Raw genomic sequence first — 461,373 nt, forward strand, 5'->3', positions numbered from 1 at the left:
CTGATCTAGTAGTTTGTAATTATGATCTTCATTTGATCGATGAACAGACTTGCCAAATTCATCGCATCTCCAATGTTCCGACGATTGCGGACTGGCGTCTTTTAATGGAGACGATCACTTATTTGTCTTTGCCTGCTTATTTAGAAAATAAATAGAACAAAAACGCTACTTGTCCTTTATTCGCGAAATAAAAAAAGAGTAACCTGCTTTTGATCACAGGTTACTCTTTTTGTTCGGTCATCTATCTGATACACTATCAAAATTTAAAAATATTTTCTTTTTTTTCTTTTCTGCCTCCTCTAAAGCCTGACGATAGTCAGAGATTGGATATACAGGAGCTGTGGTTAGTAGATTCAATTGTCCCTCCTCAACCAAACGGAATAATTGTTGAAATACTTTCTGCCATTCTTCATTTGAAACCGAGTCAGCCCAGTGCCTTAGATGATAGACTTTGGCTTGGATCGGCAACGTATGGAGAAATGACCAATCAACTTGTTGACCAGATAGCAACCCGATCGCAATGAACTTCCCATAAGGTTGGACCGCTCGTGCAAGGATCTCACCACTTTCCCCTCCAACTTGATCAACGGCTGCGCGGACCCCTTTGGCATTTGTATGTGCCAAAATTTGAGTCAATGTTGTTTCTTCATCCCAAACAACGACCAAATCTGCTCCTAGTTCGGTTAACTCTTCTTTATATTTTTCGTGTCGAACAATTACAATGACTTTAAATGATAAAATTTTACTCAATTGGATAAAAATTCTGCTAATGGAGGAATTTCCTGCATTAAGCAAAACATGATCTCCTTTATTCAGGTCCAATTCTTTTGTACAGATCAACCAAGCAGTTACAGGATTGATGTACATTTGAGCAGCTGTCAGTCGATCGATCGAAGACGGGACAATAATGAGGTCTTTCTTTGATACTATGTGATAGGTTTGCCAAGTTCCTGCTACTCGTAGTGGTAAGACGTATTGTCCTATCATTTGCTCATCCTGAGGATAAGTGACTTGGATTACTTCCCCGACACCTTCATATCCAGCGATTTGTGGCAAGCTAATACGGTGCGCATAAGCTCCATGGATTGGTATCAAATCAGAAGGATTGATTGGCGCCATCAGCATTTTGACCAAGACTTCTCCTTGTCTTAAAGTGAGTGGCTGCTCTTCTAGTTGCACAACCTCTTGCGGCAAACCAAACTCTCGGTAAATCAGACAGTGATTTTTCATTTTTTTCTCCTTTGATGATCGTTGGGTTCTTTTAACAAGTGTATCATTTCCCTGAAATAAAAAGAAGACTGTATGCCACCTTAGAAACGAATAAACGGTGGGAACAGAAGTACTATCTTCGACAAAAAGACGACGGCCACAAAAATTTAAAGAAGCAATTTTCATGGCTGTCGCTTTATTTTTTGAGACTAAAAACTTCTATTCCCACCTCTTGTGCTATGATCAATGAACTAAGTAGCCTTGGGATCATAGCACGTTACAGATCACTTCCTAGCAACTACGTATCAGTTGACGGCTACGACTGTTACTTTGACTGTTTTTTCCCCAAACCCATACTGATTCGCCATCAGTACCACTTCGTATTCGCCAGGAATAGGCAACACGTTGTTCTCTTTGATGACTGCACCTTTCACGACTTTGCCATCACTATAGACGGTTCGTGCATTTGTTGCTTTGATGATAGAGGCATCATCTATTTCATCCACCGTAATAACGGCATCTTCTGCCATAAACACATAGCCTTCTGTCAAATTTTCAGAACGAACGATCACTTTGACTGTTTTCTCAATATCCCCTTTATCAATACCAATCGTTACTTCATAGTAGCCAACTTCATCTTTGACTGTCGATGCTTTGATCACTGGTAACGCTTCTACTGGTTGACCAGATAAATCCGTTACAGTGGCCCCGACCGCCACTAAAATTGATTGGTCATCGGTCTGACCGACAGTTACAGCAGCATCCGCTGCGCTTAAAATATACTCTTGTTGTGGTAGTTGTTCCCCAACTACTTTGATTTTCACTGTTTTTTCTACACGGTCATCTTGTTCGATACCGATTGTCGCTTCATACTCTCCTGGAGTATCTTTCACTGTACTAGCCTTGATAATTGGTGTACCTTGTTTTCCTAGCGTTTGGTTGAACACATACGCGTTCGTTGCTATAAGAAGGGAATAATCATCGGTCTGACCGACCATCACTTCTGCATCGTCTGCTAACAATATATAATCAAAAGTAGGATTTTCAGAATCATTTTCTTCAATCGTTACAGTGACTGTTTTTTCAACCGAAGGGTTTTGCTTAATCCCTAGAGTGACTTGGTAAACACCAACTTCCGCTTTGATTGTTGAATCTTTAACGATAACAGTGATCGCTCTTCCCTGACTATCATAGGCATAGGCGTTCGTTGCTTCGATGATTGAACGATCATCTGTACGTTCAATCGTAGTAAACCCATCATTGGCGTAAAGTTCATAGGACAATTCAGGTTCAGTTGTATCCTCACCAATGACTGTCACTTGGATTTTCTGCTCGATTGAAAGGTCTTTATCAACTGTAATCGTTGCTTCATAGATACCTGCTTTGTTTTCAACGGTTGACGATTTGATCATTGGATAGGCTTCATAGGATAAACCACCATCTTTGTCAACGACTTCTGCACCACTTGCCCAGAGGATCGCTTCCTCATCCGTTTGGTCAACTTCCAAAGTGACATTTGTTTCCCACACATTCAAGCGATACTTTGGTTGGTTCTCTAGCTGTTGAACAGTCACCTTCACCTTTTTTTCAACAGCAGCATCTTGTTCAATCCCAAATATGACCTCGTAGGTTCCAGGAGTATCTTGCACCGTTGATTCTTTGATGATTACTCTTGCCACTTTTCCTGTTGTTACATCAAAAGCATAAGCTCCGCTTGCATCTATCAACGATTGTTCATCTGTATGACCAACATAAACTGTTGCATCCTCAGCGAGAAATTGATATTCGTGAACACCTGTCACTCCATCATTTTCTTGCATCACAGTGACAGTGATCATTTTTTCAAGACTTAGATCTTTATCTACAGCAATCAGTGCCTTGTAAGTTCCTGGGATGTCTTGCACAGTCGATGACTTGATCACGGCTTTTGCATCCACTGCTTCACCACGCTGATTCGTGATCTCGACATTAGCAGCTGCGATGATTGAAGCATCATCCGTTTGTCCTACCATGACTGTAGCATCTTGCGCACTGAATGTGTAACTTTCTTTATCTGTGATAGTAACTTTGATCGTACGCTCCACCCGAGGATCTTCTTTGATCCCTAATGTCATTTCATACTCACCTAATTGATTTTCAACGGTTGAGCTTTTTACGATCACATCAAATAACTCGCCCTTTTCATTACGTGCATAGGCACCAGCAACTTTTAGAATGTAATCAGTATCAGTTTGTCCTACTAGTACGGTCACGTCTTCTGCTAAAATCGTATATTTTGTTTCTTGCTTATCATTTAAAACTGTAACGTTTACTGTCTTTTCCACACTGGCATCTTCTTTTAAGCCAATGGTCATCTGATATTCCCCTGGCTTTTCTTCAACAGTTGTTCCTTTGATATAAGGTGTGAAGCCACTTAGCGGCTCCCCTTCTTCATCAACGACTTTCACATCTGCAGCCACTAAGAGTGAGGCAGAGTCAATTCTTTCGGGCAAGACAGTGGCATCATAAGCGACTAACTCATACTTTTGTTCTAAACTATTGATTTGTTCTTGGACGGAGGTGATTGATCCTAGTAAAGACTGATTTAGTTGACTCGTCTGTATAGAATCATTCTCCTTGCTCTTTTCTACTGATTGATTTGCAGCTGACACATGGGAAACTGGCACCATCATTGTTGACACAGTGAGACCGAGCAACATCAATTGACACATTGTTTTCCTTTTTTTCATAATGTAGATCATCCTCCTAAGAAAATTTAGCTCACCAATTATCTATGAATAGATTCTTCACCCATTCATAGCCCCCTTTTATTGGCGGTTTTTTGTAAAGAAATAACAATCCACATCCTTTACACCAAGAATAATAACACCATTTATCATCATTATTGTGCTTATTATTTCCTATTATAGAAATAAATTAACACCAATAAATTAGAATTATTCGCCATTGATTATTGCTATAAAAGAACACTGAATTATTAGAATTCTCCCAGTATCATATTTTTTTAAAGAAATAAAAAAAGAATATTAAAATGTTCCAACTATGATTCTTTGGATTCTCCATTACTGATCAACCATTTGATGATATACTTGATTGATGAAACCCTTATCAAATAGTCACAATAAGCAATGGAAGGAGTGATGCTTTTATGGATACAGCTTTTCGATTAAAAATGAAAATACAACAAAATGAGCCGATTGAAGATCCGATGCTCTATCTTGAGCAATCACTGATCGTCAAAAAATATGAGCAACAAGAGAATCTATCCACTCTAGGGAAAATTTTTGCTTTAATCGGTTTAGCAGAAATCCCTTATGCAAATCAATTACCAGTTACCCAGTCATTGATCCAATATGTAGAAGAAATGGTGGCGACACCAGACGGTTTTTCTTATACCGGAAAAGCAGAAGATATCGTTCCTTGTTACAACGCGATGTTACTGGAGACCTATGTTCGTCTCGGTTTAGGACAGACACTCCCTGCCCAGCGAGCACTCACGTGGATCAAAAACTATCAGCTCTTTGAACGTAATCAAACAATCTCGTGGACAGGACGTGGTATTTGCCAACATGGTGGTTGCTTAAGAAAAACTCCTTGTTACATTGGCATCGGAAAAAGTGTTCGTGCATTGATCACTTATCAAAAAATGGTGGATCAATCTGATCCACAAGTAAAACAAATGATTACTGATGGTGTGATATATATGGAAAAACATCAATGGTTCAAACGTTTGTCGAATGGACAGCCCATTTCTGCACATATTACAGAAAATATGTTTCCACAAGGCTATGTTTTATCCCTGACCGATCTTATCTACATTGCTTCTCATACTAATGACCTTGATCAAGAGGCTTTACAACCTTTGATTGACTTATTACAAATGAAGCAGACTAAAACAAAAGGTTGGAAAAATGAATATATCTATCGCTATAATGGGTACCAACCATTCAGTATGCGCCGTCATGACTGTCCTTGGATCACTGAAATGGTTTTACAGTTTATTCATACAAATTCGTTAAAATCATTTTAAAAAAATGGTCGATATATAACAAAGGAACCTAATTTTATTTTTATAGATGTTATTAAAAAACAAAGACTTCGCATGATCAGTTTATCACAAACTAATATAAATCAAGGTTTCCTATATAATAACTCCTTATTCTTATTTTGAAATCAAAAAAAATATTTTGTTATGATACTATTAATAGTTTTAAAAATAACACAGAAATGGTATTATTTATTTACGAAGATAATAGAGGAGTGAATGATGTTGGTTCAGTTAAGCAAGTTTTTATTTTGGTTTCCTTTATGTATTGCCGTGCTAGCATTTTTTTATTTCTTTAAATTAACTAAGCGCACTTTCTTGGTGTTCCTAGCTGCATGTCCAGTGATTTATTTTATCACTAAAATCATGGCATACTACTTTTACGATTCTCTGAGGGTGTTTGTATATTACGAAATCGGCCTTCTAATATCTGTGATTTTTTTATCAGTGTGCTTTATTATTTCTATAAAAAACGCTAACTGACAGAAAGAGATTGTGATCCCTATGCTAAGACTCGTGTTAACATAAGGATCACAACCCCTTTTGGTTACTCTTCTTTTTTCTTCTTACGTATGAATAGAAAATAAATGATCAATAGAATGATAACCCCAAGTAAGACACCTACAACTACATAGACCCACGTCGGGATCGACTGTTGATTTACTTCAGAGATTGCTACCTTATTCACTTCTTTCGCATCACTCTCACTGATGGTAAATTTGCGATCGAATACCCACTCGTTGTCTTTTGCATCTGAGATTGTCAAATGCAAGGAATAATCTCCCGCTTCCAGTCGCTCATTGTCCCAATCGATCGCAAATCGATACGTCGACAAGGGCGCCATTTGCATCTTTTTATCATAGGATACTTCTTTTATGACTTCCTCTGTGGCATCTTTCACCTCAGCTACATATTTCAAATGACCGATCGCATCCATCGTTGGATTCTTCAAGGTTGCTACCACACTTGTTTTCCCAAATGAAATGGCTGGTTCGACGCCTGCCAATTCCACCTTTCTTTGCACTTCATTCGTGTTATTCGTTAATTTCAATCCTAAGACATAGCCATAATTATTAACGATTTGTCCCTCTTGTTCCGCTTGACCTACTTTCATGACATGGATGGCTGCCAAGATTTGTCCATCAAATTCTTTTTCTGGCATTGTAAGGTCAACGCTAACTTCTTGCGACTTTCCACCAGCTAAAGTGATGCTTTCTGGGACTTTCGCAATGTTGTCGATTTGAAATTCGTCCGGTATATCTGGTTCATCCATTGGTTGCGTATAATCAATAAATCCTTGATCATTCGTATAGGCTTGGTTGACTGCAACCTGATAAGTTGACTCTTCATTCGATGTATTTTCTATCAGGAACTTGATCGTTTGTTTTTGACCAGGTTCTAGTTGTAAATCAAAATAAGTTAATTTTTTATCGGCTTGATTTTCTGGAATAATTGCTTTGATATGAAAGCCCACTTCACTCTCAGTCTCTGCCTCGGTGACTAAGGGGAAGCAAAAAGCAAACATGAAACAAATGGCTAAAATTATTTTCCGCATCACTACACCTCATTTATCGATTCATTTGGTTTTTCCTATAGATTTGATCATGAACAAAAACCTATAGAAAGAATTGAAGCAATCGCTGAATGCGATTGCTCCAATCTTCTCAATTCGGGCACAGCCATTAAGAAGCATTTGCCGTATTGTACAATTGATAATTGATCGTACCGTTCAAGACATTATTTACTTGTAAGACATTGCTCGGATCAGTAAAACCAATCGCGATCGATGTTACCGGAGTGGTGATTTGACCGGTATTATTTCCGGCATCTGGTGTAGTAGCTGATTGAGCGACAATTCCAGTTGCACCTGTACCAACTAATTGTGCGCCATTGATTTGGAATGAATTCACAGTAAATGTGGCTGGCGCAGCTGCTCGCGTCAATTGATTATTCGCAACAGTTGCTCTCACTGACCAAGCTTGAGCGATGCTATCATTTGAAACAACGATATTTCCTGGTGTACCGATCGTTCCAGTGCTAAGTGAATACGTACCATTTTCGATTTCCGTTTCAAACGCATAAGTCGCTGGAACGGCATCGAGTCTTAAATCTCCTGAAGTAGCATCGGTAATCGTCACAGTCGTCGGTGTACTTCCAGTTTGTCCTGGTACCTCTGCTGCGAATGCTGCTACTCCACCTATATTTACTAAAATCAACCCTGCGAATACTGCACTCAATGTTTTTGTTTTATGATTCATTTTTATTCCTCCTTGATTTTCAATTAATCTACATCGGCAACCACATTTACGAGGTTGACCGTCTGTATCGCTTTATAGGTACCACTTGGACTATTAGCAGGAACACTCAACTTAATACTTTCTTTCGGGATGATCAATCGAAAGTTTTGTTTTGTTCCTTGACTGACTTTGACGAGTTCTTGCGTTTCGCCATGACTGATATTTTCTATATCATTGACTTGATAGACGGTTGTTCGTTCTGTCGTCAACTGTCCGTCTTTCATAGAAAGTTTTGCTGCATATTCCTGCTGATTTTTAAAAGCAGATAAGGAATAATCGAGTTTCCACCCATTCGTTCCAGAACGATTGTCAACCACTTCGATCACTAGATCTTGCTTTGCTGGTACTTCAATGTCCGTCTCAGGGACTGGGTAGCGATCAAAAGTCGGTGGTATCACTTTCTTTAAATAAATAGCAGGTCCGATGATTTGGACATTCACTGCTGATTTTTTCTCTTCACTCACAGAAGACGCTCGGATCTTTGAAGGGGAAACAAACATCAGCAGCAAGATAAATAGTAGCAACCATTTGATTTTAGGCTTCATCGCTTCTGCCTCCTTAATCGATACATCAGTCCGACAAATCCAATCAACAATGTACCGAGAAATGCAGACGTTCCATACAACAAACTACCCGTTTGCGGAAGCATCCCCTCCGCTTGCGGTTTGCTCGTTCCACTTTCACCCTTATCTGTGGGAGCAACTTCGTCTTTTTCATATAATTCAAACTGGATTTCTTGCTGATCGGAAGCAATCACCTCGTCGGCAAACGCAGGAGCGACTCGCACAAAGCCAGTGAACAAAACAACACTAAGCAGGAACAAAAGATTGGTAGTTATTCGCTTCATCTCATCGCCTCCTTATTCGATCGTAGCTGTGTCATATAGCTTCCAATTGGCTGTCGCTCGTCCGCTATAATCACCCACAGGCAACAGTTTCGAGCTATTCAACAAAACACCGGCATTTTCACTCATATTCAGCGTATAAAGATAACCTGTCGGTGTCACACTCGCAGAATCAAACACTTTGATTGGTGAATTACCCAAATTTTGAACAGCACTCGTAGGACTTGTTTTCCAGACGAAAGAAAAAGGTGCGTTCGTTCCACTCGTGATCGAAAGACCAACCGACCAATTTCTTGTTGTCCGTGGATCTCTCGAATCCCATACCTTTAATTCTAAGCTATTGCCCGCATCACGATCCAAGATCCCTTTACTTTGACGAACCTTTCGATTCGTCCATTTGAATGTACTTGGTGCCTGCTCAAGTCTTAATTCTCCAGTGTAGGTGACCGTCAGATTTAATGACGCTGCCGGTTCTTCGGGTTTCGTCAATTTCCCAGAAGAGTACACTTCGATGACAAATTTATTTTCACCATAATCAAAATATTTTGTAGGGATCGCTAATTGTGTATTTGCATTAAAACTTGTTGCCCCTGTTGTCGTGACATCAGAAAATGGGACATCGGTCAGATAAGTCGTTCCCTTTCTCACTTTGAAACTCAATCGATCGCCAACATCTAAATCTTTCCAATAGAATGTCTTTTTGTATCCAGGATCGCGATTCGCAGAGATATCTAGCGTCTCACTAAAATTGGGCACCGTATTGACACTTTCCCATGACAGAGTAGTAAATTGATCCGTTTTTCGAACCCAATAATACACGGTATCGCCATAGTAGGTGACGTTTGTTGTATCATTTGGCGTCGTTCCCACTGGATTTGCCAAGACTGAACTTCCGTAACTAGTTAGTGCATCGACTGACAATGTTCTTGTTGGTGCTGAATAACTCAGTGTCGCTGAATCTCCTGGATTGAGATTGATTGCGTTATTGGCTATCGTCGTGACCACTGTGATCACGCCAGTCGTCGCGTTATTTGTCACGACTGTTGATAAATTTGCTGGGGCAATCGTTGACGTCACCCCTGCGGCAGTCGTTTTCGTGATCGTCGGTGTGACTGTCGCATTTGTTGCCAAATTGATTGCTTTCGCATCAAGCACCGTCGTCCACCTCGTAGTATTCAAGGCTGCTTCACCTGTATTTACCTTTATCGTTGATTGGATCTTAGCAGGCTGCTCACTCATCAAATATTTACTTTTACTTGTATCTGTACTTGGAACAGTCACCGATGTATTGGCGTTGTCCAATACATTACTCGTCACTGTCGCGCCTATCGGTATCGGTGGCTGAGTAAAAGCAAAACGAACTTGTCCTGATACGCTACCGTTGGCCGCTGTAAATCCCCAGTAGGCTCGATTGTTGTTGGTCGCTAATTGCAATTCCGAGTTCAAATCCCCCCAAGGTATCGTTGTGTCAGTAGTTTTTGCCCCATTGACAGGATTCCTAAATGAATAGGTAAAGTTCCGTGTGGCGCTATTAAAGCTATAATTGAACTCGTACCATGTTCCATCTTGGACATTGGTACTGACAGCTCCATTAAGTGGGATCAAGCTGTTGTGTTTGATCCGTCCGGGATTAGCGAGGGTCAAAGTGAACCAATCATTTGCTCCTAAATCACCATTCACTGCATTGATTGGTTGATACGTTCGGCTTAGGTTACCCGGAAAAGTATACGCCATATGTGGCGTACTTCCAGCAGGAATCTGAGCGTCATAGCGTGCTCTACCAGTTACTGCTTCATTGGCAAATAGATCAAATTCAACCGCAAATGAATTACGAATAGCTGTCGTTTCTGGTGTTCTCTGAGCCAATAACTCATAGTAGCCGCCAGTCGCTCCGTAGACTCCCAAGTTTTGACCGTCGACACCTACCGCCCGTGAGTTCGTAATGGCAGTTGTTTTTCTTGCATCGTTATGCATGACAAACGCCACGCCATCTGCTTGTTGTGTGCCGAAATTGACATAGACACGTTGTGAAAATGATTTCGTGAAATCTAAGCGATATGCGTCATTTGACCAAATCGACGTCCAGTTATTACTACCTGAAAGAGAAATTTGTGAAAATGGTTTTCCTCCATTGTCATTTGTATTCGTGACATTTGACACCACAGCCCCACCATTTGGTGCGGCAAATGCGCCACTGATAGGGATAGCTCCCGGCGGTACATATTGAGATCCTGTCCCTGTTGCAAAAGCTTGGGCTGCTCGTGCCATGGGTGGTTGGTAGTCAGAAGAGGACGTGTCCTGTTCTTCCGCTATTTTTGATTCACCGGATGATTGCTGTGTCTCATCCGTCTCTGGACTCTCTCCAGACTCTCCATTTTCTTCCACAGTACTGCTACTGCTATTCATTTTGTCGGTCAGTTCACTTTCTGAAACGGTTGATTGAGCATTCGCTTGTTGTGGAGTCATCTGAACTAACTGTCCTTCTGGTGGCGTAAGCTCCCTCACCACCCCATCATTCCTCTGATAGTGAATAAACAGTCGAATGGGTTGCATTGGTTTGGTAAAGGACAAGGACGTGACTTGCTCTTCTGTTAGCCACTGGTTCTCAGACACTGAGTCTTCATTTAAGAAAAGAGGGACTTTCGCTTCCTTCGAGTCCAGTATAGTCATCATGAATTGCAAAGACTCTGGTAAGCTTTTATCTACGTGGAATTTGACATCTTTATCTGTTTCTTCAAGATAAAAGGCAAGGTGCTCATTTTGGGCAAATGGCTTTGTTTGTTGGCTTTGATCTTCATCGGCATAAGAAATAGAGCGAGCGCCTCCAACTAAAAAAGCGATAAAAATAAACGATAACATACAAAAAAACCACGAGTTCGTTTTTTTGTTATTTAGCATCTCCATAGGTTTTCCCCCTTTATCTATCTTCCGTTTGAATGAAGAAGACTTGTGAAACAGTCATGTCTATACTTGGACTGTTTGTAAACAGCATTTGAATGACAATTATTTCTACTTAAATACAAAAGAAGCTGAAAATCTTCAAACGCCATTATGTATAGATAAAGGAAAAGCCTAACTTCAAAGTAAAACTATGTAAACTTTTTGACGATCGCTTTCATTAAACAAAGAATAACACACTTTATTTTTTAAATGAATTTTTATGCTTATAACGTTATGTAATTAGGTAGCGCTTACTTAATAAGATAAAAACCTATAAAAAATTTTATTTATGCTAATAATTATAGTTTTTTCATCATCTATGATGAAGCCAACTTGACACAATTTTTCATGGATGTATAGGAAAAATGCATTGTAATAAAGAAACGAGCGCACAATGATCTATTTCTCTCAACTTGTTTATTTATGCAACTTTGAATCTATGCTTATTGGCGTGTCTCGATCCTCTGATTCTTTTGTAACCAAAAAAAAGATAACACTAGAAACCAAAAGATCAGTTTGACTAATGTTATCTTTATATCATTTAACTATTCTCACCGAGTCAACTCTGACCATTTCCAGTTTTTCACTACTGGCAGATCATGACCTTCTTTCCGAATATACTCTCGATGTTCTTTCAACTGTTGGGTCATTTCTTCAGAAAAAGTCGAAGCTTCTTCACCATAGACAGTCACCGCTGCATGTTGCGCTAAGTGGAAGCGATCCAGTTCACTAAAGACGCGCATATCAAACGGCGTGGTGATATCACCATTTTCTCGATAGCCATGGACCATCAATTGGTGATTGTGTCGTAAGAAGAAAATATCCCGGATCATGCCTTCATAGCCATGGAAAGCAAACAGAATTGGTTTGTCTTTCGTAAAGAACGTGTCAAACACTTCATCACTTAGCCCTCTCGGATCAACAGATGGGTGTCTTAACTTCAAGATATCAACCACATTGATAAAGCGGATTTTTAGTTGTGGAAATGCTTGATTCAATAGTGAGACTGCGGCAAGTGCTTCAAGGTTTGGTTCTGTGCCTGCTGCTGCGATCACTAGATCTGGCTCTTCATTCGCTGAAACCGTACTAGCCCAATCGATGATTTTCAACCCCTCATTAGCTAGTTCTTCTGCTTCTGTTGCAGAATAAAATTGCGGACGTGGATGTTTACTTGAAATAATCAAGTTGATGACTTGCTCTTCTTGCAGCGCACGATCCATCACAGCCATCAGACTATTCGCATCTGCAGGCAAGTACTCGCGAATAAACTCTGCTTTTTTCTCTGCTAAATGGGTCAACACCCCAGGGTCTTGGTGGGTATAACCATTATGATCTTGTTGAAAAACAGTGGATGTTGCAATCAAGTTCAATGAAGGATAGTTTTTCCGCCAAGGCTGATCACTGGCTTTACGCATCCACTTGAAGTGTTGCGTCAACATCGAGTCAACGACACGTAAAAAGGATTCGTAACTAGCAAAGAATCCGTGCCGACCTGTCAAAACATAGCCTTCTAAAAATCCTTCTGCTTGATGTTCCGACAATTGACCATCAATAACTCTTCCCACAGAAGACTGCCACTCATCTGAAGCATCTTTAGGTTCCAACCATTGTCGATCAGTCACTTCAAATACTTTATTCAAGCGATTGGATTTTGTTTCATCCGGACCAAAGATCCGAAAATTGGTTGGATTCTTCGTGATTACATCTCTCGCTTGTTCCCCAAAGACCATCATATCTTGTGCAACGACAGCTCCTGGTGTTGTAGTATCCACGGCATAGTTTTTCCAATCAGGCATGATTAACGGTTGAGGATCGATTCCGCCATTTGTGATTGGGTTTGTCGACATCCGGCGATTGCCTTTCGGTGAAAGATCTTTGATTTCTTGGTTAATTCTTCCTTGTTCATCAAATAGCTCTTCCGGGCGATAAGACTGTAACCAATCAATCAAATGATCGACGTGTTCCATATGCTCAGAATCGACTGGAATCGGGACCTGATGCGCACGAAACGTTCCTTCAATTTGTTCATTTTCCCACGTCTTTGGTCCTGTCCAACCTTTTGGCGTCCGAAAAATAATGACGGGCCATATTGGCATCGTGGCTGATTCCGCAGGTGCTTGTCTTGCTTCTTTTTGGATTTCTTTGATTTCCTCGATTACTGTATCTAGTGTTGATGCTAGAATGTGATGAACAACTTCGGGATCTGTCCCTTCAACAAAATAAGGTTTCCAGCCCATTCCTTCGAAATACTTTCGAAGATCCTCATCACTCTTGCGGGCAAGGATGGTCGGATTTGAAATTTTCCCGCCATTCAAATTCAAAATCGGTAACACCGCACCGTCATTGACCGGATTGATAAAGACATTTGAAAACCAACCGCCAGCTAATGGTCCTGTTTCTGCTTCGCCATCGCCTATGACTGTCGCCGCTATCACATCGGGATGATCAAGGATTGCACCTGTCGCATGAGCAAGGGAATAACCAAGTTCTCCACCTTCATGGATCGATCCTGGTGTTTCTGGCGCGGCATGAGACGCAATCCCGCCAGGATAAGAAAATACCCGACATAGATGAGCCAATCCGGCTTCATCTTCTGTAAATTCTGGGTAGATTTCACTGTAACTACCATCAATATAAGAATTAGATACCATCACTTGTCCACCATGACCGGGACCCTCTATGTAAAACATATCCAAATCGTATTTATTGATGACACGATTTAAATGTGCATACACAAAATTTTGCCCAGCAATTGTTCCCCAATGCCCAATAGGATGTGTCTTTACATCTTCCTTAGTTAATGGACGGCGTAATAATGGATTATCTTTTAAATACATTTGAGCAATAGAAATATAATTTGCAGCCCGCCACCAAGCATCTAATTGTTCAAATTCTATTTGTTTGTCTACGTTTGTCATATCGAACACCCCTTCAATCATTGCTAGTCCTACGAAAGAACAAAAAATGAGTCTGGCCTTTACCAGAGTGTCCAGACTCATCTTCGTCGCTTCTTTCGACTGCTCGCCTATGCTATCGACCTCGATCAGTTGATAACATTACGGTATTTATTTAACTTTAACTTGAATCTCTAAGAAATGACATCATAACGCTCTACTTCTTTGAAAAAGTGTCGTTAGATGTAAGTTTTTCTAAAGTCCCTTATTTGATCATTTCATTTATTTGATAACGATATCTTCTAAATCTACTAAGCGTGCCCACGTTTGGATCTGCTCAGTCGTAAGGTGCAATGACACAACGGTATGGTGTCCGCCACCTGTGCGGATCCAAGCACCTACTCCTTCATGGAAACTCGGTTTGACTTTCCAAAGTACGCGTGCCACTGGTAAATGTGGGGCTGCTTCCGTTGGTTCAAAAGCTTCCACTTCATTGATCAACAATTTGTAATGCGTGCCAAAATCTGCCATGGAAACTACAACACCATCGCCTGCTTTACCGTCAAACACCAAACGAGCCGGATCTTCTCGATCACCCATCGATAATGGCGAAACAACGATTTTTGGTCGATTGACTGCCAATGTTGGATCTACTTCCATCATGTGAGACTGTAAAATTGCTTCTTTTCCTGGTGTTAATTCATACGTGTAATCTTCCATGAAACCTGTGTCTTTGTTTTGTGCCATGATTTTTAACATCCGATCCAAAGCAGCTGTTTTCCAATCCCCCTCACCGGCAAATCCGTAGCCTTCTGCCATTAACCGTTGGACTGCTAAGCCAGGTAATTGTTGCATACCGTAAAGATCTTCAAAGTTTGTTGTGAAAGCATTATAATTGCCCGCTTCCAAGAAACGTCTGATCCCGATTTCTTGTTTTGCTTGTACTTTGACATGTGCCTCCCAAGTGTCATGGTCATAATCGGCATAATCAAAATCATAAAGTTGTTTATATTCTTCAAATAATGACGCTACCTCTTCATCAGTGACTTCATCGATCACTTTGACTAAATCACCGATCCCATAATAGTCGACCACCCAGCCAAACTGGATCTGTGCTTCTACTTTGTCTCCTTCGGTCACAGCCACATTACGCATATTGTCGCCAAAACGAGCGACCTTGATCGAGAAGCTTTCATTATAAGCCACAGCCACATGCATCCAGTCTGAGATTTGACGTTGCACATCTTCTGATTGCCAATGGCCTACGACGATTTCATTTTTCTTATTGAGACGTGCATTGATAAAGCCATATTCCCGATCCCCATGAGCTGCCTGGTTCAAGTTCATAAAGTCCATATCGATCGTTTCCCATGGGATACTCTCGTTAAATTGAGTAGCTAAATGCAACAAAGGCTTTTGTAATAATTGTGTGCCACGAATCCACATTTTTGCTGGCGAGAAAGTATGCATCCAAGTGATCACACCTGCTACTTGCTCCTGGTAATTTGCTTCTTTCATGATCGAGGTGATCGTATCAGCAGTTACTGCTAGTTCTTTTAGTACGATCGGATAAGGCAACGTTTGGTGATCATTTAGTGCCGTAACGATCGTCTCTGCATTCTTTTTGACCTTTGCTAACGCTTCCTCCCCATATAGATGTTGTGAACCTACGACAAACCAAAATTCTTTTTTACTGATTGCTAACATGATTGTAACTCCTCTATTTTTTTATTTTTTTTGGCCATAATACGCATCTTTACCATGCTTGCGTAAATAATGTTTATCCAATATTCGTTGGGGCAATGGTTCGGAAAAACTATTCAATTGGCGAGTGAATAAGTTCATTTTCGCCACTTCATCCAGTACAACGGCATTCATCACCGCTTGGGAAGCATCTTTCCCCCAAGTAAATGGTCCATGGCCATGTAACAACACTCCTGGAATTGCCATGATATCAATATTTCTATTTTGGAATGTCTCAATGATCACATTGCCGGTCTCGTGTTCATAACCAGCATCGATTTCTTCTTGCGATAAAAATCTTGCACAAGGAACGCTACCATAAAAAGTATCTGCATGAGTCGTACCCATGGCGGGTAAATCGAGACCCGCTTGTGCCCAAATCGTTGCCCACGTCGAATGCGTATGACAAATCCCACCAATTTCAGGGAAATGTTTGTAGAGAACCGCATGTGTCGGTGTATCGGAAGATGGATTTAGTTCACCTTCGATGACTTGATTATTCAAATCAACAACGACCATATCTTCTGCTTTCATTTCCTCATAGCTCACACCACTAGGCTTGATGACAAAATATCCTGTTTCTCGATCAAACGCACTGACATTCCCCCACGTATATTTGATCAAGCCTTGTTTTGGTAAAGCTAAATTCGCTTGATAAACCGCTTCTTTCAGACCTTCTAACATTCTCTCACTCCTTCTTCCATTGATACGATCGCGGATGCTTCGATAGGCAACCCTTTTTCATACAGCTCAATAAACCGTTCGTAACCACTTAAGTCTTCCTCCGTTGGTTCGATCGTCAGACCTTCACTAGTTGAAAATACATCTTTTGCTAAAAATTCTTCCAAAGTCATTGCTTCTGCCGCTTGGAGATAAGCAGCTAATAAGGCGATCCCCCAAGCGCCTCCTTCTCCGGCTGTTTCCATGACTGTGACAGGTGCTTCCATTGCTGAAGCTAGAATCGTTTGAGCAACTTTCGGCGTTTTAAAGATCCCACCATGTGCGACTAAACGATCGATCGTGACTTGTTCGGATTTAAGAATCTCCATCCCTAGACGCATCGCCCCAAAAGCACTTGACAGGTGCATCCGCATAAAATTCGCTAAATCAAACTTACTATCCGGCTGTCTCACGAATAGTGGTCTGCCTTGTTCCATTTTTGTGATGTTTTCGCCTGAGTGGTACCCGTAGCTGAGTAATCCTCCGCAGTCGCCATCCCCTTGTAGCGCTTTCAAAAATAAGGTTTCATAAATCTGCTGTGTATCGATCGTCACGCCAAGACTCTCACTGAACTCTTTGAAAATCTTGACCCATGCGTTGATTTCCGATGAGCAATTGTTTGTATGAACCATCGCTACAGGGCTTCCGTCAGGCGTTGTTACTTGATCGATCTCTGGATGGATGTTTACTAACTCTTTGTCTAGTACGATCATTGCAAACGCCGATGTCCCTGCTGAAACATTCCCTGTACGTAACCCCACACTATTCGTTGCGACCATGCCTGTGCCAGCATCCCCTTCTGGTGGACAAACAGGAATCCCTGCAGATAAGTTACCTGATAGATCTAAGAGCTTGGCTCCCTTTTCAGTCAGCGTCCCTGCAACCTCACCAGCCAAACGAATTTCTGGAAGGAGCGTTTCTAACGGTTGTGAAAAGCCTTCCGCTTGTGCCAATTGATCAAAAATAGCAATCTTTTGTGCATCATATCCCTTCGTTTGACGATCAATTGGAAACATTCCAGAGGCATCTCCAACTCCTAATACTTTTTGTCCGGTCAATTGCCAATGGATGTAGCCAGCTAAAGTTGTAAAGTAACTAAGATCTTTTAAATGTGTTTCTTTATTTAAAATCGCTTGATATAGATGGGCAATGCTCCAACGCTGTGGAATCGTATAATGAAAGGCTTTGCTCAGTTTTGCTTCTGCCTCTGCGGTAATGGCATTGCGCCACGTGCGAAAAGGAACAAGCAATTCATCGTCTTGATCGAATGCCAGATAGCCGTGCATCATTGCGCTAAAGCCGATAGCCCCTATCGTAGTCAGTGTCGTCTCATACTCCGCAGAAACTACATCGACTAACTGTCCATAACTCGATTGTAACCCCTTCCAAATCTCATCAAGTGAATAGGTCCAAATACCGTTTTCTAACTGGTTTTCCCAATCGTAACTTCCAGCTGCAATCGGTTCATAATTGTGATCGATCAGCACTGCTTTGATTCTCGTTGAACCTAGCTCAATACCTAGTGCTGTTTGCCCTGTGCGAATCGCTTCTATATGTTTCAGCCTAGTTTCTTTCGCTTCGATGTCAAACGCCTCCTTAGTTTCTCTTTATGATAGTTACAGTATAAAACTTTTTGTACGTACATGTCAACGATATTATAGTTATTTGTTCGTACATAAATCCTTTTTCTTTTTCCTGATAAATTCACATTTATCATATAAAAAAGGTAAAGAGAGTAAATTCCTCCTCTTTACCTTTTTAAGAGCAAATAATCTTGCTAGACATTGACTAATGTTCATTAAATAAATTTTTATCGTATTTGGTACACTTATCGTTTTCCCTCAGCTACTCGCCCTTCTTTGCTGCACTTACTGAATCTCTGATCACCAAACTAGGTTCATAGACGATGTTTTCTCCTTGATCACCCGTTTGGATCGTGTGAATGATCCATTCTGCCGCATCTTTTCCCATCCGCTCTTTTGGATGAGTTAAAGTGGTCAGTTTCACTGCGCCCATCTGACTCAACGAGGAATCATCATTTCCGATGATCGACAATTGCTGCGGTACTTGATAACCCTTTGCGATCACCTCATCAAGCAACTGGCTAGCAACTTGATCGTTGTAGCAGATGATACCGGTGCTTGCCGATTCCTTTAGCTGTAAGAGGACTTTTTCACCTAGTTTCCCACGTGAATCAGTCGTGTAGGTAATGATATCTTCCGGCGAAAATTGGATACCGTAGGCTTCGCACGCTTGAATAAATCCTTTCATCCGATATTTTCCTTGTAAATCATCAATTTTCGTGATGAACAGTAATCGCTGATGTCCTTGCTGGATCAAATACTCTGTCCCTTTAAAGCCAACTTTTACATCATCAACACAAATCGAGGCGACCGCTAATTCTTCATAGACAGCATTGATCATGACCATCGGGATTCCTTGTTCTCTCAATCGGACATAGAGCGCAAGGTTCGGATTGTATTCATTACTTTTTGTTGGCTCTACGATCAAGCCATCTACACCAAACTGCAGCATTTTTTCTAAACAGTTTTTTTCTTGTTGATGATCATTATTCGTACTAGCTAATAAGAGTGAATATCCTTGTTCACTCAACGCTTTTTCAATTCCTCGGATGATCGAGGGAAATATATAATCCGATAAATACGTCGTGATCACGCCAATCGTCTTTTGATTTTTTCTACTTTCTGATGTTTTCTTATACGCGTCATCGACATATGTTCCAGAACCTTTTTCTTTACGTAGATACCCTTCATTGACTAACAATCCAATCGCTTGTCTTACCGTATGACGGCTGACTTGATAGTCTTTTTGTAATTGGAGTTCAGGTGGTATCGGTTCATTTAGTTTAAAAATTTGGTCAATGATCTTATCCTTTATCTCGTCTGCGATCATTTGATATTTTGTTTTATCCATGGTTACTTTGCCAATCCTTTCACTCCGACGTAAGTTGTCCGAACAATTATTTGATATCATTGTAGCACAACTTGTTTTGGAAAGGATTATTAACACAAAAAAATATCTGTGAGATTCTTTTTATTAGCGCTTTGTAAGGAACAACTGCTCTTTTTCAGCTTTTACTTCAAGTGATTTCAAAAGAATTGTAAGATATCTGCTAAGACAGATTCACCATCAAATGTTTCGTAATCTTCTTTACGAATCAATTTGTAAGGAACAGCTTTCACCGTCAGAAAATCTTTTAACCGTTCCACTTCATATTCTGATTGTGGACCGATCATCAGTCCGTCAATATGTTGGTTTTGGATCGCCTGCTCTGCCACGATTGCTGGTGCAGAATATACATGTAGAGGCACCCCTTTTTCATTTGCTGCATTTTGGATATTTTTTACTAGCAGACCAGAAGTGATCCCAGCGGTGCAAATCAATAATATCCGTTTTTCCTCTGTCGATTCCATCCGTTCACCACCTCAAGAAATTTTGCGTTTTTTATTGTAAATATCCAATACGACAGCTAGCAATAAAATCAATCCCTTGATTGCCTGTTGCCAGTCTACTCCAACTCCCATGATCGACATCCCATTGTTCAGCACACCCATGACTAAGCCACCGACGATTGCTCCAGTGATCGTTCCAATCCCTCCAGAAGTCGAAGCTCCTCCAAAGTACACAGAAGCCATCGCATCTAATTCAAGCGAAGTCCCTGCCTGAGGGGTAGCAGCATTTAAACGAGCGGCTAAGATCAATCCTGCTAAAGCAGCCATGACGCCCATATTCACAAATACCCAAAAGGTGATTTTCTTCGTCTTGATCCCAGATAATTGAGCGGCCTTCAAATTGCCACCTGTGGCATAAATTTGTCGTCCAGCGACTGTCCGATTGGTCAAAAATCCATATATCCCAACAATCACACCTAAAATGATCAATATTACTGGAAATCCTTGGTATGAAGCAAAGATATAACTTAATCCTAAGACAAGAACGATCGTCAATGCTGCTTTGATCAAGAATGCGTTCATTGATGGTACTTCAAATAAATTTTCTTTTCTTCGCGCTCTCGCACGCCATTGAGCAAATACTAAACTAACAGCTAACACGACACCTAAAATCAACGTCAATAAGTGCATTCCAGGAACACCAAAGATATCTGGTAAATAACCCGTCGAGATTTTTTGGAAACCTCCAGGGAAAGGCGCTAAAGATTGCCCTCCTAATACAACTTGTGTCAAGCCACGAAACATCAGCAGACCAGCAAGTGTTACGATAAACGCCGGGATTCCTACATAAGCGACCCAAAATCCTTGCCAAGCACCGATCACCCCACCAACTAATAAACATAAAGGGACTGCGAGCCAAGGACTGATGTTGTTATTGACCATCAACATACCCGCCATCGCCCCTACAAATGCCATGACTGAACCTACCGATAAATCCACGTAGCCTAAAAGTACGACCAACAACATTCCTGCAGCCAAAATCAAAATATGGCTGTTTTGCAACACGATATTCGTTATATTCAGCGGTCTTAAAAAGATCCCGCCGGTCATTAGTTGAAAAGCGATCAACAAAGCGACCAAAATAATGACCATACTATATTTACTAAAGATATCCAATATCTTTTCTTTTACATTCCAAGCTTTTTTTTCCTGACTTTTTTTTGTGACATTTTCCATCAGCCCACTGCCTCCTCTTCTTTTGTCATCAGGTTCATCAATAACTCCTGATTTGCCTCTTCTCTAAGCACTTCTCCCGTCATTTTCCCTTCATTCATGGTATAGATCCGATCACACATACCGATGATCTCAGGTAGTTCAGAAGAAATGATACAGACACATTTTCCTAAGGCAGCCATTTCTTCAATAATCGTGTAGATTTCATACTTTGCCCCGACATCGATACCACGAGTCGGTTCGTCCAGAAATAAAATTTCCGGTTCTGTCATCAACCACTTAGCTAAAACGACTTTTTGTTGATTCCCTCCACTTAAACTACCAACGTTTTGGAACACATTGGTGGCTTTGGTCCTCATTTTTTTCCGAAAGTTCTCTGCTTCGATCACTTCTTTTTCTTGATCTAAAATGCCACTTCGACTAATTTTTTTGAGACTAGCAATCGTCGTATTTTCTCTGATGTCCATTAAAAGATTCAAGCCAACAGACTTACGATCTTCGGACACATACGCCAACCCATGATCAATTGCTTGAGAAACATCTTTGATCACTAATTCTTTTCCGTCTTTAAAAATCTTACCGCTGATATTGCTTCCATATGATCGACCAAAAATACTCATGGCAAATTCAGTTCGTCCTGCCCCCATCAATCCGGCGATACCAACAATTTCTCCTCGTCGAATCGAAAAATCGATATGATCATTGATGATTCGGTCGGTGGTCAATGGATGATGGACCGTCCAATCCTTGACTTCAAAATAAACCTCGCCAATATCAGGATGACGATCAGGATAACGATTCGTTAAATCACGACCAACCATCCCCTTAATGATCCGTTCTTCACTGATTGCTGTATTTTCTAACGTTTCGATCGTTTGGCCATCTCGTAAGATCGTGATCCTGTCCGCCACCGCAACGATTTCATTCAATTTATGCGAAATGATGATCGAAGTGATCCCTTGATTGCGAAACTCCTTGATCAATGCTAAAAGATTGGCACTTTCTTCTTCATTCAGTGCTGCTGTCGGTTCATCTAATATGAGTAATCGAACATTTTTAGAAAAAGCCTTCGCAATTTCCACCAACTGTTGATGCCCGACACCGATTTGTGAGACTAAGGTGTTCGGATCGATTTTCAAGCCCACTGTTTTTAGTAGATTTTCTGTTTTTCGTTCCGTCAAGTTCCAGTCGATCACGCCATGTTTTGTTTGTTCGTTCCCTAAAAAAATGTTTTCTTTGATCGATAGATAAGGACTCAAGGCTAATTCCTGGTGGATGATCACGATCCCTTTCGCTTCACTATCTCTAAGATTTTTGAATTGGCATACCTCACCGTCATACATGATTTCGCCTGAATAACTGCCATAAGGATACAAACCGCTCAACACATTCATCAACGTGGATTTTCCTGCACCATTCTCGCCACAAAGGGCGTGGATCTCTCCACGTTTAATGCGGAGATTGACATTGTTCAACGCACGAACACCAGAGAATTCTTTGATGATTTCTTTCATTTCTAAAATATAATCTGCCATTTTTTCACTTCCTAATCGAGGGTGTGATAGAAGTACTCAACTCCGAAAAATAAGCGCGAAACCTGAAAATTGTTCTTCAAATTTTGAGATCTCACGCTTATTTTTGAAGGAGCTACTACTGAAACACTATTTATTGAGGTTATGCCAGAAGCGTTTTGACCTAAGCAATAAGAGAGAAAATTGAAAAATAGTTGGTTATATTTCTCCGATTTTTTGCTTAATGTTGAAGGTCAGCTTCTAAACACCGTTTATTCGGTTCTAAGGGTACAAGAGGACAAATGTTCCAAAGCCCTCTTATTGGCCTAAATCACTTTCGCTGTAATACTCAGTATCGATCAGCTCTTGTTTGTAATTTTCTTTATCTACAGAAACTGGGTTAGCTAGATAAGTCGGGATGACTTTCACACCATTATCGTAGGTTTCCTCATCATTGACCGGCACTTCTTTATCATTGTTGATTGCTTCGATCATCTCTACCGTATTATCAGCTAGCACCCGTGTATCTTTAAAGATCGTTTGTGTTTGCTCTCCTGCAATGATGGATTTCACTCCAGCAATCGTTGCATCCTGTCCTGTGATAACTGGAAGTGGTTTGTCGGCTGAGCCATAGCCCACTCCTTTTAAGGAGGAAATGATCCCTAAACTGATTGGATCGTAAGGAGAAAGAACTGCATCTAATTGTTCATCTGTATAGTTAGTACTTAATAAGTTATCCATACGTGCTTGTGCAGTTGAGCCATCCCAACGAAGCGTCGCGATTTGATTGAATTTCGTTTGACCTGATGAGACGTTCAATTGTTTGCTGTCGATATAAGGTTGAAGAATCGACATCACACCATTGTAATTGATCAATGCGTTGTTATCGTCAGGTGAACCGCCAAATAATTCGATCGTAAATGGACCAGCACCATCTTTTAAGCCTAATTTATCTTCGATATAAGAAGCTTGTAAAACACCTACACCAAAATTATCAAATGTTGCATAATAATCGACATATTCAGAGTTCATCAATAAACGGTCATACGCAATGACTTTGATATCCGCCTGATGTGCTTTTTCTAAGACATCTGTCAATGCTGAACCGTCAATCGAAGCAATGACCAACGTATCTACTCCTTTTGTGATCATATTTTCGATTTGTGCCACTTGGTTTTCTACTTTGTCTTCTCCATATTGCAAATCCGTTTTGTATCCTTTTTCTTCTAGTTGCTTGACCATATTGTCGCCATCTGCGATCCAACGCTCTGCAGATTTTGTTGGCATCGAAATACCTACGAACCCTTTTTCATCTCCGGCTGCACTGCCATTGCTACAACCGGCGAATACTGTAACTGATATTAATAAAAAAACAATTGCTACCAACCAATTTTTCCCAACTCGTTTCATGTGTGTCCCTCCAAATACTTATTTGATGTATTCATCATAATCGAAATATAAAACGCTTTCATTGATTATTTTTCTGTGTTTCTATAAATTCCCTCGTGAATTTATGTAAACTTTTGATTTTTCTTCATTTTCTTTTGACGATTCTTGATTTTCTTACGAAATTGACAAACATGCTAATATGAAAATTGAAAACGCTATATGATATAGATAAAAGGGGAGATTCATTATGAAGAACAAAAGTTTTTTTATCCTGGTAGCTTTTTGCCTGTTGTTGGCTGGGTGTACTTTCAACTCTACTGAGCCTACAAAAAAAGAGTTGACCATTGGTTTTTCTCAAGCTGGCACCGAAAGTAATTGGCGCAAAGTTCAAAATCAATCCATCAAAGAAGCGCTGGAAAAACAAAATTTCCAAGTCCTTCACCGAAATAGTTACTCTGATCCAAAACAACAGATACAAGATGTGATGACATTCATTGCCTATCAAGTCGATATGATCGTGTTATCTCCTATCGAAGAAACAGGCTGGGATTCTGTTTTGGAAGAAGCCAAAGAAGCGAATATCCCAGTCATCATCGTTGATCGTAACATCACAACGGAAAAACAAGATCTCTATTTGACCCATATTGGTTCAAGTTTCAAAGCACAAGGTAGTCGAGCAGGCCTTTATGTCACCAATCATTACCAGCAAAAAACACAAGAATCGATCCAAGTATTTGAGATACGTGGTTCAGAAAACACATCTCCCACTCGCTTGCGATCAGACGGCTTTTTAGAAACCATCGGTCGCGACCCAAGAATCCATGTCAGGCAAGTGATCACCGGAGACTATATTCGCTTAAAAGCCAAAGAACAATTTTCAAAAGCCATTGATGAGGGGAAACTTGAGGGAATCGATGTCATTTATTCTCACAATGATGAAATGACACTAGGTGCTTTAGATGCAATCAAGGAAAAGAAACTTGAAAAGAATTTTGTGATTGTCAGCATTGATGCACAAAAAGAGATGATCGATCAATTAAAAAAAGGAAAGGTCAACTGTGTGGTGGAATGCAATCCTTTTATGGGTGAACTAGTTGCCAATACAGTCAAACGCTACTTCGAAAAGAAAGCGATTCCACAAGACATCTACGTTTCTGATACGGTGTTCTCAGACCAAAATGATTTTTCAACGATCCCACCGCGGGGGTATTAGGAGGAAAAATGAAAAAGAACGAAAGCATTAAAGTACTACTTCGACATACAAGCTGGCTCATGTTATCTTTAGCAATCACGCCTTTGATCATTAGCATTGCACTTTATACACATTATCTTTTTTCCTATGAAAAAAGTATCCATAATATCTCGATTGCTAATCAAATCGCCAGTAACGTAGAAGAAACAATCATCGAAGAAGCTCTTGGATTAACTTATGGACAGATCACACCCGAAGAATTTCAACAGAGCAACCAGATCAATCGCATCAAAGAAGAAATCAGTGCCATCAAAGTCAGTACTCAAAACTCACAAGAATTAGCAACACTCAATATCGTTTTGCGCTCCCTTGATAATGTTTCTGACTATTTAGACAAAATCATTGCAAATATCCATCAAAAAGAAACATTCGCAGAAAATCAAGCATTGATGTTACATGTTGAATCTGCGGTCAAACTTGCCCATGACATCTTACAAGATTTTGTCAAAATCGAAATCGATACGGCTTCCATAAAAAGTGAAGAAGTTCGCAGTTCCTTGGTGATTCTCTCCACCATCGAGGCTGTTATCATCGTGCTGATTTTCCTATTGACAAGAAAGTTCAACACGAAAATGATGTACCAAATTCAACAGCCTATGGATGAAATGATCAAGATGGCTGATGCTTTAGCAGAAGGACATTTAAATCATCGGATCAAAACTCCACAAAATAATGAGTTAAAAAAATTAAGTAATAGCATGAATGATATGGCTGATAACTTAGTGATTTTGTTAGAGGAAAATGCGTTGAAGCAATATAATCTTGCGCAAAGTGAAGTCAGGACACTACAAGCTCAGATCATTCCCCATTTTATTTATAATAGTTTAGATGCCATTTTGGTGTTGGCAGAAATGGGCGAAATTGAAAAAGTCAAAGAAATGACATATGCCTTATCTGACTTTTTCCGCATTTCATTAAGCCAAGGAAAAGACTGGATACCAGTCGAACAGGAAATTCGACATTGCGACAATTACCTGAAGATTTTGCAAATCCGCTATGGAGACCAATTATCTTATCAATTAACCATTGATCCAAAAGTCAATAATCATCCAATATTGAAAATGATTCTTCAACCATTGATTGAAAATGCAGTCTATCATGGAACTAAATTGGTTCGTCGGCCAGGGAAAATCAACGTAAAAGCGTATATAGACCAAGAAGAATTTATCCATTTTTGGATCATTGATAACGGAAAAGGGATTACTGAAACCAAGTTAGAGGAGATCAACCAAGAACTCGCAGATGGTTTAGATACTAATTTCCATAAAGGATATGGACTCTTTAATGTCAACAAACGCTTACTTTTGTACTATGGAACCGATGCAAGTATCTCGATTTCTAGCAGAATCGATCACGGAACAGTCGTCCATGTCGTTGTCCCTACAAAAAATATAGATAGGAATGAAGCAAATGTATAAAATTTTTATCGCAGAAGATGAACATTTGATTCGCGAATCATTGAAGAGGATGATCACTGAATTTTCAACCTTTCTACCCCTGGGCTCTATTAAAGATGCCAGCGATGGCGAACTTGCTTTATCAATGATTGCAGAACAAAAACCAGATATCTTGGTGACAGATATTCGTATGCCTTTTATGAATGGGATTGAACTAGCAAATGAAGTAAAAAAACTCTTGCCCGATATCCAAATCATTTTTATTAGCGGATATGATGAATTTACTTATGCAAAAGCTGCGATCCAACTTCAAGTAGCTGAGTATTTGTTAAAACCGATCAAACCTAATGAACTACAAAAGAGTCTAGAACAAATCATCCAAAAATTAGATGCTGTTTCCTTATTGAAACAGTCTAAAGAAACAAATGGCTATTCCTTAGAAGTACAAAAAAACTTCTACTTGAATGCTTTATTTAATAATCAATTACTACTTTCAGAAGCAATTGAAGAAGGTCGAAAACTGGAACGTGAAATTGCCGGAAATAAATATATGGTTCTTTTGATCGCTAATCATACAAATAAATTTTTTTCAGATTATGATGTTTTTCATGAAAAGATGGCTGAGCTATTCGATAACGATAAACAAATACTTTTTTCTTCCCTTTCTTCACGATTTATCAAACTATTGATTTTTGATCCAAATGAAGATCTATTACAAAAAAAAGCAAATCAAGTCGCATTGCTTTCTCATAAAACATTAGGTCATACGACAGATGATTTAGTTATCGCAATCGGTTATCCTGTCAAACGAATCAGCGAAATTCCACATAGTTATCAGACCGCTGTTCATTTGCTCAGTTACTTGAAGATCGATCCTAAAATAAAAATTCTTTCTTATTTAGATTATGAAAAAAAGCTTGGTAATTACGGACAATCTTTTGATCTAAAAGAATCCATTCGTTTACTAAGAAAAAGCGAAATTTCTTCGTTTGTTGAGAAGTTGGTTAAACAGACCAATCAACATGCCGATCCACTTCTCGTTAGGCATCTGATCATCAATGAGTTGAATGAATTAGTAACGATACGTCAAAAACAAACCAATCAAGTCGTTTCTTTTACCACTACAGAGGAAATCCCGAACATTCTGTCAGACACGCCTCTCTTCATCCAATACCTTGAACAAATGATTTACTTTTTAAAAGAAATGGTACTTGAGAATCACATGAATCAATATAAAGAAGTACTCGAACAATCCGTCACGTATATTGAGAACCACTATTTTGAACCAGAGCTTTCTCTTAAAGAAGTGGCTGATCATGTCCATTTGAGTAGCTCACATTTCAGTACGATTTTTTCTCAAGGGATAGGACAAACATTTATTGACTATCTTACTGAACAACGATTGAGCATGGCTAGGCGACTTTTGCGTGAAACTAATTCAAAACTATCTGTCATAGCTTCAGAAGTGGGATACAATGATCCAAATTATTTTAGTTCTATTTTTAAGCGAAAAGAAAAAATCTCACCTAAAGAGTATCGGAAAAAGAAACAAAATAGTGCACATTCTTTACAAGAAAATAATTATCTAGTCAACGAATAAGCAACAAACCCGCGAAATATTTTTTTCAGTTTAGTCTGAAAAAATTGTTACTTTCTTACCTGGACTACTTGCTATAATTATAGAAATAGTGAAAAAAGAAAGGAATACGCGTGTGAAAGCAGAAATAAAAAAATTACCTGTGATTATTGTTGGAATCATTAGTATTACTGTGGGACTAAATATGTTTTTACTTCCACATCAAATTGCTTCAGCAGGCGTAGGATCAATTGGTTTTCTTCTAGAAATGGTCTTGCTGATCGATCGGACATTGATTGTTTGGGCAATCAATCTAGCGATGCTTTGCTTAGCTTTTATCTTTCTGGAAAGAGCTGTTTTTTTTAAAACCCTGATAGGTAGTTTGATATTTCCGATTATTTTAGCACACACACCGACTTTGACAATCACCCAACATTTCCCAATCGCCTTAGTCGCTGGCAGTTTTCTATTTAGTCTTGGAATATTCATTCTTTACCAAATCGGTGCCTCAAACGGCGGAGTTACGGTTCCTCCATTGATTTTCAAAAAATATTTTGGGATCGAACATGCTTTAGGTGTTTTACTGACAAATACCGTGATCATAGTTCTAAACCTTGTGATTCTGGGGGTAAGACAAGCGGTTATCTCTGCCATCTCTATTTATCTCATTTCATTTTTCATGAAAAAACTATTACAATTTCAAACTCAATTTTTAGCTATTAAGCCGATTGATTTAGTGAATGAGAGTTCGCCTATTCTAGATGAACAAACTAATAAAAACCTAGCAGAATAAACATTGTGACTAATAGCTATAAGAAAATAACCCATGAAATCCAAAATAGGAAACTATTTCCGGAAGTTCATGGGTTATTTTATATGATTATTTTTATCTATTATTTAATCGGAATGCGTAAATCAAATTGACTACTTCAAAATAAAGCGAGTAGGACATTAGTCCTCTCGCATATTCTAAAACCGAATAAACGGCGGGAACAGAAGTAACTTCTTTGGAAATAAGGCACCATCTACGAAAATTGTTTTAGTGGATGGTGCCTTATCTTTCGAGGCTAAACACTTCTGTCCTGAACGCTGACTTATCGAGGTAAAAGTATTCTATTTTTACCTTATTTTCTACTTTTTATCCTTATTTTCCTCTTTATTTTCTTGTTCTTCATCTTCCTCTTTGATCACACGTTCGACACGATCTTCATCATTTTGTAATTCACGACGGTTGCGTTTGAACAGTCCGAAGAATCCTGCAAAAGCAACAAGTATCCCACCAACAAATTTTCCAAACATACCTGAACTTGAACCAGTCTTAGGTAATTGCTTACCTGAAACATCTTCAGAGTCACTTATCTCTTGTGTGTTACTCGTTTGGTCATTCGTTTGCTTATTACTAGATAATCCATCATTAGAGCTGTTATCACTTAGTACTTGGTTTCTTGCAACTTGATTATCTGTATCGGTCGTCTCAGTTGGTGTGGTACTACTTAAATCAGTTTCGCCTCCATCACCGGTGCTTGGATTTACCTCTGGTGTTGTCGTACTTGGGTCAGTTTCTCCTCCACCAGCGCCTGGGTCGACTTCTGGCGTCGTCATTCCTGGATCGGTTTCGCCTCCCGTGCCTGGGTCTACTTCTGGCGTGCCAGTGGCCGGATCGGTTTCGCCTCCCGTGCCGGGATCGACTTCTGGCGTGCCTGTTCCCGGATCGGTTTCGCCTCCGGTGCCTGGGTCTACTTCTGGCGTAGTCGTGCCGGGATCTGTTTCGCCTTCACCCGTGCCTGGGTCTACTTCTGGCGTAGTCGTTCCTGGATCGGTAGTTTCTCCGCCTGTTCCTGGGTCGACTTCCGGTGTTGTTGTACCTGGATCTGTTTCGCCTCCTGTGCCGGGATCGGTAGTTTCTCCGCCTGTTCCTGGATCGACTTCTGGCGTACCTGTGCCCGGATCGGTAGTTTCTCCGCCTGTTCCTGGATCGACTTCTGGCGTACCTGTGCCCGGATCGGTTTCGCCTCCGGTGCCTGGGTCTACTTCTGGCGTAGTCGTTCCTGGATCTGTTTCGCCTTCACCCGTGCCTGGGTCTACTTCTGGCGTCGTCGTGCCGGGATCGGTAGTTTCTCCTCCTGTGCCTGGGTCGACTTCCGGTGTTGTTGTACCTGGATCAGTTTCTCCTCCGGTACCTGGATCGACTTCCGGCGTTGTCGTTCCTGGATCTGTTTCTCCGCCTGTGCCGGGGTCTACTTCTGGCGTCGTTGTGCCGGGATCTGTTTCGCCACCTGTACCTGGATCGACTTCTGGTGTGATCGTGCCGGGGTTAATAGGTATTAACGGATCAATCTCTGGCGTGACCGTGTTTAGACTTTTATCTGGTATTACGATATCTAAACCTGGAATACTTGCTCCTGGTTGACTTGGCAAAATTGGGTTGACAGTTGGAATACCTGCTTCTGGCTTATCTGGAGTCGCTGGTTCTACCTCTGGCGTACCTGTGCCTGGATCGGTTTCGCCACCTGTACCTGGGTCTACCTCTGGTGTGCCTGTGCCCGGATCGGTTTCTCCTCCTGTGCCTGGGTCTACTTCTGGTGTGGTCGTACCTGGATCGGTTTCGCCACCTGTGCCTGGATCTACTTCTGGCGTATCTGTGCCCGGATTGGTTTCGCCTCCCGTACCTGGATCTACTTCCGGCGTACCTGTGCCCGGATCGGTTTCTCCGCCTCCCGTTCCTGGGTCTACTTCTGGCGTCGTCGTGCCGGGATCGGTTTCTCCGCCTCCCGTGCCTGGGTCTACTTCTGGCGTAGTCGTGCCGGGATCGGTTTCTCCGACTCCCGTTCCTGGGTCGACTTCTGGCGTCGTCGTGCCGGGATCGGTTTCTCCTCCCGTGCCTGGGTCGACTTCTGGTGTACCTGTGCCCGGATCGGTTTCTCCTCCGGTACCTGGATCGACTTCCGGCGTCGTCGTTCCCGGATCTGTTTCTCCGCCCGTACCTGGATCTACTTCTGGTGTGCCTGTGCCCGGATCGGTTTCTCCTCCTGTGCCTGGGTCGACTTCTGGCGTCGTCGTGCCGGGATCGGTAGTTTCTCCTCCTGTGCCTGGGTCTACTTCTGGCGTCGTCGTGCCGGGATCGGTTTCTCCTCCTGTGCCTGGGTCTACTTCCGGCGTTGTCGTGCCTGGATCGGTTTCGCCGCCTCCCGTTCCTGGGTCTACTTCTGGCGTCGTCGTGCCGGGATCTGTTTCGCCTCCGGTACCTGGATCGACTTCCGGCGTACCTGTTCCTGGATCTGTTTCGCCTCCCGTTCCTGGGTCTACTTCCGGCGTTGTCGTGCCTGGATCGGTTTCGCCTCCGGTACCTGGATCGACTTCCGGCGTACCTGTGCCTGGATCTGTTTCGCCTCCGGTACCTGGGTCTACTTCCGGCGTTGTCGTTCCTGGATCTGTTTCGCCGCCTCCCGTACCTGGATCTACCTCTGGTGTGCCTGTGCCCGGATCGGTTTCTCCTCCGGTACCTGGATCGACTTCCGGCGTACCTGTGCCTGGATCGGTTTCTCCACCTGTACCTGGGTCTACCTCTGGTGTGCCTGTGCCCGGATCGGTTTCTCCTCCGGTCCCTGGATCGACTTCTGGCGTCGTCGTTCCTGGATCGGTTTCGCCTCCTGTGCCGGGATCGGTAGTTTCGCCTCCTATGCCTGGGTCTACTTCTGGCGTAGTCGTGCCTGGATCGGTTTCGCCTCCGGTACCTGGGTCGACTTCTGGCGTCGTCGTTCCTGGATCTGTTTCGCTGCCTGTGCCTGGGTCTACTTCTGGCGTAGTCGTGCCGGGATCGGTTTCGCCACCTCCCGTGCCTGGGTCTACCTCTGGTGTGCCTGTGCCCGGATCGGTTTCTCCTCCTGTGCCTGGGTCTACTTCCGGCGTTGTCGTTCCTGGATCGACTTCCGGCGTACCTGTGCCGGGATCGGTTTCGCCTCCGGTACCTGGGTCTACTTCCGGCGTTGTCGTTCCTGGATCGGTTTCGCCGCCTCCCGTTCCTGGGTCTACTTCTGGCGTGGTCGTGCCGGGATCGGTTTCGCCACCTCCCGTGCCTGGATCTACTTCCGGCGTCGTCGTTCCTGGATCTGTTTCGCCACCTGTGCCGGGATCGGTAGTTTCTCCGCCTGTGCCTGGGTCTACTTCCGGTGTTGTTGTACCTGGATCAGTTTCGCCTCCGGTACCTGGGTCGACTTCTGGTGTACCTGTGCCTGGATCTGTTTCGCCTCCCGTACCTGGATCTACTTCCGGCGTACCTGTGCCTGGATCTGTTTCTCCGCCTCCCGTACCTGGATCGACTTCCGGCGTCGTCGTACCTGGATCGGTTTCGCCGCCTGTTCCTGGGTCTACTTCTGGTGTGCCTGTGCCGGGATCGGTAGTTTCGCCTCCACCGGCGCCTGGGTCTACTTCCGGTGTTGTCGTACCTGGAGAAACTTGTGGATTCGTTGCATCCGGTGTTGTTGCATCTGGTGTGGCCATATCCGTCATTGAGGAAGAAATATAAGCAAATTCTCCACCAATTTGGTAGATATTAAAGTTCGTATCTTTCACAACGATTGTAAAATCACTGCCACTTCCATTTGCTCCGGTTAAATAGCCAGCATACTGAACTCCATTGACCATGATTGGTTGAGCAACAAACTGATTATAAGACACACCGTCTACTGTTATATTGACCGTACTTATAACTGAAGAAAAGTTTGTCTGAGAAACCTGTCCTGTTTTCACAGTTACTGCCGAATTCGCTGTAATCGTGTGACCACCATACCCACCACCAGAAAATGTCGCTGTCTGATTCCATCCTGCTAATCCAGCTGCGTCTTCGGCAAGATTACCATCGACTGCTCCACCAGGACTAATACCTGATTGAGAACCACTATACGTTGGCATCGACATTTCATCTGCGTATGCTGTAGTTGAATCAGTGGCTTTTTGCTCGTCTAAACTAACGGTCACATATTCATATTTCAATGACTCGATCACTTGATCTTTTGCTTGGATTTCATAATAAGTTGTATTTTCATCCGCTAATTGATCAACGAAATTTACTTTTACATTGATATTGGATTCATCTGTATTTAACCAAGAATCTGTGTTCTCAAAACTCCTTACACCGTGCAAGGATAAAGACGTTTTCAAGCTGTCCACTGTACTACCGAACTGAACAGGGGAAACCAAGTAATGCCCGTTGATCTCTAAAGGCAATCCATGGGTCGATGAAGAAAACGTGAAGTAACCATCTGCTTGATTTTTACCATGATCGGTAGAAATAGACTCATCATGATAAACTGCATAATAGGTACTTCCTTCATAGGTAATTGAAAAATTCTTCTCCATAGCATCTTCAAAGTCGCTTTTGATTTCATCTGTTAATTTTGCTTGCCCATTTTCTGCTTTCACGTTCAAAGAAAAACCTGTATCGATTTTCATATTTCCTAATACTGCACCATCATCCGCGGTAAAGTTGGTGCTTTCAGGTTTCGTTTTAGATGAGAAACTTAAGGATTTTTCTCTCGTACTTGCAACTACTTTTGAATCTTTCCAGTTTGCAGAATCTTCATAAGCCTTTTCTTTGGATTCATATAAATGAGGAGAGACCGTTTTATAATTATCTTGTGAAGTTACCTTCACATTAGGATTTGCTTGGATCAATTGCCGATAGCTTGACATTTTCATTACTTGCGCATCACTTGTAGATAAAGTAGAAGTTTGGTAATAAACGTCCGCATCTTTGATTCCCAAAATTTGTTGGATATCATATGCCGTATGGGTATCACTGACTTTGATCCCTTCTCCTTCATACATAGAAGAAAGTTTTTCTTTACTTGGTAGTTGATCCATTAACTTAGCTACAAAGCCAGTATTTGTCTTCACACTGCTACTTTGACCTTTTTGTAAGGATTGATTCAATTCATCCACAGAAGTATGTTCAATATCTTGGATGGTCTCATCTTCAACAAGTCGCTTTTCGGACAAAGAGGAACTGTCTGCAGAGGCAGAAAGATTTGGAATCGTGACGCCACCGATAAATGCCCCAGCACCAACTGTCAACAGTGCGCCAGCTTCAATCATTCGCTTTTGTTTTTTTGACATCTCTTTATCTGGTTTATTTAATTTCATTTGATCTTTCTTCTTTGCCATCACGACCACTCTCTCTTTCTTTTTCCCTAACTAAAGAGGCTAATATTTTTGTAAAACCTAGTGGATTCTTGTAGCCATGTTCAAAAAAGAAATCCGTAAATTCAATTTCTGGCACGGTCACGTTTTTTTGGATTGCTAAACTGATGATATTGACATATTGAGAAATATCAACTGTTCCTAGGACCTGCAATCCTAAGATTTTTTTAGTTTTCTTTTCATAAACAAGATAAATACTTGAATAATGATTTTTTCTACCTTTCTCAATTGGTGAGTATTTGACGATTGATTCATGGACAAACTGACCACCACGTTCTAGATAACGATTCTGATAGTGTACCTCTTCTGCGTCATATCCGAATTTTTTTGCTTGATTGAGTGTGATTCCTGTATTCGCAATGGTAAATCCATCCATATTGAATTTATACGTTCCTGTGGTCATTGCTACTTCTTGCTTTTTCTCGTGGATATTGACAGCAGCGATCAGCCCTTGACGAAACGCATCGGAAGCATGAGGATTATAAATATTTTCTTTGGTCAAGTCCATATAAGTCGTAGAGCAATCCCCTACCGCTAAAATCGAATCATCGGTTGTATACATGTACTTATCAACGACGATTGCTCCACGGTCACCGGTTTCGACTTGTCCAGCTAATAAGAACGAATTTGGTCGGAAGCCAACAGAAACAAAGACGCCATCTGCACGGATAGTCAAATCAGAAGAAGTTTCAACTTCGATTTTAGGTCGGCTCCAGATTTTTTTATCAATTGTATGGTAACTTGTCACTCTAGTACCTAGTAATAGTTGAATACCTTCTTCTTCTAGTTGCTTCTCTACTTCGATTGCGGCATTCTCATCCAAATATTTGTCAAGGATTCTTGCATTTGACTGGATCAAAGTGACTTTCATTTTTCGTTGCGCTAAGATACGAGCAATCTCTACACCGACCAGTCCAGCGCCAATCACTACCGCATGATGGGCTTCTGATATAAATTTTTCAATTGCTTCAGCATCCTTACGCTCTTTCAAAAGAAAAAGTGTCTCATTTAGTTTTCCGCCAGTTGGAGGAAGGTTGGGATACGAGCCCGCAGCCATGATCAATCGGTCATAAGATATTTCGTGCTCATGTTGACTTAACACATTTCTAAAATTCAACGTCTTCTTTTTCGCATCGATGTTAGTTACTTCTTTTTGAATGCGTAAATCCACTCCTTGAGCAATAATTTCATGCGGTGTTGCATAATTTGCTTGGGAGTGGATATCTTGATGTCCCATCAAAAATAATGGGATTGTTTGGGAGACAAATGTTATTTCATCTTTTTTTCAAATACGATTACTTCATCGTCTGGATATTCCTCACGAATACGAAGTGCTGCGGCAATCCCCGCATGGTTTCCTCCAACAATTATGATCCTCATCAACTGCCTCCTTCATTAATAAAAGCATGCTACAAAAAATACATACGGTTATTTTTAATCTACTATTTATATAAATTATATCACTTAGAAAGACTAGTTGTCAGTTATAAAGGTCTATTTACTAAGAGTCAACCAAAACAGTTATTTCCACTCCTATTTACCAAAATCGGTACAGAAAAGAATATAACCATTCTTGATTCAACAGATGAAATAAACCATTTATTTTTTAAGTAAACATCCAGTCATAAAGTAGATATAATTGTACATTGAATTTCATAAAAAAAATTTATTTTATACGATATACACTGTATGTACATGGACATTAGATGTTAGCTACCTATTGTTGCTTAAACTGCATAGCGGCTATTTGATAATGGTTGAAATAATAAATATGACGTTATTTAAAAAGAGTCATAGAACGGATAGATCAACCATTCTATGACTCTTTATTCTTTTTATTTAGAGGAACTTATTGCTCTGATTCTTCTAATGCTTTCACATCTTTGACCCCGAATGTCTCTTCCCAGTCTTTCTTAAAATCTGTCACTGCCTTATGAATGGAAGGCATACCGAATACTTGTGTAAAGATATCTGGTGACGCAGTAATACTATGCGCCCCTTGACGACAAGCATGATTGACTTGTGCAACATTTTTAAAACTAGCAGCTAAGATCTTGCTTTGAGATTGCGTTCGTTCGATTTCCATTGCTAGTGCTTTGATAATAGCAACAGCATCGATATTTAGATTTTCCATACGGTTATAATAAGGTGCCACATAATCGGCACCTGCAGCAATTGCTAAGTATCCTTGCATTTCAGAGTAGATAGCGGTAGCAGTGACATTTACTCCTTTGGCTTTCAGTTGTTTGATGGCAGCCAATCCTGGTTCGTTCACTGGTACTTTAATGAAAATATCCTTACCAAGGTGATCCATGATTACTTGGGCATCAGCTAAAATCTCCTCTGCTGTTTCTCCAACTACTTGAACATGTAAACTGGCTTTTCCAATTAACTGCTTGATTTCTTTAAAGTGAGCAAACAAATCGATCTTTCTTTCTTTTTTGATGATTGAGGGATTCGACGTTACTCCAGATAGCGGGAGGATCGATTGATAATAACGAATTTTCTCAATATTGATCGTATCTAACATAAATTCCATTTTATTCATCCTTTCAACAGATGTGTTGCTTTGTAATTTATTTAATACTGATTTTAGTCTTGATACCAATCTCTACGATTTCTTTCCCTTCAACATATAAAGTACCTGGTAATTCAGGTTTTACTGATCCGTCAAACTTGATTGTGATATGTCCAAGCTCTTTTAGATTATCATTGACCAAACTTCCAACAGACGTGATGCGATAGCTTGTCTCATTGACGAATAGCTGTTGTCCTACTTTGATCTCTCCGTGGATTGGCTGGAGTTCAATATTATAACAATAGGCTGATAGCATATCTGGTGCATCTTTTCCAAATAGAATCACGATCTTCTCTTCTTTGAATAGCGTAGCTTCTGCCCCAATCGAAGTTACTTTTGTTGAATAAACTGACATTTTTTTCCTCCTAGATTCAACTATACATTCCAAAGCTTGCTATCCATGCGACTAACACTCTGGGTACACCGTTTAAAAAGCGTGAATATAAAACGGAAGGTACGCCAACCTCTACTGTTTCAGCCTCTGCTTCTTCTAAGCCTAATCCGACAGGGATGAAATCACAAGCATTTTGAGTATTGATTGCAAATAACGCAGGTAAAGCGAGCTGTGGCGGAATATTGCCTTTACCGATCTCCACCCCGATCAGTGTCCCAATGACTTGGCTGATGACTGCCCCAGGTCCTAATAATGGAGAAAGAAACGGTAAGGAACAGATAAAACCGATGATCATCAATCCCCAAATATTTCCTGCTAAAGGTGCCATGATATTAGCAAAGAAATTACCGATACCAGATCCTTGTATGATCCCGATCAACAAGGAAACAAATGCCATGAACGGAATGACCGTATTGATCATCGTCTGTACACCTTCGCGTGCGGACTGATTAAAAGTTGCCACTACTTTTCCTGCACCCATGCCGATTTTTGCAATAAAATTCTGCTGTTCAGCTTTTTGTTCAGTAATTTTTTTGCTTGTATCGTATTTATATTCACGTGTTGGCCCACTCTTATTTCCTATGTTGTCAGAATGACCGACCGTGCTTTCTTCAGTAGTCAGCGTGATTTGATTGACCCCTACTGCTGATACGTAAATGTCTTCTGTAATGTATTGTGCTAATGGTCCGCTTTTTCCTGTTGGTACGACATTGATCGTAGGTATTCCTTTTTTTGGATAGATCCCACAACGCAATGTCCCTCCGCAATCAACGATTGCTAAAGCGATTTCATTATCTGGGATAGAAGTTTTAAAGCCATTGACTGCTTCCATTCCTGTCAATTCAGCAATTTTATCGACGATTACTGGTTTTTCTCCCCCACCAGTAATATAAATAAATTTATGTTTTTCCTCTGTTGGTGTGATCACTAATGGTCCTCCGAACCCACCAGTTCCTCTTACAACTCGAATACTGTGATAGCTCATTTTTTCACTTCCTCCTTATTCTGTCGCTGTTTCTACTGTTTTACTCAGAGTGACTCCTTGTTGTTTACAAACATATGCGGTTGTAAAGTCTGTTACCCAGCCACCAATAAAATTCATAAGAATTCCGACAAACATATAACGCACAGCTAACTCCATTGAATTCAATCCTAAGGTTGTGATTCCTTGGGCGATTCCTAACCAAACAAATAATTCACCCGGATTGATGTGGGGAAAGACGCCATTGCTCGTATGACAAAATTGTGCTTGAGAAGCATAATAGCTTGGCTTGTAATATTCAGGCAAAAAGCGAGCCATTGTAAAAGACATCGGATTTCCCAACATAAAGGCAGATAAAAAAGGTAAGATCAAATATCTTGTGACGGGATTCTTCGTTGATAGTTTGGCAACTTTAGTTACTCGTTCTTCACCTAAGAAAGCAATCAGTGTATTCATTGCTACCATTAGGATCAACACTACAGGGACGATACCAGTCATCCAAGATACAAAAGTTTCCGCACCCGTTTCAAATAAACCGATGAAGCCTTCCGCAAATTTTGTGATATATTCCATTATTCAACACTCCTTTTTCTTGATAGGTATTGTTTTTTCCATAAACTGAATTGAATACCAAGCATCGTAAGTGGGGAAGGTAGCGATTCTTCTTGATAATTGCCTAATTCTACCCGCAAATAGATTTCTCTGGCATTTGCCATTGCTTGTTGCACCAATTTATTTTCTGTTCGCACCAAAGGATGATAGTTGTCGATGTAGTGGATATCTGTTCCAATATATTGTGGCAATAGACGAAATTTTGCTAGGACAGTTACGCCCTGCATCTTTCGCGCATCAATAATGATCCCTTTTTGATCGACAGCAAACATGACGATCGTTCCTGCTTTGATTTTTCCAGATCGACGACCGATAGCCACCTTCCCTTTTCTGCGCATTTCTAGATAGATTTGATTAAAGTGTTTGATTTGTTTCATTCCAAATATTACTTGCAGTCCGTAAGCAGCAAGTGCAAATGCGCCGAATATATATATGAAGTTCATGTTATGACCCCCTTTCGTATCATCCAATTTTGTAACCCAACTAAATCATCCAAACGACATAGTTCACTTCTAAATTCAGGATCGCCAATAACAGCAAAAAGCTGATCATACAGTTTTAGCAATTCTTTTTCTTTTTCCATCGTTAGATCTTGTGGAATGGCTAACAACAAGACGACTTGCACTTGTCCGTTGATCGTGGAGATCCCTTTCCTAAAGATCCCCACTGATAAAATAATTTCAGCCATTTTTTATTGATGGCATGAGGAAAAGCAATTCCATATTCAAAAATCGTACTCCTTAACTTTTCTCTAATAAACAATTGCTCCTTAAATTCTTGATCGACTAAGCCTTTGCTCTCAAGAGATTCAAGCATATGATCAAGATTTTGTTTGTAGGGTTTCTTTTCATTTAAAATCTCAAAATCTAGTTTTAAGTGATGAACATTTGCAGCTCTCAACTTTTCTGCTTTACGCCACTCTTCTTGCAACCAAGTTTCGTTGAATAGATTGATCAATCGAATGATTGGCGTATGTTTCTTTACATTTTTCAGAGGAATGGTTGTAAAAACAGCAAAATATTGGTCTAAGTCTTCCTGCTGATACTCCTCCTCAGAAAAATGGACCATGCTTATTTGAGGACCCAAAACCCGTTCCAATTGACGGCGAATAATCAAAGCTGTTCCTTTTCCGGTATTACAGACAATTGCAATTTCTTTGTGTTCGTTATTACTGGTTTGTTTCCTCAATGCAAGTTCAAAATAAAAGGCAATATAGCTGATTTCTACAGTCGGAACCACTCGTTGTAACTGCTCCCCAATCTGCTGTAGACCAATTTTTGCCAGTTCATAGGCTAGAGGATATTGGGATTCGATTTCACCATAGAACAGATCTTGCAGCTCTATTCGAAAAATCAAACGATTGAGCATGTAAATGAAATGCTCTTTTATTTCATGAACTAAGAAGGTTTCATCAAATTCTACTAGTAAATTTTTATGGATTCTCTCTATCATTTGTTGAAATAACTGTTCGATTTTTTGCTCATCAATAGTAGACTTATCCATGCCAACGATAGCACTTATATTAAGAGGAAAACTAAGAAAAGCTTGTTCTGTTTGGCTTAGTGTGATGCTATATTCATATTCCAAATGATGGATCAATTCGACAAAAGCAGGATGACTCGTCATAAGGTCCATATACTCATTTGGCAAATCTACCAGTATATTTCCTTTAAGGAGTCGTTTCATTGTAATAGAAATCGTTTTTTTCAAAAGAAGACCCTGATTTTTAGGTAAATTAAATTTTTGAACTAAGTGCTCTACGAAGTCTTGTGTGCGTTCTGATAATGGACGTTCTGCAAAATATTCTTGTACATAATGAAGGTGTAACAGTCGTAGATCCAGTTCTTCTCCACGCATACGCAGTCCACGATTCGGCGTGCCAATCACTTCGACATCAAAAGAGGAAATCAGTTTTTTCATCACTCGTAGATCTTTGACGACAGTACTTCGGCTGACCCCTAATGCTTCTGACAAATCATCGATCAGCAAAAAATCTTTTTGCTCGATCAGCTTCTTGAGAATAAAGAAAATTCTTTTACTGCAAGAATTAAAATCGCTCTTCCGCTTCAAACTGCCGTTCATTATCAAGTCAAATTTTTCAAAATTTTCAATTTCGATATGAAAAGCATTCTTATGTTGAACGATTTCTGCAATTCCAATCAATTCTTCGTTTAAAGATTCAATGCTGGTTTTCACCGTTTGCGTACTTGTATTCAGCTTTTGTTTCAACCCGCCGATTCTCATTTCTTTGTGGGTAACCAGTAATTGTAGAATTTGATACCATCTGTTCACTACCGTCATTTACTTCCCCCACTTTTTATCCTCTAGTTTTTCCTCCGGCCACATTTGTGGTTACTCCAGTGATATAACTCGAACGATCAGATAGATAGTAACTAACTAAGTCAGCGACTTCTTTTAATTTCCCGCTTCGACCTAATGGAATCGTGCTTGTTTTGGCATAACCTACCCTAAGCTCTTCAATCGTGATGCCACGAGTATAGGCCAAGGCTTCTTCATAAGAAAGTGTGCGTAGTCCGGTTTCCTCCATAATTCCTGGAGCAATCCCTATTACCCGAACATTTGATTTTCCTAACTCTTTTGCCCAAGATCGAGTAAAGCTGTTGACAGCGGCTTTCGTTGCCGCATAAGCACTTTGTCCCTCTGAACCTTCAAGTCCTGATTCAGAAGACATATTGATGATAACTCCTTCTCCTTTAGCAACTAAAATTCTACTTACTGCTTGAGTCATCAAATACAAACCTTTTTGATTGATTGCGATGATTTTGTCAAAGACTTCCTCGGATAATTCATATTCCCCGTGCGCGTGCTTTTTATCCACTAATAAGCGCGGAATGTTGATTCCTGCATTGTTGACCAACCCATCGATCGTACCAAAGTGATCCTTTACTTTTGCAACTCCAGCTTCTACCTCTTGTCGTAATGTTATATTGGTTTTTACAAACAATAATCGTTGATGTTTAAGTGTCGAATCTTTAATATCAAAATTTGCTACATTGACATGTTGTTCCAATAAACTTTCGACGATACTTTTCCCGATACCAGAAGATCCTCCGGTTACAATAATCGTTTTCCCCTCAATGTTCAGCCAATTTGTCATAAGCGATCACCCCTTTTTTTGTTTACGCTTTCAGTATAGCTACGTAGAGGAAAATAATTAAGCCAGACTTTTTTTGAGTTTCCAAAAAAAATCTGACTTAATGTCTTTTTATAAGTGATGCTTTTTTTATTTACTAGTTCTTTGCTCTATTCTATTTTTTTACATGAGCATTATCTTTCAGTTTTATCGGCTACCTTCTGATTTTGAACGTTTCAACCAGTATATTGCTACTATAAAGACTATGATCATACCCAAGCCAACCAAGATATTCGAGTACATCGATTGTTCTGCTGTTTTCGGAAGCTGTCTGACTTTTCTTGAATGGTTGATGGGGGTTTTAGTATACGTGACTTGTTCCTTATTCATTACTTTTGTTATCGCTTTAGTTATTTCAGTCGTTTTGACTGTTTCACTCACTTTCTTTACCTCTGCTTGTTTGATTGGTGGTGACACAGGCTCAATGATTTTTGGCAATTTTTCCCATTGTGCGGTATAAGTCATATCACCTTCAACAAACTCGCTGACAGTTGGCGTCCAACCGATGAATTTATAGCCTTCTCTTGATGGCGTTCCACTAAACGCCGGAGTTGCTACGCCTTTAGTCAAATCTGAAAACACTTGATTATCGAAAACAGTTTGATTTTCTACACCGTCTGTATAGATCACTTGGTAATTGATGGTTTGTGGAATCACAGGTTCCCAAATAGCTGTGTAAGTTACATCACCAGTCACTGTATCAGTTACTGCTTTATCCCATCCTTTAAATGTATACCCAGCTCTTGTAGGTTGCCCACTAAATGTGGGTGTCGCAGAACCGGCGACTAAATCTTTAAAGACTTGATCTGCAAAAATTTCCTCATCTGGTACACCGTCTGTATAGTTGACCTGATAAGTCGGAACGGGTTCCCATATGGCTGTATAGATTGCGTTGCTAGTTACTGTCTCACTGACGGTTGGACTCCAACCAGCGAATGTATAACCTTTTCTTGTTGGCTCTTCACCAAAAGTAGGTGTCGTAGCTCCTGGTTCAATACGTTTGAATGTTTGATCCTCGAATACAACTTCATTCTCCACGCCATCGACATAACTCACCGTATAGGATTCAATTGGTGTAAATGAGGCATTTACGCTAATTTCAGCTACTCGCGAAGCATTGGATGCATCTACAGGTAGTGAAACATGAATTTCAAGTGTATTTATATCACCGATTTCACCTTCGATGGAAAATGGAACTCCGATCATACGTACACTTGGATCTAGGTATGGATTCGTATGACTGAATAGCTCGCCGACCTGATATTTTCCTAATGAGGTCCCATTTAGAAAAACTTCCAGCTCCATCTCACTAGGATTTCTTCTTTCCGCATCAGTATTATCTAGCGTACTTAGATCAACCATGACCATTGCCACACCACTTTGTTGATTTTGAGATAATAGCTTCACTTGTGTTGAAAAAATCCCTGGAGAACTTCCAGGATTGATTTGTGCACCATTAAAGCGCCACGGGATCATTTCATCTTCCCCGACGTCATAATAATCAATGCCATTTGCAGAATAAGACACTTCTGAATTGACTCCTGAAGTTGCCGCAGAAACATTTGGGTTGAACCCTACAAATACAAGAAAAACAATAAAACACGATACTATCTTTTTCATAATGATCCTCCATTCTGGCATGAAGTCAATAACCATATTGTGTTAACACTTTAAATTGCTCAATGATGAACAATAAAAATCGCATATACCTCTATTTATTAAACCCCCTTTTTCCGAAAAAAATAATGATAATAAACTCGATCATAAATTTAAACTCCTGCCTCTCTATTTAGTTGTGATGTTCCATTCGCTTTTAATTTATTATTAATATTACAAAAAATATAAAAGCCTTAGATTATCCTTTGAAATTGTTATTTTTTAATTAATCAGCTGTTTTTAGCAGTTTATAAAGATGATAAATATCTTAATCTCAAGTAAATTATAACAAATTAAACATTAAAATTGTATGAATTTTTACATACCTAATCCTCAGAATGCCAATAAAACAGTAATTAAATATGTTCTATTTTTGGTTTAAGTTATCTTGTTTATTAAATTAAATTAATTCCATTGCTTCTTTCAAGCTATGTATATTTCTATTTGAAGTTATAAAAAAACTCAACAATGTTATTAAATTCACAAATATATTTTTTTAATCACTTCATATTTTCTAACTTTATCGATTATGTTGAACAGAAAAGTAAAATAAAATGATTGCTCATCTGTCTATAACAATTAACTTTTTTTAAAAAAGGTACACCAAAATAAGCAATGAAATCCGGAACTAGCCACCATGTCCAGATTTCATTGCTTATTTTTTTAGCATAGGCTTCGATAGAATTGCTTTAACTTTTCTTTTTCCTCTTTTGATAAAGCTTGCACAGGCTTGCCTTTTCTCGCTCCTTCGATTCCATATAGCATATGGAGACAGGCGCCACTGTCCACCTTTTGACGAATTTCAAAAAATATCTGTTCCGCTCCCTTTTCTTTAAATTGTTCTTCCGTTGTCACACCAATCTTTCGTAAATTTTCTTCTAATACTTTCCCTATATTCGGTAGATTACTTAACTCTGTCATGAGATTTCCTCCAAAAGTCTGGCTTTGATATATTGCATAGTACACTTAGAATATTCTATCGTTTTTCTTTAGTATACCATTTTGAGAAACGCACTAGCAATTCAGATAAGAACGCTACTTCGAAAGAAAGTAAACTGTTTCTTTTAGCTACTCAATGTAGGCTTGCTCCTGTAAAACTTGAATCTTCTGCTTTTTTCAGATATCATTGGTTCGTAACTAAATATGATTTTGTTTGCAGGGGGACGTTATCGCGTTGAGAAGGTAAAACCTGACCCTTTGAACCTGTTGGTTGATACCAGCGTAGGGAGCAAATGTCCTTTTTGTTGATGCGAAATCGAAACAATCAAGGCATTCTTCTATACTGGAAGAATGTCTTTTTTCTATTTTAAGGAGGAATCTGATGAAAAAAGTACTAAGTATTGCTGGCTCAGACTGTAGCGGGGGCGCCGGTATCCAAGCCGATTTAAAAACATTTGCCGCTCATGGTGTATATGGAATGTCTGTGATCACCTCAGTAGTCGCTGAAAATACCGTTCGTGTGATCTCATACCAAAACATCGCACCAACAATTATCAATGAACAAATGACAGCTGTTTTCGAGGACATCTATCCTGATGCAGTCAAAATCGGTATGTTGTCTTGTGCAGATACGATGTTAGCTGTCGCAAGCAGTCTACAAGAATGGCAACCTAAAAATATTGTACTAGATCCTGTGATGTATGCAAAAAATGGCGATGCCTTGATGGAGCCACAAGCAATCGACACATTGATTAAAAACGTCTTACCATTAGCTACTTTGATCACCCCAAATATTCCAGAAGCAGAAAAAATCGCAGATCGCTCGATTACTTCACTGAAAGAAATGGAACAAGCAGCAAAAGCCATTTATGAAAGATGTCACTCTGCAGTTTTGATCAAAGGAGGGCATCGCTCAGGTGAAGCCACTGATATATTGTATGATGGGGAAAATATTTACTCCTATACGTCTGAACGAATCGCCACAAAAAACACCCATGGCACTGGTTGTTGTAGTGACCCCAAAAAGTTAGACTTTTATGGAGTGGAGAAATCCACTCCTTTTTTGTACGATAAAATTAACTGTTAGACAGCTGTTTTTACAGCTTCTCGAAACTGAACCGGACTTCGCCAATTTAATTTCTTTTTGATGAGTTTATGGTTGTAATAATAAATATATTGGTCAATTTTTGTTTTCAATTCATCAAAACTCCGATAGACTTCTCCATAAAAAATCTCTTGCTTTAATAGACTAAAGAAGTTTTCCATAGGTGAGTTATCTAAACAATTTCCTTTACGAGACATACTCTGGAAGATTTTATGCTGCTTCAATTTATTCTTATAAGCATTCATTTGATAGGCCCATCCTTGATCTGAATGGAAGGTTCTACGAAATGGGCAATCATTTGTTATCTGGATTGCTTCTTCTAATCCTTCCATTATAGCTAGTGCGTTTGGCTTTTCAGAAATCCGATAAGATATAATTTCACTATTGTAGAGATCCATGAAAGGATCTAAATACAGCTTTTTCTGACGAACGATACCTGTGGTATCTACTTCATAATACTTAAACTCTGTGGTGTCAGTTGTAATTTTTTGGTGACAGATACTTGTATAAAACCGACGATGAATACGATTTTTGGCGACAGTGCCAACTTTCCCACGATAAGAATTGTACCGTCGAGATTTTCGAGTGTAAGACTTTACTTCGATACCTAGTTTTTTTATCAGACGTTGGATCTTCTTTTTATTGACATGAACCCCTTGATTCTCTAATGCTTTTTTTAGTCGCAGACAGCCATAGTCTTTATGTTCTTTGCGAATTTCAAGCATTTTTTCTTCAATTTCTTGGTCTGGGTTTGGTCTGTCAAACCGTTTCTGCCAATACATATAGGTTGCTTTAGGAAATTTCAATGTTTCAAGAAGCTCAACTAGTTTGAATGATCTTCGGAGGCTGGCGATGATTCGTGCGATTGATTCTTGCGTCTTTGCTGGGCTTCCTGTTTTCGCAACTTCCTCAACTCTTTTAAAAAGGCATTCTCAATTTGAAGGGATCGGACTTGTTTTTCTAATGCCTTGATACGTTCGCGTTCTTCAGTTATTGTATTTTCTTTTTTTCTAGTCAAAGTAAGTTGTCGCCCTTTCTCTTTTGAGAGTCCATCAATACCCGCTTCTCTGAAATTGCGCATTCAATTGGCAATAAGCGCATGGTTGCTCATTTCTAAAGCGTTGGCAACTTCTCGATAGGACATCTCACTTGTTTGATATAACTCTATCGCATTTAACTTAAATTGAACAGAATATTTCTGCTTTTGACGCTTTCTGAATAGACCTTTTTCTCCGTATTCACGATAGGTATTCACCCAACTACTTACTTGTGTCTTGTTTGAAATACCATATTTGTTGGCAAGATGCCGATACCCACCCCCGCCACTAAGATATTCTTTAACGATTTTTATCTTTAATTCAAAATGATATTTTGCCATACAAATAGCGACCCCCAAAAGTTAGATTTTTTGGTCTAACTTTTGGGGGTCGCTGCATGTACCTTCTCTTCAGCGATTGCCTCACAACTCGCTTTGGGCGTACCATTAGACCAAGCAATTTCCAAGGCAAAAAAATATATCACTACTGCAATCGCACATTCACTAGAATTGGGCGAAGGTCATGGCCCAACCAATCATTTCTATTCACTCTATCGCAATGGTCTTAAGGAGGAACAAAGTCAATGAATACATTTTTAAAAACAGCTGTAGAAACGGTCCGTATGAAAAATCCTTTGGTCCACCATATCACGAACTATGTAACAGTCAATGATTGTGCGAATGTCACACTTGCAATCGGTGGTTCACCAATCATGGCTGATGAAGCGTTAGAGGTAGCAGAAATCACAGCAATGTCACAGGTATTGGTACTAAACATGGGTACTTTAAATGAACGTACCGTAGCTTCGATGCTTTTAGCTGGGCAAACAGCCAATGAAAAAGGTATCCCGATTATTTTTGATCCAGTCGGTGCAGGGGCTTCACAGTTTCGTAATCAAACAGCAAAAACGATCATGGAAAACTTGAAATGTGCAGTGATTCGTGGCAATATTTCAGAAATCCGCTTTTTAGTGGGAATCGCAAGCACGACGAAAGGTGTTGATGCCTCGGCAGACGATGCAAGCTCCATTGAAGAAGCCCAACAGATTGCTGATCAATTAGCAACCGCTCACAAATGTATCGTAGTGATCACCGGTGCGACAGATGTGATTTCTGATGGGCGACGTAAAATCTTAGTGCACAATGGTTGTTCTGAAATGAGTCGGATCACTGGCACTGGCTGTATGCTCACTTCATTGATTGCTAGCTTTTGTGGGGGTTCTCCTGAAGATCTTTTTCACGCCACAACCACAGCTGTTCTTACCATGGGGATTGCTGGTGAGCTTGCGTTGGAACAAACGGCTGGTACGGGAAGTTTTCGGATCGCATTGATTGATGAAATCAGCCGCATTGATCGGGAAACATTACTACTGCGAGGAAACTATCTTGAAAAATGACATCAACTATTCCTTATACCTAGTGACCGATCAGTCACTGCTGAAAAAGAAAACACTCCAAAAAGCAGTGCAACAAGCACTTGAAGGTGGTATCACTGTCTTACAGTTGAGAGAAAAAAAAGCCAATTCACGAGATTTTTATGAGGAAGCGATCGCGTTGAAACGATTAGCTAAACCATACAATGTTCCATTGATCATCAACGATCGAGTAGACATTGCGTTAGCTTGTGATGCAGAAGGTGTTCATGTCGGTCAAACAGATCTACCTGTGGCTGTGGTGAGAAAAATGATTGGACCTGAAAAAATCATCGGCGCTTCCGTCCAAACCCTCGACCAAGCAATTTCCGCTGAACAAGCTGGGGCAGATTATTTAGGTGTCGGGACGATGTTCCCAACCGCTACTAAAACAGATGCCATCATCGTATCTAAAAATGAACTCAAGAAGATTCTTCAACACGTTTCGATCCCTGTTGTTTTGATCGGTGGTCTCAACGAACAAACGATTGCAGAATTCAAAACTTGCCCCGTCCAAGGATTTGCTGTGGTTTCAGCGATCCTAGCAAAAGAAGAAATCAAAAAAGCGACTAAAAAACTTTCTGTACAAATCAATACGTTCATCAAAGAGTAATAAATTAAAAAAGCGGCCCATGTAAAGTCAAATGATCTTTACATAGGTCGCGTTTAATTTCATTCCTCACTTCAAGCTTTTCAAATGATGTTCAACGATAAAAGCAGTTTCTTCAATCGATTTATCCGACACATCAATGACAAAATTTCCATAGTGATCAAAAATCTCTTGCGAGTAAGCCAATTCTTTGTGGATCGTTTCTAAATTGTTGTAGCTTGACGATTGATGCAAACCTAAAGAATCTAAGCGATTGCTCCGGATTCTCACTAAATTCTCTGGATGACAAGTCAAACCAACGATTTTACTTTTGTCTACTTCTTCTAATACTTTGGGTAATGGTACTTCAGGGATCAATGGCAGATTGGACACTTTGTACCCCTTATTTGCCAGATACATACTTAAAGGTGTTTTTGACGTTCGGGAAACACCTAGAAGTACGACATCTGAATCTAAAAAACCTTTAGGATCTTTTCCATCATCATATTTTACAGCAAACTCGATGGCAGAAATCCGATTGAAGTATTCAGTATCCAACTTGTGGACAGCCCCTGGTTCTTCAATGGGCTGCATCCCAGTTTTTGCATGAATGATCTCGAAAAGAGGATGCATCAAGTCGATATAGAGTAAACCAGTTTTCCGACTAAAAGATTTTGCCACTTCCGATAGTTCATGATTCACGAGTGTACTGATCACAATTGCTTTATCACGTAAAGCATCTGCTAAAATCGGCAACAGCTCTTCCTTCTGATTCACAAAAGGAAATTTATAGTTATTATGGAACACCAAGTTAGGATATTGGACCATCACAGCGGATAATAACTTTTGCGACGTTTCACCTAGTGAATCTGAGATAGAATAAACAATGACTTCATTTTGCATGGATAAACTCCCCCTATCGATTTCGTTCAGCATTTCTCGCTTGCTGAGTGATAAAATTCAATACTTTTGATTTAGTGATCTTACCGATTACGTTTCGCTCATTTGCTTCATCAACCACTGGCAGAGAGTCAACTTCAAAATCTTGAAGGATCGTCGCTACTTCCAATAAATCCATTTTTTTCGTGCAAGTTCTGATATGCGGATTTCGTGTCATACAAAGAGCGACCGGCGTATGATCGATTTCAGTATTTAAGGAAGCTCTCAACAAATCTTTTCGAGATAATACACCCACCAATTGTTTTTCTCCGTCAATCACATAAATCGAGCCAACATCATACACGAATAATGTCGTGATCGCATCACGGATCGAAGTATTCAAATCAATCAGCAATGGTGGCACCATGATCTCATCCACTTTGACTGTGAATGTTTTAAAGAAAAAAAGCGTCTCTAGGTCAGAACCTGTATACGTATAACCAATTTTCGGCGTAGCTTCCAGTATCCCAGACATTGTCAAAAAGGATAAGTCCGACCGCAGTGTCGCTCTTGAAACATCTAAGAGTTCAGAAATTTTTTCTCCGCTGACAGGTTGTGTCTCTTTGACGATCTCGATGATCTTTTTTTGTCGTTCACTCAATTTCATTTGTGCTTTTTCTCTCCCTCCCTCATCTTCATTTCTTATTATACACATATATAAACCGATTTCAAAATAAATTTGTGTTTCATTATTCTTATTGACAGATATATATGAGTCATATTAAGATGTGTTTACAATATAAATGACTCACATTAAATCAATGGAGGCTTATCATATGGTAAAATGGATCTATGACTTTAAAGAAGGCAGAAGCAAAGATAAAGCATTATTGGGTGGAAAAGGTGCAAATCTAGCGGAAATGACTCACTTAGGATTGCCTGTTCCTTCTGGCTTTACCCTGACTACAGAAAGTTGTATGCGCTATCTTAAAAATACCGCTTTCTTTGATCAACAATTGATAACAGAGATTCAAACAGCTATCGAACGGCTAGAAGTAAAAACAAACAAGTCATTTACGAACGATGATGAGCTATTGCTAGTTTCTGTAAGGAGTGGTGCAGTCTTTTCTATGCCTGGTATGATGGATACGATCCTCAATCTAGGTCTAAATGATTCACGTGTCCATGCTCTGGCTGAACAAACCAGTTTGATTTTTGCTTATGATTGCTACCGTCGTTTGTTGCAAATGTTTGGCGATGTCGTCTACGGTATCCCCAAAGAAAAATTCAATCTTCTACTCACAAATGCAGAAAAAGAAATCAATAAAACGGTTAATGATTTCAACGAACAACAACAGTTAGCATTGATCAAAAATTATAAAGAGCTATTTATCAAACATAATAAAGTTTTCCCTCAACATCCTATGGATCAGCTAAAAGAAGCAATCCAAGCGGTCTTCCACTCTTGGAACAATCCACGAGCAAACGTTTATCGAGAGTTACATGGTATCTCTCATCATTTAGGCACGGCTGTCAATGTCCAAGAAATGGTTTTTGGAAATAGCGGAAATGAAAGCGGTACAGGTGTCGTCTTTACCAGAAATCCCGCTACAGGTGACAATCAGCTTTTTGGTGAATTTTTGCTGGATGCACAAGGAGAAGACGTTGTCGCTGGCATTCGCACGCCTCAACCGATCCAAGAGCTTAGTGAGCGATTACCTAATGTCTACCAAGATTTCTTGCACTACGCACAAATGCTAGAACTTCATTACAAAGATATGCAAGATATCGAATTTACCGTTGAACAGGGAAAGCTATTTATTTTACAAAAGAGAAATGGCAAACGAACAGCTAAAGCTGCTTTAAAGATTGCGACTGACTTAGTAGACGAGAACGTTCTTTCAAAAGAAGAGGCTTTGATGCGAGTGGAAGCAGAAATGATCGACCAGTTGATCCATCCGATTTTTAAACCCGAAGCTCTCGATCAAGCAACACCATTTGCTCAAGGCTTACCTGCAAGTCCCGGTGCTGCCACAGGTGAGATCGTCTTCACAGCCGAAAAAGCAAAAGAACTATATGAACAAGGAAATAAGGTCATCTTAGTTCGCCAAGAAACCTCTCCAGAAGATATCGAAGGAATGATCGTTAGTGAAGCCATCGTCACTAGTCGTGGCGGGATGACTTCTCATGCCGCTGTCGTCGCTCGTGGGATGGGTACTTGTTGCGTGACTGGTACGGAAACCTTGACGATCGACGAAGAAGCAAAAACTGTAACAACAAATGACATTCGGCTAAAAGAAGGCGAGATTCTCTCCGTCAATGGCAATACAGGCGAGATTTACTTAGGGGAACTTCCTACAGTTATCGCTGAAAACAATCAGGACCTTACTTTATTTTTATCTTGGGCGGATGAACTCGCCGACTTAGAAGTGCGTGCCAATGCTGAAACGTTAACTGATTTAACCACTGCTCTTGATTTTGGGGCAACAGGTATCGGTTTAGCAAGAACCGAGCATATGTTTTTCGGAGAAGATCGTATTTTAGAAATGCGCCGCTTGATTTTAGCAGAAGATCACCGAGAAATGGAAACAGCTTTGACAAAATTGCTGGCATTTCAAGAAAATGATTTTTATCAGATGTTCCAAACGATCCGAGATAAACCAATGGTTATTCGCCTACTTGACCCACCGATGCACGAGTTTCTTCCCCATGAGGCACCAGACATTGCGAATTTAGCAGACAAACTGAACCGATCAGTCAATGAGCTGACAGCAAAGATCGAGTACTTGAAAGAAACCAATCCGATGTTAGGTCACCGTGGGTGTCGCTTAGGGATCACTACACCTGAAATCTATCAGATGCAAGTCAAAGCAATCATTCAAAGTGCGATTCGGCTAGTACAAGAAGGGATACCAGTTGTTCCAGAAATCATGATCCCATTGATTGCTGAAAAAGAAGAACTAATGCACCTTAAAGTTTTATTGATCGAAACGATCGAAGCAACTTTCAACGCACAAAACATCGTACCATTTTCTTACGAGATCGGTACGATGATCGAGTTACCTCGCGCTTGTTTGATTGCGGATCAATTAGCAGAACAAGCTGATTTCTTCAGTTTTGGTACAAATGATCTCACTCAAATGACCTATGGATTTTCTCGAGATGATATTGGAAAATTCATCAATCGTTACCAAGAAAAAGCGATCATGACCCATGATCCATTTCAACATTTGGATCAACAAGGTGTTGGTCAATTGATCAAACTCGCTGTTTCTAATGCACGACGAACCAAACCAACGATGACGATCGGCATTTGTGGTGAAGTCGGTGGAGACCCTCAATCCATTCCCTTCTTTCAAGCCATTGGAATCGACTATGTCTCCTGCTCTCCTTACCGGATTCCAGCTGCTCGATTAGCTGTGGCTCAAGCAGCTATCCGTAGCCGTCCGTCTTAATTATTTATTTCTTTGTATCTAGTTTTAAAAAAAGTAACCACAGCCAACGTATCGAACGTTTTAGGCTGTGGTTACTTCTTTAGAGCGATATTATTTTACCGTGAGCTATTTTCTTTTTCTTCTGTTCTTCAGCTTCTCCTTTTCACGGATTCTCTTTTCTTGAAAGAGCAGTTCTTTCTGCAATTTCAAATAGTTCCTATAGCGATTTTCTGATAGCTCTCCACTGTCGATTGCTTGCTTGATTGCACAGTCTTTTTCGCGATTATGCCGACAATTCCTGAATCGGCACTTGAAAGAGAGTTGAACAATATCCTCAAATTGGCTATCTAACTGCTCTTCTTGAAATGGTTGGAATTCTCGCATCCCTGGAGTATCGATCAAAAAACCACCGGTTGGTAACGTGAGTAATTCTCTATGTGTCGTTGTATGGCGGCCTCTATCATCCTCTTCTCTGATTACTGAAACGTGCATTGTTTCAGCCTTCATCAACCGATTGACGAGGGTTGATTTCCCCACGCCGGAGGAACCAACAAGTGCGCCCGTTTTTCCGTCTGCTAATAAGTCTGCGATTTGTTGGATACCTTGTTCATTGTCAAAACTAGTCACAATAATATCTGTTTTTAACGTATAAAGTGGCACGAGAAATAAGTCAATCGTCGGACATAAGTCAGCTTTCGTAAGAATGACTATTGGTTTTGCGCCACTTTGTTTACCAGCAACTAAATAGCGTTCGATTCTTCGCAGATTGAAATCATTATTCAAACTACTGACAATAAAGAGCCAATCGATATTCGTTGCGATGATCTGTTCGTCGGAACGATTTCCTGCTGTTTTTCTAGAAAACTTTGAGAAACGTTCATCAACGGAATGGATAATACCTTTATTATCAGGTAACAGTTGAAATTTCACCCAATCGCCAACAACAGGTAACTCACTTTGAGAAGTCGATTGGTGTTTTAAAGAACCAGATAATTTAGCTGAGATCTCTTGATCATTGCTTAGGATCTGATAACTACTTCCATAACTAATTGTAACTCTTCCACGAATCAGTGAAACATGATATTTATTTGTTGTCATATTGATACTCCTTTGATAGTTAGAAATAAAAAAACTTCATGACCCGCTCATTTGCGAAATCACAAAGTTATCAACATTCAATCACTATCGTCAGCATTTACGATCAATACTAGACAACGATCCATGGTGAGTATGATAAATTCAAGTTCACAAAGAGCTTCGGTTGGTTGATATTTTTTTTCATTATACTCACCTTCTTTCGTTTGATTTCATTTTTACTATAGCATAGCTGATAGACTTGCGTAAACAGATTTCGAACGATAAAAAAGAACCCTTGAAAATTCAAGGGTTCTTCTTCTGTCTGATAATAAGAAATTAACGACGGATTTCTTTGATACGAGCTGCTTTTCCGTGTAATGCACGTAGGTAGTACAATTTCGCACGACGTACTTTACCGTAACGGACAACTTCGATTTTTGCAACACGTGGTGTGTGCAATGGGAATGTACGCTCAACGCCTACACCGTTAGAAACTTTACGTACTGTATAAGTTTCGCTGATTCCAGCACCACGGCGTTTGATTACAACACCTTCAAATAACTGGATACGTTCACGAGTACCTTCGACAACTTTCGCATGAACACGTACAGTGTCACCAGGGCGGAAAGCTGGAATGTCAGAACGTAGTTGTTCTTTTGTTAATTCTTCGATTAATGGATTCATTGTTTTCTTCTCCTTATTCCAAACATTCTTATGAGTAATTTCTCACAGCGGAACATCGTAATAGTTAAGTGTTTTTACACTCACCATAGAATACTATCATATTCTATGGTGAGTGTAAAGAAAATTTTCATTTATTTGTTGCAACTCAAGCTTCTTCTTTTTTGATCTCCGCTAGCATTTTTTCCATTTGCGGTGTCATGTCTAATTTTTCTAACATGTCTGGACGTCGAAGATATGTCCGGCGTAAGGATTCTTTTAGTTGCCATTCTTCAATCAATTTATGGTTACCATTGGTCAATACTTCTGGTACTTTCATATCTTTGAATTCTGCTGGTCTCGTATATTGAGGATGTTCCAACAAGCCAGTAGAATGCGAGTCTGTTTGGGCAGATGTTTGATTACCTAAAACATCCGGCAATAGCCGAACGGTCGCATCGATCATGACCATGGCACCTAACTCTCCACCGGTCAGTACATAATCTCCCAATGAGACTTCATCAGTTACGAGCGAACGGATGCGCTCATCATAGCCTTCATAGTGGCCACAAATAAAGATCAGGTGCTCTTCTTCCGAAAATTCTTCTGCCATTTTTTGATTGAACGGTTGACCAGCTGGATCAAGTAAAATCACCCGTTTCTTAGTCTCTGGATGTTTTTCTTCGATGGCTTTGATATTGTCATAGATGGGTTGGACTTTCAATAACATCCCTGCTCCACCACCATAAGGATAGTCATCGACCGTTTGGTGTTTGTTGTCCGAATACTCACGGAAATTAGAAACATTGATTTCTAACAATTCTTTTGCTACTGCTTTACCAATGATCGATTCCCCCATCGGGCCTTCAAACATTCGCGGAAACAGAGTCAACACGTCAATCTTCATCATCGATCAATCCTTCTAATAATGTCACACGAACCAAGCCATTTTCAAGATCGACTTCTTGAACGACGGAATCGATATACGGGATCAGTGCATCTTTTTTCTTTGGTCGTTGGATGACCCAAACATCATTTGCGCCTGGAGATAAAATCTCTTTGATCTTTCCTAGTTCTTTTTCGTTTTCATCAATGACCTTCAAGCCAATGATTTCATGGTAGTAATATTCATTTTCTGTCAATTCAACTAAGTTTTCTTTTGATACACGTAAGATACCATCACGGTATTTTTCAACGTCATTGATGGAAGGATGATTCTCAAAGCTGAGTAAATCAAAGTTTTTATGTTTACGGTGACTTTTTACAGTCAATTCTACAGGAGCTTTTCCTTCTTGGAAGAGTGTCAAAACTTCACCTTTTTTGTAACGTTCTTCAGGGAAATCTGTGGTTGAGATGACACGGACTTCGCCTTTGATTCCTTGGGTATTGACAATCTTGCCAACGTTTAGATATTCAGTCAACTTTTGTCCTCATTTCTTTCATGATTCTTGTCACTCTGCTTGGTCACGATTTGCTTTTGGACTCAGAGTGTTCTATCGTTTCCTGTCTATTTTAGCATGTGGTTCTTGGCAATTCTAGTCTTCTTTTATTGTTGTTCCATGGAAACAGCCATTTTTAATGCATTCATCGAATCTTGATTCGTGATCGTATAAACAGTGGTTGGTTGTTGCCAAATGATCCGAGTATTTTGATTGGTGCCGTCGGTCATATTGATTTCGATCGTTCCGACTTTTTCCGGTGCAGGTAAGCGGGCAGATTCCAAGTAAGTCACGATCTGTTTCGCCAAAGGTACAGGATCTTGTCCGTCAATATTGCTGGCACGTATTCGTAACCGCCAATTTCCTTCTTGCCATTCAAGAATCGAAGAACCTGCAGCACCTTGTTGATAACCGACGATGTTATAACCGAGATCGACTTGTCTTCCTCCAGTATCGACCGTAAATGGCTGAATCGTGTTCAGTGTTTCTTGGGAAGATGCAAAGTCATCTTGATAAAGGTAAGAAGCGATTGGTTCTGCTTGGTTCAATAAGGCGTCGTTTAGTGGTAGTGCTTGTTCTGATTGATAGTATAAGACAGAAAAGCCTTGTTTTGTCATCGTTGCTGCGATGTTCAAGTTAGATGACCCAACTGGGATCTCTTTTGGCATCGGTGTGTCTGGATACTCTTTTTGCAATTGCTCAAAGGCAGTTTGCGTCGAATTTTCTTGTGTGCTCGTGCTTGTTTCAGCTGATGATGCTGTCTCATTGCTACTTACGGAAGATGACCCTATCTCTTCCTTTGAAGTAGTTGTTTCTGTCGTACGAACTGTTTCAGTTGTCGTTTCTTGACTCGTTTCACTTGGTGATTGACAAGCACCGAGTAAAGCGACAGCGAATAAGCTGATCAAACCTATTTTTTTCATTTGAAACACTCCTCTCTTACTATTAAGGATACGCTTTGTACCTGTTTTTGCCAAATATGATCTCTAAAGAACACAAAAAAAACTGTTTCGCGAAAACGAAACAGTTTATTCTTTATTGTCGATGATATTCAAACGCACTTTTTTCGGTGCATTGATTCGTACTCCGTAAACGATCGTGCGGATTGCTTTCGCAACGCGCCCTTGTTTACCGATGATACGACCGATATCTTCGGGAGCCACAGTTAGATTGTATTCGTAAAAATCTTCCGACTCAACGACTTCTAGCTGGACTTGATCAGGATAAGTAACTAACGGACGAACGATTGTTAAGACTAAGTCGCTTAAATCTTTCATATCCGGTCACCTTATTTCTTTGAGAATTTAGCTTCATGATGTTTTTTCATAACGCCTTCTTTTGAAAGGATGTTACGTACTGTATCTGAAGGTTGTGCACCTTTTGATAACCAGTCAAGTACTAAATCTTCTTTTAAAACTACTTCTGCAGGGTCTTTCAAAGGGTTGTAAGTACCTACAGTTTCGATGAAACGTCCATCACGAGGAGAACGAGAATCAGCTACGACGATACGGTAAAAAGGACTCTTTTTAGAACCCATACGTTTTAAACGGATTTTAACTGCCATTATATATTTCCACCTCCATTGTTTTATTCACAAGATGTAGTGTACCAGTTTTTTTTTACCCTGTAAAGCTTTTTTTCTTTACAGTCTGATTTTTTTCTATTTTTATTCTTTCTTTAAGTCGTTAGTGTCCTTTTCCATGGATTTCTTCTTACTTTTTTGAATCATCAAGGTTGAACATAGGAAGCTTGTAAATCCCCTATCCATAAGCATTTCTTTTGTTTTCGACTCTACATTAAAATAACCCAAGTGTTTTTATTTGCTCAGTTTACTTATTTTTTGTAAGATAAATATAGAAAGATTAAAGGAGGAATTGTTTTATGACAAAAAAAATTGGTTTTTTCATCGGAAGTTTAAGAAAAGATTCATACAATAAGAAAGTTGCAGAAACTTTTGCGGACTTATTACCGGAAGGATACGAGAGCGTATTTGTAAAAATCGATGACCTTCCTTTTTATAACGAAGATATCGAAACACCTGAGCAAACACCTACAGAATGGACACGTTTCCGTGAAGAAGTCAAAGATCTAGACGGCGTGATCTTTGTTACTCCTGAGTACAACCGCTCAGTGCCAGCTGTATTGAAAAATGCCTTGGATGTTGGTTCTCGTCCTTATGGTCAAAGTGTCTGGGATAAAAAACCTGGTTTAGTGGTCACTGCTTCTCCTGGTGGAGTCGGTGGTTTTGGCGCAAATCATCACTTACGTCAATCATTAGTCTTTTTAAATGTCCCAACATTACAACAACCAGAAGCGTATATCGGAAATATCACTAACTTACTTGATGAAGATGGCAACATTATCCAAGGAACCGTTGATTTCTTCCAAACGATTTTAGATGCGTATCTAGATTTCGCTGGAAAATTGAACGCTTGATGTCTTGCTAATTTTACAAAAAACCACGAAACAGCATGTTGTTTCGTGTTTTTTTGTGTGACCTACTATTCTTTGTGCCCTTCTTTACGATAGTGTAGCTCAATAAACTCGCCAAAGCGTTTCGTGTCCACCAATTGATACCGCTGTACATAATCTCCTTCTTGAAAAAGACGAATCCCTTTCCCAAGTAATACAGGCGCAATTTGAATGTACCATTCATCGATCAGTTGCTGTTCAATGATTGGTTTGAGCAAACGACCGCCACCAACTACCCAGATCCTTTGTTCACTTGATTCCTTCAACTCCTTGATAAAGCTTACGGGATCTTCGTGAACGACCCTAGCATCCTCTAACTTCAATTCTTTGTCTGTTGAAAAGACATAATTGGTTTTTTCTGGATAGATCTTGGCTGTATCTAAATATTTTTTGGCTTCTTGATACGTTTTTCTGCCCATGATCGTTGTATCGATGGTTTGATAAAACGCATCATAGGTTGTTTTTTCCCCAATAGGCGTATCGAAGAGCCATTGCAAGTCATCATTAATTGTTGCTAGATAGCCATCCATACTGATTGCTCCGTAAAAAATGATCTTAGACATTTCATCTTTCTCCTTTAGCGAGTGACTTCTTGGTGGCGAAAACATGTGATCAGGTGATCGTTGATGATCCCTACCGCTTCTAAAAAGGCATAAATGGTCGTACTTCCAATAAATTTGAAACCGCGTTTTTTTAAGTCCTTTGAGATGCGATCAGAGAGTTCACTAGTAGTTGGCACTTCACTTTGGTCTTGGTAGTTTCCGATCACGACTTCGCCATTGACAAAAGACCAGAGGTAATCAGAAAAACTCAGTCCGGTTGCTCGCATGGCTAAAATAGCTTGTGCGTTAGCGATTGCCGCTTCAATTTTCCGGCGATTGCGGATGATTCCTTTATTGCTCATCAATTCTTCGATTTTTTCTTTAGTATAGCTAGCGACTTTTTCGAGTTCAAACTGGTCGTAAGCCTCATCGAAAGCTTGGCTCTTGTTCAAGATCGTTTGCCAGCTGAGACCTGCTTGATTGATATCAAGCATTAATTTACGGTACAGTCGTTGGTCATCATATTCAGGTACTCCCCAAATCGTATCATGGTACTCACGCATCATTTCAGTTGATTCACTCCATGGACAGCGTTGCATCGACTCACTCCTTTTGGGATTTTCAGACAATGTATGAAAAAACTCCGAAGACAAAATTAAATACGTCTTCGAAGCTTTTTTGCACTTGATTACTGTTTATTTCTTTTTCTTCTTTTTCTTTTTATTTTTCTTCATCATGCGATTCATCGCCATTTTTCCTAGCTTACCTTTGACACCGGTACCGAACATTTGGTCCATGCCAGGAATATTCATATCCCCTTTAGACATTTGTTGCATCATCTTACGGGATTCTTTGAATTGTTTGATCATACGATTGACTTCCACTACGCTGTTCCCTGAACCAGCAGCAATTCTGCGTCGGCGGCTTGGATTCAATAGGTCTGGGTTTTCACGTTCTGCAGGTGTCATCGAATAAACCATTGCTTTTTTACGCTCAACATCTTTCGGATCAACTTTGATATTTTCGATTCCTGGCATCTGATTCATTCCTGGGATCATTTTTAATAAGTCTTCGATTGGGCCCATACCCATGACTTGATCCAATTGTTCAATGAAATCATTGAAGTCAAATGAGTTCTCACGCATTTTTTGCGCAAGCTCTTCTGCTTTTTTCTCATCATAGTCTTGTTGCGCTTTTTCGATCAGCGTCAACATATCCCCCATACCAAGGATACGACTTGCCATACGATCTGGATGGAAGACTTCTAAGTCAGTCAGCTTTTCACCAGAACCGATGAACTTGATTGGTGCACCGGTCACTGAACGAATCGATAGCGCCGCTCCCCCACGTGTGTCTCCATCTAATTTTGTGATGACGACCCCGGTGATCCCTAATTGTTGATTGAAGCTATCCGCAACGTTGACGGCATCTTGACCAGTCATCGCATCGACAACGAGTAGGATTTCGTTAGGTTGTGTCAAGTCTTTGATTTGTTTTAATTCATCCATCAATGTTTCATCAATGTGTAAACGTCCGGCTGTATCGATCAATACGTAATCATTTTTCTTTTCTTTCGCGAGTTCCATCCCTTGACGAACGATTTCTACAGGACTCACATCTGTTCCCATATCAAAAACCGGAACATCCAATTGCTGTCCTAAAACTTTTAACTGGTCGATGGCAGCAGGACGGTACACGTCACCTGCAATCAATAAGGGACGAGCATTTTCATTTTTCTTTAAATAATTCGCTAATTTACCAGTAAACGTTGTTTTACCTGCCCCTTGCAAACCAGCCATCATGATGACAGTCGGGATTTTTGGAGATTTAGTCAATTCGACCGTTTCTGAACCCAAAGTGATCGTTAACTCTTCATCCACGATCTTTACGATTTGTTGTGCTGGAGAAAGACTATCAAGTACTTCTGCTCCAACTGCACGTTCGCGCACACGTTTCGTAAAATCTTTGACTACTTGTAAGTTGACATCGGCTTCTAATAGCGCAAGACGGATCTCGCGCATCATTTCCTTGACGTCAGCTTCAGAGACTTTTCCTTTTTTTCGTAACTTTGACATCGCCTGTTGTAGGCGTTCAGTTAAGCTTTCAAATGCCATATTTTATTCATTCCTTTTTGTTATTCTTCGATTTCTTGAATTTTTTTGATGTATCCTTGCAGCGTTTGATCTTCAGGATACTGTTCATTGATATAGTTCGTCAATTCTGTCAACAACTGTTCACGAACGACATAATCAGAAAAAAGGTGGAGTTTTTTTTCGTAATTCTCCAAGATCTTGCTCGTTCGTTTGATATTATCATAAACTGCTTGGCGACTGACCTCATATTCTTCAGCGATTTCTCCAAGTGAAAAATCATCTGCATAATATAATTCCATATAATTCATTTGTTTCTCAGTCAACAGTGTCGAATAAAATTCAAAAAGAGCATTCATCCGATTGGTTTTCTCAATTTCCATTCAACTCACCTCGTTGATCCATCCACTCTTCTTCTGAGCAGACACTGATTTTTTGTTGGAGAAAATAGGCGGTAGCTACGCCAATGCCTTCTTTCAGACTACCAGTGAAACTACCATCATAGATAGTTGATGAGCCGCAGGAAGGACTATTTGCTTTTAAGATCAACGTTGAGATCTGCTTTTCCTTGAGTACTTGATAAGCATTGATCGCACCATTTTTATAAGCTTCTGTAACATCTTTTCCAGAGATCGTCATGACCTTAGCCTGATGATCCCAGACATCAAACCCATCACCACCAACGATTTCTGCTGGTTCTCTTGGAATGGGCAAACCTCCTGCTACTTCTGGACAGATCACGATTGCTTGACCTTCTGTCACGAGTTTTTTTAAGGCAGGGATTGTTTGTTCCCGGCCATCATAGCGACATGAGACGCCACCTAAACAAGCACTGATACCGATCATCGGACATTTTCTCCTTTAGCTGAGCAAATTGCTTTTATATTATACCATTTATTTAGCTGGTTAAATAGTCCTTGCCCCCGATTCTGTGCTAAAATAAAGGAGATGAAATTTATCAAAAGGAGAATTTATGAAAAAAGTACTAGTTGTTGATGACGAACCCTCAATTGTAACATTACTGACATTCAATCTTGAAAAAGAAGGATATAAAGTAACCAGTGCTGCAGATGGTCAAGAAGGTCTTGATCTTGCATTGGAACATTCATATGATTTCATTATTTTAGATGTGATGCTTCCTTCGATCGATGGCATCGCGATCACACAAAAGCTCCGTCAAGAAAAAAATGATACACCTATATTGATCCTAACAGCTAAAGATGATCAAGTCGATCGAATCATCGGACTGGAGATCGGTGCGGATGATTATTTGACGAAACCTTTCAGCCCTCGGGAAGTCCTTGCACGGATGAAAGCCATCTTTCGTCGGATCGAGCCCCGTAAAACTCAATCTGATGAGGCAGAACCAGAATACTTATCGATTGGACAAATCAAAGCCGACTTGACGAATTATCAAGTGACGATCGAGGACCAACCGATCGAACTTACGCCGAAAGAATTTGAGTTGCTTGTTTATTTCATGAAACGCAAAGATCGAGTGATCGACCGAGATACACTGTTGGATCGTATCTGGAATTTTGATTTTTCTGGACAAAGTCGTATTGTTGATGTCCATGTCAGTCATTTACGTGAAAAAATCGAGCGTGATCCGAAACATCCTAAATATTTACTGACTGTTCGGGGCTTTGGTTATAAATTCCAGGAACCAAAACGATGAAAAAACAATGGAAAAAATTCTCCGAGCGCTTGTTTTTTCTCATCTTGTTGCTTGGCTTATTTTTTGGTGGATGGCAGATCATCTCCCATTATTTCCAACAACAGATCATTGAACAACAAGAAAGTTATTTGACTAAAAAAGCGCAGTTATTGGCTCGTCAACTAGATGTCGAGAATCCTACTTCTGCTAGTAATAAAGCAGTTCTGGATGAATTTGTCCATCAATCCAATGAACGAGTGACGTTGATCGATCAAACTGGCACGATCATTTATGACACAGAAGAATCTTCTTTGCATGAACAAAGAAAAACACGCCCGGAAATCAAAGCGATCTTAGAAGGAAGTACGCTTGGTACTTCTCTTCGTAAGAGTACGACATTGAATGAAGAATTACTTTATGTCGCCTTGCCCATCAAAGTCAATGGAAAATTGGTAGCGATCATTCGCATCGCTGAACCTACAAGTGGCTTTCTTCCTCGTACGGAAAGTTTTCGCCGTTGGGTATTCGGTTTCTTCTTGGTTTTCTTTCTTTTATTGACATTTATGATCTACTACCTGATTTACCAACGAAACCAACCACTCAAAACAGTGATTCCTGTTTTGAAAAAAATGGTCAAGAACCCGGAACAAACGGAGATCATCATGCAGACTTCTGATCAATGGGAAGAATTATACCAAACGATCAATGGCTTGAGTGAACAGATGACCAAAATGTATCGCGCCTACACGACGACGGAGGAACAATTATACAGCTTGTTGAATGAATTGATGATCGGTGTCTTTCTGATTGACTCCAATGCCACACTGCGCCTGCTTAATCCAAAAATGCAAGTCCATCTAGGTGTGAAAGATTATCAAGAAAATCAACATTACACAGAAGTGATCCGCGAACCAAAATTGATTCAATTGATCCATCAAGTTTCTCCGTCTGAACCGATCGTTCATCAAGAAGTCACGATTGCTGACGGTACGCAAACACTGGATATCAGCTTGCGTTATTTCAATAGTTCAGAGGATACTGGACAAATTTTAGGTGTTGCTTATGATCTGACAAAAGTCAGACATTTAGAAAAAATGCAAAAAGATTTTGTCGGCAATGTCTCACATGAATTAAAAACACCTGTCACTTCTTTGATTGGGTTTACTGAGACTTTACTGGACGGTGCAAAAGAGGACCCCGACACACTGACTGAATTTCTATTGATCATGCAAAAAGATGCGATTCGTTTAGATAAGCTGATCCGAGAAATTATTCAGTTATCAAAAGACGAAGAGAGTTTACATGAAACCCAAACGATCTATATGGAGCCTTATTTCCAACAGGTGATCCAAAGCTATCAACCAATGATCCGGAAAAAACAGTTGACGATCAAATTGATTGGAGAAAATACTGCCTTTACGACACATCCTGATTTGCTTTACCCGATCATCAAAAACTTGTTTGAAAACGCGATCCAATATTCAAAAGAAGAAAGTGAGATCATCCTTCGCTACGAAAGCCACGATCAGCTGATTTTCTCTGTACAAGATTTTGGTATTGGTATCGATCGCGAAGATCAAGAACGCATCTTTGAACGTTTTTATCGTGTAGATAAAGCGCGTAGTCGTCATTCAGGTGGTACAGGATTAGGATTGTCGATCGTGAAAGAATACGTGAATTTACTTCATGGCACGGTGGAAATCAAGAGTCACCCTGGTATCGGCTCTACCTTTATTGTGACGATCCCTAAAATCAATTAATTGTTAGTCTGATAGGTATAAATGAAATAAGCGTCAACATCCAAGAACATTTCTGTTTTAGGAGGTTGACGCTATCTTTTTGTATACAATAAGTCTTGGCTCACTTCTTGAAAAAGGGAAATACTTTTCTCCAACGTTTTTTCGTACGTGTCGCATCGATCTTATCTACATGCAAATATTTTTCCACGAAAAAGGTCAACTGACGAAAGATGGATTCTGCTGCGAAAAAGAGCATGACCACCATTAAGATAGACACTGGCGAAATGGCTGATATTGAAAATAGTTTATGCAAGAAGACAACAGAAAAGATGATTCCACTTGCACAAAATAGCATGATCCGTGTTCGAAATTGGTTCAATGGTTGACAGATTTTATAAAGGACTAAAAAGCCAACAACAATCAACAACATAGTAGAAGCTGTCGACGTATCGGTTTTGTTCAGATTTAAAATCGAACCACCCACGACTAAAGCGCCTACCACCATCATATCAGTCAGCCCCCCCGGAATAGCTTTTTCCAAGACATTCTCAATGAATCGGCCTTTGATCCGGTTCTCATTTTCTTCCAAAGCTAATAAAAAGGAAGGCAACCCGATCGTGAATAAACTGATCAATGTGATTTGTGAAGGTTCTAATGGATAAGTGAATGCAAAAAGAACAGAAAACACAGACAGTAAAAATGAAAAGATATTTTTTACTAAGAAAAGACTGGCAGAACGTTCGATATTGTTTACGACACGCCGCCCTTCGCCAACAATCTCTGGCATTTTAGAAAAATCTGATTCCAACAAGACCACTTGTGCCGCTTGCATCGTCGCTTCATTCCCTGATGCCATCGCAATGCTACAATCGGCTTCTTTCATCGCCAAGATATCATTTACCCCATCCCCAGTCATCGCCACTGTATGCTTCTCTTTTAGTAAACGAACAAATTCCTTTTTTTGTTCTGGTTTGACACGGCCAAAGACGGTATATTTTTCCATGGCTTCTGGAAATTCTTCTTCCCTTAACGAGGAGACATCCACATATTGCTCCGCGTTTGAAATACCCGCTTGTGTGGCAACATGAGAAACTGTCGCTGGGTTATCACCAGAAATCACTTTGATAGCAACTTCTTGTTTCTTAAAGTAATTAAACGTTGCTTTCGCTTCTTGACGGATCGGATTAGCAATCAATAAATAACCTAACGGGATAACGACTTCTTCCAAGTCTTCTTGTGACAGTACCCCTTGGTATTCACCGAAAACTAATACCCGATAGCCTTGTTCCGTATACGCACTAAATTCAGAAGCATAACTCGTGAACGCTTCGCGTAAGACCATCTCTGGTGCTCCAAGGACATACGTTTTATCCGTAAATGTCACGCTGCTATATTTTCTCACAGAAGAAAAGGGTAAACTTGCTGTTGCCTCCCTGTCAGAATGCTTCGTGAAGTAATTTTTGATTGCTTGCATCGTTTCATTGTCAGCTTCTACTGCCTGTGCGTAGTCACCAAGTAATTCATCCAACTGATCTGCTGTTTGTTTTGCTAAAGAATTTTCAGGAATCAGCACACGTTGAACGTCCATTGCATTTTCAGTGATTGTTCCTGTTTTATCAACACATAATACATCCACTCGCGCTAACGTCTCGATACTTTTCATGTCATGCAGCAACACTTGTTGTTTTGCTAAGCGCGTCGCACTCATTGCTAGTGCAATCGTTGTGAGTAGGTACAGCCCTTCAGGAATCATGCCGATCAACGCAGCTTCCATCGAAACAATACTCTCTCTTAATGTATTGCCATTGTAAAAGTAACTTTGAGAAAATAAAGTCAATCCAATAGGAATAATAATGATTCCCACCCATTTGATGATCTTATCTAACGAAGCAATCATCTCGGATTGTTCTCCAGTACCCATTTCTTTTGCTTGCATCGTTAATTTGGCAATATAAGATTCATTGCCAACTCGTGTCAACTGAACTTTTGCTTTACCCGTAACGATGAAGCTTCCTGACATTAATTCATCGCCGATTTCCTTACTTATCTCATCCGCTTCACCAGTCAATAGCGCTTCATTCACTTGTAGATTACCTTCTATGATCTTTCCATCTGCGGGGATCTGGTCTCCTGTTTTTAGAATGACGAGATCATCTAGAACTAACTCTTCGATAGTTATCTTCTGTTCTTGACCATTCCGTAATACTTTGACTGTTGCGGCATGTAACATGCTCAACTGATCCAAGATTTTCTTGGAATGGATCTCTTGATAGATCGCAATGCCAGTATTTGCCAATATGACAGGTAAAAAAGTCAAATTTTTATAGGAATTGACGACACATAATAAAATCGCTAGGACTAAAAAAATCAGATTGAAATAAGTAAAGACATTCTCCATCACGATTTGCTTGTTCGTTTTAAATGTAGGACTCGTTGCTTGATTGACAGCGCCAACACGTATTCGCTCTTGGACCTGTTTCTCTGTCAGCCCTTCATTTTTGTTAGGATCGATGCGTTCTAATTGTGCCAACATTTGCTGTATCTGTTTTTCTCGCTGCTTTTCTTTTCTTTTCATAACTAATCCCTCAACTTTTTTTCTACTCTTTAACCATACGTCATTTTGCCAAATAAATCCTCAGATATAACTGATATTCTTCTTTCAAAACTGTCATATGGAAAAAAACGAAAACGTAGAGTGAGCAATAAACTAAAAAAAGCTTAGATCCTCAACGAGGAACTAAGCTTAATAATCAATGGTAGTCGTTATGAATAAACATGTGATTGAAAGATGTATTCAATCTTATGATAAGTTACCTTCTGCGTCACGTTCAACTTTCATCATGCTGATCGGTAGGTAGCCTAAATCTTGTACTGGTCCTTCTTGAACGGCATCAGTCATCATGAAGTCTAAGAACTTCTTCACTTCTGGTTCTGGTTCGCCATTTGTATACATATGCTCATAAGACCAAATTTCCCAGCTATTGTCTGAGACATTTTCAGGAGTTGGTTCTACACCGTTGATTTTCAACGCTTGAGTAGAATCATCTAAATAAGAGAATGCTAAATAGCTGATCGCACCTGGTGTTTGTGAAACGATTTGACGAACTGTTCCTGATGAATCTTGTTCTTGAGATTGTATTGGTACAGCGCCATCTAATGCCCAGTATTCAAAGGTTGCACGAGTGCCACTTCCGTTTGCACGGTTGATGACGTTGATTTCTTGATCTGCTCCGCCTAGTTCACTCCAGTTAGTGATCTTACCAGTGAAGATCTCGATCAATTGTTCTTTTGTAATATCTTCAACGCCTGTATCTTTATTTACGATTGGTGCCATTCCAACAACTGCTACACGATGGTCTACCAATTTACTTGCATCGATCCCATCTCTTTGTTCTGCAAATACATCAGAGTTTCCGATTGTTACAGCACCTGACGCTACTTGACTAAGACCTGTTCCACTTCCGCCACCTTGAACAGAAATCTGATAGTTGGGGTTATCTTGTGTAAACATTTCTTGTGCAGCATCAACTAAAGGTTGCAAAGCGGTTGAACCGACCGCTACGATTTTTACTTGATCATCTGAACTAGCTGAGTTGCTTGCTGATCCATCCGTACTTCCTGAACCAGAACCACATCCAGCTAAGATAAAACCTAATACTCCTAAAGAAAATAAAACTTTTTTCATTTATATGCCCCTTTCTTAGTTACAAATTGATTGTATCAGGGTACTGTAAATCCTAGATATTGAATATGTAAAGTTATTGTTAAGTTGTGTAAATATATCGTAAAACAAAAAAACGTCCGAAAATGGACGTCCTACAAAAAACTATATCTTTTCTATAAGTAAGGATTGTTCACGGATCTCTGTATAATAGAATAGGCCAACTGCTAACGCAAAGGAAGCAATCGCTACATAAAAACAAGGTTTGATGGTCAAAAAATACATCGCAGAATAGCTTGTATCTTTTAGTCCACTTTCACTTAGTCCATTCGGGCCGATGATGATCCTCGGTAATATCGAGAAATAAGATGTAAAGACCAGCATAGAAGAAAACTGGATCAAATGCCAATTATACTTTTTTATAAATGTTTTTGAAACGATCAAATTCACACTGATCAAAAAATAAAAAAGGGTCAATGTCGGAAAATTTTTGGAAATAATAAAGCCACTTCCATTGATGATGCCAAGAATCTCAGCACCTTGTACTACTGCATTCACCCATGTAAAAGGCAAAAGAAAAATTGGGAAAAACCAAAGAAACAAATACAATTGTTCTAGTTTTATTCTCTTTTTCATACAAAACCTCCCAAAAGACACTCCATCTATCATACTATATTCTATTTCTCTAAAAAAACTGAGGGGAAAGACTAGTTTTTTAAGAATAAAGCAATGAGAGTTTATTCATTTTATTCAGAATATTTCAAAAAAGAATTGATTATTAATTGTTTGATTTTACAATAAAAACCAAAGGGAAATGATTTGGAGGAATGTACCTTTGCGATTATTTTACATAAAAAAAACAATCTACTTATTGATGTGTGTGCCTTATTTTTATCTCGCTCTACTTTTTGATTATTATTATCATTCAGTCATCCTATTTATATTATTGATATTTTGGGCTTTTTTTGTTGGTTTTACGTTGAGGCGAACCAATCGTTTAAAAACATTGTTTCTTGGCAATCTTTGTTCTGCGAGCACCTCTTATTTATTTTTTGCTAAATGTACAGAATGGCATTTTTTGTATCATCCTTTTTCACCTGAACAGATCATCTTACTGCTCGCTGGTATTTACTTATTTCCACAGTTATTAGGGATCATCTGGGGTAGCATATTCGCGCGTTATCGTAGACACACTCACTTTTAATGACAAACAAAGTAAAGCATCCACAACAGCTGTGAACTGTCCTCAGATGCTTTACTTTTATTTTTATGCTCTATTTTACCTAGTTGTAATGTTTGATAAATAAATTATCGTCAACACTTCGCAACTTATTATATTTCATGTAAATAGATTTTCTTGATGATCAGCTTATCGAATAGTTGCGATTGACTATCTTGTTCACCGATGATCTCTGCGATCACGATTTTACCATTTGGTTTTTTCCTTAATTGGTAATTGATTTTACCCGTTTCTGTTAATTCATTGAGCATATCAACAACCCCGCCAAAACCAGTTTTCTTCGTAATGAATCCTAATGCTACCATTCGTTCATCAAGATTTTTAGCAGAGATAGACACACCTGTAACTAAATATTGTTTTAAGGCGCTAACCAATTCATCTAACGATTCAGAAGTGGATACGATGGCCGTGCGATTTTTTGTGAATGGTTCGTTTGTCGCTGATCCATTTGTTTTTGTCTCTTCTGTTTCTGTCGCAATGAGTTGGCGAAGCGTGGCTAATTCTTGCAACAACGTTTCATATTGCTCTTGGGTCAACATCACACCAGCAACTTTTTCACGATTAAAAATATATACGCCTGTTTCAGCTTTTCTAGCTTGGTCAAACACATCCATCGGCGATCTTTTCACTTCTGTAATCGAAGATGTAGGTACTTCTAGTTTCTTTAATTCCAATGGATTTTCCTCCTTTGTTTTTCCAGTCCATTATAGCATATTCTAGCGCTCGATGATTCGTTTACTCGTAAAAGTTATCTTTGTGTTGATCCAATAATCGATGTCTGATAATAGTCTTTCGATTCCTAGTGAATCTTGATAAAAATATGTTTTCTGATCATTAGTGAGACTAGCAGAAAAAAAGTGATCTGTGATGACAAGTTGAGCATAACTAGGTGGCTTACTTCTGGTACATACATGGATCGATGTTCGTTTACGATGACGTAACGTTTTATCTAAGATGGCTGCAAGTCGTCTAGCTTCTTCGTGGTCATAGCGAAAAAAGAACACGATTTTCACTTCCGGTGCATACATCTCCAAATAGCCTCGTTCATTCAATAATTTCAGCAACATCTTTGCCCAATCGGTCGTTGGCTGAAACAAAGCTTGCTGTAAAGCGATACGAAACTGGTTTGATTTCTCAATGAAATTAGGGATCGTGTCTGCCAAAGCTTGGTAGGCAACGGCTTCTTCATGGATAAAGCGATCATGAAGACCAATTGAATATTTCAACCACTCTTGGAATAGTACTCTTGTTATTTTCTTTTTGTTGGAACTTTCAAAATCATTCGTCAACCAAAATAATGAATCTAATTTTTCAGTAACAATCGATAATTTTTGATAAACGGAGGTTTTTTCGATCTTTTCCCACCGCTTGTCTGTGATCAAATGGCTATTCAGTCGCAGGATAGCCCGATAATTCTTTTCTTTTGTCGGAAGCTTTTGTTCAGAGCGAAAGAGTAGTTCTGGAAAAATCTCATAGAAGAACAATTGATGATTTGTAAAAATCTCAATATCTGTATGTTTGGGACGATGATCTAGAAGTTGGATGAATAGTTCTGAAAATGTTTGATCATGGTCTTCCTTAAAAAAAGTTGGGAACTCTTTGAGAAAGCAAAAAAGTAAATATCTGATTTTTCGTTCAGAACCATAGATTTGCTGCTTTTTATAGGAAAAAGAAAGATGATAATCCCCTAACCATTTTTTCAATCGTTCTTGTGCGGAACGATCATATTCGAAGGAGTATTCCCTTTGTAAAATCAGATCCCGTAGTAAACAGAACGAATCCGATCGGATCAAAAATTCAAACAAAAGAAATGGTTCATTGTATGCTTGGTGGTAGACGAGTTGGACTTCTTTTTTATCATACGCTAGTTCTAAGGGATAATCCTCTGATTTCAATCGCTTCAAATAACGATCGATCGTTTTGACATCAACATCCATCCTTTTTGCTAAGTCGCTTTTCTTCCATGTTAGATCTTTCATTTGGTTGATCAGTAAAAAGATATTCTGTGCATTTTTTGTTAGTAATGTTTGCCAATTCATTGCTTAACCTCACTCTATCAATAGTTTTTCCAGAGTGGCTCATCAATACTCTGAAAATGTCTCTTATATAAAGTACGCAAAGAAATATTTTTTGTTTTTCTTATTTTACTAATTTACAAAATTAACCAGAAATTAATCCAAAGTCTCTCGTTTGTGTAAATCGTACCAATGACAAAAAAAGGAAGTAGGACCTTAGTTCCCTCCCTCCATTTAAAAACGAATAGACGGCGAGAACAGAAGTAACCTCAAGATATAAGACGCCAGCCACAAAAATTTGAAGAACAATTTTCGTGGCTGGCGCCTTATATCTTGAGGTTGAACACTTCTGTCCCGACCGCCCATTGACATAGTCATATTCACTCTTTATTCAATAATTATTTACTAAAAATGATCATTCTTTGATCTTCAACGTCAACGCATTCAATGCTACAACTACGGTACTCAATGACATCAAGACAGCTCCAATCGCTGGGCTTAACAAAATTCCGATGGGTGCAAGAATCCCTGCTGCTAAAGGAATGGCAAGAATGTTGTAACCCGCTCCCCACCATAGATTTTGGATCATTTTCTTTCTCGTTTGTTTAGCTAGATCCAAGAAATGCAAGATATCTTTTGGGTCACTGTTGATCAAAACAACATCCGCTGAGTCGATCGCAATATCGGTTCCTGCTCCAATCGCCATCCCGATCGTTGCACGTGCTAAACTTGGGGCGTCGTTGATTCCGTCACCGACCATGATGACTTTTTTTCCTTGTTCCTGATAACGTTTGACGATGTCTTCCTTGTCATTTGGTAAAAGCCCACCATAAAACTCTTCGATACCTAAGTATTGCGCGACCACTTCTGCAGCATGTTGATTATCACCAGTCAACATCACCGGAGTGATCTTTCTTTCTTTGAGACTTTGAATAAAGGTTTTTGCTTCTGCTTTGATGATGTCACCTAATGCCACTAATCCGACTAAACGATCATCGATCAATAGAAAACTAACTGTATTCCCTTGCTCTTCGTAAGGCGTTAGTCGTTCCTTTTCAATTTCAATTCCTAAACGTTTGATTTCTTTTTCGTTGACTACTTTTACATTCTTATCTGCTACTGTTCCAGTTAAGCCAACCCCTGAAAGATTTTTTTGATTTTCTGCTTGATAAGGAGAAATATTCTGTTCCTTCAAATAACGCATGATCCCAATGGCTAATGGATGATTGGCGTTCGCTTCTAAGGCACCTAAATATTTCAATAGTTCTTCTTGAGGATAATCATCGTCTAAGCTTTCGATACCAGTGACGGTGAATTTTCCTTCCGTCAACGTACCTGTTTTATCCAGCATGATGACATCTAACTCATTAGCTTGTTCTAAGGCGCGACGACTTTTAAGCAACAACCCATTTTTAGCAGCAATCGACGTTGAACGTGCCACCACTAGAGGAATCGCCAAACCTAACGCATGGGGACAAGCGATGATGAAGACAGTGACCATCCGTTCTAAAGCAGTTGGTAAATCAGTTAAAATCAGCCACACAACAAATGCCAATAGACCGGCGATCAATGCCACATAAAACAACCATTTTGCTACTTTGTCAGACAAAGATTCTAGTTTTGACTTTTCACCTTGTGCTTGACGGACCATATCCATGACTTTGGCTAAATAGCTAGTTTCACCTGTTCCGGTCACTTCGATTTCAATGGTGCCGTCTCCATTGATCGAACCACCGATCACTGGATCAGATGTTTGTTTTTTGACCCCTTTTGATTCGCCAGTCACGGCAGATTCATCCACGATCGTTTCTCCTTTGAGAATCGTTCCATCCGTTGGCATCTTATCTCCTGCTCGAACGACTAAATGATCGCCCTCTTTGACCTCTTTTAAAGAAATTGTCTCTTCTGTCCCATCTGTTCGTAATCGTTTGACCGTTTCCGGTAATAATTCTGCTAATTTCTGTAACGCATTACTTGCATTAGAAACGGCACTCATTTCGATCCAGTGCCCTAATAGCATGATGACGATCAACGTCGCCAATTCCCAGAAGAAGTCCATCACATGAGTATGGGGATTGATGAGATTTGCGATAAAAGAATAGACACTATAAACATAGGCGACACTGATCCCCATAGCAATCAAGGTCATCATTGCTGGACTTTTTTGTTTCAATTCCATTTTAGCGCCACTTAAAAAAGGTTGTCCGCCATAGATGAACAAGATGGTCGCCAGGATCAAGACGAGCCAATCAGAGCCAGGGAAAGTCACTTGAAAGGGAAATTCCATGCCCATCATGGGAGAAAACAAGATGATCGGAATCGCTAGCAACAAGGACAACCAAAATTTTTGTTTAAAATTTCCCATGTGCATCGAATGATCCATCCCGCCGCTCATATGGTCATGATGATCCATTGAACTATGGTCCATTGAACTGTGGTCCATTGAGTGATGCTCATGTGCCATGCTCTCGTGGTTCATTTTTGTATGGTCCATACTCGTATGATCTATTTTATGGTGTGTCATGTTCGTTTGTTGCTTCATTTCATCATGATGATGCTCGTGCATCGTTTGTTTTTTTTGCTCGTTCATTTTCATTCTGTCCTTTCCTTTGTTGAACCGTTTATTTCTTCATTTTTTGGTTTAGACTTAATGAATTGAGTAACACACTGATTGAGCTAAAGGCCATCGCTCCTCCGGCAATGATTGGATTCAATAAGCCAAACGCAGCAAATGGAATGCCAATCGTGTTATAAATAAATGCCCAAAATAAGTTTTGTTTGATTTTTTTCAAGGTCACACTTGAAAGTTCGATCGTTTGTCCAATCGACGAGAGTTGACTATTCATTAACGTTACATCTGCTGTTTCCATGGCGATATCGGTGCCATTCCCCATGGCGATACCGACATTTGCTAAAGCCAAGGCGGGGGCATCATTGATACCATCACCGACCATTCCCACTTGTTTTCCTTCTTTTTGCAATTTTTCGACATATCCTGCTTTTTCATCAGGTAATACTTCAGCAAAGATGTGTTCTTTTGGAATACCAACTTCTTGTCCAATCGTCGTTGCAACTGATTGATTGTCCCCTGTGACCATATAAACTGCCAATCCTTGGGCTTGTAATTGTTGGATTGCTGATCGTGCGTGTTCTTTGATCTGATCAGCCACAGCGATCATCCCCAATACCTGTCTGTCATCTGCAAGAAACATCACGGTTTTTCCTTGTCGTTCTAATTGTAACGCTTGTTCTTGATACGCTTCAAATGAAACGTTCAGCTCCACTAGTCGTTTTCTCGTACCAATAAAATAAGATTTTCCATCGATTACCCCACTGATCCCAGCACCCGGATGTGCTTTTGCTTGAACCACAGGCAAAGTCGCGATCGCCTGTTCTTTTCCATAAGTCACAATGGCTTTGCCTAAAGGATGCTCTGATCCTTGCTCTAATGTGGTGGCGATCGTTAACACTTCTTCGTCACCGATAACGTCTGTGACTACTGGTTTCCCTTGTGTGATCGTTCCAGTTTTGTCTAAAAGGATCGTGTCTAGATGTGTCGCAGCTTCTAATGCTTCTCCGCCTTTGATCAAAATACCCTTTCGTGCGCCTAGTCCTGTACCAACCATGATCGCAGTTGGTGTCGCTAGTCCTAACGCACAAGGACAAGCAATGACCAACACTGAAACACTATGGATCACTGCCAGTTCCCAGTTGCCACTGATTAGTCCAGTGACTATTAAGGTAACGAAGGCAATGACTAAAACGATAGGTACAAAAATACCAGAAATCTTATCAGCAATTTTTTGGATTGGTGCTTTGCTTCCTTGGGCATCTTCCACCATTTGGATGATTTGTGAAAGGACAGTTCCTTTACCCACTTGAGTCACCGTCATTTCAAGAATCCCTGTGGAATTGATGGTTCCGCCGAAGAGTAGATCTCCCGCTTTTTTCTCAACTGGCACACTTTCTCCAGTCAACATTCCTTCATCGATCGCACTATCCCCTTTGATGACTTTCCCATCTGTTGGGATTTGTTCTCCCGGTCGGACGAGTAAAATATCCCCAATCTCTACTTCCTCGATTGGTATGGTCTTTTCTTCACCATTTTTTATGACCTGTGCTGTTTTTTTCTGAAGAGACATCAACTGCTTGATGGCATCGCCGGTTTTACTTTTGGCTGTGTGTTCCAAATATTTTCCTAACAAAATCAGTGTGATGATCATATTGCTACTTTCAAAATATAAGTCCGATGAATGTGTACTGAAAAAACCATTGTATACACTAAGCGCAAATGCAGCGGTCGTACCGATTGCCACTAATACATCCATATTGGGTGCGTTTGTTTTGATGGCATGATACGCTCCTTCATAAAAGCGCCAACCAATATAAAACTGGACAGGGATTGCTAAAATCAGTTGGACCCATGGATCATGGAAAAAATGGACTAGCGTTCCGTGGAAGCCTAACATCATTGCAATCATCGCGATCATCATAGGAAGCGTCAAGATAGCACCTATGATGACATCTCGCTTCATCTTTGTTAAATAAGTTTGCTTTTCTTCTGCAATTTTTTGCTTATGGGCCTCATCATATAAAATCGCACCATAACCAATGGTTTCAACACTTTGGATCAGTTCTTCGATCGATACTTCCTGATAATTGATCGTCGCTTTTTCTGTTGCCAGATTAACAGTCGCAGATAATACACCGGGCTGTTCATTCAACTCTTTTTCGATTCGTGCAGCACAATTGGCACAAGTCATTCCAGTAATCACCAGTGTGTCTTTTTTAGCTGGATGCTCCATTTAAATCACCTCTGCTTGATAGCCTAAATCATTGATTGCTTGACATACGGTTGATGGTTGGATCACTGTTTCATCTAATGACACAGTTCCGATCTCTTTTTTTAAGTTGACATTGATTTTTTTTACACCCGGTAGCGCATTGACCGTTTCTTCCACTCTTGCAACGCAATGTTTACAGCTCATTCCTTTGATCGTTACTTTTGTTTTCATCGCTGGTTTCCTCCTAGTTGTTTTGATGGCAATGACATTGTCCTGGAATGCAATTGCACTGGATATTTGTTACTGGCTCTTTTTTCTTTAGTTCTGCCATGATTTGGTCAATATCTGCTTGTGTTAAAGTTGCTTCTGAGACAAGATCTGCAATCGTCTCGCCGATTTTCTTCGCGCAAATATGTGAGAATAAATTCTCTGCGGCACTTTGCACAGTATCTGTTTCAGACACCGCTGGATGATAAATAAATTTTTTCCCTTCTTGTTCTGTCCAAATCGCTTCTTTTTTGACAAGTCGTCCTAATAACGTTTTGACTGTTGCTGCTTTCCAGCCCATTGATTCAGAAAGGATCTGTGTGATTTCCTGAGCTGTGGTGTCTCCTAATGTCCAGACGACACGCATGATCTCCCATTCTGAATCACTGATTTTGATTGGCTTTTTCACTTCTTCCATATGTATCACTCTCCTCTTCGTTTACAAATGTAAACTTCATTTCTAAATACAGATTACACTTGTAAACGAAACGTGTCAACTACTTTTACTTCGCCATTGCTCTAGAAATTTTTTTTGCTGTCGTGGACCATTCAAAATGACTAATTTCTCTTCTGCTCCTTGTTCATAGATTTTTTTGATCGCTAAGGGTTCCCTCTCGTTCTTGAAACGCCAAACAAAAAGTAAAAAGTCCAAATATTCTTTGTCGAATTTTTCTATAAATTCTTCTGGAACATCTGGACGGGTACTTTTATCTACTTTTCGTTTGAGCGAACGCTTGATCACACGATACATCGCTCGGTATCTCGGCAAGCGAAGCATTAGGATCAAGTCAGCTTGTTCAATTCTATCTTTTGCAATCGATAGATAATTTCCTTCGATGATCCAATCCTTGTTCTCCGCCATAAATTTTTCCTGTTCTTTTAACAACCATTGCTTGGCTGCTTTTCCATAGTCCGTTGCTAGCCACAATTGATCGAGAGCTAAAAGAGGGCTTCCTGTCGTTGCTTGTAAGCTTCTTGCAAGTGTGGACTTACCTGCACCCGACTGTCCAATAATCATTATTTTCATTTTGTCCTCCTTCGAATGGTCATCTTTTTATTTTACCTCTTATTCTTAATAACGTAAAAAAAGACCGAACCAATCGTTGGACTGATTCGGTCAAATCTTATTTTAAAGTTGAGAAACTGGTTCTTTCAATGGATTTTTCTTATTATCACGACGTGCGATCGCTGGTAAGATCATACCTAGTAAAATCAAAATGATCGGTGTGACGATATTTGAGATCAATTGGAACCACCAAGCTTTTGGATCAGCAGCGTATTCCACTTTTGGTACCATTCCCAAAATACATGCAAACGCAGTGAAAGCAAAACACCAAGCACCAAAGATGAATCCAACTTTAGGATTTTTCACGAACTTATATTCCGACGTGAATTTTTTGTATGCTTTGTTCAACATCATGTAGGCTAGGAATACCCATAAGTAACGCATTGGCATAACGACTGAATTTAAGTTCGTCAACCATTTAACTAATTCATTCATATCTTTGATACCAATAATCGGTAATAGGATGATGATACCGACTAAGATACCAGTTAACATGTAACCATTGACCAACGTTCCTTTACGGTTACGTTTACGTAACCAACTTGGCACAAATTCTGGATCTGCATCGGCTAACAAGATCTTCAATGGCGCATCAATAGAAAATGCCAAGGCAGAAATTTGACCAACCATATTCGTCAATGCATAGATGATCATCAATGCATTGCCAATACCATAATAGTTACCTAAGATTTGGAAGGCACTGTACGCACCGTTTGCCATTAAATCTTTAGGAATATTGTCACTTGCAAATAACATACCCATTGCCACAGAACCTAAAACAGCACAGATACCGACCATCGCTGCTAAAAAGATCATCCCTTTTGGAAATTCTTTTGCCGGGTTACGTGTAGAATTAACATAAGGAGAGATTTTCTCAGCGCCTCCTACAGCAAAGACTAACATTGAAACAGTCGTAAAGTAACTAAAGTCAAACTTAGGAATATACGTTTTGACTTGGTTCATATTTGCTGTCGCAAATTCCATCGTTGGATTGATGAATGGCGCAGTAACAGCAAGTAAAATGAATAATAATGACATGACGAACATCGCTGTACCTGCTAAACCACCGATAACTTTCAACGTTGATAAGCCTTTTGTTGATAGATACAAGAAAGCTAAGAAAATGATCAAGGAGATCACTGCGACCATTTGGACAGACATCGTATTGACGATATCGCCATTTCCTTGAACTGCCCAACCAGCTGCAATCAAAATCGCTTGTGGTTTTTGTGCTAAGTATGGAATGTGCACGACCCAGTATGTCCAGGCAGCATAATAAGCTAAGCGTTTATTCGAAGTAGTATTTTCTACCCAAGAACTAACGCCCCCTTTACTATCTTTGAATGCTGATCCTAATTGACCGACGATCAGTGCATAGGGGATAAAATAAATAGCTAGGATCAATAACCATGAAGTGATTACTGAGATTCCTTGTTGCGCGTAGTTATTGACGACATTCCCCATACCCCAGACCATGTTGAATGCAATCAACGCTACTGTAAACCAGCGCAGTTGTTTTTCGTTCATCTGATTTCTCCTTTATAAATATTTAATAATTATTCATTGACTATCATATTCAATTTTCATAATGTTTACAACACTTCGTTATTTTATTTGTGGATTATTTTAGGTAAAACACATTGTTTTTACATTTATTTTTCATTTTATCCTCTAACACCTAATCTAAAGGCTCACAAACATGAATTATTTTCTAACTATTTTGGAATTTTCAGAACAATTAAAATCTTCCAGTTATTTTAATCACAGAAAAACCACAGTCCTCAAATAAATGATTTCTGTGGTTTAACGGTGCTTTTTTGACTGTTTATTTGACTTTTTTGACAGATAGCCCACGCATGGCGTTTAAAACTGCTATCAGGGTCACACCGACATCGGCAAAGACTGCATTCCCCATAGAAGCAAAGCCAATAGCTCCGAGAATCAATACGATCACTTTTACTCCAATAGCAAATGCAATATTTTGCTTGACGATTTTCAACGTTTTTCTTGAAATTTGAATCGCCTCCGCAAGTTTTGATGGCTCATCGTTCATGATGACGACATCGGCTGCTTCAATAGCTGCATCACTGCCTAAACCACCCATGGCGATTCCCACATCTGCTCGAGCTAATACCGGTGCATCATTGATCCCGTCTCCGACAAAGGCAGTTTTCTGAGTCGTTTCGCTCATCAAAGCTTCTAATTTTTCTACCTTATCTTCTGGAAGCAGTTCACTATAGACTGCATCGACCCTTACCTCTTTTGCGACTTGTTCCGCAATCTTTTGGGCATCACCTGTCAACATCACTGTCTTTTTGACGCCGACTTTTTTCAATGTCTCGATAGCAAATGTTGCATCTGCTTTGATCGTATCCGCGATAACTAAATAGCCCATGAGCTGACTGTCGATCGCTAAATAGATCAATGTTCCTATTTCATGATTCTCTGGTTGCTCGACTCCATAGCGAGCCAATAATTTTTGATTTCCGACAAGTACCTCTTGTCCCTTGACCTGTGCGTTGATTCCTTCACCAGCGATTTCTACAGGTTCTTCAATTTCATATAACGGGCCACTGTAGGTATCCATGACCGCCTTGGCGATTGGATGTGTCGATAGATTTTCTAGACTCGCCACATATTTCATAAACGCTTTCTCGTCAATGGTAGAAACAACTTTTTGTACGGCAAAATCACCCTTGGTCAGGGTACCTGTTTTGTCAAATACCACTGTTTCTGTACGAGCTAAAAGTTCTAGATAATTTCCACCTTTGACAAGTATCCCCCGTTTACTAGCCCCACCGATTCCTCCGAAAAAGCTAAGTGGAACAGAAATGACCAATGCACATGGACAAGAGATCACTAGAAATGTCAATGCTCGATAAATCCATTCAGAAAAATCTCCTCCATAAAGTAAGGGTGGGACAGTTGCTAAAAGAACAGCTAAAGCAACAACGATCGGCGTATAGTAACGAGCAAACTTAGTGATGAATTTTTCAGCTGGTGCCTTTTTACTGCTTGCTGTCTCCACTAGTTCTAATAATTTGCTGATGGTCGAATTTTCATAGTTCTTTTTTACTTCGATGGTTAAAGGATGGGTCTTATTGATAAAACCACTTAATACATTTTCACCACTCATCACTTCTTTAGGCAATGATTCTCCTGTTAATGCAGATGTATCTACGAGGGATTGTCCCTTCAAAATCGTTCCGTCCAAAGGAATTCTTTCACCTGGTTTGACCATGACCGACTCACCGATCTGCACTTCTTCTGGTTGCTTATTTACCAAGCCGGTTTCAGTGATCACATGAGCAACTTCCGGTCGGATCGCCATCAACTCACGAATTGACCGACGAGACTGATCGACCGCAAAATGTTGGAAATACTCACCGATTTGATAAAACAACATGACAGCAACTGCTTCTGGATATTCACCGATCATCATCGCACCGATCGTTGCAATCGACATCAAAAAGTTTTCATCAAACACTTGTCCTTTACGAATATTGACGAACGCTTGCTTGATAACATCAAAGCCAATGAGAACAAAAATGGCCAAAAAAGTAATGAAACGAATTGGCTCAGCAGGCTTCCATAAAAACAATAAAAGCAAGCTAAGTGACGCTATGGCGATACGTAACAATGCTGTTTTATTTTCTTTTTCTGGTTCATGATTTTTACTTGTCTGCTTTTTCACTTCGATTATTTTGACATCTGGTTCTAATTGATGGATTTCTTCTGTTGCTTGCTTTTCAATCGTTTCAATGACAGCTTTATCTGCATCGATCATCATTTTTCCAGTCGCAAAATTGACCGATGCTTCTTTTACGCCAGGTATTGCTTGTACTTTTTTTTCGATTTTCATCGCACAATTTGCGCAATCTAAACCTTCTAATTGATAACTTTTCATTTTAAGTCCCTCCTTACTAAACATATGACTATCTCTTCATAAGTTATTATACATGAATGAGTATTCATATGTCAAATCATAGTAACAACGGATCATGATTTAAGTATCGTTCGGGAGAATCATTATTTCTTTAAGGTGTAAAAGAAGTTTCTTATGTAAAAGTGACGAATGATAAACTTTTTACAATAGAAAATAAAGGAGAATATCTTTGAAAGATCAAAAGATAAGGAGAAGAAATATGCTTGATTTTGACGGACAATACCATCAATTGGCACTTGCTCTAAGATTAGGAAATGCAGCAGCGTTTGAAGTTGTAGGTGCAGACGGGAAAAAGAATTACCAATTTTTATTTTCAAGATTTATCAAAATGATCGAAAATGATGTTGATCATGCCTTGATCAATGAAACGCAAAAAACTAAAGTGATCCAGTCTTTAAAAAGTACGATTACATACTACGAAATGAAAAAACCGGCAGAATTGCAACAGGAAATCGAAAATCTGAAAAAAAAATGATCCAGCGAGTTTTATGATTATTCCTTCATACATTGTAAGTCCTTCTTATCATCATAATCATATTTATTCTTTGATCATCTATAAGCAAGAACATGACTATCTTGTCGCTAAAATAGATAAATTTGCGGCAAATACCAACATGGGTAATCAGTTATCAACTATCCCAGCAGATCATTTGGAAACGTTAAGTAAAATACTTTTTGCTACAAAACTCGAACATCATAGCGAATCTAAAGTCAATATCATTGATGCAATCAACCAACTCTCAGAAACGCCACCAAAGAATCTTGATTTTGACATGAGAGGATATGCGCTAATTCCTGTTTGCCCCATCTTAGAACCACTTACTGCCTTTCGAAGTGTCCTTCATCATTGCCAAGAGGCTACATTCACGCCCCCCTTTGCTGAAGGCAAAGTAAAACCAAAATTTTGTACATCAATAGCATTTCGCAAACGTTTCTATCAGACTTTTCTAGGTGAAAACACAAAGCATAATGAAAAATTTTCCCAGCTATGGAAACATTATGAACAGCGAAAAAACATCACTGGTCTAAAAGAAACTATCTCAAGAGATGACTTTGTTGAAATTTCGAATGATTTCGTAAAGAAAGTCTACCAAGATCCTAGAACACCTAAAACATTTGTTAAAAATCAATCCGTCGAGGTCGCACCTTATTATTATCATGTTTTTTATGATGATTCCAGACGATTGAAACCATTGGATGCTCACATCAGCGCAATCATTGATGGAACGGATCAATCATCAAAAGAGGCCTATCGACGAAAAGTAAAAGTTAAGAGCCAGCGATTTGGTGCAACAGCCAAAACATTCAGAGAAAGGATTTTTTCTGATAGACAGACCTCTAAAAGTAACTCCACAGACGTGCTAAGTCCAACTTCTCCAACACATCCGTCCCTTACACAAGCGAATTTTAATCATCGCATAGTAGACGCAACCAACAAATCGAATTTTTTGAGTAAGCAAATACCTAAAAAACATACAGATATCACTCGCTAAGTGTAAAAAAAGTAACTCTTTCGACAGACAAACAACTGTGCAAGAGAGTTACTTTTATATTTAGTGACTATTTAAACGATTTCTGCCCCAAACGGCATCAGCGCTAGGCGGGCTAATTTGAAGGACTGCTTTGCAAAAGGAATACCAATGATCGTGATACAAAGTAAAATCCCACTGATGACATGCCCTAGAGCAATCGGTAGACCTGACACGATCAACCAAATGATATTGACGATCAAAGATACGCCATTGTTTGTATAAATGACTTCTTTTCCAAAGGGTGCAAACGATAAAGAAGCTAGTTTAAAGCATTGTAGCCCGACCGGAATACCAACAATTGTGATACACCATAACACACCTGCTATCGCCCAACTAAGTCCACCGAGTAAACCACCAAAAATAAACCAAATAATATTTCCAATACAACTCATTGTTTCTTTCTCCATTCTAACGAGAGCCTTACGTTAAAAACTATTGAAATCGACTCTCTTGATTTTACGTTTTTTTGCTTCTAATAACCACTGCTCCATAAACTGAGCGGCTACGGTTCTTTCATGATCGACTGCTACAAAAATCGTTTGAATCAGTTCACCAGTTTGCTGATCTGCGTCAGTCGTTTCGATTTGTCTCGCTTGTCCAAAAGCGAAAATCATTGGTTTTTCTGCGTCATCTTGTGCTGCTATAAACGATATATTCAATGGATCGTTTATATCTGGCAACGTTAGTTCCTCCAAGAATCGATTTTCTTGTTGCCTGATCAACGTATTGATCATCGGTAGATCTGCTTCGGTTGCTGGCCGAATGATCATTCAAACCACTCTTTTCTTTTTTTGACCGTTTCTATCCAAATATTGGCAATCGTTTCATGACCCAGTAGTGTCGGATGGACACCATCATCCCCTGTGTATTTCTCATAGCCATATGAGATGCCTAAAGAATTCAACGTTCCATCTAACGGGACAAAAACTGCTTGATATTCTTTTGCTAGTTGACGAATCAAGTGGATCTTTGGATCAAGATCACTACGCCAACTTCTCCGATCTTCAGGCTCTGGCAAAACAAATGGTTCCATCAAGACGATTTTTTTGATGCCACTTTCCACTAAACGATCAAGTAAATACCGATAATCTGCTTCAAAACGAGTAAAGGATTCTTTTGTCGCAAATGCTTCAGGCTCGCCTACATTGTGCCATGTATCATTGATGCCGATCAAAATTGAGACGATATCAGGTTTCAAATCGATGCAGTCTGCTTGCCAGCGCTTCTTGAGGTCTGCCAACTTATTTCCGCCGATTCCGCGATTGACGAATGTCCACGTGTTTTCTGGATCACTCGCAGCCAATTTTGCTGCTGTTAACAGTGCATAGCCATGACCGAGATCGTCAGTTTCTCTACCCGCATCTGTGATACTATCTCCAATGAATAAAAGTCGTTGTTCCATCTCATCCCCTACTTTCCATGCTACTTTTACGTTATTATCCCATACACGTCTAGCCAAAGAAAGAAGGAAATGGAACATTAGTGATTTTATAACTACTTCTTAAAAAAATGCGTTCCACGAAAATCCGATGAACGATTTTCGTGGAACGCGTCTTATTTCTTATGGGTAAATACGATTTAACAAACGTGGGAATGGAATTGCTTCACGTACATGATCGATCCCTGAGATCCAAGTCACTGTACGTTCTAAGCCTAAGCCGAAACCAGAATGTGGAACAGATCCGTATTTACGTAGATCTAGGTACCATGAGTATTCTTTTTCGTCTAAGCCATGATTCTTGATTTGTTCAAGTAAGAAATCATAGTCAGTCGCACGTTCACTTCCGCCGATGATCTCTCCATATCCTTCAGGTGCGATCATATCTGCACAAATCACGACATCTTCTCTTGTTGGATGTGGTTTCATATAGAATGGTTTGATCGCTTTTGGATAGTTCAAGATAAAGACTGGTTGTTCAAATGAGTTCGCAATGAACGTTTCGTGTGGTGAACCGAAATCATCGCCCCACTCGATATCGTCAAAGCCATTTTTCTTCAATAACTCGATAGCATCATCATACGTGATACGTGGGAAAGGTAATTTAGTATAAGTTTTCAATACTTCTTTATCACGTTCTAAGACGTCTAAAGCATACTCGCAGTTATCTAATACACTTTGAACTAAGAAAGCAACATATTGTTCTTGTACTTCTAAGCTTTCTTCTTGATGCGTGAACGCCATTTCAGGTTCGATCATCCAAAATTCGATCAAATGACGACGTGTTTTTGATTTTTCAGCACGGAAAGTTGGTCCAAATGAAAATACTTTACCAAATGCCATTGCAGCAGCTTCCATATACAATTGGCCACTTTGTGACAGATATGCTTTTTGGTCAAAGTAGTTTGTCTCAAATAGATCGGTTGTTCCTTCTGGCGCAGAACCAGTCAAGATCGGTGGATCGATTTTAACGAATTGGTTGTTGTTGAAAAATTCGTAGGTTGCACGGATGATTTCATTTCGAATCTGCATCACTGCGTGTTGGCGAGAAGAACGTAACCATAAATGGCGATGATCCATCAAGAAATCTGTTCCATGTTCCTTTGGTGTGATCGGATAATCATGGCTTTCACTTACTACTTCAATGTTCGTGATCCCGATCTCATAGCCAAATTTAGAACGGCTGTCTTCACGAATCTCACCTGTCACAAGGATCGATGTTTCTTGAGAAAGATTTTTTGCCATTTGGAAAACTTCCTCAGGCACTTCGCTTTTTACGACAACTCCTTGGAAGAATGCTGTCCCATCTCGCAATTGTAAAAAGGCGATTTTCCCACTTGAACGCTTATTAGCGACCCAAGCACCGATCGTTACTGTTTCGCCTACATGTTTTTTTGAATCGATGATTTGAATTTGTTCCACGTAAAATTCTCCTTTGTCCTATAATAATTTCTATTCGTTTTGACTTTTACTCTCAATAAAACGTTGGATTCGTCGGATTCCTTCTTCTAACGTTGCTAGATTCGCCGCATAACTCAAACGAACATTTTCCGGTGCGCCGAAACCTTCACCTGTAACTAGAGCAACCCCTGCTTCTTCTAGTAGATCTTCGACCCACGGAGTCACTTGTTCATAGCCACATATCGCTAACGTTTCTTTCACATTCGGAAACAAGTAAAATGCGCCTTGTGGTCTTTTGACCGACACCCCGGGCAAATCAGCAACAAGCGGAAATACGATGTCTAGACGTTCTTCAAATGCTTTGCGCATCTCTTCAACGGTATCTTGTTCCCCTTGTAGTGCTTCCACAGCCGCATATTGACTGACTGCAGTTGGGTTACTAGTTGATTGTGACGCAATCGCAATCATCCCATCAATGATTTTTTGATCGCCGACCGCGTATCCGATACGCCAGCCTGTCATTGCATAGGTTTTTGATACACCGTTGATGATTATCGTCTGTTCACGTATTGCTTTTGAAATCGTTGCAATTGGAGTAAACTCATTGTCATTATAAACTAATCGGCCATAAATATCATCAGCAACTATTAAAATATCGTTTTTTACTGCCCATTCACCAATCTCTTGTAGTTCTTCTTTTGTATAGATTATCCCTGTCGGATTGGAAGGAGAATTGATAATGACTGCTTTTGTCTTGGAAGAACGTGCTTGTTCCAATTGTTCAAGGGTCACTTTGAAATCATTGACTTCTTGACCCGTGACAAAAACAGGGACACCTTCTGCTAACTTGACTTGTTCCCCATAGCTCACCCAATAAGGCACTGGAATGATGACTTCATCTTTTGGATCTAGGATCGTTTGGAATAAGGCATAAAGGGCAAATTTCGCCCCGTCTGTCACAATCGTCTGAGAAGCATCGTAAGTCAATCCATAATAGGTTTCCAGATACGAAACGATTGCCTGCCTTAATTCTGGAATACCCGCTGTCGGCGTATAATAACTTGCTTTTCCATTCTTGATGGCTGCGATCGCTGCTTCTTGGATATTTTCAGGTGTAGCAAAATCAGGCTCTCCTACGGTCAAACTGATAATGTCTTTCCCTTGTGCTTTCAATGCCTTTGCTTTTGCTGCAGTTGCTAGTGTTACGGAAGGCTCTAAGCGTTCCACTCTTTTTGACTGTTTCATCCAATCTACCCTTTCATCCGTCTTTTCTATATCCCGCTGATGACTTTGACTTCCTCTCCCGTTTCAAAAGAAATTAAATAATAATTCAACTGGTCATCTGGCGTTTTGGCAATGACTTCCCATACTGGTTCATCTTTGTACATCCCTAAGGAAGCTTTTTCCACTTGTTGATCGGGATGCTTCTGGCTGATTTCTTGGCGGGCAGCTTCTTCGGTCAATCCTGCTTTTTGTTCTAAAACTTTTACTCGCTCACCTGATTTAGGAATGATCACTGCAATATCTTGCCCTTTATCGTTTTGGCCTGTTAATGAAAAATAAGTGGCTTCTCGAGTAAACCAATAGAATTGGTCCACTTCCTCGAGATTTGCATATTGTTCAGCTAGCTTTGTCGCCTCTTGTTTCGCTTGCGTCATTGGGCGTGTCGCACGCAGATAAAAAATAGTGCTGATCACGATTACTGCTAATAAAGCGATGATCAAGCCTAATAACACGCGATTGATCGTATGTTCTTTGTTTGTCTGATTCTTCAAGGACTGTCGCTCCTTCTTTTTTCATTGATGTCCATTATAACAGATTTCGAGGTGAAAATAGTCCTCGATCATGGCTTAATTTCTTCGTTTTTGTTTAAGAAATCATGGATATCCTCACAAATTTGTTCAAAAGGCGCCTCTTGGACAGGTATTTTTTTAGGTAAAGCATGAATGATCCTCGCGCCATATTTTGCGGTCACCAATCGTCGATCTAAAATCAGCAAGACGCCTTTGTCCGTTTCCGAACGGATCAAACGACCTAAAGCTTGTCTGACCTTCAATGCTGCCTTTGGTAAGGATTCTTGATAAAAAGGATTGATGCCTTCTGATTCTAAATACGCATTTCTCGCTTTGACCATCGGACGTTGTGGATGATCGAATGGCAGTCGCGTAATGACGACTAATTGTAACGCATCTCCTGGCAGGTCGACGCCTTCCCAAAAACTATCTGCACCGAATAGTACGCTCATTTCAGAAAGAACAAAGCGTTTCAATAGTTTCTCACGACTGCCACCGATTCCTTGAGCTAAAATCTCTCTTCCTTGTTCAAGCATTGTCAAATGCATTCGTTGATATACCTTTTGTAAAACATCATGAGAGGTAAACAAAACCAGGATTGGTCTTTTTTCTTGTCTGATCAACTGGTATAACACATCCGTTAGATAATCGACATATGCTGTACCACTTAATTGATTGATCTCTGGTGCTTCTTTTGGTACGAAGATCCGTGCTTGTTTTTCGTAATCATAAGGAGAGGCAATGACTTTCAGCGGAGTTCCTTCAATTCCTAATCGTTTCGCTAAATATTGACGATCTGGACCTACTTTTAATGTCCCACCTATATATAAAATCCGTTCATAGCGCTGATACCAAACTGTGTTTGGGATCAGTGCGGCAGTGAAATCGTGGAGATGGAACATCGTCTGCTGAGGGGTGGCACCCGGAACGAACCAATGGACTAAACTTTCTTGCCAATTCTCCAACCATTCTTCCATAAAACTTGCTTGTTGATCTAAACGATCAAATAAAGCATACAAACTTGCAAGATCGACACGCATTTGCTTCGTCCAACTTTCTTGAAGCACCTCTAACCCTGAACGGATCCTGTACTGCAATTCCTTTATTTCTTGGTAAAAAAGATGAAGATGGTCAATGGCTGTACTTGCTTCAAAAGATAATTTATCCAAGTCCTCTTTCATGATCATGACTTCTTCCGGGTAAGTTTGTCTTTTTTGTTGAGGTACGATCTCAAGTAGCCCTTCAGCTAAACAAAGCTGTGCCTCACGAAGCGCAGACAACTCTTCTTTGTAGATATCAAGCCAGCGCTGGCCTTCATGATTGGCTGGAAGATAGCCTTTGAAGCGATCGAACAAACGGTCAGGTTCTTCGAATAATTGTACTTCCTTGTTAAAATAGCTCAAACTGAATCGTTGATCATTGACTTTTTCAGCAATCTCAGGCAAATGATGTGCTTCATCAATCAATAAATAAGGACTTTCAGGCAACAACGGTGCCTTTCTTTGTGTTTCTTGGACTAAAAAAGCATGGTTGACGATCAAGAAGTTACTTTGCTTGATTTGTCGATGCAAGAATCGAATAAAATCTTGTTCATAGAACGCTTGTTTTTTCGCTAAAAAGTCAAGCCCGCGATGCGAAACATCTGTAAAAAAGGCATGATTCAAATTCGTTAGATGCAACTCATCTAAATCTCCTATTTTCGTCTGTGTCAGCCAGACAAGAACCGTCATTTGATAGAGTGCATACTGCTTTTGCTCTTTTGGCTCAAGTAGTGTGGCTTTAAACCGTTGCAAATCGAGATAATGGCGGTAGCTTTTGATAATCGTCGCTTGGATCGGTTGGTCGAATAATTGGTTTAACAAAGGAATATCTTTTTCCATGATCTGCTCTTGTAAAACAAGCGATACCGTACTGATAACTGCCGGCTTCTCCGGTGTGGCTAAGTAGCTAAGAGGCAATAGATAACCAATCGTCTTACCCATACCAGTCGCTGCTTCGATCATCAAATTTTTCGATTCATCTTTGGTAAAATGATCATAGACAACATTCATCAAACGATTTTGTTCTTTACGATATATCAACGTTTTTCCAAATATTTTTTCTTTCGCTTGTTTTTTTCTTGGATAATCTTTATGGCCATAGTAAACTTCTGAAAACAGTTCGACTTCTTTTTTTTGTAAGGCGATCCCCTCGATGATTTCCAGTTCATCGGATAAAGGGGGTGGCTGCTTTCTCAGTTCGTTGGTGATTTGTTCGATGAATAATCTGGTATCCATCCCTGTATGCTTGCTCAGTTTCACGATCTGTTCAAGCGTCACTAAAGGTAACTGACGCATCCGTTCTTCAATCAGTAAGAGCAACTGTGCTGTCACTTCTGCATCACTGTCTGCCTGATGGGGGTTATCGTGGATAAAACCCAGACTTTCTGACAAATCAGCTAAACGAAAGCTCGGTTCGGTCGGCAAAAATATCTGTGCCAACTCGACCGTATCGATTCCCGGAATCTTTAATTTAGGTACGCCACAGCGAGTCAATTCATGATTCAAAAACTGATAATCAAAATAAATATTATGCGCCACGAAGATAGTATCCGCTAGAAGGTTGTAAATCGTTTGTGCTACATCTTCAAAATAGGGTGAACGATGGACACGTTGATTGGTGATCCCTGTCAAATGCTGGATCTGTTTTGAGATTTTTCGCCCAGGGTTGATATCCATCGAATAACGAGAGGTGATCCGCCCATCTTCGATCATGACACATCCAAATTGGATAATGCGATCTTCTTTTGGATTTGTCCCAGTCGTTTCAATATCAACGACTGCATAAGTTTTCGGTTTCAACATATCTTCCTCTTCTCTTCCCTCTAGTCTTCTTTTGAAATTATACTACAAATCACTTGAAAATTCTTAGGAAATCAACCTAAAGCATACGTCTGTTGTTATCTTTGCCACTAAGAGAAACAGTAAGTCCACTTCCAGCCTCCTTCTCTCGTTATCACTCATCCAACCATGCAAGGCGATGTCTAAGGTGTAGAGAATCAGAGCATATGAAAAGAAAACACAAAAAAGCCCAGACCGCTAGGAACTAGCAGACTGAGCTTTTATTTAGTAGTGGGTTAATTAAGCTTTAACAACGTTAGTTGCTTGAGGGCCACGTTGACCTTCTTCAACATCGAAGTTTACTGTTTGGCCTTCTTCTAAAGTTTTGAATCCATCACCTTGGATAGCTGAGAAATGAACGAATACATCGTTACCGTTTTCTGCTGTAATGAAACCGAAACCTTTTTCTGAGTTAAACCATTTCACTGTACCTGTTTCCATAATAAAAATCCTCCTTGTGTATCAAACACATATTTTGCAATTACTTGAATGGTGAATATCTGGAAGATGTTTATTTGAAACAAACTACCAAGATTACCGAACAAAAACTACATAGTTATTGTAGCACATTAATTACAGTTTAGCTAGTAAATTTTGGACTTTTTTTATTTTTTTTTCATTCTTTTGCTTATTTCTCCAAAAAAAACGAACGTTTTTAATTTACACTTAAAAAAAAATTCACTTTTCAACTTGCTGATCTTCTCGTCTTTCTCTTCTGAGAAATAAGAAAAAGCCACGAAATCAAGTAAATGATCTGCATGGCTTTTCCTTTCTTATTAAATGGATGACCAATCGTTTCTAGGTACTGTTCCTAGAGACTAATAACGCAATATCGCAGTCAAACTCTTTTCGTCAGGCGCATCTTTTTGATCCAAGATAAAGACTTGTCCGCCATTAGTGATCACGTCGTCAGCCAGTTGATTCAACACTTGTCGACGGTCGTATTCTGTTTCTGGGTCTTCACCAAATCCGTCAGCCAGATTAGAGGTTGCGATAAATAAGTGAGAAATCTTCCCTTCTTTCGCTGCTGGCACGATGTCCACTAGTTGATCCAAGAATTTTTTATCTAACAATTGATTGTAGCTACTTGCTTCCTTCGCTGCCAGTTCATCCGAAAGTTTCTTCGCACCTGCTTCGATATCTTTTAAAGATAATTGGGCAGGTGAAGCTGAGATCGCCACATCTGAACGGTAATAAGGGTTTTTTGCCACTTTTTTGAACATTGTTTGATTTTCAGGCAAAGCGTACAAGTACACAGGCCATTTTTCAGGATTATCCAAGCTGTCTTTAAGAAATTCATCGACCGCTTGATAATAATTGATCCAGTCAATTTCAACTTCTTCGTCTTTCGGGTTCACCCCATGGAATGTTGAGCCTTCACTACCATTTGACGAGTAGTTGATACCTCCACCTGTCAACTCAGAGCCTAAAGCTATCACCACATCTGTTGGTGCTCCTTCGGGTAGATCAACTTCTTTTACTTGTTTGTTGCTTACTTCGTAAAGCTTCATTGAATCACGATTCAATCCCAGTAAATAATACGAGTAGTTAAAATGTCCATTTTTGATGATCGCTAATAAATAAGGTAGATCACTTACATAATATTGATCATCTACTGCAATGCTCAAACGATGAACAATGGTACTTTCAGGAGACAGGATCACCGCGACACTCGCAGTGGCACTGCGCCAAAATGAAGCATCTTCTAGTAGTTGATCGATCTTTTTTTGAAAAATCGACCAATCATGCTCCGCATATTTCTTTTCAAAACGTTTTTTTGCTTCTTTTGCAAAGTTCTTGAATTTGATCTGATCTTTTTCCACATCTTGATGTGCAACGTGAGTGTTTAGCATAATAGTAATAAATGGTCCTTTGGCACCTTCTGAAGTCAGTTGTGACAGTAACTCTCTATCCTTTTTCGCCATAAACGTACCCCTCCTAAAAATCATTTCTTCAATACTACTAACTAAAGTCTACCACAACCATTTTTATCCATAAAACAAAATGACCCCTAGACAAAAAAACGTTTTCAATCTCATCTCTAACTAAGGCTTGTTTTCTTCAACTATTCTTCAAAATTTCATCAATGATTCGTTACATTTCACAGCGAAATTATTCATACCTAACTGATAACATTAAGAAAAGTAGAAATCGAGGTGTTTTTATGCAATTATTGATGATATTTAGTTTACTATGTATGACTGCTCTATTTGTATTCACTGCCTTTCGTCTAAATGAACCCGAGGCTCAACCTGTGCGAGTCAAAAAGAATCAACGCTAACTATCCTCTTGTGTTCGTTTGGTTTATCTAAAGTTTTTTTCAGAAAGATTGAAACTACGCACACTCTCTGATAAAATTTTAATTTGTAGCAAATCAAATTAGAAAACAAGGAGATTGGACATGGGCACTAAGAAAAAACATTTCGCTTTACTGTTGGCAACGCTTCTTTTGACGTTAGGATCATTCTTGCCAACTTTATCCGTACAGGCCGATGAAGCATTTTCTGTGAATTCCCAAGCAGCCTTTGCTGTGGATGCAACAAGCGGAAAAATTTTATACGACCAAGACGGAGAAAAAACAATGGGGATCGCGTCAATCTCAAAAATCATCGGGTTGTACATCGTACTTGACCAAGTCAAAGAAGGAAAATTATCCTGGGATGATGAAGTGGCAATCTCCGATTATGCTGAAACATTAAGCATCGCACCTAATTTATCGAATGTTCCCTTACATAAGGAGAATACCTATACTGTAAAAGAACTTTTTGACTCTGCCTTTATCCAATCAGCCAACGCATCAATGGTCGCTTTAGCTGAAAAGATCTCTGGTAGTGAAACAGCATTTCTGACTGTCATGAATGACCAGTTAAAAGAATGGGGCATTGAAAATGCAACGATCGTCAATGTTTCTGGGTTGAACAATGTTTACCTTGGCGCAAATCGTCCAGAAGGGACTGGCGAGGCAGATGAAAATCAAATGTCCGCAAAAGACGTAGCAATCATCGCACGTCACCTGTTACTCGATTTCCCTGAGGTACTAGAAGTGACGAGCACTGCAACAAAAATGTTTGGTGAAAACACACAATCCCCGGTGGAAATGGTCAATTGGAATTGGATGCTTCCAGGTTTTATCAACTTCAAAGAAGGCGTTGATGGACTAAAAACTGGAACAACTGATTTTGCTGGTGCTTGTTTTGTCGGTACCATCGAACGAGATGGCAAACGCATCATTACAGTCATATTGAATGCTGAAGGTCATGAGCAAAACCCAAGCGTTCGCTTCACCGAGACGGCTCGCTTGATGGATTATTGCTATGATAACTGGTCAGTCAAAGAAATCGGTAAAGCAAACGCAAGCATTCCTTCACTCAAAGCGATCGATGTGAAAAACGGAAAAGAAACTTCTGTCAATGTCGTATTAAAAAGCCCAGTCAGTGTCTGGGTCAGAAATGATATGGATACGGGTCAATTGACGATCACACCTAAGATTGATGAGACAAAGGTAAAGGATAATGAACTTGAAGCACCGATCGTTAGAGGCACAAAGGTTGGCACAGCCACCATCACTTTAGCTGATGATCAATTAGGTTACTTAGAAGATGGTGCCTCTCCAAGCACAGACATCATCACTGCTAGTTCGGTGGAAAAAGCGAACATCTTTGTGATTGGCTGGCGCAATGTCACTAATTTTTTCAGTAATCTATTCTAAATAAAAATTCCAAATAGTTAGATCAACTACTTACCCAAACAGTCAAAGCTGGCTCTTCTTCACGAATCGACGAGACGCCATCAACCTTTACTGTTTGGGTATTTTTCTGCTTCTTACAGAAAATAAATGTATTTTCTATTTTTTCTTTTTTTATAACAGCATTTTTACAAATTTTTCGTTATACTGTAGATGGTAGATTGTTACTTGGAGGGTTGGTCTATGAGGGGCGAGTAACACTATCAGTTCGTGTTGAATAATCATCACTAGTCTGTTAATCAGCTGTTTCCTTTTTCATTCGCAGTGATGACTCCACGATTAGAAAAAGGAGTTGGTATTATGAATTTAACAAGAGATTTGATTTTTTCGATTCTCTATATCGTTGGGATGGTTGGGATCATCACCTGGCGCAGGAAACAAAAAGATCCAGCGTTATTCTTTTATTGTGGTACTTGGACATTCGCATTGATGCTTACGTATTTCATTGTATTGGAGATCTTTTATGCGAGTTTTTATTTCTTGATCCCTCTCGCTTTTTTCAGTATCTTTGCTTTTTTTTATTTTACCGAAAAAAGGCGACTACTGAATGGTTTGATCTTCAATTTATTTTTGATTAGTTTCGGCGCTTATTTATTACTCTTGCTTTTTGAGACGCAGAATATCTTTATTGGTGGGATTTTTGCTTTGATTGCAGTACCTGCTCTATTGATTTTACTATTTGGTATATATATTTTGGTCGTCTTTCTCATTTGGAATGGCATCATCGTCTTAAAAAGAGAATCACGTTCACTGGCTAATCTTTTGACTTTACTACTAGGGATTGCATTAACACTATATATAGTTGCCACAGTATTTTTAATCAATTACTTGCCAGCGTGGATCAATGTTCTTCTTTCTGGTATAGCAGTTATCTTGATTTATCTGTTTATTGTCTTCTATAATTTTATGACTGTCTCTTTCTTATATCAGTTCAACCGACCACGTTATAACCAGAATTATATTATTGTGTTAGGCGCAGGCCTGATCAACGGGGAACGTGTTTCTCCCCTGCTAGCTAAACGGATCGACAAAGCGATTGCCTTTTATTGGGCCCAAAGTCATGCTACGCTCAATCCACCGATTCTTTTGATGTCTGGTGGTCAAGGTGCAGACGAAAAGTTACCAGAAGCAATTGCCATGAAAAACTATGCCTTGGAAAAAGGGATTCCAGAGCGAGACATTTTAGTTGAAACAAATTCAACAACCACTTTAGAAAATATGCGTTTCTCTAAAGAATTGATGGATCGTGAATCTGGCGGTGGCGCTTATCGTGCGATTTTCAGTTCAAATAATTACCACATTTTCCGTGCAGGACTCTTTGCGAAGCAAGCACAGTTAAAAGCCAATGGTATTGGTGCAAAAACAGCCTTTTATTATTTGCCGAATGCTTTTCTTAGAGAATATATCGCGATCTTGATGTTGCACAAAAAACGTCACATGATCGTATGTGGTACTATCTTTGGACTGACTGGATTGCTAGCTTTGATCACACTTATCGCCTAAAAAAAAGAAGTTGCGCTTCATGCAACTTCTTTTTTTCTTTCAATCAGTAAACTATTCTCTCTGATCTTTTTTCATTGGTAAAAATAAAATCCCTTTTTTGATCATTACTTTTTGTGCGGAGTAGATTCCGTTATTTCCTGAACACATGAAACTGATCAAACAAATCATAAAAAAGAAACTAGCTGCTTCTCCTCCAAATAATTCGATCCCCATAACAAAACAAGCAATTGGTGTATTCGTCGCTCCAGAAAACACACCAATAAATCCTAATGCAGCTAGAAAAGGAATCGAAACATGCAAGATAGGAGCTAAAGTTGCCCCTAGAGTTGCGCCAATCTCAAACAAAGGGGTTACTTCCCCACCTTGATAGCCAGCGCCTAATGAAAGGACAGTAAATCCCAATTTACCGATAAAATCATAGGCATGTGCTTTTCCGGCAAATGCATCTTGCAATAAAGGTAAGCTAAGTCCTAAGTAGCGTTGTGTTTGTAAAATCAGTGCAACAACTACGACAATTCCTCCACCAATAAAATTTCTAGTGATTGGATGTTTGAACCATTTCAGATACCACTTTTTCAAAAAGACGATCGAACGACTAAAAACCCAACCAATCACGCCAAATGCGATACCCGCCACCATCAATTTGCCAAATAGAGCAGGACTCCACCCTGGGATTTCCCCCATCTTATAATGGATATGCGTGACACCAATACTTTCCGTTACAAAATTAGCAAATAAAGCAGCAAAAAAACTGGGAAAGATCGCTTCTGTTCGCATCTTTCCGATCGCTAATACTTCAAGTCCAAACAATGTGCCTGCTAAAGGTGTCCCAAACACTGAACTAAATCCCGCACTGATCCCACTAATGATCAGCACCTCTCGTTCGATAGGACTCAATTTTAATCCTCTTGCTAGATTTTCAGCTAAAGCGCCCCCCATTTGGACTGCTGTTCCTTCTCGGCCGACAGAACCGCCAAAGAGATGCGTCGTGATCGTACCGAAAAGCGTTAAAGGAATCAATCGAAGCGGGATTTTTTCTTCTCCACCATTCCCTTGATCAATGACCAGATTATTCCCACGACTGGCATTTCCACCGTATCGTTGATAAAGAAATGCAAATAATGCCCCACTAACGGGTAATAGATACAATAACCAAGTATGTGCTTCTCGTAAATCCGTCACCACGGTTAAGCTATTTAGAAAAAAAGCGGAAAGTCCTCCCATTAGTACGCCTAAACAAGCAGTGATCACTAACCATTTCAACATATATGCTCCTACTCTGAATGGACTAAGTAAACGTTGATCCATTTTTCTATTCCTCCCCACAAAAAAAGCCTACTAAAAAAACGGATTCTCCGATTTTTAGTAGGCGTCATTAGTCATCTATCGATCGACATTTAAAGGCGAACACCATCACCTATTCATTTACAGAAAGTCTATCATACATTCTCAAGAAAAACAATGGCGCTATTTTTCTTTCTTCACGATGTCTGTAAATTCATAGAATGGTGCCAGCTTTACTAGTTGCTGATTGCACTGATCACTATCATGACAAATGTAATTTCCTTTTTTAGTATACGTGCCATCTGATCCTGATTTTGTCGTAGAAAGAAACATCGAAACACTCGAAGTCTTATGGCAAATCGCGCATACTCCTTTGATGATCGTCGGAGAAAGTGTGCCATGGACACCTTGTAGCTGCTCATCTGCATAATAAAGCAGATATTTCTTCTGTGTACCTGGATCATTCCAGCCCACATAAGTATGCTCTTTAAGATCCAATGTTTGCCAATCTGGGTGTTTCAACTTTTTCACTTTTCGGAATATTTTTTCCACTTGGATTTTTGATGGTTGCTTGAATGGCGCAACATATTCTTTTAAACGTTCGAGCAATTCTGTCGCTTTTTCTTTTTTCAAGTTTGTGTCCATGATTTGCTTCACAAATGGTTCAAGTAAGGCGATTACATTTGGATCATTTTCTACTACCTCGTTGATTCGTTCTGTGGCTAATGCTTGAACGGTTGCGACAGTTTTTTTATCATTCACTGAATGATAGACATTTAACAGTTGCTCGATTTCTCGTTTGATAAAGAAATATTGATACGTTTTGATTGTTGTTTCCATGATTTTTTGAGTCCTTTCTTCTTTCAAAAGTAGCTACTTTGAAGAAAAAAGAGTCCTTCAACAAAGTAAGCTTAATAACTGAAGTCCTTGAACTCTGCTAAATAAGATACGTATGGCATCTTATCATCACCCCCTTTATGCTTTTTTTCATCTATGTACATTCACCTAATAAAGAGTTAACCTTATAAAACTTGTTTCGTCAACTACTTTCCCACAAAAAAACAGTCAAAGGTTTCCCATGATCGGGACCTTCGACTGTTTTCGTTCGGCTGGTCAAATAGTTAGATCGACTGTTCTTTTCCAAAATATCGTTGCCATTTTTGTTTCATTGTATCCGTTACTGGTTGCGCCGCTTCTTTCACTGCACAATACTTGTCAACAAATGTCACAATATAGCTTTCTTTGTATTTTGGTGGAGCGATCGTTGCCCCCCACATATGTTTCAAGATGATGTCACGCTCTAAATCAGAAAGTTCAGTAATCTTTTCTGCATTTTTCACAGCGATCCTAGGATGCACATACGCATGTGTGCCTTCATCAAATTTTGTTGTACGCCAGTCATAATAGAATAGGTCATGTAAAAGTCCTGCACGTGCAGTAGCTCTTGCATCTCCCCCCCATTTTTTTGCTAATTTGTAACTATGATAAGAAACACTGATCGAGTGTTCCAATCTTGTCGAATGTACATGTTGGATATAATCAGCTAATTTTTGTACTGCTTCTGTTTCTAATAGATCTTCGATATAAGACATGTATTCTTCGTCTTCACGCCATTTTTCTGTCATAATTTTCGATCTGCCACCTTTTTGAATTTCATTTATCGTTGAAATTGTACATAGTATATCATTCATGTTCGGAATATTCTAGTGAGGTTGTTTAAAAATCCAAAAAGCTTAATAGTTCCTTAATCAAGAAGAAAGATGATACAACAATATGCCCGTAGCTACACCGACATTCAATGATTCAGCATGACCATTCATGGGGATATAGATGTTTTTATCAGTTAGTGCTAATAACTCTGACCGCACACCTTGCCCTTCATTTCCCATAATGATCACATAATTTTTTGTTGGTACGACGGTTGGAAGAGAAACAGCTTCTTCATTGAGTTCTGTTCCGTATATCGCAAATCCTTTTTCTTTCAATTCAGGAATGAGCGCGTCTAACTCTTGTGAGATAACTGGTAAATGGTAATTGCTTCCCTGCATACTTCTTAAAACTTTGGTGCTATAAATATCAGCTGAACCTTTCCCTAAGATCACACCTGCTAAACCAAACGCATCTGCTGTTCGGATCATCGTTCCGACATTTCCAGGATCTTGGACATTGTCTAAAAGCAACCAGCCTCCTGTATCTATTGACACCTGGCTAACTTCTAGCGGCATCACTGCCACGATTCCTTGTGGTGTTGGTAGATCAGAGATCACCGCCATCACCTCATCCGTGACTAAAAAGCAATCCAATGTGTGTTGTTCGACCCATGTCCCCCATTCTGACCAGCCTCTTTCAGTCAGAAAGATCTCTTTAGGTATGACTTTGGCATTCACAGCTTCTTCGATCAAGTGAAACCCTTCAAGCAGGTACTCCTGTCCTTCTTCGCGGTGCTTCTTTTTATGTAATTTTTTTATTTCTTTGATTCTAGGATTTTTTGCTGATTGAATTTTTTTCACGTTTTCCACCTCACTTCATTATAGCATGGAATCAATCGTTGGGCTTGTTAGTTTTATAAAAAATCGTTATCATAAATTTATCAAATAGAGGAAAGAGTGGTGCTTCAAATGAAAAAAGTTAAAATGAATGTTCAAGGGCGTGTCCAAGGTGTAGGTTTTCGTTATATGACAAAAATAGTAGCTGATCAATTAGGCGTGACAGGAACAGTTAAAAACGAAGAAGATGGTTCGGTGACGATCGAAGCCGCTGGTGAGGAGGAAACCATCGATCAGTTCATCAAAGAAGTCAAGCAATCACCTAGTCCCAGTGGTCGTGTCCAATATGTCGACTTACAAGAACATCCGATGATGGAAGAACGAAAGAAATTTGATGTAATTGGCTAAATTTCTCTTCTTGAACGCACATATGAAGAAAGTCGTTGTTGCCGTCTACTGACAGATGATTTTTTCAATTGTCTGTTCTTTTACTGGTCTTCCCTGTCCCTCACAGGATTGGCTAAACTTAGGGGAATTATTTGAATTTTCTATGAAGTTCATTGAATTATTCTTATATTTTTAGTATAGTTAAGCTTGTGTAAAAATTTTAAAAGAGGAAGTATTTTATGAATAAATGGAAAAATTGGTTACTAGGTTCTGGTCTTGTAACACTCTTACTTTTCTTATCTGGTTGTGTCAGAATGGACTCTGAAGGAAACCCTGATACATCTGGGATCGTCTATCGCGTATTAGTACATCCTATGGGACAAGCGATTACATATCTTGTGCAGAATTTCAACTGGTCATACGGTTGGGCTGTTATCTTGATGACTGTGATCGTGCGAATCATCATTTTACCTTTAGGAATCAGTCAATCGAAAAAGACAATGATCCAATCTGAAAAAATGCAAGCATTGAAACCTCAAGTCAGTGCCGCCCAAGAAAAACTAAAAGCGGCAACGACCCGTGAAGAACAAATGGCTGCGCAAGCGGAGATGCAACAAGTGTATCGCGAAAATGGGTTAAGTATGACTGGCGGAATCGGTTGTTTACCTTTATTGATCCAAATGCCGATCTTCTCAGCACTGTACTTCACTGCTCGTTATACAGAGGGTATCCGTGAATCGACTTTTTATGGGATCGATTTAGGAAATCCAAGTTTGGTCTTAGTTGCGATTGCCGGGATTGCTTACCTTATCCAAGGGTATATCTCAACGATCGGTATTCCTGAAGAACAGAAAAAAACGATGCGCACCATGTTGATCGTTTCACCTGCGATGATCGTCTTCATGTCGATCAGTGCTCCTGCGGGAGTGACCCTTTACTGGGTAGTCGGTGGTATCTTTAGTTGTCTACAAACATTCATCACCAATGTGATCATGAAGCCACGCTTAAAAGCACAGGTCGCAGAAGAATTGAAACAAAATCCACCGAAACAAGTCGTGACACCTCGCAAAGATGTGACACCTGAAGAAACGACGAAAACAACGAAAAAAATCAATACACAAGCAACCAAGAAAAATGCTAACGGTCGAAATGCCGGTAAACAGCAACGTAAAAAATAAAAGGTTTGGGATGTTCGCATCCCAAACCTTTTTTTGTTTCAAGCTTTCACTTGATCCGTCTTATTTTGTAATGATTTGATCCAGACTAGCAATACTTAATGCCATGTCAGCAATTTGTTGCAACTGTGCTAAACGGTTGTTACGGACAGCTTCATCTTCGACCATGACCATCGTTTGATCAAAATACTGATCGATAACTGGTCTTAAGCTGACTAATTGCTCATAGTTCTCTTTAAGTGTACGTTCCGCAAACTGAGCTTTCACTTTCTCAACTGCTTCGTACAATGCTTGCTCTGCTTCATTTTCAAATAAGCTTGGATCAATTTCATTCGTTGTTTCTTCGGCTTTTTTCGCTAGGTTCATCACACGCGTCAAAGCTTCCATCGATGGTTTGAAGTTTTCATCTTGCAAACGTTCTTTCAATAGACGTGCAGCTGCAAAAACGGTTGTCAAATTACTTTCCTTCGCATTCAAGACAGCATCGATCACATCGTGGCGAATGGCTTTTGTCATCAATCGTTGGCGTAAACGACCTTTGATAAAGTCGATCACATCACTTCCTTGAACGAAAGCTAACCCGAAACGCTCTTGATTTTCATTGATTGCCGCATTCACTTCTTGTTGTAATTGTACCAATGGGAAAGCCCATTGTTTTGCTTCAATGATCCGAACGATCCCATATGCTTGTCGGCGTAATGCGTAAGGGTCGTTTGAACCACTTGGCACCATTCCTACAGTGAAGAAAGAGAAAATGCTGTCTAATTTATCGGCAATAGCCAAGACTGCACCAATCGTTGTTTCTGGCAATTCACCTTCACTGGCGATCGGTAAATAATGTTCACGGATCGCTGTCGCAACTGCTGGATCTTCTCCATGCAACAACGCATATTTTTCACCCATGATTCCTTGAAGTTCTGGGAATTCTCCAACCATGTTCGTCACTAGGTCAAACTTATAGATTTCGCCGGCACGTTGTAATGCAGCTAGTTCTTCCCCTGATAAACCGACAGATTTACCGATAACAGATGCAATCACTTGCACACGTTGCATTTTTTCATATATGCTACCGATCTTTTCATGGAAAGTCACTGATTTCAACTTATTGACATAATGTTCGATTGGGAATTTTTTGTCTTCATTGTAAAAGAATTCCGCATCTTCTAAACGCGCAGTCAGTACTTTTTGGTTCCCACGAATAACGTTATCTAACTTCACACGATCTCCATTTCGTACAGCGATGAAATGTGGTAAGAGTTGTCCTTCGGCATTTCGCACATCAAAATAACGTTGGTGTTCCTTCATGGAAGTCACGAGTACTTCTTCTGGTACAGACAGATATTTTTCTTCAAAATCACCAGCAAAAACAGTTGGATACTCGACTAGATTATTGACTTCTTCAAGTAGATCTTCATCAAAATCGATGTGCCAATCATTTTTTGTTGATAATTGAGTCGCTTGTTCCATGATCATTGCTCTTCTTTTTTGTGGCGAAGCAACTACAAATTGCTCAGATAGCTTTTCTTCATATTCCGCTGGATGAGCAAATGTCACATCTTCACCTAAGAAACGATGGCCACGAGAAGCACGTCCAGTTTTCACATCTAAAAATTCAAACGGGATCACTTCTTCCCCAAATAGTGCCACGATCCAATGAATCGGGCGAATGTATTCAAAGTCAAAGGAAGACCAGTGCATTGTCACAGGGAATGTCATGCTTTTAATCACATCGATCAATCCTGTCAAGACTTCGATCGCCGGTTTGCCTTGAGTATATTTCGTCACATAGACATATTCCACACCTTTGATTTCTCGGAAGGTGATATCGTCTGTCGTCAATCCTTGCCCACGAACAAATCCCTGAGCTGCTTTAGACCAGTTGCCTTCAGCATCTAATGCGATTTTTTTCGCTGGACCTTTCACTTCTTCTTCACTGTCAGCCTGACGTTCCGGCACATTTGTTACTTTGATCGCCAAACGTCTCGGAGTCGAGAATGTTTCGATTGCATCGTAAGTCAATTGATTGTCCGTTAAAAACGCTGCTGTTTTTTCTTCTAATTGCTTCATGCTTGGTGTCACCACATGCGCTGGCATTTCTTCCAAGCCAATTTCTAATAATAAGTCCTTTGCCATCTTATTCACCTTCCTTAACAGTCGTTGGATTTTCTGATTGATTATTCAGCAATGGGAATCCAAGTTTTTCACGTTCTGCAACAAAGATTTTCGCCACAGATTTCGCCATGTTACGAATGCGAGCCAAGTAGCCAGCACGTTCAGTCACAGATACTGCACCACGAGCATCTAATAAATTGAAGGTGTGACTACATTTTAAAATGTAATCATATGCTGGATGGACCAGATTTTCTTCAATACAACGTTTCGCTTCTTTTTCAAAGCGATCAAAATTACTTAATAATAATTCTTGATCACTCACTTCAAATGAATATTTTGAGTGTTCGTATTCAGGCTGTTTGAAGATCTCGCCATATTTGACACCTGCTGACCATTCAAGATCATACACACTTTCCACTTCTTGGATATAAGAAGCTAGACGTTCTAACCCATAAGTGATTTCTGAAGTGACTGGTTTACATGGCAAACCGCCGACTTGTTGGAAGTACGTAAATTGCGTGATTTCCATGCCATCTAACCAGACTTCCCAACCAACACCGGCACACCCCATCGAAGGGTTTTCCCAGTTGTCCTCAACAAAGCGGATATCATGTTCCAACGGATCGATCCCTAACAAACGCAAGCTTTCCAGGTAAAGTTCTTGGATATTTTCTGGTGATGGCTTCATCACCACTTGGAATTGATGGTGTTGATATAACCGGTTAGGATTCTCACCATAACGACCATCAGCTGGTCGACGTGATGGCTCAACGTAAGCGGCATTCCAAGGTTCTGGACCAATTGCTCGCAAAAATGTGTAAGGACTCATTGTACCTGCCCCTTTTTCCGTATCGTATGCTTGCATCAGCATACAACCGTTCGATGACCAAAATTTTTGTAATGTCAAAATCATTTCTTGAACTGTTTGCTTCTTACTCATATAATTACCCCTTTCATCTTAACCAAGAATCAAAAATAGTAACAAAAAAAGTCCCTATGTTTGCGTAAACAAACATAGGGACGAATATCTTCGCGGTTCCACCCTACTTCCGAGCGACTCGGCAGCTTCGTTGATCGTACTCACAAGTGCCTCTTCAAAAACCGTTAGCATTCGGCTCTCACTCTCCCGAACTCGCTTGTGCCACTTGATTTTCTACTGATCTTGATCATCGTACGTATGTGAATATTGAATATCTTTCATAAATGACATTCGTCTATTGAAAAAACAATAGTTACTATCTAGGCTTTATAATAGACGTTAACCCAGTACTTTGTCAAATATTTTTGAAAAAAATCCATTGTTTCAAACAATTTTTCATTCCTCTGCAGGATTTTCCTTCGTTGCCTCATCGGTCGGTTTCATGATATGTTCCCAACTTTTCATTTGATCAATAAACTTTTTACTTTTCAAATGGATGCCCACGTATTCTTCATATAACAGATCAATCAATTGGCGAATCTTTTGTTTCGTTTCTTCTTTGAGGTCGATCCCACTGATGCGATCATACGAGATTGCTGAGAAGAGCCGTACGAAGTGAACTGCACGTGGGTCCGCGTGATACCGATGATGATCTAACTCCCAGTGATTTTCACATAAGACGCCACCATATTTGGATGAATAATCAAATTTTCCTTGCGTCTTTCCACACACTGCACAGTGGGTCCAAACTGGCGAGATCCCGAAACGTTGCAATAATTGGATCTCAAAAATATTCGTAATGATCTCTGGGTCATCTCCTTGATCCATGCGTTGCAATGCTTGGTGTGTGAATTGAAATAGATTCGGATCATATTGCCGATCCTCGATCGCCGCATCCACTAAGTTCAACAAATAAGTCCCGTAACCGCTAAGAAAAATATCTTCTTGTATCTTACGAAACGAGTGGACATCTTTTACACTGTTAACAAAGGACAAGCCTTCATTATGAAAATGACCAATATAAATTGCTTCCGTAAAAGGCAACAATGCGGGTGCAATCGGTTGATTTTGACGATGGATCCCCTTGACATAAAACATCATTTTTCCTGCCGATTCTGTAAATATCTTGACTAATTTATCTTTTTCCTTGTAGTTGCGACTAGAAAGGATGATTCCTTTTGATTCTGCAAGCTGACTCATCGTCACCCCTCCTCTGACTTTAACGTAGATTGCTTTTTTTAAATTGAAAAGAAGGAAAAAGTCATGCGAGCATCCGTGAAGTCGAGACAAAAGTAACTATTACTTTTATTCCAGACTCTTAATTGCTTCCATGACTTAGTTGTCCTCTAACTTCTATAACTGGATAACCGGTGTTCGAAAAGCTGACCCTCAACACTAAGCTGAAAAATCAAAAAATATGAAAAGCTATTTTCCCACGTTCCGCCTTACTATTCGGAGCTGACCGGCTTTCTCACAACCTATGATAAACGGTGCTCAAGAAGCAACACTTCAATAATAAGCCCATAAAATCAAAAATGAAAAAGCCATTTTCGATTTTCTTGTCTTATTACTCAGTGCTGAACGCTTCTTTCACAACCTATGATAAACGGTGTTCGAAAAGCTGACCCTCAACATTAAGCTGAAAAATCAAAAAATATGAAAAGCTATTTTCTGATTTCCCAGCTTACTGCTCAGATCATAGCACTTTTCTCACAACCTTGTTTAATACTCGTCTTGACGATATCCAAAGTCTTGTAAATAGACTCGTTTGTCTCGCCAATCTTTTTGGACTTTTACCCAAAGTTCTAGAAAGACTTTGTCTCCTAGCAGATTCTCAATATCTCTTCGTGCTTTTGTTCCAATGTCTTTCAGCATCTTACCGCCCTTACCGATAATGATTCCTTTTTGACTATCACGCTCTACGATCATCGTAGCTTGGATATGGATTTTATTATTCTCATTACGTTTCATCGTATCAATGACTACTGCGACTGAATGGGGTACTTCATCTCGTGTCAAAAACAAGACTTTTTCCCGAATCAATTCAGAAACGATAAAATATTCCGGATGGTCAGTGACTTGATCGTCTGGGAAATATTGTGGGCCTTCAGGCATTTCATCCACTAAGACCTCCATCAAACGTTCGACATTGTTTCCTTCTGTCGCAGAGATCGGCACAACTTGGGCAAACTCCATTTGTGAGGAATAATCTTCAATGATCCCTAACAACTCATCTGGATGGACTTTGTCGATCTTATTGATCACTAAATATACCGGTGATTGGACATTTTTCAAGCGTTCGATGATGAAATCGTCGCCTTTTCCTCTTTTTTGATCGGCGCTGATCATGAACAATACCGCATCAACTTCACGTAAAGCACTATAAGCTGTTTCTACCATAAAATCGCCTAAACGATGTTTGGGTTTATGGATTCCTGGTGTATCAATAAAGATCAATTGTGCTTCAGGAGTCGTATATACTCCTTGGATCTTATTTCTTGTCGTTTGCGCTTTATCACTCATGATCGCGATTTTTTGACCAACGATCCGATTGAGCAACGTCGATTTACCAACATTTGGTCGTCCGACGATTGCTACAAATCCAGATTTATGTTCTGACATAATTACTCTCCTTTTAATTAAAAAACAGTTGATAGATTTTTGGACCAAATAAGATGATCCCAACGATTACAGCGAAGCAAGCAGTCAATAACACTGCCCCAGCTGCCATATCTTTGATTTTTTTTCCAATGGGATGAAAATGGAAGTCTGTGAACATATCCACTACATTCTCAAACACAGTGTTCATGATTTCGACGATCCATACGAGAAAGACTGAAAGGAGCAACCATAGCCACTCCATTCGATCCAATTGAAAGATGAAACCCATGATCAGAGCAATGATCCCAAGAGCCACATGTTTCTTCATATTTCGTTCTTCATCAAAAACGGTTTTGACTCCTTGTAAAGCAAACTCCACTGACATCAAAAAATGTTTGTTTTTATCTACTTTTTGTTCTTCTCTTTTATCTTTTAAGTCCATAAGCATCTAAAATCTCTTTCTGTAAGCCAAACATTTCCGCTTCATCTTCAGGTGTCATATGGTCGTAGCCGTTGATGTGTAAAAATCCATGGACGGCTAAGAAGCCTAGTTCGCGATCATAGGAGTGACCATATTCTTCAGCTTGTTCTTTTGCCCGATCGATTGAGATCATGATATCTCCCAATACACGAGGCATTGGCTCATCGTCCTCTTCAAAAATCACTGGGATCTCGTCTTCACCTTCATCTTCTAACGCAAAACTGATCACATCTGTTGGTGCGTCTTTGCCACGGTACGTACGATTGATTTCTTGGATAGACGGATTATCCATGAAGGTCACCGACATTTCCGTCTCATCTGATAAAGAAAGTTTTTTTGCTGCAAATTGAAGCAATTCTTCAATTTCTTTGATTTTCGTTTCAGATACAGTGTTTGTTTCATCGATAAATGTAATATCCATTAGTCATCGCTTCCTTCTTGCTATTCTTTTTCTTGTTTCATTTTTTCTGCTTCAGACTTCATCTTAGGGTATTTGATCCTAGAGTGGAAGGTACTGCTCAATCCACTAACAAGAGATTTTTCAACTTTGCGGATTTCTTTGAGTGTCAATCCACTATCATCAAGCTGACCATCAGAAATCCGTTCTTCAATCAAATTATGCACAAAAGCTTCGATTTTTTCACTGGTTGGATGATCCATCGCTCGCACAGCGGCTTCGCAACTATCCGCAATATTGACGATTCCAGCTTCCCGTGTTTGCGGTCTAGGGCCAGGGTAACGGAATTGTTCTTCTGTTACTTCTGGATTACGTTCTTTTGCTTTGATATAAAAATAACGCATCAAAGTCGTCCCATGATGTTGCTTACAAATATCGATTACCATTTTTGGCATATCGTACTCTTCTAAAATCTTCGCACCGTCAGTCACATGCCCAAAAATAATTTGTTTACTATCTTCAGGAAGTAAAAAGTTATGGGGATTTTCCGCACCAGAAGGTAAGTTCTCCACGAAAAAGCTGGCATGTTTGATTTTGCCGATGTCATGGTAATAGCAAGCCACACGTGTCAACAACGAACGTCCACCGATCTCAGCAACTGCATTCGCACTCAGATTCGCAACCATCATACTATGATGATACGTTCCCGGTGCTTCTTCTAGCAATTGCTTCAATAATGGATGGTTTGGATTACTCAATTCATTTAGAACGATCACACTGTCATCATTCACTAATAGCTCAATATAAGGGTGCAGACCAATCGTCAGTAAATACGACAGAAATGCGCCCATGAAGCCACATACAAGTGTCAACCAAGTGGTGCCATCACTAAAGCTCATGCCTTGATAAACCACTAAAACGACATCCATCAATAACGGAAAGACAACGACCCACATGATTGCTGGGAACCATTGTTCTGAAATACGTTGTCGTTTTAAAATTGCTGCTAAAAAGCCGGCAAATAGGTACGAGACCAAAATCACAGTCAAAAAATTCGTACCAATCGAATTGTAAAAAATGAATAGCGCTGAAACTGCTTGGAACAACGCAGCCATGATACCCGCTCTTCGATTCACGAAAAAGTTCAAGACTAGCGGTACAAACGCTGCTGGGTAAAGTAACGGAATGTAAGTCGCTTGTTCTGTTTGAAAGACTTGGAAAAATTTCATCAATAAAATACTGATGGACATTGCTGTTACGTAGAAAAGTATATACTCTGTTCGTTTGAAAAGATCTTTATACTGTAGTGAATTGTAGAACAACACACCAATTTGTAACAACACCGCTAAAATCATTGCTACCAGAGGAAAAATCGAAGTAGATTGACTCGTCAAACCTAACAATTCTAATTTTTTCATAGCCGCTGCATCGATTTGATTTCCTTCACGAACAATGATCTCCCCTTGGAAAATCATGACGGGTTGGATGGAGTCACGTGCCTCTTGCTTCAATTCTTCTGTTCGTTTCTCATTTAACACATCATTCACAACAATGCCCTGATCGACTAAATAGCGGATCATTTCTTGTTGTTCTGCCGAAACATTCAAATACTGGATCTTATCATTTGCTTCTTGTTTAAAATTATCTAAATCACTTTCTCGAACTTGCTTACTCATTTGTTCGTCAATCAATTTCAAGCTTTCATCACGAACCGTCGTAATTTCACTTTCTGACATATTCATGATCGTTGAGTAAAAACTATTTGGTAATTTTTGGTAGAACGCGACATCATCCGCATTTGAACTTTCGAATATTCGTTTCAATGCAGCTATCCGTTCTTCTACTGTTGGCTTTGGTACATTTTCATCTTCTTTTGCCTTACTGACTTTTTCTTCATATTGTTTGTCGATCGTGTCATTCGCACGACTGATCAAAACAAACAGTTGATTGATCCGACGATCTTGTTCCGAAGCTAGGTCACTTTGGTAGGTGTACTCAGGTGTTACAGCTTCAGCTGCTAATTTCCTTTTTTGTTCGGTTTCCTCCGTGTTCTCAATCGTTTTGTTGGCACGGATACTTTCTTCCGCTACTTGTCCCTCTCTAAAATCATTGGGCTTTTGCTTCACGCTACTAAACGTGATCCCACACATCAAAAGAAAGAAAAGCAATAAGAGAAAAGGTGCTGCAGCTTTCCCTAATTTCGCTTGAAGCTGCTGCAATATTTTGTTCAACATGTGGTAATCCTCCTAAAAAAGCTATTCTTGATGAAGATCCGCTTTTTCATAAGCTTTGATGATTTCTGCCACGACAGGGTGACGAACAACATCACTCGCTTCAAAATTCACAAAATCGATTTTTTTGATTTGTTTCAGTGTTCGTTCTGCATGGATCAATCCACTCATCGTGCCTTTTGGCAAATCGATTTGGCTCGTGTCCCCATTGACGATCATTTTTGACTGATAGCCAAGCCGAGTCAAAAACATTTTCATTTGGGCAACTGTGGTATTCTGCGCCTCATCCAAAATCACAAAGGCATCATCTAACGTTCTACCCCGCATATAGGCAAGTGGTGCAATCTCGATGATCCCTCGCTCCATCAAACGATTGGTATGATCTAACCCAAAAATTTGATACAGTGCATCATAAACTGGCCGTAAATATGGATCGACTTTTTCCTTCAAATCTCCAGGTAAGAATCCAAGATTTTCACCTGCTTCGACGGCTGGGCGAGTCAAGATGATTTTTTGGACTTCACCTTTTTTTAAGGCAGCAATCGCTAATACGACAGCCAAAAATGTTTTCCCAGTACCAGCTGGTCCTACACCAAAGACCACATCATGTTTGGCGACAGAATCGACGTATTTTTTTTGTCCGCTATTTTTGACACGGATCGGTTTGCCATTGCGATCTTTGACGATCTCTTGTTCATACATCTCAACAAAATAGTCCAATGTCCCTTTTTGAGCCATTTTCAAGGCAGTGACCACATCAGGCATACTGATATGGATCCCTCGTTTGATCAATTCTTGTAACGTTCGGATCACGGAAGCAGCCAAAGAAATATCGGTTTCTTCCCCGATGATCTGGATCACTTCACCTCTTGTGTGGATCGTTGTTTCAGTTGTTTCTTCGATCAGTTTGATATGTTTATCATGTGACCCTAAAAGCATACTGATATCATCAGTTGCTGTTAATCTAATATCCAAAGAACTAGACGCTTCTGTCAAAAATAGACATCTCCTTTATTTCAAATCGTTCTTACCTATTCTACCATAATCATGAAAAACTATATAGCGAATAAAATGAGACAGCTTGAGAAAAAAGTTTTAATTTGGATTACTGAGACAAAACGTTCTTCAATTAAAACAACCTAATCATTTAGTAACTAGCAGAGATACCTGACTTTGAACATCAGTTGCCCAATTTATGTTAATCTATGAATCTTTTGCCAAGTAACAACAAATGTTTTTAAACAAAAAAATATTGATCAAAAAACTATTCTTTTAATGAACACAAAAAAACTACGGACACTTTCGCGTCCGTAGTTTCGTTTGCTAAGATTAAGACTGCAATAGTTCTTTTACGATAGCATTTACTTGATTTCCATCAGCTTTTCCTTTGACTTTAGGCATGATTACTCCCATGACTTTACCAAATTCTTTTGCAGATGAAGCACCTGTTTGCGTGATCGCATCTTGAACAAGTTGTCGAATTTCTTCTTCAGAAAGTTGCTCTGGCATATACTTTTCGACTATCACAATTTCACTTTTCACTTTTTCAGCTAAATCGTCACGTCCAGCTTCCTCGAATTCATGCAAAGAATCACGGCGTTGTTTCATTTCGCGAGACAACACTGTTAGTTCTTCTTCTTCTGTCAAGTCGTGACCTTCTTTAATTTGCTCGTTTTGTATAGATGACTTGATCATACGAATCACCTGTAAAGATTCTTTATCTTTAGCTTTCATCGCTGTCTTCATGTCATCGTTCAATCTACTTAGTAGTGACACACTACCAACTCCAATTCATCAAAGAACTAGAATTTTTTGCGTTTTCTAGCTGCTTCAGATTTTTTCTTACGCTTTACACTTGGTTTTTCGTAGAATTCACGTTTACGAGATTCTTGTAAAGTACCCGCTTTTGACACGGAACGTTTGAAGCGACGAAGAGCATCGTCAAGTGATTCGTTTTTGCGAACGACTGTTTTTGACATATTAATTCCCTCCCTCCGAGCTTAAAAAGTAACCGTAATTGTTATTGAAATGTTAATCTCAAGAAACAAGACTGTTCTATAAACATTATAGCTAAAGCAGTTTTGACCGTCAAGAGAATCTTATGATTTTTTTAAATAATCACCTGTTATTTTATTAAAAATTATTATTGACAGCTCTCACAGCGACCAAATATCTCGAAGCGATGCCCTTCAATGGTACACCCACTGAGTTGTTCTTCAAAATAATTCATTGGACACATATGGATTTCTTTTGTCGTCCCACAAACGGTACATATAAAGTGGTGATGGTGGCCAATCTCGCCTTGACAACAATGAAAACGGAATTTCATTTCTCCATTTAGATCCGTTTCTTCCAAAAGATCTAACTCTGAAAAGTCATGTAAATTACGATAGATCGTATCATAGCTGACTCCTTTAAATTCCTGACTCATATAGTCAAAGACTTCTTTTGCAGAGACGTAACGATTTCGTTTGATTAAATATGCGAGTAATGCTTCTCGCTTTTTCGTGTATTTGAACCCGTTATTTTTCAATGTTTCTAAAGATTGTTCAATCAATGTTTGTTTATTCATCATTATCCCCCAAATCAAAATGATTACGAAGTATGTACACTCGAGTATGGTATAATAAACCTAAAAAAAAAGCAAGCGAGGTTTTTTATTTATGACTGCCGAATCAAATGAAGTCGTCACCTTTTTTGTCATTTCCGACTCTGCAGGTGAAACAGCGACAAAATTAGCCCAAGCCACAATGGCGCAATATCCATCCATCGAATTTAGTTTATTTCGACGAACATTTGTGACTGATCCAGAGACGTTGCAACGCGCACTAAATGATGCATTGTCAGAACAAGCATTAGTTCTCCATACATTGATCAACCAAGAATTGGTGGATTTAACAAATGAATTTTGTCAAAAAAACAAATTATACAGCTTTGATGTATTGACCCCCCCAATTGCAGAAATCGAGCGCTTGACTGGTATCAAACCGACACGTCAACCAGGGGCACTTCACTTATTGAATGAAAATTATTTTAAACGGATCAAAGCGATGGAGTTTGCGGTGAAATATGACGACGGAAAAGATCCTCGAGGTTTTTTGGAAGCCGATGTTGTCTTACTTGGTGTTTCCAGAACTTCTAAAACGCCGTTAAGTTTGTTTTTAGCCAATAAAAATTTAAAAGTAGCGAATCTCCCACTGATACCTCAAGCTCATATCCCTAAACAGTTGTGGGAAATTGATCCGAAGAAGATTGTTGGATTAACAAATAACCCTGATATTTTAAATAACATTCGTAAAGAACGCATGCGTTCATATGGCCTGAATCCAGATACTGCGTACTCCGATATCGAAAAAATTCGTGCAGAATTGGAATTTGCCAATGAACTTTATGAAAAATTAGGGTGTGTCGTCATCAATGTTGCTTCTCTTTCTATTGAAGAAACAGCTTCATTGATCTTGAATGAGTTAGAGCTGGAAGACCATAGCTATTACGGCACAGAAACTTCGGAAGAAAAGTAGAAATCTCTTATCTTTTTAAATAATAAAAAAAGGGTTTGATCGGCGCATCAGCGTCTTTCAAATCCATTTTTTAATGACTTTAGTTAGTTCTTTTGATGCTCTACATGTTTGATCGTTTGTTCTAAAATATCTAATACATGAAAGTCATCCAAACTGTAAAGGATCGTTTTTCCTTCACGTCGTGATTTCACCACATGGTTTTCACGTAACAAGCGTAATTGATGAGACACAGCCGATTGTTCCATTTGAACAGATTGACTGATCGACGTCACATTTTTTTCACCATCTTTTAAATAAAGTAAAATATTCAAACGTGTCGGATCACTTAATACCTTGAATAATTGACTCACTTTTTCTACTTTAATGTTTTGATTCCCCGACAAACGATTCACCTCCAAAAAAAGACTGACTACTAAAGTGTACCACTTTTTTCGTCAGTCTCAACTGTTTATTCTTCTGTCATTGATTTGATGCTAGCTTCAAGTGCAGCAATTTTTTCTTGTGCTGCTTCGTTTGAATCACCTTTGACACCAATATAAAATTTGATTTTTGGTTCCGTTCCAGAAGGACGGATCGCGATCCAACCGTCTTCTTCTAGTGTATATTTCAATACATCTGAAGGTGGAGTCGTTAGTTTTTCTACATTTCCTTGAGCATCTGTTTTTGTCAGTGCCTTGAAATCTTCTGTTTGTAAAACTTTTTCTCCGGCAAATTCAGTTGGTGCATCTTTTCTGAATTTCTCCATCAGTGAAGCAATTTTCGCTGAACCTTCTTGACCACTCATTGTGACTGAAATTGTTTTTTCTGCATAATAGCCATACGTTTCAAAAATCGATTGTAACCCATCATAAAGGGTCTTATCTTGTTTTTTATAAAATGCAGCAACTTCTGCTAATAATAATAGTGCTTGAATCGCGTCTTTATCGCGAACGAATGGTTTGACTAAATAACCGTAGCTTTCTTCAAAACCAAACATGAATGTATGCGCCTTGGTTTCTTCAAATTGTTGGATTTTTTCAGCAATAAATTTGAAGCCAGTCAAGACGTTCATCATTTCTACACCATAATGTCTAGCGATTGCTGTCGGTAGTTCACTTGAAACGATTGATTTCAAGACCGCCGCATTTTCTGGCAGTGTTCCTTTTTCTTTGTGAGCTTCCAGGATATATTGGACAAGCAAAGCGCCAATTTGATTTCCAGTCAATACTTTGTATGAACCGTCTGGCAAGCGTACAGCTGCACCTAGACGATCGGCATCTGGATCAGTAGCAATCAATAGATCTGCGCCTTCTTTTTCGCCTAAACGGATTGCGTATTCAAAAGCAGAGTGTTCTTCTGGATTTGGTGATTTGACTGTGGTGAAGTCTGGGTCAGCGACTGCTTGCTCAGGAACCAAGACAAATTGTTCAAATCCCGCTTGAGTCAACGCACGCTCACCTAACATTTTACCTGTTCCGTGTAACGGCGTGAAGACTAGCTTCAATTCTTTCCCTAATGTTTCTACTAATTCATGATTGATCGTCACTGCTTTGATTTCTTCCAAGTACGCTTGGTCGATTTCTTCGCCGATGATCGTGATCAAATCACTATTTTTTGCTTGTTCTTCTGCTAAAACTTCTACTTTTAGTGGATTGCTGATGTTTCGTACATATTTTGTCAATGCGTCTGCATCAGCAGGTGGCATTTGTCCACCATCTTCGCCATAGACTTTATAGCCATTATATGCCGCTGGATTATGAGAAGCTGTAACCATGATCCCAGCGAATGCGTTAAGATGACGAACCGCAAATGAAAGCTCTGGGGTTGGTCGTAAGCTTTCAAAGACAAAAGATGGAATACCATGTTGCGCTAAAGTTTTTGCCGCTTCCATCGCAAATTCTGGCGATTGATGACGTGAATCATAAGCAATCGCTACCCCACGTTTTTTTGTTTCTGCTCCTTGTTCATCCATAAATTGTGCAAGCCCTTCTGTTGCTTGACGTACAGTATAGATGTTCATTCGATTAATTCCAGGCCCTAAGATCCCGCGCATTCCTGCTGTACCAAATTCCAAAGGTGCGTAGAACGCATCTTCTAATTTTTCAGGATTTTCACTTAATTCTTTTAATTGTTTTTTTAAATTTTCTTCTAATGATTCTTCAGTTGCCCATTGCTCGTAAACTTGTTTCCAAGACATGAAGCTGACACCTCTTTCTAAAAATATGTTCCTTTCTAAGTATAGCATTCTCTTTTTAGATAGCAAAGCATAAGAAAAAGGACAATGACATTCATCATCGTCCTTTTCGCTTTCCACATCATTAGTTATCCTTGAGCGTTTGGCGTTTCTTCTAAAGCTTCCAAGTATTTATATACTTGTTGTCCAGCAATCCCGCCATCGCCTACTGCTGTAGTGATTTGGCGTAGATCTTTTTCTCGTACATCGCCAATGGCAAATACACCAGGCATGTTCGTACGCATGTCTTGATCTGTTGGAATCCAGCCAGCATCATTTGTGATCCCAGATTTGCGGAAAGGTTCAGTCAACGGATCTAGTCCAACATAGATGAACACACCGTCAGCTGCTAATTCGATTGCTTCCCCTGTTTTTGCGTTGTGCCCTTTGACACCAGTAACGACCATATCATTTCCGATGATCTCATCAGTGATCGTATCCCAAACAAATGAGATTTTTTCGTTCGCAAATGCGCGATCTTGGATGATTTTTTGCGCTCTTAATTCATCACGACGATGAACGATAACGACTTCTGAAGCAAATTGTGTCAAATACACAGCTTCTTCTACCGCAGAATCGCCACCACCGATCACGACTAAGCGTTTGTTACGGAAAAATGCACCGTCACAAACCGCGCAGTAAGAAACACCACGTCCAGCATATTCTTCTTCGCCTGGTACCCCTAGTTTACGATGGATACAACCAGTTGCAATGATGACTGTTTTCGCTTCGTAACTTTTGTCTTCACAGATGACTTCTTTATAGTTGCCATGATCTTTGATATCTTGGACGATACCATAGACATTTTCAGTTCCAAATCGTGAAACACCTTCATACATTTTATACGCAAGGTCTGGACCCATGATCGAATCAAATCCAGGATAATTTTCTACTTCTGCGGTATTGTTCATTTGCCCGCCAGGTGCCCCTTGTTCGATCATCGCTACTGATAAGTTTGATCTTGAAGCATATAGAGCAGCGGTCATACCAGCAGGCCCTGCGCCAATTACGATTACATCATACATATGTAGATTCCTCCGTTTTAAAATCAAGTAAGCCTACTTTACAGCCAATCACACAAAAAGTCTATTGTTCTGCCTACGAGTTTCGAATAGATATATTATACTCGAAATCGATAGACAAAAACAATAGACATTCTTATTCTATCCTATTTGTTCGCTAGATTTTCACCATTCGAAGCAATCACTTGTTTATACCAATCAAATGATTTTTTCTTTGTCCGTTTCAATGTACCATTGCCTTCATTGTCACGATCAACATAGATAAAACCATAGCGTTTCTTCATTTCACCAGTTCCAGCAGAAACCAGATCGATACATCCCCAAGTCGTATAACCTAAAAGATCAACACCATCTAATTCGACTGCATCTTTCATCGCTTGGATGTGTGAAGCAAGATATGAAATGCGATAGTCATCTTCCACATAGCCATTCTCATCCGGAGTATCTACCGCGCCCAACCCATTTTCGACAATAAACAATGGTTTTTGATAACGATCATAAATATCATTCAAGGTTACCCGTAAACCTAATGGATCAATTTGCCAGCCCCATTCACTTGCTTCTAAATAAGGGTTTTTCGTTGATTCAAAGATATTTCCTGCGGTTTGTTCTAATAATTTTGGATCGGTTGTTGAAACACGAGAAGAATAATAAGAGAATGAAATAAAATCAACGGTATGTTGTTTCAATAATTCTAAGTCTCCTGGTTCCATTTTGATCTCGATGCCTTGACGTTCCATTTCTTTTAGCGCATATGCTGGGTATTCTCCTCTTGACTGCACATCGATAAAGAAGTAGTTTTCGCGGTCTGCTTGGCGTGAAGCCCAGACATCTTCTGGTTTACATGAATAAGGATAATAAGCCCCCGCAGCTAACATACAGCCGACTTTATTCTCAGGGTCGACTTCATGCGCGATTTTTGTGGCAATCGCACTCGCTAGTAACTCGTGATGAGCTGCTTGATATTTGACTTGCTCTACATTGTCGCCTTCTTCAAAATACAAGCCAGCACCCATGAACGGTGCATGTAAAATCATGTTGATTTCATTAAAGGTCAACCAGTATTTTACTAATCCTTTATAGCGGTTAAAGATCACGTGACAAAGATTTTCATAAAATCCGACTAATTCACGCGAACGCCATGCCCCGTATTCTTTGACTAAATGCATTGGGCAGTCAAAATGAGTAATCGTTACTAAGGGTTCGATCCCATACTTTTGACATTCTTTAAAGACATCTTCATAGAATTTCAACCCTTCTTCGTTTGGCTCTTTCTCATCACCTAATGGAAAAATACGGCTCCAGGCAATCGATAGACGGTAGGTTTTAAAGCCCATTTCTGCGAATAAGGCAATATCTTCTTTATAGTGATGGTACATATCGATGGCTTCTTTTGCTGGATAAAAATGTTCGTCATCAAACTCAAACATTTTTTGTTGACCGGTAATCACTGGAAAACGATCTGGACCAATCGGCACGACATCTACATTGGCTAAGCCGCGCCCTCCTTCATCGTATCCACCTTCACATTGATTGGCAGCTGTTGCGCCACCCCATAAAAAGTCTTTTCTAAATCCCATCGTTGTTATACTCCTTCCACTACACGTTTTTCTGACAATTCTCTTGCTAATTCATCTTGCACTTCGATGCCTTCTGCTGTTAAGCGATCGATGGCTTCTTTAAATTGTGGTAAATACTCTTGATGAGCAATAAATAATTCATCCATCATGCGTTTCGCTGTTTTACCAGAACGAACTAATGGATTGATCGTAAATGCTTGTAACGCTGTCCCATAATCACCTGTGACAGCTGCTTCGATCGTCAACAACTCCATATTTTTCATCACTTGTAACCAGCCACGTTCTGCTGTAGGTAATGAACCAAAAGCAACACTTCTTGCTCCTTGCGCGCCTACATACGCTGTTACTTCAACGACACAGTCTGCAGGTAGATCAGGCACTGCCCCATTGTTTTTCGTTGAGACAACGATTTGAGTTTCTTTATTGCCATAGATCGAAGCAATCGTTTCACACGCAGCATCCGAATAATAGGCACCGCCTCGTTGTTGTAATTGTTCTGGTTTATGATCGAGTTGCGGATCTTTGTATAGCTCAAACAATTCCGCTTCTGTTTGTTTGACTTGTTGTGCTCGCGTTCCGATCGTGCGGTATTCTTCCAACGCATGCTCCAACATTTCTTCTTCACGATAGTAATAGCGATGATAGCCACAAGGAATCATGTTCATTTGATCGAGTTGTTCTCTAAAGAATGGCACATCGAATATATTTTTTGGCAACCCATTATCTTCCGCATAAAGTTGTTCGATCAAATCTTCGGTACGATCATTTCCTTTTGCATCCGCTACTTTGTGCCAATGGAAATGGTTCAGCCCAGCAAATTTATAAATCAACTCTTCTTTCTTTTCACTGATCATGACTGGCTCTGTCATCATTGCCATTACGGGAACATTGCACAATCCAATCACTTTGTCCCATTTCCCATAACGAACGACTGCTTCAGTCACCATACCGCTTGGATTAGCAAAATTGATCAACCAAGCGTTCGGACAAAGGCGTTTCATATCTTCAACTACTGCTAAGATGACTGGGATCGTCCGAAACGCCTTGAACATCCCACCAGCACCATTGGTTTCTTGGCCTAGCATGCCGTAGTAGGCTGGAATACGTTCGTCTTTTACACGAGCATCCAATTGACCGACCCGAAATTGTGTAGTGACAAAGTCCGCATCTTTCAATGCTTCCTCACGATCCAAGGTCGCATAGATTTTCACGTCATATGGAGAAGCATCCCACATCCGTTGGGCCATTTCACTGACGATCGCTAGTTTTTCACGCCCAGCTTCGATATCGACTAACCAGATTTCACGAATCGGCAATTCATCGTAACGTTTGATAAAACCTTCCATTAATTCCGGTGTATAACTACTTCCGCCACCAATTGTCGCGATCTTGATTCCTTGATTCATACACTCACTCCTTCGTCTTTTTTACAACTCTATTATCATTTTTGTAAATAAAAGTCACAATACTTTTTGATTACTTTGAATAATCATTTACAAAATGATCGATATTCTTGTGATTTTTTGTAAATTTATTGCGCATAACAAAAAGAAAAATAATAAAAAAAAACAAATAAAGCCTAATCTTTTAATCAAAATTAGCGAGTAAAGGAATTACTTCTCTTTGATTTGTTCCATTGACACACTTAATAATACCGTTTACAATTATTTTACATACTTTTAACTAAAAACGTAAAAAAGAGGATCGAATTATGCTATTAAAGGAAAAGCTTAAACAAATCAACTTTTCACCTTCAGAAAGCGAAGTCATCCGTTTTCTCCAAGCCAATGAAACAACTCTGGCCGATCGAACGATTCAACAAATTGCAGCAACTTGCTATGTCCATCCTTCTACTTTGATTCGGATCGCCAAAAAAATGGGGTTTCATGGATGGGTGGATTTTAGAGATGCGTTCATCGCTGAAACAGAATATCTGCAAGGCAACTTTCAAGAAGTGGACGCCAATCTCCCTTTTTCCGAAAATGAAGGCATCATGACGATCGCTAATCGGATTGCGGCACTTGAACGTATGACGATCCAAGATACGTTATCCTTGTTGATGCACGACGATCTCCAACAAGCAAAACAACTTCTGCTGCGAGCCAATAAAATCGTATTATTTTCGAGTGACACCAACACCTTGATCGCTCAATCCTTCAAATTGAAAATGAATCGGATCAAACAAGAAGTGACCATTGTGCCAACTTCTGGTGAGTCTTATTACGATGCCTACAATTGTCAGCCTGAAAACTGTGCAATCTTGATCTCCTATACGGGAGAAAATCAGATGATGCTTCGGACTGCTGAAATTTTGAAAGAAAAAAATGTGCCGATTTTATCGTTGACGAGCATCGGTGAGTCCAGTTTGTCCACAGCGAGCGATGTGGTATTACGCCTGACAACACGTGAACGATTGTACTCAAAAATCAGTAGTTTCACGATCAATACGTCGATCTCCTATTTGTTGGATGTGTTATATAGTTGTGTCTTTGCTGAACATTATCGTGAGAACCTCAATTATTTGATCGAAGTCGGGCAAAAAGTCGATACACGGCAGATTAGTTCATCCATTATGAAAGAAGAACTATTTACCGATGCAATCGAAGATGGCGATTAGTCTACTTTCATAGATGAAATTGTAAAAACATTCGCTAAGGACTATGTTCTTTCTTAAAGATCTCTCTATCATCCAAATAGCTAAATTCCTTAGAAAAATAAGCCGTAACATCCAAAATATGAGAGGAAATCCTCGGATGTTACGACTTTTTTTGGAATCAGGTACTTAGAAACATCCTCCTGTGGAAAAATGCTCTTTAACACCAAGCTAACTTTCTAAAACCTTGATTTTAAAGGATTTAAACTCATCAAGTCAACGCTGTGATCAACTCATCCCCATTCGTCACGATCTTCGATTGATTCTCGACGATATCCAGGTAATCTGCTGAATTGGTAATAATGACAGGGGTTTCTACGCTATAGCCTTCACTTTCGATTGCATTGATATCAAATCGCAATAAGACGTCTCCTTGTTTCACTTTATCCCCTTGTTTCACAAAAGATTCAAAATGTTTCCCTTGCAATTGTACAGTGTCTAAACCAACATGGATCAACAGTTCCAATCCACTTTCAGAAACTAAACCGATCGCATGTTTTGAAGGAAATAGCGTCATCACTGTCCCATCGAATGGTGCAACAACTTCCCCTTTTTCTGGATAGATCAAGATTCCTCTTCCTAACGCGCCTTTAGCAAATGCTTGGTCTTTTGCTTCGCTTAAAGATGCAATACCGCCTTGGATCGGTGTTTTGACGATTTCTTTGATTTTACTTTCTTTTTTCTCAGGTACTACTTCTTCCGTATCTTTCCATAACAAGAAAGTCAAAGTAAAACCAATCGTTGCTGCAATTGCAATACCGATAAAGGCATTGTACATGCCACTTGCATCGCTACCACTAATGAAGTTCACCACTCCGAAGATGCCCAGTCCACCCATTGTATAACCTGTCGTACCACTCATCATCAAATAGATACCAGAGAGCGAGCCACCAATCATTGAATAAATGAACGGGGTCTTTTTAGGTAAAGTGATTCCATAGATGGCTGGTTCTGTTACGCCAAAGATTCCTGAGATAAAGGCAGGCATACATAAGGCTTTCATTTTCTTGTCTTTAAACTTGAAGTACATCGCTAACACAACGGCAGTTTGTGCAAAACTTGCCCCAAAAACACCTACCAGCATTTGACTTGAGCCATTTTGTGCCAGCTGCATGATCGCCAAAGGAATGATACTCCAATGTAGACCGAAGATAACTAATACTTGCCAGAAGAAACCTAGGACCCCACCATATAATGCTGGTGAAAAATCCATCAATGCTTGGAAACCTGCACTCAACCACTCTGTTAACAAGCTGACGATTGGGCCAATCGCCAAAAAGCCGATCGGTAGAGCAATCAATAAGACCATAAAAGGAACAACAAATGTTTGGACAACTGTTGGAACGATCTTCTTCGCAAATTTTTGCACTTGTCCGGCAAAAGCAATGATAAAGATGACAGGAACAACACTTGATGTATAAGAAGCTCCTACCCAGGGAATACCCAAGAAACTTTCATACGCGGGCAATCCTAAAAGGCTAAGCGGCGCTGCAGCACCTTGATTGGCTGCTTCAAAGCCACTTTGTAATGCCGGTCCTTGTACGGTCGGATAGACAAGGGCTGCACCGATGACGATGCCGACCATTGGATTCAATTTGAATTTTTTAGCTGCTGTATACCCTAAAATAACTGGCATGAAATAAAAGATCGAATCACCGATCCCATTTAACATGATATAAGTTCCGGAAGTCTGCTCATAGAATCCTAAAAAGATAAATAATGCATTCAATCCTTTGACCATCCCGGCAGCTGCTAAAGCTCCTAAGAAAGGCTGGAAACAACCACTTAAAATATCGATCAAACGATTAAATATATTGCCTTTCGCAGGGGCTAATTCCGCATCTTCTGAGATCCCTGCTACACTTAATACATCTGCATATACGTCTGGTACATGATTACCAATGACTACTTGGTATTGCCCACCGCTTTTCATGACGGTCACGACACCATCCATATTCTTCAATGTCTCGTCATCTGCTTTACTTTCGTCTTTTAGCCGAAAACGCAAGCGAGTCACACAGTGCGTCAAACTACTGATATTTTCTTTTCCGCCAACATATTTCACGATTTCTTTTGCTAAATCTTGGTATTTTCCCATGTTCTTTTCCTCCAATTGTTTGATTGAAGGTTTAGCCAACTCAATGTCACTATCCTTTGGTACTCATTCGTTGAACCCACGGCCCTCCTTTTAGTGATTTTTTAAATGATTATTATCTGCCAAACGAGCCAGATGGATCGTTAAGTAGACAATTTCATCGTCTGACATATGATAATTAAATGTTTCCTGTAAGAATAAAGCGATTTTGTCCACGCAGCCAGAAGCCGTTTGGTATTTTCGCTGGATCATCTGGATCAGTTCTTCCTCGACCTCACCTTCTTGGGTAAGGGACGTGTTCATCACACGGCTGAGAAAAAAACGAAGATGCGTGACAAATCGGAAAAAATAAATCGATTCTTCATCAAAGGGTGTTTGATAATAATAGCGAACGATATTCAAAATATCCTGAATGGTTTTCGTAAACTGGTACATATTGTTCATACTATCTTGTTCTGATTGTGCATTGACTAAATGAAGGGCAATGAATCCAGCTTCATTTTCGGATAAATCAAATCCATATTTATGATGGACTCTTTCAATCGTTTTTTTACCTATTTGGTATTCTCTCGGAAATAATTGCTTGATATCATATAATAAAACATTAGGTAATCCAACGCCGGTTTTATAACGTTTAATCGCATTGTATAAATGATCGGTCAATGAAATATAAATGGATTCATTCAATGTCACATCTAACTTTTCTTTCGTATACTCGATGATCTCGTAGGAGAGTTCGAGGTATTCCATCGGGATATCCTCCGCTAATTTTTGAAAATGCCTCGACAGTCGATCATCTGTCAAATGAAATTCTTTATCCACACCCGCTTCTAAAATAGCATCACCAATCTTTTTTTTGAATGCTAATCCTTTTCCCATAACGATCATTTCTCGATTTAATTTGTCCCTTGTGACAACGACATTATTATTTAGAATTTTTTCAATCCGCATAATATCCCCTTTCTATGATTGTCACTCCTAAAAAAACAAAAAAACCCAAAAAGTCAGCCATGGAATCGATTCATGGTGACTGATTAGGTTTAGCTTGCGTGATGCAATCACTATCCAACAGTATGTTCTTTTCTTCATAGTAGCGAAACAATTTTAAAATGTCAACGCTTTCTTTTGTATTATTCCTATATTTCTAAAAAAAATTCTTTCACGTTAACATGGAAACTACCCCTCCCCCAGAACAGCCATTAACCGGATAGTAAGAATAGCCGATGGACTTTTTTGATTTGAATCACACTGCTGGCAATCAAGTCATAAAAAATAAGCCTTGATCCCCAAAAGTTGGCACGTTTTTGGGGATTCAAGACTTATGAGTTGAGGCTAACTATTTTTATCACGGTTTACGATACAAGTGTTTCAAAAACAGATACCTTTATTCTTCCCTGTTACTCACTTTGTAATTTGTACATATCTGCGTATAGCCCTTCTTCGGCTAATAGTGTTTCATGGTTGCCTCGCTCAACGATATGTCCTTTATCTAATACGAGGATCAACTCTGCATCGCGGATCGTCGACAGACGATGAGCAATAGCAATCGTTGTCCGACCTTGACGCATCTTCGCAAGTCCTTCTTGGATCAACACTTCTGTTTCTGTGTCGATATTCGCCGTTGCTTCATCCAGAACTAAGATTTTAGGATCCGTTACAATTGTTCGAGCAAACGTGATCAATTGGCGTTGCCCACTCGAATAGCTTGCCCCTCTTTCAATCACTTTTGAATGATACCCTTTCGGTAAGTCTTCGATGAACTGATTCGCTTGGACAAACTCAGCGGCTTCACGTATTTGTTCATCTGTGATCTCAGGATTCATCATTCGGATGTTTCCAGCGATATCCCCGTAAAATAAGAACGCATCCTGTAACACTAGGCCCATTTTATTGCGTAATTCAGCAATTGGATACTCACGAATGTCGTGATCATCAATCAAGATCTGTCCTTCATAAAACTCATAAAAACGCATCAACACATTGATGATCGAACTTTTTCCACTTCCTGTATGTCCGACTAATGCGACAGTTTCTCCTGGATTAGCAACAAATGAAATATTGTTCAATACATTGTTTTTTCCATCATAAGAGAAGCTGACATTGCGAAATTCGATTTTTCCAGCAGTGATCGTCCGATCCGCTGATTCCTTTTGCTGTGGTGCATATTCTTCCGTATCCATGATTTTCAAGATACGGCTACCTGCGACTGTTCCATCCGTAAAGACACTCAAGAAGTCCATCATTTGTGACATCGGATTAAAGAATCCTTGAACATAGGTGGTGAAGGCAAAGATCAAACCGACTTCAACTGGTGAATGTAACGCGTCGAGTCCGAACAACGTCAAAGTCAAGGCAATTGCTAAAGCATATAAAAAACTGATGATTGGACTCAAAAGAATCGAATTTGTCTTGATCATGGCATAGCGAGTCGCTAGATACTCTTCATTGACTTCCTCAAATTCTTTTGCTAAACGCGATTCTTGACGAAATTGTTGGATGATCCGCATCCCAGAAATCGATTCATTTAATTTTGTGTTCAATTGACTCAAGCGTTCACGCATATTTCGATAGATCCTTGAACTGAATTTTTGATAATACCAGATCACTACTCCTAAAATCGGTAAAAAGATCAGACACCATAGCGCGATTTTTTGATTGATTTGAAACATCGCAATAAATGAAGAAATCACGGCAAAAATTCCTGTTAAAACCATCAGAAAGACATACCAAAATTCAAACAGTGTTTCTGTGTCATTGGTCACACGAGAAACAGTTGATCCAGCTGGCGTTTGGTCAAAGTACCGCATTCCTAGTGTATGCAGTTTCTCAAACAACTTTACACGGATATGTTGGTAGGTCTTCAATGACGCCATCGAATAGAGATACCATTGGAAAAACCAGATGATACTTTTGATGATGACTCCAAATAGATAAAGCCCTGCAAAGAAAAGGATGACTTGTGTCGTTGCTGACTGCTTCGCTAGATGCTCATCCATGAATGTTTGGATGATCCTTGGCAATAGCACATTGATGACTGATAATACTAAAGCAAATAAAATCGCAATGATGAATGTCGAGCGAAAGGGTTTAGCAAATTGCATCAACCGTTTAATGATCGAAGCTTGTTCTTTATAGGTCATGGATTTTGACCATTCCGACTGATATTGATCTTCCATTATTCGCCACCTCCTTCAATTTTTGCTTCTAATTGTTGTTTCTGCCACATTTGTTCGTACCAACCACCAAGAGCTAACAACTCTTGATGTGTGCCACGTTCAATGATCCGACCATGATCGATGACGATGATTTCATTGGCGTGCATGACACTACTTAAACGATGGGCAGCAATGATCGTGGTTTTGTTTTTCCGTTCTGCTTTAAGGTTCCGTAAGATTGCTTCTTCTGTCTTAGCATCAACAGCGGATAATGCGTCATCCAAAATCAATAATTCGGGACTTTGGATCAATGCACGAGCAATCGACAACCGTTGCTTCTGTCCACCAGAAAGGGAGACCCCACGTTCACCGACCATTGTCTGGTACCCTTCTGGCAGTCCTTTGATTTCTTTGTTGATATACGCCAATTCCGCTGCTTCTTCCACTTCTTCTGGTGATTTCTGTGGATTGGAGAAGCGAATATTATCTAGGATCGTCATCGAAAACAAGAAATGATCTTGTGGCACATAACCAATCGAGCGCAACAAGGCATCTAGTGAGTAGTCTCTGATCGTTCGTCCGCCAAATTGGATTTCTCCTTGATAATGGTCATACTCACGCATCAATAATTTGATGATCGTGGTCTTACCAGCACCCGTTTTACCAACGATGCCTAACGTATCACCTTCATTGATCGCAAATTTGATGTGTTCCAATGCTGGCTGTTCATCGTCTGGATAGGTAAATTGTGTGATTGCCACATTCAACTCACCTTTTGCTGGTGTCATTTCTGCTCCTACTTTTTCGACGATATGTGTTTTCTCATGCAATAGTTCATTGACACGATCATACGAAGCATTCCCTCTCTCTAGTACATTGAACAGACGTCCAATCGCAAACATTGGCCAGACAAGCATGCCGATATAACTGATAAAGGAAACCATCTGTCCAATTGAGATCGTACCATCCAAGACATAACGTCCACCTAAAATAATGGTTGCCACATATGACAAGCCAATGATCAATGTGATGAAAGGATCAAAAAGCGCATCTAAAAAGTTTACTCGCTTATTTTTCTCAATGGCATCATCGATCTTTTCTTGGAAATCTTCCAAGTCTTGTTTTTCTTGACCAAATGTTTTGATGACTTTGATACCTGTGATACTTTCTTGCGTTTTATCGTTGATACTTGAAAAGGCTTCTTGTGAATCACGAAACGCATCATGTAATTTTGAGCCTAAGATCCTTGAAGTAACTGCTAATAATGGCAATGGGATCAATGCAATCAATGTCAAGCGCCAATCAATGAATAGAACCATCGCAATGATCGTCGTGCCTCCAGTGATCACTGAATCTGCAAATGTTAAAATTCCTGCACCAGCTACATTTTGGATGGCGTTCAAATCATTCGTTGCATGAGCCATCAAATCACCCGTCCGGTATTTTTGATAGAACAAACTATCCATTCGCGTAAAATGAGCAAATAGACGCTGGCGTAATTCTTTTTCAAGCCTAGCTGCACTGCCCCAAATGTTCATTCGCCAAATATAGCGAAAAAGATATTGCAAAAAGGCCGCAATGATCAATACGCCTATCCACAATGCAATGATTTGCATCGAGATGTTTTGATCGGCGATTTCATCGATAATGATCCCGATGACTTTAGGTGGGATCAACTGCACTAATGCCACCGCGAACAAAGAAAATACGCCAATCAAATAGTGCTTTTTCTCTTGTTTAAAAAACCAACCCAATTTTCTGAAAATCGACATATATTTCCTCCTTCTAACTCCTAAAAAATTCATTTATTTCCGAGGTTGAATTGCATCCTCAGATATCGTTGATCACAATCGAAAAAATATGATCGTCATACAATTTATAAAAACTAATCGTTGATCGGCATGAATGCGCTTTTCTCAAATGGAGAAAAAGAAAAAAGCGAGCTGAAATCAATCAGCCCGCTTTTTGATGTTGTCGAATAAGAACCTACTTCTTCCCTTGGTTCTTCATCTGTTGCATCATCTGACGAATTTTCTTTTCAGATGGTTTTTGCCCCATAGACATCATCATTGATCTTAACATTTCCTCATTAACGGGAGGATTTTTTTCTAAGTAATCTTTCATATATTTACGCGCAAGAAAGAATCCACCGACTGCGCCGATTAACAATGCAATAACTGCAATAAGTACAACGATTCCGTTTGATACCATGTAAATCTCTCCTTTCCTTTTCCTAATTGCTCTCAATGATTCATTTTACTAAAACTTACAAAAAAAAGAAAGGCGTTTTCTTAAGAATATGTAAAAAAAGTCATTTTTATTTCATGATTATACAAATACACCCATTTAGAAAGTAAGCCACATTTAATTTTTAGGTTAGCCGAATTTTTTTCTTTTATTTTTTCGTCTCTGGGTGTAGAATGAATTCGAAAAGAAATAGAAGGGTGGTTTTCATTTGAATAATCACGAAAATAAACATAAATGGATTGAACACACTAATGGGTTATCCCTTTCAGAAGTAAACGGTACGGTCAAAGTACCAAAAGGAAAAAGTTTCTTTCGCACCTTACTAGCCTATTCCGGACCTGGTGCACTCGTAGCAGTCGGCTATATGGACCCAGGTAATTGGTCAACATCGATCACCGGTGGGCAAAATTTCCAATACTTATTGATGTCAGTTATTCTGATGTCCAGCTTGATTGCTATGTTACTACAATATATGGCTGCCAAACTTGGGATCGTCAGCCAAATGGATCTGGCACAGGCGATTCGTGCTCGTACGAGTAAAACGTTAGGGGTCATTCTTTGGATCTTGACCGAATTAGCGATCATGGCCACAGACATCGCTGAAGTCATTGGTGCAGCGATCGCTCTATATTTATTATTTGATATTCCTTTGGCAATAGCTGTCTTTATTACTGTCTTGGATGTATTTGTTTTACTTCTTTTGACAAAGATCGGTTTTCGTAAAATCGAAGCATTAGTCGTCTGTTTGATTTTCGTTATCCTATTTGTCTTTGTCTACCAAGTGGCGCTTTCAAATCCTGATTGGAGCAGTCTATTCAAAGGCTTTATCCCTAATAGTCAAACATTTGCTGAAGAACCAAAAATCGGCGGAGAGACCCCATTGACTGGAGCTTTAGGGATCATTGGTGCAACTGTGATGCCCCATAATCTCTATTTGCACTCTGCTGTTTCTCAAACCCGCGAGATCGATCGAAAAGATCCAGAAGATATTGCAAGAGCGGTTCGTTTCTCGACATGGGATTCCAATATCCAATTAACGATGGCTTTCGTTGTCAATGCACTTCTTTTGATCATGGGGGTTGCCGTCTTTAAAACTGGTGCAGTTCAAGATCCCTCTTTCTTTGGTTTGTATGAAGCACTTTCCGATCCATCTGCGATGAGTAACGGCGTCTTGATCGCCGTAGCAAAATCAGGCATTTTATCAACCTTATTTGCAGTAGCACTGCTTGCTTCTGGTCAAAATTCAACGATTACCGGTACATTGACTGGACAAGTCATTATGGAAGGCTTTATCCATATGCGCATGCCGATCTGGTTACGCCGTTTAGTAACTCGACTATTGTCCGTCATTCCAGTACTACTTTGTGTCTTGTTCACTAGCTCCAAAGGTACGATCGAAGAACATACAGCGCTGAACAATCTAATGAATGAGTCCCAAGTATTCTTAGCTTTTGCCTTACCTTTTTCAATGATTCCTTTATTGATGATGACCAACAGTCAAGCAGAAATGGGCGCCCGTTTCAAAAATTCACTGATTGTCAAAATACTTGGTTGGTTTTCTGTCATCAGTTTGACGTATTTAAACTTGCGCGGACTCCCAGGACAAATCGAAGCTTTCTTTGGTGATCAAGCTTCCACTGCGTCAATCGCCCTTGCTGATCGGATCGCTTACATCATCATCGTTGCAGTTCTCGCCTTACTCGCTTGGACGATCGTTGATCTTTATAAGGGAAATAAACGCTATGAACAACGTTTACAAGAGTTGTCTTGATCAAAGGTTTTAAACTAAACAAAAAAAGCTTAGATGAACAAAAAATATTTTTACATATTTTTGTGATCTAGGCTTTTTTCTTTATCTAATAACCTTTACAGATTATTCAGGCTTCTACATCTACTAATAATTCTGGAAATACTTCTGGATCAAAGGTTTCAGCTTTGAACATCGCGATTTCTTTCCCATAAGGGGCATAAGCCAATTTTTTATCTTTTCCGACATATGGTGTTTCAAGAATCTTTGAAACATCTTTGAACATTGGTTCATGGACGATTTTATTCAATGCATCAAAACCGATCGTACCAAAGCCGATATTGGCGTGGCGGTCTTTATGTGAACCTTGTGGATTTTTGGAATCATTGATGTGTAGTACTTTTAAGCGATCTAAACCAATCACTTTATCAAACGTTTCAATCACGCCATAAAAATCATTCGCTACATCATAGCCGGCATCGTTCGTGTGGCACGTGTCAAAGGTGACTGATAGCTTTTCATTCAATGTCACCCCATCAATGATCTGTGCCAACTCTTCGAACGTTCTGCCGATCTCTGTACCTTTTCCTGCCATTGTCTCTAAGGCGATTTGTGCGGTCTGTTCTTTCGTCAAGACTTCATTTAGCCCTTCAATGATCCTTGCGATCCCTGCCTCTGCTCCAGCACCGACATGTGCGCCTGGATGCAATGTGATCTGAGTTGCTCCTAATGCTTCCGCTCGAACGATTTCTTCTCTTAAAAACTGCACAGCAAAAGGAAACATCTCTGGTTTCGTTGTATTTCCTAAATTAATGATATACGGTGCATGGACCACTATATTTTTCAGTCCATTTTCTTCCATATATTGTTTTCCAGCTTCAATATTCATTTCTTCAATTGGTTTTCTACGGGTATTTTGTGGTGCGCCCGTATAGATCATAAAGGTAGAAGCACCATAGCTGGCTGCTTCTTCTGCTGCACCTAGTAACATCTTTTTACCGCTCATACTGACATGTGAACCTAATAACATCGTACTCCTCCTATAAAGCCTTCTCGGCTAGTCACTCAGTGAATGGATTTGTTCACTCTCCTTTTATCTTAACTGAAACGGATTTGAAAGAAAAGTTTGAAATCTGTCCAATGATCCGAACAGATACAAAATAACTAGAGGAATTTTTAATGTTTTCTCCAAACCAAAGGTCAAAAAAGACACAAAAAAAGCCATGTCTGTTTTTTTGTTCTATTATTTGCTATAATTAGCGAAATAAAACCATTAGTTGAGGTGAAACCTTTGCCACGTAATAATACACGAAGAAAACAAGCACGACGAACAAAAGAAAAGTGGTTTGTTCCTAAGGTCATTTTTCGCGTTTTTCAATCATTAACCGTTTTTATCATGGTTCTTATCATTCTATTCGCTGCATTAGGTGTGGGAGTCGGTGCCGGCTATTTTGCGTATCTAGTTGAAGATACAAAGCTACCTTCCAAATCTGAGTTACAATCTGAGTTAGGCAATATAACCGAAACATCAAAACTTGTTTATGCCGATAATACAGAGATCTCGACGATCCAAACTGATTTGATGCGGACTACTGTACCTTCAGATCAAATGTCACCTTATTTAAAATCTGCGATCATCAGCACAGAAGATGAATATTTTGAAGAACATAAAGGCTATGTTCCTAAAGCGGTGATCCGAGCACTTTTCTCTGAAGCAACTGGGATCGGCTCATCTGGAGGATCAACGCTGACACAGCAGTTAGTCAAGCAACAGATTTTGACCGATGAAACAACCTTTAAGCGTAAAGCAAATGAGATTTTATTAGCTGCTCAAGTCGAGAAACATTTTACCAAAGACGAAATCATCTCCACTTATTTAAATGTTTCGCCTTTCGGAAGAAACAATAAAGGCCAAAATATTGCCGGTGTCCAAGAAGCTGCGCAAGGGATCTTCGGTGTCAATGCGAGCGATTTATCCTTACCACAAGCCGCATTTATCGCAGGTTTGCCACAAAGTCCGATCACCTATAGCCCTTATACCAATACAGGTGCATTGAAAGAAGACCTTACTGCCGGCTTAGAAAGAAAAGACATCGTGCTATTTAGCATGTATCGTGAACACCAAATCACAAAAGAACAATATGAAGAAGCAAAAGCCTATGACTTAACAAAAGATTTCTTAGGTCAACAAGTGGCAGAACAAACTGACCGTGACTTCTTATATTACACGGTCATGAATGCCGCGACCGATATCATTGCTAGACAATTGGGAGAAAAAGATAACGCAGATCTATCCGATACAGACGTCTACAATGCCTACTATCAACGTGCAGAACAAACGATCCAAAATCAAGGCTACACGATTCATTCAACGATCGATAAAGGCATCTATGATGCGATGCAAGCAGGTGTTGCCAATTATGGTTACTTACTTGATGACGGGAAAGGCACGCCTGTTGAGACCGGTAATGTTCTGATGGATAATAAAACCGGGCGAGTTTATGGATTTGTCGGTGGTCGTAATTATGCGCTGAACCAAAATAATCATGCCTTTGATACTCAAAGACAAGCCGGTTCATCGATCAAGCCGATGTTGGTTTATGGCCCAGCGATCGATATGGGCTTAGTTGGTTCAGAATCACGTGTTTCTGACTATGCAACCACTTGGCAAGAAGGCGCAAATGCCGGTGAAGACATCGTCAATGCGACGAATAAAGGCTCAAATACTTTCCAAACGATTCGTGAATCATTGGAATGGTCGAACAATATCCCTGCTTACCATTTATATCAAGATGTTTTGAACAATGGCGGATCAAAACAATACGCCTATGAGACATATCTAGCAAAAATGAACTATCCCGCGAATGCCAACTGGGGCGTTGAATCGGCACCACTGGGAACAGTCGATGTCACTACTCTTCAACAAACCAATGGCTTCCAGGCATTAGCAAATAATGGCGAATTCCAGCAAGCATATATCATTGATGCGATCACTGATAATGATGGAAATGTTATTTATCAACACGAAGTTAAACCAGTGCGTGTCTTTTCCGAAGCCGCAGCTTCGATCGTCAATGATATGTTGCGTAGCGTTATCAATGAAAAAATCACCACACCATTCAAAGATGATATCACTAGTCTCAATGGTAGCTTAGGCCAAGCAGACTGGATCGGTAAAACTGGTTCAACGAATGATTACCGAGATTCATGGTTGGTTGTCTCTACACCATCTGTCACGATCAGTAGTTGGGCAGGACACGATGATAATACCGGAATGGATGCCCAAGCAAGATTGCGTTCATCCAAATATTTAGCCAACTTGATCAATCAAGTGTATCAAGTAAACCCAACGATTTTTGGTACCGATCAGAAATTCACACTTGCTTCTGATGTGAAGAAAGAAGACGTTTCTGCCTTTACAGGACAATTACCTGGAAAAGTGACCGTTGACCGAAGATCGATCAATACACCTAGCAAAACTGTCGAGTCTCTTTGGGCAAAAAATGGTCCTGAGAAAAGCACCTTTAAATTTGGTGTAGGTGGAACAGATGAAAATTATAAAGATTACTGGAACACTGTCGGAACATTCGAACGTGAGAATCCCCAGAACAAAGAGGATGACAAAGACGACGATTAATAAAACAATCTGAGTCCACTATTCTTTTTCAAAAAAATGAGTCTGGTCTTGATAAATGATATCAAGATCAGGCTCATTTTTTATACGTTTTTACTTGTCTTTGGTGAAGCATTGACCCTGCTATTTCCACAAAAAAGTAGCTAAAACGACTATTCTTTGTCATTTCAGCTACTTTTAGTTATCGTTTTATTCGATCAATCGCTTGATGTTTCTCCCAATCGATTTATTTCGTTGAACCTTTTTCTTCAATTCCATATGGTAAGATGATTGTTTTTTCTTCTACTTCTTCTTTGTTCATCATTTTTGTCAATAGACGCATTGATACCGCACCTAAGTCATATAATGGTTGCGTAATACTTGTCAAGCGTGGGCGAGCAACTTCAGTCAATAAAGAGTTGTTGCTTGTGATGATCTCAAATTCTTCTGGTACTTTGACACCACGGTCGATCAAGCCATCTAAAATACCGATTGCTAGTTCATCATCCGTTACATAAACAGCAGTTGCTCCACTATTGTGGATACGTTCTACTAATGATAAGCCATCTCTAAAATTATAGCTTGATTCAAAGATCAAACCTTCGCTATAAGTCAGTCCGTTTTCTTTCAACGCTTCTTTGTAGCCTTTCAAACGGTTTTGGCCATTGATCGGGTCAATCAATGCGCCACTCACAAAGGCAATTTTTTTATTGCCGTTTTTAGCTAATTTAGTCACTGCATCTTTTGTCGCTGAAGTATAGTCGATGTTGACACTTCCTACTTGTTCGTCTGGATCGATCGAACCAGCTAAGACAACTGGAGTTTTTGAACGTGAGAATTCGCCACGGATCTCATCTGTGATATGATGCCCCATGAAAATCACACCGTCAACTTGTTTGGCTAAAAGATTGTTCAGTACGTTGACTTCTTTTTGGTCATTTCCGTCTGAATTTGCCAAAATGATATTATATTTGTACATCGTTGCCACATCATCGATCCCACGTGCTAATGAAGCAAAGAACATATTGCTGACATCTGGGATGATGACCCCAACCGTCGTTGTTTTTTTACTTGCAAGACCACGAGCTACAGCATTTGGGCGATAATCTAAGCGGTCAATGACTTCCAATACTTTTTTTCTTGTAGCTGGTTTTACATTTGGATTCCCATTGACAACACGTGAAACAGTAGCCATCGAAACATTTGCCTCTCTCGCTACGTCATAAATAGTGATAGTTTGTTTTTCCATCGTTGTTCTCCTATTCTGTTTTTATATCTTTTCTGAAAATACGATTTACATTTCTAAAACAGGATATCAAAGATTGACAGAAATTGCAACCGTTTTACTAGCGTTTTCATGAAAAAAATTACCTTTTTCACTTTTAGTCAATTGGTCTTTTTTTACAAGAGTGGTACAATGAATTATCGAAACATGCCATAAATGCGAAAGAAGGATGTCCAAATGAATCTTGAAAAAATCAATGAATTACGCCAATGGATGGCTCAAAAAGAAATCGACCTTGCTTATATCAGTGATCCAGGTCATATCGCCTATTTTGCTGGTTATGAAAGTGAACCCCACGAACGTGTACTAGCTCTATTTCTTTCACTTGACCAAGATCCTTTCTTGTTTACACCAGCGTTAGAAGTAGAAGATGCACAAAATAGTCCTTGGGCCTTTGATGTCCGAGGTTATCTTGATAGTGAAGATCCTTGGCTATTGATCGGGCAAGAGATCCGCACCCGTTACCCACAAATAAAAACGATTGGGATCGAAAAAAATGCGTTGACGGTTGATCGCTTTGACGCGTTATCGCAACAAATGAAAAGCAGTGTCCGATTTGCTGACCTGACTCCGGTCATCCAACGTCTGCAATTGATCAAAACAACAAAAGAAAAAGAGCAACTGATTGCGGCAGGGAAATGGGCAGATGTAGCTTTTGAGATCGGTTTTCGCTCCATCAAAGAAGGCGTAACGGAACAAGCGATTATTGCTGAAATCGAATATCAACTAAAAAAACAAGGGGTATCTCAAATGTCTTTTGACACGCTAGTTTTAGCGGGGACAAATGCAGCAAGCCCTCATGGAACACCTGGAAGTACCACGATCCAACCAAATGAACTTGTCTTGTTCGATTTAGGCGTCGTATGGGATGGCTATTGTAGTGACGCGACACGAACAGTTGCCTTCCAAAAACCGACAGAATTTCAAGAGAAAATCTATCAAATCACGCTTGAAGCCCAATTAGCAGCTCAAGAAGCTGTTCGTCCAGGCGTCACAGCCGCTGAACTTGATCAAGTCGCACGTAACGTCATTGAAAGTTACGGCTACGGCGAATACTTCAATCATCGTCTAGGTCATGGTATTGGTACGACGGTCCATGAATATCCCTCACTAGTTGCAGGCAATGATCTAGTGATCGAAGAAGGCATGTGCTTCTCATTAGAACCAGGTATTTATATCCCTGATCAAGTTGGCGTAAGAATCGAAGATTGCGTCTATGTTACAAGTGACGGTTGTATCCCATTTACAACAACACCAAAAGAATTATTAGTGGTGGAGTAAGGTTGTGAGAAAGCCGTTCTGCTCCGAGTATTAAGGCAGAACTTGGGAAAATAGCTTCTCATATTTTTTCAAGTTTTGCCTTAATATTGAAGGAGCTGGCTTTCGAACACCGTTTATCTAGGTTGTGAAAGAAGTGTTTTGACCTGAGCAGTAAGCTGGGAAATCAGAAAATAGCTTTCCATATTTTTTGATTTCTCAGCTTAATGTTGAAGGTCAGCTTCTTGAACACCATTTATCGAGATTGTGAAAGAAGCGTTTTGACCTGTAAATAAGCGATAACCCCAAAGTAGAGAACTATTTTCGGGTTATCGCTTATTTTTTGAGTTGCTTCTCTGGCATCAGTTAGTTGTCGATACCTATTCATTTGTTAATTGCTTCTTCAAATAGAATTTAGTCGTTCCAACAAAAGGCATGTTTTCCACCGAAGCAAATACTTCAAAACCATGTCTTTCATAGAATTTTCGAGCTTGATAGTCTTGCGTATTGACGGTCATATATAAGCACTGATTTTCCAATGCTGTTTGTTGAACCGCTTCGATTAATCGCGATCCGATACCTTCGTGACGCTGCGATGGATCTACGCCGAGCAATGATAGATGCAAGGTATTTCCAAATAAAGATGCCACTGCACCACCGATCCACTTCTCATCCTTAGATGCACTGATTGAAATGGTTTGAGTTTTTAAGTGTTCATTTGTAGAGAATGACTGCATATATTGTTCATTCAGCAGACCAATGATTTTCTTTTCTGTTTCTTCGGAATCGCTTTTCTTGATCTCAATCATTTACGATATCTCCTTCTCGTTCTCCACGTAAGATTAGAGAAAAAAGGACACGAATCAGGTTGTTTCCTGATCGTGCCTTTTCTTGCTCACTTTTTAGTGTTGCTTATTTAAATGTATCTTTTAGATCTTCTTTCGCACTAGCTGCATCTTCTTTTGCCATTTCAGACAAGATTTTTGCATCTTCAGCAACTGGTTTTGCTTCGTCGATGCCTTCTTTTACAGTGCTTCCTGCTTGGTCTGCTGTATCTTTGATGTCGATCATGATGTCTTCTTTCGCAGCTGCTGCTGTGTCGCCTAAATCAGCAGCAGATTTTTTGAAACGATCAGATAAATCAGCTGATTGTTCTTTCAATGTCACTAAAATATCTTCTGATTCATCTCCTGCATCAGCTGTTGCGTCTGAGACTGTTTGTTTAACATTACCAGCTAAATCGCCTGCTTGTTGTGAAAGATCATGTGCTTTGTCTTTTGCGATACTTGTCAATTCAGTTGATTTTTCTTTTGCCATCTCTGTATAATCAGAAGCCATATCTAGAAAATCATCCGCTTGTGCTGCTAGTTCATCACGTAATTCTTTACCTGATTTTGGTGCAAGTAGCAATGCTGCCACTGCTGCGGCTGTACCACCAATCACTGCACCTAGTAAAAATCCACCTTTTTTTGCCATGATTATTTTCCTCCTGTCGTATCTGTTGTTGGTTTTTTGTGTTTAAAGAATTTCACTGCAGTCCCACCGACTTTGCTGGCAACAGTTGCTTTTGCTGTTGTTTTACCGATGCCACCGACTTTTGTAACGATGTGTTTGCTTGAAGAATTCAATTCTGATACACTCTCGCTCAAATCAGCGACAGCTGTAAATAAAGGATCGATCGTTGCTACTTTTCCGTTGATATCATTCAATAATTCGTTGCTTTTCACTAACAAGCCTTCGACTTGTCTCGATAAAAGATCAACATCTTTTGTAACGACTTCAATCGTTGTGTTTGCTTCTGTTACTGTTTGTTCTGCTTTTTCAATCGTTTTTGCTAATCGAATCAATACGCGTACTAGAAAGACCACAAGTATTGCAAAAGCAATTGCTGCAATCAAGCCAGCAATTTCTCCAACTGTCATAATCAAGCCTCCTTCTCCTCTTCTTGCTATAAGGATAGCATTTTCATATTTTTTAAACAAATAAAAAATAGCAAAAAGCTTCAACTACCTACATTTTGATCAGCAGCTGAAGCATCTCGCTTGTTTACTTTTTGTTAGTTGGTTCAGAAGTTTCTGTTGATTGATTGAAAGATGAAGGCGTCTCTGCTGCTAAAGACTTGCCTAATGATAGAATATATTCTCTTAATGGGCCACCCACTTCTGGATGCGTCAATCCATATTCGATGCTTGTTTTCATAAAACCAAATTTGTCGCCGACATCGTAACGTTTACCCGTAAATTTACGTGCGAATACGCGTTGTGTCTTATTCAATGTATCGATTGCATCGGTCAATTGGATCTCATTACCTGCACCTGGTTTTTGCTCTGCTAAGACATCAAAGATTTCGGGTGTCAATAAATAGCGTCCAATAATTGCTAAATCACTTGGTGCTTTGCTTGGTTCAGGTTTTTCAACAAAATCTTTGACATTGAATAAGCCGTCTTCTAATTCTTCCCCTGGATTGATGATTCCATATTTAGATGTATCTTTATGTGGAACTTGCATCACGGCGATCGTTGAAGCATGTGTACGCTCATAATCGTCGATCAGTTGTTGAGTCAATGGGATTTCATCTTCCATGATGTCATCGCCTAACATGACAACAAACGGTTCATTGCCGATAAATGCTCTTGCTTGTAAAACCGCGTGTCCTAACCCTTTAGGATGTGATTGACGAATAAAATGAAGGTTTACATCCGTTGTTTCTTCTACTAATTTCAGTAATTCAGTTTTTCCTTTTTCGCCTAAGTTCGTTTCTAATTCGATATTTGAGTCAAAGTGATCTTCAATTGGGCGTTTTGCTTTCCCTGTCACGATCAAAATGTCTTCAATCCCTGATTTTAACGCTTCTTCTACGATAAATTGAATCGTTGGTTTATCAACGATCGGCAACATTTCTTTTGCCATCGCTTTTGTTGCAGGTAAAAATCTTGTTCCTAAACCTGCTGCTGGAATCACTGCTTTTTTTACTTTCATTTTTTTCTCTCCCTTAAAAATGTTAGTGAAATTCATTCTCTTTTTTACCATCGCGCAACATGATCTCTGTCGCTGCTTCATTTATGTTCTTGTGCTCATATAGCACTTCATAAATCGTTTGAGTGATCGGCATCTCGATCCCCATGGTCTCAGCTAACTCTTTAGCGGCACGTGTCGTCTGGACACCTTCCACGACCATGCCCATATTATTTAAGACTTCGCTTAATTCATGGCCTTGTCCAAGCAGATTACCGGTACGCCAATTTCTCGAGTGGATACTTGTACAAGTGACAATCAAATCACCGACACCGCTCAGTCCGATGAAGGTCAACGGGTTTGCTCCCATAGCAACACCTAAACGGCTGATTTCTGCTAATCCTCTTGTCATGATAGCTGCCTTTGCATTATCCCCAAAGCCTAAGCCATGGATTGCACCTGCACCGATTGCAATAATGTTTTTTAAAGCAGCACCCATTTCAACCCCAATGACATCAGGATTCGTATAGATTCGGAAATAATGATTCAAAAATAGTGTTTGAACAAATTTAGCAGCATCTGCCTCTGTACTCGCAGCAGTGATCGTCGTAATATCGTGACGAGCCACTTCTTCTGCATGACTTGGACCCGATAAAACAGCGATTGCTTGTCTCTTTTCTGCTGGGATCTCTTCTGCTAGGACTTCTGAGATCCGCTTGTGTGTTCCTTGTTCTAAGCCTTTACTTGCATGGATGATCACTGGTTTTGTTTGTAAGACCTCAACGAGTTCTTGACATACAGAACGAATCGCCTTAGTCGGTACTACGAACAAAACAGCATCTACATCAGAAACAGCCTTCGCCATGTCCGAATATGCGATGATCATTTTGGGTAATTGGTGTTTTGGTAAATAACGCTCATTGGTATGCTTTTGGTTGATTTCATTAACCTGTGAAGCACGGTGACTCCAGAGTCGAACGTCATGACCATTTTCAGCAAGCACTTGTGCTAATGCTGTTCCCCACGAGCCAGCACCTAAAACCGCTACCCTATATTTCATTTTACCACTCCTGCAAATTTTTTCATTTTTTTCGACTTGGACTTTAGATAATGAATTGATTTTTTCCTAAAGATCGGTCGTAATCTGGTAAGTTGCCTTTTTTCCGACGCCAGATGAATAGAACGATTGCTCCAATGAATAGCACAGCAGATAAAAGCTGTGACACACGGATCGTATCTAAAAGGTAAAGACTATCCGTTCTCATTCCTTCGATGAAGAAACGACCAAAACTATACCATATCAAGTAAATCAGTGCGATTTCCCCTTTTTTCAAAAGATGCGTTTTTTTCCGTAGTAATAAGAGGATGATCACGCCAATAAGGCTCCATACTGATTCATAAAGGAAAGTTGGCTGTCGATAGATCCCATCGATATACATATTATCAATAATAAAATTCGGTAAATATAGACTTTCTAAGAAACTCCTTGTTGTATCTGGTCCAAATGCTTCATGGTTCATGAAATTTCCCCAGCGCCCAATTGCTTGTGCTAATAAAACACTAGGTGCAGCAATGTCCAAGAACGTCCAGACATCAATGAAGTGATATTTCGTGTAAAAATATAATGTGATACCGCCTGCAATCAGACCACCATAAATCGCTAGGCCGCCTGAACGGATATTGAATATTTGGATCGGATTTGCAATATACTGTGGTAAATCGAACAAGATGTAATACAAGCGTGCGCCAATGATCGATAGCGGTAATCCCCATAACATAAAGTCAGTGACGTCTTCTGCTTTCATTCCTACTCTTACTGCTTCTCGACTACTTAACCACATGGCGATGATAATGCCTGAAACAATGATCAATGCGTACCAGTAAATAGGAACGCCTAAAAGGTCAAAAGCGACCCGATTGATTTGTGCAATCATACTTTCACTCCTAGCTATTGTCCGTTTGAATTTTCTTCAATCAAACGGCTCAATCTTTCTTCAAATGTCTTCGTTGCATCGAATCCCATCGTTTTCGCACGGAAATTCATCGCAGCAACTTCAATGATGATCGCGACATTTCGTCCAGTTTTCACAGGTATTTTGATTTGGGGAATACCTACTTCCGCAATTTCAACAGAAGTATCTTCAGACCCTAAACGATCGTATTTTTTCTCTTTTGCCCAAGCTTCTAAGTAGACAGCTAATTGGACTTGCATCGATCCTCTGACTGCACTGGCACCAAAAAGATTCATCACATCAATGATTCCGATTCCCCGAATCTCAATCAGATGTTCAAGGATTTTCGGTGGTTCACCAATAACGGTTAGCTCATCTTGTTGATATACATCCACTCGATCATCTGCAATCAATCGGTGGCCTCTTTTGATCAGTTCTAATGCTGTTTCACTTTTACCGATCCCACTATCTCCTTGGATCAAGACACCTAATCCATAGACATCGACTAAGACGCCGTGAACACTTGTCCTAGGTGCTAATCGTCCATCTAAATAACTCGATAATTCACCAAGTAAACGTGAGGTTGAGATCGGCGACCTCAAGACAGCCATGCCATGTTCATTCGCAGCTTGAATCATTTCTTCCGGTGCAGCTAAACCTCTAGAGATGATAAAGGCTGGCATGTCTTCACTGCACAAACGACGCATGATCATCAAACGCTCTTCTGGCATCATCCGCTCTGCGAAGCTGATTTCTTTGCTTCCAAATAATTGTAGTCGATCATGAGAATAATAATTAAAATAACCGGTCAATTCCAGTCCAGGTCTGGAGATATCACCAGTTACGATGACACGATTTAAACTTTGTTCGTCACCAGTGACGATTTCTAATGATAGTTTTTCTACTAATTGGCTAACTTTTACCATTTCTGCCATTCGTATACCTCATTTCTATTAAACTGTTCTCTTTTATTTTATCATTCTATCGATAAAAGTACTACCAATAAAAAAAACAAGGGATATCCTTTTCATTACACTTGTTTTTTCTGGTAAATACTGATTTAGAAATCGTTATCATTTATTTGGAAATAAGAAGAGGAAGCGACAATTGCCACTTCCTCTTTCCACTTATTTGATTGTGCTTGATTGTCCTTTGCATTGTTTTCTAACGATTCCTGTTCATATTACGATTGCTAACGATGATATTTACGAATGACATGATCACTGCAATCATTATAGCTGATCCAAATGATGAAAAGCTAAAATTAGCTGCTCCGACAAAGAAGGAGGTCATTTGTAAAATCAATGCGTTGATCACAAAAGTGAATAATCCAAACGTCAACAAGGTAAAGGGGATCGATAAAAACATAATGAATGGCTTGACTAATAGATTCAGCACAGAAAGAACAAAACTCGCCACAACTGCGGTCCAAATACTATTCACAAATATCATATTTGGAAAAATAACTGCCAGAGAGATAAACGTCAGCGTACTAACAACAATACGTTGAAGATAAGACATTAAAAGTCACTCCATTCGTCATCGTTGATTTTCTCTGCCTCTTTTCGTTTATTCGTTTGTTCTCTGTAGTTGTTTTTTTGATAATAGTCGTTGTCATGTCCATAACGACGTTGATTATTCTTTCCTGAAGGCACAAGTAAAGCCAACAGAATGTATAAAATAATTGGGCTTCCGAATGCAACTAAACTCAAGAAGACGTAAATGACACGAACAACTGTTGGATCAATCCCAAGATATTCAGCAATCCCGGCTAAAGTACCAGTCAATACAATATTTTTATTTGATTTTGTCAACTTTTTTTTCATTTTCTTTCACCTCTGTTCTCCTATTTTAATGGAAGAAAGATGCTAAAACAATCTTACTCCGGAAGATTTATTGAAATAATAAACCTATTATTTGTTTCTTATAAGTATGATTTTCGCTTCGCCTTCTTCTTTCAGAAGGTCGAAGCGAAAAAATTATTTATCTGTATCTTTTAAATAGATACTACCTGTTGTAGTAGACAATTCGATTTTCGCCATTTCATTTTCAGAAACGCGACGGAATTCTAACATTTGATTCGTGCGCTCTTTCTTTTCACGGATCACTTCATAATCAGACAGGCGGCTATTGATACTACCTAAACTTGTTTTTGCATGACCGTCCATACCGATGGTTGTTGGCAATGCAACTTTTACGTTACCATTGACTGAGCTTGCTTCGATTTTCTTCAAACGATCTTCTTTCACTGTCAGACGAACATCCCCATTGACTAATGAAATCGCTAAGTTTTCTGGTGTTGCGCCAAAAGTAACTGTACCGTTGACTGTTTCAATGATTGAATCTAAAATATCTCCATTACGGACATCGATATTCCCGTTGACTCCACCAATCTCAAGCATCGTTGCAGCCATTTGGTCAACCAAGATATTGCCGTTTGTTGATTTCATGTAAATATCTTTTACATCTAAGTCTTCAACTACAATATTACCATTGAGTAATTTGATTGCTGTATGGTCATACGTGCGTTTTGGTAAGTAGAAGACTAAATCGGCACGTACACGTTTGTTCGGTATTTGGAAAGAAATATGTTCTTCATTGACTTCGATCTGGCTGCGTTCAGCAAATGCTTCATAAGGCTCTGCACCCATTTTTCCATAAAGCTTGATTTTCGCTTCGACTTTTACGTCTTCGCTATCCCAAGTTTTCAAGGTTACATTCCCATTTGCCGCTTTGATGTCGATAATACTTGCTTGTGGTGCGCTATAGTAAAATTCGTGTTCAAATTTAGTTGTAGCGATGCCAGGTACTCGCAAGCTGACATCTTTCCATTCCATATTGTCATTCACTGTGACAGAAACATTTTGGAAGGTTTTCTTTAAGAATTTACCTAGTTGACTTCCAGCTTCAGTCATTTTTTCGCCGACTTGGTTCAATGTGTCATTTGCTTGTTCTTTCCAATCTTCTGGCAAGTCAAATTTCTCAGCAAAGGTGTCTTTTTTCTCAGACCATTGGTTTTTACGGATATCTTTTAATTCAGCTTCAAGCTTGATCCGCTCTTCAGATAATAGATCTCCGGCTGCTTCAAGTTCTTTGACTTCTTGCTCCAATTGTTGACGTTGTGTCAATTCTTCTTCTGTTAGTTGATCCAACTCTTCTTTTGTATTCAATTGCATCAATGTTTCCTGTTTTTCATTGCGTGCAATTTTATTTTCAAAAAGTTTTGCGTTGACTTCATCTAAGTGAGCAGAAGTTTTGTTCGCTTCAGTCGCCAATTCATCTAAGATTTTTTCTAGATTCTCTTTGTCTTCTTGTTCTTTTTGTCTCGGATCTGGTTCTACTGCTTCACGTTCAGCTTGACCATTTTCAAGTTCATCGATCAAACGGCTTGCTTGATCTTTTTCTTTACGATCAGCATGTACACGATCTGCCTCTTTTGCGATTTGCTTTTCATCTTTTTCAGTTGCCATACTCTCCAATAGGTCTAAACCTTCTTCTGTTGAAAGGATGCCTTTTTTAACTAATTCTAAAATACGTTCTCTTTCTTTCATGGAAATTGCCTCCTTATAGCAAAAATTGTTTGCAAGCTTTTCCTTACATACACATTATGCAATGATTTGAAGAAAAAGTCATAGGACTTAAGTTGTAACTTTCTCTCATTCTTAGGATGATTTTTTCTGTCGAGTGAATAAAATTGAAGAAATGACTGATGTTATCGGTAAAACAAGGATCGCTGCACTTGTCGTGACCACTACAGTCACATACTCCAAAACGAAAGTTTTTTCGTTGATCAACTGGCCAAAAGACAACTCTAGATCAATAAACCATAATATCAGGGCTAAACAATTTCCCATAAAAGCAAAAACCAAGGTCGTTACTGTTGTAGCTAAAATTTTTCTACCGATCCGTATACTCGATTTTACTAATTCACGATAGCTTTGTAATGGATCTGTGACATATACTTCATAGGTCGCACTAGCGATAGATACACTTGCGTCTAACACGGCTCCACTCACACTGATCAATAAAATTGCTCGTGTCAATGCGAAAAAATCCAAGGGTACGTGCAAATCGAACCCTGTCAGCTCATCTAATTCAATCCTTGTAAACCCTTGGATCGCTAATTCAGAAAGAAACGGCGTCACCACTAAGAAAACCACTAAAAAAAGTAATACACTAAGAAAAGCTGCTTTCATTTTAAGATTGTAGCCATTAACAAAAAACAATGTGACACTAGTGATCAACAAAAAAATCACGATGGCACTTGGTAATATTGGCAAACGAAAATGATACAGGAGCAATAGAAGGAAAAACAATAGGACGTTAATGAACAGCCCTAAGATCATATAAAACCCATTTTTCCCACCAACCAGTAAAATCAATAGCACTAAGAGAAGCGCTAAGAGCAAAAGTACATTCATCAAATCGCCCTCCGATACTTCAAATGGCCTAAATAGCAGAAAAGTGTAATGGGAATCGAAAGGACAATACCTAGACTTCCGCTGATCACACGTAGCAATTCCAACGAGAGATGCAACTCAATTGCATCTCTCAAGGGCCAACCATTGTTAAAGTAAACAAGTAACATCGGGATCGTCCCACTGACGTATACGAATAGTAAGATATTCGTCATGGAGCCAATTACATCTTGTCCCACCATTTGACCAGACTGCCACAATCGTTTCATCGTTATTTTTGGTTGTTTACTCACCAACTCATCTAAAGTAGTCGTGACTGTGACAACTGTATCCAACACACCACCAGTCATCCCTACTAATAAACTAGCTAAAAAAACGGAACGATACGGTCGAGTCAAGTAACTCATTTCCTCATACCGTAATCCTTGATCGTTCAAATAATCCATTGCGAACAAACAAATTAGAAAAGCTACACCTACACTCGTCATCGTTGCGACGATTTTTATCAGTCCACCTTGTTGCCAACCATCTAAGGCAAAAACGCAAATGATCGTTCCTAAAAAGACAAAAAGGATGCTCGTCATCACCAATGATATCCCTTGGGTCTGCGTGAAACCTTGAAGAAGTAAAATCAATAACAAGAGATTGAGTCCTACACTGATCAAAGTGAATACGCCTGCTTTTCCGCCTACGAATAAGAGCGAACAGATAAATAAACTGGTAAAAAAGAATAACCAACCGTCATTTTTTTTGCTGAGTATCTGCCACTCATCCCCGATTTTACGTACGAGATAAAGTTGATTCGTCTTAGCTTTTGCATGTTCGATCTGATTTTCTTGGTGCGGAATAAACAGAGTCAGTTCTGTTCCTTTCGCTTGCGTATTCATCAATTCTCCTTTGATTACTTGTTGTTCATTTTCTAGCGATACTTGCTGTACTTGCATGATTGGGTCTTCGTACCATTCAGTGGCATGTTGGATTACCCATGCGGCCACAAAACAACTACAAAGAATCAAACATTTGATCAATAATCGATTTTTTTTCTGCATACGCCTTCCTTTCTGAGGTTGCGAAAGAAGCGATCAGCACTAAGGCAGAAGGCAGAAAAATCGAAAAATGGCTTTTTCATTTTTGATTTTTTTGCCTTATGTCCGAAGTGTTGCTTCTTGAACACCGTTTATTCATTTTTAGAAGGAACAGGATGTCTAATGTACCTGATCCTTAAAATTGATGGAATGGATAACAACAAACAATTAATCATCGCAAATCTCGAATAATTGTCTTCTATATTAATAAAAAAGCCAACTTCCAAAAATATATCTCTCTTTTCGGAAGTTGGCGCTTATTTCTCAGAAATACTGATCAGCATTTGACAAAAATCAGCGAATGATTTTTATCTTTGATTAGTCTCTTCGTTATGATTTGTGTTCAACTCAGTGATTTTACCTGTAGCTAGATACACGATCCATTCACAGATATTTGTTACGTAATCACCGATCCGCTCTAAATAACTTGCTACGTTGACATAGTCTGTTCCACTGATGACAGTTTCGGGATTTGATTGCATATTTTTGATCGTTGCATTGTAGATCCGATTGAAGGATTCATTGACACGATGATCCATATTTGCAATCGTACGTGCGTCCTTTTCATCTGTTTTAACGTAAGCGACTAAGACATTATCTACCATTTTTTTGACATAATCAGACATATCAGAGATTTCTTTTTCGATTTCAGGAATTCTTGTTTCTCCCTTAAGACGAATCGTTGATTTAGCGATAGAAACTGCGTGGTCAGCCATACGCTCTAAATCTGAACTTGCTTTCATGACTGTGATGATCGTTCGTAGATCAGTTGTCACCGGTTGTTGCAAAGCAATCATTTCAAAACTTTTTTTCTCTAATCGTGTTTCCATATCATTGATCATAATGTCATTTTCAATTACTTCTTTTGCAAGAACTTTGTCGTGTTTTGTATAAGAGCGCACTGATTTATGCACCGCATTACTAACCATCATGCCCATTTCGTAAAATTGATTATGAAGGTTCAATAATTCTTCTTCAAATTGTGTTCGTAACATCCTCTTTCCTCCTTATCCAAATCGTCCTGAGATATAATCTTCCGTTTCTTTTTTATCTGGATTCATAAATATTTTTTTCGTATTGTTAAACTCGATCAAATTGCCATCTAAGAAGAAAGCTGTTTTGTCTGAGATACGTGATGCTTGTGACATATTGTGAGTCACGATGATCATCGTATAACGTTCTCTTAACTCTAATAACATACTTTCTATTTTACCAGTAGAGACTGGATCTAAGGCACTAGTAGGCTCATCTAATAAAATAATTTCTGGATTGACAGCTAGCACGCGGGCGATACACACTCGCTGTTGTTGTCCCCCTGATAAAGACAACGCACTTTTATGCAATTTATCTTTGACATCTTCCCAAACAGATGCTGCTTTCAAGCTTTCTTCTACTACTTGGTCTAACACTTTTTTGTCTTTTTCACCTTTGATTTTCAACCCATAAATGACATTTTCATAGATTGAAAATGGAAAAGGATTTGGTTGTTGGAACACCATACCGATTTCTTTACGCAGTCCAACGATATCTGTTTTAGGACTGTAAATATCATTGCCTTTGTATACGACACTACCAGTGATCGTTACACCAGGGATCAAATCATTCATACGATTCAATGAACGTAAATAAGTAGATTTCCCACAACCAGATGGTCCGATCATCGCAGTGATCTCGCCTTTATTGAAACTTAGATCAATGCCTTTCAAGGCTTCTTTTTCCCCATAATACAGATGAAGATCTTTTGATGAAATAATTTCTTTTGTCATAGCAAGTCCTCCGTCTTAACCAAAATGACCGGACACATAGTCTTCAGTTGCCTGAATCTTAGGTCTAGTAAATATCTTATTCGTCTTGTCATACTCGATCACATTTCCAAGATAGAAGAACGCAGTGTAATCACTGATTCGGGCAGCTTGTTGCATATTGTGAGTCACAATAATAATCGTATAATCTTCTTTTAAGTTGACTAACGTTTCTTCGACAGTCCCAGTTGAAATCGGGTCTAACGCACTCGCTGGTTCATCAAGCAATAAAATATCTGGTTTCATCGCGATTGCGCGAGCGATGCAAAGACGTTGCTGTTGTCCACCTGATAACGCCAAAGCACTTTTATTCAAACTATCTTTGACTTGATCCCATAATGCCGCTTGCTTCAAACTAGTTTCGACGATCTCATCTAGTTTTTGTTTGTTTTTCTCACCATGCTGTTTCAAGGCAAACGTAATATTGTCATAGATCGATTTACTAAAAGGATTCGGACGTTGGAACACCATACCGATTCGTTTACGCATTTCATAAACATCGATTTGTGGTGCATTGACATCCACATCTTTATACATGATCTTTCCAGTGATCTTCGTGTTTGCGATCCCATCGTTCATTCGATTCAATGAACGTAGATAAGTGGATTTCCCACACCCTGATGGTCCGATCAATGCAGTGATTTTATTCTTTTCAAATTCAAGATTGACACCTTTAATGGCTTCGTTATCGCCATACCATACATGCAAATCATCTGTATGTAGCGCGATATCTTTTTCAGCGCCCATTTTGATGATGTTGGTTTCATTCATATTATATTCTTTCATTCTGCTTCTTCTCCTTAAGCTGAAGTCATTTTACGGTGCAGACGTTTCCCAATTGCTCGAGCACCAAAGTTGAATAGTAACACAGCGATGATCAATACTGCAGAAGCTCCTGCTGAAACGGAAACACCATCGGGCATTGTTCCTTCTGTATTGATTTTCCAAATGTGGACAGCTAGTGTTTCAGCTTGTCGGAAGATACCGATCGGGCTTGAAATGCTAAATGGATTCCAGTTAGTAAAATCTAAGGCTGGCGCACTTTGACCAGCGGTATAGATCAACGCTGCGGCCTCACCGAAAATACGACCAGAACTCAAGATGACCCCTGTCAAAATACCTGGTGTCGCTTCTGGAACGACGACACGAAGCACTGTTTCCCAGCGAGACAATCCTAGAGCTAAACCAGCTTCACGTTGGGTATAATGGACAGCTTGTAAAGATTCCTCGACCGTACGAGTCAATAAAGGCAAGTTGAATACTGTCAATGCCAACGCACCTGAAATGATCGAGAACCCATATTGGAATTGGATAACGAAAACCAAGAATCCAAATAAACCGACAACAACAGAAGGCAATGAGCTAAGAATCTCGATGGATGTGCGGATCACATCTGTCAACCAGTTCTTCCCTGCATATTCAGATAAATAGATCCCTGCACCGAGTGAAATCGGAAAACTGATGATCATCGTGATGATCAGTAAATAGATGGAGTTGAATAATTGGATACCGATCCCGCCACCTTCTTGATACGCTTTTGATGGTTCAGTCAAGAATGACCATGAGATATGCGGGATACCGCGAACTAAAATATAAAGAAGCAACGCAGCGAGGATCAGGACGATGATGCCTGAAATCACATATAAGACACCTGTTGCTATTTTATCAGAACGTTTTGCATTCATTATTTCAATTCTCCCTTCTTACCAATCAAGCGGATAACGATATTAAAGAATAATGACATCAAGAGTAGGATCAAGGCTAAAGACCATAACACGTTGTTTTCAACGGTACCCATGATCGTATTACCGATACCCATCGTCAAGATCGATGTCAGCGTTGCAGCTGGAGTGGTAAAGCTTGTTGGCATCAATGCCGCATTACCGATAACCATTTGGATCGCTAAGGCTTCACCAAAGGCACGAGCCATCCCAAAGACGATAGCTGTCAAGATCCCAGGAATTGCTGCACGTAAGACTACTTTATATGTGGTTTGCCATCTCGTTGCGCCCAACGCAAGGGAAGCTTCACGATAGTGTCTTGGTACGGCTTTTAACGCATCGACTGTCATCGTCGTAACCGTTGGTAAGATCATTACGAACAACACAAATGTTCCGGCTAAAATACCAAAACCAGTTCCGCCAAAAATGCCACGAATGAATGGAACGATGACGGATAGACCGATAAAACCATAAACAACTGAAGGAATACCTACAAGCAGTTCAATGACCGGTTGTAAAATCTTTGTTCCGTTTTTCGGAGAGATTTCTGTCATGAACACAGCAGCTCCGATGGCAAAAGGTGTTGCAATGATCGCAGATAAAAAAGTAACGATAAACGAACCCGCGATCATTGGTAGGGCTCCTACCATTGGTTTTCCATCAGGTCCGAGTGCGCTCGGATTCCAATTTGTTCCAAATAAGAAATCAAAAACATTGATTTTATCAACAAAAAAGGTCGCTAACCCTTTGCTGGCAACAAAATAAAATATTGCTAAAACAACCACTACAATCAATGCAATACATAAAAAGCTGATAAACTTTCCACGTTGTTCCATTTTCGAGCGCTTGGATTTAGTTACTAGTGCTTTTTTTACATCTTCCACAGATGATTCCTCCTTGGTCCTTTAACATACCTATACAGTCTACTAAGCGAATATCAATTTGATTTTAATAACATGTAAATTTTTTGCTAACTTTGTAAATTTTGTGTAAAGATGGTTAATTCACCACATTACCTTCCCAATCGCGTTCAACTTTCATACTCGACACTGGAATATAGCCTAAATCACCAACAATATTTTTTTGCACTTCATCTGATAAGATATAGGCTAAAAAGTCTTTCGTTAATTGACTTGTGTCTTTTCGCGTATACATATGCTCATATGCCCAAATCGTCCAATCATTCGTTGTGACATTCTCGTCTGTTGGCTCAACTCCGTCGATTTTCAGTGTATCCACATCTTTTGATACGTAAGAGAATGCGACATAGCTGATTGCTCCTGGCGTATCAGCAACGATTTGACGGACCATTCCACTAGAATCTTGCTCCTGGGAACGAATCGCTGTTTCACCGTCTAAGACCCATTTTTCAAAAGTAGCTCTCGTTCCACTACCTGCTGCACGGTTCAAGATCACGATTGGCTGATCTTTTCCACCTAGTTGTTTCCAGTTCGTCAGTTCACCAGTAAATACTTTTTTCAAATCTTCCATCGAAATGTTTTCGATGCCGACCTCTTTATTGACAATTGGTGTGATGCCCACTACTGCTACTCGATGGTCGATCAGTGCGGACGCATCGATCCCTGATTTCTCCTCTGCGAACAAATCGGAATTACCAATCTCAACAGCGCCTGATTGGACTTGCGATAAACCAGTACCACTTCCGCCACCTTGTACATTAACAAATTTGCCGGGATTTTCTGATTGATATGTCTCAGCAACCGTTTCAACTAAAGGTTGTAAAGCGGATGATCCCACCGCTGTGATCGATTCTCCTTGGTCGACCAGGTTTGAACACCCAGACATTGTTATAAATAGTGCTATCATTGGTATTATTAATCGTAATTTTTTCATTAGAAATCTCCTTCAATCCTAAAGTATTTCCATTTTAACATTTTCACTATTACTTGAAAATCAATTGATTTTATTAAATAACAAATAATTTAATTTAATTAAAAAAAATACTATCTCAATAAATTTTTCTATGCTATACTGGCATTGAAATGTGTCTCTGTATCAAGCAAGCATTAACTTATTTCTTGCTTTCCCCAAAAAACAAGAAATACCCCAAAAGTTAATTCCCGCTCTTGCGAGACGCTTTCTCCATTTCTAGTAATAAAACTACAGAAATGGCCCCGATAGAAAAGGACATGAAAGTCTGCTCTTATGAGTGTATTTCATGTCCTTTTTTGTTCAGTTTTTTACAAGAGTGGCGAAACAAGTCGAGCCAATCCTTCTTTTAGCTTGATCATCCAGCCCCGAGCCTCGTAACGTTCTTTTGTCAAATGATCAGAAACCTTTGAATCTTCAAAAAATGCCCCTCGCACTTGGGTAGCGATCCGTTCGTCATAGATCAGTGTATTGACCTCAAAATCTAACCGGAAAGAACGAACGTCGATATTTGCTGAACCTACAGAAACGATCCCGCTATCGATGATCATTGTTTTCGCATGGATGAATCCATTCTCATATGTTTCAATGACAGCACCATATTCGATCAATTCAGCGGCAAAAGAATACGTTGCCCAATAGACTAATGGATGATCTGGTTTATTTGGGATCTGCAAATGGACCTTTACACCGGATAACAATGCCAATTTCAACGCTTCATGGATTGATTCATCTGGAATATAATAAGGCGTTTGGATCAAAATCTCCCGCTTAGCCAATGAGATCATTTTAAGGTACGTCATTTTGATTTGTTCATGTTCTGAATCAGGTCCACTCGTCACGACCTGTAAGGCAATCTCACCAGTTGATGCAATACTTGGGAAAAAGCGCGCCGCATAGTTTACTTCTTTTGTATGTTGAGAATTCCAATCCATCAAGAAGCGATTTTGTAACGCATAGACTCCTTCACCATAGATACGCAAATGATTATCTCGCCAATAACCAAATTTTTGCACGAGACCCAAATACTCATTTCCCACATTGAATCCACCCGTATAACCAATTTTCCCATCGATTACTACGATCTTTCGATGATTTCGATAATTGATTCGCGGGTTCAGATAAGGAACAAAAAGCGGAAAAAAGAAAGCAACTTCTCCACCAGCTTCTTTTAACTCATGGAAAAATTTGGTTGAAACTTCCGTCGATCCCCATGCATCCAGTAAAACTCTTACTTGCACCCCTCTGCGGACAGCAGAAGTCAATGCTTGGCATACCTCGATCCCTAAGCTATCGCTACGATAAATATAATATTGTAGATGGATATGATCAGTTGCCTGTTCAATGTCCTCGATCAAACGATCAAATTTTTCTCTTCCATCGGTGAACAGCGTAACGTCATTGCTTGTGGTATACAGTGTGCTTTCTCCAACAGTTAACATATAAATCAACTGTTTGACATCCACTTGCCCAGTCGGAGGATGTGGATATAATCCCCGCATCAATGCCTGTCGATCCTCTTCGATTTCTAAGTTCTTACCGATCTTTCCTTGGATCTTCAAATCAAAAATCTTATCTTTTGAAATCCCACGTCCAAAGAAAATGTAAAGGAAAAACCCTAGGATCGGGATAAAAGTCAGTACAAGTAACCATGCCCAAGTTTGAGCAGTTTCTTTTCTTTCGGTAAAAACGATCACTAAAGATAATAATGTATTCGTAAGTAGTAAGATCGTCGAAAAATTGTCAAAAATAATATCCATTGCCTCACCTCTTATCCGGCTATCCTCCTTAGGATAGCGAAGTTGTTTTTTAAAGTAAAGAAAAACCACTGATTTGTCTATCAGAAAAACCGACTTTCTTAGAATACTATAGATAGACAGGATAGAGTAAGTATATTTTTCTATAAAATAGATTTTACGTATAAAAAAAATTTTATAAAAAAAACCAGCAGGATCGCTCCCACTGGTCTGCTTTATATCTTTGTTTAAAATTTCAAAAATCTTCTCATTGAAATAATCGAACCTAATGAACCAATAATGATACCAATACCGGCCATCAATGCGTCAATTTTCCAAACGATATCCTGTGGCTGTATCAATGAATAATTTGAGCGCAACAAGGTTGGATTGAGCAATCTGTATACTTCCTGATACCCAAAAGTGAGGATCAATACAGGAATAATGGCTCCGATCAAACCGATCCAACCACCTTCAAGGAAGAAAGGCCAACGGATATAGCCATTCTTGGCACCAACTAAACGCATGATCTGGATCTCTCTTTGCCGTGAAATGATCGTGATACGAATCGTATTTGAGATCAAGAACATCGCGACAAACAATAACAAGGCAGCTGCTGCTAATCCCCATGTACGCACTGCCGCAGCAATATTAAAGATTCGGTCAGACGAAGTACCACCATAATCCGAACGGAAAACATTTTTTAACTTCGCAGCTTCTTCAGAAACTTCTTTTGTATAAGAAGGTTGTGTCGTTGTTACAACATACACATCGTATAACGGATTACCGTCTCCTTCAAATAAACTCCAAGAATCACCCATTTGATCCTGGATTTTCTTTAATTCTTGGTCTTTACTTGAAAATTCAACTTTATTGACATGATCAAGCTCATTCAATTCCTTTTCGAGCGTTTCCATATCTTTCTCATTCGTTCCGATATCAACGAACACAGAAACATCCACGTTACCTTCGATGTCTTCAGCTAATTTAGTCGCATTCATGATGATTGCCATAAATACTCCAACTAATGTCAATGTGATCGTTACTGCACTAATTGATGCGACAGTCATCCAACCGTTACGTTTTAAACTTTTGATACTTTCTAATAAATGGCGGAAAAAGGTTCTAATCATCGTATCCATATTCCCCTTCCGCTTGGTCACGAATAATCCGGCCATTTTCAATGGCGATTACGCGGTGACGAATTGTATTAACGATCGTACTATTATGTGTAGCCATAACAACAGTCGTTCCTTGGGCATTGATTCGATCCAACAACTTCATGATTTCCCATGAGTTTTCCGGGTCTAAGTTTCCTGTCGGTTCATCTGCAATCAATACTTTTGGTGTATTCACAATTGCCCGGGCAATCGAAACACGTTGTTGTTCCCCACCTGACAATTCACTTGGGAAAACACGTACTTTATGTTTCAAGCCGACTAAATCTAAAACTTCCATGACACGTTTTTTTATGTCACGAGGTTTTCTGCCGATGACTTGCATCGCATACGCGACATTTTCATATACTGTTTTTCGAGGTAACAATTTATAGTCTTGGAAAACTACTCCGATTTCTCTACGTAAATAAGGTACTTCACGATCCTTGATATCTATCAGATCATGGCCAGCAACGTTCAGCGTGCCCTTCGTTGCTTTTTCTTCTCGGTACATCAACTTGATGAATGTAGATTTACCAGCACCAGATGGTCCTACTACATAGACAAACTCTCCTTGGTCAATGACGATCGAGAGATTTCGGATAGCTGTGGTACCATTTGAGTACTTCTTCATTACATCCTTCATTTCAATCATGGCGTTCTCTCCATATCTTTTCAGTCTTTAGTCATTATAGCATGGGAATGTTTCAGCTTGCTTTCGAAATCTTACAATTTTATTTCAATTTACTATTAATCGTGAGTAAGCTACATGTGCATTTTTAAATAGCCATCGATGAATGGGTCTAACTCGCCATCCATCACTGCTTGGACATTTCCTGTTTCTACATTGGTCCGATGATCTTTGACCATCGAATAAGGATGGAAAACATAAGAACGGATTTGTGAGCCCCAGCCAATTTCCATTTGTTCCCCACGTAGTGCTGCTGCTTCTTGTTCTTTCTTTTCAACTTCCAATTGATAAAGTTTCGCTTTCAGCATCCCCATCGCTTGTTCACGGTTTTTTAATTGTGAGCGTTGTGCCTGACTGGCAACGACTGTTCCTGTTGGCAAATGCGTGATCCGTACAGCAGACTCTGTTTTATTGATATGCTGTCCACCCGCTCCACTTGCTCGGTAAGTGTCGATCTTCAAATCATCAGGATTGACCTCGATATCGATCATGTCATCTAATTCTGGCATGACATCGACTGAACAAAATGACGTATGTCGGCGTTTCGCCGAATCAAATGGCGAGATCCGAACAAGGCGATGTACGCCTTTTTCTGATTTCAAATAACCATAGGCATTATGTCCTTTGATCAATAATGTCACACTTTTGATACCAGCTTCATCACCGGCTTGGTAATCTAACATTTCCACTTGGTAATTGTGTTGTTCTGACCAACGTGTGTACATTCGTAACAACATACTTCCCCAATCCTGAGATTCTGTTCCCCCTGCACCTGGATGCAGCTCAACGATGGCGTTATTGCGGTCATAAGGTCCATCTAGTAACATGGCTAATTCGTAAGTTGTCATTTTTTCAGCTAAAGCACTGATTCGCTCTTGTGCTTCTTCTTGCATTTGCGCATCTGGCTCTTCTTGTAACATTTCCAGCATCAATTCTAGTTCTTCTAGCTCTTGTGCGAGTTCATTGAACTGATCATAGGTTTCTTTGTTTGCATTATTTTCATTGATCACTTTTTGTGCAGCTTCACTGTCATCCCAAAAACCTGGTTCAGCCATTTTTGCTTCTGCTTCAGCAATATCTTCTTCCAGCTGATCTAAGTCAAAGAGACCCCCTAAAACTTGTGACTTTCTCTTGCATTTCGGTTAGGAGGTTTCGAATTTCAGAAATTTCCATTTCGATTTCCTTCTTTCTGTCTAATCTTCATTGTTTAGTCTACCAGAATCTTGAACGAACAGAAAGAATAAGATGCGACATGGTCGCTCCTTTCCCTTTTCATTCTGATCTTAATGGTAGTCGTATATGTGCCAAAAGGAACCTCTTCGGAAATAAGGTGGAATCCACAAAAATTCAACGAACAATTTTTGCGGATTCCACCTTATTTCTTGAGGCTCAGAACTTCTTGACCTCAGGGAAGTCATAAAACAAAAAAATGTTTCGTTAAGATTCCCTATCTATTTTAGTTTGTGAAAAGGAACGAGCACTCTCATATGAAGTGAGTTCCTTTTCTGAATTGATCAAGTCTCATTGCTCGGTATGAACGATTTCTTTCAATAGGAAAGATTACATCTCATTCTTGCCATGACAATTTTTGAATTTTTTACCACTGCCACATGGACATGGGTCATTACGTCCAACTTTATTTACACTGACAGGCTGTGATTTCACATTCAATCGGCTGTTTTCTTTCGCGCCACCTTCTGTTGGTTGAACAGGTTGCCCTTGAGACACTTGTTCACGTTGGACGTTTTGACGGATCTCCGCTTTCATAAAGATACGTGTTACTTCGTATTCGATTGCACCAATCATGTCTTCAAACATTTTGTAGCCTTCTGTTTGGTATTCGACAAGCGGATTGTTTTGTCCGTAGGCACGTAGTCCGATCGATTGACGTAATTGATCCATTGCATCAATGTGGTCTGTCCATTTTGAATCGACAACACGTAAGATCACGACTTTTTCAAACTCAAGCAATTGCTCAGGACCATTTAATTGTGAAGCTTTCGTATTAAAGATTTCTTGTGCTTTTTCATTTAAGAAATCTTTGATTTGTTGTGGTGACTTGCCTTCTAGATCAGCCATTGAAATACTGTCTTCATGGACAAGTGTACTACCAGCAAAGTCGACGATTCCTTCAAGATTCCAGTTTTCTTTCTCAAGTTGCGTGTGGGCATCCACTACTCGACTGATTGTTCGTTTGACCATATTCATCAATGGTTCAGATAGACTTGTTTCTTCCATGATCACGTCTTGACGTTGTTTATAGATGACTTCACGTTGTTCACGCATCACATCATCGTATTGAAGAACGTTTTTACGTGTGTCGTAGTTGTTTCCTTCTACACGTTTTTGCGCTGATTCAACTTGTTTCGACAACATCTTACTTTGGATCACTGCATCCTCTTCACCGATCTTCATGCGTTCCAAGAAAGCTTTGATTCGTTCTGAACCGAATCGTTTCATCAAGTCATCTTCAAGAGACAAGTAGAATTGTGACATCCCTGGATCTCCTTGACGACCTGCACGTCCACGTAACTGGTTATCGATACGTCTTGATTCGTGACGTTCTGTACCAATAACAGCTAATCCACCCAACTCACGAACACCTAGACCTAACTTGATATCCGTACCACGACCAGCCATGTTCGTTGCAATCGTAACTGCTCCTTTTTGACCAGCATTCATGATGATCTCGGCTTCTTTAAAGTGGTTTTTGGCATTTAGTACTTCATGAGGTACGCGTTCTCGGTTCAATAAATCAGAAAGCAATTCAGACGTTTCAACAGCGACGGTACCTACAAGAACAGGTTGTCCTTTACGGTAACGATCTTTGATATCTTGAACGACTGCATTGAACTTGCTTGTCAATGTCGGATATAACAAATCTGGACGATCATCACGAATGACCGGACGATTTGTAGGGATTTGAATGACTTGGATGTTGTAGATTTCTCTAAACTCTTCTTCTTCTGTCTTCGCTGTCCCTGTCATACCAGATAATTTCTTGTACATACGGAAATAGTTTTGGAATGTGATCGATGCCATCGTTTTTGTTTCATCTTCGATCTCCACGCCTTCTTTGGCTTCAATCGCTTGGTGCAAGCCATCAGAATAACGGCGTCCATCCATGATACGACCAGTAAATTGGTCAACGATCATTACTTTTCCATCTTGGACCACATAGTCGATATCTAAAATCATGATATAGTTTGCGCGTAATGATTGATCGATATGATGCGTTAAAGCAGAATTTTCGATATCATATAAGTTATCTAAACCGAAAGTTTCTTCCGCTTTTTCAATTCCAGCTTCAGTCAAGCTGATCGTTTTTGATTGAACATCGATTTTATAATCTTCTTCTTCTTTCAATCGTTTGACAAAGTTATCAGCACGCGTATATAACGCAGTTGACTTTTCTGCTTGTCCAGAAATGATCAATGGCGTTCTTGCTTCATCGATCAAGATCGAATCGACTTCATCGACGATCGCATAGTTCAATGGACGTTGTACCATTTGATGACGATAAACAACCATGTTGTCTCTCAAATAGTCAAACCCTAGCTCGTTGTTTGTACTATACGTAATGTCACAATTGTAGGCTTCACGTTTTTCATCTGCTGATTTTGAATTGATATTCAAACCAACTGTCAAACCTAAGAAGTTGTATAACTCACCCATCTCATTGGAGTCACGAGTAGACAAGTATTCATTGACAGTAACTACGTGAACGCCTTCTCCTGTCAAAGCATTTAAATAAACAGGCATCGTAGCAGTCAAGGTTTTCCCTTCACCGGTACGCATCTCTGGAATATTTCCATCATGAAGGACGATCCCCCCCATTAACTGCACAGGGTAAGGGTACAACCCTAATACGCGTTTTGCTGCTTCACGAACGACTGCGAAAGCTTCTGGTAAAAGTTGATCTAATGTTTCCCCTTTTTTATATCTTTCCTTAAATTCGGTTGTCTTTGCTTGTAATTGTTCATCTGTTAATGCTGCCATATCATCAGCATGAGCTTCGATTTTCTTTACAATACTTTCTAAACGTTTTAGTTCTTTCTTATCATTTTCGATAATCGAACGAATAAAATTGGCCATGCGTTGTTTAATCTCCTTTTATATAATATCCAAACTATGTAGACTCTGTTTCTTATTTTATCATTAGTTGTGGATAAATGAAATAACTTAAGTCAATTAAAGTGATATCTTCATAATTATTTCATATTCTTTTTATCTATCCAATCCGAAAAAAAAGCTTGCAGTAGTCATTCGAGACCACTGCAAGTTTTTTTCATGTTATTATTTCGTTATTTATCAATCAGTTTCGATCAATCCATATTTGCCATCTTTACGACGGTAAACAATGCTTGTACCATTCGTTTCTGCATCTTCAAAGATGAAAAAGTTATGGCCTAACATATTCATTTGTAAAACAGCTTCTTCGCTGTCCATTGGTTTCAATGACAAGCGTTTTGTACGAACGATATCTAATTCAGACTCATTTTCTTCTTCGTCTTCATTATTGAACATAACCGCCGCATTTGCTGTATTCAAACCAGTTTCGCGAGATTTACGATTGATTTTTGTTTTGAATTTGCGGATTTGACGTTCCAATTTATCAACAACCAAATCAATACTTGCATATAGATCAGGTGAAGTTTCTTCGGCACGTAATACGAGATAAGGTAATGGAATCGTAACTTCCACTTTTGCTGTTTTTTCAGTATAAACTTTTAAATTCACATGCGCCGTAGCATCGGGAGCATCGCTGAAATAACGTTCTAATTTTCCTACTTTTTTCTCTACGTAGTCACGAATCGCTTCAGTTACTTCGATATTTTCGCCGCGTACATTATATCTAAACATAAAAACTACCCCTTTCATCTACCACAATCAAGAAGGAGAAGGACCACTCTTTCCCTCTTCTTACTTCTATTATATCGAACTCGTAAGCATTTGCAAACTAAATCGCTGTCATTTTACTACTGTTTCTACAAAAAGCTTATCTAGCAAGTGAGAACGTCTGTACTTTATTGGGTGACTGCGCCAAAAGGCAGGACGCTGCATGGAACATCGTTTGGCCAGTCGTATAAACATCATCGATCAGCAAGATATTTTCCCCTTTGATTGTAGGTGTAGATGGCTGATAAACAAATGGTTGGGTCGTAATCAAACGTTGCACTCTTGTTTTCTTGGATTGTGGTATATGGTGTTTTTCTCTGATCAGCAATTCTTGAAAAGGAAGCCCAGCAGCTCTCAATAGTTCACTCACTTGGTTAAATCCTCTTTCGTTGATCCTTTCTGTAGACAATGGAATCGGACAAAAAACAAATGACTTGTATTGTTTTCGCAATTCTTGCAACTCTACACTAAATGTATGTGCCAACAGGATATCCCCCATGAATTTATATTGTTTGAGCCAAGTACGGAACGCTTGATCGTAGCGGAAGAACGCACGATGACAAAAACGATAGTCAGGGTAACGTGCCTGCCAATTCAAGCAATCTCGGCAATAGTCATGTTGATCAATCGCTTGTTTATTCAATACTTTTTGGCAGCCTTCACACTGGTGGCGACTCTTCTGTCGTATTCGTTGAAATAAGAATTGACATTCCTGGCAACATCTCGCTACTTTTTTCAGTCCAAGCAATTCACCGATTGTTATATTTCTGCTAAATATTTTCTTACAATATACGCATTTCATCTCGTTGCTCTTTTCCTTTTTTATTCATTTGTTTGATTTCTTTACACGCTTTTACGATAGCATGCGTCTTTTCTTCATAGAAAAAATAGACCTGACTATTCGTGAATCCTCCCTTTCGATCGGCACGTCCAGCAATTTGGACCAGTGATGATTTGCTGAATACCGGATGGTCGGCGCCTAAAACAATGACTGAGATCCGTTCAAAAGTCACCCCACGCTCTAAGATCATCGTGGTCAAAAACACATCGTAGTGTTGCTCTCTCATATTTTGGACTTTGCTACTACGTGCTTCATCTTTTGAAGAGGCGGATGTCATACGACAAGACAATTGTTTTTTTAATTGTTTCTCCAATTGCTCCATTAAAGAGATACTTGGGCAAAACAATAGCACATGGTTTTCTTTGACTAGCTCTTGGATCAAGCGACACAATCGTTGATTCTTTTTTGGGTGCAAACAGCGATTTGCCCACTGATCCCAAAAAAGCAGTTTCGGTTCTGGCAATAATCGCTGATGAAAGCGTAAAGCCAACTGATGAACACTCAAAGCTGTTCGGCTTTTTTTCAATAACTGGTCATCGGGTGTCGCACTTAAATATATCAGTTGGCCATTTCTTTGTAGCGCGGTTGCCACTGCATAAGCTAACCCTTGATCCCCCACAAATGGAAAAGCATCCACTTCATCTACTACTAAAAGAGCAAATGCTCGGTAAAAACGATACAACTGATGCGTTGTACAAATCACTAAAGAACCATAGCGATCAGGTCCTTCTGATTTCCCATGAAGCAAGCGGATCCTTTCTTCTGGGAAGACCTGGCTAAGTCGTAGGTATAATTCCTGACAAACATCGATCCTTGGTGAGGCGATAGCAACTCTCCCACCTTTAGCTAAGGTAGCGTGGATACTGGCGTAAAGCATCTCTGTCTTGCCTGAGCCTGTAACTGCCCAAACCAAATGCTCACCCGATCGTTCACATAGATCATCTGAAATTTGCTGTTGTAGTGTTGTTAATTGACCTTCCCAATAGTGGTTTACATGACGCTTCTTTCCATTTGGTTGTTCGAATAAGTAGAGCTGTTGCAGGGTATCGCAACGCCCCAAAAACAGACAGTGGGGACAGTAGTAGGTAGACGCATTGAGCCTTGCTGATTTCAAAGGGGTCGTTTGACTGCAACGATTGCAATAAAGCTGCTTCTTTTTTACTGTGACTGCATCGACCACTTCATAGTTCAATTTTTTATAAGAATGTTCATTCCCATATACTTCTCTAGTTAATAATCGTCTGCCAAAAAAATCTTCCGCGTGCATGTGTACTTCTCTCCCTTCGCAAAATAGATACGCAAAAAAAGAAATCCTTCATGCAGAATCAATCGGATTGATCCAATTAGAAAATCAGCTAATCAGCGGACGAACGAACGCGATGATTTCAATGGAAAACAAAAAAAGTATGAAACTGAATCCGCGGACCATTTCTTTAACAGAAACTTTCGGACTCAGATCATACTGATATATGTAGCTAGACCTAAAATTGGACTTGAATTGAGAGATTGGATCAACAGCTAGAAAAATAGTTATTCGTCAAACAACCAACTGGATTTGACTAATTGATTGAATACGATAAATTCTTTTTCTAAATTGATGACCACCACTTCATAGCCAGCATTGATCCAGCCATAGGCGCCTTTTTCAGGATGTTTATAGTCGTTCGCCCACCAATCAGTACTTTCTCGTGCAGAACGGGGCAAGGCACTACTTGGAAAAAGCAACTCATCGATTTGAGTAAATGTCAGCGTGATTTGAGAGCCACCATTTGTCTTTAAATAATGAGTGATGGCATCATACTTTTTGACTCGTTCTTTCATGTTACGCACCTCACTTTTCTTTATTATCCCATATTCCCTTCGTTAAGCAACTATTAACATAATTGTCATGCAGAAAAAAATTCTCTATACTTGAAAAGAGACGAGAACAAACAATGAAAGTAGTGAAACAGATGTTAGAACGTTATTACACGATCAAAGTAAATGGTCAAAGTGAGCTTGAAATAAAAAAATCACGTTTTATCTGCTCACTGAAACGAGTAGAAACAGAAGCAGAAGCAAAACAATTTATCCAAGAAACGAAAAAAGAACATTGGAAAGCCAATCATAATTGCAGTGCGTTCGTGATTGGTGAAAAAAATGAGATCCAACGAAGCAGTGATGATGGTGAACCAAGTGGAACTGCCGGTGTACCGATGTTAGAAGTCATCAAAAAAAATGAACTGATCAATGTGGCTGCTGTTGTGACTCGTTATTTCGGCGGGATCAAGTTAGGTGCAGGTGGCTTGATTCGTGCATATGCGCATTCGGTTTCCCACGCATTACAAGAAATCGGCATTGTTGAAGGGACATTACAACAAGAACTATCGATTCATATTGCCTATCCCCAACTAGGAAAAATAGAAAACTTCTTGGCACTTCAGCAGGTGAATGTGAAAGAAATCCGCTATACAGAAAAAGTCATCGTTGTTTGCATGATCAATGAAAAAGAGGTCATTGCGTTCCAAGAAGCTATCATTGAACTTTTGAGCGGTCAAGTGACATTTACTGAAGGAGCTGTTTCTTATTATGAACAACTCATTCAAACAAGAGACTAAGCCGGATCATATCGAAAAGACCAAAGAATAGGAGGCAGTTATGCCGATGACTATTCTCTGGTCTTTTTATTCAATATGAACGATCATCTTTCTAAATAAAACTCAAAACGGTCGCCGACATATTGGGTACGTACGTATTCAAATGGCGTGCCATCTTCAAAGTAAGAAATCTGTCTTAAACGTAAAACGGCATCTCCTCGCTTGACCTCTAAATATTCAGCAATTTTTTCTGAAGCTAAGACTGCTGAAATTGTTTGTTTCGCCGCACCGATCTTGTTCCCTCTTTTTTCTTCGAGTGTTCGATACAGTGACTCCGTAATTTCTGCTTTGCTGTATCCGTCGATGATTTTTTGCGGAATACTCGCAATCTCAAAACAAATAGGGATATCATCAGCAAAACGAATACGTTCCATTCGTAAGATGGTATCATCTTTTTTTAGTTGCAATTTCTCCATTTCACTCGAACTCGGTGACGTGAGAAAATAAGAAATCGTTCGACTGGATGGCACACGATTTTGTGATTCCATGATTTCGGTAAAACTGGTTGCACCAGACATTTTTTCTTGGACCTTTTCTCGTGCCACGTAGGTACCTGATCCAATTTTTCTTTCAAGGATTCCTTCGTCGGCTAGGTTTTGGATCGCTTGTCTTAAAGTCATTCGACTAACATTGAACTTGATGGCTAATTCTCTTTCTGAAGGAAGACGATCTCCGATTTTCCAGACGCCTTGCTCGATTTCACTTTTGATTTGATCGTGAATTTGTATATATACCGGTAATTGATTCGACATAACATCTACCCGTCCTTTCATTTCTATTTTATTATAACTGGTATATACCTAATTCTCAACAAAAAAGAGCCCACCATGCTGTTCATTCCACTGCCTTACCCTCTGACACAATAACCTTTAGAAAGATTCTTTTTTATCTTAGCTCTTGTTCAATGAGTACTTAAAGTAACAAGTATGCCTATTCTTACTCGTAAATGATAAAATCAAAAAGGCTTTCTTGCTAAACTCAACCGACAAATTATGGATTCAATGTTTTCATGGCCGTTGCCATCATCAAACGGATGCGATTCAATTGATTGACTACGGAAGCACCTGGATCATAATCGATTGCAGTAATGTTGGCTTTTGGGTAACGATGACGCAGCTCTTTGAATACCCCTTTTCCAACGACATGATTTGGTAGACAGCCAAATGGTTGCATGCAAACGATATTAGGGACATCATTCTCTAACAATTCAATCATCTCACCGGTTAAAAACCAGCCTTCACCGGTCTGATTGCCAATTGATAGAATCTGGCTTGCTTCATCTGCTAATTGATGAATTGGTGTTATTCCATCAAAACGTTGTGATTTCCTTAAGGCTTTATCCATTGGCTTTACAACATATTCAATCAAGCGGATAAGAAATTGTGCGACCCATTTACTTTTTTTTGAATGACCTAAGTGTTCGTATTTCCAGATTTGGTTGTATATCGAATAATTCATAAACCCCATGATATCAGGAACAACGACTTCAGCGCCTTCTTCTTCTAATAATCGGACGATATCATTATTGGCCGTAGGTGAATACTTGACTAGAATCTCTCCAACAATTCCTACTTTAGGTTTCCTTTGATTCGTTAGCGGAACCGTGTCAAAATCATGGATGATTTTCGCCATATTTCGGTTGAAGTTTGTCAAAGAACCATTTTTGACATTGCGTTCCACTCGTTCAAGCCATTGATGGTGCATTTCATCAATCGCGCCTTTTTCTATCTCATATGGTCGAGTACGGTAAATGACCCGTTCAAAAAGATCACCATATAAAAAAGCAACCGCTAAACGTTTCAATAATGGCAATGTGAACGTAAAACCAGGAGAAGATTCTACCCCTTGATTGCCGAAAGACACAGAAACTACGGGTATCTGTGGGAAGCCAGCTTCATCAAGCGCCTTTCGAAGCAGTGGGATATAATTAGTCGCTCGGCATCCACCTCCCGTTTGGGTCATCATCACACTGGTATGATTTAAGTCATATGTGCCACTTTCCAATGCCTCGACTATTTGCCCGATCGAGATGATTGCTGGATAACACGCGTCATTATTGACGTACTTTAACCCGACATCAATGGCACTTCCACTGTTTCTTGGCAAACAAACAACTTGATATCCTGAGGCTTTTAAAGCAACATCAACTAAACCAGATTGATGGATAGGACTCAACATTGGCAATAACAAGGTATGTGTTTTCTTCATTTCTTTGGTAAAGGTGATTTTATCTGGTGTATGAAATTGTTTCGTTGGGCGAAATTGTTGTTTGGTTCGTGCATTGACTGCCGCTTTTAATGAGCGCAAGCGTATCCTGATAGCACCTAAATTTGCGCCTTCATCGATTTTTAGTACAGTGTATAACTTGCCATATTGCGCCATGATTTCTTCCACTTGATCAGTTGTCACCGCATCGATACCACACCCGAAAGAGTTTAATTGAACTAGTTCTAACTCCTTAGATTTTGCGACGACTCGGGCAGCAGCATATAATCTTGATTGATAGACCCATTGATTCACTACTCGTAATTGCCCCACATCTCCTAGATGAGCGATGCTATCTTCTGTCAACACATGGAAGCCTTCTTGTGTGATTAATTCTGCAATCCCATGGTTGATTTCCGGATCTAGATGGTAAGGTCGACCTGCAAGGACGATGCCACGTTCATTATTCTGATGTAGCATCCTTAAGGTTTCTTCTCCTTTTTGTTGGATCTCTTTTTTAAAATCAGCTAATGCTTCATATCCTTGGTGTAAAGCTTCTTTTATTTGATCTTCTGAAAACCCATAGTCAGAAAATGTTTGGTGTAACGTCTTTGCCACTGATGCTTCGTTCGCTAGATTCAAAAACGGCTGACGGTAATCGATCCGTCCTTCCCGAATCGCATCAACATTGTTTTTAATGACATCTGGATAACTTTGAACGATGGGACAATTAAAATGATTGTCCGCTTGGTTATTCTCTTTCTGCTCAAAGATCACGCCAGGATAAAAAATGCAGGAAACACCAGCATCGATCAGTGATTGGATATGGCCATGCACCAGCTTCGCTGGATAACAGACGGTATCACTTGAAATCGTGTCGATCCCTTGTTCGTAGATTTCCTTACTCGATCGAGGGGATAAGACTACTCGAAAACCTAAAGAACGAAAGAAAGTCTGCCAAAGTGGAAAGTTTTCATACATATTCAATACTCTTGGAATACCGATTTCACCGTTGACAGCTTCTGTTTTTCGTAATGGGCGGTAACGGAATAATTGCCGAGATTTTTCAGCCACTAAATTGATTTTCTTATCGGCTTTTTTGATTTTGATCTGCGCACCACGTTCACAACGATTACCAGAAATCAGTTTCCGACCATCAGAAAATAAAGTGACCGTCAACAGGCAATTGTTCTCACACAACCCACAGTGCGTCAGTTCTTTTTCTGTCGTCAGCTGAGACAATTCTTCGAAGGAGAGTAGTTCACTTATTTCCCCTTTTTGATATTCTTCCAGAGCAATCAAAGAAGCGCCATATGCACCCATCAATCCTGAGATAGAAGGACGAACAACTTCTCTTCCACTGATTTTTTCAAATGCTCGCAAGACTGCATCGTTGTAAAAGGTTCCACCTTGACACACGATCTTATTGCCTAGATCTTCTGGTTTTCTGATTTTGATTACTTTGTAGATCGCATTTTTGATCACAGAATAAGATAAACCAGCCGAGATGTCTCCAACAGAAGCACCTTCTTTTTGGACTTGCTTGACCTTTGAATTCATGAAGACCGTACATCTGGAACCTAAGTCCACAGGGTTCTTGGCTGAAATAGCAGCAACCGCAAAATCTTGGATTCCATAACCTAATGACTTAGCAAATGTTTCGATAAATGAACCACAACCTGAAGAACAGGCTTCGTTCAATTGAATCGAGGACAATGCACCGTCCTTGATCGTCATTGCCTTCATGTCTTGTCCGCCAATATCTAAAATAAAATCGACACCTGGTTGAAAAAAATTTGCTGCTTTATAATGCGCTATCGTTTCGACTTCGCCAATATCGATTTTCAACGCACTCTTGATCAACGCTTCACCATAGCCAGTCACTACCGCTTTACCGATAAAGCAGTCTTTGGGCATTTGCTGATACATATTTTTCAATACGTTGATGGTTGTTTCTAGAGGCTGTCCTTCATTATTTCCATAAAATGAGAATAATAGCTCTCCTGATTGATTGATCAAGGTGACTTTCGTCGTCGTTGAACCAGCATCAATACCTAGAAAAGCCACCCCCTGATGGGTAGCTAGAGCGCATTCTTGAACCTTCGCTTTTTCGTGTCGGCTGCGAAAATCAGCTAACTCTTTATCGTTCTGAAAAAGTGGCGCTAAAGAACGAGAATGATGAAGCAACTCTTGTTCTTGGCTTTCCAATTTCTGGATTAATTCACCTAGTGTCTTTTCCTTTGAAGCTTTTGCGTGATAAGCTGCCCCTAATGCCACGAATAGTTGCGGATTTTCTGGAAAAACCACTTCTTCTGTCGATAAGCCAAGGGTTTCAATAAAGCGTTGGCGCAATTCGGACATAAAGTAAAGTGGGCCACCTAAAAAGGCGACCTTTCCTTTGATCTTTCTTCCTGCTGCTAAACCAGCGATCGTTTGATTGACGACGGCTTGAAAAATACTAGCAGCAATATCGGCTTTCGCCGCTCCTTCGTTGATCAGTGGTTGTACATCCGTTTTAGCGAATACACCACAGCGAGAGGCAATTGGATAAAGCTGTTGATACGCTTTGGCTAGTTCATTCAACCCATTTGCATCGGTTTTCAATAGTGCTGCCATCTGATCAATAAATGCGCCTGTCCCTCCCGCGCAGCTACCGTTCATTCGTTGTTCTAAAGAAGAACCAAAAAAGGTGATTTTGGCATCTTCTCCTCCTAATTCAATCGCTACATCTGTTTCGGGAATCCTTTCTTCGATCGTTTTTGTACATGCAATCACTTCTTGGATAAAAGGCAATTGTAGATGTTCCGCTAATCCCATCCCGCCAGAACCAGTGATTGCAAAAGCAATCGCCTGATCTTGTAAAGTTGTTTTGGCTTCTTCTAATATGTTGATGGTTGCTTTTCTGATATCTGCATAATGTCGTTCGTATTTAGCAAAAAGAGTTTCGCCATGGTTATCAAGAATCACTAATTTGACTGTCGTTGAACCTACATCGATACCTCCGTACATTTTCATCGTCTCGCCACCTTCTTAAAAAGACGCTTTGTTGAACATTGAACAAAGCGTCTGTTATACTACATATATCTATTCTAAAACGATTTAGAGCGATTGCAATAAGCAATAATTGTTAGTTTGTGAGATAAACAACAATAATGAGCGATTTGTCGACCAAAAATAAGGAGACTTTTATGATGAAGAAAAACGATCTTCGAGTGAAACGTACCAACAAAATGATTATTGAAGCGTTCTTACGTTTACTAGAAACAAAAAGTATGGAGCGAATCACGATCCAAGAAATCGCCGATGAAGCAATGATCAATCGTGCGACTTTTTATGCACATTTCAAAGACAAACAAGATCTTTATGAGCATTTATTCCATATCGCTATCCAGACATTTACCTCGATCTTAGATTTGGAACCCTTGATGGAAGGTAATAAATTGAAGCTGAAACGGGTCAACCGTGCCTTAACTCAAATTTACCAATTGGTTGCTGAGAACAAAGCTATATTTATTACGACTTTGGACGGCACTTCGATCGAATTTTTCAGGAAAAAATTGAAAATTTTCTTATCTGAAAAATACGCAACTATTTTTGATCGTCTAAAAATCACAGAGAACGAACTAGAAGTACCTATCGATTTTATCACAGAATACATAACTGCCATTTTTACCGGTACTTTACATTGGTGGGTCACCAGCGATACCGAGATGACACCAAAGCAATTAGCTACTTTAGTCATCAAATTAGTGGGAAATGGTCACTTGACCGTCTTAGGGATCGAGATTGAAAAATAACAAAAGCTCTGAAGAACACAAGATTATGTGAACTTCAGAGCTTTTGTTATTCTTAACGATTTTTAGACAACCATTTTTTAGTATGATTCGTTGGACGTTTCGCTTTGATTTGGACAAATTTTTCTGATTTTTTCGGTACATGGATCTCTACATTGTACTTCTCCGATTTGATCATATCGTAAATTTTTTCTGCTGTTTCATCTACTTTTTGTTTCCACTTCATTTGTGCCGCCTCCTTTTTTTCTTCTTATATCTACTCTAGCCTATAATAGCAAAATCAGCAAGAAACAAGGTGTTTTACACAAAAAAAAGAGTGATCTTCAACTGATCACTCTAGGAACTGGGGTAGCTGGATTCGAACCAACGCATGAGGGAGTCAAAGTCCCTTGCCTTACCGCTTGGCTATACCCCAATGAAATGGAGGAGAGTGGATTCGAACCACTGAACCCTAAGGAACGGATTTACAGTCCGTCGCGTTTAGCCACTTCGCTACTCCTCCGAAAGGTTTGTATCAACCTGACTTAGTTATAATACCTAATTTTCCAAGTGATTGCAACCCTTTATTGAAAATTTTTTTGATATTTTTTTATTCGTGTAAATTCCAATGACGAATCACTGTTTCTATCGCATTTTCAAGACTTTTTTCTTTGCCAAAGTCTTCTTCTCCCAAGAAAATCTCAAATTCTTTTGGTCCATACGCTAAAATTTCACCGATCATTTTTTTACCAATAAATAACTGCGTTACATCATATGTGTTCCCTTTGATCGTTTTTTTGATCTCTTCGGTACGCACTTCAATATCTTTATTCTTTTTTGACATTATTTCCCACCTCCTCAATAGTTTATCACATTTAACGGCAGAAAACATTCACTGTGTGTCTTCTATTTGATAATTTATTTTCCTGCTTCTTGTTGCGCTAGGTAATTTGCGGCTGCCCCTATCAGGTTCGCATCATTGCGATACTCACACAAGGTGATCAATGGATCAAAATCATTCAACCCAAAATGACTCGTCAATTTTTTCATCCGTTGATTGATTTCTGTCAGTAATCCCTCTTTTGCAGAAATTCCACCACCCAATACGATCACTTCTGGATCAAATGAAAATTGAATACTAAATAACCCTTTTGTTAAATAATCATAAAAAGATTCAACTTCTTCTTGTGCGAGAGGATCGCCATTTTCTGCTAATTCAAAGACTTCTTTTCCACTAAAGGTATTTTTATCTAATCCTTTGCGTTCACAGTATCGCCACGCCATTTGGACTGCCGTTCCTAATGTACTGAATGTATGCTCCCCATTAAGAAACATCAAGCCAAATTCTCCGCCATAAAGATGAGCGCCTTTATTCAATTCACCATTAGTGAACATCGCACCACCCACGCCTGTACCAATCACTACAAAAGCAACATTTTGATAGCCACGAGCAGCACCTTCATAAAACTCAGCCATTCCCGCGCAATTCGCATCATTTTCCATAGCGACTGGCAGACCAAACAATTCCTCTAATTCAGTATAAATATCAAACCCATGGATATAAGGAATCGCGCTGATGCCTTCAATCACTTGTCGTTGGCTATTCACAACACCTGGTGCACTAAAAGCAACCCCGCTGATAGTTACTTCTTGCGATAATTGTTGGAATACCGATAATAATTGCGCTTTCATTTCTTCCCATGTAGTTGGTGTCGTGAATTGACCTTTATGTGATAGTGTTTCTTGCTCCCAATAACCATATTTGACAGCTGAACCGCCAAAGTCGAATGCTAAAATCCCCATGTTTATTTGTTCCTCCTCAATAGTAATTCATCATTTTTTATGAAACGCTTTCTTTTAGTTCTATATTTCTTTAGCTAAGGTTACTTGATCTCTAAGAAGGATCCCCTCTTCATAGATTGGTTCTGCGTAATTATTGATAAAGTAATCCTTCTCTCTTGATACTTCTTGAAATCCTTTTTTCTGATAAAGATGTAACGCTGGATTCGTAATACTTCCTGTACGGATCAATATTTTTGTTGGTTGCTTGCATTCGTTGCTCAACCGTTCGAGTGCATGATCAATCAGCTTACTGCCGATTCCTTTCCCTTGATGCGCATCAGCAACAGAAACATTCATGATTTCACATTCTGTTTCTCTGATTTCATAAACAAGCACACCGATCACTTCATCCTGTTCTTTCCAAATAAAACCATCACCGTTCGTTACATAAGCAAGAACTTTCTCCCGGTCAGGATCGGCTTCTAATAATAATTCCCACGGTAAGTCATTTTTGTTCAATTGTTGAAACATACTATGCTCCTATCTGATAAAATCAATGACTCTTTCTTATATATTTTTTATAGTCTGGCATCGTCTTATCTTCTTTGTTACGCGTCAAGCGAAAGTTCCGAGGAACATAATCGATACCGCCTTTCACAAATGGGTGGCAACGGAAGATACGTGCTGTTCCCATCAGTGTTCCTTTGAGCGCGCCATGTACTTGGATGGCTTGGATCATGTAATTGGAACAAGTTGGATAATACCGACAACTTGGTGGGAACGCAGGTGAAATAAATCGTTGGTATCCGCGAACTAAATAAATCAAAAATTTTTTCATGTTTTCATCTCCATATAAAAAAAGGATTGGTCATACATCCACTTACCATCCCCTATAACCGGATAAACGGTGTTCTAAAAGCAACTCCTACAGAAATAAGCGCTAAAATCCAAAAATATGAAAAGCTATTTTCGGATTTTGGCGCTTATTTCTCGGAGCTGTACGCTTTTGCCACAACCTCTTCTTCTCTTATCTGTTACCTAGTGTACACACTTAACTAAAGAAATCGAAGATATGCAACCATAAGCTCGGTTGAAAGACCTTGAAGGGACTTCCACCGCCAATCAAACCATATCCGATCATTGTTCCAATGATGAATAATAGAAGTACAAGTAAAATGACAGCTAAAATTTTTACCAAACTTATCAAAATATAGCGTGGACTCGTCATCTCTCGTCACATCCTTAAGCGATTGTTTGTGGTGTTTTTTCGACTGGTGTTTCTTCTACATTTACACGTTCCACATCTGCACCTAATTGTTGCAATTTAATATGGAAATTATAATAGCCACGATCTAAATATTTTAGGTTACGAACGCGTGTGATTCCATTTGCTTTCAAACCAGCTAATACGAGCGCTGCTGCTGCTCTTAGATCTGTTGCATAGACTTCAGCACCTTGTAATTCGTGATTACCATCCATGATTGCAATGTTGCCATCGATTTTTACATGTGCATTCATTCTGCGCATTTCTTCAAGATGTTGGAAACGGTTCTCAAAGACTGTTTCAGTCACAACACTTGTACCTTCTGCAACCAACTGGATAGCAGTCATTTGTGCTTGCATATCCGTTGGGAAACCAGGATGTGGCATTGTTTTTACATCTGTTGGTAAAATATGTTTTGGTCCGATGACACGAACGCCACCGTCTTCTTCAGTGATCGTTGCACCCATTTCGATCAATTTAGAGATCAATGGACGATTATGCTCAGAAATCGCATCAGCGATCAATAGATTGCCTTCAGTCATTGCTGCTGCTACCATAAAAGTACCGGCTTCGATACGGTCTTGGACGATTGAATGGTTGACTGCATGCAAATGATCAACGCCTTCGATACGCATCGTTTCTGTACCAGCGCCATAAACATTCGCACCCATTTTGTTTAAGATATTCGCTAAATCAACGATTTCAGGTTCACGTGCGACGTTTTCAATGATCGTCGTGCCTTTTGCTTTGACAGCAGCCATCATGATGTTTTGTGTCGCACCAACACTTGGAAAATCTAAATAGATCGTATTTCCGATCAGTTGATCGGCGATTGCTTCGATATAACCATTCTTTTGAATGATTTTTGCACCCAAGGCTTGAAAACCTTTTAGGTGTAAATCGATCGGACGTTTTCCAATCGCACATCCACCAGGCATTGCAACTTTTGCATGACCATTTCTAGCCAATAATGGTCCCATCACAACGATTGACGCACGCATTTGGCTTACGTATTCATAAGGTGCTTCAATTTCTAATTCTCTCGATGCATCAAGTGTCACACGATTATTCTCTTCATCAAACGCTACATCTACGTTCAAATGACGGATCACTTGATTCATAGTGAACACGTCAGAAAGAATTGGCACATTATCTAAAACGGTCGTTCCTTCTTCAGCCAATAAACTTGCGGCTAAAATCGGTAATACCGCATTCTTTGCTCCTTCGATCTTTACTGTTCCTTTTAATTGATTGCCACCTTTTACGATGATCTCTTCCATGTTGTTCCCCCCAAAAAAATCCGTTGAGTATACATTCGCTCAAAATCTTTTTTATTATATCACTTCTTGTTTTAAAATAGTACCTTTTTTTAAAATTATAGGCTGACGAAAAGATTTCGACATAGCGCAATGATCTCTAAGAAAAAACTGCTCGCTGTATACCCTAAAAAAATTGAAAAAAGGACAATTGCCATTCTAATTTGTGTCGTATGCATTGAACGAAAAAAAGCGTCAACGCGTAAAGAACGCAAAGACCAAAAGGCTAAGTAAATAAATGCCAAATGACTAACGATCCGAATGATTGCATCAATACCATATACTTGCATCATTACGCCCTTTCTAACAAATGTTTTTGATAACTAACACACTGATGATACCATAAATTTTATAAAAGTAGAAATTATTGGTTGTAAAAATGATAAATCTCTGTAATTTTCTTGACAAACTCTGAAAAATGGATGAAAAATATCATTTCTTTCCACTAAAAAAATAATTTTTATTCTGACATCGAATGAATATTAATGAAGAGACGCTTCATTAACGGAAAAATCTCAAACGTTTTAACATAGTATACTAAATCTGTGACCGTATACGTTAAAGGGTACGCTTAGTTGAAGAATCTCATTTTAGCTTCACTTGGTTATTCTGACAGAGGTTGTGACAGAAGCGATCAGCACTGAATTGTTGCTTCTGGAACACCGTTTATTCGATGACCTACCGTATCATCACTGTTGACCGTTTATAAAAAAAAGAGATCAGGAAACACACGTGGCTGCATTAGCACCCATAAGTGTTTGTCCCGATCTCTTCTTTTGGGAGTGGTTCTCCCTCCATAATTCAATTACTTGTTAATTAAAGTAATCACTTATGTTTTGATACATTGATACGGTTCACTGCGCGGTGTAACGCAACAGTTGCCCGTTTCAGTTCATTCTTATCTTCTTTTTGTTTGGCTTCTTCGATTTGGCGTTCAGCACGTTGTTTTGCGCGTTCTGCTCGAGTGACGTCGATATCTCGTTCACGTTCCGCACTATCTGCGACGATTGAAACTAAGTTATCGCGAACTTCCATGATGCCGCCGTTCACAGCGATCCAGTCAACGTGTGTATCTGAATCTGTCCGCTTCACACGAACTTCATCGATTGTTAAAGGCACGATGATGGGTGCATGCTGTGGTAAAATACCAAGTTCGCCAGCAGTAGTTCGTGCAACAACGATTGCCGCATGGTGATCATAAACTAAACCATCGGGAGTAACCACATTAACAGTTAAATATTGATCCATGGGGCACCCCTTTCTAGTAGCCTAGTTTTTTCGCTTTTTCGACAACGTCTTCGATTCGGCCGACACTGCGGAATGCTTCTTCAGGAAGGTCGTCGTATTTACCTTCAAGAATCTCACGGAAGCCTTTGACAGTTTCTTCAACTGGTACGTAAGAACCTGGAAGACCTGTGAATTGTTCAGCTACATTGAAGTTTTGTGATAAGAAGAATTGGATTCGACGAGCGCGTGAAACCAATATTTTTTCTTGATCTGATAATTCATCCATCCCTAAAATAGCGATGATGTCTTGCAATTCACGGTAACGTTGTAATACGTGTTGTACTTCAGTCGCTACTTTGTAGTGTTCTTCTCCTACGATTTCAGGAGATAACGCACTTGATGAAGAAGCAAGTGGGTCAACGGCTGGATAGATCCCTTGTTCGGTCAATTTACGTTCCAAGTTTGTCGTTGCATCTAAATGGGCAAATGTCGTTGCTGGCGCTGGGTCAGTATAGTCATCCGCTGGCACGTAGATTGCTTGGATCGAAGTGATCGAACCTTTTTTCGTTGAAGTGATCCGTTCTTGGAGTTGTCCCATTTCAGTCGCTAAGGTTGGTTGATAACCAACCGCTGATGGCATACGTCCTAGTAAGGCAGATACTTCTGAACCTGCTTGGGTGAAACGGAAAATATTATCAATAAATAAGAGCACGTCTTGTCCTTCGACATCACGGAAATATTCCGCAATCGTCAATCCAGTTAGTGCGACACGCATACGAGCACCTGGTGGCTCATTCATTTGTCCAAACACCATCGCTGTTTTTTCGATTACGCCTGAATCTTTCATTTCGTAATACAGATCGTTTCCTTCACGGGTACGTTCCCCTACACCGGTAAACACTGAAATTCCCCCATGTTCTTGGGCGATATTATGGATCAATTCTTGGATCAGTACGGTTTTACCAACACCGGCACCCCCAAACAATCCAACTTTCCCACCTTTTAAATAAGGTGCTAATAAGTCAATGACTTTGATCCCAGTTTCAAGAATCTCTGTACTTGTGCTTAATTCATCAAAATTTGGTGCTTTCTTGTGGATCTCGCTTCTTTGGGCATCCTCTGGAAATGGTGCTTCCAAATCGATTGTTTCACCTAACACGTTGAACACACGACCTAATGTTTCTGTTCCAACTGGTACAGAGATCGCTTTGCTTGTGTCGATGACTTCCATTCCACGTTGTAGTCCATCCGTCGATTCCATTGCGATCGTACGGATCACACCGTCACCTAATTCTAATGCTGCTTCAAGAACAACTTTTGATTTTTGCTCATCATTTTTATAAACAACTAATGCGTTGTTGATATCTGGTAAGGATTGGTCTAAAGAAAATTCCACGTCGACAACGGGACCGATTACTTGAACAATCTTGCCTGAACTCATCTTTTTTCCTCCAATCTCCTTGCTATTCTAGTGCCGATGCTCCGGCAACAATTTCGGTAATTTCTTGGGTGATCGCCCCTTGTCTTGCACGGTTATAAGAAACCGTCAGATCATCGATGATGTTCGCAGCATTATCTGTTGCGGTTTTCATTGCAGTCATTCCCGCGGCATGTTCTGCCGTTTTCGCATCGACGATTGCACCATAAATCAAACTTTCGGCATATTGCGGCAACAGTTGAGTCAAGATTTCTTCTTTTGAAGGTTCAAAAATATATTCTTGCTCAAAGCTTTTCGCTTCTCCCGGATCTAAATCTGAAATAGGTAACATTTTTTCTACACGAAATTGACTAGTCAATGAATTGATATGATGGTTATAACATACATACAATTCGTCAAATACTTCATTTTGATACATGGTCGTTGCCATGTTCACGATTTTACGAACTTCATCAAAGCTAGGTTGATCAGACAAATTGCGCAGTTCATACGCTAAGTTGATGTCACGAGCTTTAAAGAAATCCGCTCCGGTACCACCAATGGCGATCATGACATATTCATCTGGTGATTGATGGTCTTCTTCCAAGATGGACATGGTCTGTTTCAATATGGAACTATTGTAGCCACCGACTAACCCACCATCAGCTGTGATCACGATATAACCGGTTTTTTTAACTGGTCGACTGATCAGCATACTATTATAATTGACATCCCCTCTTGGATTAGCCGAAGCAATGTCAGTTAATTGTGTTGCTGTTAGATGCGTAACGATTTCTCTCACCTTATTGGCATAAATCTGGAACTTCTGTGAAGAAGCTTCAGATTTTGTCAATTTAGAGGCTGAGACCATTTGCATGGCACGAGTGATTTGGCTCGTTTTTTTCGTTGACGCGATTCGTGTCTTGATTTCATTTAATGAAGCGCCCATTCATCTCACCTCACTATGCATTTTGAATGGATTTCAATTTGTCTTCTGTTGAAGAATTATTTCCTTTTGTTGCCATAAAGATATCTTTGTACTCTTGAATTGCTTGGTTCAACGCTTCTTCTTCAGGAAGATCTTTCGTTGTACGGATCGTTTCAAAGAGATCTGCATGATTTGTCTCAAGATATTCAAATAACTCATGTTCAAAATCTAAGATGCTATCTACAGGGATACTGTCTAAGTAACCGTGTGTCAATGCATATAAGATGACTACTTGTTTTTCCACTGCAAGAGGTGCATGTAATTTTTGCTTCAAGATTTCTACTGTACGACGACCACGATTCAATTTCGCTTGTGTCGCCGCATCTAAATCAGAACCAAATTGGGTAAATGCTTCTAACTCACGGTAACTTGCTAAGTCTAGACGCAATGTTCCGGCAACTTTTTTCATTGCTTTGATCTGTGCTGAACCACCAACACGAGAAACTGATAACCCTGCATCTACGGCTGGACGAGTTCCCGCATAGAACAAATCACTTTCTAAGAAGATTTGTCCATCAGTGATCGAAATGACGTTTGTTGGAATATAAGCAGAGATATCCCCAGCTTGTGTTTCAACAAATGGTAAAGCAGTCATTGACCCTCCACCTAGATCATCACTTAATTTTGCTGCACGTTCTAACAAACGTGAGTGCAAGTAGAAAACATCCCCTGGATAGGCTTCGCGGCCTGGTGGGCGACGAAGTAATAAAGAAAGCTCACGATAGGCAACAGCTTGTTTAGATAGATCATCAAAAATGATCAATACATGTTTGCCGTTATACATGAATTCTTCACCCATAGCTGTTCCAGCATAAGGTGCGATGTATAGCAATGGTGCAGGTTGAGAAGCTCCCGCATTGACTACGATCGTATAATCCATTGCGCCATATTTTTTCAATGTTTCTACTTGTGTACGTACCGTTGAATCTTTTTGTCCAATGGCTACATAGATACAAATCATATCTTGACCTTTTTGGTTGATGATCGTATCGATTGCAATCGATGTTTTCCCTGTTTTACGGTCACCGATAACTAATTCACGTTGTCCACGTCCGATCGGTACTAACGCATCGATCGCTTTCAACCCTGTTTGCATTGGTTCGTTGACTGATTTACGTTGCATAACACCAGGTGCCATCGCTTCGACTGGACGTGTTTTGTCCGTCACGATTTCTCCTAGCCCGTCAATGGGTTGTCCTAATGGATTGACGACACGTCCGATCATTGCATCCCCTACAGGTACTTCCATGATCTTTCCTGTGCGTTTTACTTTATCCCCTTCACGAATGGATTCAAAATCTCCTAAGATAATGATTCCGACATCATTTGATTCCAAGTTTTGTGCCATACCATATGAACCGTTCGAAAATTCAAGTAGTTCACCACTCATGGCATTTTCAAGTCCATGCGCACGTGCGATTCCGTCACCAACATAAGTGACTGTACCGATTTCTTCGACTGAAAGCACGTTTTCATAATGTTCAATTTGTTCTTTAATCAAGGCACTAATTTCTTCTGCTTTGATAGCCATTCGATTCACCTACCTCTTTGTACTATCTATTTAATTGATTACGCAATTTTTCCAACTGCGTCCGAATGCTTCCGTCGATCACTTGATGATCTGCTTCTACAATTGCCCCACCAATGATCGTAGAATCAACTTGTTGCTTCAATTCGACCGTTTGATAGTTCATTGTTTTAGCGACATTTTCTTCAAGTCTAGTCAATTGTTCCGCTGAAAGTGGGACTGCTGTAGTCACACTTCCTAGTAACAAACCATTATTTTCATTGTAACGATGTTCATATTCGTCGATCATCAAAGGTAGATCGTTCATCCGATTGTACATGAACACGACTTCTAAAAAGTTTTTTACGATTCCTTGATAACCACTGACTAATTTGTCCATGATCAATCGCTTTTCATGCGGTTCCAACCGAACATCACTAAGGATACTCCCTAATTCAGGAACATCCGCATAGATTTTACGTAGACTAAGAAGTTCTTGGTAAATTTCTTCTGTATTATTTGAATCGATCGCCAGTTCAAATAATGCTTTTCCGTAACGTCTACCTACTGTATATTTATCTAGTTTCATTTGACGAACCTAGACCTTCGATATATTGATTGATTAAAGATTCGTGCATTTCTGGAGATAATTCTTTATTCAAGATTTTTTCCGCGATTTGAAGAGAAAGTTCAGCTACATCGTCTTTCACTGAGTTCAATGCCGTATCACGTTCCATCGTGATATCCGATTGGGCCTTACTTTTTAGACGAGCAACTTCTTCTTGCGTCTCCTTCAAAATATTTTGGCGGCTTAATTCTCCACTTTCTTTCGCATGTTTGATGATATCCGCAGCATCAGAGCGAGAAGCCAACAATTGTTGCTCACGTTCTTGTTCTAATTTTGCTGATTTGATGCGAGATTGTTCTGCAGAATCTAAATCATTGGCGATCTTATCTTCACGTTTTTTCAAAATATCGCTGATCGGTCCCCACGCAAAGTGTTTTAATAGGACCATTAATATCAAAAATGAGCCGCTGACAACGATGATATTACCTAACATCGGATTGCCAACTTCTGCAATTGCCAATTGATTCAGCATAGGTTAGCCTTCCTTTCTCTGAGAATCCAGTTTTCTTAGATTGCGTATTTAAGATAGCTTTTTTGACTATCGCGCAACCTGAGCATTTTTATTACACACCAAAAACTAGGATCAAGGCGATAACAACACCTAGAATAGGAACGGCTTCGACTAAGGCTACCCCAATAAACATCGTTGTACGTAATTGACCTGACATTTCAGGTTGGCGTGCCATTGATTCGATTGTTTTAGAAATTACTTGACCATTACCGTAACCAGCTCCGATAGCTGCCCCTAAGATTGCGATTGCTGCTGCGATATAATTCATAATTTACTTCCTCCTAAAATAGTTTAAATAGTAATTAAATCTAGTTGTTTTACTCTTCTACTTCGATTTTGTGACTCATATATACCATTGATAAAGTGACAAAGACAAATGCTTGGATGCTTCCGATAAATAATGAGAACGCGATCCAAACCATCTCTAACGGAATTGCTAAAGGCAATGAGAACCAGCCTAAACTTGTCATCATTTTTGCGATTAAAGTTAGCAATACTTCTCCCGCATAAATATTCCCATAAAGACGTAAAGCAAGTGTTAACAAGTTTGTGAACTCTTCGATCACCTTCATTGGAAACATAAAACTATAAGGTTTTAGGAACGAGTTGACAAAGTAACCTTTGAAACCGAGCTTCTTCACCCCGAATAGATGAGTAAGTGTGATCATAATAAATGCCAATGTTAAAGTTACAAACGGGTCTGCTGTCGGACTTTTCCAAAGTGTCGTTTCGCTAGGTAAGACGATTTTTGTAACTAAACCGATATTGTTCGCAACAAAAACGAAGAGAAACAAGGTAAATGCCAATAAATGAAAATTATTCAATTCTTTTCTAGGCACATTATCTGTAACGATCCCTCGTGTAAAATCAATGACCCATTCAAGTGCATTTTGCTTTCCAGTTGGCTTCATCTTTAGATTTCTTGTAAAGAAGTAAACTAAAAAGAAAACGATCAAACAAGTTAACAACACCATCAAACAAACAGTCCCATCAAACCAAACCGGTCCAATGTGGAACGTTAGCGAGCGTTCATCCAATCCATTTCACCTCTTTTCCCCGAATTTCACATAAAATCAATTTCATGTGTGTATCTGGTTTTTCTTTATCGGTTTCTAACCAAACGGTATCATACCACCACGAAATAGAAATTTCAAAGGATTTTCATGAAAATTAGACACTTTTTTATTTCAGTCTAAAAATCAGCAAAAACATGGATGATATGATGCCTGGAAACTCAGAAAAAACCTGTGATAATCATGTTTCATCAGATTAAATGCTAACAAATTTTATCATTAAGTAAATCTAAAAGCACCGAATATGCGAAAAAGGATAATGAAATTATCTAGAGAAATTTTTTAATGTACGATCAATTTGTCGATCCACATCTTTTCGCTTCAGATCTTCTCGCTTATCATACGATTTTTTCCCTTTGGCCAATCCGATCAAGACTTTCGCATAGCCATTTCGGATATAGACTTTCAAAGGAACAATCGTGATTCCGGTATTTTTTGTTTCATTCAATAAACGCGCAATTTGCTTTTTATGCAATAACAACTTTCTAGTTCTTAGTGGATCATGATTAAAGATATTCCCTTGTTCATAAGGGCTGACATGGACATTATGCAAAAAAGCTTCGCCGTTTCTCACACGAACAAATCCATCTTTTAAGTTGATACGACTATTGCGAATAGATTTGATCTCTGTACCTTGTAAAACCATTCCTGCTTCCATTGTGTCGATGATCGAATAATCATGGCGAGCTTTTTTATTTTGCGCAATCAGTTTTCCCTCGCCTTTTGGCATTGGACATTCCCCCAATTCATTTCCATTTTTTATTTATTTTTTCTTTTTCTTCTTGGTGACGCCTTTGTAAAAAGGTTTTTTCCCTTTTTTCCCATTTTCTTTTTTTGGACCATATTTACTATCGGCTTTTTTCGGACGTTTTTTCTTGTCCGTTTGCCGTCCATTTGAATGTTTTGAAGAACCTCTATTTGCTTCTTTTCTTCTTCCTTTTGGCGCTTCCAGCGGTGCCAATTCCTCTGCGGAGACTAATTCGAAATCAACTGCTCGCTCAGTAGGATCAGCCTTGACTACTTTCACTCGTACTTTTTGTCCGATCTTGAATGTTAATCCTGTCCGCTCACCAACGAGCGCTAGATGGTTTTCAATGTAGTGGAAGTAATCTTGTTTCAATTCATTGATATGGATCAAACCTTCTACTGTATTTGGCAGTTCGATGAATAACCCGAATTTCACCACAGAGCTGATGATCCCATCAAATTCTTCTCCCACTTTATCCATCATAAACTCGGCTTTCTTCATTGAGTCCACTTCACGTTCTGTTTCAACTGCACGTCGCTCCATTTTCGAGCTATGATCGGCAATATCAGGCAGTGCATTTTCCCAATGCGTCTGATTGCTTTCACTTGGATCTTGACCATATGAACGAATTAAACGATGCACGATCAAGTCTGGATAACGACGGATCGGTGACGTGAAATGTGTATAGTACTCTGCTGCTAATCCGTAATGGCCAAAATTATCCTCAGAATAACGCGCTTGTTGCATACTTCTTAACAACATGGTATTGATCACTGCTGACTCCGGTTTTTCTTCAACATCTTCGATCACTTTTTGTAAGTCCTTAGGTGTGATCGTGCCCTTCGTTCCTTTGACTAAAATCCCTAAAGCAGATGCAAAATCAAAGAAGCGTTGCATTTTCTCTTCTTTTGGTTGCTCATGGATACGATAAATAAAAGGGAAATTCGCACGTGAATAATGTTCTGCCACCGTTTCATTGGCTGCCAACATAAAGGATTCGATCAAACGTTCTCCTACACCACGACTCCGCAAGAGGATATCTTGAGGGTGACCTTCTGGATCAACCATGATTTTGGCTTCACGATCTTCAAAAGAGATCGCACCACGACGAATACGCATCGTCTCTAAGATCTCATGCAACTCACCCATCGCTTGAAACATAGGAACCAATGAGTCATAGCGAGCCATAGTTTCTTCATCTTGCTCTTCTAAGATCTGATTGACTGCTGTGTAAGTCATTCGCTCTGTTGTTTGGATCACACTTGGAAAAATCTCATGAGAAATGATTTTCCCTGTTGGGTCGATCTCCATTTCACAACTCATTGTTAACCGAGGAACTTTAGGATTCAACGAACAAATCCCATTTGATAAACGTTGCGGGATCATCGGAATCACACGATCAGTCAAATACACACTTGTTCCCCGCTCATAGGCTTCACGATCTAATTGGCTACCTTCTGTCACATAGTATGAAACATCGGCAATGTGGACGCCTAAAAAGTAATTTCCATTATCTAACTTTCTAACTGTGACTGCATCATCTAAATCTTTGGCATCTTCGCCATCGATCGTCACGATCAACTGGTCACGTAGATCCCTGCGACCAATCAAATCTTTGTCGCTGATACTATCCGGTACAGCATCTGCTTCGCTTAATACATCATCCGGAAACTTGGTCGGTATCCCATTGGCTACGACAATCGATAAAATATCCATGCCAGGATCATTCTTATGACCAATGACTTGTTTGATGATTCCTTCTAAACTCGTTGCATAGCTTTTTTCTGGATAATGGGTCAATTCGATCAGCACGATACTTCCGTCTACTGGACGAACGCCTTCTGCTGCGGCGTACACTTTGAATTGATTCATTTTTTTATCTTTTGGAATGACTACTCCATAAAGATCCGTTTCTGCCATTTCATCTTCTGTATAGGCGATGAACTCTCCGGCAATTTGTGTGGTTGCGCGTTGACGAATCTCAACGACCTTTCCTTCGGCTCCACGATCCGAAAAGGCATCCGCCGTTTTGACGATATCGATTGCAACAGTATCCCCGTCCATCGCATAGCCAGTCGCTTCTTTGGGGATATACACATCATCTTCTTCAGAATCGATCGTAACAAACCCAAATCCTCGCTCATTTGCGCGGAACGTTCCTTCAATCAAAATGGGTTGAAGTGGCAGTTTGATTTTTCCTTTTTTGGTAAATACGATACTTTGTTCTCTTTCCATCTGTGCGATGGTTTGCACTAGTAATTTAAAATCTTCGCTTTTTTGAAAGCCAAGACCTTCAGCGATTTCTTCCATCGAAAAACTTTTCTTACGACTGCTTTCAATAAAGAAAATGATTTTTTCTTTTAATGTTTCTTTTGTCATTATTATTCCTCATTCCAAGGTAAGTTCTCTAGAAAATCCAATACATCCTTTTCAAACACTTTTCTTGCTATTCCTACTGTGATCACATGCTTACTTTCTGGATACCAGTGTAAGGAAATGTCAGTATGCGCAAGTTTTTTTGCTGTCTCGTAGACACCATAAGGATCAATCATTTCATCTTGACCCGCTTGAGCCATGAATACTGGTTTTTGGATATCTGATAACTTACTTTCTGTTATTGCTGCTTGTTCTTGAATATCTGTTAATTGTTGCTGTACTCGTGGCCGAAAGCTTTCGACTTTTTGTTCGATCATCGACTCCGATTCACCGGCAATTTTCAAGATCTGGCGTACATAATTCTCAAAATTCTCCGGCACATGATTTTCTACTGGAGAAATTGGCGAACAAAAAAATCCGCCTCCTATCATCGGAAATTCTGATAATGCTCGGACTGCAAAAATCCCGCCCATCGATAATCCTAATACGGCGATGTCAGAAAATCCCTCATCGTAGAGAAACTGGATCGCTTGTTTCGTGTCTTGCCACCACGTCTCAGCGTCCTGTTCTAAGATCTCATTTGGAGCAAGCGTGCCATGTCCTGTAAACATTGGGGCATAGACCGAATAGTTTGATTTCTCTAAAAAACGGGCTAACATCCGTACATCATTTGGACTACCTGAATACGCATGCAGTAAGAGGATTGCACGCTTCCCATGTTTTTCATAAATAGGTTGTGGTAGACTTTTCATTTTATTCACCTCATTAGCCTTATTTTACCATAGTTAGCAAATACCTTCTTATATAACGGTTCTTTTTCTATTCAACAAAAAAGGTCTGGGAGCATTTCGTTTCCCAGACCTTCTATTTTTTTGAACAATCGATGAACCATCCGTGTATCCTCAAAATCTAAATGAAGCAAATGATCACTTCTGATCATTGGTTTCGAACGATTTATTTAGAAGATAAAAATGCAAGTACGAATAACAGAATCATCCATACAGCGCCCATAACAGCTGTCGAGCGTTGCATTACTGCTTCAAATCCACGTGCTTTTTGCTTTCCGAATAATTGATCTGCGCCACCTGTAAATGCACTTGCTGCACTATTTTGTTTGCTTGGTTGCATCATGATCGCAATGACCATCATAATCGAGATGACAATGACGATCCCTAAAATAATATTATACATCAAACAGCCTCCTTTCTCAAAATATCGTCCTTCTAACTTTATCACATAACACGTCTTGTGACAACAGTGTTTCATAAGATGGCCGATGTTTTAAAGAACATTTCTTGGCTTTTTCACATCGATTTTTTTGCAGGTTCTGTGACAAACGATACCCCTGTATCCTCGTCTAAAATCAATGCTTATTTGATAACCATTGGCGCTTATTTACGCCAAACATCATGATATTCAGCTTTTCTCTCAAACTCCGCTTTTGCGTAGGGACATAACGGAATCACTTTTCTGCCAGTACGTCTGGCTACTTCCACTCCTGTAGCAACCAATTTTTCTGCTAATTTCTGTCCACGAAATGCAGGATCAACAAATGTATGATCAATGATCATAATATCAGGACCAGCATCCGACCACGTCATTTCTCCTATTTCGTTTTGTTCATCGTCCAATAACACTAAGCGATTCTTTTCTTCTTTGATTTCCATCATTTCACTCTCCCAACCCTAAAATAACGAACAGTTTCTTTATTCAATTTGATTTTACCAGTCCTATTTTTTTCAAACAATCATTTGTACTTATAGACCCACTCTTTGCTTAATGAATGAAAAAATCACTGTCCAGTAGGTCTCTGGATCTTTACTTACTGCTTCTAAATGTTCTGCTCCAGGCACTAGCAGTAAAGCTTTATCTCCTGCCGTGGCATTTTGGATCGTATAAGCTGCTTCCATCGGGACAAAATGATCATGTTCACCATGGATGATCAGAACGGGTAAATGATTGCTCCCTAACTGTCTCGTTGCTGATGCCTGTTTCAAAGAATAACCTGCATATTTTTGCGCGTAACGATTCGCATGTCGCATAATGATTTTTTTTGGAAAAACCGTCAATTTGCTTAACATATAACGAAATTCTGAATAAACGGATACAAAGCCGCTATCAAGAATCAATCCTTTGACAGCACTCGGCAACTTCTCTCCACTAGCCATCATGATCGTAGAAGCACCCATTGAGCCTCCATGTAAGATGATCTTAGCCTCTGGCTCTCGTTGCAAGATCTCATTGATCCAGAGTATCAAATCTAACCGATCCAACCACCCCATCCCAATGATCTCCCCTTCACTTTCTCCATGAGCACGCAAATCAGGGATCAAGACATTGAAGCCTTTTTCTGCATACTTTTTCCCGATATAAGACATGTCTTTTTTCCCTGTGCTGCGATAGTCATGGACACAGACTACCCATTTACCTTTGTTCGAATAAGTAGAGAACATTCTACCCTTCAATTTTAACCCCTCTTGACTTTTGGTCGTTATGGGTTCTCCTTGTTGCCAAAAATCTTCTGCTAGATCTTCTAAACGTTGGCGTTGTTCTTCGACTGTCGTCAAAGAGGCAGGGTCCATGAGTTGATGGCCTGTTTCTTCATACCAAGCATAACCACGTTGTAATCCAGTTTTGATCAACTTCTTTGCGTACAGATAAGCAATAAAATGATAACTACCGATCATTAATAACATAATTAATAAACTATAAAAAACAATCACTTGCATCCCACACTTTCTACTTGGTGATTGAAACAAAAATTCAAGTATGCTAAATGGTGCTCTATCTTTCTCCTACGTATTTCAACGTTCATTTCTATTGTACCACGTTCTATCAAAGAGACAGACAGTGAACCATTGATCTGCTGTAATTTTAAAGACCTTATTCCTTACAAACGATCTTTTTTTCCTACTTCTAACACTCATAAGAGATAATGAATTGTTTGCATAACATTTACATTCTTCATAAAAATAAGTATACTAATGCCGTGCATTGGAATCAAGGGTTGACCCCTTGGACTGGTTCGGAAACTTCCCAGGATAAAAAACTAAGTGTCTCTAAAGAAAGGAGATTGGAAATAATGCGAAAAGTTATTATTGATTGCGATCCCGGTATCGATGATACATTAGCGCTATTGTTTGCATTAAAATCACCAGAAATCGAAGTTGTCGCAATCACCACCGTTTGTGGAAACGTCCCCGTACATTTGGGAACTGAAAATGTGATCCGTTGTTTGGAACGTTGTGACCGTTTAGACATCCCTGTCTATCAAGGTTCTGCAACACCACTCAACACGCCATTTATCAGCGCTCAAGATACTCATGGCATGGACGGTCTAGGGGAAACGAACTTCCCATTAGTAACAGACAAACAAGCCGAAACGATCCACGCTGTTGATTTTTTAGCGAGTTATTTTGCTGAACAAAAAGATACTTCACTGATCGCGTTAGGGCCACTAACAAATATCGCTTCTGCTTTACAAAAGAATCCACAAATAGACAAACACATGGATCGATTTGTTTCGATGGGTGGCACGTATAAAAGCCACGGCAATTGTTCACCTGTAGCAGAATACAATTACTGGTGTGACCCTGATGCCGCAGCTTATGTATTTGAACATCTTGGTCAAATGATTGAGATGGTTGGTTTAGACGTGACACGAGAAATCGTCTTTACACCAACGATCCTAGAATATTGTTGCCAACTCGCGCCCGAAGAAGGCAATTATTTAAAAGCAATCACACGCTTTTACTTTGACTTTCATTGGCAACAAGAACGCGTCCTAGGTTGTGTCATCAATGACCCTTTGGCAGTTGCGTATTTCATCGATGAACAACTATGCCAAGGATTCACTAGCTATACTGCTGTTGAAACACAAGGCATCAGCCGCGGACAAACCTTGGTTGATCGTTATGATTTTTGGCAGAAAAAACCAAACAGTCTAATCATGACAGATGTAGACACCTCTCTTTTTTTCCGGAAGTTTTTAGCCGTTCTTTTACATGCACAAGAAGAATTGATAAAAAATGATCTGGAAAGATTAAAGATAGGATGAAAAAAGATGACACAAAAGAAAATCACGACAAGAATGATCACAATCATGGCACTAAGTATCGGAATCAACTTTCTCGGTGGAACGATTGCTTTATGGCTCCGTTTACCGATTTATCTTGATTCGATCGGTACGATTTTTGCAGGAGCTTTACTCGGACCAATTCCTGGGGTTTTGACAGGATTAAGTAGTAGCTTACTTAGTGGCGTGACGATGGATATGTTCTCTTTGTATTATTCCCCGATACAAATCATCACTGGGTTATTAGCGGGGTTGATTTTACCACAGAAATTACAGGCCCAAGGTTTGAAGAGTAGACTTTCATTATTGGCATGGACGTTTGTCCTTTCAGCTCCTGGAACCATACTGTCATCGATCATCACGATCCAATTATTTGGCGGTATCACTTCATCAGGTTCAAGTGCCATTGTCCAACTTCTTTACGGATTAGGACTAAACCAAGCAGCGAGTGTCACGATTGTTCAAGCAGCGACAGATTACTTAGATCGACTGCTATCGGTCCTTGTCGTTTCGCTCGTTGTGTTGAAATTACCAAACCAAGTAGTGGCAAAGACAAGAAATCGTTGATGAATATTTGTACTATAGCTAATAACTAAATGCAAAAACCCGAACGTCGAATCAGTTTCTCTCATCTCTATGAGAAGGAACTGATCCATCGTTCGGGTATTGTTTTTTATCCAAAAGTTTTTGTCTCTTGTTTGACTGAAAGAAACTTTCCTAAAGCCAGCATGCTATCGTTCCATCAACAAGGCACTATCCTGGACTTTAATATTTTTTTCTCGATCTTTATACGTAATCGGTCGGATCACTTTACACGGATTCCCTGCCGCGATCACATTTTCTGGTATATCTTTTGTTACGACACTTCCTGCCCCAATGATGCTATTTGCACCAATCGTCACCCCTTGAAGAACATGGACTCCCGCTCCTAACCAAACTTTATCGCCAATATGGATCGGCTTCGCATAAACGACATGATCAGCACGTTCAAATGGATCTTCTGCATGATTGGCTGCATACAAACCAACCCTCGGCCCTACGTAAACATCATTTCCGATCGTCACCTCATGACAATCAAGAATGATCATATCATGGTTCAAATAAACATTATTTCCTATAGAAATGTTGAAACCAAACTCACATTGAAAATTCGACTCGATATAGACATTCTCACCCATTGAAGCGAATAGCGCCCGCAAAATGGGGTATTTATAATGATTTTCTGAATTCACGAGAAAATTGTATCTCCTGCATTGTCTCAACGCATGATTTCGTGCGTGTACTACTTTAGAGTCCATATCATCGTATGGTAATCCTGTATTAGTTATCTGTTTCACATCATCTTCGCTCATCTTTCTCCCCCTATTATCTTATTTGCTTACATGTATTATAACAGAGAGTCTATTTTCTATAAGGATGAGAGATTTGTGAAAGATCGTGACACTTTTTTTCTAGTAATTGGTTTCGTGAATTCGCTCTATCTCTTTTCGATAGGATCTTGTTAATTCTTGCTCTTTTTCTTCTAATTGTCGTGCATAGTTTTGAGCCGTATGGATCAGTTTACGATCTATTGCCTCCATTTGATGAAAGAATTGTCGGTTATCCCAATGATCATTCTTCGTCAAATACATGATTTTTTGTACCAATTGACCTGTTTCTTTCCTAAAGTTTACTAACTGATGATCGATTTCTTCTTGTTGACCGTGTATCTGACGTTTGTTTTGATAGAATTGCGCCTCTAAATCTTGTAGTTTACGTTGTTTCTCTACTGTCCCCATTCTTTACCCCCTTTTCACAGGTGTGACCAATGTTGGTTGTTTCATTTGTTTGACATACTCTTCTGCTGCAACGGCACTTTCCCCTTCTAAAGCACCTTTTAAAGTAGACGGTAAGCCATTATTTGTTTGTTGATACATTCCTTCTGAGATCTCTTTTAGGGATTCGATCGAAGTTAACTTGGCCTGAGCGATGCGACTTTCCTTTGCAAGGATCAGTGCTTGTATGGCTACTCGTTCCCGTTCCTTTTGTTCTTGTCCAAGTCTTTCAAGAAATTCTTGTAATTCTCTATCTTCCATGGATAAACTCCTTTCACTTGTTTTTGAACAAATTATTTCCTGCTTGTCTGTCATACTCTGTAAGATGATTTGCTACTACCGCCAGTTTATTACTAAACTCCTCCAGCTTCTCTTTATATTGTTTCACTTGATTCGTATTTAATGCGGCTTGCCCGCTGTCCCATAAATTATTTATTTCATATGGGGAAACCATCTCTTGTACTTCCCAATAAGTCAAATAGTTTTTGATTGCTCCCGCACCAGCCAATAGTTCTTTTGATATTGCCGTAATCTCATCTTCAAATTCTTTTTGTGCATTTTTAAAGATGATCTCGTACTCTTCGCCTATATTTTTCGCTTTTTGGATGATCGATTGAACTAACTCCGATTGTAAAGTGATTTTTTTAGAACCTGAAGCATTAGAAATTCTTTTATGTAATTCGTTGACCGTCTCGTTCCATTCACTAGCAACTTTTGCTTCCGCAATAATCGTAGCGTATTGTTTTTCAAAATCTTTATACTCTCCAGATAGCAATAGTTTTATAACTTCGGTAAAAGATAACCCACCTTCTGGTTTTTCTTTTACTACACGAGTCAAATATTTATCGATCAAATGGGAAACCTTGATCCCCGCAGCAAAAATGTAGCCATGTTCCTTCAAATTAGCTTCCTGAAGTGTACCATCGGGATTTATTTGAAACTGTCCAAAGTCATGGCTAGAACCGTTTTGATCTTCCATATCAAACGTCGTGTTAAAAGATTTCGGTAGTAAGTAACGAACATTCCCGATTTCATCTACCCCAGACTTATTTCTATTCAACATGGAAACAATATCAAAAGCATTGACGTAATAGTCGATTTTCCCATGCTCTTCCAACTTCTGGATATTTTTTTGTGCCTGTTCCGACATTCTATTGATACTTTCACGTGCATCAGGGCCTTGAAACAAAACCACTTTGTCGATTTTCGCAATATCTTTTTCAGGAAGATTCGCCACAGCCTGAATCGACACCATCGTTCCCAGAGAATGACCTGTGACAGACATTGTAGCATGAGGTGCTTGTGTGGTCATTTCCGTTATCTTCTGGTGCATGGCTTGATTTGCTAATTTTGCTTGCGGAATATAAGCATTTTTTGTTGTAAATGCCTGGTTATTATGCCACCAGTCATTAAGATTCAAATTACTTGAAGAAATACCATCACTGCCTCTAGTAACAAAATAAGTATGCTTAGTCTCTATCGACAACTTAGGCGTATCCGTCACATAATAAGCATTGAATCCAGCTTTTTCATCCGTCAAGAGTCCTTGCTTATATGTGTTTTTCACATAACTTTGTACTTCATAGCCTCCGTTTACTTTCGGCACTCGGATGTTTCCTAACTCTTTGACTGTTTTTACAGTGTTATCGGGTTGGAGGTAGACAGTGCTTAAATCATTTCCATGAACATCTTTTGCATTTGGGAAATTGAATTCAGCATATTTTTTTATCAATAAGTCTTCTTTTTGTGTATTTGTTAAGGTAGAGAGCATAAGTCCTGGGATCCCACTATTGTAGGCCCCATTTGACAGGCTAGCATAAATATTGCTATAATTTTTTAAATTTGCCATTGTATTGATCACCTTTCTGCTTATTCAAAATTTTTAATTTTAGTAGGATTTGAAATATTATCGGGATAAATATATATTTCAAATCCATCAATATTTTTATCTGTTTCATCAAAAAGACTGATATTGACAGCTATGGATTTAGACCTAAACGCCATGCCCTGTACAACTCGAACTGTTTCCCAATCATACTCAATATTTTTAATTTGATAATTTTTTAAAATTACGTAATCGTTTCTTTCTATAACATATGCTGTAATTTTTTTCTCGTGCTCTTTCAAAAAAGCTATTTGTCTTTCTTTTTCTGTTGGTTCGCTCATTTTATTCACTCCTATCGTTGTCAAAAGGACTAATAATACACCTATACTTACTGAAATCAACCATTTTTTTGTTCCCAATTGATTATCCCCTCATTCCTTGCTCTTTTAATTTTTGTGTATGTTCTGACAGACTCTCGATATTTTATCTGATTAGGTCCTTAAAACAAAACAACTTTGTTGATTTTAACATTATCTTTTATTCGAGAACATTTATTTAGTATGTACATTATTTCCTCTGTTTACTTTTTTTCTCCTAACTCTTTGACTATTTTTACGGTAGTATCAGTTGGAGGATAAATTTTACCGTTATTTGGTAACTTTACTTCCTCATCGGTTACATCCCTATATCAACCAATCTCTTCAATAATATTAGAATAAATAGGGTCATTTAAAACCATCAATTCCCTTATTTTATTTAATTTTTTTAAATCAGTTTTTACCCTAAGTACATAACCTCGATTGTTATACTCTGATTTTGAACTGTCGCTAATATCAAATTTGACAATCAACACAGGTTTGGAAAATGCTATACCTGTGTTTACTGCTGTTGTCTCCCAATTAAACGTAATCTTCCCATCTTGAGAACTGAAACTTTTTATATACTCCGTGATTTCCTTTTCATTCGCCTTTAAAAAAGCGATTTGTCTTGCTTTTTCTGTTGGCACATTTATTTTCTTCATACCTATTGTTGTAAAAAGGGCTAATAGTATGCCGATACTTACTTGAACCAGCCACTTTTTCTTTATCAATTCATTATCCTCTCATCCCTTGGCCGACCAAATTTTTTTGGTATAGATTTTCACGTAAATTTATATTTCATATCTTCTCATTACTTTTGATAATGGCATTGCTCAAAATTCTTTAACTCCTTTCACACATTAGCAGCGGATTAGAGGGAAACTGTGCTTACAGGTTTTCCATAAACATCTTTTGCATTTACAAATTAGCATGAACGGTATATGAATTATCTAAATTAGACATCATTTAATTCTTCCATAGCTTCTTCAAAATTATTAGTTCCTATCTCTTCTATCTTGGTAGGTTTTTTTAAGTTATTTGGTAAAACTTGAATTGCTCCACCATCTATTTCATTTTTATCAATACCATATAATTCAATATCAACTATGTACATTTTTTGGATAAAAGCTCCGCTATCCTCTATCCTAAATGATTCCCAATCATATTTAATAATGGCTATCTTGATTTGTGAGTTTCTCTCTTTAATGTACTTGGTTAAGTCTTCTTCATGCTCTTTCAAAAAAGCAAGCTGTTTTTCTTTTTCTGTTGGCGCATTCATTTAATTCATACCTATTGTTGTAAAAAGTGTTAATAGTAAACTTACACTCACCAGAATCAACCATTTTTTCTTTCTTCCCAATAGATTATCCCCTCATTTTTTTATAAAGATTCATAAGCAAAACTATTTAGTTTTACTTTGTGCAACCTTCGAAATCAATTTACATAAACATTTAAATTGATTTCGAGATTTGTGATTTATTTACATCATTCAAAGTGTTTATTCTAGAATAACATTCGTAGTCCACATATCATTTATAGTAGAATACTCTTTATTTACATCAATGATCAGAGTATTTCCTTTATAAAAGTAGTTTTCTTCACTACTTTTTTTCTTATCTATAACATCAAATTTGATCGCTAACATTGGACTTGTGAGTGCCATACTTTGACTACATTCTACTGAATCCCAATCATATTTGATTTCGATTTCTGAATGACTTTCTTGTTTTATATACTTAGACATTATTTCTTCCTGTTCTTTTAAAAAAGCGATTTGTTTTTCTTTTTCCGTCGGTTCCATTATTTTTTTCATTCCTAACGTTCCTAAAAGAACTAGAGTAATAGTCAAACTAACTACAATAATTTTCTTCTTTTTCCTCACAAGGATTTCTCCCTTCTGTGGCTGCAACTATAGTAATCATAGTTAGCATTGATCGTATACATTTTTTCTATCTTCTTAGGTCTATTAATATTATCAGGATCTATAGCAAAACCAAATGAATTTATTTCCTTGTCCTTCTTATCAATAATTTGTATTAGAATAATAAAAACCTCACCGGCACCTTGCGGAAGTCCATTCCCAACTATCTCTTGCTCTAGTGAATTCCAATCAAACACAACTTTATCAACTTTTTCATTTTGCTGCTTTACAAATTCCGCCATTTCTTCCTCGTGTTCAATTAAAAAAGCTACTTGTTTCTCTCTTTCTGTTGGTTCGCTCATCTTCTTCACTTCTATCGTCATTAAAAGAACTAATACTACACCTATACTTACTAGAATCAGCCATTTTTTCTTTCCCAATTTGATTATTCCTCATTCCTTACTCTTCAAATTCTCGGATACTTTTTATGTAAATTCTGACAGCACATCAATACTTTCTAGTATTTGCTACTTGTACTACTATTTACTCATCTGCTTCGTTCATTATTACTATACGTAATTTTTGCCTATTTAAATTAAAATTTACTGGATAAGACGCATATACGTCGTATACGGTTAGTTTTAGTCTTATACGATCATAAAAAAATGCTTACTTCGTCAAATCATTCTACTGGGGGAGGATAATTATGCTAAGAAAAACAAGACTAGTAGTTGGTTCTATTGTTCTATCAATTTTAGGTTTTAGTCCGATGCTATTATCGGTCGTTCAGAAAAACAACGCCAATGGAGATATCAAATTAAACCCAAAGTATTATGATCGGTCAGAAGAGCCTCTGTTTATTTGGGAAAATCAAAAAGAATAAAGCATTGTTTGTTTTGTGGACGATACCAGACATGTCTTGGTATTGTCTTTTTTGATATGGATGTGTCCTTTACTGTTTGATGTATTACATAATAAAGTAAATAGGCTATAATGAAGTTGACCACCTCTTTTTTAACAATAAAAAGCCTGTGTATACATATTAAAACTCACTATATTCATTACTCAAACATCATTCGGAGATGACCTATCATGAAAAACCAACTCGCTTTTAAATTTTTACCCAAGTTATGGACTTCTATTTTATATCTTGTGGTGATTGCTATTGGCTCATTCATGTATTTATCAAAGTATTGGAATGTTACGATTTTCACCTCTATCTATCCTGATTTTTATCTTCATATCTCAAACTTTTCAATTAGTTTGATTTTAGGTTTGATTCCATATTTTTGGTTATTGATGGGTGTAAAATTCAATTATGTAGTCATCTTTTCTTTACTCTTACTCGTAGTAAATGCGCTCTGTGAAACTGTCTTAGGGTTCATAAACACACCTGTTCTTATTGATATATGTTTTGGCTTTGTTGGTACTGGAATTTCTTTTCTGACATTGTTAATCATTTATACATTCGGACTTTTACCTAATAAAGAAACCACATAATTTTTCAAAAATCATCTGGCTGAAATGCAAAACGAGAATCGAAGCCTTAGCTGTCGATTCTCGTTTTCTTATATTTAAGATAAAGTATTACACTTGTGATAATCAACAGAGCAGAAAAAACAAGCAACAAACCGATCACCCAGATATTACTGCCTTGATTGACGATAATCTTGTTTGAACCACCTGTTTCCTCTATCAACCCTGCCAGCTCTTCTTTTGTATAATTAAATTTAGTTACTTTTTCTTTGCCATCAACAGTTAGGATAAACTGATATTCCCCAAACATCAATTCTGCATCACTAACTAACGGTAGATTTAGCTTTGTTTTAGTCATTGGAGTCAATGCAATTGAGCTTTCTTCAATTTCTCCTTCAGAAATGATATCCCCGTTTGGATTGATTACTTTGTATGAGCCGCTTTCCGCAAAAGTTACTGTAGGATCATTATTGGCTATATAGTAATCAAGCCTTATCGCATCCTGTGAGCTCACAAACTCAAACTCATCATAAGTTTGTTCTTTTTCAGCCTCTAGTTCATCCATCTTGAGATGAAATAAAAGTACTTTCTCATAGACATGAACGATATCTACAGCATCTTCATGACTTTCTTCACTTAATGTTTGAGAGAAATTCACCCCACCTAAAACTTCTCCATCAAGTTCCTCAGTCACATTGATCAAAATTGCTATCGTTTCACTTTGTTTCGCTTCAACTTTGATTTTCCCGTCTTCTAGTTCGCCATCAGCATTAGTTATCTTCACGTATTTACTAAAGTCATACTTTTCATCTAAAAGATTTTCTGTATTTTCAACATAAGTGACACTTCCCATCGTTGATATAGCAACCGATGGATAGACAGTAACATCTAAGTCCTTGTCACCTATATTTGTAATCGTAGCAGTGAACTCATAGTTCTTATTAAGTTCTGGAGTAAACTGCAGATAGCTATCTCTGATCTCATATTCTTTGGGTTGCACATCCACTAGGATCGATGCAGTATCTTCCTCGGATGCCTCTACTGGTTGTATGTAAAAAAAACATCCCATCAATAAAACGAAAATAAGCGAACAGAAGTCAACTAACTTGTATTTTTTGGCTTGGCTATTTTTTGTCATTATTTCTCCTATTCATTTACCTATCAAGTACCTTGAATCTCTATATTTTGTTCTTGATCATTCTTATTCCTCTTTTTTACAACAGTATTTATCCTATCATCATACTTTGTATTTTGATTCATCAGAATGTTTCACTTTTCCCTGATCAAATTGAAAAGAATAAGTTTCCTTCGAGAATTTTTTATTATTTATATTTATTAAATTCATTACTCTAACTTTAAGATAATTCTTGCTTGGACAATTGCGTTTAAATTGTCCCAATGATCCTTATTGTGAATGTCTCTAAAAAAAGCAAAATCTTGGGACTCTTCGTGGTACACAATCCCATCAGACACCAAAATATCTGCATCAGTTAAGTCAGAAGTGAAATGAATGATTTTTTTATTAAATATCGTTAGTAATTTACTTTCGATAACTGGTACATATTCCGGATGATGCAACATCGAAATAGCAATTGTCACTCTTTCATTGTTTTGGATAGGCAAATAATACGAAAGGATATGTGCTAACTTGTTCGCAAATATTTGACTATCACCAACTTGAAAATTCCTGTTTTTGACTATTTACAATAGTAGCTGCTTCACTTCATGGATTCTACTATTTGGACTATTTTGATTAGCCACTCCCTTTAAATTCTCGAAGTAAATATTTTTGTATGCCCAACTATTGATGACACTTTCATATAAAATCACATGTTCCACATCAGAATTTATCTTATATTTTTCTGATAATATTTCGACGACATTCATAGAAAAATCAACAATTTCATTATTTCTATGCTCTTTGAATTTTTTGCCTAAGACTATCTTGTCTTGTCTGCTTGTCGTTTCAGGGATGAGAAGTTGTCTACAAAAATAAAAGAATGCAACTTCTTTTTCTCTATCTTCTATGTTTCGCGTTGGTATCAACTTTGTTAGCGAGTCCTCTTCATACAGTTCTTTCATATCAGCGAATAGTTCTGTCGCTGTTTTGTCCAAATCTTGTATGATATACCCACGTGACACAGCATTTTCAAGTATCGAGAATAGAATGTCATGCTTTGCTTTCGTCGTTTTCAACCTCTCATACTGTCCACCTACTAGTTCAATATTCACTCTTGTTTGGCTATCAGCGAAAACATTATAGGCCATGATTTGTACTAAGTACTGATACGTTCTGATAGACATCTCATTACCTTCCAAAGAAATTGATTCAAAATTACTATTAATAGTTATTGGTATTTTTTGATAATGAAAGATATCTTTCAGTCGGCTGATCAATTTGTAGCTATAAGACTTACTAAACATCAACTTTTCGGAAATATCGACAACCCGAGTTTTTCGGTGTTTCAAGAGATAGATCAATAATTGGAAATAAGGTGATTCATTAAAAAACTTTTTTTTCAAATTAACAAATACTTGAAGCAACAGTTCCTGATTAAAGCCTTCGACTAAACCAATCGTCCCCTTTTCTAGTAAAAAGAAAGATGAAAATGTGAAATTCAATTGTTCGAAGTTTTCTTCGAGTTCAACCAGTAATATTTTCGTTTGATACATCGTTAGGTTCAATCGCTCACTTAATTTATTTAATGACAAATATTTTTCTGTCACTAGAACCGTAAACAGTTGCAACATCTCGTTTTGTTTTTTTGTTAAGTAACGGCTACTGAACGTATCCATTATATATTCCATTTCTTCTACCAACCTTCATTTTAGAGGATTCTATACTAAGAAGAATTCATTTAGTCAGAATGTTTTATTTTTTATTTTCAGTGAACTCTATCGATGTCTCCTAGTTCACTCGCATGGCTGTTGTATTAGTCTTGCCTGTACATTTTGACTTAATTACTAAGGTAGTGAAGCTTTGATCATGTATATTTGTCTTTCTACTAAATTATTATCTAAACACTTTCACTTATTTCTAATAAATTCCATTGAATAAAATTTTGTCTATTTGCGTTACTAGACTTATTAACCTGATGGACCAACTAGCTATAGCAGAAGCTTACAACTACACGAAAGAATAAAAGAAGGAACACTGACCAGGCAATCAACAAGAGTAGTTTTCATTGATTGGATCAGCATTTCTTCTTTGAATATTCTATAGGACAGATGGATAGATCTACGTATTCTATATTATGATCCATCATATTCTGTCAATCTTCGCACACTTAACTCTTTTTATCTGGCAAGCCTTTCACAACTGAAAATAACTATTTTTTAATCGGGAGGTATTATTCCCAAGGATTATTTACTTCTTGTGCTGTCAAGATGATTTTGGCGCTATCATCTCTATTTGATCTCCATACGTAATCATTTGCATCTAAAATGACATCGAAATCTTTTTCGATCTGTACGGAACTCATTCGCATTACCTGTTGTGCTTGAAGATGTGGGTTTGACGGTTGAATGTCTAGTCCATTTCCATATTGGTCAAGTTTTGCAAAAATATTCACAAAAACATCTTTAGATTTTGTATTATTTACTGTAGCTGTCGCTTTCAAGACCTTCGTTTGTTTACGCATATCTGAGTTTAAGTCAAAATCAGACAATTTAAAATCGACTTTGTTCGTTGTTCCTTCATTGAAAGTGATATCTAGTTTTCCATCTTCGACTTCAATAGGGATTTGTTTTTCACTGGTTACCTCGGATGCGTTTACTAAGCGTGGATTACTACCTACTAACAACAAAGTTGATAGCAGAACTGTTGTGGATACCTTTTTTTTCATTGTTGGATAGCCTCCGGAATTTAATATTTTTTTCACAAAATCAGTTTACATTAAATTCCCTCGTAGGGTTTATCCGAACATTGAACTCTTTTTTTAAAAACAGGATAATCTTTCACAATGTTCTTTGCTACATGATAGAAACTTGTCAGGAGAGATGAACTAGGATCACTCCTTACTTCTATAAAAGCTACCTATTTGTCCTTTGATCAGAGTCATTAGACCTTTTAGGCGTGCTATTTCGAACAAATCCGTGTTCGGTTATCAAAGAAATTTCCACGAGAACTTATTCTCTTACATTTAGCAAAAATCAACTTATTTATATTGGAACCGGACACTATGCAGTTTTTTTTATATGGCAACATATGATGATGACGTCAAAAGAGTTAGTGGCTAGGTTGAGGAAGTAAGAGAAGCAGATGATAAAGAAGAAATTCTTCAGAATCGTTCGTCGTTTAGATAATCAATAGACTATAACACACTATATAATAAAAAGAAAGCCCACATAGTTGTCGATCTTCAAGTTTCTAGGAGGTACATTCTTGTTCTTAATCGTCTCGTTTTCATCATCCATGATAAAGACGTGTTGAATAAAGAACAGCTTGGTTAAAGCTAATTCATCGATTCTGTGCTTAACAAAATATGGGGAAGGATGATCTTTATTTATAGTCTTGTGAATCTATGATTTGTTCCTATCATTCATTCGTTTAAATACTAAAAATATTTTTTTCTGACTAATCGTCTGCCTAAAAAAATACCCTTCTCATGTCATTGACATAAGAAGGGCATTTTTACATTCATTTAATTATTTGTTTTTTAAGTTGTAGAAAGATTTCAAACCTTTGTACTCTGCAACTTCACCAAGTTGGTCTTCGATACGTAATAATTGGTTGTATTTCGCAACACGGTCAGTACGTGATAGAGAACCTGTTTTGATTTGGCCAGCGTTTGTTGCAACTGCGATATCAGAGATTGTTGAATCTTCTGTTTCACCAGAACGGTGAGAAACTACTGCAGTGTAACCAGCTTCTTTAGCCATTTCGATTGCTTCGAAAGTTTCTGTCAAAGTACCGATTTGGTTAACTTTGATAAGGATTGAGTTAGCAATTCCTTTTTCGATACCTTCAGCAAGTTTTTCAGTGTTTGTTACGAACAAGTCGTCACCCACTAATTGAACTTTGTCGCCTAGAACTTCTGTCAATTTCTTGAATCCATCCCAGTCGTTTTCGTCTAATCCATCTTCAATAGAGATGATTGGGTATTTAGATACTAATTCTTCGTAGAATTTGATCATTTCATCAGTTGTTTTTTCGCCTTCGCCTGAATCAGCTAATACGTAAACACCTTTTTCTTTGTCGTAGAATTCTGAAGAAGCAGCGTCCATTGCAAGAACAACGTCTTTACCAGGAACATAGCCAGCTTTTTCGATTGCTTCGATGATTACTTCGAAACCTTCTTCGTTTGAACCAAGGTTAGGAGCGAATCCACCTTCGTCACCAACTGAAGTTGCTAATCCACGAGATTTCAAGATTGCAGCTAATGCATGGAATACTTCCGCACCCATACGTAGTGCTTCTTTGAATGTTGGCGCGCCAACAGGCATGATCATGAATTCTTGGAAGTCAATTGAGTTATCCGCATGTGATCCACCGTTGATGATGTTCATCATTGGAGTTGGTAATACTTTTGTGTTGAATCCGCCTAGGTAGTGGTATAAAGGTACTTCTAGGTAGTCAGCAGCTGCACGAGCAACAGCGATTGAAACACCAAGAATAGCGTTCGCACCTAATTTACCTTTGTTAGGAGTTCCGTCTAAAGCGATCATTGCTTTGTCGATAGCCATTTGGTCACGTACATCGTAGCCAATGATTGCTTCAGCAATGATGTTGTTTACGTTGTCAACAGCTTTGATTACACCTTTACCGCCATAACGAGATTTGTCTCCGTCACGTAATTCAACTGCTTCGTATTCACCAGTTGAAGCACCTGAAGGAACCATTCCACGGCCGAAAGCACCGCTTTCTGTGTATACTTCTACTTCGATTGTTGGGTTACCGCGTGAGTCTAGAATCTCGCGAGCGTAAACATCAGTAATAATTGACATGTTTTGTCTCTCCTTTGAGTTTGGTTTTTTCCTAAGGGATTTCCCTCATATACGATTTTAGTTAATTTTGTGTCTTTGTGCAAACATTTCTTGCATTTTTCACAAATTTTCAATAATTATTTTACAGCATCAAGTAATGCTAAGAATGAATCCGCTTCTAAGCTAGCTCCACCAACTAATGCGCCATCCACATTTTCTTTTGCCATATATTCAGCAATGTTCTCAGGTTTTACAGAACCACCGTATTGGATACGAACTGCTTCTGATACTTCTTTGCCGTAAAGTTTTTCAACTGTTTGACGTACCACGCCACAGATTTCGTCAGCGATTTCAGCATCTGCTGATTTACCTGTACCGATTGCCCAGATTGGTTCGTAAGCAATAACTAGATTACTTACTTGACCTTCTGTTAAGCCTTCAAGACCAGCAGTGATTTGTCCTTCGATCCACTCAGCTGTTTTGCCTGCTTCATATGTTTCTAATGACTCACCACAGCAAAGAATTGGGATCATACCGTTTGCGAAGATTGCTTTCGCTTTTTTGTTGATATCTTCGTCAGTTTCGTGGAAGTATTCACGACGCTCAGAGTGACCGATGATCACATATTGTACACCTAGATCAGCTAAAGCTGCAGGTGATGTTTCACCAGTGAAAGCACCTGAGTTTTCCCAGTAAGAGTTTTGTGCAGCGATTTTCAATTCTGTACCTTCAGCTGAAGCCATTAATTCTTGTAAGAATAATGCAGGAGATCCAATCACTGAATCTACTTTATCATTTGAAGGGATCTTGTTTTTTACTGCTTCTGCAAAATCTTTTGCTTCAGATGCAGTTTTGTTCATTTTCCAGTTACCAGCGATAATTGGTTTACGCATGATATGCACTCCTATTCAGAATGTAAGAGGACTACAGATTTGAGCAATCTGTAGATGATCCTCTCACCATTTTATTTATTCGTTGATTTTATGCTTATTTGTCGTTGATTGCAGCTAGTCCAGGTAATTCTTTCCCTTCAAGCAACTCTAAGCTTGCACCGCCACCTGTTGAGATGTGAGTGAATTTGTCTGCAAAACCTAATTGTTCCGCAGCAGCAGCAGAGTCACCGCCACCGATGATCGTTGTTGCATCTTCAAGGTTAGCGATTGCTTCACAAACACCGATCGTACCTTTAGCGAAGTTACTCATTTCGAATACACCCATTGGTCCGTTCCATACAACTGTTTTCGCACCTTGCAATGTATCAGCAAATAATTTAACTGAAGCAGGGCCGATGTCTAATGCCATCAAGCCTTCAGGAATATCTCCTTCGATGACTTGTGTTTCTACATCATTTGAAAATTCAGGGGCACAAACATTGTCAATTGGTAAAACTAATTTGTCACCAGCTTTTTCGATCAATTCTTTTGCTAAAGCTACTTTATCTGCTTCAACTAAAGAGTTACCGATCTTGATGCCTTTTGCTTCGTAGAATGTATAAGTCATTCCGCCGCCGATCAAGATTTTGTCTGCTTTAGGAATCAAGTTTTCGATGACACCGATTTTATCTGAAACTTTCGCTCCACCTAAGATCGCGATCATCGGACGTTTAGGTTCTTCAACAGCTTCGCCGATGAACTTGATTTCTTTATTCATCAAGAATCCAGCAACTGTTGGGATACCTGTTGAAGCAATCCCTACGTTTGAAGCATGCGCACGGTGAGCTGTACCAAACGCATCATTGACAAATACATCACCTAAAGAAGCCCAGTATTTACCTAATTCAGTATCATTTTTGCTTTCTTTTTTGCCGTCGATGTCTTCAAAACGAGTGTTTTCAAAAACAACTACGTCTCCGTCTTTCATGTCAGCAATTGCTGTTTCTAATTCTGAGCCACGAGTTTCAGGAACGAAAGTTACTTCTTTACCTAGCAATTCGCCTAAACGTTTTGCAACTGGTGCCAAAGATTTTCCTTCTTTGTCTTCTTCTGTTTTCACACGTCCAAGGTGAGAGAAAAGAATCGCTTGTCCGCCTTGCTCCAACACATAATTGATTGTTGGTAACGCAGCTTTGATACGTGTATCATCAGTGATGACGCCGTCTTTCAAAGGAACGTTGAAGTCAACACGGACAAGGACTTTTTTATCTTTTAAATCAATATCTTTGACTGTTTTCTTAGCCATTTGATTTCCTCCTAAATAAACATCTTATCAAAAAAAGCGGAGAAGCGCGATTGCTTCCCCGCTTTTAAGTGTACATGGATATAGGTTACACTTGTACGATTTATCTTATAAGTTAGCGAAGTATTCTAAAGTACGTACTAATTGTGCAGTGTATGACATTTCGTTGTCGTACCAAGCAACAGTTTTAACTAATTGTTTGTCGCCAACAGTCATTACTTTTGTTTGAGTAGCATCAAATAATGAACCGTAAGTCATACCAACGATATCTGAAGAAACGATTTCGTCTGTGTTGTAACCGTAAGATTCGTTAGCTGCTTCTTCCATTGCAGCATTTACTTCATCAACTGTTACGTTTTTATCAAGAACTGTAACTAATTCTGTTAATGAACCAGTTGCGATTGGTACACGTTGAGCAGCTCCGTCTAATTTACCGTTCAATTCAGGGATTACTAAACCGATTGCTTTAGCAGCACCTGTTGAGTTAGGAACGATGTTTGCAGCAGCAGCGCGTGCACGGCGGAAGTCACCTTTAGGATGAGGTCCGTCAAGAGTCATTTGGTCACCTGTGTAAGCGTGGATAGTTGTCATTAATCCTTCAACAACACCAAATTTGTCGTTCAATGTTTTAGCCATAGGAGCTAAACAGTTAGTTGTACATGAAGCACCAGAGATAACTGTTTCTTTACCAGTTAATGTTTCATGGTTTGTGTTGTAAACGATTGTTGGTACATCGTCTCCACCAGGAGCTGAGATAACAACACGTTTAGCACCAGCTGTTAAATGTTTTTCAGCAGCTGATTTTGAAGTGAAGAAACCAGTACATTCTAGAACGATGTCTACGCCTAGTTCGCCCCAAGGTAATTCTTCAGGGTTACGGTTAGCTAATACTTTAACTTCTTTTCCGTTTACGTTGAATGAACCTTCGTGAACTTCAACTGTTCCGTTGAAACGTCCTTGAGTTGTATCGTATTTTAACAAGTGTGCCAACATTTTAGCATCTGTCAAATCGTTGATTGCTACTACTTCGATTCCATCTACATCTTGGATACGACGGAACGCTAGACGTCCAATACGTCCAAAACCATTAATACCTACTTTAACTGTCATTTAAGATTTCCTCCTTATGAAAATCAAAAAAATATTTATTTTAAAGGGATACCCCTTTTAAAATCTCATTAGCAGCGGCTTCATCTGTGATGAGCCACGTTTGTTTTGGTGCATTATTCATATACGCTCGAATTGCTTTGGCTTTGGCTTTCCCCCCTGCAACTGCAAGAATGATCGGGACCTTAGCTAAGTCTTTTAATTCGATGCCGATTCGTGGGACTTTATAAACGACTTCTCCTTTTTCATTGAAGAAATAGCCAAAAGATTCCGCAACGGCATTGGCTTGTTTCAACATCAGCAATTCTTCTTCATTCATCTTTCGTCGCGCTGCCATATGCAACGCCCGTCCAATACTATGAATAACACAATTCGCCTGACTTATCAAGTTTAAAACTTCTTGTATAGACGGCTCATTGAGTAATGAATTGTAAGTAGCCAAGCTTAATTGTTCCGGCACATATAATGCTCGGTGTTTTCCATTTGCCTTTGTAGCCATTCTAGCACTGACTGAGTTCGCTTGTACAGTAATCGCCTCGCCGATCCCACCTCGCGCAGGAACAAACAAGTTATGGCGCTTGCTATTTTCTAAGCTAGTCAGTTGCTCTGCAACGATCGCCATCGTCGTTCCTCCCATGACTGCGATGATATTATCGCCTTCCGGAAGTAGTAGATTCAGTGACTCGTCTAAGGCTTCGCCAAAAGCATCTGCTACTTTTGGTTGTTGTTCACTGTTTCCAGAAACAACGATACAGCGCTGGTTTCCAAAATACTCAGATAGTTTCATTTCAATCTGATGCATTCCTAAAAGTTGGTCCATAAAGCCTTCGAGGCTTTGATAGACTTCCTCTCCTTTTTTCGTCAGCGTCATACCACTTTTAGAGGCGTTGATCAGTTCAAGTTGTTTGAGCAGATCCGTTTCTGTTCGTAAGACACGTTCGGTCATACCCATGCTTTCCGATAAACTACGACGACCAATTGGCTGCATCCAGTAAATATTGCGCAAAATCTTATAGCGTTCTTGCAAAACATCCATGATGTCTGGCGCAACAGCTTCAATCAGTTTCAATTCATCTAACATAGCGATCTCCTTAGTTGGACATTTTTCGTCCAATGTAGACTCAAAACGACCCATGTGATCTAAAAAAATAAATCGGACTTTCCAACTTGCACGTTTTCTACTAGGAAAATCTCAACCTCACATGACATAGTCTAACAGTTTTGTCCGTATTTATCAACAAAAAAAGACTAGAAAAATGTTTAAGATTCTTCCAGTCTTCCATTCAATTATTTATCATACCGTTTTCTTTTCGATGAACTAGGGATTCCTAACAAGTCACGATATTTGGCAACTGTTCGTCGAGAAATCGAAATTTTGTCATTTTTCAGTAGTTCTACTAATTTTTGATCAGATAATGGTTTGCTTTTATCTTCCGCATCTACTAGTTCTTGGACTTTTTTCTTTGCGGTATCTGCTGATAGATCTTCAGTACTCTCTGCATTTGTAGGTTGGAGTCTCGTCGTAAAGAACTTTTTCAATTCGAAGACACCAAAATCGGTTTCAAGATACTTGCCATTGACTGCTCGACTGACCGTTGATTCGTGGACGTCGATTTCTTCTGCGACTTCTTTTAAGGTCAATGGGCGGATCGGTCGTGCGACATTTGTAAAGAATTCTTTTTGCCGAGAAACAATGATTTGCGCCACGCGCATGATCGTATCACCACGTTGCAAAATCGTTTTTTGCAGCCATTCAAATTCTTGTTTTCGTTCTTTCAAATAGGCTTGAGTCTCTTTATCTGCTTTTTTTTGCATCTGTTGAAAATAAGCTTCTTGAAAACGTACATTCGGCTGGTTGCCTCGATTTGAGATGACTTGGACTTCTTCACCTGTTACGACAACTTTGACATCGGGGATGATATACAAACCGCTACTATTGTCAAAGACTCGTCCAGGACTTGGGCTAAGGGTTTGGATATAATCAAAGATTCGTTGTACGTCGCTTAATGGAATCGCAAAATGTTGGGCGATCTCTTTCCATTTGCGTTCGACTAATTGATCAAACCATTCTTCCAAGACGATGTAAGCCAATTCGGGCGCATAGTCGTCTCTTTCAGTTTGTAACATCAAACATTCTTGTAAACTTCGCGCCCCTACACCTGCTGGCTCTAACTGCTGGATCAGTGTCAATGCGTCAAGCATTTGGATCGGCGTCGCATTCGTTTGTTGGATGGCGTCTTCTAAAGAAATAGTCAAAAAACCATTCAGGTCGATATATTCGATCAAATATAAAATCAATTTACGTAAGAAAGTATCTCGGTAATTCAAATGGACTTGTTCGATCAATGATTCAAAAAGTGAGCCTGTTGTATCAGGAATTTGATTCAAGTAGCTCGTCTCTTCTCCCTCATAACTGGCATTACGTTTTTGGTAATCGGGTTGCCAATCCGGTTCGATCACTTCTACTAAGGGGTTTTCCAACGCCTGATTTTCAACAAAAGCCAGTAGCTCTTCGCTGTTATACTGCAAGACTTGGATGGACTGTTGGAGCTGTTGTGTCATGGCAAGTTTTTGTGTTTGTTGTTGTTTTTGTGAAAAATTTTGTTCAAATTTCATTTTTTTGTCCATTCCCCTTGTAATTTATTTTTGATTTCGATACAATTGTTGCAGTGCTTGCGTCCTTAGTGTAGTGGATATCACGTAAGATTCCGGTTCTTGAGACGGGGGTTCGATTCCCTCAGGACGCGTCTATTGTTATCTTAGCATATTTGTGAAGATTTTGCTTTCAAATTTCTAAGAAAAAAAGCGGTTTTCCTATCTAGGAAAACTGCTTTTTTTGATTTTTTCATGGAATTTTAAAAAGTAAACCGATCTTCAATGTAACTATAGTAGAAATGATTCGTTAAAGGTCCATGATTATAGCGCTCTGTCACACCATCCCCTTGACGAAGCGTTAAACCGTTTCTTAAAGTGGCTGTTTTTTGATCATAAAAATCACCATTGATGAGATAAAATATTCGGTTAGGGTCCTCAAAATAAGCAAATACATCCCCTGTAAAATGTTTTTCCAATCCTTGATCAGCGGATTTCAACTGAACGGATAAAATCGACTTGATTGCTCGGAAATTTCCACTTTCACTCGTTTCACAGTATAGCAATAAAGTTGGTTGGTATACTCTATTGACTGTTATGTTTTGAGAAAAGATACGGTAGATTGCCCCATTATGTATTGCGCCTTGCACCATTTGCTCAGTATAGCCGAGCTGTTTTTTAGCTTCTTCTTCGGTTAGTTGATATTCTCTCGAAATGACACGAAGCAGTTGCTGAAAGTCCAACTTACTGGACATGGTGCGATATGTATTTTCTTCATTTTTCGTTGAAAGATTTAAAGAGGTTTGCTCTTTTGGTGATGAATGGACTAAGAGAAACAACCCAAATAAAATCACAAGAAAACCGATTACTTTTATTCGTATTGACTTTTTCATTGATTACTCCTATTTATTTGTTATTCTTCTGTCTATAATCATAATCGGAAATAGCCAATGAAGCAAAGAGTTTTTATAAAAAACAATCGTTTTTTATTTTCCAACTTGATTCTATAACCTGTTTCTTCAAGAAGTCACTACAGCAGTGTTTAGCCTCAAAAAATAAGGCGCCATCCACGAAAATTATTTTTCAAATTTTGGTGGATGGCGCCTTATTTTTTGAAGAGTTACTTCTGTTTCCGCCGTTTATTCGATTTTAAATGGTGCGAGAGGATTATTGTCCCACTCTCTTTCATTTTTTATCAATCATAAGGAACATAATCTTCGTAACTTTCTTCGTTGTTCAGTGCTTCATTTTCAATAAAATAGTTCATACCGCCCATCAATTCCGAACTCATTGGTCCGTTTAAAGATAAATCATGACGTTCAATCATTTCTCGGTATTCATCTGCACTGATCACCGCACCGGTTTTCAAGCTTTTGTATTGCTTCGGTGTTTCCTCGACTTCCTGATCCAACTTAGAAAAATCTGTTTCTTTGTGTGTCACGAAATAGCCATGAGAAAGTTTCCGATCGACTACTTCATTGCATTCAGGACAGCGGATCGGCATTTCTTTTTCTCGATGCTTCACAATGTGACGTACTTCATTATAATAGAATTTGGTCTGACAATTGGGACATTTTAATTGATCATCTAACATATCGATCGTCTCCTTTTATATTTGATTGTCATGTCTCAGTTTCACTTTCATCATACTCTTTTTTACAACAAATGAAAAAAGATTCGCTGACATCACCTAATGCTTTTCTCTGAAGCATTTCTATAAGTCACAAAAATATGCCTTCAGCCTTAAGGAGAAACACTTTTGGTTTTCTAGTTGACGCTCTGCCTTACTCTCTAGAACTTTTTTTGTTCGAAGACAAAAAAAACTGCAAGGCTACTTTTACAAGTAACTTGCAGTTCTATGTGATTTCTCTTACTTATTCTTCTGGGAAATCTTCGTCTTCAAATTCTTCGTCTTCTTCTTCGTCATCGTCTTCGATAATGCTTAGATCTTCTTCGATGTTTCCTGGGATTTCTTCTTCGTCGTCTCCAGTATCTGCACCAATTTCTTGTAAGTCTGAATTGTATGCAGCGATTTCTTCATCATCGTCATCTTCATCTTCAAAAAGATCATCATCGTCTTCGTCAGACAGATCAGTATCTTCTGGGTCATCATCGTTATAATCGATGGCATCTTCGTCATCATTGATAAAGGCATTGACTTTTTTGCGTTTACGACGACGTGGTGTATCCTCGTCTTCTTCGTCGATTCCATGGTTGACTTCTTCATCGATCGAATCGATGGCATACCATGAACGCAAGCCCCAACGATTGTCGCCTAATGAAATAAAGCTACCGTCGATATTTAAGTCAGTATAAAATTGTGCGAGTGAATCACGAATGTCACTATCTGATTTGCCAAGATATGTTTGAATCTCATTTGCTAAATCAGAAAAGTCCATCACATCACCACGCTGCTCTAAGATCGCGTGTGCGACTTCGATCATTGATAATTCGTTTTTGTTTGCACCTTCAAATACACTAATTTCCAATCAGGACACGTCCTTTCACAGTCTACTCCTTATCATACAAAATCACAGGTAAAAAATCAAACGTTTCTTTGCTATTTATGCAGTAAAATCTAAGACCATCTCATATTCGCCTATTTTTTCGACACCCATGAACAAATCGTAATCGATCATGACTTTGCCAGCCGTTGGACGATCTTTTAGACTAACATGTAGTTCTTTTGTGAATGTGTCGACTTGGATCATTCCATAAGGCGTGCGGTAATGGGTTTCTAGACGCTCCCGATAGGCAAATTTTAGACGCATACGCATTTCACCAGCACGGATCAATTGCACGTGACCATCTGGCATGATCTTGATTGTGACAGGAATTTCTTCTTGTCCTTCTTGGATCTCTTTATAGCGTATGTATAAGGTATCGCCAATTTTGACCATCTGTCCTTTCAGATCAAAATAAAAATCTTGTTGCTCTCCTTGTTGTTTCACTTTTGTACGTAATTGTATCGAAATCGGTAATCCAGATCGTTCCATTTGACATTCTCCTTTTCTCATAGCTACATTGTTCCCACTTTCCACTGATTTGTCAACCGACAGGTATAGAGAACAGATAACTTTTTTCATCTCTTCTTTCTTATTTTGGAGTATAATGAAGAAAGAAGGAGTGATACTCCTGTATATTAGAATGAGTTGAGGTTGTGACAATCACTGCTCAAGCAGATTTAAATAGGAGTTGAGTACATGACGTCCATCATTTTGGATCAAGAAGTCTACCAAACAAATGATTTTTCTCCGTTTGCTTTAACGGATATTTTAACAGAGTATGCCAAAAAAAATCAACAAACTTTTCTACATTTTTGGCAATATGAACAGACGATCATCCTCGGTATGAAGGATACCCGAACCCCTTTTTTATCTGAAGGGATCAAAGTCATCCAAGATGCTGGATTTACACCGGTGATCCGCAATGCCGGTGGGCTAGGGATCGTTTCAGACCAAGGGATTTTGAATATCTCGTTGATCTTCCCACAAGAAGATGAGAACAAAATCTCGATCGATCAAGGATATGAAAAGATGCTCGCTCTGACACGTCAGGCTTTTCCTGTTTATGCAGACAAAATAGAAGCCTATGAAATCAAAGATTCTTATTGTCCTGGTACCTACGATCTCAGTATCAATGGCAAAAAATTTGCCGGAATCGCCCAACGTCGGATCAAAAATGGAATCTCTGTGATGATGTATCTGAGCGTGAACGGGGATCAAGAAAAACGAGGCGAACTGATGCGGCAATTTTATCAACAAGCATTGAAAGAACAATTCGGTACAAACGGCTATCCTGCGGTGACACTCACAAGCATGGCGACACTAGAAAAGTTATTCGATACACCGTTGACCGTTGCTCAAGTAAAAGATTCATTTATCCAAGCGTTCACTACATCTTATCCAACAAGTATTTCTATGGGGTCTGACATTTGGCAAGAAGCGAATGTTTCGCCAAATGAATGGCACGGACAAATTGAACGTATGACTCAACGAAATGCACTAAAGGACTAACTAAACATCAGTGATTTTTACACACAAATATATATAAAAGTAGTTATACGTGCAATGGTTTCCATGAGATGAGAAATCCCGATGAACCTAAAGAATATAGCAAAAAGATTAGGTTTTTCTGTGCGAACGCTACAACGTTGGCTAACGATGGCACGTTCAAAGTACATCGGACACCAAAAATTCGAAGATAGTATAATTTAACTTACATCAAAGGCGATAAAACAAGTGGCAAAAAGAACATTGCTTACGCTCAATTGTCTAGTGTCGGACAAAAAGATGACTTGAACAATCAAGTGGAGTTTTTAAGAAATCATGCTCAAAGTTCACTCCAACGATTATTTTATGGAATAACCTAGATTTATAGCCACAACAGGAATTAGTTGAAGATTTAATTTCAATCATTCACGTTTTTAGTTTCCGTATTTATGGAACTACGTAAGTATAAAGATGAGATTGAAGGTGATGAAGTTGTTAGTGGCGTACAAAACAGAAATTCTTCCAACAGAAGAACAAAAAGAAATCATTAATCGAACCATTGGTGTTGCTCGTTTTGTAAAGAACTTTTATATTTACCACAACCAAGAAGTCTATAAATCAGGTGGGAAATTTGTCTCAGGTATGGATTTTTCAAAGTGGTTGAATAACGACTACATTCCGAACCATCCAGACAAGCTGTGGATCAAAGCTGTTTATGCGAAGTCAACGAAACACGCGATTATGGAGACAGAAAAAGCCTTTAGAAAGTTTTTTCAAGGAAAAGCTAATTTTCCTAAATTTAAAAAAAAGAATCACCAAGATGTATCGATGTATTTCGTGAAGAACGATAAAAAGACAATCATCCGTTGTGAGCGTCATCGGATAAAAGTTCCCTCTTTGAATTGGGTAAAACTGAAAGAAAAAGGCTATATTCCTAAACACGATGACAAACATAGCATAAAGAGTGGCACGATCAGCCAACAAGCAAACCGGTACTACCTGTCGGTCATCGTGGAACAGGACTGTACCGCTCAAGTACTGAACGATACTCCTACCGAAGGCATGGGTATCGACTTAGGATTAAAAGATTTTGCGATTCTTTCCACGGGGAAAACCTATAAAAATATCAATAAATCAGGAAAAATTCGTAAAATCGAAAAACAAATAAAACGACAACAACGCAAGCTGTCGAGGAAATACGAAAGCGAAAAAAAGCGTGTCAACGAAAAACAATCAAAGAGAGGAGAAGCTACTCGCAAAAATATTGAAAAACAAGTCTTGAAAGTACAAAAACTTCATAAACGGTTGACAGATATCCGTAGGGACAGAGTGAATAAAATTGTGTCAGAGCTAGTAAAAACCAAACCAGCTTATATCACAATTGAAGATTTGAATGTCAATGGGATGATGAAAAACCGGCATCTTTCAAAAGCTGTGAGAGAGCAATCTTTCTATGCTTTTCGTAAAAAATTAGCAGATAAATGTAAAGTCTATCATATTGAGTTAAGACTAGTCGATCGATTCTATCCTAGCTCGAAACGATGTCATGAATGTGGGCATAAGAAAGTGGATTTAAAGCTATCTGAGCGTACCTATCGCTGTGAGAACTGTGGATATGTAGCAGATAGGGATTATAACGCGAGTATGAATTTGAAAGATGTGAAGGAATACAAAGTAATTGCATAAGCACGCAACTTTGTATATGTACCGATGGCTTAGTCGGGAATCAACGACTGTAGAGAACGAGACAAACCGTAGTAGTGTGTAAGTGACGAGGCGGCGTTCGATGAAACAGTAATTCTACCTACGTGAGTGGTAGAGAAATCTCGATATAGATATTTTTGTCTATATTTTGAGTAGCAGCTGGCTTATGACAAAACCTTATAAATACAAACTGTTACCAATGGAAAAAGTCTTTAGAGATCCGGTGCATAACTACATCCACGTGCAACATCAAGTGATTTTAGACTTGATCAATTCGAAAGAAGTCCAGCGATTACGGCGGATCAAACAACTCGGTACTTCGTCATTTACTTTCCATGGCGCAGAACATAGCCGTTTCACTCATTCACTCGGTGTATACGAAATCTCCCGACGCATCTGTGATATTTTTTCAAGAAATTTCTCCATTGAAAAAATCGGCCCTTCTGGTTGGGATGATCGGGAACGTCTCGTGACTTTATGTGCCGCCTTACTCCATGATATTGGCCATGGGCCTTATTCACATACCTTTGAACATATTTTCCAAACCAATCATGAAGCAATCACTGTAGAGATCATTACTTCGCCAGAAACGGAAGTCTATCAGATTTTGAATCGCGTGGAAGAAGGTTTTCCTGAGAAAGTGGCTAGTGTGATCAAAAAAACGTATCCAAATCCACAAGTCGTCCAAATGATCTCTAGCCAAATCGATGCTGATCGCATGGATTACCTTTTACGTGATGCCTACTTTACAGGTACAGAATATGGTACGTTCGATTTGACAAGGATTTTACGTGTGATTCGTCCCTATCAAGGTGGAATCGCCTTTTCCATGAATGGGATGCACGCAGTAGAGGATTATATCGTCAGTCGCTATCAGATGTATGTCCAAGTCTACTTTCATCCAGTTTCTCGGGGAATGGAAGTCGTTTTGGAGCATCTGCTGCATCGTGCCCATGAACTTTATCACCAAGATGATGATAGTTTTGCACGTCATTCACAGTTACTGTTGCCATTTTTAGATGGCACATTTAGTTTAGATGAGTACTTAAAGCTGGATGATGGCGTCTTGAATACGTGTTTCAGTCAATGGACGGATTCATCTGATCCAATCCTTAGTGACTTAGCCAAACGCTTCTTAAATCGTAAACCATTGAAATCAGCGATGTTTTCTGGTGATCGTCAGTCACCACTGATTGCTGAATTGACCTCTTTGGTCGAAAAAGTTGGCTACAATCCAAACTATTATACAGCCATCAATTCAAGCTACGACCTGCCTTATGATTTTTACCGTCCAGAAGAAGGCAGACATCGCACACAAATCGAAATCTTGCGAAATGACGGAACTTTGGTAGAATTATCAGAGGTCAGTCAATTAGTTGCTGCACTCGCAGGGCAAGAACAAGGAGATGAACGCTTCTTCTTTCCGAAAGAAATGGTCGATCCTACCTTGCGTAATCACTATGATCTTTTTGATGAAACCTACCAAGAATTTGCGCGTCATATCCATAATGGCGCATTGATTGAAGAAATAAACTAACTAAGGAGAATTTTATGTCTATCAAATTAGTCGCTATCGATATCGATGGCACCCTTTTAAACGAAAAAAGAGAAATCACACAAGAAGTAAAAGAAGCAATTGCAAGCGCTGTGAAAAAAAACGTGGCAATCGTACTATGTACAGGTCGTCCGCTTCCAGGAGTCAAAAACCAATTGAATGAATTGGGATTATACCAAGACAACGATTACGTGATCACTTATAACGGTGCGTTAGTCCAGCAAACAAAATCCGGCAAGATCATTGCTCGTCATGGCTTGACTTATGAAGATTTCTTGGAGATCGAAGTCATGGCCAGACGTGTGGGGAGTCATTTGCATTCGATCGATGATCAAACGATCTATACAACGAATCGTGATATCAGTCCCTATACTGTCCATGAAGCTTTTTTAGTCAACATGCCATTGAAATATCGGACAGCTGATGAAATGACACCTGATATGAGTATCGTGAAGATGATGATGATCGATGAACCAGCGATCCTAGATGCGGCTATCGCTCGTTTACCACAAACTTTCCGCGACAAATATACGACTGTCAAGAGTTCACCTTTCTACTTTGAAATCTTGAACAAAGAAGCAAGTAAAGGCGCTGCTGTTGCTAACTTAGCCCAACATCTTGGAATCAAACAAGAGGAGATCATGGCAATCGGTGACAACGAAAATGATTTGTCGATGATCGAATACGCTGGATTAGGCGTGGCGATGGGAAATGCCGTTCCGTTGATAAAAGAAGCGGCTAATGTAGTCACTGCAACCAACGATGAACACGGTGTGGCCGAAGCAATCAAAAAATTTGTTTTATAAAAAGCAATGAACAAAAAAACAGCTCATTTCGAAGACCGAAGTATCGGCTCTTTCTTATGAGCTGTTTTTTTGTTCAATTTTCTTTCATCGCTAGCCATTTTTCCACTGCCCAACGATGACTTCCTCGTTTTAATTTTTCTAAGGCAGTTTCAGGAGTGACCCACCAGATCGATTGGTCTTTTTCGGTCGGTTCCCCTACCTTTTGCCAACTCTTTGCTACATAAAAATAGCCAGGATTGTGGAAGTAAGTTTTTCGATGGTTTGAGTAAAAATATTCCGCTGCTTCCCCTAGATAACAAGCAATCTCTGCGCTGATCCCCATTTCCTCCAGTAATTCACGAGAAATCGCTTCTTCATTTGTTTCCTGCCCCTCTTTTTCACCACCTGGCAAAAAAAAGGCACCATTTGGCGCTTCGATCATTGCGATTTTCCCATGTGTTTCGACAATGATATACGCTGCGTAACGGTCTTGGTAATTTGCAGCCTCGTCTTTTTCGCCAAACATTGGGTTTTCCATAGGTATTGTCCCTTCATCTTTTTCTTTCTATTCTACATGAGAGTTTTCTCATAAACAAGCACAAACCCATAGCGTACTTGAAATTTTTGATATGATAATGTGGAAAAGGTAAAATAGAAAGGAAGATATACTTATGAAAATGGCTCACACTTGCGTCCGTGTTAAAGATCTTGACGCTTCTTTAAAATTCTATCAAACAGCATTCGGCTTTGAAGAAAGTCGTCGTCGCGATTTTCCAGAAAACAAGTTCACGCTAGTTTACTTGACTTTACCAGGAGATGATTACGAATTAGAGTTGACTTACAACTATGATCATGAAGGCTATGATTTAGGAAACGGCTACGGTCATATCGCTATTTCAGTTGAAGACTTAGAAGCACTTCATGAAAAACATCAAGCAGCAGGTTTCAACGTGACTGACTTGAAAGGACTGCCAGGAACAGCTCCGTCTTATTATTTCGTTGTCGATCCTGATGGTTACAAAATCGAAGTCATTCGTACAAAATAAATAGAGCAATACTAAAAAACAGAGGATGTGAACACCGCGTGTCAACTTCCTCTGTTTTTTTCTGTTCTTAAAACCACTTACTGTTAACCGATCAATACGCTCTCTTCTGGATATTTGTACTTCGTCCCTACTTGATTTCCTTTTACAAGAATAGAGAAAAAGACGGTTAAAATCCCTACACGTCCGATATACATCAATGACATGATGATCAGTTTCCCGACTTCTGTCAGATCTGGCGTCAACCCCATTGTCAACCCAACTGTTCCAAACGCTGAGAACACTTCAAAAGCAATATATTCGATGCCTGAAGTTTCTGGGATCGTCTCAGTCACAGACAAGACCATGATCGCTAACATACATAAAGACAATGTAACGAAAAACAATGTCAGTGCGCGAAGTACTGCTGCTGGGCGAATAGTTCGTCCGAAAGCTTCAGCTCTGGTTTTCCCGTTAAATGTCGCATGCATTTGAATCAATAGGATGCCCAAAGTAGTGGTCTTTAACCCACCTGCTGTTGAACCGGATGTTCCACCGATATACATCAAGATCATTGTCAACATCAAGCCGGCATGACTCATTTGTAAATAGTCGATGGAGTAGTAACCAGCTGTTCTTGGTGTGACACTCATGAAGAACGTATTTGCTAAACGTTCAAGATAAGTTCCTTCAACTAGATGGATCGCATTTTGTTCGGTAAAGAAAAAGACGATAAAACCGCCCACCAATAAGCCACCAGTGACAATCAATGCAATTTTTGAGTGGAGAGTGATTTTCTTTACTTTATGATAACTAAGTAGATCCCGCCAAACAATGAAACCTAACCCACCAGCAATGATCAGCGCAGAGACCACCATTAAGAGATAGATGTTTGGCTGATCATTTGCTAAGCTATCTCCTAACAAATCAAACCCAGCATTACAAAAACTTGATACGGCATGGAAGATACTGTACCAAATCCCTTTTGTCCATCCGTAAGTCGGCACAAATGTAAAACTCAAGGCAAGTGCTCCCAGCCCTTGGATGACCATTGCGAATTTCAAGATATAGAGCATCAAACTCATAACTCCTGACATGATTTCAAGATTCAATGCTTCTTTTAGTAAGATCCGCATACTAAAGCTGACTTTTTTCTTCGCTACTGCAAAGAAAATAATGGGGATCATCATAAAGCCTAAACCACCGATCTCGATCAAAACCATGATCAGAAACTGACCGGCTTCATTCCAATGCGCCGCAGTGTTCAATGTAGTCAAACCAGTGACACAGACGGCTGAAGTTGCAGTAAATAATGCATCAATATAATTCGTCGGTTCGCCGCTTTTACTAAAGAAAGGCAAAGTAAGTAAACTGCCACCAACTAAGATCAAAAGAAAAAAGCCAACAGCAATCAATTGAACTGGTGACAGTTGTTTTGTTATCCTCTGTTTCATTCGAATCACTCCTCTAAGACCGTTAGCTACCTTCGCAACGAACAAATGAAGTAGCTATTGCTCTCACGGATGTAAAAGTAAGTCCGCCAAACGCTCGCTCTCTTTTCATCCCTTATCTTACCCTCTTTTTCTTCTTCCAGCAAAGAATTTGAGTCTTTTTCCTCCCTTATACCTGTTCGTTTGATACACATGCTTTCGAACAAACAATAGGCATGCTCAAATGAGTTCTACAAAAAGAAAAAACTCCTGATAATAAGCCATAAACGTCCGAAATTAGTTAAAGATATTTTCCGACATTTACGGCCTATTCTTCGGAGCTTAGAACTGTAGCTCGGATGAACGAACAACGTTACTAATTTGCACGGATGACTTAGCTAATCAGCGTTCCCCATATTTTTCACTTTGATCAAGCGAGTAACTTCCGCACGTTCATTTTCTTCTAACTTCATCTTGATATAATAGATCGTTTCTTCTAGTTGTGGAATCGTCATGTACTCTAACGCATTCACTCTACGCCGTGTTTTTTCGATCTCACCGGCCATGAGTTGACAGGTTTTCTCGATTTCTGTCAACTCAAGGAGCTTAGGAAGAAATGAGGTAAAACGATCGATCGAACGGTCTAATTCTGCATTGGAATTCAAATAGCCATAATCCACCGGCGCTTCGCCTAGCTGTTCGTCATATTCAAAATTCATGATCGGTACTTTGACGCTCATGATGTTTTTTTCGATAACAGCTAACTCGACATTTTCAGCCGGTAGTACAAACAATTCATCAATGAAGGCTTCAGGTAATGAAGCTTTCGCAAGGACAAAATCGCTCATAGCTGCTGTCATTTCTTTTTCTACTACTTGGCGCAGTTCATTGTTCTTACGGATCAGTAGGATGAATTGACGCATCAATTCATCCTGCTTATCCTTCAACAATTTGTGTCCTCTTGTTGCAGTCGTCAATTGTTTTTTGAGTCGTGTCAATTCCATTCGTGTCGGATTAACATTTAATCGAACCATCAGACACTCACTCCCCTTCTGGCAGGTACTGGTCAAGCAGATCGTCTTTGATCCGTTTTAATTCTGTTCGTGGAAGCATGGCTAAAAGTTCCCATCCTAGATCCAGCGTTTCAGTGATCGAGCGGTTGGTATAAAAACCTTGATTGACATATTCTTTTTCAAAACGTTCCGCAAACTTAGCATAGATTTTGTCCACATCTGACAACGCCGATTCCCCTAAGACAACAGCTAATTCTTTGGCTTGCTTTCCTTGAGCATACGCCGCAAACAATTGGTTCATCGTTGCTGCATGATCTTTTCTAGTTTTCCCTTCACCTGTCCCTTTATCTTTCAAACGTGAAAGTGAAGGCAAGACATCGATCGGTGGTTGGATGCCGCTCTTATACAATTCCCTTGTCAAAATGATTTGTCCTTCTGTGATATAGCCGGTCAAATCAGGGATCGGATGTGTCTTATCATCTTCTGGCATGGTCAAGATCGGGATCTGTGTAACAGAACCCTTCAACCCACGGATTCGACCAGCACGTTCATATAAAGTCGCTAAATTCGTATAAAGATACCCTGGATAGCCGCGACGACCTGGTACTTCACGACGGGCAGCAGAGATTTCTCGTAATGCTTCGGCATAGTTGGTCATATCTGTCATGATGACTAACACGTGCATCCCTTTTTCATAGGCGAGATATTCAGCCGCAGTCAATGCCATACGAGGCGTTGCGATCCGTTCGATGGCTGGATCATTTGCTAAGTTCATGAACATCACCGAACGATCGATCGCTCCCGTCTGGCGGAAGTCTTCCATAAAGAATTCTGCTTCTTCAAAGGTGATTCCAATGGCAGCAAAAACAACTGCAAAATCATCAGAAGAGTCTAATACCGTCGCTTGTCTCGCAATTTGAGCAGCTAATTCTTTGTGTGGCAAACCAGAGCCGGAAAATACCGGCAATTTTTGTCCTCTGACTAGAGTGTTCAGGTGATCGATTGCTGAGATACCTGTTTGGATAAACTCATCAGGATAATCACGAGCCACCGGGTTGATGACTTCTCCATTGATGTCCAAGTATTTTTCTGGTAGGATTTCTGGCCCATTGTCTTTTGGTCGACCTAACCCGTCAAATACACGACCGATCATATCCTCAGAAACCCCTAGCTCTAATGGATGCCCTAAAAAGCGGACCGTTGAATCTCTAAGATTGATCCCACTAGTTCCTTCAAAGATTTGGACCATCGCTTTGTCTTCTTGTACTTCAAGTACTTGTCCACGACGAATCTCGCCATTTTGCATACGAACTTCGATCAATTCTTCATATTTCACCCCAGCGACTTTCTCGACCGCCATCAAAGGACCGACCACTTCACCAATTGTTCGATATTCTTTAATCATCGGTCATTCCTCCTTCTGAAACGATTGCTTGGATCGTTGGTTTGATATTCGCTTGGATTTCATCTAATTTCTCTAATTCTGTTTCTGGCACGAATTTACTACGACCGATTCGTTCTCTCAATCCCACAGTTCCTTTCATGATCTCACTGAGATAAGCACCTAATGAAATCGCCTGACGTGCTTCTTCACCAAAAGATAGGATCAATTTCAACATCTTGAATTGTTTTTCTCTAGAAGTAAATGTATCCACCTCATCAAACGCATTTTGTTGTAAGTAATCTTCACGAATGGATTTTGCTACTTCAAGCGTCAAGCGATCATTATCTGAAAGTGAATCGACACCAACAAGACGCACGATTTCATTCAATTGCTCTTCTTGTTGCAAGATACGCATTCCTTCTGCCACCATCTCTGCCCAATTCTCTCGTAGGATCTGATCCATGTAACGTCCCACTTCTGACGAATAAAGAGAATAGCTTTGAATCCAGTTGATGGATGGGAAATGACGTTTTTGCGCCAAACTGGAGTCTAATCCCCAGAAAACTTTCACCACACGTAACGTATTTTGAGTCACTGGCTCAGAAACGTCTCCACCAGATGGTGAAACCGCACTGATCGCTGTAATACTTCCTTCACGTTCTTCATTACCTAAAGCAATGACACGTCCTGAACGCTCATAGTATTCTGCTAAACGAGAACCTAAATAAGCAGGATAGCCTTCATCACCAGGCATTTCTTCTAAACGTCCACTCATTTCTCGCAATGCCTCTGCCCAACGAGAGGTCGAATCTGCCATGATCGCCACATCATAGCCCATATCACGGAAATATTCCGCAATGGTGATCCCTGTATAGATCGATGCTTCCCGTGCGGCTACTGGCATATTCGATGTATTGGCAATCAATACGGTACGTTCCATCAATGATTCACCTGTATTAGGATCGATCAATTCCGGAAACTCATTCAGTACGTCCGTCATCTCATTGCCGCGTTCACCACAACCAACGTAAACGACCATATCGACATCCGCCCATTTAGCAATTTGATGCTGAACAACTGTTTTACCGGCACCAAAAGGGCCAGGTACAGCGGCAGCTCCGCCTTTTGTCACTGGGAAAAAGGTATCGATAACACGTTGCCCAGTGATCATTGGCGCGTCCGGATTCAATTTTGCTTTGATCGGACGACTACGTCTAACAGGCCATTTTTGTAACATCGTCAATTCTCGCAAACCATCTTCTGTTTCGATGACACAAACCACTTCATCGATCGTAAATGATCCGGCTTCGATTTTTTTGATTTTTCCTTTGACACCATGAGGTACCATGATTTTGTGTTGAATGATCTTTGTTTCATCCACCACGCCTAGAACATCTCCGGTACTGACTTCTTGCCCGACTTCAGCAGTTGCTTCAAACCACCATTTTTTCTCGTGATCTAATGCGGGTAATTGGACACCACGACTTAAAAAGTTGCTTTGCGTGATCTCCATGAACGTATCCAATGGCCGTTGGATCCCATCAAACATTTGTGAAATGATCCCAGGCGCTAACTCGACAGATAACGCTTCACCTGTTGAACGAACGGGTTCACCAGGGCCGATCCCCGAAGTTTCTTCATATACTTGTATTGATGCGACATCTCCGCGCATCTCAATGATTTCGCCGATAACTCCTAACTCTCCCACTAAGCACATATCTTGGATACTTGCATCTGACATATTTTTTGCCATCACGAGAGGGCCGGAGACTTTTATGATTTTTCCAATTTGCAAGGCACTATCTCCTTTACATTCTATAAGATATTTTGTCCAACTGCTTTTTCCACACTCTTTTGGATCTCTGTCACGCCGATCCCCATCGTTCCTTGATGGCTAGGGATAAGGACGATTGCTGGTGTCATCGATTCTTTATAGCGTTCAATCGTTTCAGGCGTCATTGCCGCCGATTGTTCTGTGACATAGATCACTCCATAGGCGCTTTTTGCCATTTGTTCGATTGCGCGTCTCACTTCTTGTGGCTCTGTCGCATAGTGCACATCAAACCCAAATAATTTAAATGGTAAAACAGAATCTTTGTCGCCAACGACACCGATTTTATGCGTCATAGACTTGTCTCACCCTTTCTCTGATCGTTTCATTATCAAAGTGATTTTTCTTACCGATCACTAATAACCGAAGATTTTTACTCTCAATTTCTTTTGCATTCAAGAAAGCAAGTAAAGGCAACGGGCCAAAAGCCTGCGTTTGTGCGGCTTCATACAGCGAAGATAAGTAATCGTCTTTGATTTGTTCTAATCGAACAAAATCTAGTTCTCCTTCATGGATTGCAGGTTCGATCAATTGACGATAATCTGTTGTTTGCAGAAAGTTCAAATAGGTATCCAACTCGCTTTTGACGAAACTCAAAAACGTTTCTTTCGGGATACTGCCAGAACTTGAAAGTACTGCGGTCATAAATCCGCTGGATCGTTGTTGCAAGATACCGCGTGCCATCGTCGTGATATTAGTCAAATCAATAAACGCAATGATTTCTTCCAGTAATTCCGGATACCCAAGTTTCTCTCCAAGACGGCGTTGCTCTGTCAAGAAATAGCGATCATAGATAACATCGATTCCTTGTAACACAGAGGATTCTTCGCAGTATTCATGGATTTCACGAATACTATCCATCAACTGCGAAGGCAATTCTGTAGAGGCTTGTGTATGGATTGCTTGCTTTAACGCTTCGCATGAATAAAACCCATCGTTACGGTACAGGTGATCCAGATTTTTGCCCGTCATCTCAGCTTTTGTCAATACTTTTAAATTATGGAACGTATAACGCATCGTATAGACCCAAACGACTTCAGGTTCTGGCGCCGACTCTTTCAACCAGGTAAACAGTTTGCCCGATTCAGCCAACAGATTTTCCTCAAAGTCCCGTTCAAAACCTTCGTAGATATAAGGATGATAAATCGTTGTTTTTAACATTTCGCCTAATGCGTCCAATGATTTCGTCTGGATCATGCGATCAAAGTCTTCTTTTGATAAAAGTTCTAATTCTCTTCCACGAATCAAGGGATTTAATTCATGATACTCCATTCACCGATCCCTCCTTACTCGAATAGTTGCTTCGCAATTTCAAAGCGCATTTGTTCTTGCACTTCTTGTACTAGATCACGATAGACAAAGTTGTATTGTACGCCTTGGTCATCAATCAAAAATCCTGCTTCTTTGGCAATCCTTCGATCACTGAGATGCAAGGTAAAAGGCAGCTGTTGATTCCACTTTGTCACTACTTCATTAGTTAAAATGGCAGCAGATTTTTCTCCGGCTAATAAAGTAACATCACCAGATAAGGATAAATTCTGCACCATATTGAACATGAAGGAAAGTTGATCTTCTGCTGGCCAACTTTCTAATTCTTGACGTGCTTCAGCAAACAAACGATGTAAAAATTCTTGTTTTTCATTGAGTGTTGCTTGACGCACTTCCACCTGTTGGCGATTTCTTAATTGACGGTAACTCTTTTCGATTTCTTCAAGTTCTTTAGATTTTTGCTTTTCATCGTCTGCTTCTAAACGCGCACGCTCGATTTTGAACTGCTGATCGATTTTTTCACGTTCTGCTTTTTCAAACGCCGCTCGTTCTGCTTCAGCTGTTTCATTCATTTGACGAATGATATTATCAATGGCGTTCATTGTTTTTCCTCCTTGTTTAAGCATTCAATACTAATAAGAAAGAAATAACGAAGCCTAAGATTGCGTAAGTTTCAACCATTGCGGCAAAGATAATTCCTTTAGTTGCGTGTTCTGGTTTTTTCGCTAAGATTTGGATACCTGCAGCAGATACTTTCCCCTGAGCAATCCCAGAAAACAATCCAGTAAAGGCAATCGGTAAAGATGCGCCTAAAAAATTCAGCCCTTGGACAACCGACATATCTGCATTTAAATTGATAAAGATCAAGAAGGCGATTACGAAGCCATAAAGTCCCTGTGTTCCGGGAAGTAATTGTAAAATCAACGCTTGTCCGAATTTTTCCGGTTGACTTGTCGTCAATGCAGCTGCGGCTTCACCGGTCATCCCCACACCTTTCGCTGATCCGATCCCTGAAAAGATCGTGGCTGTTGCCATTGCTAATACCGCAAACACCATTCCACCATTTTGAGCAATTAAGTAATCCATCATTTTTTAAAATTCCTCCAATTATTTTACTTTTTTTTATGATTGATATTGACATATTTTTCCGCTGTTTTCAGTGGATCGAAGGCCCGTCCGCCTCCGGTATAAAACTTGCCGAAAAATTCGACATATTGCAATCTTGCGCCATGCACGTAGGCACTAAGCAAGGTCAAGAACATATTCAACGCATGTAAAGCGATGATCAATAAGATCCCGACACTAAAACGTGCGGCTGGCGGCATGAAAGCAACCAACATATTGAAGGCAGCCCCGATACTCCCGCCAGAGATCCCCAAAGCCATCAATCGTGTATAACTCACTAGATCACCGATATAACCAGTCAAACCATACAAATTATAGGCTCCTTTTGCAGCACCTTTGGCTTTAGATGAAGATTGGAAAATCGGAATGACCAAAATACATAGCGCTGATAAAATCGCTAATCCTGCACCTAGATAAACAAAAATCGGGTTCTTGACGATCATACTACCAAGCAATAAAAGGACGACTCCCACTAAAATCCCTTGCCAAGCAAATCCATCATTGATCGCATCCACGTAATCTTTGCGCTTGATATGCTCTTTTGCTGCAAGAAACAACCCAACTAAGATTTGGATAAGCCCAAATATGACAGACAAGACTAAAATCGTATTGACATCATCTGTTGTAGACAACAATGGGAAGGGTAAGTGGATACCTAACACTTCGGTCGGTAACGCTTGGCCAAAGAAGGAACTGTAAATAAATCCCCAGATGATCGACGGAATGGCTAAGATCTCGAAAAACTTAGCAAATCGCTGAATCCCTCGAGGCAATACCAACAATTTTTGTGCAATGATTGCGCCTATAAGCATGAGTAAACCATAACCAATATCAGCCACCATCATCCCGAAAAAGACAAGATAAAATGGCGTCATCCATGGTGTCGGATCAATTTCATGATACTTAGGTAAACTATACATTTCCGTCAGCATTTCAAAAGGTGCCACGATTGGATGGTTCTTCAATTTCGTTGGTACTTCTTGATCGATCTCTTCTTCAGTGGGCGCTTCAAAGCTAAGAAAGACTTCATCAGCAGACAACGTATTTTCTACCTGCTGGATCAATTCTTGCTTTTCGTCCTCGCCGACCCAGCCTTGGACAACGATCAGGTAAGGCGCCATGACAAATCGATCCTTCACTGCTTCTCGTTCTGCCATTGCCAAGAGGATTTCTTCTGCCAATTCCAATTCTTGGATGTAACTGCTACAACGACCGATTTTGATCGCTAATTGTTTTTGTGCTTCGTAACAAGCTTGCAACTCTTGCTTGATTTCCTGTAGCTGTTCTTTTGGCGTTTGCTTATAAGGATATGCTTCTTTGACAAAACCATAACGAGTAGCAATCTCATCGACAATAGATGCTGAAGTTTTGAACACCACGTAAGTCAAGTAAACGAAGTGATCTGTTTCGCTGACTTCTTCCACGTAAACCTCTGGTACTTTTGCTAATGCTTCTCGAAATTCTGTCGCATTAGCAACACTGATCGTTCCCATCTCAACTGTTGTTTGGTGACTACGAAAGCTTTGCGGTATAACATCCAGATTTGCCCAATGTGTCAACCAGTCTTCCTGCTCTGACAGTTGTTCTCGTTGTTCTGCCAATGTTTCCCATTGTTTCTTTAACCCTAATATTTCAGTTAAACGCTTCGTAAAATCTTCTTCCGAATAATTTGCTTCTAGTTCCTGCAAGGTCACTTCTCTTCGTTTGAGGTGTTGTTTCTTTTGTTGCTTGTCCCCGTGATGATCAATGAATTGAACAGCTTCTCTTGTTTGCATGATCCGACTAGTAAGCGCATTGACGATCGGTTCTTTTTCGAAAATCGCTGCTTTAGGAAAATAAGTATCCACCCATTGATTATTTGTCGTTTCTTGAAAAAGATCGCGAATCTCTACATTTTGAATACCTTGGATTGCTTGTAATAAGGCATCCTGATTTTGTTTATCGGAAATGAGAGTCACTTTTTCCATCTTAGTGACGGCCATAGGTTTCTTTCACCCTTTCAATGATCGCGTCAACCGCTTGCTGACGTTGCTTCTCATATTGTTCTTGTACGATAGATTGCAATCGTCTAGCGTCTTCGTTCAATTTATTTTTTTCAGCAATCGCTTTTTGCTGTTCCGCTCGTTTTTTTTCTTCAAACAACTGTTCCAAATGTTGTTTTTGACTTGCACGAAGTTGATCCAATTCGACATCTTTTGCTTCTTTATAATCTTTTAACTCTTGCTGAAGCTTTTTCATCGCTTGTTCATTTTCTTTTTCAGCTTGTTTGATTTTTTCTAAGGCTTCTAGCACATTCCCCACTTCCTTTCTCTAAAAAAAAGAGGGACATCCTTTCTTTTTTCATTGAAAGTATGTCCCTCTAAAAATAACTTCAGATAATTTAGGCACTTTCAAAAAAATGTTCTTCTCACCCCTTGAAGAACTAGATCCTTGAAGCTTGCGCCCAACCATTTATATATTTCTTACTTACAAGTATAACAAATTCAGGTAAAATTTCAACTAACAGATCCCTTTTTCCTTTCAGAAAGTTCACAACTGACAGTAAATGAGCAACTTTAGATAAACATTCTACCTATTATATAATTACGTACGTTTTCCAAAACAAATATTTTAATTTTTTTTAAACTATTGCTAAAATAGAAGTAGTTAATGAATGGAGGAAATCGTATGCATCAAAAAATTGGTATCGCGGCCAATCAATTACTGCGGGCTACAGAAACATTTCAAGGAAATCAAGTCACTTACACCCCGCAAGGTTTTGTTAATGCGGTACAGCAAGCAGGGGGCTTGCCTTTGCTTTTCCCTATTTCTTCCACAGAAAGCGCTCGTGACTACATTCAGCTCGTCGATAAGCTACTCCTTGCTGGTGGTCAGGATGTCAGTCCTTCGCTCTACAACGAAGCGCCTCACCCTAAATTGACAGAAACAAACCTCGATCGAGATTTGTTTGAACAGGCGTTGATCCATGAAGCATTGAAGCAAAACAAACCGATCTTAGCTGTGTGTCGTGGGATGCAATTATTGAATGTAACGTTAGGTGGGAATCTCTACCAAGACCTTACGTTATATCCAAATTGGTCAGTCAAACATGAACAACAACCAACCCCACCGCAATTTGCTACGCATGAAATCACAGTCGAACCAGATAGTAGACTCCACGAAATATTACCTACTTCTTATTTTGTAAATTCTTATCATCACCAAGCAATCAGAGATCTTGCTCCCACACTAAAAGCGACAGCGTATTCTCCTGATGGATTGGTGGAAGCTGTTGAAAGTAAAGGATCCGACCAACGAATACTTGGCGTTCAATGGCATCCTGAGCTTATTCATCAAAAAAATCCACTCGATCAAAAATTATTTGATTATTTTGTACAATCGTTATGATCGTTACAAACGAAATGAAAAGCCCGTCTAGCAGAAACAACATGTTTCTGCTAGACGGGCTTCATTCATTTTATGCAAGGCACATCGACCAGCAGTTAACTTCTACGATACTCAAGCAACTGTTTCAATTGCTGGATTTGTCGCTGTAATTCGCTCCCTTTTGTCGTATCACGATTTAATTTTCGTGGCAACTGTTGATCAATGACCTTTTTCACTTCTGCCAAGCCATTGGCTGTTTCAAATTGTTCCTCGATGCCTAGAAATGGATAGTGGGTCACGATTTGAAAGCCATAAGAGTTACATAGCAACGAATACCCTGCAATACCTGTTGTTCGTTGATAGGCCTTTGATAAACCACCGTCAATCACGAAAACTGTTCCGTCTGCTTTGATTGGGGATTCCCCTTTTTTCACTTTGACTGGTGTATGTCCATTGATGATCACTGAACCATAAACCGGTACACCGAACTCACGCCTTACTTTTTGACTCAACCATTCTTTGTCTCGTAATCGATAGTAAGCATTGCTGACTTCCACATGCGTTTCTTTTTCTGCTAAATAATAACGCTCAAACGTCGCCATCTTACTTTTACCAAACAACGGCGAGTAAGGCCCACTCCATGCATACCAAATCAAATCAGTCGCTAAGTCTTCTTTTTTCTTTAGTGATTTAGCACTTTCACGAATCTGTTCTTCAAAGAATGCCATCAATTGCTTCCCTTGATACGTCTCACTCCCAAGTTTAAAACTTAGAAACTCACCATGTTCATCTACTGGCATACAGCCATGAAACAAGATACTTTGGTTCGTGACAAGATACATCCTACCTTTTTCTAAAAGGAAATCCATATGTTTTTGCATTCGGAGTGAATGTTGAAAAGAATACAGCAACATATCGATCACTCGTCGTTCGTCTGCCGATAAACGATCCGGTTCCTGCGTAGAAATCGTCTGGAAACATGGGTGATGGATCGTATACTTTTGACTATCCAGAAATAACTCATTTTTTTCATAATCGATATTCGCTAAGATATCCCGATCCGCCATCTCAAATTCCGGTCGTCGTTTCAGTAATTGGGATTCTAGTTTGAACTGCATGATCGCAAGCGCCTGATGGATCTTCTCCATCTCTTCTCTCTCGCGTTCTGTCGCGTCTTGGCTATTCTTAGGTGTAAACAAAGGGTTTGTCTGATAAGTTTCTGTCGCAAACGAACAAAGGGAACGCAGATTCAACGCGTATTCTTTTTCCAACTCGAATAAATAATTATACCGCGCAGCGATACGCAATAAGGTCAACAAACAAGTTTCCGAGCCACAATACGCCCCAAGCCATAAAATATCATGATTGCCCCATTGGATATCGATTGAATGGATCTCCATCAAGCGGTCCATTACTTTGGCGGCTTGTGTCCCCCGATCAAAGATGTCTCCGACTACGTGGACATGATCGATCACCATTCGTTGAATCGTCTGCGCTAACTTTTTTAAAAAGCGCTCTTCTTCATTCATCTCAAGCAACTGATCAACGATTTTACTCACATAAGATTTTTTCCCTTGCACACGATCATCAACATACAATAATTCCTCAATGATATAACTATATTCTTTAGGTAAGGCTTTTCTTACTTTTGATCTCGTATACTTGACAGAAGTGAATCGCAGCAACTCGATCAATTGATGGATCAACGTTGTTTTGTCTTGTTTCTTGTACCAGTCAGTCGCTAATGCGTATTCCGGATAGGCAACAAAAATCGTTAATCGCTTGATCTCTTCTTCACTTAAACATTCTTGAAATAAATCTTTGATTTTCTCTCGTAGATTCCCTGAACCATTTCTCAATATATGATCAAATGCTGGAAACTCGCCATGGATATCACTTAAAAATAATTCGGTTCCTTTTGGTAGTTGTAGAATTGCTTCTAAGTTGATGATCTCCGTAATGACTTCTTCTTTTGTTGGGAATTTTTCTGACAATAATTCTAAATATTGATCCATCCAAACGCCTCCAAAATTGGTATACCTAAAATTATAGGACACACAATGGATATTTACAACAAAATTACTTTACCTATTCGAAAATAGGTACATATATAATCGTGAATTTTTTAAATCAAACAAAAGCGCTCTAGGTATACGACCAAAAGCAACTCTTATGAAAATAAGCCGAGACACCCAAAATTTGAAGAACAATTTTCGGGTGTCTCGGCTTATTTCTCAGAGTTGAATATTTCTGTGACAACTTCAACCTTTATTTCTTTTTGCGTTCATTTCTCATGATTGAAATTGATTGTTTCAATGACGTCCAAATACCACCTTCACTGTAAACAAGCACGTTTGATTTGTACATATTTGCGGACATGAACATCAATACGAATGTGATGATCACTAAGACGACCAAAGAAATCAATGCGCCACTCATTTCAACTGTTTCATTTGCCAAGCGGATCGGCATGATATATGAAGATAGGAACGGTATATATGAAGTGATGCGGATCACGATATTATTCGGATCAGATGCACCAAGGATCAACCCTAACATATACCCCCCTAAAGAAAGGTACGTCACTGGTAAAATCGCTTTTGCTGTATCTTCGGCTTTGTTGACCAGTGAGCCACATAAGGCAGCTAATACCGCGTAGATCAAAATACCAAAGAACATAAATAGTAAAGAGTACCATAAGAATGGGCCGAAAATACTATCTAAAGAAATCCCATCCAGTACACTTTTAACGATTTCCATATCTTTGAACTGATTGAATCCTATTGCAAAGATGATGCCATATAAAGCCATTTGAGTGACTGCCACTAGCAGTACCCCTGTCAATTTTCCATAAAAATGTTTTTGTGCAGTGGTACTAGACAAAATCACTTCCATGATTCTTGTCCCTTTTTCTGAAGCAATCTCTTGTGCAATGATCTGTGCATACGTCAAGATGATGATGAATAGAATGATTGTTGCAACATAACTGACCGCATATTGAACAGCTGAGTTATCTTCTCCTATCGTCATTTCACCATTTGCATCAAAACTGACTTTTTGTCTTGAAAATGCAGCGGGTTGACTTAATGCAGCCACTTCTTCTGGAGAGATCCCTAAACTACTTGCCCGCATCATCGACTGTAAGCCAGTCAACTGCTGTTGGATCAACAGTTGCGTTGCTTGGCCTAATGAGTTTTCACTAAATAATTCTCCGGATACTTCTCCATTATCTGTCGTGACTACCATGTACGCATCGATCTTTTCGTCAGATAACTTACTTTTGGCTTCATCCTCCGATGAAAAAGCTTCAAAGTGGAAATCCCCCATATCGGATTGACTCAAATAATCAGTGATTTGTTGGTCTTCGGCAATGACACCGATTTTATCTGTTTCACTGTTTTGTTGAGCAAAATTACCTGCTAAGTAAATCACACCCATCAAAACAAACGGCACTAGTATCATAATAATAAAAGAAATCGATTTGACATTTTTCAAATAGACATCTTTCGTGATGATCCAAAACTTACTCATGTAGCTCACCTGCTTTCATCTTGAAGATTTCTTCTAAAGTAGGCGGTTGTTGATTGAACATTGGAATATAGCCAAATTGCGTCGCGCGAGTAAAGATCTCTTTCCCTACATCTGGATGATCCAATGTGATTTCCAACGATTGATCCTCACGAAGAATCACTTTTTGGACCCCGTCGATTTCCTCTATTTCTTGCTGTGATAATCCAGACTCTAAAAATAGCTTTGTTCGTCCAAATGCTTCTCGAATCTCGTGGACTTTCCCATCTAATACCATCTCCCCATTTCGAAGCATGATCAAGTGGTCACAAATCTTTTCAACATTATCCATGTTGTGACTAGAAAAAATGACACATGAGCCATTTTTCTTCAATTCGATGATCCCGTCTTTAAGTAGCTCAGCATTCACTGGGTCCAACCCACTAAAAGGCTCATCTAAAATAATCAACTTAGGTTCGTGGATCAGTGTTGCAATCAGTTGTACCTTTTGTTGATTTCCTTTTGACAAGGACTTAACTTTATCTGTTTTTTTCCCTTTTACTTGAAATTTCTCCATCCAAAAATCGATCTTAGGTTCAATTTCTTTTTTCGTTTTTCCACGTAATGCAGCAAAATAGATCAACTGTTCTTGGATCGATACCTTGGGATAAAGCCCTCGTTCTTCAGGTAAATACCCAATGATATCATAATCTTTTTCACTCAAATGATGACCGTTCCATAGCACTTCGCCTTGATCTTGCGTCAAAAAATCTAAAATCAAGCGAAAAGTCGTTGTTTTTCCTGCACCGTTTTGCCCAATCAATCCCATGATTTTTCCATCAGGTATTTGAAAAGAAACATGATCAACAGCTGTATAACTGCCAAACGTCTTAACCAAATCCTTTACCTCTAGCATTTGCTCACTCCTTCATCCTAAATTCCTCTATCCTTTACTGTACGATATAAAAATAACTTATATATAAAAACTTATGTTATTGTTTTTTATTGTACATATAAAAATGATAGGACACTTTACAGGTTTTGTAAAGCGCCCTCAGTTCAATTTTTATGCAGTTTATCGAAAACATTTTGTGCGACATTTTTTGGTAGACCAATTTCTTGTAACTCCTCAATTGACGCAGCGGTGATGTTTTTTAACGATTTGAACTCTTTCAACAACATTTTTTTTCGTTTTGGCCCTAACCCTTCAATCTCATCTAAGCGCGAAGCAAAACTATTTTTACTACGTAATTGGCGATGAAACGTGATTGCAAAGCGATGGACTTCGTCTTGGATACGTTGCAATAAAAAGAATTCTGGTGAATTTCGTTCAAGCGGAACAACTTCTAATTCATTCCCAAATAACAACTCATTGGTTTTATGCTTATCATTCTTCGCCATTCCAGCGACTGGGATATCGATACCTAATTGATTTTCTAATACATCCTTTGCTACATCGACTTGCCCTTTCCCCCCATCGATCAAAATCAGATCAGGCAATGGCAGTTCTTCTCGTATCACACGTGCATAGCGGCGGTAGATGACTTCTCGCATCGAAGCATAGTCGTCCGGTCCAACGACCGTTTTGATTTTATATTTACGGTATTCTTTTTTTGCTGGTTTTCCATCGATGAACACCACCATCGCTGCTACTGGATCGGTCCCCATGATATTAGAGTTATCAAAAGACTCGATCCGGATAGGTGCTGGGATGTTCATTGCATTACCAAGGCGCTCGATCGCTCCGATCGTTCGTTCTTGTTTCCTAACGATCAAATCAAAGCGTTCGTTCAATGCCACCCTTGCATTTTTATTGGCTAGTTCAACTAACTTTTTCTTCTCACCACGTTTGGGCTGGATGACCTTTGTCGCTAACAACGCCTCAACACTCGGTTGGTCGATCGTATCAGGGATCACCACTTCTTTTGGAATGAAATGTTCATTTTCTTGATAAAACTGCCCGATATATGTTAAGAAGTCCTCCTCTGCTTCATTGTAAAAAGGAATGATCGATACATCTCGTTCAATCAGTTTTCCTTGACGTACAAAGAATACTTGGACACACATCCAGCCTTTATCAATGGCATAACCAAACACATCTCGATCAATCAAATCAGTGTTTGTCATTTTTTGTCTTGTCATGATCGTTTCGATGGCTCTGATTTGATCACGATACTCTGCTGCTTTTTCAAATTCCATATTTTCTGCAGCCTTGGCCATTTTTTCTTGGATCTCGGCTTCGATCATCTCATGACCACCATTCAAAAAGCGTTTGACTTCATTCACGATACTTGTATATTCCGCTGGATCTACATCAAAATAGTAGGGACATAAACATTGTCCTAAATGATAATAAAGACAAGGTTCTTTTGTCTGACTCGGTTTACATTTCCGTAAAGGGAATAAACGATCTAAAATTTTTTTTGTTTCATTCGCAGCCCCAACATCGGGGTAAGGCCCAAAATAAAAGGCTTTGTCTTTTAATACTTTACGAGTGATCACTAAACGAGGATATTTTTCGTTCGTGATCTTTAAAAAAGGATAAGTTTTATCATCCTTTAACATAATATTGTATTTTGGATCATTCTTTTTGATCAGATTGATTTCTAGCAGTAACGCTTCAATGTTAGATTCTGTCACAATGTATTCAAAGTCCTCGATCTCACTGACTAATCGCTCCGTTTTCGTGTTATGGCTTCCAGTAAAATAGGAACGCACGCGATTTTTCAAGACTTTGGCTTTTCCTACATAAATGATCGTACCGTTTTTGTCTTTCATCAAATAGCAGCCAGGCTGATCAGGAAGTAATGCAAGTTTATTTTTTATTCGTTCATTCATGGTGACTGCTCCTTTATATTTCTGATATCGCTATTATAACAGAGGTTGAGATAGAAGTATCAAGCGAAGAGACACAAGAAAAATTTTGCGTAGCTTATCGTATAAATTTTTAAGTATCCTGTACGCTAACAAAAGATTCTATTCTCTTCATTTATGGCTTTTTTGTTCCACGTCTCCGTTCAGTTTTATGACTCGATTAGTCGCAAAAAAACCGAGACAGCAATCCATATGATTGTTGTCTCAGTCTGATGTGTTAGTTACTTATCTTATAAGTGTTGGGCAATCATTTGACGTAATTGATCTTTTGATTGAACACCGATTGCTTTTTCTACTACTTCGCCGTCTTTTTTCAAAAGTAATGTTGGAATACTCATGATCCCAAATTGTTGTGGTGTTTCAGGATTTTCATCAACATCCATCTTCACGATTCTGAATTCGTCTTCGTCATATTCTTCTTCTAACTGGTCTAAAATTGGCGCTTGCATTCGACAAGGTCCACACCAAGTTGCCCAAAAGTCGATTAAAACTAACCCTTTATCTGTTTCTTCGTTGAATGTTGCATCTGTAATTACTTGAGCCATATCAAAGACCTCCATTTATTAGTCTACTCTAAGTATAGCACTATTGGTGCCTAGATTCGAGCTATTTGCTTACCTTTAGTAAGTTTTATTTAAATTTAACAATTGTCGCACCATTGCCCCCTTGATTTCCTGGAGCAAAATCGAAGCTCTTGACACTACGATGATTTTTTAAATAATCGGTGATTCCGGTTCTTAGTGCGCCTGTGCCTTTTCCATGAACGATCGTCACTTGAGGGTAGCCAGCCAAAATTGCCGCATCTAAATATAGATCGACTTCATTTAATGCTTCTTCATAACGCTTCCCTCGAAGATCCAGCTGGTTGGAGACGGTGGAATGAGCATCTGAGCGAACCGTATGGATCACTCGTTGTTGTGGTTCTTTTTGGGGAGCAATCGGTGTTAATTCACTTTCCGAAACGTTCATCTTCAGGATACCGATCTCCACTTGCCATTGGTTGCCATTTTTGCGCAACAATGTTCCACGCTGCCCATAAGTCGTCACGAGTACTTCGTCACCTGGTTTCAATGTTTTCTGTTCTTTCGCTTTTTTCAAGACCTTATTTTTCTTTAATTGTTCTTCTTGATGCAAGTTGGCTAACTGTGATTTTGCATCGATCAATTGATGCTCTTTGACCGTACCCTGCCCCACTTGTTTTTGTAAGTTGCGAATATCTGCAATGATTTTTTCTGCCTTTTCTTCTGCTTCAGAAACAAGTGCGTTGGCTTTTTGTTTGGCTTTCGCCATTTCTTGTTCACGCTCTTCAAAGAAGTAGCTATAAGCTTCTTTCAAATCATTGTACAGACGTTGCGCTTCATCGACATAATGACGCATCTCTAAATACTCTGTTTCTGCCATTTTTCGACGATTCTCTAAATCAGTGATCATTTCATTCAAGTCTTGACTTTCATCGTTCATCAATTGCTTGGCTTCATCAATGACTTGGTTGTCTAATCCTAAACGACTTGAAATCTCAAAGGCATTACTTCTACCCGGCACGCCGATCAACAAGCGGTAAGTTGGGCTAAGAGTGTCAACGTTGAACTCCATACTCGCATTGATGGTATTCGAGCGATTGTAGCCATAGACTTTCAATTCAGGATAATGTGTTGTTGCCATCACATAGGCAGATTTCTTTCCGAGATCATCTAAAATAGCAATGGCTAGCGCTGCTCCTTCTTGAGGATCAGTCCCCGCACCTAGTTCGTCAAATAAAACTAAGCTTTTTTCATTGACTTTGGAAAGGATATCCACGGTATTTGTCATATGTGAGGAGAAGGTCGATAAACTTTGCTCAATCGATTGTTCATCTCCGATATCAGCAAAAATATCTTCAAAGATCCCGATCTGACTTTCTTCATCCGCCGGGATCGGTAACCCTGCTTGCCCCATCAATTGCAATAAGCCCAGTGTTTTCAACGTGATGGTTTTCCCACCAGTATTTGGTCCGGTAATGACAATCGCTTGATAGTTTTCCCCAATCGAAATATCATTTGGCACGACTTTTTCTTGATCGATCAATGGGTGTCTTGCTTGCTTCAAATCAACGATGTTTTCTGTACTGATCGTCGGTACGATTGCCTTTAGTTCTTTCCCAAAGCGTGCTTTCGCATTCATCAAGTCCATTTTTCCAATGACATACGCATTGTGGATGATTTCTTGGCGATGAGGAACTAACTCCGCCGACAACTCGCTTAGAATACGTTGGATCTCATTGCGTTCGGCAATTTGATATTGACGCAAGCGATTGTTCAATTCCACGACCTGTTTTGGTTCAACGAATAGTGTTTGTCCCGAAGAACTTTGATCATGGACGACTCCGCCAAACACACCACGATATTCTTGTTTTACTGGAATAACATAGCGGTCGTTTCTCATCGTAATGATGGCATCACTTAGGTATTTGGCATTTTTCCCACGAACGATCCCATCTAATTGTTCTCTAACTGCTTGTTCACTTCTACGGATATTATGACGGATCGTCTTCAACTCTGGAGAGGCATCATCCGTCACTCGTCCATCATCGTCGATTGCTTCTTTCAAACGACGACTCAAAGATGGGATAGCGACTAATTGATCTGTCCAAAAATAAAGACGCGCAAACTCAATCTCGCTATCTGCTAAATCATCAATAAAACGTCGCAACTCACTAGTAGTAGATAAGACACGAGAAACTTGTGCTAACTCGACCCCATTAAGATCCGCACCGATTTCGATACGTTTCATATGCGGACGGATATTCTCTAATTTTGGGATTGGGATACCGCCACGCAATCGTTGGACTTTTAGACCATCTTCTGTTTCTTCCAACCAATATCTGATCGTCTCTGCTTCATTCACTGGCACAAGCTGGGCTAATTCTTCTTGCCCTTGTGCTGTAATCACAAACTGTCGTACTTGTTGTTTTACTTTTTCAAACTCTAATGTTTCTAGAATGCGTTTGTTCATTTTTTTCACCTTACTTTCACTAAAAAAGAGGCCGATAGATGGCTAAGCAGTCTTCAAGACTAACCAACATCTTCATAGCCTCTGTCATTGACAAGAAATCATTTCTTACTTAGTTAATCACTTGTGTCACCCATAGATCATACATTTTATTTGCTAAAATAGGTGTTCGTTCAACCATAAATGTTGCAAGATTATTGCCACTAAATTGGTTTTGGATAAATCCCACCGGAATAAACGTCAGTAAACGTAAAACTAGAACCAAGGAAATATAGGTGATGATCACGGATAAAATCCCGCCAGCCACCCAGTCTAATTGCTTTAGTACAGGAATAAACGTCAACCCATGAGCGAATACCCCAATGAATCGTGTGACTAGCCAACCAATAAATAAAATGATCAAGAAAGCCACCCCTGCATAAAATGCTTCATCTAATTTAAATGAAAAAGCTTGATCAAAAAAAACTAAGTTAGAATTGGCTGTTACCGCAGGATAAGGAATATATAATTGCAGATGATTGGCTAATGTTTTGTAATAGGTTTGTGCTGCTAGAAATGAGACAAAATAGCCAACCAGATAAATCCCCTGTAGCGCAAAACCACGACTGGCTCCAGAAAAAAATGCAATCAGCAAAATAAATAAAATCAAAAGACTAAGCATACATTCTTCCTTTCTCTTCTATAATAATATCAATTTGAAGATCTTTGTTTGATTTGACCTTTTCGTTTTTCATTTAGAATCTGTTGTGCTTCCACATGATTTTTGATCTCATGGTCACTTCCATTTTCTTTCAATACTGCTCGTGCTTCGTTTTCAATCGCTTCGATTCGTTTGATCCGATTTTCCATTTCTGTGAATCTCACCATTTTTTGTTTCAGTTCTGTGACTTCTTTTATTAAATTCAAATTTTTTTCCTGTCTTTTCAATTGATCGGAAAATGCATTGACTGCTAATAAAATAGCTGCTTGTTCATTGTCTAATTGAGGGGACAATTCTTTCAGTTCAGCTAATTGTTCATTGATTAATTTTGTGACCATATCCATATGCTGTTTTGATTCTTGCCCGATAATAGTATACGTTTGGTCCGCAATCACCGCTTTATAGCGTGTTTTTTCATGTGCCATATGAATCTGTCTCCTCCTATTGCCAAAAATATTAACTAGTGTACCATATAGTTAAGCAATTAACCGTACACGAAAAACTTCATTATAAATACTTTACTATTATATGATAAACTTTGCAAAAATGCTATGTGTGCATTGATTTCAAATCAGCTGGATCTAGTCAAATACAACTTTTCTTACGACTGGATCGCAACAGGAGGAAAACATGAGTAACATTATCTTAAAAGTAACGACAAATCAAATGAATAAGATGAAAGAGGCGTATCGCCCATTTCTAGTACAAAAACCGATTCCATATACTCTTTTTTCAGCAAAAAAAAATGGCACAACGATCACTGCCTATACTTCTGGAAAAGTGATGTTTCAAGGCACCGGCGCCGAACAAGAAGCAGCAAAATGGGGAAATCCACTTACAGCAAAAAAAGCGACACAAACTAATTCTTCTTCCTTACCCAAAGATCTACAAACACTATCTGTTTTAGGGAGTGACGAAGTCGGCAACGGTAGTTACTTTGGCCCACTGACTGTTTGTGCTGCCTATGTCGATCAAACACAATTGAAAGAATTACGCACGTTAGGCGTCAAAGATTCAAAAGAATTAAAAGATGGACAAATCATTCAATTAGCCAAAGTATTAAAGGAAACGATCCCATATCAATTACTGGTCTTGCCACCAAAAAAATACAATGAGATCCAACCTACGTATAATGCAGTGAGAATGAAGGTCACTTTACACAATCAAGCTATCCACTTATTGTTACAAAAAATAGCACCAGTCAAGCCGGATGCTATTTTGATCGACCAGTTCACACCGGAAGCCAACTTTAAAAAATACGCGCGTTTAGAAAAAAATCAACTCACCGAAAAACTCTACTTTGTTACAAAAGGTGAACAATATCATTTAGCTGTTGCTGCCGCTTCGATCATTAGTCGCGCAAGCTTTTTAGAAGAGTTGGACAAAGAATCTGCTGAACTTGGTCTCACGCTTCCTTCTGGTGCAGGTACAAAATCCGACCAAGTCGCTGCAACGATTTTAAAAAAAGGTGGCGAAGCCTTGTTAGCAAACTATGCAAAATTGCATTTTGCGAATACAGAAAAAGCCAAAAAATTAGTCAACTAACTATCCGTTTTAGCTTGTTCCGCTTTTCTTTAAGTTCGATTTAAGTTTTGTTGTTTATCCTCATGTTCAAGAGGTGAAAACGATGAAAAAAATGCGAATTATTATTATTTTATGTATAATCGGGATCATTGCCCTTTTCAAATTTGGTCTTAGCAATCAAGAAACAAATGCGAGACAACAGACAAGTAACAGTGTCTCTAGCATCATAACAACTGATTCTTCTTCAGAGACCCTCATAAAAATCGGAAAAGAAGATGCCACATTGTATGCAGATTCGTCATTAAGTGAACCGCTTATTTCCGTCAACGCTGGTGAACTGGTTACGCTTCTTTCAACTACAGCCAACGCCTACAAAATTACCACGAATGATGGTGAAACGGGCTATTTATCACTTACGGACGGCTCATCACTGACTCGCTCGACACAAGAGCTACCGAGTGACCTATCAGAAGCAGTGATCGTACTAGATCCTGGACACGGAGGCGACGATACAGGCGCGCTTAGCACAGATGGACATACAGAAGAAAAAACAGTGACACTCGCTGCCGCAAAACAGTTACAAACGAGTTTAGAAGCCGCTGGCGCAACGGTTTATTTAACACATGAAACAGATGACTACATTTCTTTAGATGACATCTGTTCATTTAGCGAAGAAAAAGCCGCTGACCTTTTTATCAGCTTACATGCTGATTCGACTGAATCGCCCAATGAAGCAACTGGTACCACCACTTATTATTATTACAATAGAGACCAACGTCTAGCGGAAACTGTTTCTGATGAACTGGCGGATCTGCCCATTACATCTCGTGGAACTGCTACAGGGAACTATCAGGTGTTAAGAGAAAACCTTCAGCCATCCCTCTTGATCGAAATGGGCTATATGAATAATGACGAAGATTTAGCTACATTGGCTACCGTTAACTATCAACAACAGTTGGCGCAATCGATCACACAAGCGCTACTCACTTATTTCAATCAGTAATTTTTTTCTAGACGCAAGAACCTCGTTAGGTATTGATGTTTCATCAAGCCCAACGAGGTTCTTCAATTTCATCAGCAACCAGTTGTCAGTAAATGGTCACCCCTGAATCTGTTTATATTTAAACGATCTAATTGATCAATTCCCATGGTCCCCATTGTTGAGTTCCAGGTTCATCGCCTTGTGTCCACCATTTTGCCTGATACGTATTGCCTAGATGAGTGACTCTATCTCCCATAAGATAGACTGTTCCTGAATCCCATGCCGCATATCCAGGCACACTGTCTTCCAAGGTTTGAACGATCACTGATTGACTAGCAGCCGAAACATTGCTTGACGCATCGAATGCTTTGACAGTATACGTATACTCTGTATCAGGTGTTAATCCCGTATCTGTAAATGTTGGTGTTCTTGGTTGTCCGACTAATTGTCCATCACGGTAAACATAGTAACCTGCTACTCGCTGATTATCGGTCGAAGCCATCCAGTTCAATGTCACTTCTGTTGTAGTGATCGTTGTCGCTGCAACATTTGTTGGAATCGACGGTGCCTCAACATCTGATGGGTCTGGCGCTTCTGTACCAAAGATCACTTGGTGATTGATTTCAATGCCTTCAGTCCCAATTCGTTGACTTAAAGTGATCGTATCAATATGATCAACCAAAACCTGTGACGTATCAGATTGTAATCGGAAATCATAAGAATCCCCAGGCGCAATCTCTCTGCCATCATAAACGGAAGATAGATCAACTGTCACTGTGCCATTATCCATAGAAACAGTTCCAGCTTTATAGTTTCCTGCACTTAATGTTTCATTGCTATTCAAGTCGATCGTAAATTTAGGCAACTTGACTGTTTTCTGTGCAGCCTCAACAGCGCTTAATACAGTAGATGATTCTGTCAATGTTTCATTATTTGTCACTGTGATTTCGTACCCGCTTACATTATTCTCTGTATAAGGGGTGATATCCACAGAGATGTCTAATGGTGTACTAACGATTTCGTGCTGCGGTAATGGCGTATTCCCAAATAATCCTTCTTTGATCGCGTTCGTCAGTTCGTCACGTTTTGTACTTGTCGTTTCCTTGTCTTGTGATTGCATCCAAGAAATCACACCGCCTAATTGTTCTTCCTGTACATATTGTGTTTTATAACCGATCGAGCGTACGTTATCAAAACTGAAAAATTCGCCAGTTTCTGTACTATACATGTAAGGGGCCTTCGCTACATCATCCCAGTATTCAGTCAATCCACTCGTTGCACTGATCAAATCTGGAATATTTCGATAAGGCCAGACACCACCGGCTCTACCACCATCCCCTACAACTAATGGACTTTTATTTTTTGCCCCGTATGTTGCCGTTAGGTCAGCATTTCGATTACTCTGTTCAGCCGTTTGGAACAATCCCGGTAGTAACGGATTATTGCCTTCTGCTACTTCATGCCAACCACGAGTATAAAAAGCTGCCCCAATCACGATTTTTTCAGCTGGCGCACCTTCATCCCTTAAAAACTGAACCGTTTGATCTACCGAAAGTCCTTGGTCATAATTAGGATCAGCAGGATTCCCATAAAGCGCTGTATGATGTCCACTGCGGTCTCCCCAACCACCGTTCATATCATAGGTCATGATATTTGCAAAATCAACAACTTCAAATAAACCATCAATGTCTATCCCTGAAGATAATTTACTTTGAGATGCAGGTAGCGCAACTGATAATTCATAGGTCTTTCCTAGTTCTTCGCCTTGTTCATCAATCGACTCACGAATCTCATTTAGCAAAATGATATAGTTTTCTTTATCTTCAGGTACTGCATATGGCGTTCCTTCATCATTGACATTATCTACCAAGTCAGGTTGTCGAACATCTGCAGGATACTCCCAATCGACATCAACAAAATCCATATTCGTATATTTGATGAATCGGGTGACGTTTTCCACTAGATTTTGTCGTTTCACTGGATCAGCCGCTACTTCAGAAAAATCACCTGATTTAGACCAGCCCCCCAAAGAGACACCAATTTTCATATTGGGATTTTTCCCACGTAGATCTTGGATCGCATTCAAGATACCCGAGCTTGCTGAATTCCATTGAACCCCTGTTTGTCCTACAGGCGCACCAACAGCAGCATCCGTATCTGTAAATTCTAAATCGCCATTACTATCAAAATCTAAAAAGGCAAAATTCAAATGAGTGATTTGATCAGCTGGAATATCTTTAGGATAGAAATTTCCTTCTCCACCCCAAATCGACCAATCGCCATAGTACATGACATTGCGATAAGGCGCGACCTGAGTTTCCCGCACCTCTTCAGCATGAACCTCTGGTGACTCATTAAATGCTGGTAAAGTCATTGAAACAATCGAAGAAAATAACAAAGCAACTAAACTAATACTCTTAATTCTTTTCATATCAATCTCATCTCCTTTTTTTTATCAGTTTATTTACGGAAAAACACGCGCGTCCAAATCACAGGTTAAAAAGTTATTTTATCACTCCTCTAAAATTAGAAATCAACTATAATTCAATTAGAAACGTCTTACAAATATGAATTTAACATTTATTTATTTTTAATGCAACTAATTGGAACCGATTACACCTATCGCTTTTCAAGTTATTTTTAAGCCATATGATTTTGTTTATTTTTTAACTAACATGTTTTTTTCGGTAAATTCGAGTAAATAAGATAAATAACAACGACAGAATAACATTATAAAAAAAAGAACAAGGCAAGCTGCCCTGTTCTTTTTTATCTAAATTAACCAATTAATTCCCAAGGACCCCATTGTTCAGTTCCTGGCTCATCACCTTGTGTCCACCATTTCGCACGATAAGTATTTCCTTTATGAGTTACTACATCACCTAAATCATAGACTTTGTTAGCATCCCATTCGCCTTCAGCTGGAGGAGTTGTTTCTTCTAAAGTTGTGACAACTAATGCTTTGCTTTCTTCTGAAACATTTCCTGCTGCATCAAATGCTTTTACTGTATATGAGTATTCCGTATTCGGTGTTAACCCAGCATCAGCAAATGAAGTTGTTGCTGATTGACCAACTTGTTTGCCATCACGGAAAACATAGTATCCTGCGACTGCAACATTGTCAGTTGAACGAGTCCAAGACAATGATACATTTTTCTCACCGATCGTTGAAGCTTTCAAGTCTAATGGAATTGAAGGTGCTTCTGTATCTACTGGTGCTTTTTCTAACGTTTTAACAACTAATGCTTTACTTTCTTCTGAAACATTTCCCGCACGGTCAAATGCTTTTACTGTATATGAATATTCTGTATCTGCAGTTAAATCAGCGTCAGTAAATGAAGTTGTTGCTGATTGACCAACTTGTTTGCCATCACGGAAAACGTAGTATCCTGCGACCCCTTTGTCGTCAGTTGATTTTGTCCATGATAGAGAAACGTTTGTTTCACCGATTGTTGAAGCTGTAAGTCCTGTTGGTACTGAAGGTGCTTCTGTATCAGGTGTTCCTGGTTCAGTCGTTGAACCTTCACCAAAAATCACTTGTTTATTGATTTCGATACCTTCGTCCCCAATTCTCTGGCTTAATGTGATTGAGTCGATATTGTCAACAGCGACATCTGCTTCAGCAGCATTTGAACTCAATCTGAACTCATAAGATGCACCTGGTGCGATTTCTTTGCCATCATATACAGAAGACAAATCAACGATTGCAGCGCCATCAACATTTGTTACAGTACCTGCTTTGTAATCGCCAGCGCCAAGTTTTTCATTTGTCGCCATTGGAATCACTAGTTTAGGTAATTTGATTGTTTCTTGTGAAAATTCAACTAATTTCAATACAGAAGAAGTTTCTTCCATTTTTTCATTGTTGGTAATTTTTACGTCGTAACCACTAACGCCATATTGTGTATAAGTTGAGATCTCAACATCCACATTCAATGGTGTGCTCTTGATTTCAAATTCTGGAAGTTTCTCACTACCTAACAATCCTTCTTTGATTGCATTGGTCAACTCATCACGTTTTGTACCAGTTGTTTCTTTGTCTTGTGATTGTTGCCATGAAATGATTCCACCAAGTTGGTTTTCTTTTACATATTCAGCTTTATAAGTCACTGATTTTTCATTTTCGTAAGTAAAGAATTCACCAGTTGTTTCACTGTACATAAATGGTGCTTTCGCTACGTCATCCCAATACTCTTTCAATCCAGATGTATCACCAAGTAACGTTTCAATATCACGGTATGGCCATACACCACTAGCACGTCCACCGTCACCTACTTTTAATGGATTTTTATTTTTCGCTCCATAACTTGGTGTTTGATCGGCATCTTGACTTGATAATTCTGCTTTTTGGAATAATCCCGGTGCCTCTTCATTATCCCCTTTTGCCACTTCGTTCCATCCACGAGTATAGAATGCTGCCCCAATAACGATTTTTTCTGACGCCGCACCTTTCTCACGTAGGTATTCTACTGTTTGATCTACTGAGAAGCCTTCATCATAATTAGGATCAGCCGGATTTCCGTAAAGTGCTGAATGGTGACCACTTGTATCTGACCATGCGCCAGTTAAGTCATACGTCATGATGTTTGCGAAATCGACAACATCAAATAGTCGTTTCACGTCGATACCTGAATCTAATTTACCTTGAGCTGCTGGCAATGCAACAGATAGTTCATATGTTTTCCCTAATTCTTCGCCTTGTTTATCAATTGTTTCGCGAATTTCATCTAATAATTTTATGTAATTTTCTTTATCTTCAGGTTTTGCATTTGGTGTTCCTTCGTCATTTACGTTATCCACTAGATCTGGTTGACGTACATCTGCCGGGAATTCCCAGTCAACATCGACAAAGTCCATATTTGTGTATTTAATGAATTTTGCTACATTATCTACAAGGTTCTTACGTTTCGTAGGGTTTGCTGCTACTTCAGAGAAATCTCCTGATTTAGACCAACCACCTAATGAAACACCAATTTTCATGTTTGGATTTTTTCCACGTAAATCTTGAATCGCATTTAAGATACCAGAACTAGCAGAGTTCCATTGTACGCCCGGTAATCCTACAGGAGCGCCTGTCGCTGCGTCTGCATCAGTAAAGACTAGTTCGCCATCACTATCAAAATCTAAAAAGGCAAAATTCAAGTGAGTCAATTGATCTGCTGGGATATCTTTTGGATAAAAGTTACCTTCGCCGCCCCAAATCGACCAGTCACCATAGTACATTACGTTTCTATAAGTTGCTTGTTGTTCTGTTTGTTGGATTTCTTCTGCATTGACGATAGACAATTCCCCAATTGTCGGAAGCGTCGTTGAGACAACAGAAGAAAATAACATTGCTGCCAACCCAATTTTTTTAACACTTTTCATTTTTAATTCTCCCCTTTTTACACTATTCACTTTTCAAAAAACAATTATGTAACACAATTAACACGAAAATATGTTATTCATTCCCCCTCTATTTCTCTAAAATAGTGAGTTAAACTCAGTGAAGCTTTTGTTGCTAACAGAATATTATCACCTGAAAATGGCTTTTTCAACCGTTTTCCTAAAATTATTTAAAAAACAAATTAAATCACCTTGGTTATTTAACTAATTTATAATCGTTATTATTAAAAATCTTTATATCACTTGCTTTTCACCTCTTTTTCTCAATTGCCTGAAAAATTAAATATCCCTCATTATTTTAATTAAAAAATAACAATCCAAGAAAATATAATAACAAAAAAGTGTAGAGGACAAGAAATTAAATTCATTTTTGTTTCTAATCTTAAAAATCAAATAAACGATGTTCCAGAAGTAACTCCTTCATAAAAAGCCGAGAAACCCAAAATTTGAAAAACAATTTTTGGGTTTCTCGGCTTATTTCTCGGAGCTGGTCACTTCTGCCACCACCGCATTTAATCAGCTACCACCCCATGAAGGTATAAATCGATCAGTCGTTCCACACTAAATGGGTTTTCAAGTGAATTAGAAGATTCGGTGATATATGGTGCTAACAGAAGAAAAAAGTGCTTTGCAGCCATTTCTGTCGTAACATGAGCGCGCATCAAAGATTGATTTGTCGAAAAAATCACTTCAAATGGTTCACGATAACTTTTTTTCCACAAGGTAAAAAGATGATTTCGTGTCTCGGCAGAAAGGTTTGATTTTAAATCATGATGCATCATAAATAGGTCTAAAAGATGGGTATCGATCAGATACTTCGTCATTTTAGTCAAAGATTGTTTAAAATCAAGTTTGTTCTCTTCTAAGATTGCTCTTAAGTCTGTCCCTACAGTACTCAAATGCTCTTCTAAGACTGCACAATATAACTTTTCTTTATCGCTAAAGTAATGATAAAGATTTGGTTGCGTGATTCCAGCATTTTTAGCAATCTCACGTGTTGACGTTCCTTGATAACCTTTTGACATAAACAAACGATTGGCTTCTTTTAAAATTTTCTCTTGTGTATCCTTATTGTATCGATGGACCAACTTTTACACCCTCTGACTTATTTTTTTTCCCGGAAGACACCATCTTCTATCATAAATACTTTATCACATCTGTCAATAAGTCGGGTATCATGAGTGACCATTATGATTGCTTTATTTTTTTCCTTGGATTCTTTCGCTAAAATATCTACGACTTCTACTGCTTTTTCTGAATCCAAACTAGCTGTTGGCTCATCTGCCAAAATAATCGAAGGATCGTTATATAGCGCTCGAGCAATTGCCACTCTTTGTCGTTCCCCACCCGAAAGATCTTCTGGATACTTATTAAGGAGTTTATCCACACCAAGTTGTTGGAATAATTCTTTCGCCTCCTCTTGTCGATTTTCATGCTTGATCTTATCGACCAATACTAATTGTTTTTTGACGGTCAAAAATGGAACTAGATTGGAAGCTTGAAGAATAAATCCAATTTCCTTGAACCGTAATTTTACTCGTTTTTTCTCCGGTTGTTCACTAAAATCTTCTCCATTGATTTTGACAGTTCCTTTATTTGGTGTCTGTAAACCGCCTGCAATCGTTAAGAAGGTACTCTTTCCAGAACCAGATGGTCCAATGATTGCGACAAACTCCCCTTTATCAACACTGACATTTGTTTTTTTCAATGCTTGAACGGTTTGATCACCATCTTTAAAACTTTTTTCAACATCTATAAATTCAATTGCTTTCATTTCCCATTCTCCTTTCTATCCGATTGCTTTTAATGGATCAATTTTTACGATCGTTCTAACAGAGAAGAGAGCCCCTAAAATAGCAACGATCAACATCATCACACTAATCACACCGAAAAACAACCAGTTACTTTGGAACGGGACAGCATCTGGTAGAACAAGTGAAGTAACGAATGTTCCAAACAATCCAAGAGCAACACCGAAAAATGAAAGTAAGAACGTTTGTGCAACTACTGAACGTGCAATAAATCCACCAGTCACTCCTTGGGCTTTCAGTACACCAAAAATATTGATTTTTTGCATAGTCAATACATAGATGAAAATACCGATCACGATCGCTGCAATTACGATCAAGAAGCCAATCATGAAACCAAATGTCAATACTTGTGCATTGTATCCTGGTAGTTCATTGATGAATGTCGAAATACTGATTTTCTCTAAATCATCCGGTAAACTCTCCACATCTCCTCGCACGACCACTGCATTGATACGAGCGTTATCAGTTGCGTCCTGTTTCTCAAACCGTATCTCTTGGTACGCATTGATCGTTGTATAAACGACAGGAGAGACATTGAATTTGGCATTCTCCGTAAATCCAGTCAATTTAAATGTCTTGTCACTTCCTGATAATTTGATCGTATCTCCAATGTCCAAGCCATATTCTTCTTTTAAACTGATATCACCGACTGCTTCATCGTTTGACTGGAATTCTTCTCCTTCCACGATATTCGGCATGATGAATTGGTTTTGATCGATTCCAAAAAAACTAACATTGACTTTATCAGCATCTGGACGATCTGGACTCGTGACTACTCCAGGTGTTTGAGCTAAATAAGCTACTTGATCACCTTTCACTTCTTCTGCCATCTTTTTCGTGATCATCGACATCCCTAAGTTTGTATTGGCGTCTTTTGATAAAACAATGGTATCTGCCTCCCATTTATCTACAGCAGTTCGATTGTCTTGTGCCAACCCATAGGCTAATCCTGTCAAAAAAAAGACAAGGTACGCAATTAGAAACATGACGCCTGTCACTAAGGCATAGCGTAATTTTGAATGAATGATTTCATTTAATGCTAAAAACATAAAATTCCCCCTAAAAATTTATCAACTGATAAATATATCTTATCACTTGATAAATTTTTAGAGGAATAATCTGCTCAGAATAATCAATAAAAGAGAAAACAATTGAGTTGATCACATTCAATAAGGAATATTTCAATCGTTTGTTTACATATTCCACCAAAAAAGTAAGATTAAAATCCCGATTCTTTTAACTTTGGCAATAGATAATCTTTCGCCTGTAAGATCTGACTTTCATAATCCTGATCCTGACCACTCCACATTTCAATCAAGAATGGCCCTTCATAATTTACACGTTTCAATGTTTTAAATAATCCAGAAAAATCCACACAACCTTGACCGAACGGAACGTCTCTGAACTTACCTTTACTACTTGCTGTTACGGGTTGCGTATCTTTTAGGTGGATCGAAGTAATATATTCGATGCCTTGTTCAAGTTCAATCGCCACATTATTTTCTGGCCACGCTGATAGATTTCCTAAGTCAGGATACACTTGTAAATAAGGAGAAGGGAGTTGTTTTTTTATCTCCATGAATTTACGAATGGAATTCATAAATGGGTCATCCATGACTTCAATCGACAAGATTATCCCAAACTGTGCTGCCTCCTTGATACTGGCACGCAATCCTCTGATAAATGCTTCTCTTGTCTCTATTGATTTTTTTTCATAGTATACATCGTATCCCGCCACTTGTATGATCCTGATGCCTAACCGATACGCAAGTTGTATTGCCTTTTTCATCATACATAAGGCTTTTTCTTGTTTTTTGATATCTACTGAGCCGAATGGAAAACGCCGATGTCCACTCAAACAAAGGGAATGGATAGCAATCCCCGAAGACGCAATCGCTTCCTTTAACTCAGCGATTTGTTCATTCGTCCAATCTAAACGAGCCAATCGTTCCTCGCTTTCGTCAATCGATAATTCCAAAAAATCAAACCCCAATTCTTTTACTGCATCTAACCGCTCTTGCCACGACCATCCGCTAGGTAGTGCCTTTTCATAAAGTCCGATTCTCGCCATCTCATTCTCCCCACAGTCGCTTGATCTCATTTTGGAATGCTTGGGCTTGTATGATCGGATCTGCACATGCCGTCAATCCTCGACCGACAATAAAATGAAAGATCGGCATCCCTTGGAACAAGGCTAACGTTGAAATTGACAGCCCACCAGTTACTGATACTTGAAAACCTAAATCGATCAATTGTTGGACGAGCTTCAGATCCTTTTCTCCCCAAACTTCCCCAGCTAACAAAGCATCCCTACTCTGGTGATAGACGACTTGAGAAATCCCAATTTCTCGCCATTTTTTTGCTTGTTCCATCGTCCATTCTCCGTATAATTCTACTTGAAGCGCTTTGACTTTCTTTTGTGCGGCTTGCATGGTAGCAAGGGAGGCACAGCAGATCACTGTCATAAAATCTGCCCCAGCCTGCGCGACATTCCCAGCCACAGTTTCTCCTGCGTCGGCGCATTTTGTATCCGCAACGATCGTTTTTTCTGGAAACATTTTTCTCATACATTCGATTGGTTTGCTTCCTTCTTGAAGACAAAGAATGGTGCCTACTTCGATCACATCGACGATTTCTCCAATTTTTTTCACATCTGCCAACGCAGACGCTAACGTGTTATGATCCAGAGCAATTTGTAATTTTGGTCGTTTCATCTAATTCTCCTTTGATTTCAATTCTTTGTACAATGTTGTTTCTTTGAATTTCTCACAGATCTCAGTAGGTGACATCACATTTTTGATCCCCACGACCGTCACACCTCGCTCAATTGCTTGCATGAACATCGGCATAAAATTGAGTGGCGTAAAGACAACATCATATTGACTTGCCGAACTTTTACCTTCAGAGATCGGGCAATGATGGATTTTACTCACTGTAATATTTAATTCTCTCATTGCCTTTTCTACACTACGCATCATCATTAAACTTGTACCAGAACCATTGGCACATGAAACTAAAATTCTCATTTACTTTCCCTCCTATTAATTACTGTCTCCAAACTTCTCTTTATATTTTTGATAATCCTCAACAATCAAAAAATATCCTTCTGGATTTTTTCGATATTGTAGTTGCGGAATTAGCAACAAACCGATGACTACTAGTGCAACACCTACATAACCAAAAAATTTCATCAAAACAGTAAAGATTGGCCAAGCAGTCGCCCAATCAAACATCCCAATGTATCCTCCGTAACTAGACAACCCGATCCATGTCGCAAAGATTGCAGAACCACCGACTTGGATCAGTCCAGATAAGAAAGGGAACAAACATGCTGCCTTGAACCCACCACGATTATTAGAGAACACAGCGATGACCGCATTATCAAAAAATAGTGGGATAAATCCAGCGATCACGATCGTTGGTGATCGGAAGACGATCAATAAGATGATCATCAAGAATTGTCCTAATGCCCCAAATAAAAATCCGATCGTGACTGCATTTGGTGATCCGAAGCCAAAAGTTGCAGCCACATCGATCCCTGGCACAGCTCCTGGTAAAATAGTATTTGAGATTCCTTGGAAAGATTGTGTCAACTCGTCCACAAAGGTTCGGACACCAAGTTGTAAAATAGCTAAATACACAGCAAAGTTCAAAGAAGTGGTCAGTACGTAGAATACAAAACTTTGTCCTGCCACCATAAATTCTGCCTCAATCAAATACTCCTGTCCTAATACTAATAGGATGATGCCAAAGAAGAACAGCATCAATAACGAAGTCGCCACCATATTTTCGTTGAAAATGGATAAGAACCCCGGAAGCTCCATATCTTCAAGCTTTTTATCGGCTTTTCTATTCCCACTTTTTTTACGACTACTCTTTTGCCACCACTTCGCTAAGGTAGAAAATAGGTACACCCCAAACATCTGTTGGTGCGCAATCGCAAAACCAGCTCCGTCTGTCAATTCTTGTGTCACACCAACAGTTAAATTAGAAGCAACTGCCCAGTAACACCCTAAAATGATTCCCATAAATACTAATACTTCTACTCTTCCTAATTCAGGAAAACAGAAAAGTAAGATCCAAAAAGCTGTAGCTGCTTGCTGGATCTGGACATTTCCTGTCGTAAAAACAGCTCGCAACTTCGTATATTTTTGGAAACGAACTAACAGGATATTCAACACAAATGCAATCAATAATAAAATCATCACATCACTGAATGTTCGCCCAAAAGTCTCCATCAATCCTGCATCTACAGCATTTTGGCCAAAGTAGGGATCAGTCACCATCGCCTCAAGATCAAAACGATCCTTTAAACCAACTAAGATCGGTCGGAAATTGTTCACCAATCCACCTGAACCAACAGCTAAAATCAGATAACCTACAGTGGCTTTCAAAAATCCAGCTATACATTCGTATAATGGTCGGCCAAGAAGTACATACCCTAATAAAACGATCGAACCGATCAAATAAGCCGGCTGTGTTAAAATATTTGTCGCAAAATACGTCCATATCTCCATCAAGATAGCTCCCATATTTTTCCGTTACCAAAAACCAGAACAAATCATCAAACGATGCTAGATATCATAGTTTTCATGTAAACGGACTCCCTCCCTTACATCGTATTTTTTAGTTGATAATTTATCTTTTATATCTATTTGCTTTGTACCGAATGGTCCTCGCTGACCATACTTATCAAGCAAAAGACTGCTTCTACCTATATTGGTTCATATTTCTCCATGACCATTTGATAATCTTCGATTGTTTCTGTCGCAAGCAATTCTTCGATCAACCCGTCTTGCATCAGTAATTCTGATAATGATTGAATATTTTCTAGGTGTTGCTTTGGCTCTTTGGCTGCTAAGGTGAAGAAAAGGCTGGCAGACTTTGTCCCTTCCTCAAAAGGAACTGGCACGTTCATTTTGGTAAATGAAATCGTCGTATCAAAAACATGTGAGCCACCTTGCATGGCATGAGGCATCGCAACGTGTGGGGCGATCAGGATATATGCCCCATGTTCTTCGACATTGCGGATCATTTCTTCTACATATACATGATCAATGATTCTTTTTTCTAATAAGTGACGACTGCTCTCCTCGATTGCTACTCGCCAATCATTTATCGTAGTTTCCACATAATTGACTAAGTCATTCTCATAGAAATATCTCAACATATTTACAAACAGTATCAAGCAGGCAATCCTTTGTTTGACAATAGCGCATTCTTATCAAGAGATGACTTTGTCTTACATTCACTTGCTTTGATACGTTCTCCCTCCTCGCTTTTGCTTTTGTTAAAAAATTCTCAGTTCAGCTGATTTATTGTCATATATCTCTTGGCTCCTACAAAAATGATGGAAACGGCGTATCATTTTCTTGGGTGAAGACGTCATGGAAGCCTCGATCGAAATTGAATGCCAAGTCTTGTCTGTTATCTGGGTACGTATACTTCCCCCCTACTTGCCAAATATAAGGGGAAAACTGATAAGCCAATCGATCTTTTTTCATGCGCCATAATTGAGTGATCTCGTTAGGATCAGCCATAAAATTTGACCAAATATCATAATGGACCGGAATCACCACTTGAGCTCTTAACGATTCTGCCATTCTCAACAAATCACTGGCGGTCATCTTATCAGTGATACCACGCGGATTTTCACCATATGCACCTAGACAAACATCGATATGATGTTCATTGCCATGTTTGGCAAAGAGGTTGGAATAATGAGAATCACCTGCATGGTAGATCGTCCCTCCGGATGTTTTGAAAAGATAATTGACAGCGATCGTATCCATTTCTTGTGGTAACTGATCTTTTAATTGCACATTAGGATCATCATGTGTGATCAATGCCGTCCGATCAAAGGCTTCCAACGCAACGATCTCTACTTCATTGATCAAAGCGATATCACCGGGTTTGACTACTTGGGTCTTTTCTTTTGGTATCCCCCAAGAGAGCCATGTTTCCACTACTGCTTTGGGGCCAATAAATAGCGCCTCCGGACAATTTTGATGAACAGCTGCGGCAGTGTGGATATCCAGATGATCAGAATGGATATGTGTTACCACTAATGCATCCACATTTTTGATTGCAAATGGATCGATCACAAAAGGTTGTGTCCGTAAATTCGGTTGCATCTTTTCTGTACCGCTCATACGCATCATCTGGTGGCCTTTTTTCATCTGTCCATTCCCGTGTGTTCGTTTTCCTGTCCCACACCATAAGTCACAAAGGATATTTGTACCTTCATGTGTCTTCAGCCATATACCTGTACATCCTAGCCACCATATAGATACGCTTTTTTCTTTTACTTGTTCCATTTCGATTTCTTCGTTCAGATAGGTTCCCCATTCTGGAAAGGTCGAACGCAGCCAACCTTCTTTTGTTACTTCTGTTATATTCATGTGCCATCCTCCTCTTTATTAGGTATATACAAATGATAAAGCGCTATCAAAATGATTGGAATAGCTTTATATGACTGTTATTACTTTATGTGATCGTTTCCATTTTTTTATGCTCGTTTAGCTATAATTAGTCATATAGAGAAAAAATTGATTGAAAAGGAAGGATAACAATGAAAAATTCTCTGTTGACGATTAAAAAAAGACGTAATGAAATTCTTGATCTATTACAAAGGCACACACAAATGACCACGATTGAACTGTCTGAAAAGCTTCACGTATCACTCAGCACCATTCGTCGAGACCTTAGATTTTTAGAAGAAAAAAATGAGATTATTCGTGAACATGGCTATTGCCTTTTCAATTATGACAATCAAACAAATTTTGATCTTTCAGGACCAACGTGGATCAAACATCAAATCGCTCGTTGTGCCAGTCAATATATCGGAGACTATGCCACAGTATTTATCAATTCAAGTTCCACTGCCTTAGCTGCACTAGATTATTTAGAATCGAATCATGTCACCGTCGTAACGAATAATCTAAAGGTTGTTTCTTCTGTCAGACAAGGAAATTATACGTATATTCTCACTGGTGGCGAGTTACGCGTACCAAAAGAAGTTTTGGTAGGAGATATTGCCGCTCGCACATTGGCAGATATGAATGCAGACGTCTGTATTATTGGATGTAGCGGAGTAGATTTAGAAAATGGTGTGACAACAAAAATTTTAAACGAGTCTAAAATCAACGAATGGATGATCAAAAAGAGTATCAAATGTCGTATCCTTGTTGCAGACCATCGTAAGATTGGCCGGACTTCACAGTTTAAGATTGCTGATGTCTCAGCCTTTGATTACTTGATCACTGATCAGCATTGTTCACCTAAACTTGCCAAAAAAATCGAACAACTAGGTGTCACTGTTATTCGAGTAAGTTTGTAAAAAAAAAAAATTTCGTCAAAGTTGCTAACAGATAAAAAACAGATATCATTCGGTTTTCTTCTTTTAGTCAAGTATTCAAAGCGTGACTATACTGTTGCATAGCAGTAACTCTTCGTTCGGTTATATAAAATAAAACAGATTATTTGCCTGTTTTAAAAACAAGGCGTAGTATAAAAATGTAAACGCTGACAAAAGCAATATTATTTATTGATCGATATTAAGAAAGAGGGTTTGTTTTATGGAAATGATTTATCAAGCTGGCTCACAAGAAGGGCAAATCAGTTTTATCAATACAGAAGACTTAGAAATGGCAGCAGCTCAAGTGATTCCTACTGGCGGATACGGTTATATCAGTAGTGGTGCTGGAGATCTCTTTACGTATAAAGAAAACGTGCAATCATTCAATCATCAATTGATTATTCCTCATGTTTTAAAAGACGTCGAAATTCCAGATACAACGACTTATTTTGACCAAGAAACATTGACTGCGCCAATCATCATGGCGCCTATTGCAGCTCATGGTTTAGCTCATACACATGCAGAAAAAGCTTCAGCAAAAGGAGTTGCCGATTTTCATACGATTTATACAGCGAGTTCTTACGCTTCATGCACATTAGAAGAAATCCGCGAGGCCGGTGGTCCAGACGCACCACAATGGTTCCAGTTTTACATGAGTAAAGACAATGGGATCAATTTAGATATTCTAGAGATGGCCAAACGTAATGGCGCAAAAGCAATCGTTTTGACAGCTGATGCAACCGTTGGTGGTAATCGAGAAACAGACCTTCGCAATGGTTTCACTTTTCCTTTGGCAATGCCGATCGTTCAAGCCTATCAATCAGGGGTCGGACAAACGATGGACGCAGTTTATAAGTCCTCAAAACAAAAGTTAAGTCCAAAAGATGTGGAATTTATTGCTACTCATTCTGACTTACCCGTTTATGTTAAAGGTGTGCAATCAGAAGACGATGTTTATCGTTCATTAGATGCGGGGGCAAATGGCATCTGGGTATCGAATCATGGCGGTCGTCAATTAGATGGTGGGCCAGCAGCCTTTGATTCTTTGAAATATGTAGCAGAAGCCGTCGACAAACGTGTCCCTATCGTCTTTGATAGTGGTGTTCGTCGTGGTCAGCATGTCTTTAAAGCAATTGCTTCTGGTGCCGATCTAGTCGCAATCGGTCGCCCTGCTATCTATGGTTTAGCTCTTGGTGGAAGTACTGGCATCCAACAAGTATTCGACTTCTTCAAAAAAGAACTAGAAATGGTGATGCAATTAGCTGGAACCCAAACCGTCGAAGATATCAAAAATGTGACATTACGGGAAAATCGTTTCTACTAAATCAAAAAAAACTTAAATAGAAATGACAGCTATAATCTTAGCCAATCGACACTCTTAAAACCGAATAAACAGTCAGAAAAAGTAACTCCTTCAGAAATAAGCCAGAAGCCCCAGAAATTGATACAAATTTCGGGTCTTCTGGCTTATTTAGCGGTATTGGATACTGTTATCATGCTCGCTACTTTTATAAAAAACTAAGTATACCTCTCACTATAAATGTTGTTAGATGGATTATCTAAATATACGCTTCGCCCTTTGCAAACAACGTTGCTTCGCCACTGATCATCACGCGTTCACCTAGCCACTCGCAAGTCAAGAACCCGCCTCTGGCAGAAAGTTGTTGAGCAACCAAGTCATCCTTTCCAAGCTTTTGTGCCCAATAAGGAATCAAATTCGCATGTGCCGAGCCACATACTGGATCTTCATTGATCGTTAGTTTTGGGAAAAAGGTCCTAGAAACAAAATCTTGGTTCTTTCCTTCGGCTGTGACGATCACGCCGATCCCTTCTTCTAATTCCCTCATTGCAGTATAATCAGGCATCAGATTTGCCACTGTCTCTTCGTCTTCTAAAACAAAAAATAAGTCCCTTGCTAGATAAGCCTCTTTTATGTTTGCACCAAGCACTTGCTCGTATTCTGGTAATATAGCGATCGATTGCGGTAATATACTTGGAAAATCCATCGCATATTCCCCCTTTTTTTGTGTGACAAATAGGTGACCACTTTGCGTTGAAAATGAAATCGTGGATTCACTGATGCCATAGAAATGGAACAATACAAATGCAGTTGCTAAAGTCGCATGACCACATAAGTCGATTTCACGATCAGGAGTAAACCATCGTAACTCATAGCCCTTCTCTTTTTTTACGGTAAAGGCGGTTTCGGATAGGTTATTTTCGATGGCGATTTTTTGCATAGTATCATCAGGTAACCATTCTTCTAACACAAAGACCGCAGCAGGATTTCCTTTAAACACTTCATTAGTGAAAGCGTCAACTATATAATAGGGTAAATTCATTTATAGACTACTCCTTTACTTTTTGATAAATATATTCGGCACAACATAAATCTTCTACTGCTAAGCCAACCGCATCAAAGATCGTGATCACTCGTTCTTCTGTACGCCCTGTTTTCTGATGGGTGACTAATTCACCTAGAGAACCGAGAATGTTTGTCTGATCAATTTTTCCTTCTGACAAGGGGATCAAATAGTCGCCACTTTCCCTTTTGACCGCTTGGTAATCATCTACATACAGTTGCCCAGATGCCATCAAATCACTTGTTAATTCACGGGTATCTGGTGTAAATGTTCCGATTGCATTGATATGTGCGCCAGATTTAACCTCTTTTTTTGATAAAAAAGCATACTTACTAGGTGTTAAAGTACAGATAATATCTGCTTCCATAGTCGCGTCAGCCAATGTCGGACAATCAATAAAACGCAGTTTTGGATAATTATTTTGCTGTTCTAGAATAAATTGTTTTCGTCGTGTTTCATCTAAATCATAGACAAACACACGGTGAATCTTTCGGACACAGGTAATTGCGGCTAGATGTGAAACCGCCTGTTGCCCTGTTCCAATCAATGTGAGTGTATCTGCTGATGACTTTGCTAGGTAATCCGTGGCTAATGCTGAAACTGCTGCTGTCCGTATCCAAGTCACGGCATTCGCATCGATCATCGCGACGGGTTGTCCGTTTTTTGAATCGAAGAGTATGATTTCACCTAAATGTGAAGGTAGCTTTTGTTTGTGATTGTTGGGAAAAGCCGTGATGATTTTTGAACCAAAGTACCGGTTCCTTCCCAAATAAGCGGGCATCATCGCAAAGATATTTTGTTCCTCTCCATCTGGTAATTGTTGGACCATTCGCTTCTCTTGAGAAATCTTCCCCATTTGAAAATCTTCAAAACACTGTTCCATTACTTTGATTGCTTCTGTAAAACTAAAATGAGTGATTACTTCATGATTATCGATGATTTGCATATTTCCCCTCCTTTTTTTCTATCCTAGCGTTCGAAAACAATACATTCAATGATATAATTGTATGGAATACAATTTTTTGAAAGAAGGAACGAGCATGTCGATCAATTCTTATGAGAACTATCCACTGACTTGGCGTCCAGATAAAAAAAAGTTACATCGCCCGATTTATCAATCACTTATCACGCAGCTAGAAGCTGATATTTTATCCAATAAATTACAAAAAAATACAAGGTTGCCTTCCCAAAGAGAACTCGCTGATTTCTTAGACATCAATTTCACAACGGTTGGTCAAGCCTATAAATTGGGACTAGAAAAAGGGTTACTTTATACAAGTATCGGGAGTGGGACGTTTGTGTCCCCCAATGCGTTTACCTCCATCACTATTTCTTCTGATCAAGTACCTGATCATGTCATTGATTTTGGGTTAGTCAGTTCATTTGATGAATGCAACGAAATGATCACTCCTTTTATTCAATCTGTTTCACAAAATCATGCGACTAACGGACTTCTTAGCTACCGTGAACCTTTAGGGACAACCTATCAATTGACGATTGCTAAAAATTGGTTGGAAACACAAGGTGTCTATGCTTCAAGGGAACAAATCGCTATTGTTTCAGGTGTCCAAAATGGCTTGGCGATCACACTAGCTGCTTTGTTTTCTCCAGGAGATCGTTTGGCTGTCGATCGCTATACTTATTCGAATTTCATTGAGCTTGCTCACCTTTACCATATGGAAATCGTGCCGATTGATTTTGATATGGAGGGTATGCTTCCCGAATTGCTTGAACAAGAATGTCGGAAAAAAGAAATCCACGGGATTTTTCTGATGCCTTCTTGTAACAACCCCATTGGTTTTCAACTATCTGCAAAACGGAGGCAACAGCTAAAAGAAGTCATTGCAAAGCAACAATTGATCGTGATCGAAGACGACATCCATTCTTTTTTGACTACCTATAATCAAAAAAGAACACTACCTTCATTCCAGCAATTACTTCCTGAACAAACCATTTATCTTGCTGGAATGACCAAGTTTATCTGTGCAGGCTTGCGTGTTGCTTTTCTAGTATTTCCCGAAAAGTACAAACAAAAGATCCAACAGGCAATTTTCAACATTAATGTCAAAACCTCGAGTTTAGAGGCTGAGATTGTCACACAAATCTTATGCTCAGAAACCGCACAGGACATACTCGAAACAAAATCCAACTATACAAAACAAGCAAATGAACGATTCGATACACTTTTCAACTTGCCACGACCGACCAATCCACTTCCTTTTTATCGAAATCTCCCTGTTCGAAATGATCTGTCCCCAGAAACGATCGAACAAGCTTTTTTAAATAAAGGGATTCGTGTCTATCATTCACATCGTTTTACGACCCAACCGCAGCATGATCCTTTTATTCGAATTGCTTTATCCTCTAATCCTTTGGAAGTATTAACGAAAGGGCTTGAAATCGTCAAAAAAGAAATCGTGTACTTTCAACGATGACTTATCACATAAAATCAAAATGATGCAACTCATTCTTTTTGTTTTAACTGCTCGAACCCATCGAGGAGGAACCTATTTTTGATCATAGGTTCCTCCTTTTTTCTTTTTTCATATAAATAAAATTTATCATAACTACCTATTTTGACTATAGCCCTGAGCGAACCCTATACTTCGTATGTATTAAAACTTAGGAGGAATCATTCATGCTAACAGGGTTAAACTTACTAAATAATCCATTTTTAAATAAAGGAACTGCTTTTACAAAAGAAGAACGTAAAAAATACGGAATTGCCGGAATGCTTCCTAGCACAGTCCAAACATTAGAACAACAATCTGTGCAAGCATATGGCCAATACCTAAGCAAACAAACTGATTTAGAAAAACGTATTTTCTTAATGAACTTATTCAATACAAACCGCACACTTTTCTATAAATTGATGGGACAACATTTAGTAGAATTTATGCCAGTAGTATATGATCCAGTAGTCGCAGATGCCATCGAACAATACAATGAAATTTTCTTAAAACCACAAGATGCTGCATTTCTTTCGATCGACGAACCAGAATTGATCAAAGAAAGCTTGAAAAATGCCGCAGCTGGTCGTGATATCCGTTTGATCGTTGTCACAGATGCAGAAGGAATCCTTGGTATGGGTGACTGGGGAGTCAATGGTGTTGACATCGCGATCGGAAAACTAATGGTTTATACAGCTGCTGCTGGTATCAATCCAGCGCAAGTATTACCTGTATCGATCGATGCTGGTACCAACAATGAAGAATTATTGAATAATCCGTTATATCTAGGAAACAAACATGCGCGTGTCGAAGGTGATTCTTACTATGAATTCATCGACCAATTTGTATCTTCCGCTACAGAACTATTTCCTGAACTATTGTTACACTGGGAAGACTTTGGTCGTGGCAATGCCGCAACGATCTTAGAAAAATATGAAGACAAAATCACAACATTCAATGATGACATCCAAGGAACAGGAATCGTCGTACTAGCTGGTGTGCTCGGCGGATTGAATATTTCTGGTGAAGCCTTGAAAGATCAAACAATCCTAACATTTGGAGCTGGAACAGCTGGAGTCGGTATCGCTAATATCTTATTAGATGAAATGATCCGTCAAGGTGTGACGGAAGAAGAAGCTCGTAAACACTTCTATCAAGTGGATAAACAAGGACTATTATTCGAAGATACTGAAGGCTTGACTCCTGGACAAATTCCTTTTGCACGTAAACGTTCAGAATTTGCTAATAGTGAAGAATTGACTAATTTAGAAGCAGTTGTCAAAGCAATTCACCCAACAATCATGATCGGTACATCTACTCAACCAGGAGCATTTACAGAAGAAATCGTCAAAGAAATCGCTAGCCATACACCACGACCAATCATCATGCCTTTGTCTAACCCAACAAAATTAGCAGAAGCAAAAGCTAAAGATTTGATTGAATGGACAGATGGAAAAGCATTAGTTGGAACAGGTATCCCTGCGGATGATGTGGAATACAATGGCGTGACTTATCAAATCGGACAAGCAAACAACGCATTGATGTATCCAGGATTAGGACTTGGTTTGATTGCTTCAACAGCTACTCGTGTGAACGCTGAGATCATCTCACAAGCAAGTCGAGCATTAGGTGGGATCGTTGATGTCACAAAACCAGGGGCAGCTATTTTACCACCTGTTGCAAGAATCACTGAATTCTCACAAACGATTGCTGAGACAGTCGCTCAATCCGTCGTGGATCAACAATTGAACCGTGAAGAAATCACTGACATCAAAGCAGCTGTCGAAGCAGCTAAATGGGTGCCTGAATATCAAGATTTAGAAGCTTAACTCACGCTCGTCTCTTTCACAATAACTCGTTACTAAAACAGTTCTGAGCACAACGAGACTTAAAGTAAAAAATACGCATGGTAAACATCGAAGCCTTGGATCATTCGTTCACCGAGAAATAGGAAAACCAACTATTTTCAACGAATTGATCCAAGGGGTGTTTTTTGTCAAGAAATACTGGAGTCGGTTGAAGAATAGCTTTTAATTATTTTTCAACTAATAGGGAACTCCTCTTACGTTAATCAAGGAAAGGATCTGTAAGAATGTTACATCAAGAACAAACGACTTCTACAGTCGCTAAGACAAACAAAGAAGGTTTTTGGGAAACAAAAATCAGTGGAGTCAGTTTACCTATCTATTTGATCATGGTTCTCGTGTTGATCATTGCGATGGCATTAGGTAAATTACCAACAAATATGATCGGGCCAATCGCTATCCTCGTCATTTTTGGGAATCTTTTCCATTTTATCGGGACAAAAATCCCAATCGTCAAAAGTTATTTAGGTGGTGGCTCTGTTTTTGCGATCTTCGCTTCCGCAGCTATCGCAACCTTTGGTATTTTACCTGATTATGTCGTGAAATCAACTGAAAACTTTGTCAACAACATGGGCTTTTTAGACTTTTATATCGCTGCTTTGATTACCGGAAGTATTCTAGGAATGAACCGCAAATTATTGATGAAAGCTTCCGTTCGTTTTATCCCTGTTGCACTTATTTCTATGGTTGTTTCATTTTTTGCGGTTGGACTAGTGGGAATGTTGATTGGTAATGGTTTCGCTAATTCCGTATTATACATCTCTTTACCTGCTATGGCTGGTGGTGTAGGTGCTGGTGCTGTTCCACTATCAACTATTTATGCAAACGTCCTAGGAACAGACGCTTCTGCTATTATTTCACGTTTGATTCCCGCAACTGCAATGACAAATGTCCTTGCCATTATCGGTGCCGCTTTAGTCGCTCGCGCTGGACAATCCATGCCAAAATTGAATGGTAATGGGAAACTGATGGAAAAAGGCGATCTAGGCGACGGTAAACCACGCAATGTAAAACCTTCTATCCCTCAATTAGGTGTTGGTTTGATGGTGTCGATCACCTTCTTTATTCTTGGACAAATCGGTAATTACTTTGTACCAAAAGTTCATGCGTATGCTTTTATGATCATTATCGTAGTCATTTGTAAAATCACCAATATTCTTCCTGAATATTATGAAGACGCAGCGATCATGTTCAATAACTTGATTGTTAAAAATTTAACAGCAGCTGTTTTAGCGGGTATCGGGATTGCCTTATTGAACTTGAATGTTTTAGCCTCTTCTTTAACATGGCAATTCGTCGTACTTTGCTTGACAAGTGTCATCGTCATCTCTCTTGTATCTGCTTTTGTCGGTCGTCTATTCGGACTTTATCCGATCGAATCAACGATCACAGCAGGACTATGTAACAATTCAATGGGTGGTACAGGAAATGTTGCCGTCTTATCCGCAGCAAACCGCATGGAATTGATTGCTTTTGCTCAAATGGGCAATCGTTTAGGCGGAGCGATCGTCTTGATCATTTCAGGATTTTTGATGCAACTATTCTCTTAATTCGAATAAATGTAAAAAAACTTCTCGATTCTTATTCGAGAAGTTTTTTTGTACGATGACATTCATGATTCCTTTAGAAATTGTTTTTGCCATTTGGTTGAATGATAGCCGATACGTTCATAAAAACGGTGTGCCTCGTTGCGATGTTCGCCAGAGTTTAGTCGAACACCAAAATAGCCACGTTCTGTTCCTTCCTTCTCGACACTCTCCATCAATCGTCTGCCAATTCCTTGATATTGGACTTTTGAAGAAACCGCTAATGCTAGAATATTGAACAACGTTGGACTTAACAATGTTTCATACTTTTGCGCATGGACATATCCTAATACTTTCTTCGTCCCTTCTTCCTCATAAACATCGACGACATAGATCTCTGGTTGTGCCAAGATGCATTCTAATTGCTTCGTCATTTCCGAAAGTGGTATCTCATACCCTAATTCTTCCTTATTTAGCTTGTTTATGGTTTCTGCATCCTCCACACGAGCAGTTCTTATCATTTTGTTCTTCCTTTCTTCTCTAATTTTATGTACTAAGACAAGGATAGCATGGTTTTTTCTATGGAAATAAACCTTGGTCAATTTCTTGATCAAAAGAATGATAAAAAAAGGAGAAACCTTGGCATTTCAAGGTTTCTCCACTATTTTAATACTATTCTTCTTCTTCCGCCATGAATGTATTGAAGACCTCTTCGATCATATCCCATTCAGCATCTGTTTCGATTTGTTCTAATTCGCCTTCTGTTCCGTCTTCGTTTTCAACGTAGGCATAGGCTTGTAATTCTACATCTTCATCTTCCGGTACGCCGGCTGGATAAAGCAATACGTAGTTACGACCAAATTCTTCTTGGCCATCGACTGTTAACAAGATTTCGTATAATGTTTCATTTCCTTGATCATCGACCAATGTGATATGTTCATGTCCTTCATGATCATGTGTATGATTGTGTTCTGCCATTAGAACCCCTCTTTTCATTTTTTAAAATAGTTGTTTTCCCGAACCATCTAAATAATTTTGTAAAATCATCACCGCAGCAAGCTTGTCGATGACTTTTTTTCTTTTTGCTCTTGACGTATTCGCTTGTTCGACCAACATACGTTCTGCTTGTACGGTAGTCAGTCGTTCGTCTTGATAGTCGACTGGTAGAGAAAACATTTCTTTGATCTTTTCTCCGTAAGCCATTGAGCTTTCTGCTCTAGGACCGATTGAATTATTCATGTTTTTCGGCAAGCCTACAACAAAACGATCTACTTCGTACTGTTTGACCAGTTCTGCCAGTCGCTCAAATCCAAATTCTTCTTTGTCTTCATCGATACGAATGATCTCTACGCCTTGTGCAGTCCAGCCAAAAGGATCACTAACAGCGACACCTACAGTCTTTGAGCCGACATCCAAGCCCATCACTCTCATAGATTCACTCCATGATTTGAGAGATAGTCTTTGACGATCACTTCCATGATTTCATCGCGTTCATGACGACGGATCAGATTCCTTGCATCACGATAACGAGGAATGTAGGCCGGGTCTCCAGAAAGCAAGTAGCCCACAATCTGGTTGATTGGATTGTAGCCTTTTTCTTCCAAAGCCCGATAAACGATCGCTAATGTTTCGCTGACTTCTTTTTTACGACTATCATCAAAACCAAAACGTACGGTTTCATCTGTAAAACCCATGATTCTACACCTCTTTCCGCAGGGTAGTCAAATTACCCTCTACACCCTTTATTTTACTCGAAATGTGGTAAAACTACAAATAAATATTCCAACTTCGCTAGAAATATAAAAATAATAATGATTTCTTATTTGATTGTATTGATTCCAACATTTATGAGTACACTTTCTTACAGTATACGTGATATTTAATGAAAAATAAGTCTTTTCTCTGTTTTTTCAAAAAATTCACAAAATATTCAAATAACTAACGCACATAGATCATGTTTTCTTTGCTTGTCCCGTTTGATAGTTGATCGTATAACCGTCTTGCACATTATAGATAAACACATTGAACGAGATTTGGTTATCTTCAATGCTTTGGGCTTCTAACTGAACACCTCGTGCTACTAGCTCTTCTCCTTCAAAATGTGGTGTTACCCGATAGCGAACGTGATGATTGGTTTCTTTGATGTATGCTGCAATATCGTTTTCATGTGCCAGCATATGAGGTGTATTCAACGAACGAGTCCCTGTCATCAAATTTTTGATGTTATTGTTTTGACCAGTTAGCTGAAAACCTATCAAGTGGCTTCGATTGTAAAGCCATTGTCCGTCACTCAATTTTTTTTGTTTCCAACCTGTAGGATCGATATAAAGGGACTCACGTTTTTCTTTAGGGAACATCTCTTTTCCTAACATGGCATTGGCTTGGCCTACACGATTCAGTCGATCGATATCGGAATAACTTTCCCATGTTCCTTTATCTAAGCTCAGTTCTTCTTTTGTAAAAGTCGGCTTATTTTGATTGATGTCGATTTCTTGGTGCGTGCCGTCGTATTCAGGAAGATTTGCCACTTGTGAGACTTGAGGTTTTGCATCAAATAGACCTGTCAGTTGTTGAACGAGATCAGAGTCTTTTTTCGTCGTTGAAATCCCTAATGCACCAGCTAAAAGAGCAACTGCGACACCTATGATTGTTTTGGTTGTTTTTTTGTTCATGTATCTACTCCTTTATTCAGTCGAACTCCATAAATCTTAACATATGTTCCCCTTTTTTTAAATAAAGAAGTATTTAAATTCTTTCAACAATTCCTTCTTCAAAAATTATATACGCATTTTCAGTCTAGTTCCTAAAATAAACAACCTAAATTTCCACGTGAAAGGAAATCTAGGTTGTTACTAAAACTTTATCAATTGATTCGATTGATCTTCTTGTCTATTCTATCACCAGGTGAATACGTTTTTTTGATAGGACAATTAGGTGCTCAACATCGATTCTTCTTTCAAGTTTCTTTTACAAAGTTTGCTCTGTTCATTGCCTGTTCGATCATCGCGACTGTTGCTTCTGGGTCTTCTACTCCAATGATGAGACGATTGAATTCTTCATCTTTTAGTGTGATAACGACTGCGTTTTCTTTTCTTTTGAGGTCATAAAATACCTTGTTTGAATCTTGGACGAATGTTCCGGCAAAATAATATCCATAGGCATCAACTCCCATTCTTTTTTCGCCAAATTTCGGTGTATCTTCCCAGACATCGGCATCCACAGTTGCGCCTAATACATTGGATAATGGTGTGGATATTTCATTTTTCAATGCCCACAGTTTTCGTACGCCCTCCATACTGATGATCAATCGATCATTTTGGATTTCAACTTTAGCCATTTTCTACTTCCCCCTGTCTGTAAGATTCGCTCGACGCATGATTCGATCAGCAATGATCGTTTCAATCGAACCTTCGTTTTTCTCTTCCAAAGCGGTGATTACCTTCTGTGCGACTTTCTTTACTTCGTTGTCATCTGCCGTACGTTCTAATAATGCGATGATCAATAAATCAATCAATAACCCATTATCGATCACTCCCTCTTCAGCTATATAGTTAAAGCAAGTCGTAAATAAACCAGCTTTACTATAATAAGCAGAGTATAAACTTCCTCGAAGCAAGCCAGTCGCTTTTACCAATTGACTGATCGACGTCCCTGCATACCCATTTTTGGCAAATATTTTTGCCGATTCTAGTAAAACTTTCTCTTCATTAAATTCTCTCGTTCTTCCCATAACTTAATTATGCCACATTATTGAACGATTGGTCAACAATTAACCAAAAAGCTTGTTTTATCTTAACTATTGACTTAACACTTGTTTCTCTACATTGCCCTCAATTGGATCTTAATTTCCCTTTCACTGCTTATTTTTGAGATTCAAGTTTTCTTTTTATACGTTTTCCAATTTGTTTGTAGTAAAATAAATACAAGAAAACAACTATTGGAGAAAATGCCATGCCAGAAAGAGATTTAGATTTATTGCTTAATACCTGTTTATTGGCGGGAAAAATAATGACAGAAAGTAATGCAGAGATGTACCGTGTAGAAGATACGATGAGTCGGATCGCTTCTGCTTCTGGAAATTATCGCTTAGTTAGCTACGTGACCCAAACAGGACTATTTATCGGATTTGATCGGACTTCGACGATCCGCATGGAACAAATCACTAATCGAACGATCAATTTAGAAAGAGTAGTCAAGGTCAATAACCTTTCAAGAAAATATGTTGCCAATGAATTGACTTTGGAAGAACTATATAGCGCATTACAAGAAGTCGAGAAAGATCGACGGATGTTCCCAGTATGGCTACAAATCATCAGCGCTGCTATCATTAGTGGGACGATCATGATTTTATTTGGTGGCGAATTGAAAGATTTACCGATCACATTGTCGATCGGGGGAGTGGGCTACATTGTTTATCTTTGCAGTTTACGTTTTTTTAGAATCAAGTTTTTAGCTGAATTCCTCTCCTCTTTGATTATCGGTATTGCCGCTATTTTAAGCGTGCGTTTAGGAATCGGTCTCAATCAGGATTTGATCATCATTGGTTGTGTCATGCCGTTGGTTCCTGGTGTTCAAATCACCAACGCGATTCGTGATCTATTAGCGGGGCACTACGTTTCTGGTGTTTCTCGTGGAGCAGAAGCGATGATGACTGCAGCGATGATTGGTTTTGCAATCGCCTTTATCTTTCAAATCTTCTACTAAGAAAGGACTTTAGCCATGTGGCATGTATTGATTCAATTTTCTTTTAGCTTTTTAGCGACCGCTGCTTTTGCAATCATCACTAATGTGCCAAGGAAAGCCTTAGTTTGGTGTGGTTTAGCTGGTGCCGTAGGTTGGATGATCTATTGGTTGTGTCTAGCTATGGGTGGCGGTGCAGCTTTAGGTTCATTACTAGGTTCATTAGGCGTTGCTTTTGCTAGTGATCTTTTTTCTAAGCAACTAAAAATGCCCGTCACGATTTTCAATATCCCCGGTATGGTACCACTGGTTCCTGGAGGCTTAGCCTATCAAGCTGTTCGCAGTTTAGTTACAGGTACTTATCAAGATGCGGCATTTTTCACGGTTCAAGCGATCATGATTGCTGGAGCGATTGCCTTAGGTCTAGTGATATCAGAAGTATTCAACCACAATATCCGTAGTTTTAAACTGAAACGTGAAGCGATTGTATTGAAGAGAAGAAAGAAAAAATGAGCGTTTCTCGCTTTGATCTTTTTTGTACAGAGCAATCATACTGTGGGATTCTTGCAACCTTTAATAAAAAAAGTGATAAGAGACGAAACTCGCAAGAATTTCATCTCTTATCACTTTTTTGTTTATATTGTACATGACTACAACTTTGTTTCGTTCATTTAAAATGCCCGATACACATATTGATTTTCAGGAGCAGTGATTTTTTCTACTTTCGTCACTACGACTGAAGGAATCTCTCGCTTGAAAGGTTGATAAAAATCGGTTTGGATCGTCCCTTCTACTTTGTACCAGTCATCATTTTCCACAGTCATTCCTTCTGGCAGATGCGTCAACAATCCAAAGACCCCGGAATCGGCAACACAGTGGATGATCCCAAATCGAAAGAGAAAAGTATCAGTAGCCTTATCATTTTTCGACTGATAGATAAAGCCTTCGTAAGAGACTTTCTTACCAATGAATTCACTTGGATAGTTATAGATCAATTCCATGATCTCTAAATAATTATCGTCTGTGATCGCAATCATTTGTTCATCTTCGTATTTATCTTTTAACTCATTCATTTGATCTTGATAGTCGGATTTATTGAAATAAATACTCGTATCTGGTTTCAAATATTGCGTTTGCACTTGTGGATCACCGACAGATTCTTTGCTTAGTGGAAAGTTGAACCCTTTCGCTTCCACGATCGTTGTGTTTAAACTAACTGTCGGAAACAGTGTTCCTACAACGATCGGCAAGGCTAATAAGAGATAAGCAATCCATCGCTGATAGGGTTTTGATAATCCGTGATCATGAGAATCATGGGACTCATGGACTCCTTTTTTCCCATCTGCTTTTACCCAAAGATACAACTGAACTAAGGCTAGTAAGGCAGATAAAACCATGGATAATACTGCCAAATAACGATAATGGACATTGATGTATTGATCTAAACGCCCTGAAACTTGAAGATACATCATCATTTCAAAATAACCAGATAAAATCAAAAATCGCAGCATGTTTCTCCTCCTAAATAAATAGTGTAAAGCCGATAACACTTAAGGCGATCAGCCCGATCAATGAAACAATGAAGCGTGTGTTGAAGTAACGTTTCATCATCAATAAGTTTTTGATATCCACCATTGGTCCAAACACTAAGAAAGCAACAACTGGTGCTGTTCCAAAAAGACTTAACAAAGAGGAACCAATAAACGCATCCGCTTCGGAACAAAGAGACATCGTGAATGCCAATACTAGCATGATCAAAATGGCTAATAGCTTTGTCGAACCTAACGTCAACATCACTCTCGTAGGTAAATAGGTTTGCATCCCTGCAGCAATAAAACCGCCAATGATCAAATAGCGGCCCGTATCGAAGAACTCATCAATCGAGTGAGTCAAGACATGGAGGATTCGATGTCCCCATTTCTGTGGTGCGATTGCTTCCTCTTCCTCATGCTCATGTGTATGGGAGTTAGGCTCAACCATCGCTGAATCAAATGAAGACTTTAAGATTGTGCCTTTTTGGATATAGGCCAACCAGACACCTACGATCAGTGCGACAATAAAACTTCCTAACATACGCAACCCCGCCATTTTCCAAGTATTGCCAAATGCTATAAAAGTTGAAAAGATCACGACAGGATTAATGATTGGCGCAGTGAGCATAAACGCAAATGCTGTGTGGACAGGAACCCCTTTTTTTACAAACTGATGAACGATTGGAACGATCCCACATTCACATGAAGGAAAGAAAAAACCTAGAATAGACCCAACAATAATCGATAAAAAGCGATTTTTAGGTAACCATCGTTTGACACGTTCGGGGGTCAAAAATACTTGTAAAGCACCTGAGATGATACATCCCAATAAAACAAACGGCAAGGCTTCGATAACGATTGATAAAAAAATCGTTCCCATCTGCAATACCGAATTTGGAATAAACGAAAACATATAATTTCTCCTTGTCATTTGAACTTCATTCGCCCATCAATATACGCTTTTCTTCAATAAAATACAAGAAAGCTTAAATTTTTTTCATAAGTTTAAGAAATCAAAAAAAGCTTTTTTATTGACATCTACGTCAGATGGATTTATTTTTAGCACAGCTAAGATGAAGATTCAGGTAAAAATAAGAGAGTCATTTGCCTATTTTCTATCTGTATACGACTGAATACTTTTTCACCATCGAATTAGCGATGTGCTAAAAGCAACCTTAAGGAGTTATCACCATGAAAGAAACCCATGATTTAACTGAAGTCTTAAAAACTATCCAAGAAGAACCGACTGTCGTGCTTGCGATTTCTACACCCGATTGTAGTGTTTGTCATGCAGTAGTGCCAAAATTGGAACAATTATTGACTCATTATACTTTCCCAGCGTATCATTTAGATGCCTTCGAGATGCCGGAAGTAGCTGGCACATTCCAAGCATTTACTGCACCAGTGATCTTGCTCTTCCATTTGGGGAAAGAAGTCGAGCGACAAGCCCGCTTTATTCAATTTGAACAACTGACAAAGCGTTTAGATCAATTAAATGAATCAACTGATCAAATCAGCTACGATACTTTATTTGATCACTAGAAAAAAGAGCGACAAGTCATTTTCTACAAACAATGACTTGTCGCTCTTTTTATTTAAACATCCATTAAATAACGAGCTGTGATCGACTGTTCACAAGTACCGATTTTTTCTGGTGTTCCTTCATAAAGGATCTCGCCACCACGAATTCCCCCATCGATCCCTACATCGATCAACCAATCTGCCGCCTTCATGATTTCCAGATTATGTTCAATGACAATGACCGTGTTTCCTTTATTGACCAACCGTTCGATGATTTCTAAGATACTCTTGATATCTGCCATGTGTAAACCGGTTGTTGGTTCGTCCATAATGTAGATATTGCCTTTTTTGCTTAATTCCTTTGCTAGTTTCAACCGTTGACATTCTCCTCCTGACAATGTATTTAACGGTTGTCCCAACGTCATATATCCTAGCCCTACTTCTAAAATTTGTTTCAGTTTTCGTTGAATCGATTTTTCTTCAAAAAATGCCACCGCTTCAGTCACACTCATCGCTAGTACTTCATCGATCGATTTCTCTTTTAATTTGTATTGATAAACTTCTTCTTTGAATCGTTTACCGCCACAGGCTTGGCAAAGGACCTCTACAGCATCCATAAAAGATAATTCCATTTTGATATGACCATGTCCTTTACAAGTTTCACATGCCCCTTCTGAATTATAAGAGAACAGTCCGGCAGAAACATTATTTTCCAACGAGAAGACCTTGCGGATATCGTTCATGATCCCTGAATAAGTCGCTGGGTTGGAACGAATATTCCCTGCAACAGCTGACTGATCGATATTGATTGCTTCCGGGTACTCTTTCGCAAACACGCCGTTCACTAAACTGCTCTTTCCTGAACCAGCTACTCCAGTCACTACTGTAAAAATACCTAATGGTACTCTGAGAGAAGTATTTTTAAGATTATGCAATGTCGATTTTGAGGTTTCAATAAACTTGTCTGTTTTTCTTGGCTCCTGTTTGAAACCTATCATTTGTCCAAAAGCTTTCCCAGTTAAAGTATCAGAAGCCAGTAATCCTTCATAACTACCTTCATAGGTGATATACCCACCATTTTTACCAGCTTTTGGTCCTACATCAATGATATGATCTGCTACTTTGATGACATTGGGATCATGTTCTACGACAATTACCGTGTTTCCTTTATCACGCAATTTGACTAGTAATTCATTTAAGCGATGAACATCTCTTGGATGCAAACCAATACTTGGCTCATCGAATATATAAATAACGTCATTTAAACTAGAAGATAAGTGCTTGACCATTTTCAATCGCTGACTTTCTCCTCCAGATAAAGTCGCTGTCTCGCGATCTAAAGAAACGTAATCTAACCCAATATTGATCAGATCTTGTAGTCGTGATTGGAGATTTTTCAACACTGGTTGGATCATTTCATCTGTGATCCTCGGTAAGATTTCTAATAGTTCATCCAGTTGCATCGCTAAGAAATCTGCGATTGAATATCCGTTGATCTTGCAGCCCAAAACCTTTTGATTGAATCGTTTCCCCTGACATTCTGGACATCTTTGTTCATCCATGAACGCTGCGATTTTTTTCTGGGTCGCGGCAGAGCTCTCAGTGCCCCCTTTGATATTGGAACAATTGAAACGTGCCACTAATCCCTCATAGGTCGAACTCATCCCTTCCATATATAACGAATCGATTTTTTCTCCTGAAGCATACAAGAACTTTTCCATTTCCTCTGTTGAATAGTCTTTTAATGGCTTATTATTGTCAAAAAAACCTGTGTTCGTGAACGACTTCAATAACCAAGATCCTACTTTATAGCCTGGAAGTAAAATCGCTCCTTCATTCAACGATTTTTCTAAATCTAACGCTTTGTCTAGATTCAATCCAACGATCCGACCAACCCCTTCACACGCTGGACACATGCCGTGAGGATCATTGAATGAGAAATTCCAAGCGGGACCTAAGTGTGGTGTACCAATACGAGAAAAAAGCAAGCGGATCAGTGGATTGATATCTGTGATCGTTCCTAATGTAGAACGAGAATTCCCACCTAAACGGCTTTGATCTACGACGACTGCCATAGATAAATTGTCGATGGCGTCTGCTTCTGGCTGACTATACTTAGGTAAGAAATTCTGCACAAATTTAGAGAAGTTTTCATTGAGCTGTCTGCCTGCTTCTTGGGCAATCGTATCAAAAACGATGGAAGATTTACCCGAACCGGAGACACCTGTAAAAATCGTGATCTTTCTTTTTGGGATTTGTAAATCAAACCCTTTTAGATTGTTCTGTCTGGCATTATGTATCCTGATATATTCCTGCATTGCTGATCCTCCCGTATTCCCTGGATTTTTTGGTGAAGCATTATTATAACACAGAAACAATGTGTCACTATAATACATTTCGAAGATTTCAGTCATTGTCCTATCAGCCTTCTAATTGAATAGACATCAATAAAAGAAACATTTCTTATCTTTATCCATATCTAAAAAAGATCATAAAAAAACAAACTATTTTTCTAGTGAACAGAAAAATAGTTTGTCATTGATCGTTTAACTCTTCTTTATTCCCGGTTATTCGTTGTCGTCATGCTCGTGCAAGGACGCATCGGAATGCAAGAAGTAGATCAACGTTTGTAACTCGTTCGTCAAATCGACATTTTGGATCAATACTTCGGATGGTGCATTTAGTCGAGCAGATGTAAAGTTCAATATCCCTTTAACACCGGCTTCTGTCAAACGATTCACGACTTCTTGTGCTTTTTCAGCAGGAATCGTTAAGATCGCTACTTCGATTTGTTGGATCTTGATTTGTTCGATCATGTCATCCATCGGATAAACGGGGATACCATCAACGATCCGACCAACGATTTCTGGGTTCACATCAAAAGCACAGCTGACACGGATACTATTACTTTGATGGAATTTATATTTCAGTAAAGCACTTCCTAGATTACCGACCCCGATCAATGCGACGTTCGTCAATTGATCATCATTCAAGGTTTTTGCAAAGAAATGCATCAAGTCCTCTACATCATAACCGTACCCACGTTTTCCTAGTTCGCCGAAATAGGAAAAGTCACGACGGATCGTTGCACTATCTACTTGAACTGCTTCACTTAGTTCAGTTGATGAAACTTTTTTCTTACCTGCGTTATTCAAGATTCTTAAATAACGATAATATAAAGGCAGGCGTTTTGCGGTTGCCTTTGGAATTACATGGTCTTTCACTTCATTACCTCCACTGTATTTCTTCTCGATTTATACATCATATCAGTACTTACACAAAAAAATCAATTTCGTTGCTTGTATATTGTGAATTTTTATTCTTATTCTCATTTTCCTAGCTTCTCAGAACCTCGCAGTAACTATGAATTTGTGGTAGACTACAAGAGAAAAAGACCATGAAATTCTAGGATAATTCACAAAGTAGAAAAGAGGATTCGATGATACTATTACAAGCCAATCAAATCGCTCGCCATTTTGGCGCTGAGATTTTATTTGAAAATATCCACTTAGAGATCCAAACGGGTGCACGTATCGCTTTAGTCGGACGTAACGGCGCCGGTAAATCGACATTATTAAAAATCATTGCTGGCATTGAAGCGCCCGATGTAGGTAATATCGCAAAAAACAAAACAGCTACCCTTGGTTATCTGGCCCAAGATACAGGATTGGATTCAACTGAAACAGTCTGGAATGAGATGCTAAAAGCATTTGAAGACGTACGATTGATGGAACAGCGAATGCGTGACCTTGAAGTATTTATTAGTGAAGGCACCCCTGACACGCCGGCTTATCAATCCTTCTTGAAAGAATATGATAAATTACAGCATGATTTTTCTGATAAGAACGGCTATAGTTATGAAAATGAGATTCGCTCTGTATTACATGGATTCAAATTTGATCCGTCGTTTTACGAGCAAAGAATCGATACGTTATCTGGTGGTCAAAAAACAAGATTAGCTTTAGCGAGGATGCTTTTACAACATCCAGATATCTTGATCTTGGATGAGCCAACTAACCACTTGGACATCGAAACACTTGCTTGGTTGGAAAACTATTTGCAAAGTTATACTGGTGCCCTTCTGATCGTCTCTCATGACCGGTACTTCTTGGACAAAGTGGCGACTGAAGTATATGAACTAAGTCGGAAAAAGATGCGTCACTACAAAGGAAATTATTCCAAATATTTAGATATGAAAGCTGAACAATTAGCTTCTGATTGGAAAGCCTATGAAAAGCAACAAACAGAAATCAATAAACTCGAAGATTTTGTTGCCAGAAATCTTGTCCGTGCCTCAACGACAAAACGTGCCCAAAGCCGTCGAAAGGCATTAGAAAAAATGGAACGATTAGACCGTCCACAAGGAGATGAGAAACAAGCACATTTTCTCTTCAACGTTGCAAAACCTTCGGGAAATGTTGTCTTACAAGTAGAAGATGCCGCTATTGGCTATGATGGCACCGTCTTATCTGAACCAATCAATTTGGATATCCGTCGTCAAGAAGCAATCGCATTAGTGGGACCAAATGGAATCGGCAAATCCACTTTACTGAAATCGATCATCCAACAGCTGCCTTTCATACGTGGAAAAGAAACACTTGGTACGAATGTCAGCATTGGTTATTACGACCAAGGACAAGCGGAACTTCACACCAATAAAACGATTCTTGCTGAATTGTGGGATGAGCATCCAACTGTTCCGGAAAAAGATATTCGTTCGATTTTAGGCGCTTTTTTATTTTCTGGCGAAGATGTCGAAAAAACGATCCCCTTATTAAGTGGTGGAGAAAAAGCGCGTGTCGCATTAGCAAAATTAGCAATGAACCAAGAGAACTTTTTGATTTTAGATGAGCCGACCAACCACTTAGATATCGATAATAAAGAAGTATTGGAAAATGCGTTGATCGACTATGAAGGAACATTGCTCTTTGTCTCCCATGACCGCTACTTCATCAATCGTATTGCCACTAAAGTTATTGAACTCTCAGAAAATGGAAGCAAAGTCTACCTGGGTGACTATGATTATTATTTAGAAAAGAAAAAAGAAGAAGAAGAAATTGCGGAACTGTTAGCAGCTGAACAACCTGAGGTCAGCACGCCTTCAACAAACAAATCCACTTACTTCCAAAGCAAAGAGCAACAAAAGATGATGCGGAGCTTGCAACGTAAAATCACGCAAATCGAAGAAGATATGGCTCAACTAGAAGAAACAGTGGATGAACTCGAACAACAGATGGTTTCTCCTGCTGTATTAGATGACCATGTCAAATTGAATGAATTGAATCAAGCTCTTGATGAAGCACATCAGCTACAAGAAGAAAAGTTGGCTGAATGGGAAAACTTAAGTCTTGAGTTAGAAGAAATCGAGAATAATCAATAGACTCGCTCCTGTCATCCTCTCAAACAAAAACGCTGAAAGCTGACTTTATGTCCTGCTTTCAGCGTTTTTACTTTAGACTTGTTGATATAAATCGAAAACATGTTTCAATTCGACAGTTACTGGAGAATGGTCTGGATTCGTTTCCATCAGATCTTCCATGAACACCCACCACTTTTGATTGATTTCTGTTTCTGGTACATGGCGCCATTTTTCTTCATCTTCAATCTCTAAATACCCAAAGAGAGTATTTGTTTCTGGATCAAGAAAAATCGAATAAGAGAGCGCACCATGTTCAGCCAACATTTCACGCATCTCCGGCCACAATTCATTGTGTCTTTTGAGGTACTCTGCTTCGTATCCTGGGTACAACTTCATTTTTACTGCTTTTTTGATCATCTTTATTCCCCTTTCATTGATTGTTCGATCTGCTCGACGCTAGCAATTATTTTTTGGTTCTTACTTGCTTCTTTATTTTCCAATTTAAAGCAAGCGTTTACAATAGCAAAAAATAAGGATAACGGTGGCAGATTCACAGGAATTCATCATAGGACAAAAAAGCGACCGCGGTGGGTGGCCGCGGTCTAGGAGTTTATTTTTACTTGAGGAGTAAAAATGAAAAAGTATAGGGTTGTTGGTTGGTATGTATATAGAATAGAAGAAAAGTTTGAAGAATTTTCACTATAATATTTGTCTTTTGTTAGGATAATTCATTAAGAAAAAGTAAAACGCCATGTACTTTAGTTACTTACTAATAAAATAATCATTCCATAGGATAAACTTTACACCTTGTTTTCCCCTTATCTAAGGTAGTTAAAGTAATCGGTTCGTCTACTTCTTACTTTCTTGCTTGCTTTTGCTTGTTGCTTTAAGAAACTTATTTTTTTTCGATTTCTAAAATTAAGTTTTCTTAGTTGGTTCCGAATAAAGACGAATCTTCTTCTACTATTCATTGATTTTTGTTTCTTTTGATAAATGGTTACTTTCCTATTCGCGATGATAATAGCCTTCTTATTTTTTTGTCTGGCGCTATTCTTGCTAGCATCTAGCACTGATGATAACTGATTTTTTTGACTATGATTATCTTTGGAGGAGACTATCCCTAATTCTTGGGGCTCTTTAGTTTTTTCTATGATGGTCATTTTTCTATTTTTAACCATGACCGTTTCAAATACACCTACTCGTCGAGCAATATGTTCTTGTTCCAACCGATCTTTTTTTTCTGAAACGCTCTCTGATGAAAGGTTACTCGACGAAGCTTCTTGAGCATTCATTGGTGGAGTAGTGGCTACTTTTTTGTCAATGTCTGTCAAATATGCTTGGATCATTGGATCAAGCATAAAAAAGTTTGGTTTCGCTCGCGCACTCACTTCCTCTCTTGTTTCGTCATTTAACAATCGATTATAGTCTGGATTTTTTAAGCAGAAGTCGAGGATTCCTCTTCTTATAACAATAGTTTCTTCTAATGATTGAACTAAATTTGTAAGCACACTAGCATCAACATTTGCATCTACTGTTCGATTTTTCTGTTGCTGAAATTGCTCAAGTTTTTCTTTATCGATACCTAGCCATAAATGTATATAATCTGATAAATAGAAATTTTTCTCGTAATACTTAGTTATTTGAGTAGTCAATTCATTTTGTCCATTATTTTTACAGTTGATTGCAATTTTTTCTGCTTGTTGGAGACGGATGATTGCAGCTTCCTTACTTGACCAATCTCCTTCTGGTATCTGACGTTTTAGGATTTTGTCTATTTCTTCTTTGACCGTTTTTTCAAATTCATTAAAAGAAGTTTGTTGATTTTCACTAAGCAAAGTTGATTCCTGCGTTTGACTAAAGATATTTCTAATCCGTTGGCTGATTCCCATATTATCCCTCCTTGTTTCTGTTGATAAAATGAGTATACAGTTTGTAAATCGATTCGTTCGCCTTTCTTTTCTTGTAAATTCAAAAAAAAGACTTGACTGTTCTATTGAATTTAGTCAATTCATTTTAGATTTAGAAAAACATGTGTCCGAGTCATTAGTCCTCTCGTACCATCTAAAACTGAATAAATGGGGGAAATAAAAATAATCACTTCGAAAAATAAGGCGCCATCCACAAAAATTTAAAAAACAAATATCGCAGATGGCGCCTTATTTCTCGAGGCTAGGCACTGCTGTCCCGATCGCTTACTTTTCTTCTAATTTGGCGTATCCACCTTGAATTGCCTCACGCTTTTTTGATCAGCTATATACTTCTTGCCTTGTTCGCCTCGTATATCCATATACCGCCAAACTTAGAAAGAATAGAGTATAAATGACTAAGATGATCACTTCGCTATAATTACTTCCCCATGTTTGTCCGGATTGAAAGTTTTTGATAATCGTCAAGATCCAATATTGAGGAGTGACCATCGACACTTTCTGCATCAATTCTGGCATCACCTCATGTGGAATCAAAGCACCAGATAGTAAACTTGTGACGGTAATCAAGATACTTTGCAAAGCCGCTGCTACAGTTGTACTTGGGGCAAGAACACCAATCGCAATCGACCAACTTACGGCAAGTAAACTAAATAGACTTAGTAGTACAATCAAATCAACAGCGCTTAAACCAGGATCAATGTTAAATAGGACGATCATGACAACAACTGCTAACATTACTTGGATCAGCATAGCGAATGTCGCAAAGATCGTTGTCCCGATAAAATACGTGCTTTTAGCTACCGAAGTCGTCATCAAACGTGTATAAATTTTATTGCGTCGTTCTTGCTGGATAGTCGTTGTCCCAAAATTGCCTGCTTGGAAAAGAAGCATCATCAACAAAAAACCAACGATTTGCACCGACATTCGTTCGGTCATTGTGCTTTGATCTACTTGATTGATCTCGATTTCTGTCGATTCTTTCAAGCGTTCAAGTGATTCGTCCTCCTCTCCAGCTTCTGCTAACAGATGGATACTAGAAACTTCTGCTAATGCACGTTGGGTCAAGCGGTCGATATTCTCCAACAGTTCTCCTTTTTGGAATGTCCGGAGAGAGAGTTTCGTATTCTCAGAAACATTTTCTTGATAACCTTTAGGGATTGTGATGACTGCCACCGCATTTTGTCGGGAAAGAACTTGATCAATTTCTTCAGCTGAACCAATTTCCTGAACACTGACTCGTTTTTCCAAACTTTCAATAAGCAATTCACTATAGGATGAGCGATCTTGATCGACTACCCCTATCGTCAGGAGATTCGTTTCTTGATCGCCATAAGCAAAAAGATAAAGGACGACACTCAAGAAAGGAATTCCTATAAGAAACAAGATTTGCAATGGTCGATTTTTCCAAAGAACCAACCTTTCTCTAATGATCCAAAAGATATCTCTCATTAGAATACCTCCCTTTTATCTAAAATGACGACTGACGACATGAGTAAAACAAACAATAACCCAAAATTCCCATAGATACCTAACCAGTGCAAGGGATTGTCGGTCCACAAACTTTCTCTTACAGATGCTAAAACCCAACCTAATGGTGACAATCCCATCATCGTTTCATTGGTTGGAAAGTAGGCACCACCTAAAAATCCAGTGAGTTGAATAACTATCTGGGTAATGCCAGAACCAATTCTTTTTTCATCACGGTCTCCAATGGTTTCTAAAAATAAACCGAGTGCGAGAAAACTGCCCATAAGTGCGATTAAGTTGAGATAAGAAAAACCAAATCTTAAATACCATGGAACATCAAATAATAATTGAGAGATGAGCATCAAGACCAACACTACCAACATGCCAAATATGAAATGTCCAAAAAATGTCGAAAAAATGATCGTTTTACGGCTAAGTGGTGTGACTAATTCTCTTTGCACGGTTCCATGCTGTCGTGCTTCTCGAAACATGCTCAGACCAATTTCCGAAAAATATAAAACAAATAGACTAATCATAGCAATCGCATAGTATTGGTAGGAAGATGCGCTTTCTCGTTGATTTTCTTGATCGACCACAATCGCTTCTGTAAACTGCTCAGCTGAAACTAGGCCAGTGGTTGCCGGCAAGTGCTGTTCCTTAATGAAACTTTGTCGTTTGATTTCCTGTACGATTTCTACTAGATAGCTTTGAAGGATTGTTTTTTCTACATTGGTCAATTCCCGACTCTGCACTTCGATGTGATCGGAAAAATGTAAGTAAGCATCAGCTTCTTGTTTTCTTATATTCGCTAATCCTTCCTTTTCATTTGTCACTTCTTCAAAATGAATAGCACCTTCCGCAAAAGAACTTACTTGTTGGAATATCTCACGAACTTCTTGATCGTCTACCTGATATTGTACCGTCAATGGCTCCATATCAGAGGTGATGTCATTATTGAATACACCTTGGAGGACTGCCCCTAGAATAAACATCAACGTGATCGGGAAAGCGAGATAATAAATGTAATTCGATTTCTCACGAAAATTTTGTATCAGGGTCCGGATAATTATTTTTTCATTCATACTCACTCCTCCTAATCACGTAGATTACGTCCAGTCAAACTAAGAAAAACTGTTTCTAAATCTGGAGCTTGTTGCAGTACATCGACTACTCTAACTTCTTGCTTAATCAGTATCATTAATAGTTGATTCAATAATTTGCTTTCAAGCACCGTCACGATCTGTACTTGCTGTTTGTCGAGTGAAACATTGATGATCCCATTAATATTATTGATTTCTTCTATATCCAGTGCCTCTGGATTCTCCACAGTGATTTGCAGATTGATTTTATCCGTGACGAGATTCACTAATTCTTCCTCACTACCGATAGCAATCACTTGACCTTTATCGATAATGACGATCTCATCTGCCAAACGTGCGACTTCTTCCATATAGTGACTCGTGTAGATGATCGTCGTACCGTTTTCTTTCATTTTTTCAATGGCATCTAAAATATAATTTCTAGATTGTGGATCGATCCCCACTGTCGGTTCATCCATGATCAGTAAAGCAGGTTGATGGGCAATCGCCATTGCAATATTCAATCGTCGTTGCATTCCTCCAGAAAAAGCACTCGGTCGCTCTTTTCTTCGTTCATACAAATCAACCGTTCTCAATGCCTTTTCTACATTCTTTTTTAGTTCTTCCCCTCTGAGTCCATATAGACCACAAAAAAAGCGGACATTTTCTTCAGCAGACAAATCATAATAAATCGCTAACTCTTGTGGAACAACGCCTAATTTTCGCCTAAGTTCTCTTTTTCGCTCGCTCATCTCTTCTGAAAACAACTGAACCGTTCCAGATGTCTTATTCAATAAACCAGTAATCATATTGATAACGGTTGACTTCCCTGCGCCATTTGGACCTAGTAACCCTAAAATCGTTCCTTCTAGTACTTCAAATGACACACCATCCACAGCAATTTTCTGTCCAAATTTTTTTGTCAATTTTTGCACACTGAGTATCTTCATTCAATCACTCCTTTTCTTTATTTTATAAAAAAAAGAGAAACTGTAATAGTACAGTTTCTCATGATTTACGAATTAGAAATCTCATGTTCTTCATCAAAAGGTAATATCGTGGTGATGTGAAAACCATCCGTTCCATCAATCAACAATTTGCCGTTCAAAACGGCTGTTCGCTCTTCCATTCCTACGATCCCCAGACCTTTACGATAGTCCATTGCCTTTTTTCCATTGTTCTTCGATTCAAAACGGAGAAATTTTTGATACACATGCAAACGCACCGTGACCGTTGAGGCTTCACTATATTTCAGCGTATTCGTCAAAAATTCTTTCAAATTTGCCGCCAATACCTGCCAATGAAAGCGACTGATTTTATCTAAGGTACCGCTATATTGGAAATCCACGATAATCTGGTGAGTCTCGGAGAAACGTTGGAGTTCTGCCTTTACTTTATTGATGTTCAAGGTTTCATTCTTTGGTCGCTCGTCATGTAACACGTTGCGCACTTCGTTGATCGACTTTCTTAAGCGATCAGCAGATTGGCTCAATAATTGATGCGCTTGCTCCGGTTGTTCTCGATTGATGACCTTTGCCGCCTCTATTTGGATCAAGCAACTCGTTAAGTCGTGCCCAAGATGGTCATGGATTTCATGAATGATCCGTTGTCTTTCTACTAACGTTGCTTCTTTTTGCATCGCTTCAGCATTCAAAGTGCTTTGTGCAAAGAGTTTTGATAACTTGTTTCGTTCAATCCGTAAAAAATCGGAAGAAGTAGTTAACTCTTCTTGTTGTTTCATCATTTTTTCCGCAGACCAAACGATACTGATCATCCCACTTACCCACAGTACAAAGAGAAAATAAAGTGAGTCAGAAAGAAAAAAGCTGCCAACGCTATAATTGATCAAGGCTACAAATAAAAGTAACCATGACTTTTGGAAGCAAAAATAACCTTGCAGCAAGGAAAGTGGCAATAGAAAAATCGCTTGTTCGACAAAAATCAAACTCAATAGAACACTGATCAATTGCAAAGCAACAAACCAAGGCCGATGTTTCTGAAAACTTTCGCCTAAGAAAAAAAATGTCAACCATACCATACTTAAACTAATGACAAACATCAAAAGGGTAGAGGTTGTTTGATAGATCATCAACCCGATCAAACCAATGATCGATAGCAAGTTGATCGATAATTTGATTGCTTGCATCTACGTCATAACCTCACCTGTGAGAACATAGATCGCTAATTGCGTACGATGATCCAAGTTCAGTTTTTTTAAAATCATTGAAAGATTGTTATGGACAGTTCCTTCACTTAAAAATAGTGTTTGCGCAATCACTTTATTTGTCATTCCTTTTGCGACGAGGTAGGCTATTTCTTGCTCTCGCTCCGTCAGTAAGGAGAGATCTGCTTCTTGATCATTCTTGTTACCTAATTGTTGCGTTGCCTTCACGAGGATTTCTTTCGAAAGGATCGTTTGTCCCTGTAACACACTCTTGATTGCTTGGATCACCGCCTCAGGAGGAGTTGTTTTCAGCAAGTAACCACTTGCACCGTTGCGTATTCCTTCCTCTATGTAACGATCTTCATCAAACGTAGTTAAAATGATGACAGGTATCTGATATTCTTCCGTAATCTGTTTCGTAGCGGTGACGCCATCCATTCCCGGCATTCGGACATCCATCAATACAAGATCTACTTGATTTTTTTCGCAAAAAGCAATAGCTGAACGTCCATCATGACAAATACCCACTACTTGAAAATCGTTTGTACTTTCTAAAATGATTTTTAAGCCGCTTGTAATCAGTGCACTATCATCTACTAATAAAATGTTTGTCATAGTGATTCTCCATTTTTTTATTTTGAGCAAGTAGGAGTAACAAGCGATCAAATCAAAAAGTGTTGGCTTCTACTTACAAAGTAGTCGTCGCATGTGTTATCTTTTTTGATAAATTCATTTCTTTTGCCTCTCGTACTTGATCTTTCCTTATAGTATACTCGAAAGAATCAGTAAATAGAAGTTTGAGCCCGTAAGCGACAGATAGATTCCTATGGTATGACTACTCACTTGCTCTTCTCTATCTATTTTTAATCAACGAAAAAACAGATTGAGACAATGATGTTAGTTTCCAGAAATAGACAAAACCCTAAAATAGAAAATCAAATCTTAGGTGAATCGTAATACTTCTTGAAGCTATACACAATTGTCTCAATCTCACACTTTCAATGATCGTTTAATTATTTTTCTTACGCTTCAGCCAGCTAGCTAATGCTGTACCTACCGCACCAAAACCAAGCAATGCAAATGCACTGGCTACTTCACCAGTTTTAGGCAGATTGTCGCCTCTTCTATTATTTCTAGTCGATGTAGCATTTGTCGCGATACTTCCACCGCTATTTCCCGAAGTATTTCCACTACCACCATTCGGAGTAGCAACAGGCTGTTCATTTCCTGGTTGGTTATTTCCAGAAGGAGCACTAATATTATTTCCACCATTCCCTGTGTTTCCTGTGTTTCCTCCGGTTCCGCCATTGCCATTACCACCATCTCCATCGTTTCCTGAAAGTGCTGTAGTAAGCATAATGGGTTCAGACTCTTTCCCTTGTAAAAAGTTGGTACTCTCGTCTGAAATCGCAGTGATCCAATATGTGGTGTTTGCACTCAATCCCAAAAATACGCCAGCTACTGCTGGTACACCATCTGCGTATGCAACGACTCGCGCAAGCGGATTGGCTTGTGGATCTGTGTCGTAAATCAGATAGGTCACATCTTGCAGCAATTCTTCCGCATGGTCATGGTACCAGTGCTCGCCTGGTGTATCTGGGGTATCGTCATGGTGTAGAAGTGCAGTATCCGCAATCGTGATCACTTCATGGGTATTGTTTTGTTTTGCTAATTCCTCGTCTATTCTCAAAAATGCACCGGCTGCTTTCGTGATTGCTTCGACATCAAAGAGATCTGTGACAAGATACTCATGATTCCCAATAGTCGGTAAGCCGGTAACCTCATAGTTAGAAAGGTTAACCGTGCCCCAATCAATGATCCAGTTCGCTCCTTCGATCGTATTCGTTCCAGCAGTACTATTCGTATACTGGAAGCTGGCTTCTTGCCACATCACCTCATCCTCAGGCGCTAACCCAGCTAACGTCGGCAGATCGAAATGATCGATTTCTGTCGTTCCATTGAATGAACGAGCAAAAACTGTCCCTTTTTCTAGAATGATCTCAGCCGGAGTCACTTCAATCATTGCTTTATTCCAATTCTGTCCAGGTTCTAATGTAGTGAGACGACTGATTGGTGTAGCAGTCACTTCATAAATCCCAACACTAGAAATTTCCAAGATCAAATCCATACCATCGGCTGAAATGCTTACCCCATCCGCATCTGTCTCAAAAAGATAATCATCTGGATTTCCACCGCGTCCGAATAAAGAAAAGACATCAGTAAGTGGAATCTTTGTTTCTGCTCCACCATATGGCACTTGAAGCGTTTCTCCTAACGCATTGATCGGTAAAGTATCCCTCTCGTTACCTAGTCCTAGCTTAGGATAATTTGTCGTAGCATCCCACACCCAAGTGCTACCGAAATCCCAACCATTTGATTCATAAGTCGTTTGTGTGCGCAATTCAATGACATCTAAAGGTTCAATGACCTCTTCGATCACTTGACCACCGATTGGAACTCCACTGTATAAAGCCTCAGAGTTATTATAGTAGTAATTATTGATATTCGTTCCACCTAAACCGAAATGATCGACATCGGATTCTCCAGTGACATCTCCCATCCCATAACTGTTTTTGATTGTCAGAGAGCCGGCATTACCGACAAAACCGCCAACAGCTTCAATGCCAGTTACATGTCCCGTACTATAGTTGCGTGCTACTTCAATCGCATAAGGATGAATGGCCCCGATAAATCCTCCGACATTCGTTCTCCCAATGACATCGCCCGTCGCATAGGAATCGACTACTGTACTGTAGAAGTCGTGTCCACCAATCAAACCTCCCACGTTTTCACTTTCGGGGCTGTCAATATTCCCGGTTGCATACGAACGACTGACTTTACCCCAGCTATTCAAACCAATTAGTCCACCAGTATTGATTGTATTCGCTGTGACATTTCCTGTGGCATAACTATCTACAACTGTGTTCCCATTTACTCCGATCAACCCACCAACAGCTTGAGGATACATGTAAGGATTTGCATTAACTGTTATCGTCGCTGAAGAAGATGAGCGAGCAATCGTAGTACCTGCGACAGTATTCGCCATATAACCAATTAGTCCACCAATGTTATTCCCACTTGCTTCAATACTTCCACCACTAACAGTAGAATCAGTGACGGTCGTTGGTCCTTTAGATAGGTCATTGATTTGACCAATCAATCCCCCAACATTATTTCCGTATAGCCCTCCCACGACCCGTGGATTTTCTAATGTGATCCCAGAAATCGTTGCACCGTCTGTCACACCGAAGAATCCACGATTATGCAGATCCCCAGGTTGTACCCCAGCATTCACTATCATATTACGGATCACTGTTCCAGGTTCAGCTGTAAAACTTCCAGTGAATTTTGTTGCTAAAGTTGTCCCATATCCAACAGGTATCCAATCTGAAGTGAGTGTAATATCATTCATCAATTGGTAATGCGCTGCGAGATCATTTCGCATTTCATTCAATTCAGCTTCAGTGGTGATTTGGAAGGGCGAGGTGAGAGAACCATCACCAGCCCCTGAAAAGAAAGACTCAACAACTGCTTCACCTGTCTCCTCTATCTCTTCAACTACTGGAAATTGCTCCTCAAGCTGTAGTGCTGGTACTTCTAACAATTCTTGGTCAGTTTCTTCAGTTACCATGACCACATCACTGTCATCGTTGTTATCATCAGCCAAAAGCTCCGGTTTGTTAGATGTAGTTTCATCATTTGAGATTTCATCATCGAAGGTTTCTATTTCTTCACCTATTGTCTCTTCTTCAACAAACGTATGTCTTATTGGATCGATATCCTCTAAAACGTTCGCAAAAGTCGGTACTGTTTGCGCTAATACCATTGAACTTAAAAGTATATGTGCAATGAGTTTTTTCTTGTTCAGTTTAACCATAAATATATCCACCCTTCGTTCTCTAATCATATTTTAATATATGTGTAAATTATCTCATAAAATAATTGATAAATGAACTTTTTTACTATTTAAGTAACACTTATAATTAGAGAACTCTAATTATATTGCAATCAAATGTTTTTTTGTTTAGTATATGAAAGTTCATGTTTACTCAAAGCAACTTCTTATTATTCCTTTTTCACTAATAAAGAAACACGAGATATTAAAACATTGTTATGTAAAAAAAATCTTTTTTATTTTCCACTAAAATAAAAGTATGTCCCTCTCTGAATCGAGAGAACTTTCAACATCTTCTTAACGGCTTCCAGTTTAATTACTAATTTGTCGATCTCTTACTTCGTTTCATAGAATGATAATTATAATGTTTTCTAAAAACAGAAAAAACAACCGCCAACTTGCACATTGTAAATTTTACTCCTCATAAAATGATAAGGTTAATCATTGTTAATTCAGGCAATCAAAAGCGAAGGTGTCCTATAAACACCATGAATGATGATTCGATCAATCATAAAACAAATAATTTTTTTGTTATTTTATTTTGATAGTATTTTCGGATCTTTCAACTGACAAAAATAAGAAAAAAAGAAAAACAACCAGAAAATACACGGATGTATTTTCTGATTGCTTTCTTTTTCTTAGCAATTGATTTACGCAGATACAGATAAACAACTAACTATTTTTTAGATATTCAAAATATAAGCCCATTGAAAAGGACGTAATCGCTTAAATTGATAGTGTCATTTTTCTAACTCTAAGTAACTGACCTTTTTGTCTTGATATGAAACAATCCAAACAATTATAGCTTTCGGTATGTTTACCGTTGCTTTAGTTGGATTGGTTGTTACAATGCTGAAAAATGACAAAGAGAAGTAACCGTCACTTTAGCGAGCCGATGGTTTACTTCTCTTTGAGTTAACTATTACACTTGCCACTACCTTTTAGCGGTGCTGTCAAAAGGAAACTGTTGACGCAGTTCCTTTTTTCGTTTTTATTATAGCACAACTCCAGCTTCTTCTTCAATTCTGATTCCTGATTCAGTGTATTTTAAGTGAACATACAAATTTTTCAAAAAAAAATCCGTGTTTATCTAAAGTTCAAGGACTCTATCTAGGGCGATATGCTATACTTTTTGGGACAGTAAAGTTGAATGACGGTGGCGACTTCAAAAAAGGTGGTGGTGCTTATGGAGATAAGTACTGAAATCGAAGAAAGGAGAAGCCTTTTGTCTGTTGAAACAGCGTTAGGGCTAATGATCAGTTTCGGTTCATTTACCGCTACTTTGATCTTTGGCATCCTAGCCTTGACCAACAAAAATGACAAAAAGAAATAGCCGTCACTTTTTCCCGGAGACGACTATTTCCACATTAGCATAAAATTCTGTCACCGGGTTTAGCGGTGCTGTCAAAAGGGAACTGTTGACGCAGTTCCTTTTTTCGTTTTTATTATAGCACAGCTTCGGCTTCTTGTTCAATTCTGATTTCTGATTCAGTGTATTTTAAGTGAACATACAAATTTTTCAAAAAAAACATCCGTGTTTATCTAAAGTTCAAGGACTCTATCTAGGGCGATATGCTATACTTTTTGGGACAGTAAAGTTGAATGACGGTGGCGACTTCGAAAAAAGGTGGTGGTGCGTATGGAGATAAGTACTGAAATCAAGGAAAGGAGAAGCCTTTTGTCTGTTGAAACAGCGTTAGGGCTAATGATTAGTTTCGGTTCATTTACCGCTACTTTGATCTTTGGTATCCTAGCCTTGACCAACAAAAATGACAAAAAGAAATAGCCGTCACTTTAGCGAGGGTCGGCTATTTCTACAAAAAATATCTAATTCTTGCCACTAGCTTTTAGCGGTGCTGTCAAAAGGGAACTGTTGACGCAGTTCCTTTTTCGTTTTTATTATAGCACAACTTCGGCTTCTTCTTCAATTCTGATTGATAGATAAGAAGGATTTATGGAGACAACTAATTGGCTGGACCAATAGATTCCGACTTAAAAACGATTACTCAAAATTTATGACAAGCTTTTTATCCAATCCTTGTGCTAGCTCGATCACTAACTCAATACTAGGATTCATTTCACCTGTTTCAACTCGTGAAATGGTTGATTGAGGTTTCCCAATTTTTTGCGCTAATTGTTTTTGTGTTAATCCAGTACTTTTCCTTAATTCTGCTAGTTTTAACGCAATATCTAATTTAGCTTCTTCAATTTCCATTAGATGCACAAATTCTTCACCTTTTTCCGCTCTTTTTTTTATATAATTTTGTACTTGACTCATCATATCCACCTCTCGTTCTTACTTAAAAAATTGTCTCGCAACTTTCTACCTTTTTCTAACTCTCGTCTGGAAAGCTTATTTGCTTTCTTTCGAAACCCATGAGTAATAAAATATTCATGCCCTTTTCTTTGAAAATATATCCCTCTTAAAGCATTACTACTCATACTTGCTCGCACTTCATATAGATTGCTCTGCAGTTTTTTACCCACTCTTGCCGCATAGCTGTATGTATATCTGTTTTTTCAATTTTATCAATGATTGATAAAATTTTTGCAGCCTCCTTGTCACTCAATGAATCAAGGAATCTTTCAAATTCATCGCCCCACTTAAATTTAGGATGATTCAACTTATTTCCTCCTAATCATATCATTATATAGCGAATTAGCTATATTTTTTTCTACTATTTGTTAAAAACTTTTTTCTTTAGGCAAATCAAATTTTCATGTTTATTTTTCCCTTCTTTTCATGGTTGATTTATCCTTTACACAATCAATTACGCTAATTAAAGACTATTATTTTGATCTATATTGCTATCTTTAAATCAAAAAAAAAAAAACGCCTAAAAAGGCGCTTTTGGTAGAAATTTGGAAAACTGTGCTTTCAAAAGTACGTAAACAAAGGTTTTTGTTCCTTGAGTTTTTCCCAGTTTTATTGAGTTTTGCTATCATTTCCGATACATCTTAAACTCTAAGAATAAATCATTATAGATTCCTAAGTATTCCGAACCGAGATTTTCGTAAACTTCAAGATGCGAAATCGTTTCATCCGATGGATAAAATTGTTCATCTTCGGAGATTTCTTTTGGTAGCAATGCTTTGGCAGCTTTATTTGGTGTGGAGTAGCCGATGTATTCTGCATTTTGGGCGGCATTCTCCGGATCGAGCATGAAGTTGATGAAATCATACGCACCTTCTTGGTTTTTAGCTGTTTTCGGCATGACGATATTATCAAACCAAAGATTTGAGCCTTCTGTTGGGATCACATAATGTAAATGTTCATTTTCATACATCATATCTGCCGCTTCACCTGAGAAAGTCACAGCTGCTGATGCCTCTTCGTTGATCATATACATTTTGATCTCATCTGCAACGATTGCTTTGACATTTGGCGTCATTTTATTCAATTTTTGAGCTGCTTCGTTCAGTTCGGTCATGTCTTTGCTATTCAAAGAATACCCTAAACTATTCAAAGACAAGCCCATCACTTCTCTTGCTCCATCAATCAACATCAAGCTGTCTTTCAATTCTGGTTTCCAAAGGTCATCCCAGTGCTTGATTTCTTCTTCATTGAACACTTTATCGTTATACACGATACCCAGTGTTCCCCAGAAATAAGGAATCGAATATTTATTATCAGGATCGAAATCCAAATCCAAGAAACGATCATCGATATTGTTCAAGCCTTTGATCTTACTATGATCTAAAGGCATAACAAGTTTTTCTTCAATCATTTTTTGGATCATGTATTCACTAGGAATAGCAATGTCGTAATTGGTTCCACCCTGTTGGATCTTGGTAAACATGGCTTCGTTCGAGTCAAATGTTTCGTAATTCACTTTATAACCGGATTCTTGTTCAAATTTTGTGATTAAACTAGGATCGATGTAGTCCCCCCAGTTATAGATCGTCACAATTTTCGCGCCACTCATTCCGCTCGCTTTTTCTAATTGTCGAACACTGACAAGCAATACACCAATGATCAAGATAATACCGATCAGCAAAGACTGTAATTTTTTCATCGTAAACGAGCCACCTCCTCACGGTTGCGGCGATTTTTTTTCAATCGTTTAGGTCGGTTTTCTTTACTGATAAAGTAGTAACCGATCACTAATACCATCGAGAATAGGAAGACAAGTGCGCTCAATGCGTTGATCTCTAAGCTGATTCCCTGCCGCGCTCTTGAATAGATTTCAACGGATAAAGTAGTAAAGCCGTTCCCTGTCACAAAGAAAGTAACTGCAAAATCGTCCAAAGAATACGTGAATGCCATGAAATAACCGGCAATGATTCCTGGAGATAAAAACGGTAAAATGATATTTTTTACGACTTGGAAATTATTCGCCCCTAAATCTCTCGCTGCATCCACCATCGAGTCGTTCATTTCCTGCAATTTTGGTAAGACCATCAAAACAACGATAGGGATACTAAAAGCGATATGGGAAAGCAAGACACTTTGAAAGCCTAACCCAAAGCCGATTAGCGTAAAGAAAATCAAAAAACTCGCACCGATGATCACATCGGGAGAAACAAGTAAAATATTGTTCATGCTCAATAGCGCCGTTCGTGCTTGTCGTTTTTTCGTGTAATAGATCCCCATCGCGCCAAATGTCCCGATGATCGTTGCAATCAAAGCCGATAAGAACGCCAGCATAAATGTATTCAATACGATGATGATCAGTCGTGTATCCTCAAATACCGCTTGATAATTCTCCCAAGTAAAGCCGGTAAAGCTGTTCATCGTTCCGCCTTCATTGAAGGAATAAAAAATCAAATAAAAAATCGGTAAATACAATAATAGAAAGACAACTGTTAGATAGAGATACGACCATTTGAATTTTTTTCTCATGAGCGACCTCCTTTTTTCTTCTCACCAGTTAGTAACATCACAACGAACATAGCAATGATCAAAATCACGCCGATCGTTGAACCCATACCCCAATTTTGCGTCACTAAGAAATGCTGTTCGATCGCTGTACCTAGTGTGATCACTCGATTTCCGCCAATCAAACGTGTCAACATGAAAAGCGATAGTGAGGGAATGAAAACTGCTTGTACCCCACTTTTCACGCCATTCAACGACAAAGGAAAAATCACTCGGCGAAATGTTTCAAAATTACTTGCTCCTAGATCTTTACTAGCACTCAATAACGAAGGGTTCATTTCTTCTAACGCGTTAAAAATCGGCATGATCATGAAAGGAATCTCGATATATGTCGCTACGAATAAGAAGCTAAAATCAGTAAATAAAATCTGTTGCGGGCCAATGCCGACAAACTCGAAAAAGTGGTTGACACTTCCATGGATACTGAAAATCCCGATAAAGGCATATGCTTTCAGCAATAAATTGACCCATGTCGGTAAAATGATCAACATCAACCACAATTGCTTATGTTTCAATTTCGTTAAAAAGTAAGCTGTTGGATAGCTGATCAACAATGTGAATAATGTAATCAAGAACGCATACCATACCGAATTGATCGTCATGGCGATGTAAGTTCCTGAAGTAAAGTACGCAGCATAATTGCTTAATGTAAACTGACCACTCATATCAAAAAAAGATTGATAGATGATCATCAAAACAGGCGCAATCACAAATAATCCAAGCCACAAAACATAAGGGATGGAATAGATCCTACGCATTGTTCTCATATTCTCTCCCCCTATTCTTCGTAGCTTTCCAAACGTGCGTCGAAGTCTTCTTCTGACTCATTGAAACGCATGACGTGGATGTCTTCTGGTTCAAAGGCTAAACCGACTTGACTCCCTTCGCGTGCTTTTTTCGTTGAGTGGACCATCCATTCATTTTGTTGCTCATCATAGCAAATGATCTCATAATGGACACCACGAAATAGTTGAGTGTCAACTGTCACGACTAATTTCCCTTTATCCGGTGTTGTGATCGTTAAATCCTCTGGACGAAGCACGACTTCAACTGGTTCATTGACGCGCATCCCACCATCGACACACTCAAATTGTTTGCCAACAAACTCAACCAAGTTATCTTCAATCATCACGCCATTGACGATATTGCTTTCACCAACAAAATCTGCCACGAAATGATTGATTGGTTCATCATAAATATCCACAGGGGTACCACTTTGAACGATTTTCCCTTTGTTCATCACAAAAATCTCATCACTCATTGCTAACGCTTCTTCTTGATCATGCGTCACAAAAATAAAGGTGATCCCTAAACGTTGTTGTAGTTCACGCAACTCATATTGCATATCTGTACGTAACTTTAGATCCAAGGCTGATAACGGTTCATCCAATAACAAGACTTTCGGCTCATTGACGATAGCTCGCGCAATGGCCACCCGTTGGCGTTGTCCCCCTGACATCTCGCTGATCTCCCGCGTTTCATATCCAGGTAATTGCACCATACGTAATGCGTCTTTGACTTTTTTTTCGATTTCTGATTTAGGCATTTTTTTGATTTTCAATCCAAATGCAACATTATCAAATACATTCATATGAGGAAATAAGGCGTAATCTTGGAAAACCGTATTGACTTGGCGCTTATTCGCCGGTAGATCGTTTAGGCGCTTTCCTTCAAAATAAATATCTCCTTCGGTTGCTTCCGTAAATCCTGCAATGATTCGTAAAATCGTTGTTTTCCCACAACCAGAAGGCCCCAACAATGTATAAAATTTCCCTTGTTCGATCTCAAAACTGACATTCTTCAAAATTGTTTCATCATCATAGCTTTTTACGACTTGATCGAATGATATGATTGGTTTTCCCACTTTTTCTGCCCCCTATATTACAAGTATGATTCGGTTGCGACGATCAATACCTTAGTTTGTTTGTTTTGATGATTGCGTAATTGATGGTGTGTCGTTGCCTGATAGTACATCGATTGACCTTTTTTTGCTACATACTCTCGTTCGCCCAAGCTTAGCGCGATCTCTCCTTCTAAGACAAAGATAAATGTCTCTGAAAGTGAAGGTTCAAAGGTTTTATATTCACCAGCTGTATCGAATGTCAATAAAACTGGTTCCATTTCTTTTTCGTTGGAATCTGTCACTAACCATTCCAGTTCATAACCATTTTCCTCATCATAATAGACCGTTCGATCTTCTTTCGTATAAACGATTTGAAGGTTGGGTGTTTCTTGATGAAAAAAAGCTTCTGGGGTAACTCCTAACACTTCAAGGATAGAGAAAAATGTTTCCATCGATGGCGAACTTAAATCCCGCTCAAGTTGTGAGATATAGCCTTTTGATAAATCTGTACGCTCCCCTAATTCTTCTTGTGTCAAATTTTTTTGGATACGCAGATTTCGTAACTTCTCACCAATTTCCATTTGTCACTGTCCCCCCTATGCGAAGTTTTCTAATAGTAAACTCCAAGTTTACTACCACCTGTATTAGTATACAAATTTCCGCTGAAAAAACAACCCTTTTGCTTGAATTTCCTTTGTACTTTTTCGGGTATCTCAACTTTTTTTTAGAAGAAATTAATCAGCAAACTACTAGAAAATGAAACGCTTTATGGTATGATTAAGGAAAATTTTGAAAGGAGTACCTTCTATCTAATGAATACATTCAAACAGTTTCAAGTAAACAACGAGCCTACTTTTCATACAAGCATCGTTGACAAAGAATTTCCTGAGCTGACTAATAATGAAGTTTGGGTAAAAATCGCCTACTCGGATGTCAATTATAAAGATGCGTTAGCTTGTAGTGAACATGGCCAAGTGATTCGTCACTATCCAATGACTCCCGGGATTGATTTTTCTGGTGTCGTCATGAAAAGCTTGGACAAACGATTTCAACCAGGAGATCAAGTTCTAGCAACCGGCTATGGGTTGGGTGTTAGTCAACCTGGAGGCTATAGCGATTACCAGAAAGTATCTGGGGATTGGCTCGTCCCTCTTCCAGAAACGATGAGCCTACGTCAGGCAATGGTTTTAGGCACCGCTGGTTTGACTGCTGCACTTTGCGTGAATGCTTTACTTACCCAAGGAATGAAAGCAGAGGACAAAGTGATCGTCACTGGCGCCTCGGGCGGAGTGGGTAGTGTGGCAATTGCGATGTTGCATAAAATGGGCTTTCAGCAAATCACCGCATTTTCCCGCAAAGAAGAAGCAAAAACTTGGCTACAGAAACTAGGGGCGACTCAAGTCGTTCATCCAGAAGCCTTTCTACCAGAAAAAAATAAACCCTTAGATAAACAACAAGTCGATTATGTGATCGATACTGTTGGGGGCGAACAGCTCACACGATTATTGCCTTTGATTGCTTATGATGGCGCAGCTGCTCTTTGCGGCAATGCGGGTGGCATCAAATTGACAACAACAGTGTTACCTTTTATTTTACGCAATATCCAGTTGATCGGTATCGATTCAGTCAATGTTCCTCATGAAAAACGCTTGAATATCTGGCAACAACTAGCGGACCTATCTGTAACAGATCATTTAGTCGTCAACGAGATCACCTTAGATCAATTGGAAGAAACGACCAAAAAAATCCTTGATGGGACACACCAAGGAAGAACACTTGTCACTGTAGGTGAAACAATATGAAGGTATTGATCACCGCTGGTGGCACAAGCGAACGAATCGACCAAGTCCGCTCAATTACAAATCATTCGACTGGACGATTGGGCCAAGCAATCGCAGAAGCCTTTCTGGCTCACGAGACGGTGAGAATCGACTACGTGACGACACGATCTGCTGTAAAACCTACTGCTTCTGAGCATTTGAAGATCCATCTTATCGAATCTACTCAAGATTTATTGACTACATTAGAACGATTGATGCAAGAAAATACCTATGATGCCATTATCCATAGCATGGCGGTCAGTGATTTCACACCGGCTTTCAGTCTTTCTGAACAACAGTTTGCTGAGCGCTTGAATAAAGAGGCGTTGACTCCTGGTTCACTGCCTTCATGGTTTGCAGAAACAGAACGGACCGCTAGTAAAGAAGCAAAGATTTCATCTGATACGGACTATCTATTTTTGACCTTGAAGAAAACACCGAAGATCATTCGTTCGTTACGCCAATGGCAACCAAATGCTGTTATCGTTGGTTTTAAATTATTAGTCGATGTCACGACAGACCACTTATTGGACGTAGCTAAAAAAAGTTTGATCACCAATCAAACCGATTATGTTTTGGCCAATGACTTGACTCAAGTCAGTGAAACACACCACCATGGCTATTTATTATCTAAAAATGGAGAAGTCATAGAAGCCGATACCAAGCAAGAGATTGCAAATTGTATCGTTACCGCGATTCTAAAATAAGGAGGAATTCACGATGAAAAAAATCCTATTAGGCGTATCTGGCAGTATCTCTGCTTATAAAAGTGCAGATATCACAAATCAACTAGTCAAACTCGGTTATCAAGTCGATGTCATCATGACAAAAAGTAGTACCAAATTTATTACACCTTTAACATTGCAATCCCTTTCAAAACGTGCTGTCCATACAGATGTCATGCAAGAAAACGATCCTTCAGTGATCAACCATATCGAGCTAGCCAAACAAGCAGACTTGTTTTTGATTGCACCAGCCACTGCAAATATTATCGGCAAGCTAGCGAATGGTCTAGCAGATGATCTCTTATCGACTGTTGCCATGGCATTATTACCAGAAACACCAAAATTGATTGCACCAGCGATGAATACTAATATGTACCAACATCCGATCAATCAAAGAAATTTAACAACGCTAAAAGAAATCGGTTATCAAGAGATTGAACCTAGAGAATCCCTCTTAGCTTGTGGTGATTACGGAAAAGGTGCTTTAGCGGATAACCAAATCATTATCGACCAAGTCACACTTCTGCTGAATCAGAGGTCGGTCTAGTATCTAAGGAGTTATGATGAAAAATACCAAAAACTTTACTTTAACTGCTATGTTTTTAGCAATTATGATTTTACTCGCTGTCACGCCTCTCGGATTTATTCCGATTGGGCCAATCAACGCAACAACGATGCATATCCCGGTCATCGTCGCTTCAATTATTTTAGGCCCTCGGCTGGGTGCCTTTCTCGGTGGCACATTTGGTTTGATCAGTCTGATTCGCAGTACGTTCATACCAACACCGTTATCTTTTGTTTTCTCACCGTTTATTCCGGTGATCGGCACAGATCAAGGAAGCTGGAAAGCCTTGATCGTTGCCTTAATACCTAGAATCCTGATCGGTGTTGTTCCTTATTTCGTTTATAAAGGAATACAGCGATTGACAAAAAATAAAGTAAGTCCGCTCTCATTGTTTCTCGCAGGAATTGCTGGTTCTCTGACCAATACGATTTTAGTGATGAACTTGATCTATTTTCTATTCCAACAAGATTATGCACAGGTTCTTGGGACAAATATCAATGCAGTCTATTCAGCTGTCTTAGCGGTCATCTTTACTAGTGGCGTACCAGAAGCAATCGTCGCTGGTTTAGTCACAGCTGCGGTATCTACCGTTTTACTACGAATGATTCGTTAATGATCAGATTGAAAAACCAAAAAAGAGTGATGCGGTATGCTAGCTCTTTTTTGGTTTTTTTGTTGATAAGTGTTTAGTCCTGAATTTTTTATCTTTTGGTGTTACCATGATTGATACAGATATGTAGCGAAAGGATGAAGAAAATGAATATTTTTGTAGTAGGAGCAAACGGACAAATCGGGCGTCATTTGATCCAAAAACTCGGAACAACCGAACATCAAGTTTACGCGGGTGTACGAGATGTTGCCAACCAAGCGATTTATGATGAAGAAAATATCGCCTATGTTCCCTTTGATTTAACTTGGTCTTCAGAAAAAATGGCGGAAGCCTTTCAAGAGAGTGAACTTGTCATCTTTGCTGCTGGTTCTCAAGGTAAAAATCTTTTACAAGTGGATTTAGACGGTGCAATCAAAACAATGATTGCAGCAGAGCAAGCAAATATCTCTCGTTATTTGATGATCAGTGCGGCTTTTGCGGATAACCGTGAAAAATGGCCTGAGTCAATGACTGATTATTATATTACCAAATATTATGCAGACGAATGGTTGAAAAATCAGACATCATTAGATTATGTCATACTACAACCTGTAGCTTTGACGAACGACGATGAGGTCACTTCGATCCAATTGACCAAACCAGACGAAAAACCAGCTCAATCGATTACCAGAAAAACGGTAGCAGAAGTTTTAGCAGCGTTAGTGGATCAACCAAACATCTCAAAAACAACTGTTGTTCTATCTGAAGGATCAGCTACAGTATCGGATGCCATCAAACAACTTGTTGAGGAGGCTTGATCATGCGTGGAATCTCTATGAAACATCCCGGTTCAGCAGACGTTTTGACTGAAGTGGATGTCCCTAGACCTATTCCAAAAGCTGGGGAGTTATTGTTAAAAGTCCACACCGCTGCGGTCAATCGTACGGATATCATGCGTCGCGAAAATACTGCACTTCAAGCGCCTTACCCGATCTTAGGTGTAGAGGTTGCTGGTGAAGTCATTGAAAATGCAAGTGACCGTTCTGAGTTTTCAACTGGAACGAGAGTCTATGGTTTAGTGAATTTAGGTGGCTACGCAGAATATGCCGTAATCCCAGCAGATCGAGCAATCCTCTTGCCCGATTCCCTTGACTACGTTTCAGCCGCTGGTATCGCTGAAGTTTTCTTAACTGCCTATCAAACCTTGTATTGGTTAGGAAAACTCCAAAAAAATGAGACTGTCTTGATCCATGCTGGTGCAAGTGGTGTTGGTACTGCAGCGATCCAATTAGCCAAACAGTATTCGCAAGCACACGTCATCGTTACCGCAGGTTCAGCTGAAAAGTTAGCCTTTTGCCAAGAATTAGGCGCAGATGAAATAATCAACTATAAAACGCAAGATTTCGCAGAGGAAGTAAAAAAGATGACTGAGGGGAATGGCGTTGATGTCATCTTAGATTTCGTCGGTGCCTCTTATTGGGAGAAAAATCTGTCATCGATTGCTGTAGATGGTCGCTGGGTCTTGATCGGCACACTAGGAGGCACAACAGTTGAGTCTCTTGATCTAAGAGTTTTGTTACAAAAAAGAATCCAATTGATCGGTACGCTATTGACACCAAGAAGTGACGAGTACAAAGCAAAACTGACTCAAGAGTTTATGAAAAACATCGATCCTTATTTTGAAACCGGAGCGATCCGTCCAATCATCGATCGAACCTTTCCATTATCAGAAGCAAAAGAAGCCCATGAATATATGGAAGCCAACAAAAACGTTGGAAAAATCATTTTGATGGTCAGCGAATCTTAAAAAGAGAACCTAGGGCATGCGCCTTAGGTTCTCTTTTTATATCATTTCTATTATTGTGCAGAGACAAATTTTGCTGCTTGTTGTCCTGCTTGACGTCCGAAAATAATGATTTCCGCTACAGAGTTTCCGCCGATGCGGTTTTCACCATGTAAGCCACCTGTGACTTCACCTGCTGCGTAAAGGCCAGTGATCGGTTGTCCGTCTTTATCCACAACTTCTGTGTTTGTATTGATTTTGATTCCACCCATCGTATAGTGGATACCAGGTGCGATTTTGATCGCATAGTAGTTTGGTTTAGACAGATCATGCTCCATGGCTGTCGTACGACCAAATGCTGTATCGTCTTGATTGGCAACTTCTTCGTTCCAAGTCGTAACAGTTTGTGCTAATGTTTCTGCTGGTAAGTTGATTTTCTCTGCCAATTCTTCAATTGTCTCACCTTCAGTCACATAACCTTTTTCATCATAAAACTCAATGGCTGTTGCGCGATCGCGTACCCCTTGGTCAAAAATCAAATAAGCAGATTTTTCTGGCAATGCAGTAATTGCAGCTGATACTTTGTCTCGTGTATTCATTTCATTGACGAAACGCTCGCCATCTTGATCGACTAAGATTGCTCCTTCACCACGTACCACTTCCCCGATCAAGAATCCTTCGTCTTGTTGAACCGTTGGATGGATCTGGATCTTATCCATATCGACCGTTTGACCGCCTAATTTTTCAATCATCTTGATCCCATCGCCTGTTGATCCCACTTGATTCGTCGTTACATATCCTTCCAGATCTGGACGGTAAGTTTGGATGTATTCCTCACTCGCACCGAATCCACCAGTTGTAACAACTACAGCCTTACCAGTGATTTCTTTTGGTTCTTCCCCTTGCACTTGAACTGTTACTTGGTTGACTGTATCTCCCGTTTTTTGGATATCTGTCACTTCAGTATTTACAAAAATCGGGATTTGGCGTTCGTGGACATTTCGTAATAACCCATCGACTAAATAACCACCAATCGCAGAACCATCAGAAGGGCGATGTGTTCGTCTTTCGCTCATTCCACCAGTGATCGTCAAGTTATCTAATTTAATGCCATTTTCATCTAACCACTCGATTGCAGCAGCCGAATGATCGACAAAATAGCGTAACATTTCTTTATCATTTGTGCCATTCGCCCCTGCTAATGTTTCTTCATAAAAGGCGTCGTTCGAATCAGTGATACCTTCTTCTTCTTGGAATTTTGTTTCAGATGCGTTCATTCCACTTGAAGATTTTAATGTATTTCCACCAGCAACTGGCATTTTTTCAAAAATGACTGGATTCAAGCCTGCATCTTTTGCTTCGATTGCAGCTGCCATACCAGCTCCTCCTCCACCGACGATGATCAAATCATATTCTTCTTTCATCTCAGCTGGATTTGTGTAAGTTTGAGCAGATGCTCCGGATGATACTTCTGTTGATTCTTTTGTGGAAGAGCTACTGGATGCAGATTCTTTTTCATCAGGCGTACAGGCACCTAAGGCAAAAATTGCTGTAACTGTCAGTAACCCTTTAATTGTTTTCTTCATAGTTGTCCTCCTAAAATTTAACACTTACCCCATCATAAGTGATAGCATTCACAAATTCAACCAACAATTTATATTTTCCGTACTACTGTTATCTTTCTCTTTTATAAATAACCATTAATATTCCAAAATTTTCAAGTTTTCGTTAGTAACTATCGAAAAACAGTCGAGTTTCTTGAATAAATAGTCAGGCAAAAAAAATTTGTTTTTTTGATCCAAACAGAAGATTTGGGCTTTTTTCATTAGACAAGTATAATCGATATGAAACACGAAGGAGTTCATTTATGAAATTTATTAAACATTTTTTTTCAAAAGGGAGTAAGTCCGCTGGGAAGGTCACTCATGCGATTTACATCATTTTACGTATCATTGTGGTGGTCATGCTCGTCGACCAATTGATCGACCGGAACATGGGGAATATCATGCTCTTATTATTAACTTTATTATTGTTTGAAATCCCCTATTTACTAGAAAAATTACTAAAGATCCAAATCCCTAACACACTGGAAATCATCATCTTATCCTTTATTTTCAGTGCCACTGTCTTGGGTGAATTAAGTGACTTTTATGGCTACTTTTCATTATGGGACACAGCGTTACACGCACTAAGCGGCTTCCTAGCAGGTGGTGTTGGCTTTTCTCTTGTCTACCTCTTGAACAAAAACACGAAAACAATGAATCTGACGCCATTACTAGTTGCACTAGTGTCATTTTGTTTTTCCATGACTGTCGGTGTGTTTTGGGAATTTATTGAATTCTCTGCAGATCAAGTCTTACAGATGGATATGCAAAAAGACAATTATGTTGATCAGATCAACAGTGTCAAATTAAGCGAGGATGGCAACACCGTATATAAGATCAAAGATATCCAACAAACAACTGTCACATATAAAGATGAGCATAGCAAAACCAAAGAGTATGTCATGGCAGATGGGTACTTGGACATCGGGATCTTAGATACGATGAAAGATTTATTCGTCAATTTTATCGGAGCCCTTGTCTTCAGCGTTTTCGGTTATCTTTATACACGAAACGATTATCGGAAATTTACGTTCATCCGGAACTTCATTCCTAGAAAAAAAGGTGTGACCACACGGATGGATACTGCTGGAAACAAAAAAGAGTAGCTGGAGAAAAAGTAAAATTGATTTTTGTTTTTTACCTCAAGCCCAAATAAACGGCTGAACCATAAGTGATAATATCCAGAAATAAGGTGAAATCCGCAGAAATTCTAAGAGTAATTTTTGTGGATTCCACCTTATTTTTCAAGACCAAACACTTCTGACCCACCCTTTTTTATTGTGTAGGATAAATAGCCATGATCTTATGAAGATCTGTTTTTTCTGTCTGTTGTAAACCATTCACAAAAACAATGATTGACACATTTATCTAATGAATGGCCTAAATCATTCGAACGATTAGGATAAATTGCTAAGCTTGGCAGAAATACCTGCTTGGAATCCTACTAAGATATTTTACGCTCGAAATGGATAAGTAATGAACATGAGGTTCTTTTCCGTGCAAAATTTTTTTAGTATTTCAGCAAAACGCCTTGCACTTTTTTTGAAAAAACATTAGATAAGCATTTTTTTAATTCGCTTGATACATTGTTAAGTAGACATTGTTTATTTAGCTCTCCTGCCGATTAAAAATGGCCAGACTCTCCTTCTATCCATTTTTTTCCTACTACGCAAATTACTTGTTAAAGTTGTAAAACTAATTTTGGCTGATGTTTCTTTTCTTGTCGATTGCTCCTCTCTGAATTGACCTTGACACTTTTTTCTGTACTAGTGACAACAAGATTTAGGAAACTTCGCTTCATCGACGGGGTGACTGATTCCATGCCTGTTCGTTCATTTGGAACAGTCTGATGTTTCATTTCCTGTTGATTGCTCCTCTCTGAATTGACCATGGTACTTTTTTCTGCACTACTGACAACAAGATTTAGGAAACTTCGCTTCATTGATGGGGGGGCTGATTCCATACCTGTCCGCTCATTTGAAACCGATTGCTTTACACGATTAGGCTCTTCTATAGTAGATTCAATACTTGAGAGAGCTCTCTTTGATTGCTCTTTCGTAAACAAGTCTGGTTGATCTATCTCTCTTTTCTTTCTAAGGTTTGTTAATTGATGATCGCTTACTTTAGCTGTTACATTCGCTTGACTAGGAATGGTGCTGGCGTGTTCTTGGATCAATGTCTGATTCAATTGGATATATTTGTCAAAGTAGCTATGATCTTGTACATATTCCAGTGCTAAAAACGTCGATAACAAACCGTTACCTAATGTCACATCATCGAGGCCTCTAGCAACACGAACTACACCATCGAAGTCTCTTCCCTCCGCTGCGTCTCTTAGGATCATTGCAACCATATCGGCATCCGATATTTGGACATTCACACGTAATACATTATTTTTTTTTAGCTCATTCCACACTGTCTCTTTCGTTAATCCAGGTTTATTTTGAAATTCAGCGATTTCTTCCACAAGACTTGTGAAACCTTCTGAGTTCAAAATACTCTCAAAATTATTCACATATTCATCCACCATCATTTTTCCAGTTTTTACCACACCTAGCTTCGTTGTTGCATATGCCATGAGATCTACTGTTCCTGAACTAAGATGACTCGTCTCATGAAGTAATGCTCTCACCTTGTTTACTCCTATTTCTTTCCCTTTCGCAAGACTCGGATCTAAGTGAAAAGCATCTGCGAAAATGACCATTCGACATTCTGGATCATAAGGAAACACCTCAGCCTTCGTTTCTATATATTCCTTATATAATGTACGAAATTCTTGTGAGTCCCCTTGGCGAACTAAATCAGAGGAGACGACCAAAATATTTTCATAATCCCAATCCGCTGTTTGCTGGAGGAATTGTCTTCCTTTTTGTACGACAGAGATCAATCGATTCAAACTTTCCAATAAGATTGGCTCTTGATTGGGTACGCTCTCCAGCTGAAAAAATTTCACCAGATAAGTTCCTATTTTCGACTCTGCGATTCTATCTTTTGTCAATGCTTCCGCAAACACTTCGATTGCTTTATCATAATAATCGATTGATTTATCAAAGTCTCTACGCAAGTCAATCAAAAATTTCTGAAGAAACTCAGGACTCTTACTCGCGTCAAGACCGGGATATATTCGAACGCCAATTGCCGGTTCCTTTGGCAATTCTTCAATAATCGTTTTCATAATAAGGTCTTTATTCCATTTTTGATTGTTGTAAACAACTGGTTTCGGCTCAGGAATAAAAGTAGAGATGGGATTTAGAATATTATCATTGATACGATCGATTTTCTTTTTTGTATCTGGCTTCTTATACTTAGTTTCCGCAGGTATAGTATTTCTCAATTCGTTCCAGTATTGACCTTTCTCCGGTGACTTTGGCATTTTTTTTAACGGTGGAAGTTTTTGATTGCCAAATTTTGGAAAGGTGAATTTCCCACTTCTACTTTTTAATAGATTGTCCGAAATCACCTTCTCTTCAATTGTTTCTAGCCGAAATCTTCCTGTATCCGGCGTATAAGACAAAACTGTCTTCCACTGGTTGACATCTTTTTTCAATAAGTAATACCTATTCTCTCCTTGAGGCATTAATATCAAGGGAATGTAATGATCATTAATTTTGATGTAAGATTCCCCCCACTGATTCCATCTCAGCCCTTTTTCATCTGGAGCAGAAATGAAACTTGGATCCTTTATTGAATCAAATTCATCGATTTTTTTCATCACATCCTCTGCCAATTCTTTCGGAATGGAGGGAGAAGTCGCTTCCTCAAAATACCATTTTTTCCCCTTGCAGTTCACAGGATAGATATTCTCTCCATCGATCACATCATACCGTACTTTGTGATTTTTAACTGGTCGAACCCTTACAGGAACGGTCTGCCCATTCATATCAATGAAATACTTAGTTTCTTGTCCACGACCTGGGATCGTCAATACTGTGCCACTACCATACGCACTAGGATTTAAATTTGTTGCTTCTACAAAAACCTGGTCTGGATTAATGTCTTTCGATAAACGGGTAATCAGTGCTTTTTGTTCCTGCGTAAATGACACAGGACCCGAAATCACTTCCAATTGATTCCCTCTCAAATTAAACGTATTTCCGTAGACATCCCCCGTTGTTAGATCCGTCACAATCATATATATATCATCTTTCATGTGTTTTACAGGAACTTCTAAACCAGCCTCTGGCAAACGAGCGATGCTCACGTCTTTAGGAAACACGGGAGGTTGTGTATTCAAATTTGATGCTTTTTCTAGCATTTTTTTTACGTCACTTGCAACCCAAATTTCATTTTTCAGTGCCACTAACTCTTTGAGAATAAATTTTCCGCCATCACTTATTAGTTCAACTCCTGGATCAATGTATCGTATTAGATGAACGAGCAGCAAATTGGATTCAGAAAAATTTGGAATAAACTGTCCACCTAGACGAATCGCCTGTCTAATCCCTCCGGTCGCAATTGCTTTTGCCATCCCTAAAGCAAATTTCATGTTAAGAGAAGTGACTTGTCCTAAGAAAGGAATCAACAGAAGGGCATCAAGCACGCAAGAAGGAACTGCCACGGAAGCATCTTGATTGCCAATCCCTATCACACAATCGTAAAACGGGATAATCGACTGAAGCACCTCCAACACCTGATCACTGATGGTACGATCATTTCCTGATTGATACAAATTTTGGTATAGATTATCCCGATGTTTACTAGCTAATCCCTCAATGAAAGAGTGTGTTTCTTTCCCCTGAGATAGTCTTTTATCACGATTTATAAATTTATAAAACAAAAATTCACGGTTTCCAATCTGAACGCCGTTTTCTATCTCTTTGTAACCTCCACGCAAATGCTCTTTCTGGTTAAACAACCCGTTTATGAGGTATAACATAGGCTTGTTATCTACTCGATAGAATACATAACCTCCAGATTCATCTAATTTCTTCAATCCATAGCAACGTTCTTCATTTCCTTTCACTGCCACAAACAGATCGGTGTTCTCTAATTCAAGTTCAATGATCAAGTCAGGTGGAAGACGATATCCATTGGGAATCGTTGAAACCTCCATGACATGTTTTAATTTGGCAGTTGCCTCATAGATCTGCGTTTCAGGCGAGAACATAAACTCTTGCTCTTTCTCGTTAAACTTTAACAGAGCAAACTCTATCAGTTTTTGATCGAATGGATAATAGGCGTCTGACACGGCTTTCGTCAATCGCGTATACCACTCTTCTAGATTTGGGGGCGTATAGTTACGGCATGCAGTAAGTGCTCCAGAGAGATAGTCTTGTTCTATCGCATAAGAAGTAAATAATCTTGCTCGATCTTTGTCATATTGAGCGCATAACTGTGCTACTTCTTTGGCTAAAACCTGTTTTCGACGCCAATTGATTGCTTCTTTTTGATATGTGCCATAAGCTTCATAAAGTGATTCCAAACTTTCTCTAAGAATAAAATAACTGTTTTTCCAATAATTCAAGAAAGTGTTCACAGCAACTTCTTGATAATTTCCTTCTTCCAAGGCTTTAAGTAAAAGACCTGGATTTAACTGGGCAACAGCTAACATAGCGGGCGTGACAATATAACGCAATTCATACAACCTTTTCACACCAGTTTTACTGATTTTTTCCCAATATAGACTACCAAATTTTTGAATTTCTTCTTGGGTGAACGATGTGCGAATTCCTGCATCTTCTAATAACCTCGTTCCTGTGAGCTGCATCAAGGAATTATAATTAGAGATAGGGGTCTCATCGGGTAACATACTGACATCCAGTAAATAATTAGGTAACACTTCTTTGAGAAACAGTACCCATAATTTTTTAACAACTGTGAGTTTGTCTTCAGAGATTTCCAAAACCTTAGTCTCTGCATTCAATTCGTCAATTTCAAATAACTTTCTGAGACTACCAATAGTAAATTGGGATGGATCGGGTGAATCGAGGATTTTCTTGAGCATGTATACCTCAACCGAGCTACCTAGTACATTTTCAAACACCCAATTCATAATGGTCGATCGCGCAGCTCTATCCGAAATTTTTTCTCCTTGTCCACCGCCGTAAAGTTTTAATTGGTTTAAAATCACTTTAGAGAATTTTTGTAGTTTGTCATAACTGAGAACCATCCCTGTTCCTTCTTGTGTAAACCATGTTCCCATTGCAACGAGGATGTTGGCTTGGGTTGCTTCCCCTTTTAATACCCCTTCTTGACGGAAAAACTGTGCTACTTGGGCCTTCAAATTAGGATCACGCCAATTGGGTGCTACATAATTTGGCCTTTGGTTCTCATTCATGTTGGAAGATTGCGTACTCGTTACTATTTTGGGTGTTGTTGTTGCGGGTGTTACTGATTTTGTGGAGGTTTTCTCCTCTTTTGATGGTTCAGCAGGCGTTATAGGGAGGCCACTAGCCATATCATATAACCAGTTTTTAAAGGTCACTTCTGCCTTTTCATCTGCAATCTCTGCACCGGCATTTTTTCCAAGAATAAGATTTGCCAACATTTTCACATTAGTGCTATTGATTTTCACTTCATCGTTCACTTTTATCGTTGCCCATTCTGCTGTTTTTAAAATTAGCTCATTCGGCTTAGTGATGTCCACCTTGATATCTCTCGCAGCTAAAAAATAAACGATTTTTTTCTGTATGTTCTCTTTTTGTTGCTCTGTCAGTTCAAGTATGCTCTCCTTCTGGTCCTCGATAGCAATATCTGTGATAAGAACTGCATTATTTTCACGAGTAAACGCGTCAATCTTTTCTTGCTGCACAACAGTTGTTTCAATTTCACTGATGTCGATAGCATCCCATTCCCTGCTCTCTTTATAGGTATAGTCGATTTGTACATTATTATTCTCCCATTGAAGTATAATATAGCGAGCGTCTTTTGCTGTTACCTCTTCTTCACTGCTCCCATATTCCGCTTGCATGATCCTTGCTATTTGTATTTCCCTTTCGATAATCGCTTCGTACGTAGGTCCTTCAAGAAGCCACACTTGTAATTGTCGAACTAATTCACTTGTAGTAGGATGTTTAAAAGAGATCCCACGATCCCGCAAAAATTTTTTAACAACTTCATTCACCGCAGGCGTTTTTCCTCGTTGATCGAAAATCAACTGATGATGATAGAACTTACTGATTGGCTGCGCTTTAGAAATAGTTGGCGAGCGATCATTGATGAAATCACTAAAAAGTTGCTTACTTTCTTTATTTTGTAAATTTAATCGTACGACGTTCTGATTTTCTATTTTCCCTAATTGATAATGAATCGTCTCAGGACTCACTTCCTTGAAAGTATATCCTTCCAATAAAGTATTACTCTTCCATTGATTAAAAATCTCTTGTGTTTTAATAGAGGACCAAAATTCCCCAAATCGAATGTCCGTTAGTCCATATGTTTTTGCGATAAAATATGCTAAGAACTGTTCTCTTTCAGAGGTATCATTGCTTTCACTTGTTCCCCCTTTTTCAATCCATTGAAATTGTGCTTTTTCTAACTCATTGCTCGTGGTGTCTTTGATCTCGATTCCTGCTTTAGAAAAAAACTCCTTCAATTTTTGATTCACCATGTTTGTTTCATCTCGTCTTAAAAAAAGGCCAAAATGAAAATAGAGAATTGGTAACGGTTCGGAATAATGTGTCACAGGAGGTACATTCTTGACAATATCGACAACGATTGTATGCACTAATGCTAAATCAGAATCTTCCATAGTGGACGGTATCACTTTCATCTCGCTGGTTTCTGTCACTTTTCCCTTCTCTACTGGTAGCTTTAGCTCAATAAATTGGTAATTACTTAACATATTGTTGGTTTTCCATTGGAAATAAATATTTGTTTCCTCGACAGCAGTTAGATTTTGTCTCACCATTCCATACCCCGCAAGAATGTTCGGAACAAGTTGTTTTTGCCTTTCTAAAATCTTTGAATCTACCTGCCCATCATTTATCCATTCATGTGCGGCTAGAACGATTCCCTGTGGTGATCGATCATCATTAAAAAACTGTTGACTATAGAGAAATTTCTGCACGAATTGATTGGCGTTCTTTGTTTTTTCCCGATCTTGAAACAGTTCATAGTCGTACCATAAGGGGATAAGCGGTTCTTCTATAGAAATGGGTAAAGGCAATTTCTTCATATAAGCGACATGCATGTTGTTCACCGTTGTCACGATATCCACAGGGAGTGAGCCATAGGTATTCGGCCGAACAGAAGTGATTATTCCAATTAGATCATTGTTTAAGATGTCTACTTCCTCATGTCCCTTGGCTGGAAAAAAATTGTAGTCTCTAAAAATATTATTATTTCGCCATTGCAATATGATAGCAATCGCACGAGTATCCGCTATCGTTTGACCTGTTAGTCCCGAAGAATTAAGGATGATTTCAGCAACCTGTTTGTTTCTACTTAATTCAACCTCTTTTCCGTCTCTTCTTAGAAACTCTTGTGTGGCAAGAATCAACTGAAGGGGAGATAAATTCTCACAGGGGACTTTTTGTTCACATAGAAATTTTTTGACTGCATCATTGACATTTTGCGTTAGATTGATCTTATTGAACATCTCCTGTTCATACCACATAGGTGCTAATTTCTCAGAAGTTGGTACAGGAGAAGGTTTCCCCTCTAAAAATGCAACAATTATACTATTAATTTTATTCAACCGTTCGCCAAAAGCTTTTTCATCAACTTCCGAATTTTCTTTTGTCGTAGATGCTCCTTTTTTCTTTTGGCGCTTAGCATCGTTCATTTGAGGGAGAATTGCGCCATCTCCTTTTTTTGATATTCTCGTAGGTGTAGTTGACATGGATTGACTAGTATTGAATATTGGTATTACCGTATATGCTTTTTCTAAAGATTTAAATTGATAATTTTTAAAAAGATTATTATTTCGCCATTGCATCAAAATGCTAGCTACCGTCTCATCGGTCAATTTGCGAGGAGGTAATCCTGAAACACGCAGAATAATCTCTGCAACTTGTTTTCTTTTACTTCTCTCCGTTTCCACATCATCTACTCTTTCCCAATGTTGTATTTCAAGAAGCAATTCTTGCCCAGACATAGTTGAACACCGTCGTTTTTTTTGACAGATAAAAACATTCACTGAATCGTTCACTTTGTCAATTGCATCTCGCCTTTCAAAAAGTGCACGATCATACCACAAAGGTGGTAAATTTTCTGGTATCTGCCCCTTCAACATCCCATCAAGCATTTGACCATACATATATTTCGTAAAAACCATTTGTAATTTTATTCGTGTCTCTAGAGGTATTTCTTCGGTTGATTGTAATTGTGGATCAAGCATTACTGGTGGTAACGAAGTAGTTGTTTTTAGTGGAAGGTTCGTGGCTTCATGATTGTCTTCTTCTTTTGCAGTTGATTTTGGCGGCAATGCAAACGTGTAATCTTTAAAAATATTATTGTTTCTCCATTGAATAATAATCTCTTCGCCTCTTTTGTCGGATAACCCTTGACTGGACAATCCCAGAGTCTTCAAAATCAATTGTGCAACTTGTAGTTTTCTAGCTAATTTATTGTTTTCTCCCGCTTTCCTTATCCAGTTCTTTACTGCATTAAATAATTGAAGTGTAGACAGCCCTTCACAAGGGATACTTTGCTCACATAAGAATTTCGTCAGCGCTTGATTAACTTTTGCTATTTCGCCTCGCTTTTCATAGACCTCATAATCATACCAAAACGGTTCAAGTTGGCTAGCTGTAGATTCTGGTGAGGGTGAATTATCAAGGTAAGCCATAATGATATAATTTAATTTCATTAATGTCTCCCTAGACAATACTTGATAAGACTTCATCTCTGGATCGTTAGAAACAGAATGATCGCTTTGCATTTGTCGATCAGTAGGAATGGGTTTAGCTTCGGCTGCTAAAAATTGAAGTCCTACCGTTTTCTGGACAAATCTATCTATCCTTCCTAAAAAGTCACTTGCCAACTGATGTATCTGTGTCAAAACACGCCTTTCTTCCGATTTCAATGCTGGTTGTGTTTCTGATTTTAGGTTTGATATTTTTTCCTGATAGCTATTTTCTGGTTTTTTCTGATTTACTTTCTTTATGAAAGTCTTATGTGAAAGGACATTATCATTGGGATGAGTTTTCATTGAAAGGTTCATATTCTTTTGTGTTTGAGGCTTATCTGGACCATGTTTCCCATAGTCCACAGAAAAAGTACGCAATAACAAGTCAAGAAAATGTAACATCACCGATCCACCATTTGCTCCTGCCTGTTCTTTCGTATAATTCGTATGTTCGTATTCACGGAAAAACTGAGAAAACGTCTCGCTTAATCCATCCCAAAAATGGTCTGTTTCATTGCTCATTTTATCTGTTGATTGACTTTTTTTGTCAGTTGTATTCCCATGTTGGCTCTGCTTATTTTCTAAGGAAGTTTGAAAGATCTCTCTTAGCTTTTCGAGCTTTTCATTTGCTTTAAATTGATTGGCCTCTGGAGTGGAGTTATTTGTCATACGGTGAAAAGAAAAATGTCGGTATTGACTTCTTTGCCTTGGTCTTTCTCCATTCTCTTTCTTTGCTTTTGCGACGGCTACTTTACAAACCGTTCTTAACTGTGTTTGTTCAATCTCTTCTCCCCAGAAAATCCATTTTTTCATTTGCGTGGCTCTTTTCGTGAGCGTACAATTCATCAGTTCTTCGATATCATGAGCGATTTTGTGAATAGAAAGGCTGAATTCATGAGCCACTTCCGCAATATCGGCTTTTAGTTCTAAATTTTGGTGCGGATAAAAAGGGAGGGTTTGAGTAGAAGAATTATTTGTAGTATTGACGGTCGGTTCTATCTGTGGATCAGCTAGGAAACTGGGGGGGATATTCTCTATCAAGGGTACTTGGCTTCGGTGGTGGATTAGGTTAGGATTGACGGTAGAACTTGAGTGAAAGGAATGGATCCTTGTCTGATTACCTTCACTTCTCAGATCAATACGGGTGTCTGCTTCGAAAGCTGTAGTAGGAGAACTTCTTTGATTGAGACGATCAACTGGTGGAACGATCGCACCCAAGGTCATCCATGTATACAACCATCCTACTGGGTGTCGGATTCCTTGCTCTGTTAAGGTATGTCCAGAATTTGATGCGATAAAATTTAAAACTTGTTGCGCGTGTTTTTCATTCATTTCATCATTGCGTTTGTTGTTGAACACACCGCTTTCTCTTCTAAAATCATCTTGTGGCATTTTGATCACTCCTTCGCTAAAATGAGATAGCTAGCTAACTATGTAAACGTGGTTGAGATAGAAGTATTCAACACCTAGAAATAAGCGACAAAAACAGATAATAATTCCCTATTTTTAGCTCCTTGTGGTCAATCAATTTTGCTTATAGAATAAGTATGTTTATCAACTTTAGGTGTTGCGAAATGACTACTATCAAAGCCCCGATTATTTTAGGTCATAACAAACGAAAACAATGGGTTTATCTTTCTCTATTATTCTTGACACATTCTGACTGATTACCGATTTCACCACTATGAAACACGTATCTGATTACTAAATAGGACAGATAAATCTAAGTATTACGAGTTTTTTAACGGTTTGTTTTCAAATTTTCAAGATAGATTTGACAACTCAACTTTCATTTCTTCAAGAAGTAAAAAATAAATACGGGTGATTCAACTATCTCGGATATCTAATTGACTCTTATTACTAAATCATCTGGACGTTTTGTTGTTTTTTCTATTGACCTGATTATACACACAAACCTATTTCTAAGTTGACCTATTATTTCTTGATATTTAAATAACATTGGTATATGAACTAATAACTTTAATATCTTAGTGAAGGTTTTCCCGCTTAGCGATCAACCTAATAATTCTCTAACATTGAAGCAATTTGAAGCGTTTAGAACAAAAATGAAATTCCTTTTTATTTCTATCCTTAAAATCGTGTATACGGTATTCGCAAGCCAGCTGCGTCAGAAATAAGCGGTGAAAACCAAAAATTTGAAGAACAATTTTCGGGTTTCACCGCCTATTTCTCGGAGCTGAATACTTCTGTCACCACCTATTTTTTAGGTGCTTTTTTTATTTTCGATGATAAAATATCCATCACTATTTCATAATCAGGATTTTCACTACCATCAAATTTATCAGGAATGAACGTGAAACCTAAACTTTGATAAAGTTTGATCGCTGGGTGACTCCATGTCTGTGTGTGTAAATAGATTGGGCTTTGTGTCGTTATTTGCTGAAAACAACGGAGCACTTCGATCGTCAAACTTCTGGCGATTCCTTTTCCTTGATGTTCTGGCTTGACCGCTAACCAATGAAAAAGCGGATATTCTTTCTCACGAAGCTTCCACCAAGCAGTGCATGTGGCAATGCGTTCACCTTGTTCGTTGACCACAAAATACATACGCTTTGCCAGCTCTTCTGGATAAGGGGCAAAAGTTTGGTCAAAGTAAGCCAATGCCTGCTCCACGGTGTCAAATTCACCGACTGCTGTTTCAATGATTGCCCAATCCTGCTCTGCTCCTGGTTGATACTTTTCAAAGCGATACTGCTGATTCAAGGGATAAGAAGGCAATTCTTCATTGAGTGGGCGTGTCATCCAAATCTCTGCATAGGGCAATTGCTTATCCAACATCACGCCACCTACTTTCCTTTAGCTTCTTTTTTCACCAATGATCCGTACTTCCGTCTCTAATGTAACATCAAACTTCTCTTTGATTACCTCTTGGATATGGGCAATCAACTCTGTATAATCAGTTGCTGTTGCATGGTCGATATTGACGATAAAGCCGGCATGTTTTTCCGAAATCTGTGCGCCGCCCCATTTCAAGCCTTGTAACCCTGCTTCTTGGATCAGTTGTCCTGTGAAGTGTCCTTCAGGTCGTTTGAAGACACTACCGCATGAAGGGTATTCCAATGGTTGTTTTGCTTCACGCAATTCCGTCAATTCGTCCATCCGACCTTTGATCATCTCATGATCACCAGGTGTTAATTGGAAACGAGCTTCTAAGACGATAGCATCCATCTTCTGTAATTCACTATGGCGATAAGAAAAGGCCATTTCTTCATTTGACAGGGTTTGGATCGTCCCATCACTTAATAATAAGTCGACTTCTGCAAATACGTCTTTGATCTCCCCACCGTAAGCTCCTGCATTCATGTAGACTGCACCGCCGATACTTCCAGGAATCCCACAGGCAAATTCGAATCCTGTCAAAGATTCTGCCAAGGCTGCATACGTCGTATCGATCAGTTTTGCACCTGCTTCTGCAATCACCATCGTGCCTTCAACGCTGATTTGGTTCATCTCTGTCAACATGATGACCACGCCGCGAATCCCACCATCTTGGACGATCAAGTTACTTGCATTTCCTAGTACCAACCATGGCACTTGGTTTTCTCGACAATAATCAACTAACTGTTTGACTTCTGATTTGGTTTTGGGAAAAGCTAAAACATCTACCGGTCCACCGGTTTTGGTAAATGTATAATGACTTAACGGTTCATCAAGCAACAGATTCAACTCTGGATTTTTTTTAACGATATCTTCTTTATTCACTGAGGACTTTCCTTTCTTTTCAAACGTCCCCATCATTCTATCACGCTTAAAACAATCTTGCCAGTTTTGCTCAAAGCTGATGACGGTAAATATTATTCAACATTTCCTCACAAAGCGCATGGCTGTCGTATACTCCAGCTTGTTTCAACTTTTCTTTGTTAGGTGTCGTTTCTTGCACCTCTTCAAAAAATCGTTCCACCATCGACACAAAACCACGCTTGCTCAACGTTGTTTCCCAATCACCAAATTTCTTTATTTCCACCGTATCTGGTTTACGGATGACTAATTCTGTCAGATCACTCAATTCATAGGTTCCTTGTTTGCTCGTCACTTGATAGGTTTCAGTATTCGCACCACTTCCAAGATCCATCGTCACGATTGCCATTTGGTTCGCAGTTTCAAGTTGCAACATCGCTACTTCCATAAATCCTTCCTTTTCTCGGATATGAGATGTTGTTTTGATCACTGGTTCGTCTAATAAATAAACAGCCGTGTCCACCAGATGCAAGAACAGATCGTAAATGACAAAAGCAGTCGTTTCTTTTGCCGCAATGCGATTTTTTTGTAACTGGATCAACCGTTTTTCTGGAATCGCTTTTAATTCTTCGACCATTGGAGCGAATCGTCGGTTGAAGCCCACCATTAAAATCACATGATGTTGTTCTGCCAATTCTTGTAACTCTTGGATTTCTTTTAGGTCAACACTTAAAGGCTTGTCGATATAAACATGGATATTATGTTCCAAACATTTTTTAGCTAATTGAAAATGAACGCTTGTTGCCGCATGGATCATACATGCTTCGATTTCCTCTTCAATTAAGTCATCCAGCGACTCATACAAATGAGCAAATCCATAGGTTTTCTTCAGACGATCTTTCGTTACCTGATTACGTGTCGCAAAATAAAAATCAACCATTCCTTGTTTCTCTGCATATGTGGGTAAATATGCTTTTTCGGCAATATTACCTACTCCTACTACGCCAATTTTCATGGTTTCCCTCCTGCTATCTGTTATTACTCTTATCTTACACTATTTTTAATAAAAATGAGGTACAATATAATCGCACAGACTTGATAGAAAAAGGAGCGTGTTTTTTTGAAACTGATTTCGTGGAATGTCAATGGTTTAAGAGCCATCGTCAATAAAAATTTTCTAGAAACATTTAAGGAATTTGATGCAGATTTCTTCTGTCTTCAAGAAACAAAGCTACAAGAAGGTCAAATCGACTTGGATTTACCAGGTTACCATCAATATTGGAATTATGCGGTCAAAAAAGGCTATTCAGGTACAGCGATCTTCGCCAAAGAACCTGCATTGAACGTTTCTTATGGAATGGGCATTGATGTCCATGATCAAGAAGGTCGTTTGATCACGTTAGAATATCCTGAATTTTACTTAGTCACTTGCTATACACCAAATTCACAAAATGAATTGAAACGCCTCGATTACCGTTTAGAATGGGAATCTGCTTTTTATGATTATTTAGAAGAGTTGAAAAAACAAAAACCGGTGATCGTTTGTGGGGATCTAAATGTCGCCCATGAAAACATCGATTTGAAGAATTGGAAAACGAATCAAAAAAGTGCCGGTTTCTCAATCGAAGAACGAAACGCATTGTCTCATTTACTTGATAATGGTTTTGTAGATACTTTCCGTTACTTCTATCCAGAGTTAGAAGGCGTCTATTCTTGGTGGAGTTATCGTTTCAATGCTCGAAAAAACAATGCAGGTTGGCGTATCGATTACTTCTTGACGAGTGAAGATTTGACACCTCGTTTGGTTGATGCAAAAATCCATACATCGATTCTAGGTAGTGACCACTGCCCTGTCGAATTAATTATCGAATAGCAAGGATAGCAACGGAAGAAATTGGGTTGTCCCGATTTTCTTCCATTGATCCTTCACTGACACCATATTTACTTGATACATAGTCTGAAAAAGCTATTTCTTTTCATACAAATCTATGTTATGGTTTATTTTTTAAAGGAGGCTTATTTGAAAATGAATTTTATCGCGATGGACTTTGAAACTGCGAACCACCAATCTCATAGTGCGTGTTCCTTAGCCCTTGTCAAAGTGGAGAACAGTCAGATTGTCGATGAATTTTATACCTTGATCCAACCGGAAACGCCATTTTTCTGGCGTAACATCCAGATCCATGGCATTCGACCCGAAGATGTCCAACAGGCACCTAAATTTCCAGATGTTTGGCAGAAAATCGAAAAGTATTTCCAAAAAAACCGATTAGTCGTTGCGCATAACGCCGCATTTGATACAAAAGTATTGGCTGGTTGTTTAGATTATTATCAGTTGCCTCAACCGAACTATCTCTCATTGTGTACCGTCAAAACAAGTCGCCGCTTGTTTCCGGAGATGCCAAATCATCGCTTGAATACAGTTTGTGAAAATTTGGATATCACGTTGAAAAATCACCATGATGCGTTAGAAGATAGTCGAGCATGCGCGGAAATCTTGTTATATCAGGAAAAATTTTTTGGGACAGACCCATTGAAAAAATTAGTCACAGTGAAATAGTTCAATTAGCTAAACTAAGCTAATTCTTTCATTTCTATTTGTTGTTTCCCTCGTACGAAAGAATCAACGATGACGATAAATAAAGAACCTGAAAAGTGGTCAACTACTTTTCAGGTTCTTTGTTTTTGAAATCAGTTTATTTCATGCTCAATCGTTCGTTTCATCTTGATTATCGCCAATGATTGACCTTGTCTTCTCGAAGAGTCAACACTTTGGGTTTCCTCTTGAAACCCCATTTTTTGATAAAGATGGACGGCTCGTTGATTGCCCGCCAATACATCAAGAACCAACGTACTAAATCGCATATTTTCTGTAGCCCAAATAATTGCCTCTTCTAAAAGAATCGTGCCTAACCCCATCCCCCAATATTCTTTCAAGATACTGATCCCTATTTCGCCATGTCGGGGCAAACCAGGTTTGGGAGCAACAGAAACAACACCTACCACCTGTTTTTTGACACAGGCTAAAAATAATAAGTGTTCTGCACTTTCTTTTATTCGAGACAATTCAGTTGCAAGTACCTCTTTACTTTTATTAAGTGAACGCTCCTCAACAACAAAATAATCCGTTTCTTGTCTCGCTTGGCGTAGCATCACTAACAATCCTTGAGCATCTGATTTCTCCGCTTCTTTTAACGTCAGTTCAACATCATTAGCCATGAGAATCCGCCCATGCTTCATAGATACGTTTTTCAAACTCTTGACTATTCGGCCCGTATGATTGGAATTTCACATACCTTTTTTCTGATTCTGTATCACTTTTTTCAATAATCAGTTCCAAATAATCTTCAGGTAAAGCATCTTCTAATAGATTTCCCCACTCAATGACTGAAAGTCCATCACCTTCAAAATATTCATCTAATCCCAAATCAGCACCGCTAGCAGCGACACGATAGATATCCATATGGTACAAAGGCATTTTTCCTTGTGTATATTCACGAATGATCGTATAGGTCGGACTCTTGATCATTTGATCGATGCCTAATCCTTTTGCAATTCCTTTTGTCAAAGTCGTTTTACCAGCACCTAGATCACCAGTCAACACTAGATTATCTCCCGGATGAGCGACTTTTCCAATGATTTCTGCTAATTGGTCTGTCATCGCCACACTTGTTAATTCAATCATCATCATTTCTCCTCATTCTTTTTTGTCAGTATAACGTGTAATCCAACAAAAAAAAAGAAAAGAGTCAGGAATCCTCAGCTCCCTAGCCCTTTTCTTTTTAGATCTACTGTTCGATTAATCTAATAATGTTTGTGCACCTGTAATGATCGCTAATTTGTAGACATCTTCTTCATTAGCACCACGAGAAAGGTCACTTACTGGTTTGTTCAATCCTTGTAAGATTGGTCCGATTGCTTCAAAGTTACCAAAACGTTGAGCGATCTTGTAGCCAATGTTTCCTGATTGTAATTCAGGGAAAACAAAGACTGTTGCTTGACCTGCCACTTTAGAATCAGGGGCTTTCAATTGTGCGACTGCTGGAACATAAGAAGCATCAAATTGTAATTCGCCATCGATCGTATATTGAGGCGCTAATTCTTTCGCGATTCTTGTTGCTTCAACTACTTTGTCTACTTCAGGAGCTGCTGCAGAACCTTTTGTCGAAAAGCTCATCAATGCGATTTTTGGATCGATATCGAATAGTTCAGCTGTTTTTGCTGATTCCACAGCAATTTCAGCTAATTCTTGTGCGTTTGGATTCACGTTGATCGCACAGTCAGAAAAGACATATTTTTCTTGATCTCTACCGCGAACCATGATCATAGCACCACTTGTACGACTTACACCTGGTTTTGTTTTGATGATTTGTAGTGCTGGACGTACTGTATCTCCGGTTGAATGGATCGCTCCAGAAACCATACCATCAGCAATGCCCATATATGTAAGCATTGTTCCAAAGTAATTGACATCTTTTAAGATTTTTTCTGCTTGTTCTTTTGTTGCTTTTCCATTACGGCGTTCAACAAAAGCTTCGACCATTTCATCCCATTTTTCATAATCATTTGGATTGATGATCGTGAAGTTAGATGTTTGGATACCACGTGCATTCGCTGCTGCTTCAATTTCTTCTTTGCTACCGATCAAAATCGGTTCAACTAATTCTTCTGCTTTTAAACGTGCTGCTGCTCCTAAAATTCTTGCATCCGTTGCTTCTGGAAACACGATTTTGATGCCGCGACGTACAATTTTAAATCTTAAACTATCAAACAATTCCACAAGATGACCCCCAGTTATTTTTATTAACTACCATGATACACTATTATCAAAAAAAAGAACAGTTTTAAATTTCTGTATCAGTCAGATTATGGATAATAATTAAGTTTTTCACATAATTTGGCAAAACTGCACTATAACAGGAAAGCGCTGTATCATTACACTGTTTTAGGCAGTTGCCAATCAATCGGTGTTTCACCCAGAGCAAGCAAAGCATCATTCGTTTTTGAAAATGGTTTTGAGCCAAAGAAGCCACGATGTGCCGATAATGGGCTTGGATGTGGAGCTGTTATTATAATGTGTCGACTTTTATCGATCATTTTCATTTTTTCTTGTGCAGGTTTGCCCCAAAGAATAAACACGATCGGTTTGTCTCGTTCATTCAGCTTCTCAATGATCGCATCCGTCAATTGTTCCCAGCCTTTTCCGCGATGAGAATAAGCTTGCCCTTCTCTGACAGTTAGTACAGTATTCAAAAGCAGAACACCTTGTTTGGCCCAAGTCACTAAATTCCCATGATGAACTGGTTCGATCCCTAAGTCATTCTTCAATTCCTTGTAGATATTGACCAGAGACGGTGGTGTTTTTACTCCTGGTTGTACTGAAAAAGAAAGCCCATGCGCTTGATTTGCTCCATGATAAGGGTCTTGTCCTAGAATCACGACTTTGACTTCTTCATAGGGAGTCAGCTCTAACGCTTCATAAACATGATACATATCCGGATGGATTTTTTGAGTTGCGTACTCATTTTTTAAAAATATTCTCAACTGCTGATAGTAATCTTTTTCAAATTCATCAGCTAATACTTCTTGCCAACTATTGTGGATGATTTTCTTCAAATTTCCCACCTCCTATTTTCCAGAATAACTCACAAATTATTTGTTAACAAGTCAAAATCTTCCATCTTATCTCGCATTAGTATGTTAAACTAGGAGGGAGAAAAGGAAAGGAACGGTAATCACATGATCAAATTAATTGCCTCTGATATGGACGGCACTTTACTCGATGCACATATGAGTATCTCAACAGAAAATACTGAAGCAATCCGCATGGCAAATGAGCTGGGTATTGAATTTATGGTCGCTACTGGACGTAACGCACAAGAAGCACGAGCAGCCTTAGATGAAGCAGGAATCGATTGTGCGATGATCACTTTGAATGGCGCGCAAGTTTTTGACAGATCCGGTAAGTCGCTTTTTACAGTGCCAATTCCAAGTCCCCAAGCCATGACAGTCATGGATATTTTAGATGCAAATGGTATTTATTACGAGGTAGCGACAAACCAAGGATTGTATTCGGAAAGCCAACCAAAAAGAATCGAAAGCTTTGCTTCTTCCATTGCGACCCATATGCCCCATTTGACTTACAAAATGGCGATCGCCATGGCTTCAGCTAATCTTGAACTCTTACACATCACTTATGTTGATAGCATTCGCGAATTACTACTTGATGATAAACTTGAAGTCCTAAAAATCATCTGTTTCCATACTGAAGGCCCACGTATTTTAGGCCCTGTAGGGAAAGAAATCAGTAATTTAGGCGAACTGGCAGTGACCTCTTCTGGTCAAAACAATCTTGAAGTCAACCATAAAAATGCTCAAAAAGGAATCGCAGTTGCTCATGTCGCTCATGAACGAGGGATTACTTTAGATGAAGTCATGACGATCGGTGATAACTTCAATGATGTCAGTATGTTGCAAACCGCCGGCGTTAGTTTCGCCATGGGAAATGCAGAGATTGAAGTCAAAGATTACGCTAAATACTTAACAGACACAAATCTTGAATCAGGTGTTGGCAAAGCCATCTTACGCGCAATCAACGAAAACCTATAGTTGTTTGAAGAAAGAGGGGAACAAATATGTCAGAATTTTTCATTCAGGAAAAACAGCTGAGTCGTGCGACTCGGACGATCGTCAAAGACGAAAAAGGTAAATCACTTTTTTTGATGGTCGGCCGCTGGGGAACGAAAGGAGATGCCTTGTCTCTTTATGCCATGAATGGTGATCTAGTCGCACATATCAAACAAATCAGTCTGACATTTGGCACACGCTTTGAACTTTACAAAGATTTCGAAAAAGTCGGTACGATGCAAAAGATTTTCAATTGGCCAGGAGATTTTTATTATATTCGCCGATTGCATTGGACCGTTCAAGGAGATATCTATAACCACCGCTATCAGATCCAGCATTTCAATGAACTAATCATGGAGATGGACAAAGCAACCCTCTTTACCGGTGATTATTATGTTCTTGATATCCCTTGTGAAGAAAATGCGCCTATCTGTATCTGTATTGCTGCTGTCCTTGATTATTGGCTCTATCGAAAAAACAAAGACAAAGAAACACCTCTTTCTTATCGCTTTGATGTCAACTAAAAACAAGGTTGTGACAGAAGTGTCCAGCTCCGAGAAATAAGCCAGAAAACTCCGAAAATTGTCTTTCAAATTTTTGGAGTTTTCTGGCTTATTTCTAAAGGAGTTACTTCTGGAACACCGTTTATTCAAGTTTAAGGGGATAAGACAATTAATGTCACAGCTTCGTTTTTTCTTTTATACCTGTTTTCTTCTATAGAAAAGAAGTGTCACTACATAGATAAGCACTGCACCTACCATGATCCACAAATTATTTCTTTCTCCATTTGTTTTAGGGAAAAGCTGTTGATTTTGTGATTGTTCATTCTTGGTCGAAGGATCATCATTATTGGTGTTTGATTCAACGGCTAGCGCTACTTTATTTTCACGTCTATCGTTCATCTGCATCGTACCTGTTCCATCGTTTTCAACTGTCCCATCTTCACTGATCACAGGCTTGTCAGAGTTGTTTGTTGATGAAACACTGCTAGAACTACTTGTTGTGGTATTAGTTGTGGTACTTGTATCTGATTGCTTTCCATTTTTACCTGGATAGGTACTGCTCTCAGTTGTGCTTGGTTCTGTACTACTTTCACTTGTGCTTGGTTCTGTACTACTTTCGCTTGTGCTTGGCTCTGTACTGCTTTCACTCGTGCTTGACTCTGTACTGCTTTCACTCGTGCTTGACTCTGTACTGCTTTCACTCGTGCTTGGCTCTGTACTACTTTCGCTTGTGCTTGACTCTGTACTGCTTTCACTCGTGCTTGACTCTGTACTGCTTTCACTCGTGCTTGGCTCTGTACTGCTTTCACTCGTGCTTGACTCTGTACTGCTTTCACTCGTGCTTGACTCTGTACTGCTTTCACTCGTGCTTGGCTCTGTACTACTTTCGCTTGTGCTTGACTCTGTACTGCTTTCACTCGTGCTTGACTCTGTACTGCTTTCACTCGTGCTTGACTCTGTACTGCTTTCACTCGTGCTTGACTCTGTACTGCTTTCACTCGTGTTTGACTCTGTACTGCTTTCACTCGTGCTTGACTCTGTACTGCTACTTGTTGTATCTGTTGTGTCATCATGCGTATTTGGTACAGCAAAAATTTCATTTGGGTCCCAACGATTTGTTGTGGCATTCAAGATCACATTTTTTCCTATGATCGTTCCATCTTGACTTTGATTGACTGTAATATCCGCACAAGGTGCAATAATCGTTCCTTGGAAAGGCGCATTGATTTCTAGTTTTTCTGTTAGATTACCAAAATTCCAAGAAATATTGGCATCAGAAAAATCTTCTGTTTGATGATTGGAACGATTATTATATTGAATTTGGGATTGTACAGAAAAACTAGTCGGTGCATCTACAACATTCATTATAAGCACTTTTCCCTCAGGATTGTTGATTCGTAAGGGGGTATTCTGTGCCAGAACAGAAGCAGCAACATTGATGACATAGGGCTGATCCCCAACCAGATCTGTACAGTCAATCACACGATTATTCATATCGGGGAAATCATCTGGTGTATAAGTTTTTAATGGATCTAACGACATCAACATATTTGATGTCAGCATTAAATTTTCAAACTCTTTGTTAAAATCAATGTATTGAGCATCTTCTCGATCTTGATAGAACTCATCCACTGATAAGTGATCCAACCTTGTTCCATTGACAACTATTTTATCATTTTCCGTCGTGATCACATTGTTTGATCCGACAATAAATTTATTCGATCGTTTATCAAAAGCCGCAGTTTCTGCTGAGCTAATGATCGTCTCAACAGATTGTGCATAATTGATCTCTTTATTTAAATCGCCTGTACTGATTGATGTACCGAAGTTATTCGTTGCTGATAAGACACTCGTTGCTACATTGCCCTCTGTATGCGCATTGATGGTCGTTTTTTCTTTTGCGAACACATGGAACTGAGAAGAAATCCCTAACACCCCATAATCACCGGTCAAATCATCATAGACACTGCCTGGATCTTGTGGGAGATATGTTTCGGCAATTACTTGGATTGGAAAAAATAAATGGAGAAGCAAAACAGACATTAGGGAAAGATTCACAACTTTATTTTTAAACATTTTTTCATCTCTTTTCGTCAATATATGAAATTTCATAACATAAAAACATTTGCTATTATAGTCCTAAAAAGTGATAAAAGAAATTATTTTCTGAAAATATTCCGGAAAATTACATCAATTTCATAGGTTTATCATTAAACATAACGTATGATTCTCATGCTCTATTATCGCTATTCTTTATTTTATGTGATTGTCCTCACTTTTTAGGTAAAAAAAAACACGCCTTTTTAGGCATGCTTTTTTTATTAATCGGTTAATGATCAATTGAATAAAATAATATCACTCGGTAATTTTCTTTTGCATATGATCATACAGATGTCCACTGATCGTTCGTTCCCCGATTACTTTGAACCCATGGCGCTCGTACAATTTCCTAGCTTGCGGATTTTGCTTATCGCAACTTAGTCCAATGACATCGCGGTTTTGTTTTTTGACGATTGGTGGCAATGCTTCTAACAAAGAGGAACCGATTCCTTGTCCTCTAAATTCTTCTGAAACACAGATAGAATCTAAATACCATTCATCAGGGAATGTTTCTCTATCCGTAAACATTTTTACTTGCTCGTAAATGCCATGCTTTTGTAAGATTTTTTCTAACGGCTGGTCGATGATTGATTCTTCTTCGTCTGTATAACCGTAAACGATCCCTGCTACCTTACCCTCTCGCTCATCAACGATCCCTCTTGTATAGCTGTAACGATAGTCTGGGTCTGTAATGGCTTCTTCCAAGACTTCTAATGTTTTTTCTTCACCGTACTTTAAAAGAAACGGTAGGTCCATATCTTTCAATATAACTAAAATAAGCGGAGCAATAGCTGCCGCATCTTCTTTTTTTGCATTACGAATCATTTCTGACACTCCTTTTTTTCATTTTACCATAATGAAATCTCAGAGCAAAACAGCTAATTCAAATAATCTTCAATTTTTTGTGTCACGAAATAACCATTCGAAACGATTGTTTTTGCTTCAAAACGACAGTAGGGGCAAACGATCGGCATCTCTTTTTTTACGTGTTCAACGATATGATTTACTTCTTCATAAGTGAATTTTTTCCCACAGTTTGGACAAACCATTTTTTGCATGATTCCCTCAATCCCTTCTTTGTTTTACACTTTTAGATTACTCTTATCTAGAAAAAAAGAGAAGTGAAACCACTTCTCTTTTAAGCACTGATCAATACATCTTCTAAATGATTCGTTCCATCGACGGCTACACAATAATACAATTGACCACTTTTTGTCGTGATTTCCCAACTTTTTGCTTTCCCGTGATGTTTTCCGACTTTATGGACTGCTTCTTTCATTGCTGCCTGTGGATGTTTCACTTGATGGATCGTTTTCAAGTGAAAGAATTGCCCTGGTTCGTTGCGGCTTTCATCAACAACCATCGTCTTTCCTGAGATTGGATTCACTGTGATCACTCGATTGGGCGTATAAAAAATATATTCATACATCTTTTTATTACTTTGTTCTTCGTCTAATTGGTTGAACTGGATACGACTGACTTTCTCTTCATGGTACTCATCTCGCAAAATAGACACTGCCTTTTGCAATGAGATTTGATATTCTTGGTCACTGATGTCATCAAAAGAAAAGTTTGCATCCAATAGTCCTAACGAAGCCGCTAAGCTAACAATGATAGCAATCGATGCTGCAATGATTATTTTTTTCATTCCATTCTCTCCTTGTTTTTTTCTAGAATAACAAGAAATAGGAAAGAAAAAAATCGAATGAACGGAAGAAAAAGTGACAAATTTGTTACCTTTATTCGTGTAACTCCAACGGCAATCCGTCCGGATCAAAAAAGAAAGTCATTTTTTCGCCTGTAAAGGTATCGATACGGACTGGTTCAGTTTCAATCCCCAATCCTTGTAGTTCCGCGACTGTTTCTTCGATATGTTCCACTTTGAATGCTAAGTGCCTCAAACCACAAGCTTCTGGATAGCTCGGTCTTTTAGGTGCATCTTTGATACCGAAAATCTCAAGCTCCATATCTCCTAGTTTTAAATCTAACTTATAATCGCCACGGTCTTCTCGATAATTTTCACGAATAACTTCAAAACCTAGCAAATCAACATAAAATGCACGTGACTTTTGATAATCCGACACAATGATCGCAACATGGTGAACGGTTGTTAAATTCATTCTCACACTTCCAATCTTATTGTTTCCTTTATCTTATCAATAGTTTTAGACATAGCAAAGATTTTTCTCCCGCTGCACAAAAAAAGAGAGACCACATCAAATGGCCTCCTACTTTTCATCGTTTGGAAAATTAATATTTCTCAGAAAACAATCAAATCGAATAATAACATATATTTTTTTAAAATGAAAGACTAGAAATAAATTTTAAAAGGAATACAATAATTTGTGTCTCTAAAATAAACAGACACTATATATTGTGTTTTAAGGAGTTTTTTATTATGAGTAATTATTTCAGATTTTTGATTCATCAATTGAAAGGCTGGCCTCAACAAAATTATTATCTATTCTATTTTAGCCTAGGTTGCCAAGTCATGACACTTGTGAATCAGCCAATCACTTGGTTGTCGATCATTACCTTTATCGGGACAAATCTAGGGGTGTTGTGCATTTTATCAATCAATGCCGCTAAATCAGTCAACGGTATTCTAGGAATTCTGTCTGCTATTTGTTTTATCGTCGTTGGCTTTTCTGCCAAAAACTATTTAAGTATCGGCGAACAAATTGCTTATATGGTCACATTGGATATCCCAGTTTTATTAAGTAAAGAATGGAATCATAATATGGCTTCTAAAATTCGAGAATTTAGTGGAAAAAGTTGGTTGATTGCATTAACCGGGACTGTTTTCGTTTACTTGATTTCAGGTTATTTGATTGGTACGTATACAGACGACCCTCGTCCTTGGATCGATGCCATTGCTTTTTCGATCAGTCTTTCTGCCGGGATCATTAGCTTCCTTCGCTACAACAATCAGTATTATTGGTGGCTTGCTTCTGGTCTTGCACAAATGGTCTTATGGTATGTTTCCTATACCCATGGCTCTGCTAGTTTAGCGATGTTTATCAATAGCTCAGTTTACTTGATCAATGACTTATTAGCCTTTACTGTCTCTCCTTGGTACAACAAAAAAGAAAGAGCGCGCATGCAACGCATGGAAGCAGAATATTTTTCGCATCATGTTTCTTAATGGAAAACAATAAATAAACTTGTACTAGAAATCGGTTTGTTTTTCAAACATCTTACTAAAGCGAGAAAGTCACCCAGAATAGGATGGGACTTTTCTCGCTTATTTCTAGGTATCGTCATATCAAGATTCTCTCAGCGGTTCGCGTCAACTAAATCAAATCCTTGAGCAACATTCTAATGTCTTCATCCATCGTTTGTATCACTGATTCCAATTCTTGGAACTTTTTTAATGCAAGCTGTTGTTCTGAAGTAAATACATAGTCTGCTTGTTCATATTCTTGTATCAAAGAGGCGACTGATTGCTTTTTGATTTTCTTTGCAAGTTCTTGCCATTCAGTTTCTGTAACAGTTTTTGTTGTAGTTCGCCGTTTTTCTTCGCGTTCTTTGCGTAAAATCTTTAGAAACCCATTTCTCATCACCCGAGGGATACTATCGAAAAAACCAGTTGTAAATCCATAACGCTGATAGTGTTGCCAGACTAAATGATAAATTTGCGGTTGCATAAAACGTTGTTCTTTTGCTAATCGATCGACGTCTACAGCTTCATTCTTCGATCCTTCTCGCAGATTCGCGATAAACTCTTCAAAAAAAGCGACAGATGGTTGGCTTGTCTCAGCTATTGAAACAGACGACCAATCTTTTTGGAGAAATAGTTGATAGTTAGTCAAGAACGCTTCAACATCTTTAGTCAAATCTTCTGAAAAATCCTCAAACAATGATTTTTTCTCAAGGATTTTTTTCGGCTTTTCTTTTGCCTGATAGCTCACTTGTTGGATGTACTTTTCCATTGCTTGATAGTCTGCCAGATAAATCGGTAACTGAGCATGACGAAATTCGGCGATTCGTGTAGTTCGCTTTTTATCTGGTAAAATCGGTTGTTTCAGCCGGCGATTATGATACAACATTAGACAATATTCTTGCCAGAGTCGTTCAGGAAAGGCAATATTTTGTTGTTTCAGCCAGAGGATCTCATCCAGCGCTAGATCCACTTTAGTCATTCCTTGATTGATCGACGCTGCAACTGTTGGACTAACGTGCAAGTGTTCTGCAAAATGATTGATCCCTAGTTTTAATTCCTTACCCGTTTTAGGGGAACGAACGATATATTGGACTTTCAGTTCACGGCCACATTCACAATAAAGTTTTTGTTGTCTACGTGATGTGCGATAAAATGGATTGATCTTAAAGTCAGAAAAAATCCAATCCGTTGCTGCTAAATAGTTTTCTTCCAAAAATCGCGAGTGGATCAAATAACGACGATGTTGATCCATGACAATTCGTTGTTGTTTCGTCAATCGTTCATAGATTTCCCATCGTTGGCTACTTGTATATTGTTTGGAGATTTTTATTGGGTAGTGTTGCTTGATTTCTTTTGGGAACCATTCGTCAAAAATCGCTTGCCAACTTTCATTCATCCCTTTCACCTGCCTTTCTAAATTAAGAGAGTAAAAATAAATTCGTTCAAAGAGCAACAAAAAAGCCGAAAATAATGTGAGCTATTTTCGGCTTTTCGCTTTTTTCATACGTGAAGCTGAGGTTGTGACAGCAGTGTCTTGCACTTGCTGTTGGCGGTCAACCATTTATCTGTTTATAGGGGCATAAGATGACGAATGTCCTAGACCTCATCTACCACTTGCTTCGCTTCAGCTATCTATCAGTGAGTTGTTCCTGCGTTACCTGAAATATCTTCTTTGTTGTTGACTGCTGCTTCTACCGCATAAGTCAATGAAGCCGCAATATCATCAAGTGACATTGCCGGTGTCCCTACAGGGCGATCGATGACTTGATCTGGTGAGAATGGCACATGGATAAAGCCTCCACGAATCGTTGGGAACTCTGTTTCGATCAAGTGTAACAATCGATACATGATGTCGTTGCAAACAAACGTACCAGCTGTATAAGAAATATAGGCTGGTAATCCATGTTCTTGGACATTTTTTGTCATTGCTTTGATTGGTAATGAAGTAAAGTAAGCAGCTGGGCCGTCTGCTTCTAACGGCGTATCAAATGGCTGGTTACCTTCATTATCTGCAATACGTGCTTCAGCTAGATTGATTGCTACACGTTCAAAAGAAATCGCTGAACGTCCACCTGCTTGACCAACACAAATCACGATTTCAGGTTGATGTTCTTGGATTGCTTCTTTTACGACTTGACCACTTTTACCAAAAACAGTGGGAACTTCTAATTTGATGATTTCTGCACCGGCAATCTCAGACGGCATTTTTTTGACTGCTTCATAGGCAGGATTTACTTTATCTCCACCAAATGGATCAAAACCAGTTACGAGTACTTTCATTTTTCATTCCTCCATTATTCTATAAAATGATGCGTTCAATTCATCCTTCAAAGATTTATCTAAACGTTAACAATTGATTGTTTCTCACTCGTGTATTTAGCACTTTCAATGAGTCATTCCTATTAAAAGGACTCAGTGTCTATCTATTTTAACAAAAAACAGTCAATAATGAAATGCTTAGCTGTTCAGAAAAAGAATCAATCTTCTCCATGTTTTATGGAAATCATTGATTCTTTTTCGCTCAAGATACTATTTAAATAAAATCATATAGACGATTTGGAAAACCAGCATGAATACAGCAACGAATAGTTGATTCTTGATCACGCCGTATTTATCTTTCATTTCTAACATCGCCACTGGTACTACGTTAAAGTTAGCAGCCATCGGTGTCAACAACGTTCCACAGAAACCGCATGTCAACGCGACCATACCGATCAATGCTGGATTAGCCCCTTGACTAAAGACAAAAGGCGCACCGATTCCGACTGTCATGACGGTGATTGCCGCAAAAGCATTCCCCATGATCACTGTAAATAGAACCATTCCTAACGCATAGATGATGATACCAATATTGACATTACCTTCTGGAACGATCGTACCAACTGCACTAGAAATCACTGTACCAACACCTGCGCTCGTGAAGACCGCACCCAGTGAAGCTAAGAGCATCGGTAACATACTTAAAGGTCCAACTGTCCCTAACATGTCTGAAGCATCATCCAAGAAAGTCGTCGGGCGATTATCTCTTGAAAAGAACATCAAGATCAACATCGCGACAAATACCCCAACACCGACACCGACTAAAGCACCTAAATCAGTGAATAGTGCGAATAAAATGGCAAAGATCCCAATACTCAATGCCGGAATAAAGATTTTCATCCCTAATTTATCTGACATTTTTTCCATGTATTCTTTTGATGGCAAACGACTTGCACCTTTACTCACTCTTTTTGTGATTGCTGGGATCGTCATCGCGAAAATCAAGATTCCGTTGTAAGTTGGAGATATCCAACGCCCAGCAGCAATCACGACTCCTAAAACTGTCCAGAAAAAGGCTGATCCAAAGCGATGCGGGTTGCTTTTATCAAAGGCATTACGAAGACCCGTGTAGATCAAGACTAGCCCCATCAAGATATATAAGATTTCTAATAATTTTTCACTGAGTAATACTTCAGAATTTGTAAAAAAGTCCATCTTATTTCTCCTTTCCTGAATAGTATTTCTTCGCTAATTTCTTTTCTTTTAAATAAAAATAGACACTCGCAACGACTAGAGCAGTGATGGCAACTGGTATCTGTACCAATGCCAACTGACCAAGAGTTACCTCGTAGCCTAAGTCTTTCAATGTGGATTGTACTAATAAAGCACCTGCCCCACCGATAAATAGTACTTGACCAAAGAACCAACAAATATTTTCCATCGCTGAAGACATTCCTTTTAATTCCTCTTCATGTTCCGGATTGACAGTTAATCCTTTTGATTCAACGGTACCTAACGCCATTGGCATGATGATTGGACGGACAAAACCGGCCACCCCACCAAAGCTGACATTGAAAGCTGCAAAGATCATTCGGAAAACACCATAAATATCGATGATCATTCCAGCGGATACCTTCTTGAAACGTTTGATCAACGTTGCAGCAGACTCCTTCAGACCATTGCGTTCTAACGTACCAGTTGCTAACATAATAATAATAAAAATTGCCATTCCTCGGTTATTTACAAAACTTGTACCTAAAGTTTCCAGCATACCTTCAAGTCCTAATCCACCAGTAAATGCGGTCACGACTAACGCAACCATAACGATCAAGATCGAATCTAACTTGAAAGCAAAACCAAGAATAACAATCAGTACGCCTAACAGGCTAAGATAATTTTCCATCTGTTTTCCTCCTAAAAATTACATGATATTTTTTCATTATAAAATAAAATTGATTGAAAATATAGAGAATTCTTACAAAAAAAATATTATATTTTAAAAATTCTGTCAATTTCATAACAACAAATGACTTGAAGTCTTATTTATACTGGTAATTTTCTTGAACTACATAACATTTCTTTACCTCTAACTAAGGGATCAAAATTGTAATGTTTGAAACAACTCATAAAAACAAATAAGACGTGTCTGGAACATTAGTCCTCTCTCCCCTAAAACCGAATAAACAACAGGATCAGAAGTAACCTCTTCGAAAAAACAAGACGCCATCCACAAGAATTTGAAGAACAATTTTTGTGGATGGTGCCTTATTTCTTGAGGCTGAACACTTCTATCCAGACCTCGCCTCATTTGTTGAAACTAGCTAGTCAGTTGTTTCTTAATGAATAAAAGATAAAATCAAATAAATGATCCATAGATGTAACGGATAAAACAAGTAAAAAAAGTATTTGTCGAATGCGTGTCCGGTTCCACCTAGTTTTCCATTATAAAGAATGATAAATGGGATGACGGTGACCATCATAAATTCATTATCAAACGTTAAAAATTGATACACTGATTGATAATCAGGCATTTGTGTGTAGGATAAAATGGCTAGACAAAATAAAATCAGCGTATAAACAAAAATACCTAGAACCAATTTTCCTCGTTCTTTTTTCTCGCGGAAGAAATACATCAGCAACAACATTGGAACTAAATACAGACCACCTTCTGAAAAAGCAATCGTGATCATGACCAATAAAAGTGCCACTGCCACGAGCATTCCTTTTCTCCAAAGTGTTTTTCCTTTTATTGTAGAAAGAAGCCACATCAAGCAAAACAGCAAGAATAATGTCAAAAAGATATTATGTGGACCTAAAAATAAATAATAGTCTGGCTGATGATCATATTCACTGATGTAATTTCCTGTTAATAACTGATAGATGATATTTCCAATCGCTACTACGAATGCAGCTATTCCTAATCGCTTCGCATACTGATATTTACTATGCGTATACTTGAAACCTTCAACTAATAAAAATACAAATAATGGCGCAACAAAACGTCCCAACCACGAGACCCAACTTGGCAACCCTAATTGCATCCCGAAATAACTGTTGATATGATCAACGACCATAAAAACAATTGCTATCCATTTCAATTGATAGCTCGTCAACCCTTTTACTCTCATATATTCCCTCCATTTTTTATGCCTCAAGGAATAAGTATAGCCAATCGCCACCTATTTCGACCATCTTTCTCTCAACCTTTTCACTTACAAAATTGTTTGTTTGGATCATCATTAAAACAGTAACTCCCTCAAGGTGTCAAAATGTGACTATGCAATCATTCCTCTTCACTGAAATGAAACGAACAATCGTGGAAAAACGTTGTGAGAAAGTCACGTATCGTTTTCATCGAAGAAACGGCGAACAGGCAACATGAAAAAACACCTAAGAAATGACCTGAATCAGGTCGATCTCTTAGATGCTTTTGAGTGATACAAAAGAATGGTTTTCAACTTTTGTGAGTTTTATAAGTGCAATACCCCAGTTGCAAATAATGCCAATGCCACTACTCCAAAAATCGAGACTAACGAAAGCAATAAATAATCAAGTTTTGTCTGTGGAACAGCTTGCTGTTTTTCTTTTCTTGCTTTGAGATAAAATAAGATACCTGGTAAAAATAATACAAGAACGAGCATCACTTCATTGAAAGCAACAAATAGCATTGCCCAAATTTGAAAAGCACTTGCTAATGAGCCAACCAAGAATTGGACCCATTCTTTTCTTTGATAAGATAGTTTCATTTGATACAATCCTAAGAACAACCACGTAAAGAAGATCGCTGCAGTTCCTAAAGTATAAGCAAAGTTATAGGCGCTATCTGTAAACAGTAGCGAAAGCAAAAAGACATTTGTACATAAAGTCGTTAATACGATCGCATATGTCGGTGCGCCCTTTTTATTGACTTTCCCCCAACGCGCTGGCAATAAGCCATCATCCGCCATATTGCGCATCGTTTCAATGGGTAAAATCGTCCAAGATAACCATACACCGACCAAGGAAATGATCAGTCCACCATTGATCACGACAGCTCCCCATTTACCAACCATCATCTCAAACACATAGCCCATTGCTGGTTGCGTTTGGATTGTTTGGAGTTCTTCCATCGTCATCGTACCGTAAGGCAACATCGAAACTAAAACATAGATCACGATCAATCCAAAAATCCCTAAGATCGTGGCTTTTCCGACATCTGATTTTTTCTTCGCTCGTGAACCAACCACAGATGCACCTTCAATTCCAACAAATACCCAAAGCATCACCATGATACAACTTAGGATTTGACTTGAGAAAGGAATCGGCTGTCCATTGGCATTCAAGATGATATCACTTGAAAAATTATTGATGAATTGTTGCAATGAGAACGTGCTGATAGCAACAATAATAAATAAAAATAGCGGAACTAATTTACAAATTGTCACGATTGCATTGACGTAACTGGCATTTTCGACTCCTCGATTGACGAGCCAAGCATATCCCCATAAAAATATAGTACTGACGATGACCGAGGCGACATTTTGACCCCCATCGAATACTGGAAAGAAATAGCCCAACGCACTCATCAATAGCGTAGCAAATGCCACGTTTCCTAACCAGCAGGTCAGCCAATAGCCCCACCCACTGATGAATCCCGAAAATCGACCAAAGCCAGCTTCGGCATAACTAAAAATACCACCTTCTAATTCTGGACGTTTCTTATTGATATTATTGATTGACAAAGAGAGCATCATCATGGACGTCCCAACTAATACCCAGCTGAACAATGCTGGGCCACCAGCCGATCCTGAGATGTCGGTCATAATACCGAAAACGCCACCTCCAATCGCTGACCCAATCACTAAGGCCGCTAGTGGGATCAATCCAATACCTTTTTTCTGTTGCTCTGTGTCCATGTACGCATCCTCCAAAATAAACCGCTTTTATGCAAAGTATAGCAAAACTTCGTTTCATTTATTTTTTTCTAAAAAATTCTAATTGAAATTTAATTGTAACTATTTTTTTCTAATTATACAAGGAAAGCGACCGCTTCTCTTCCTCTTCTTCTCTACCTAAAAAACAAAAAAATGCTATACTGGATAAGAATGATTGGAGGACGATATCATGAATATCTTATATATCTCAATTTCTGGTAATACCCGAGGATTCGTCAAAAAATTAGCAGCTTTTGCTACGGAACAACATGAAAAAGATGCTTCACTTCCCTTAGTCCACCTAAAAGAGATCCATGAAAATAGCGACTTTGAAAAAGAAACCAAACCTTTCTTTGTGTTTGTGCCAACCTATCTAGAAGGAGGCAATGGCATTGATAGTGGTGACCAAGAGATTTTGACAGAAACCATGCGAGAATACTTGGAATATCAAGAAAATCATGCGCTTTGTCTTGGTGTTGTCGGTAGCGGAAATAAAAACTTTAACTATCAATATTGTTTGACAGCGAAACAATATGCTGAACAATTCGGCTTCCCTATGGTAGAAGATTATGAATTACGTGGTACGCCAACAGATGTTGAAAGAATCTACCATGCTTTAGTTCAACGATATAGAGCTTAATAAAAAGCGCAAAATCCTTTGATTTTGCGCTTTTTATTATTTTACACTTTCAACATCCATCACTGGTGTTTTTGCTCTTACTTCACCTGTATGTGTCAAAACAAACGTTAAGACATGCTCCATATTTGTCAGAAGAACCATCATAGCGGTTTCTTTTCCTGCCTCTTTGATCGCAGCTAGATCCACGTCCGCTATCATCGTATCTTTTGTGACAGCTTGTCCTTCACTCACTTTTATATCAAATGGCGTCCCACCTAGTTCCACAGTATTGACTCCCATGTGGATTAATAGCTCTAACCCATCAGCTGTTGTTAATCCGATGGCATGTTTCGTTGGGAAAATAGAGCTGATGATCCCAGAAGTTGGCGCATAGATATGACCATTCGTTGGTTCAACAAAATACCCTTCTCCCATCATCTTTTGAGCAAATACAGGATCACTCGCTTGTTCGATTGATTGCACTGTACCATCTGCTACTGCACATAATTGAACGGCTTGTGTTTGATTTGTTGAGTCAGTACTTGATGCTGTATAAACAGGTGCTTCTTCTGCTAATTCTTCTTTCGCTAATTGTTCTTTAGGAATCCCGAAAAAGAAAGTAGCTAAGAATCCGCCCGCATAAGCAGCTAATAATCCAAGGACGTAGCCAAACCATTTGCCATCTGAAATCAAAGGAATCAACGCTGCGCCAGAAGGACCAATAGCAATGGCACCAATATTCCCGATCAAGCCGATCACCGCACCACCGATACCGCCTCCAATACAAGCAGTAATGAATGGACGACCTAAAGGCAATGTTACACCATAGATCAATGGTTCACCAATCCCTAAAATCCCTACAGGTAACGCACCTTTGATCATTTCAGTCAATTCTTTGTCTTTCTTACAACGTACCCATAAAGCAAGCGCAGCACCAACTTGTCCAGCTCCTGCCATTGCTAAAATAGGCAATAATAATGTACGTCCTGTTTCATCGATCATTTGCACATGGATCGGAGTCAATATTTGATGCAAACCAAACATGACCATCGGTAAGAATAATGTACCTAATACAAATCCTGAGAAGGCGCCACCCACACTAAGTACCCAATTGATCCCTCCTACCATACCATCTGAGATAAAACCAGCTAATGGCATGATCAAGAAAATCTCGATCAGCCCGATGGCAATCAATGAAAGTGTTGGTGTCACAATGATGTCTACTGCATCAGGAACGATTTTGTGTAATTTCTTTTCAACGATGGAAAGCAACCAGACCGCAAAAATCACTCCGATGATCCCACCTTGTCCGGCAGCAAGTGGCGTTCCAGTAAACAGGTTCGTCAAAGGAGCTTCTGGATTCATCCCCGTCAACATGACAACTGCACCGATTACTCCACCAAGTGTTGGCGTTGCGCCAAATACTTGAGCGGCATTGATCCCAGTATAGATGACAAGATAACTAAACATCCCATTTTTAAGAATGTTCATGATGTCGATGTACTGTTGCCATGATGCACCATCGATGGTTCCGGCTGTCACAAGGTTTGTCAATACTGCGGCGATCCCTGCAACGATCCCTGTACCAACAAAAGCTGGAATCATTGGGACAAATATATTCGAGATATCTTTTAAAATTGATTTGATTTTTGACGGTTTTTGTTTTGATTTTTGTACGTTCTTCATCTCTTGGGCACGTTCGTTGACCTTGTCTTTCCCTGATAAACCAGTTGTAACATTAGGGTTTCCAGGGATTTTTTCACCTAGTTTGACTCCTGCTTGGTCAACCATTTCTTGTGCGACTTTGTTTACTTTCCCTGGTCCGATGATGACTTGTAACTGTTCATCTTCGACTACTCCTAACACGCCCGGTATCGCTTTCAATTTCGCTACGTCGACCAACGATTCATCAATGACTTTCATCCGAACCCGTGTCATACAATGGACAACGCTGTCTACGTTGCCCATGCCACCAGCTCCAGCATAAATTTGTTTTGCCAGTTCTGTCAAAGTCAATTCATTTTTTGCCATTTCCTTTTCCCCCTTACAACGTTCGTTTTACAAAGCCGTCTGCCTCAGCTAGTTTCCTTTTCGCTGTCTCTTTGTTACTATTCGTCAATAACATAACGATGGCTAGTTTAACATTTTGTTCCGCTTCATAAAAGTATTTTTCTGCTGTTTCATAATCCACTTCGGTTGCTTCCATGATGATTCGCTTTGAACGTTCGACTAATTTGTCATTTGTTGGCTTGACATCGACCATTAGATTATTGAATACTTTTCCGATACCGATCATACTGATTGTAGAAATCATATTTAAAATCAATTTCTGTGCAGTTCCAGATTTTAAACGTGTCGAACCTGTTAAAAATTCTGGTCCGGCATCCACCTCAATAGGAAAATCCGCATGTTGACTGATCTCAGCTTCTTTGTTACAAGAAATCGTTGCCGTCTTTGCGCCGATTGAACGAGCATAGTCTAAGCCACCAATCACATAAGGCGTGCGACCGCTAGCCGCGATACCTACGACCAAATCATTTTCCGTCAAGTTCAACTGGATCAAATCTTCTTTCCCTAACTCAAGTGAATCCTCTGCACCTTCAACTGCGACAGTCATAGCCGCTTCACCACCTGCAATCAAACCAACGACCATTTCAGGCTCTACACCAAATGTAGGAACACACTCCGCTGCATCCAATACGCCCAAACGTCCACTTGTGCCAGCGCCCATGTAGATCAAGCGTCCATTTTTTTTGAAAGAAACAATCGCTGCTTCAATCACTGGTTCAATACTCGGTAGTTCTTTTGCGACAGCTGCCGCCACTTCATGATCTTCTTGGTTCATCAAGCGAGCGGCTTCAGAAACACTCATCTCATCCAAACCAAATGTCTTTTGATTTCTACGTTCCGTTGTTAATTTATCTAAATCGATCGTCATTTCTCAATTCCTTCTTTACATTTAAATTTATAAATCATTCCTGCATGGATTTGTTGGATCAATGGCAAATCAGCCGAGATCACTCGTGCCACACAATTGACTTTTTCATCTGCTGGTAAATCTTCTTTCATTAGTTGGATTTCACCCATATAGCGAAGATACGCTTCATTATCTAACGTGACCGTACCTATTTTCCGTTCATCTGTTAATCGAGCAGGAATAGGAGGGATTTCTCTAAATCGTGCATCTGCACTACGTACCACAGCTTTAGCTTCATCTTGTCGATTCGTATGTGTACCTAAAATGATTGGACCAAATGTTGGGTCCAACAATGTCACATGTAATAAGATACCGCCTGTTTCTTTATAATACAAAAATTGTTCCTGGGTGGTCAGCGATAGCCCACCGTCACCAATATAGATCAGATCGGTTTCACATGAAGCTAAGTCTAGCGCTGCTGCCAAAGGATGTTGATAGCGATGTTCTTCCAATGTTGGAAGTCCTTTGTATAAAGGGCCTCTCAACACTTCATCTCCTGGTACAAATCCTTGAATCGTAAATCCTTGTTCTGCTAACCATTGATTTTTTCTTTGGTACCACGATTTGTCTAACCCTGTTTCTGGGCGCGGATAATAATTGTGCCAAGCTTCCATCTGAGTAAAATCAGCACCTGCTTCTTTTAATTCTTGCACATCTTGTTCAGTGATCGTGCTTGCATTCAAACTGATTTTCAATTGATGAGACCACTTCGCAATCTGTTGGTTCGACAGGTGATAATCCATCCGCAGCCCTGTCACACCAATCTCTTTTAATGGCTCAAGATTTTCTAAGGAGAACCCTGCCAACTCTAATGCCTTACCCGATATATCTACCATCAACTCTAATCCGGTTGCTTTTGCTTCTTGGCCAAGTTCCGTCAAACGCCTTTTATAAGCTGATGGATCATCTTCTGGAATATGCATGGATGTAAAGATGCCAATAAATCCCTTCTCTGCCATTTCATGGATATACGTTTTCGTTTCTTCGGACAACTCTTGATTCATAAATACAGAAAAACCAAACATGTACTCTCCCCCTCACCATGTATCCGCATTCATTTATAAATTGATTATACTTCGTATGAAATAATTTTTCAACACAAATATAAAATATATTAAATTTCATTTCTTGGTAGTGTAAAAAAAACGAATCAATGAATTCATCTAAGCAACTAATCCAAAAAAACCGAAAATAGTCCAACCTATTTTCGGCTTTTATAGATTATTCAGTTGATCAATTCTGACAGAATCCTTTAATCAATTTATGTAAGAATAAGTTTTTTGTGTTTCTTTGACTAACCTTTGTCTAAGGCTTTTTCTTGTTCGTCTAAAACTAGCGACACTTTGTTGCCAAATTGCCCTTTGAGGGTCTCCTTCAATCCTGTACCTGCTGAAGAAATCGTGCGTTTTGCTCTATTTGTCTCATTCTTCCCAGATTGATTTGTCGTTCTTATTTTCAATCCCTTCTCACTTTTCAGCGCGATTCCAAGTGAACGAGTTAAGCATTTCTCCATATCTTTCTGATATTTCTCCCACCATTGATCAATCGTTTCAATCATTTCAAACATCTCAAAACCTCCATTCTTTTTAATCCAATTGTGCCAGTTTCTTACGATAGACCTGTTCGTTATCTTCTAGGTCAAGCTGGATTTTCTTTCGTTGATGGCGCAATTCCGTCGACAGATCCTCTTCTAAACGAGAAATCATGATACGTCCATAGTCAAAGGCCTCTTGTGGTTCAGATAAAGAGCGCAAAATCAATCGGAGATCTTTGTAAGTTGCTTCCGCTAGCTCATGGACTTTTCTTTCTGTTGCAATCATTGCTTCTTCTTGCTCTGATAACCCTCGTTTCGTTGCTTGATATGTTTCATAAAGCTGTATTTCCTGACTCAATTTTCCTCTCCTCCTTTTATACCCCAAACAATTGATTCGCTAATTCTTTGTCACGTGCCACCATTTCATTGATTTTTCGGGTGATTTCATCGGCGAGCGTTTGAAACTGTTCCGACATCTGATCAATTTGGCGGATCTTATCTCTAAATTCCTGTGTCGGTTCATCGACGATCTCCCATTTCGTACAATCCACTTCGGCTAATGTTTCAATTGCCTCGTTGTACGTCAAATGTGGCGTATAATTGCGTATTCTTCCCAACCAGTCATTCCATAACTCTTCCAACTCCGTGATTCCGTTTTGGTAAATCACGCGAACATTGCCCATCGCCTCATCAAATTTACTTGCTGCGGTCCGTACGACAGCTAATGCTTGGCTATCCTCTAAATAAATTTTTTCTGATTGAGAAAGTCCACCGCCACTTGCAGTCAGCTTCTGCCGTAACTCTTTTAATGTCAAGAATTCTTTGATTTGAACCTTGAGCCACTCATTTTCTTCTTTCAAACGCTTGATTTCATCTAGCGTATGCTCGCCACTGACTGCTAGTAATTTGATCATTGCTTCGTTTTCCAAAAGTGTTTGTTGCCACAAAGTTGGGGCTAACAAGATACTTCCATTACCATCGACGTATACGATGATCTGTCCATGCTTATCGATATAATTTCCCTCTTCATCTGTTCTGAATTGATCCAGCGAATGGCCAAATGTTTCCCAGCCCGAATTATCGATTCCAAAACTATTGATTGGAAGCATCCCTTTCCCACCAGTAAAAATCCCACTCGTGACGACATCCGAAGTGTCGTAGAGATTGATCAGGGTACCAGGATGATTATCAAATAATGCTTGCGCAAGCCCTGGTCCCGCCGCGCCGTACGTCACACTGTCATAACCATTGAGCCCTGCGACAAAAAGTGCTTTAGCTCCACCTAACGAGTGCCCAGTCGTTGAGATCGTATAGCCATCTGATTTGGGATACTGCTTTTCAATTTCACGGGCGTAGTTCAAAGCGGAGAAAAATGCGCCATCTGGATGTTTATTACTTCGACCAATTTCCTCAAGGTTTGTATGCCAATCTTTGAGCGAAGTCGTGCCAGCATAGGCAATCGTAAGGTTTTTGGTGATGACGGAGTCGGGGAAGCCGGGGACTTTTCTTAAATCATTATCATTAAGTTTTTTGAATTCATCTTTAATTTCTGCTACTACCATTGCCTGCGTACTATTTTTCTTTGGCTTAGATTCATTGCCGATTTTGTCTTTATTGGTATCTATGGTATTTATAACTAAATAATCTTGTTTTTCTCCAATTTTAGTGTTCATTTCAATTTCTCCATGCTCAACTTTATAAACCTCATTGGAAAAATCTCTATTTTGATCCATAATTATAAACCTCCGTAATAATATTCAATTATTTCAGTAGGTGTTTCTATTCCATTAGGAAATTCTCTTACTTCTATAAAATACTTGTCTTCAGTTTTTTTTCTACCTATATCGACATTGTAGCGCCATTTATTTGTTTCTGCGGATTTTACTCCCAAAGTTGCGATATGCTTGTTAGAATTATTCAAATTAAAATGTACTTCTAAAAAATTCATCGGACTAATCGAATACCCAGTAAATTCTATTTTGTTTATATCTATATATTTCCTAACACTTACAACTTTTTCTACATATTCTTCTGTTGTCAACTCTCCATTACTATATTGTTGTGTAAACTTATCAGTTTCCTTATCATTCGTCGTATATAACCGATAGTTATTGTACACATAATTCGCCAAATCTTTCTGTATTTCCAGCAATTCTTGAAGATCTTCTTCTCTTTTATCCATATAGATTTTTCCTCCAATTCCTCCTAAGATAAATATCACTAACACACCTAGCCAATACCGTTTCTTCATATATCCTCCTTTCAGATTTCATTAAGTTTTATATATAATCAGAATAAGCTTCTTACTCATTCTGGAAATTTTTATGTAAGATATAATTTTTTTATTGAATGCTCGGTTTTAATAGTTATGTATGGCCACGATAAAAAATTAATTATTTCAGTAGATACTTTGTCATTGTCTTTGATTGCTGCGGCAAGAAGTGTACTTTAGCTCCACCTAACGAGTGCCTAGTCGTTGAGATCGTATAGCCTTCTGATTTCGGGTACTGCTTTTCAATTTCACGGGCATAGTTCAAAGCGGAGAAAAATGCGCCATCTGGATGTTTATTACTTCGACCAATTTCCTCAAGATTTGTATGCCAATCTTTGAGCGAAGTCGTGCCAGCATAGGCAATCGTAAGGTTTTTGGTGATGACGGAGTCGGGAAAGCCATTGACTTTCTTTAGCTCTTCGGTATCAAATGTCTTGTACTGATCCTTAAGTTCAGGTACAACCATTGCCTGTGTACTGTTTTTCTTTGGTTTAGATTCATTACCAATTTTGTCTTTATTGGTATCTATAGTATTTATAACAATATAGTTTTTATTTCTTTTTATCCTATCACCTACGAATAGATTACCATTTCCAACTTGATATACTTCATCTGAGAATCTTCTATTTTGATCCATTGAATTATATCCCTCCATTGTAAAATACAATCTTTATTTCGTTTAGTTGATTACGATTGGGATGTTCTAGCTCTTCTAAATAGTATTTATTACCGGGTTTACTTTTACCTGAATCGATATCATAAATCCATTTATCAGTTTCAGCAGATTTGACACCTAATGTAGCAATTTGCTTATTTGAATCATTTATCAAAAAATGTACTTTTAAAAAATTCATTGGACTTACTGTATATCCAGTAAATTCTATTTTCTCAATATCTGTATACTCTCTGATACTCAACATTCTTTCTAAGTATTCTTCGGTTGTTATTCCTCCTTCTTTTTGGTATTCCTCCACGATTTCCTCTTGTTTCTTAGGATCTCTCTTGTAGAGCCGATAATTGTTATACACATAATTCGCCAAGTCTTTCTGTATTTCCAACAATTCTTGTCGATCTTCTTCTCTTTTATCCATATACCTCTTCCCTCCGATTCCTCCTAAAATAATTACTACTAATACACCTAGCCAAAGTCGTTTCTTCATATATCCTCCTTTATCTATGAATATCTTTTACCCCATATTATTTTCTATCATAGGGTTACTCTCTTTTTTGTTATATACGTTTTTTCACTCAATTGTTTTTATGTAAAACTTCTCACTATGCCTATGGTCGTATTACTAAGGATTGATATCGGATGTTTTTTAATGAAAAAAGACATCTAAAACAGAAGGATTTCTGCTTTAGATGTCTTTATGACTATAAGATTATTCGCTAACTGTTACGTCGCCTGTTACTGATGCGTCGTTTTCGTCAAGTTTTGCTGAATCTTGGTATTCTTGTTTTTCAAATGTTACGTTACCCTCTACTTTTGCTCCGTCTAATACAAAGCCGTTCGCTTTTACAAGTACGTCACCTTTGATTGTTCCGTGAACGATATTTGTGTTTTCTGATTCAACGATCAATGTTGGAACAGTGATTGTGTATTCAGCAGTTACGTTACGGTCATCGTCTTGTGAGTACAAAGCAATTTTGCGGTAGATGTCTGCACTTGCATCATCTTTGTCATGGAATTCGCCTGCGATAGTTACATCATTTGAGAATGTCACATCACCTGTTGCTGCAACGATCCAGTTACCGTCAGCTGACATTGCTTTTTCTAAAACAGCTGGATCATCACTGATTGAAGCTGTTGATACAACATCTGCTGAACTTTCTGTTGTACTTACTTCTGTTGTTGATGAAGCTGAACTAGAATTAGCTGAATCATTGTTGTCAGCACCACAAGCTCCTAAAGCCAAAAGTGCTGTTGCTGTTAAACCTAATAAAGATAATTTTTTTGATAACATTAAATTTCTTCCTCTCTTTTTGTATTCCTATGAAATTATACCATGAAAGCGTACTTATGTGAAATAATCTTCATGAAAAGAAAAAATATTTTATATAGCAGAACATTTACGATAACATCCTCTAGTTATTCTTGTTACGCCAAGAATAAAAACAGCTAGTCAAAGGTAACTAATTCCGTATTTTCAACAAAAAAGTCAAAGAATGTGTCATTTGGCATCGGATGAAAATAGGCATTGATGATTCGGATCAGTGCATTATGGCAAACAAGCAAGTAGACATTGTCCTCATCTTCTAAGCACTCTTTCAATAAAGGAGTGATCCGTGCATACACATCTAAAACCGATTCCCCATTTGGAAAACGTACCGCAAAATTTTGGCGTGCACGTTGAAAGTCTTCGTCTTCGCTAGGACGCCCATCATAATCCCCAAAATCCATCTCGATCAGTCGTTCATCCACTGTCATAGGTAGATTGACTTTTTTGGCTACCGCTTGTGCCGTATCTCTTGCGCGTTGCAAAGGGGAATGGATGATCTTGGTGATCGGTATTTCCAAGTTTGCCACTTTTTCAGCGAGTTTTTCTGCTTGTTGTTTACCTTTTTCTGTTAATTCGATGTCTGCATGGCCACAAACTAAGCCTTGAGCATTCCAAGTCGTTTCGCCATGTCTAGTAATATATAACATTAGATAACTCTCCTTTATTTTATGCTCTTTCAATTTTATCATACAATTTCAGTCCAAATGGATCATCTGCTTGGAATCGACGACGTTCGATTAGCCTTAGTGTTTCAAATAGGTGTTTCTCTTCTTCTCAAATCGATTCTTTTCGTTGCGACTTTTTCTAAAAATCGCTGGTCATGGTCGACGATCAACATCGCTGGTTTGACTTGTACTAAAAGCTGCTCGATTTGTTCTTGATTGAACACGTCCAGATAATTCAATGGCTCATCCCAGATATAAAGATCTGCGGATTGTGCAAATGATTTGGCTAATTCCACTTTTTTTCTTTGCCCCATACTCATGTTTTCAATGGAGGTATGAAACACGTCTCTTTCCATTCCTAATTTACGAAGATTATTTAAAAAGAGTTCCAAGTCTAGCTGATTCTTTTGCGCAAAATCTGTTAATGTTCCGGTGTTATCTTCATAGTTTTGGCGAACATAACTGATGCTGATTGTTGCCGGACGTGTGACATCCCCCTTGGATTGACCAGTAAATTCTCCAAGTAAATACTGGATGATCGATGATTTACCACTACCATTAGGTCCAGTTATTGCCACACACTGTTGTTGCTCGATGCTAAAGCTGATAGGATCGAATAACATCTCTTCATAGCCTAATTGTAGGTTTTCTACTGTCAATAAGCGTTTATGATGCGACTGAGTTGGGCACATGTTCAATGAATCGATCGACTCTAGATCTTTCAATAATTTCTCTTTCTCACTAATTTGAGTTTCCATCCGATTGACGATCGCTTTTGAACGTTTCATTGTACGAGCAGCATCCGCTCCAATTGCGCCACGATTGACACGCCGTGCTTCGGTATCAATAAAGCCAACACGTTTTTTTGTTTTGTCTCCTTCTCGAGAGTTAGCCCACTCCGCTTTTTCAGCTGCGGTTTTTTTCAAACGTCCGACTTCTTTTTTGATTTTTTGGTTTTGTGCTAACTCAAATTCATCTTTTCTACGCTTTTGTTCTTCGTAGACGGAATAATTTCCTTGATAGATCACTAATTGACTTTTTTCGATGACCAAAAGATGGTCAACGACTTCATCAATAAACTGACGATCATGACTGACAACAATAAACCCTTGTTTTTTCTTATTCAGGTATTCAGCTACTTGCTGACGCCCAACCACATCTAAGTGATTTGTTGGTTCGTCAATCAGTGGAAAATGCTGCTCATCGGTAAATAAGAGAGCCAGCAATACTTTTGTTTTTTCTCCGCCGGAAAGGGAATCGTAAGGGCGCCAGAGAATTTCCGGATCTGCCTGCATCAGCATCAACTCACGCTCGATCTCCCATAACTCACAATCTGAAACTTCTAACAACACATCATAGGTTAGTCGATTCGTTTCCCTGACCTGTTGTGGAAAATAGACAAATTCTTGTTGATGGGTCACTTTTCCTTGATAAGGTAGTTTGTTTTGCAAAATAGTTAATAACGTCGTTTTGCCACGACCATTTCGACCAATCAGTCCTAATTTCCATGTGGAATCAATATTTAGGTTTGCTTGATCGAATAACAGATTGTCTTGGCTGTCATAGCCAAACGTCAATTGTTTGATTTCGATTTTAGACATTTATCTTCACCTCGTTATAAAAAAGACCAGTCCTATTTTCAGAACTGGTCAAAGAAGATGAGTACAAAAAGAGACCCACTCATTGAAAGCAGCCAATTCTGAAAATCTGCATACTATCCCCTTGAACGAACAAGGTATAGTTAAAATGCAGCTTCAACAAATTGACTTACTTTTTCAATGCGCGGATCCCTCACTTTGTCTTTATTTGCCACTAGGTTACCATAGGTGTTTTAAGACTGTCAACCAATAAATTATTGCAACAAGCCACTGATTGCCTGTGAAAGTATTCTGACGTTCTCTAGTGTTTCTTGATGATCCAATGCCTTATCAAGAGAAGTTGGGCCAGTTTGGATACTAAATACACTAGGAAGAATCGTCGTTAATTCACCTAAATCTTTTTCCCGACTCCCACAGAACGCTACAACTTTTTTGTTGTGTTTTTTTGCCAAAGAAGCCACACCATAAGGCACTTTCCCATGAATTGTCTGTTGATCGATCCGGCCTTCTCCTGTAATCACGATATCGGCTGATTTGATTTTATCTTCTAAGTCTACTAACTCAGAGACAGTCATAAAACCTGCTTTCATCGTAGCCCCGACAATGGCTAGAGCGCCTCCGATTCCACCAGCTGCGCCACTGCCAGCGAGTTTATTCAAATCAATTGCTGTGCGTTCTTTGATTTGTTCAGCGACCTTTTCTGCTTGGGCTTCCAAAAATGCTAGAGTTTCTGGTGAACCACCTTTTTGTTTCCCAAATAGTTGAGTCGCACCCTGTTTGCCAGTGTAAGGACTCGTAACATCCGCTGCGATCGTCAATCGTTGCTCGATTCGCTCTAATTGAGAGACGTCGATTGTCTCGATGGATAACAAAGGATTCCCTTCTGTAACGCCATTTAGTTTCGCCCCTAAAGACTGTAATAAACCCAAGCCTCCATCAGAACAACCGCTACCACCTAATGTTACGATAACTTCGTCTACTTGCTGATTCAAAGCATCTTTGATCAACTCTCCTAAACCAAAACTTGAAGCTAACCGGATCGTTTGATCTGTCGGTTCGGTCAACAAGTCCAATCCAATAACTTCCGTCGATTCAATGATGGCTAACTTACGATTCTTTTTTTGTGTCAGTAAATAACGACATGCTTTTTTCCGAAAGAGCAAATCCGGACAAAAAAGTGTTCGCCATTCCCCGCCTAAAGTAGCGTAAATCACTTCAGCAGTTCCTTCGCCACCATCTGCGATAGGTTGATTGACTGTTTGTTCCGCCTCCCCCCAGCCTTGCAATGCTGCTTGGTTGAGTTCAATAGACGATGCGCTACCTTTAAACGAATCGATTGCTGCAAGTAATTTCATTCTGAGACTCCTTTTTCTGTGATGATTGAACAACGTGTTTTTCTTTAACTATATCATATCTAACGTGCTTCAATACCACTATATTCATAGATAGAAAATACTTCAGGATCATAATCGATAAACCGCTGTGACCAATTTTCTACATCAAAAAATTCGATGATCTCACGATCGACGGTTTGATAAGGGCTATTTAAGAATGCAGGAAGTTCATCCAAATTCCTTTCTTCCAACAAGAAAATATTTTGTGGATTGTAGAAACGATACCCGGAAATCGCTTTGTTATCAGTGACTAATTTCTTTTGGAAGAAAATCGATTCAAATGTTCGTAATGTCACACCACTTTGACCTTCTCGCAACAATTCTAAAATACCTGCCGAACCATTCGTCTTTTGCAAATATTCTGTATAGGTCAGATACCCTTCTTGATCATTTCCACGACTTGGTAAAATAAAAAAATTTGTTGAGATACCTAACTGTTCAAATGTGGCTTGATAATCATCTGCTCGTTGTTTTCTGCCGTTATCAGTTGCGCCAAAGAAGAGATCAGTCGTGACTTCAGCTTTTGGTAATTGCATCTCTTTTGAATAAAAAGAACTATTGTGCTTAATCCCTAACTCTTTTGCTTCTAAAATATCAAAATGGTAAATGTCATCAATTGCTGGTTCTGCTTCTGCTTTCTTCAATAACTGAAGGTGCTCTTCTTTGAAATGGTTCCAAAAGAAGAGAATGATCTTCGCATTTGTGTACGGTCGAATGCGAGAAGCAAATGCCACATCAAAACCATAATCTAAAAAAATAATTAGTTTATATTGATCGAGTTGCTGTTGGAACGATGACATAAAGGAATCATCCATCAAATCTTTTGCTGAGATGACGTCCATTGTTTGTACGTATGGGAAAAAATATAACGCCTTATTTTTCGCTATAAGCAATCGTTCGTGTTGGCTCATAGTTATCAACTCCTTATTTTTACTTACTCAAAACAAACCTATTAAGTATGGGTTTCCTCTTATAATAGCCCTGCATGAAAGGAAAAAGCGAATGAAACGCTTTCGTTTCAAGTTATTTTTTATAGAAATATAACAATAATTATCAAAACAGATAAGAGTTCTATGATTGTTTCATTAAAAATTACAAAAAAGTTTTCAGAATAGTTGTAATTGTCAGACAATTTGTTATTATAGAGAATATTATTTTATAACCTATTTGTTTTTTCAGCTATGTTTTTAGAAAAGAGGGTTTTTGATGGAAAGTACAGAACAAACAAAATTAAAAAAACAGCTAAGCTCTAGACACATCACGATGCTTGCTCTGGGTGGTGCAATTGGTGCTGGTTTATTCAAAGGAAGTGGTGAAGCAATTGGGATCGCTGGTCCTGCAGTTTTGCTTGCCTTTTTGATCGGTGGTGGTATTTTATTTATTGTTATGAGTGGTCTAGGTAAGTTAGTTTTAGACGGGGGGGATACACAACATGGATTATCTGGCTTGATTCGCCCTTATTTAGGTAATCATTCTGCGGACTTCGTCGACTGGGTCTATTATTCCATGTGGATGATCAATATCATCGCCGAGGCTGTAGCAGCAGCTTCCTTCTTACAATTATGGTTCCCGCATGTACCTGCATGGTGTTTCATCTTACTTTTAGCTATTTTAACGACTCTGATCAATCTTTATTCTGTCCGCTTGTTTGCTGAAACCGAATATTGGTTGGCTTTTGCGAAGATCAGTGTCATTATCTTGATGATTCTTTTCGGGTTATATCTCGTCGGACAACAAATGTTAGGAACTGGAATTTTTCCTACATTAAGTCAATTGACTGATCACGGTGGCTTTACTCCCCATGGTTTAAAAGGGGTCGTTAGTTCATTACTTGTCGTTATCTATTCATATGGCGGGTCGGAATTGATTGCAATCACCGTCAGTGAAGCGGACGATCCTAAAAAAGCCATACCAAAAGCGATAAAAGGGGTCATGGGCCGAATTGTTTCCTTCTATATTATTCCGCTTTTCTTATTGCTGATTCTTTTCCCTTGGAACACTTTAGCTGGTTCTGCAGTTAGCCCGTTCGTCTTGGTGTTTGAACAGATGAATATCCCTTTTGCTAGTGATATCGTGAACTTCGTCATTGTCTTGGCACTCTTTTCATCGATCAATTCTGGCGTTTATGCTTCTTCCCGTCTATTGTTTTTCCGTTTGAAAGACAAAAAAGGCACCGCCAAGAAACTGGCAAAGTTGAACAAACATTATGTGCCACAACGTGCTGTATTATTTTGTACCAGCGTGCTATATCTAGGTGTCATTCTTTCCTATTTCGTAGGTGACAAACTTTTTGGTTACTTAGCCGGTTCCCTTTCTTATACGGTACTCGTGATTTGGCTAATGATCAGCGCTGCCGCTTTTCGTTTAGCATTGAAGAAAGGCACTTGGCAAGCCAAAAGCTTTAATTTATTTGCTTTGATCGCGTTAAGCTTGATCTTGATTGGGATACTCATGACAAATTCAATTGGTGTAACGGTCTTGACAGCTTTGTTATATGCGGTGATTTTCTTTAGCTATCAAAAGAAAAAAGATGTCTTTGCGATAAAAAATGAGCCTTTTTCTTCGATTTGATTGATGATAAAGATAGATAACTAAAACTTCCCCATAAACCAGCTAGAAAATACGAGATCACTTGATAGATCTTTGAGCTTTCTAGCTGGTTTTTATTAGTCTTTTTAGAGAATTTTGAGCCTGGATGACCCATTCGTCAAAAAAGATCACCCTCATTTTTTGCAACGATACTTGAATAGTTGTTGTTTCACTTCATCGATACGTTCAATTGATGAGTCAAACCCTTGATTATCCAAAAAAAATAGTCCCCCGCTGATCGGGTGACTATTTATTTGAGTTTATATCGTTTCCTTCGCAACGTTCAATTGTTCCTGCTTTTCTTTATTTTTTGCAATACCTAAACCAGTAATGGCACTGACCATCGAAAAGACGGGAGAAAGCAAACTGAAAAATACAAATGGTAAGTAGGTCATCGTTGGTATTCCAAACGTGCTGGCAACAAAACTACCGGCAATCCCCCAAGGAATAAGGTAATTGATGACTGTCCCTCCATCTTCTAAGGTACGACTCAAAACAGTTGGATCAAGTCCTGCTTTTTTGTATGTTTCTTTGAACGCATTTCCTGGTAAGATCACAGATAAGAACTGTTCACCGATAAACAGATTGACACCAATACTTGTCATTAGTGTCGTAAAAATCAGTTTAGGTGTTGTCGTCATTTTCTTCGATACCACTTCCATAACTGTAGAGATCAACTCAAATTCGATCAATAAACCGCCTAATGAAAGCGTCAGAATAATCAAGGAAACTGTAGGCATCATACTTTCGATCCCACCGCGGCTAAGTAACGCATCGATTTGCGTGTTTCCTGTTTCAGATAGAAAACCAGATTCGAGGACTGTCGCTAGTCCTGAGAAGGAAGTGCTTGGATCTTGGATAAAAATCATTCCAACTGCTACGGCAATATTCAACAGGATCGTTAAGATCGCTGGAATTTTTTTCCAAGCACAAACCAACATCAAGAATAAAGGGATTAGAGACCAGATCGAAATCGTAAAGTTGTTTTCTAAAATAGTTGTTACATTTTGGATTTCTGTCAAGCTGGCACCTTTATCTGTATGTCCTAAAAATGCAAACAAAATCAAAGAAACAATAAATGCCGGAAGTGTTGACCACATCATATGTTTGATATGTTTAAATAGATCCGCATCAACAATGGCTGCTGCCAGATTTGTCGATTCAGATAATGGCGACATCTTATCTCCAAAAACTGCCCCAGAAACAATAGCACCGACAACTAATGCGGGGTTCAATCCCAACGTTGTGCCGATACCGAAAAAGGCGATACCGATGGTTGACATGACAGTAAAGGCACTACCGACTGCACTGCCGACAATGGCACACACAACAAAAACTGAAGGCACAAACCAGGGGACACTAATGATGTTAAAGCCATAGACCATCAACGTTGGAATGATGCCAGCTTGGATCCAGACCGCAATCAATGCGCCGACTAAAATAAAGATAAAGATCGGGATGATTCCCGGTTTGAGACCATTGATGATTCCTTCATGTAATCGATCGGTTGGCTGTTTCTTCACTACTGCGTAGACCATGACCATACCAATAGCAATCAAAATCGCGATATTCGGTGAAATCTTAAAGCCAACTACTCCGGCTGCTATCGTTGCAACGATAATTATTAATACACTCACTGCTTCTATAAAACTAGTTTTTTTTATTTTTTCCATATCCATTCTCCTTTTTTAAGTTTGTTACGTCTTAAAAAAGCTTCGATATCGAATGACTCCGCCACAATTCATCTGCGTTTCCTCCCTAAAAAAAAGACAAAAAGATCTGTTTTCAACTAAGGACGAATTTCTCCGCGGTACCACCTTAATTAAAAACAGATCTGTTTTTCACTTTGATTTGAATGATTTAATTGTTAAAACTTTTCCTGTATTTCATAGAATTGGCTTGGTCGGTTCGCAGCAACCACCGACTTTCTGAACAAAACACCAAAACTACTACTGGGTGAAAAGTGAACTTTCATGAAGTTTACCTGCATCTGTCCAATTTGTCAATCTAAATGTATTTTTTCTGAAAACAAATGTTTTGATTCATCACGATCTAGTCCTTTCACCCATCCATCATTTCCCATTATTTTTTTGCAAGGATTGCTTGATGCTCCTGCTTTATTTTATCTAGAAGTTCTGGCTTTTCAAATAGATCTAATGCAGTATTTGCCAATAGTTCAGCAGCAATTGCAATCGAAGCTAGTCCTTTTTCACTGCGAGCAGCTGCTTTAAATTCTTCAGAATGACCGGCAATATATTCATCAGAAATCGAGACGGTTGGTTGGATCGTCGGAATCACATGACTCACGTTACCAACATCAGAAGAGCCTAGACTTGTTTGTTCTTTTGTTTCGATTTCTTCATCAGGTACACCTGCTACATCCGCATGGCTGAAGAACAGCGCATCAAATGAAGGCGTCACGATCACATCATCAACCGAATTTTGGAACAACCCAAATTCATAACTTGTTCCCGTACTCAAAGCCGCACCTTTCACGATATTTTCGACTTTTTGATACACCTCATTCAATGTCTGGCGATTTTTTGCTCGCAAGTAAAATCGACCCGATGCATATTCAGGAATCACATTCGCAGCGACCCCACCATCCGTAATGATGCCATGGATATTAACGTCTTTTGGCAATTGCAGGCGCAACGCATTGATTCCATTAAACACTTGAAGCAACGCTTCTAAGGCATTCACTCCTTTTTCTGGTGCGGCGGCTGCATGGGAAGCAACACCATGGAACTTGATGTCCACCGGATCGTTCGCTAATGATTCTGTCGTTTTGCCGTAACGGTATGCGGGATGGACACAAAGGGCAGCATCCACATCTTCAAAAAAGCCTTCCCGTACAAAACTTCCTTTAGCTGATCCGTTTTCGCCTCCCTCTTCGCCAGGTGTGCCATATACCCGGATTTCTCCACCGATCTCAGCAATTCGTTCGCGCAAGACACTGGCAGCTAAGACAGAATACGTACCAAACAAGTTATGTCCACAAGCATGACCGATTCCTGGTAAAGCGTCAAATTCTGCTAAAAAAGCAATCGTTGGTCCTGATTTTCCTGAAGCGTAACGAGCATCAAATCCTGTTCGATGACCAGCTACATCTTTTGTCACAGAAAATCCTTCTTTTTCTAATTGTTTGATCAAGGCATCTGACGAATAAAACTCATAGTTACTGACCTCTGGATGATCATGGATATCTAGTGCTAGTTCTTGATATTCAGCCAATCGTTGGTGGATTGCTTCCTTAAAAGAATGTGTTGTTAAAGTAGATGTGGTCATATTGGCTTCCTCCATTTTGCTTTTTTATTTTTTACCAAATGTTTCCCAAGCAGGTACGCTTGATCCTTTTGATGTTTCTTCGATCACTTTTGCTGTTTCTTCCGTTTGATAAGTGTCAACGATCTTTTGATAGATTTCGTTATTTTCATCTTCTTTTCTTGCTACAATGATGTTGACATATGGTCTGGCACTGTCATCGACAGGTTCTAAAAAGATCGCATCACTCGTTGGGTTCAATCCTGCATCGACTGCGACACCACTATTGATCACTGAAAGATCCACGTCATTCAATGCACGAGCTGTCTGTGACGCATCCAGTTCAGAAATGTCTAGGTTCTTTGTATTTTCAGTAATATCTGAAGTAGTCGGTGTTTGACCTTTCGCTGGATCGACTTTGATCAAACCAGCTGTTTGTAGCAATAGCAATGCCCGTCCGCCGTTTGTGACGTCGTTAGGAATCGCTACTTTTGCGCCATCCTTGATATCATCAATGGATTGGATCGTATTGGAATAGATTCCTAAAGGTGCATTCACTGTGTTTCCGATCGAGACTAGATCCGTTCCGTGTTCCGTATTGTAATTGTCTAAAAAGAATTGATGCTGAAAAGCATTGAGGTCGATCGAGCCATCCGCTAATGCAGCATTCGGTTGATTATAGTCGGTAAATTTCACATATTCTAAGTCAATGTCTTCTTTTGCTAAACGTGCTTTGACATCATCCCAAACGTCAGTGTCCTCTCCAATGATCCCAAGTTTTACTGTCGTTTGTTTGTTTGTGTCTGTTTCGGCATTTCCTTGGCTACAGCCAGCCAACCAAATAAGTGCAACAAAAGCGAGTACTGTATAACGAATGATTTTTTTCATGATGATTCCTCCAGTTTAATGTGATATTTTTTTGATCAATAAGTTGCTGATCCATTGACTTAAGAAAACAAGGATCAAGATCAACAAAGTGGCGACGATAGTCACGTCTGTTTGAAAACGATTGTACCCACGAGAGATCGCTAGGTTTCCTAATCCTCCTGCGCCAACCGCTCCTGCCATGGCAGTCAAGCCAATGACATTGATGATCGTCAATGCAGAGACACGAATGATCCCTGGCAATCCTTCGATCAAATAGACTCTAAAAACGATCCCTAATGGACTGGTTCCCATTGATTCGGCCGCTTCAATCACTCCAGGATCTACTTCTAACAACGCATTTTCTACTTGTCGAGCGAAAAATGGCACAACGCCAAAGATCAAAGGGACTAAAGCAGCTTTCGCACCAATCGTAGTACCAACTAAAAAGCGAGTCGTCAATGCCAGTAAAGAAAGTAAAATGATAAAGGGAATCGAGCGGACAACATTGATGACTTTGTCTAGCACTTCATAAAGTAAGCGATTTTCAAGCAATCCTTGGGGCCGTGTCACAACCAATATGATCCCAAAACCGAGACCGATTGCACCTCCGATCAACGCGGTCCAAAAAGACATATACAACGTTTGCTTCGTCGCTTCAATAAATTCATCAGGTATCGAATAGACATTGGGTAAATAGGTTTCTAAGAAATGGGTCATATCAGCGTCCTCCTTGAATCACTTTCATTTCCTTACTTGCTCCATTTTTTTGTAAAATCGTTGCTTGTACACCGGATTCAATGAGATAAGCCAAGGCTTTTTCTCGTTGATGGATCTCTCCTGATAAAGTAACGATCAATCGTCCTAATGGGGTTTCTTGCAATAGTTCTACATTGCCGTATAAAATATTCGCACTCACTTGGTATTTGCTATAAAGTTGTGCGATCAACGGTTCATTTGTTTGTGTGCCCACATAACTCAATTCCACTAACCATTTATTGGTCAACTGATCTGCAAAAGCACGATGCGAGCGAATCGTTTCTAATGCTTGGTCAACGTGGGTGGCTGTTCGGATAAACTCTTGCGTCAAAACTTCTTTTGGTGCACTGAAAATCTGAACGCTACTTCCCTGTTCGATTACTTCCCCGTTTTCCATCACGGCTACTTTGTTGCAAATTTCTTTAACGACTTGCATCTCGTGTGTGATCAAAACGATCGTCAACCCTAATTGCTGGTTCAATTTTTTCAACAAAGCTAAAATCTGATGAGTCGTTTTTGGATCTAAGGCACTCGTTGCTTCATCACAAAGTAACACTTGCGGATCACTAGCTAATGCACGAGCGATAGCAACTCTTTGCTTTTGTCCTCCTGAAAGTTGTTTTGGATAAGCAGTTGCTTTTTCTTCTAACCCGACTAATGTTAGAAGCTCATTGACTTTTTGACGACGCTCCTGTTTCGATTTTTTCGTATATTTCAACGAGAAATCGACGTTGTCAAAAATCGTGCGACTTTCCATTAGGTGAAAATGTTGAAAAATCATCCCAATCGATTTTCGTTCTTTCCGTAATTCTTTCGGGGATAGTTTCCCTAAGTCTGTTCCATTGATGATGACTTTGCCACTTGTTGGTTTTTGTAACAGGTTCATGACACGAACCAGCGTACTTTTCCCAGCACCTGAATAACCTACGATACCGTAAACATCCCCTTTAGCAATCGAAAGATCCACCTGTTTCACTGCCTGGATCGTCTTTTCTTTTTGTTGGAAAGAAACATTTATTGCTTGTAATTCAATCATTTTTACTCCTCCTTCGGTTTGACGATAAAAAAAGGCATCCTCAAGAAAATGACTCATCACTTTCTTGAGGACGCCTTTTTGCGTGTTACCACCTCATGTTCAAATTACACTTACATGTAACTCCTCTTCGAGTACAAACATACTCTAGCAAGCTAACGGTTGCGACCGTCACCATCTCACAATTTTGCTCGGGGTGAATTGCTCAATAGCCATTTTCCAAATATGCCGCCTTGCTTCTTCTCAGCTACCGAAGCTCTCTGTTAAAGGTTTATGTATTTGTACTTACTATTTCAACGCAAAAAATATAAAAAAAATCCTTTTATCAGCATAAATCTACTGATAAAAGGACGACGTATCGTGGTACCACCTTTATTCGGAAGTTTCCTTCCCTCAATCCAACATCTCTTGACGAGAGATTGGTTGTCCGTTTTAACGGTCAGACATTTCCGAACTTGCCTACTTATCGACAAGTTATCCTCCAAGGCCATTTTTCAACTTTTCTTACTTGACTCTTTCCACCAACCAGAGCCTCTCTTTGAAGTTTTCAAGTTTACTTTCCTTATCAACGAATCCATATTTTGTTGTTGAGAACACTTTATCTAACTGAAAACAAAAAGTCAAGCAAGAAATTTAAAAAAATAAGCACTCAGTCGATTGATCAATAAAAAAATCGTTGGTGGCACTGGATTTCCAGTCGTTTATTTTTTTCCTTTTTCTTTTTCTAACATCTCCAACACGATCAAAAGATCGGTACCTTCTGCTAAGATCGATAAATCTGCTTTTTCTCTTTCGGTATAAGCCCGATCAAAGCTTGAATCTGGAATCAAAACAACACCCATTCCTGCTCGTGATGCGGAGGTCGCACCAACCAATGAATCTTCTACTGCAAAGGCTTCTGGCGCTGTCAATCCCGACCGCTCTAGCGCAGTTAGATAAGGAATTGGTGAAGGTTTATTCTCAGACACTTCATCCCCAAAAGTATATGTATGGAAATAAGGCTTCAAAGAAAACTGATCCAAGATATTGGTTGCTCGTTTTGTGACCGTCGTCGTTGCTAGACCAACAATGAGTTTTTGGTCGTTCAATTCTTTCAACACTTCTTTGGCATGAGGTTTCAATTGGATAGCGCCACTATGCAGTTGTTGGTAAAAATATTCTTCGCGTTTTTCACGAACCTTTTGTACCATCTCCGCTGTTCCCGCCATTTTGATCAACAAATCATAGCTTTGTTTCCAATTTTTCCCACCCCATGTATCAACGATTTCTTGAGGTATTTCGATATCAAATTGCTTGAATCCCCATAGCCAACCGTCACGATAAGTTCTTTCTGTATCAACTAATAGTCCATCTAAATCAAATATTGCACCCTTCATATCCACTGATCCTTTCAAAAAAACAATATCTGTAGTGTATCATGTTTTTTCATTCAAACCAATGGGATCTCAAGCATTTTTGTTATGAGTGATAATTACACTCACCCTCCGCACTCAATTATTTGGATTCATTTTAGTTATTTTATTTCTACGAATCTTTAATAATTGATTCGTAAAATTAGCCCAATCGACCGCCCTTGGAGGAACTAACCAAATGATTTGGAACAAGTCTCCAAAAGAACAGATTTCCTTATCTGTCAAGAGTAGATCTGTTTCATCATCTGCCTTCGTTTGGTAGATGATATTCAAGTCTGAGATTTTCTGGATATTATTTTTGATCAACGCATTAAATTGTGGTCCAAAGGAAAAATCAATACAAATACGGAGCGGTTTCAATTGCTGATCGATGGGTAATATATCCATCATCACTAGCACATAATGAAAAAATAAAAATTCTTTTGCGAGCCAAATTTGCTTGTTCTTTTTTTGTTTTTGGATGTAATCTCTGCAAAACAAAAAGTATTCCGGATACATTTCATAAAAATAAGTGACATCCAGGTTGTTATTGTCATCAATATTTTCTTCTTTGAAATATTTGATCTTCAAATGCAAGACTGTCAGCTGTCTCCTGATTTCTTTTAGCTGATTCTCTGAGAGAATGAATGCTTGCCCAAGTTCTTCAAGAAACAAGTCATTCAACGCGATTACTTCCTTTAGCGTCACTTCCTCAATAAGTTCCGGCTCATTGATTGCTCCTTCGACAACAAGATAAGCAAAGATCTGTTGCGCTTCGTTATATAGCTCTTTTTCCGTATCGATTTTTGCCTCTTTTTCAAGCCAGGAAAATATGCTTCGAAAGAAATCATTTGTTTGTAACATTTTTTTATTGAATGTCAATTGACTTTTTTTATTCTCGGACATTCGCCAACCTTGCTTTATTCGAATCAAGCTGACTGAAAGAAAATGTTGGAGTTTTGTTTCACTAAAACCTGTAAATGAAGCAGCGAATTTCGGTTCAAGGAATCGAATCAATTCTTCTACTTGCTCTGTGATTTCTGTTGGATAAACCGAATAAGCCCGTCCGTATAATTTGGTGAAATAAAACGTCACCAATCCACGTACAGAGCCTTCTTCCCCACTTAGTAAGAATTTTTTTGTGACTGTCAGTTCTTTATCTGCTAATCTCGTACGCATGTCTTTCAGCTTTTGGTAAACGAGGGGATGACTGATATAATTTTTGATCGCATAATCATTGACAGATTCGAACGTTTCAAAAAATATTTCTTGTAACATTAAAAAACCAAAGGAATGGCGGACATACATTTCACCTAAAATCGTCGAATTCCCTCGACCACTCTCAATCAGTCGGACGTTATTTCCTTCGAAAAACAGTTGAAATTCATCCGTTAGCCCATAGTCCACAAAATCATGTGACAATTCTTCCATTGACTTATTCAGCAAAAAATAAGAGATATCCAATTCTTCCACCACTTTTTCATGATTTTCAATTAAAAGTGGCTTTGCTTCCAAATAACGTAGCAACTCTAACTTTCGTTGCGCTGGCTTATCTAAAAATAGTTTGAACATTTTGATTTCCTCTACCTTCTGGTTTTTCTCCATAGAGTATCGTACCTGAAAATAAGTAGCTCATTGCTGCCATCTGACTATTATCTGAACTAGCAGAACCAGAACCACTCGACTGTGGCAACATCACTTGGCTATGAGAGTGATCATCAGAAAAAAATTGATCATCTAAGGTTATTTTACGTGATGTACTAGCAATCTGGCTAATAATATCGCCCTGATTATCCAATGATTTGGGTTTGCTTGGTTGCTTTTTTTTAGGCATTGAAGAATCTTGATAAGGTAATTTGGCTTGTGCTTGTTCTTCAACTTCCTGCTTTTTGTTATTTATGATTGCAGTATCTTGTGATTGTTCGGTGTGTCCAACCTCTGCTTCTTTCTCATCCGTTACTGGACGTTGGGGAGTAACTGGTTGAATTTGGATTTCTTCTGTTGGATTCAACGGATCATAAATGATCGTTTCTGCATATATATAGATGGAGGATTCAAAATAGACTGCAGCGAACAGAAGTGTTCCTAATATAGCGATTTTTTGTCTTTTCACTTTTCTCCCCCTTTTTTGATTAGACATTTTAAGTAAGTGAAACCCTACGTTTCCAAGCAAAAATTGTCTGACTGATCTTATTTATTTGATCAGTCAGACGTTGTTTTATCAGGGATTGATATTATTTATTTTCAGATTCGTCTTCATCTTTTTGTTTTTTTCTTTTCCAAAAAATAAATAGAAATAAAAGAATCAATAATAATAGGATACCGAATAATAGATACATCCACGTATTGTCTTGTTCAATCGTCACATCTTTTTCGTTTAATTCCCTAGCAACTTCACCTTTGATTTCAAAGTCTTTTTCAAATTCCCATTTATATTTATAGATTTCTTCAGAGCCACTAGAAGTTTTAACTTTGTATTCCCCATCTGCAGCTTTTTCACCGTAAGCAGTCATCTTCATCGTATACTTCCCTGCTTCCAACTTTTCACCGTTCAAAGAAATGGGGTAAGCAAAGTGAGAATTAGGGGCCATTTGCATACTTTCCGTTTGGCTGTCGTAGAGCACTTCAGCTGATCCTTTTTTCGTGATCGTTGTTGCTACGTTCAATTGATTCAAGTAAACTGCTTGAGGATTTTGCAAATGTACATTGATCACATTTCTCGCGTTGACTTGTGCCGGTTCCACTTTCGTTGCTTTGAGATCAGGCTTGATAGTTGTCATATTTTGACGGATCAATAATGCAACTACGTAAGAGTACTCATTTTTGATGGCTAAGCCTTTATCTTCTGAAGAAGAGTCCTGGGTGTCATCCGTTTTTTCTTTAAAAGTGATCCCACCTGCCATGACGCCATCAAATTTTTCTGCTGGCATAGTGACTGTGATTGGCACTGTCACTTCCGCATGTTTTGGTAACGTCACTTCTGGCTCTGCTTTCGCATAATCTTTTAAATTGTAAACCAAACTATTATCGGGTTCAATTTTATTTTCACCATACTCCACCACACCATTCAAATTAGTTGTTGCACTGTTGATCGTGGTTTCGATCGTGATGTCGTTGTCTGTGTCATTGCGTAATTGGACTTCGATTGTTTGCTGTTTGTCCGGTTCCATCAATAAATCGAAATATGTTTTTTGTTTATCGATTTGATTTTCGGGAATCACTGGGGTAACCGCAAAATTAAATTCTGATGCAAAAGTTGATTGGACTGGAACCATACTTAGCATGGCAACCATGAGGCTGACAATAAGGATAAATCTTTTTTTCATAATATTTTTAACTCCCTGATAAATTAGATGTTGGCGAGCTATGACAGAAGCGTTCTATCCCTTCAAAGGTAACTAATATCACTGCGTTGCACCAATTTTTTTGTGGTCAAGACAAAAAGTGCTTTCACTCTTGCCTTGACCAGATTGTTTTATATTAGTTTCCTGGGGCATCTGTTAACGTCCAAGTGAACGTTGTTTGGTAAGCTTTTGCGTATTTTGTCGTTGAGCCTGGTACTTCTAATGCAATACTATTTTTCGCAGTATCCACTGAATTTCCCCAATCCATCAAATACGTTCCAGCACCTTCACCATTTTTCGCACTCATCACTAATGATTCACTACCACTTGGATCTAAGCTGAAAGTTGCAACGCCTGTTGGTTTTGCTGATTGTGAACCAGTCACGACATTACCATTTGATAATGTGATTTTTGCACCTGTCAATTCTTGGTCTTCCGCTGTTTTGAATTGTGCATTTTGTTTTACTTTCAATGTCCAACCTGTTTCAGTTCCGCGGTTGTCAGATACTTGAACAAAGTTTGGTCCTTCTTTTTCAACATCACTTGCATCTTTATATTTTTGTGCTGCAGCATAGTATGTTTGCGTTTTTGACGTGATTTTTTGTTCACCGAAGACAAGACTTGAAGCAAAGTCGATCGATAATGGACCATTTGTACCTGGATTTGGCTTACCATCAGGATTTGTTGGATCAACTGGCGTTACTGGTTGTTCTGGATCAAGTGGATCAACTGGATCAGTCGTCTCTGTATTCGGCACATAATTGATCACACCGTTTGAAGTATATTCCCCACCATCAGCTGCCGCTACGCTAACTGTGCTGAATACTCCGCCTAATAACATTGTTGATAATAAGATCATTTGTGATTTTTTCATTTTTATTTTCTCCATTCTTAATTTCCTGGTGTATCGGATAGATTCCAAGTTAATATTGTTGAATACGTAACTGCATCTTTCGGTGTTTTACCTGGGATGGTCAATGAAACACTTTTCGTAACCACTGAGGATACGTCTTTATTTTTTTGGTCTTTCATTGTGATTGTCTCCACTTTGTCACCCCATGCTTCGATCCATGTGCCAGAACCTGCATCTTGTCCAGCACTTAGAACAATCGATTCTGCACCGTTTGGATCTAAGCTGATTTCAGTGGTCGCAGTCGGTGCAGCCACACCTTCTGCATTTGATTTGACTACCGGATCTTGCAATTTTATTACCGCGCCAGTCAACGTTTTGTTTAATGTGTCATCGTTCTTAAATTGACCGTTTTGACATACTTTCAATGTCCAACCAACATTATTGCCTCGGTGATCAGATACTTGGACATAATCTGGCGTAACTAGATCCGAAAATGTGCCATCGTCATTTACATAAGTCTGTGCTTTAGCATAATAGGTTTCTGTTTTATTCGATATCTTATTCATGCCGAAATCAAAACTTGAAGCAAAGTCGATTGATAGTGGCCCTTTTGTTCCTGGTTCTGGGGCCGTTCCATCTGGATTAGTTGGATGAACCGGTTTATCTGGATCAGGGTCAATTGGATTGACTGGATCGGTTGGTTCCGTATCAGGTATAAAATTGACCGTACCATTACTTGTATACTTGGCTTGATCGACGGCTTGGACGGTACCCGTTACTCCTGTCAAAAGACTAATGATCATTAAACCACTTACTGTTTTTTTCATACGATCCCCCAAAGTGATTCCTTTTTCACATCTTTCTTTTATGGCGCTGGAGTAGATTTTAGGCTCCATGTCAATGTGGTGCTATACTCTTTCGCTAATTTGACCGTTTTACCTGGCACGTTAAGTTTTACAGCAGTTGCGCCTTCTGTTGCATCTGTACCAAATTTGTAGATCCACGTTCCCATCCCTTTACCTGCATCAGCAGTCATCAAGACTGATTCATTTCCAGGAGTCAATGTATTTTGTGTCACTAGATCTGGTTTGTATTGATCATCCATGATCGATGCACTTGCACCGTTACTTAAGGATAGTACTGCACCTGATAACTCTTCTGCTGCGGCAGTTTGGAATTGCGTATCTTGCTTGACAGATAAGCTCCAACCTTCTTGTGTTCCACGTTTGTCTGTTACTTGTACATAGTTAGGTCCGTCTGTACCATTTGTGAATGTTTGGACTTGCGCATAGTAATCTTTAGTAACAGTAGTGATTTTTTGTTTACCAAATTGGAAACTTGAAGCAAAATCAATTGATAATGGTCCGTTCGTGCCTGGATTGGGCCCATTTGGATCAGTTGGATCTACTGGTACTACCGGACTTGTGGGATCAGTTGGGTCAACCGGATCTGTTGGATCGGTATCTGCTTCAAATGCGATCACACCATTTGTCTCATAGCTTGCAGTTTCATCCGCAGCAAATACTGTGCTTGTTCCTACTAATGTACTAAATAAAATAATTCCAGCTGTTAACAATGTTGTCTTTTTCATTTTTCTCTTCTTCTCCTTTTTATACCAATTATTATCAACACGATCAAAAGAAGGAAACTTCCAATGATCGTAAATTGTTTACTCCTGTATTCTCCAGTTTTTGGTAACTGTTTACTATCCCCTTGTATCGCCTCTTGCTGATCCACAGTTGTTCCAGAGGGCGTTTGATCGTCTTGAGTAGAGTTGGGTAAAGTGGGGTCGCCCACTCCTTCTTCAGAACTGCTACTTCCAGCTTCAGGATATTCATAGGTGCCATAAAATCCTGTGACACCCTCACTTTTAAACGACTGCTCTTCTTCTGCTAAACCAATTGGCGTTTGTGTAAAAAGAAATCCTAACAACACAAGGATCTTCCACCTTTTTTTCTTCATCTTTCTCACCTATTCTCTATCGTCGTGTTTTTCTATGGGTTACCGGGTGCTGCAACCAATGACCATGATAACGTTCCTTGATAACTTCCGATTTTTTGTTTTTCCGGAGGAACAGTTAACTTGATTCCTTTGTTGTTCGCTTGTCCCCACTCTTGATTGACAAGATATTCCCCATTTGTCGTTAGTGTCTTTTCTTCCACGATTACTGCATTTGGACCGAGTACTGTGTTCGTTGTACCGTCTGTAAATGAAAGTGCATTAGAAAGTTGGGTTGTCCCAGAAGTCAAAGGTTGCTTTTCAGTAACTGTCAATTGCCAATTGTCCCGTTCAGAACCTCTTGTATCTTTCACGATCAAACCACCTTCGATCCGTGGCCAGTACGTTTGAGTTGTTGTCTTAACTTTTTGTGTCTCGAAATTCATCGTGTTTGGGACTTCTTTAAGTTCTAAAGTCCCTGTAATCGCTACATTGACTATTTTTTCTGTCGTTATTCCATTTAGTCGATAGCTATACGTCGTTGAAACATTTTTTAAAACTTCCGCTTCTGTCGTATCCTTGATTGCTGAAAACGTTGTGTCTGTCAACGTTGGTACTTGATTCGCACTGCCATCGGCTAAGATCACTTGTGCCAGTGTTCGTTGATTCAACTCTTGTTGAGACGTCAACGCATTGGCATCAGATAAACTCATCCGAACATCTTTTGCATAGACTGCAAAACTACGATCCGTCGAAATCGTTGCTTCATTTTTTACAACGATCAAGTTTGCTTGTTGTTCCTTTTCATTCCCCGTCGTACCGACTTTATAATCAATGACATGTTTTCTGGAAACTTCATCTGCTGCTAGCGGTTGCTTGATTTCGTCCATTACATCAGCGGTGATCGAATCCGTAAAGAATGGACGTCCCTCTGCCTCCATCAATGATAAAACTGATTGTTGATCGACTAAATCTTGTGCTTCTTTTTCAGAAATGATCACATTTCTAGCAGAAAGCTCAGCAGCATTCGAATACTTCACTTTGACCTCATAACTGTATTCGCTATCTGGCGATTGCCAATCGATCGTTGATGAATCTTTTTGTTCAGCAATCGTTGTAGGTGTGTCGCCAATTTTTGAACTGTTGATTTCTGCTTGGTACAACCATGAACCAGTTATGTGTGTTTCTGGCGCAAAGCTCAATTTTGGCGTGATACCCTTTCCTGATGGAATCACCAAGCGTCCTTTTTGAACTTTTGTACCTGCGGTTTCTGTTCCCCATGCATTCAAGACTAATGGCGCATTCCCTTCTTTCACTTCACTGACGTTATGAAAAATACTTCCTTCGCCTTGAGCGATTCCAGGATTTTCTACTTCATAATCGATAACTGAACCAGGTATTGCAATACCATAACCACTACCGGATTTTGAGACATCGTTATCCCCGATGAAGCTTTTTCCAGTTGTTTTTTCAGTTCCTCTGAAATTCAAAGGTGTTAGCTTTGTTGCATTGGCAATCGTTGGATTGATTGTCAAAACTTGATAGGCTTTATTTGCGCCGAACCATGTACCGGTACTATCTACTTGCGTTGTTGAATCTCCAGTAGTTGACTTGATCCAGACTAATTCATCTTTTGCAGGATCAGGAAACTCGACATCTGAAATATTGACTTTTCCTGTTCCAGGAATCGTTTCTAAAGTGGCTTCATCCTCTATAGTCAACTTAGCTGCAGAAATTAAGTTACTAGAAGTTGAAACGCCGATCCCAGCATTTTTTGACAAATGGATGTTTCCAAATGAATGATAGGTCGTTGCATGATTGGCAGCAGTCGCAGATAAGCCGTTTTTGATATTTCCGCCATTTGCCATTAATTTCAATCCATTTGTTACATTTAATTCGGTGAAATTGACGATGCCTAGTCCAGTAAGATTGATTGGATCTGTTTGATAGCTGTTTGTACCATCGACATTTTCACCAAAATTGAACACGACTTTGTTTGTACTGGCATTAGCAATCGTATTCGTAAAGTTATCACTGGCTGAACCACCGGATAAACCATTGATACTAACAGCTCCTTGAACATTAGCGGTAACGTTCCTCAAAATTTTCCCACTGCTGATATTGGAATACTGTGTAGCATACAGATTACCAATACTAGAGCCCTCCGCTTGGATATTCATCTGGATCGAACCATTTTGGGTGTATGTAGCATAACTACCACCATCCCCATAAATGCTCGCACCATTTAATGAATCCACACCTGGTTTGGTAAAGATATTCAGCGTAATCGTATTGTCCGTATTTGTCCCCAAATTCGTGTTTTGTCCATATGGTCGCCCCCCTGTGATATATGTGTTACCTGGTAACTTGAATTCACCGTCATAGTTTCGTAAATCAATGAGTAAACTAGCATTTCCAAGTAGTGACCCATAGTTTGTGATACCACCAGAAAAGCCGTTAGAACCAGTTCGAGGAGTACCAGAGAAGTTCCCACCATAGATGCGATTATCTGAATTCCCAGTAACAGTATGTCCAGCACTTGCGCCATAGGATGCACCCATTGAAGCATTAATGACTCCTTCATAAACGGTCACTCCTACGTTTCCGACAATTTTTTTGTCATCCCATCCGCCACCAGATAAGAACCAGTCTACTTGACCATCATTGACGATGGTTTGTCCGTTACCATACACACGTGTCCCTGCATAGCCCGTACCTTCTAACGTATCAGCGATTCCACCATTCAATATGTTTGAGCTATTTCCTTCAATAACCCCCGAATAAGAACCACCATATGTCCATCGCGCTACGGTATTATTCAATATCGTTTGTGTATCTCCTTTAATGTAGATGTCCCATGTATCATTTGAAGCAGGATAGCCACCTCCACCTACAACGTCCCAAACCGAAGCTTCTCCACGATTTTTCTTCGTGGTCGAATAGGCTAAATCGGTTGGCATTGATCCGGAATAGGCAAAGCCAGCTCCGCCGATTGAACCATCTGCATTAGCCGTCCCAACTTCAATCGTTGTGTTGCCTTCGATGTAGCCACCGCGACCTGCTGCTGTTGTCCAAATGGCGCCATTATTGAATGAACCACTGACTAATTTTGAGGTGATGTTACCGAAGACTTTGAACTCTGCCGCAGCTTTGGCTAAATCAGCTCTTTGTTGTGGTGTATACGCATCATAGGTTGTTTCATTTGATGCCCCAATCCCACTTTTATTGAATTTAACAACGTTATTGCCGGCGCCCCCATTGAAGTCATTGATTCCACCGGCAGATGGGGTTCCTGCTTTGATCGTATTTGTGATATTCCCAGTGACCGTACCGGTATAACGATTGCCACCTTCAAATTCTGCCCGTCCAGCACTGTATAAACTACTATCCAAATTTGTTTCGATTCCGTCAGTTGAACGATTGGTTCCGATATTTCCTCGAGAGGACCCACCGATGAATCGTTCCCCTGCGCCGTACCAACGACCATAACCTGAAATGTTATTGGTTACTTTTCCACCAATATTCCCGTAGATGACACCACCATAAAAGGTACTTAATTGAAACCCTGTTGCACTATTGGTAATCCCGATAGTAGTAGATACAGTTCCCGTAACATTTGCTGTATTTGTCGCACTGGTTCCATTTCCACCACCGTACAAATTCGTGATTCGTCCACCAGCATTATTGATGATCGTAGAGACGTTTCCATCAATGGTACCAATATTAGCTCCTCCTGCTAGTGTATTGATTCCCCCATTATTCGTATTGTTGATAACGATACTCGTATTCCCTTTCAGCGTGCCACCATTTTGATTACCACCAAAGATATTCCATGTATAAGAACCTGTCGTATTGATAGTGATCACCGGATTCCCTACGACATCTCCTGAATTGGTTCCACCATAAATTGAAATACCGTTACCGTTTGCTCCTCCATTCAAATTCAAGCTGTGTCCATTCATATAGAAGTAAGAGCCGGTATAGCTAATATTTCGTAAAGTAATCGTTGAACCAAAGTAAGCATTCGCTGTAAAAGCAAGTGTTTTTGCACCAGATGGTACCGTTAAATCTTGTGTGATTGGATCATCTGAATGGCCAGTGATCACTAGTTGATTTACTTTATCTTTTAATGAGGCAAACGTAGCGTTAGTTGCATCGACCGTACTTGGAATATTGTTAGCGACTGTAGCAGCTGTTAATGTGACGTTTGATCCAATATACATGGCGTAATCTTGCATATTGCCCGCATGATACAAATCATTTAATGCCGCTTTTACTCCGGCATCTGATGCAGCATATGTTTGGTAAGCTTGCGTGCTATCTGTGGGATTTGGTACAACAAGTACTTTCGTCTTATCCGCTGTAGCAATCGTATCTTTGATCGAAGCATCTGTACTTTTTAAAGAACGGAATGCCTGTTGTTTGAATACTGCTTTTAGTTGCAGATCCTTCGTCACTGTTAATTCGCTGATTTCTTCATTTGTATAGAGTTTGCCTTCAACTTCCCAACCGTTCAATGGTTGCTCATCCGCAAAAATCGGGATATCACTACTTGCTAATTTTTCGTTTTCCTTAACTGTCAGTTCTTTAACTTCCGCTCCTGATTCGAATAAATGAGTGCTATCTGTCATAAAAGTTAAAGTAAAGTGTTTTTCTTCAGTCATCGATTCTTGTGTCTGTGCCTCTGACTGTTTCACCTCCTCTTTTACTGATTCTGTTGTCTGTGTGACTGTCTCTTCACTTTGCATGGTTTGATCAATCGACTCTTCTGTTTCAGTTGTGGGTGATAGAGTGACTGCATCATTTTCAGCATCCACTGCCTGCACGACGATTGACAATGGAGAAGTTATCCCTGAAAAAAGAAGCATTGCGGCAACACACATAACAATATTTTTTTTCATTTTATCTTCCCTTCTGCTTCATACAACAAAATTAACTTATTGATAATTATTATTGCTTGCTTGATTCTTTTTGTATTGTATAATGTAAAATCCAGTTATTTTTAAAAAATATTTCTTGATTACTGAAAAACGATTAACTTTTTTCAGAGCATATTATTTGACTTTAAAAAATAACAAGTGATTTTAATAATTCACTTGAAAGTGAAAAAAGCTGTTATATCAACGTTAATCACGTGTCGCTAATTCGCATGATTTCCCTTTTTCTTCTTATTTAATTTTCTGTCATGAAAAACGGATGAAATTTTCATGAATTATAATGTAGTAAAGAACCCGCCATTTTTTCAACGGCTATTTTCAAGAGTGTTTTTTGTTGTTTTTTTATTTCGATTTTCGCATGATAATCTTACTTTTTTTGTTTATACTCATAGAATCACCGTGCTCGCTTTACTATGAAGCTAGTGATTTGCTTCAACAAGCATAATAAATCACAGTTAAATTTCTTTCATCAACTTTCTCTAATTGTTTTCTTCTCGCCAATAGCCATGCGTCATCTCTTCAAAAATGAATACATCCTATTCCCAAACACCATTTTCATAAATAAGCCATCATTCATAAAAATTTGTAAAATACAATTTTTCATGAATGATGGCTTATTTCGTTTGGACACTTATGTTCCGACCTCAAAGGATCAATTTTAGACTCCACTGTTTTCTACTCAAACCTCTGTAACAAAAATTTTATCTACCTGTCTTAACAATATTAGCTACTGATCTAAACAAACAGCTATTTTTTTAAAAACGATAGCACAACTATTCGTGACCGCAACCCCAACTACACTCACTAATAATTAGTTATTCGCTTAAATCTGCTTAGAGTAACTGCGACAATATATCATTCCCGCTTCTATTGAAGCCACGATTCCCAGCATACTCTTATGATCGTATTTTCCAAGAGTATTTCCCCGTCGGATTGCTTCAATTGATCCATTCTTCGCCCCCTTATCCCGTTGCGAGTCAAGAAATGAGACAAATGATCCATTTGATTCAATGTTTGATCGAACTGCTATATCAATGGTTTATCGTTATCTAGTGTTTCTTAAAATCAAGCATTTTGAGTCTTCATCGAATCATAGATTTTCTTTATCCAACATAACAATAGCTAACAACGGGTAATAATAGATTGCTTTTAAACAATCGTTCAAACATATTGTATAACGCTTGTTTCCGTTATATTTAAATATAATTTATTCTTTTTTGAAAAATTATTTAAATATAACTTACGCGCGTACTTGACTTTTTTAGTAGCGCAGAAAAAAAATAGATTAGGTATTTAAAATACCTAATCTATCAGCGTTTTACTATTGATGGAACGATGCAGCGATTCACTAAAATTTTATAGAATAAGCGAACCATTTAAATGAAGTTTATTTTTTTATTGAAATCTTACCTGAAGGATGCTCAAATCCTCGTACTAAAGTGCAGAAAAGACTTTCTTTTACAATAGTTCTCCAAATTTATTGATATAGATTTTTTTCATGAATGTAACTAGTCCTAAATATGCAATAACTGTCACGATCAACCAGATCCAATAGTTACCTGGCAATGGTAACAAACCTAGTCCTTCACCAAAATTAGTAAATGGAAGAACCGAACCTACTAGAATGCCTAATGTTGTAATTGAAAACATAATAAAAGTGGCATTACTTTGCAAGAAAGGCACTTTAGGTGTCCGTAACGCATGTAGTACTAGGGTTTGGGTCCATAAAGATTCAACAAACCAACCAGCATGGAACAATGCGATAAATAGAACTTGTTGTGAGCCAGTCAACGTATGGTAACTTCCACCAACCACTGCTGGACAAATCACAAAGTACATCAACAGATAGGTCGTGATGTCAAAAACGGAACTCGTAGGTCCGAAGTACACCATAAATTTGCCAATACTTGATGCTTCCCATTTTTTTGGTTCATGCAAATATTCTTTATCCATTCTATCCCATGGCAATGAGATACAAGATACATCATAAATCAAATTTAAAAATAAAATTTGTAACGGTAGCATAGGTAAAAATGGAAGGAATGTACTAGCTACCAAGACAGAAAACATATTGCCAAAGTTTGAACTAGCTGTTGCTTTGATGTATTTCATAATATTGCCGAAAGTCTCTCTACCTGACAATAATCCTTTTTCTAAAATCATCAAATCTTTTTCTAACAAGATAACATCCGCTGATTCTTTCGCAATATCTACTGCTGTATCTACTGAAATACCGATATCTGCCACTTTCATTGCTGGTGCATCATTGATACCATCGCCTAAAAAACCTACTGTGTGGCCATTGTTACGTAAGGCGGTGGTTAATCGTGCTTTTTGTTGCGGATTCAATTTGACAAAGACATCATGTGCCTCAGCAACTTTTCCTAATTCCTTATCAGACATCTCAGCAATTTTCTCGCCAGTGATCAATTCATTGATTTGTAAGCCTACTTGTCGACAAACAGAACGTGTGACCAACTCGTTGTCACCCGTCAATACTTTTACAGCAACACCATGATCTTTCAAAGCTTTCAAGGCTTGTTTGGTTGTTTCTTTTGGTGGATCAAGGAAAGCAAGATAGCCAATCAAGACCATTTCTGACTCATCTTTCACTGAAAATTCTCCAACCACACTTGGATTCGTTTTTTGCGCGACACCGATCACACGCAAACCATCTTCATTCAAGTCCTTCACTTTCGCCAAAACTGTTTCTCTTTGTTCAGCAGTCAATGGTTTGACTTCACCACCAAGGTCGATGTATGAAGAGATACTTAACATTTCTTCGATCGCACCCTTTGTGATCATTTGCGTTTTCCCAGCTGGGTCAGCCACCACGACACTCATTCTTCTACGTTCAAAATCAAAGGGGATCTCATCTACTTTTTGATAACGAATCTTCTCTGTATCTAACGTCTCAACTGCTTCATCGATAATGGCAACATCTAAAAGGTTCTTTAATCCAGTTTGGTAGTAACTATTCAAATAGGCGTGGCGCAGTACTCGGTCATTTTCATTTCCTTCACAATCCATGTGGTATTCTAAAATAATTTTATCTTGAGTCAATGTACCTGTTTTATCTGTACAAAGGACATCGATCGCACCAAAATTTTGGATGGCATTCAGATTTTTGATGACTGTTCCTTTTTTCGCCATGGCACTAGCACCTTTGACCAGATTTGTCGTAACGATCATCGGTAGCATTTCTGGTGTTAACCCAACAGCGACTGATAAGCCAAACAAGAATGCTTCTAACCAGTCTCCTTTTGTAAATCCATTGATCACGATCACAGTTGGTGCCATCAATGCCATGAATTTGATCAACAACATTGAGGTTTTTTGGATGCCTAATTCAAAGCTTGTTTTTATCGGTTTTTGCGACAAGTTTTGTGCCACATGTCCAAACATCGTGTCGTTCCCGACAGAGATGATGATACCTTCTGCACTACCACTGATCACATTACTTCCCATGAATGCAATATTTTCATAACTCGTTTCGCTTTGTGTTCTTCCAGAGCACACAGTCGCATGCTTCTCAACGGGATAGCTTTCACCCGTTAATGCCGCTTGTGAGATAAATAAATCTTTAGCAGAAAGCAACCGCATGTCTGCTGGGATCATATCTCCGGCTGACAAACGAACTTGATCGCCACAAACAATTTCCTCCATAGGAATTTCTTTGTATTCACCATCTCGTTTTACGGCAGCTGTTACTTTCACCAATGATTTCAACTTTTCAGCAGCTTGGTTCGAACGTACGGATTGGATCAAGGTCATCGTGCCACTGACTAACACCATGGCAAAAATAATGATTACACCGAACAAATCTTTATCTGCTGGAGCAGCTAATAGATACTCGGTGATAAAAGAAATAATTCCTAAAGCAATCAATACTAATGTGAAAGGGGTGATAAACGCCTTGATCACTTCTACAATAAACGGCGTTTTCTTTCCATATGAAATACTGTTATTTCCATAAGTTTCTCTTAAATTTTCAACTTGTTCTGAAGACAAGCCTTTTTGTGTTGTTTGAAATAAGTCAAATAACTGTTGCTTATTTTTACTAGCAAAACCAGCGTAGACTTTTCTTGTTTCTTTCTTTTTTTCCATCTCGTGTTCCTCCTTTGATCTTATCAAGCACATACTATATCGCTGTGCGCTTGATCGTTTATCTAATCAACGGAGACAGAGTGTTTTAAAGGCGCTGAGAACAGATAGATAATAGTCTCAACATACCAACCCTTTGTCTCCTTGTACACCGGACTTTCATCCATTTGTTCTCATCTCCTTTCGTTTACTTAAATTACTTCCTTGGCCTACTAATGGATACTTCAACTTCCCAACTTGATCACCCTCTAACACCTTTTTATTTGAAAAAACAGATTGGTGAGAAACAAAAAACCTTTCGCCAAAACTCAGCGAAAGGTCAAAAAAGTGCACAAAAAAAAGCATGGATGATCTACTCGTTGAGTTTTGGCACTATACAACGTAAAAAGCAAAAGAGCTTTTAGCTACCTTATGAAAAGCCTTATCTCGACAATTCCTGTTCTACCCATTGGCGTCTCTCGACATTTTTGGGCAGTAGCCTATGTTTGTATAGGAGCCTCACCTAACAAATCTTATTCAGTTTTTCCTCACCTAATGTAACAACTATTGGCTGGAATGTCAAACACATTTTCAAAAAAATTGAAACTATAAGGGATTCGTTTGTCATGTTTTCTTTCTCTAGGTATAATGAGCTTATCACAACAGATCGGAGTGAAGGATATGGAACGTACGCTTGTTATTATCAAACCTGATGGGGTAAGACGTCATTTGATTGGCCGAATCATCCAGCGTTTTGAAGAAAAAGGATTCGCAATCGCTGAAATGAAATTCGCGACGATGACTGAAAAACTAGCAAAAGAACACTATCAACATCTATCTAATCGAAGCTTTTTCGATGACTTGATCGACTATATGACTTCTGGTCCAGTCGTCTATCTGGTATTAACAGGTGAAGATGTGATCGATCTCGTACGCAAAATGGTCGGTGCAACAAAAGCAGCCGATGCTGTTCCTGGGACGATCAGAGGCGACTTTGCCTTACCTGGAACAGAAAATATCATTCACGCTTCGGATTCACGAGATGCAGCCAATACTGAGATCACACGTTTCTTTCCGCCATTCGATACAAAGAAAGTAGAAGATGCGAAAAATTGAATTTTTTGATCACTGACTTTTTAAGTGCATCATTTTTTTGATCAAAATATTGATATGCCAGTCCTTCTGATAGGGGTCATACGTCACACGTTTAGTGAGAGTATTGACTCAATACTAGAGGGACTGGTTTTCCTTTTGTATTAAGTCAAATACCCACTAAATAGCCGCTCTCACCAAATCTCTAGCGTTGTGCTTGGATAGACCATAGTTTTTCTTCTAATTCATCTCGCTCTTCTTTGCCTAAGGTATACTCGATCACTGCAAATAATGACTCAAATTCCTCTTTTTTGATGGGTTCCCCTAAAGCTGTAGCGATCAATCGACGATAATAATCGGACATCAAACTCTCGTAAATGACTGCTGTCTTTGATTTCAAACCTAGACAACGATACATATCTTCATTGATACTTCGTGCTTTTTTATATCTTTTTTTGTCGATATAATAGACAGTCAAATTCTTCAAAAAAAGAAACAAACACTGATCATAACCTGACTTCATTGCTTTACGCATTCTTTTTTTAATTTTCAAATAATTGTTTTCGATAAAGGAATCACTGAAAATAAAGGGAAACTCTGCTAATAAGTCTAGTTCATATCGACCAAATTCTTTCATTTTCATAAAGTAATCTTCGATCATTCGTATCTCATATCCCAAAAATTCCAATTGGATATCTGGCTTCACACTTGATTTCCAATACATATGTATATTCAATACAAGATAGTAAAGATCAGCCGTTCGCTTAAATTGCTTGCGATTGTCGGCAATTTCTTTGTAGGGATCAAAATCTTCCTCCTGTACTTTATTCAATAGATTGCGTGTTTTTCTCGTTTTCCGTGGTTCTTCCACTTGATTTCGTAGCGATTCGTATTCAGTAAGTGTGATATTCAATCGATCAAGGAATGCCATCAGTGTTAAAAAAGAAATTTTTTTGATCGTACGATTCTCGATCCCCACAAGCGAAGTTTTTGAACAGATTCCCTCTGCCAATTGTGACTGTGTCAACTTGCGACTTACCCGTAATTTTTTGATCAATTCTCCATCGTGCATAATATGCCTCCTTTAGTGTGTGCATTTTCCAATAAGATCCTCTTCGTCAGAACAACAACCGAAAAAGAGAACTAACTATCGAAATATTTATTGCATTCACTAATTAAGTACGCATAAATAAAAAAAATATTTGAAGAACAATAAAAAAACTTCTAAAAAGTGAAAATTACAACTTTTTAGAAGTTTAGTAAGGTTGTGAAAGAAGCGCTTTGACCTGAACACCGTTTATCATAGGTTGTGAAAGAAGCGTTTAGCTAGCTTGCTCCTTCACCGACATCTAGCCATGTCTATGGTTTGTCCGCCAATCCATCCTCTGCGGGGTATAGATTGGTTGTCGTTTGATCATGGTTTTTAGAATAGACACTTGTTGAGGCTGCACCTTTTTCTTTTTCAATTTGTTGATTCCGTTGCACTTGATTCTTATAGTCATACTTTGCAGGATCGATCGTCGTAAATCCATTTGGCACATAGAATCGCAAGAGATTTTCTTGATTGAGTTTATCAGAAAGACTCAAAGCTGTTTTTACCTGATTTTGTTCTTGTGCGACTTTTTGTTCCGCTGCTTGGTTTTCTTCAAGTAATGCCCCTGTTTTCGTATCATAGATTTTTCCACCTAGTACGGTGTAATCCGGCGCGACAAAATTTCCATTTCTAAATGCCACGACTTGATCATGTTGAGGTGAAAGTAAATCTGTACCAAAATGGATATAATTTTTATCCTCGATTCCTAATAAATGGAGTAAAGTTGGTAAAACATCGATTTCACCACCATACTCATGTTTGACTGTTCCTTTTGTATAACCTGGAATATGGAACATCAGCGGTACTCTTTGCATCTGCGCATTATCAAAATCGCCCCATGTTTCTGGATCTTTTCCTAGTGCTGAAGCAAGGTCTTTATTGTCCGTATTCGAGATACCAAAATGATCCCCGTAAATCACGAACATCGAATGGTCATAAATCCCAGAAGCTTTCAAATAAGTAAAGAACTGTTTGAGAGACTGATCCAAATAATGAGCCGTTCGCACATAATTATCAACGGTACTATTTCCTGTATTCAACGAAGGAAAATCAAAGTTTTTGTCATCTGTATAATAAGGGGTGTGATTCGTGACAGAAAGAAACTTCGCATAAAATGGTTGTTGCAAATGTTCGAGATAGTTTGCGGATTCTCGAAATAGATTTTTATCTAAAATACCATAGCCAAGCATCTCATCTGAATCATCGAAATATGAGCGATCAAAGAAATTATCATACCCTAGATTTTTGTATACATGATCACGATTCCAGAAACTACCGACATTCCCATGAAAAACCGCACTGGTATAGCCTTGTGTCTGATCCAAGATGGCTGGAGCAGCTTGGAACACATTATCTGAACCTAATTCTGTAAACAACGAACCTTGAGGCAACCCAAACGTTCCAGTTTCCAACATGTTTTCAGCATCACTAGTTTTCCCTTGGCCAACTTCATGGAAAAAGTTATCAAAACTGATTGTTCCTTGGTCGGTAAAGAGACTATTTAAAAAAGGAGTGACTTCTTGTCCATCTACTTTCATATTGATCAAAAATTGTTGAAAACTTTCCAAATGCAATACGATCACATTTCTTCCTTTTGCAAGTCCAAACATCTCTGGATCAGGAGCAGCGTAGTGAGATTTGGTGTAATCGAGAACTTCATCTAAGCCATTGCTGCTTGCGTGCGCTCTGACACTACTAGTGATCCCTGTTTTTATCCCATCATAGATCGTATAGGCATCAAGTCCAAGATATTTGACAATATAAGAACGATCGAATGTCCGTTGCAATAATTGAGGGCGATTCGCTTCACTCATTGCCAGATTCCCAGAGAAGATCAAAGCAGACAAACAAGTCACCGCAACCGCCACTGGCTTACGCACAGGGGGTGCCTTCAATGGTATTTTTTTTATAAATACGCGAATCAGCAAAAAAGCAAAGACAGCGATATCGATCCAATATAAAATATCATGTGGCTTCATCAGAGAAAAAGAGCTACCAGACAATCCTTGGGAAACCTTGGAGAAACCTAGTGCTGATTTAACAGTAATAAAGTCGGTGAACTCACGATAGAAAATAATATTCAAATATAGCAATAATGTGTTTAAAAAATCGATGATAAATAAAACGATCAAACTTGTTCTGACTTTCTTAAAATACAAGGAAATACCAAAAAATAATAGTGTTGTTGCTATTGGATTGATCCATAAAATAAACGTTTGGATGCTTCCTTCTACGCCTAAAGAAAAATCAGTGTAGTAAGCAAAAATCGTTTTCATCCAAAAGAAAAAGCCAGCAATCAAAACGATGAGTACTTGATGTTGGCCAATTTTTTTTAGTTGTGTCAAAGTCACCACTTCTCTCTAAATTATTGTTCCTGTCTATTTTGCTCCTAAACATTTCGTTTTTGCTAAAAAAGTCTGATTTTTTACTCTTTTTTATAAATTAATAACTGGTGTTCTACAGATGCTTTTCTGCTTTCCGGAAAGTAAATGCTTCAAAAACAAGGCGGAATCTAGGCAAATTGCTTTAATTTGCCTAGATTCCGCCTTATTGATCAGAGCTGAACATTTCTTGCGCCAACTCTTCAACTAGCTGATCTCAATATTTTTATGTTCGAAAATTTGAACTTTTTTCACTTGTTTATGCGCTTGTTGCTGTTACGGTCCAGTTACTACACTAGAATTAGTCGTATTGGACGTCTCTTCAGAGGAAGAGGTGGTGGTTTCAGTTATTTCTTGGATTTCTTCTGTCGTCTTCCGCCATTCAGTCAAGCGTTGATTGACCATTTCTGGGTCTACTTTTTCAGAATAACTAGAAGATACCTTTCCATTTTTTAACCGTGCGACTTTCTGTTTATCTTCGGTCAAAAGCAGCACACTCAAGTGCTTGTCTCCGTGTTGGACTTGCCTGATTGAAATGGCACTTAATACATCATTCACATTGATGAATTGATTTTTTTCCTTGTCTTTTGGCAGATAAATCTCTAATTCTCCCTTTTCATAGTTCGCTACAACTTCGTAGTCCGCCCACCAATAGGTTGAAAATTCTTTTTTGAATTCATCTACTGAAGCTTTATTTGCAATGGTTGTTTCTGGTTCTTTGTGCGCAAGATCAGCGGTCATTTTACCAGAAAATACTGCGGATAACATAAGTATTATAAAAAAGCCAATTAACCAAAAGAGAAGAAAAGGCCTTTTTTTTCGCATACCTTCTTCCACTCCCATTCAAATTTACCTAATCTATTATATACAAAAAATGAAACGTTAAGCGAAGAAATTAAAGAAAAAGATAAAAAATAACACATATTAATGTTTTATAAAAGTGAAAATCCCGAGATCATCGTGAATCTCGGGATCATTTTTAAAATTAAAAAATTTCAAAAAAGAACAAATTTCTAATCAAAGAGAAAAACTATTTGTATCAGCTACTTCTTTGAACCAGTAGCCAGATTTTTTGATCGTCCGTTTGCCATCAGCTAGATCGACTGAAATAAAGCCATAGCGATTTTTATACGCATTCGTCCATGACCAGTTATCCATACACGTCCACATGTGATAACCTAAGCAGTTCGCACCTTCTTCGATTGCTTGATGCACATATTTTAAGTGTTCTTGGACAAATTCGATGCGATAATCATCATGGATCATTCCGTCAGCTTCAATAAAGCGGGCTTCATTTTCAACACCCATACCGTTTTCTGAGATAAAACAGTCGATGTTGCCGTAGTTGTCTCGAACATTGATCAAAATATCGTAAATACCTTTTTCATAAATCTCCCACCCGCGATAAGGATTCATTTTACGTCCCGGCATTTCATAGTTATCAAAGTAATCTTCGGGCATTGGGCCGTTTGTTGTATCGACTGCTGTTTCTTTGGCTTTGACACGACGTGGTTGGTAATAATTGATTCCTAAAAGATCTACCGTATTATTTTTGATGATTGCTAGATCTTCTTCTTGCATGTCCGGAAGAATCTCTAGCTCGGTTACGATCTCGATCAATTCTTGTGGAAATTCTCCTTTAACAGCGGGATCTAAAAATGAGCGATTGAAAAAGGCATCGGCGATTTGCGCAGCTTTCACATCGGCAGGATCGTTCTCATTTCTTGGATAGCTAGGTGTTAAATTTAAGATGATCCCGATTTTACCGTCTTGTTTTGTTTCATGATAAGCTTTGATAGCTAAAGCAGAAGATAGTGCCTCGTGATAGCCAACTTGAACTGCTTTTTTCATATCCGACTCTTCAGGATAATGCCAACGATATAAATAACCAGCTTCAACAGGAACGATGGGTTCATTATGCGTGAACCATTTTTTTACCTTCGTTCCAAATAATTCAAAACAAGTTTTGGCATACGTTTCATAAGCTTCGACAGTTTCACGAGCGAACCAACCACCTTTTTCTTGAAGGTACATCGGCATATCGAAATGATACAAGTTAACAAATGGCTCAATACCATGTGCAATCAGTTCATCAAAATAGCTATTGTAAAATGCGACTGCTTGGGGATTGACTGCACCTGTTTCATCTGGAATCAAGCGACTCCATTGAATAGATGTCCGAAATGAATTATGTCCGGTTTGTTTCATCAACTGGACGTCTTCTTTATATTTGGTATAGACTTGCGACGCTTTTTCCGGACCGACTTGATCAAAGAATTTTTCTGGCTCTTTGGAAAACCAATAATCGAAAATATTGTCTCCTTTATGATCGCCAGGTATCCGTCCTTCTGTTTGTGGTCCACTTGCTGCAGAACCCCACCAAAATTTTTCTGGAAATTGATATGTTGTCATTTTTGCACCTCGTTGATTCTTTTCATTTATGTTTTTTTATGTCGCATATCACAATACAGCAAACGTTTTCTCCGCTTACAATCATTATTATAAACCGTTTTCCCAAAAAAGACTAGACCAATTAAGATAAATAATAAAATTGAATCAATGAGACTAAAAATGTTTACTTTACTTCCCAGCAAACTTCTCCTAGAACCACTCTAAAACACCAATCGCTTCAAAAACTTACTTTTTGTAGCCATTTATTTCATGTTGCTGGATTCAATGGTATAATCACTTTATCCAATCAACTGGGGGCATTATTTTGAAAAAAACATTGATTTACTTTTCGTTGATTTTTGCCTTATTCGCTTTTTCTGGCTGTAATCAATCAAATCACTCAACGGAAGAAACAACGAATACGACCACTTTTCAGGCGGATAAATCTGATATAACAAATAGCACCTATACACTGAAGGTCCGAAAAAACATGGACCTTGCCAATGCAGAGATCAAATTTAAAGATGACACGATGGAATGGACACGAACATATGCTGAGTCTGAAACTGATACAGCAAACGCATCTCCAGAGAAAATCGTGTTAACCGATGTCAAGATCACAACTGAAAATGAGGAGTATACGATTGTTGGTAAAAAAGACGGTTCGACTCAGACTTTTCATTTTAGAAAAATCGGTAATTTTCGTATAGAAGATGAAGAAGGTAATATCTATACGTTATAGTGTGAGTGCACAACATAAAAGCAACAGTCGAGACAGAAATGTTTAACCTCGAAAATTAAGGCGCCATCCACGAAAGTTGTTCTTCTAATTTTTGTGGATGGTACCTTATTTTTCGAAGCGGTAACTTCTATTCCGCCGTTTATTCAGTTTTAGAATATGCTGTCCCACTCATGTTTCTTTTCATTAGATCGTGCATCTTTTAGCCATTTTTCACTATGAAAGCCCACAATGATGAGTCAATTTTCTGACACGTGCTAATCGCTAAAAATTCTAAGTTTTCTTAATTAATTTTGTTTCTATCCTGTGTTTCTGCTATAGTAAAGAAGCACTTGATATACTAAGGAGAAAGAATATGCAGACAGCAAATACTCAAGATTACTGTACCTGTACGACGAACCAAAATGTACACACAGAGATCAACGACCAAGGAAGAGCCAATTTTTGTGACCATTGCCATAAAATGATCGAGGGTTCGAATCAACCTTTTGAGTTTTTTACAAACCGAGAAGAGTCGAACAAAGAAACAAATAATTAAAAAAAAGAGCGCGGAACAGAAGTGTTTAGTCTCTAAAAATAAGGCGACAACTACAAAAATCATTCTTCCTTTTTTTGTAGTTGTTGCCTTATTTTCTAAGAGATAGCTTCTAGCTCCAGCATTTATTCAGTTACAGGTTGAAAACAAAAGCGAATTTTGCTTTTGTCTCGCCTTACATAGCACCTGACGAATCTAATTGCTGTCCTTTAACATGTTGATTGTCGGTATAGTAACTTCCAGACTGCTGTTCTTCTAATTCAGCTAATTTTGCTTGGATCTGCTCTATCACGACTTGTGCATCTTCAGGTCTTTCAACAAAATCAAAGGCATCACCATCTATTTGGATTTTTGGACAAACATCAAAGTCTTCGTACCATTGATCATACCGTTCATTCAATGAGCGGTAATACTGATAAAGCGTTTCATCACTATCCAATTGTTCATAGTCTCGCCCACGTTTTTTGATTCGTGCCAACATCGTATCAAGAGAGACTTTGATATGCACGAGTAGATCGGGTCTTTTTTTAGGTGCAACATCATCTAATTCATGAAGCATCGTATCTAAGAGGTTATCGTATTGTTGGACTTCAATATCTGACACACGACCTAGATCAGCATTTAGATGAAACAATAAACTGTCTTCATAAATCGAACGGTCCAATACGTTATCATCATGGTTCAATGCATTTTTCATAGCTAAAAATCGTTTATTCAAAAAAAAGATTTGTAATAAAAACGCATATTGCTCTGGATTAGAGTAAAACAAAGGTAGTACCTCGTTGTCCTCTACATTTTCATAAAAAGGTGTTGAATCAATCTTTTTGGCAAGCATATCGGTCAAACTACTCTTTCCTGCGCCAATTGTTCCTGAAATCAATATCACTGACATCTAATCCCTTCTCATTCTATAAATATTCGCCTTTATAAGCACTTTTGGGTAACATCTTAAAATCATATGCTTGGATCGCTTCGAACGTTTTTACATATGAATGTAAACTTTGTGTGATCATCAAATTAGTTGGTACCGTTTCTTCTTGAAAAATGATGATCGGTTTGTCCATCATCGTGGCAACGCCTAATTCATAGGCAGTGCCAGGATCGATCGTCTGATGTTCAAAATCTAGGATTGCTACGACTTGCTCTGCCGAGGCAAGTTCTTTCATGTCTCTCTCGTAGACTTCTTGCGCCCAGCCGCCACTAAACATCTCATAATTACTGTGTTGATGGTGTCTTGGTGAGTAGAAACTATCCACCGTTGGATTGGCAGTCAATGCCCTTTCAACCTGAGCAATCCGCTCGATTTGTTCCTCTGAAAAGAAAGGTCCTGCTAAATAAATATAACTCATTATTTAATCTCCTGCATCATTGATTTCGTTTGTTTTTCTGTTGCACATAATTGATTGATCAGCTCAAAAGGATCATTTGAAAAATAAAGATGGTTGAGCCATTTCTAAGCCATAAATCCTTCTCTCGCGAAATTCCCAATCAATTCTTTCAATCCTGAATAATACCCATGAACATCAAGGATACCAATTGGTTTTTCTGGTATCAAGCCGATCGCCATCCAGGAGAGTAGCTGCGAAAATTCTTCGAGTGTACCTAGTCCTCCAGGAAACACCAGCACTGCCTCCCCTTTTTCGAATAGTAGTTCCTTACGTTTATCGATCGTTTCCGTTGGTATAAACGTGGTAACATCTGTTTTTGGTAATTCTTCAGAAAATAGCCCGACTGGATAGATCCCTGTTACTCGTCCGCCATTTTGTAAGATCGTACGACTAAAAACACCCATGATACCCGAATCTGAGCCACCATAAACCAATTCAATTTGTTTTTCTGCCATATATTTTCCAATCGTTTCAGCTAACAGAAGATACTTCTGATCTTGCCCAAAACGTGAACCACAAAAAATAGTCAACTTCAAAAAAAACACATCCTTACTAATCGATCTACCCTTATTCTACTCTTGTTTTTTTAAAATAAAAGACTAGATTTAGTTGTATTTTAGTGTTATGCAAAATAAAAAACACTATATATAGTGTTTTGTCTTCGGGTGAAATTTCAATATATTATGTTTTAATACCATTTTTTAAATAACTAAAAACTAAAAAAACGTATGGTCTTACTTTGTGATATTCTCTTTCTTTCGACTTTCTTGCGAATAACATTTGACTTCTGTTGAAGAAAGAAATCCATTTTGTTTCTTTTGTTATTTTTATTTGTATCGATCAACAAATTCTCAACGGCTGATCCGATAGAAGATAGAAAACAGTCAAACGATCCATGAGGTCAAAACGCATGACTTGCCTTGATCATTGATAAGAAAGCATTTAAAAAAGCAATAAACGATGTTGTGGATCATTACTTGTTCTTTCAGACTTACTGTTTGATCAATCGTCCTTGGGTATACGTGTTGGACAAAAAAGAAGAGGGCACGATTGTCCCTCCTCTTTTGGCACAGTAAATAAAAGCCCATACATTTTATTCATTTAATCGACAAAAAAGCTAGCAATCTCCTTTAAGATTCGATACAATGAACTCGGTCGATGGTTTCCATTGACTATGGCAAACTTGATTGGTCAATGCGTTGACTACTCAAGCCCTCAATTTTTAGCTGCCACTAAAAATTGGGGGGCCTTTTTTATTTGACTGTTTCTATCTGCCATTTATGATACTGATTCCCAGATAGAGAGTCAAGCGAATCTGAAAAGCTACGAAAAACTGTACCATTTTTCGCCCAGTTTTTTGTATAACTTATTTTATCGATTCAAATCAATCGTTGGATGCGTCAATAATTGGTCCACTTGCTTTCTGGTCGTCAGTGGCACATCCCCTTGGATCGTGTGGGCTAAGCGTGAATTACCTAATGCAAATTGGACGGTTCGATCCAATGACCAATTCTCACTATAGCCTAATAAAATCCCCGCAGCAAAGGCATCACCTGCTCCGATACGATCTAAACTATCCAGTGGATACGCTTCTGTTTCGATCCATTCTTTCGAAGTCATCAGATAGCCACTTAGTTGTTTCTTTTCACTGGTTGATTGCCGTGTCGTACCAGCAAACCAGTCGATTTGGTAATCACTTAAAAATTCTTGAAACGAACGAATTTTGGCAGAACGACTGGAAAGGTCCATTGGCCTCTCTAACAATTCAGACAAATCACGAACAGAACCAAAGATGACCGTGCAATAGGGCAGTATTTCTTGATAACGTTCCTTCATCACTCTTTTTTTATCTGGCTCTTGGTTTAGACTCGGACGAAAATTAAAATCAAAACAAACTTTTTTCCCTTTCCTATGCGCTGTTTTTGCTACAGCAAGTGCCACTTCCGCTGAATGCTCATTCAAACTCAAACTGATGCCACAGATGTGGACTAAATCAACTGTATCGATAAAGTCCTCGATGGTATAATCAGCCACTGTAGCTAAACCGAAAGAACTATTTTTACGATTTTGATAGGTAATTTCTGTTGGTCTGATCCCATAGCCCATCTCAGCAAAATAAGTGCCGATATGTTGTTCTTTTTGAATGACATAGGAGGTATTGATGCCTAAACTCTTCAAATTAGCTAACGCTGCATCTCCCAAACGATTGGCTGGTAGTGCCGTCAACAAGTAACTTTCCACTCCAAAATGTGCTAGATTACCAACTAGATTCACACCTGTTCCAGTATAAGCCATACGCAAAGTGTGCGTTTGTTCCAACATCAGATATTCAGGGGGTGTCAGCCTCAACATCACTTCACCAAATGCACCGATTTTCATGGTCACTCACCTGTTTTCACTAATTTTTTCATCATAGCCAACAACTGACGGACTTCCTGTGGTCGAGTATCACCTGTCTCTGGATCAATGATCGAACTATAGACGTGGGGGATGATTTTTTTGACTCCTGCATCTAATGCAATCTGAACGATTTCTTCAAAATTCGTTAAATCGATTCCACCCGTTGGCTCTAAATAAAAATCAAACGCTGCACAAGCTGCTGCAACAGCTTCATATTCTTTCTTATGCGCCAATCCCTTCATTGGAAAATATTTGATCGAGCTTCCACCCATATCCTGTAACAAACGAATGGCTGTTTCGATCGGCACCATCGCAGCAGGGCCTTGGCTACTTAAAGGACCAGTTGCAAGATTGACGTATCCTTCTTTTCCAGTCGGAGAAACTAAACCATTGACGATCGTGTCTGACTGTCCTAAGACCGCACGAGAAGCGCCAACACCTGTGAAAACTTGGTTGACATGTTGCGTTTGTAATACTTTCGCCAAGCGAGTCACCATCTGGCTTTGCTTTGGATCGCCGGCTCCTAAGCCGATCGATAACGCATTACTCGTTGCTTCTTGGTATTTTTTCATGTCTGTGATAGCTGCATCATCACTCGGATAATTTTTAGATAAAACACCTAATAAGATATGCCCTTCGGCTGCTTCATAACATTCTTTTGCATTTTCGACAGAATTGGCTAGCACATTCAAACAGATTCTATCTTCAAGATAATTTGGGGTCAATGACATCATGATTACTCCTTTGGTTGTAAGATTTCATTTAAACGTTGGATGATCTGTTCCATCTCTTTTTGCGTCACTGAGCGAATATCGAACTCAATGATCCCGTTGTTCGCTTGGTACTCTCTGGTATAAATGACTGGGGCTTTTGCTTTTAGCTGCTCGATGATCGTTCTGGCAGAGCCTGTAACGACTTGGATGCTGGCACGATAGATTTCTCGCCCAGCTGGATCTTGGACGACTTTAGCCTTGATACCTGGCAACTTTTCAAGTGCTTCGACAAATGGCTGAACTCTTTTTTTCATCGATTCACCTGATTCACTACCATGTATCAAATAATCATCGACTGCTTGGACAAAGCCTAAAACATTTTCTTTGCCGATCTTCATTGATCGACCAATGCCTTGTGATTGCAGACGAACCCAAGAAACGAGCGGATCTTTACCAATCACCATCCCTGCACTTGGACCTTCAATCGCTTTGGCACCTGAATAGATCACTAGATCAGCGCCTAATGCGGTATATTTAAGTAAGTCTTCTTCGGCTGCTGCATCAACGATCAAAGGCAGTTCATATTTATTAGCCACTGTTACCGCTTCTGCCACATCCAACATACTTTTCTGTACGGTATGATGACTTTTGATGTACAAAATACCTGCTGTTTGCTCGGTGATCATCGCCTCGATGTGGTCAGGTGTACATTGGTTGGCATACCCTGCCTCAATGACATGCCCACCTCCTTGTTGGATCATTAATTCCACTGGCACACCGTAATCGACATTGTGACCTTTTGGTAAAATGATTTCTCTGCGTTTGATCGTTTCGTCATAAGGGTGATGTACATGATACATCGATCCTTGACCGATCACCGCAGCAACGGATTGAGCGATTCCAGCAGATGCGGAAGAAACGATTTGAACATCGTCTACTGCTAATTGTTTTGCCAAGTATGCACCGGTTTTCTTCATCAATTCAGCCATTTCAAAAAAATGTTCGCCCCCAAAACGCTGGGCTTCTAACACCGATTCGCTCAAAGTGGACACGCCTAAGATCGTCATTCGACCAGAAGCATTGATCACTTCATTCAAGCCGAATTTCTCATGATTCACAGTCATAACTGACACCTCCAATAATAACGCTTACAGGGATAATTTGCTGTGTGATCGTTCGTGCATTGCCATTCGAATCCGTCAATTGCTTTTCTTGATCGAGAAACTTATAAATCGTAAAGTCTGCATCAAAGCCTTCTTTGATGTTGCCTTTTGTCCCTAGGTTGAACTGTCTAGCTGGTGCGCTGGTCACTTTTTCAAGGATTTCTTGCCAAGAATAACCGACAACGTAGAGTTTCTCCATCGTCGTTGCTAAATCATATACCGGACCATTTTTACGATTTCTGATATAGATATCTGTGCTGATCGAATCGGCTTTGATTCCCGCATGGTGCGCAGTTTCTGCCACATCAAAATTGAAACTATCGGTCCCATGTCCAATGTCGAACACCACACCATCAGCAATGGCTTTTTTGACGAAGGATTTGATTTCATTGGTCGCTGGATCAATGATGCCATTAGGCTTTCCATTGAAGCAATGGGTCATCACATCATTCTTTCCCATATGCGCTAAAATTTCATCTAAACGTGGAGGCGCAGAACCGATATGGACCATTAATGGTAATCCAGCATTTTGCTTTTGGATTTCTTTTGCTAACTTTAAAGGCGTGATCCCATTTTCCCCCACGACTGTTTTACTCATCCGAGCTTTTAGTCCTACAATAAAATCAGGCAATTCTGTTAGTTTTTGATGAACCAGATCTGTTTGGATTTTTGATAAATCTGCCAACTCATCTTGTTCCACAATTCCCCATTTTGAAATATTCAGTAAAGCAAAAACATTTGTCTTTGCTTGCTTTGCATGTTCATAAAATGTGTGGATATTTTCCGCACCTGTCGTTCCAGCATCAATGACCGTGGTTACCCCTTTATCCACACCGATTTCATCGGGATAGTCGTAATATAATGTCATTTCTTCAAAACAATGGACATGATCATCGATCCACCCTGCAGAGAGATACTGTTCATCTGTAAGTACCAGTTCTTGTTTCCCGGATTCTTCGATGTACTTACTGATCAAGGCGATCTTGCCGTTCTTCACACCGATATCAACAGGTTCTTTGCCTAACTCCTTGCCGTTTCTTATAATTAAATCAAACATGACAAACGCCTACTTTTCTTTAAATTTGAATTTTGACCAAGGGTGGACGAAGGATAGTAACAGTTGTTCATCCGCCACAATGGCACCCACTTTATTTTTTCTTGGATCTTGATGTGGCGTTAATACGATCTGCAATTCATTCTTATATTTCCCAAAGCGATCATTTCCAACAACGACATCTCCCACTTGAAACATTTCTTCATTGTCATGAGGAGGATTAGCATCAGCTTGATACGTTTTTCTCACTTCTGTTGAACGGATCACTTGCGACGTGATATCTCCTCTGCGAACGTGTTGCTCATCTAAGACGATCGTTCGTTCGACTTCATTGGTCTGAGGAAGAAACTCAATAGCAAAAACAGTCTGATACCGATCAACTGCACCTAACGCTTGCAACTCTTCTTCTGAAGCATACGCATTGCCGATAATGACATCATCGATAAGATTAGTCGCAAATAAATGTTTAGCCGCTGGAACAACACCTAACTGGCGATGCATTTCCAATGTTGGTAAGCCATCGTTCACATCCCAAGGACCGATTGTGCCCGTTTGAGAAGTAATAAAAGCGGCAGTACGGATGCCTTGGCGTTTAAATCGGCGACTGCATGTTTCAAAAAATTCATAAGGAAGTCCAGTTCCTGCTTGAGGATAAAAATTATGACACCCGTATAAAAAAGGGGTATTCGCTTGATGGCTCAAAATATTTTCTAAATAAGCCACATCATTGCTCATATTCAATTCAATTGCTAACTGGTAAGGATTGTAAGTCAGTAGCGCTTCTTTTCGGCCATCAAAGCCTAAATCTAAACGAATCCCATCTGCACCCAATTCATGAAAGAAACTCATGTCATCATATGAAATATTCAACTGTTCGAAAATCGATGGTGCGACATCTAAAATCGTTTCAAACCCAAGTGATGCAGCGTATTCGATCAATTGTTGAAATTTCTGTTTGACTTGTTCTGTTCCCTCCGTCACTTCTAGCATACTCATAAAAATTCGAGTAAATCCATATTTATGTGCCATTTCGAGATAGGCACGATCTTCTTGCGGATTGCTGTGATCAGGATAAAGAGAGATTCCTAGTGAACGTTTCATATTAACTCCTGCTTTCTTTTCTATTTACTCGTTCGTGATACCATCTGTGATCTGGACAGAGGCTTGCTCTGCTTGTTCTTCTTCTTTCTCCTGTGCCAGCTGTTGTTTCTCAAATACTTTGAAGAATGGATAATAGATCGCTAAAGTGATAAAGAAGTTGAACACGACTAAGACACCCGCAGCGACGCTCCAATTGGTACTCATCCAAGCCGCAAATGGCGCTGGTATCGCGAAAGGCAACCGTGCCACCATCATTGGCACTAAACCACTTACCGTAAGGACATAAGAAATCGTTGTCGTTACTAAGGGTGCGACAATAAATGGGATGCCTAATACTGGATTCATGACGATCGGTGCCCCAAAAATCATTGGTTCATTGATATTGAATAAACCGGGAAGGATCGACAAACGTCCTAAGCTTTTCAGATACTTGGATTTGGAAAACATGAACAGTACGACTAATGCAAGGGTCGTACCTGCCCCACCGATCCAGACAAACCATTGTAAAAATTGTTCTGTAAAGATATTTGGCATATCATGTGCATTGGTTCCTGCATTGAATGCGTCGATATTTTCAGCAATCGAGATATCCCAAAACGGACGAATCACCGGTCCCATGATAGCCGGTCCATGAATCCCTAATACCCAGAAGAAACAAATCAAGAAAACCGTAAGTAGTCCACCAAATAAACTGTTCCCTGCTAACACGCCTTTAAGTGGCATCAACAATTGACTCAAGAAACCATTCAAGTCAAAGCCAAGCAAATGACGGATGACCCAAAAGAAAATCAAGATCACTGCTCCTGGGATCAATGCAACAAATGAATTCGTCACTTCTGGCGGCACACCATCTGGCATTTTTATCGTGATTTTCTTTTCAATAAAGAAACGATAGATCTCTACAGTCAAAATCGCTGTTACGATTGCCCCAAATAAAGAACCTGAACCAAGATTTGCAATATTGATATAGCGTCCAGCGGTTATCCCTTCAAGATCTTCCAACACTTGAGTTGGTGGCGCAGCTACGATCAGAAAGGACATCAAAGCTAAAATACCGGCAGTTAATGAATCTAAACGATAGCTCTTTGCTAATGAAGAGGCAATCCCAAATGTGGCGTATAAAGCTAAGATCCCCACTGTATATCGAAATGGGATATCTAAAATTGCCCGATATGGTTCAATGACTGCCGCGACCGACGCAATCGGGATGTTCAACAATATCGTAAAAAATGAACCAACGATCGTTAATGGCATCGTCGCAATGATTCCTTTTCGAATCGCTGTCATGTGACGCTGTGTACCAATCCGATTCGCAACAGGCATGATTTTTTGTTCGATCAACCCTACAAATTTATCCATTTGTTACTCCCCCTTATTTAAACATTATAATGTTTAAATAAAAGATAACATATTAATGATATAATGTAAACATTTTCATTAAAATATATGATTATTCTGACAAAAAGAGACTGAGACAATCAGCCTCTCCCACCACCTGAAACCGAATAAACGGCGGGAACAGAAGTAACCTCTTCGAGAAACAAGGCGCCATCCACAAAAATTTGAAGAACAATTTTCATGGATGACGCCTTATTTCTCGAGGCTACACACTTCTGCCCCGACCTCATTGCGATTGTCTATGTTTCGTAGTTGATATGATAAGGATGTAGATCCGTATGATAAATTGCCTCTGAATACTCGACTACTTCTCGATCTTCCGTCGTTGATCGACGTACACGCTTGATCCCGATTTCTGAAGTCGTCTTTAATAGTGCTTTTTCTTCATCTGTTAAAAACGTAGCAGAAAAGTCATCTGAAAAAGAGTCGATAATGTGATTGTTCTGTGTGAGCAACCGGTACAAAGATTCTTTATCAAATTCTTTTTGTTTCATTTTATTCATGTCTTTTGGTAAATAGTGAACAAAATAGATATATGGTTGGTCATTTAAATAGTACAAACGCTTGAAGCATACCGCAGCTGAACCAAACATCGAATATAATGGATGATCTTTTTTGATACTGATTTTTTCTAAACCAATCGTTTCTTTGCGAACCTCGTATTGGGAATCTTTTAAGATCTGAGTAAAACTTTCGGCTTTAGATAAACGATTGTAAGGACGATTGCTTAATACTGTCGTTCCCCGACCACTTTTCTTTTCGACATATTCATCTGTAGCTAATAACTCGATGGCTTTTCGCACAGTGATTTTACTCACTTGGAACAATTCTTCTAACTCATTTTCAGTCGGTAACATACTCCCCACCGGATACTTTCCTGAAAAAATATCCTCTTTGATCTTGTCTGCTACTTCTAAATATAATACACGCGTTCTTTTCATAGCTTCACCTTTCACCTTTATGTTAGTAAAAGAATAACATAAATAAACAAAAAAAAGAATAGAAATATTGATAATTGGTCTACCTATGTACAAATAATAAGCTTAGACATAACAAAACGTCTAAGCTTATTACCCTACTTTTTTCGTACCTTTGTTATATCCTTGTTTTAATAACATAATTGCCGATTATAAAAACAAGGAGAATTTTATCAGAAATTTCAAACAATCATTAAATTTGTAAGGACTTTTGTGGTGAAAGGCCTTTCTATAAAAATGGCCCAGTCGTTATTTATCCTAATTCTTCGCCGTTCGTTTTAATGACTGCCTTGTACCAGTCAAAAGATTTTTTCTTGGTACGTGCTAACGTCCCATTTCTTTCATCATCAAGGTCGACATAAATAAATCCATAGCGTTTACTCATTTCCCCTGTAGATGCACTAACTAAATCGATACAGCCCCATGGTGTGTAGCCCATCAAATCAACCCCATCAGCAACTGCCTCAGCCATTGCTTCGATATGACGACGCAAGTAATCGATCCGATAATCATCATTGATTGAGCCATCTTCTTCCACTTTATCGATCGCACCCAAGCCATTTTCAACAATAAACAGTGGTTTTTCATAGCGGTTATATAATTCGTTCAACGCCACGCGCAATCCTTCAGGGTCGATTTGCCAGCCCCACTCACTTGCTTCAAGGAATGGATTCTTCACGCCGCCTAGTAGGTTTCCATTCGATGTATCGGCATCTGGATTGGTTTCATCGATAGCTGATGACATATAGTAACTAAACCCGATATAATCCACTGGATACTCTTTTAATAATTGGAAATCTTCTTCTGTTTGTTCTAGTTTTTCCGCGTCCACACCATATTTCTTATACGTACGTGCTGTATAGGCTGGATATTCGCCGCGAACTTGCACATCTGTACAGAAGAAGTTGAACTCTTGATTTTGGATCAATGTAGCCACTTGATTGATCGGGTTTGCATCAATACTATAGGTCGTTGCATAAATGATCATACAGCCTACTTGGATATCCGAACGCAACTCATGTGCGATCTTCACCGCTTTACTGCTAGCGACAAACTGATTATGCCATGCTTGGAAAATATTTTGGTAGTCACTTGCGCCATTGCTTTTGACCAATCCTTGACTCAATGCTGGGAAATGGAAAGCTGAATTGATTTCATTGAACGTCATCCAATATTTCACTTTGCTGCTGTAACGTTCTAACACGGTGCGAGCAAAACGTTCATAAAATTCAATCAACTGACGATTTTTCCACCCACCGTATTCTTTTGCTAAATGTAATGGCATTTCATAATGAGAAATCGTAATGACTGGCTCGATATCATAACTCAAGCAAGTATCGATCAATTCATCATAGAAAGCTAAGCCCGCTTCATTCGGTGTTTGCTCATCACCTTGGGGGAAAATTCGTGTCCAAGCAATGGAGAAACGATAACTTTTAAAGCCCATTTCTGCAAATAATGCAATATCTTCTTTGAAGTGATCGTAATGTTCGATTCCACGATGATTCGGATAAAGGTATTTCTCCTCATCGATCGTCCAATCAAATTCTTCGCTTCCGATGATTGCAAAACGTTGTTTGCCACCAGGCATTGCATCGGCGACAGATAAGCCTTTTCCATCGCGGTCGAAAGCACCTTCTAATTGATTTGCGGCTGTTGCGCCACCCCATAAAAAGTCTTTTTTGAATCGTGCTGTCATGATTGTTTTCCTCCTTTTATTTTACAATTGCCAGAAAATCTTCATTAGCAATAATTTCTTGTTGATCAAGTTCTAACACATCTGCAAAGTGATCGGTATTCGTTACGACTACAGGGGTGATCACGCTATAGCCTGCTGCTTTTATTTTCTCAATATCAAAGCGGACAAGCAAGTCCCCTGCTTTTACTTTATCTCCTTGTTTCACAAATGTTGAGAATCCTTCACCGTTTAATTCGACAGTATCCATTCCGATATGCATCAAAATCTCTACACCATCTGTGGTTGTCAAACCAACTGCATGACCTGTTGGAAAAATCGTCGTGATTTCGCCATCTGCCGGTGCAACTAATTCGCCCTTCTCAGGATCGATTGCAATCCCTTTTCCCATTGCCCCAGAAGAGAAGACTTTATCTGGTACTTCTGTCAGTGGTAAGACTTTTCCAGTCAATGGACTTTTCAAATTCTGACGTGCTGTGCTGATCGTATCCCCTGTTGTTGTTTCTGTTGCTTCTAATTTTTCATCTTGTACTTCTTCATCAAAACCAATCAAGTAAGTACCGACAAAACCAAGAACAAAAGCAACTGCTGTACCGATGATCGCCATGGTTACACTCGATTCAAGCGCTGGATCGGTACTGATAAATGTTGGGATGGTCAGTAAACTGATCAAACCACTAGAGAATGCTTTTACGCCAGCAAACCCGATGATTCCTCCACCAATTCCACCGGAAATACAGGCAACGATAAATGGTTTTTTCAAAGGTAACGTCACACCGTAAACAGTCGGTTCAGTGATTCCAAAGAACGAAGTAATCATTGAAGAGATCCCTAATGAGCGTAATTTTGAATCTTTCGTACGTAAAGCTACACCTAATGCTGCACCACCTTGTGCCAAAATTGCTGGTAAAAGCATTGGCATCAAAACATCAAAGCCATATTGTTCGATATTCAAGAAGATGATTGGTACAAAGCCCCAGTGCATCCCGAACATAACCAACACTTGCCACATGCTACCCATGATAACCCCAGCAACTAATGGACTGAAGCTATAAATCGAATTGAACAACCCACCTAAAGCATTACCGATAACGGTTCCAATTGGTCCTAATACTAAGAATGTCAAAGGCACCATGACTAACAAGACGATCATTGGTACAAAAATCATTTGTAGAAATTGTGGAATAACTTTCTTCACAAGTGGCTCAAACTTACTTTGTACCCAAACCGCTAAGATGATTGGAATAACAGAAGAAGTATAGCCTGATTGAGACAAGATCACTGGAAGACCAAAGAAATCAACTGCAACACCTGATCCTGCTAATTGCGTGATCGTTGGATAAACTAATGCCATCGCAATTGCTACTGACAAAAATTGATTGGTCTTGAATTTCTTCGCGGCTGTAAAGGCCAACATCACTGGTAGGAAAGTAAAGACCCCATCTGCTGCTGCAAACAAGATTTGGTAAGTGCCACTCTCTGCTGCCAGCCAACCGAGAACTGTCGCCAGTGATAAGAAACCTTTCAAAATCCCAGCAGCTGCCATGGCACCTAAGAATGGAGTGAAAATACTTGAAATAATATCGATCAAGCGATTCAAAGGATTTTTACTAGTATCCTCACTTTCTGAACTTGCCCCTTCTCCTAAGCCTTGTTCATCCACAATTGCTTGATAGACATCAGACACATTGCTGCCGATCACGACTTGATATTGTCCGCCACTTTGAACGACTTGGATGACATCGGGGTCATTTTTTAATTTCTGCGTATCTGCAATTGATTCATCTTTTAATTTGAAACGCAGTCTGGTCGCACAATGCACTAAACTATTAACATTTTTTTCTCCACCTACGGCTTCCCAGACTCTCCGTCCTACTGCTTGATTATCCATATTCTTTCCTTCTTTCTTTTTGATAAAAATAAAAAACCTAGATTGAAAAAACGGTCACGTGATTAGACGTGTCCATATTTTCAATCTAGGTTTTGCCTGCTTGATCCAGTAACAATCCTTATGATTGGGTTTGTTTTTCAGTTACTACACGTTGGATGTGGATCGTCAGGTAGATTTGTTCCCCTGGTCCCATCTCTTTTTGCTGTGTTTGTATCAGGTATTCATTGATCCGTTCCACACAGCGAAATGCTTTTGGATATTTTCCTTGGACAAGCGCATAAAGAAATTCATCTTTCTCATCCGAAGTTTCATCTTTTAAGTATCGTTGTGTGAAAAATTGTAAATGTGTAATGATCCGCTGATAATTCAAGGAATCTTCGTCAAAGGCGATGCCGAAAAATTTACTGATGATACTTAGGATATCTCGCACCATTTTCGTTGCCGCCATCGTTACTTGCATGTCGCCATTTCCCTGTTCACTATTGACAAAATGAAAGGCTATGAAGCCTGCTTCATCCATTGGTAAAGTCACACCGAGCTTTTCTTCAACAAGTTGAAGGGCTTGTTTGGCTGCTCGATATTCTTTAGGATAAAACTTTTTTGTTTCAAATAATAAAGGATTCGGTAATTCGATGTTTTCCTTTGCTCGACTGATCGCGTAATGGATATGATCGGTCAGTGTCAAATAGATGTTTGGCGATAATTGGATGTTTAGTTGTTCTTCGGCAAGGTCGACGATCTGCTTCACAAGATCGACCTCTTCTAATGGGACATCCGCCATCAATTGTTGGAACTGATGCGTAGTAAAAGAATCTTTTAGCACAAATTCTTTTTGGATCGATTCTTCAGAGATCGTATCGCCTGATTTTTTTTGAAAAGCAAGACCTTTTCCCATGCAGATGATTTCTTCGCCTAATTCATTTTTTGAAATGACAACATTATTATTCAAGACTTTTTCTATGACCATCTACATCGACCTCCCAACTAAAAAATAAAAAAACCTAGAATCCGCCCGTAATTACTAGCTGAATTCTGGTTTTGCCTGCCGAACAGTAACAATCCATTGATTAACTACGTTTACTATACCACTATCACATTTGTTATGCAACCCTTTTCATAGTTTTTATTTTTTTTAAAAGGTGAATAACTTTAAGCATCTTGACACAATGAATCCAATATACAAGCGATGAGAGCAACGAAAAAGGATAGAAATGAACGAGCCATTTCTATCCTTTTTCCTCTATTGTGATGTTGATGATCAGAATATGAAAAGCTTTTTTCTATCTTACTGCTCAGATCAAAACGTTTTTCTCACAACCTTGATAAACGGTGTTCAAGAAGCAACACTTCGGTCATAAGCCAAAAAAATCAAAAATGAAAAAGCCATTTTCAATTTTTCTGTCTTATGCCTTAGTGCTGATCGCTTCTTTCATAACCTTGACAAACAGTGTTCAAAAGCCAACTCCTACGATAATAAGGGCCTCCCTGAGAAAATATAGAAAACTATTTTCTCAGGGAGGCCCTTATTACTTGGAGCTGAACGGCTTTTTCACAACCTTACCTAAAACGTTCTCGTTGGCATGTCAAAGGCGTTTTTCATTTCTTGGGTGGCTTCTTTCATTGGTGTGATGCTTTCAAGTTCTCCTTGGACGACTAGGCGTGTAATGGCATCCATATCACCACAAGTGATCAAGGTGATCAATTCTTTTCCTTCTTCGATGTTCAATAATTCTGTTGCCGAAGGGTCGACTTTTTCTTTGAATGTCGCTTTGTACGTGTAGACGTTTTCCAAATCGACGATATAGATTTTATCACCTAAGTTTAGATTTTCTAACGGAGTAAAAAGTAATTCCGGATTGTTGGCACGATGACTTGCTAAGGCATAGTTGCCTTTCCCCATTTCTTGATCTGGGTCTAATGTTCCGGCACCGTACAATAAGTTTGCATTATCTAACCCTCTAAAAATCGGCAAATTGATCGAGACGGATGGGACGGCGATACTTCCAATGACTGGTAGATCTGGTCGATTCAATTGGGCTCTTAACACCGCTTCTGAACTCATTGATTCAACTGAATCAAAATCAAAGTTTGCCTCTTTTTGATTATTTTTGACAATATCATCACGAGTCACATTAGAAATAGCGTACGCATCTCCCGTATTTTTAACAAAAAAATCTTTGATCTGTTCATTAAAGATCAAGGCTAATCCTACTAATAATAGTAGAAACAATAGGAAATTGACCAGCCACTTTTTGGCTCTTCCTTTTTTTTTCATGTATCTTCCACCTTCCACGCTTATCTTCCTATGATAATTCTGTATATTTTTCTTTGCTGTTTTTACTTTTTTCTACTGGGTATTTCTGATTGTTTTTTTCTAATTTTTCTTCAATGATCGTATCGATATCTAAATTTAGATTGTCGGCCATCATATAAGAGTATATCAACACATCTGCTAGTTCTTCTTTGATTCGTTCAAGCTGAGTGGTGGTGACTTCTTCTGGTTGCTTCCATTGGAATAACTCTAATAACTCTGAGGCTTCTAAAGAAATCGAAATTGCTAAATCTTTTTCATTATGAAATTGTCGCCAATTGCGATCATCTCTAAATTGATTGATTTTTTCCATGCTTTTTTCCATTGATCTTCTCCTATTTTTAAATCAAGCTAAATTAATCATACCATGTTTAAAGTAAAAATAGTTTAGACTTATTTTAATAATGTTTTATATTTTTTATTATGTGGAGAAAATATGCGTATTATTTTTTCATCAAGGATAAAAGACAACTTGAGTTTCTTCAATGCCTTGCTATTACAAATCATAGGTACGTATTTTATGTAATGGGCCTGAGACACTAGTCATCTTCTGCCCTTTAAAATCGAATAAACGGTGTTCCAGAAGCTGACCTTCAACAATAAGTTAGACAATTGTAAAATATGAATAACTATTATTCAATTTTTTCTTACTGTTCAGGTCAAGACGCTTCTATCACAGCCTCAATTTAATCATATGTTAGAATATCCCTTTGATCCATTTACTATTGTTGTAAACTTGTTTTCAGATCTCTTACTCCTGATAAAGTCAACAAGACAAGGAAACTGATTAAATAAATTCCACTCAGAAATAGAATAACAGCCGTCAAACTATAATGGTCCATTAGAAAGCCGATCACGATCGATGAAAAACCGCCTACTGCTCGTCCTAGGTTCATGATAAAGTTATTCGCTGTCGCACGGATCTCTGTTGGATACAAACTACTGATGATCGCTCCATAACCACCATACATTCCGTTGATGAAGTAACCTACGACTACTGCTGCCGCAACTAAACTCCATTGACTGTGTGCAAGTACGAGTAAAAAGACAGACAAAGAGGAGCAAATCAGAAACAAGCCAAATGCGAGGGTTGGACCAACTTTATCCATGATGATCCCAAACGTCATCATCCCTAATGACATCCCTAAAATCGTGCTGATCATCCATAAAGAGGACCCCGATACTGATAGACCTAATTGTGCCTGCATGATTGAAGGCAACCAATTCATCAATCCGAAGTAGCCGGCAATCTGTACAGTAACCATCAGACTAAGACCTGTCGTTTGCCATGCCATGTGTTTCGTTTGGAACAAATGACTAAGCTTTGTCTTTTTCCCAGTTTCTTTTGTTTCTTCAAATGCCTCTGGTTCTTTTAGCCCTCTTCGAATAAATAAAACCATCAAGACCGGCAAGACACCGATGACGTAAAGCATTTTCCAGCCAAACAAAGGAATGATCACCGCTGCTAAGATGGCTGCCAAAGCTGCACCAACTTGTGCGCCGATTGCAGCGACAGAAGATGCACGCCCGATTTGTTTCTTTGAAAAGCTTTCAGAAATCAAAGACATACATGCGCCGTATTCCCCACCAGCGCCGATTCCTGCGATAAAACGAAACAGATAAACAAGATAAATATTCGATGCAAAATACATGAGTAAAGAAGCAATTGAGAACAAAATGACTGTTTGCGAAAATACTTTGACTCTCCCATATTTATCCGCCATCAATCCAAAAAAAATACCTCCAACGAGCATCCCTAAATTAGTGATTGTTGCAATCAACCCTGCTTGCGTTCCACTAATATTAAAAGTTGCGATCATTGAAGATAATGAAAAAGCTAAAAACATAATATCCATATTTTCTAAAGCAATACCCGCCGATGTTGATAATAATACCTTTCGTTGATACTTCGTCATTTTTCTTCCCCTTTTCTTTAAATCACCCTAAATTGTTAAAATCATATCCAAAATCCAAGAAAAAATCAAGAACTTTTTCAGTATATGCGAAGAAATTTTGATCCTTCTTTTGTAAACGAATGATTTTTCCAATGGAAGGTGCTGTGAATAGAGCCCTTTCTCTTTACACTCATGAAAGCGGATGCTATATTTCTTGGTAGAAATGGCTTACTATTGTTTTCAGAATGGAGTTTTTGACAAATGGACAAACAAGAATTTTTAGAACAAATCAGTCATGGATTGATCGTTTCTTGCCAAGCATTACCTGGCGAAGTTTTTTATTCAGAAGAAGGTGGCTTGATGCCTTATTTTGCACTAGCTGCAAAGAAAGCTGGCGCAGTCGGTATTCGGGCAAATTCAGTCAGAGATATTTTAGAGATCAAAGAAAAAGTTGATTTACCGATGATTGGTATCATCAAACGGGATTATCCACCTGAAAAACCGTTTATCACTGCAACGATGAAAGAAGTGGATGAATTAGTCGCAACTGGTGTCGAAGTGATCGCACTTGATTGCACGTTGCGCAAGCGACATGACGGCTTATCGATCAACGCATTCATTGAACAAATCAAAACAAAATATCCTCATCAATTATTTATGGCAGATATTGCGACCTTTGAAGAAGGAATCAATGCTTATAAAGCCGGGATCGATTTTGTTGGGACGACATTAAGCGGCTATACCGAAGAAAGTGAAGAAACAGAAGGGCCTGATGTGCAGTTGATCAAACGACTTCTTGAAGCCGATGTATGTGTGATTGCAGAAGGAAAGATCCACACACCCCAACAAGCGAAAGAAATCCAAGCGTTAGGTGTAGCTGGTATCGTGGTTGGTGGCGCCATTACCCGCCCACAAGAAATCACTCAACGATTTGTTGCTGCGTTAGATTGACAACACTAGAAAACAAAAAACCACTGTCTTGAAGTAACGGTTCACACTGATCAGGGAATGGGACATTCGTTCACCTCCCCCACCTATACCCGAATAAACGGCGGGAACAGAAGTAACCTCTTATTATTGAAGTGTCCCTTCTTGAACTCCGTTTCTTCCATTTTAGACAATAATGGCGTACTAGATACTTTTTACCTACACAAAAAACGGTCTTTCAACACGTGCAAGGATGATCGCACGAATGGAAAGACCGTCTTTTCAGCCGGGGGGCTAAATAAAATATAGGATAAAAAAGAAAATAATGTTTAGTTTGCTTTCATCTGTGCATCGAGTAATAACTCGTCAGGAAATTCACGAACATTAGCCATGGCACACTCACCAAAATAATCTGGTCCGTTCTTCCCTTTAAAATCAGATCCTCCAAAACAGTGGATATTGAAACGATCAACTAATTCCTGTACTTTTCGTTGATCTTTCAAACTATGTTCTGGATGATATTTTTCGATACCATCAATCCCAAACGAAGCCAGCTCAGGGATCAACTCGAAACTGTCGAGCTTTCCCGGATGGGCAACGACGGACATCCCGCCGCCGAGCTTGATTGCTTGGATCACTTCGTAGACATCGATCATTTCTGCCTCTTCTTGACCAAAATCATTATATTTGAATAATTTACGGTAAAGATGTCCATCAATCGATGTATCGTATCCTGCTTTGATCAACGCAGACATGATGTGTTGTTTGTAAAGAGCGGTCGCCTGTTTCGCAAACTGTCTCACCTGCTCTTCTTTGATACGAAATCCTTCAGTTTGGATACGTCTCAACTGACGTAAGGTATTTCTTGTTCGCGCCGCACGCAACGGTTCACATAACTGTTCGATATACTGATAATTCAGTAGATTATACCCTAAGATATGTACCTGTTGCCGGCGTTTGAAATCATAAGCGGTCACTTCGATGCCTTCAATAAAATTGATTGGGGAAGGAGCGAAGACCTGTCTTATGTGAGCTAATCCCGCCGAGGTATCTTGATCTACGACAGACAGGATATTCATATGATGCTTCAATGCTAATTTGAGTAGTTCTTCTGGTGAACTGCTGCCATCTGAAAAGTAACTATGGACATGCAAATCTGCTTTCACTCGACGTTCTCCTCTCCTTTTTTCCAGTCAATTTCATCTCAATCAAGCGTGAATGATATATTTTTTTCGTAGTCTGATCGCCACGACTTCTAAGATCGCAACTACTGCTAAAATCATATACACTAATACGCCGATCTCATGAAAATCAAAATAAAAACTACTTGTCATCGCAAGTTGGAACCCTAAACCACCCGCTCCTGCGGCGGCACCTACGGCAATCGCATTAGTAAAGTTGATCTCAAAACGGATGAACAACCAAGAAAGCAAAGCGGTCATACAAGAAGGTAAAATTGCTTGGAACACCACCTGCCACCAACTTGCCCCACACGCACGTAATGCTTCGATCACACCAGAATCGATTTCTTCAATACTCTCAGAAAAGACCTTTGTCAGATAAGCAATCGTGTGAAAAGACATGCCAATGATTGCCGCATTCGCACCCAATCCAATCAAGATCGAGAAAATCATGACCCACAAGATCGTTGGAACCGCACGGATGAATGACATTACTGTTCGAATCGCGTTTGATATGCCCGGCTGGCTGATATTCCTTGCTGTAAACAATGCCATCAAGAAAGCTGTCACTCCACCGAGCAATGTGGTGATCACTGCTAAACCTATAGTCATACCTAATGCTTGAAGCAATGCTTCAAAGGGAAAACGTCCTGAGAGTCTTGGCTGGAGAAAAATCCGTTGCAAGTCTGTAAAAAATTGTCGCGTCGCATCCAGCAAGACGACCTCTCCATAATTCATCGTGAATAAGGTGTAGATCGATATACTAGTCAGTAGCGTAAACAAGACCCAAGGGACGATCCGATAGGTTTTCCACACGCGAATCCGGATTTTCTTTTTAGCATTTCGTCTGATTTTTGTCGGTTGGGCTAAGACGGTTTCTGTCACCGCTAATTCAAGTTCACTTTGTCGTTGGGCCATATCAATGAATCATCCTCCTAATTTTATTGGACGAAAGTTCCAGTGCGATCACGATGATGACGATCGTCAAGATGACCATTCCTGCCATATCGTAGCGAAATTTCTTATAATAGAGGTCAAACAGAAAACCAATCCCCGTTCCGGTCAATATGCCGACTAATGTTGCATCACGGATGTTGTTTTCGATCATGAACAATATCCAACTGATCAGCTGACCAAAGACCATCGGTAAGACGCCTTGAAAAATGATCGCAAAGTAAGAAGCACCAGTCGCCGTCATCGCTTCTGTGATACTTCCTGCCACTTCATCGATCGTTTCCATAAACGAGCGCGTCAAGTAACCGTACGTTGTAAAGGTGATGGCTAAATAACCAGTAAATTCATTTTGTTTGAAACTCAACAGTAGGACCATTGCCCAAACCACAATCGGGATATTTCTAAAAAAACTAGCAAAGACCCGCGCCACTGTTTTTGTTCCCTTATTCAGGCCAGTTGTCTCTGAACCAATGATTGCCGTAATCAATGAAAATACTGTGGCAGTCATCGTTGCTGTGATCGACAACAAAACCGTCTCAAGTAATTTAGATAAGATCAATGGCAAAGATTGGATCGAATTTTCCGTTGGGATAAAATTGGTGAACAACCAGAAAAAACTCTGGGGAATCGCCGCAATAGCTGCACCAAATTGAAAGCCAACAAATTGTGAAAAGGCAATGTACACGACAACAAAGCTAAAGAGTGCCACAAATAAAAACTGCTTCTTTTTACGAAAGAGATCTTGATTCAGTGTTTTATCCATCCAAGCCCTCCCTATACTAACAATTCATCAGACTGATAAATCTGATTGATTTGATTTGTTGTCAGTCCATCTGGGTTTCCAGAGAACACGACATTGCCACTATTCACGCCAATGATCCGATCGGAATAATCGATCGCAACTTCTACTTGGTGAAGATTCACTAGACAAGCAATATCTAATTCTTTCGTCACTTGCCGTAAATAATCCATAACGACTTTTGAAGATTTGGGGTCTAAGGAGGCGATCGGCTCATCACATAAGATCAACGCAGGACGTTGCATCAATGCTCGGGCAATCCCAACACGTTGCTTTTGTCCACCACTCAATTCATCACAACGTGTGTAAGCAAACTCTGATAATCCGACTTTTTCTAGCAAATCGAAGGCTTCCTGTTTTTCCTCTTCATTGTAGACACCAATCGAGCCTTTCACAGCAGACTTGTATCCAAGTCTACCGTGAAGGACATTTTCAACAGCTGTGAGGCGACTGACTAAATTATAATGCTGGAAAATCATACCGATTCTTCTTCTTTTTAAGCGTAAAGGCTTCTTCTTTAGACGTTGCATGTCCTCATCTTCAAAGAGAACAACCCCTTCATTCGCAGAAATCAACTGATTGATACAACGCAAAATCGTGGATTTTCCTGCACCTGATGGTCCGATGATCGAAACAAATTCTCCTTTTTCTAGTTGAAAGGAAATGTCCTTTAACGCTTGTTTCCCGTTACTATAGGTTTTTGAAATCGAGTCTACTTGTAATAGCATGGCTCGTCCTTTCTACTTCTTAGCGAAGTGGGTCATAGAAACTATCAGTGACTTCAACGAATTGTTCATCCGCTTCTTTCTGATATAGACCCACAGATTCTGAGTCTTTTGGTGAAAAGATCGCTTCATTATTCGTCACTTCTTCACTCATCATGGCTTGAGTGATTTTATCGACTGTTTCTTCATCCAGATTATCTCTGTTGACAACAAATGGTCCATTTAACACTGGGATCGAATGGATCACACGTACTTTTTCGCCTCTTACTGTATCAAATGGTGCCTCTGCATCTGCTTTTACTTGGTAAACGACACCCGCTTTATTTTCTTCACCTTCCACGACATCAAAATATTGAGCCATGTTCATAAATGCCGCTACGTCTGCATCGCCTTTAAGTAAGTTCACCGCAGAACCTTGGTGAGAACCTCCGAAAAGTACTTTATTGAAGAAGTCACCATCAATGATCAATTCATCCGAACTACCAAGTCCAAATTGGTCAACGATTGCTTGACTCGGTACTCTAAACCCAGAAGTGGAAGAATTAGAGACAAAGGAAAACGTTTTGCCTTCAATCGGTTCCAACGTATAGCCATCACCCTCTTGATACTCCGCTGTATCTTCTTCATTGACGACAATAAAACTATAATAAACAGCATCTTCCAGAGTGCCACTTGCACCCGAATTTGTTAAAATCGCTTGAACATTTTCATTTTTGCGATTGGCTTCAATATAGCCATCTGGTCCCATATACGCTAAATCTACTTGTCCGTTCGCAATCGATTCGATCACGATATTATAATCTGTACTAATGACGATCTCGACATCTCTACCTGTTGCTTCCGATACGATCGTTTGGATCTCATTTCTTGATTGTTCAAATTCACTTGCTGATTCATTGGGATAAAAAGCAATCTTGATTGGTTCGGCAGAATTCTGGCTTTCGCCATCTGCTTGAGCATTGGAATTACACCCAGCTAATAAAAATAAACCGGTCATGAAAAACATCGCACTAATAACTTTCAATCGTCTTTTATTCCAAAACATGTGTGGTAAACTCCCTTGTTTTTTATTTGGTACATCTTTCATTTTATGGACTCAATGTAAATTTCTAATGGACTTCACGATAGGAGTAGATGAAGATTGTAAATCATTTGTAAAACAAGATCTCTTTTCTTTGATCATCCGACACCTTGGTATACCTGCGTTTTTTTTTGAAATAAATAAAACCTTCAAGAAATCCTCTTAACAAATTCATCCAATATTTACAAAAAAACGCAAAAAATAAAGGATGACTCGGTTGATTTGTTTCATCACCGAGTCGCCCTTTTCTATCTTTTATCTTTCATATTCATGGTTTTAGGTAGTTGGTCTAGTTGATTTTGCTTAATTTGATTCTAACAATAAACAGATAAATGTGATGGTAATACTTGGATCGTTACTGGAAGTTTTGTTCCTTCATCCCCATCGATATTTGTTGCCAGTTCTTCTTCGTCCACTAAAGCAATCACTAATTTTTCTGCGGTCTGGTAAGCAAGATTCTCCGTTGTCGCATCGACCCCTTTGATCAAATCAGGCACTGCTTTTAAAGTATCTATGAATGAACGATCTTTCAAGTACACAAAGTGTAGCTTGCCATCATTGATTTCTGCCTCTGGCAAGAGTGTCTCAAAACCACCGACTGAGTTTGTCAAACCAATCAGCAGTGTGCTACTTTCGATTTCTTCCTCTACGCCGTCGGCTTCCACACGGAACGTATAGGACTGGGTATTCGTCAGTTGTTTGAAGCCAGAAATAAAATAAGCCATCTTTCCTAGTTTGGTTTTCTTTTCAGGATCAACGTCATTGATTGCTTCTGGAATCGTTCCGATCGCAACAACGTTCATAAAATATTGATCATTGATCTTGCCGATATCTAAAGGTTTCGTGTGTTCGATCGAGAATTGTTGGATGGCTTCCTCTGGATCGATCGGCATGTTCAATGCTCGGGCCAAATCATTTACTGTTCCTAAAGGGAAAAAGCCAAAATTTGGTCGTTCTTCTTGCTCTGCGAGACCGCTGATTGCCTCATTTACCGTGCCATCACCACCCATTGCAAAGACACTATGGACTTTCTCTACCGCGCCTTCACGAGCAAATTCCGTCGCGTCACCACTTTTTTCAGTATGCAAAACTTGGACTTCCTCAAAAAGCGTACGCAATTTATTTTCTGCCATCTCGTCATATTCTTTTGCTTTTTCTCCTCCAGAACTAGGGTTAACGATCAACAACGCTTTTTTCATCTGATTTCTTCCTTTCTTGTTTGTTCTTTCTCTTACAATAACATAAAACAAGAAAATTCTAAGCAATGATGCTATGGGGAAAAGCAACAAAAAAACGGTAAATCCTGAATCAACAGAATTTACCGCTTCATTTTTCATATCACTTATTCGACAAAAAATACTGTCACTTCAACATGTCCCACTTGATTCACAAAATCAAAACTATTCGGAAGCACCGGTTATTCGGCTTTAGTATATTCTTGATCTTCTTCCCTGCTCTCTTTTATCGATACTTGAAATAAAAAATAAACACTCACTTAAATTGATTATTGCACCTATCCATTGTTACCTGAGATCATGAAGCCCGACCAGCCATAAAACCAAATAACCGGTACTTCCGAAATACTTTGTTTATTGCGATTGCCAATCTGCTGGATAAGTGACATAGATGAAGCGTGCTTCCCCAGTTACTGAGAACTGGATACTCGTACTTTTCGGGATCAAAATCAGCTCGCCAGCTTTTGCAGAGACTTTACGCCCATCGATCAGTATATCTAGCTGACCAGAAATCACATAATCGATTTCATCATATTCTAACGTCCAATCGAAAGTCGTATCCGTCATCTCCATGATGCCGCAACCAAGACGTGGGCTTTCTTGTAATGAAAAGAGATCCTTCGTGTATACTCGATCCGCAGGGTTTCCTGTATCAAGGCGATCTTCTTCAGACACTGTCATTTCTGCTAGTCTAATTGAAGCCACGCCACTAGGATCGACCTGTTTTGCCGGCATCAATTTTTCCATCACTAATTGTCGTACTAAGTTTTCGATCATTTGACGATCCAATTCTGCCATTTTCGCCACGCTCCTATTCTACGATCGTTTGCTCTTGTTTCGTTGTTGTTTGCTCACTTACGATTACTTCTTTTTCTTTTCCTAATAAACGATTCGCCATGAATACTGCAACAAAGATCGCAGTGATCCCACCAACGATCTTTCCAACCATCATCGGGAAAATCATTTCTTTCGCCACGCCCGCAGTAAAGCCTAAATGATCACCTAAAATAAATGAAGCCGAGACTGCAAATGCCACATTGATGATTTTTCCACGACGGTCCATGTCTTTTAACATTTGGAACATCGGGATATTGTTTGCTAATGTAGCCACCATGCCGGCAGCTGCAATTTCATTCATACCTAAAACTTTTCCTAATTTCATCAAAGGTTTGTTAAACACTCGTGTGATGACTGCCACTAAACAGAATGCGCCAGCCAATGTCAACGCAATATCACCCACTACTTCGATACCTTCTGTCACCGGAGCAATTCCTGGAATCAATGTGATGTCAACTAATTGTTGGATCGCACCAATGACCAAGCCAGCAATTGCAACGATCACTACACCTTTACCAAAGACATTGAATCCTTTGATCATTCCTTGTGGCGCTAACCATAGACCTACAATGATCAAAGCGGCAACGATCACGATCGGCAATAAGTTTGGTAAGATCATACTCATTGGCATACCCGCAACTAAGCCACCTGCTAACAAACCTAATGGAATCGTAATGATTCCGCTCAGCACACCTGTTGCTAAGTATTGTTGATCTTCTTTTTCAATGATTCCTAAAGCAACAGGGATCGTGAACACTAAAGTTGGTCCCATCATTGCGCCTAAGATCGCACCGGCAAACAAGCCAGCTTGTGGGTCATGCGCCATTTGTTGTGCTAAAGCGAAGCCACCCATATCGTTGGCTAACAAAGTCGTCGCAAACATCGAAGGATCTGCTCCTAAGAATTCATATACAGGTACAACGATTGGGCTAAGAACTGTTGCAAGAACAGGTGCTAATGTGATGATCCCGACCATTGATAAGGCTAATGAACCCATTGCCATCAAGCCTTCTTCAAATTGTTCCCCTAAACCTAATTTGTTCCCGATACATTTATCGATCCCGCCGATAACCATAAAAAGAACCATGACATACATAATGATTTCATTGATACTCATCGTAAATCTCCTTTATTCTTCAATTGAATCAATCACACCGACAATCATTGCATCAATAGGTGTATCTGGATCACCAGCTGAAATTCTAGCTGCTTGTCCTTTGCTGATCAATACCTTGTCACCGACACCGGCACCGGCATTGTCTGCTGCGACAATAAACCCGATTTTCGTTTCTTTCTCATCTAATACATCGACCATCAGTAATTTCCAACCATTTAGTTTTTCATCTTTTCTGGTCGACCATAGACTTCCAGTCACTTTCCCTAATAACATCTGTGATCCCTCCTCATTTGAATAAACGATTTCTTAGCGCATATTCCTCAGCTAAAGGTGTCAACCGTTCCTGATTCATTAGATCTATTCCATTCGTTTGTTGTAGTCGCTGGATCAATTGCTTCTCTGTGACATACTTTCGTTTTGGCAACTCTTTTGCTAGCACCTTTTTTCGGCAAGCCGTTAAAAATGAGTCATAGCTTGCATTTTCTTCCTCGAAAAAATACATCCCATAACGTTGACATTGCTCGGATAGCTCACTGACCTTCTTTTTGAGGTGATATTTCATTTGGCTCGAATGGTTCGCTGTCTCTGTTTGCAGAACCAAGACAGGCTTTCCTGCGAACAAAAAAGAAAGGATACTCGCCGTTTTACGATCAGTCGGTAGCAACTGAGCAATCGCGGCCAATTGAGGAAAACTGACATGTTGGACGACTAAGCCATCGCTTTTCGTTGGATCTTGCGTTTCTATCCAATCGACCATCGATCGTTCAGCAAATAACGTTTTAGGATAACTTGCTTTTTCGTCCATCCATGCTAACTGATAGTCAGCTGTGGGCAATCGGTTCATCAGCATTTCTGTGACTTGCTGAATGACTTTTTCGATCTCCGTTACCTTCACGAAATCCCCTCCCTATTTACAAATGTAACCACGATCTCCTTTGTTCAAGCCGCAAGCATTTGCTTCATCGTAATCAATGTGCATATACGTCGCAAAATCTGGACTGACACGGACAACCACATCATCAAAGATCAGCGGACGACTTGCTTCCACACGTACTTTTACCGTTTGGCCATTCACTACTTGGTTTTTGTTTGCATCTTCTGGTGTCATATGGATATGGCGCTTTGCCACGATCAAGCCTTTATCTAATTGAACAGCTGACTCACCGTTCATTAAGATAACGCCTGGTGTTCCTTCGGTTTTGCCACTTTCTCTGACAGGCACGCGACTGCCTAAAATACGTGTATCCGTCATGGATACTTCAACTTGTGACTCCGCTCGTTCTGGGCCTAAAATGACCACATTTTGGAATAAGCCTTTGGGACCTGCGACAGTGATCCGCTCTTTACAGACATACTGACCGGGTTGAGACAATTCTTTGACTTTGGTCAATTGGTATTCTGGACCAAATAATGCGTCGATATCTTTGCGACTCAAATGCACGTGTCTTCCTGAAGCTTCTACTTCGAAAGAATGTTGTTGTGACTGGATACGTTGTACCACTTCATTGATAATTTCATTTAAATGATCCAATCGGTTCATCTCCTACTCATTTTTCGGCAGTTGAATCATACGTTGCAATTCTTCTGCCCATAACATAAAAATAGCTAAATCTGTCGGAAGTTCTTCTTCTAACAATTGACTGATTTTCTCTATTTGATACTCGATCTCATTGATTGAATAGTGTAAGGTTCTTTTTTGCAAGGAGGAACGATACATCATTCCTGAAAGTCGTTTTGGATGAGTTGAGCGCTTTTTCCCATCCAATCGACTAAAGCTTGCTAACCACTTTTGCTGATATTCTAAATACAACCAACCTTCGGCATAAATATCGTTTTCTTCCAATAAATGAAAGAAGAGTAGATTTTTCAGTTTTTTTATTTCTAAGCCAATTTTTCGTCGCACACTAGGCATCAACGATTCTTGTTCAAACATCGGTTGCTTAGGTTTCTCCATTGGAGAAGAAACGAGTTTTTCTCGCATAAGCGGAATATGATGCTCACGTAAATAGCTGGAGGCTGCGGGAGTCAAAAGACAATCCTTTGGCACAATGAAAGTGATTCCTGTTTGTATTTCTTTCTTCCGAAACATGTGCCGTAACTGGTCTTCTGTAATCACACCCATTTAACGCTCTCCTTTCTCCAATGGATTATTTCCAAGCATTGATCTCGTCTTGGAAACAAGCCTATAACAATAATATCCACTTTACTTCCACAACATAGATAAACGGCGTTCCAGAAGCAACTCCTTCAAAAATAAGGGCGAAAAGCCAAAAATATGAGAAAATATTTTCGGCTTTTCGCCCTTATTTCTCGGAGCTGAACCCTTCTGTCACAACCTCTGTTTCATTTTAGATGTCTATGACGATGATTATTCAGCCACTTTAGGTAAAATCGCATCTACTTCAGTGTGAGGACGTGGGATCACGTGTACAGATAATAATTCGCCAACACGTTCAGCTGCTGCTGCACCTGCATCTGTCGCTGCTTTTACAGCGCCAACATCACCACGAACCATGATTGTTACTAAGCCACCACCTACTTGTTCTTTGCCAATCAATGTTACGTTTGCTGCTTTCACCATTGCATCTGCTGCTTCAACAGCACCTACTAATCCACGAGTTTCGATCATTCCTAAAGCGTTTGTACTTGACATTATAATTTCCTCCTATTGTGTGTGTTTTCAATTAATATATATTACATATTATTGTAATCGAGCTAATACTTGGGCAACGAGTGTATCGACCAACTCATCTTTGTTGCCCCCTTGGTTGTTTGTTTCTTGGACTGGCATTTGAGCGCCAGCGCCAAATTCTTGACGGATGTCCGCTAGATCAGTGACACCGTAAGCGACACGACGAACATTGAATAGGTTTTCTACTCCGATATTGTCAGATGTAGAACTTCCACCAACGGCGCCACAGCCTAGTGTCAAAGCTGGTACTAAGCCAGTTGAAGCCCCGATTCCGCCTAATGAACCTGCGGTGTTGATCAACAGACGAGAAACTGGTTTTCTTAAGCCGAATTCACGGACGACTTCTTTGTTTTCAGTATGGATACACATCGTGTGTCCTGCACCTTCACCTTTTAAGATCTCTACCGATAGATCACAAGCTTCTTGCCAGTTTTCTACCGTATAGAAGGCGATGATCGGTGCTAATTTTTCTCTTGAGAATGGATACTTGATGCCAACATTGCTTTCTTCTGCCACGATCAGACGACGATCAAATGGAATATTCAAGCCAACTAATGAAGCGATATGACGAACCGAACGTCCAACGATTTGTGGGTTCATCGTGCCATTTGGTCGTAAGATGAAACGAGATAATTTATCTGCTTCGTCTGGACTCAAGAAGTAAGCACCTTGTTTGATCAATTCAGCTTTGACTGCTTCACGATTGACCTTTTCCACGATGATGGACTGTTCAGATGCACAGATCGTTCCATTATCAAATGTTTTAGAATCCATGATCCGTTTCACCGCCATTGGAATCAATGCGCTACGTTCAATATATGCTGGACCATTTCCTGGACCTACGCCGATCGCCGGTGTTCCTGAAGAATACGCCGCTTTGACCATCGCATTGCCACCAGTGGCTAAGATCAAGTTCGTATCTTTGTGGGTCATCAATTCTTTTGTTGCTTGCATCGTTGGTGTCGTGATCACTGAAACACTCTCTTTTGGTCCACCCGCAGATTCGATCGCTGAACGAATGATCTCAACGGTCGCTTGGATCGATTGTAATGCGTTTGGATGTGGGGAGAAGACGATACTATTCGCAGCTTTCAATGCGATCAAGGCTTTGTAGATCACTGTTGAAGTTGGGTTTGTCGATGGGATCAATCCAGCAACCACACCAACAGGTACGGCAATCTCCGTTACTTTTTTCTGTGGGTCCTCATTGATGACACCTACTGTCTTCGTATGTTTGAATTCTTCATAAACGATTTTTGAAGCAAAAGCATTTTTGATGATTTTGTCTTCATAGATGCCGAAGCCAGTTTCTTCATTCGCCATTTTTGCTAGAAGTTCACGTTGTGAAAATGTAGCGTCTGAAACGGCTTTGACGATTTGATCAATCTGCGTTTGCGAAAATGTTTCTAACACTTGTTGTGCCTTCTTTGCAGCTGCGATCAAATCTCGGGTTTCTTGAATCGAGCGTAAATCTTTATCCACGATGGGTCACTCCTTTAATTTCTGCCATGATCGCCTCTACTAATGCTTGTTTGCTTGCAGATTTGATTTCTGATGGTTTTAATTGTTTCACATTCAATTTGTAAGCTTCTTTTCGTAACTCAGCCACACGTTTTGCTTGTAGCTCTGCCCGACGATCGTTTGTTTCACTGATCTGCGTGGCTTCAACCTTCGTTTCGACTTTTGTCGGCTCGGCTGGTTCTTCTAAACGATCAGGTGTTACTTCAGTGACACGTTCTTCTGTTTTCGGTTGTTGAAAAAGGATGTGCGTCTGTTCATCCACCCGTGAAATCACATGATGTGAAATCAGACAGTTCAACGCCTTCGCTACGACGACCCCTGCATCGACTGCTGCATTCACAGCAGCAACATCACCACTTAGTTGGACAGTGGTTAGTCCACCTTTGATGATCTCCGCATTCAACAAGGTCACATCTGCGGATTTTAACGCAGCATCGCTGACACTGACAGCGCCTAAAAATCCGCGAACTTCGATCATACCAATCGCATTCATTCGTGACACTCCCTTAGTAACTTAACGGATTTTCTGCAATCCGTTGAACGACCTGTTCAAAAGCAGTACAAGCTGCTTTACATGCTGATTGACTACCCGTTAGAAGCGCCCCACCAAAGTTTGTTTCAGATGGTGGTCCAAAGAAACTGCAGATTTCAACATCCGCCGCTTTCAATGCTGCATCTAGTGCAACCATCGCTTCTAAAGGTGGCGCGATCAAGTAAGCAATTGCTTCGCCTTCACGAATGTTCGCTTCTTTTGATAAGTATCTTCCAGAACGAGAAACCACATGGGCAAAGTACACGATGCTGTCATCGTCGTTTGCACTGATAAAGCTTGCTTCTTGTTCAATGACTTGTGTCACGACAGATAGTCCACTGGTGATCTCAGCCGGACTAGGTCCAGCAATGATCCCGATCACTTCACCCGCAAGTTTTGTAGAAGCATTCGCTGCTCCTGCGTACATACTTTTCGCATAAACAACTTCTACTTCCGCCGCCTTTGTTGCTTCATCTAAAGCCACATAAGTCACATCATCACAATCTGATGTCACGATACCTAATGAGCGCATCCCTGGTGTCAAACCCAATTGCTCTGCTAACGCAGCATCTACATTAGGAATGACTTGAACACTCAAGACGTTTGCGCCTAAACGGTCATTTTTCATTGATGATTCTCCTCCTATTCGGCTTCTTTCAATTCAATCCCAGATTTTTTCTTATCTAGCATTTTTTTGATCAATTCAGCGATATATGCACCGGCTTCAACCGCTGGTGTCCCACCCTTATGGATGTTTGAGATCACGGTACGACGAGCTTCCGGCATTCCGACAGTCGGACGGTAAGCAACATACGCACTCATCGATTCTGCTGTTACAAGTCCAGGACGTTCACCAACTAATAGACATACTACTTCTGCATCAGTGATCTCGCCGATTTGATCCATTGATGGTACACGACAATATTTGACGAAGACGACTTGATCAAAATCTAGGCCATACATTTTCAACCCTTGTTTGATTGCTGGTAGTACTTCTTTGATATTTGCTCCGATAGCCGCAGAACTTAATCCATCCCCAACAACGATCTGCACTTTGGCTTTTGCGGTCGTTTGTTGTTTGATTTTTGTGCTATTTTCTTCGTCAAATTGACGACCAAAATCTGGACGAGTCAAGTATTCGTCTTTTGTTTTACAAATCGTTTGTGTTGAAATGAAGCCCATTTCCTCAATCAATTGTGGATCAACATCAGAGAATACAGCATCTTGTGCTGCTGCATGGTCCGCACGGAAACGTAAGGTAGAATCAGTCATATAGCGAGTGCCTGTACGTCCCACTCCAATACGAGCAGGTGTAAATGCCTTCATGCGCAAGTATCCTGTTTCATCTTTTACATCTTTGACCAAAAGCTGTTTACGTAGATCTACCTCTGTGATGTCGTCGATCATGCCTTCTTCTACTACTGGCATGGTTGTTGTCATCGTATTGGTTGTTGTGGCTGGTGTTTTTGGTAGTTCTGTTGATTGTTCTGTTGGTTTTTCACCGGCTACCATCTCACTTAGCATGGAAGTGATCATTTCTTTCAATTGTTGTTCGTTCATTTTTTCTTGCACCCCACTTATTTGATAAATACTGAAGCATCGCCGGCTAGGCTTGTTAATTTCCCATTTTCCATCAAGCCCATTTTCTCCATCCAACCTTCAAATTCTTTGATTGGACGTAAACCGAACAATTCACGGACGGTTGCTGTTTCATGGAAACCTGTCGTTTGATAGTTCAACATCACATCATCCCCATGAGGAATACCCATGATATACGTACAACCAGCTGATGTTAGTAACACAGCTAAGTTTTCCATATCGTTTTGATCTGCTTTCATGTGGTTTGTATAACATACGTCACAACCCATTGATAAACCTGTTAGTTTACCCATGAAGTGATCTTCTAAACCTGCACGAATGACTTGTTTTGAATCATACAAGTATTCTGGTCCAATAAAACCGACAACAGTATTCACAAGGAATGGATCAAATTTCTTCGCTAAGCCATAGCAACGTGCTTCCATCGTTACTTGGTCTGCACCAAAATGAGCTTCAGATGATAACTCAGAACCTTGACCAGTTTCAAAATACATCACGTTCGGTCCAGCTGCTTGACCACTGCTCAATGCTAATGCTTGCGCTTCAGCTAACATGTCCGCATTCAAACCAAACGCAGTGTTTCCTTTTTCTGATCCAGCAATGGATTGGAAAACTAAACCAGTCGGTGCGCCTTGACACATGGCTTCCATCTGGGTCGTCACGTGAGCCAAGACACAGGTTTGTGTTGGGATCTCCCATTCGCTGCGAAATTCTTCAAATTTATCTAAACAACGTTTCACGCTTTCTGTCGAATCATCCACTGGATTCAATCCGATCAGTGCATCGCCAGCCCCGTACGATAAGCCTTCCATCACAGAAGCCATGATCCCGTCTACGTCATCTGTTGGGTGATTGGGTTGTAGACGATTGGAGAAAGTACCTGCGCGACCGATTGTTGTGTTGGCTGTTTTTTCAATGTGGATTTTTTTTGCGCCCACGATCAAGTCCATATTCGACATCAATTTGCAGACTGCCGCAATCATTTCTGCAGTCAATCCACGAGAAATATATTTGATTTCAAAATCTCCTGTTTTATCTGAAAGGATATATTCTCTTAATTCGGCAACTGTCCAATGTTTGATCATGCCGAAAATACGCATGTTGACTTGGTCGATAATGATACGTGTGACTTCATCTTCCTCATAATCAACCACTGGATGGTTGAATAAATCGTTTAAAGTCAGATGAGATAACACGACTTTCGCTGCTACTCGTTCTTCCGCAGAAGTTGCTGCCACACCCGCTAATTTATCTCCTGATTTTTCTTCATTTGCTTTAGCCAATACTTCTTTGACTGAAGAAAACTGATAGGTTTTGCCAAATAATTTTGTTTTTAAAATCATTTTTCTTGTCGCTCCCTTAATTAAATACTAATGTTTTGACAACTACCGGTAACACTGCACCTTCGGCGACAGGTTGACCAATATCGATGTAATCCCCATTTTCTACTTTGACGGAATCAATGCAGATGAACGGATAATTCCCCGGTAAATACGCATGTAAGGCATGACCTAATGCTTTTGCCATGTCTTCGTCCACCATGATGACGAGTGGGATATTTTCAGTGATCAAGGCAGATAACCCTCGAACGATACCTTCCGCATATCGTTGGACATCCGCAAACGTTGGGTTCACGATTCCCTTCATCGCTAAAGCGATTTGTGGTGTTTCTTCCAACCGATGCCAAGCCAGCTTTTCATTGATGCGCTCACTCATTGCTTCAGCAGGCAAGGACTCATCTTCTTGGGAAACTTTCAAGATCGGAATATTTTTGATTGGCAGGATCTGCTCATGATAAGCGATCGTACTGCCGCTAATATCAGCAGTATGGGAACCTGCCCCGACCACCGTTGCCCGAATCGTTTCGTTACTTTGTAAGACTTCTTTTTCCGCGAAAATTGGCGATTTTCGTAAAGCCGTACCTAATAACAGACCGATATCCCCATACTTGAACATATCTGTCACTTCTTCGATCAAGCAATCCGCTACACCACCAGAAAAAGTGACGATTGGTAGTTCGCCATCTAGCCGTAGCCCTCGGTTCGTAATGAATAACTCATAAAAGGGACTTCGTTTTCCGATCCCCACGCTATTCGCCAAAACTTTTACTAACTCATCAATCACTGGTTGGATTGCGGGAACAGAAGCTTTTGTTCCAACTTTCAACGGCAATCTCAACTGCTCGATCATTTCTGTGATCTTTGGTGAAATATACGAAATAATCCCTGCTTGATCGACCTTGATCAGTCGACTGCCGATATCAAAACATGCGGTATCATTGATTTCCCCATCAGTGAAGACGACTAAGTTACTCGTGCCACCGCCGATATCGATGTTGACGACCGAAGCATGACGCTTTGTCGAATACTCTTGCGCGCCTGCCCCTTTTCCGGCAATGATACTTTCAAGATCTGGGCCAGCTGTCGCGACCACGAAATCCCCAGCAAAACCACTCAACGCTTGTAATACTTTGCTCGCATTGGCTTTACGAGCTGTTTCACCGGTGATGATCACCGCGCCCATTTGGATTTGTTGCTTCTCGATTCCTGCTTGTTGATATTGTCGGGAAACAAACGCTTTGATTGCTTCATCATCAATCATTGTCTGATTGATCAAAGGAGTGAAGATGATTTCACTACGGTAGATCACTTCCTTATCTGAGATCGTGATCCGCGGAACGGAAAACGCAGAGGCAAAATTTTCGATCGTCAGCTCCGACAAAACAAGCTGGGTCGTTGAAGTACCTAAATCGATCCCTACAGTAAGAATTTTTTCTTTTGCCATCTTTTTTCTCCTTTCTACAAACAAAAAATGCTTAAAGACAGCCTAGAATTTCTTCTACGCATCTTTAAGCATCGTTGCTTTTTCACCGAACAACATCTTTGGTGTTCTGTTCAAAATAGAAACAAGTTTTTGTTCCTTTATTGGATGATTCAATTTTCACTTTCCCTTTTAGCTTATCTTTGATATAGCTATTCACGATCATCAAACCTAAACTGGTCTCTTTGTTTCGGTTGACATCATAGCCATTGCCGTCATCTGTAACAGTGATCGTAATGACTTTATTTTCGATTTCTCCTCTGACTTCAACTATGCCATGTTGATCTGCCTCAAAGGCATGGTCAAAGATATTTTGGAGTAACTCGTTGACGACTATGGAAATGGAAACCATTTGATCGCTAGAAACAGTGATCGTCGGATCAACCGTTAGAGTCAAGCGGACTTTCTCCGGATTGAAAATATGCCGGAAATTGTACATCACTGCTTCAAGCATTTGACGCAAGGAAACATTATCTTCCACTTGCTTCGACAATAATTCATGAGTCATCGCGATCGCCATGATCCGGTTCACACTTTCTTTTAGTACTTTACTAGCCTCTTTGCTAGTGGTACGGCGTGCTTGGATCCTCAATAACGAAACGACGGACTGTAAATTATTTTTGACGCGGTGATGGATCTCTCGAATCGCCACCGATTTTGAGACGATTTCGTCTTCTTTCTTTTTCACTTCTGTATTATCTTGAATAATCATTGCTACTCTCGATCCTGCATCAATCCAAACTTTTCGAATATTAAAGTAATAATTTAAATACGCGGTCTCTAATTCGATCAACCGATTTTCGGTCTGATCATTCATCTGATAAAGAACATATTCGAACGTTGTATAATCAAGGGAGAGATTGTCATAGTGTAAATCATTGATCATTTCGCGATAGCCTAGTTTTCGGTATAATTCTTTGGCCCGATGATTCGCCAAGACCAGATTTCCTGTGGTCGTATCAAAAATCAAGACCGCTTCGGCTAGCTGGTCCATGATCAAAGGATCGAATGTGGATTCGACCGCTATTGTCCCTTGCTCGTTTGACTGTAGTTCTTGTCGTTCAACTACCCCAATCGGTTGCTCGACTCCCTCTTCTACGATGATCACACCGATCGTTCTTTGTTCATTGCGAATCGGAAAAATGTTTTGCTTGATCAAGCGATTTTCTTGCGTGACTGCTAACAACCCAATGCTATTCAAGCTTGTTTCCATCGTCCGTAAGACGCCAGGTTCATTTTTTAGTAACGCTTCTTTTCCGACAACTTCATATTTATATAATGAGGGGATATGTTTTGGCTTCTTATGATAGACAACTAATGCTTCTTTGGTCATTTCATTAAAGACATCGATGAACACATCTGCCATCTCATAATGCTTAGACTCTGCTAAATAAGCACTCGTCCGACAAAGCTCTTGGATATCTGACTGGGTTAGGTTGGTATAACGCTGACATAATGTATTGATTCGTTCCATTATTCATCATCCATAATAATCAATTCTGCGATGTCACTCATCCGTGCGCGTTTGTTCATACTTAATGTACGTAACATCTGGTAAGCTTCTTCTTCAGAAATATTATTTTCTTTTGCTAAGATCCCTTTTGCCTTCTCCACAACTTTTCGTTCTTCCAGTTTCAACTGTAGTTTGTCGATCTGCTGTAGCAAGTTTTGGGTTTCTTTCCCTCTGGCGATCCCCATTTCAATGGTTGGGATCAATGATTTTGCATCTAATGGTTTTACCAGGTAACCGATTGCTCCTAATTTCTTCGCTTTCTCCGTATTCTCATGATCACTGTAAGCAGAAAGAAACACGATACTCCCTGCTAACTGATCTTGGATGATTTTTTTACCGGACTTTAGACCATCTAAAATCGGCATTTGGATATCCATCAATACGAGATCCGGCTTAGTCTCTTTACAAACTTCGATTGCTTCAAATCCATCTGCGGCTTCCCCAACAACTTCATAACCAGCTTCCAGTAGAATATCTCGAGTGTCCAATCGTGTGATTGGTTCATCGTCTACTATCACAATTCTGCCCTTCATATTCAATACGCTTTGTCTCCCCCGAACTAAGTTCTTGTAATTTCACACGTCACAGAGAATTGCAAAATCTGTTTGAGTCCATCCAATACAGCATGTAATGCTGCTTCAACAGAACTCACGTCGCCAGAAATAACTACTGAACCAGAGAAACGATCGATAAAACCAATCGTAATGTCACCACTTTTCGTTGCAATATCCACAGCAATGATTGCGGCTTCACTTGGCGTGATCGTCAAAATCCCTAACGCATTGCTTGCGCCTGCTGGTAATCCTAATTTTGTATAGACTTCCTTGTCGGGACTCGCAATGATGTGGGCTAAAGTGACTTGTTTTCCTGGGACGTATTCTTGGATCATTCGTTGTTTTTCTTCCAAACAAGACTCGCTCCTTCATTTTAAGCAATAAAAAATCCTCAATAATAAGCCATAAAGTATTCACTTTACGCTTGTTATTAAGGGCCCCATTGCTCTTAAATTTTGAAGCACTCCGTTGTGCTCATTCATTATATGTTAACCTTTTCACGATGTCAATCTTTATAAAATGGCTTTTAATATTGCTCTAACGCCTTTTTCATCTGCCTTACGAGGATTCGTTCTCGTGCAACCATCTGCTAAGGCAGCGGTGGCAATTGCTTCTTCTTGTACTAATACTTCTTTTGAAGACAAGCCGTATTCACTCAACGTCGCTGGCATCTCTAATTTTTTTCGCAGCTGTTTGATCATACGAATCAAATTCTGCACACCTAAACGAGGATTTTTCGTTTGCGTATTGCTTATGCAGTTTGCTAATGCCGCATATCGTTCAGCCACTTTGATTTCGGTCACTTGACCATTTCCTAAACCACTATTGTAAGCAATCACTTCTGGCAGTAAGATCCCATTGATCCGTCCATGTGGCACATGTAAACGAGCGCCAGCCGCATGAGCGATTCCATGATTTAGTCCTAGTGAAGTCGAATTGAATGCCATCCCTGCCATACAAGAAGCTACGTGCATTTGCTCTCTCGCTTCTTTATCTTGGCCATTTTTGTAGGCTCGTTCTAAATATTCAAAAACTAACGCAACCACTTTCTCACATAAGGCATCTGCTACTCCATTCGCTTCTGTGGAAACATAGGATTCAATGACGTGGGTCAGCACATCCATTCCTGTATCAGCAGTGATTTTAGGTGGAACACTCATGACTAATCCGGTATCTAATATCGCAATATCCGGTTGGATCTCTTCTGTTACTAAAGGGATTTTCAACCCCAATTCACTGATCGTGATCACTGAGAAGTTTGTCACCTCAGACCCTGTCCCACTGGTTGTTGGGATTGCAATAAATTGTGCAGTCAAGAGACCCATTGTCTTTTGCCCAAAATATTTCATTGCTTTCGCTGCATCGATGGCTGAACCGCCACCTATTGCCACGATGATTTCACTTTGAAAACTTTCCATTTCTTTGATGCCTGAAACGATTTTATCAAGTGGTGGATCAGGAACAATATCACTAAATACGTGATACTGATTTAAATAAGTCGTGACTTTTTCTACCATGCCATTTTCTACCATAAAGGGATCAGTAACGATGAAAACACGCTTATCTTTAACATTCTCAAGACTTTGTAACGCATCTTCCCCCACAATGATCTGTGTCGAGAATTGTATACTTTCCATGAACATTCCTCCTTGAAAACAAAATAAAAGAGACTTCAAACCAATGGAAATCAAAAGATCCATTTGTCTGAAGCCCCTTTGCTTCTTTTACAATCCATACAACAGTGTATGGTGTCTATTCTGTAATTATTAATCAACACAAGCGCTGGGAATCAGCAGTACGCCATTGTACTTGAAATCTCTTTCCCCATTGAAAGACCAGCCCAATATTCCCATACACATCATCGTGCTATGTGTGGGATTGAATCAAATATTCTTGGGCTGACTTTCAAAAAACGTCATTTTTTTAGCAACACCCTGTTTTGCCTCGAAACAGTTTGCCCAATAATGAAAAATAAGAAAAGACCTGACTTAAAAGCTTGAACGCTTTATCACAGTGGCGGGACCGTGCCAGCATCTCACTGGCTTCCATTCGTATCTTTCATAAACATTTGATTAATCTAACAGCACTTTACCATACTGTTTGTGAAAAATCAAACACTTTTTTATAAACCTTCTTCTTTTATCTTATGGAAGACCTTCTCTCCTCTTGTATAAAAAACATCCTCTTGCCCCATTTGCACATTCATATAACGCGCCAACGCATAAAAATAGTCAGACAAGCGATTCACAAACACGATCACTTCAGGATTGATCGCCGCAGTCGCACTTAAACGGACGATATGTCGTTCCCCGCGACGAGCAATCGTTCGTGCCACATGGACCATGCTCGCTCCTTGACAGCCCCCTGGTAAAATAAATCGTTCGATATCCGGCGATTGCTGTGTGTAAAAATCAATCCGTTCTTCCAACCAAGTTACGCTTTCTTGTTGGACTTTAAGCGGTCTTCCATCTTCCAAGACCGTTGATAGATCAGTCCCTACATCAAATAAAAGTTGTTGTAGTTCTTCCAATTCCTCCTTAAAAACGTCTTGTTCTTTTGACAATTGACTGATCGTATAGCCCAACCATGAGTTCAATTCATCGATCGTCCCATAACTTTCCACAAGATCTGAATCTTTCGATACACTATGACCACCAACTAGTTTCGTCATTCCCTTGTCGCCTGTTTTTGTGTAGATTTTCATGATTCTCCTCCTAAGTACTCAATCAATTCTGCTAGTCCCGTTTTTTCGACTGATGAGACTTCAAACAGTTTCGTTGCTCCAGCTGCAAGCAATTGTTCACGTACACGCGCCAACTCTTTCTCGTCTTTCACTAGATCAACTTTGGTCATGATCCCGATGACTTCTTTTGGAAAGATGTGGCCAAAGCCTGGTGAAAAAATCTGTTCTTGGTCTAACGCACTTTGCATCAAACCAATGACATCTGCTTCTGCCGCTGTCACAGTCAAAGCAGCGTAGTATTGGCGATGTAGAATAAATTCCCCTGGTGTATCGATCATCTCAGGATGAAATTCTACCGCTTGGGTCTTATCATAAACGATTGCTTCTCCTCGCAAGGCTTGACAAAGAGTGGTCTTTCCACAGCCAATCGCACCCATTAAAATGATTCTCCTCATTTACCTCTCCTCCATAAAAAAAGCCTAAAAAAGCAGAATAATCTCTACTTTTTTAGGCGTCATTGCCATATTCAACCGCACACATCTTTGTGTGCTTCTTTTCACTAGTGAAATCGCTTCTCTCAGGTTTGTCAAAATAAATCTTGCTCTATAATAACGAAAAACAATGAAAAATCTATTATATCATGTACATAAATTTGAAGTTAACTTCTAATTTACGGTAAAAAAACATTTTTTTGAAGTTAACTTCTAATTTAATGAAAATAATGATTTTTTTGAAGTTAACTTCAAATATGGTATACTTACACCAACAATAGGATATTGGAGGAGGGATAACTTTGTTTCAACGACCTGATTATTTAAATCAATTGATCGATTTACAGAACACTGATTTCATCAAAATCATTACTGGCGTTAGACGGTCTGGTAAATCTGTGTTACTTATGCTCTACCAACGCTATTTATTGGAACAGGGTGTGGAACCAAATCATATTATTTATATCAATTTTGAATCATTCAATTATCAAGTAGTCACAGATGCAAAGAAGTTTAGGGACGTGTTAGCACCATTGATTCCTCAAGATGAAGAAAAAGTATATTTTTTATTTGATGAGATCCAGCTTGTCGATGGATGGCAGCGTGTCGTCAATGGCATAAAAACTAGCTTTAATTGCGAGCTAGTCATCACTGGTTCAAATGCGAATATGTTATCTGGAGAACTTGCCACTTTACTTAGTGGCCGATACATTGAGATTCCTATCTATCCGTTGTCGTTTGATGAATTTTTAGCTGTTAAGGACATTGCAAAAGACTCTCGGTTTGTTGATCAAGCATATCAGGAATATGAACAATATGGTGGTTTTCCCAGTGTAGTATTAGCTGATGAGAGAATCAAAGATACGATTTTATCAGGGATCTTTGATACGATCGTCCTGAACGATGTTGCCTTGCGTGCCGGTTTAAAAGATGCAACAGTGTTAAAAGCGCTGATTCGTTTTTTATCAGATAATGTTGGCCAACTCGTCAATGCGTCAAGAATTGCGAACACATTAAAGAGTGAAGGAATCACAACGAGCACGCATACCATCAATCGCTACTTAGACCTATTGGAACATGGTTATCTCTTTTATCGTGCACAACAGTATGATATTAGAGGCCGAGAATATTTAAGAACGAATGGAAAATATTTCATTATTGATTCTGGACTTCGCAGAAACGCGGTAGGAAGAAAAGACGGTAATTATAGTAATCGTCTAGAAAATATCGTTTACGTCGAGTTACTAAGACGAGGTTATCTAGTAGATGTTGGCCGTCTTGACAATCAGGAAATCGATTTTGTTGCAAAAAAACTAGATGAAACACTCTATATCCAAGTAACTTATGAGCTTCCCAACAATAATCGTGAAACTGACAATTTACTTCACATCAAAGATAATCATAAAAAAATAGTGATTACCGGTAAATATTATGAGATCAAACAAGTAGATGGTATTCCGATTCAATACATCGTGGACTGGTTACTTGATAAATAAGCAGCTCAGCTAAATAAACGAACGCCTAGCAAAGCAATCACTAATGACTACTTTGCTAGGCGTATTTACTTACTCATAAACTTTAATCCTTTAGCATCAAACTTCTTTTACTTCCTAACGCACAATCGAGCGTGACATCATCGCGATCGTATGACGATTTCCACGGATTGCACGGCTCATCGCCATGATATTTTCTACTGGAGCGATTCCCGAATAACCAGCATCGCCGATATGTTGGATATCTACACCACAAATTTTATTTTGGATTGCAATTTGTTTGATCGTGTCAGAATCAGATGACTCTTGGCTCGTACCAATTGCTGACATCACTAGCGCGCCTGCTGCATGGATCACTTTGACCGCCGCTTTTAATTCAACATCATCAAAACCTGGAACCGTTCCTACCGCAGGGACTAAGATCACATCGGCACCTGCTTCGATGAAGGATTTGATTGCTTCCAGATCTGCTACTGGTTCATCGACTCCGGCACCGTGCATTTTCCCAGCGATGATCATGCCACCAAAATGTTCTTTTGCCATTGAGATTGCTTTTGTAATGGCATCATTCGTCACACCACTTCCTGGATTTCCTGTCAAACAGATAAAATCTAATCCCTGTTTTTTGGCTGCTTCCATTGTTTCACGAGTCGCTTGACGCCCCTCTGGGATATCAAGGCGATCTTCTGCCATCTTCGCCTCAAAATCAACCGGTTCAAGATTCGCACCAATCGGTCTGCCGACTACTTTTCGTAACGTTTGAATGATCGGCTCTTCTTCCTTACCTTTCAAACCTGAAACAACTGGTTTTAATGCATCAAAAGCATTCAATAAAATCAAATCAGCGCCATACGCACGGGCAATTTCAGAGTTGGTAACATCTTCAACATTACTGTCCCGGATGACCACGTTTTCTGAACAAATCACACGTCCTTCACTTGCTTTGATCGATTGTTTCAACTCTGCGCCAGTCATCGCCATGATCTCTGATGTTTGCGCGCTAATAAATCGTTTCACCATGTTATTTCCTCCTTAAATTTCTTGCATTTCATTCATGCGGTTTTGTTTTTCCATCACTCCGAAGAATGGTAAATAAATCAAAATATTCAAAATCAAGCAAATGATTTGGATAATTGAACCTGAGATATGCCCCCCTGTAGCTAAAAAACCTGAGATGACAGGAGGCATGGTCCAAGGAACAGCAATTCCTACTGTTCCGTGAACAAAACCAAGGGACATCGCAAAATACGTCACCACAGCATTGACCATCGGTGCCAAAATAAATGGAATCAACAACGTAACATTCAACACGATCGGCATCCCAAACATTGCCGGTTCATTGATATTGAAAATACCTGGTGTCAATGTTAATGGAACCATTGTTTTTGTCATTTTCGACGAATTTTTTCTCAAACCAACGATTGCTGCCGCAATCACTAAACCTAGTGTAGCTCCACCACCACCCATATACACAAAGTTTTCCATGAAAGGTTGTGTAATGATATGTGGTAATTTCTCACCAGCTTCTACAGCTACACGGTTCGCATCTGTATTCATCAACCAGATCGGCATGATCACAGAATTCACGACATTGGCACCATGGATACCCATGAACCAAAACAATGAAACTAAGAAGATCGACACTAACGTACCACCTAATGTTCCGCCAAGTAACCCTAGAGGTCCACCAAAGATTTCCATCAATAATTGGTGAATGTTTCCTGAACCCCAATCAGTCATTTGGAATACTGCATAAATGACCAACCAAAAAGTAAGAATCGATGCTCCTGGGATCAGAGCAGAAAAACTTATCGCAACAGCTGGCGGGACAGAACCCGGTAAACGGACTTGGATGTTGTGATCAATAAACCATTTGAAGATCAATGTCGAAATAATTGCAATCACCATTGCCACAAAAAGTCCTTGAGCGCCCATAAATGCAGTGGGAATTCCGACACCGTCATCTGATACGAGATTCGGTGTGACTAGTAAGAATGAGGATATAGAAATGACTCCCGCAGATACTCCGTCTTTGTCATACTGAACAGCCAACGCATTCGCAATTCCAAAAGCAGCAACGAGACCCATGATCCCAAAACTAGCCGTGACACCTTTATTCAAATAAGCATCAATCCCATGGGCACTTAAGAAATCAGTCCAAGCATCCACTGGAAATGAGGAAATAATCAAAAACAATGATCCAGTAATGATCAGCGGCAAAGCTAAGGTAATCCCATTTCGAATCGCAATCAAAATCTTATTGTTTGAAACTTTTGCAGCAATCGGCAACATCTTATTATTTATAAACTCGTTCATCTTTATCTTCTCCTATCTTAACGATTGTGGCGCTACTTTTGATTTTCCAAAAATAGCATTTCTTACCACGTACTATAGCGGAAAAATAAAGCCCTTACAAATTATAAAATGAAAAATAATTTAATTTTTATAATCATATTCTAATCTAAAGTTGGTACATGTCGTTCTTAAACTAAAATTAAGTCCTAAATCCGCCATCTAAAAAGAAACTGGTATGATATAATTCATACCAAATAGCAAAGAATAAATTTTTCCTCATGATTATTTATAGGAAGGCAAGGAACTAAAATTTGAATAAATATGAACAACTATCGAATCTGATTCTCGAACGTATCCATCAAGGAGAGTATCCTCCCGATTCCTTTCTTCCAAGTGAAAGAAAATTAATGGCAGAATTTGGCGTGACACGTGACACGATCCGTTCAGCATTAAAGAGTTTGGAATCTACAGGGTATATCGAAAAAATACCTGCACGAGGCAGTAAAGTGATTGCTCATGACAAAATCGATTTTTTCGTTAGTGATCTGTCAGGAACCTCAGAAAAATATCATTCCGAAAATCATTCCTTCAACACAGAGATCTTATCATTGAAAAAAATGATCGTGGACGAACAACTTAGAGAAAATTCCGGTTTTAGTTTAGGTGAATCCGTCTGGTATTTGCTGCGTCGCCGCTTGTTGAATGGTCGTGCATTGATTTTGGAAGTAGATTATCTGCGCACCGCTGTCGTTCCAGAACTAACAAAAGAAATCATCAACCAATCGCTATATCGTTACCTTGAAAATCAATTACATTTGAAATTGAACTGTTCAAAAAAAGAAATTTCTGTTGAGAATATCACCACTCCGATCGCTCAATATTTAGATCTAGGAAAACATGAAAAAAACATCTTTGTTGTTAGGAACTGGGCATATTTGACTGATTATACCCACTTTCAATACACAGAAAGCTGGCATCAAGTCGATTCATTCAAATTCGTTTTGTTGGCTGATCGGCCGATGAATCACTAATTAAGGGTTCTATAATATCTAGTGTTGGTGGAAAACAATTTTGTTTTCTGCTAACATTATTTTTTTGAAAAAAAAGATAGAAAAAGAGATATCCAAATTGATAGAATTAAGTCGACTAAAACAAACTCATCAAGAAAGGATATCTCCATGGACTATCATACTAAAAAATTACTCGGTTTAACAGATAAAAATATTATTTTCCCTACAGAATGGCTTTCTGAAAAGAAAGAAGGTGGTATTACCACCTACGTGATTCATGGACGCTTAGATTACACTCCCACTTGTTGTACAAAATGTGGAATTAAAAATGAAGGACAAGTGATTAAATATGGTACGCATCAAACCACCATTCAATTATTACCGATTCATTCACATAAAACTGTCTTCAATCTTAAGAAAACTCGCTTTCTGTGTAAAGAGTGTGGCTCAACTTTCTCGTCTGAAACTTCTTTAGTCGATAGAAATTGTTCGATTTCTGTCGACTTGAAACGAAAAATCATGGCAGAATTAGCGACCAACTCCAGTAGAAAAGACATTGCTCTACGATACTTCGTATCGGATGTAACGATTTTACGAATCATGAAAGCCGCTGTGAAGAGCTTGAAAGTCCGCTTTGACTACTTGCCTTTTGTTCTTTGCTTTGATGAATTTAAAGCGATGAAATCTTGTGTTGGTAAAATGAGTTTTATCTTCATGGATGGCCAAACGAATCAAATTCTTGGTCTTCTTGAAAGTCGCAAACTCGCTTATCTACGCACCTTTTTCTCTCGCTATACCCGTCAAGCAAGAGAGAATGTTCAATATATCGTCATGGATATGAACGCTCCTTATTTTGAATTAGCCAAAAGTATTTTTCCCCATGCACAAATTGTCACGGATCGTTTTCATATTATCCAGCATATCCAACGGGCATTGAATCATTTACGGATTCAAATCATGAATACTTATCGCAAGAAAGATCACCTGAAGTACAAACGACTCAAACGTTACTGGAAGTTATTTCTAAAGGATTCTTATCTATTAGATAGCTCACACTACCGTTATGATTATTCGTTTAAGCGACCGATGACTGAAAAAACCACACTCGATGAACTACTAAGCTATGATTCCACATTGAAGCTGGCTTATGACACCTGTCAATTTCTTCTGTATCACTATAAACAAAAAGATACAAACTACTTTTTTGAAGTGGTGAATACTTTAGACGCGCAGCTTCCTGAATGGTTTCGCAAGAAGCTCACTTTCTTAAATAAATATAGAAAAGGAATCGAAAATGCCTTCAAAACACCCTATAGTAACGGAGCATTAGAAGGGACAAATAATAAAATCAAAGTCATTAAACGTGTCGCTTATGGTTACCGTAATTTCCTCCATTTTCGTGACCGCATTTACTTGATTCAAGGCTTAGTTTTCCAAGATCAATCCAGAACAAAAAAGAATCAATCGAAGCCTATTTCTGCTTCGATTGATTCTCGATGAAATTCTTCTAATTTGAACTCACCAACACTACTTGTCGAAGAGCCTAATTAAGTAAAATAAAAATGCCATTGAAAGAGTCCCCTTCCAATGGCATTTTTTCATTATCACTAATTAAAACAAAACAGTTGCTGGATCAATCAATTGCGCTTGAGATAAGCTGTTGTCACGACTGATCTCAAAATGCAGATGGCTGCCGGTACTATTACCAGTAGAACCGACAAACCCAATGATTTGTCCTTGTTCAACTTCATCATCAACTTTCACGACGTATTCTTGTTGATGAGCATAAAGCGCTGTTGTGCCATCTTCATGTTCAATGGCAACATAATTTCCCCATGAAGGATGGAATTCTGCTTTGATCACAGTACCTGCTTTACTAGCATAGATTGGCTCCCCTTGAGGTGCTGCAAAATCTAATCCACGGTGGAATTCACCACCACGAGGACCAAATGGGCTAGAAATCGTATAATTTCTTAAGGGCACGATATATCCTTCTTTATTCACTTCAGGTCCGGCAACTTCTTTGTCATATTGTTCTAAATCATAAGTTTCGATCAGACCATTTAGTTTTTCGTTATATCTTGTATCTGTTGCGTAACGACCTGTTAAAAATTCTGTTGCTTCTTTATAAGTTTCTGCATTGGATTTCCAAGCACCTGAATAGAACTCGCTATTTCCAGTCAAGCCTTCAGTCATTAATTTAGCATAGTCTTCAAGACTTTCTTCATAGTTGGCATATTTTCTGAATGTTGCTTGGATCGTATATAATGTACCATCACCAGCATCTTCTTGTGTGGCAAATGTCACGCCATTGCCCTCGTGTGTACCTTTGATCCCAAAAAGATTGTAGTTAGGCGCTTGCGCCAACTGGCTTTGTCCACTAGCTGATTCTAAAATCGCTTGGGCGATCATTACTGATGCGTATAAATCATGTTCTTGCCCGATTTCTCGAGAAGATTCACCGATTTTGCGAATGAAGCTCTCAACTGATTCATCTTTTTCAAAATGGATCGATCCTTCATCCGTTTCTTGACTTGATGGTACAAGATCTTGGATCGGTGTAGTTGCAGAAGGTTGACGTACCTCTTGAGCAACTGACGCTGCAGGAGCAGGCGTTGGTGCCACAGGTGCAGCTGGTGGTGTCACTGGTTGTGTCGGCTGACTCGGCTGTGGTGTAGTTGGTTGTGTTTCTCCAGTAGAACCGCCAGTTGATGGTGACGTTGGTTTTTGTGGCTGACTCGGCTGTGTTGGCTCTGTCGGCTTCGTCGGTTCTGTTGGTTTCGCTGGCTCTGTTGGTTTTGTCTCTTCCGGTGTGCTTGGCTCCGTCGGTTCTGAAGTGTCAGGTGTGGTTGGTTCACTTGAATCACCAGTAGACGGTGGCGTTGTTTCCTCTGAACCATCCGTTGTTGTATCTGTTGTGTTACCTTCACCTGTAGTATCAGACGAATCCGTCGTTGTTTCTGTTTGTGCTTCCGCTGTTACTGGTTGATCCGCAGAAAAAACTTGTTCATCTGCTAATACTTGTAAAGGCGTAGTTAGTAACATTTGTGAAAGAAATACAAATGAAACTAATTTATACGTAGACTTTTTTTTCAATTTTCTTACATCCTTTTCTTTAGTTATTATTAAGATACATGTTAGTTATGAATTTTTTGTTAAAAAAATAATAATTTTTATAAAGTAATAACAATTATTTATCTCATATTTGTGCTTTGATCCACTACTAATAACTAACGTTAAGTGAAAATATCTAGCAAACACTGAGATAATACGACAGACTTTTACTTTATTATAGTTTATTTTAACAGGAATAAGAAGGATTAAGCAGTCCATATTTTTTCATAATTTAGTGCAATTTTTGAACTTGACAGTAATTTTTCCCCATTTTTTTTAAATCAAGTAGTATCAAATAATCTATAAAAACAGCCCTCCAAATATTGCTATTCACCTATTTGGAGGACGGTCTCTGCTAAATTTGCTATCGAAAAAAAGATAGAGTAACCAATCATCTGAATTAAGGTTGCTACAAATTAAATACAGTTCAGTTATTCAGTTTTTTACGTTCTGGCGAATCATTGTTTTCTTTTCTTTACTGCCACGACCAATACGATTACTACTAGGATACCACCTAAAGCGATCAGCGTATAAGAAACTGCTTCGCCTGTTTTAGGAAGAAATGACTTTCTTGCTTCCTTTTCCTTTGGAGCAGGTTTTCTAGGCTCTGGTCGGTTAGGTACTTCTTTTTCTGGTACAACTGGTACGTCTGGCTTATTCGGTTGATTAGGAACGACTGGAACTTCTGGTTGATCTGGATTTTCCGGAATGACTGGTACTTCTGGTTCACTTGGTGGTGTCACATGGTCATCCACTGTAGCAATGTTCAAGATTTCTTTCCCTGCCACCGCTTCTTTATTCACTTTCACTTTAAAGACGATCGTACGAACTTTTGTGTCGCTGATTTTTCCATATTCAGCGGTGATCGTACCGTCTTTGTAAGTTAGACTTGTCGGCTGTGGCTCGTCGCCTTCACTTGTCAAACTGTCTTCAATATACGTCAAACCTTTCGGTAACTTATCGGTGACAGTCACTTGATTCAAGATACCATGCTCTACTGTATTGTGGAAACTAATCCGGTATTCAAGTTCCTCTCCGATTTTTACTGTTTTCTGATTAACAGTTTTCTCACTTACCAGTTTACCATCTGGAACTTTTGGTTGATCTGGATCTTCAGGAACCACTGGTACTTCTGGTTTATCTGGTGGTGTCACATGGTCATCCACTGTGGCAATGTTCAAGATTTCTTTCCCTGATACGGCGTCTTTGTTCACTATCACTTTAAAGACGATTGAGCGAGCTTTTGTATCGCTGATCTTGCCATATTCTGCGGTGATCTTGCCATCTTTGTAGCCTAAACTTGTTGGTTGTGGCTCGTCGCCTTCACTCGTCAAACTACCTTCGACATAGGTTAAGCCTCTAGGCAAGTTATCCGTTACTGTGACTTGGTTCAACACACCATTCGTCACTTTATTGCGGAAGGTGATTCGGTATTCGAGTTCCTCACCAACCTTTGTTTTTTGCTTATTGACCGTTTTTGTACTTTCTAATTTCCCTGGTGTTTCTTCTGGGGTCACGGGTACTTCTGGTTCATCAGGCGGATTGATATGATCATCGATGGTTGCTTTATTGACGATCGTTTCGCCGACTTTCGCTTCTTCGTTGACTTTGACTTTAAAGATAATTGAACGCACTTTTGTATCATTGATCTTGCCGTATTCGGCGGTAATCGTGCCATCTTTGTAGCCTAGACTTGTTGGTTGTGGATCGTCGCCTTCACTCGTCAAACTGCCTTCAACATAGGTCAAGCCTCTAGGCAAGTTATCCGTTACGGTGACTTGGTTCAAGACACCATTCGTCACTTTATTGCGGAAGGTGATGCGGTATTCAATTTCTTCCCCAAGTTTCGGCGATTGGTTATTGACTGTTTTCGTTGTTTCCAGTTCTCCCCGTGTTTCTTCTGGAGTTACTGGAATCTCTGGTTCATCTGGCGGATTGATATGATCATCGATGTTCGCTTTATTGATGATCGTTTCGCCGACTTTCGCTTGTTCGTTGACTTTGACTTTAAAGACGATCGAGCGGACTTTTGTGTCGCTGATCTTGCCATATTCTGCGGTGATCGTACCGTCTTTGTAGTCTAAACTTGTCGGTTGGGGGTCATCCCCTTCACTCGTCAAACTACCTTCGACATAGGTCAAGCCTCTAGGCAAGTTATCCGTTACGGTGACTTGGTTCAAGACACCATTCGTCACTTTATTGCGGAAGGTGATGCGGTATTCGAGTTCTTCCCCAAGTTTTGGCGATTGGTTATTCACCGTTTTCGTTGTTTCCAGTTTGCCCGGTGTTTCTTCTGGAGTTACTGGAATCTCTGGTTCATCAGGCGGATTGATATGGTCATCGATGTTCGCTTTATTGATGATCGTTTCGCCGACTTTCGCTTCTTCGTTGACTTTCACTTTAAAGACGATCGAGCGTACTTTTGTGTCGCTGATCTTGCCATATTCTGCGGCGATCGTACCGTCTTTGTAGTCTAAACTTGTCGGTTGGGGGTCATCCCCTTCACTCGTCAAACTACCTTCGACATAGGTCAAGCCTCTAGGCAAGTTATCCGTTACGGTGACTTGGTTCAAGACACCATTCGTCACTTTATTGCGGAAGGTGATGCGGTATTCGATTTCTTCCCCAAGTTTTGGTGATTGATGATTCACTGTTTTCGTTGTTTCCAGTTCGCCCGGTGTTTCTTCTGGAGTTACTGGAATCTCTGGTTCATCTGGCGGATTGATATGGTCATCGATGTTCGCTTTATTGATGATCGTTTCGCCGACTTTCGCTTCTTCGTTGACTTTCACTTTAAAGACGATCGAGCGTACTTTCGTATCGGCAATCCCTGTGTATTCGGCAACCAATTTGCCATTTTCCATAGTCAAGCTTGTTGGTTGTGGGTCATCCCCTTCACTCATCAAGCTACCTTCCACATACGTCAAGCCTTTTGGTAAATTATCCGTTACTGTGACTTGGTTCAACACACCATTCGTCACTTTATTGCGGAAGGTGATGCGGTATTCGAGTTCTTCCCCAAGTTTTGGCGATTGATCATTCACTACTTTTGTACTTTCTAATACACCAGGGGTTTCCACTGGGGTCACTGGTGTTTCTGGTTCGTCTGGCGGATTCGTGCCATCATCGATCGTTGCTTTATTGATGATCGTTTCAGCTGTTTTTGCTTCTTCATTGACTTTCACTTTAAAGACGATCGAGCGAATTTTTGTATCATTGATCTTGCCATATTCTGCGAGGATCGTTCCATCTTTTGCTGTCAGATTTATTGGCTGTGGATCGTCCCCTTCGCTTGTCAAACTCCCCTCCACATAAGTTAACCCTTTAGGCAACTTGTCAGTCACTGTCACTTGATTTAATACGCCATTAGTGACTTTATTACGGAAGTTGATACGATACTCGATTTCCTCACCGATTTTTGGTGATTGATGATTGACCGATTTCGTACTTTCTAGCTCTCCCGGGGTTTCCACTGGCGTCACTGGTGTTTCTGGTTCGTCCGGCGGATTGATATGATCATCGATCGTTGCTTTATTGACGATTGGCTCGCCAACTTTCGCTTCTTCATTGACTTTCACTTTAAAGACAAGTGAACGTACAGTAGTATCGGTGATATTACTATATTCAGCGGTTATTTTCCCGTTTTCTATCTCTAAGCTAGTTGGTTGCGGATCAGCACCTTCATTCGTCAAACTGCCTTCGACATACGTCAAGCCTTTAGGCAACGTATCGGTAATCGTTACTTGGTCGATGACTCCATTGGTTACTTTATTACGGAAGCTGATACGGTATTCGATTTCGTCACCGATTTTTGGTGATTGATGGTTAACTGTTTTTGTTACTTCTAATTGACCAGGTGTCACTACTGGTGTGACTGGCGTTTCTGGTTCGTCTGGTGGGTTCGTGCCATCGTCGATTGAGGCTTTGTTGACGATTGTTTCACCCGCTTTTGCTTCTTGGTTGACAGTTACTTTAAAGACGATCGTACGAGTACTGGTATCAGTGATTGAGCCATACTCGGCAGTCAACTTTCCATTTTCCATTATTAATTTTGTCGGTTTTGGATCGTTTCCTTCACTTTTCAAGCTACCTTCGACATACGTCAAACCTTTAGGCAAGTTGTCTGTCACCGTTACTTGCTTCAAGACACCATTTTGAATCTTATTACGAAACATGATGCGGTACTCGATCTCATCCCCAATTTTTGGTGATTGATTGTTGACCGTTTTCGTACTTCCTAACTCTCCTGGTGTCTCTTCAGGTGTGACAGGTATTTCCGGTTCATCTGGTGGGTTCGTGCCATCATCGATCGTTGCTTTATTGATGATTTGTTCACCAACCTTTGCTTCTTCATTCACTTTTACTTTGAACATGATCGTACGGGATTTCGTATCAGAAATCGTCCCATACTCGGCTGTCAATTTCCCATTTTCCATCACTAACTTCGTCGGTTGGGGATCGTCGCCTTCACTAGTCAAACTATCTTCCACATACGTCAAGCCCTTAGGCAAGTTGTCTGTCACCGTTACTTGTTTCAAGACACCATTTTGGATCTTGTTACGGAACGTGATCCGGTATTCGATTTCATCACCGATTCTTGGTGATTGATCATTTACTGTTTTTGTACTTTCTAACACTCCTGGTGTTTCTTCTGGTGTCACTGGCGTTTCCGGTTCATCTGGCGGATTCGTGCCGTCATCGATCGTTGCTTTATTGACGATTGTTTCGCCGACCTTCGCTTCTTCATTGACTTTCACTTTAAAGATGATCGTACGAGTTTTCGTATCACTGATCTTGCCATATTCGGCCGTGATCGTACCGTCTTTAGCAGTCAGAGTTGTCGGTTGGGGATCGTCACCTTCGCTAGTCAAACTACCTTCCACATAGGTCAAGCCTTTTGGTAAGGTATCTTTGATCGTTACTTTTTTCAAGACACCATTTGTGATCTTATTGCGGAAAGTGATACGATATTCGATTTCGTCTCCTAGTTTCGGTGATTGATCATTCACCGATTTATTGCTTTCCAATACTCCTGGTGTTTCTTCTGGTGTCACTGGGGTTTCCGGTTCATCTGGCGGATTCGTTCCATCATCGATGGTTGCTTTATTAATGATCGGTTCGCCGACCTTCGCTTCTTCATTGACTTTCACTTTAAAGATGATCGTGCGTGTTTTCGTATCACTGATCTTGCCATATTCAGCGGTGATCGTACCGTCTTTGTAACTTAGATTGGTCGGTTGGGGATCATCCCCTTCGCTGGTCAAACTACCTTCCACATAGGTCAAGCCTTTTGGTAAATTATCTGTTACTGTCACTTCGCTTAAAACACCATTAGTTATTTTGTTGCGAAAAGTGATACGATATTCAATTTCCTCCCCAAGTTTTGGTGATTGATTATTGACCGTTTTCGTACTTTCCAATTCTCCTGGTGTTTCAACAGGTGTCACAGGAACTTCAGGTTCAATCGGTGGGTTCACGTCATCGTCGACGATTGCTTGATTGATGATCGCTTGTCCTGCAACGGCGTCTTCATTGACACGGACTTTAAAAGTGATTGATCGCGTAGCTGTATCAGTGATTTTTGGATATACAGCAGTTACTTTTCCATTCACTACAGTCATTGATGTTGGTTTAGGATCATTGCCACTACTTGCGATACTATTTTCGACATACGTCAAGCCTTTAGGCAAGCTATCCGTGATCGTCACTTGATTCAGCACACCATTTTCTACCGTATTCTTAAAGTTGATCGTATAGTCGATTTCTTCACCAAGCTTCGGCGATTGGTTATTGACCGTTTTCGTGCTTTCAATCTTTCCTGGTAACTCTTCTTTTTCTACTTTTACTTCAACCACATTCGATTGATTTTCAAGTGCTGTATTGGTTGCTGCATCTGTCCCTTGCACAGTTGCACGATTGGGGATCAATTGCTCGGCAACAGCTGTACCATTGATTTTCGCTTGGAATTCATACACTGTTTCAGTCGTCGTTCCTTTGTAACTGCCCCCTGTTGTAGCATTTGCGCCTTCACCAACACGAACAGTCATTGCCCGGTTAGCTGCTGTGTATTCTGCTTGATCATCGCCAGAAGCATCAGTTTTTTGACCAGCATTGGGACCACTCACGACTGATAAAGAGCCAGGAACATAATCCAAACGGCTATCTAAGACATCCTTAGACAACGTATTGACGGCTTCTGAATTTTCTTTTGTATTTTTTACGTGTACACGATAGGTGACTGTCTCTCCGATCTTGTAGGTCTCTTTAGGATTCACGATTTCTTTATTGATCTCTAGCTCGGGAATCTCAGCATTGACAGAGAAACCGACAGCATTCGTAGAGAAGTCATCGCCAATACTAGTCGTTCTGAAACTGATTTGATTTTGGCCATTACTGATCAGCCCCTCTGGTAGAGAAAGCCGATCGATATCGATATCCAAAAAGTTGGGATGTCCTGGATTGAACTGTCCAGGATACTTGTCCACCATATGTTGATCGTTATCAGAAACGGTGGCATTCATCACATTTCCTACAGGGTTGATCGTGTTGATGATATTGACAAAAGTTCCTGCACTATTTTTGATTTGCGCATTGTCACCAGTAAACAATTTATCCCCTTGTACAGTGAACCAGGTGACAATAGGTTCTAGTTTTCCTTGTTTGGCTGTAATAAAATCTTTCATGACAAACTCATTATTTGTCCCAGCTTTATTTCCTCTAGCACCGTAGTAAACATTGAATGCTCGAGAATGTTTTGCTTGATCTTTTGTTACGACAAATAGACTCCAGCCACTGAAATTATAGTATTGAGCTTTCTGGTTTAGCGCTTTTGTCATAGGGATATCAGCTAAGGTATAGCCACCAGTTCCACTGCCATCTCCTTGAATGATCGATGTCACATCTGCATAATTTGAAAAGCCTGTATTGTTATAGCCAAAGTATTGTCCAGGATCAGTTTTATCTTGGTCAATTCGATGATAATACTGAGGGGCAACTCTTTGTGATGTGCCATTTGGCGTAGTAAATTTGACTGGTGCACTGATTTCTTCATCCGAAAGATTTGTGCCAAATGTAGGGCCTTTATAACGAGAAGAACTCCAAAATAACCCCGCCCATGCAATCTCTTTCGCACCATCTAAATCGATATATGCGCGACTAGAATTATATGTTGTCGGGTCGCCATCTACATCAGCAAATTCTAAAACAAAGTTATTGATCGAATAGCCACTACTAGGCGCTTTAGTATTCAAGAAAATATTTGCTCGATACTCTTTTTCATCAAGGATCTTTAGATTAGTATTTCCTGTAGAAAAAAGTTCGCCTTTGTGCACACTATTATAGATTGGCTTTTCGAAGCCTCGTCCTGGTGTCGGCGCAAGTCGAGGACCTTGAGCCATAGGTGCTTGAGGTAATCCAGGGTCGGGGTCCTCTGTTTCTTCACTTGTTGGCTGTGATTCTTCTGTTTGTGTTTCTTCTGTTTGCACAGTTGTTTCTGGTGCTGTCGTTGTTTCTTTAGTTGGCTCTTTGATTGGTTGACTGGGTGTCGATGATTCTTGTTGTGCGGTAGATTCTTGTATAGGTGATGAGGTAGTGCTAGTTGGTGCAAGTTCTTTTCTGGGTAAGTTGAGCTTGAGCTCCCCTAATTGTTTTTCTGACTGTTTGACTTCAACTGCTAATTGATCCACGGATCGATTCGTTTGTTCCCCGGTGATGGAAAGTTTTCTTGTTTCATTTGGTTGAAGGGTACCAATTCGTAATTGGGTTCCTTCTGCTTTTTCCATCTTTTCAAACGAAACGATTGGATCGGTTGATTCGACTAACTTCTGATTATTTTTTAGTGTTTGCTCATCAAATTTAACAGGTGTATCGTTTTCATTTTTTTGATGGATGATCAACTGATTGATGGGTGCCTCACTTTTGTTCGTCACTTCATACGTCACATCCACTAATTGCTGGTTCTCCGTATTCGCTTCAGCATCTGCTTTGATCGATAAACTTGGAGAGTCGAATACATTCTCATTCGGTGGTGCCACCCCTTCAGCAAACACACTCGTCACAGGCAGCAGATTCGCTACCAACAACATAACAACAGCTAAATAATTGAATGGAACTCTATACACTTTTTTCATTTTTAAAATAACCTCCTTCACCCCACTATATAATCGTTGTTTAAATAACACAAAGAAAACGGGTTTGTAGATGAGTATTTTCTCATATATAAAATCACACACCATATATATACGCCTATAATACGAGTATTTTAGTGAAAAAAAGAAGGAGATTAATGACTAATATGCTATTTTATTTTCTTGAAAAAGAACTTTCTTCCTATATATATGTATAAAAAAACTACAAATCAAACTGCCTATTAAGCGAATCATTTCTCGTTGATACCAATTTTTTTTAGTAAAAGAAAGTGTGCAATGATTTACGTAAAGAAAGAATAAGTCAGAAATTTCTAACTATAAAATGATTATAAATACTTATTTTGAAGGTAAAAGGCTGTATTCTCTCCTATTCAACCAACCGAATCTACAATTCACACACGTCATAACGTTATGAACAAAACGATAGATTGTTATGTCAATCAAAATTAAGAATTAGATACCCGCTGATTTTAGACAAATCGAATCATCTGTCTAGCTGAAGTTATTAGATATGTTATTAATGATATCATTCTTCACAAACCGATCCACTTTGAATTACTATTCAAAAAATTATTTATATCATTGAATACAAAAGATAAAAAAACAAATATATACATATTTATTCCTGATTTATAATAACAAAATAAATAATAAACAGAGCGTAAATGTCTAGTCATTAGATAACAATTTATAATCAATAAGAAAACTTTCCTCTTCTCTAATTGTCCATTAATTTTTATGTATGTTAGATTTCCATACTAACAACGTTATGTTTGAATATTTAAAGTCACTTAATTCTTTCTACAAAAAAAACCAAGCGACTCTTCCGTTCAGAAGTCTAGCTTGGCTTTTCGTATTGTTTATAAATTATCCAATAGTTTCTGAAATTCCTTCTGCAAGCGAAGCAATTTCTCTTGTGCAGAAGGTTGAGATTTATCCTTCACTGAATAATAAATCTTAAACTTCGGTTCTGTACCTGATGGTCGTAGACAGAACCATGAACCATCTATGAATATATACTTCAAGACATTGGAAGTGGGTAGGTCAATCGTAGATGATTGTTGATTTGGCGTCGTTCTTAGTGAAGTAGCGTAATCTTCTGTACAGGAAAGCACAAACTCTCCTAAGTGCGAAAATGATTGTTCTCTCAGACGATCCAGTCGTTGGTTCATTTGGATGATTCCATTTTTTCCGGAAAAAATCTGTGTTTCCAAATGTTCTTCATAGTAGCCGTATTCTTCATACAGTTCATGTAAGCGATCAATCAAATCGTGCCCTGATAAATGACGGTCTAACGCTGCTTCTGCTAATAATACCGCCGCTTGGATCGCATCTTTGTCTCTAACAAAAGGGGCGATCAGATAGCCATAACTTTCTTCGTACCCAAACAAAAAATCTTTCCCTTTTTGTTCTTCTGCTTGTTGGATTTGTTCCCCGATAAATTTGAACCCAGTCAACGTATTTCTCGTTTCGATCCCATGTGCTTGAGCAATTCTTGCACCTAGTTCCGAAGTGACGATCGTTTTGGCTATAAAGAAGTTCGTCAAGGATTGTTGGTTCTGTTGTTTGCTTCGAATCAAGTAGTCCAGCAATAAAGCCCCGATTTGATTCCCTGTAAGGAATACTGGTTCTCCGTCTTTCAAAACCACGACACCTAAACGATCTGCATCTGGGTCCGTTGCTAATATCAACTGTGCCTCCTGTTTCTTTGCTTCTGTTAATGCCAGCGCAAAAGCCTCTTTATCTTCCGGATTAGGTGACGCTACTGTTGAAAAATCTGGATCAGGCAACGCTTGCTCTTTTATGACGTGGAGATTAGCAAATCCTAGTTGCTCAAATGCTTTTTGCATAAGAATATTTCCAGCTCCATGTAATGGCGTATAGATCATGTTAAGTTGCGAGCCAAATCGTCGGATGTTTTCTTTATTTTGAATGACTGCCGTCAACTGTTCTAAATAAAGAGTGTCGACTTCTTCACCAAAAAGATGAATCCGCTGAGCCTCTCTATAAACAGACAACGCGTCTGCTTCAATCGACAACTCATTGGGTCCATGTGCTAAAAGTTCTGTCAGTCTCTCTGCTGTTTCTAAAGTGATCTGCCCACCGTCTGGTCCATAAACTTTAAATCCGTTGTATTCTTTTGGATTGTGACTAGCCGTGATCATCACTCCGGCATACGCTTGATAATGGCGAACAAGAAAAGACAATTGCGGTGTTGGACGTAAACAATCAGATAAATATACCTTGACCTCTTGACTGGCTAATACTCGCGCCGTCCATTCAGCAAATTCCTTTGAGCCATGACGGTTATCAAATGCGATCACTACGCCTTGTTGGCTTGCATTTTTTTCACGAATATAAGTAGCTAAACCAAAAGCAACGCGTTTGATCGTGTAACTGTTCAACCGATTCGTACCGACTCCGAGTTCCCCGCGCATCCCACCTGTGCCAAAGGACAAGTACTGATAAAAGCGATCTTCGATTTCTTGCGAGTCAGAAAGAGCCGATAATTGCTCTTTCATCGCTTCTTCTAAAGATCCTTCATTTAGCCATTCTTGATATTTTTGTTGCCAGCTCATGGACGTTCTTCTTTCATTTGATCTAAAATCTCATTGATCGAAAGGGTACAACCAGCCATTGATGTATCAGCTACACCGTAATACATCGTCAACTGATCGCCATCAAGTAATCCCCCACAGCCAAAGACAACATCCCCAAAGAAACCATTCTTTTCATAATCCGCTTCTGGTTCCATGATTGGCTGATGACTGCGCGCGATCACTTTGGTTGGATCTTCTAAATCTAAAAGTGCGGCTCCCATACAATAGCGATGTTGTGCGGTTGCGCCATGATAGATGATCAACCAACCTTGTTCCGTTTTGATAGGCACTAGACCGCCGCCGATCCGACCGCTATCCCACGTATTTTCTCGAACACCTAACAGATGATGGTGGTTCCCCCAACTCACTAAATCTGGTGAAGACGCAATCCAGATATCATAATTCCCAATACTTTTTAGCGACGGACGGTGTAACGCATAGTACTTCCCATTGATTTGTTCTGGAAAAATCAACACATCTTTATTTTCTGGCGCAAATATGTTGCCTAGATCTTCATAGGACTTGAAATCCTTCGTTGAAACTAAAGAATCACAAACACCCATCGGTGAGACAGAACTAAAATTGACGTAGTAGGTATCGCCAATTTGCATACAACGCGCATCTTCTATGCCGTACGTTTGGTATTCATTAAACGGGTACAAGAACGCATCTTCGCCGATCGTAAAATGATGTCCATCTTTACTCCGGGCAATCCGAATATAAGACAAAGAAGTCAAATATTCAAAGCGATCTAATTGATCTTTTTTACGGATCATTCGTGGATCTTCAAAATCATAACTTTCATCGTCACGATCAAAAGATATGATTTCCATCGTTTGAGTTGCTGGATCATAAACAGGCGCTTTGATCACCTTTGGATCTTCCGAGATTGGTCGTTCTGCAACTCTTAATAAGAGTAAGACTTCTCCTTGATAGTACGCAACACCCCCATTGAATGCACCAATCACTTCATATCCGTCGTGTAACGGTTTGATATCTTCCGGTGTAATCAATGGATTTTCATTAAAACGGTCTATTTTCATCTGTATTTACCTCTACTTAAATGGATTTTCGATTTTTAATTTTTGCGCGCCTGCATCACTGATCCCGGCATATAAAACACCATGCTCAGAAGACAGGTCCAATCCTCCGCTAAAGACCACATCCACAAGATCAGGGCGTTTCGCCGGTCCTTTAGCAAAATCTTTTCTTTCCGCAAGGATGCGCACATCCTTCATTGCATGGTTTCTGCGATCAAAAGAAAAACACATCGCATAATAATGGCGATCACCTTGCTCATCAAAATTCGCAATATGGCCTAAAACCCAAATCACTCCATCAATCTCAAAAATTTCATTGGCACCGCCCCATTCTTCCTCAGAAAATTGATTCGCTAACAATGGCGCTTCTTCGATTTTTTGGATCGATAGATCAGCCAACTGATCGATCAGACAAGCACCAATCTTGCCACGACCGCCTTTTTCTCCTTGTGGACGTGTCATGACTAAAATTTCACCAGTTGACAATTGCTTCAACCGTAAGTCTTTCATTCCCCATGGTCCTTCAAATAAGTGGTGGGCAGTTGCTGTATCTTCTAAGTGATAAAAAATGGTCCGCCATTGCGCCTGTCCTTCTGGCAAGAAAACAACTTCCACCCCACCTAAAATCACTTTCCCGTCGATCACCGTATAAAAAGGATCTTGTAATGGTAATTCGATGCCATCAGAAATCTTTGCCCACGTATTTTTAGCTGTTTCTCTAAACAAGTAGACGGTAGAATCTTCGCTCTCTCTAGCTTCCACACGCCCAGCTAATACGACTTCTCCCGCTAACTCAAAAGGTGCAGTAATGTTATAGACATCCTTCGTCCCCACACCTGTAAATGTCAAAAATTCCGCTTTTTTCATTTGTTCAGGCTTATTTTTTCGATAATCTTCAATTAAATTTTTTATTTTGATCATTGCTATTCCTTTCCAATCCAACAGCTTTTTGATGGCACGTTGACCCATTTACGATCCTCACTAAGCATCCCTTTGCCATAAATCGTTTGAACGTTTTCTGAGATATTCTGTTCTACAGATGACTCCCTAAAATTCAGCACTACGGATAAATGCTCTACTTGATACCGTATACATCCTTTTTCCAACTGAATATTCGTAACTTCTTGAAAAGGCCCCTCCGCTTTACGCAAACGAATCAATTCTTGATAGACAGAAGAAATCAGTTCCCCTTCTGGATTTTTTGGGCTCGTCCCGATCCACCCAAGTCGTTGACTTTCTCCCCAAGGAATCATCCCCCTGGAACGGTCGCGATTCACTTCATTGGCGGCTGAAAGTGCCTGTCGTATTTCTACAAAGAGACATTGTTCATGGTATTTATTCTTCGCTTGGATGTCGCGAATCTCTGAAATATGGGTCGGATAAAAATCGCTTACCCCTTGTTCTTCTCCTTGAAATAAGAAAGGCACACCCCGATTGATCAACAGAAAGACAGACAACAATTCATACGTCTCACGATCTTCTTGTGCCAACCGGTTCCACGAACGACTCATATCGTGACTATTAAAGAATAAAGTTGGAAGATGTTTACGTGCATTCATCTCTTGAAATTCGTGGGTCAATGTCGTTAGATCCAACGTTTCAATACTTCCTAAATTAAAGTTGAACGCCGTATCGAAGCATGCTTCCTCCACATAACTTGAAATCACCGATAACTGATCCGAACTGATCTCAGCCACTGTAAAAATATTCGGATCGACTGTTTTGAGCCATTGATTCATTTCTTTAAGAACTGGCATCACTCCAGGCTGATTGACATCATAAAGATGCACCTGTTTCCCCTCTTCATCCCTAGGATTATCTGTAAAAGTATCACTCACCGTTAGATTATTGATCACATCAAAACGAAACCCATCCACACCCATGTCCAGCCAAAAAGACAAGACATCATAGATCGCCTGCTTCACTTCAGGATTCTGCCAGTTCAGATCCGCCTGTTCTTCTGCAAAACTGTGATAATAATACTGATTGGTTCGGCGATCCATCTTCCAAGCACTGCCACCAAAAAAGCTTTCCCAATTATTCGACTGGTCTCGCCAAATATACCAATCACGTTTTGCACTCGCTTGGCTCGCACTGGATTCGATAAACCACGGATGTGCCGTTGATGTGTGATTCAAAACCACATCAATAATGACTTTTATCGATAATGCATGTGCTTCTTCCAAAAGTGATCGAAAGTTTTCCAAACACCCATATTGCGGATCAACCGCACAATAATCCGAAACATCATACCCATTATCGACTCTTGGCGAAGGATAAAATGGTGTGAGCCATAAGGCATCGATGCCACATTCTTTTAGGTAAGGCAACTTTCCTCTAACACCATCGATATCCCCCATCCCGTCGCCATTACTATCTGCAAAAGAAGCGAGATAGATTTCATAAAAAACTGCATTTTTCCACCACATTGTTCTGTCCTCTTACTTCAATGTAAATTGCATACCATCTTGGAATCGTTTTGAGAAAATCAAAAACAAAACGATCAATGGTAAAGTCAACAATACTGACGCCGCATACATCGGTCCTGGAAACGTGCCATACGGGCCGAACATTTGCGAAATCAAGACATTCAACGTCACTGTACTATCACTTTTCGATACGATCATATCCCACAATAAATTCGTCCAACGATCCGTAAATAAGAACAAGAAAATCACCGTCGTAATCGATTTGGACATCGGTAAAACGACTTTGAACAAGACTTGCATCTCCGTCGCACCATCTAACTTCGCCGCTTCAATCAATGTATTGGGAATCGCTTTGAAAAAGTTCGTATACATAAAAATCGCCCATAAACTGATCGCTGTAGGAATAATCATTCCTGCATATGAATCCAGTAACCCCACTCTCGTCACCATTAAAAACTGAGGGATCAGTAAAATGATTGCTGGGAAAAACATTTGGAAAAGTATAAAATTGTTTACTAATTTTTTCCCTTTAAACTCGATCTTTGCCAACGCATAACCGACCATCAAAGCAAACAACATCATTAAAACAGTTGCTACCGTCGCCACGATCGTCGTATTGACAAAAGCCCCCAACCACGGAACATCCGCAGAAGTCGGTGAACCTCCGAAAAGCCACGTCCAAGAACGTAAACTAAAATCTGTCGGGATAATGCGACGATCCACTTGATCCCAAACTGCAAAAGAATGCATGACTAAGTACACAAAAGGAAACGTCATGATCAGCATCACGAGGGTGGTTACAAGATAAAGAATCGTATTTTTGCCTTTTGTCCGTTTATGACCAACCATTTTTCTCCCCCCATTTTTCTAATAGTTTACGAATCACACCAATCGAAGCAAACGTCACCACTGAAGCCATTAACGCGACTGCTGAAGCATACCCCGAGCGAAGATTGACAAATGCTTGATTATAGATTTCCATTTGCCACGTATTCGTAGCAAAATTCGGCCCGCCACCAGTCAATTGATACACTTCCGTAAAGATCCCAAAACTAATCCCCACAGCAAGCACCGTCACTGTAAAAAATGCAGGATAAAGCATGGGAAACGTGATCTTCCAAAAACGCGTCCATGCACTTGCGCCATCGATCGCCGCAGCCTCATAGACTTCTTTATTGATATTTCCCAAACCAGAAATCAAGATCAACCCATAATAGCCAGACATCTTCCAAGCAATCATCAGTGAAACAATAAAAATCGACGTCTGAGGATTACCCAACCAATCAATATCCCAACCCATTCTCGTACGTAAAAACGTATTAAAAGGGCCATTGTACGAAAGCAATCCTTTCACGATCAATGAGGTCACGACCCCACTCGAAAGATAAGGTAAGAAGAACGCTACCATGTACAAGCCTTTAAACTTAGGCAAACTATTCACTAGCAACGCAATCGTCATCGATAAAATCAAAGCCATCGGAACAAAGACCAGTAGAAATTTATAGGTCACCACAAATGCTGCTCGAATCGCCGGACTATGAAACGCATCAATAAAATTTTTGAAACCAACAAATTCAACCGTTGGTGAAATCATATTCCAACTTGTCAGCGCTAACCAAAACGACCATAAAAGCGGTAATAAAAAGAAGATGACAGTAAAAATCAGGTATGGGCTGGTAAATAACCAGCCCAACTTTGTATTTTTGTTCATTATTGAAGCGCCCCTTCGACCGCTGATTTGGCATCTGCTGTTGCAGTTTTCGCATCCTTTTCTCCACGAATCACTGGTACCCACGCTTGTTCACCAAAAGCTTGTTGAATCTCATTGAATTTTTCATTATCCATTGCCGGGACAGCAAACGGAACATTTTCTGCGTATACTTTCATCGCTGGATTCTCTTCAAAGTATGCAGCAAAAATTTCATTTTCTTTCGCATCGTCTCTCGCAGGGATCAATGACGTCATTTCTAGTAACTTCATGTCATGTTCATCATCCGAATAAACAAATTCTAAGAACGCCATCGCAGCTGCCTGTTCTTCTTCTGTCGCTTGCGCATACATCACGATCCCTTTCGCATCTGCGTAAGTCGAAACTTCTTCCACATCTGCTAAAGCATCAGGCACAACAGGTGTCGTCACTGTGTAGTTTTCACCAAACGTCAACTCAGGATATTTTTCGTCCCAATTCGGGAATGTCCACGGACCAAGATCAGTCATGATACTATCCCCATTTTCAAACGGATCAGTCGCTTCCCCTGTTCGCAAAACATTCGCATCTGCTAATTGACTCATCAACTCAAATACATTCGTCATTGCAGCCTCATCCACAGAAAACTTCTCATTTTCTACAAAACTGCCACCTTCACTCGCCGCATTGTACAACGGAAAGAAATCAAACCAACGCATCCAAGCTGTTGGGTCAGACAAGTCTCTTTTCGCCCATAATGCTTTATCTGTTTCCTGAACCTTTTCTACAACCTCTAACAATTCAGAATACGTTTTTGGAACCTCAGAAAAGCCAAGTTCTTCTAGTAAATCAATGCGCCAACCAAATAAAATCGGGTTTGAATACACTGGTAATACATATTGACTATCGTCAGAAAATTTCCAGCTTTCAATCGTTTGATTCATATGTCTTGCTTCCACGATCGAATCAAATCCATTTTGTTGATTCAATGGTAAGATCGCTTCACTGGCCGCCAATTGTGCCGCAAAACTACGGTTCACATTTTCAGACAACGTCGGTGCTGTATTCGATGCAATTGCACTTTGGATCGTCGCTTCAGAAGATGGACTTTCTTTCATCTGGGTCACTTCGACTGTGATCTCGTCATTTTGTGCTTCGAATTCTGTCGCCATTTCTTGCCAATATCTCAATTGCGTCGGATTAGGTGCCGCCCAAAAAGTGATTTTCGTTTTCCCATCATCTGAGCCGGAATCCCCACTCGTTGATTGATTGCCACAGCCCGCAAGTAAAACAGTTCCTGCTAATACAGTCGTAAGTCCCAAAAATATTTTCTTCATCTTCATGAATCTTCCTCCTTGGTTTGTAAACGGTTTCTTATAACTGCGCCAATCATACCATCCGTAATTACGTTTGTCAACATTACGTAATTAACATTACAAAGTTACATTTGTAATCTTTATAGGTGATTATTTTAGATGTACTATGTTATAATCAATGTAAACATTACGAGAAATTAGGTGAACTTATGAAAAAAGCTTCGATGCAAGACATCGCTGATGCACTAGGAATCTCTAAAAATTCCGTTTCGCAAGCACTACGAAACAAACCAGGCGTCAGCCAGCAAACCAAACAATTAGTAAAAAATAAAGCCGACGAATTAGGCTATCGTTACCAGACCGTCACAGAAGACACCACCATGAGCTTTCTTTTGATGGCAACCGAATTTGCCTTTTCCCAAACAAGTTTCTTCGGCGAAATCGTGAAAAGCGCAGAATCTGCCGCACAACGCGCACATATCAAATTAGACACGTATACCTTAACCGATGAAATACTACAACAAATGATCCTGCCAGAACACATCAATGAATATGACGGTATTTTAGTGCTTTCTCATAGTAACAATGACTACATAAAACAAGTGATTGCTACAGGAATCCCCGTAACTTTGATTGATCATCACGATCCAGAATTACTCGCGGATGCCATTTTGTCCAAAAATACCGACGGCACGTTCCAAGCCATTTCATTACTCATTGCGAATGGCATGAAACGAATCGGCTTCATCGGCGACACCTCCTTTTCGCCAAGCTACCTCGAACGCCACCGGGGCTACCATCGCGCCTTGGCAGAACACGGCATCTCACAAGAGCCAGAAATCGAGATCACCGAAATCGAGGAGTCCCAAGGCGCTTTGTTCAGTCGCTTAAAAAGCATCGAGCAAATGCCCGACGCTTGGTTTTGTGTCAATTCCGGATTAGCCTTCATGCTCAACAGCTATCTCCAATCCGCTGGCTATACAATACCAGATGACATCAGTATCATTTGTTTTGACGAAACAGAATTCACACGCATGGCGATCCCACGCTTGACCAACGTTGCCACCAACTTGGAATTCATGGGCCAACTCGCCATCCGAACCTTGTTACATCGTATCAATCATCCAGACGAACCGATCATCCATCAACAGATCGTACCGGAGTTGAATATTTGGGGGTCGGTGAGGATAGTGGATAAATGAAGGAACCGCTGGACAGCTAGAGGGAAAGGGGCTGTTCAGCGGTTTTCTATTGTTTTTTAATAGAACAACAATATGAATATCTAATTTTATAAATCTGATAGTATTAAAAACCTAATTGTCTATATTTATTGCCTTGTAATAGCCATGTATGAATTTTTTCTAAAAATTGAAACTCTTCCTCTGTGACTGAGTACTGATGAAACTGCTCATTTCTAATTCTAGATATTTTCTCCATCCATTTGGTTTTATCTGTTTTTTTTCCGGATTTCTTCTTATCTTCTGGCAAAGTGTAATCTTTTTCAAAAATATTTTGCCAGTTATTTAGAACAATTTCTCTATAATTAATAAAATTGAGACAGTCCCAAGGTGAAACTTCTTCTCCAGATTTCTTGTCGTAATTTTTTTCCACTGCTAGAGAATTTGCATCCTGATATACTTTCTTTGGTAATCCTTTTTTAAACCAGACATCGCCAAATTCATTCTTAAGCTTTTCTTTGCAATCTCCCTTTATATATAATTCTATATCCCGTATCATATTATAGGAAGCATCATTATATCTCATATCATTTTCTTCCCAGTATTTATTCATTCCCTCAGGACAAAAACTTTCACATCTTTTATTTATTTCCTTCTGTAGTGTTCGCCAGTACTTGATTTTTCCCCCTCCACCATAATTTTTTTTTATTTTTTTTCTTTCATCTAGAGTAACAGATTTATAATAATCGATTAAATAGTCTAAATAGTCGAACACCAAGTTAAGATTTTCTTTTTTTTGAATCTGATCTAAATTTATGAGACTTCTCGCCATTAAATCATTAGTTATATCATCAATAATACGTATCAAACTATATATTCCAGGATTAGTTACAATAAACATCTTATCTTTCTCAGTAGTTTCCCAATTATCTCCAACTTGAGATTTTACGTACCACAAACACTCCTTTAAATAATTAAAAACTATGTCTGAAGTTTCTTTATTACTCTCTTTATCCAAAGTACCAATACTAATTAATTCATTATTTCTACTGTATTCTCCAAAAAAAGAACAATCATCTAATGCATTTTTTATAGAGTCAATGGTGATTGAACAATAGTCTGTTCTTGAATTTTCACCAACTAAAATTCGATCATACAAAGAAGAGCTTCTATCGTCGCCTAACCTATGAGCAATCACTAATTTTAATGCTGTTTTTCTTTCATTTAAGGAATTAGATTCCCAAAGAAGATCAGAATTTAAAGTATTTCTTAGATTTTTAGATACAGATTTTTGATTTTCATTTATATCCATAAATAGCTTAATTTGTTCTTTTCTATTAAGGTTTTCAAATGCCACCACAGGAATTGAATTAGACTCTGAAAAAGTCAGATTAGAATAGCCATATAATCTATGTTGACCATCAATAATATAAGCAGATCGATATAATTGTGGAAGATGTAATATCCCTATCTTTGATATTGATTCTTCAACTTGATTCCCACTCATATCAAATCTTAGTTTTTTCCCATTTGTGTCTAAATTAATTATTAATGAATTAGGAAAGAAACCACCCTCAGAAATAAATTCTCTAATTGCCTTGATTCGATCCTTTTTTATAAGTCTTTGATAAGTAGGCATCATGTCTTTGTTGGCATTATTCCTATGTAACACGTATGCAATTTTCAACAACTTCTCTGGCTCAATCGAAAAAGAATAGTACTTATGTCCACCCATTCTTCCTTCTATAGCCGGTATTTTATTATCCATGCTTTGTATTTTTTGTCCAGAGAAAAGAAGACCTAGGAATTGATATCTCGATGCTTTACCTAAGTGAGTGGATAGACCTTTATAGTATAAAAACGTTTCTTCATCGAAATAAGTTATTCCATATTTTTCCATAAAATAAGTATCTTGATCTGGTAGTATATAATTTTGTGTGGCAAAAATAAATGCACATTTTTTCTTTTTTTCTGGAAAATTACCTCTCCCCCACTTAATCAAGGAGGACTTATGCTCATTAATTTGCTTTATCTCATTTAATAAACTTTTCTTATTCTGCTTTTTATCACTAAAATTAGTAAAAATAAATAATAGTGTTTCATCATCAGAAGACACTATATCTACCTCTAGCCCATCAATATTTATTGAGGTTTTACTGATTTCATTGAATCCCATATCGTAAAATAGTAGCCATAACTTATTAATAAACAACTCTTGTTTAAGCTTACTTCTTTTTAAACGAGATGTTTTTTTGAAATTCCTATCAATAATCCATCCCTCCTCCACGAAAGAAGCTACATCTGGTAGCGGAACACTCTTAGTATTAAACTCTCTTTTTCTTTCTCTTTTTTCTACTAATAATTCTTCCTTTGTTAATATCGAGAAATCTTTTCCAGTCATGCTCAACTCTCCTTTATATTAGTAAAGACATACTCCTTGATCTTGCCTCTATTTGCATTTTTACCACCAATCAAGCTTGCTCTTGTCAGAGGATATGTAAGATCATCTTTATTATTAAATATTTCATACACTTTCTCATGAGCAGCGTTCGTTAGAATATAATAAGCTTCTTTCTTTTTTATCAAATTGATCAATTCGTTTAACCGATATTGATCTTCTAAAGAAAATAACTTTTGGTTGTAACTAATAAATCCATTATGATTATGTGAAACTGTATACGGTGGGTCCAGTATAACTAAATCATTTTTTTGAATCTTATTACTAATGGACATAAAATCATTAGTTTCCAAAATTGCTCCATTCAACAGTTTACTAACTCTTAAAATATTATCTTCTTCAATTATGTAATTAGCTCTGTAACCATACGGTACATTATATCCGCCATCTCTATTCACTCGGTATATTCCATTAAAAGATGTTTTATTTAAGTAAATAAACTTCGCAGCAGATAAAATTTCATCATTAAAATTTTGTTCTCTCATTTTATAATAAAAATCTTTTGTGTTCTCATATTTTTTCAATTCCTCTATTACAGCGTTTGGTTCGTTTCTTATTACACAATAAGTATTCATTAATTCCTCATTCAAATCAGATAAAAAAATTTGTTTTTTTGGTTGAATGGCCAGAAAAATGGAAGCGCCTCCTAAAAAAGGTTCGAAGTAGTTATTGAAATGCAAATCTCCGACAATTGTATCCAAGTGTTTTTTCAGCCAGCTTTTTCCTCCGGCCCATCTCAAAAATGGTTTAACATTATGTATTTCTGAATTCATAAACTTCTCCTTTGTATATCAATAAAAAAACATCCCTTACATCATATTATAATATAATAATACCATATTATTGGATTTTTAAAACTAATAATATATATAGATAAATACTTATAAGAAGGGTTTATATCGTCAAATAATAATTAAATAACGAATATTAAAATCCAGGTGTGTCAAAGAAAATAAATAACTAATAACTGAAAATATAAATAAAGTTATTCCAATAATGAATATACTCAAATAAATACAAAGTTTGATCTATTATAATCGTTATATAAAATAAGAAATCCTGAGATTTAATACAATTAATCTCAGGATTTCTATAATTATTAGTAATTTACAATAACCCTTCCCCCAACTTCTCCCAAATCTCACTCTGTTCCTGAAAATGCTTCACTAGATCTACATCAAAGATATCTTTAAGTAGTTTTCTTGAAGCTGTTTCCAAAAATGGGCCCTGTTTGATGACTTGGCCTGCTTTCATGAACAAGACTTGGTCGCTTAAAGAAAGGGCTAAGCGGATATCGTGGAAGACTCCAATGATTGTTTTGTCTTGGTTCTTGCCCCAGTCTTTTAAATAGCCGATGAGTTCGAGTTGGTGCTTGATATCGAGATGGTTATTGGGTTCGTCTAGTAATAAGATATCTGGGTCTTGGGCTAGTACTTTAGCTAGGAAGACGCGTTGCTTTTGGCCACCGGAAAGTTGATTGACGGGGTGGTCTTTCAATTCCAACAAATTGGTTAGTGTCAGGCACTCCATGACTTTTTCTCGGTCTTCTGCTGTGGTGACTGACCATAGTCCTTGTTTGATGTGCGTATATCGCCCCATCATGACGGTTTCATAGACGGTGTAATCAAAGGCAATAGTTGAAAACTGGCTGAGTAAAGCAACTTTGCGTGCAGCTTCTTTGCGCTTCATCGTGCGGACTTCTTTTCCATCGATCGTGATCGATCCTTCGTAGGAAAGGATGCCCGCAATTGATTTCAATACGGTCGTCTTGCCACAGCCGTTAGGTCCTAGGATACATAGGTTCTCACCTTTGTTCAGCTCGAAGGAGACTTCTTTGATGATTTTTACTGAGCCATAGCCAGCTGTGACTTGCGATAGCTTCAAGGTCATCACTTTTCCTCCTTTAGCGGTAATTTCTGCTGACAAAAGGAATTTCTGCTACGTCGTCTTCTCGGTTGAATTTCAGCGCAACCATGAAGAAATAACCCGACAATAAATTGAAAAAGTCTAGCAAACCTGAATCGACTTTTTTCCCTTGATAAAGATGGCGGTACAACAAACGAACGATTACTTTACAATCGACACGCAAGATATGAGCCAACGCACCTCGTTCACTTCCTTGAGGTAAGAAGAATGGTCCTCTTTGGTTTGTTCTTTCCGCATTCAATTCATCGACACGACTCTTTAACCAGTCGATTTCTTCTTGCGTGATCGTCATTTTTGTACGTACGCACGCATTGGCATGGTAAACCAATTCACCGATTTTCTCTAACTCTTCGTAAAAAGGAGAATCTTCACCCTTTGCGCGTAATAGCCCGATTTCTGAAGATAAACGATCGGTGTGTAATTCATAATCGCAGCGTAAATCATCTGCATCGTCTGCTAAAAATGGATAAGCCTCATAAGGGCTTCGATAAATATCTTTCATAGTTGTAAACACTCACTTTCGTTTGAAATAAACATAGGCAAAAAAGGGCGCACCAATCAATGCTGTGACAGCGCCTATTGGTATTTCTTGGGGAGATAATAGCGTTCGAGAAATCGTATCGCCGACGACCATCATACTGCCACCTAACAGTGCTGCTCCTGGAATGACCCACCGATGGCTGGCGCCGAAGTAACGGCGGATGACGTGAGGGGCAATCAAGTCAACAAATCCGATCACACCGACAAATGAAACCGCACTTCCTGCAAGCAAAGCCGCAAGGACCATCACCCATAGCTTGATCGTTCGGACATCTACACCAGAGATTAGCGCCTCTTCTTCACCTAAAGATAACACATCTAAACTTCTAGCAGAGAACCAAAGAGTGATTGTTCCAATCAGTAAAATGGGTAAAAAGATTTGGATTTTTGCCCAAGTACTTCCTGAAAAGCTACCCATTTGCCAGAAGACTAACTGTTGTAAATGGTCTTTGAACAATGCTGTGACGATCGTTAACATCGCGCCCACAAATAAAGTCATGACCATTCCCACTAAAATAACTGTTTGATTCGATAATTGCTGATCCAATCTTTGGCTCATCATCAAAACAATAAAAACAGTTGCTAAACCAAAAATAAAGCCTGTCAGAGGTAATGTAAAATTCGGGAACAATGGCAAAGTGATCCCTGAGACAATAATCAACGCAGCGCCAAGTGATGCCCCTGATGACACACCTAGCGTATAGGCAGAAGCCAATGGATTGCCTAAAAGGGATTGCATGACTGTTCCACTCACAGCCAACGCAGCACCTACAAGAAACGCCAAGACCACTCTCGGCAGGCGAACCTGCCAAAGAATGGTGACGATCGTTGCATCTAGCTGTTTGTCTCCTCTTGAAAATAATGCTTGGATCAAGGTATCAAAAGGAATGGATACACTTCCGATTTTGATCCCAAAGAATACTACGATGATACTTAAGACAACTGCTATCAGCAACCGACTTTGTTTATTCATTTTCCAACGATTTGTATTCATCAGGGTAGATTGCTAAAGCCATTTCTTTTAAAGCTTTTGTCATGTGATGGTTAGGTAAAGAACTCGCAGCGTTATCGATATAGTATACCGCTTCATTTTTCACCGCTGGCACATCTTTCCAACTTTCACGATCCAAGATTTCTTGTACTGCATCATCCAAGTAATTCACGTTTGTCAAAATCACGTCTGGCTTGCTAGCAATCGCAGCTTCTTCTGTTACTGGAATCCAGCTTTCTTGATCTGCAAATACATTTTCTGCACCGACGAGTTCGATCATTTCATTTAAGTAAACGCCTTTACCAAAGCTGTAGATTTCAGGTAATGCACTAATTTCAAATAATACTTTTTTCTTATCTGTAATCGTTTCACCAATTTCTTTGATTTCATCGATTTCTTTGTTCATTGTATCGACTAATTCTTGTCCTTTTTCATGCTCTTTTAAAGTGTCAGCGATAAATTGGACATCTAAAGCAATATCTTCAATGGTATTACTAGTTGGAATATTTACGACAGTAATTCCTGCATCTTTTACTTGTGACCAAACGTTTTCAGAGCCATGTAGACTAATATCTGAAACATAGATCACTTGTGGGTTCAATGAAATCAATGTTTCTGCATCCACAGCCATCATATCGATTTGTGGCAACTCATCGATATCTTTCGTCATTGCTGGGCTTTGTGTGTCAACAGCTACTAATTGATCTTTACGTCCTAGATCATCGATCACTTGTGTTACTGAAGGTACTAGAGAAACCATCTTATCTACTTCTTCTGGAATCTCGATTTCTTCGCCACCACGATCTTTTGTTGGTAGAGCAACTTCTGAAGCTGTTGTTGTTTCTGCTGTTCCGCTTGTTTGATTATTATTATTTGTACAAGCACTTAACCCAAAGACTACGCTCAATCCCAACACAGCAACTAATTTCGATAATTTTTTCATCATCTATTCCCACTTTCCTTGACTCATTTTTACTTTTCCCAGTGATCACTTTGTTTACGATAGCCCTTTCATTTCCGTACTCTTACCAAACAACTTTTTTTTTAAAAGTAAATAAAAACTGCCTTTCCTTTTACAAGAGAAGACAGTTTGATTGATTATACAAAAAAACGCTTGATCTTTCTCCTACAAAAGAACATGATTGCCGTTAAACCGGTCTCCTGACTTGGCTTCCTTTTACTCCCAACCCTTCCAGAATGATCTGTGGTCCTATTGGTTTCATCCACCTTACAGTAGGTAGTTCTGTAGAGGACTTTCACCTCTTTCCCTGACATCTAATCGGCTATTTATTTTTAAATTTACTTTTATTCAATCATTTATCTTTTGGAAATTTTTAGCTATACCAACAAAAGTATCTCCGCCAATACTTTAACATATGGATTTCATAAAAGATATACGAAAATCAAGCGAAAAGAGCTACAAAACACCTTACTTTCAACAAAAATATATTATTTTCTGTTTTTTAAAATGCCATTCATTTATATTATAAAAAACTGATGACACTGTAACATTCGTTGATTTATCTAACGTTTTTTATTTTAATAAAACAAAGCTCTTGATAGGCATTCCTATCATATAAGTGTAAGGTAAAAGGACAAAAATTTGTTAAAAATCATGCAAAAATTTCATACGTTATTCATTAGAAAAAGGAAAGATCTATCATTTTCAGTCGATTTATTTTTACTATCCAAGCCAAAATTTACATTTAGTTAGACGTTGAGACCAAGGGTTTGGGCTATTTATTCTCATTCACTTCTTTGGCTGTTCCTTTGATATGCTTGTTGAAATATTTTTCTCCATACCATTCAAGTTGCGTCTTTCCTTCCCAATCACGATACTCTTCTTGAAACTTATTTTTATAGTATCCATACAATAAATACGGAAAGGAAATATGCACCTCTGCTGCAGTAAAACTGATATTTACAATCATCCACATTATTACAGTACTTGAAATAGTAGTAATATCCGAGGAATCATTTAGTCCACTAGGAAAAATAAAATTTAAAAGTATTATTATTGCCCAAAAGATTCCACCAAGTTTATAGCAAAATGTGATTATTCTTTCAATAAATTTTGAAAAATGATTTTTTGAATCGTGGTTACCGAATAATTGTTTAGCAAGACGATACAATTTTTTCTCAAAAATGATATAACCACTTAAAATCTGAAACAAAATTAAAATAAGTATGCCGAAAATCGTAAGTGGTTCGATAAAGAATGTAATGAAGAACAAATTTATGCTTAGCATCAGCCAAATCATGTAGTTATTTAAATTAATAAAAATAAAGTAAAATCTCGTTCCATCATTCATTTTAGTGATCATAAAAATACTAATTACTAAAAATATCAACAAACCAAACCAAAAAATAGTCATTGAAACAAAATTAACTTTTGGTTCCCTAAATAATTGATGTAACACTTCAGTCTCCATCCATGAATTAATTAAGTAGTACAATCCATAGATAAGTAAAATCATAAGTATATAAATAATTAATTGAAATAGAGGATGAAGTTTTCTTTTCTCTTGCTCTTGTATCTTAATACCAGCATACAAATCTTTAACAAAACGATCATCTTCTAAATGTAAACTTTCCTCAAAAGTAGCTGAAAAAAATCTTTTGATATTCATTGTGATACTCCTCTATAACTAGGTATATATACAGACTTCATTTTTTTACCAAAAGGTTTTCCAGAAGCAATAACATTCCAGTTTGTACTTCTTAGCTTTAAATTATCCAACTCTAATTTATTTTTACTTTTTCCATTATCTTCTTTTTGATAAACTGAATTCTTCCATTTATCATATCTGTCGGGCCATACTGACTGTACAATTGAATTTCCTAACCCAAAAAGCCCTCCAACAACACAGCCCACAAAAGCACCAGTAGCATTACCTGCTCCGGGTACAATAGTCCCCACAACTCCACCAATTTTCGCTCCTATAGTCATCCCCTCCAACGGTCCTATACTTTTAACCATATCAATCCCTCCGCCCTTTACTGCTTTTCCTACACTACCTGTTTTTCCATACTCATTTACTGCACTTGAAACAAATGTCACACCTAATTGTGCATAAGTAGCTACTTGGCCTGCTGTTCCTATTCCTTTGGCGATACCCCATTTTTTAGCTCCTTGTATCAAGTGGGAGTTCTTCAACCCTTCGCTGACGTAGGTTTTTACGGGCGAGGTAAATTTAGTGAAATTTTGATAAGCTTTGCCTATCGTATCGATTTTAGGAATCCATTTCCCTTGAGCAACAGTTTTACCGAACATTTCATATTTTGTAAGAAAGCTAAATAATCTAGTTTTCATCCCTGAAGGTAGATAATTGGTAAGCATCCAAAATTCATCGTTGGATGCCAGCTTGTTTATCAATGCATCAGGATAATTTTTGATCAACATTTCGAACCGTTTGACTGCATCGGTTTTCCCTTCTTTCAGGGGTTGGACCAATTTTTCAATCTCCGCATACAGTTCTAAGTAGGCATTATTTGAAGATTCTTCCAACAAAACTTGTCCGTTTGGTTGGTACTTCTCAAACCAACTCCCATCCACTCCTTTCGGCAATACATAACTTCCATCTGCCTTTACGGTAGTTTGATTCAGGACTAAGACACTTTGCATAGCGAGTTTTAATTCCAGTAGACTGTTGTTGAACAGTCCACTGGTTTGAGAGTTAAAGGCATTGAGTTTTTGCTGTTTGCGTTGCAACTTATAGATGTCTTCTTGCAGACTGTCTGACATTCTCATCAGGTTGCGATGGAAATCGGTCAGCATTTCTGTGATGCCTGGTAAGATACTTGTATTAGCGATGTGCCTGATTGTCTGCGCATGGGTTTCAATCGATTGTTTAGCAAATGATTTAGCACGAATCTGTCCACTTAAATTCTCTTCATCCAAGTATCCTTCACTAGCAACAATTTGATGCGCGGCGGAGTAAATATTCAAGTCTGTCTGAATCCCTTGTACCGCAGTGTTTACCCGATTGATCGTAGGAATAATCAACTCAGAAAACAGTCCTTTACCGGCTTGATAAGCCGCCCCAGAGAGTGTCTTTCCGTCAACTGCCTGAACAATTTGTTGGCTCCCTGTTCGTAGTTGATCGATCGTTGTCCGAGCAAGTGATAAATTAGTGGTCATATTACTCATTAAGTTAGAAGATTCGATTGCTGAATAGATTAATCCCATAATTTTTGTCCTTTCAATTAGATAAGTGATGGCTGTCTATTATTAATGTAGTACTTGATGGTATTTTCTCTTTGCACTTCTATTTATTTAACCCCATCTACTTCATTCATTATTACTATACGTAATTTTTTCCTATTTAAATTAAAATCGTTTGAATAAGAATCATCTACGTCGTATACGAACACTTTCAGTCTTATACGCACACGAAAACAGCCCTAAGATATTGGCATTCGATAAGTATCTAGGGCTATATTTTGCTAGTTATTCATTTTTATCAATCTTTTCTACGTGTCACAATTATTATTTAATACCAACTGTCTTCATCTTGTATCATTTACCAGTTTATCAGTATACTCATATGACTCCTAAAATAAGTCTACAGGCTGATGGCTAACGTCTCCTTCTATGAGATGATTATACAGACTAAATAATCATTAACTTAAAGAAAGAAGGCGAAAAAGATGATACAACAAATCGGATTCTGGGAATCCATAGTAGATATCTTGACTTTAAAACCTGTATTCTTCGTAGGACTACTAATTTTGGCAAGTTTTTTATTTTGGTTCACCAGAAAAAATAAAGGTTCTTTTAAATTGGTAAGCATTCTATCATCACTTTTATTGTTTTATTATATGAGTGTGACATTCTTCAATGTGTTCGGTGTTCCTACGCTTTATGGATTAAACAGAATCAGTGGGTTCGGCGAAAATATTTTCAATCCGAATATCAATCTTGTTCCTTTCATCGATGGAATAAATACAGGGTATATTCTCAATATTATTTGTTTTATACCCATCGGATTCTTATGTCCTTTAATTAGTCCCACGTATAGAAAATTCAGCTATTCTCTTTTGTTTGGCTTTTGCACTTCTTTATTGATTGAACTGAGTCAACTGTTTACGGTAGCTAGAGCAACAGATATCGACGATTTAACTTCAAATGTACTAGGAATGATTCTAGGTTATTTTCTGATTGAGGTCATCTTAAGAATGATCAATCATTCGTCAAATAAAATCCTTGATAAAACGTCTGATTTTTCATGGTCAATTCCTGTATTGGTCGTTTTTATTGCTTTCGCTAATACATTTTTTAGTTAATGCTTAAAGCTTACTACCTTAGAAACAACACCTCTAAAAAAAAGATAAGAATCCCAAAAATTGTTCTTCCAATTTTTGGGGTTCTTGCTTTTTATCATTCTATTCCGTTTGTTTCAATCACTCTTTTATACCAGTCAAATGATTTCTTTTTATATCTATTGCCGGTGCCTTTCCCTTCATCATCCAAGTCAACATAGATGAAGCCATACCGTTTCGACACTTATTACTGTTCTTTTTGAAAGGTCGGATGTTTTCTTCTTTTTCTTTTTTCTTCACTATCTTCCAGAGAAGAAACAGATTTTTGGATTTTTTCTGTTTCTTTTAAAGTTATTTGGATTTGTAAAGATTGGTCTTCTTCAGGTAAATCAACATTATTTAAAATTTCACTGTCATGATAAAAGTTTGGTAAATTTATAAATTCTGGCATATATCTCTCCCGTCCTCTCCTTTACTAACTGCCTTAGACAATGATTCATGTGCTTCTTTTAGCCATGGATGAATAACTTTGACGCCTTGTTCTAATAGATATTTAATATAATACAATGCAGCACTTTCTAAAGAACATTCAAGTGCTGATAATAAACTGTCTAGATACGGAGGAATTCCATCTTGATCCCAACTTATTTTATCTGCAACGAACACAACTAAGTCTAGTTGAGTATACCTCCCCCTTAAAGTTGTATGACACTCAATTGCGGATAAAATCTCGTTGTCAGTGATATCAAAAATCTTTTCTGCCATTTTTTTTGAGATCTTCTGGTGAATGATCATTGGAAATACCAACTCTTCTTGATTTAGTTCTATCCCCATTTCTTTTGCTATAGTAATTCTACAATTGTTTGGATAAATTGCGGATATATCGTGTAAATAACCCGCTATTTTGGCTTTTTCTCCATTGATATTGTAATTTACAGCAAGTTTCTCCGCACAATCGCCGACTGCTATACAATGTTCATAAGTTTTTATATGATCATGTTCTTCAAGAAAACGATAAACATCATCTCTTAATGCCAAACTATTCACTATTGTCATTTTTTCCTCCATTTACTTACTATGTGTATTTTCAAATGAATTATTTACTACTTATGGTTATTAAAAAAATCGAGCCTTACATAGAAGAAATATACATAGAGAATTAGATATTTTATATTCTACTTTTAAATATATTCATAATTTTTCTTCTGATTTAACAATTATCTCGGTCTTACCTAAATACTGGATTTCTTTGCCAAAGATTTGTTTTATGTAATTTAATTCCACTTCATCACTTTTCTTGATAAGTGTGTAATAACTTCATATGTAGAAAAAGAAACGATAAATTTGAATCGCTT

Annotated in this window: 409 protein-coding genes, 3 tRNA genes, 6 pseudogenes, 6 riboswitches and 3 other annotated features (1 of these 427 only partly in view); of the genes and pseudogenes, 77 read left to right on the plus strand and 341 right to left on the minus strand. The window is 39.2% G+C overall.

The window, feature by feature from the left end; translation table 11 throughout:
- On the plus strand, positions 1-155 hold the end of the coding sequence (locus tag IGK77_RS09920) for a helix-turn-helix domain-containing protein (protein WP_074799490.1). The gene continues 1,348 nt to the left of window position 1, outside the view; only the last 155 of its 1,503 coding nucleotides appear in the window; its start codon lies off the left edge, out of view; the stop codon is at positions 153-155.
- 82 nt (positions 156-237) lie between these two features.
- Here IGK77_RS09920 and IGK77_RS09925 read toward each other — a convergent pair whose 3' ends face one another.
- Positions 238-1,230, minus strand: coding sequence for a zinc-dependent alcohol dehydrogenase family protein (locus IGK77_RS09925; RefSeq protein WP_074799491.1), 993 nt, complete (start codon positions 1,228-1,230; stop codon positions 238-240).
- Positions 1,231-1,514: 284 nt separating this feature from the next.
- Entirely contained in the window at positions 1,515-3,938 is a 2,424-nt protein-coding gene (locus tag IGK77_RS09930; RefSeq protein ID WP_074799492.1) for a hypothetical protein, read from the minus strand.
- A 419-nt stretch (positions 3,939-4,357) separates the two neighbouring features.
- On the opposite strand from IGK77_RS09930, the gene IGK77_RS09935 reads away from it, so the two are divergent.
- Positions 4,358-5,239 (plus strand): hypothetical protein, encoded by an 882-nt coding sequence (locus IGK77_RS09935; RefSeq protein WP_074799493.1) that lies wholly within the window; start codon positions 4,358-4,360, stop codon positions 5,237-5,239.
- A 562-nt stretch (positions 5,240-5,801) separates the two neighbouring features.
- Here IGK77_RS09935 and IGK77_RS09940 read toward each other — a convergent pair.
- The 14 genes from IGK77_RS09940 to chvE all read right to left on the minus strand — a co-directional run bounded on the left by IGK77_RS09940 (position 5,802) and on the right by chvE (position 24,259).
- A complete protein-coding gene (locus tag IGK77_RS09940) occupies positions 5,802-6,809 on the minus strand; it encodes a DUF916 and DUF3324 domain-containing protein (RefSeq protein WP_229078042.1) in 1,008 nt (335 codons plus the stop codon).
- Between the two features lie 127 nt (positions 6,810-6,936).
- Positions 6,937-7,512, minus strand: a complete 576-nt coding sequence (locus IGK77_RS09945; protein WP_071866853.1) for a hypothetical protein — start codon at positions 7,510-7,512, stop codon at positions 6,937-6,939.
- Between the two features lie 23 nt (positions 7,513-7,535).
- The gene (locus IGK77_RS09950; RefSeq protein ID WP_074799494.1) at positions 7,536-8,096 is read right to left on the minus strand and encodes a WxL domain-containing protein; all 561 of its coding nucleotides are present in this window, start codon (positions 8,094-8,096) and stop codon (positions 7,536-7,538) included.
- Positions 8,093-8,398, minus strand: a complete 306-nt coding sequence (locus IGK77_RS09955; protein WP_074799495.1) for an LPXTG cell wall anchor domain-containing protein — start codon at positions 8,396-8,398, stop codon at positions 8,093-8,095. Before IGK77_RS09955 ends, IGK77_RS09950 begins: the two co-directional genes overlap by 4 nt.
- A gap of 12 nt (positions 8,399-8,410) precedes the next feature.
- Entirely contained in the window at positions 8,411-11,299 is a 2,889-nt protein-coding gene (locus IGK77_RS09960) for a lectin-like domain-containing protein (protein WP_074799496.1), read from the minus strand.
- Positions 11,300-11,886: 587 nt separating this feature from the next.
- On the minus strand, positions 11,887-14,253 hold the full coding sequence (locus IGK77_RS09965; protein WP_074799497.1) for a phosphoketolase family protein: 2,367 nt from the start codon (positions 14,251-14,253) through the stop codon (positions 11,887-11,889).
- 258 nt (positions 14,254-14,511) lie between these two features.
- A complete protein-coding gene (araA, locus tag IGK77_RS09970) occupies positions 14,512-15,936 on the minus strand; it encodes an L-arabinose isomerase (protein ID WP_074799498.1) in 1,425 nt (474 codons plus the stop codon).
- A gap of 21 nt (positions 15,937-15,957) precedes the next feature.
- Entirely contained in the window at positions 15,958-16,656 is a 699-nt protein-coding gene (locus tag IGK77_RS09975) for an L-ribulose-5-phosphate 4-epimerase (RefSeq protein WP_071866859.1), read from the minus strand.
- On the minus strand, positions 16,650-18,236 hold the full coding sequence (locus IGK77_RS09980) for a xylulokinase (protein ID WP_143073230.1): 1,587 nt from the start codon (positions 18,234-18,236) through the stop codon (positions 16,650-16,652). The genes IGK77_RS09975 and IGK77_RS09980 overlap by 7 nt, the downstream gene beginning before the upstream one ends.
- A gap of 301 nt (positions 18,237-18,537) precedes the next feature.
- The gene (locus IGK77_RS09985; protein ID WP_074799500.1) at positions 18,538-19,626 is read right to left on the minus strand and encodes a GntR family transcriptional regulator; all 1,089 of its coding nucleotides are present in this window, start codon (positions 19,624-19,626) and stop codon (positions 18,538-18,540) included.
- A 176-nt stretch (positions 19,627-19,802) separates the two neighbouring features.
- On the minus strand, positions 19,803-20,126 hold the full coding sequence (locus IGK77_RS09990; RefSeq protein WP_071866862.1) for a PTS sugar transporter subunit IIB: 324 nt from the start codon (positions 20,124-20,126) through the stop codon (positions 19,803-19,805).
- Positions 20,127-20,138: 12 nt separating this feature from the next.
- Positions 20,139-21,341: a multiple monosaccharide ABC transporter permease gene (gene mmsB, locus IGK77_RS09995; RefSeq protein ID WP_023519955.1), complete on the minus strand. Its 1,203-nt coding sequence runs from the start codon at positions 21,339-21,341 to the stop codon at positions 20,139-20,141.
- The gene (mmsA, locus tag IGK77_RS10000) at positions 21,341-22,873 is read right to left on the minus strand and encodes a multiple monosaccharide ABC transporter ATP-binding protein (RefSeq protein WP_074799501.1); all 1,533 of its coding nucleotides are present in this window, start codon (positions 22,871-22,873) and stop codon (positions 21,341-21,343) included. The genes mmsB and mmsA overlap by 1 nt, the downstream gene beginning before the upstream one ends.
- Positions 22,874-23,167: 294 nt before the next feature.
- Positions 23,168-24,259, minus strand: coding sequence for a multiple monosaccharide ABC transporter substrate-binding protein (chvE, locus tag IGK77_RS10005; protein WP_438713171.1), 1,092 nt, complete (start codon positions 24,257-24,259; stop codon positions 23,168-23,170).
- Positions 24,260-24,485: 226 nt separating this feature from the next.
- Between chvE and IGK77_RS10010 the strand changes: the two genes are divergently transcribed.
- From IGK77_RS10010 to IGK77_RS10025, 4 genes are all read left to right on the plus strand, one after another.
- Positions 24,486-25,451 (plus strand): ABC transporter substrate-binding protein, encoded by a 966-nt coding sequence (locus IGK77_RS10010; protein WP_071866865.1) that lies wholly within the window; start codon positions 24,486-24,488, stop codon positions 25,449-25,451.
- A gap of 8 nt (positions 25,452-25,459) precedes the next feature.
- Positions 25,460-26,908 (plus strand): sensor histidine kinase, encoded by a 1,449-nt coding sequence (locus tag IGK77_RS10015; RefSeq protein WP_071866866.1) that lies wholly within the window; start codon positions 25,460-25,462, stop codon positions 26,906-26,908.
- The gene (locus IGK77_RS10020; protein ID WP_071866867.1) at positions 26,901-28,487 is read left to right on the plus strand and encodes a response regulator; all 1,587 of its coding nucleotides are present in this window, start codon (positions 26,901-26,903) and stop codon (positions 28,485-28,487) included. The genes IGK77_RS10015 and IGK77_RS10020 overlap by 8 nt, the downstream gene beginning before the upstream one ends.
- A 112-nt stretch (positions 28,488-28,599) precedes the next feature.
- Entirely contained in the window at positions 28,600-29,256 is a 657-nt protein-coding gene (locus tag IGK77_RS10025; RefSeq protein ID WP_071866868.1) for a YitT family protein, read from the plus strand.
- A gap of 338 nt (positions 29,257-29,594) precedes the next feature.
- Here IGK77_RS10025 and IGK77_RS10030 read toward each other — a convergent pair whose 3' ends face one another.
- The 12 genes from IGK77_RS10030 to IGK77_RS10085 all read right to left on the minus strand — a co-directional run bounded on the left by IGK77_RS10030 (position 29,595) and on the right by IGK77_RS10085 (position 44,958).
- Positions 29,595-34,625: an LPXTG cell wall anchor domain-containing protein gene (locus IGK77_RS10030; protein ID WP_438713172.1), complete on the minus strand. Its 5,031-nt coding sequence runs from the start codon at positions 34,623-34,625 to the stop codon at positions 29,595-29,597.
- The gene (locus IGK77_RS10035) at positions 34,591-35,898 is read right to left on the minus strand and encodes an FAD-dependent oxidoreductase (protein ID WP_238046329.1); all 1,308 of its coding nucleotides are present in this window, start codon (positions 35,896-35,898) and stop codon (positions 34,591-34,593) included. Before IGK77_RS10035 ends, IGK77_RS10030 begins: the two co-directional genes overlap by 35 nt.
- A 612-nt stretch (positions 35,899-36,510) precedes the next feature.
- Positions 36,511-37,200, minus strand: a complete 690-nt coding sequence (locus IGK77_RS10040; RefSeq protein ID WP_074799504.1) for a fructose-6-phosphate aldolase — start codon at positions 37,198-37,200, stop codon at positions 36,511-36,513.
- 37 nt (positions 37,201-37,237) lie between these two features.
- On the minus strand, positions 37,238-37,594 hold the full coding sequence (locus tag IGK77_RS10045) for a PTS glucitol/sorbitol transporter subunit IIA (RefSeq protein WP_074799505.1): 357 nt from the start codon (positions 37,592-37,594) through the stop codon (positions 37,238-37,240).
- A gap of 16 nt (positions 37,595-37,610) precedes the next feature.
- A complete protein-coding gene (gene srlE / locus IGK77_RS10050) occupies positions 37,611-38,618 on the minus strand; it encodes a PTS glucitol/sorbitol transporter subunit IIB (RefSeq protein WP_071867517.1) in 1,008 nt (335 codons plus the stop codon).
- 15 nt (positions 38,619-38,633) lie between these two features.
- A complete protein-coding gene (gene srlA, locus IGK77_RS10055; protein ID WP_071867516.1) occupies positions 38,634-39,188 on the minus strand; it encodes a PTS glucitol/sorbitol transporter subunit IIC in 555 nt (184 codons plus the stop codon).
- Positions 39,188-39,670 carry a transcriptional regulator GutM gene (locus tag IGK77_RS10060; RefSeq protein ID WP_074799506.1) on the minus strand — a complete coding sequence of 161 codons (483 nt, stop codon included), beginning with the start codon at positions 39,668-39,670 and terminating at the stop codon, positions 39,188-39,190. Before IGK77_RS10060 ends, srlA begins: the two co-directional genes overlap by 1 nt.
- Positions 39,667-39,810 carry a hypothetical protein gene (locus IGK77_RS10065; protein WP_438713173.1) on the minus strand — a complete coding sequence of 48 codons (144 nt, stop codon included), beginning with the start codon at positions 39,808-39,810 and terminating at the stop codon, positions 39,667-39,669. The genes IGK77_RS10060 and IGK77_RS10065 overlap by 4 nt, the downstream gene beginning before the upstream one ends.
- 20 nt (positions 39,811-39,830) lie before the next feature.
- Complete coding sequence (locus IGK77_RS10070) at positions 39,831-41,528, minus strand: BglG family transcription antiterminator (RefSeq protein WP_256209249.1); 1,698 nt, start codon at positions 41,526-41,528, stop codon at positions 39,831-39,833.
- A 16-nt stretch (positions 41,529-41,544) separates the two neighbouring features.
- Entirely contained in the window at positions 41,545-42,345 is an 801-nt protein-coding gene (locus tag IGK77_RS10075) for an SDR family oxidoreductase (RefSeq protein WP_074799507.1), read from the minus strand.
- Positions 42,346-42,528: 183 nt separating this feature from the next.
- Complete coding sequence (locus tag IGK77_RS10080; protein WP_074799508.1) at positions 42,529-44,001, minus strand: InlB B-repeat-containing protein; 1,473 nt, start codon at positions 43,999-44,001, stop codon at positions 42,529-42,531.
- A gap of 699 nt (positions 44,002-44,700) precedes the next feature.
- Positions 44,701-44,958, minus strand: a complete 258-nt coding sequence (locus IGK77_RS10085; protein ID WP_074799509.1) for a TfoX/Sxy family protein — start codon at positions 44,956-44,958, stop codon at positions 44,701-44,703.
- Positions 44,959-45,184: 226 nt separating this feature from the next.
- A riboswitch (TPP riboswitch) is annotated at positions 45,185-45,282 on the plus strand.
- A gap of 76 nt (positions 45,283-45,358) precedes the next feature.
- Between IGK77_RS10085 and thiD the strand changes: the two genes are divergently transcribed.
- The gene (thiD, locus tag IGK77_RS10090; protein WP_256209250.1) at positions 45,359-46,063 is read left to right on the plus strand and encodes a bifunctional hydroxymethylpyrimidine kinase/phosphomethylpyrimidine kinase; all 705 of its coding nucleotides are present in this window, start codon (positions 45,359-45,361) and stop codon (positions 46,061-46,063) included.
- Here thiD and IGK77_RS10095 read toward each other — a convergent pair.
- Positions 46,060-47,459, minus strand: a pseudogene (locus tag IGK77_RS10095) (IS3 family transposase). The gene thiD and the pseudogene IGK77_RS10095 sit on opposite strands and share 4 nt — an antisense overlap.
- A 42-nt stretch (positions 47,460-47,501) precedes the next feature.
- Here IGK77_RS10095 and IGK77_RS10100 point away from each other — a divergent pair.
- The 3 genes from IGK77_RS10100 to thiE are packed head-to-tail and all read left to right on the plus strand — an operon-like array spanning position 47,502 to position 49,142.
- Positions 47,502-47,705, plus strand: a complete 204-nt coding sequence (locus IGK77_RS10100; RefSeq protein WP_081355914.1) for a bifunctional hydroxymethylpyrimidine kinase/phosphomethylpyrimidine kinase — start codon at positions 47,502-47,504, stop codon at positions 47,703-47,705.
- Complete coding sequence (gene thiM / locus IGK77_RS10105) at positions 47,702-48,514, plus strand: hydroxyethylthiazole kinase (RefSeq protein WP_074799511.1); 813 nt, start codon at positions 47,702-47,704, stop codon at positions 48,512-48,514. The genes IGK77_RS10100 and thiM overlap by 4 nt, the downstream gene beginning before the upstream one ends.
- On the plus strand, positions 48,504-49,142 hold the full coding sequence (thiE, locus tag IGK77_RS10110; RefSeq protein ID WP_074799512.1) for a thiamine phosphate synthase: 639 nt from the start codon (positions 48,504-48,506) through the stop codon (positions 49,140-49,142). Before thiM ends, thiE begins: the two co-directional genes overlap by 11 nt.
- A gap of 66 nt (positions 49,143-49,208) precedes the next feature.
- On the opposite strand, the gene IGK77_RS10115 is transcribed toward thiE, so the two are convergent.
- Together IGK77_RS10115 and IGK77_RS10120 are read right to left on the minus strand one after the other, a co-directional pair.
- On the minus strand, positions 49,209-50,021 hold the full coding sequence (locus IGK77_RS10115) for a pyruvate, water dikinase regulatory protein (RefSeq protein ID WP_074799513.1): 813 nt from the start codon (positions 50,019-50,021) through the stop codon (positions 49,209-49,211).
- Positions 50,022-50,034: 13 nt separating this feature from the next.
- Positions 50,035-50,664 (minus strand): CBS domain-containing protein, encoded by a 630-nt coding sequence (locus tag IGK77_RS10120; protein WP_074799514.1) that lies wholly within the window; start codon positions 50,662-50,664, stop codon positions 50,035-50,037.
- 169 nt (positions 50,665-50,833) lie between these two features.
- Between IGK77_RS10120 and ppdK the strand changes: the two genes are divergently transcribed.
- Positions 50,834-53,452 (plus strand): pyruvate, phosphate dikinase, encoded by a 2,619-nt coding sequence (ppdK, locus tag IGK77_RS10125; protein WP_074799515.1) that lies wholly within the window; start codon positions 50,834-50,836, stop codon positions 53,450-53,452.
- A 105-nt stretch (positions 53,453-53,557) separates the two neighbouring features.
- Here ppdK and rsgA read toward each other — a convergent pair whose 3' ends face one another.
- The 7 genes from rsgA to rpsP form a co-directional block, all read right to left on the minus strand.
- Complete coding sequence (rsgA, locus tag IGK77_RS10130) at positions 53,558-54,529, minus strand: ribosome small subunit-dependent GTPase A (protein ID WP_081355915.1); 972 nt, start codon at positions 54,527-54,529, stop codon at positions 53,558-53,560.
- Positions 54,530-54,844: 315 nt separating this feature from the next.
- Positions 54,845-55,192 (minus strand): 50S ribosomal protein L19, encoded by a 348-nt coding sequence (gene rplS, locus IGK77_RS10135; protein ID WP_002286913.1) that lies wholly within the window; start codon positions 55,190-55,192, stop codon positions 54,845-54,847.
- Positions 55,193-55,337: 145 nt separating this feature from the next.
- Positions 55,338-56,075, minus strand: a complete 738-nt coding sequence (gene trmD, locus IGK77_RS10140; protein ID WP_169823226.1) for a tRNA (guanosine(37)-N1)-methyltransferase TrmD — start codon at positions 56,073-56,075, stop codon at positions 55,338-55,340.
- Positions 56,065-56,589 carry a ribosome maturation factor RimM gene (rimM, locus tag IGK77_RS10145; protein WP_010735009.1) on the minus strand — a complete coding sequence of 175 codons (525 nt, stop codon included), beginning with the start codon at positions 56,587-56,589 and terminating at the stop codon, positions 56,065-56,067. Before rimM ends, trmD begins: the two co-directional genes overlap by 11 nt.
- Positions 56,590-56,714: 125 nt before the next feature.
- On the minus strand, positions 56,715-57,530 hold the full coding sequence (locus tag IGK77_RS10150; RefSeq protein WP_074799517.1) for a hypothetical protein: 816 nt from the start codon (positions 57,528-57,530) through the stop codon (positions 56,715-56,717).
- 105 nt (positions 57,531-57,635) lie between these two features.
- On the minus strand, positions 57,636-57,884 hold the full coding sequence (locus tag IGK77_RS10155) for a KH domain-containing protein (protein ID WP_010735007.1): 249 nt from the start codon (positions 57,882-57,884) through the stop codon (positions 57,636-57,638).
- Between the two features lie 11 nt (positions 57,885-57,895).
- Positions 57,896-58,171, minus strand: a complete 276-nt coding sequence (gene rpsP / locus IGK77_RS10160) for a 30S ribosomal protein S16 (protein ID WP_010735006.1) — start codon at positions 58,169-58,171, stop codon at positions 57,896-57,898.
- 317 nt (positions 58,172-58,488) lie between these two features.
- On the opposite strand from rpsP, the gene IGK77_RS10165 reads away from it, so the two are divergent.
- Positions 58,489-59,043: an NADPH-dependent FMN reductase gene (locus tag IGK77_RS10165; RefSeq protein WP_066025729.1), complete on the plus strand. Its 555-nt coding sequence runs from the start codon at positions 58,489-58,491 to the stop codon at positions 59,041-59,043.
- 65 nt (positions 59,044-59,108) lie between these two features.
- Here IGK77_RS10165 and IGK77_RS10170 read toward each other — a convergent pair whose 3' ends face one another.
- From IGK77_RS10170 to IGK77_RS10190, 5 genes are all read right to left on the minus strand, one after another.
- On the minus strand, positions 59,109-59,642 hold the full coding sequence (locus IGK77_RS10170; RefSeq protein ID WP_074799518.1) for a dihydrofolate reductase family protein: 534 nt from the start codon (positions 59,640-59,642) through the stop codon (positions 59,109-59,111).
- 14 nt (positions 59,643-59,656) lie between these two features.
- Complete coding sequence (locus IGK77_RS10175) at positions 59,657-60,220, minus strand: DNA-3-methyladenine glycosylase I (protein WP_074799519.1); 564 nt, start codon at positions 60,218-60,220, stop codon at positions 59,657-59,659.
- A gap of 96 nt (positions 60,221-60,316) precedes the next feature.
- Entirely contained in the window at positions 60,317-61,735 is a 1,419-nt protein-coding gene (gene ffh, locus IGK77_RS10180; protein ID WP_010735002.1) for a signal recognition particle protein, read from the minus strand.
- Positions 61,736-61,755: 20 nt separating this feature from the next.
- Positions 61,756-62,094, minus strand: a complete 339-nt coding sequence (locus tag IGK77_RS10185) for a putative DNA-binding protein (protein ID WP_010735001.1) — start codon at positions 62,092-62,094, stop codon at positions 61,756-61,758.
- Positions 62,084-62,557, minus strand: coding sequence for a DUF523 domain-containing protein (locus tag IGK77_RS10190; protein WP_071867494.1), 474 nt, complete (start codon positions 62,555-62,557; stop codon positions 62,084-62,086). Before IGK77_RS10190 ends, IGK77_RS10185 begins: the two co-directional genes overlap by 11 nt.
- 127 nt (positions 62,558-62,684) lie before the next feature.
- Between IGK77_RS10190 and IGK77_RS10195 the strand changes: the two genes are divergently transcribed.
- Positions 62,685-63,389 carry a response regulator transcription factor gene (locus IGK77_RS10195; RefSeq protein WP_010734999.1) on the plus strand — a complete coding sequence of 235 codons (705 nt, stop codon included), beginning with the start codon at positions 62,685-62,687 and terminating at the stop codon, positions 63,387-63,389.
- Positions 63,386-65,128, plus strand: a complete 1,743-nt coding sequence (locus IGK77_RS10200) for a sensor histidine kinase (protein ID WP_074799520.1) — start codon at positions 63,386-63,388, stop codon at positions 65,126-65,128. Before IGK77_RS10195 ends, IGK77_RS10200 begins: the two co-directional genes overlap by 4 nt.
- 100 nt (positions 65,129-65,228) lie before the next feature.
- Here the strand turns inward: IGK77_RS10200 and IGK77_RS10205 are convergent, their stop codons facing one another.
- The 3 genes from IGK77_RS10205 to IGK77_RS10215 form a co-directional block, all read right to left on the minus strand.
- Positions 65,229-67,682, minus strand: coding sequence for a cation-translocating P-type ATPase (locus tag IGK77_RS10205; protein WP_074799521.1), 2,454 nt, complete (start codon positions 67,680-67,682; stop codon positions 65,229-65,231).
- Between the two features lie 225 nt (positions 67,683-67,907).
- The gene (locus IGK77_RS10210) at positions 67,908-68,792 is read right to left on the minus strand and encodes a phosphate ABC transporter substrate-binding protein PstS family protein (RefSeq protein ID WP_086334935.1); all 885 of its coding nucleotides are present in this window, start codon (positions 68,790-68,792) and stop codon (positions 67,908-67,910) included.
- Between the two features lie 141 nt (positions 68,793-68,933).
- The gene (locus IGK77_RS10215) at positions 68,934-69,404 is read right to left on the minus strand and encodes a hypothetical protein (RefSeq protein WP_010734995.1); all 471 of its coding nucleotides are present in this window, start codon (positions 69,402-69,404) and stop codon (positions 68,934-68,936) included.
- A 199-nt stretch (positions 69,405-69,603) separates the two neighbouring features.
- Between IGK77_RS10215 and IGK77_RS10220 the strand changes: the two genes are divergently transcribed.
- A complete protein-coding gene (locus tag IGK77_RS10220) occupies positions 69,604-69,972 on the plus strand; it encodes a hypothetical protein (protein ID WP_233433729.1) in 369 nt (122 codons plus the stop codon).
- A gap of 128 nt (positions 69,973-70,100) precedes the next feature.
- Here the strand turns inward: IGK77_RS10220 and IGK77_RS10225 are convergent, their stop codons facing one another.
- The 9 genes from IGK77_RS10225 to IGK77_RS10265 form a co-directional block, all read right to left on the minus strand.
- On the minus strand, positions 70,101-70,682 hold the full coding sequence (locus tag IGK77_RS10225) for a prevent-host-death protein (RefSeq protein ID WP_074799523.1): 582 nt from the start codon (positions 70,680-70,682) through the stop codon (positions 70,101-70,103).
- Between the two features lie 42 nt (positions 70,683-70,724).
- Entirely contained in the window at positions 70,725-72,047 is a 1,323-nt protein-coding gene (locus tag IGK77_RS10230) for a hypothetical protein (protein WP_071867488.1), read from the minus strand.
- A gap of 391 nt (positions 72,048-72,438) precedes the next feature.
- On the minus strand, positions 72,439-74,517 hold the full coding sequence (gene copB / locus IGK77_RS10235) for a copper/silver-translocating P-type ATPase CopB (RefSeq protein ID WP_420911714.1): 2,079 nt from the start codon (positions 74,515-74,517) through the stop codon (positions 72,439-72,441).
- Between the two features lie 127 nt (positions 74,518-74,644).
- Positions 74,645-76,828, minus strand: a complete 2,184-nt coding sequence (locus IGK77_RS10240) for a heavy metal translocating P-type ATPase (RefSeq protein WP_074799524.1) — start codon at positions 76,826-76,828, stop codon at positions 74,645-74,647.
- Positions 76,829-77,038 (minus strand): copper chaperone CopZ, encoded by a 210-nt coding sequence (gene copZ, locus IGK77_RS10245; RefSeq protein WP_071867486.1) that lies wholly within the window; start codon positions 77,036-77,038, stop codon positions 76,829-76,831.
- Between the two features lie 13 nt (positions 77,039-77,051).
- Positions 77,052-77,492, minus strand: coding sequence for a CopY/TcrY family copper transport repressor (locus tag IGK77_RS10250; RefSeq protein WP_074799525.1), 441 nt, complete (start codon positions 77,490-77,492; stop codon positions 77,052-77,054).
- Between the two features lie 75 nt (positions 77,493-77,567).
- On the minus strand, positions 77,568-78,101 hold the full coding sequence (locus IGK77_RS10255) for a topology modulation protein (protein WP_074799526.1): 534 nt from the start codon (positions 78,099-78,101) through the stop codon (positions 77,568-77,570).
- 102 nt (positions 78,102-78,203) lie between these two features.
- A complete protein-coding gene (locus IGK77_RS10260) occupies positions 78,204-79,667 on the minus strand; it encodes an APC family permease (protein ID WP_074799527.1) in 1,464 nt (487 codons plus the stop codon).
- 298 nt (positions 79,668-79,965) lie between these two features.
- Entirely contained in the window at positions 79,966-82,047 is a 2,082-nt protein-coding gene (locus IGK77_RS10265; protein WP_074799528.1) for a heavy metal translocating P-type ATPase, read from the minus strand.
- 238 nt (positions 82,048-82,285) lie between these two features.
- Here IGK77_RS10265 and IGK77_RS10270 point away from each other — a divergent pair, with 238 nt between their 5' ends.
- On the plus strand, positions 82,286-82,561 hold the full coding sequence (locus IGK77_RS10270; protein ID WP_256209251.1) for a hypothetical protein: 276 nt from the start codon (positions 82,286-82,288) through the stop codon (positions 82,559-82,561).
- 13 nt (positions 82,562-82,574) lie between these two features.
- Positions 82,575-83,579 carry a hypothetical protein gene (locus IGK77_RS10275; protein WP_256209252.1) on the plus strand — a complete coding sequence of 335 codons (1,005 nt, stop codon included), beginning with the start codon at positions 82,575-82,577 and terminating at the stop codon, positions 83,577-83,579.
- A gap of 71 nt (positions 83,580-83,650) precedes the next feature.
- On the opposite strand, the gene IGK77_RS10280 is transcribed toward IGK77_RS10275, so the two are convergent.
- The 9 genes from IGK77_RS10280 to IGK77_RS10320 all read right to left on the minus strand — a co-directional run bounded on the left by IGK77_RS10280 (position 83,651) and on the right by IGK77_RS10320 (position 93,054).
- A complete protein-coding gene (locus IGK77_RS10280; RefSeq protein WP_071867480.1) occupies positions 83,651-84,010 on the minus strand; it encodes a YccF domain-containing protein in 360 nt (119 codons plus the stop codon).
- 33 nt (positions 84,011-84,043) lie between these two features.
- Positions 84,044-84,388, minus strand: coding sequence for a hypothetical protein (locus IGK77_RS10285; protein WP_071867479.1), 345 nt, complete (start codon positions 84,386-84,388; stop codon positions 84,044-84,046).
- Positions 84,385-85,020: an SGNH/GDSL hydrolase family protein gene (locus tag IGK77_RS10290; protein WP_071867478.1), complete on the minus strand. Its 636-nt coding sequence runs from the start codon at positions 85,018-85,020 to the stop codon at positions 84,385-84,387. The genes IGK77_RS10285 and IGK77_RS10290 overlap by 4 nt, the downstream gene beginning before the upstream one ends.
- A 159-nt stretch (positions 85,021-85,179) precedes the next feature.
- On the minus strand, positions 85,180-86,478 hold the full coding sequence (gene asnS, locus IGK77_RS10295) for an asparagine--tRNA ligase (protein ID WP_010734979.1): 1,299 nt from the start codon (positions 86,476-86,478) through the stop codon (positions 85,180-85,182).
- Positions 86,479-86,508: 30 nt separating this feature from the next.
- Positions 86,509-87,702 (minus strand): pyridoxal phosphate-dependent aminotransferase, encoded by a 1,194-nt coding sequence (locus IGK77_RS10300; protein WP_074799529.1) that lies wholly within the window; start codon positions 87,700-87,702, stop codon positions 86,509-86,511.
- A gap of 26 nt (positions 87,703-87,728) precedes the next feature.
- Positions 87,729-88,232, minus strand: coding sequence for a cell wall elongation regulator TseB-like domain-containing protein (locus IGK77_RS10305; RefSeq protein ID WP_071867476.1), 504 nt, complete (start codon positions 88,230-88,232; stop codon positions 87,729-87,731).
- 68 nt (positions 88,233-88,300) lie between these two features.
- Positions 88,301-91,090 (minus strand): helicase C-terminal domain-containing protein, encoded by a 2,790-nt coding sequence (locus IGK77_RS10310; RefSeq protein WP_177187659.1) that lies wholly within the window; start codon positions 91,088-91,090, stop codon positions 88,301-88,303.
- A 279-nt stretch (positions 91,091-91,369) separates the two neighbouring features.
- Positions 91,370-91,570, minus strand: coding sequence for a cold-shock protein (locus IGK77_RS10315; protein ID WP_005875554.1), 201 nt, complete (start codon positions 91,568-91,570; stop codon positions 91,370-91,372).
- A 377-nt stretch (positions 91,571-91,947) separates the two neighbouring features.
- Positions 91,948-93,054: a baeRF6 domain-containing protein gene (locus tag IGK77_RS10320; RefSeq protein ID WP_074799531.1), complete on the minus strand. Its 1,107-nt coding sequence runs from the start codon at positions 93,052-93,054 to the stop codon at positions 91,948-91,950.
- A gap of 476 nt (positions 93,055-93,530) precedes the next feature.
- Between IGK77_RS10320 and IGK77_RS10325 the strand changes: the two genes are divergently transcribed.
- Together IGK77_RS10325 and IGK77_RS10330 are read left to right on the plus strand one after the other, a co-directional pair.
- A complete protein-coding gene (locus IGK77_RS10325; protein ID WP_074799532.1) occupies positions 93,531-94,838 on the plus strand; it encodes a serine hydrolase in 1,308 nt (435 codons plus the stop codon).
- A gap of 336 nt (positions 94,839-95,174) precedes the next feature.
- Positions 95,175-96,377, plus strand: coding sequence for a YdcF family protein (locus IGK77_RS10330; RefSeq protein WP_074799533.1), 1,203 nt, complete (start codon positions 95,175-95,177; stop codon positions 96,375-96,377).
- A gap of 51 nt (positions 96,378-96,428) precedes the next feature.
- On the opposite strand, the gene IGK77_RS10335 is transcribed toward IGK77_RS10330, so the two are convergent.
- The 4 genes from IGK77_RS10335 to IGK77_RS10350 all read right to left on the minus strand — a co-directional run bounded on the left by IGK77_RS10335 (position 96,429) and on the right by IGK77_RS10350 (position 100,171).
- Positions 96,429-97,685 (minus strand): voltage-gated chloride channel family protein, encoded by a 1,257-nt coding sequence (locus IGK77_RS10335; RefSeq protein ID WP_074799534.1) that lies wholly within the window; start codon positions 97,683-97,685, stop codon positions 96,429-96,431.
- 51 nt (positions 97,686-97,736) lie between these two features.
- Positions 97,737-97,804: riboswitch (Fluoride riboswitch) on the minus strand.
- A gap of 40 nt (positions 97,805-97,844) precedes the next feature.
- Positions 97,845-98,501 carry a FusB/FusC family EF-G-binding protein gene (locus IGK77_RS10340; RefSeq protein ID WP_074799578.1) on the minus strand — a complete coding sequence of 219 codons (657 nt, stop codon included), beginning with the start codon at positions 98,499-98,501 and terminating at the stop codon, positions 97,845-97,847.
- A 281-nt stretch (positions 98,502-98,782) separates the two neighbouring features.
- Positions 98,783-99,286: an HD domain-containing protein gene (locus IGK77_RS10345; protein WP_071866780.1), complete on the minus strand. Its 504-nt coding sequence runs from the start codon at positions 99,284-99,286 to the stop codon at positions 98,783-98,785.
- Between the two features lie 123 nt (positions 99,287-99,409).
- Positions 99,410-100,171 (minus strand): TrmH family RNA methyltransferase, encoded by a 762-nt coding sequence (locus IGK77_RS10350; RefSeq protein ID WP_071866779.1) that lies wholly within the window; start codon positions 100,169-100,171, stop codon positions 99,410-99,412.
- Positions 100,172-100,279: 108 nt separating this feature from the next.
- Between IGK77_RS10350 and IGK77_RS10355 the strand changes: the two genes are divergently transcribed.
- Together IGK77_RS10355 and yidC are read left to right on the plus strand one after the other, a co-directional pair.
- Entirely contained in the window at positions 100,280-100,555 is a 276-nt protein-coding gene (locus tag IGK77_RS10355; RefSeq protein WP_034687338.1) for an acylphosphatase, read from the plus strand.
- Between the two features lie 218 nt (positions 100,556-100,773).
- Positions 100,774-101,712, plus strand: coding sequence for a membrane protein insertase YidC (gene yidC / locus IGK77_RS10360; protein ID WP_019723692.1), 939 nt, complete (start codon positions 100,774-100,776; stop codon positions 101,710-101,712).
- A 60-nt stretch (positions 101,713-101,772) separates the two neighbouring features.
- Here the strand turns inward: yidC and glyS are convergent, their stop codons facing one another.
- The 11 genes from glyS to IGK77_RS10415 all read right to left on the minus strand — a co-directional run bounded on the left by glyS (position 101,773) and on the right by IGK77_RS10415 (position 113,022).
- Complete coding sequence (gene glyS / locus IGK77_RS10365; RefSeq protein WP_074799535.1) at positions 101,773-103,842, minus strand: glycine--tRNA ligase subunit beta; 2,070 nt, start codon at positions 103,840-103,842, stop codon at positions 101,773-101,775.
- Position 103,843: 1 nt separating this feature from the next.
- Positions 103,844-104,761 carry a glycine--tRNA ligase subunit alpha gene (glyQ, locus tag IGK77_RS10370; protein ID WP_010734964.1) on the minus strand — a complete coding sequence of 306 codons (918 nt, stop codon included), beginning with the start codon at positions 104,759-104,761 and terminating at the stop codon, positions 103,844-103,846.
- A gap of 375 nt (positions 104,762-105,136) precedes the next feature.
- On the minus strand, positions 105,137-105,940 hold the full coding sequence (gene recO, locus IGK77_RS10375) for a DNA repair protein RecO (RefSeq protein ID WP_074799536.1): 804 nt from the start codon (positions 105,938-105,940) through the stop codon (positions 105,137-105,139).
- Between the two features lie 522 nt (positions 105,941-106,462).
- The gene (gene era / locus IGK77_RS10380) at positions 106,463-107,362 is read right to left on the minus strand and encodes a GTPase Era (protein ID WP_438713177.1); all 900 of its coding nucleotides are present in this window, start codon (positions 107,360-107,362) and stop codon (positions 106,463-106,465) included.
- A 13-nt stretch (positions 107,363-107,375) separates the two neighbouring features.
- Complete coding sequence (locus IGK77_RS10385; protein ID WP_029594236.1) at positions 107,376-107,783, minus strand: diacylglycerol kinase family protein; 408 nt, start codon at positions 107,781-107,783, stop codon at positions 107,376-107,378.
- Positions 107,767-108,243, minus strand: coding sequence for an rRNA maturation RNase YbeY (ybeY, locus tag IGK77_RS10390; RefSeq protein WP_010734960.1), 477 nt, complete (start codon positions 108,241-108,243; stop codon positions 107,767-107,769). The genes IGK77_RS10385 and ybeY overlap by 17 nt, the downstream gene beginning before the upstream one ends.
- Positions 108,244-108,263: 20 nt before the next feature.
- Positions 108,264-110,453 (minus strand): HD family phosphohydrolase, encoded by a 2,190-nt coding sequence (locus IGK77_RS10395; protein ID WP_074799537.1) that lies wholly within the window; start codon positions 110,451-110,453, stop codon positions 108,264-108,266.
- A 21-nt stretch (positions 110,454-110,474) separates the two neighbouring features.
- Complete coding sequence (locus IGK77_RS10400; protein ID WP_010734958.1) at positions 110,475-111,446, minus strand: PhoH family protein; 972 nt, start codon at positions 111,444-111,446, stop codon at positions 110,475-110,477.
- A gap of 333 nt (positions 111,447-111,779) precedes the next feature.
- Positions 111,780-112,226 carry a GatB/YqeY domain-containing protein gene (locus tag IGK77_RS10405; protein WP_010734957.1) on the minus strand — a complete coding sequence of 149 codons (447 nt, stop codon included), beginning with the start codon at positions 112,224-112,226 and terminating at the stop codon, positions 111,780-111,782.
- 26 nt (positions 112,227-112,252) lie between these two features.
- Complete coding sequence (gene rpsU, locus IGK77_RS10410) at positions 112,253-112,429, minus strand: 30S ribosomal protein S21 (RefSeq protein ID WP_002356740.1); 177 nt, start codon at positions 112,427-112,429, stop codon at positions 112,253-112,255.
- Positions 112,430-112,593: 164 nt separating this feature from the next.
- Complete coding sequence (locus IGK77_RS10415) at positions 112,594-113,022, minus strand: Fur family transcriptional regulator (protein ID WP_010734956.1); 429 nt, start codon at positions 113,020-113,022, stop codon at positions 112,594-112,596.
- A 91-nt stretch (positions 113,023-113,113) separates the two neighbouring features.
- Here IGK77_RS10415 and IGK77_RS10420 point away from each other — a divergent pair, with 91 nt between their 5' ends.
- Positions 113,114-113,971, plus strand: coding sequence for a pyruvate, water dikinase regulatory protein (locus IGK77_RS10420; RefSeq protein WP_010734955.1), 858 nt, complete (start codon positions 113,114-113,116; stop codon positions 113,969-113,971).
- A gap of 83 nt (positions 113,972-114,054) precedes the next feature.
- On the opposite strand, the gene IGK77_RS10425 is transcribed toward IGK77_RS10420, so the two are convergent.
- From IGK77_RS10425 to IGK77_RS10445, 5 genes are all read right to left on the minus strand, one after another.
- A complete protein-coding gene (locus IGK77_RS10425) occupies positions 114,055-114,354 on the minus strand; it encodes an ArsR/SmtB family transcription factor (RefSeq protein WP_065095735.1) in 300 nt (99 codons plus the stop codon).
- A 65-nt stretch (positions 114,355-114,419) separates the two neighbouring features.
- Complete coding sequence (locus IGK77_RS10430) at positions 114,420-116,147, minus strand: phospho-sugar mutase (RefSeq protein ID WP_074799538.1); 1,728 nt, start codon at positions 116,145-116,147, stop codon at positions 114,420-114,422.
- A gap of 125 nt (positions 116,148-116,272) precedes the next feature.
- On the minus strand, positions 116,273-117,208 hold the full coding sequence (gene trxB, locus IGK77_RS10435) for a thioredoxin-disulfide reductase (RefSeq protein WP_074799539.1): 936 nt from the start codon (positions 117,206-117,208) through the stop codon (positions 116,273-116,275).
- 143 nt (positions 117,209-117,351) lie between these two features.
- Positions 117,352-118,785: a 6-phospho-beta-glucosidase gene (locus IGK77_RS10440; RefSeq protein WP_019724140.1), complete on the minus strand. Its 1,434-nt coding sequence runs from the start codon at positions 118,783-118,785 to the stop codon at positions 117,352-117,354.
- A gap of 5 nt (positions 118,786-118,790) precedes the next feature.
- A complete protein-coding gene (locus IGK77_RS10445; RefSeq protein ID WP_074799540.1) occupies positions 118,791-120,191 on the minus strand; it encodes a 6-phospho-beta-glucosidase in 1,401 nt (466 codons plus the stop codon).
- Positions 120,192-120,496: 305 nt separating this feature from the next.
- On the opposite strand from IGK77_RS10445, the gene IGK77_RS10450 reads away from it, so the two are divergent.
- On the plus strand, positions 120,497-121,402 hold the full coding sequence (locus tag IGK77_RS10450; protein WP_074799541.1) for a MurR/RpiR family transcriptional regulator: 906 nt from the start codon (positions 120,497-120,499) through the stop codon (positions 121,400-121,402).
- 247 nt (positions 121,403-121,649) lie between these two features.
- On the opposite strand, the gene IGK77_RS10455 is transcribed toward IGK77_RS10450, so the two are convergent.
- The 5 genes from IGK77_RS10455 to IGK77_RS10475 form a co-directional block, all read right to left on the minus strand.
- A complete protein-coding gene (locus IGK77_RS10455) occupies positions 121,650-123,536 on the minus strand; it encodes a beta-glucoside-specific PTS transporter subunit IIABC (protein WP_074799542.1) in 1,887 nt (628 codons plus the stop codon).
- A gap of 90 nt (positions 123,537-123,626) precedes the next feature.
- Positions 123,627-124,484 carry a BglG family transcription antiterminator LicT gene (gene licT, locus IGK77_RS10460; protein WP_019723114.1) on the minus strand — a complete coding sequence of 286 codons (858 nt, stop codon included), beginning with the start codon at positions 124,482-124,484 and terminating at the stop codon, positions 123,627-123,629.
- 446 nt (positions 124,485-124,930) lie between these two features.
- Complete coding sequence (locus IGK77_RS10465; protein WP_071866771.1) at positions 124,931-126,709, minus strand: ABC transporter ATP-binding protein; 1,779 nt, start codon at positions 126,707-126,709, stop codon at positions 124,931-124,933.
- Positions 126,709-128,460: an ABC transporter ATP-binding protein gene (locus IGK77_RS10470; protein ID WP_071866770.1), complete on the minus strand. Its 1,752-nt coding sequence runs from the start codon at positions 128,458-128,460 to the stop codon at positions 126,709-126,711. The genes IGK77_RS10465 and IGK77_RS10470 overlap by 1 nt, the downstream gene beginning before the upstream one ends.
- A 214-nt stretch (positions 128,461-128,674) precedes the next feature.
- Positions 128,675-128,899, minus strand: coding sequence for a YneF family protein (locus tag IGK77_RS10475; protein ID WP_010734944.1), 225 nt, complete (start codon positions 128,897-128,899; stop codon positions 128,675-128,677).
- A 244-nt stretch (positions 128,900-129,143) separates the two neighbouring features.
- Here IGK77_RS10475 and IGK77_RS10480 point away from each other — a divergent pair, with 244 nt between their 5' ends.
- The gene (locus tag IGK77_RS10480) at positions 129,144-130,706 is read left to right on the plus strand and encodes an Nramp family divalent metal transporter (RefSeq protein WP_023520012.1); all 1,563 of its coding nucleotides are present in this window, start codon (positions 129,144-129,146) and stop codon (positions 130,704-130,706) included.
- 106 nt (positions 130,707-130,812) lie between these two features.
- Here IGK77_RS10480 and IGK77_RS10485 read toward each other — a convergent pair whose 3' ends face one another.
- Positions 130,813-131,712: a deoxyribonuclease IV gene (locus tag IGK77_RS10485; protein ID WP_019723118.1), complete on the minus strand. Its 900-nt coding sequence runs from the start codon at positions 131,710-131,712 to the stop codon at positions 130,813-130,815.
- 261 nt (positions 131,713-131,973) lie between these two features.
- On the opposite strand from IGK77_RS10485, the gene IGK77_RS10490 reads away from it, so the two are divergent.
- Positions 131,974-134,319, plus strand: a complete 2,346-nt coding sequence (locus IGK77_RS10490) for a transglycosylase domain-containing protein (protein WP_074799543.1) — start codon at positions 131,974-131,976, stop codon at positions 134,317-134,319.
- 223 nt (positions 134,320-134,542) lie between these two features.
- Here the strand turns inward: IGK77_RS10490 and ccpA are convergent, their stop codons facing one another.
- On the minus strand, positions 134,543-135,544 hold the full coding sequence (gene ccpA, locus IGK77_RS10495) for a catabolite control protein A (RefSeq protein WP_023520019.1): 1,002 nt from the start codon (positions 135,542-135,544) through the stop codon (positions 134,543-134,545).
- Between the two features lie 213 nt (positions 135,545-135,757).
- On the opposite strand from ccpA, the gene IGK77_RS10500 reads away from it, so the two are divergent.
- Positions 135,758-136,861 (plus strand): aminopeptidase P family protein, encoded by a 1,104-nt coding sequence (locus IGK77_RS10500; RefSeq protein WP_074799544.1) that lies wholly within the window; start codon positions 135,758-135,760, stop codon positions 136,859-136,861.
- Positions 136,862-137,217: 356 nt separating this feature from the next.
- Here the strand turns inward: IGK77_RS10500 and IGK77_RS10505 are convergent, their stop codons facing one another.
- The 27 genes from IGK77_RS10505 to IGK77_RS10635 form a co-directional block, all read right to left on the minus strand.
- A complete protein-coding gene (locus tag IGK77_RS10505) occupies positions 137,218-137,646 on the minus strand; it encodes a GNAT family N-acetyltransferase (protein WP_074799545.1) in 429 nt (142 codons plus the stop codon).
- Between the two features lie 103 nt (positions 137,647-137,749).
- Positions 137,750-138,313, minus strand: coding sequence for a YtxH domain-containing protein (locus IGK77_RS10510; protein ID WP_074799546.1), 564 nt, complete (start codon positions 138,311-138,313; stop codon positions 137,750-137,752).
- Between the two features lie 2 nt (positions 138,314-138,315).
- Complete coding sequence (locus IGK77_RS10515) at positions 138,316-138,759, minus strand: DUF948 domain-containing protein (protein ID WP_010734932.1); 444 nt, start codon at positions 138,757-138,759, stop codon at positions 138,316-138,318.
- A 124-nt stretch (positions 138,760-138,883) separates the two neighbouring features.
- Positions 138,884-139,816, minus strand: a complete 933-nt coding sequence (gene galU / locus IGK77_RS10520; protein WP_010734931.1) for a UTP--glucose-1-phosphate uridylyltransferase GalU — start codon at positions 139,814-139,816, stop codon at positions 138,884-138,886.
- Between the two features lie 22 nt (positions 139,817-139,838).
- Positions 139,839-140,852: an NAD(P)H-dependent glycerol-3-phosphate dehydrogenase gene (locus tag IGK77_RS10525; protein WP_074799547.1), complete on the minus strand. Its 1,014-nt coding sequence runs from the start codon at positions 140,850-140,852 to the stop codon at positions 139,839-139,841.
- A 43-nt stretch (positions 140,853-140,895) separates the two neighbouring features.
- Positions 140,896-141,726, minus strand: coding sequence for a prolipoprotein diacylglyceryl transferase (gene lgt / locus IGK77_RS10530; RefSeq protein WP_074799548.1), 831 nt, complete (start codon positions 141,724-141,726; stop codon positions 140,896-140,898).
- Between the two features lie 14 nt (positions 141,727-141,740).
- On the minus strand, positions 141,741-142,679 hold the full coding sequence (gene hprK / locus IGK77_RS10535) for an HPr(Ser) kinase/phosphatase (protein WP_010734928.1): 939 nt from the start codon (positions 142,677-142,679) through the stop codon (positions 141,741-141,743).
- A gap of 229 nt (positions 142,680-142,908) precedes the next feature.
- Positions 142,909-143,265, minus strand: a complete 357-nt coding sequence (locus tag IGK77_RS10540) for a phage holin family protein (RefSeq protein WP_010734927.1) — start codon at positions 143,263-143,265, stop codon at positions 142,909-142,911.
- The gene (locus IGK77_RS10545; RefSeq protein ID WP_010734926.1) at positions 143,265-143,570 is read right to left on the minus strand and encodes a PspC domain-containing protein; all 306 of its coding nucleotides are present in this window, start codon (positions 143,568-143,570) and stop codon (positions 143,265-143,267) included. The genes IGK77_RS10540 and IGK77_RS10545 overlap by 1 nt, the downstream gene beginning before the upstream one ends.
- A 153-nt stretch (positions 143,571-143,723) precedes the next feature.
- A complete protein-coding gene (gene liaX / locus IGK77_RS10550; protein WP_074799549.1) occupies positions 143,724-145,295 on the minus strand; it encodes a daptomycin-sensing surface protein LiaX in 1,572 nt (523 codons plus the stop codon).
- 111 nt (positions 145,296-145,406) lie between these two features.
- Positions 145,407-146,165, minus strand: coding sequence for a YibE/F family protein (locus IGK77_RS10555; RefSeq protein ID WP_438713179.1), 759 nt, complete (start codon positions 146,163-146,165; stop codon positions 145,407-145,409).
- On the minus strand, positions 146,165-147,211 hold the full coding sequence (locus IGK77_RS10560) for a YibE/F family protein (RefSeq protein WP_438713180.1): 1,047 nt from the start codon (positions 147,209-147,211) through the stop codon (positions 146,165-146,167). Before IGK77_RS10560 ends, IGK77_RS10555 begins: the two co-directional genes overlap by 1 nt.
- A gap of 344 nt (positions 147,212-147,555) precedes the next feature.
- Positions 147,556-148,242: a phosphate signaling complex protein PhoU gene (gene phoU / locus IGK77_RS10565; RefSeq protein ID WP_074799552.1), complete on the minus strand. Its 687-nt coding sequence runs from the start codon at positions 148,240-148,242 to the stop codon at positions 147,556-147,558.
- A gap of 12 nt (positions 148,243-148,254) precedes the next feature.
- Entirely contained in the window at positions 148,255-149,013 is a 759-nt protein-coding gene (gene pstB / locus IGK77_RS10570) for a phosphate ABC transporter ATP-binding protein PstB (RefSeq protein ID WP_010734920.1), read from the minus strand.
- Between the two features lie 15 nt (positions 149,014-149,028).
- Entirely contained in the window at positions 149,029-149,835 is an 807-nt protein-coding gene (pstB, locus tag IGK77_RS10575; protein ID WP_074799553.1) for a phosphate ABC transporter ATP-binding protein PstB, read from the minus strand.
- 14 nt (positions 149,836-149,849) lie between these two features.
- Entirely contained in the window at positions 149,850-150,734 is an 885-nt protein-coding gene (gene pstA / locus IGK77_RS10580) for a phosphate ABC transporter permease PstA (protein ID WP_071866761.1), read from the minus strand.
- Complete coding sequence (gene pstC, locus IGK77_RS10585; RefSeq protein ID WP_034687410.1) at positions 150,734-151,654, minus strand: phosphate ABC transporter permease subunit PstC; 921 nt, start codon at positions 151,652-151,654, stop codon at positions 150,734-150,736. Before pstC ends, pstA begins: the two co-directional genes overlap by 1 nt.
- A 115-nt stretch (positions 151,655-151,769) precedes the next feature.
- Positions 151,770-152,624: a phosphate ABC transporter substrate-binding protein PstS gene (locus IGK77_RS10590; protein ID WP_071866760.1), complete on the minus strand. Its 855-nt coding sequence runs from the start codon at positions 152,622-152,624 to the stop codon at positions 151,770-151,772.
- A 347-nt stretch (positions 152,625-152,971) separates the two neighbouring features.
- A complete protein-coding gene (gene cls / locus IGK77_RS10595) occupies positions 152,972-154,420 on the minus strand; it encodes a cardiolipin synthase (protein WP_074799555.1) in 1,449 nt (482 codons plus the stop codon).
- Between the two features lie 224 nt (positions 154,421-154,644).
- Positions 154,645-155,529, minus strand: coding sequence for a permease-like cell division protein FtsX (ftsX, locus tag IGK77_RS10600; RefSeq protein WP_307725285.1), 885 nt, complete (start codon positions 155,527-155,529; stop codon positions 154,645-154,647).
- Positions 155,522-156,208, minus strand: a complete 687-nt coding sequence (gene ftsE, locus IGK77_RS10605) for a cell division ATP-binding protein FtsE (protein WP_071866757.1) — start codon at positions 156,206-156,208, stop codon at positions 155,522-155,524. Before ftsE ends, ftsX begins: the two co-directional genes overlap by 8 nt.
- 110 nt (positions 156,209-156,318) lie before the next feature.
- Positions 156,319-157,417 (minus strand): peptide chain release factor 2 gene (gene prfB, locus IGK77_RS10610; RefSeq protein ID WP_177187658.1). Its coding sequence is split into 2 segments (ribosomal slippage): positions 156,319-157,344 and positions 157,346-157,417, totalling 1,098 coding nucleotides; the frame shifts between segments, so codons are not numbered across the junction.
- 387 nt (positions 157,418-157,804) lie between these two features.
- The gene (secA, locus tag IGK77_RS10615; RefSeq protein ID WP_074799557.1) at positions 157,805-160,339 is read right to left on the minus strand and encodes a preprotein translocase subunit SecA; all 2,535 of its coding nucleotides are present in this window, start codon (positions 160,337-160,339) and stop codon (positions 157,805-157,807) included.
- A 216-nt stretch (positions 160,340-160,555) separates the two neighbouring features.
- Positions 160,556-161,107 carry a ribosome hibernation-promoting factor, HPF/YfiA family gene (hpf, locus tag IGK77_RS10620; RefSeq protein ID WP_010734910.1) on the minus strand — a complete coding sequence of 184 codons (552 nt, stop codon included), beginning with the start codon at positions 161,105-161,107 and terminating at the stop codon, positions 160,556-160,558.
- A 136-nt stretch (positions 161,108-161,243) separates the two neighbouring features.
- Positions 161,244-161,945 (minus strand): ComF family protein, encoded by a 702-nt coding sequence (locus IGK77_RS10625; protein ID WP_071866754.1) that lies wholly within the window; start codon positions 161,943-161,945, stop codon positions 161,244-161,246.
- Positions 161,926-163,251, minus strand: coding sequence for a DEAD/DEAH box helicase (locus IGK77_RS10630; RefSeq protein WP_074799558.1), 1,326 nt, complete (start codon positions 163,249-163,251; stop codon positions 161,926-161,928). Before IGK77_RS10630 ends, IGK77_RS10625 begins: the two co-directional genes overlap by 20 nt.
- A gap of 263 nt (positions 163,252-163,514) precedes the next feature.
- Positions 163,515-163,805 carry a DUF7662 domain-containing protein gene (locus tag IGK77_RS10635; RefSeq protein WP_010734907.1) on the minus strand — a complete coding sequence of 97 codons (291 nt, stop codon included), beginning with the start codon at positions 163,803-163,805 and terminating at the stop codon, positions 163,515-163,517.
- A gap of 131 nt (positions 163,806-163,936) precedes the next feature.
- On the opposite strand from IGK77_RS10635, the gene IGK77_RS10640 reads away from it, so the two are divergent.
- The gene (locus tag IGK77_RS10640) at positions 163,937-164,581 is read left to right on the plus strand and encodes a YigZ family protein (RefSeq protein ID WP_074799579.1); all 645 of its coding nucleotides are present in this window, start codon (positions 163,937-163,939) and stop codon (positions 164,579-164,581) included.
- Between the two features lie 83 nt (positions 164,582-164,664).
- On the opposite strand, the gene IGK77_RS10645 is transcribed toward IGK77_RS10640, so the two are convergent.
- Complete coding sequence (locus IGK77_RS10645; RefSeq protein ID WP_010734905.1) at positions 164,665-165,372, minus strand: GntR family transcriptional regulator; 708 nt, start codon at positions 165,370-165,372, stop codon at positions 164,665-164,667.
- Between the two features lie 238 nt (positions 165,373-165,610).
- Complete coding sequence (locus IGK77_RS10650; RefSeq protein ID WP_074799559.1) at positions 165,611-169,840, minus strand: 2-hydroxyacyl-CoA dehydratase; 4,230 nt, start codon at positions 169,838-169,840, stop codon at positions 165,611-165,613.
- A gap of 173 nt (positions 169,841-170,013) precedes the next feature.
- Between IGK77_RS10650 and IGK77_RS10655 the strand changes: the two genes are divergently transcribed.
- Positions 170,014-170,622 carry a TetR/AcrR family transcriptional regulator gene (locus tag IGK77_RS10655; protein ID WP_081355916.1) on the plus strand — a complete coding sequence of 203 codons (609 nt, stop codon included), beginning with the start codon at positions 170,014-170,016 and terminating at the stop codon, positions 170,620-170,622.
- A 52-nt stretch (positions 170,623-170,674) separates the two neighbouring features.
- On the opposite strand, the gene IGK77_RS10660 is transcribed toward IGK77_RS10655, so the two are convergent.
- The 24 genes from IGK77_RS10660 to IGK77_RS10775 form a co-directional block, all read right to left on the minus strand.
- A complete protein-coding gene (locus IGK77_RS10660; RefSeq protein WP_010734900.1) occupies positions 170,675-170,845 on the minus strand; it encodes a hypothetical protein in 171 nt (56 codons plus the stop codon).
- A 117-nt stretch (positions 170,846-170,962) separates the two neighbouring features.
- Positions 170,963-171,034: transfer RNA gene (locus IGK77_RS10665), tRNA-Gln, on the minus strand.
- A 6-nt stretch (positions 171,035-171,040) separates the two neighbouring features.
- A tRNA-Tyr gene (locus IGK77_RS10670) sits at positions 171,041-171,121 on the minus strand.
- A gap of 87 nt (positions 171,122-171,208) precedes the next feature.
- Positions 171,209-171,442 (minus strand): DUF2969 domain-containing protein, encoded by a 234-nt coding sequence (locus IGK77_RS10675; RefSeq protein ID WP_071866749.1) that lies wholly within the window; start codon positions 171,440-171,442, stop codon positions 171,209-171,211.
- A 74-nt stretch (positions 171,443-171,516) separates the two neighbouring features.
- The gene (locus tag IGK77_RS10680) at positions 171,517-172,401 is read right to left on the minus strand and encodes an ROK family protein (RefSeq protein WP_074799560.1); all 885 of its coding nucleotides are present in this window, start codon (positions 172,399-172,401) and stop codon (positions 171,517-171,519) included.
- Between the two features lie 60 nt (positions 172,402-172,461).
- Positions 172,462-172,911, minus strand: a complete 450-nt coding sequence (locus IGK77_RS10685) for a GNAT family N-acetyltransferase (RefSeq protein ID WP_074799561.1) — start codon at positions 172,909-172,911, stop codon at positions 172,462-172,464.
- A gap of 22 nt (positions 172,912-172,933) precedes the next feature.
- A complete protein-coding gene (gene yidD / locus IGK77_RS10690) occupies positions 172,934-173,218 on the minus strand; it encodes a membrane protein insertion efficiency factor YidD (protein ID WP_074799562.1) in 285 nt (94 codons plus the stop codon).
- A gap of 213 nt (positions 173,219-173,431) precedes the next feature.
- A complete protein-coding gene (locus IGK77_RS10695; RefSeq protein WP_010734895.1) occupies positions 173,432-173,608 on the minus strand; it encodes a DNA-directed RNA polymerase subunit beta in 177 nt (58 codons plus the stop codon).
- 14 nt (positions 173,609-173,622) lie between these two features.
- Positions 173,623-174,924: a UDP-N-acetylglucosamine 1-carboxyvinyltransferase gene (gene murA, locus IGK77_RS10700; RefSeq protein WP_010734894.1), complete on the minus strand. Its 1,302-nt coding sequence runs from the start codon at positions 174,922-174,924 to the stop codon at positions 173,623-173,625.
- A 95-nt stretch (positions 174,925-175,019) separates the two neighbouring features.
- Positions 175,020-175,250 carry a DUF1146 family protein gene (locus IGK77_RS10705; RefSeq protein WP_029594144.1) on the minus strand — a complete coding sequence of 77 codons (231 nt, stop codon included), beginning with the start codon at positions 175,248-175,250 and terminating at the stop codon, positions 175,020-175,022.
- A gap of 535 nt (positions 175,251-175,785) precedes the next feature.
- On the minus strand, positions 175,786-176,208 hold the full coding sequence (locus tag IGK77_RS10710; protein ID WP_010734892.1) for a F0F1 ATP synthase subunit epsilon: 423 nt from the start codon (positions 176,206-176,208) through the stop codon (positions 175,786-175,788).
- A 13-nt stretch (positions 176,209-176,221) separates the two neighbouring features.
- Entirely contained in the window at positions 176,222-177,628 is a 1,407-nt protein-coding gene (gene atpD / locus IGK77_RS10715) for a F0F1 ATP synthase subunit beta (protein WP_010734891.1), read from the minus strand.
- Between the two features lie 22 nt (positions 177,629-177,650).
- Positions 177,651-178,553: a F0F1 ATP synthase subunit gamma gene (locus IGK77_RS10720; RefSeq protein WP_010734890.1), complete on the minus strand. Its 903-nt coding sequence runs from the start codon at positions 178,551-178,553 to the stop codon at positions 177,651-177,653.
- Positions 178,554-178,566: 13 nt separating this feature from the next.
- The gene (atpA, locus tag IGK77_RS10725) at positions 178,567-180,123 is read right to left on the minus strand and encodes a F0F1 ATP synthase subunit alpha (RefSeq protein ID WP_010734889.1); all 1,557 of its coding nucleotides are present in this window, start codon (positions 180,121-180,123) and stop codon (positions 178,567-178,569) included.
- Positions 180,124-180,145: 22 nt separating this feature from the next.
- On the minus strand, positions 180,146-180,688 hold the full coding sequence (atpH, locus tag IGK77_RS10730) for an ATP synthase F1 subunit delta (protein ID WP_010734888.1): 543 nt from the start codon (positions 180,686-180,688) through the stop codon (positions 180,146-180,148).
- A complete protein-coding gene (gene atpF, locus IGK77_RS10735) occupies positions 180,675-181,199 on the minus strand; it encodes a F0F1 ATP synthase subunit B (RefSeq protein WP_010734887.1) in 525 nt (174 codons plus the stop codon). The genes atpH and atpF overlap by 14 nt, the downstream gene beginning before the upstream one ends.
- A 91-nt stretch (positions 181,200-181,290) precedes the next feature.
- The gene (atpE, locus tag IGK77_RS10740) at positions 181,291-181,506 is read right to left on the minus strand and encodes an ATP synthase F0 subunit C (RefSeq protein ID WP_010734886.1); all 216 of its coding nucleotides are present in this window, start codon (positions 181,504-181,506) and stop codon (positions 181,291-181,293) included.
- A gap of 49 nt (positions 181,507-181,555) precedes the next feature.
- On the minus strand, positions 181,556-182,275 hold the full coding sequence (atpB, locus tag IGK77_RS10745; protein WP_010734885.1) for a F0F1 ATP synthase subunit A: 720 nt from the start codon (positions 182,273-182,275) through the stop codon (positions 181,556-181,558).
- A gap of 301 nt (positions 182,276-182,576) precedes the next feature.
- A complete protein-coding gene (gene smpB / locus IGK77_RS10750) occupies positions 182,577-183,041 on the minus strand; it encodes an SsrA-binding protein SmpB (protein WP_071866745.1) in 465 nt (154 codons plus the stop codon).
- Positions 183,042-183,074: 33 nt separating this feature from the next.
- A complete protein-coding gene (rnr, locus tag IGK77_RS10755; protein WP_074799563.1) occupies positions 183,075-185,438 on the minus strand; it encodes a ribonuclease R in 2,364 nt (787 codons plus the stop codon).
- 2 nt (positions 185,439-185,440) lie between these two features.
- Complete coding sequence (locus IGK77_RS10760) at positions 185,441-186,187, minus strand: alpha/beta hydrolase (protein WP_074799564.1); 747 nt, start codon at positions 186,185-186,187, stop codon at positions 185,441-185,443.
- Between the two features lie 202 nt (positions 186,188-186,389).
- Positions 186,390-186,626, minus strand: a complete 237-nt coding sequence (gene secG, locus IGK77_RS10765; protein WP_010734881.1) for a preprotein translocase subunit SecG — start codon at positions 186,624-186,626, stop codon at positions 186,390-186,392.
- A gap of 200 nt (positions 186,627-186,826) precedes the next feature.
- Complete coding sequence (locus IGK77_RS10770) at positions 186,827-187,102, minus strand: GNAT family N-acetyltransferase (protein ID WP_019724263.1); 276 nt, start codon at positions 187,100-187,102, stop codon at positions 186,827-186,829.
- Between the two features lie 90 nt (positions 187,103-187,192).
- Positions 187,193-188,158, minus strand: a complete 966-nt coding sequence (locus IGK77_RS10775) for an alpha/beta hydrolase (RefSeq protein WP_177187660.1) — start codon at positions 188,156-188,158, stop codon at positions 187,193-187,195.
- Positions 188,159-188,449: 291 nt separating this feature from the next.
- A riboswitch (PreQ1 riboswitch) is annotated at positions 188,450-188,494 on the plus strand.
- A 23-nt stretch (positions 188,495-188,517) separates the two neighbouring features.
- On the opposite strand from IGK77_RS10775, the gene IGK77_RS10780 reads away from it, so the two are divergent.
- Together IGK77_RS10780 and IGK77_RS10785 are read left to right on the plus strand one after the other, a co-directional pair.
- Positions 188,518-189,492 carry a nucleoside hydrolase gene (locus IGK77_RS10780; RefSeq protein WP_074799565.1) on the plus strand — a complete coding sequence of 325 codons (975 nt, stop codon included), beginning with the start codon at positions 188,518-188,520 and terminating at the stop codon, positions 189,490-189,492.
- Positions 189,493-189,498: 6 nt separating this feature from the next.
- A complete protein-coding gene (locus IGK77_RS10785) occupies positions 189,499-190,077 on the plus strand; it encodes an ECF transporter S component (protein WP_074799566.1) in 579 nt (192 codons plus the stop codon).
- A 164-nt stretch (positions 190,078-190,241) separates the two neighbouring features.
- On the opposite strand, the gene IGK77_RS10790 is transcribed toward IGK77_RS10785, so the two are convergent.
- The 9 genes from IGK77_RS10790 to IGK77_RS10830 form a co-directional block, all read right to left on the minus strand.
- The gene (locus tag IGK77_RS10790; protein ID WP_010734876.1) at positions 190,242-190,862 is read right to left on the minus strand and encodes a sugar O-acetyltransferase; all 621 of its coding nucleotides are present in this window, start codon (positions 190,860-190,862) and stop codon (positions 190,242-190,244) included.
- 99 nt (positions 190,863-190,961) lie between these two features.
- A complete protein-coding gene (locus tag IGK77_RS10795) occupies positions 190,962-191,288 on the minus strand; it encodes a hypothetical protein (RefSeq protein ID WP_074799567.1) in 327 nt (108 codons plus the stop codon).
- A gap of 3 nt (positions 191,289-191,291) precedes the next feature.
- Positions 191,292-191,585, minus strand: coding sequence for a hypothetical protein (locus IGK77_RS10800; protein WP_074799568.1), 294 nt, complete (start codon positions 191,583-191,585; stop codon positions 191,292-191,294).
- A gap of 13 nt (positions 191,586-191,598) precedes the next feature.
- Positions 191,599-193,173 (minus strand): cutinase family protein, encoded by a 1,575-nt coding sequence (locus tag IGK77_RS10805; protein ID WP_074799569.1) that lies wholly within the window; start codon positions 193,171-193,173, stop codon positions 191,599-191,601.
- A 20-nt stretch (positions 193,174-193,193) separates the two neighbouring features.
- The gene (locus tag IGK77_RS10810) at positions 193,194-193,568 is read right to left on the minus strand and encodes a hypothetical protein (RefSeq protein ID WP_074799570.1); all 375 of its coding nucleotides are present in this window, start codon (positions 193,566-193,568) and stop codon (positions 193,194-193,196) included.
- Positions 193,569-193,837: 269 nt separating this feature from the next.
- A complete protein-coding gene (locus tag IGK77_RS10815) occupies positions 193,838-194,239 on the minus strand; it encodes a hypothetical protein (RefSeq protein ID WP_202608588.1) in 402 nt (133 codons plus the stop codon).
- A 224-nt stretch (positions 194,240-194,463) separates the two neighbouring features.
- Positions 194,464-194,787 carry a hypothetical protein gene (locus tag IGK77_RS10820; RefSeq protein WP_074799571.1) on the minus strand — a complete coding sequence of 108 codons (324 nt, stop codon included), beginning with the start codon at positions 194,785-194,787 and terminating at the stop codon, positions 194,464-194,466.
- 219 nt (positions 194,788-195,006) lie between these two features.
- On the minus strand, positions 195,007-195,390 hold the full coding sequence (locus IGK77_RS10825; RefSeq protein WP_071866733.1) for a hypothetical protein: 384 nt from the start codon (positions 195,388-195,390) through the stop codon (positions 195,007-195,009).
- Entirely contained in the window at positions 195,387-195,752 is a 366-nt protein-coding gene (locus tag IGK77_RS10830) for a hypothetical protein (protein WP_420911715.1), read from the minus strand. The genes IGK77_RS10825 and IGK77_RS10830 overlap by 4 nt, the downstream gene beginning before the upstream one ends.
- Positions 195,753-196,075: 323 nt before the next feature.
- On the opposite strand from IGK77_RS10830, the gene IGK77_RS10835 reads away from it, so the two are divergent.
- Together IGK77_RS10835 and IGK77_RS10840 are read left to right on the plus strand one after the other, a co-directional pair.
- Positions 196,076-196,252, plus strand: a complete 177-nt coding sequence (locus IGK77_RS10835; protein ID WP_169823217.1) for a hypothetical protein — start codon at positions 196,076-196,078, stop codon at positions 196,250-196,252.
- Between the two features lie 209 nt (positions 196,253-196,461).
- A complete protein-coding gene (locus IGK77_RS10840) occupies positions 196,462-196,869 on the plus strand; it encodes a hypothetical protein (protein ID WP_074799573.1) in 408 nt (135 codons plus the stop codon).
- A 46-nt stretch (positions 196,870-196,915) separates the two neighbouring features.
- Here IGK77_RS10840 and IGK77_RS10845 read toward each other — a convergent pair whose 3' ends face one another.
- The 9 genes from IGK77_RS10845 to rpoN form a co-directional block, all read right to left on the minus strand.
- A complete protein-coding gene (locus IGK77_RS10845) occupies positions 196,916-197,983 on the minus strand; it encodes a WxL protein peptidoglycan domain-containing protein (protein ID WP_074799574.1) in 1,068 nt (355 codons plus the stop codon).
- 563 nt (positions 197,984-198,546) lie between these two features.
- Positions 198,547-199,653, minus strand: coding sequence for a helix-turn-helix domain-containing protein (locus IGK77_RS10850; RefSeq protein WP_256209255.1), 1,107 nt, complete (start codon positions 199,651-199,653; stop codon positions 198,547-198,549).
- A gap of 542 nt (positions 199,654-200,195) precedes the next feature.
- Positions 200,196-200,690: a hypothetical protein gene (locus tag IGK77_RS10855; protein ID WP_074799575.1), complete on the minus strand. Its 495-nt coding sequence runs from the start codon at positions 200,688-200,690 to the stop codon at positions 200,196-200,198.
- Positions 200,691-201,492: 802 nt separating this feature from the next.
- A complete protein-coding gene (gene eno / locus IGK77_RS10860) occupies positions 201,493-202,791 on the minus strand; it encodes a phosphopyruvate hydratase (protein WP_010734865.1) in 1,299 nt (432 codons plus the stop codon).
- Positions 202,792-202,907: 116 nt separating this feature from the next.
- Positions 202,908-203,663 carry a triose-phosphate isomerase gene (tpiA, locus tag IGK77_RS10865; RefSeq protein ID WP_019723102.1) on the minus strand — a complete coding sequence of 252 codons (756 nt, stop codon included), beginning with the start codon at positions 203,661-203,663 and terminating at the stop codon, positions 202,908-202,910.
- 94 nt (positions 203,664-203,757) lie between these two features.
- On the minus strand, positions 203,758-204,948 hold the full coding sequence (locus IGK77_RS10870; protein WP_438713184.1) for a phosphoglycerate kinase: 1,191 nt from the start codon (positions 204,946-204,948) through the stop codon (positions 203,758-203,760).
- A gap of 105 nt (positions 204,949-205,053) precedes the next feature.
- On the minus strand, positions 205,054-206,055 hold the full coding sequence (gene gap, locus IGK77_RS10875) for a type I glyceraldehyde-3-phosphate dehydrogenase (protein ID WP_010734862.1): 1,002 nt from the start codon (positions 206,053-206,055) through the stop codon (positions 205,054-205,056).
- A 40-nt stretch (positions 206,056-206,095) separates the two neighbouring features.
- Positions 206,096-207,187, minus strand: coding sequence for a sugar-binding transcriptional regulator (locus tag IGK77_RS10880; protein WP_171844984.1), 1,092 nt, complete (start codon positions 207,185-207,187; stop codon positions 206,096-206,098).
- Positions 207,188-207,339: 152 nt separating this feature from the next.
- Positions 207,340-208,668 carry an RNA polymerase factor sigma-54 gene (gene rpoN, locus IGK77_RS10885; RefSeq protein WP_142433277.1) on the minus strand — a complete coding sequence of 443 codons (1,329 nt, stop codon included), beginning with the start codon at positions 208,666-208,668 and terminating at the stop codon, positions 207,340-207,342.
- Between the two features lie 59 nt (positions 208,669-208,727).
- On the opposite strand from rpoN, the gene IGK77_RS10890 reads away from it, so the two are divergent.
- Positions 208,728-208,799: transfer RNA gene (locus IGK77_RS10890), tRNA-Arg, on the plus strand.
- Positions 208,800-208,907: 108 nt separating this feature from the next.
- On the opposite strand, the gene IGK77_RS10895 is transcribed toward IGK77_RS10890, so the two are convergent.
- The 4 genes from IGK77_RS10895 to IGK77_RS10910 all read right to left on the minus strand — a co-directional run bounded on the left by IGK77_RS10895 (position 208,908) and on the right by IGK77_RS10910 (position 211,640).
- Positions 208,908-209,537 (minus strand): hypothetical protein, encoded by a 630-nt coding sequence (locus IGK77_RS10895; RefSeq protein WP_438713185.1) that lies wholly within the window; start codon positions 209,535-209,537, stop codon positions 208,908-208,910.
- 302 nt (positions 209,538-209,839) lie between these two features.
- The gene (locus tag IGK77_RS10900) at positions 209,840-210,238 is read right to left on the minus strand and encodes a hypothetical protein (protein WP_074800316.1); all 399 of its coding nucleotides are present in this window, start codon (positions 210,236-210,238) and stop codon (positions 209,840-209,842) included.
- Positions 210,239-210,518: 280 nt separating this feature from the next.
- Positions 210,519-211,133 (minus strand): DNA-directed RNA polymerase subunit delta, encoded by a 615-nt coding sequence (rpoE, locus tag IGK77_RS10905; protein WP_071866726.1) that lies wholly within the window; start codon positions 211,131-211,133, stop codon positions 210,519-210,521.
- Positions 211,134-211,208: 75 nt separating this feature from the next.
- On the minus strand, positions 211,209-211,640 hold the full coding sequence (locus IGK77_RS10910; protein WP_071866725.1) for a DUF1934 domain-containing protein: 432 nt from the start codon (positions 211,638-211,640) through the stop codon (positions 211,209-211,211).
- A gap of 207 nt (positions 211,641-211,847) precedes the next feature.
- On the opposite strand from IGK77_RS10910, the gene IGK77_RS10915 reads away from it, so the two are divergent.
- The 5 genes and pseudogenes from IGK77_RS10915 to yidA all read left to right on the plus strand — a co-directional run bounded on the left by IGK77_RS10915 (position 211,848) and on the right by yidA (position 216,701).
- A complete protein-coding gene (locus IGK77_RS10915) occupies positions 211,848-212,660 on the plus strand; it encodes a lipoate--protein ligase family protein (protein WP_074800313.1) in 813 nt (270 codons plus the stop codon).
- A 364-nt stretch (positions 212,661-213,024) separates the two neighbouring features.
- Positions 213,025-213,187: pseudogene (locus IGK77_RS10920) on the plus strand (IS607 family transposase); the annotation flags it as partial.
- On the plus strand, positions 213,123-214,322 hold the full coding sequence (locus IGK77_RS10925) for an RNA-guided endonuclease InsQ/TnpB family protein (RefSeq protein ID WP_177187678.1): 1,200 nt from the start codon (positions 213,123-213,125) through the stop codon (positions 214,320-214,322). The pseudogene IGK77_RS10920 and the gene IGK77_RS10925, both read left to right, overlap by 65 nt.
- 184 nt (positions 214,323-214,506) lie before the next feature.
- Positions 214,507-215,877, plus strand: coding sequence for an HD domain-containing protein (locus tag IGK77_RS10930; protein ID WP_074800310.1), 1,371 nt, complete (start codon positions 214,507-214,509; stop codon positions 215,875-215,877).
- A 14-nt stretch (positions 215,878-215,891) separates the two neighbouring features.
- The gene (gene yidA, locus IGK77_RS10935) at positions 215,892-216,701 is read left to right on the plus strand and encodes a sugar-phosphatase (protein ID WP_071867335.1); all 810 of its coding nucleotides are present in this window, start codon (positions 215,892-215,894) and stop codon (positions 216,699-216,701) included.
- A 73-nt stretch (positions 216,702-216,774) separates the two neighbouring features.
- Here yidA and IGK77_RS10940 read toward each other — a convergent pair whose 3' ends face one another.
- Entirely contained in the window at positions 216,775-217,218 is a 444-nt protein-coding gene (locus IGK77_RS10940; protein WP_074800307.1) for an NUDIX hydrolase, read from the minus strand.
- Positions 217,219-217,351: 133 nt separating this feature from the next.
- Between IGK77_RS10940 and gloA the strand changes: the two genes are divergently transcribed.
- The gene (gene gloA / locus IGK77_RS10945; RefSeq protein WP_010734851.1) at positions 217,352-217,726 is read left to right on the plus strand and encodes a lactoylglutathione lyase; all 375 of its coding nucleotides are present in this window, start codon (positions 217,352-217,354) and stop codon (positions 217,724-217,726) included.
- An 83-nt stretch (positions 217,727-217,809) separates the two neighbouring features.
- On the opposite strand, the gene IGK77_RS10950 is transcribed toward gloA, so the two are convergent.
- The 10 genes from IGK77_RS10950 to IGK77_RS10995 all read right to left on the minus strand — a co-directional run bounded on the left by IGK77_RS10950 (position 217,810) and on the right by IGK77_RS10995 (position 228,046).
- The gene (locus IGK77_RS10950) at positions 217,810-219,156 is read right to left on the minus strand and encodes a TrkH family potassium uptake protein (protein ID WP_019723165.1); all 1,347 of its coding nucleotides are present in this window, start codon (positions 219,154-219,156) and stop codon (positions 217,810-217,812) included.
- Positions 219,157-219,530: 374 nt separating this feature from the next.
- The gene (locus tag IGK77_RS10955) at positions 219,531-220,166 is read right to left on the minus strand and encodes a V-type ATP synthase subunit D (RefSeq protein WP_010734849.1); all 636 of its coding nucleotides are present in this window, start codon (positions 220,164-220,166) and stop codon (positions 219,531-219,533) included.
- Positions 220,167-220,173: 7 nt separating this feature from the next.
- A complete protein-coding gene (locus tag IGK77_RS10960; RefSeq protein ID WP_010734848.1) occupies positions 220,174-221,550 on the minus strand; it encodes a V-type ATP synthase subunit B in 1,377 nt (458 codons plus the stop codon).
- Positions 221,543-223,324, minus strand: a complete 1,782-nt coding sequence (locus IGK77_RS10965) for a V-type ATP synthase subunit A (RefSeq protein ID WP_074800302.1) — start codon at positions 223,322-223,324, stop codon at positions 221,543-221,545. Before IGK77_RS10965 ends, IGK77_RS10960 begins: the two co-directional genes overlap by 8 nt.
- A 20-nt stretch (positions 223,325-223,344) precedes the next feature.
- The gene (locus IGK77_RS10970) at positions 223,345-223,656 is read right to left on the minus strand and encodes a V-type ATP synthase subunit F (protein WP_071867330.1); all 312 of its coding nucleotides are present in this window, start codon (positions 223,654-223,656) and stop codon (positions 223,345-223,347) included.
- Positions 223,646-224,632 (minus strand): V-type ATPase subunit, encoded by a 987-nt coding sequence (locus tag IGK77_RS10975; RefSeq protein ID WP_074800299.1) that lies wholly within the window; start codon positions 224,630-224,632, stop codon positions 223,646-223,648. Before IGK77_RS10975 ends, IGK77_RS10970 begins: the two co-directional genes overlap by 11 nt.
- Positions 224,633-224,646: 14 nt before the next feature.
- Entirely contained in the window at positions 224,647-225,231 is a 585-nt protein-coding gene (locus tag IGK77_RS10980; RefSeq protein ID WP_071867328.1) for a V-type ATP synthase subunit E, read from the minus strand.
- A gap of 16 nt (positions 225,232-225,247) precedes the next feature.
- Positions 225,248-225,718, minus strand: a complete 471-nt coding sequence (locus IGK77_RS10985) for a V-type ATP synthase subunit K (RefSeq protein ID WP_010734843.1) — start codon at positions 225,716-225,718, stop codon at positions 225,248-225,250.
- A 23-nt stretch (positions 225,719-225,741) separates the two neighbouring features.
- Positions 225,742-227,736: a V-type ATP synthase subunit I gene (locus IGK77_RS10990; protein ID WP_074800296.1), complete on the minus strand. Its 1,995-nt coding sequence runs from the start codon at positions 227,734-227,736 to the stop codon at positions 225,742-225,744.
- A complete protein-coding gene (locus IGK77_RS10995; RefSeq protein ID WP_071867326.1) occupies positions 227,723-228,046 on the minus strand; it encodes a hypothetical protein in 324 nt (107 codons plus the stop codon). Before IGK77_RS10995 ends, IGK77_RS10990 begins: the two co-directional genes overlap by 14 nt.
- Positions 228,047-228,155: 109 nt before the next feature.
- Positions 228,156-228,203: a sequence feature (sodium ion sensor (DUF1646 type); this cis-regulatory element may regulate processes involved in with the transportation of sodium ions), on the minus strand.
- Positions 228,204-228,421: 218 nt separating this feature from the next.
- Here IGK77_RS10995 and IGK77_RS11000 point away from each other — a divergent pair.
- Positions 228,422-229,141 carry a gamma-glutamyl-gamma-aminobutyrate hydrolase family protein gene (locus IGK77_RS11000; RefSeq protein WP_074800293.1) on the plus strand — a complete coding sequence of 240 codons (720 nt, stop codon included), beginning with the start codon at positions 228,422-228,424 and terminating at the stop codon, positions 229,139-229,141.
- A 95-nt stretch (positions 229,142-229,236) separates the two neighbouring features.
- Here IGK77_RS11000 and IGK77_RS11005 read toward each other — a convergent pair whose 3' ends face one another.
- From IGK77_RS11005 to zapA, 8 genes are all read right to left on the minus strand, one after another.
- Positions 229,237-231,135 (minus strand): fructose-1,6-bisphosphatase, encoded by a 1,899-nt coding sequence (locus tag IGK77_RS11005; protein ID WP_074800290.1) that lies wholly within the window; start codon positions 231,133-231,135, stop codon positions 229,237-229,239.
- A gap of 253 nt (positions 231,136-231,388) precedes the next feature.
- Positions 231,389-232,651, minus strand: coding sequence for an ABC transporter permease (locus tag IGK77_RS11010; RefSeq protein ID WP_071867323.1), 1,263 nt, complete (start codon positions 232,649-232,651; stop codon positions 231,389-231,391).
- A complete protein-coding gene (locus IGK77_RS11015) occupies positions 232,644-233,543 on the minus strand; it encodes an ABC transporter ATP-binding protein (RefSeq protein ID WP_071867322.1) in 900 nt (299 codons plus the stop codon). The genes IGK77_RS11010 and IGK77_RS11015 overlap by 8 nt, the downstream gene beginning before the upstream one ends.
- Positions 233,544-233,686: 143 nt before the next feature.
- The gene (gene uvrC / locus IGK77_RS11020) at positions 233,687-235,465 is read right to left on the minus strand and encodes an excinuclease ABC subunit UvrC (RefSeq protein ID WP_086334992.1); all 1,779 of its coding nucleotides are present in this window, start codon (positions 235,463-235,465) and stop codon (positions 233,687-233,689) included.
- A gap of 266 nt (positions 235,466-235,731) precedes the next feature.
- Complete coding sequence (gene trxA, locus IGK77_RS11025; protein ID WP_010734835.1) at positions 235,732-236,046, minus strand: thioredoxin; 315 nt, start codon at positions 236,044-236,046, stop codon at positions 235,732-235,734.
- Positions 236,047-236,131: 85 nt separating this feature from the next.
- Positions 236,132-238,492 carry an endonuclease MutS2 gene (locus IGK77_RS11030; RefSeq protein ID WP_019722436.1) on the minus strand — a complete coding sequence of 787 codons (2,361 nt, stop codon included), beginning with the start codon at positions 238,490-238,492 and terminating at the stop codon, positions 236,132-236,134.
- Positions 238,493-238,601: 109 nt separating this feature from the next.
- Positions 238,602-239,150 carry a CvpA family protein gene (locus tag IGK77_RS11035; protein WP_071867319.1) on the minus strand — a complete coding sequence of 183 codons (549 nt, stop codon included), beginning with the start codon at positions 239,148-239,150 and terminating at the stop codon, positions 238,602-238,604.
- Between the two features lie 29 nt (positions 239,151-239,179).
- Complete coding sequence (zapA, locus tag IGK77_RS11040; protein WP_010734832.1) at positions 239,180-239,614, minus strand: cell division protein ZapA; 435 nt, start codon at positions 239,612-239,614, stop codon at positions 239,180-239,182.
- Between the two features lie 205 nt (positions 239,615-239,819).
- Here zapA and rnhC point away from each other — a divergent pair, with 205 nt between their 5' ends.
- Together rnhC and IGK77_RS11050 are read left to right on the plus strand one after the other, a co-directional pair.
- Positions 239,820-240,734, plus strand: coding sequence for a ribonuclease HIII (gene rnhC / locus IGK77_RS11045; RefSeq protein WP_074800287.1), 915 nt, complete (start codon positions 239,820-239,822; stop codon positions 240,732-240,734).
- A gap of 82 nt (positions 240,735-240,816) precedes the next feature.
- Complete coding sequence (locus IGK77_RS11050) at positions 240,817-241,716, plus strand: N-acetylmuramoyl-L-alanine amidase (protein ID WP_065095681.1); 900 nt, start codon at positions 240,817-240,819, stop codon at positions 241,714-241,716.
- Between the two features lie 127 nt (positions 241,717-241,843).
- On the opposite strand, the gene IGK77_RS11055 is transcribed toward IGK77_RS11050, so the two are convergent.
- The 11 genes from IGK77_RS11055 to ulaG form a co-directional block, all read right to left on the minus strand.
- Positions 241,844-244,126: a glycosyl hydrolase family 18 protein gene (locus tag IGK77_RS11055; RefSeq protein ID WP_438713187.1), complete on the minus strand. Its 2,283-nt coding sequence runs from the start codon at positions 244,124-244,126 to the stop codon at positions 241,844-241,846.
- Positions 244,127-244,473: 347 nt separating this feature from the next.
- Complete coding sequence (locus IGK77_RS11060) at positions 244,474-247,062, minus strand: glycosyl hydrolase family 18 protein (protein WP_071867315.1); 2,589 nt, start codon at positions 247,060-247,062, stop codon at positions 244,474-244,476.
- Between the two features lie 530 nt (positions 247,063-247,592).
- Entirely contained in the window at positions 247,593-248,168 is a 576-nt protein-coding gene (locus IGK77_RS11065; RefSeq protein ID WP_071867314.1) for a TetR/AcrR family transcriptional regulator, read from the minus strand.
- A gap of 17 nt (positions 248,169-248,185) precedes the next feature.
- Positions 248,186-248,854, minus strand: a complete 669-nt coding sequence (locus tag IGK77_RS11070; RefSeq protein WP_034687532.1) for an ABC transporter ATP-binding protein — start codon at positions 248,852-248,854, stop codon at positions 248,186-248,188.
- 15 nt (positions 248,855-248,869) lie between these two features.
- Entirely contained in the window at positions 248,870-249,940 is a 1,071-nt protein-coding gene (locus IGK77_RS11075) for an ABC transporter permease (protein WP_071867313.1), read from the minus strand.
- A 170-nt stretch (positions 249,941-250,110) separates the two neighbouring features.
- Positions 250,111-250,962, minus strand: a complete 852-nt coding sequence (locus tag IGK77_RS11080; RefSeq protein WP_071867312.1) for an L-ribulose-5-phosphate 3-epimerase — start codon at positions 250,960-250,962, stop codon at positions 250,111-250,113.
- Between the two features lies 1 nt (position 250,963).
- Complete coding sequence (locus IGK77_RS11085) at positions 250,964-251,605, minus strand: 3-keto-L-gulonate-6-phosphate decarboxylase UlaD (RefSeq protein WP_019722444.1); 642 nt, start codon at positions 251,603-251,605, stop codon at positions 250,964-250,966.
- On the minus strand, positions 251,606-251,917 hold the full coding sequence (locus IGK77_RS11090) for a PTS sugar transporter subunit IIB (protein ID WP_071867311.1): 312 nt from the start codon (positions 251,915-251,917) through the stop codon (positions 251,606-251,608).
- A gap of 15 nt (positions 251,918-251,932) precedes the next feature.
- Positions 251,933-253,423 carry a PTS ascorbate transporter subunit IIC gene (locus IGK77_RS11095; protein WP_074800282.1) on the minus strand — a complete coding sequence of 497 codons (1,491 nt, stop codon included), beginning with the start codon at positions 253,421-253,423 and terminating at the stop codon, positions 251,933-251,935.
- Positions 253,424-253,605: 182 nt separating this feature from the next.
- Entirely contained in the window at positions 253,606-254,061 is a 456-nt protein-coding gene (locus IGK77_RS11100; protein ID WP_071867309.1) for a PTS sugar transporter subunit IIA, read from the minus strand.
- 169 nt (positions 254,062-254,230) lie between these two features.
- Positions 254,231-255,292 (minus strand): L-ascorbate 6-phosphate lactonase, encoded by a 1,062-nt coding sequence (gene ulaG / locus IGK77_RS11105; RefSeq protein WP_074800277.1) that lies wholly within the window; start codon positions 255,290-255,292, stop codon positions 254,231-254,233.
- A gap of 170 nt (positions 255,293-255,462) precedes the next feature.
- Between ulaG and IGK77_RS11110 the strand changes: the two genes are divergently transcribed.
- Together IGK77_RS11110 and IGK77_RS11115 are read left to right on the plus strand one after the other, a co-directional pair.
- Entirely contained in the window at positions 255,463-256,230 is a 768-nt protein-coding gene (locus IGK77_RS11110; protein ID WP_074800274.1) for a DeoR/GlpR family DNA-binding transcription regulator, read from the plus strand.
- A 238-nt stretch (positions 256,231-256,468) separates the two neighbouring features.
- Entirely contained in the window at positions 256,469-257,572 is a 1,104-nt protein-coding gene (locus IGK77_RS11115; RefSeq protein WP_438713188.1) for an alpha-hydroxy-acid oxidizing protein, read from the plus strand.
- A 235-nt stretch (positions 257,573-257,807) separates the two neighbouring features.
- On the opposite strand, the gene IGK77_RS11120 is transcribed toward IGK77_RS11115, so the two are convergent.
- Together IGK77_RS11120 and IGK77_RS11125 are read right to left on the minus strand one after the other, a co-directional pair.
- Positions 257,808-258,590, minus strand: a complete 783-nt coding sequence (locus tag IGK77_RS11120) for a PhzF family phenazine biosynthesis protein (protein WP_071867305.1) — start codon at positions 258,588-258,590, stop codon at positions 257,808-257,810.
- Positions 258,591-258,597: 7 nt separating this feature from the next.
- A complete protein-coding gene (locus IGK77_RS11125; protein WP_074800269.1) occupies positions 258,598-259,557 on the minus strand; it encodes an ornithine cyclodeaminase family protein in 960 nt (319 codons plus the stop codon).
- Between the two features lie 94 nt (positions 259,558-259,651).
- Between IGK77_RS11125 and IGK77_RS11130 the strand changes: the two genes are divergently transcribed.
- The 3 genes from IGK77_RS11130 (at position 259,652) to IGK77_RS11140 (ending at position 264,476) form a co-directional block, all read left to right on the plus strand.
- Complete coding sequence (locus IGK77_RS11130; protein WP_074800266.1) at positions 259,652-261,046, plus strand: PLP-dependent aminotransferase family protein; 1,395 nt, start codon at positions 259,652-259,654, stop codon at positions 261,044-261,046.
- A 203-nt stretch (positions 261,047-261,249) separates the two neighbouring features.
- Positions 261,250-262,890 carry a malolactic enzyme gene (locus IGK77_RS11135; protein ID WP_074800264.1) on the plus strand — a complete coding sequence of 547 codons (1,641 nt, stop codon included), beginning with the start codon at positions 261,250-261,252 and terminating at the stop codon, positions 262,888-262,890.
- A gap of 263 nt (positions 262,891-263,153) precedes the next feature.
- Entirely contained in the window at positions 263,154-264,476 is a 1,323-nt protein-coding gene (locus IGK77_RS11140; RefSeq protein ID WP_074800262.1) for a 2-hydroxycarboxylate transporter family protein, read from the plus strand.
- A 62-nt stretch (positions 264,477-264,538) separates the two neighbouring features.
- Here the strand turns inward: IGK77_RS11140 and IGK77_RS11145 are convergent, their stop codons facing one another.
- The 7 genes from IGK77_RS11145 to IGK77_RS11175 form a co-directional block, all read right to left on the minus strand.
- Positions 264,539-264,973, minus strand: coding sequence for a GNAT family N-acetyltransferase (locus IGK77_RS11145; RefSeq protein WP_071867300.1), 435 nt, complete (start codon positions 264,971-264,973; stop codon positions 264,539-264,541).
- Between the two features lie 151 nt (positions 264,974-265,124).
- On the minus strand, positions 265,125-265,430 hold the full coding sequence (locus tag IGK77_RS11150) for a DUF1292 domain-containing protein (protein WP_010734809.1): 306 nt from the start codon (positions 265,428-265,430) through the stop codon (positions 265,125-265,127).
- A gap of 21 nt (positions 265,431-265,451) precedes the next feature.
- Positions 265,452-265,883 (minus strand): Holliday junction resolvase RuvX, encoded by a 432-nt coding sequence (gene ruvX, locus IGK77_RS11155; RefSeq protein ID WP_019723844.1) that lies wholly within the window; start codon positions 265,881-265,883, stop codon positions 265,452-265,454.
- On the minus strand, positions 265,880-266,146 hold the full coding sequence (locus IGK77_RS11160) for an IreB family regulatory phosphoprotein (RefSeq protein WP_002290885.1): 267 nt from the start codon (positions 266,144-266,146) through the stop codon (positions 265,880-265,882). Before IGK77_RS11160 ends, ruvX begins: the two co-directional genes overlap by 4 nt.
- Positions 266,147-266,404: 258 nt before the next feature.
- Positions 266,405-267,124, minus strand: coding sequence for a DNA/RNA non-specific endonuclease (locus IGK77_RS11165; protein WP_438713189.1), 720 nt, complete (start codon positions 267,122-267,124; stop codon positions 266,405-266,407).
- Positions 267,125-267,408: 284 nt separating this feature from the next.
- Complete coding sequence (locus tag IGK77_RS11170; protein WP_062804860.1) at positions 267,409-267,789, minus strand: hypothetical protein; 381 nt, start codon at positions 267,787-267,789, stop codon at positions 267,409-267,411.
- A 3-nt stretch (positions 267,790-267,792) separates the two neighbouring features.
- Positions 267,793-268,182: a TetR/AcrR family transcriptional regulator gene (locus tag IGK77_RS11175; protein ID WP_074800256.1), complete on the minus strand. Its 390-nt coding sequence runs from the start codon at positions 268,180-268,182 to the stop codon at positions 267,793-267,795.
- Positions 268,183-268,403: 221 nt separating this feature from the next.
- Between IGK77_RS11175 and IGK77_RS11180 the strand changes: the two genes are divergently transcribed.
- Both IGK77_RS11180 and IGK77_RS11185 read left to right on the plus strand, forming a co-directional pair.
- Positions 268,404-269,156: a threonine/serine exporter family protein gene (locus IGK77_RS11180; RefSeq protein ID WP_023520080.1), complete on the plus strand. Its 753-nt coding sequence runs from the start codon at positions 268,404-268,406 to the stop codon at positions 269,154-269,156.
- Between the two features lie 15 nt (positions 269,157-269,171).
- Positions 269,172-269,645, plus strand: a complete 474-nt coding sequence (locus IGK77_RS11185) for a threonine/serine exporter family protein (RefSeq protein ID WP_071867296.1) — start codon at positions 269,172-269,174, stop codon at positions 269,643-269,645.
- A gap of 158 nt (positions 269,646-269,803) precedes the next feature.
- Here the strand turns inward: IGK77_RS11185 and IGK77_RS11190 are convergent, their stop codons facing one another.
- Together IGK77_RS11190 and IGK77_RS11195 are read right to left on the minus strand one after the other, a co-directional pair.
- Complete coding sequence (locus IGK77_RS11190) at positions 269,804-270,643, minus strand: TIGR03943 family putative permease subunit (protein ID WP_074800254.1); 840 nt, start codon at positions 270,641-270,643, stop codon at positions 269,804-269,806.
- 10 nt (positions 270,644-270,653) lie between these two features.
- Positions 270,654-271,577, minus strand: a complete 924-nt coding sequence (locus IGK77_RS11195) for a permease (protein WP_438713190.1) — start codon at positions 271,575-271,577, stop codon at positions 270,654-270,656.
- Positions 271,578-271,855: 278 nt separating this feature from the next.
- Here IGK77_RS11195 and IGK77_RS11200 point away from each other — a divergent pair, with 278 nt between their 5' ends.
- Positions 271,856-272,206: a thioredoxin family protein gene (locus IGK77_RS11200; protein ID WP_074800252.1), complete on the plus strand. Its 351-nt coding sequence runs from the start codon at positions 271,856-271,858 to the stop codon at positions 272,204-272,206.
- Between the two features lie 53 nt (positions 272,207-272,259).
- Here the strand turns inward: IGK77_RS11200 and IGK77_RS11205 are convergent, their stop codons facing one another.
- Together IGK77_RS11205 and IGK77_RS11210 are read right to left on the minus strand one after the other, a co-directional pair.
- On the minus strand, positions 272,260-274,503 hold the full coding sequence (locus tag IGK77_RS11205; protein WP_074800328.1) for an ATP-binding cassette domain-containing protein: 2,244 nt from the start codon (positions 274,501-274,503) through the stop codon (positions 272,260-272,262).
- A 249-nt stretch (positions 274,504-274,752) separates the two neighbouring features.
- Complete coding sequence (locus IGK77_RS11210; protein WP_010734798.1) at positions 274,753-275,409, minus strand: redox-sensing transcriptional repressor Rex; 657 nt, start codon at positions 275,407-275,409, stop codon at positions 274,753-274,755.
- Between the two features lie 215 nt (positions 275,410-275,624).
- Between IGK77_RS11210 and IGK77_RS11215 the strand changes: the two genes are divergently transcribed.
- Positions 275,625-277,565, plus strand: coding sequence for an ABC-F family ATP-binding cassette domain-containing protein (locus IGK77_RS11215; RefSeq protein ID WP_071867290.1), 1,941 nt, complete (start codon positions 275,625-275,627; stop codon positions 277,563-277,565).
- 72 nt (positions 277,566-277,637) lie between these two features.
- Here IGK77_RS11215 and rhaM read toward each other — a convergent pair whose 3' ends face one another.
- The 8 genes from rhaM to IGK77_RS11255 form a co-directional block, all read right to left on the minus strand.
- Complete coding sequence (gene rhaM / locus IGK77_RS11220; RefSeq protein WP_071867289.1) at positions 277,638-277,961, minus strand: L-rhamnose mutarotase; 324 nt, start codon at positions 277,959-277,961, stop codon at positions 277,638-277,640.
- A gap of 401 nt (positions 277,962-278,362) precedes the next feature.
- Positions 278,363-279,433 carry a hypothetical protein gene (locus tag IGK77_RS11225; protein ID WP_438713191.1) on the minus strand — a complete coding sequence of 357 codons (1,071 nt, stop codon included), beginning with the start codon at positions 279,431-279,433 and terminating at the stop codon, positions 278,363-278,365.
- 357 nt (positions 279,434-279,790) lie between these two features.
- Positions 279,791-280,921 carry an ABC transporter permease gene (locus tag IGK77_RS11230; protein ID WP_074800249.1) on the minus strand — a complete coding sequence of 377 codons (1,131 nt, stop codon included), beginning with the start codon at positions 280,919-280,921 and terminating at the stop codon, positions 279,791-279,793.
- The gene (locus tag IGK77_RS11235; protein ID WP_438713192.1) at positions 280,921-282,021 is read right to left on the minus strand and encodes an ABC transporter permease; all 1,101 of its coding nucleotides are present in this window, start codon (positions 282,019-282,021) and stop codon (positions 280,921-280,923) included. The genes IGK77_RS11230 and IGK77_RS11235 overlap by 1 nt, the downstream gene beginning before the upstream one ends.
- Positions 282,022-282,032: 11 nt before the next feature.
- Positions 282,033-282,968, minus strand: coding sequence for an ABC transporter ATP-binding protein (locus IGK77_RS11240; RefSeq protein ID WP_074800243.1), 936 nt, complete (start codon positions 282,966-282,968; stop codon positions 282,033-282,035).
- 65 nt (positions 282,969-283,033) lie between these two features.
- Complete coding sequence (locus IGK77_RS11245; protein ID WP_074800240.1) at positions 283,034-284,164, minus strand: sensor histidine kinase; 1,131 nt, start codon at positions 284,162-284,164, stop codon at positions 283,034-283,036.
- On the minus strand, positions 284,165-284,797 hold the full coding sequence (locus IGK77_RS11250; RefSeq protein ID WP_074800237.1) for a response regulator transcription factor: 633 nt from the start codon (positions 284,795-284,797) through the stop codon (positions 284,165-284,167). It lies immediately after the preceding gene.
- A 394-nt stretch (positions 284,798-285,191) separates the two neighbouring features.
- On the minus strand, positions 285,192-288,059 hold the full coding sequence (locus tag IGK77_RS11255) for an LPXTG cell wall anchor domain-containing protein (protein ID WP_074800234.1): 2,868 nt from the start codon (positions 288,057-288,059) through the stop codon (positions 285,192-285,194).
- 798 nt (positions 288,060-288,857) lie between these two features.
- On the opposite strand from IGK77_RS11255, the pseudogene IGK77_RS11260 reads away from it, so the two are divergent.
- From IGK77_RS11260 to IGK77_RS11270, 3 genes and pseudogenes are all read left to right on the plus strand, one after another.
- Positions 288,858-288,953 (plus strand): annotated as a pseudogene (locus IGK77_RS11260) (putative holin-like toxin); the annotation flags it as partial.
- A gap of 310 nt (positions 288,954-289,263) precedes the next feature.
- Positions 289,264-289,410, plus strand: a complete 147-nt coding sequence (locus tag IGK77_RS11265; RefSeq protein ID WP_010734785.1) for a putative holin-like toxin — start codon at positions 289,264-289,266, stop codon at positions 289,408-289,410.
- Between the two features lie 306 nt (positions 289,411-289,716).
- Positions 289,717-289,863, plus strand: coding sequence for a putative holin-like toxin (locus IGK77_RS11270; protein WP_071868080.1), 147 nt, complete (start codon positions 289,717-289,719; stop codon positions 289,861-289,863).
- A gap of 216 nt (positions 289,864-290,079) precedes the next feature.
- On the opposite strand, the gene IGK77_RS11275 is transcribed toward IGK77_RS11270, so the two are convergent.
- The 8 genes from IGK77_RS11275 to IGK77_RS11310 all read right to left on the minus strand — a co-directional run bounded on the left by IGK77_RS11275 (position 290,080) and on the right by IGK77_RS11310 (position 295,380).
- Positions 290,080-290,355 (minus strand): helix-turn-helix domain-containing protein, encoded by a 276-nt coding sequence (locus IGK77_RS11275; RefSeq protein ID WP_074800228.1) that lies wholly within the window; start codon positions 290,353-290,355, stop codon positions 290,080-290,082.
- A complete protein-coding gene (locus IGK77_RS11280) occupies positions 290,355-290,519 on the minus strand; it encodes a type II toxin-antitoxin system RelE/ParE family toxin (protein WP_231112521.1) in 165 nt (54 codons plus the stop codon). Before IGK77_RS11280 ends, IGK77_RS11275 begins: the two co-directional genes overlap by 1 nt.
- Positions 290,516-290,701, minus strand: coding sequence for a hypothetical protein (locus tag IGK77_RS11285; RefSeq protein WP_256209276.1), 186 nt, complete (start codon positions 290,699-290,701; stop codon positions 290,516-290,518). The genes IGK77_RS11280 and IGK77_RS11285 overlap by 4 nt, the downstream gene beginning before the upstream one ends.
- Positions 290,702-291,019: 318 nt before the next feature.
- Positions 291,020-292,093: an ABC transporter substrate-binding protein gene (locus IGK77_RS11290; RefSeq protein WP_071867898.1), complete on the minus strand. Its 1,074-nt coding sequence runs from the start codon at positions 292,091-292,093 to the stop codon at positions 291,020-291,022.
- Positions 292,090-292,920, minus strand: a complete 831-nt coding sequence (locus IGK77_RS11295; protein WP_019723762.1) for an ABC transporter permease — start codon at positions 292,918-292,920, stop codon at positions 292,090-292,092. The genes IGK77_RS11290 and IGK77_RS11295 overlap by 4 nt, the downstream gene beginning before the upstream one ends.
- Positions 292,917-293,723 (minus strand): ABC transporter permease, encoded by an 807-nt coding sequence (locus tag IGK77_RS11300; RefSeq protein WP_019723761.1) that lies wholly within the window; start codon positions 293,721-293,723, stop codon positions 292,917-292,919. Before IGK77_RS11300 ends, IGK77_RS11295 begins: the two co-directional genes overlap by 4 nt.
- Before the next feature lie 11 nt (positions 293,724-293,734).
- On the minus strand, positions 293,735-294,820 hold the full coding sequence (locus tag IGK77_RS11305; protein ID WP_010734779.1) for an ABC transporter ATP-binding protein: 1,086 nt from the start codon (positions 294,818-294,820) through the stop codon (positions 293,735-293,737).
- Between the two features lie 17 nt (positions 294,821-294,837).
- Positions 294,838-295,380 (minus strand): helix-turn-helix domain-containing protein, encoded by a 543-nt coding sequence (locus tag IGK77_RS11310; RefSeq protein ID WP_019723760.1) that lies wholly within the window; start codon positions 295,378-295,380, stop codon positions 294,838-294,840.
- Between the two features lie 231 nt (positions 295,381-295,611).
- On the opposite strand from IGK77_RS11310, the gene IGK77_RS11315 reads away from it, so the two are divergent.
- The 6 genes from IGK77_RS11315 (at position 295,612) to IGK77_RS11340 (ending at position 300,305) form a co-directional block, all read left to right on the plus strand.
- Positions 295,612-296,601, plus strand: a complete 990-nt coding sequence (locus tag IGK77_RS11315; protein WP_071867901.1) for an acrylyl-CoA reductase family protein — start codon at positions 295,612-295,614, stop codon at positions 296,599-296,601.
- The gene (locus tag IGK77_RS11320; RefSeq protein ID WP_074800224.1) at positions 296,598-297,326 is read left to right on the plus strand and encodes a phosphopantothenate--cysteine ligase; all 729 of its coding nucleotides are present in this window, start codon (positions 296,598-296,600) and stop codon (positions 297,324-297,326) included. The genes IGK77_RS11315 and IGK77_RS11320 overlap by 4 nt, the downstream gene beginning before the upstream one ends.
- 13 nt (positions 297,327-297,339) lie before the next feature.
- Positions 297,340-297,891, plus strand: coding sequence for a phosphopantothenoylcysteine decarboxylase (coaC, locus tag IGK77_RS11325; protein WP_034690286.1), 552 nt, complete (start codon positions 297,340-297,342; stop codon positions 297,889-297,891).
- A gap of 16 nt (positions 297,892-297,907) precedes the next feature.
- Positions 297,908-298,522, plus strand: a complete 615-nt coding sequence (locus IGK77_RS11330) for an ECF transporter S component (protein ID WP_074800222.1) — start codon at positions 297,908-297,910, stop codon at positions 298,520-298,522.
- A 143-nt stretch (positions 298,523-298,665) separates the two neighbouring features.
- Positions 298,666-299,316, plus strand: coding sequence for an NAD(P)-binding oxidoreductase (locus IGK77_RS11335; RefSeq protein ID WP_071867904.1), 651 nt, complete (start codon positions 298,666-298,668; stop codon positions 299,314-299,316).
- 2 nt (positions 299,317-299,318) lie between these two features.
- Positions 299,319-300,305 carry an NAD(P)H-quinone oxidoreductase gene (locus IGK77_RS11340; RefSeq protein WP_074800219.1) on the plus strand — a complete coding sequence of 329 codons (987 nt, stop codon included), beginning with the start codon at positions 299,319-299,321 and terminating at the stop codon, positions 300,303-300,305.
- 50 nt (positions 300,306-300,355) lie between these two features.
- Here the strand turns inward: IGK77_RS11340 and IGK77_RS11345 are convergent, their stop codons facing one another.
- Entirely contained in the window at positions 300,356-301,867 is a 1,512-nt protein-coding gene (locus IGK77_RS11345) for a flavocytochrome c (protein ID WP_074800216.1), read from the minus strand.
- 281 nt (positions 301,868-302,148) lie between these two features.
- Here IGK77_RS11345 and IGK77_RS11350 point away from each other — a divergent pair, with 281 nt between their 5' ends.
- Entirely contained in the window at positions 302,149-302,991 is an 843-nt protein-coding gene (locus tag IGK77_RS11350; protein WP_074800214.1) for a hypothetical protein, read from the plus strand.
- Positions 302,992-303,566: 575 nt separating this feature from the next.
- Here IGK77_RS11350 and IGK77_RS11355 read toward each other — a convergent pair.
- The 4 genes from IGK77_RS11355 to IGK77_RS11370 form a co-directional block, all read right to left on the minus strand.
- The gene (locus tag IGK77_RS11355) at positions 303,567-313,067 is read right to left on the minus strand and encodes a QWxxN domain (protein ID WP_438713194.1); all 9,501 of its coding nucleotides are present in this window, start codon (positions 313,065-313,067) and stop codon (positions 303,567-303,569) included.
- Positions 313,068-313,892: 825 nt separating this feature from the next.
- Positions 313,893-314,474, minus strand: a complete 582-nt coding sequence (locus IGK77_RS11360; protein WP_074800208.1) for a GNAT family N-acetyltransferase — start codon at positions 314,472-314,474, stop codon at positions 313,893-313,895.
- 18 nt (positions 314,475-314,492) lie between these two features.
- Positions 314,493-315,398 (minus strand): UDP-N-acetylmuramate dehydrogenase, encoded by a 906-nt coding sequence (gene murB, locus IGK77_RS11365; protein ID WP_066026226.1) that lies wholly within the window; start codon positions 315,396-315,398, stop codon positions 314,493-314,495.
- Between the two features lie 70 nt (positions 315,399-315,468).
- On the minus strand, positions 315,469-316,389 hold the full coding sequence (locus IGK77_RS11370; protein ID WP_074800205.1) for a Gfo/Idh/MocA family protein: 921 nt from the start codon (positions 316,387-316,389) through the stop codon (positions 315,469-315,471).
- A 105-nt stretch (positions 316,390-316,494) separates the two neighbouring features.
- Here IGK77_RS11370 and IGK77_RS11375 point away from each other — a divergent pair, with 105 nt between their 5' ends.
- Both IGK77_RS11375 and IGK77_RS11380 read left to right on the plus strand, forming a co-directional pair.
- Positions 316,495-317,247 (plus strand): exodeoxyribonuclease III, encoded by a 753-nt coding sequence (locus IGK77_RS11375; protein WP_023520106.1) that lies wholly within the window; start codon positions 316,495-316,497, stop codon positions 317,245-317,247.
- 153 nt (positions 317,248-317,400) lie between these two features.
- Positions 317,401-317,934, plus strand: coding sequence for a 3'-5' exonuclease (locus IGK77_RS11380; RefSeq protein WP_071867786.1), 534 nt, complete (start codon positions 317,401-317,403; stop codon positions 317,932-317,934).
- Between the two features lie 131 nt (positions 317,935-318,065).
- Here the strand turns inward: IGK77_RS11380 and IGK77_RS11385 are convergent, their stop codons facing one another.
- From IGK77_RS11385 to IGK77_RS11400, 4 genes are all read right to left on the minus strand, one after another.
- Entirely contained in the window at positions 318,066-318,593 is a 528-nt protein-coding gene (locus IGK77_RS11385; RefSeq protein ID WP_074800203.1) for a GNAT family N-acetyltransferase, read from the minus strand.
- A complete protein-coding gene (gene tsaE, locus IGK77_RS11390) occupies positions 318,586-319,059 on the minus strand; it encodes a tRNA (adenosine(37)-N6)-threonylcarbamoyltransferase complex ATPase subunit type 1 TsaE (protein WP_071867788.1) in 474 nt (157 codons plus the stop codon). Before tsaE ends, IGK77_RS11385 begins: the two co-directional genes overlap by 8 nt.
- Positions 319,060-319,173: 114 nt before the next feature.
- Positions 319,174-320,154: a phosphate acetyltransferase gene (gene pta, locus IGK77_RS11395; RefSeq protein WP_010734762.1), complete on the minus strand. Its 981-nt coding sequence runs from the start codon at positions 320,152-320,154 to the stop codon at positions 319,174-319,176.
- A gap of 155 nt (positions 320,155-320,309) precedes the next feature.
- The gene (locus tag IGK77_RS11400; RefSeq protein WP_074800200.1) at positions 320,310-320,990 is read right to left on the minus strand and encodes a uracil-DNA glycosylase; all 681 of its coding nucleotides are present in this window, start codon (positions 320,988-320,990) and stop codon (positions 320,310-320,312) included.
- A 123-nt stretch (positions 320,991-321,113) separates the two neighbouring features.
- Between IGK77_RS11400 and IGK77_RS11405 the strand changes: the two genes are divergently transcribed.
- Together IGK77_RS11405 and IGK77_RS11410 are read left to right on the plus strand one after the other, a co-directional pair.
- On the plus strand, positions 321,114-321,983 hold the full coding sequence (locus tag IGK77_RS11405; RefSeq protein ID WP_023520110.1) for a Cof-type HAD-IIB family hydrolase: 870 nt from the start codon (positions 321,114-321,116) through the stop codon (positions 321,981-321,983).
- Between the two features lie 26 nt (positions 321,984-322,009).
- Entirely contained in the window at positions 322,010-322,525 is a 516-nt protein-coding gene (locus tag IGK77_RS11410) for an LURP-one-related/scramblase family protein (protein ID WP_071867790.1), read from the plus strand.
- 174 nt (positions 322,526-322,699) lie between these two features.
- On the opposite strand, the gene IGK77_RS11415 is transcribed toward IGK77_RS11410, so the two are convergent.
- From IGK77_RS11415 to gloA2, 5 genes are all read right to left on the minus strand, one after another.
- On the minus strand, positions 322,700-324,580 hold the full coding sequence (locus IGK77_RS11415; RefSeq protein ID WP_438713195.1) for a hypothetical protein: 1,881 nt from the start codon (positions 324,578-324,580) through the stop codon (positions 322,700-322,702).
- Between the two features lie 279 nt (positions 324,581-324,859).
- Entirely contained in the window at positions 324,860-325,429 is a 570-nt protein-coding gene (locus IGK77_RS11420; RefSeq protein WP_074799937.1) for a GNAT family N-acetyltransferase, read from the minus strand.
- A 53-nt stretch (positions 325,430-325,482) separates the two neighbouring features.
- Entirely contained in the window at positions 325,483-325,662 is a 180-nt protein-coding gene (locus IGK77_RS11425; RefSeq protein WP_010734755.1) for a hypothetical protein, read from the minus strand.
- An 80-nt stretch (positions 325,663-325,742) separates the two neighbouring features.
- Positions 325,743-326,252: a hypothetical protein gene (locus IGK77_RS11430; RefSeq protein WP_430603973.1), complete on the minus strand. Its 510-nt coding sequence runs from the start codon at positions 326,250-326,252 to the stop codon at positions 325,743-325,745.
- A 91-nt stretch (positions 326,253-326,343) separates the two neighbouring features.
- On the minus strand, positions 326,344-326,724 hold the full coding sequence (gene gloA2, locus IGK77_RS11435; RefSeq protein ID WP_010734753.1) for an SMU1112c/YaeR family gloxylase I-like metalloprotein: 381 nt from the start codon (positions 326,722-326,724) through the stop codon (positions 326,344-326,346).
- 278 nt (positions 326,725-327,002) lie between these two features.
- Here gloA2 and pnuC point away from each other — a divergent pair, with 278 nt between their 5' ends.
- Positions 327,003-327,749, plus strand: coding sequence for a nicotinamide riboside transporter PnuC (gene pnuC, locus IGK77_RS11440; RefSeq protein WP_010734751.1), 747 nt, complete (start codon positions 327,003-327,005; stop codon positions 327,747-327,749).
- A gap of 148 nt (positions 327,750-327,897) precedes the next feature.
- Here the strand turns inward: pnuC and IGK77_RS11445 are convergent, their stop codons facing one another.
- The 6 genes from IGK77_RS11445 to IGK77_RS11470 form a co-directional block, all read right to left on the minus strand.
- The gene (locus tag IGK77_RS11445) at positions 327,898-329,163 is read right to left on the minus strand and encodes a hypothetical protein (protein WP_074799932.1); all 1,266 of its coding nucleotides are present in this window, start codon (positions 329,161-329,163) and stop codon (positions 327,898-327,900) included.
- A 239-nt stretch (positions 329,164-329,402) separates the two neighbouring features.
- Positions 329,403-330,047 (minus strand): pyroglutamyl-peptidase I, encoded by a 645-nt coding sequence (gene pcp / locus IGK77_RS11450; protein WP_065096414.1) that lies wholly within the window; start codon positions 330,045-330,047, stop codon positions 329,403-329,405.
- Between the two features lie 249 nt (positions 330,048-330,296).
- Complete coding sequence (locus IGK77_RS11455) at positions 330,297-331,241, minus strand: DUF979 domain-containing protein (RefSeq protein WP_071867796.1); 945 nt, start codon at positions 331,239-331,241, stop codon at positions 330,297-330,299.
- Position 331,242: 1 nt separating this feature from the next.
- Entirely contained in the window at positions 331,243-331,929 is a 687-nt protein-coding gene (locus IGK77_RS11460; protein WP_023520114.1) for a DUF969 domain-containing protein, read from the minus strand.
- Positions 331,930-332,362: 433 nt separating this feature from the next.
- Positions 332,363-333,154 carry a TraX family protein gene (locus IGK77_RS11465; protein ID WP_195514282.1) on the minus strand — a complete coding sequence of 264 codons (792 nt, stop codon included), beginning with the start codon at positions 333,152-333,154 and terminating at the stop codon, positions 332,363-332,365.
- A 342-nt stretch (positions 333,155-333,496) separates the two neighbouring features.
- Entirely contained in the window at positions 333,497-334,921 is a 1,425-nt protein-coding gene (locus IGK77_RS11470; RefSeq protein WP_023520116.1) for a basic amino acid/polyamine antiporter, read from the minus strand.
- Positions 334,922-335,129: 208 nt separating this feature from the next.
- On the opposite strand from IGK77_RS11470, the gene nrdI reads away from it, so the two are divergent.
- Positions 335,130-335,579 (plus strand): class Ib ribonucleoside-diphosphate reductase assembly flavoprotein NrdI, encoded by a 450-nt coding sequence (gene nrdI / locus IGK77_RS11475; RefSeq protein ID WP_071867798.1) that lies wholly within the window; start codon positions 335,130-335,132, stop codon positions 335,577-335,579.
- 36 nt (positions 335,580-335,615) lie between these two features.
- Here nrdI and IGK77_RS11480 read toward each other — a convergent pair whose 3' ends face one another.
- From IGK77_RS11480 to IGK77_RS11545, 14 genes and pseudogenes are all read right to left on the minus strand, one after another.
- Positions 335,616-337,589 (minus strand): glucose PTS transporter subunit IIA, encoded by a 1,974-nt coding sequence (locus IGK77_RS11480; protein ID WP_438713197.1) that lies wholly within the window; start codon positions 337,587-337,589, stop codon positions 335,616-335,618.
- Positions 337,590-337,602: 13 nt separating this feature from the next.
- Entirely contained in the window at positions 337,603-338,496 is an 894-nt protein-coding gene (gene murQ, locus IGK77_RS11485) for an N-acetylmuramic acid 6-phosphate etherase (protein WP_071867800.1), read from the minus strand.
- On the minus strand, positions 338,493-339,560 hold the full coding sequence (locus IGK77_RS11490; protein ID WP_074799924.1) for a DUF871 domain-containing protein: 1,068 nt from the start codon (positions 339,558-339,560) through the stop codon (positions 338,493-338,495). Before IGK77_RS11490 ends, murQ begins: the two co-directional genes overlap by 4 nt.
- 269 nt (positions 339,561-339,829) lie before the next feature.
- The gene (locus tag IGK77_RS11495; protein WP_074799922.1) at positions 339,830-340,102 is read right to left on the minus strand and encodes a hypothetical protein; all 273 of its coding nucleotides are present in this window, start codon (positions 340,100-340,102) and stop codon (positions 339,830-339,832) included.
- Positions 340,103-340,121: 19 nt separating this feature from the next.
- Positions 340,122-340,427, minus strand: coding sequence for a hypothetical protein (locus IGK77_RS11500; protein ID WP_074799920.1), 306 nt, complete (start codon positions 340,425-340,427; stop codon positions 340,122-340,124).
- A gap of 16 nt (positions 340,428-340,443) precedes the next feature.
- Positions 340,444-341,802 carry a lipase family protein gene (locus IGK77_RS11505; protein ID WP_074799917.1) on the minus strand — a complete coding sequence of 453 codons (1,359 nt, stop codon included), beginning with the start codon at positions 341,800-341,802 and terminating at the stop codon, positions 340,444-340,446.
- A 2-nt stretch (positions 341,803-341,804) separates the two neighbouring features.
- Positions 341,805-342,320: a hypothetical protein gene (locus IGK77_RS11510; protein ID WP_074799914.1), complete on the minus strand. Its 516-nt coding sequence runs from the start codon at positions 342,318-342,320 to the stop codon at positions 341,805-341,807.
- Positions 342,321-342,504: 184 nt separating this feature from the next.
- Positions 342,505-342,978, minus strand: a pseudogene (locus tag IGK77_RS11515) (triacylglycerol lipase); the annotation flags it as partial.
- A 4-nt stretch (positions 342,979-342,982) separates the two neighbouring features.
- Positions 342,983-343,501: a hypothetical protein gene (locus tag IGK77_RS11520; RefSeq protein WP_074799907.1), complete on the minus strand. Its 519-nt coding sequence runs from the start codon at positions 343,499-343,501 to the stop codon at positions 342,983-342,985.
- A gap of 222 nt (positions 343,502-343,723) precedes the next feature.
- The gene (locus tag IGK77_RS11525) at positions 343,724-344,305 is read right to left on the minus strand and encodes a polymer-forming cytoskeletal protein (RefSeq protein WP_071867163.1); all 582 of its coding nucleotides are present in this window, start codon (positions 344,303-344,305) and stop codon (positions 343,724-343,726) included.
- Between the two features lie 155 nt (positions 344,306-344,460).
- On the minus strand, positions 344,461-344,988 hold the full coding sequence (locus IGK77_RS11530; RefSeq protein ID WP_071867164.1) for a histidine phosphatase family protein: 528 nt from the start codon (positions 344,986-344,988) through the stop codon (positions 344,461-344,463).
- A 104-nt stretch (positions 344,989-345,092) separates the two neighbouring features.
- Positions 345,093-346,607, minus strand: coding sequence for an Lsa family ABC-F type ribosomal protection protein (locus IGK77_RS11535; RefSeq protein ID WP_438713198.1), 1,515 nt, complete (start codon positions 346,605-346,607; stop codon positions 345,093-345,095).
- 251 nt (positions 346,608-346,858) lie between these two features.
- Entirely contained in the window at positions 346,859-347,959 is a 1,101-nt protein-coding gene (locus IGK77_RS11540) for a glycerate kinase family protein (RefSeq protein WP_074799901.1), read from the minus strand.
- A 59-nt stretch (positions 347,960-348,018) separates the two neighbouring features.
- A complete protein-coding gene (locus IGK77_RS11545; protein WP_074799898.1) occupies positions 348,019-348,909 on the minus strand; it encodes an oligosaccharide biosynthesis protein Alg14 in 891 nt (296 codons plus the stop codon).
- A gap of 295 nt (positions 348,910-349,204) precedes the next feature.
- Here IGK77_RS11545 and IGK77_RS11550 point away from each other — a divergent pair, with 295 nt between their 5' ends.
- A complete protein-coding gene (locus tag IGK77_RS11550) occupies positions 349,205-350,569 on the plus strand; it encodes an amino acid permease (protein ID WP_062804822.1) in 1,365 nt (454 codons plus the stop codon).
- Between the two features lie 278 nt (positions 350,570-350,847).
- Here IGK77_RS11550 and nhaC read toward each other — a convergent pair whose 3' ends face one another.
- The 15 genes from nhaC to mgtA all read right to left on the minus strand — a co-directional run bounded on the left by nhaC (position 350,848) and on the right by mgtA (position 373,077).
- Positions 350,848-352,260 carry a Na+/H+ antiporter NhaC gene (gene nhaC, locus IGK77_RS11555; protein ID WP_074799896.1) on the minus strand — a complete coding sequence of 471 codons (1,413 nt, stop codon included), beginning with the start codon at positions 352,258-352,260 and terminating at the stop codon, positions 350,848-350,850.
- Positions 352,261-352,669: 409 nt separating this feature from the next.
- A complete protein-coding gene (locus IGK77_RS11560; RefSeq protein ID WP_074799894.1) occupies positions 352,670-353,875 on the minus strand; it encodes a M20 family metallopeptidase in 1,206 nt (401 codons plus the stop codon).
- Positions 353,876-353,899: 24 nt separating this feature from the next.
- Positions 353,900-354,739 carry a MetQ/NlpA family ABC transporter substrate-binding protein gene (locus IGK77_RS11565; RefSeq protein WP_065096062.1) on the minus strand — a complete coding sequence of 280 codons (840 nt, stop codon included), beginning with the start codon at positions 354,737-354,739 and terminating at the stop codon, positions 353,900-353,902.
- A gap of 15 nt (positions 354,740-354,754) precedes the next feature.
- Positions 354,755-355,435, minus strand: a complete 681-nt coding sequence (locus IGK77_RS11570) for a methionine ABC transporter permease (protein ID WP_071867172.1) — start codon at positions 355,433-355,435, stop codon at positions 354,755-354,757.
- Between the two features lies 1 nt (position 355,436).
- Positions 355,437-356,510, minus strand: a complete 1,074-nt coding sequence (locus tag IGK77_RS11575; protein WP_074799954.1) for a methionine ABC transporter ATP-binding protein — start codon at positions 356,508-356,510, stop codon at positions 355,437-355,439.
- A gap of 63 nt (positions 356,511-356,573) precedes the next feature.
- Positions 356,574-356,813, minus strand: a binding site (T-box leader).
- A gap of 37 nt (positions 356,814-356,850) precedes the next feature.
- Positions 356,851-357,085 (minus strand) — a binding site (T-box leader).
- A gap of 123 nt (positions 357,086-357,208) precedes the next feature.
- Complete coding sequence (locus IGK77_RS11580) at positions 357,209-357,883, minus strand: HAD family hydrolase (RefSeq protein WP_074799892.1); 675 nt, start codon at positions 357,881-357,883, stop codon at positions 357,209-357,211.
- A gap of 114 nt (positions 357,884-357,997) precedes the next feature.
- The gene (locus IGK77_RS11585) at positions 357,998-359,470 is read right to left on the minus strand and encodes a helix-turn-helix domain-containing protein (protein WP_071867174.1); all 1,473 of its coding nucleotides are present in this window, start codon (positions 359,468-359,470) and stop codon (positions 357,998-358,000) included.
- Entirely contained in the window at positions 359,448-360,011 is a 564-nt protein-coding gene (locus IGK77_RS11590; RefSeq protein WP_074799889.1) for a hypothetical protein, read from the minus strand. Before IGK77_RS11590 ends, IGK77_RS11585 begins: the two co-directional genes overlap by 23 nt.
- Before the next feature lie 121 nt (positions 360,012-360,132).
- Positions 360,133-361,224: a DUF916 and DUF3324 domain-containing protein gene (locus tag IGK77_RS11595; protein WP_074799886.1), complete on the minus strand. Its 1,092-nt coding sequence runs from the start codon at positions 361,222-361,224 to the stop codon at positions 360,133-360,135.
- A gap of 154 nt (positions 361,225-361,378) precedes the next feature.
- Entirely contained in the window at positions 361,379-362,116 is a 738-nt protein-coding gene (locus IGK77_RS11600) for a WxL domain-containing protein (protein WP_019724077.1), read from the minus strand.
- Positions 362,117-362,133: 17 nt separating this feature from the next.
- Entirely contained in the window at positions 362,134-362,922 is a 789-nt protein-coding gene (locus tag IGK77_RS11605) for a WxL domain-containing protein (RefSeq protein WP_074799883.1), read from the minus strand.
- Between the two features lie 38 nt (positions 362,923-362,960).
- Entirely contained in the window at positions 362,961-363,686 is a 726-nt protein-coding gene (locus IGK77_RS11610; RefSeq protein ID WP_071867178.1) for a WxL domain-containing protein, read from the minus strand.
- Entirely contained in the window at positions 363,683-364,057 is a 375-nt protein-coding gene (locus IGK77_RS11615) for an LPXTG cell wall anchor domain-containing protein (protein WP_074799881.1), read from the minus strand. The genes IGK77_RS11610 and IGK77_RS11615 overlap by 4 nt, the downstream gene beginning before the upstream one ends.
- 32 nt (positions 364,058-364,089) lie before the next feature.
- The gene (locus tag IGK77_RS11620) at positions 364,090-368,934 is read right to left on the minus strand and encodes a beta strand repeat-containing protein (protein WP_081355925.1); all 4,845 of its coding nucleotides are present in this window, start codon (positions 368,932-368,934) and stop codon (positions 364,090-364,092) included.
- Between the two features lie 1,494 nt (positions 368,935-370,428).
- Positions 370,429-373,077 (minus strand): magnesium-translocating P-type ATPase, encoded by a 2,649-nt coding sequence (gene mgtA / locus IGK77_RS11625; protein ID WP_071867180.1) that lies wholly within the window; start codon positions 373,075-373,077, stop codon positions 370,429-370,431.
- Between the two features lie 341 nt (positions 373,078-373,418).
- Positions 373,419-373,591, minus strand: a riboswitch (M-box (ykoK) riboswitch).
- Positions 373,592-373,734: 143 nt separating this feature from the next.
- Between mgtA and ndk the strand changes: the two genes are divergently transcribed.
- Positions 373,735-374,169 carry a nucleoside-diphosphate kinase gene (ndk, locus tag IGK77_RS11630; RefSeq protein ID WP_074799875.1) on the plus strand — a complete coding sequence of 145 codons (435 nt, stop codon included), beginning with the start codon at positions 373,735-373,737 and terminating at the stop codon, positions 374,167-374,169.
- Between the two features lie 181 nt (positions 374,170-374,350).
- Here the strand turns inward: ndk and IGK77_RS11635 are convergent, their stop codons facing one another.
- The 4 genes from IGK77_RS11635 to IGK77_RS11650 form a co-directional block, all read right to left on the minus strand.
- Positions 374,351-375,217, minus strand: a complete 867-nt coding sequence (locus IGK77_RS11635) for a helix-turn-helix domain-containing protein (RefSeq protein WP_071867182.1) — start codon at positions 375,215-375,217, stop codon at positions 374,351-374,353.
- Between the two features lie 287 nt (positions 375,218-375,504).
- A complete protein-coding gene (locus tag IGK77_RS11640; protein WP_074799948.1) occupies positions 375,505-377,583 on the minus strand; it encodes an LTA synthase family protein in 2,079 nt (692 codons plus the stop codon).
- 312 nt (positions 377,584-377,895) lie between these two features.
- Positions 377,896-378,444: a hypothetical protein gene (locus IGK77_RS11645; RefSeq protein WP_080674330.1), complete on the minus strand. Its 549-nt coding sequence runs from the start codon at positions 378,442-378,444 to the stop codon at positions 377,896-377,898.
- Between the two features lie 192 nt (positions 378,445-378,636).
- Positions 378,637-380,031: a glycoside hydrolase family 1 protein gene (locus IGK77_RS11650; protein ID WP_074799873.1), complete on the minus strand. Its 1,395-nt coding sequence runs from the start codon at positions 380,029-380,031 to the stop codon at positions 378,637-378,639.
- Positions 380,032-380,335: 304 nt separating this feature from the next.
- Between IGK77_RS11650 and IGK77_RS11655 the strand changes: the two genes are divergently transcribed.
- Positions 380,336-380,752, plus strand: coding sequence for a hypothetical protein (locus IGK77_RS11655; RefSeq protein WP_071867184.1), 417 nt, complete (start codon positions 380,336-380,338; stop codon positions 380,750-380,752).
- A gap of 352 nt (positions 380,753-381,104) precedes the next feature.
- A complete protein-coding gene (locus IGK77_RS11660; RefSeq protein ID WP_071867185.1) occupies positions 381,105-381,287 on the plus strand; it encodes a hypothetical protein in 183 nt (60 codons plus the stop codon).
- A 172-nt stretch (positions 381,288-381,459) separates the two neighbouring features.
- Here the strand turns inward: IGK77_RS11660 and IGK77_RS11665 are convergent, their stop codons facing one another.
- The 16 genes and pseudogenes from IGK77_RS11665 to IGK77_RS11740 all read right to left on the minus strand — a co-directional run bounded on the left by IGK77_RS11665 (position 381,460) and on the right by IGK77_RS11740 (position 399,292).
- The gene (locus IGK77_RS11665) at positions 381,460-382,176 is read right to left on the minus strand and encodes a deoxynucleoside kinase (protein ID WP_438713199.1); all 717 of its coding nucleotides are present in this window, start codon (positions 382,174-382,176) and stop codon (positions 381,460-381,462) included.
- Between the two features lie 16 nt (positions 382,177-382,192).
- Positions 382,193-382,633 (minus strand): nucleoside 2-deoxyribosyltransferase, encoded by a 441-nt coding sequence (locus IGK77_RS11670; protein WP_071867187.1) that lies wholly within the window; start codon positions 382,631-382,633, stop codon positions 382,193-382,195.
- Positions 382,633-383,208: pseudogene (locus tag IGK77_RS11675) on the minus strand (TIGR00730 family Rossman fold protein). The gene IGK77_RS11670 and the pseudogene IGK77_RS11675 overlap by 1 nt, the downstream one beginning before the upstream one ends.
- An 835-nt stretch (positions 383,209-384,043) precedes the next feature.
- Entirely contained in the window at positions 384,044-385,051 is a 1,008-nt protein-coding gene (locus tag IGK77_RS11680) for a sugar kinase (protein ID WP_074799870.1), read from the minus strand.
- Positions 385,052-385,053: 2 nt separating this feature from the next.
- Positions 385,054-385,803 (minus strand): 2-dehydro-3-deoxy-phosphogluconate aldolase, encoded by a 750-nt coding sequence (gene dagF, locus IGK77_RS11685; RefSeq protein ID WP_074799867.1) that lies wholly within the window; start codon positions 385,801-385,803, stop codon positions 385,054-385,056.
- Between the two features lie 5 nt (positions 385,804-385,808).
- Complete coding sequence (locus tag IGK77_RS11690) at positions 385,809-386,909, minus strand: DgaE family pyridoxal phosphate-dependent ammonia lyase (RefSeq protein ID WP_074799864.1); 1,101 nt, start codon at positions 386,907-386,909, stop codon at positions 385,809-385,811.
- On the minus strand, positions 386,893-388,005 hold the full coding sequence (locus tag IGK77_RS11695; protein WP_074799861.1) for an amidohydrolase/deacetylase family metallohydrolase: 1,113 nt from the start codon (positions 388,003-388,005) through the stop codon (positions 386,893-386,895). The genes IGK77_RS11690 and IGK77_RS11695 overlap by 17 nt, the downstream gene beginning before the upstream one ends.
- 9 nt (positions 388,006-388,014) lie before the next feature.
- Positions 388,015-389,103, minus strand: a complete 1,089-nt coding sequence (locus IGK77_RS11700) for a DUF871 domain-containing protein (RefSeq protein ID WP_071867192.1) — start codon at positions 389,101-389,103, stop codon at positions 388,015-388,017.
- A gap of 24 nt (positions 389,104-389,127) precedes the next feature.
- The gene (locus IGK77_RS11705; RefSeq protein ID WP_071867193.1) at positions 389,128-390,462 is read right to left on the minus strand and encodes a PTS sugar transporter subunit IIC; all 1,335 of its coding nucleotides are present in this window, start codon (positions 390,460-390,462) and stop codon (positions 389,128-389,130) included.
- Between the two features lie 278 nt (positions 390,463-390,740).
- Positions 390,741-391,442, minus strand: a complete 702-nt coding sequence (locus tag IGK77_RS11710) for a GntR family transcriptional regulator (protein ID WP_010734698.1) — start codon at positions 391,440-391,442, stop codon at positions 390,741-390,743.
- A 289-nt stretch (positions 391,443-391,731) separates the two neighbouring features.
- Positions 391,732-393,177 (minus strand): glycoside hydrolase family 1 protein, encoded by a 1,446-nt coding sequence (locus IGK77_RS11715; RefSeq protein ID WP_074799858.1) that lies wholly within the window; start codon positions 393,175-393,177, stop codon positions 391,732-391,734.
- A gap of 16 nt (positions 393,178-393,193) precedes the next feature.
- On the minus strand, positions 393,194-395,065 hold the full coding sequence (locus tag IGK77_RS11720; RefSeq protein WP_074799856.1) for a beta-glucoside-specific PTS transporter subunit IIABC: 1,872 nt from the start codon (positions 395,063-395,065) through the stop codon (positions 393,194-393,196).
- 118 nt (positions 395,066-395,183) lie between these two features.
- Positions 395,184-396,032, minus strand: a complete 849-nt coding sequence (gene licT / locus IGK77_RS11725; protein ID WP_071867196.1) for a BglG family transcription antiterminator LicT — start codon at positions 396,030-396,032, stop codon at positions 395,184-395,186.
- A gap of 594 nt (positions 396,033-396,626) precedes the next feature.
- Entirely contained in the window at positions 396,627-397,340 is a 714-nt protein-coding gene (locus IGK77_RS11730; protein ID WP_071867197.1) for a class A sortase, read from the minus strand.
- A 28-nt stretch (positions 397,341-397,368) separates the two neighbouring features.
- A complete protein-coding gene (locus IGK77_RS11735; RefSeq protein ID WP_074799850.1) occupies positions 397,369-397,701 on the minus strand; it encodes a nucleotide pyrophosphohydrolase in 333 nt (110 codons plus the stop codon).
- Between the two features lie 397 nt (positions 397,702-398,098).
- On the minus strand, positions 398,099-399,292 hold the full coding sequence (locus IGK77_RS11740) for an MFS transporter (RefSeq protein WP_074799848.1): 1,194 nt from the start codon (positions 399,290-399,292) through the stop codon (positions 398,099-398,101).
- A 240-nt stretch (positions 399,293-399,532) separates the two neighbouring features.
- On the opposite strand from IGK77_RS11740, the gene IGK77_RS11745 reads away from it, so the two are divergent.
- A complete protein-coding gene (locus IGK77_RS11745) occupies positions 399,533-400,222 on the plus strand; it encodes an N-acetylmannosamine-6-phosphate 2-epimerase (RefSeq protein WP_019722477.1) in 690 nt (229 codons plus the stop codon).
- A gap of 305 nt (positions 400,223-400,527) precedes the next feature.
- On the opposite strand, the gene IGK77_RS11750 is transcribed toward IGK77_RS11745, so the two are convergent.
- The 25 genes from IGK77_RS11750 to IGK77_RS11870 all read right to left on the minus strand — a co-directional run bounded on the left by IGK77_RS11750 (position 400,528) and on the right by IGK77_RS11870 (position 422,496).
- Positions 400,528-401,364 carry a PHP domain-containing protein gene (locus IGK77_RS11750; protein WP_074799845.1) on the minus strand — a complete coding sequence of 279 codons (837 nt, stop codon included), beginning with the start codon at positions 401,362-401,364 and terminating at the stop codon, positions 400,528-400,530.
- Between the two features lie 42 nt (positions 401,365-401,406).
- Complete coding sequence (locus IGK77_RS11755) at positions 401,407-402,297, minus strand: PhnE/PtxC family ABC transporter permease (protein ID WP_074799842.1); 891 nt, start codon at positions 402,295-402,297, stop codon at positions 401,407-401,409.
- Position 402,298: 1 nt separating this feature from the next.
- Positions 402,299-403,096: an ABC transporter permease subunit gene (locus IGK77_RS11760; protein WP_074799840.1), complete on the minus strand. Its 798-nt coding sequence runs from the start codon at positions 403,094-403,096 to the stop codon at positions 402,299-402,301.
- A gap of 11 nt (positions 403,097-403,107) precedes the next feature.
- Positions 403,108-403,860: a phosphonate ABC transporter ATP-binding protein gene (gene phnC / locus IGK77_RS11765; protein WP_074799839.1), complete on the minus strand. Its 753-nt coding sequence runs from the start codon at positions 403,858-403,860 to the stop codon at positions 403,108-403,110.
- A 19-nt stretch (positions 403,861-403,879) separates the two neighbouring features.
- On the minus strand, positions 403,880-404,902 hold the full coding sequence (locus IGK77_RS11770; protein ID WP_071867229.1) for a phosphate/phosphite/phosphonate ABC transporter substrate-binding protein: 1,023 nt from the start codon (positions 404,900-404,902) through the stop codon (positions 403,880-403,882).
- A gap of 350 nt (positions 404,903-405,252) precedes the next feature.
- Complete coding sequence (locus IGK77_RS11775) at positions 405,253-406,137, minus strand: diacylglycerol/lipid kinase family protein (RefSeq protein ID WP_438713202.1); 885 nt, start codon at positions 406,135-406,137, stop codon at positions 405,253-405,255.
- Positions 406,138-406,527: 390 nt separating this feature from the next.
- On the minus strand, positions 406,528-406,971 hold the full coding sequence (locus IGK77_RS11780) for a cupin domain-containing protein (RefSeq protein ID WP_071867206.1): 444 nt from the start codon (positions 406,969-406,971) through the stop codon (positions 406,528-406,530).
- A gap of 13 nt (positions 406,972-406,984) precedes the next feature.
- Positions 406,985-408,127: an ethanolamine utilization protein EutH gene (gene eutH, locus IGK77_RS11785; protein ID WP_071867207.1), complete on the minus strand. Its 1,143-nt coding sequence runs from the start codon at positions 408,125-408,127 to the stop codon at positions 406,985-406,987.
- A 12-nt stretch (positions 408,128-408,139) separates the two neighbouring features.
- A complete protein-coding gene (locus tag IGK77_RS11790; protein ID WP_071867208.1) occupies positions 408,140-408,400 on the minus strand; it encodes a EutN/CcmL family microcompartment protein in 261 nt (86 codons plus the stop codon).
- Between the two features lie 13 nt (positions 408,401-408,413).
- Positions 408,414-409,022, minus strand: a complete 609-nt coding sequence (locus tag IGK77_RS11795; protein WP_071867209.1) for a hypothetical protein — start codon at positions 409,020-409,022, stop codon at positions 408,414-408,416.
- A gap of 12 nt (positions 409,023-409,034) precedes the next feature.
- Positions 409,035-409,667, minus strand: a complete 633-nt coding sequence (eutD, locus tag IGK77_RS11800) for an ethanolamine utilization phosphate acetyltransferase EutD (protein WP_074799836.1) — start codon at positions 409,665-409,667, stop codon at positions 409,035-409,037.
- Between the two features lie 3 nt (positions 409,668-409,670).
- On the minus strand, positions 409,671-410,249 hold the full coding sequence (locus tag IGK77_RS11805; RefSeq protein WP_074799833.1) for a hypothetical protein: 579 nt from the start codon (positions 410,247-410,249) through the stop codon (positions 409,671-409,673).
- Between the two features lie 246 nt (positions 410,250-410,495).
- Entirely contained in the window at positions 410,496-410,780 is a 285-nt protein-coding gene (locus tag IGK77_RS11810) for a BMC domain-containing protein (protein ID WP_010734677.1), read from the minus strand.
- Between the two features lie 48 nt (positions 410,781-410,828).
- Positions 410,829-412,304: an acetaldehyde dehydrogenase (acetylating) gene (locus IGK77_RS11815; RefSeq protein WP_143073241.1), complete on the minus strand. Its 1,476-nt coding sequence runs from the start codon at positions 412,302-412,304 to the stop codon at positions 410,829-410,831.
- Positions 412,294-412,833, minus strand: coding sequence for a BMC domain-containing protein (locus tag IGK77_RS11820; RefSeq protein ID WP_074799828.1), 540 nt, complete (start codon positions 412,831-412,833; stop codon positions 412,294-412,296). The genes IGK77_RS11815 and IGK77_RS11820 overlap by 11 nt, the downstream gene beginning before the upstream one ends.
- Positions 412,834-412,846: 13 nt before the next feature.
- Positions 412,847-413,500 carry an ethanolamine utilization microcompartment protein EutL gene (gene eutL, locus IGK77_RS11825; protein ID WP_071867214.1) on the minus strand — a complete coding sequence of 218 codons (654 nt, stop codon included), beginning with the start codon at positions 413,498-413,500 and terminating at the stop codon, positions 412,847-412,849.
- Between the two features lie 14 nt (positions 413,501-413,514).
- Positions 413,515-414,432, minus strand: coding sequence for an ethanolamine ammonia-lyase subunit EutC (eutC, locus tag IGK77_RS11830; RefSeq protein WP_438713203.1), 918 nt, complete (start codon positions 414,430-414,432; stop codon positions 413,515-413,517).
- Between the two features lie 17 nt (positions 414,433-414,449).
- Complete coding sequence (locus IGK77_RS11835) at positions 414,450-415,814, minus strand: ethanolamine ammonia-lyase subunit EutB (protein WP_074799824.1); 1,365 nt, start codon at positions 415,812-415,814, stop codon at positions 414,450-414,452.
- Between the two features lie 16 nt (positions 415,815-415,830).
- Positions 415,831-417,255, minus strand: coding sequence for an ethanolamine ammonia-lyase reactivating factor EutA (eutA, locus tag IGK77_RS11840; RefSeq protein ID WP_438713204.1), 1,425 nt, complete (start codon positions 417,253-417,255; stop codon positions 415,831-415,833).
- Positions 417,256-417,337: 82 nt separating this feature from the next.
- The gene (locus IGK77_RS11845) at positions 417,338-418,765 is read right to left on the minus strand and encodes a sensor histidine kinase (protein WP_074799821.1); all 1,428 of its coding nucleotides are present in this window, start codon (positions 418,763-418,765) and stop codon (positions 417,338-417,340) included.
- The gene (locus tag IGK77_RS11850; RefSeq protein WP_071867230.1) at positions 418,765-419,337 is read right to left on the minus strand and encodes an ANTAR domain-containing response regulator; all 573 of its coding nucleotides are present in this window, start codon (positions 419,335-419,337) and stop codon (positions 418,765-418,767) included. Before IGK77_RS11850 ends, IGK77_RS11845 begins: the two co-directional genes overlap by 1 nt.
- A 26-nt stretch (positions 419,338-419,363) precedes the next feature.
- Positions 419,364-419,711, minus strand: coding sequence for an ethanolamine utilization microcompartment protein EutS (gene eutS, locus IGK77_RS11855; protein WP_074799819.1), 348 nt, complete (start codon positions 419,709-419,711; stop codon positions 419,364-419,366).
- A 159-nt stretch (positions 419,712-419,870) separates the two neighbouring features.
- Complete coding sequence (locus IGK77_RS11860; RefSeq protein ID WP_074799818.1) at positions 419,871-420,995, minus strand: 1-propanol dehydrogenase PduQ; 1,125 nt, start codon at positions 420,993-420,995, stop codon at positions 419,871-419,873.
- Positions 420,996-421,282: 287 nt separating this feature from the next.
- Positions 421,283-421,432, minus strand: a riboswitch (adenosylcobalamin (AdoCbl) riboswitch).
- A 48-nt stretch (positions 421,433-421,480) separates the two neighbouring features.
- A complete protein-coding gene (locus tag IGK77_RS11865; RefSeq protein WP_438713205.1) occupies positions 421,481-422,062 on the minus strand; it encodes a cob(I)yrinic acid a,c-diamide adenosyltransferase in 582 nt (193 codons plus the stop codon).
- A complete protein-coding gene (locus tag IGK77_RS11870; protein ID WP_071867220.1) occupies positions 422,059-422,496 on the minus strand; it encodes a EutP/PduV family microcompartment system protein in 438 nt (145 codons plus the stop codon). The genes IGK77_RS11865 and IGK77_RS11870 overlap by 4 nt, the downstream gene beginning before the upstream one ends.
- 338 nt (positions 422,497-422,834) lie before the next feature.
- Between IGK77_RS11870 and IGK77_RS11875 the strand changes: the two genes are divergently transcribed.
- Positions 422,835-424,028, plus strand: a complete 1,194-nt coding sequence (locus IGK77_RS11875) for an ATP-binding protein (RefSeq protein WP_074799816.1) — start codon at positions 422,835-422,837, stop codon at positions 424,026-424,028.
- 114 nt (positions 424,029-424,142) lie between these two features.
- Here IGK77_RS11875 and IGK77_RS11880 read toward each other — a convergent pair whose 3' ends face one another.
- Complete coding sequence (locus IGK77_RS11880; protein ID WP_074799815.1) at positions 424,143-425,045, minus strand: DUF7916 family protein; 903 nt, start codon at positions 425,043-425,045, stop codon at positions 424,143-424,145.
- A gap of 12 nt (positions 425,046-425,057) precedes the next feature.
- Positions 425,058-426,341, minus strand: a complete 1,284-nt coding sequence (locus IGK77_RS11885) for a PTS sugar transporter subunit IIC (RefSeq protein ID WP_438713206.1) — start codon at positions 426,339-426,341, stop codon at positions 425,058-425,060.
- A 290-nt stretch (positions 426,342-426,631) separates the two neighbouring features.
- Here IGK77_RS11885 and IGK77_RS11890 point away from each other — a divergent pair, with 290 nt between their 5' ends.
- Complete coding sequence (locus IGK77_RS11890; protein ID WP_074799813.1) at positions 426,632-427,351, plus strand: UTRA domain-containing protein; 720 nt, start codon at positions 426,632-426,634, stop codon at positions 427,349-427,351.
- Between the two features lie 147 nt (positions 427,352-427,498).
- Complete coding sequence (locus IGK77_RS11895; RefSeq protein ID WP_074799812.1) at positions 427,499-428,830, plus strand: ISL3 family transposase; 1,332 nt, start codon at positions 427,499-427,501, stop codon at positions 428,828-428,830.
- Positions 428,831-428,941: 111 nt separating this feature from the next.
- Here IGK77_RS11895 and IGK77_RS11900 read toward each other — a convergent pair whose 3' ends face one another.
- The 9 genes from IGK77_RS11900 to IGK77_RS11940 form a co-directional block, all read right to left on the minus strand.
- Positions 428,942-430,426, minus strand: a complete 1,485-nt coding sequence (locus IGK77_RS11900; protein WP_074799811.1) for a peptidoglycan DD-metalloendopeptidase family protein — start codon at positions 430,424-430,426, stop codon at positions 428,942-428,944.
- 476 nt (positions 430,427-430,902) lie between these two features.
- Complete coding sequence (locus IGK77_RS11905) at positions 430,903-438,573, minus strand: isopeptide-forming domain-containing fimbrial protein (RefSeq protein ID WP_438713207.1); 7,671 nt, start codon at positions 438,571-438,573, stop codon at positions 430,903-430,905.
- Positions 438,574-439,451: 878 nt separating this feature from the next.
- Positions 439,452-441,170: a phospho-sugar mutase gene (locus IGK77_RS11910; protein ID WP_074799810.1), complete on the minus strand. Its 1,719-nt coding sequence runs from the start codon at positions 441,168-441,170 to the stop codon at positions 439,452-439,454.
- Positions 441,167-442,234: a BtaManbiosPhlase gene (locus IGK77_RS11915; RefSeq protein ID WP_074799809.1), complete on the minus strand. Its 1,068-nt coding sequence runs from the start codon at positions 442,232-442,234 to the stop codon at positions 441,167-441,169. Before IGK77_RS11915 ends, IGK77_RS11910 begins: the two co-directional genes overlap by 4 nt.
- Before the next feature lie 12 nt (positions 442,235-442,246).
- Positions 442,247-443,200: a DUF1861 family protein gene (locus IGK77_RS11920; RefSeq protein ID WP_438713208.1), complete on the minus strand. Its 954-nt coding sequence runs from the start codon at positions 443,198-443,200 to the stop codon at positions 442,247-442,249.
- Positions 443,155-444,660 (minus strand): alpha-amylase family glycosyl hydrolase, encoded by a 1,506-nt coding sequence (locus tag IGK77_RS11925; protein WP_438713209.1) that lies wholly within the window; start codon positions 444,658-444,660, stop codon positions 443,155-443,157. Before IGK77_RS11925 ends, IGK77_RS11920 begins: the two co-directional genes overlap by 46 nt.
- Before the next feature lie 12 nt (positions 444,661-444,672).
- Entirely contained in the window at positions 444,673-445,509 is an 837-nt protein-coding gene (locus tag IGK77_RS11930; RefSeq protein ID WP_074799807.1) for a carbohydrate ABC transporter permease, read from the minus strand.
- On the minus strand, positions 445,496-446,371 hold the full coding sequence (locus IGK77_RS11935; protein WP_065097084.1) for a carbohydrate ABC transporter permease: 876 nt from the start codon (positions 446,369-446,371) through the stop codon (positions 445,496-445,498). The genes IGK77_RS11930 and IGK77_RS11935 overlap by 14 nt, the downstream gene beginning before the upstream one ends.
- Positions 446,371-447,690 carry an ABC transporter substrate-binding protein gene (locus IGK77_RS11940; RefSeq protein ID WP_074799806.1) on the minus strand — a complete coding sequence of 440 codons (1,320 nt, stop codon included), beginning with the start codon at positions 447,688-447,690 and terminating at the stop codon, positions 446,371-446,373. The genes IGK77_RS11935 and IGK77_RS11940 overlap by 1 nt, the downstream gene beginning before the upstream one ends.
- Positions 447,691-447,872: 182 nt before the next feature.
- Here IGK77_RS11940 and IGK77_RS11945 point away from each other — a divergent pair, with 182 nt between their 5' ends.
- The gene (locus tag IGK77_RS11945) at positions 447,873-448,865 is read left to right on the plus strand and encodes a LacI family DNA-binding transcriptional regulator (RefSeq protein WP_074799805.1); all 993 of its coding nucleotides are present in this window, start codon (positions 447,873-447,875) and stop codon (positions 448,863-448,865) included.
- Positions 448,866-448,968: 103 nt separating this feature from the next.
- On the opposite strand, the gene IGK77_RS11950 is transcribed toward IGK77_RS11945, so the two are convergent.
- The 8 genes from IGK77_RS11950 to IGK77_RS11985 all read right to left on the minus strand — a co-directional run bounded on the left by IGK77_RS11950 (position 448,969) and on the right by IGK77_RS11985 (position 458,945).
- On the minus strand, positions 448,969-451,242 hold the full coding sequence (locus tag IGK77_RS11950; RefSeq protein WP_438713210.1) for a DGQHR domain-containing protein: 2,274 nt from the start codon (positions 451,240-451,242) through the stop codon (positions 448,969-448,971).
- 2 nt (positions 451,243-451,244) lie between these two features.
- Complete coding sequence (locus IGK77_RS11955; RefSeq protein WP_065097080.1) at positions 451,245-452,072, minus strand: DNA adenine methylase; 828 nt, start codon at positions 452,070-452,072, stop codon at positions 451,245-451,247.
- Between the two features lie 334 nt (positions 452,073-452,406).
- The gene (locus IGK77_RS11960; protein WP_074799803.1) at positions 452,407-453,189 is read right to left on the minus strand and encodes an ABC transporter ATP-binding protein; all 783 of its coding nucleotides are present in this window, start codon (positions 453,187-453,189) and stop codon (positions 452,407-452,409) included.
- 13 nt (positions 453,190-453,202) lie between these two features.
- Positions 453,203-453,727: an ATP:cob(I)alamin adenosyltransferase gene (locus IGK77_RS11965; protein ID WP_074799802.1), complete on the minus strand. Its 525-nt coding sequence runs from the start codon at positions 453,725-453,727 to the stop codon at positions 453,203-453,205.
- Between the two features lie 12 nt (positions 453,728-453,739).
- Positions 453,740-454,738 carry a FecCD family ABC transporter permease gene (locus IGK77_RS11970; RefSeq protein WP_074799940.1) on the minus strand — a complete coding sequence of 333 codons (999 nt, stop codon included), beginning with the start codon at positions 454,736-454,738 and terminating at the stop codon, positions 453,740-453,742.
- Complete coding sequence (locus IGK77_RS11975; protein WP_074799943.1) at positions 454,731-455,699, minus strand: ABC transporter substrate-binding protein; 969 nt, start codon at positions 455,697-455,699, stop codon at positions 454,731-454,733. Before IGK77_RS11975 ends, IGK77_RS11970 begins: the two co-directional genes overlap by 8 nt.
- 191 nt (positions 455,700-455,890) lie before the next feature.
- Positions 455,891-456,078: riboswitch (cobalamin riboswitch) on the minus strand.
- Positions 456,079-456,492: 414 nt separating this feature from the next.
- Entirely contained in the window at positions 456,493-457,386 is an 894-nt protein-coding gene (locus IGK77_RS11980) for a hypothetical protein (protein WP_074799801.1), read from the minus strand.
- Positions 457,383-458,945: a hypothetical protein gene (locus tag IGK77_RS11985; RefSeq protein WP_074799800.1), complete on the minus strand. Its 1,563-nt coding sequence runs from the start codon at positions 458,943-458,945 to the stop codon at positions 457,383-457,385. Before IGK77_RS11985 ends, IGK77_RS11980 begins: the two co-directional genes overlap by 4 nt.
- A gap of 461 nt (positions 458,946-459,406) precedes the next feature.
- Here IGK77_RS11985 and IGK77_RS11990 point away from each other — a divergent pair, with 461 nt between their 5' ends.
- Complete coding sequence (locus tag IGK77_RS11990) at positions 459,407-460,042, plus strand: VanZ family protein (RefSeq protein WP_071866925.1); 636 nt, start codon at positions 459,407-459,409, stop codon at positions 460,040-460,042.
- Positions 460,043-460,136: 94 nt separating this feature from the next.
- Here the strand turns inward: IGK77_RS11990 and IGK77_RS11995 are convergent.
- The 3 genes and pseudogenes from IGK77_RS11995 to yqeK all read right to left on the minus strand — a co-directional run.
- Positions 460,137-460,262 (minus strand): annotated as a pseudogene (locus IGK77_RS11995) (family 1 glycosylhydrolase); the annotation flags it as partial.
- Positions 460,263-460,265: 3 nt separating this feature from the next.
- Entirely contained in the window at positions 460,266-460,469 is a 204-nt protein-coding gene (locus IGK77_RS12000; protein ID WP_074799799.1) for a hypothetical protein, read from the minus strand.
- Positions 460,454-461,074 carry a bis(5'-nucleosyl)-tetraphosphatase (symmetrical) YqeK gene (yqeK, locus tag IGK77_RS12005; protein ID WP_074799798.1) on the minus strand — a complete coding sequence of 207 codons (621 nt, stop codon included), beginning with the start codon at positions 461,072-461,074 and terminating at the stop codon, positions 460,454-460,456. Before yqeK ends, IGK77_RS12000 begins: the two co-directional genes overlap by 16 nt.
- Positions 461,075-461,373 lie beyond the last annotated feature (299 nt).

Source organism: Enterococcus sp. DIV0806c, assembly GCF_051710905.1.
Classification (GTDB): domain Bacteria; phylum Bacillota; class Bacilli; order Lactobacillales; family Enterococcaceae; genus Enterococcus_B; species Enterococcus_B mundtii.

What these genes read in the sequence shown, in the direction of transcription:
- IGK77_RS09925 (WP_074799491.1), bottom strand. Translation starts at nt 1,230, where the DNA reads ATGAAAAATCACTGTCTGATTTACCGAGAGTTTGGTTTGCCGCAAGAG.
- IGK77_RS09930 (WP_074799492.1), bottom strand. Translation starts at nt 3,938, where the DNA reads ATGAAAAAAAGGAAAACAATGTGTCAATTGATGTTGCTCGGTCTCACT.
- IGK77_RS09935 (WP_074799493.1), top strand. Translation starts at nt 4,358, where the DNA reads ATGGATACAGCTTTTCGATTAAAAATGAAAATACAACAAAATGAGCCG.
- IGK77_RS09940 (WP_229078042.1), bottom strand. Translation starts at nt 6,809, where the DNA reads ATGCGGAAAATAATTTTAGCCATTTGTTTCATGTTTGCTTTTTGCTTC.
- IGK77_RS09945 (WP_071866853.1), bottom strand. Translation starts at nt 7,512, where the DNA reads ATGAATCATAAAACAAAAACATTGAGTGCAGTATTCGCAGGGTTGATT.
- IGK77_RS09950 (WP_074799494.1), bottom strand. Translation starts at nt 8,096, where the DNA reads ATGAAGCCTAAAATCAAATGGTTGCTACTATTTATCTTGCTGCTGATG.
- IGK77_RS09955 (WP_074799495.1), bottom strand. Translation starts at nt 8,398, where the DNA reads ATGAAGCGAATAACTACCAATCTTTTGTTCCTGCTTAGTGTTGTTTTG.
- IGK77_RS09960 (WP_074799496.1), bottom strand. Translation starts at nt 11,299, where the DNA reads ATGGAGATGCTAAATAACAAAAAAACGAACTCGTGGTTTTTTTGTATG.
- IGK77_RS09965 (WP_074799497.1), bottom strand. Translation starts at nt 14,253, where the DNA reads ATGACAAACGTAGACAAACAAATAGAATTTGAACAATTAGATGCTTGG.
- araA (WP_074799498.1), bottom strand. Translation starts at nt 15,936, where the DNA reads ATGTTAGCAATCAGTAAAAAAGAATTTTGGTTTGTCGTAGGTTCACAA.
- IGK77_RS09975 (WP_071866859.1), bottom strand. Translation starts at nt 16,656, where the DNA reads ATGTTAGAAGGTCTGAAAGAAGCGGTTTATCAAGCGAATTTAGCTTTA.
- IGK77_RS09985 (WP_074799500.1), bottom strand. Translation starts at nt 19,626, where the DNA reads ATGGATAAAACAAAATATCAAATGATCGCAGACGAGATAAAGGATAAG.
- IGK77_RS09990 (WP_071866862.1), bottom strand. Translation starts at nt 20,126, where the DNA reads ATGGAATCGACAGAGGAAAAACGGATATTATTGATTTGCACCGCTGGG.
- mmsB (WP_023519955.1), bottom strand. Translation starts at nt 21,341, where the DNA reads ATGGAAAATGTCACAAAAAAAAGTCAGGAAAAAAAAGCTTGGAATGTA.
- mmsA (WP_074799501.1), bottom strand. Translation starts at nt 22,873, where the DNA reads ATGGCAGATTATATTTTAGAAATGAAAGAAATCATCAAAGAATTCTCT.
- chvE (WP_438713171.1), bottom strand. Translation starts at nt 24,259, where the DNA reads ATGAAACGAGTTGGGAAAAATTGGTTGGTAGCAATTGTTTTTTTATTA.
- IGK77_RS10010 (WP_071866865.1), top strand. Translation starts at nt 24,486, where the DNA reads ATGAAGAACAAAAGTTTTTTTATCCTGGTAGCTTTTTGCCTGTTGTTG.
- IGK77_RS10015 (WP_071866866.1), top strand. Translation starts at nt 25,460, where the DNA reads ATGAAAAAGAACGAAAGCATTAAAGTACTACTTCGACATACAAGCTGG.
- IGK77_RS10020 (WP_071866867.1), top strand. Translation starts at nt 26,901, where the DNA reads ATGTATAAAATTTTTATCGCAGAAGATGAACATTTGATTCGCGAATCA.
- IGK77_RS10030 (WP_438713172.1), bottom strand. Translation starts at nt 34,625, where the DNA reads ATGGCAAAGAAGAAAGATCAAATGAAATTAAATAAACCAGATAAAGAG.
- IGK77_RS10035 (WP_238046329.1), bottom strand. Translation starts at nt 35,898, where the DNA reads ATGGGACATCAAGATATCCACTCCCAAGCAAATTATGCAACACCGCAT.
- IGK77_RS10040 (WP_074799504.1), bottom strand. Translation starts at nt 37,200, where the DNA reads ATGGAATTTATGTTAGATACGATCAATATTGAGAAAATTCGTTATTAT.
- IGK77_RS10045 (WP_074799505.1), bottom strand. Translation starts at nt 37,594, where the DNA reads ATGTCAGTTTATTCAACAAAAGTAACTTCGATTGGGGCAGAAGCTACG.
- srlE (WP_071867517.1), bottom strand. Translation starts at nt 38,618, where the DNA reads ATGAGCTATCACAGTATTCGAGTTGTAAGAGGAACTGGTGGGTTCGGA.
- srlA (WP_071867516.1), bottom strand. Translation starts at nt 39,188, where the DNA reads ATGGAATATATCACAAAATTTGCGGAAGGCTTCATCGGTTTATTTGAA.
- IGK77_RS10060 (WP_074799506.1), bottom strand. Translation starts at nt 39,670, where the DNA reads ATGAACTTCATATATATATTCGGCGCATTTGCACTTGCTGCTTACGGA.
- IGK77_RS10065 (WP_438713173.1), bottom strand. Translation starts at nt 39,810, where the DNA reads ATGGAAAAAGAAAAAGAATTGCTAAAACTGTATGATCAGCTTTTTGCT.
- IGK77_RS10070 (WP_256209249.1), bottom strand. Translation starts at nt 41,528, where the DNA reads ATGACGGTAGTGAACAGATGGTATCAAATTCTACAATTACTGGTTACC.
- IGK77_RS10075 (WP_074799507.1), bottom strand. Translation starts at nt 42,345, where the DNA reads ATGACAAATTGGCTGAACATTGAGGGGAAAACGATTATTGTAACCGGA.
- IGK77_RS10080 (WP_074799508.1), bottom strand. Translation starts at nt 44,001, where the DNA reads ATGAAAAAGATAGTATCGTGTTTTATTGTTTTTCTTGTATTTGTAGGG.
- IGK77_RS10085 (WP_074799509.1), bottom strand. Translation starts at nt 44,958, where the DNA reads ATGACAGAGTTAAGTAATCTACCGAATATAGGGAAAGTATTAGAAGAA.
- thiD (WP_256209250.1), top strand. Translation starts at nt 45,359, where the DNA reads ATGAAAAAAGTACTAAGTATTGCTGGCTCAGACTGTAGCGGGGGCGCC.
- thiM (WP_074799511.1), top strand. Translation starts at nt 47,702, where the DNA reads ATGAATACATTTTTAAAAACAGCTGTAGAAACGGTCCGTATGAAAAAT.
- IGK77_RS10115 (WP_074799513.1), bottom strand. Translation starts at nt 50,021, where the DNA reads ATGCAAAATGAAGTCATTGTTTATTCTATCTCAGATTCACTAGGTGAA.
- IGK77_RS10120 (WP_074799514.1), bottom strand. Translation starts at nt 50,664, where the DNA reads ATGAAATTGAGTGAACGACAAAAAAAGATCATCGAGATCGTCAAAGAG.
- ppdK (WP_074799515.1), top strand. Translation starts at nt 50,834, where the DNA reads ATGGTAAAATGGATCTATGACTTTAAAGAAGGCAGAAGCAAAGATAAA.
- rsgA (WP_081355915.1), bottom strand. Translation starts at nt 54,529, where the DNA reads ATGACAACAAATAAATATCATGTTTCACTGATTCGTGGAAGAGTTACA.
- rplS (WP_002286913.1), bottom strand. Translation starts at nt 55,192, where the DNA reads ATGAATCCATTAATCGAAGAATTAACAAAAGAACAACTACGTTCTGAC.
- trmD (WP_169823226.1), bottom strand. Translation starts at nt 56,075, where the DNA reads ATGAAGATTGACGTGTTGACTCTGTTTCCGCGAATGTTTGAAGGCCCG.
- IGK77_RS10150 (WP_074799517.1), bottom strand. Translation starts at nt 57,530, where the DNA reads ATGAAAAAAATAGGTTTGATCAGCTTATTCGCTGTCGCTTTACTCGGT.
- IGK77_RS10155 (WP_010735007.1), bottom strand. Translation starts at nt 57,884, where the DNA reads ATGAAAGATTTAAGCGACTTAGTCTTAACAATCGTTCGTCCGTTAGTT.
- rpsP (WP_010735006.1), bottom strand. Translation starts at nt 58,171, where the DNA reads ATGGCAGTTAAAATCCGTTTAAAACGTATGGGTTCTAAAAAGAGTCCT.
- IGK77_RS10165 (WP_066025729.1), top strand. Translation starts at nt 58,489, where the DNA reads ATGACAAAAAAAATTGGTTTTTTCATCGGAAGTTTAAGAAAAGATTCA.
- IGK77_RS10170 (WP_074799518.1), bottom strand. Translation starts at nt 59,642, where the DNA reads ATGTCTAAGATCATTTTTTACGGAGCAATCAGTATGGATGGCTATCTA.
- IGK77_RS10175 (WP_074799519.1), bottom strand. Translation starts at nt 60,220, where the DNA reads ATGCAACGCTGTCCATGGAGTGAATCAACTGAAATGATGCGTGAGTAC.
- ffh (WP_010735002.1), bottom strand. Translation starts at nt 61,735, where the DNA reads ATGGCATTTGAAAGCTTAACTGAACGCCTACAACAGGCGATGTCAAAG.
- IGK77_RS10185 (WP_010735001.1), bottom strand. Translation starts at nt 62,094, where the DNA reads ATGGAAATTGAGAAAACCAATCGGATGAATGCTCTTTTTGAATTTTAT.
- IGK77_RS10190 (WP_071867494.1), bottom strand. Translation starts at nt 62,557, where the DNA reads ATGATCGGTATCAGTGCTTGTTTAGGTGGCGTCTCATGTCGCTATGAT.
- IGK77_RS10195 (WP_010734999.1), top strand. Translation starts at nt 62,685, where the DNA reads ATGAAAAAAGTACTAGTTGTTGATGACGAACCCTCAATTGTAACATTA.
- IGK77_RS10200 (WP_074799520.1), top strand. Translation starts at nt 63,386, where the DNA reads ATGAAAAAACAATGGAAAAAATTCTCCGAGCGCTTGTTTTTTCTCATC.
- IGK77_RS10205 (WP_074799521.1), bottom strand. Translation starts at nt 67,682, where the DNA reads ATGAAAAGAAAAGAAAAGCAGCGAGAAAAACAGATACAGCAAATGTTG.
- IGK77_RS10210 (WP_086334935.1), bottom strand. Translation starts at nt 68,792, where the DNA reads ATGAAAAAAGTTTTATTTTCTTTAGGAGTATTAGGTTTTATCTTAGCT.
- IGK77_RS10215 (WP_010734995.1), bottom strand. Translation starts at nt 69,404, where the DNA reads ATGAAAAAGAGAATAAAACTAGAACAATTGTATTTGTTTCTTTGGTTT.
- IGK77_RS10230 (WP_071867488.1), bottom strand. Translation starts at nt 72,047, where the DNA reads ATGAATTGGCAAACATTACTAACAAAAAATGCACAGAATATCTTTTTA.
- copB (WP_420911714.1), bottom strand. Translation starts at nt 74,517, where the DNA reads ATGGACCATACAAAAATGAACCACGAGAGCATGGCACATGAGCATCAC.
- IGK77_RS10240 (WP_074799524.1), bottom strand. Translation starts at nt 76,828, where the DNA reads ATGGAGCATCCAGCTAAAAAAGACACACTGGTGATTACTGGAATGACT.
- copZ (WP_071867486.1), bottom strand. Translation starts at nt 77,038, where the DNA reads ATGAAAACAAAAGTAACGATCAAAGGAATGAGCTGTAAACATTGCGTT.
- IGK77_RS10250 (WP_074799525.1), bottom strand. Translation starts at nt 77,492, where the DNA reads ATGGAAGAAGTGAAAAAGCCAATCAAAATCAGTGATTCAGAATGGGAG.
- IGK77_RS10255 (WP_074799526.1), bottom strand. Translation starts at nt 78,101, where the DNA reads ATGAAAATAATGATTATTGGACAGTCGGGTGCAGGTAAGTCCACACTT.
- IGK77_RS10260 (WP_074799527.1), bottom strand. Translation starts at nt 79,667, where the DNA reads ATGAACGAAAAACAACTGCGCTGGTTTACAGTAGCGTTGATTGCATTC.
- IGK77_RS10265 (WP_074799528.1), bottom strand. Translation starts at nt 82,047, where the DNA reads ATGAAAAGTTATCAATTAGAAGGTTTAGATTGCGCAAATTGTGCGATG.
- IGK77_RS10270 (WP_256209251.1), top strand. Translation starts at nt 82,286, where the DNA reads ATGCTTGATTTTGACGGACAATACCATCAATTGGCACTTGCTCTAAGA.
- IGK77_RS10275 (WP_256209252.1), top strand. Translation starts at nt 82,575, where the DNA reads ATGATTATTCCTTCATACATTGTAAGTCCTTCTTATCATCATAATCAT.
- IGK77_RS10280 (WP_071867480.1), bottom strand. Translation starts at nt 84,010, where the DNA reads ATGAGTTGTATTGGAAATATTATTTGGTTTATTTTTGGTGGTTTACTC.
- IGK77_RS10285 (WP_071867479.1), bottom strand. Translation starts at nt 84,388, where the DNA reads ATGATCATTCGGCCAGCAACCGAAGCAGATCTACCGATGATCAATACG.
- IGK77_RS10290 (WP_071867478.1), bottom strand. Translation starts at nt 85,020, where the DNA reads ATGGAACAACGACTTTTATTCATTGGAGATAGTATCACAGATGCGGGT.
- IGK77_RS10300 (WP_074799529.1), bottom strand. Translation starts at nt 87,702, where the DNA reads ATGAAACAGTCAAAAAGAGTGGAACGCTTAGAGCCTTCCGTAACACTA.
- IGK77_RS10315 (WP_005875554.1), bottom strand. Translation starts at nt 91,570, where the DNA reads ATGGAAACAGGTACAGTGAAATGGTTTAACTCAGAAAAAGGTTTCGGT.
- IGK77_RS10320 (WP_074799531.1), bottom strand. Translation starts at nt 93,054, where the DNA reads ATGGCGAAAAAGGATAGAGAGTTACTGTCACAACTGACTTCAGAAGGT.
- IGK77_RS10325 (WP_074799532.1), top strand. Translation starts at nt 93,531, where the DNA reads ATGGGCACTAAGAAAAAACATTTCGCTTTACTGTTGGCAACGCTTCTT.
- IGK77_RS10330 (WP_074799533.1), top strand. Translation starts at nt 95,175, where the DNA reads ATGAATTTAACAAGAGATTTGATTTTTTCGATTCTCTATATCGTTGGG.
- IGK77_RS10335 (WP_074799534.1), bottom strand. Translation starts at nt 97,685, where the DNA reads ATGGATCAACGTTTACTTAGTCCATTCAGAGTAGGAGCATATATGTTG.
- IGK77_RS10340 (WP_074799578.1), bottom strand. Translation starts at nt 98,501, where the DNA reads ATGGAAACAACAATCAAAACGTATCAATATTTCTTTATCAAACGAGAA.
- IGK77_RS10345 (WP_071866780.1), bottom strand. Translation starts at nt 99,286, where the DNA reads ATGACAGAAAAATGGCGTGAAGACGAAGAATACATGTCTTATATCGAA.
- IGK77_RS10355 (WP_034687338.1), top strand. Translation starts at nt 100,280, where the DNA reads ATGAAAAAAGTTAAAATGAATGTTCAAGGGCGTGTCCAAGGTGTAGGT.
- yidC (WP_019723692.1), top strand. Translation starts at nt 100,774, where the DNA reads ATGAATAAATGGAAAAATTGGTTACTAGGTTCTGGTCTTGTAACACTC.
- glyS (WP_074799535.1), bottom strand. Translation starts at nt 103,842, where the DNA reads ATGGCAAAGGACTTATTATTAGAAATTGGCTTGGAAGAAATGCCAGCG.
- glyQ (WP_010734964.1), bottom strand. Translation starts at nt 104,761, where the DNA reads ATGAGTAAGAAGCAAACAGTTCAAGAAATGATTTTGACATTACAAAAA.
- recO (WP_074799536.1), bottom strand. Translation starts at nt 105,940, where the DNA reads ATGAGTCAGCTTGCAGAATCAAAAGGAATCATCCTTTCTAGTCGCAAC.
- era (WP_438713177.1), bottom strand. Translation starts at nt 107,362, where the DNA reads ATGTCAGAACATAAATCTGGATTTGTAGCAATCGTCGGACGACCAAAT.
- IGK77_RS10385 (WP_029594236.1), bottom strand. Translation starts at nt 107,783, where the DNA reads ATGGACTTAAAAGATAAAAGAGAAGAACAAAAAGTAGATAAAAACAAA.
- ybeY (WP_010734960.1), bottom strand. Translation starts at nt 108,243, where the DNA reads ATGGATATTACATTTATCGATGAAACAAACACTGTATCTGAAACGAAA.
- IGK77_RS10395 (WP_074799537.1), bottom strand. Translation starts at nt 110,453, where the DNA reads ATGTTGAACAAAATATTGCAGCAGCTTCAAGCGAAATTAGGGAAAGCT.
- rpsU (WP_002356740.1), bottom strand. Translation starts at nt 112,429, where the DNA reads ATGTCAAAAACAGTCGTTCGCAAAAACGAATCACTTGACGATGCTCTT.
- IGK77_RS10415 (WP_010734956.1), bottom strand. Translation starts at nt 113,022, where the DNA reads ATGAATAAACAAACATTGATTGAACAATCTTTAGAAACATTGAAAAAT.
- IGK77_RS10420 (WP_010734955.1), top strand. Translation starts at nt 113,114, where the DNA reads ATGACTGCCGAATCAAATGAAGTCGTCACCTTTTTTGTCATTTCCGAC.
- IGK77_RS10430 (WP_074799538.1), bottom strand. Translation starts at nt 116,147, where the DNA reads ATGTCTTGGAAACAAGTTTACGAGCAATGGGCAACTGAAGAATCATTA.
- trxB (WP_074799539.1), bottom strand. Translation starts at nt 117,208, where the DNA reads ATGTATGATGTAATCGTAATTGGCGCAGGGCCTGCTGGTATGACCGCT.
- IGK77_RS10440 (WP_019724140.1), bottom strand. Translation starts at nt 118,785, where the DNA reads ATGGGATTTAGAAAAGACTTTTTATGGGGTGGCGCAACAGCTGCCAAT.
- IGK77_RS10445 (WP_074799540.1), bottom strand. Translation starts at nt 120,191, where the DNA reads ATGAATCAAGGAATCAAGATCGCGACAATTGGTGGCGGAAGTAGTTAT.
- IGK77_RS10450 (WP_074799541.1), top strand. Translation starts at nt 120,497, where the DNA reads ATGCTATTAAAGGAAAAGCTTAAACAAATCAACTTTTCACCTTCAGAA.
- IGK77_RS10455 (WP_074799542.1), bottom strand. Translation starts at nt 123,536, where the DNA reads ATGGGAAAATACCAAGATTTAGCAAAAGAAATCGTGAAATATGTTGGC.
- licT (WP_019723114.1), bottom strand. Translation starts at nt 124,484, where the DNA reads ATGCGGATTGAAAAAATTCTAAATAATAATGTCGTTGTCACAAGGGAC.
- IGK77_RS10465 (WP_071866771.1), bottom strand. Translation starts at nt 126,709, where the DNA reads ATGGAAGATCAATATCAGTCGGAATGGTCAAAATCCATGACCTATAAA.
- IGK77_RS10470 (WP_071866770.1), bottom strand. Translation starts at nt 128,460, where the DNA reads ATGTCGATTTTCAGAAAATTGGGTTGGTTTTTTAAACAAGAGAAAAAG.
- IGK77_RS10475 (WP_010734944.1), bottom strand. Translation starts at nt 128,899, where the DNA reads ATGGTATCAAACGGAATCGTTGTACTTATTGCAGTTATTGCATTGTTA.
- IGK77_RS10485 (WP_019723118.1), bottom strand. Translation starts at nt 131,712, where the DNA reads ATGTTATTAGGTTCACATGTCAGTATGAGCGGTAAAAAGATGTTACTA.
- ccpA (WP_023520019.1), bottom strand. Translation starts at nt 135,544, where the DNA reads ATGGAAAAACAAACTATCACTATTTATGACGTAGCGAGAGAGGCAAAT.
- IGK77_RS10500 (WP_074799544.1), top strand. Translation starts at nt 135,758, where the DNA reads ATGAATCTTGAAAAAATCAATGAATTACGCCAATGGATGGCTCAAAAA.
- IGK77_RS10505 (WP_074799545.1), bottom strand. Translation starts at nt 137,646, where the DNA reads ATGATTGAGATCAAGAAAAGCGATTCCGAAGAAACAGAAAAGAAAATC.
- IGK77_RS10510 (WP_074799546.1), bottom strand. Translation starts at nt 138,313, where the DNA reads ATGGCAAAAAAAGGTGGATTTTTACTAGGTGCAGTGATTGGTGGTACA.
- IGK77_RS10515 (WP_010734932.1), bottom strand. Translation starts at nt 138,759, where the DNA reads ATGACAGTTGGAGAAATTGCTGGCTTGATTGCAGCAATTGCTTTTGCA.
- galU (WP_010734931.1), bottom strand. Translation starts at nt 139,816, where the DNA reads ATGAAAGTAAAAAAAGCAGTGATTCCAGCAGCAGGTTTAGGAACAAGA.
- IGK77_RS10525 (WP_074799547.1), bottom strand. Translation starts at nt 140,852, where the DNA reads ATGAAATATAGGGTAGCGGTTTTAGGTGCTGGCTCGTGGGGAACAGCA.
- lgt (WP_074799548.1), bottom strand. Translation starts at nt 141,726, where the DNA reads ATGATTGCACAAATCAATCGGGTCGCTTTTGACCTTTTAGGCGTTCCT.
- hprK (WP_010734928.1), bottom strand. Translation starts at nt 142,679, where the DNA reads ATGGCAGAAATGGTAAAAGTTAGCCAATTAGTAGAAAAACTATCATTA.
- IGK77_RS10540 (WP_010734927.1), bottom strand. Translation starts at nt 143,265, where the DNA reads ATGTCTTATCTTCAACGTATTGTTGTTAGTACGCTGACGTTTATCTCT.
- IGK77_RS10545 (WP_010734926.1), bottom strand. Translation starts at nt 143,570, where the DNA reads ATGAAAAAAAAGTTGACAAAATCAAATAAAAATATTGTATTGACTGGT.
- liaX (WP_074799549.1), bottom strand. Translation starts at nt 145,295, where the DNA reads ATGAAAGAAAGAGAACGTATTTTAGAATTAGTTAAAAAAGGCATCCTT.
- IGK77_RS10555 (WP_438713179.1), bottom strand. Translation starts at nt 146,165, where the DNA reads ATGAATGTACTTTTGCTCTTAGCGCTTCTCTTAGTGCTATTGATTTTA.
- IGK77_RS10560 (WP_438713180.1), bottom strand. Translation starts at nt 147,211, where the DNA reads ATGCAGAAAAAAAATCGATTATTGATCAAATGTTTGATTCTTTGTAGT.
- phoU (WP_074799552.1), bottom strand. Translation starts at nt 148,242, where the DNA reads ATGTTACGAACACAATTTGAAGAAGAATTATTGAACCTTCATAATCAA.
- pstB (WP_010734920.1), bottom strand. Translation starts at nt 149,013, where the DNA reads ATGACAAAAGAAATTATTTCATCAAAAGATCTTCATCTGTATTATGGG.
- pstB (WP_074799553.1), bottom strand. Translation starts at nt 149,835, where the DNA reads ATGAAAGAATATAATATGAATGAAACCAACATCATCAAAATGGGCGCT.
- pstA (WP_071866761.1), bottom strand. Translation starts at nt 150,734, where the DNA reads ATGAATGCAAAACGTTCTGATAAAATAGCAACAGGTGTCTTATATGTG.
- IGK77_RS10590 (WP_071866760.1), bottom strand. Translation starts at nt 152,624, where the DNA reads ATGAAAAAATTACGATTAATAATACCAATGATAGCACTATTTATAACA.
- cls (WP_074799555.1), bottom strand. Translation starts at nt 154,420, where the DNA reads ATGGATATTATTTTTGACAATTTTTCGACGATCTTACTACTTACGAAT.
- ftsX (WP_307725285.1), bottom strand. Translation starts at nt 155,529, where the DNA reads ATGATTAGAACCTTTTTCCGCCATTTATTAGAAAGTATCAAAAGTTTA.
- ftsE (WP_071866757.1), bottom strand. Translation starts at nt 156,208, where the DNA reads ATGATTGAAATGAAGGATGTAATGAAGAAGTACTCAAATGGTACCACA.
- secA (WP_074799557.1), bottom strand. Translation starts at nt 160,339, where the DNA reads ATGGCCAATTTTATTCGTTCGATTATCGAAAATGATAAGAAAGAACTA.
- hpf (WP_010734910.1), bottom strand. Translation starts at nt 161,107, where the DNA reads ATGTTTAGATATAATGTACGCGGCGAAAATATCGAAGTAACTGAAGCG.
- IGK77_RS10625 (WP_071866754.1), bottom strand. Translation starts at nt 161,945, where the DNA reads ATGAAATGCGTATATTGTAAGAAAATATTTAGCAGAAATATAACAATC.
- IGK77_RS10630 (WP_074799558.1), bottom strand. Translation starts at nt 163,251, where the DNA reads ATGCACGCGGAAGATTTTTTTGGCAGACGATTATTAACTAGAGAAGTA.
- IGK77_RS10635 (WP_010734907.1), bottom strand. Translation starts at nt 163,805, where the DNA reads ATGAAAGAACGAGTCAAAAAGTATGATGCCATCACTCATTATTTAAAG.
- IGK77_RS10640 (WP_074799579.1), top strand. Translation starts at nt 163,937, where the DNA reads ATGTTAGAACGTTATTACACGATCAAAGTAAATGGTCAAAGTGAGCTT.
- IGK77_RS10645 (WP_010734905.1), bottom strand. Translation starts at nt 165,372, where the DNA reads ATGTCGAATCAATTACCGGTATATATACAAATTCACGATCAAATCAAA.
- IGK77_RS10650 (WP_074799559.1), bottom strand. Translation starts at nt 169,840, where the DNA reads ATGAAAATGTACGGAGGTATCGATGTAGGTTCAACGACAGTCAAATTA.
- IGK77_RS10655 (WP_081355916.1), top strand. Translation starts at nt 170,014, where the DNA reads ATGATGAAGAAAAACGATCTTCGAGTGAAACGTACCAACAAAATGATT.
- IGK77_RS10660 (WP_010734900.1), bottom strand. Translation starts at nt 170,845, where the DNA reads ATGAAGTGGAAACAAAAAGTAGATGAAACAGCAGAAAAAATTTACGAT.
- IGK77_RS10675 (WP_071866749.1), bottom strand. Translation starts at nt 171,442, where the DNA reads ATGTCAAAAAAGAATAAAGATATTGAAGTGCGTACCGAAGAGATCAAA.
- IGK77_RS10680 (WP_074799560.1), bottom strand. Translation starts at nt 172,401, where the DNA reads ATGGGGATTTTAGCATTCGACTTTGGCGGTTCAGCTGTCAAATATGGT.
- IGK77_RS10685 (WP_074799561.1), bottom strand. Translation starts at nt 172,911, where the DNA reads ATGTTTCAACAATTGAACAAAAATGACTTACCGTGGGAATTATTATTA.
- yidD (WP_074799562.1), bottom strand. Translation starts at nt 173,218, where the DNA reads ATGAAAAAATTTTTGATTTATTTAGTTCGCGGATACCAACGATTTATT.
- IGK77_RS10695 (WP_010734895.1), bottom strand. Translation starts at nt 173,608, where the DNA reads ATGACGAGTCCACGCTATATTTTGATAAGTTTGGTAAAAATTTTAGCT.
- murA (WP_010734894.1), bottom strand. Translation starts at nt 174,924, where the DNA reads ATGGAAGAGATCATCGTAAAAGGTGGCAATCAATTAAAAGGAACAGTA.
- IGK77_RS10705 (WP_029594144.1), bottom strand. Translation starts at nt 175,250, where the DNA reads ATGCAAGTATATGGTATTGATGCAATCATTCGGATCGTTAGTCATTTG.
- IGK77_RS10710 (WP_010734892.1), bottom strand. Translation starts at nt 176,208, where the DNA reads ATGGATCAATATTTAACTGTTAATGTGGTTACTCCCGATGGTTTAGTT.
- atpD (WP_010734891.1), bottom strand. Translation starts at nt 177,628, where the DNA reads ATGAGTTCAGGCAAGATTGTTCAAGTAATCGGTCCCGTTGTCGACGTG.
- IGK77_RS10720 (WP_010734890.1), bottom strand. Translation starts at nt 178,553, where the DNA reads ATGGGCGCTTCATTAAATGAAATCAAGACACGAATCGCGTCAACGAAA.
- atpA (WP_010734889.1), bottom strand. Translation starts at nt 180,123, where the DNA reads ATGGCTATCAAAGCAGAAGAAATTAGTGCCTTGATTAAAGAACAAATT.
- atpH (WP_010734888.1), bottom strand. Translation starts at nt 180,688, where the DNA reads ATGAAACTAGATAAATATACAGTAGGTAGACGTTACGGAAAAGCATTA.
- atpF (WP_010734887.1), bottom strand. Translation starts at nt 181,199, where the DNA reads ATGCTGAATCAATTGGCAATTGCAGAAGTTGGCAATCCGATGTTAGGT.
- atpE (WP_010734886.1), bottom strand. Translation starts at nt 181,506, where the DNA reads ATGAATTATATCGCAGCAGCAATCGCAATCTTAGGGGCAGCTATCGGA.
- smpB (WP_071866745.1), bottom strand. Translation starts at nt 183,041, where the DNA reads ATGCCAAAAGGCGAGGGAAAACTGATTGCGCAAAATAAAAAAGCTCGC.
- rnr (WP_074799563.1), bottom strand. Translation starts at nt 185,438, where the DNA reads ATGACAAAAGAAACATTAAAAGAAAAAATCATTTTCTTTATTGAAAGC.
- IGK77_RS10760 (WP_074799564.1), bottom strand. Translation starts at nt 186,187, where the DNA reads ATGAAAAGTCTACCACAACCTATTTATGAAAAACATGGGAAGCGTGCA.
- secG (WP_010734881.1), bottom strand. Translation starts at nt 186,626, where the DNA reads ATGTATAATATTATTTTAGGGATCGTCATTGTCATCTCGATTATGATG.
- IGK77_RS10770 (WP_019724263.1), bottom strand. Translation starts at nt 187,102, where the DNA reads ATGGAAATCAAAGAAGAAAAGAATCGCTTAGTGTTATTGGACGATGAA.
- IGK77_RS10780 (WP_074799565.1), top strand. Translation starts at nt 188,518, where the DNA reads ATGCGAAAAGTTATTATTGATTGCGATCCCGGTATCGATGATACATTA.
- IGK77_RS10785 (WP_074799566.1), top strand. Translation starts at nt 189,499, where the DNA reads ATGACACAAAAGAAAATCACGACAAGAATGATCACAATCATGGCACTA.
- IGK77_RS10790 (WP_010734876.1), bottom strand. Translation starts at nt 190,862, where the DNA reads ATGAGCGAAGATGATGTGAAACAGATAACTAATACAGGATTACCATAC.
- IGK77_RS10795 (WP_074799567.1), bottom strand. Translation starts at nt 191,288, where the DNA reads ATGGGGACAGTAGAGAAACAACGTAAACTACAAGATTTAGAGGCGCAA.
- IGK77_RS10800 (WP_074799568.1), bottom strand. Translation starts at nt 191,585, where the DNA reads ATGGAAGATAGAGAATTACAAGAATTTCTTGAAAGACTTGGACAAGAA.
- IGK77_RS10805 (WP_074799569.1), bottom strand. Translation starts at nt 193,173, where the DNA reads ATGGCAAATTTAAAAAATTATAGCAATATTTATGCTAGCCTGTCAAAT.
- IGK77_RS10820 (WP_074799571.1), bottom strand. Translation starts at nt 194,787, where the DNA reads ATGAATGCGCCAACAGAAAAAGAAAAACAGCTTGCTTTTTTGAAAGAG.
- IGK77_RS10830 (WP_420911715.1), bottom strand. Translation starts at nt 195,752, where the DNA reads ATGACGATAGAAGTGAAGAAGATGAGCGAACCAACAGAAAGAGAGAAA.
- IGK77_RS10835 (WP_169823217.1), top strand. Translation starts at nt 196,076, where the DNA reads ATGCTAAGAAAAACAAGACTAGTAGTTGGTTCTATTGTTCTATCAATT.
- IGK77_RS10840 (WP_074799573.1), top strand. Translation starts at nt 196,462, where the DNA reads ATGAAAAACCAACTCGCTTTTAAATTTTTACCCAAGTTATGGACTTCT.
- IGK77_RS10845 (WP_074799574.1), bottom strand. Translation starts at nt 197,983, where the DNA reads ATGACAAAAAATAGCCAAGCCAAAAAATACAAGTTAGTTGACTTCTGT.
- IGK77_RS10850 (WP_256209255.1), bottom strand. Translation starts at nt 199,653, where the DNA reads ATGGAATATATAATGGATACGTTCAGTAGCCGTTACTTAACAAAAAAA.
- IGK77_RS10855 (WP_074799575.1), bottom strand. Translation starts at nt 200,690, where the DNA reads ATGAAAAAAAAGGTATCCACAACAGTTCTGCTATCAACTTTGTTGTTA.
- eno (WP_010734865.1), bottom strand. Translation starts at nt 202,791, where the DNA reads ATGTCAATTATTACTGATGTTTACGCTCGCGAGATTCTAGACTCACGC.
- tpiA (WP_019723102.1), bottom strand. Translation starts at nt 203,663, where the DNA reads ATGCGTAAACCAATTATCGCTGGTAACTGGAAAATGAACAAAACTGCA.
- IGK77_RS10870 (WP_438713184.1), bottom strand. Translation starts at nt 204,948, where the DNA reads ATGGCTAAGAAAACAGTCAAAGATATTGATTTAAAAGATAAAAAAGTC.
- gap (WP_010734862.1), bottom strand. Translation starts at nt 206,055, where the DNA reads ATGACAGTTAAAGTAGGTATTAATGGTTTTGGACGTATTGGACGTCTA.
- IGK77_RS10880 (WP_171844984.1), bottom strand. Translation starts at nt 207,187, where the DNA reads ATGGGTCGTTTTGAGTCTACATTGGACGAAAAATGTCCAACTAAGGAG.
- rpoN (WP_142433277.1), bottom strand. Translation starts at nt 208,668, where the DNA reads ATGAAATTTGAACAAAATTTTTCACAAAAACAACAACAAACACAAAAA.
- IGK77_RS10895 (WP_438713185.1), bottom strand. Translation starts at nt 209,537, where the DNA reads ATGAAAAAGTCAATACGAATAAAAGTAATCGGTTTTCTTGTGATTTTA.
- IGK77_RS10900 (WP_074800316.1), bottom strand. Translation starts at nt 210,238, where the DNA reads ATGTTAGATGATCAATTAAAATGTCCCAATTGTCAGACCAAATTCTAT.
- IGK77_RS10910 (WP_071866725.1), bottom strand. Translation starts at nt 211,640, where the DNA reads ATGGAACGATCTGGATTACCGATTTCGATACAATTACGTACAAAAGTG.
- IGK77_RS10915 (WP_074800313.1), top strand. Translation starts at nt 211,848, where the DNA reads ATGACGTCCATCATTTTGGATCAAGAAGTCTACCAAACAAATGATTTT.
- IGK77_RS10925 (WP_177187678.1), top strand. Translation starts at nt 213,123, where the DNA reads ATGAAGTTGTTAGTGGCGTACAAAACAGAAATTCTTCCAACAGAAGAA.
- IGK77_RS10930 (WP_074800310.1), top strand. Translation starts at nt 214,507, where the DNA reads ATGACAAAACCTTATAAATACAAACTGTTACCAATGGAAAAAGTCTTT.
- yidA (WP_071867335.1), top strand. Translation starts at nt 215,892, where the DNA reads ATGTCTATCAAATTAGTCGCTATCGATATCGATGGCACCCTTTTAAAC.
- IGK77_RS10940 (WP_074800307.1), bottom strand. Translation starts at nt 217,218, where the DNA reads ATGGAAAACCCAATGTTTGGCGAAAAAGACGAGGCTGCAAATTACCAA.
- gloA (WP_010734851.1), top strand. Translation starts at nt 217,352, where the DNA reads ATGAAAATGGCTCACACTTGCGTCCGTGTTAAAGATCTTGACGCTTCT.
- IGK77_RS10950 (WP_019723165.1), bottom strand. Translation starts at nt 219,156, where the DNA reads ATGAAACAGAGGATAACAAAACAACTGTCACCAGTTCAATTGATTGCT.
- IGK77_RS10955 (WP_010734849.1), bottom strand. Translation starts at nt 220,166, where the DNA reads ATGGTTCGATTAAATGTTAATCCGACACGAATGGAATTGACACGACTC.
- IGK77_RS10960 (WP_010734848.1), bottom strand. Translation starts at nt 221,550, where the DNA reads ATGATTAAAGAATATCGAACAATTGGTGAAGTGGTCGGTCCTTTGATG.
- IGK77_RS10970 (WP_071867330.1), bottom strand. Translation starts at nt 223,656, where the DNA reads ATGACGCATAAAATCGGTGTCGTTGGCGACAAAGATTCTGTTTTACCA.
- IGK77_RS10975 (WP_074800299.1), bottom strand. Translation starts at nt 224,632, where the DNA reads ATGGAGTATCATGAATTAAATCCCTTGATTCGTGGAAGAGAATTAGAA.
- IGK77_RS10980 (WP_071867328.1), bottom strand. Translation starts at nt 225,231, where the DNA reads ATGAACGCCATTGATAATATCATTCGTCAAATGAATGAAACAGCTGAA.
- IGK77_RS10985 (WP_010734843.1), bottom strand. Translation starts at nt 225,718, where the DNA reads ATGATGGATTACTTAATTGCTCAAAATGGTGGAATGGTGTTTGCGGTA.
- IGK77_RS10990 (WP_074800296.1), bottom strand. Translation starts at nt 227,736, where the DNA reads ATGGCCGTCACTAAGATGGAAAAAGTGACTCTCATTTCCGATAAACAA.
- IGK77_RS11000 (WP_074800293.1), top strand. Translation starts at nt 228,422, where the DNA reads ATGCATCAAAAAATTGGTATCGCGGCCAATCAATTACTGCGGGCTACA.
- IGK77_RS11005 (WP_074800290.1), bottom strand. Translation starts at nt 231,135, where the DNA reads ATGGATCAATATTTAGAATTATTGTCAGAAAAATTCCCAACAAAAGAA.
- IGK77_RS11010 (WP_071867323.1), bottom strand. Translation starts at nt 232,651, where the DNA reads ATGAGTAAGTTTTGGATCATCACGAAAGATGTCTATTTGAAAAATGTC.
- IGK77_RS11015 (WP_071867322.1), bottom strand. Translation starts at nt 233,543, where the DNA reads ATGCTAGAGGTAAAGGATTTGGTTAAGACGTTTGGCAGTTATACAGCT.
- uvrC (WP_086334992.1), bottom strand. Translation starts at nt 235,465, where the DNA reads ATGAATGAACGAATAAAAAATAAACTTGCATTACTTCCTGATCAGCCT.
- trxA (WP_010734835.1), bottom strand. Translation starts at nt 236,046, where the DNA reads ATGGCTCAAGTAATTACAGATGCAACATTCAACGAAGAAACAGATAAA.
- IGK77_RS11030 (WP_019722436.1), bottom strand. Translation starts at nt 238,492, where the DNA reads ATGAACAAACGCATTCTAGAAACATTAGAGTTTGAAAAAGTAAAACAA.
- IGK77_RS11035 (WP_071867319.1), bottom strand. Translation starts at nt 239,150, where the DNA reads ATGCTTAGTCTTTTGATTTTATTTATTTTGCTGATTGCATTTTTTTCT.
- zapA (WP_010734832.1), bottom strand. Translation starts at nt 239,614, where the DNA reads ATGGCACATGAAAAAACACGCTATAAAGCGGTGATTGCGGACCAAACG.
- rnhC (WP_074800287.1), top strand. Translation starts at nt 239,820, where the DNA reads ATGAGTAACATTATCTTAAAAGTAACGACAAATCAAATGAATAAGATG.
- IGK77_RS11050 (WP_065095681.1), top strand. Translation starts at nt 240,817, where the DNA reads ATGAAAAAAATGCGAATTATTATTATTTTATGTATAATCGGGATCATT.
- IGK77_RS11055 (WP_438713187.1), bottom strand. Translation starts at nt 244,126, where the DNA reads ATGAAAAGAATTAAGAGTATTAGTTTAGTTGCTTTGTTATTTTCTTCG.
- IGK77_RS11060 (WP_071867315.1), bottom strand. Translation starts at nt 247,062, where the DNA reads ATGAAAAGTGTTAAAAAAATTGGGTTGGCAGCAATGTTATTTTCTTCT.
- IGK77_RS11070 (WP_034687532.1), bottom strand. Translation starts at nt 248,854, where the DNA reads ATGAAAGCAATTGAATTTATAGATGTTGAAAAAAGTTTTAAAGATGGT.
- IGK77_RS11075 (WP_071867313.1), bottom strand. Translation starts at nt 249,940, where the DNA reads ATGTTTTTAGCATTAAATGAAATCATTCATTCAAAATTACGCTATGCC.
- IGK77_RS11080 (WP_071867312.1), bottom strand. Translation starts at nt 250,962, where the DNA reads ATGGCGAGAATCGGACTTTATGAAAAGGCACTACCTAGCGGATGGTCG.
- IGK77_RS11085 (WP_019722444.1), bottom strand. Translation starts at nt 251,605, where the DNA reads ATGAAACGACCAAAATTACAAATTGCTCTGGATCATAACACGTTAGCG.
- IGK77_RS11090 (WP_071867311.1), bottom strand. Translation starts at nt 251,917, where the DNA reads ATGAGAATTTTAGTTTCATGTGCCAATGGTTCTGGTACAAGTTTAATG.
- IGK77_RS11095 (WP_074800282.1), bottom strand. Translation starts at nt 253,423, where the DNA reads ATGGGAGCTATCTTGATGGAGATATGGACGTATTTTGCGACAAATATT.
- IGK77_RS11100 (WP_071867309.1), bottom strand. Translation starts at nt 254,061, where the DNA reads ATGTTGAGATATTTCTATGAGAATGACTTAGTCAATTATGTGGAAACT.
- ulaG (WP_074800277.1), bottom strand. Translation starts at nt 255,292, where the DNA reads ATGAATATAACAGAAGTAACAAAAGAAGGTTGGCTGCGTTCGACCTTT.
- IGK77_RS11110 (WP_074800274.1), top strand. Translation starts at nt 255,463, where the DNA reads ATGAAAAATTCTCTGTTGACGATTAAAAAAAGACGTAATGAAATTCTT.
- IGK77_RS11115 (WP_438713188.1), top strand. Translation starts at nt 256,469, where the DNA reads ATGGAAATGATTTATCAAGCTGGCTCACAAGAAGGGCAAATCAGTTTT.
- IGK77_RS11120 (WP_071867305.1), bottom strand. Translation starts at nt 258,590, where the DNA reads ATGAATTTACCCTATTATATAGTTGACGCTTTCACTAATGAAGTGTTT.
- IGK77_RS11125 (WP_074800269.1), bottom strand. Translation starts at nt 259,557, where the DNA reads ATGCAAATCATCGATAATCATGAAGTAATCACTCATTTTAGTTTTACA.
- IGK77_RS11130 (WP_074800266.1), top strand. Translation starts at nt 259,652, where the DNA reads ATGTCGATCAATTCTTATGAGAACTATCCACTGACTTGGCGTCCAGAT.
- IGK77_RS11135 (WP_074800264.1), top strand. Translation starts at nt 261,250, where the DNA reads ATGCTAACAGGGTTAAACTTACTAAATAATCCATTTTTAAATAAAGGA.
- IGK77_RS11140 (WP_074800262.1), top strand. Translation starts at nt 263,154, where the DNA reads ATGTTACATCAAGAACAAACGACTTCTACAGTCGCTAAGACAAACAAA.
- IGK77_RS11145 (WP_071867300.1), bottom strand. Translation starts at nt 264,973, where the DNA reads ATGATAAGAACTGCTCGTGTGGAGGATGCAGAAACCATAAACAAGCTA.
- IGK77_RS11150 (WP_010734809.1), bottom strand. Translation starts at nt 265,430, where the DNA reads ATGGCAGAACACAATCATACACATGATCATGAAGGACATGAACATATC.
- ruvX (WP_019723844.1), bottom strand. Translation starts at nt 265,883, where the DNA reads ATGAGAGTGATGGGCTTGGATGTCGGCTCAAAGACTGTAGGTGTCGCT.
- IGK77_RS11160 (WP_002290885.1), bottom strand. Translation starts at nt 266,146, where the DNA reads ATGGGTTTTACAGATGAAACCGTACGTTTTGGTTTTGATGATAGTCGT.
- IGK77_RS11165 (WP_438713189.1), bottom strand. Translation starts at nt 267,124, where the DNA reads ATGAACAAAAAAACAACCAAAACAATCATAGGTGTCGCAGTTGCTCTT.
- IGK77_RS11170 (WP_062804860.1), bottom strand. Translation starts at nt 267,789, where the DNA reads ATGGCTAAAGTTGAAATCCAAAATGATCGATTGATCATCAGTATGGAG.
- IGK77_RS11175 (WP_074800256.1), bottom strand. Translation starts at nt 268,182, where the DNA reads ATGGGAAGAACGAGAGAATTTAATGAAGAGAAAGTTTTACTAGAATCG.
- IGK77_RS11180 (WP_023520080.1), top strand. Translation starts at nt 268,404, where the DNA reads ATGCCAGAAAGAGATTTAGATTTATTGCTTAATACCTGTTTATTGGCG.
- IGK77_RS11185 (WP_071867296.1), top strand. Translation starts at nt 269,172, where the DNA reads ATGTGGCATGTATTGATTCAATTTTCTTTTAGCTTTTTAGCGACCGCT.
- IGK77_RS11190 (WP_074800254.1), bottom strand. Translation starts at nt 270,643, where the DNA reads ATGCTGCGATTTTTGATTTTATCTGGTTATTTTGAAATGATGATGTAT.
- IGK77_RS11195 (WP_438713190.1), bottom strand. Translation starts at nt 271,577, where the DNA reads ATGTTTTCGTTTATTCCAAATTCGGTATTGCAGATGGGAACGATTTTT.
- IGK77_RS11200 (WP_074800252.1), top strand. Translation starts at nt 271,856, where the DNA reads ATGAAAGAAACCCATGATTTAACTGAAGTCTTAAAAACTATCCAAGAA.
- IGK77_RS11205 (WP_074800328.1), bottom strand. Translation starts at nt 274,503, where the DNA reads ATGCAGGAATATATCAGGATACATAATGCCAGACAGAACAATCTAAAA.
- IGK77_RS11215 (WP_071867290.1), top strand. Translation starts at nt 275,625, where the DNA reads ATGATACTATTACAAGCCAATCAAATCGCTCGCCATTTTGGCGCTGAG.
- rhaM (WP_071867289.1), bottom strand. Translation starts at nt 277,961, where the DNA reads ATGATCAAAAAAGCAGTAAAAATGAAGTTGTACCCAGGATACGAAGCA.
- IGK77_RS11225 (WP_438713191.1), bottom strand. Translation starts at nt 279,433, where the DNA reads ATGGGAATCAGCCAACGGATTAGAAATATCTTTAGTCAAACGCAGGAA.
- IGK77_RS11230 (WP_074800249.1), bottom strand. Translation starts at nt 280,921, where the DNA reads ATGAGAGATATCTTTTGGATCATTAGAGAAAGGTTGGTTCTTTGGAAA.
- IGK77_RS11235 (WP_438713192.1), bottom strand. Translation starts at nt 282,021, where the DNA reads ATGAATGAAAAAATAATTATCCGGACCCTGATACAAAATTTTCGTGAG.
- IGK77_RS11240 (WP_074800243.1), bottom strand. Translation starts at nt 282,968, where the DNA reads ATGAAGATACTCAGTGTGCAAAAATTGACAAAAAAATTTGGACAGAAA.
- IGK77_RS11245 (WP_074800240.1), bottom strand. Translation starts at nt 284,164, where the DNA reads ATGCAAGCAATCAAATTATCGATCAACTTGCTATCGATCATTGGTTTG.
- IGK77_RS11250 (WP_074800237.1), bottom strand. Translation starts at nt 284,797, where the DNA reads ATGACAAACATTTTATTAGTAGATGATAGTGCACTGATTACAAGCGGC.
- IGK77_RS11255 (WP_074800234.1), bottom strand. Translation starts at nt 288,059, where the DNA reads ATGGTTAAACTGAACAAGAAAAAACTCATTGCACATATACTTTTAAGT.
- IGK77_RS11265 (WP_010734785.1), top strand. Translation starts at nt 289,264, where the DNA reads ATGGAGATAAGTACTGAAATCGAAGAAAGGAGAAGCCTTTTGTCTGTT.
- IGK77_RS11270 (WP_071868080.1), top strand. Translation starts at nt 289,717, where the DNA reads ATGGAGATAAGTACTGAAATCAAGGAAAGGAGAAGCCTTTTGTCTGTT.
- IGK77_RS11275 (WP_074800228.1), bottom strand. Translation starts at nt 290,355, where the DNA reads ATGAGTCAAGTACAAAATTATATAAAAAAAAGAGCGGAAAAAGGTGAA.
- IGK77_RS11280 (WP_231112521.1), bottom strand. Translation starts at nt 290,519, where the DNA reads ATGAGTAGTAATGCTTTAAGAGGGATATATTTTCAAAGAAAAGGGCAT.
- IGK77_RS11290 (WP_071867898.1), bottom strand. Translation starts at nt 292,093, where the DNA reads ATGAAAAAATTACAGTCTTTGCTGATCGGTATTATCTTGATCATTGGT.
- IGK77_RS11295 (WP_019723762.1), bottom strand. Translation starts at nt 292,920, where the DNA reads ATGAGAAAAAAATTCAAATGGTCGTATCTCTATCTAACAGTTGTCTTT.
- IGK77_RS11300 (WP_019723761.1), bottom strand. Translation starts at nt 293,723, where the DNA reads ATGAGAACAATGCGTAGGATCTATTCCATCCCTTATGTTTTGTGGCTT.
- IGK77_RS11310 (WP_019723760.1), bottom strand. Translation starts at nt 295,380, where the DNA reads ATGGAAATTGGTGAGAAGTTACGAAATCTGCGTATCCAAAAAAATTTG.
- IGK77_RS11315 (WP_071867901.1), top strand. Translation starts at nt 295,612, where the DNA reads ATGAATACATTCAAACAGTTTCAAGTAAACAACGAGCCTACTTTTCAT.
- IGK77_RS11320 (WP_074800224.1), top strand. Translation starts at nt 296,598, where the DNA reads ATGAAGGTATTGATCACCGCTGGTGGCACAAGCGAACGAATCGACCAA.
- coaC (WP_034690286.1), top strand. Translation starts at nt 297,340, where the DNA reads ATGAAAAAAATCCTATTAGGCGTATCTGGCAGTATCTCTGCTTATAAA.
- IGK77_RS11330 (WP_074800222.1), top strand. Translation starts at nt 297,908, where the DNA reads ATGAAAAATACCAAAAACTTTACTTTAACTGCTATGTTTTTAGCAATT.
- IGK77_RS11335 (WP_071867904.1), top strand. Translation starts at nt 298,666, where the DNA reads ATGAATATTTTTGTAGTAGGAGCAAACGGACAAATCGGGCGTCATTTG.
- IGK77_RS11340 (WP_074800219.1), top strand. Translation starts at nt 299,319, where the DNA reads ATGCGTGGAATCTCTATGAAACATCCCGGTTCAGCAGACGTTTTGACT.
- IGK77_RS11345 (WP_074800216.1), bottom strand. Translation starts at nt 301,867, where the DNA reads ATGAAGAAAACAATTAAAGGGTTACTGACAGTTACAGCAATTTTTGCC.
- IGK77_RS11350 (WP_074800214.1), top strand. Translation starts at nt 302,149, where the DNA reads ATGAAATTTATTAAACATTTTTTTTCAAAAGGGAGTAAGTCCGCTGGG.
- IGK77_RS11355 (WP_438713194.1), bottom strand. Translation starts at nt 313,067, where the DNA reads ATGCCACAAGATGATTTTAGAAGAGAAAGCGGTGTGTTCAACAACAAA.
- IGK77_RS11360 (WP_074800208.1), bottom strand. Translation starts at nt 314,474, where the DNA reads ATGTTGGATAAGCAATTGCCCTATGCAGAGATTTGGATGACACGCCCA.
- IGK77_RS11370 (WP_074800205.1), bottom strand. Translation starts at nt 316,389, where the DNA reads ATGAAAATTGGCGTAGTAGGAGTAGGTAATATTGCCGAAAAAGCATAT.
- IGK77_RS11380 (WP_071867786.1), top strand. Translation starts at nt 317,401, where the DNA reads ATGAATTTTATCGCGATGGACTTTGAAACTGCGAACCACCAATCTCAT.
- IGK77_RS11385 (WP_074800203.1), bottom strand. Translation starts at nt 318,593, where the DNA reads ATGGCTAATGATGTTGAACTGACGTTAAAAGAAGCGGAGAAATCAGAT.
- tsaE (WP_071867788.1), bottom strand. Translation starts at nt 319,059, where the DNA reads ATGATTGAATTAACAAGTGTGGCGATGACAGACCAATTAGCAGAAATC.
- IGK77_RS11405 (WP_023520110.1), top strand. Translation starts at nt 321,114, where the DNA reads ATGATCAAATTAATTGCCTCTGATATGGACGGCACTTTACTCGATGCA.
- IGK77_RS11410 (WP_071867790.1), top strand. Translation starts at nt 322,010, where the DNA reads ATGTCAGAATTTTTCATTCAGGAAAAACAGCTGAGTCGTGCGACTCGG.
- IGK77_RS11415 (WP_438713195.1), bottom strand. Translation starts at nt 324,580, where the DNA reads ATGTTTAAAAATAAAGTTGTGAATCTTTCCCTAATGTCTGTTTTGCTT.
- IGK77_RS11420 (WP_074799937.1), bottom strand. Translation starts at nt 325,429, where the DNA reads ATGATTCGTAATGCAAAAAAAGAAGATGCGGCAGCTATTGCTCCGCTT.
- IGK77_RS11425 (WP_010734755.1), bottom strand. Translation starts at nt 325,662, where the DNA reads ATGCAAAAAATGGTTTGTCCAAACTGTGGGAAAAAATTCACTTATGAA.
- IGK77_RS11430 (WP_430603973.1), bottom strand. Translation starts at nt 326,252, where the DNA reads ATGAAAAAAATAATCATTGCAGCATCGATTGCTATCATTGTTAGCTTA.
- gloA2 (WP_010734753.1), bottom strand. Translation starts at nt 326,724, where the DNA reads ATGAATTTAACAACCGTTCACCATGTTGCGATCATTGTGTCGGATTAT.
- pnuC (WP_010734751.1), top strand. Translation starts at nt 327,003, where the DNA reads ATGAGTAATTATTTCAGATTTTTGATTCATCAATTGAAAGGCTGGCCT.
- IGK77_RS11445 (WP_074799932.1), bottom strand. Translation starts at nt 329,163, where the DNA reads ATGAATGAAAGTTGGCAAGCGATTTTTGACGAATGGTTCCCAAAAGAA.
- pcp (WP_065096414.1), bottom strand. Translation starts at nt 330,047, where the DNA reads ATGAAAGTACTCGTAACTGGTTTTGATCCATTTGGTGGAGATAAAGTA.
- IGK77_RS11455 (WP_071867796.1), bottom strand. Translation starts at nt 331,241, where the DNA reads ATGGACTTTTTTACAAATTCTGAAGTATTACTCAGTGAAAAATTATTA.
- IGK77_RS11460 (WP_023520114.1), bottom strand. Translation starts at nt 331,929, where the DNA reads ATGGAAAATTATCTTAGCCTGTTAGGCGTACTGATTGTTATTCTTGGT.
- IGK77_RS11465 (WP_195514282.1), bottom strand. Translation starts at nt 333,154, where the DNA reads ATGAGAGTAAAAGGGTTGACGAGCTATCAATTGAAATGGATAGCAATT.
- IGK77_RS11470 (WP_023520116.1), bottom strand. Translation starts at nt 334,921, where the DNA reads ATGGACACAGAGCAACAGAAAAAAGGTATTGGATTGATCCCACTAGCG.
- nrdI (WP_071867798.1), top strand. Translation starts at nt 335,130, where the DNA reads ATGAATATCTTATATATCTCAATTTCTGGTAATACCCGAGGATTCGTC.
- IGK77_RS11480 (WP_438713197.1), bottom strand. Translation starts at nt 337,589, where the DNA reads ATGGCAAAAAATGAATTGACTTTGACAGAACTGGCAAAACAAATTTAT.
- murQ (WP_071867800.1), bottom strand. Translation starts at nt 338,496, where the DNA reads ATGACGATCGATTTAGATAAATTAACAACGGAACGTAGAAATCAAAAG.
- IGK77_RS11490 (WP_074799924.1), bottom strand. Translation starts at nt 339,560, where the DNA reads ATGTTTGGTTTTTCTGTATTTATGAATCAAGAGTTGTCCGAAGAAACG.
- IGK77_RS11495 (WP_074799922.1), bottom strand. Translation starts at nt 340,102, where the DNA reads ATGTTTGAAATGATTGAAACGATTGATCAATGGTGGGAGAAATATCAG.
- IGK77_RS11505 (WP_074799917.1), bottom strand. Translation starts at nt 341,802, where the DNA reads ATGGATCAAAATAGAGATTTTTCCAATGAGGTTTATAAAGTTGAGCAT.
- IGK77_RS11510 (WP_074799914.1), bottom strand. Translation starts at nt 342,320, where the DNA reads ATGAAGAAACGGTATTGGCTAGGTGTGTTAGTGATATTTATCTTAGGA.
- IGK77_RS11520 (WP_074799907.1), bottom strand. Translation starts at nt 343,501, where the DNA reads ATGAAGAAACGACTTTGGCTAGGTGTATTAGTAGTAATTATTTTAGGA.
- IGK77_RS11525 (WP_071867163.1), bottom strand. Translation starts at nt 344,305, where the DNA reads ATGTTATCAAAAAAATTATCTTTATTAGGTTTAACAGCAACAGCACTT.
- IGK77_RS11530 (WP_071867164.1), bottom strand. Translation starts at nt 344,988, where the DNA reads ATGTTATATATTACTAGACATGGCGAAACGACTTGGAATGCTCAAGGC.
- IGK77_RS11535 (WP_438713198.1), bottom strand. Translation starts at nt 346,607, where the DNA reads ATGTCTAAAATCGAAATCAAACAATTGACGTTTGGCTATGACAGCCAA.
- IGK77_RS11540 (WP_074799901.1), bottom strand. Translation starts at nt 347,959, where the DNA reads ATGAAATTACTTGCAGCAATCGATTCGTTTAAAGGTAGCGCATCGTCT.
- IGK77_RS11545 (WP_074799898.1), bottom strand. Translation starts at nt 348,909, where the DNA reads ATGAGCCAACACGAACGATTGCTTATAGCGAAAAATAAGGCGTTATAT.
- IGK77_RS11550 (WP_062804822.1), top strand. Translation starts at nt 349,205, where the DNA reads ATGGAAAGTACAGAACAAACAAAATTAAAAAAACAGCTAAGCTCTAGA.
- nhaC (WP_074799896.1), bottom strand. Translation starts at nt 352,260, where the DNA reads ATGGAAAAAATAAAAAAAACTAGTTTTATAGAAGCAGTGAGTGTATTA.
- IGK77_RS11560 (WP_074799894.1), bottom strand. Translation starts at nt 353,875, where the DNA reads ATGACCACATCTACTTTAACAACACATTCTTTTAAGGAAGCAATCCAC.
- IGK77_RS11565 (WP_065096062.1), bottom strand. Translation starts at nt 354,739, where the DNA reads ATGAAAAAAATCATTCGTTATACAGTACTCGCTTTTGTTGCACTTATT.
- IGK77_RS11570 (WP_071867172.1), bottom strand. Translation starts at nt 355,435, where the DNA reads ATGACCCATTTCTTAGAAACCTATTTACCCAATGTCTATTCGATACCT.
- IGK77_RS11575 (WP_074799954.1), bottom strand. Translation starts at nt 356,510, where the DNA reads ATGATTGAATTACAAGCAATAAATGTTTCTTTCCAACAAAAAGAAAAG.
- IGK77_RS11580 (WP_074799892.1), bottom strand. Translation starts at nt 357,883, where the DNA reads ATGAAGGGTGCAATATTTGATTTAGATGGACTATTAGTTGATACAGAA.
- IGK77_RS11585 (WP_071867174.1), bottom strand. Translation starts at nt 359,470, where the DNA reads ATGTTCAAACTATTTTTAGATAAGCCAGCGCAACGAAAGTTAGAGTTG.
- IGK77_RS11595 (WP_074799886.1), bottom strand. Translation starts at nt 361,224, where the DNA reads ATGAAAAAAAGATTTATCCTTATTGTCAGCCTCATGGTTGCCATGCTA.
- IGK77_RS11600 (WP_019724077.1), bottom strand. Translation starts at nt 362,116, where the DNA reads ATGAAAAAATCACAAATGATCTTATTATCAACAATGTTATTAGGCGGA.
- IGK77_RS11605 (WP_074799883.1), bottom strand. Translation starts at nt 362,922, where the DNA reads ATGAAAAAAACAGTAAGTGGTTTAATGATCATTAGTCTTTTGACAGGA.
- IGK77_RS11610 (WP_071867178.1), bottom strand. Translation starts at nt 363,686, where the DNA reads ATGAAAAAGACAACATTGTTAACAGCTGGAATTATTTTATTTAGTACA.
- IGK77_RS11615 (WP_074799881.1), bottom strand. Translation starts at nt 364,057, where the DNA reads ATGAAGAAAAAAAGGTGGAAGATCCTTGTGTTGTTAGGATTTCTTTTT.
- IGK77_RS11620 (WP_081355925.1), bottom strand. Translation starts at nt 368,934, where the DNA reads ATGAAAAAAAATATTGTTATGTGTGTTGCCGCAATGCTTCTTTTTTCA.
- mgtA (WP_071867180.1), bottom strand. Translation starts at nt 373,077, where the DNA reads ATGGAAAAAAAGAAAGAAACAAGAAAAGTCTACGCTGGTTTTGCTAGT.
- ndk (WP_074799875.1), top strand. Translation starts at nt 373,735, where the DNA reads ATGGAACGTACGCTTGTTATTATCAAACCTGATGGGGTAAGACGTCAT.
- IGK77_RS11635 (WP_071867182.1), bottom strand. Translation starts at nt 375,217, where the DNA reads ATGCACGATGGAGAATTGATCAAAAAATTACGGGTAAGTCGCAAGTTG.
- IGK77_RS11645 (WP_080674330.1), bottom strand. Translation starts at nt 378,444, where the DNA reads ATGCGAAAAAAAAGGCCTTTTCTTCTCTTTTGGTTAATTGGCTTTTTT.
- IGK77_RS11650 (WP_074799873.1), bottom strand. Translation starts at nt 380,031, where the DNA reads ATGACAACATATCAATTTCCAGAAAAATTTTGGTGGGGTTCTGCAGCA.
- IGK77_RS11660 (WP_071867185.1), top strand. Translation starts at nt 381,105, where the DNA reads ATGCAGACAGCAAATACTCAAGATTACTGTACCTGTACGACGAACCAA.
- IGK77_RS11665 (WP_438713199.1), bottom strand. Translation starts at nt 382,176, where the DNA reads ATGTCAGTGATATTGATTTCAGGAACAATTGGCGCAGGAAAGAGTAGT.
- IGK77_RS11670 (WP_071867187.1), bottom strand. Translation starts at nt 382,633, where the DNA reads ATGAGTTATATTTATTTAGCAGGACCTTTCTTTTCAGAGGAACAAATC.
- IGK77_RS11680 (WP_074799870.1), bottom strand. Translation starts at nt 385,051, where the DNA reads ATGAAAATCGGTGCATTTGGTGAAGTGATGTTGAGGCTGACACCCCCT.
- dagF (WP_074799867.1), bottom strand. Translation starts at nt 385,803, where the DNA reads ATGTCATTGACCCCAAATTATCTTGAAGATAGAATCTGTTTGAATGTG.
- IGK77_RS11690 (WP_074799864.1), bottom strand. Translation starts at nt 386,909, where the DNA reads ATGACTGTGAATCATGAGAAATTCGGCTTGAATGAAGTGATCAATGCT.
- IGK77_RS11695 (WP_074799861.1), bottom strand. Translation starts at nt 388,005, where the DNA reads ATGTTTGATTTAATTATAAGAAACGGCAAGGAGTTAGGCAAAGAACCT.
- IGK77_RS11700 (WP_071867192.1), bottom strand. Translation starts at nt 389,103, where the DNA reads ATGAAACGTTCACTAGGAATCTCTCTTTATCCTGATCACAGCAATCCG.
- IGK77_RS11705 (WP_071867193.1), bottom strand. Translation starts at nt 390,462, where the DNA reads ATGGATAAATTTGTAGGGTTGATCGAACAAAAAATCATGCCTGTTGCG.
- IGK77_RS11710 (WP_010734698.1), bottom strand. Translation starts at nt 391,442, where the DNA reads ATGAAAAGAACGCGTGTATTATATTTAGAAGTAGCAGACAAGATCAAA.
- IGK77_RS11715 (WP_074799858.1), bottom strand. Translation starts at nt 393,177, where the DNA reads ATGACAGCACGATTCAAAAAAGACTTTTTATGGGGTGGCGCAACAGCC.
- IGK77_RS11720 (WP_074799856.1), bottom strand. Translation starts at nt 395,065, where the DNA reads ATGGATAATCAAGCAGTAGGACGGAGAGTCTGGGAAGCCGTAGGTGGA.
- licT (WP_071867196.1), bottom strand. Translation starts at nt 396,032, where the DNA reads ATGGTCATAGAAAAAGTCTTGAATAATAATGTTGTCATTTCAAAAAAT.
- IGK77_RS11730 (WP_071867197.1), bottom strand. Translation starts at nt 397,340, where the DNA reads ATGAAAAAAAAAGGAAGAGCCAAAAAGTGGCTGGTCAATTTCCTATTG.
- IGK77_RS11735 (WP_074799850.1), bottom strand. Translation starts at nt 397,701, where the DNA reads ATGGAAAAAAGCATGGAAAAAATCAATCAATTTAGAGATGATCGCAAT.
- IGK77_RS11740 (WP_074799848.1), bottom strand. Translation starts at nt 399,292, where the DNA reads ATGACGAAGTATCAACGAAAGGTATTATTATCAACATCGGCGGGTATT.
- IGK77_RS11745 (WP_019722477.1), top strand. Translation starts at nt 399,533, where the DNA reads ATGGACAAACAAGAATTTTTAGAACAAATCAGTCATGGATTGATCGTT.
- IGK77_RS11755 (WP_074799842.1), bottom strand. Translation starts at nt 402,297, where the DNA reads ATGGCCCAACGACAAAGTGAACTTGAATTAGCGGTGACAGAAACCGTC.
- IGK77_RS11760 (WP_074799840.1), bottom strand. Translation starts at nt 403,096, where the DNA reads ATGGATAAAACACTGAATCAAGATCTCTTTCGTAAAAAGAAGCAGTTT.
- phnC (WP_074799839.1), bottom strand. Translation starts at nt 403,860, where the DNA reads ATGCTATTACAAGTAGACTCGATTTCAAAAACCTATAGTAACGGGAAA.
- IGK77_RS11770 (WP_071867229.1), bottom strand. Translation starts at nt 404,902, where the DNA reads ATGTTTTGGAATAAAAGACGATTGAAAGTTATTAGTGCGATGTTTTTC.
- IGK77_RS11775 (WP_438713202.1), bottom strand. Translation starts at nt 406,137, where the DNA reads ATGAAAAAAGCGTTGTTGATCGTTAACCCTAGTTCTGGAGGAGAAAAA.
- IGK77_RS11780 (WP_071867206.1), bottom strand. Translation starts at nt 406,971, where the DNA reads ATGGCAGAATTGGATCGTCAAATGATCGAAAACTTAGTACGACAATTA.
- eutH (WP_071867207.1), bottom strand. Translation starts at nt 408,127, where the DNA reads ATGAGTATCAATGAAATCATTATGTATGTCATGGTTCTTTTTATGGTT.
- IGK77_RS11790 (WP_071867208.1), bottom strand. Translation starts at nt 408,400, where the DNA reads ATGTTATTAGGGAAAGTGACTGGAAGTCTATGGTCGACCAGAAAAGAT.
- eutD (WP_074799836.1), bottom strand. Translation starts at nt 409,667, where the DNA reads ATGAACCGATTGGATCATTTAAATGAAATTATCAATGAAGTGGTACAA.
- IGK77_RS11805 (WP_074799833.1), bottom strand. Translation starts at nt 410,249, where the DNA reads ATGGGTGTGATTACAGAAGACCAGTTACGGCACATGTTTCGGAAGAAA.
- IGK77_RS11810 (WP_010734677.1), bottom strand. Translation starts at nt 410,780, where the DNA reads ATGTCAAGTACAAACGCTTTAGGAATGATCGAAACTCGTGGATTAGTA.
- IGK77_RS11820 (WP_074799828.1), bottom strand. Translation starts at nt 412,833, where the DNA reads ATGAATGCGATTGGTATGATCGAAGTTCGCGGATTTTTAGGCGCTGTC.
- eutL (WP_071867214.1), bottom strand. Translation starts at nt 413,500, where the DNA reads ATGAAAAATGACCGTTTAGGCGCAAACGTCTTGAGTGTTCAAGTCATT.
- eutC (WP_438713203.1), bottom strand. Translation starts at nt 414,432, where the DNA reads ATGAACGAACAACAATTGAAAGAAATGATCACTTCCATGCTAAGTGAG.
- IGK77_RS11835 (WP_074799824.1), bottom strand. Translation starts at nt 415,814, where the DNA reads ATGATTTTAAAAACAAAATTATTTGGCAAAACCTATCAGTTTTCTTCA.
- eutA (WP_438713204.1), bottom strand. Translation starts at nt 417,255, where the DNA reads ATGGCAAAAGAAAAAATTCTTACTGTAGGGATCGATTTAGGTACTTCA.
- IGK77_RS11845 (WP_074799821.1), bottom strand. Translation starts at nt 418,765, where the DNA reads ATGGAACGAATCAATACATTATGTCAGCGTTATACCAACCTAACCCAG.
- IGK77_RS11850 (WP_071867230.1), bottom strand. Translation starts at nt 419,337, where the DNA reads ATGAAGGGCAGAATTGTGATAGTAGACGATGAACCAATCACACGATTG.
- IGK77_RS11860 (WP_074799818.1), bottom strand. Translation starts at nt 420,995, where the DNA reads ATGGAAAGTATACAATTCTCGACACAGATCATTGTGGGGGAAGATGCG.
- IGK77_RS11865 (WP_438713205.1), bottom strand. Translation starts at nt 422,062, where the DNA reads ATGAAAATCTACACAAAAACAGGCGACAAGGGAATGACGAAACTAGTT.
- IGK77_RS11870 (WP_071867220.1), bottom strand. Translation starts at nt 422,496, where the DNA reads ATGAGGAGAATCATTTTAATGGGTGCGATTGGCTGTGGAAAGACCACT.
- IGK77_RS11880 (WP_074799815.1), bottom strand. Translation starts at nt 425,045, where the DNA reads ATGGTGAAACGATTTATTAGCGCGCAAACATCAGAGATCATGGCGATG.
- IGK77_RS11885 (WP_438713206.1), bottom strand. Translation starts at nt 426,341, where the DNA reads ATGAACGAGTTTATAAATAATAAGATGTTGCCGATTGCTGCAAAAGTT.
- IGK77_RS11895 (WP_074799812.1), top strand. Translation starts at nt 427,499, where the DNA reads ATGGACTATCATACTAAAAAATTACTCGGTTTAACAGATAAAAATATT.
- IGK77_RS11905 (WP_438713207.1), bottom strand. Translation starts at nt 438,573, where the DNA reads ATGAAAAAAGTGTATAGAGTTCCATTCAATTATTTAGCTGTTGTTATG.
- IGK77_RS11910 (WP_074799810.1), bottom strand. Translation starts at nt 441,170, where the DNA reads ATGAGCTGGCAACAAAAATATCAAGAATGGCTAAATGAAGGATCTTTA.
- IGK77_RS11915 (WP_074799809.1), bottom strand. Translation starts at nt 442,234, where the DNA reads ATGAAAATAGACCGTTTTAATGAAAATCCATTGATTACACCGGAAGAT.
- IGK77_RS11920 (WP_438713208.1), bottom strand. Translation starts at nt 443,200, where the DNA reads ATGGGTCAACGTGCCATCAAAAAGCTGTTGGATTGGAAAGGAATAGCA.
- IGK77_RS11925 (WP_438713209.1), bottom strand. Translation starts at nt 444,660, where the DNA reads ATGTGGTGGAAAAATGCAGTTTTTTATGAAATCTATCTCGCTTCTTTT.
- IGK77_RS11930 (WP_074799807.1), bottom strand. Translation starts at nt 445,509, where the DNA reads ATGGTTGGTCATAAACGGACAAAAGGCAAAAATACGATTCTTTATCTT.
- IGK77_RS11935 (WP_065097084.1), bottom strand. Translation starts at nt 446,371, where the DNA reads ATGAACAAAAATACAAAGTTGGGCTGGTTATTTACCAGCCCATACCTG.
- IGK77_RS11940 (WP_074799806.1), bottom strand. Translation starts at nt 447,690, where the DNA reads ATGAAGATGAAGAAAATATTTTTGGGACTTACGACTGTATTAGCAGGA.
- IGK77_RS11945 (WP_074799805.1), top strand. Translation starts at nt 447,873, where the DNA reads ATGAAAAAAGCTTCGATGCAAGACATCGCTGATGCACTAGGAATCTCT.
- IGK77_RS11950 (WP_438713210.1), bottom strand. Translation starts at nt 451,242, where the DNA reads ATGACTGGAAAAGATTTCTCGATATTAACAAAGGAAGAATTATTAGTA.
- IGK77_RS11955 (WP_065097080.1), bottom strand. Translation starts at nt 452,072, where the DNA reads ATGAATTCAGAAATACATAATGTTAAACCATTTTTGAGATGGGCCGGA.
- IGK77_RS11960 (WP_074799803.1), bottom strand. Translation starts at nt 453,189, where the DNA reads ATGACCTTGAAGCTATCGCAAGTCACAGCTGGCTATGGCTCAGTAAAA.
- IGK77_RS11965 (WP_074799802.1), bottom strand. Translation starts at nt 453,727, where the DNA reads ATGAAAGATATTTATCGAAGCCCTTATGAGGCTTATCCATTTTTAGCA.
- IGK77_RS11970 (WP_074799940.1), bottom strand. Translation starts at nt 454,738, where the DNA reads ATGAATAAACAAAGTCGGTTGCTGATAGCAGTTGTCTTAAGTATCATC.
- IGK77_RS11975 (WP_074799943.1), bottom strand. Translation starts at nt 455,699, where the DNA reads ATGAAAAAATTATCGAAATTAGTTGCTGTGTTGGGATTGAGCGTAGTC.
- IGK77_RS11980 (WP_074799801.1), bottom strand. Translation starts at nt 457,386, where the DNA reads ATGAATATCAAAAGATTTTTTTCAGCTACTTTTGAGGAAAGTTTACAT.
- IGK77_RS11985 (WP_074799800.1), bottom strand. Translation starts at nt 458,945, where the DNA reads ATGGGATTAATCTATTCAGCAATCGAATCTTCTAACTTAATGAGTAAT.
- IGK77_RS11990 (WP_071866925.1), top strand. Translation starts at nt 459,407, where the DNA reads ATGATACAACAAATCGGATTCTGGGAATCCATAGTAGATATCTTGACT.
- IGK77_RS12000 (WP_074799799.1), bottom strand. Translation starts at nt 460,469, where the DNA reads ATGCCAGAATTTATAAATTTACCAAACTTTTATCATGACAGTGAAATT.
- yqeK (WP_074799798.1), bottom strand. Translation starts at nt 461,074, where the DNA reads ATGACAATAGTGAATAGTTTGGCATTAAGAGATGATGTTTATCGTTTT.